At 71.4% G+C, this 458,882-nt stretch carries 390 protein-coding genes, 2 tRNA genes, 9 pseudogenes and 1 riboswitch (2 of these 402 cut by a window edge); of the genes and pseudogenes, 145 read left to right on the top strand and 256 right to left on the bottom strand.

Annotation, left to right across the window (positions count from 1 at the left end):
- The 5 genes from ACFSL2_RS03565 to ACFSL2_RS03545 form a co-directional block, all read left to right on the top strand.
- On the top strand, positions 1–152 hold the end of the coding sequence (locus ACFSL2_RS03565) for an ABC transporter substrate-binding protein (protein WP_377196519.1). It extends 1,135 nt beyond the left edge of the window; the window shows 152 of its 1,287 coding nt (coding positions 1,136–1,287); its start codon lies beyond the left edge, outside the window; its stop codon occupies positions 150–152.
- A gap of 89 nt (positions 153–241) precedes the next feature.
- Complete coding sequence (locus tag ACFSL2_RS03560) at positions 242–1,144, top strand: carbohydrate ABC transporter permease (protein ID WP_377196518.1); 903 nt, start codon at positions 242–244, stop codon at positions 1,142–1,144.
- The gene (locus ACFSL2_RS03555) at positions 1,141–2,031 is read left to right on the top strand and encodes a carbohydrate ABC transporter permease (protein ID WP_377196517.1); all 891 of its coding nucleotides are present in this window, start codon (positions 1,141–1,143) and stop codon (positions 2,029–2,031) included. The genes ACFSL2_RS03560 and ACFSL2_RS03555 overlap by 4 nt, the downstream gene beginning before the upstream one ends.
- A 162-nt stretch (positions 2,032–2,193) precedes the next feature.
- Entirely contained in the window at positions 2,194–3,195 is a 1,002-nt protein-coding gene (locus ACFSL2_RS03550; protein ID WP_377196516.1) for a helix-turn-helix transcriptional regulator, read from the top strand.
- 148 nt (positions 3,196–3,343) lie between these two features.
- Complete coding sequence (locus tag ACFSL2_RS03545) at positions 3,344–8,005, top strand: S8 family serine peptidase (protein ID WP_377196515.1); 4,662 nt, start codon at positions 3,344–3,346, stop codon at positions 8,003–8,005.
- Positions 8,006–8,123: 118 nt separating this feature from the next.
- Here ACFSL2_RS03545 and ACFSL2_RS03540 read toward each other — a convergent pair whose 3' ends face one another.
- Together ACFSL2_RS03540 and ACFSL2_RS03535 are read right to left on the bottom strand one after the other, a co-directional pair.
- Complete coding sequence (locus tag ACFSL2_RS03540; protein WP_377196514.1) at positions 8,124–9,170, bottom strand: proline racemase family protein; 1,047 nt, start codon at positions 9,168–9,170, stop codon at positions 8,124–8,126.
- Positions 9,157–10,269: an alcohol dehydrogenase family protein gene (locus ACFSL2_RS03535; RefSeq protein ID WP_377196513.1), complete on the bottom strand. Its 1,113-nt coding sequence runs from the start codon at positions 10,267–10,269 to the stop codon at positions 9,157–9,159. Before ACFSL2_RS03535 ends, ACFSL2_RS03540 begins: the two co-directional genes overlap by 14 nt.
- Before the next feature lie 111 nt (positions 10,270–10,380).
- On the opposite strand from ACFSL2_RS03535, the gene ACFSL2_RS03530 reads away from it, so the two are divergent.
- Complete coding sequence (locus ACFSL2_RS03530) at positions 10,381–10,854, top strand: hypothetical protein (RefSeq protein WP_377196512.1); 474 nt, start codon at positions 10,381–10,383, stop codon at positions 10,852–10,854.
- On the opposite strand, the gene ACFSL2_RS03525 is transcribed toward ACFSL2_RS03530, so the two are convergent.
- The 3 genes from ACFSL2_RS03525 to ACFSL2_RS03515 are packed head-to-tail and all read right to left on the bottom strand — an operon-like array spanning position 10,811 to position 12,229.
- On the bottom strand, positions 10,811–11,305 hold the full coding sequence (locus tag ACFSL2_RS03525; protein ID WP_377196511.1) for an ACT domain-containing protein: 495 nt from the start codon (positions 11,303–11,305) through the stop codon (positions 10,811–10,813). The genes ACFSL2_RS03530 and ACFSL2_RS03525 overlap by 44 nt on opposite strands.
- Positions 11,302–11,790 carry a DUF6196 family protein gene (locus tag ACFSL2_RS03520; RefSeq protein WP_377196510.1) on the bottom strand — a complete coding sequence of 163 codons (489 nt, stop codon included), beginning with the start codon at positions 11,788–11,790 and terminating at the stop codon, positions 11,302–11,304. The genes ACFSL2_RS03525 and ACFSL2_RS03520 overlap by 4 nt, the downstream gene beginning before the upstream one ends.
- A gap of 10 nt (positions 11,791–11,800) precedes the next feature.
- Positions 11,801–12,229 carry a winged helix-turn-helix transcriptional regulator gene (locus ACFSL2_RS03515; protein ID WP_377196509.1) on the bottom strand — a complete coding sequence of 143 codons (429 nt, stop codon included), beginning with the start codon at positions 12,227–12,229 and terminating at the stop codon, positions 11,801–11,803.
- A gap of 92 nt (positions 12,230–12,321) precedes the next feature.
- Here ACFSL2_RS03515 and ACFSL2_RS03510 point away from each other — a divergent pair, with 92 nt between their 5' ends.
- The gene (locus tag ACFSL2_RS03510) at positions 12,322–13,173 is read left to right on the top strand and encodes an SDR family oxidoreductase (RefSeq protein WP_377196508.1); all 852 of its coding nucleotides are present in this window, start codon (positions 12,322–12,324) and stop codon (positions 13,171–13,173) included.
- Between the two features lie 86 nt (positions 13,174–13,259).
- Here ACFSL2_RS03510 and ACFSL2_RS03505 read toward each other — a convergent pair whose 3' ends face one another.
- A complete protein-coding gene (locus tag ACFSL2_RS03505) occupies positions 13,260–13,664 on the bottom strand; it encodes a RidA family protein (RefSeq protein WP_377196507.1) in 405 nt (134 codons plus the stop codon).
- 110 nt (positions 13,665–13,774) lie between these two features.
- Between ACFSL2_RS03505 and ACFSL2_RS03500 the strand changes: the two genes are divergently transcribed.
- A complete protein-coding gene (locus ACFSL2_RS03500; RefSeq protein WP_377196506.1) occupies positions 13,775–14,443 on the top strand; it encodes a TetR/AcrR family transcriptional regulator in 669 nt (222 codons plus the stop codon).
- Positions 14,444–14,623: 180 nt separating this feature from the next.
- On the opposite strand, the gene ACFSL2_RS03495 is transcribed toward ACFSL2_RS03500, so the two are convergent.
- The 3 genes from ACFSL2_RS03495 to ACFSL2_RS03485 all read right to left on the bottom strand — a co-directional run bounded on the left by ACFSL2_RS03495 (position 14,624) and on the right by ACFSL2_RS03485 (position 17,990).
- Positions 14,624–16,144, bottom strand: a complete 1,521-nt coding sequence (locus ACFSL2_RS03495; RefSeq protein WP_377196505.1) for a PepSY-associated TM helix domain-containing protein — start codon at positions 16,142–16,144, stop codon at positions 14,624–14,626.
- 100 nt (positions 16,145–16,244) lie between these two features.
- A complete protein-coding gene (locus ACFSL2_RS03490) occupies positions 16,245–16,880 on the bottom strand; it encodes a hypothetical protein (RefSeq protein WP_377196504.1) in 636 nt (211 codons plus the stop codon).
- 423 nt (positions 16,881–17,303) lie between these two features.
- Entirely contained in the window at positions 17,304–17,990 is a 687-nt protein-coding gene (locus ACFSL2_RS03485; RefSeq protein WP_377196503.1) for a FadR/GntR family transcriptional regulator, read from the bottom strand.
- Between the two features lie 99 nt (positions 17,991–18,089).
- On the opposite strand from ACFSL2_RS03485, the gene ACFSL2_RS03480 reads away from it, so the two are divergent.
- Positions 18,090–18,737 (top strand): gluconokinase, encoded by a 648-nt coding sequence (locus ACFSL2_RS03480; protein ID WP_377196502.1) that lies wholly within the window; start codon positions 18,090–18,092, stop codon positions 18,735–18,737.
- Positions 18,737–20,263: a GntT/GntP/DsdX family permease gene (locus ACFSL2_RS03475; RefSeq protein ID WP_377196501.1), complete on the top strand. Its 1,527-nt coding sequence runs from the start codon at positions 18,737–18,739 to the stop codon at positions 20,261–20,263. The genes ACFSL2_RS03480 and ACFSL2_RS03475 overlap by 1 nt, the downstream gene beginning before the upstream one ends.
- Before the next feature lie 61 nt (positions 20,264–20,324).
- Here the strand turns inward: ACFSL2_RS03475 and ACFSL2_RS03470 are convergent, their stop codons facing one another.
- From ACFSL2_RS03470 to ACFSL2_RS03425, 10 genes are all read right to left on the bottom strand, one after another.
- Positions 20,325–21,266: an aminoglycoside phosphotransferase family protein gene (locus ACFSL2_RS03470; protein ID WP_377196500.1), complete on the bottom strand. Its 942-nt coding sequence runs from the start codon at positions 21,264–21,266 to the stop codon at positions 20,325–20,327.
- Positions 21,267–21,552: 286 nt separating this feature from the next.
- Positions 21,553–25,488 carry a LamG-like jellyroll fold domain-containing protein gene (locus ACFSL2_RS03465; RefSeq protein WP_377196499.1) on the bottom strand — a complete coding sequence of 1,312 codons (3,936 nt, stop codon included), beginning with the start codon at positions 25,486–25,488 and terminating at the stop codon, positions 21,553–21,555.
- Positions 25,489–25,602: 114 nt separating this feature from the next.
- Positions 25,603–28,272: a LamG-like jellyroll fold domain-containing protein gene (locus ACFSL2_RS03460; protein ID WP_377196498.1), complete on the bottom strand. Its 2,670-nt coding sequence runs from the start codon at positions 28,270–28,272 to the stop codon at positions 25,603–25,605.
- 252 nt (positions 28,273–28,524) lie between these two features.
- Complete coding sequence (locus ACFSL2_RS03455; protein WP_377196497.1) at positions 28,525–30,654, bottom strand: glycoside hydrolase family 31 protein; 2,130 nt, start codon at positions 30,652–30,654, stop codon at positions 28,525–28,527.
- Positions 30,651–32,654: a glycoside hydrolase family 127 protein gene (locus ACFSL2_RS03450; protein WP_377196496.1), complete on the bottom strand. Its 2,004-nt coding sequence runs from the start codon at positions 32,652–32,654 to the stop codon at positions 30,651–30,653. The genes ACFSL2_RS03455 and ACFSL2_RS03450 overlap by 4 nt, the downstream gene beginning before the upstream one ends.
- Positions 32,655–32,666: 12 nt before the next feature.
- Positions 32,667–33,509: a carbohydrate ABC transporter permease gene (locus ACFSL2_RS03445; RefSeq protein WP_377196495.1), complete on the bottom strand. Its 843-nt coding sequence runs from the start codon at positions 33,507–33,509 to the stop codon at positions 32,667–32,669.
- A complete protein-coding gene (locus ACFSL2_RS03440) occupies positions 33,506–34,465 on the bottom strand; it encodes a carbohydrate ABC transporter permease (RefSeq protein WP_377196494.1) in 960 nt (319 codons plus the stop codon). Before ACFSL2_RS03440 ends, ACFSL2_RS03445 begins: the two co-directional genes overlap by 4 nt.
- A 40-nt stretch (positions 34,466–34,505) precedes the next feature.
- Entirely contained in the window at positions 34,506–35,795 is a 1,290-nt protein-coding gene (locus tag ACFSL2_RS03435) for a sugar ABC transporter substrate-binding protein (RefSeq protein ID WP_377196493.1), read from the bottom strand.
- A gap of 73 nt (positions 35,796–35,868) precedes the next feature.
- Positions 35,869–36,891 (bottom strand): LacI family DNA-binding transcriptional regulator, encoded by a 1,023-nt coding sequence (locus tag ACFSL2_RS03430; protein ID WP_377196492.1) that lies wholly within the window; start codon positions 36,889–36,891, stop codon positions 35,869–35,871.
- Between the two features lie 254 nt (positions 36,892–37,145).
- Entirely contained in the window at positions 37,146–37,697 is a 552-nt protein-coding gene (locus ACFSL2_RS03425) for a MarR family winged helix-turn-helix transcriptional regulator (protein WP_377196491.1), read from the bottom strand.
- A 131-nt stretch (positions 37,698–37,828) separates the two neighbouring features.
- Here ACFSL2_RS03425 and ACFSL2_RS03420 point away from each other — a divergent pair, with 131 nt between their 5' ends.
- A complete protein-coding gene (locus ACFSL2_RS03420) occupies positions 37,829–38,275 on the top strand; it encodes a pyrimidine dimer DNA glycosylase/endonuclease V (RefSeq protein WP_377196490.1) in 447 nt (148 codons plus the stop codon).
- Positions 38,272–40,431, top strand: coding sequence for an MMPL family transporter (locus ACFSL2_RS03415; protein ID WP_377196489.1), 2,160 nt, complete (start codon positions 38,272–38,274; stop codon positions 40,429–40,431). The genes ACFSL2_RS03420 and ACFSL2_RS03415 overlap by 4 nt, the downstream gene beginning before the upstream one ends.
- Before the next feature lie 13 nt (positions 40,432–40,444).
- Here the strand turns inward: ACFSL2_RS03415 and ACFSL2_RS03410 are convergent, their stop codons facing one another.
- A complete protein-coding gene (locus tag ACFSL2_RS03410; protein ID WP_377196488.1) occupies positions 40,445–41,266 on the bottom strand; it encodes a TetR/AcrR family transcriptional regulator in 822 nt (273 codons plus the stop codon).
- A gap of 142 nt (positions 41,267–41,408) precedes the next feature.
- On the opposite strand from ACFSL2_RS03410, the gene ACFSL2_RS03405 reads away from it, so the two are divergent.
- From ACFSL2_RS03405 to ACFSL2_RS03395, 3 genes are all read left to right on the top strand, one after another.
- Entirely contained in the window at positions 41,409–42,002 is a 594-nt protein-coding gene (locus ACFSL2_RS03405; protein WP_377196487.1) for a GNAT family N-acetyltransferase, read from the top strand.
- Positions 42,003–42,066: 64 nt separating this feature from the next.
- Complete coding sequence (locus ACFSL2_RS03400) at positions 42,067–43,434, top strand: NAD(P)/FAD-dependent oxidoreductase (RefSeq protein WP_377196486.1); 1,368 nt, start codon at positions 42,067–42,069, stop codon at positions 43,432–43,434.
- Entirely contained in the window at positions 43,424–44,986 is a 1,563-nt protein-coding gene (locus ACFSL2_RS03395; RefSeq protein WP_377196485.1) for a cytochrome b, read from the top strand. The genes ACFSL2_RS03400 and ACFSL2_RS03395 overlap by 11 nt, the downstream gene beginning before the upstream one ends.
- A gap of 23 nt (positions 44,987–45,009) precedes the next feature.
- Here the strand turns inward: ACFSL2_RS03395 and ACFSL2_RS03390 are convergent, their stop codons facing one another.
- On the bottom strand, positions 45,010–45,891 hold the full coding sequence (locus ACFSL2_RS03390) for a phosphotransferase family protein (protein ID WP_377196484.1): 882 nt from the start codon (positions 45,889–45,891) through the stop codon (positions 45,010–45,012).
- A gap of 188 nt (positions 45,892–46,079) precedes the next feature.
- On the opposite strand from ACFSL2_RS03390, the gene ACFSL2_RS03385 reads away from it, so the two are divergent.
- Positions 46,080–47,174 carry a type I restriction endonuclease gene (locus tag ACFSL2_RS03385; RefSeq protein ID WP_377196483.1) on the top strand — a complete coding sequence of 365 codons (1,095 nt, stop codon included), beginning with the start codon at positions 46,080–46,082 and terminating at the stop codon, positions 47,172–47,174.
- Positions 47,175–47,291: 117 nt separating this feature from the next.
- Here the strand turns inward: ACFSL2_RS03385 and ACFSL2_RS03380 are convergent, their stop codons facing one another.
- Positions 47,292–48,506, bottom strand: a complete 1,215-nt coding sequence (locus ACFSL2_RS03380; protein WP_377200758.1) for an alpha-D-ribose 1-methylphosphonate 5-triphosphate diphosphatase — start codon at positions 48,504–48,506, stop codon at positions 47,292–47,294.
- Positions 48,507–48,663: 157 nt separating this feature from the next.
- On the opposite strand from ACFSL2_RS03380, the gene ACFSL2_RS03375 reads away from it, so the two are divergent.
- The 4 genes from ACFSL2_RS03375 to ACFSL2_RS03360 are packed head-to-tail and all read left to right on the top strand — an operon-like array spanning position 48,664 to position 53,154.
- The gene (locus ACFSL2_RS03375) at positions 48,664–49,632 is read left to right on the top strand and encodes a phosphate/phosphite/phosphonate ABC transporter substrate-binding protein (protein WP_377196482.1); all 969 of its coding nucleotides are present in this window, start codon (positions 48,664–48,666) and stop codon (positions 49,630–49,632) included.
- A 2-nt stretch (positions 49,633–49,634) separates the two neighbouring features.
- On the top strand, positions 49,635–50,465 hold the full coding sequence (gene phnC, locus ACFSL2_RS03370) for a phosphonate ABC transporter ATP-binding protein (protein ID WP_377196481.1): 831 nt from the start codon (positions 49,635–49,637) through the stop codon (positions 50,463–50,465).
- On the top strand, positions 50,462–52,084 hold the full coding sequence (gene phnE, locus ACFSL2_RS03365) for a phosphonate ABC transporter, permease protein PhnE (protein WP_377196480.1): 1,623 nt from the start codon (positions 50,462–50,464) through the stop codon (positions 52,082–52,084). Before phnC ends, phnE begins: the two co-directional genes overlap by 4 nt.
- Entirely contained in the window at positions 52,060–53,154 is a 1,095-nt protein-coding gene (locus ACFSL2_RS03360; RefSeq protein WP_377196479.1) for a zinc-binding dehydrogenase, read from the top strand. Before phnE ends, ACFSL2_RS03360 begins: the two co-directional genes overlap by 25 nt.
- On the opposite strand, the gene ACFSL2_RS03355 is transcribed toward ACFSL2_RS03360, so the two are convergent.
- Positions 53,091–53,885: a GntR family transcriptional regulator gene (locus ACFSL2_RS03355; protein ID WP_377196478.1), complete on the bottom strand. Its 795-nt coding sequence runs from the start codon at positions 53,883–53,885 to the stop codon at positions 53,091–53,093. The two genes, ACFSL2_RS03360 and ACFSL2_RS03355, sit on opposite strands and share 64 nt — an antisense overlap.
- A 77-nt stretch (positions 53,886–53,962) precedes the next feature.
- On the opposite strand from ACFSL2_RS03355, the gene ACFSL2_RS03350 reads away from it, so the two are divergent.
- Positions 53,963–55,108 (top strand): TIGR03364 family FAD-dependent oxidoreductase, encoded by a 1,146-nt coding sequence (locus ACFSL2_RS03350; protein ID WP_377196477.1) that lies wholly within the window; start codon positions 53,963–53,965, stop codon positions 55,106–55,108.
- 84 nt (positions 55,109–55,192) lie between these two features.
- The gene (locus ACFSL2_RS03345) at positions 55,193–55,855 is read left to right on the top strand and encodes a phosphonatase-like hydrolase (RefSeq protein ID WP_377196476.1); all 663 of its coding nucleotides are present in this window, start codon (positions 55,193–55,195) and stop codon (positions 55,853–55,855) included.
- Between the two features lie 22 nt (positions 55,856–55,877).
- Here ACFSL2_RS03345 and ACFSL2_RS03340 read toward each other — a convergent pair whose 3' ends face one another.
- Positions 55,878–56,357, bottom strand: a complete 480-nt coding sequence (locus ACFSL2_RS03340; RefSeq protein ID WP_377196475.1) for a DUF1801 domain-containing protein — start codon at positions 56,355–56,357, stop codon at positions 55,878–55,880.
- Between the two features lie 210 nt (positions 56,358–56,567).
- On the opposite strand from ACFSL2_RS03340, the gene ACFSL2_RS03335 reads away from it, so the two are divergent.
- A complete protein-coding gene (locus tag ACFSL2_RS03335) occupies positions 56,568–57,416 on the top strand; it encodes a DUF4184 family protein (protein WP_377196474.1) in 849 nt (282 codons plus the stop codon).
- Between the two features lie 48 nt (positions 57,417–57,464).
- Here the strand turns inward: ACFSL2_RS03335 and ACFSL2_RS03330 are convergent, their stop codons facing one another.
- The 4 genes from ACFSL2_RS03330 to ACFSL2_RS03315 all read right to left on the bottom strand — a co-directional run bounded on the left by ACFSL2_RS03330 (position 57,465) and on the right by ACFSL2_RS03315 (position 61,894).
- The gene (locus tag ACFSL2_RS03330; RefSeq protein ID WP_377196473.1) at positions 57,465–59,231 is read right to left on the bottom strand and encodes an HNH endonuclease signature motif containing protein; all 1,767 of its coding nucleotides are present in this window, start codon (positions 59,229–59,231) and stop codon (positions 57,465–57,467) included.
- A 185-nt stretch (positions 59,232–59,416) separates the two neighbouring features.
- Positions 59,417–60,334, bottom strand: coding sequence for a DNA-3-methyladenine glycosylase family protein (locus ACFSL2_RS03325; protein ID WP_377196472.1), 918 nt, complete (start codon positions 60,332–60,334; stop codon positions 59,417–59,419).
- Between the two features lie 61 nt (positions 60,335–60,395).
- Positions 60,396–61,136 carry an esterase/lipase family protein gene (locus ACFSL2_RS03320; protein WP_377196471.1) on the bottom strand — a complete coding sequence of 247 codons (741 nt, stop codon included), beginning with the start codon at positions 61,134–61,136 and terminating at the stop codon, positions 60,396–60,398.
- A complete protein-coding gene (locus ACFSL2_RS03315) occupies positions 61,133–61,894 on the bottom strand; it encodes an alpha/beta fold hydrolase (RefSeq protein WP_377196470.1) in 762 nt (253 codons plus the stop codon). Before ACFSL2_RS03315 ends, ACFSL2_RS03320 begins: the two co-directional genes overlap by 4 nt.
- Positions 61,895–61,927: 33 nt before the next feature.
- Here ACFSL2_RS03315 and ACFSL2_RS03310 point away from each other — a divergent pair, with 33 nt between their 5' ends.
- Positions 61,928–63,610 carry an NAD-dependent epimerase/dehydratase family protein gene (locus ACFSL2_RS03310; RefSeq protein ID WP_377196469.1) on the top strand — a complete coding sequence of 561 codons (1,683 nt, stop codon included), beginning with the start codon at positions 61,928–61,930 and terminating at the stop codon, positions 63,608–63,610.
- Here the strand turns inward: ACFSL2_RS03310 and ACFSL2_RS03305 are convergent.
- The 5 genes from ACFSL2_RS03305 to ACFSL2_RS03285 form a co-directional block, all read right to left on the bottom strand.
- Entirely contained in the window at positions 63,592–63,819 is a 228-nt protein-coding gene (locus ACFSL2_RS03305) for a CDGSH iron-sulfur domain-containing protein (RefSeq protein WP_377196468.1), read from the bottom strand. The genes ACFSL2_RS03310 and ACFSL2_RS03305 overlap by 19 nt on opposite strands.
- A gap of 11 nt (positions 63,820–63,830) precedes the next feature.
- Positions 63,831–64,976 (bottom strand): YihY/virulence factor BrkB family protein, encoded by a 1,146-nt coding sequence (locus ACFSL2_RS03300; protein WP_377196467.1) that lies wholly within the window; start codon positions 64,974–64,976, stop codon positions 63,831–63,833.
- Positions 64,977–65,071: 95 nt separating this feature from the next.
- A complete protein-coding gene (locus ACFSL2_RS03295) occupies positions 65,072–65,698 on the bottom strand; it encodes a DUF3618 domain-containing protein (RefSeq protein ID WP_377196466.1) in 627 nt (208 codons plus the stop codon).
- A complete protein-coding gene (locus ACFSL2_RS03290; protein WP_377196465.1) occupies positions 65,695–66,153 on the bottom strand; it encodes a phage holin family protein in 459 nt (152 codons plus the stop codon). The genes ACFSL2_RS03295 and ACFSL2_RS03290 overlap by 4 nt, the downstream gene beginning before the upstream one ends.
- Complete coding sequence (locus ACFSL2_RS03285; protein ID WP_377196464.1) at positions 66,137–67,081, bottom strand: hypothetical protein; 945 nt, start codon at positions 67,079–67,081, stop codon at positions 66,137–66,139. Before ACFSL2_RS03285 ends, ACFSL2_RS03290 begins: the two co-directional genes overlap by 17 nt.
- Before the next feature lie 235 nt (positions 67,082–67,316).
- Here ACFSL2_RS03285 and ACFSL2_RS03280 point away from each other — a divergent pair, with 235 nt between their 5' ends.
- Both ACFSL2_RS03280 and ACFSL2_RS03275 read left to right on the top strand, forming a co-directional pair.
- Positions 67,317–68,498, top strand: a complete 1,182-nt coding sequence (locus ACFSL2_RS03280; RefSeq protein WP_377196463.1) for an iron-containing redox enzyme family protein — start codon at positions 67,317–67,319, stop codon at positions 68,496–68,498.
- Positions 68,499–68,614: 116 nt separating this feature from the next.
- Positions 68,615–69,388 (top strand): PAS and ANTAR domain-containing protein, encoded by a 774-nt coding sequence (locus tag ACFSL2_RS03275; RefSeq protein WP_377196462.1) that lies wholly within the window; start codon positions 68,615–68,617, stop codon positions 69,386–69,388.
- 24 nt (positions 69,389–69,412) lie between these two features.
- Here ACFSL2_RS03275 and ACFSL2_RS03270 read toward each other — a convergent pair whose 3' ends face one another.
- The 4 genes from ACFSL2_RS03270 to ACFSL2_RS03255 are packed head-to-tail and all read right to left on the bottom strand — an operon-like array spanning position 69,413 to position 73,296.
- Positions 69,413–70,165 carry a succinate dehydrogenase/fumarate reductase iron-sulfur subunit gene (locus ACFSL2_RS03270; protein ID WP_377196461.1) on the bottom strand — a complete coding sequence of 251 codons (753 nt, stop codon included), beginning with the start codon at positions 70,163–70,165 and terminating at the stop codon, positions 69,413–69,415.
- Complete coding sequence (locus ACFSL2_RS03265) at positions 70,162–72,156, bottom strand: fumarate reductase/succinate dehydrogenase flavoprotein subunit (RefSeq protein WP_377196460.1); 1,995 nt, start codon at positions 72,154–72,156, stop codon at positions 70,162–70,164. Before ACFSL2_RS03265 ends, ACFSL2_RS03270 begins: the two co-directional genes overlap by 4 nt.
- Before the next feature lie 25 nt (positions 72,157–72,181).
- Positions 72,182–73,006 carry a hypothetical protein gene (locus ACFSL2_RS03260; protein WP_377196459.1) on the bottom strand — a complete coding sequence of 275 codons (825 nt, stop codon included), beginning with the start codon at positions 73,004–73,006 and terminating at the stop codon, positions 72,182–72,184.
- Entirely contained in the window at positions 73,003–73,296 is a 294-nt protein-coding gene (locus ACFSL2_RS03255) for a hypothetical protein (protein WP_377196458.1), read from the bottom strand. Before ACFSL2_RS03255 ends, ACFSL2_RS03260 begins: the two co-directional genes overlap by 4 nt.
- Before the next feature lie 262 nt (positions 73,297–73,558).
- Here ACFSL2_RS03255 and ACFSL2_RS03250 point away from each other — a divergent pair, with 262 nt between their 5' ends.
- The gene (locus tag ACFSL2_RS03250) at positions 73,559–73,738 is read left to right on the top strand and encodes a hypothetical protein (protein ID WP_377196457.1); all 180 of its coding nucleotides are present in this window, start codon (positions 73,559–73,561) and stop codon (positions 73,736–73,738) included.
- A gap of 22 nt (positions 73,739–73,760) precedes the next feature.
- Here ACFSL2_RS03250 and ACFSL2_RS03245 read toward each other — a convergent pair whose 3' ends face one another.
- The 8 genes from ACFSL2_RS03245 to ACFSL2_RS03210 all read right to left on the bottom strand — a co-directional run bounded on the left by ACFSL2_RS03245 (position 73,761) and on the right by ACFSL2_RS03210 (position 84,222).
- Complete coding sequence (locus ACFSL2_RS03245; protein ID WP_377196456.1) at positions 73,761–74,993, bottom strand: MFS transporter; 1,233 nt, start codon at positions 74,991–74,993, stop codon at positions 73,761–73,763.
- Positions 74,994–75,054: 61 nt separating this feature from the next.
- Entirely contained in the window at positions 75,055–75,930 is an 876-nt protein-coding gene (locus ACFSL2_RS03240; protein WP_377196455.1) for an oxygenase MpaB family protein, read from the bottom strand.
- 30 nt (positions 75,931–75,960) lie between these two features.
- Positions 75,961–76,839, bottom strand: a complete 879-nt coding sequence (locus ACFSL2_RS03235) for a formate/nitrite transporter family protein (protein ID WP_377196454.1) — start codon at positions 76,837–76,839, stop codon at positions 75,961–75,963.
- A 98-nt stretch (positions 76,840–76,937) separates the two neighbouring features.
- A complete protein-coding gene (ppdK, locus tag ACFSL2_RS03230; protein WP_377196453.1) occupies positions 76,938–79,646 on the bottom strand; it encodes a pyruvate, phosphate dikinase in 2,709 nt (902 codons plus the stop codon).
- Positions 79,647–79,730: 84 nt separating this feature from the next.
- Positions 79,731–80,666 carry a Ppx/GppA family phosphatase gene (locus tag ACFSL2_RS03225; RefSeq protein ID WP_377196452.1) on the bottom strand — a complete coding sequence of 312 codons (936 nt, stop codon included), beginning with the start codon at positions 80,664–80,666 and terminating at the stop codon, positions 79,731–79,733.
- An 18-nt stretch (positions 80,667–80,684) separates the two neighbouring features.
- A complete protein-coding gene (locus tag ACFSL2_RS03220) occupies positions 80,685–81,782 on the bottom strand; it encodes a Gfo/Idh/MocA family protein (protein ID WP_377196451.1) in 1,098 nt (365 codons plus the stop codon).
- The gene (locus ACFSL2_RS03215; RefSeq protein ID WP_377196450.1) at positions 81,767–82,507 is read right to left on the bottom strand and encodes a ThuA domain-containing protein; all 741 of its coding nucleotides are present in this window, start codon (positions 82,505–82,507) and stop codon (positions 81,767–81,769) included. Before ACFSL2_RS03215 ends, ACFSL2_RS03220 begins: the two co-directional genes overlap by 16 nt.
- Positions 82,504–84,222: an acyltransferase gene (locus tag ACFSL2_RS03210; protein WP_377196449.1), complete on the bottom strand. Its 1,719-nt coding sequence runs from the start codon at positions 84,220–84,222 to the stop codon at positions 82,504–82,506. Before ACFSL2_RS03210 ends, ACFSL2_RS03215 begins: the two co-directional genes overlap by 4 nt.
- 169 nt (positions 84,223–84,391) lie before the next feature.
- On the opposite strand from ACFSL2_RS03210, the gene ACFSL2_RS03205 reads away from it, so the two are divergent.
- Together ACFSL2_RS03205 and ACFSL2_RS03200 are read left to right on the top strand one after the other, a co-directional pair.
- Entirely contained in the window at positions 84,392–84,613 is a 222-nt protein-coding gene (locus ACFSL2_RS03205; RefSeq protein WP_377196448.1) for a CsbD family protein, read from the top strand.
- Between the two features lie 107 nt (positions 84,614–84,720).
- Positions 84,721–84,794, top strand: a tRNA-Pro gene (locus ACFSL2_RS03200).
- Between the two features lie 63 nt (positions 84,795–84,857).
- Here the strand turns inward: ACFSL2_RS03200 and ACFSL2_RS03195 are convergent.
- Together ACFSL2_RS03195 and ACFSL2_RS03190 are read right to left on the bottom strand one after the other, a co-directional pair.
- On the bottom strand, positions 84,858–86,057 hold the full coding sequence (locus tag ACFSL2_RS03195) for an IS481 family transposase (RefSeq protein ID WP_377196447.1): 1,200 nt from the start codon (positions 86,055–86,057) through the stop codon (positions 84,858–84,860).
- Between the two features lie 502 nt (positions 86,058–86,559).
- Complete coding sequence (locus ACFSL2_RS03190; RefSeq protein WP_377196446.1) at positions 86,560–88,152, bottom strand: molybdopterin-dependent oxidoreductase; 1,593 nt, start codon at positions 88,150–88,152, stop codon at positions 86,560–86,562.
- Between the two features lie 794 nt (positions 88,153–88,946).
- Between ACFSL2_RS03190 and ACFSL2_RS03185 the strand changes: the two genes are divergently transcribed.
- On the top strand, positions 88,947–89,870 hold the full coding sequence (locus ACFSL2_RS03185) for an aldo/keto reductase (protein ID WP_377196445.1): 924 nt from the start codon (positions 88,947–88,949) through the stop codon (positions 89,868–89,870).
- Between the two features lie 137 nt (positions 89,871–90,007).
- Here ACFSL2_RS03185 and ACFSL2_RS03180 read toward each other — a convergent pair whose 3' ends face one another.
- The 4 genes from ACFSL2_RS03180 to ACFSL2_RS03165 form a co-directional block, all read right to left on the bottom strand.
- Complete coding sequence (locus ACFSL2_RS03180; protein WP_377196444.1) at positions 90,008–92,527, bottom strand: glycoside hydrolase family 2 protein; 2,520 nt, start codon at positions 92,525–92,527, stop codon at positions 90,008–90,010.
- Between the two features lie 79 nt (positions 92,528–92,606).
- A complete protein-coding gene (locus tag ACFSL2_RS03175) occupies positions 92,607–93,518 on the bottom strand; it encodes a carbohydrate ABC transporter permease (RefSeq protein ID WP_377196443.1) in 912 nt (303 codons plus the stop codon).
- The gene (locus ACFSL2_RS03170) at positions 93,515–94,450 is read right to left on the bottom strand and encodes a carbohydrate ABC transporter permease (protein ID WP_377196442.1); all 936 of its coding nucleotides are present in this window, start codon (positions 94,448–94,450) and stop codon (positions 93,515–93,517) included. The genes ACFSL2_RS03175 and ACFSL2_RS03170 overlap by 4 nt, the downstream gene beginning before the upstream one ends.
- A gap of 13 nt (positions 94,451–94,463) precedes the next feature.
- Positions 94,464–95,747: an ABC transporter substrate-binding protein gene (locus tag ACFSL2_RS03165; protein WP_377196441.1), complete on the bottom strand. Its 1,284-nt coding sequence runs from the start codon at positions 95,745–95,747 to the stop codon at positions 94,464–94,466.
- A gap of 174 nt (positions 95,748–95,921) precedes the next feature.
- On the opposite strand from ACFSL2_RS03165, the gene ACFSL2_RS03160 reads away from it, so the two are divergent.
- The 6 genes from ACFSL2_RS03160 (at position 95,922) to ACFSL2_RS03135 (ending at position 103,439) form a co-directional block, all read left to right on the top strand.
- On the top strand, positions 95,922–97,082 hold the full coding sequence (locus tag ACFSL2_RS03160; protein ID WP_377196440.1) for an ROK family protein: 1,161 nt from the start codon (positions 95,922–95,924) through the stop codon (positions 97,080–97,082).
- Positions 97,083–97,193: 111 nt separating this feature from the next.
- Positions 97,194–99,236: a beta-galactosidase gene (locus tag ACFSL2_RS03155; protein ID WP_377196439.1), complete on the top strand. Its 2,043-nt coding sequence runs from the start codon at positions 97,194–97,196 to the stop codon at positions 99,234–99,236.
- Complete coding sequence (locus tag ACFSL2_RS03150; RefSeq protein WP_377196438.1) at positions 99,233–101,419, top strand: alpha-galactosidase; 2,187 nt, start codon at positions 99,233–99,235, stop codon at positions 101,417–101,419. Before ACFSL2_RS03155 ends, ACFSL2_RS03150 begins: the two co-directional genes overlap by 4 nt.
- 398 nt (positions 101,420–101,817) lie before the next feature.
- Entirely contained in the window at positions 101,818–102,387 is a 570-nt protein-coding gene (locus ACFSL2_RS03145; protein ID WP_377196437.1) for an RraA family protein, read from the top strand.
- Positions 102,388–102,443: 56 nt separating this feature from the next.
- On the top strand, positions 102,444–102,902 hold the full coding sequence (locus ACFSL2_RS03140; protein WP_377196436.1) for a VOC family protein: 459 nt from the start codon (positions 102,444–102,446) through the stop codon (positions 102,900–102,902).
- Between the two features lie 6 nt (positions 102,903–102,908).
- Positions 102,909–103,439, top strand: coding sequence for a GNAT family N-acetyltransferase (locus ACFSL2_RS03135; protein ID WP_377196435.1), 531 nt, complete (start codon positions 102,909–102,911; stop codon positions 103,437–103,439).
- A gap of 34 nt (positions 103,440–103,473) precedes the next feature.
- Here the strand turns inward: ACFSL2_RS03135 and ACFSL2_RS03130 are convergent, their stop codons facing one another.
- Positions 103,474–103,890: a hypothetical protein gene (locus ACFSL2_RS03130; protein ID WP_377196434.1), complete on the bottom strand. Its 417-nt coding sequence runs from the start codon at positions 103,888–103,890 to the stop codon at positions 103,474–103,476.
- A gap of 32 nt (positions 103,891–103,922) precedes the next feature.
- Between ACFSL2_RS03130 and ACFSL2_RS03125 the strand changes: the two genes are divergently transcribed.
- Both ACFSL2_RS03125 and ACFSL2_RS03120 read left to right on the top strand, forming a co-directional pair.
- Positions 103,923–104,522, top strand: coding sequence for an SDR family oxidoreductase (locus ACFSL2_RS03125; RefSeq protein WP_377196433.1), 600 nt, complete (start codon positions 103,923–103,925; stop codon positions 104,520–104,522).
- A gap of 249 nt (positions 104,523–104,771) precedes the next feature.
- On the top strand, positions 104,772–105,116 hold the full coding sequence (locus tag ACFSL2_RS03120) for a VOC family protein (protein WP_377196432.1): 345 nt from the start codon (positions 104,772–104,774) through the stop codon (positions 105,114–105,116).
- Positions 105,117–105,315: 199 nt separating this feature from the next.
- Here the strand turns inward: ACFSL2_RS03120 and ACFSL2_RS03115 are convergent, their stop codons facing one another.
- From ACFSL2_RS03115 to ACFSL2_RS03105, 3 genes are read right to left on the bottom strand one after another with little or no spacing between them, the layout of a single operon-like run.
- A complete protein-coding gene (locus ACFSL2_RS03115; RefSeq protein WP_377196431.1) occupies positions 105,316–106,077 on the bottom strand; it encodes an SDR family NAD(P)-dependent oxidoreductase in 762 nt (253 codons plus the stop codon).
- A gap of 27 nt (positions 106,078–106,104) precedes the next feature.
- A complete protein-coding gene (locus ACFSL2_RS03110) occupies positions 106,105–106,392 on the bottom strand; it encodes a hypothetical protein (RefSeq protein ID WP_377196430.1) in 288 nt (95 codons plus the stop codon).
- Positions 106,393–106,411: 19 nt separating this feature from the next.
- A complete protein-coding gene (locus tag ACFSL2_RS03105; protein WP_377196429.1) occupies positions 106,412–107,320 on the bottom strand; it encodes an IS5 family transposase in 909 nt (302 codons plus the stop codon).
- Positions 107,321–107,566: 246 nt separating this feature from the next.
- On the opposite strand from ACFSL2_RS03105, the gene ACFSL2_RS03100 reads away from it, so the two are divergent.
- Complete coding sequence (locus ACFSL2_RS03100) at positions 107,567–108,427, top strand: helix-turn-helix domain-containing protein (protein WP_377196428.1); 861 nt, start codon at positions 107,567–107,569, stop codon at positions 108,425–108,427.
- On the opposite strand, the gene ACFSL2_RS03095 is transcribed toward ACFSL2_RS03100, so the two are convergent.
- From ACFSL2_RS03095 to ACFSL2_RS03085, 3 genes are all read right to left on the bottom strand, one after another.
- Entirely contained in the window at positions 108,322–108,609 is a 288-nt protein-coding gene (locus ACFSL2_RS03095) for a DUF1330 domain-containing protein (RefSeq protein ID WP_377196427.1), read from the bottom strand. The two genes, ACFSL2_RS03100 and ACFSL2_RS03095, sit on opposite strands and share 106 nt — an antisense overlap.
- Before the next feature lie 24 nt (positions 108,610–108,633).
- Positions 108,634–109,959 (bottom strand): ISL3-like element ISPfr2 family transposase, encoded by a 1,326-nt coding sequence (locus ACFSL2_RS03090; protein ID WP_377196426.1) that lies wholly within the window; start codon positions 109,957–109,959, stop codon positions 108,634–108,636.
- 941 nt (positions 109,960–110,900) lie between these two features.
- Positions 110,901–111,212 (bottom strand): putative quinol monooxygenase, encoded by a 312-nt coding sequence (locus tag ACFSL2_RS03085; protein ID WP_006247389.1) that lies wholly within the window; start codon positions 111,210–111,212, stop codon positions 110,901–110,903.
- Positions 111,213–111,319: 107 nt separating this feature from the next.
- Here ACFSL2_RS03085 and ACFSL2_RS03080 point away from each other — a divergent pair, with 107 nt between their 5' ends.
- From ACFSL2_RS03080 to ACFSL2_RS03065, 4 genes are all read left to right on the top strand, one after another.
- Complete coding sequence (locus ACFSL2_RS03080; protein WP_007079305.1) at positions 111,320–112,261, top strand: GlxA family transcriptional regulator; 942 nt, start codon at positions 111,320–111,322, stop codon at positions 112,259–112,261.
- 627 nt (positions 112,262–112,888) lie between these two features.
- Entirely contained in the window at positions 112,889–113,230 is a 342-nt protein-coding gene (locus tag ACFSL2_RS03075) for a nuclear transport factor 2 family protein (RefSeq protein WP_377196425.1), read from the top strand.
- Positions 113,231–113,396: 166 nt separating this feature from the next.
- A complete protein-coding gene (locus tag ACFSL2_RS03070; RefSeq protein WP_377196424.1) occupies positions 113,397–114,554 on the top strand; it encodes a cation:proton antiporter domain-containing protein in 1,158 nt (385 codons plus the stop codon).
- A 221-nt stretch (positions 114,555–114,775) separates the two neighbouring features.
- Positions 114,776–115,282, top strand: coding sequence for a hypothetical protein (locus tag ACFSL2_RS03065; protein ID WP_377196423.1), 507 nt, complete (start codon positions 114,776–114,778; stop codon positions 115,280–115,282).
- On the opposite strand, the pseudogene ACFSL2_RS03060 reads toward ACFSL2_RS03065, so the two are convergent.
- The 8 genes and pseudogenes from ACFSL2_RS03060 to ACFSL2_RS03025 all read right to left on the bottom strand — a co-directional run.
- Positions 115,261–115,767 (bottom strand): annotated as a pseudogene (locus tag ACFSL2_RS03060) (ATP-binding protein); the annotation flags it as partial. The gene ACFSL2_RS03065 and the pseudogene ACFSL2_RS03060 overlap by 22 nt on opposite strands.
- Before the next feature lie 6 nt (positions 115,768–115,773).
- On the bottom strand, positions 115,774–116,628 hold the full coding sequence (locus ACFSL2_RS03055; protein WP_377196422.1) for an alpha/beta fold hydrolase: 855 nt from the start codon (positions 116,626–116,628) through the stop codon (positions 115,774–115,776).
- 26 nt (positions 116,629–116,654) lie between these two features.
- A complete protein-coding gene (locus tag ACFSL2_RS03050) occupies positions 116,655–117,077 on the bottom strand; it encodes a DoxX family protein (protein WP_377196421.1) in 423 nt (140 codons plus the stop codon).
- Positions 117,078–117,166: 89 nt separating this feature from the next.
- Entirely contained in the window at positions 117,167–118,012 is an 846-nt protein-coding gene (locus ACFSL2_RS03045) for an ABC transporter permease (protein ID WP_377196420.1), read from the bottom strand.
- Positions 118,009–118,974: an ATP-binding cassette domain-containing protein gene (locus ACFSL2_RS03040; protein ID WP_377196419.1), complete on the bottom strand. Its 966-nt coding sequence runs from the start codon at positions 118,972–118,974 to the stop codon at positions 118,009–118,011. Before ACFSL2_RS03040 ends, ACFSL2_RS03045 begins: the two co-directional genes overlap by 4 nt.
- Before the next feature lie 104 nt (positions 118,975–119,078).
- Complete coding sequence (locus tag ACFSL2_RS03035) at positions 119,079–119,672, bottom strand: PadR family transcriptional regulator (protein ID WP_377196418.1); 594 nt, start codon at positions 119,670–119,672, stop codon at positions 119,079–119,081.
- 185 nt (positions 119,673–119,857) lie between these two features.
- Positions 119,858–120,244, bottom strand: coding sequence for a DapH/DapD/GlmU-related protein (locus ACFSL2_RS03030; RefSeq protein WP_377196417.1), 387 nt, complete (start codon positions 120,242–120,244; stop codon positions 119,858–119,860).
- Between the two features lie 181 nt (positions 120,245–120,425).
- Positions 120,426–121,604, bottom strand: a complete 1,179-nt coding sequence (locus ACFSL2_RS03025) for a hypothetical protein (protein WP_377196416.1) — start codon at positions 121,602–121,604, stop codon at positions 120,426–120,428.
- 93 nt (positions 121,605–121,697) lie between these two features.
- Here ACFSL2_RS03025 and ACFSL2_RS03020 point away from each other — a divergent pair, with 93 nt between their 5' ends.
- Positions 121,698–122,030: a hypothetical protein gene (locus tag ACFSL2_RS03020; RefSeq protein WP_377196415.1), complete on the top strand. Its 333-nt coding sequence runs from the start codon at positions 121,698–121,700 to the stop codon at positions 122,028–122,030.
- A gap of 54 nt (positions 122,031–122,084) precedes the next feature.
- Here ACFSL2_RS03020 and ACFSL2_RS03015 read toward each other — a convergent pair whose 3' ends face one another.
- Entirely contained in the window at positions 122,085–122,936 is an 852-nt protein-coding gene (locus ACFSL2_RS03015; protein WP_377196414.1) for a helix-turn-helix transcriptional regulator, read from the bottom strand.
- Positions 122,937–123,025: 89 nt separating this feature from the next.
- Between ACFSL2_RS03015 and ACFSL2_RS03010 the strand changes: the two genes are divergently transcribed.
- From ACFSL2_RS03010 to ACFSL2_RS02995, 4 genes are all read left to right on the top strand, one after another.
- Entirely contained in the window at positions 123,026–124,477 is a 1,452-nt protein-coding gene (locus ACFSL2_RS03010) for an MFS transporter (protein ID WP_377196413.1), read from the top strand.
- Positions 124,478–124,552: 75 nt separating this feature from the next.
- Positions 124,553–125,389 carry an AraC family transcriptional regulator gene (locus tag ACFSL2_RS03005; protein WP_377196412.1) on the top strand — a complete coding sequence of 279 codons (837 nt, stop codon included), beginning with the start codon at positions 124,553–124,555 and terminating at the stop codon, positions 125,387–125,389.
- A gap of 112 nt (positions 125,390–125,501) precedes the next feature.
- Complete coding sequence (locus ACFSL2_RS03000) at positions 125,502–126,254, top strand: SGNH/GDSL hydrolase family protein (protein WP_377196411.1); 753 nt, start codon at positions 125,502–125,504, stop codon at positions 126,252–126,254.
- Between the two features lie 135 nt (positions 126,255–126,389).
- On the top strand, positions 126,390–126,905 hold the full coding sequence (locus ACFSL2_RS02995; protein ID WP_377196410.1) for a hypothetical protein: 516 nt from the start codon (positions 126,390–126,392) through the stop codon (positions 126,903–126,905).
- 148 nt (positions 126,906–127,053) lie between these two features.
- Here ACFSL2_RS02995 and ACFSL2_RS02990 read toward each other — a convergent pair whose 3' ends face one another.
- A complete protein-coding gene (locus ACFSL2_RS02990) occupies positions 127,054–128,163 on the bottom strand; it encodes a sulfotransferase family protein (RefSeq protein ID WP_377196409.1) in 1,110 nt (369 codons plus the stop codon).
- Positions 128,164–128,444: 281 nt separating this feature from the next.
- Here ACFSL2_RS02990 and ACFSL2_RS02985 point away from each other — a divergent pair, with 281 nt between their 5' ends.
- Together ACFSL2_RS02985 and ACFSL2_RS02980 are read left to right on the top strand one after the other, a co-directional pair.
- On the top strand, positions 128,445–128,798 hold the full coding sequence (locus ACFSL2_RS02985; RefSeq protein ID WP_377196408.1) for a TraR/DksA family transcriptional regulator: 354 nt from the start codon (positions 128,445–128,447) through the stop codon (positions 128,796–128,798).
- Positions 128,799–128,883: 85 nt separating this feature from the next.
- Positions 128,884–129,819, top strand: a complete 936-nt coding sequence (locus tag ACFSL2_RS02980; protein ID WP_377196407.1) for a cold-shock protein — start codon at positions 128,884–128,886, stop codon at positions 129,817–129,819.
- 101 nt (positions 129,820–129,920) lie between these two features.
- Here the strand turns inward: ACFSL2_RS02980 and ACFSL2_RS02975 are convergent, their stop codons facing one another.
- From ACFSL2_RS02975 to ACFSL2_RS02965, 3 genes are all read right to left on the bottom strand, one after another.
- The gene (locus ACFSL2_RS02975) at positions 129,921–130,664 is read right to left on the bottom strand and encodes a GOLPH3/VPS74 family protein (RefSeq protein WP_377196406.1); all 744 of its coding nucleotides are present in this window, start codon (positions 130,662–130,664) and stop codon (positions 129,921–129,923) included.
- 124 nt (positions 130,665–130,788) lie between these two features.
- A complete protein-coding gene (locus ACFSL2_RS02970) occupies positions 130,789–131,526 on the bottom strand; it encodes a MerR family transcriptional regulator (RefSeq protein ID WP_377196405.1) in 738 nt (245 codons plus the stop codon).
- Positions 131,527–131,653: 127 nt separating this feature from the next.
- Positions 131,654–132,550, bottom strand: a complete 897-nt coding sequence (locus ACFSL2_RS02965) for a CPBP family intramembrane glutamic endopeptidase (protein ID WP_377196404.1) — start codon at positions 132,548–132,550, stop codon at positions 131,654–131,656.
- A gap of 388 nt (positions 132,551–132,938) precedes the next feature.
- Between ACFSL2_RS02965 and ACFSL2_RS02960 the strand changes: the two genes are divergently transcribed.
- Positions 132,939–133,610, top strand: a complete 672-nt coding sequence (locus tag ACFSL2_RS02960) for a CPBP family intramembrane glutamic endopeptidase (protein ID WP_377196403.1) — start codon at positions 132,939–132,941, stop codon at positions 133,608–133,610.
- A gap of 89 nt (positions 133,611–133,699) precedes the next feature.
- On the opposite strand, the gene ACFSL2_RS02955 is transcribed toward ACFSL2_RS02960, so the two are convergent.
- Entirely contained in the window at positions 133,700–134,386 is a 687-nt protein-coding gene (locus tag ACFSL2_RS02955) for an SDR family NAD(P)-dependent oxidoreductase (RefSeq protein WP_377196402.1), read from the bottom strand.
- A gap of 23 nt (positions 134,387–134,409) precedes the next feature.
- Here ACFSL2_RS02955 and ACFSL2_RS02950 point away from each other — a divergent pair, with 23 nt between their 5' ends.
- Positions 134,410–135,240: an AraC family transcriptional regulator gene (locus ACFSL2_RS02950; RefSeq protein ID WP_377196401.1), complete on the top strand. Its 831-nt coding sequence runs from the start codon at positions 134,410–134,412 to the stop codon at positions 135,238–135,240.
- 71 nt (positions 135,241–135,311) lie between these two features.
- On the opposite strand, the gene ACFSL2_RS02945 is transcribed toward ACFSL2_RS02950, so the two are convergent.
- On the bottom strand, positions 135,312–136,154 hold the full coding sequence (locus tag ACFSL2_RS02945; protein ID WP_377196400.1) for an alpha/beta fold hydrolase: 843 nt from the start codon (positions 136,152–136,154) through the stop codon (positions 135,312–135,314).
- Positions 136,155–136,301: 147 nt separating this feature from the next.
- Between ACFSL2_RS02945 and ACFSL2_RS02940 the strand changes: the two genes are divergently transcribed.
- Together ACFSL2_RS02940 and ACFSL2_RS02935 are read left to right on the top strand one after the other, a co-directional pair.
- Positions 136,302–139,106, top strand: coding sequence for an ATP-binding protein (locus ACFSL2_RS02940; RefSeq protein WP_377196399.1), 2,805 nt, complete (start codon positions 136,302–136,304; stop codon positions 139,104–139,106).
- A gap of 181 nt (positions 139,107–139,287) precedes the next feature.
- Positions 139,288–140,085, top strand: coding sequence for a MerR family transcriptional regulator (locus ACFSL2_RS02935; protein ID WP_377196398.1), 798 nt, complete (start codon positions 139,288–139,290; stop codon positions 140,083–140,085).
- Positions 140,086–140,088: 3 nt separating this feature from the next.
- Here ACFSL2_RS02935 and ACFSL2_RS02930 read toward each other — a convergent pair whose 3' ends face one another.
- Positions 140,089–140,622: a TetR/AcrR family transcriptional regulator gene (locus tag ACFSL2_RS02930; RefSeq protein ID WP_377196397.1), complete on the bottom strand. Its 534-nt coding sequence runs from the start codon at positions 140,620–140,622 to the stop codon at positions 140,089–140,091.
- Between the two features lie 186 nt (positions 140,623–140,808).
- On the opposite strand from ACFSL2_RS02930, the gene ACFSL2_RS02925 reads away from it, so the two are divergent.
- Positions 140,809–141,780 (top strand): alpha/beta hydrolase family protein, encoded by a 972-nt coding sequence (locus ACFSL2_RS02925; RefSeq protein WP_377196396.1) that lies wholly within the window; start codon positions 140,809–140,811, stop codon positions 141,778–141,780.
- Positions 141,781–141,875: 95 nt separating this feature from the next.
- On the opposite strand, the gene ACFSL2_RS02920 is transcribed toward ACFSL2_RS02925, so the two are convergent.
- Positions 141,876–142,517 (bottom strand): hypothetical protein, encoded by a 642-nt coding sequence (locus ACFSL2_RS02920; RefSeq protein WP_377196395.1) that lies wholly within the window; start codon positions 142,515–142,517, stop codon positions 141,876–141,878.
- Between the two features lie 195 nt (positions 142,518–142,712).
- On the opposite strand from ACFSL2_RS02920, the gene ACFSL2_RS02915 reads away from it, so the two are divergent.
- From ACFSL2_RS02915 to ACFSL2_RS02860, 12 genes are all read left to right on the top strand, one after another.
- On the top strand, positions 142,713–143,282 hold the full coding sequence (locus tag ACFSL2_RS02915; protein WP_377196394.1) for a small multidrug efflux protein: 570 nt from the start codon (positions 142,713–142,715) through the stop codon (positions 143,280–143,282).
- Between the two features lie 78 nt (positions 143,283–143,360).
- A complete protein-coding gene (locus tag ACFSL2_RS02910) occupies positions 143,361–144,242 on the top strand; it encodes an alpha/beta fold hydrolase (protein ID WP_377196393.1) in 882 nt (293 codons plus the stop codon).
- Positions 144,243–144,397: 155 nt separating this feature from the next.
- Positions 144,398–144,883 carry a cation:proton antiporter regulatory subunit gene (locus tag ACFSL2_RS02905; protein ID WP_377196392.1) on the top strand — a complete coding sequence of 162 codons (486 nt, stop codon included), beginning with the start codon at positions 144,398–144,400 and terminating at the stop codon, positions 144,881–144,883.
- A 3-nt stretch (positions 144,884–144,886) separates the two neighbouring features.
- Positions 144,887–146,092 carry a cation:proton antiporter gene (locus tag ACFSL2_RS02900; protein WP_377196391.1) on the top strand — a complete coding sequence of 402 codons (1,206 nt, stop codon included), beginning with the start codon at positions 144,887–144,889 and terminating at the stop codon, positions 146,090–146,092.
- Between the two features lie 127 nt (positions 146,093–146,219).
- The gene (locus ACFSL2_RS02895; RefSeq protein WP_377196390.1) at positions 146,220–147,155 is read left to right on the top strand and encodes a sugar-binding transcriptional regulator; all 936 of its coding nucleotides are present in this window, start codon (positions 146,220–146,222) and stop codon (positions 147,153–147,155) included.
- 7 nt (positions 147,156–147,162) lie between these two features.
- A complete protein-coding gene (locus ACFSL2_RS02890) occupies positions 147,163–148,560 on the top strand; it encodes a xylulokinase (protein WP_377196389.1) in 1,398 nt (465 codons plus the stop codon).
- Between the two features lie 224 nt (positions 148,561–148,784).
- Complete coding sequence (locus ACFSL2_RS02885) at positions 148,785–150,350, top strand: sugar ABC transporter ATP-binding protein (protein WP_377196388.1); 1,566 nt, start codon at positions 148,785–148,787, stop codon at positions 150,348–150,350.
- Complete coding sequence (locus ACFSL2_RS02880; RefSeq protein ID WP_377196387.1) at positions 150,347–151,339, top strand: ABC transporter permease; 993 nt, start codon at positions 150,347–150,349, stop codon at positions 151,337–151,339. The genes ACFSL2_RS02885 and ACFSL2_RS02880 overlap by 4 nt, the downstream gene beginning before the upstream one ends.
- A gap of 56 nt (positions 151,340–151,395) precedes the next feature.
- Complete coding sequence (locus ACFSL2_RS02875; protein ID WP_377196386.1) at positions 151,396–152,445, top strand: substrate-binding domain-containing protein; 1,050 nt, start codon at positions 151,396–151,398, stop codon at positions 152,443–152,445.
- A gap of 9 nt (positions 152,446–152,454) precedes the next feature.
- Complete coding sequence (locus tag ACFSL2_RS02870) at positions 152,455–154,182, top strand: dihydroxyacetone kinase family protein (RefSeq protein ID WP_377196385.1); 1,728 nt, start codon at positions 152,455–152,457, stop codon at positions 154,180–154,182.
- Positions 154,179–154,640, top strand: a complete 462-nt coding sequence (locus ACFSL2_RS02865; RefSeq protein WP_377196384.1) for a ribose-5-phosphate isomerase — start codon at positions 154,179–154,181, stop codon at positions 154,638–154,640. Before ACFSL2_RS02870 ends, ACFSL2_RS02865 begins: the two co-directional genes overlap by 4 nt.
- A 2-nt stretch (positions 154,641–154,642) precedes the next feature.
- Positions 154,643–155,386 carry a GolD/DthD family dehydrogenase gene (locus ACFSL2_RS02860; protein WP_377196383.1) on the top strand — a complete coding sequence of 248 codons (744 nt, stop codon included), beginning with the start codon at positions 154,643–154,645 and terminating at the stop codon, positions 155,384–155,386.
- Between the two features lie 144 nt (positions 155,387–155,530).
- On the opposite strand, the gene ACFSL2_RS02855 is transcribed toward ACFSL2_RS02860, so the two are convergent.
- Positions 155,531–156,715 (bottom strand): glycoside hydrolase family 76 protein, encoded by a 1,185-nt coding sequence (locus tag ACFSL2_RS02855; protein ID WP_377196382.1) that lies wholly within the window; start codon positions 156,713–156,715, stop codon positions 155,531–155,533.
- 223 nt (positions 156,716–156,938) lie between these two features.
- On the opposite strand from ACFSL2_RS02855, the gene ACFSL2_RS02850 reads away from it, so the two are divergent.
- Together ACFSL2_RS02850 and ACFSL2_RS02845 are read left to right on the top strand one after the other, a co-directional pair.
- Positions 156,939–157,958 (top strand): NADP-dependent oxidoreductase, encoded by a 1,020-nt coding sequence (locus ACFSL2_RS02850; protein WP_377196381.1) that lies wholly within the window; start codon positions 156,939–156,941, stop codon positions 157,956–157,958.
- 154 nt (positions 157,959–158,112) lie between these two features.
- Positions 158,113–158,814, top strand: coding sequence for an alpha/beta hydrolase (locus ACFSL2_RS02845; RefSeq protein WP_377196380.1), 702 nt, complete (start codon positions 158,113–158,115; stop codon positions 158,812–158,814).
- 7 nt (positions 158,815–158,821) lie between these two features.
- On the opposite strand, the gene ACFSL2_RS02840 is transcribed toward ACFSL2_RS02845, so the two are convergent.
- Entirely contained in the window at positions 158,822–159,439 is a 618-nt protein-coding gene (locus ACFSL2_RS02840) for a TetR/AcrR family transcriptional regulator (protein ID WP_377196379.1), read from the bottom strand.
- Between the two features lie 120 nt (positions 159,440–159,559).
- Between ACFSL2_RS02840 and ACFSL2_RS02835 the strand changes: the two genes are divergently transcribed.
- Positions 159,560–160,015, top strand: a complete 456-nt coding sequence (locus tag ACFSL2_RS02835; protein WP_377196378.1) for a nuclear transport factor 2 family protein — start codon at positions 159,560–159,562, stop codon at positions 160,013–160,015.
- A 54-nt stretch (positions 160,016–160,069) separates the two neighbouring features.
- On the opposite strand, the gene ACFSL2_RS02830 is transcribed toward ACFSL2_RS02835, so the two are convergent.
- From ACFSL2_RS02830 to ACFSL2_RS02820, 3 genes are all read right to left on the bottom strand, one after another.
- Entirely contained in the window at positions 160,070–160,588 is a 519-nt protein-coding gene (locus ACFSL2_RS02830; RefSeq protein ID WP_377196377.1) for a DUF1877 family protein, read from the bottom strand.
- Positions 160,589–160,663: 75 nt separating this feature from the next.
- Positions 160,664–161,566, bottom strand: a complete 903-nt coding sequence (locus ACFSL2_RS02825) for a phosphotransferase family protein (RefSeq protein WP_377196376.1) — start codon at positions 161,564–161,566, stop codon at positions 160,664–160,666.
- An 80-nt stretch (positions 161,567–161,646) separates the two neighbouring features.
- Positions 161,647–162,867, bottom strand: coding sequence for an MFS transporter (locus ACFSL2_RS02820; protein WP_377196375.1), 1,221 nt, complete (start codon positions 162,865–162,867; stop codon positions 161,647–161,649).
- A gap of 80 nt (positions 162,868–162,947) precedes the next feature.
- Here ACFSL2_RS02820 and ACFSL2_RS02815 point away from each other — a divergent pair, with 80 nt between their 5' ends.
- Together ACFSL2_RS02815 and ACFSL2_RS02810 are read left to right on the top strand one after the other, a co-directional pair.
- Complete coding sequence (locus ACFSL2_RS02815; RefSeq protein WP_377196374.1) at positions 162,948–163,982, top strand: ArsR/SmtB family transcription factor; 1,035 nt, start codon at positions 162,948–162,950, stop codon at positions 163,980–163,982.
- 60 nt (positions 163,983–164,042) lie between these two features.
- A complete protein-coding gene (locus tag ACFSL2_RS02810; RefSeq protein WP_377196373.1) occupies positions 164,043–164,534 on the top strand; it encodes an SRPBCC family protein in 492 nt (163 codons plus the stop codon).
- A 107-nt stretch (positions 164,535–164,641) separates the two neighbouring features.
- Here the strand turns inward: ACFSL2_RS02810 and ACFSL2_RS02805 are convergent, their stop codons facing one another.
- Positions 164,642–165,616 (bottom strand): LLM class flavin-dependent oxidoreductase, encoded by a 975-nt coding sequence (locus tag ACFSL2_RS02805; protein WP_377196372.1) that lies wholly within the window; start codon positions 165,614–165,616, stop codon positions 164,642–164,644.
- A gap of 115 nt (positions 165,617–165,731) precedes the next feature.
- Complete coding sequence (locus tag ACFSL2_RS02800) at positions 165,732–166,529, bottom strand: SDR family NAD(P)-dependent oxidoreductase (protein ID WP_377196371.1); 798 nt, start codon at positions 166,527–166,529, stop codon at positions 165,732–165,734.
- Between the two features lie 134 nt (positions 166,530–166,663).
- On the opposite strand from ACFSL2_RS02800, the gene ACFSL2_RS02795 reads away from it, so the two are divergent.
- Complete coding sequence (locus ACFSL2_RS02795) at positions 166,664–167,122, top strand: SRPBCC family protein (protein WP_377196370.1); 459 nt, start codon at positions 166,664–166,666, stop codon at positions 167,120–167,122.
- A gap of 39 nt (positions 167,123–167,161) precedes the next feature.
- On the opposite strand, the gene ACFSL2_RS02790 is transcribed toward ACFSL2_RS02795, so the two are convergent.
- Positions 167,162–168,868, bottom strand: coding sequence for a phytoene desaturase family protein (locus ACFSL2_RS02790; protein WP_377196369.1), 1,707 nt, complete (start codon positions 168,866–168,868; stop codon positions 167,162–167,164).
- Positions 168,869–168,953: 85 nt separating this feature from the next.
- Between ACFSL2_RS02790 and ACFSL2_RS02785 the strand changes: the two genes are divergently transcribed.
- The 3 genes from ACFSL2_RS02785 (at position 168,954) to ACFSL2_RS02775 (ending at position 170,825) form a co-directional block, all read left to right on the top strand.
- Positions 168,954–169,769 (top strand): hydrolase, encoded by an 816-nt coding sequence (locus ACFSL2_RS02785; RefSeq protein ID WP_377196368.1) that lies wholly within the window; start codon positions 168,954–168,956, stop codon positions 169,767–169,769.
- A gap of 128 nt (positions 169,770–169,897) precedes the next feature.
- Positions 169,898–170,329 (top strand): ribonuclease domain-containing protein, encoded by a 432-nt coding sequence (locus ACFSL2_RS02780; protein ID WP_377196367.1) that lies wholly within the window; start codon positions 169,898–169,900, stop codon positions 170,327–170,329.
- Between the two features lie 85 nt (positions 170,330–170,414).
- On the top strand, positions 170,415–170,825 hold the full coding sequence (locus tag ACFSL2_RS02775) for a barstar family protein (protein WP_377196366.1): 411 nt from the start codon (positions 170,415–170,417) through the stop codon (positions 170,823–170,825).
- A 500-nt stretch (positions 170,826–171,325) separates the two neighbouring features.
- On the opposite strand, the gene ACFSL2_RS02770 is transcribed toward ACFSL2_RS02775, so the two are convergent.
- Both ACFSL2_RS02770 and ACFSL2_RS02765 read right to left on the bottom strand, forming a co-directional pair.
- Positions 171,326–172,180: an MBL fold metallo-hydrolase gene (locus ACFSL2_RS02770; protein ID WP_377196365.1), complete on the bottom strand. Its 855-nt coding sequence runs from the start codon at positions 172,178–172,180 to the stop codon at positions 171,326–171,328.
- A gap of 143 nt (positions 172,181–172,323) precedes the next feature.
- The gene (locus ACFSL2_RS02765) at positions 172,324–173,877 is read right to left on the bottom strand and encodes an alanine/glycine:cation symporter family protein (RefSeq protein WP_377196364.1); all 1,554 of its coding nucleotides are present in this window, start codon (positions 173,875–173,877) and stop codon (positions 172,324–172,326) included.
- 292 nt (positions 173,878–174,169) lie between these two features.
- Between ACFSL2_RS02765 and ACFSL2_RS02760 the strand changes: the two genes are divergently transcribed.
- Together ACFSL2_RS02760 and ACFSL2_RS02755 are read left to right on the top strand one after the other, a co-directional pair.
- Positions 174,170–175,225 (top strand): protein kinase family protein, encoded by a 1,056-nt coding sequence (locus ACFSL2_RS02760; RefSeq protein WP_377196363.1) that lies wholly within the window; start codon positions 174,170–174,172, stop codon positions 175,223–175,225.
- 91 nt (positions 175,226–175,316) lie between these two features.
- Positions 175,317–176,573 (top strand): prolyl oligopeptidase family serine peptidase, encoded by a 1,257-nt coding sequence (locus ACFSL2_RS02755; protein ID WP_377196362.1) that lies wholly within the window; start codon positions 175,317–175,319, stop codon positions 176,571–176,573.
- Between the two features lie 25 nt (positions 176,574–176,598).
- On the opposite strand, the gene ACFSL2_RS02750 is transcribed toward ACFSL2_RS02755, so the two are convergent.
- Both ACFSL2_RS02750 and ACFSL2_RS02745 read right to left on the bottom strand, forming a co-directional pair.
- Entirely contained in the window at positions 176,599–177,222 is a 624-nt protein-coding gene (locus ACFSL2_RS02750; RefSeq protein ID WP_377196361.1) for a GNAT family N-acetyltransferase, read from the bottom strand.
- A 69-nt stretch (positions 177,223–177,291) separates the two neighbouring features.
- The gene (locus ACFSL2_RS02745; protein ID WP_377196360.1) at positions 177,292–177,894 is read right to left on the bottom strand and encodes a TetR/AcrR family transcriptional regulator; all 603 of its coding nucleotides are present in this window, start codon (positions 177,892–177,894) and stop codon (positions 177,292–177,294) included.
- A 91-nt stretch (positions 177,895–177,985) separates the two neighbouring features.
- Between ACFSL2_RS02745 and ACFSL2_RS02740 the strand changes: the two genes are divergently transcribed.
- From ACFSL2_RS02740 to ACFSL2_RS02720, 5 genes are all read left to right on the top strand, one after another.
- On the top strand, positions 177,986–179,386 hold the full coding sequence (locus ACFSL2_RS02740; protein ID WP_377196359.1) for an MFS transporter: 1,401 nt from the start codon (positions 177,986–177,988) through the stop codon (positions 179,384–179,386).
- Between the two features lie 142 nt (positions 179,387–179,528).
- A complete protein-coding gene (locus tag ACFSL2_RS02735; protein ID WP_377196358.1) occupies positions 179,529–181,343 on the top strand; it encodes a calcineurin-like phosphoesterase C-terminal domain-containing protein in 1,815 nt (604 codons plus the stop codon).
- A gap of 143 nt (positions 181,344–181,486) precedes the next feature.
- Positions 181,487–182,506, top strand: coding sequence for an ATP-binding cassette domain-containing protein (locus ACFSL2_RS02730; RefSeq protein WP_377196357.1), 1,020 nt, complete (start codon positions 181,487–181,489; stop codon positions 182,504–182,506).
- Positions 182,503–183,309 carry an ABC transporter permease gene (locus ACFSL2_RS02725; RefSeq protein ID WP_377196356.1) on the top strand — a complete coding sequence of 269 codons (807 nt, stop codon included), beginning with the start codon at positions 182,503–182,505 and terminating at the stop codon, positions 183,307–183,309. The genes ACFSL2_RS02730 and ACFSL2_RS02725 overlap by 4 nt, the downstream gene beginning before the upstream one ends.
- Positions 183,310–183,443: 134 nt before the next feature.
- Positions 183,444–186,719: a family 78 glycoside hydrolase catalytic domain gene (locus ACFSL2_RS02720; RefSeq protein WP_377196355.1), complete on the top strand. Its 3,276-nt coding sequence runs from the start codon at positions 183,444–183,446 to the stop codon at positions 186,717–186,719.
- Between the two features lie 109 nt (positions 186,720–186,828).
- Here ACFSL2_RS02720 and ACFSL2_RS02715 read toward each other — a convergent pair whose 3' ends face one another.
- The 12 genes from ACFSL2_RS02715 to ACFSL2_RS02660 form a co-directional block, all read right to left on the bottom strand.
- The gene (locus ACFSL2_RS02715) at positions 186,829–190,686 is read right to left on the bottom strand and encodes a S8 family serine peptidase (RefSeq protein ID WP_377196354.1); all 3,858 of its coding nucleotides are present in this window, start codon (positions 190,684–190,686) and stop codon (positions 186,829–186,831) included.
- A 97-nt stretch (positions 190,687–190,783) separates the two neighbouring features.
- Positions 190,784–191,650, bottom strand: a complete 867-nt coding sequence (locus tag ACFSL2_RS02710; RefSeq protein WP_377196353.1) for a potassium channel family protein — start codon at positions 191,648–191,650, stop codon at positions 190,784–190,786.
- Positions 191,651–191,762: 112 nt separating this feature from the next.
- Entirely contained in the window at positions 191,763–193,118 is a 1,356-nt protein-coding gene (locus ACFSL2_RS02705) for a TIGR01777 family oxidoreductase (protein ID WP_377196352.1), read from the bottom strand.
- Positions 193,115–193,984 carry a prenyltransferase gene (locus ACFSL2_RS02700; protein ID WP_377196351.1) on the bottom strand — a complete coding sequence of 290 codons (870 nt, stop codon included), beginning with the start codon at positions 193,982–193,984 and terminating at the stop codon, positions 193,115–193,117. Before ACFSL2_RS02700 ends, ACFSL2_RS02705 begins: the two co-directional genes overlap by 4 nt.
- Entirely contained in the window at positions 193,974–194,291 is a 318-nt protein-coding gene (locus ACFSL2_RS02695; RefSeq protein ID WP_377196350.1) for a lycopene cyclase domain-containing protein, read from the bottom strand. Before ACFSL2_RS02695 ends, ACFSL2_RS02700 begins: the two co-directional genes overlap by 11 nt.
- The gene (locus tag ACFSL2_RS02690) at positions 194,288–194,614 is read right to left on the bottom strand and encodes a lycopene cyclase domain-containing protein (protein WP_377196349.1); all 327 of its coding nucleotides are present in this window, start codon (positions 194,612–194,614) and stop codon (positions 194,288–194,290) included. Before ACFSL2_RS02690 ends, ACFSL2_RS02695 begins: the two co-directional genes overlap by 4 nt.
- The gene (gene crtI / locus ACFSL2_RS02685) at positions 194,611–196,167 is read right to left on the bottom strand and encodes a phytoene desaturase family protein (RefSeq protein WP_377196348.1); all 1,557 of its coding nucleotides are present in this window, start codon (positions 196,165–196,167) and stop codon (positions 194,611–194,613) included. Before crtI ends, ACFSL2_RS02690 begins: the two co-directional genes overlap by 4 nt.
- The gene (locus ACFSL2_RS02680; RefSeq protein ID WP_377196347.1) at positions 196,164–197,045 is read right to left on the bottom strand and encodes a phytoene/squalene synthase family protein; all 882 of its coding nucleotides are present in this window, start codon (positions 197,043–197,045) and stop codon (positions 196,164–196,166) included. The genes crtI and ACFSL2_RS02680 overlap by 4 nt, the downstream gene beginning before the upstream one ends.
- Entirely contained in the window at positions 197,042–197,581 is a 540-nt protein-coding gene (gene idi / locus ACFSL2_RS02675; RefSeq protein ID WP_377196346.1) for an isopentenyl-diphosphate Delta-isomerase, read from the bottom strand. Before idi ends, ACFSL2_RS02680 begins: the two co-directional genes overlap by 4 nt.
- Before the next feature lie 203 nt (positions 197,582–197,784).
- Entirely contained in the window at positions 197,785–198,903 is a 1,119-nt protein-coding gene (locus tag ACFSL2_RS02670) for an NAD(P)/FAD-dependent oxidoreductase (protein WP_377196345.1), read from the bottom strand.
- Positions 198,900–199,427, bottom strand: a complete 528-nt coding sequence (locus ACFSL2_RS02665; protein ID WP_377196344.1) for an isoprenylcysteine carboxyl methyltransferase family protein — start codon at positions 199,425–199,427, stop codon at positions 198,900–198,902. The genes ACFSL2_RS02670 and ACFSL2_RS02665 overlap by 4 nt, the downstream gene beginning before the upstream one ends.
- A 1-nt stretch (position 199,428) precedes the next feature.
- Complete coding sequence (locus ACFSL2_RS02660; RefSeq protein WP_377196343.1) at positions 199,429–200,541, bottom strand: type III polyketide synthase; 1,113 nt, start codon at positions 200,539–200,541, stop codon at positions 199,429–199,431.
- A gap of 67 nt (positions 200,542–200,608) precedes the next feature.
- Between ACFSL2_RS02660 and ACFSL2_RS02655 the strand changes: the two genes are divergently transcribed.
- Positions 200,609–201,466: a UbiA family prenyltransferase gene (locus ACFSL2_RS02655; RefSeq protein ID WP_377196342.1), complete on the top strand. Its 858-nt coding sequence runs from the start codon at positions 200,609–200,611 to the stop codon at positions 201,464–201,466.
- Between the two features lie 15 nt (positions 201,467–201,481).
- Here the strand turns inward: ACFSL2_RS02655 and ACFSL2_RS02650 are convergent, their stop codons facing one another.
- On the bottom strand, positions 201,482–201,922 hold the full coding sequence (locus ACFSL2_RS02650) for a DUF4383 domain-containing protein (RefSeq protein ID WP_377196341.1): 441 nt from the start codon (positions 201,920–201,922) through the stop codon (positions 201,482–201,484).
- 126 nt (positions 201,923–202,048) lie between these two features.
- Positions 202,049–202,450: a four-helix bundle copper-binding protein gene (locus tag ACFSL2_RS02645; protein WP_377196340.1), complete on the bottom strand. Its 402-nt coding sequence runs from the start codon at positions 202,448–202,450 to the stop codon at positions 202,049–202,051.
- A gap of 299 nt (positions 202,451–202,749) precedes the next feature.
- Here ACFSL2_RS02645 and ACFSL2_RS02640 point away from each other — a divergent pair, with 299 nt between their 5' ends.
- Positions 202,750–203,502, top strand: a complete 753-nt coding sequence (locus ACFSL2_RS02640) for a hypothetical protein (RefSeq protein WP_377196339.1) — start codon at positions 202,750–202,752, stop codon at positions 203,500–203,502.
- A gap of 18 nt (positions 203,503–203,520) precedes the next feature.
- Here ACFSL2_RS02640 and ACFSL2_RS02635 read toward each other — a convergent pair.
- From ACFSL2_RS02635 to thiO, 4 genes and pseudogenes are all read right to left on the bottom strand, one after another.
- A pseudogene (locus ACFSL2_RS02635) lies at positions 203,521–204,716 on the bottom strand (ThiF family adenylyltransferase).
- Positions 204,713–205,533 (bottom strand): annotated as a pseudogene (locus ACFSL2_RS02630) (thiazole synthase). Before ACFSL2_RS02630 ends, ACFSL2_RS02635 begins: the two co-directional pseudogenes overlap by 4 nt.
- Before the next feature lie 2 nt (positions 205,534–205,535).
- Positions 205,536–205,799, bottom strand: coding sequence for a sulfur carrier protein ThiS (thiS, locus tag ACFSL2_RS02625; RefSeq protein WP_377196338.1), 264 nt, complete (start codon positions 205,797–205,799; stop codon positions 205,536–205,538).
- Complete coding sequence (gene thiO, locus ACFSL2_RS02620) at positions 205,796–206,986, bottom strand: glycine oxidase ThiO (RefSeq protein WP_377196337.1); 1,191 nt, start codon at positions 206,984–206,986, stop codon at positions 205,796–205,798. The genes thiS and thiO overlap by 4 nt, the downstream gene beginning before the upstream one ends.
- Position 206,987: 1 nt before the next feature.
- Positions 206,988–207,090: riboswitch (TPP riboswitch) on the bottom strand.
- Positions 207,091–207,168: 78 nt separating this feature from the next.
- Here thiO and thiE point away from each other — a divergent pair.
- Positions 207,169–207,816 carry a thiamine phosphate synthase gene (thiE, locus tag ACFSL2_RS02615; RefSeq protein WP_377196336.1) on the top strand — a complete coding sequence of 216 codons (648 nt, stop codon included), beginning with the start codon at positions 207,169–207,171 and terminating at the stop codon, positions 207,814–207,816.
- Positions 207,817–207,900: 84 nt separating this feature from the next.
- On the opposite strand, the gene ACFSL2_RS02610 is transcribed toward thiE, so the two are convergent.
- The 13 genes from ACFSL2_RS02610 to paaA form a co-directional block, all read right to left on the bottom strand.
- Complete coding sequence (locus ACFSL2_RS02610) at positions 207,901–211,299, bottom strand: CARDB domain-containing protein (RefSeq protein ID WP_377196335.1); 3,399 nt, start codon at positions 211,297–211,299, stop codon at positions 207,901–207,903.
- A gap of 330 nt (positions 211,300–211,629) precedes the next feature.
- Complete coding sequence (locus tag ACFSL2_RS02605) at positions 211,630–216,642, bottom strand: choice-of-anchor G family protein (protein WP_377196334.1); 5,013 nt, start codon at positions 216,640–216,642, stop codon at positions 211,630–211,632.
- 266 nt (positions 216,643–216,908) lie between these two features.
- Positions 216,909–219,134 carry a helix-turn-helix transcriptional regulator gene (locus tag ACFSL2_RS02600; protein ID WP_377196333.1) on the bottom strand — a complete coding sequence of 742 codons (2,226 nt, stop codon included), beginning with the start codon at positions 219,132–219,134 and terminating at the stop codon, positions 216,909–216,911.
- Between the two features lie 251 nt (positions 219,135–219,385).
- The gene (locus ACFSL2_RS02595; RefSeq protein WP_377196332.1) at positions 219,386–220,288 is read right to left on the bottom strand and encodes an HAD family hydrolase; all 903 of its coding nucleotides are present in this window, start codon (positions 220,286–220,288) and stop codon (positions 219,386–219,388) included.
- Positions 220,289–220,374: 86 nt separating this feature from the next.
- Positions 220,375–221,166, bottom strand: coding sequence for an enoyl-CoA hydratase/isomerase family protein (locus ACFSL2_RS02590; protein ID WP_377196331.1), 792 nt, complete (start codon positions 221,164–221,166; stop codon positions 220,375–220,377).
- 46 nt (positions 221,167–221,212) lie between these two features.
- Positions 221,213–222,046, bottom strand: coding sequence for a 3-hydroxyacyl-CoA dehydrogenase family protein (locus ACFSL2_RS02585; RefSeq protein WP_377196330.1), 834 nt, complete (start codon positions 222,044–222,046; stop codon positions 221,213–221,215).
- Positions 222,043–222,786, bottom strand: coding sequence for an enoyl-CoA hydratase/isomerase family protein (locus tag ACFSL2_RS02580; protein ID WP_377196329.1), 744 nt, complete (start codon positions 222,784–222,786; stop codon positions 222,043–222,045). Before ACFSL2_RS02580 ends, ACFSL2_RS02585 begins: the two co-directional genes overlap by 4 nt.
- Positions 222,783–223,949: a thiolase family protein gene (locus tag ACFSL2_RS02575; RefSeq protein ID WP_377196328.1), complete on the bottom strand. Its 1,167-nt coding sequence runs from the start codon at positions 223,947–223,949 to the stop codon at positions 222,783–222,785. Before ACFSL2_RS02575 ends, ACFSL2_RS02580 begins: the two co-directional genes overlap by 4 nt.
- A gap of 45 nt (positions 223,950–223,994) precedes the next feature.
- Positions 223,995–225,083 carry a 1,2-phenylacetyl-CoA epoxidase subunit PaaE gene (gene paaE / locus ACFSL2_RS02570; RefSeq protein WP_377196327.1) on the bottom strand — a complete coding sequence of 363 codons (1,089 nt, stop codon included), beginning with the start codon at positions 225,081–225,083 and terminating at the stop codon, positions 223,995–223,997.
- Between the two features lies 1 nt (position 225,084).
- On the bottom strand, positions 225,085–225,645 hold the full coding sequence (paaD, locus tag ACFSL2_RS02565) for a 1,2-phenylacetyl-CoA epoxidase subunit PaaD (protein WP_377196326.1): 561 nt from the start codon (positions 225,643–225,645) through the stop codon (positions 225,085–225,087).
- Positions 225,639–226,574 (bottom strand): 1,2-phenylacetyl-CoA epoxidase subunit PaaC, encoded by a 936-nt coding sequence (gene paaC / locus ACFSL2_RS02560; protein WP_377196325.1) that lies wholly within the window; start codon positions 226,572–226,574, stop codon positions 225,639–225,641. The genes paaD and paaC overlap by 7 nt, the downstream gene beginning before the upstream one ends.
- 15 nt (positions 226,575–226,589) lie before the next feature.
- The gene (paaB, locus tag ACFSL2_RS02555) at positions 226,590–226,886 is read right to left on the bottom strand and encodes a 1,2-phenylacetyl-CoA epoxidase subunit PaaB (RefSeq protein ID WP_377196324.1); all 297 of its coding nucleotides are present in this window, start codon (positions 226,884–226,886) and stop codon (positions 226,590–226,592) included.
- Positions 226,883–227,836 carry a 1,2-phenylacetyl-CoA epoxidase subunit PaaA gene (gene paaA / locus ACFSL2_RS02550; protein ID WP_377196323.1) on the bottom strand — a complete coding sequence of 318 codons (954 nt, stop codon included), beginning with the start codon at positions 227,834–227,836 and terminating at the stop codon, positions 226,883–226,885. Before paaA ends, paaB begins: the two co-directional genes overlap by 4 nt.
- Before the next feature lie 107 nt (positions 227,837–227,943).
- Between paaA and paaZ the strand changes: the two genes are divergently transcribed.
- From paaZ to ACFSL2_RS02535, 3 genes are all read left to right on the top strand, one after another.
- The gene (paaZ, locus tag ACFSL2_RS02545; RefSeq protein WP_377196322.1) at positions 227,944–229,986 is read left to right on the top strand and encodes a phenylacetic acid degradation bifunctional protein PaaZ; all 2,043 of its coding nucleotides are present in this window, start codon (positions 227,944–227,946) and stop codon (positions 229,984–229,986) included.
- A 108-nt stretch (positions 229,987–230,094) separates the two neighbouring features.
- Positions 230,095–230,766: a TetR/AcrR family transcriptional regulator gene (locus ACFSL2_RS02540; RefSeq protein WP_377196321.1), complete on the top strand. Its 672-nt coding sequence runs from the start codon at positions 230,095–230,097 to the stop codon at positions 230,764–230,766.
- A 76-nt stretch (positions 230,767–230,842) separates the two neighbouring features.
- On the top strand, positions 230,843–231,238 hold the full coding sequence (locus tag ACFSL2_RS02535) for a PaaI family thioesterase (RefSeq protein ID WP_377196320.1): 396 nt from the start codon (positions 230,843–230,845) through the stop codon (positions 231,236–231,238).
- A 95-nt stretch (positions 231,239–231,333) separates the two neighbouring features.
- On the opposite strand, the gene ACFSL2_RS02530 is transcribed toward ACFSL2_RS02535, so the two are convergent.
- From ACFSL2_RS02530 to pdhA, 5 genes are all read right to left on the bottom strand, one after another.
- Positions 231,334–232,992: an HNH endonuclease signature motif containing protein gene (locus ACFSL2_RS02530; RefSeq protein WP_377196319.1), complete on the bottom strand. Its 1,659-nt coding sequence runs from the start codon at positions 232,990–232,992 to the stop codon at positions 231,334–231,336.
- A gap of 150 nt (positions 232,993–233,142) precedes the next feature.
- Positions 233,143–234,291 carry an MFS transporter gene (locus tag ACFSL2_RS02525; protein ID WP_377196318.1) on the bottom strand — a complete coding sequence of 383 codons (1,149 nt, stop codon included), beginning with the start codon at positions 234,289–234,291 and terminating at the stop codon, positions 233,143–233,145.
- Between the two features lie 128 nt (positions 234,292–234,419).
- Positions 234,420–235,865, bottom strand: a complete 1,446-nt coding sequence (locus tag ACFSL2_RS02520) for a dihydrolipoamide acetyltransferase family protein (RefSeq protein ID WP_377196317.1) — start codon at positions 235,863–235,865, stop codon at positions 234,420–234,422.
- Positions 235,862–236,866, bottom strand: a complete 1,005-nt coding sequence (locus ACFSL2_RS02515; RefSeq protein ID WP_377196316.1) for an alpha-ketoacid dehydrogenase subunit beta — start codon at positions 236,864–236,866, stop codon at positions 235,862–235,864. Before ACFSL2_RS02515 ends, ACFSL2_RS02520 begins: the two co-directional genes overlap by 4 nt.
- Positions 236,863–237,990: a pyruvate dehydrogenase (acetyl-transferring) E1 component subunit alpha gene (gene pdhA / locus ACFSL2_RS02510; protein WP_377196315.1), complete on the bottom strand. Its 1,128-nt coding sequence runs from the start codon at positions 237,988–237,990 to the stop codon at positions 236,863–236,865. The genes ACFSL2_RS02515 and pdhA overlap by 4 nt, the downstream gene beginning before the upstream one ends.
- Before the next feature lie 116 nt (positions 237,991–238,106).
- On the opposite strand from pdhA, the gene ACFSL2_RS02505 reads away from it, so the two are divergent.
- Complete coding sequence (locus ACFSL2_RS02505; protein ID WP_377196314.1) at positions 238,107–238,601, top strand: Lrp/AsnC family transcriptional regulator; 495 nt, start codon at positions 238,107–238,109, stop codon at positions 238,599–238,601.
- Positions 238,602–238,610: 9 nt separating this feature from the next.
- On the opposite strand, the gene ACFSL2_RS02500 is transcribed toward ACFSL2_RS02505, so the two are convergent.
- The 9 genes from ACFSL2_RS02500 to ACFSL2_RS02460 all read right to left on the bottom strand — a co-directional run bounded on the left by ACFSL2_RS02500 (position 238,611) and on the right by ACFSL2_RS02460 (position 250,544).
- Entirely contained in the window at positions 238,611–238,985 is a 375-nt protein-coding gene (locus ACFSL2_RS02500) for a YciI family protein (protein ID WP_377196313.1), read from the bottom strand.
- Between the two features lie 207 nt (positions 238,986–239,192).
- Positions 239,193–243,242 carry a ThuA domain-containing protein gene (locus ACFSL2_RS02495; protein WP_377196312.1) on the bottom strand — a complete coding sequence of 1,350 codons (4,050 nt, stop codon included), beginning with the start codon at positions 243,240–243,242 and terminating at the stop codon, positions 239,193–239,195.
- Between the two features lie 107 nt (positions 243,243–243,349).
- Positions 243,350–244,228, bottom strand: a complete 879-nt coding sequence (locus ACFSL2_RS02490) for a sugar phosphate isomerase/epimerase family protein (protein ID WP_377196311.1) — start codon at positions 244,226–244,228, stop codon at positions 243,350–243,352.
- Positions 244,229–244,289: 61 nt separating this feature from the next.
- Positions 244,290–245,018, bottom strand: coding sequence for an ABC transporter ATP-binding protein (locus ACFSL2_RS02485; RefSeq protein ID WP_377196310.1), 729 nt, complete (start codon positions 245,016–245,018; stop codon positions 244,290–244,292).
- The gene (locus tag ACFSL2_RS02480; protein ID WP_377196309.1) at positions 245,015–245,806 is read right to left on the bottom strand and encodes an ABC transporter ATP-binding protein; all 792 of its coding nucleotides are present in this window, start codon (positions 245,804–245,806) and stop codon (positions 245,015–245,017) included. The genes ACFSL2_RS02485 and ACFSL2_RS02480 overlap by 4 nt, the downstream gene beginning before the upstream one ends.
- Positions 245,807–245,810: 4 nt before the next feature.
- Positions 245,811–247,292, bottom strand: a complete 1,482-nt coding sequence (locus tag ACFSL2_RS02475) for an ABC transporter substrate-binding protein (protein WP_377196308.1) — start codon at positions 247,290–247,292, stop codon at positions 245,811–245,813.
- Entirely contained in the window at positions 247,289–248,347 is a 1,059-nt protein-coding gene (locus ACFSL2_RS02470) for a branched-chain amino acid ABC transporter permease (RefSeq protein WP_377196307.1), read from the bottom strand. Before ACFSL2_RS02470 ends, ACFSL2_RS02475 begins: the two co-directional genes overlap by 4 nt.
- On the bottom strand, positions 248,344–249,435 hold the full coding sequence (locus tag ACFSL2_RS02465) for a branched-chain amino acid ABC transporter permease (protein WP_377196306.1): 1,092 nt from the start codon (positions 249,433–249,435) through the stop codon (positions 248,344–248,346). The genes ACFSL2_RS02470 and ACFSL2_RS02465 overlap by 4 nt, the downstream gene beginning before the upstream one ends.
- Positions 249,432–250,544 carry a Gfo/Idh/MocA family protein gene (locus ACFSL2_RS02460; protein WP_377196305.1) on the bottom strand — a complete coding sequence of 371 codons (1,113 nt, stop codon included), beginning with the start codon at positions 250,542–250,544 and terminating at the stop codon, positions 249,432–249,434. The genes ACFSL2_RS02465 and ACFSL2_RS02460 overlap by 4 nt, the downstream gene beginning before the upstream one ends.
- An 89-nt stretch (positions 250,545–250,633) precedes the next feature.
- Here ACFSL2_RS02460 and ACFSL2_RS02455 point away from each other — a divergent pair, with 89 nt between their 5' ends.
- Positions 250,634–251,803 (top strand): XylR family transcriptional regulator, encoded by a 1,170-nt coding sequence (locus tag ACFSL2_RS02455; protein ID WP_377196304.1) that lies wholly within the window; start codon positions 250,634–250,636, stop codon positions 251,801–251,803.
- Between the two features lie 17 nt (positions 251,804–251,820).
- Here ACFSL2_RS02455 and ACFSL2_RS02450 read toward each other — a convergent pair whose 3' ends face one another.
- The 4 genes from ACFSL2_RS02450 to ACFSL2_RS02435 all read right to left on the bottom strand — a co-directional run bounded on the left by ACFSL2_RS02450 (position 251,821) and on the right by ACFSL2_RS02435 (position 258,762).
- On the bottom strand, positions 251,821–252,501 hold the full coding sequence (locus ACFSL2_RS02450) for a hypothetical protein (RefSeq protein WP_377196303.1): 681 nt from the start codon (positions 252,499–252,501) through the stop codon (positions 251,821–251,823).
- A 234-nt stretch (positions 252,502–252,735) separates the two neighbouring features.
- Positions 252,736–257,079, bottom strand: coding sequence for a ThuA domain-containing protein (locus tag ACFSL2_RS02445; protein ID WP_377196302.1), 4,344 nt, complete (start codon positions 257,077–257,079; stop codon positions 252,736–252,738).
- A 162-nt stretch (positions 257,080–257,241) separates the two neighbouring features.
- Complete coding sequence (locus tag ACFSL2_RS02440) at positions 257,242–258,117, bottom strand: sugar phosphate isomerase/epimerase family protein (RefSeq protein ID WP_377196301.1); 876 nt, start codon at positions 258,115–258,117, stop codon at positions 257,242–257,244.
- The gene (locus tag ACFSL2_RS02435) at positions 258,118–258,762 is read right to left on the bottom strand and encodes a substrate-binding domain-containing protein (protein WP_377196300.1); all 645 of its coding nucleotides are present in this window, start codon (positions 258,760–258,762) and stop codon (positions 258,118–258,120) included.
- Positions 258,763–258,821: 59 nt separating this feature from the next.
- Between ACFSL2_RS02435 and ACFSL2_RS02430 the strand changes: the two genes are divergently transcribed.
- Positions 258,822–259,172 (top strand): hypothetical protein, encoded by a 351-nt coding sequence (locus tag ACFSL2_RS02430; protein ID WP_377196299.1) that lies wholly within the window; start codon positions 258,822–258,824, stop codon positions 259,170–259,172.
- 216 nt (positions 259,173–259,388) lie between these two features.
- Here ACFSL2_RS02430 and ACFSL2_RS02425 read toward each other — a convergent pair whose 3' ends face one another.
- The 3 genes from ACFSL2_RS02425 to ACFSL2_RS02415 are packed head-to-tail and all read right to left on the bottom strand — an operon-like array spanning position 259,389 to position 262,938.
- Positions 259,389–260,390, bottom strand: coding sequence for an ABC transporter permease (locus ACFSL2_RS02425; RefSeq protein WP_377196298.1), 1,002 nt, complete (start codon positions 260,388–260,390; stop codon positions 259,389–259,391).
- Positions 260,387–261,433 carry an ABC transporter permease gene (locus ACFSL2_RS02420; RefSeq protein WP_377196297.1) on the bottom strand — a complete coding sequence of 349 codons (1,047 nt, stop codon included), beginning with the start codon at positions 261,431–261,433 and terminating at the stop codon, positions 260,387–260,389. Before ACFSL2_RS02420 ends, ACFSL2_RS02425 begins: the two co-directional genes overlap by 4 nt.
- Entirely contained in the window at positions 261,430–262,938 is a 1,509-nt protein-coding gene (locus ACFSL2_RS02415; protein WP_377196296.1) for a sugar ABC transporter ATP-binding protein, read from the bottom strand. Before ACFSL2_RS02415 ends, ACFSL2_RS02420 begins: the two co-directional genes overlap by 4 nt.
- Before the next feature lie 137 nt (positions 262,939–263,075).
- Between ACFSL2_RS02415 and ACFSL2_RS02410 the strand changes: the two genes are divergently transcribed.
- From ACFSL2_RS02410 to ACFSL2_RS02400, 3 genes are all read left to right on the top strand, one after another.
- Positions 263,076–264,263 carry an ROK family protein gene (locus tag ACFSL2_RS02410; RefSeq protein WP_377196295.1) on the top strand — a complete coding sequence of 396 codons (1,188 nt, stop codon included), beginning with the start codon at positions 263,076–263,078 and terminating at the stop codon, positions 264,261–264,263.
- Between the two features lie 510 nt (positions 264,264–264,773).
- The gene (locus ACFSL2_RS02405; protein WP_377196294.1) at positions 264,774–265,565 is read left to right on the top strand and encodes an ABC transporter ATP-binding protein; all 792 of its coding nucleotides are present in this window, start codon (positions 264,774–264,776) and stop codon (positions 265,563–265,565) included.
- Positions 265,565–268,171: an ABC transporter permease gene (locus tag ACFSL2_RS02400; protein ID WP_377196293.1), complete on the top strand. Its 2,607-nt coding sequence runs from the start codon at positions 265,565–265,567 to the stop codon at positions 268,169–268,171. Before ACFSL2_RS02405 ends, ACFSL2_RS02400 begins: the two co-directional genes overlap by 1 nt.
- 95 nt (positions 268,172–268,266) lie before the next feature.
- Here the strand turns inward: ACFSL2_RS02400 and ACFSL2_RS02395 are convergent, their stop codons facing one another.
- The 9 genes from ACFSL2_RS02395 to ACFSL2_RS02355 all read right to left on the bottom strand — a co-directional run bounded on the left by ACFSL2_RS02395 (position 268,267) and on the right by ACFSL2_RS02355 (position 277,833).
- The gene (locus ACFSL2_RS02395; RefSeq protein ID WP_377196292.1) at positions 268,267–269,508 is read right to left on the bottom strand and encodes an MFS transporter; all 1,242 of its coding nucleotides are present in this window, start codon (positions 269,506–269,508) and stop codon (positions 268,267–268,269) included.
- Positions 269,509–269,612: 104 nt separating this feature from the next.
- Positions 269,613–270,662, bottom strand: coding sequence for a prolipoprotein diacylglyceryl transferase (gene lgt, locus ACFSL2_RS02390; protein ID WP_377196291.1), 1,050 nt, complete (start codon positions 270,660–270,662; stop codon positions 269,613–269,615).
- Positions 270,663–270,804: 142 nt separating this feature from the next.
- Positions 270,805–272,352: a ribosome biogenesis GTPase Der gene (gene der / locus ACFSL2_RS02385; protein WP_377196290.1), complete on the bottom strand. Its 1,548-nt coding sequence runs from the start codon at positions 272,350–272,352 to the stop codon at positions 270,805–270,807.
- Positions 272,353–272,427: 75 nt separating this feature from the next.
- Positions 272,428–273,153 (bottom strand): (d)CMP kinase, encoded by a 726-nt coding sequence (gene cmk / locus ACFSL2_RS02380; protein ID WP_377196289.1) that lies wholly within the window; start codon positions 273,151–273,153, stop codon positions 272,428–272,430.
- Positions 273,154–273,239: 86 nt separating this feature from the next.
- The gene (locus ACFSL2_RS02375; RefSeq protein ID WP_377196288.1) at positions 273,240–274,154 is read right to left on the bottom strand and encodes a pseudouridine synthase; all 915 of its coding nucleotides are present in this window, start codon (positions 274,152–274,154) and stop codon (positions 273,240–273,242) included.
- Positions 274,155–274,240: 86 nt separating this feature from the next.
- A complete protein-coding gene (scpB, locus tag ACFSL2_RS02370; protein ID WP_377196287.1) occupies positions 274,241–274,900 on the bottom strand; it encodes an SMC-Scp complex subunit ScpB in 660 nt (219 codons plus the stop codon).
- Positions 274,897–276,009, bottom strand: a complete 1,113-nt coding sequence (locus ACFSL2_RS02365) for a segregation and condensation protein A (RefSeq protein ID WP_377196286.1) — start codon at positions 276,007–276,009, stop codon at positions 274,897–274,899. The genes scpB and ACFSL2_RS02365 overlap by 4 nt, the downstream gene beginning before the upstream one ends.
- Positions 275,993–276,889 carry a ParA family protein gene (locus ACFSL2_RS02360; protein WP_377200757.1) on the bottom strand — a complete coding sequence of 299 codons (897 nt, stop codon included), beginning with the start codon at positions 276,887–276,889 and terminating at the stop codon, positions 275,993–275,995. The genes ACFSL2_RS02365 and ACFSL2_RS02360 overlap by 17 nt, the downstream gene beginning before the upstream one ends.
- 116 nt (positions 276,890–277,005) lie before the next feature.
- On the bottom strand, positions 277,006–277,833 hold the full coding sequence (locus ACFSL2_RS02355) for a helix-turn-helix transcriptional regulator (RefSeq protein ID WP_377196285.1): 828 nt from the start codon (positions 277,831–277,833) through the stop codon (positions 277,006–277,008).
- Between the two features lie 159 nt (positions 277,834–277,992).
- Here ACFSL2_RS02355 and ACFSL2_RS02350 point away from each other — a divergent pair, with 159 nt between their 5' ends.
- Positions 277,993–278,433, top strand: coding sequence for a nuclear transport factor 2 family protein (locus tag ACFSL2_RS02350; protein ID WP_377196284.1), 441 nt, complete (start codon positions 277,993–277,995; stop codon positions 278,431–278,433).
- Positions 278,433–279,275 (top strand): NAD(P)H-binding protein, encoded by an 843-nt coding sequence (locus ACFSL2_RS02345; protein ID WP_377196283.1) that lies wholly within the window; start codon positions 278,433–278,435, stop codon positions 279,273–279,275. Before ACFSL2_RS02350 ends, ACFSL2_RS02345 begins: the two co-directional genes overlap by 1 nt.
- Positions 279,276–279,308: 33 nt before the next feature.
- Here the strand turns inward: ACFSL2_RS02345 and xerD are convergent, their stop codons facing one another.
- The 3 genes from xerD to ACFSL2_RS02330 all read right to left on the bottom strand — a co-directional run bounded on the left by xerD (position 279,309) and on the right by ACFSL2_RS02330 (position 282,400).
- Positions 279,309–280,229 carry a site-specific tyrosine recombinase XerD gene (xerD, locus tag ACFSL2_RS02340; RefSeq protein ID WP_377200756.1) on the bottom strand — a complete coding sequence of 307 codons (921 nt, stop codon included), beginning with the start codon at positions 280,227–280,229 and terminating at the stop codon, positions 279,309–279,311.
- A 165-nt stretch (positions 280,230–280,394) separates the two neighbouring features.
- Entirely contained in the window at positions 280,395–281,210 is an 816-nt protein-coding gene (locus ACFSL2_RS02335) for an HpcH/HpaI aldolase/citrate lyase family protein (protein WP_377200755.1), read from the bottom strand.
- 209 nt (positions 281,211–281,419) lie between these two features.
- The gene (locus ACFSL2_RS02330) at positions 281,420–282,400 is read right to left on the bottom strand and encodes a heme o synthase (RefSeq protein WP_377196282.1); all 981 of its coding nucleotides are present in this window, start codon (positions 282,398–282,400) and stop codon (positions 281,420–281,422) included.
- Positions 282,401–282,731: 331 nt separating this feature from the next.
- Here ACFSL2_RS02330 and tkt point away from each other — a divergent pair, with 331 nt between their 5' ends.
- The 5 genes from tkt to pgl are packed head-to-tail and all read left to right on the top strand — an operon-like array spanning position 282,732 to position 289,382.
- Positions 282,732–284,837 carry a transketolase gene (gene tkt / locus ACFSL2_RS02325; protein WP_377196281.1) on the top strand — a complete coding sequence of 702 codons (2,106 nt, stop codon included), beginning with the start codon at positions 282,732–282,734 and terminating at the stop codon, positions 284,835–284,837.
- A gap of 40 nt (positions 284,838–284,877) precedes the next feature.
- Complete coding sequence (tal, locus tag ACFSL2_RS02320; RefSeq protein WP_377196280.1) at positions 284,878–286,050, top strand: transaldolase; 1,173 nt, start codon at positions 284,878–284,880, stop codon at positions 286,048–286,050.
- Positions 286,047–287,603, top strand: a complete 1,557-nt coding sequence (gene zwf / locus ACFSL2_RS02315; protein ID WP_377196279.1) for a glucose-6-phosphate dehydrogenase — start codon at positions 286,047–286,049, stop codon at positions 287,601–287,603. The genes tal and zwf overlap by 4 nt, the downstream gene beginning before the upstream one ends.
- 49 nt (positions 287,604–287,652) lie before the next feature.
- Positions 287,653–288,582: a glucose-6-phosphate dehydrogenase assembly protein OpcA gene (opcA, locus tag ACFSL2_RS02310; RefSeq protein WP_377196278.1), complete on the top strand. Its 930-nt coding sequence runs from the start codon at positions 287,653–287,655 to the stop codon at positions 288,580–288,582.
- Positions 288,582–289,382: a 6-phosphogluconolactonase gene (gene pgl, locus ACFSL2_RS02305; RefSeq protein ID WP_377196277.1), complete on the top strand. Its 801-nt coding sequence runs from the start codon at positions 288,582–288,584 to the stop codon at positions 289,380–289,382. The genes opcA and pgl overlap by 1 nt, the downstream gene beginning before the upstream one ends.
- Before the next feature lie 124 nt (positions 289,383–289,506).
- Here the strand turns inward: pgl and ACFSL2_RS02300 are convergent, their stop codons facing one another.
- The 15 genes and pseudogenes from ACFSL2_RS02300 to ACFSL2_RS02230 form a co-directional block, all read right to left on the bottom strand.
- Positions 289,507–289,869 (bottom strand): RNA polymerase-binding protein RbpA, encoded by a 363-nt coding sequence (locus ACFSL2_RS02300; protein WP_377196276.1) that lies wholly within the window; start codon positions 289,867–289,869, stop codon positions 289,507–289,509.
- Positions 289,870–289,923: 54 nt separating this feature from the next.
- Positions 289,924–290,166 carry a preprotein translocase subunit SecG gene (gene secG, locus ACFSL2_RS02295; RefSeq protein ID WP_377196275.1) on the bottom strand — a complete coding sequence of 81 codons (243 nt, stop codon included), beginning with the start codon at positions 290,164–290,166 and terminating at the stop codon, positions 289,924–289,926.
- A gap of 317 nt (positions 290,167–290,483) precedes the next feature.
- Positions 290,484–291,254: a triose-phosphate isomerase gene (gene tpiA, locus ACFSL2_RS02290; RefSeq protein ID WP_377200754.1), complete on the bottom strand. Its 771-nt coding sequence runs from the start codon at positions 291,252–291,254 to the stop codon at positions 290,484–290,486.
- A gap of 97 nt (positions 291,255–291,351) precedes the next feature.
- Positions 291,352–292,563, bottom strand: a complete 1,212-nt coding sequence (locus ACFSL2_RS02285; protein WP_377196274.1) for a phosphoglycerate kinase — start codon at positions 292,561–292,563, stop codon at positions 291,352–291,354.
- 112 nt (positions 292,564–292,675) lie between these two features.
- Entirely contained in the window at positions 292,676–293,680 is a 1,005-nt protein-coding gene (gene gap / locus ACFSL2_RS02280; RefSeq protein WP_377196273.1) for a type I glyceraldehyde-3-phosphate dehydrogenase, read from the bottom strand.
- A gap of 305 nt (positions 293,681–293,985) precedes the next feature.
- Positions 293,986–294,966 (bottom strand): annotated as a pseudogene (whiA, locus tag ACFSL2_RS02275) (DNA-binding protein WhiA).
- A 90-nt stretch (positions 294,967–295,056) separates the two neighbouring features.
- Positions 295,057–296,066 (bottom strand): annotated as a pseudogene (locus tag ACFSL2_RS02270) (gluconeogenesis factor YvcK family protein).
- Complete coding sequence (rapZ, locus tag ACFSL2_RS02265; protein ID WP_377196272.1) at positions 296,063–297,001, bottom strand: RNase adapter RapZ; 939 nt, start codon at positions 296,999–297,001, stop codon at positions 296,063–296,065. The pseudogene ACFSL2_RS02270 and the gene rapZ overlap by 4 nt, the downstream one beginning before the upstream one ends.
- Positions 297,002–297,020: 19 nt before the next feature.
- Positions 297,021–298,966, bottom strand: a pseudogene (uvrC, locus tag ACFSL2_RS02260) (excinuclease ABC subunit UvrC).
- Positions 298,967–299,028: 62 nt separating this feature from the next.
- Positions 299,029–299,514, bottom strand: coding sequence for an OsmC family protein (locus ACFSL2_RS02255; RefSeq protein WP_377196271.1), 486 nt, complete (start codon positions 299,512–299,514; stop codon positions 299,029–299,031).
- A gap of 41 nt (positions 299,515–299,555) precedes the next feature.
- A complete protein-coding gene (locus ACFSL2_RS02250) occupies positions 299,556–300,215 on the bottom strand; it encodes a response regulator (RefSeq protein ID WP_377196270.1) in 660 nt (219 codons plus the stop codon).
- Complete coding sequence (locus ACFSL2_RS02245) at positions 300,212–301,522, bottom strand: sensor histidine kinase (protein ID WP_377196269.1); 1,311 nt, start codon at positions 301,520–301,522, stop codon at positions 300,212–300,214. The genes ACFSL2_RS02250 and ACFSL2_RS02245 overlap by 4 nt, the downstream gene beginning before the upstream one ends.
- A gap of 47 nt (positions 301,523–301,569) precedes the next feature.
- Positions 301,570–302,676, bottom strand: a complete 1,107-nt coding sequence (locus tag ACFSL2_RS02240) for an acyltransferase family protein (RefSeq protein WP_377196268.1) — start codon at positions 302,674–302,676, stop codon at positions 301,570–301,572.
- Positions 302,677–302,844: 168 nt separating this feature from the next.
- Positions 302,845–305,790, bottom strand: a complete 2,946-nt coding sequence (gene uvrA / locus ACFSL2_RS02235) for an excinuclease ABC subunit UvrA (protein WP_377196267.1) — start codon at positions 305,788–305,790, stop codon at positions 302,845–302,847.
- 83 nt (positions 305,791–305,873) lie between these two features.
- Positions 305,874–308,699 (bottom strand): tetratricopeptide repeat protein, encoded by a 2,826-nt coding sequence (locus ACFSL2_RS02230; protein ID WP_377196266.1) that lies wholly within the window; start codon positions 308,697–308,699, stop codon positions 305,874–305,876.
- Between the two features lie 243 nt (positions 308,700–308,942).
- On the opposite strand from ACFSL2_RS02230, the gene ACFSL2_RS02225 reads away from it, so the two are divergent.
- On the top strand, positions 308,943–309,179 hold the full coding sequence (locus tag ACFSL2_RS02225) for a hypothetical protein (protein ID WP_377196265.1): 237 nt from the start codon (positions 308,943–308,945) through the stop codon (positions 309,177–309,179).
- Between the two features lie 70 nt (positions 309,180–309,249).
- Here ACFSL2_RS02225 and sthA read toward each other — a convergent pair whose 3' ends face one another.
- A complete protein-coding gene (sthA, locus tag ACFSL2_RS02220) occupies positions 309,250–310,668 on the bottom strand; it encodes a Si-specific NAD(P)(+) transhydrogenase (protein WP_377196264.1) in 1,419 nt (472 codons plus the stop codon).
- Between the two features lie 78 nt (positions 310,669–310,746).
- On the opposite strand from sthA, the gene ACFSL2_RS02215 reads away from it, so the two are divergent.
- Together ACFSL2_RS02215 and ACFSL2_RS02210 are read left to right on the top strand one after the other, a co-directional pair.
- The gene (locus ACFSL2_RS02215; RefSeq protein WP_377196263.1) at positions 310,747–311,028 is read left to right on the top strand and encodes a YciI family protein; all 282 of its coding nucleotides are present in this window, start codon (positions 310,747–310,749) and stop codon (positions 311,026–311,028) included.
- 139 nt (positions 311,029–311,167) lie between these two features.
- Positions 311,168–312,034 (top strand): hypothetical protein, encoded by an 867-nt coding sequence (locus ACFSL2_RS02210; protein WP_377196262.1) that lies wholly within the window; start codon positions 311,168–311,170, stop codon positions 312,032–312,034.
- 117 nt (positions 312,035–312,151) lie between these two features.
- Here ACFSL2_RS02210 and ACFSL2_RS02205 read toward each other — a convergent pair whose 3' ends face one another.
- The 6 genes from ACFSL2_RS02205 to ACFSL2_RS02180 form a co-directional block, all read right to left on the bottom strand.
- On the bottom strand, positions 312,152–313,150 hold the full coding sequence (locus ACFSL2_RS02205; RefSeq protein WP_377196261.1) for a TerC family protein: 999 nt from the start codon (positions 313,148–313,150) through the stop codon (positions 312,152–312,154).
- A gap of 302 nt (positions 313,151–313,452) precedes the next feature.
- Positions 313,453–313,881, bottom strand: coding sequence for a VOC family protein (locus tag ACFSL2_RS02200; protein WP_377196260.1), 429 nt, complete (start codon positions 313,879–313,881; stop codon positions 313,453–313,455).
- A 60-nt stretch (positions 313,882–313,941) separates the two neighbouring features.
- A complete protein-coding gene (gene uvrB / locus ACFSL2_RS02195) occupies positions 313,942–316,056 on the bottom strand; it encodes an excinuclease ABC subunit UvrB (RefSeq protein ID WP_377196259.1) in 2,115 nt (704 codons plus the stop codon).
- A gap of 48 nt (positions 316,057–316,104) precedes the next feature.
- The gene (gene pcp, locus ACFSL2_RS02190; RefSeq protein ID WP_377200753.1) at positions 316,105–316,791 is read right to left on the bottom strand and encodes a pyroglutamyl-peptidase I; all 687 of its coding nucleotides are present in this window, start codon (positions 316,789–316,791) and stop codon (positions 316,105–316,107) included.
- 44 nt (positions 316,792–316,835) lie between these two features.
- Entirely contained in the window at positions 316,836–317,465 is a 630-nt protein-coding gene (gene coaE / locus ACFSL2_RS02185) for a dephospho-CoA kinase (protein ID WP_377196258.1), read from the bottom strand.
- Positions 317,466–317,572: 107 nt separating this feature from the next.
- Complete coding sequence (locus ACFSL2_RS02180; protein WP_377196257.1) at positions 317,573–318,805, bottom strand: cytochrome P450 family protein; 1,233 nt, start codon at positions 318,803–318,805, stop codon at positions 317,573–317,575.
- A 270-nt stretch (positions 318,806–319,075) separates the two neighbouring features.
- Between ACFSL2_RS02180 and ACFSL2_RS02175 the strand changes: the two genes are divergently transcribed.
- Positions 319,076–320,926 carry an ABC transporter ATP-binding protein gene (locus tag ACFSL2_RS02175; RefSeq protein ID WP_377196256.1) on the top strand — a complete coding sequence of 617 codons (1,851 nt, stop codon included), beginning with the start codon at positions 319,076–319,078 and terminating at the stop codon, positions 320,924–320,926.
- Positions 320,927–321,139: 213 nt separating this feature from the next.
- On the opposite strand, the gene ACFSL2_RS02170 is transcribed toward ACFSL2_RS02175, so the two are convergent.
- From ACFSL2_RS02170 to ACFSL2_RS02140, 7 genes are all read right to left on the bottom strand, one after another.
- Positions 321,140–322,582, bottom strand: a complete 1,443-nt coding sequence (locus ACFSL2_RS02170; protein ID WP_377196255.1) for a tetratricopeptide repeat protein — start codon at positions 322,580–322,582, stop codon at positions 321,140–321,142.
- On the bottom strand, positions 322,492–323,886 hold the full coding sequence (locus ACFSL2_RS02165; RefSeq protein ID WP_377196254.1) for an ATP-binding protein: 1,395 nt from the start codon (positions 323,884–323,886) through the stop codon (positions 322,492–322,494). The genes ACFSL2_RS02170 and ACFSL2_RS02165 overlap by 91 nt, the downstream gene beginning before the upstream one ends.
- Before the next feature lie 189 nt (positions 323,887–324,075).
- Positions 324,076–325,548, bottom strand: coding sequence for a 30S ribosomal protein S1 (gene rpsA, locus ACFSL2_RS02160; protein ID WP_377196253.1), 1,473 nt, complete (start codon positions 325,546–325,548; stop codon positions 324,076–324,078).
- Positions 325,549–325,767: 219 nt separating this feature from the next.
- Positions 325,768–327,516 carry a dipeptide ABC transporter ATP-binding protein gene (locus tag ACFSL2_RS02155; protein WP_377196252.1) on the bottom strand — a complete coding sequence of 583 codons (1,749 nt, stop codon included), beginning with the start codon at positions 327,514–327,516 and terminating at the stop codon, positions 325,768–325,770.
- Positions 327,513–328,475: an ABC transporter permease gene (locus ACFSL2_RS02150; RefSeq protein WP_377196251.1), complete on the bottom strand. Its 963-nt coding sequence runs from the start codon at positions 328,473–328,475 to the stop codon at positions 327,513–327,515. The genes ACFSL2_RS02155 and ACFSL2_RS02150 overlap by 4 nt, the downstream gene beginning before the upstream one ends.
- Positions 328,472–329,479: an ABC transporter permease gene (locus ACFSL2_RS02145; protein WP_377196250.1), complete on the bottom strand. Its 1,008-nt coding sequence runs from the start codon at positions 329,477–329,479 to the stop codon at positions 328,472–328,474. Before ACFSL2_RS02145 ends, ACFSL2_RS02150 begins: the two co-directional genes overlap by 4 nt.
- A gap of 163 nt (positions 329,480–329,642) precedes the next feature.
- A complete protein-coding gene (locus ACFSL2_RS02140) occupies positions 329,643–331,301 on the bottom strand; it encodes an ABC transporter substrate-binding protein (RefSeq protein WP_377196249.1) in 1,659 nt (552 codons plus the stop codon).
- A 226-nt stretch (positions 331,302–331,527) separates the two neighbouring features.
- Between ACFSL2_RS02140 and ACFSL2_RS02135 the strand changes: the two genes are divergently transcribed.
- The gene (locus tag ACFSL2_RS02135; protein ID WP_377196248.1) at positions 331,528–332,331 is read left to right on the top strand and encodes a class I SAM-dependent methyltransferase; all 804 of its coding nucleotides are present in this window, start codon (positions 331,528–331,530) and stop codon (positions 332,329–332,331) included.
- A 59-nt stretch (positions 332,332–332,390) separates the two neighbouring features.
- Here ACFSL2_RS02135 and polA read toward each other — a convergent pair whose 3' ends face one another.
- Positions 332,391–335,120, bottom strand: coding sequence for a DNA polymerase I (polA, locus tag ACFSL2_RS02130; RefSeq protein WP_377196247.1), 2,730 nt, complete (start codon positions 335,118–335,120; stop codon positions 332,391–332,393).
- 64 nt (positions 335,121–335,184) lie between these two features.
- Here polA and ACFSL2_RS02125 point away from each other — a divergent pair, with 64 nt between their 5' ends.
- Positions 335,185–335,568, top strand: a complete 384-nt coding sequence (locus tag ACFSL2_RS02125; protein WP_377200752.1) for a PaaI family thioesterase — start codon at positions 335,185–335,187, stop codon at positions 335,566–335,568.
- 299 nt (positions 335,569–335,867) lie between these two features.
- Here ACFSL2_RS02125 and ACFSL2_RS02120 read toward each other — a convergent pair whose 3' ends face one another.
- Together ACFSL2_RS02120 and ACFSL2_RS02115 are read right to left on the bottom strand one after the other, a co-directional pair.
- Positions 335,868–336,515 carry a GNAT family N-acetyltransferase gene (locus ACFSL2_RS02120; RefSeq protein WP_377196246.1) on the bottom strand — a complete coding sequence of 216 codons (648 nt, stop codon included), beginning with the start codon at positions 336,513–336,515 and terminating at the stop codon, positions 335,868–335,870.
- 125 nt (positions 336,516–336,640) lie between these two features.
- Complete coding sequence (locus tag ACFSL2_RS02115; protein WP_233257301.1) at positions 336,641–337,249, bottom strand: ANTAR domain-containing response regulator; 609 nt, start codon at positions 337,247–337,249, stop codon at positions 336,641–336,643.
- A 135-nt stretch (positions 337,250–337,384) separates the two neighbouring features.
- Between ACFSL2_RS02115 and ACFSL2_RS02110 the strand changes: the two genes are divergently transcribed.
- A tRNA-Leu gene (locus tag ACFSL2_RS02110) sits at positions 337,385–337,468 on the top strand.
- A 67-nt stretch (positions 337,469–337,535) separates the two neighbouring features.
- Here ACFSL2_RS02110 and ACFSL2_RS02105 read toward each other — a convergent pair.
- From ACFSL2_RS02105 to ACFSL2_RS01975, 27 genes and pseudogenes are all read right to left on the bottom strand, one after another.
- The gene (locus ACFSL2_RS02105; RefSeq protein WP_377196245.1) at positions 337,536–339,206 is read right to left on the bottom strand and encodes a RyR domain-containing protein; all 1,671 of its coding nucleotides are present in this window, start codon (positions 339,204–339,206) and stop codon (positions 337,536–337,538) included.
- Between the two features lie 127 nt (positions 339,207–339,333).
- On the bottom strand, positions 339,334–340,770 hold the full coding sequence (pyk, locus tag ACFSL2_RS02100) for a pyruvate kinase (RefSeq protein WP_377196244.1): 1,437 nt from the start codon (positions 340,768–340,770) through the stop codon (positions 339,334–339,336).
- 70 nt (positions 340,771–340,840) lie between these two features.
- Entirely contained in the window at positions 340,841–342,319 is a 1,479-nt protein-coding gene (locus ACFSL2_RS02095; RefSeq protein WP_377196243.1) for a glutamate synthase subunit beta, read from the bottom strand.
- Positions 342,312–346,895 carry a glutamate synthase large subunit gene (gene gltB, locus ACFSL2_RS02090; RefSeq protein ID WP_377196242.1) on the bottom strand — a complete coding sequence of 1,528 codons (4,584 nt, stop codon included), beginning with the start codon at positions 346,893–346,895 and terminating at the stop codon, positions 342,312–342,314. Before gltB ends, ACFSL2_RS02095 begins: the two co-directional genes overlap by 8 nt.
- Before the next feature lie 115 nt (positions 346,896–347,010).
- Positions 347,011–348,075: a prolipoprotein diacylglyceryl transferase gene (lgt, locus tag ACFSL2_RS02085; protein WP_377196241.1), complete on the bottom strand. Its 1,065-nt coding sequence runs from the start codon at positions 348,073–348,075 to the stop codon at positions 347,011–347,013.
- Positions 348,072–348,992 carry a tryptophan synthase subunit alpha gene (gene trpA, locus ACFSL2_RS02080; protein ID WP_377196240.1) on the bottom strand — a complete coding sequence of 307 codons (921 nt, stop codon included), beginning with the start codon at positions 348,990–348,992 and terminating at the stop codon, positions 348,072–348,074. Before trpA ends, lgt (ACFSL2_RS02085) begins: the two co-directional genes overlap by 4 nt.
- Complete coding sequence (gene trpB, locus ACFSL2_RS02075) at positions 348,989–350,272, bottom strand: tryptophan synthase subunit beta (protein WP_377196239.1); 1,284 nt, start codon at positions 350,270–350,272, stop codon at positions 348,989–348,991. The genes trpA and trpB overlap by 4 nt, the downstream gene beginning before the upstream one ends.
- Before the next feature lie 11 nt (positions 350,273–350,283).
- Positions 350,284–351,099 carry an indole-3-glycerol phosphate synthase TrpC gene (trpC, locus tag ACFSL2_RS02070; protein WP_377196238.1) on the bottom strand — a complete coding sequence of 272 codons (816 nt, stop codon included), beginning with the start codon at positions 351,097–351,099 and terminating at the stop codon, positions 350,284–350,286.
- A gap of 186 nt (positions 351,100–351,285) precedes the next feature.
- A complete protein-coding gene (locus tag ACFSL2_RS02065) occupies positions 351,286–351,732 on the bottom strand; it encodes a DUF2752 domain-containing protein (protein ID WP_377196237.1) in 447 nt (148 codons plus the stop codon).
- Complete coding sequence (locus tag ACFSL2_RS02060; RefSeq protein WP_377196236.1) at positions 351,716–352,006, bottom strand: DUF4190 domain-containing protein; 291 nt, start codon at positions 352,004–352,006, stop codon at positions 351,716–351,718. The genes ACFSL2_RS02065 and ACFSL2_RS02060 overlap by 17 nt, the downstream gene beginning before the upstream one ends.
- Before the next feature lie 8 nt (positions 352,007–352,014).
- Complete coding sequence (locus ACFSL2_RS02055) at positions 352,015–352,275, bottom strand: HGxxPAAW family protein (protein WP_377196235.1); 261 nt, start codon at positions 352,273–352,275, stop codon at positions 352,015–352,017.
- Between the two features lie 60 nt (positions 352,276–352,335).
- Entirely contained in the window at positions 352,336–352,989 is a 654-nt protein-coding gene (locus tag ACFSL2_RS02050) for a Trp biosynthesis-associated membrane protein (RefSeq protein WP_377196234.1), read from the bottom strand.
- Positions 352,986–354,590: an anthranilate synthase component I gene (locus ACFSL2_RS02045; RefSeq protein WP_377196233.1), complete on the bottom strand. Its 1,605-nt coding sequence runs from the start codon at positions 354,588–354,590 to the stop codon at positions 352,986–352,988. The genes ACFSL2_RS02050 and ACFSL2_RS02045 overlap by 4 nt, the downstream gene beginning before the upstream one ends.
- Positions 354,587–354,973 (bottom strand): phosphoribosyl-AMP cyclohydrolase, encoded by a 387-nt coding sequence (hisI, locus tag ACFSL2_RS02040; RefSeq protein WP_377196232.1) that lies wholly within the window; start codon positions 354,971–354,973, stop codon positions 354,587–354,589. Before hisI ends, ACFSL2_RS02045 begins: the two co-directional genes overlap by 4 nt.
- Positions 354,974–355,516: 543 nt before the next feature.
- Positions 355,517–356,467, bottom strand: a complete 951-nt coding sequence (locus ACFSL2_RS02035) for a type IV toxin-antitoxin system AbiEi family antitoxin domain-containing protein (RefSeq protein WP_377196231.1) — start codon at positions 356,465–356,467, stop codon at positions 355,517–355,519.
- Positions 356,468–356,842: 375 nt separating this feature from the next.
- Entirely contained in the window at positions 356,843–358,750 is a 1,908-nt protein-coding gene (locus ACFSL2_RS02030) for an ABC transporter ATP-binding protein (protein WP_377196230.1), read from the bottom strand.
- Positions 358,747–360,672, bottom strand: coding sequence for an ABC transporter ATP-binding protein (locus ACFSL2_RS02025; protein ID WP_417629349.1), 1,926 nt, complete (start codon positions 360,670–360,672; stop codon positions 358,747–358,749). Before ACFSL2_RS02025 ends, ACFSL2_RS02030 begins: the two co-directional genes overlap by 4 nt.
- Positions 360,673–360,834: 162 nt before the next feature.
- Positions 360,835–361,605, bottom strand: a complete 771-nt coding sequence (hisF, locus tag ACFSL2_RS02020) for an imidazole glycerol phosphate synthase subunit HisF (protein ID WP_377196228.1) — start codon at positions 361,603–361,605, stop codon at positions 360,835–360,837.
- On the bottom strand, positions 361,605–362,558 hold the full coding sequence (locus tag ACFSL2_RS02015) for an FKBP-type peptidyl-prolyl cis-trans isomerase (RefSeq protein ID WP_377196227.1): 954 nt from the start codon (positions 362,556–362,558) through the stop codon (positions 361,605–361,607). The genes hisF and ACFSL2_RS02015 overlap by 1 nt, the downstream gene beginning before the upstream one ends.
- Positions 362,559–362,630: 72 nt before the next feature.
- Complete coding sequence (gene pafA, locus ACFSL2_RS02010; protein WP_377196226.1) at positions 362,631–363,992, bottom strand: Pup--protein ligase; 1,362 nt, start codon at positions 363,990–363,992, stop codon at positions 362,631–362,633.
- A 272-nt stretch (positions 363,993–364,264) separates the two neighbouring features.
- Positions 364,265–364,978, bottom strand: a pseudogene (gene prcA, locus ACFSL2_RS02005) (proteasome subunit alpha); the annotation flags it as partial.
- Positions 364,975–365,814, bottom strand: a complete 840-nt coding sequence (gene prcB / locus ACFSL2_RS02000; RefSeq protein WP_377196225.1) for a proteasome subunit beta — start codon at positions 365,812–365,814, stop codon at positions 364,975–364,977. The gene prcB and the pseudogene prcA, both read right to left, overlap by 4 nt.
- Entirely contained in the window at positions 365,811–366,008 is a 198-nt protein-coding gene (locus ACFSL2_RS01995; protein ID WP_377196224.1) for a ubiquitin-like protein Pup, read from the bottom strand. Before ACFSL2_RS01995 ends, prcB begins: the two co-directional genes overlap by 4 nt.
- Before the next feature lie 96 nt (positions 366,009–366,104).
- On the bottom strand, positions 366,105–367,766 hold the full coding sequence (gene dop, locus ACFSL2_RS01990) for a depupylase/deamidase Dop (protein WP_377200751.1): 1,662 nt from the start codon (positions 367,764–367,766) through the stop codon (positions 366,105–366,107).
- A gap of 104 nt (positions 367,767–367,870) precedes the next feature.
- Positions 367,871–369,532 (bottom strand): proteasome ATPase, encoded by a 1,662-nt coding sequence (arc, locus tag ACFSL2_RS01985; RefSeq protein ID WP_377196223.1) that lies wholly within the window; start codon positions 369,530–369,532, stop codon positions 367,871–367,873.
- 141 nt (positions 369,533–369,673) lie between these two features.
- Positions 369,674–370,687 (bottom strand): tRNA (adenine-N1)-methyltransferase, encoded by a 1,014-nt coding sequence (locus ACFSL2_RS01980; protein ID WP_377196222.1) that lies wholly within the window; start codon positions 370,685–370,687, stop codon positions 369,674–369,676.
- Positions 370,688–370,769: 82 nt separating this feature from the next.
- Positions 370,770–371,945 (bottom strand): site-2 protease family protein, encoded by a 1,176-nt coding sequence (locus tag ACFSL2_RS01975; protein ID WP_377196221.1) that lies wholly within the window; start codon positions 371,943–371,945, stop codon positions 370,770–370,772.
- 92 nt (positions 371,946–372,037) lie between these two features.
- Here ACFSL2_RS01975 and ACFSL2_RS01970 point away from each other — a divergent pair, with 92 nt between their 5' ends.
- Complete coding sequence (locus ACFSL2_RS01970) at positions 372,038–372,955, top strand: RecB family exonuclease (RefSeq protein ID WP_377196220.1); 918 nt, start codon at positions 372,038–372,040, stop codon at positions 372,953–372,955.
- 97 nt (positions 372,956–373,052) lie between these two features.
- Here the strand turns inward: ACFSL2_RS01970 and ACFSL2_RS01965 are convergent, their stop codons facing one another.
- Positions 373,053–373,742 (bottom strand): HAD family hydrolase, encoded by a 690-nt coding sequence (locus ACFSL2_RS01965; protein WP_377196219.1) that lies wholly within the window; start codon positions 373,740–373,742, stop codon positions 373,053–373,055.
- Between the two features lie 117 nt (positions 373,743–373,859).
- Between ACFSL2_RS01965 and ACFSL2_RS01960 the strand changes: the two genes are divergently transcribed.
- Positions 373,860–374,435, top strand: a complete 576-nt coding sequence (locus ACFSL2_RS01960; protein ID WP_377196218.1) for an HD domain-containing protein — start codon at positions 373,860–373,862, stop codon at positions 374,433–374,435.
- A gap of 7 nt (positions 374,436–374,442) precedes the next feature.
- Here ACFSL2_RS01960 and ACFSL2_RS01955 read toward each other — a convergent pair whose 3' ends face one another.
- On the bottom strand, positions 374,443–374,985 hold the full coding sequence (locus ACFSL2_RS01955; protein ID WP_377196217.1) for a hypothetical protein: 543 nt from the start codon (positions 374,983–374,985) through the stop codon (positions 374,443–374,445).
- A gap of 282 nt (positions 374,986–375,267) precedes the next feature.
- Here ACFSL2_RS01955 and ACFSL2_RS01950 point away from each other — a divergent pair, with 282 nt between their 5' ends.
- Positions 375,268–375,669 carry a hypothetical protein gene (locus ACFSL2_RS01950; RefSeq protein WP_377196216.1) on the top strand — a complete coding sequence of 134 codons (402 nt, stop codon included), beginning with the start codon at positions 375,268–375,270 and terminating at the stop codon, positions 375,667–375,669.
- A 16-nt stretch (positions 375,670–375,685) separates the two neighbouring features.
- On the top strand, positions 375,686–376,333 hold the full coding sequence (locus ACFSL2_RS01945) for an HD domain-containing protein (protein WP_377196215.1): 648 nt from the start codon (positions 375,686–375,688) through the stop codon (positions 376,331–376,333).
- Here the strand turns inward: ACFSL2_RS01945 and ACFSL2_RS01940 are convergent.
- Complete coding sequence (locus ACFSL2_RS01940) at positions 376,326–376,799, bottom strand: NUDIX hydrolase (RefSeq protein ID WP_377196214.1); 474 nt, start codon at positions 376,797–376,799, stop codon at positions 376,326–376,328. The two genes, ACFSL2_RS01945 and ACFSL2_RS01940, sit on opposite strands and share 8 nt — an antisense overlap.
- A complete protein-coding gene (locus tag ACFSL2_RS01935; protein WP_377196213.1) occupies positions 376,799–377,560 on the bottom strand; it encodes an XRE family transcriptional regulator in 762 nt (253 codons plus the stop codon). Before ACFSL2_RS01935 ends, ACFSL2_RS01940 begins: the two co-directional genes overlap by 1 nt.
- Positions 377,561–377,699: 139 nt before the next feature.
- Between ACFSL2_RS01935 and ACFSL2_RS01930 the strand changes: the two genes are divergently transcribed.
- Together ACFSL2_RS01930 and ACFSL2_RS01925 are read left to right on the top strand one after the other, a co-directional pair.
- Entirely contained in the window at positions 377,700–377,987 is a 288-nt protein-coding gene (locus ACFSL2_RS01930; protein ID WP_377196212.1) for a hypothetical protein, read from the top strand.
- A gap of 105 nt (positions 377,988–378,092) precedes the next feature.
- The gene (locus ACFSL2_RS01925) at positions 378,093–378,968 is read left to right on the top strand and encodes a PAC2 family protein (protein WP_377196211.1); all 876 of its coding nucleotides are present in this window, start codon (positions 378,093–378,095) and stop codon (positions 378,966–378,968) included.
- 740 nt (positions 378,969–379,708) lie between these two features.
- Here the strand turns inward: ACFSL2_RS01925 and ACFSL2_RS01920 are convergent.
- The 4 genes from ACFSL2_RS01920 to ACFSL2_RS01905 all read right to left on the bottom strand — a co-directional run bounded on the left by ACFSL2_RS01920 (position 379,709) and on the right by ACFSL2_RS01905 (position 383,077).
- The gene (locus tag ACFSL2_RS01920) at positions 379,709–380,077 is read right to left on the bottom strand and encodes an OsmC family protein (RefSeq protein ID WP_377196210.1); all 369 of its coding nucleotides are present in this window, start codon (positions 380,075–380,077) and stop codon (positions 379,709–379,711) included.
- A gap of 370 nt (positions 380,078–380,447) precedes the next feature.
- The gene (locus ACFSL2_RS01915; protein ID WP_108494475.1) at positions 380,448–380,663 is read right to left on the bottom strand and encodes a hypothetical protein; all 216 of its coding nucleotides are present in this window, start codon (positions 380,661–380,663) and stop codon (positions 380,448–380,450) included.
- Positions 380,664–380,773: 110 nt separating this feature from the next.
- Positions 380,774–382,093, bottom strand: a complete 1,320-nt coding sequence (mshC, locus tag ACFSL2_RS01910) for a cysteine--1-D-myo-inosityl 2-amino-2-deoxy-alpha-D-glucopyranoside ligase (protein WP_377196209.1) — start codon at positions 382,091–382,093, stop codon at positions 380,774–380,776.
- A gap of 63 nt (positions 382,094–382,156) precedes the next feature.
- Complete coding sequence (locus ACFSL2_RS01905; RefSeq protein ID WP_377196208.1) at positions 382,157–383,077, bottom strand: undecaprenyl-diphosphate phosphatase; 921 nt, start codon at positions 383,075–383,077, stop codon at positions 382,157–382,159.
- Between the two features lie 68 nt (positions 383,078–383,145).
- Between ACFSL2_RS01905 and ACFSL2_RS01900 the strand changes: the two are divergent.
- Positions 383,146–384,119 (top strand): annotated as a pseudogene (locus ACFSL2_RS01900) (aldo/keto reductase).
- Between the two features lie 22 nt (positions 384,120–384,141).
- Here the strand turns inward: ACFSL2_RS01900 and ACFSL2_RS01895 are convergent.
- Positions 384,142–384,456 carry a primosomal protein gene (locus ACFSL2_RS01895; RefSeq protein WP_377196207.1) on the bottom strand — a complete coding sequence of 105 codons (315 nt, stop codon included), beginning with the start codon at positions 384,454–384,456 and terminating at the stop codon, positions 384,142–384,144.
- A 152-nt stretch (positions 384,457–384,608) separates the two neighbouring features.
- Here ACFSL2_RS01895 and ACFSL2_RS01890 point away from each other — a divergent pair, with 152 nt between their 5' ends.
- The 3 genes from ACFSL2_RS01890 to ACFSL2_RS01880 all read left to right on the top strand — a co-directional run bounded on the left by ACFSL2_RS01890 (position 384,609) and on the right by ACFSL2_RS01880 (position 386,793).
- A complete protein-coding gene (locus tag ACFSL2_RS01890) occupies positions 384,609–385,625 on the top strand; it encodes a DUF418 domain-containing protein (protein ID WP_377196206.1) in 1,017 nt (338 codons plus the stop codon).
- 95 nt (positions 385,626–385,720) lie between these two features.
- On the top strand, positions 385,721–385,936 hold the full coding sequence (locus tag ACFSL2_RS01885; protein ID WP_377196205.1) for a DUF5703 family protein: 216 nt from the start codon (positions 385,721–385,723) through the stop codon (positions 385,934–385,936).
- Positions 385,933–386,793 carry a fructosamine kinase family protein gene (locus tag ACFSL2_RS01880; RefSeq protein ID WP_377196204.1) on the top strand — a complete coding sequence of 287 codons (861 nt, stop codon included), beginning with the start codon at positions 385,933–385,935 and terminating at the stop codon, positions 386,791–386,793. Before ACFSL2_RS01885 ends, ACFSL2_RS01880 begins: the two co-directional genes overlap by 4 nt.
- A 7-nt stretch (positions 386,794–386,800) precedes the next feature.
- Here ACFSL2_RS01880 and ACFSL2_RS01875 read toward each other — a convergent pair whose 3' ends face one another.
- Both ACFSL2_RS01875 and ACFSL2_RS01870 read right to left on the bottom strand, forming a co-directional pair.
- On the bottom strand, positions 386,801–388,150 hold the full coding sequence (locus ACFSL2_RS01875; RefSeq protein WP_377196203.1) for a M20/M25/M40 family metallo-hydrolase: 1,350 nt from the start codon (positions 388,148–388,150) through the stop codon (positions 386,801–386,803).
- An 84-nt stretch (positions 388,151–388,234) separates the two neighbouring features.
- Positions 388,235–390,358, bottom strand: a complete 2,124-nt coding sequence (locus tag ACFSL2_RS01870) for a M3 family metallopeptidase (protein WP_377196202.1) — start codon at positions 390,356–390,358, stop codon at positions 388,235–388,237.
- A 73-nt stretch (positions 390,359–390,431) separates the two neighbouring features.
- Between ACFSL2_RS01870 and ACFSL2_RS01865 the strand changes: the two genes are divergently transcribed.
- Positions 390,432–390,848, top strand: a complete 417-nt coding sequence (locus ACFSL2_RS01865) for a DUF6314 family protein (protein ID WP_377196201.1) — start codon at positions 390,432–390,434, stop codon at positions 390,846–390,848.
- 73 nt (positions 390,849–390,921) lie between these two features.
- On the opposite strand, the gene ACFSL2_RS01860 is transcribed toward ACFSL2_RS01865, so the two are convergent.
- On the bottom strand, positions 390,922–392,301 hold the full coding sequence (locus ACFSL2_RS01860; RefSeq protein WP_377196200.1) for a ricin-type beta-trefoil lectin domain protein: 1,380 nt from the start codon (positions 392,299–392,301) through the stop codon (positions 390,922–390,924).
- 115 nt (positions 392,302–392,416) lie between these two features.
- On the bottom strand, positions 392,417–394,075 hold the full coding sequence (locus ACFSL2_RS01855; protein WP_377196199.1) for an ABC-F family ATP-binding cassette domain-containing protein: 1,659 nt from the start codon (positions 394,073–394,075) through the stop codon (positions 392,417–392,419).
- Positions 394,076–394,435: 360 nt separating this feature from the next.
- Between ACFSL2_RS01855 and ACFSL2_RS01850 the strand changes: the two genes are divergently transcribed.
- Positions 394,436–397,303, top strand: a complete 2,868-nt coding sequence (locus ACFSL2_RS01850; protein WP_377196198.1) for an AfsR/SARP family transcriptional regulator — start codon at positions 394,436–394,438, stop codon at positions 397,301–397,303.
- A 101-nt stretch (positions 397,304–397,404) separates the two neighbouring features.
- On the opposite strand, the gene ACFSL2_RS01845 is transcribed toward ACFSL2_RS01850, so the two are convergent.
- The 6 genes from ACFSL2_RS01845 to ACFSL2_RS01820 form a co-directional block, all read right to left on the bottom strand.
- Positions 397,405–398,283, bottom strand: coding sequence for a peptidase inhibitor family I36 protein (locus tag ACFSL2_RS01845; RefSeq protein ID WP_377196197.1), 879 nt, complete (start codon positions 398,281–398,283; stop codon positions 397,405–397,407).
- 47 nt (positions 398,284–398,330) lie between these two features.
- Entirely contained in the window at positions 398,331–400,079 is a 1,749-nt protein-coding gene (locus ACFSL2_RS01840; RefSeq protein ID WP_377196196.1) for a peptidoglycan-binding protein, read from the bottom strand.
- Positions 400,080–400,133: 54 nt separating this feature from the next.
- The gene (locus ACFSL2_RS01835; protein WP_377196195.1) at positions 400,134–401,273 is read right to left on the bottom strand and encodes an alginate lyase family protein; all 1,140 of its coding nucleotides are present in this window, start codon (positions 401,271–401,273) and stop codon (positions 400,134–400,136) included.
- A gap of 198 nt (positions 401,274–401,471) precedes the next feature.
- A complete protein-coding gene (locus ACFSL2_RS01830; protein WP_377196194.1) occupies positions 401,472–402,410 on the bottom strand; it encodes an ABC transporter permease subunit in 939 nt (312 codons plus the stop codon).
- The gene (locus tag ACFSL2_RS01825) at positions 402,407–403,423 is read right to left on the bottom strand and encodes an ABC transporter ATP-binding protein (RefSeq protein ID WP_377196193.1); all 1,017 of its coding nucleotides are present in this window, start codon (positions 403,421–403,423) and stop codon (positions 402,407–402,409) included. The genes ACFSL2_RS01830 and ACFSL2_RS01825 overlap by 4 nt, the downstream gene beginning before the upstream one ends.
- On the bottom strand, positions 403,420–404,511 hold the full coding sequence (locus ACFSL2_RS01820) for a LolA family protein (protein WP_377196192.1): 1,092 nt from the start codon (positions 404,509–404,511) through the stop codon (positions 403,420–403,422). Before ACFSL2_RS01820 ends, ACFSL2_RS01825 begins: the two co-directional genes overlap by 4 nt.
- Positions 404,512–404,673: 162 nt before the next feature.
- Between ACFSL2_RS01820 and ACFSL2_RS01815 the strand changes: the two genes are divergently transcribed.
- The gene (locus ACFSL2_RS01815) at positions 404,674–405,357 is read left to right on the top strand and encodes a response regulator transcription factor (protein WP_377196191.1); all 684 of its coding nucleotides are present in this window, start codon (positions 404,674–404,676) and stop codon (positions 405,355–405,357) included.
- Positions 405,357–406,688: a sensor histidine kinase gene (locus tag ACFSL2_RS01810; protein ID WP_377196190.1), complete on the top strand. Its 1,332-nt coding sequence runs from the start codon at positions 405,357–405,359 to the stop codon at positions 406,686–406,688. Before ACFSL2_RS01815 ends, ACFSL2_RS01810 begins: the two co-directional genes overlap by 1 nt.
- A 21-nt stretch (positions 406,689–406,709) precedes the next feature.
- Here ACFSL2_RS01810 and ACFSL2_RS01805 read toward each other — a convergent pair whose 3' ends face one another.
- A complete protein-coding gene (locus ACFSL2_RS01805; RefSeq protein WP_377196189.1) occupies positions 406,710–407,282 on the bottom strand; it encodes a TetR/AcrR family transcriptional regulator in 573 nt (190 codons plus the stop codon).
- Between the two features lie 107 nt (positions 407,283–407,389).
- Between ACFSL2_RS01805 and ACFSL2_RS01800 the strand changes: the two genes are divergently transcribed.
- Positions 407,390–408,790, top strand: a complete 1,401-nt coding sequence (locus tag ACFSL2_RS01800) for an FAD-dependent monooxygenase (protein ID WP_377196188.1) — start codon at positions 407,390–407,392, stop codon at positions 408,788–408,790.
- Between the two features lie 18 nt (positions 408,791–408,808).
- Here the strand turns inward: ACFSL2_RS01800 and ACFSL2_RS01795 are convergent, their stop codons facing one another.
- The 4 genes from ACFSL2_RS01795 to aspS all read right to left on the bottom strand — a co-directional run bounded on the left by ACFSL2_RS01795 (position 408,809) and on the right by aspS (position 412,804).
- Positions 408,809–409,387 carry a DUF4190 domain-containing protein gene (locus ACFSL2_RS01795; RefSeq protein WP_377196187.1) on the bottom strand — a complete coding sequence of 193 codons (579 nt, stop codon included), beginning with the start codon at positions 409,385–409,387 and terminating at the stop codon, positions 408,809–408,811.
- Between the two features lie 185 nt (positions 409,388–409,572).
- Positions 409,573–410,118, bottom strand: a complete 546-nt coding sequence (locus ACFSL2_RS01790) for a DUF4190 domain-containing protein (RefSeq protein ID WP_377196186.1) — start codon at positions 410,116–410,118, stop codon at positions 409,573–409,575.
- Between the two features lie 104 nt (positions 410,119–410,222).
- Entirely contained in the window at positions 410,223–411,005 is a 783-nt protein-coding gene (locus ACFSL2_RS01785) for a GNAT family N-acetyltransferase (RefSeq protein ID WP_377196185.1), read from the bottom strand.
- Positions 411,002–412,804 carry an aspartate--tRNA ligase gene (aspS, locus tag ACFSL2_RS01780; protein WP_377196184.1) on the bottom strand — a complete coding sequence of 601 codons (1,803 nt, stop codon included), beginning with the start codon at positions 412,802–412,804 and terminating at the stop codon, positions 411,002–411,004. The genes ACFSL2_RS01785 and aspS overlap by 4 nt, the downstream gene beginning before the upstream one ends.
- A gap of 277 nt (positions 412,805–413,081) precedes the next feature.
- Between aspS and ACFSL2_RS01775 the strand changes: the two genes are divergently transcribed.
- From ACFSL2_RS01775 to ACFSL2_RS01750, 6 genes are all read left to right on the top strand, one after another.
- On the top strand, positions 413,082–413,372 hold the full coding sequence (locus ACFSL2_RS01775; protein WP_377196183.1) for a hypothetical protein: 291 nt from the start codon (positions 413,082–413,084) through the stop codon (positions 413,370–413,372).
- On the top strand, positions 413,369–415,126 hold the full coding sequence (locus ACFSL2_RS01770; RefSeq protein ID WP_377196182.1) for a polymorphic toxin-type HINT domain-containing protein: 1,758 nt from the start codon (positions 413,369–413,371) through the stop codon (positions 415,124–415,126). The genes ACFSL2_RS01775 and ACFSL2_RS01770 overlap by 4 nt, the downstream gene beginning before the upstream one ends.
- Positions 415,126–415,572: a hypothetical protein gene (locus ACFSL2_RS01765; RefSeq protein ID WP_377196181.1), complete on the top strand. Its 447-nt coding sequence runs from the start codon at positions 415,126–415,128 to the stop codon at positions 415,570–415,572. The genes ACFSL2_RS01770 and ACFSL2_RS01765 overlap by 1 nt, the downstream gene beginning before the upstream one ends.
- 53 nt (positions 415,573–415,625) lie before the next feature.
- Positions 415,626–416,870 (top strand): SseB family protein, encoded by a 1,245-nt coding sequence (locus ACFSL2_RS01760; protein WP_377196180.1) that lies wholly within the window; start codon positions 415,626–415,628, stop codon positions 416,868–416,870.
- Between the two features lie 66 nt (positions 416,871–416,936).
- A complete protein-coding gene (locus ACFSL2_RS01755) occupies positions 416,937–417,407 on the top strand; it encodes a PPOX class F420-dependent oxidoreductase (protein ID WP_377196179.1) in 471 nt (156 codons plus the stop codon).
- A gap of 40 nt (positions 417,408–417,447) precedes the next feature.
- Positions 417,448–418,662 carry a pyridoxal phosphate-dependent aminotransferase gene (locus ACFSL2_RS01750; protein ID WP_377196178.1) on the top strand — a complete coding sequence of 405 codons (1,215 nt, stop codon included), beginning with the start codon at positions 417,448–417,450 and terminating at the stop codon, positions 418,660–418,662.
- Between the two features lie 57 nt (positions 418,663–418,719).
- Here the strand turns inward: ACFSL2_RS01750 and ACFSL2_RS01745 are convergent, their stop codons facing one another.
- From ACFSL2_RS01745 to ACFSL2_RS01730, 4 genes are all read right to left on the bottom strand, one after another.
- Positions 418,720–420,477, bottom strand: coding sequence for an alpha/beta fold hydrolase (locus ACFSL2_RS01745; protein ID WP_377196177.1), 1,758 nt, complete (start codon positions 420,475–420,477; stop codon positions 418,720–418,722).
- A 172-nt stretch (positions 420,478–420,649) separates the two neighbouring features.
- The gene (locus ACFSL2_RS01740) at positions 420,650–421,759 is read right to left on the bottom strand and encodes an Rv2578c family radical SAM protein (RefSeq protein ID WP_377196176.1); all 1,110 of its coding nucleotides are present in this window, start codon (positions 421,757–421,759) and stop codon (positions 420,650–420,652) included.
- 79 nt (positions 421,760–421,838) lie between these two features.
- Positions 421,839–423,227 carry a histidine--tRNA ligase gene (hisS, locus tag ACFSL2_RS01735; RefSeq protein ID WP_377196175.1) on the bottom strand — a complete coding sequence of 463 codons (1,389 nt, stop codon included), beginning with the start codon at positions 423,225–423,227 and terminating at the stop codon, positions 421,839–421,841.
- A gap of 81 nt (positions 423,228–423,308) precedes the next feature.
- Positions 423,309–423,965, bottom strand: a complete 657-nt coding sequence (locus ACFSL2_RS01730) for an MBL fold metallo-hydrolase (RefSeq protein ID WP_377196174.1) — start codon at positions 423,963–423,965, stop codon at positions 423,309–423,311.
- A gap of 207 nt (positions 423,966–424,172) precedes the next feature.
- Here ACFSL2_RS01730 and ACFSL2_RS01725 point away from each other — a divergent pair, with 207 nt between their 5' ends.
- From ACFSL2_RS01725 to ACFSL2_RS01710, 4 genes are all read left to right on the top strand, one after another.
- A complete protein-coding gene (locus ACFSL2_RS01725) occupies positions 424,173–424,949 on the top strand; it encodes a peptidylprolyl isomerase (protein ID WP_377196173.1) in 777 nt (258 codons plus the stop codon).
- Complete coding sequence (locus ACFSL2_RS01720) at positions 424,946–426,985, top strand: DUF349 domain-containing protein (RefSeq protein ID WP_377196172.1); 2,040 nt, start codon at positions 424,946–424,948, stop codon at positions 426,983–426,985. Before ACFSL2_RS01725 ends, ACFSL2_RS01720 begins: the two co-directional genes overlap by 4 nt.
- 72 nt (positions 426,986–427,057) lie before the next feature.
- Entirely contained in the window at positions 427,058–427,678 is a 621-nt protein-coding gene (locus tag ACFSL2_RS01715) for a hypothetical protein (protein ID WP_377196171.1), read from the top strand.
- Positions 427,679–427,687: 9 nt separating this feature from the next.
- The gene (locus ACFSL2_RS01710) at positions 427,688–428,779 is read left to right on the top strand and encodes a DNA polymerase domain-containing protein (protein WP_377196170.1); all 1,092 of its coding nucleotides are present in this window, start codon (positions 427,688–427,690) and stop codon (positions 428,777–428,779) included.
- A 43-nt stretch (positions 428,780–428,822) separates the two neighbouring features.
- Here the strand turns inward: ACFSL2_RS01710 and ACFSL2_RS01705 are convergent, their stop codons facing one another.
- On the bottom strand, positions 428,823–429,092 hold the full coding sequence (locus ACFSL2_RS01705; protein WP_377196169.1) for a DUF7218 family protein: 270 nt from the start codon (positions 429,090–429,092) through the stop codon (positions 428,823–428,825).
- A 117-nt stretch (positions 429,093–429,209) separates the two neighbouring features.
- Here ACFSL2_RS01705 and ACFSL2_RS01700 point away from each other — a divergent pair, with 117 nt between their 5' ends.
- A complete protein-coding gene (locus ACFSL2_RS01700; protein ID WP_377196168.1) occupies positions 429,210–429,773 on the top strand; it encodes a dihydrofolate reductase family protein in 564 nt (187 codons plus the stop codon).
- Between the two features lie 15 nt (positions 429,774–429,788).
- The gene (locus tag ACFSL2_RS01695; protein ID WP_377196167.1) at positions 429,789–430,946 is read left to right on the top strand and encodes an ATP-dependent DNA ligase; all 1,158 of its coding nucleotides are present in this window, start codon (positions 429,789–429,791) and stop codon (positions 430,944–430,946) included.
- Between the two features lie 61 nt (positions 430,947–431,007).
- Here ACFSL2_RS01695 and ACFSL2_RS01690 read toward each other — a convergent pair whose 3' ends face one another.
- From ACFSL2_RS01690 to ACFSL2_RS01625, 14 genes and pseudogenes are all read right to left on the bottom strand, one after another.
- Positions 431,008–433,347, bottom strand: coding sequence for a RelA/SpoT family protein (locus ACFSL2_RS01690; protein WP_377196166.1), 2,340 nt, complete (start codon positions 433,345–433,347; stop codon positions 431,008–431,010).
- A 75-nt stretch (positions 433,348–433,422) separates the two neighbouring features.
- Positions 433,423–433,994 (bottom strand): annotated as a pseudogene (locus ACFSL2_RS01685) (adenine phosphoribosyltransferase).
- 22 nt (positions 433,995–434,016) lie between these two features.
- Positions 434,017–435,108, bottom strand: coding sequence for a protein translocase subunit SecF (secF, locus tag ACFSL2_RS01680; protein WP_377196165.1), 1,092 nt, complete (start codon positions 435,106–435,108; stop codon positions 434,017–434,019).
- Complete coding sequence (secD, locus tag ACFSL2_RS01675) at positions 435,108–436,991, bottom strand: protein translocase subunit SecD (RefSeq protein WP_377196164.1); 1,884 nt, start codon at positions 436,989–436,991, stop codon at positions 435,108–435,110. The genes secF and secD overlap by 1 nt, the downstream gene beginning before the upstream one ends.
- Before the next feature lie 81 nt (positions 436,992–437,072).
- Positions 437,073–437,504, bottom strand: coding sequence for a preprotein translocase subunit YajC (gene yajC / locus ACFSL2_RS01670; RefSeq protein WP_377200750.1), 432 nt, complete (start codon positions 437,502–437,504; stop codon positions 437,073–437,075).
- Between the two features lie 145 nt (positions 437,505–437,649).
- Positions 437,650–438,738, bottom strand: coding sequence for a Holliday junction branch migration DNA helicase RuvB (gene ruvB / locus ACFSL2_RS01665; protein WP_377196163.1), 1,089 nt, complete (start codon positions 438,736–438,738; stop codon positions 437,650–437,652).
- Positions 438,731–439,366, bottom strand: a complete 636-nt coding sequence (gene ruvA, locus ACFSL2_RS01660; protein ID WP_377196162.1) for a Holliday junction branch migration protein RuvA — start codon at positions 439,364–439,366, stop codon at positions 438,731–438,733. Before ruvA ends, ruvB begins: the two co-directional genes overlap by 8 nt.
- A gap of 313 nt (positions 439,367–439,679) precedes the next feature.
- Positions 439,680–440,246 carry a crossover junction endodeoxyribonuclease RuvC gene (ruvC, locus tag ACFSL2_RS01655; protein ID WP_377196161.1) on the bottom strand — a complete coding sequence of 189 codons (567 nt, stop codon included), beginning with the start codon at positions 440,244–440,246 and terminating at the stop codon, positions 439,680–439,682.
- Positions 440,247–440,317: 71 nt separating this feature from the next.
- Positions 440,318–441,079, bottom strand: a complete 762-nt coding sequence (locus ACFSL2_RS01650) for a YebC/PmpR family DNA-binding transcriptional regulator (protein ID WP_377196160.1) — start codon at positions 441,077–441,079, stop codon at positions 440,318–440,320.
- A 65-nt stretch (positions 441,080–441,144) separates the two neighbouring features.
- Positions 441,145–441,801 carry a pyridoxal 5'-phosphate synthase glutaminase subunit PdxT gene (pdxT, locus tag ACFSL2_RS01645; protein WP_377196159.1) on the bottom strand — a complete coding sequence of 219 codons (657 nt, stop codon included), beginning with the start codon at positions 441,799–441,801 and terminating at the stop codon, positions 441,145–441,147.
- A 39-nt stretch (positions 441,802–441,840) separates the two neighbouring features.
- Positions 441,841–442,482, bottom strand: a complete 642-nt coding sequence (locus ACFSL2_RS01640; protein ID WP_377196158.1) for an NUDIX hydrolase — start codon at positions 442,480–442,482, stop codon at positions 441,841–441,843.
- 77 nt (positions 442,483–442,559) lie between these two features.
- Positions 442,560–443,330 carry an ABC transporter ATP-binding protein gene (locus ACFSL2_RS01635; protein ID WP_377196157.1) on the bottom strand — a complete coding sequence of 257 codons (771 nt, stop codon included), beginning with the start codon at positions 443,328–443,330 and terminating at the stop codon, positions 442,560–442,562.
- Positions 443,331–443,341: 11 nt separating this feature from the next.
- The gene (locus ACFSL2_RS01630; RefSeq protein WP_377196156.1) at positions 443,342–445,765 is read right to left on the bottom strand and encodes an ABC transporter permease; all 2,424 of its coding nucleotides are present in this window, start codon (positions 445,763–445,765) and stop codon (positions 443,342–443,344) included.
- Positions 445,766–445,878: 113 nt separating this feature from the next.
- Positions 445,879–446,457, bottom strand: coding sequence for a helix-turn-helix domain-containing protein (locus ACFSL2_RS01625; protein ID WP_377196155.1), 579 nt, complete (start codon positions 446,455–446,457; stop codon positions 445,879–445,881).
- A 125-nt stretch (positions 446,458–446,582) separates the two neighbouring features.
- On the opposite strand from ACFSL2_RS01625, the gene ACFSL2_RS01620 reads away from it, so the two are divergent.
- From ACFSL2_RS01620 to trxB, 4 genes are read left to right on the top strand one after another with little or no spacing between them, the layout of a single operon-like run.
- On the top strand, positions 446,583–447,263 hold the full coding sequence (locus tag ACFSL2_RS01620) for an MFS transporter (RefSeq protein WP_377196154.1): 681 nt from the start codon (positions 446,583–446,585) through the stop codon (positions 447,261–447,263).
- Positions 447,239–447,988 carry an MFS transporter gene (locus ACFSL2_RS01615; protein ID WP_377196153.1) on the top strand — a complete coding sequence of 250 codons (750 nt, stop codon included), beginning with the start codon at positions 447,239–447,241 and terminating at the stop codon, positions 447,986–447,988. The genes ACFSL2_RS01620 and ACFSL2_RS01615 overlap by 25 nt, the downstream gene beginning before the upstream one ends.
- Before the next feature lie 60 nt (positions 447,989–448,048).
- The gene (locus tag ACFSL2_RS01610; RefSeq protein ID WP_377196152.1) at positions 448,049–448,840 is read left to right on the top strand and encodes a DUF1684 domain-containing protein; all 792 of its coding nucleotides are present in this window, start codon (positions 448,049–448,051) and stop codon (positions 448,838–448,840) included.
- A 9-nt stretch (positions 448,841–448,849) separates the two neighbouring features.
- Positions 448,850–449,983, top strand: coding sequence for a thioredoxin-disulfide reductase (gene trxB, locus ACFSL2_RS01605; protein WP_377196151.1), 1,134 nt, complete (start codon positions 448,850–448,852; stop codon positions 449,981–449,983).
- Positions 449,984–450,084: 101 nt separating this feature from the next.
- Here trxB and hrpB read toward each other — a convergent pair whose 3' ends face one another.
- From hrpB to ACFSL2_RS01590, 3 genes are all read right to left on the bottom strand, one after another.
- Positions 450,085–452,610: an ATP-dependent helicase HrpB gene (gene hrpB / locus ACFSL2_RS01600; RefSeq protein WP_377196150.1), complete on the bottom strand. Its 2,526-nt coding sequence runs from the start codon at positions 452,608–452,610 to the stop codon at positions 450,085–450,087.
- Between the two features lie 174 nt (positions 452,611–452,784).
- Positions 452,785–453,453: a response regulator transcription factor gene (locus ACFSL2_RS01595; RefSeq protein ID WP_377196149.1), complete on the bottom strand. Its 669-nt coding sequence runs from the start codon at positions 453,451–453,453 to the stop codon at positions 452,785–452,787.
- Positions 453,435–454,565: a sensor histidine kinase gene (locus ACFSL2_RS01590; protein WP_377196148.1), complete on the bottom strand. Its 1,131-nt coding sequence runs from the start codon at positions 454,563–454,565 to the stop codon at positions 453,435–453,437. Before ACFSL2_RS01590 ends, ACFSL2_RS01595 begins: the two co-directional genes overlap by 19 nt.
- Before the next feature lie 162 nt (positions 454,566–454,727).
- On the opposite strand from ACFSL2_RS01590, the gene ACFSL2_RS01585 reads away from it, so the two are divergent.
- From ACFSL2_RS01585 to ACFSL2_RS01565, 5 genes are all read left to right on the top strand, one after another.
- Positions 454,728–455,438: an ATP-binding cassette domain-containing protein gene (locus tag ACFSL2_RS01585; RefSeq protein ID WP_377196147.1), complete on the top strand. Its 711-nt coding sequence runs from the start codon at positions 454,728–454,730 to the stop codon at positions 455,436–455,438.
- Positions 455,435–456,220, top strand: a complete 786-nt coding sequence (locus ACFSL2_RS01580) for an ABC-2 transporter permease (RefSeq protein WP_377196146.1) — start codon at positions 455,435–455,437, stop codon at positions 456,218–456,220. The genes ACFSL2_RS01585 and ACFSL2_RS01580 overlap by 4 nt, the downstream gene beginning before the upstream one ends.
- On the top strand, positions 456,217–456,816 hold the full coding sequence (locus ACFSL2_RS01575) for an LURP-one-related/scramblase family protein (protein WP_377196145.1): 600 nt from the start codon (positions 456,217–456,219) through the stop codon (positions 456,814–456,816). The genes ACFSL2_RS01580 and ACFSL2_RS01575 overlap by 4 nt, the downstream gene beginning before the upstream one ends.
- Before the next feature lie 16 nt (positions 456,817–456,832).
- Positions 456,833–458,332 carry an SDR family NAD(P)-dependent oxidoreductase gene (locus ACFSL2_RS01570; RefSeq protein WP_377196144.1) on the top strand — a complete coding sequence of 500 codons (1,500 nt, stop codon included), beginning with the start codon at positions 456,833–456,835 and terminating at the stop codon, positions 458,330–458,332.
- Positions 458,333–458,428: 96 nt separating this feature from the next.
- Positions 458,429–458,882: the 5' portion of a hypothetical protein gene (locus ACFSL2_RS01565; RefSeq protein ID WP_377196143.1), read on the top strand. 602 nt of this gene lie beyond the right edge of the window; 454 of the gene's 1,056 nt are visible here — the first part of the coding sequence; the start codon lies at positions 458,429–458,431; the stop codon falls past the right edge of the window.

Genomic DNA, 458,882 nt, shown 5'->3' with positions numbered 1-458,882 from the left:
CGAACGACACGATCGTGTCCTCGCTGGCGCACGGCGCAGCGACCCCGGTCGCGACGCTCAACGCGATCTCCGACGCCACGAGCAAGTTCACGACCGGCGCGTCCGACCTCGCCGGTTACCAGTCCGAGCTGGCTGCCGCCGCTCAGGGCTGACAGCTCCAGCGCCACGCACCCTGCCGTACGTCGCGCGCCGTCGGGTCCGCCCGACGGCGCGCGGCTGCGACCACGACCGAGGTATCCACATGCTCAACACACTGCGGCGGCTCGGGCCACCGCTGCTCCTGCTCGCACCGTCCCTGATCCTCGTCGGCGTGTTCGTCTACGGGCTGATCGCGGCCAACTTCTCCACGTCCTTCACGGACGACCACACGGCCGCGCAGGCCGTCGGACGGGAGCCGGCCGCCTTCGTCTGGTTCACGAACTACTTCGACCTGCTGGGCAGCGAGGACTTCCAGCACTCGCTGATGAACCTCGTGCTCTACACGGTCGTGTTCCTCGCCGGGACCATGATCATGGGCTTCCTGTGGGCGTGGATGCTCGACAAGCCGGTCAAGGGCGAGGGCCTCTTCCGTTCGGTCTACCTCTTCCCCATGGCGGTCTCCTTCGTCGCCTCGGGTGTGGTGTGGCGCTGGCTGCTCAACTCCAACCAGGGCGAGCAGGCCTCGGGCCTGAACCGGCTGTTCCAGATGATCGGGCTCGACGCCCTGCAGAACAACTGGTGGAACAACGTCACCTTCGGCATCATCGCGATCGCGATCCCCGCGATCTGGCAGCTGTCCGGCTACGTGATGGCGCTGTTCCTCGCCGGGTTCCGCGGCATCCCCAACGAGCTGCGCGAGGCCGCCCGGGTGGACGGCGCCAGCGAGTGGAAGCTCTACCGGTATGTCCTGTTCCCGCAGCTGTCGCCGGTCGCGCTGTCCGCGCTCATCATCATCGGCCACATGTCGCTCAAGGCGTTCGACCTCATCATGTCGATCTCCAAGCCGGCCAACTACCAGACCAAGGTTCCCGCCGTCGACATGTTCGTGTTCAAGTCGAGCTTCGACTACGCGAACGCCGCCGCCGTCGGCTCGATCCTGCTGATCATCGTCGCGCTCGTCATCGTGCCGTACCTGATCCGCACGCACCGCGAGGAGAAGCGATGACCGCCGCCACCGACCAGCTCGCAGCGCCCCGCACGACGGTGTACCGGCCCCGGCCCACCAGCAAGAACCGCTACGCGCTGGGGCGCACGCTCAAGTACGCGGGCCTGATCTTCTTCCTGATCATCGTGCTCATCCCGGTGTACGTGCTGCTGGTGACCAGCTTCAAGGGGGCGGGCGACGCCGATCCCAGCCGCGCCTGGGCCCTGCCCCAGATCTGGACCCTGGACAACTGGACCGCGGCCTGGACCGCGCTGGCCCCCTCGATCCTGCGGAGCGTCGCGGTGGTGGTGCCGAGCGCGATCATCGCGGCGTTCCTCGGTTCCCTGAACGGGTTCGTGCTGGCCCGCTGGAGCTTCCGTGGCGCGGACATCGTCTTCACGCTCATCCTGTTCGGCATGTTCATCCCGTACCAGGCGGTGATGATCCCGCTCACCCAGCTGGTCCTGGGCCTCGGTGTCCCCACGGGCGTACCGACGCTGATCCTGCTGCACGTGGTCTACGGCATCCCGATCACGACGCTCATCTTCCGCAACTACTACATGACCGTGCCGCACGAGCTGATCGAGGCCGGACGCGTCGACGGCGCGGGCATGCTGCGCACCTACTGGTCGATCGTGCTGCCGATCTCGGTCCCGAGCTTCGTCGTGGTGCTCATCTGGCAGTTCACCTCGGCCTGGAACGACTTCCTGTTCGCGGTGTTCTTCTCGTCGTCGCAGAACGGCCCCGTCACCGTGGCGCTGAACAACCTCGCCAACGGCGCGCTGCTGCAGAACTACGGCGTCTCGATGGCCGGCGCCCTGTTCGCGTCCCTGCCGACGCTGCTCGTCTACATCGTGCTCGGCAAGTACTTCATCGGCGGGCTGATGTCCGGCTCGGTCAAGGGCTGACGCCGCGCGCACCGTGCCGGGGGCACGGCGGCCCGGGTGGTCGGTAGAACGTCAGGAGGTCGGCAGCCCGGGCTGCCGACCTCCTGACGTTCTACCGACCACGCCCCGCCTCCGAGCGAAGAGCAGCCGGTCAGTCCCCGCGCGCGGCCTACGCTGGCGGGCATGGCACCCGACCCCGACCTCGATCCCGACAGCGGCTTCGACGCCGTCGGGATCGACGACGACACCCGGCTGGTGTACCGGTACGTGCTCGCCCAGGGCACCGTCCGGGTGGACGACGTGGTCAAGGACGTCCCGCTCGAACGAACCGACGTCGGGGGCATGCTGGCGCGGCTGCGGGCCGCCGGCCTCATCAACCGCACCAGCGGCGGCGAGGGCGAGTACACGGCGGTGGACCCGCGCATCGCCCTGCGCGCGCTGACCGAACGCACCGAGACGCACCTCGACCGCGTCCGTGCGGCGATCCCGGACCTGGCCGACCTGTTCGAGCACACCGCGGACCGGGGCAGCTCCGGGGCCGGGGTGCACGTGATCGACGACCCGGCGCTCATCGGCGCCTGGTACACCCGCCTCGAGCACGAGGTGACCGGCGAGTTCATGGCGTTCGACCGGCCGCCCTACGTCCTGGCCGGTGAGAACCCCGTTGAGCCGCTCGTGCTGGAGCGCGGGGTGCTGTGGCGGGCCGTCTACGCGGCCGAGGTCCTGGAGCGGCCGGGCGCCTGGGCGGAGCTCCGGCACGCGGCCGCGGCGGGCGAACAGGCCAGGATCGCCAGGACCCTGCCCACCAAGCTCGCCATCGCGGACCGCCGGACGGCCCTGGTCAGCTCCACCCTCGACGCGCACCGCCCGACGGCGGTCGTCGTCGAGGGCGGACCCCTGGTCGACCTGCTGTGCACCGCCTTCGAGGCCGTGTGGGCGGACTCCGTCGAGGTCCCTGCCGCCGACAGCCTCGAGGGCACCGCTCCCCCGGACCGCGGGCCGGGCACGGGCGACCGGGCGCTGCTCGCCCTGCTCGGCTCGGGGGCGAAGGACGAGACGATCGCGCGCGAGCTCGGCCTGTCCGAGCGGACGCTCCGGCGGCGGAGCGCCGATCTGCTGCGCCGGCTGGGGGCGGCGAACCGCTTCCAGGCCGGCGCGCAGGCGGTCCGCCGCGGCTGGATCTGAAGCGAGGCCCCGATGCCGTGCCGGGCGGGTGAAATTCGGCCCTCCCACGTGACAACCGTGTAAACAGGTGCGGCCGGTACCGGCCAGTGGCCGCAACCGGCCAACCAGAGCATTGCCGAGGCGGTCCGGCGGAGGCTAAACACCCCTTATGCAACCTCTGTCCTCCCACCGCCGCTGGGGTGCGCTCATAACGAGTGCCCTCGTCTCGGCCTCCCTGATCCTGTCACCGGGCGCCGCCGTCGCCGCACCGGACTCCGACCCGGTACGGGTCATCATCGAGCTCAGCACGCCCACGGCGGCCGACGTCGTCGGCCCCGAGGAGGTCGCGGCCGCGCGCTCCGACCAGCCCTCGGCCCGCCGCGCGTTCACCGCCGACTACCGAGCAGCCGTCGCCTCCGTCGAGGAGGCCCAGGACGGAGTCACCTCCTGGGCGGTCCGCGAGGGCGTGCGGCTCGACGACACCGAGCCGGTCACCGGCCTGCTCGCCGGCCTCGTCGCGACGGTCGAGTCCGGCGACCTCGCCGAGCTGCGCTCCGCCCCCGGCGTCGCACGCGTCACGCCGGACGCGCCGGTGCACATCCTCGGCGAGGCCAACATCCCCGCCACCGGCGCCCCGCAGGTCTGGGAGCGCACCGACGCCGCCGGCGTACCCGTGCGGGGCGACGGCCGCACCGTGGCGGTCATCGACACGGGCGTCGACTACTCGCTGGCCGACCTCGGCGGCGGGTTCGGCCCCGGCCACCGGGTCGTGGACGGGTACGACTTCGTCAACGACGACGCCGACCCCATGGACGACCACATGCACGGCACCCATGTCGCGGGCATCGTCGGCGCGGGCGGTGACAACCTCACCGGTATGGCGCCCGAGGCCTCGCTCACCGCGTGGAAGGCGCTGGACGAGAACGGCGGCGGGACGACGTCCGACCTGCTGCTCGCGCTCGAGGCCGCCACGGACCCGCTGGGCGACGCCCCGGCCGACGTGGTCAACATGAGCCTGGGCGGGACGGGCGACGGCTCCGACCCGCTGGGACGCGCCGCCACCGCCGCCGTGCGGCAGGGCGTCGTGGTCGTGGCCGCCGCGGGCAACGAGGGGCCCACCGGGCAGAGGGTGAGCACGCCGGCCGCCGCCGAGGGCGTCATCGCCGTCGGCGCGAGCGTCACCGGGGTCGCCGACCCGACCCTGACGCTCGCCGGGGCCGAGCCGGGCGACGAGCCGCGCGCGCTGGACGTCGACCGCTTCCCGCTGTCGGCCAACCCGCCCGCCGAGGGCTTCACCGCGCGTCTCGTCGACGTCGGCGACGGCCTCGACGAGGAGGACTACGCGGAGGCCGGCGACGTCACCGGCGCCATCGTCGTCATGGACAGCTTCGTGGTCTCGCAGCTCGGCCAGGTCCAGGGCGGGCACCTCGTGCAGGCCCGGCTCGCCGAGGAGCACGGCGCGGTCGGCGCGCTGCTGTACAGCCCGAGCCCGACCGATCCGGTCGACGCCGCCGCACCGCAGAGCAGCGCGGGCGTGCTCGCCGACGGCGGCTTCGACCTGCGTCGCGAGAGCCTCGTCATGATGTCGGTCAGCTCGGCCGAGTACCAGGAGTTCAAGCGCGAGGTCGCCGCGGGGACCGCGAGCGCCACCGTGGGCTCGACCGACCGCACCGACACGATCGCCGGGTTCAGCTCGCGCGGCCCGAGCGACGCGATGACGCTCAAGCCGGAGATCGTCGCGCCCGGGTACGAGATCATGTCGAACGTGCCGGCGTCGTTCGGCGTGGAGGGTGACCAGTACCGCTTCTCAGGCACGTCGATGGCCGCTCCGCACGTCGCGGGGGCCGCCGCGCTGCTGGCCCAGGCGCGTCCCGAGCACACGGCCGCGCAGCTGCGGGCGTCGCTCATCGGGAGCGCGCAGGCGCTCGAGTCCGACGACGCACGCCTGTCGCCGTCGGAGCAGGGCGCCGGCAAGCTGGACGTCGCCGCGGCGGTGGACCAGCAGGTGACGGCGTCGCCCGATGCCGTGTCGCTGGGGCTGGCCGACATGGGCAGCGACCGGGCGAGCACGCGGACCGTCGTGCTGCACAACGCGGGCGACCGGGCGGTGACCGTCCGGCTGTCCGTCCAGGAGTCGGACGGCAGCACCGGCGAGGCGGTGCTGTCCGCCCGCCGGCTCCGGGTCCCCGCGGGCCGTGACGCCTCCGTCGAGCTCACGGTGACCCCTGCCGTGGGCGCGGCGGACACCGAGACGTCCGGCGTGGTCGTCGGCAAGGTCTCGGACGGCACCCGGGTCCGGGTGCCGTACGCCACGTACGTGCGGCCGCTGCAGGTCCAGGCGTCGCCGGCGCCCGCCGTCGGCCGGACCGAGGTCTTCGTGCACGCGGTGATGACCCCGGAGGCGACGCCGGTGGTGGTCGCGACGGCCCCGTCGGGCGAGCGGTACACCGCCGCACTGTCGGCCGTCGGCACGAGCCCTGGCTGGTACCGCGGCACGGTGCCGCTCGACGAGCAGGGCACCTACCACCTGCGGGCGAGGGCGACCATCACGGGCCGCACCGTGACCGGTGAGGCGGTGCTGCAGTCCGAGGGCGCCGAGCAGCCGGGCGCGTGGGAGCAGGTGGGCCTGTCGGGGGCGGCCCGCGCGCTCGCCGTCTCGCCGAACGCCCCGGGCACGGGCATGGCGATGGCCTCGACGGGCGTCCACCCGTTCGTGACCAGCGACCGGGGCGCCACCTGGGAGCGCGTGCGCAGCATGCCGGTCGCCGACGGCTGGGGCATCCCCGTGGCCGACACGACCGCTCCGGGCGCGTTCTACGTGGCGCTCAACGGCGCCGCGGGCAACGTCGTCCTCGACCCGACGTACCGCGGCCGGATCGTGCACACCCCGGACGCCGGCGCGACCTGGACGGTGCTGCCGTTCCCGGACGTGGCGGTCGAGGAGCTGGTCGCGCACGGTGACGCCCTGGCGGCGATCACGTCCGACGGCGTGTACGTGAGCCGGGACGGCGGCCAGGACTGGCGCACGGTCCCCGCCACGTGGGACGGCGGCGCGACCGGCGCGGTGTTCGCGGGCGACGACCTGCTGGTCACCACCTTCCAGGGCATCTACCGCGTGGCCGACGTCGTCGGCGGCGGCAGCGAGGTGACCCGCACCTACGCCGGCACCGACTACCGCACGCGCCCGCAGGGCGTCGCGGCGGACGGGGCCACCGCGGTCGCCGTGCTCGGCGACGGCATGTCCATGGTGTCGACGGACGGCGGTGCCACCTGGTCCGACGCGGCCGACACCGGGCAGAAGTACGTCACCGAGACCACGATGGTCGAGGGCGTCGCGTACGCGGCCGGGCTGTCCTCGTACAGCACGAGCACGGACGGTGGCGCCACCTGGACCGAGCACGCGCTGCCGGTCCGGGGTCCGCTGGCCACCGATGTCGACCACTGGCCGGGCACCTCGGCGACCAGCCTGGTCATGACCATGGAGAACGCCGGGTACTACGCCACGGACGACGGTGCGCACTGGGCCAGGACGGGCGTGTCCGGCACCGACGTGCGCGGGGTGCACGTCGGCACCGCAGGAGACGGTGAGCCGGTGCTGCGCGCCGTCGACGCGGAGGGTCTGCACGTGCGGCCGCTGGCCGACGTGGCGCCGGACGCCCAGGACTGGGGCGCGCTCCACCCGGGCGGGATCGGCTACGCGTTCAGCCACGTGACGCAGTCCACGGTGGGCGACGGCGACGTCTGGGCCGTCGGCGTCAACGGGTTCGGCGGGGCCAAGATCCGCACCGGGCCCGCCGGGGCCACCGACGCCGACCTGGAGCGCGTGGGCCCGTCCGGCGGGTTCACCCCCGGTGCCCTGGCGGTCTCGCCGCACGCGGACACGGCGGGTGACGGCGACACGGTGGTCGTCTCCTACGGCTCCCTGGTGGGCCGCGGGATCATGGTGTCCCGCGACGGGTTCGGCACCTGGCGCACCCACGACAACGGCCTGCGGGTCGCGCAGGCGGCGTTCGACCCGCAGGACGACGAGCGGCTGTGGCTCGCCACCTCGACGGGTCTCTACCGGTCCGACGATCTCGGGGCCACCCTCACCCGGCTCACCACAGCGGACACGCGGTCCGTCTGGGTCGATCCCGCGGACCCGGACCACGTGGTGGCCGGCGAGCGGCCGGGCATCCGGGTCAGCACGGACGGCGGCGAGTCCTTCCGGGCCGCCGAGGTGCCGGACTCCTACGCCTCGGTCGAGTCGGTCGTCGCGGCCGAAGTGCCCGACGGCCCGGCCGCCGGGCTGCGGCTCCTCGTCGCGGCGGGCGCACGGTGGCAGCCGAGCGGCCTCGTGGCGGGCGGCGCGGGTACGTTCGTCTCGGCCGACGGCGGTGCCACGTGGACGCCGGCGTCGGGCGGCCTGACGGCCATGTCGGTACGTTCCCTGGCCGTGAGCGCCGACGGCGCGTGGGTGTACGCGGGCACCGACGAGGGTGGTGTGCACCGCACCGCGACGCGTGAGCTCGTGCCCGCCGACGCGGTGCCGGCCGCCACGACCACGCGGGTCGAGGCGCCGGACACGGTGCGCCGCGGGGAGCGTCCGCGGGTCGAGGTTTCCGTGGCGGCGGACGGCGCGACCCCGACCGGGTCGGTGACCGTCACGGTCGCCCGCGGGGACGAGCCGCACCCGTACGAGCGGACGGTCCGGCTGCGCGACGGCCGTGCCGGGCTGCTGCTGCCCCCGCTCACCCGGCAGGGCACCTACACGGTGACCGCGGTCTACGAGGCGACCGAGGACTTCGCGGCCTCGGAGGCGACCACGCAGATCAAGGTCCGCTCCCGCTAGCTCCGGCAGGCTGCGCCGCAGCGCCGCGGGTGGTCGGTAGAACGTCAGGAGGTCGGCAGCTCGGGCTGCCGACCTCCTGACGTTCTACCGACCGCACCTGCTTGCCCCCGTGTGGGTTCTAGGCCGCAGGGCGGGGCAGGAGCACGTGCGCCAGGTCCGAGGGGTCCACCAGCGGGTCGTCGAGGTCGACGGTGACGCGCGAGTGCGCGATGAGCCGCGCCCGCCCGGTGATCGTCGAGTGCAGCGCCGCGTAGTCGCCCACCTGTGCGTCGTTGAGCACCGTGCCCACGAACCTGCTGCCCCGTGGCGAGATGGTCTCGAGCGACTGCCCCTCGCCGATCTCGCCCCGCCGGGCCATGAGCGCCAGGCGCGCCGAGGTGCCCGTCCCCGTCGGGCTGCGGCAGAGCACGCCCGGGTGGACGTAGGTCGCCGACGGCGACTCCAGCTGCCCGTCCGCCACCTTGCGCACCTCGCCCATGAAGTGCGCGAACGGCAGCGGGCCGACGTCGCCCAGCTCCGGGTGCTCCTGCCGCAGGCCGGGCCGGGCCGCGCGGACGAAGGCGTCGCCGAAGGCCGTCAGCGCGATCTGTTCCTCGGCGGTGATGCTGAAGCCGTGCCGGGACGCGTCGATCATGGCGTAGTACGCGCCGCTCCACACCAGGTCGAACTCGACGCGGCCGTAGTGGGGCACCTCCACGCTCAGGCCCTGGTCCGCCACGTAGGCCGGCTCGCCCTGCGTGGTGATCGACTCGACCCGTCCGGCCGTGACCCGCGCGGTGATCAGGGCCAGTCCCGCCGGCGACTCGAGCACCACGTTCTGCAGGCCCTCCTCCATCGGGATCGCCCCGCTCTGCAGCAGCGCCGTGGCGGTGCAGATGGTGTTGGAGCCCGAGTACAGCGGGTAGCCCATCGCCTCCATGATGATGTAGCCGGCCTGCGCCCCGGGACGGCTCGGCTCGACGATCAGGTCGATGGACATCGCCGGGTCGCCGTACGGCTCGGACAGCAGCAGCCGGCGCAGCCCGTCCCCCTCGTTCTGCAGGTACCGCGCCTTCTCGAGCACGGAAGCACCCGGCAGCGGCTCGACGCCGGCGATGACGATGCGGCTGACGTCCCCGCCGGACTGGGTGTCGATCAGTTCGAGCGTGCACTCACGATGCAGCATGCGGAGCCCCCACGGTGTCCCAGTGGCGGTCGGGGACGACCACCAGCTTGCCGATGTACGACTTGGCCATGAACGCGCTCTGCGCCTCGTGGAAGTCCGAGAGGCGGAACGTCCGGCCGAGCAGCGGCCGGATGGCCCCGTCCTCGATGTACCGCACCAGCCGCCGGAACGCGGTACGCGTCCCCTGCGACGAGCCGTGCAGCTCCAGCTGCTTGAGATACATGGTGCGCAGGTCCAGATCGACCACCGGCCCGCCGATGGCGCCGGCCGTGGTGTAGCGGCCCTCGGGCCGGAGGATGCGGAGCAGGTCGTTGAACATCGCGCCCGCCACCAGGTCGGCCACCACGTCGACCGGACCGTCCACCACCCGCTCGGCCGCGGCCACCAGATCCGGAACGTCCCGCAGGATGACGTCCTCGGCGCCGATCTGCCGCAGCGCGTCCTCCTTGCCCGCGCTCGTGACGGCGTACGGCACCGCGCCGCGCACCCGCGCCAGCTGGACGATCGCGGACCCGACACCGCCGGAGGCACCGGTCACCAGGACCCGCTCGCCCTCCGCGAGCCGGGCGCGGTCGAGCATCTGCTCCGCGGTCAGGTAGGCGCAGCAGAACGTCGCCAGCTCGGCGTCGCTGATCCCGGACGTGATCTCGTAGGCGTTCTCCGACGGCACCACGGTGTACTCCGCGTAGCCGCCGTCGCGCCCGTGGCCGATGTAGTCGATGTCCGCGAGGCTGTCGTCCCCCTCGGGACGGTTGTAGATGCTGAAGTCCACCATCACGCGCTGCCCGATCCGCTCCGTCGGCACACCCTCGCCCACGTTGACGATGCGGCCCACCGTGTCCGTGCCCTGGATGCGGGGGAACGTCAGCGTGGACCGGCCGCGCCGCCAGGTGGACACCTCCGCGGCGTCGGTCTCGCTGCCGTAGGCGCCCTCGCGCACCCACACGTCGGTGTTGTTCATGCCGCAGGCGTACACGTCGATCAGCACCTCGCCGGCGTCCGGCGTGGGTGTCGGCACGTCGTCCCGAAAGACCAGCTGGTCGAGACCGCCGTGGCCGACGAGCTGGACGGCCTTCATCGCCTCAGGGATCGCTGCCATTTTTTGAGTCTAGGGGCGCAGGTTCGGACGTCGCACCCGCACGCCCGGCGGCCGGTCCGCCGGGCCGGAGCCGGCTTCTCAACCGCTGCCCGGCGTGGTTGGCTTCGACCCGTGGAAATCATCGTGACCAGCGTGGTCGCCGTCGTCGGCACGCTCCTCGGCTCCCTGGCGACGCACTACTTCCAGCGGCGCAACCGGGCGGACGCCGAACGGTTCGAACGCAACGAGCGCCTGCGCCAGGAGCGGGTCAGCGCGTACACGACGTACGGCGGAGCGCTCGTCAGTCTGCGCCGGGCACAGATCGACCGCTGGTACGCGATCCACGAGCGGCGCGACAACGCCGACCCCGACGCGATCCGCTACGAGACCTACCGGTTCCGCACCGAGGCGCTCGAGGCGATGTTCCGCGTCCAGCTCGTCACCGAGTCCCGGGAGCTGATCACCGTGGCCCAGCAGGCGATCGACAGCGTCGACCGCGTGTCCGTGCGCACCCCCGCGGACGAGTTCAAGGAGGCGCGCGACGTGTCCCGGCAGGACATCTTCACGTTCGTGGAGGCGGCCCGGAAGCACGTCGAGGTGGCGTAACGCGGCTCCCCCAGTGCGCGAGGACAACCCGGCAGGACGGGGCGTCCTCGTCGGCCACCAGGAGCACCAGGTTGCCGACGTGGTCGCTGTACTGGACCAGCACGTTCACCCCGGCGTCGCCCAGCCGGCGCGCGAGGGTGCCCAGCTGTCCCGGTGTCTCCTGGTCCAGGCTCGCCACCTCGACGTCGCGCACCACCGCCGGGCCCAGCCCGGCCGCGGTGACGGCCCGCAGCGCGCGGGCGCCGTCGTGCACGAGGTAGTGGGCGACGGCCTGCCCGCCGTGGGTGAACACCCCGCCGCCCTCCAGACTCACGCCGGCCTCGCCGAGGGCCTGCCCCAGGTCGGCCAGCGCACCGGGGCGGTCGGGCAGGTGGACCTCGAGGTCGTACGCCGGGCGGACGTCGGAGGGGCGCGCTGGGCCGGCCGGACGGGCCGGGGTGGGACGAGTCATGGCTGGACGGTAGGTCGGGGACGGTTCGGCGGCCGCCGAAACGTCCCCGACCGGAGCCTCTCGACGACCGCCACGGCGTCGTCCAGCAGGCTGACCGGGCAGCCCCAGTAGTCGAAGATGCCGCCCCGCGCGGTGTTGCTGCCGCAGACGACGAACACCCCGGTGCCCAGCTCCTGCTTGAGGTGGGACGCGAGCCACCCGACGAACCCGCTGTTGTCCGCGGCGTGCGGAAAGTGGAACGAGAACAGCCCGAAGCGCTCGGGCTCGGCCGGCCCGCCGGCCTGCGCGTCGTCCCGCGCCGGGACGAGGCTGCTCCACACGTCCTCGTCGCGCACGACCGCCAGCACCTGCGGCGTGAGCACCGGCGGGTGCTCGGACTCCTCGAACCACCACGAGCCGTCGTGGACGACGAGCTCTGCCTCGGAGATGACCTGGACCAGCCGCTGCTCGATCTGCTCGGCGGTCTCGGAACTGATGCTCACCATGCCCGGGACCCTAGGCGGGCTGGTGCCCCTCGCGCCCGTTCTTTATCGCCTCCTCGGCGACCGTCGCCTCCAGCAGGTCGGCCAGGCCGCGCAGCCGCTGCGCCACCTGGTGCCCGAGCGGTGTCAGGGAGTACTCGACGCGGGGCGGGATGGTCGTGACGACGTCGCGCGTGACCATCCCGTCCCGCTCGAGGGCCTGCAGCGTCTGGGACAGCATCTTCTCGCTCACGCCCTCGACCCGGCGGCGCAGCGCGTTGAACCGGTAGCCGCCCTCCCCCAGCGCGAGCAGCGCGAGCGACGCCCACTTGGACGTGACGACCTCGAACGCGGCCCGCGAGGTGCAGCCGCGCGCGAAGACGTCGGCGATCAGCTCCTGCGGCGGGCCGACGGCGGGGCCGCCCTCCGGCGGGCCGTCGGGCTCGAGGTCGGTGATGCTCATGACACCAGGATACCGCCACACACTCGGAATGTGGTGTACTTTCGATTCGTTAGTGCTACCCGATAGCAACTACCTAGCCAATGGAGAGCGTCATGACCGTCTACGCCGTCACCGGAGCCACTGGCCGCCTCGGCCGCCTCGTCGTCGGGGAGCTCCTGGCCCGCGGTGTCCCCGCCACGGACCTCGTCGCCGTCGTGCGCACGCCCAGCAAGGCCGCCGACCTCGCGGCGCGCGGCGTGCAGGTCCGCGAGGGCGACTACTCCCGCCCCGAGACCCTGCCGTCGGCCCTGGCCGGCGTGCAGCGCCTGCTGCTGATCTCCGGCAGCGAGCCGGGCGGGCGGGTCGCCCAGCACACCGCCGTGATCGAGGCCGCGCAGGCAGCCGGCGTGGAGCGCATCACGTACACGAGCATCCTGAAGGCGGACGACACGAGCAACCCGCTCGCCGGCGAGCACCAGGCCACCGAGCAGGTGCTGAGCGCCTCCGGCATCCCCGTCACCCTGCTGCGCAACGGCTGGTACACCGAGAACTACACCGAGCAGCTGGCGCAGTACCTCGAGCAGGGCGAGATCGTCGGCGCCGCCGGCGACGGCAAGGTCTCGGCCGCCACCCGCGCCGACTTCGCGGCCGCGGCCGCCGCAGCACTCCTGGCGGACGACGAGGGCGACGTCGTGCACGAGCTCGGCGGGCAGGCGTTCACGTTCGGCGAGCTCGCCGCGACGATCAGCGACGTCACCGGCACCAAGGTGGCCTACCGCGACCTCTCCGTGGCGGACCACCAGGCCCAGCTGCAGGAGCACGGGCTCGACGCCGGCACCGCGGGCTTCGTCGCCGGTATCGACGCCTCGATCGCCGCGGGCGACCTGGAGACCGACAGCGACGACCTGGAGCGCCTCCTGGGCCGCCCCACCACGCCGCTGGCCGACGCGGTCCGCGCGGGCTGAGGTCGGTAGGCAGGTCGGATGACCATGCACCTGCTGCCGGATCAGACGTCGAACTGGCAGCAGGTGCATGGTCGTCCGGATGCCGCTCAGCCTGCGAGCGCCGCCGTCAGGTCGACCTCGACGAGCTGGCCCGGGAACCCGAGGGCCGCGACGCCCAGGAGGGTGCCTGCCGTGGTGAACGCCTGGGCGATCGGCCCGGCGTTCAGCCGGCGCCACACCGCCGCGAGCTCGGCGGTGTCGTCGCTCGCCACGTAGATGACGGAGCGGACGACGTCGCCCGGCGCAGCCCCGGCGACGGACAGTGCCGCCAGTGCGTTGACCGCCACCTGGTCGACCTGCGCCATGAGGTCGCCCGGCCCGACGACGGTCCCTGACCCGTCGAGCGGGCACTGGCCCGCGAGGTAGGCGGTCCGACCCGCCTCGGCGATCGTCACGTGGTGGTAGCCGGGCGTGGGGTGCAGCTCGTCGGACTGAATTCGGTTGATGCGCATGGCCGGAGTCTGGCAAGGGCCCGACCCGCTGCACGAGGCATTTCACCGAGGGTGCGATCATGGTCGGGGCGCTAGTGGAACAGCCCGTCCGTTTCGGCGAAGTGAGAGAGATGGCGAACCCGTTGACCCAGGACCCCGCACCCGACGTCCCGGACCCTCGGCCGGGGCGCGACCTGCGTTCCGACGCGCGCGACAACCGCGAGCGCATCCTGCAGGTGGCCCGCACGACGTTCGCGGCGGAGGGCCTCGGCGTCTCGATGCGCGAGGTGGCGCGGCGCGCCGGCGTCGGCCCCGCCACGCTGTACCGGCGCTTCCCGACCAAGGAGGCGCTGGTCACCGAGGCGTTCGGCGAGCAGATGGTGCGCTGCACCACGATCGTCCAGGACGGCCTCGCGGATCCAGACGCGTGGCGCGGGCTCCGCACGGTGATCGAGCAGGTGTGCGTCCTGCACGCCCTCGACCGGGGCTTCACCGCCGCGTTCGTCACGGCTTTCCCTCGGGCCGTCGACTTCACCGCGGAGCGCACCCGGGTCATGCGGTCGCTGGCCGAGCTGGTCCAGCGCGCCAAGGACGCCGGCGGTCTGCGTCGCGACGTCGTCCTCGACGACCTGATCCTGCTGATCATCGCCAACTCCGGCATCCGGGCAGCCTCGCGCGAGGCTGCCGCGGCCGCGTCGCGCCGGTTCGCGGCACTGGCGATCCAGTCGATCAGCGCCGGCCCGGCCGTCGGGCCGCTGCCGCCCGCCGTGCGGCTCCCGCTGCTGGCCGCCCTGCACTGAGCCGCGCACCCTTCATCGCCGCCGGCCGCTCATCGAGGCAGCCGGCGGCTTCGAGCAGCTGCTCGCGGCCAGCCAGGAGCGTTCCCGTGCGTTCATCCGCGCCCTCCGCTCGGGCCGCCGGCTCGCGGAGGACGCCCGTGCCGCGAGCCGGCTCGACGCGGTGACCGACCTCCTCGAGGCCTACGTCGACGCCGGGGAGCGCATGCTCCGCGATCGTGACTGATCGCCGGCCCGCCTCCGGAGCCCGAGAAGCGTGTCGACGAGCACGAACCCCGCGAGCGTCCACCCGACCAGCGGCAGCCACCAGCCGACGGCGACCGCCACCCCGAGCACGGCGGCGACGCCCCACCACGGCGTGCCCCGCAGCACACCGCGCTGCGGCGGGGTCCCGGCCAGGGGGCGCGGCTCCCGCGTCGGACGCCGCTTCCACCACATGAGGTAGCCCAGCACGACCATGCTCGCGATTCCGCTCGCGAGCAGGAACAGGACCAGCTGGTTGGGGAGGCCGAACAGCGAGCCCATGTGGGCGTCGATCCCCCAGCGCGCGAGCTTCGCCGCCAGCGGGAACTCGGCGAAGTCGACGCGGTGGACGACCTGCATCGTGTCGGGGTCGACCGCCACCGCGTCCACCTCCGTCGGGTAGCTGCGCTGGATCTCCTGCACCACCCAGGCGGTCCCCGGCTCCGTGGGCGGCGTGATCTCGACCAGACCGGTGTTGATGTTCACCGCCTGCGCGGTAGCGAGGACAGCGTCGAGCAGGGCGGGGTCCGCCGCGTGCCCGACGTCGCCGGTTCCACTGGTCTCGCCGGACTCGCCGTGGTGGGCGTGCTCCCCGCCGCCGTCGCCCGCCGCGGCGTCCTGCCCCCCGCCGGTGCCCGGCAGCTTCGCGTCCACCGCCGGGGTTCCCCAGTCGAACGTCGCGCGGAGCGTGTCCACGTTGCTGCCCGCGTACTGCGACCAGGTGATGCCCGTCGCGGAGAGGAACAGCGCCCCGAGCAGCACCCAGATGCCGACGGACGTGTGCCAGGTGAACAGGCGCCGGTACCCGGTGCGTCCACGGCCGGGGCGGAGAAAGTCCTTCTTGGTCCGAGACTTCCGGATACGCCGGACCCAGAGCCCGAGGCCCGCGACCACGACGATCCCGAGCCAGGAGGCGGCGAGCTCGCTGTAGAGGCGGCCGACGTCGCCCAGGTGCAGGTTGCGGTGCAGCTGGTCGAGCCAGGTGCGCAGCGGCAGGGCGCCGCTCGTGCCGTAGACGGTCAGGTCGCCGCGGACCTCTCCCGTGCCGGGGTCGACGAACACGGCGCGGGACTCGCTCTCGCCGAGCGCCGGGTCGTCGAACATGATCCGGGTGGTGTCCCCCGGTTCGGGCGCCGGCCGCACGGCCGACGGCGTCGCCCCCGCGTCGCCGATGTGGCTGCGGGCGATCTCGGTCTGCTCGGCCAGGGTCAGCTGCGTGTCGGTGGCCGGGACGTCCAGCTCCTGCCGGTAGACGCCCTGCTCGATCGCGGGCGTCAGGGCGTACAGCGCGCCGCTGACCGCGGCGACGAGGATGAACGGGCCGACGAGGAGGCCCGCGTAGAAGTGCAGGCGGAGCAGCAGGGCGCCGAGCCAGCGCTGACGCCCCTCTGGCCGGCCCGGTCCGGGTGGGCGGGGCTGGTCACGGTCGCTCTCGCGCGTGACTGAGACGGTGGTGGTCATGTGTGTCGCTTTCGGTCCTGAGGGCAGCACCGACGGCTCGCGCCAGGGCACGTCCAGGCAGGACGGCGGGCACGTGGAGCCGATGGGTGCTCGGGAAGTGTCAGATCGCAAGCACGGTCGGCGGCCCGCGCCGCCGCGACTCGGAGACCTCAGGACGAGCGGGAACGGAACCGGTGAACCAGTCGGGCGCCGACAGCCGCACGACGGGGAACGGGGCGACGGCGTCCGCCGGGGTGGCGAGACGCCGGCGCACCCAGTCGCGCAGGTGCCCGGCCAGCTCGCGCAGCCGGGACAGCACGCGCTCACCGCCGTACAGGGCGGCCACGGTCGCCACCGCCGCGCCGGCGTGCCAGCACCACATGGCCGGTTCCGCGCCGATCAGCGAGAAGGGCGCTCCCCCTCCGGACGGCGGGAGCGGGTGCGCACCGTGCATGCCGTGGCCCGACGGATGGCCCCCGGCGACCGCCGACGGCGCCGGGGCGCCCACGACGAACAGCGTGTGGAACAGGACCTGGCTGAGCGCGACGGACGCCGACGTCCGCCACAGCGACAGCCGGCGGGCCGCGAGCGGCGTGCACAGCGTGAGCGACAGCACCCACGGCACGACGACCCCGAGCCAGCCCGGCATCGCGCCGCCGCCCAGCAGGTGCGACAGCAACGCGGCCGCCGTCGCCGCCGACGCCGCGACGGCACCCCGCACGTCGCGGGGCGGTCGGAGCCGGCGGGTCAGGGGCACGCCGACATTCTGGTGCACGAGAGGCCTGCCCGCCCAGGGCCCACCACGATGAGGTCGGTGCCCGTCGGCGGAGGTCCGGCTGTGCGCTCCGGCCGCGGGCTCCTCAGTGGCTGCTCGGTGGCTGCTCGGTGGCTGCTCGGGCATAGGTTGCGATTCGCGCGCCGAACCGCAACCTGCACATCCATGCGGCCACCAGCCGAAAGTTACGAGTCCAAACCGGGTCGGATACACGAGTTCCTTGCGACTCGACACCGCCGCCAACCAGCAACCTGCGGCTCGACACCCCCAGCCACCCACGAGACACGAAGGCTGCGGTTCGGCACCCCCCGGGTGCATACGGACCCACGCCGGCGGTTCGATGTCGTCACCCCCGCAGCCCCGGGCCAGCGGCAGCGACCAGAACCGACCCGCCGGACCGCGCAGCTAACCGAGCGCCCCACGCACCTCGCGGACGATCCGCGCCATCGCCTCCTCGGCGGCCGCGCCGTCACCGCGGGCGACGGCGAGCGCCACCGCCTCGTGCGCGTCCAGGGCCTCGGGCTCGGGGTGGGCCGGCATCAGGCCGAGGTGGGTGCGCCCGGAGATGACCACGGCCACGACGTCGGCGAGAGCGCTGAACAGCTCGTTGCCGCCGGACCGCATGAGCAGCTCGTGCATCCGGATGTCCAGGTCGAGGAACTCCTCGCCGTCGCCGTGGCCGGCCTCACCGAGCTCGCGCAGCCGGCGTGCGGTCGCGACCAGCTCGTCGCGGACGGCGGCCGAGGCGCCGCGCGCGGCGCATGCGGCGGCCAGCGGCTCGACCGCCTGGCGCAGCTCAGTCAGGGAGCGCAGCTGGGAGGCGCGGCCCGGCCCGTCCAGCCGCCACGCGATGACGCGGGGGTCGAGCACGTTCCAGGCGTCGTGCGGCAGCACGACGATGCCCACGCGCGGACCCGAACGGACCAGGCCGAGCCCTTCGAGCAGGCGCATCGCCTCGCGCGCGACGGTGCGAGAGACCCCGAACTCCGCCCCGATCCCGTCCAGGGTCAGCGTCGCTCCGGCGGGCAGCTCCCCACCGGTGATGCGACGGCCCAGGGCATCGAGGACTGGGCTGTGCAGCACGGGAGGCATCGCCCCAGGATAGGTCGGCCCCTCGTCGACGCCGGCACGGGCACCATTGGTGACATGAATCACGCGTCAATGGTGTCACCAATGAGTGAGGATGGAGGGATGGACACAGACGTCACCGAGACAGAGATGTTCTCGACCCAGACAACCAACGGGACACCCGGCGGCGGTGCGGACCGTGCACCCCGGGCGATCGTCGTCATGGGCGTAGCCGGTTCGGGCAAGACGACGGTCGCGGCGCTCCTGGCCGGCCGGCTCGGCGCGTCGTTCGCGGAGGGGGACGACTTCCACTCGCCCGCGAACGTCGCCAAGATGGCCGCCGGCCGTCCGCTCGACGACGACGACCGCTGGCCGTGGCTGCGCGGCATCCGGGACTGGTTCGCCAAGGAGCTCTCCGAGGGTCGCAGCGCGGTGGTGCCGTGCAGTGCGCTCCGCCGCGGCTACCGCGAGCTGCTGGAGACCGCCGGAGACGTGCGGTTCGTGCACCTCACCGGTTCCCACGACCTGCTACGGGCTCGTATCCAGGGGCGTGCCGGGCACTTCATGAAGCCCGAGATGCTCGACAGCCAGCTCGCTGCGCTGGAGCCGCTGCAGGACGACGAGGCCGGGTTCGCCGTCGACATCACCCCGCGGCCGGACCAGATCGTCGACGACATCCTGCGCCTGCTCGACCGGCCCGACGCCCCGCCCGCCGCCGGGTCCGACCCGGAACCCACCACCGTGCCCACCACCGAGTCCGAGGACCGCTGATGCTCCACTCCAGCCTGCTCGCCCAGGGCGCCGCCGCGGCGGCGCTGCCCCAGGTCGCCGACGCCGCCCCGGCCGCCTCGACACCCCAGCTCGTCATCGCGGCCGTAGCCGGTATCGCCGTCATCATCGCGCTCATCGTCTGGCTCAAGGTGCACCCGTTCCTGGCCCTCGTGCTCGGGTCCGGCGTGCTCGCGCTGGTCGCCGGCATCGGCCTCACCGACACGTTCACCAGCTTCTCGGCGGGCCTCGGGTCCACCGTCGCGGGCGTGGGTGTGCTCATCGCGCTGGGCGCGATCATCGGCAAGCTGCTCATCGACTCGGGCGGCGCCGACCGCATCGTCGACACGATCCTCGACCGGACCCCGGCCGCACGGCTGCCGTGGGCCATGGCGCTGATCGCGTTCGTGGTCGGCATCCCCCTGTTCTTCGAGGTGGGCGTCGTGCTGCTCATCCCGGTCGTGATGATCGTGGCCCGCCGGCTGCACGCGAACCCCGTGCTGGTCGGCATCCCGGCGCTGGCCGGACTGTCCGCCCTGCACGGCCTGGTGCCGCCCCACCCCGGCCCCCTGCTCGCCATCGAGGCCCTCGGCGCCGACCTCGGCCTCACGCTCGGCCTCGGACTGCTCGTCGCGGTACCGACCGTGATCGTCGCCGGACCGCTGCTCGCGATCCCGCTCACCCGCTGGGTGCAGCTGGCGCCGCCCGTCAGCATCCTGGGCACGGCCGACGGCGGGGCGCCCGCCGTCCGTACCGACGACGCGGGCCAGGCTGGTCCGCCGACCACGAACACGACCACCAGCACCGGCACCAGCACCACCGCGACCGCGACGGCCACCGCCACGCCCGCCACCGAACCGCGCACGCCGACCTTCGGCATGTCGGTGCTCGTCGTGCTGCTGCCCGTGCTGCTCATGCTGGCGCGGTCCGTCGTGGAGATCGCCGGCGCCACGGAGACCGGCTACGGGACCGTGCTGGAGTTCCTCGGCGAGCCGCTCGTCGCGCTGCTGCTCACCGCGCTGTTCGCCCTGTTCGCCTTCGGCACCGCCGTCGGCCGCACCCGGCAGCAGCTCGGTGACCTGGTCGGCTCGTCGTTCGCACCCATCGCCGGGATCCTGCTCATCGTCGGTGCGGGTGGCGGCTTCAAGCAGACGCTCGTGGACTCGGGAGTCGGCGAGGTCATCGCCTCCGGGATCGCCGGCGCCGGGATCACCCCGCTCCTGGCGGGGTGGATGGTGGCGGCCCTCATCCGGATCGCCACCGGCTCCGCGACCGTCGCGACCATCACCGCCGCCGGCATCATGGCGCCCCTGGCCACCGGCCTGGAGCCGACGCACGCGGCGCTGCTCGTGCTCGCCATCGGCGCCGGCTCCGTCTTCCTCTCCCACGTGAACGACGCCGGGTTCTGGCTCGTCAAGGAGTACTTCGGCATGACGGTGGGCCAGACCTTCAAGACCTGGACCCTCATGGAGTCGGTGCTCTCGGTGGTCGCGCTGCTGGTGGTGCTGCTCCTCGGGGCGGTCGTCTAGCGCCGGCCACCGTGGCGGGGGCTCCGCGTGCTGGGTCGGCGACGGCCCCACCGAGCCCCCGTCAGCCGGCGGTCTCCAGGAGACGCCGGATCGCCGCGTGCGCGGGCGGGCCCCACGACTGCTTGCCGCCGGGACGCCCCGTGGTTCCGGCCTCGCCGATGAGGATGCCGCTCAGCGCGGCCAGCAGCGCCCAGCCGCGGGCACGCCGGAGCGTCGCGGGATCCGGTCCGGACGTGGCGTCGGGGCCGCCCGTGCCGGGCCGGTACGCGGCGTAGAAGGTCTCCGTGGCACCGTCGGGCAGCAGCGCCCAGACGGCGGCCAGGTCGGTGGCCGGGTCTCCCGCGCACAGGTCGCCGAAGTCGATGACGCCGCAGAAGGTGCCGTCAGCGGTGAGGATGTTGGCCGCGTGCAGGTCGCCGTGGAGCCAGAGGGGCGGTCCGGCCCAGTCGGGCGCGGCCACCGCGTCGTCCCAGACGGCGCGCACCGTGGCGGGGTCGGCGACGAGCCGCAGGTCGACGGCGGCGGCCAGCCGTTCGGTGAACTCCTCCGCACGCTCACGCAGTGGCCCGCCGCGGCTCCGGCCTGCTGGTGCGCCCTCCGGCGCCGGCCGGTGCAGGGCCGACAGGAAGGCGCCCAGAGCCTCTGCCGCCTCGACCGCCCGGGTCGCGGGAGCATGGTCCGCCGGTGTGCCGGGCACCCAGGTGGTGACGATCCAGGAGCGTGGGAACAGCTCGGCCGGTTCGCCCAGCCGCTGCGGTACCGGGACGGGCAGCGGGAGCCGCTGCGCGAGACCCGGCACCCAGGCGTGCTCCTTGCGCAGCAGCACGTCCGCGGACTCTGTGGCCCACGGCAGCCGTACGGCAAGGTCGTCGCCCAGCCGCCACAGCTGGTTGTCCCACCCCTTCGCGCCGAGGCGCACCGGGCGGTCCGCCAGGTCCGGGTGCTGCTCGCGCAGCAGGTCCCGGACCAGGTCCGCCGTGATCGTGACGTTGCCGTGGCTCATACGAAGCAACGGTACGTTCCGAATCGGCCGTCGGAGACCGATCGTGCGCGCCGGCCAGGAGTCGCGCGCCGCGCGCACCGCCTTCGCGAGCACGGTGTGCGGCGCCAGCATGTCGAAGCCGTGGAACCCACCTGGCCATACGTGCGGATCGGCCCGGCCGCCCCACCTGCCACAGCGCTGTGGCGTACGCGACATCCGCGTCGCGGCAGACCTCCGCGCTGCCGGCCGGCCGCGGGCCGAGCGTGCCGGGACCTGGTCCCGACACGCTCGGCCGGCGGTCGTCTCGTCAGCCGCAGGCCACCTCCGGGAAGGCGTGCTCCGTGGTGACACCGGCCGCCGTCACCGTGACGGATCCGGCCTCCAGCGTCGTCGAGCGCGCCGGGAACGTCTGCCGCCAGGTGTCGCCGGGCGCCAGGTCCTCGGTGGACCGGGTGCCGAGCGCTCCGTCGACCCGGACGTCGACCGGCTCGTCCGCGACGTTCGTCGTGCCGACCGCGAGGAAGGCGCGCGGCCCGCGGCAGACGGCCTCCGCCGTCACCCCGGTCCGGAGCGGTGCCGCCAGCGGCGACACGGTGATCCGGTCGACGATCGGTGCCCAGCGCGACCGCAGCGGGAAGTCGGGCCAGACGTCCGACGCGTAGGTGGTGCCGTCGAAGTTCGGCGCCTCCTGCGAGCCGAGGGTAATCGTGTTCTCGCCCTCCTCCAGGTCGAGCACCACCGTCTTCTCCCAGAAGCTGTTCTCGTGGAACGAGTGCGGGAAGAGCACCGGGGCCGACGCGCCGCCGTTCACCGAGATGTCCGCCCGCCGGGCGATCGGGTCCGGGTTGTAGTGCGACGCCGGTGACTGCTCCGGGTTCGAGTACCGCAGCACGACGGCGTGCGGACCGGCCTGGCCGGCGTCGACCCGGAACGTGAGGGTGTTGCCGTTGCCGGGCTCTCCCCCGACGTCCGTCACGGCCTTGCCGCCCTCGGCGAGGGAGTAGTCCGAGACCGTCACGGAACCGGCGAGCTCGGCGTCCTCGGCCTGGTACTCCGTCGCCGCGAGCGCCCCGGCACCCGGGGAGGTCGTCAGCCGGTCGACGACGACACCGCCGGCGCCGCCGGTGACGACCACCTTGTTCACGCCTCCGGTCAGGTGTGCGGAGACCTCCTGCTCGAGGGGGCCCTGCGCGAGGTCGAGCACGTCGCGGCCGTTCACCGCGAGCGTGCCGCTGCCGTCGCCGAGCAGGTCGACGCCGAGCGTCGCCTCGGCGTCCTGCTCCCCGTAGACCCAGAACGTGGCGGTCTCGCCCTCGGCCAGCTCGACGCCGCCGGCGCCGGAGACCGTCGAGGCCTCGACCCCGTCGGGCGCCTCGTACCGCGCCTGTCCGCCGTCCAGGGTCGCGAGCTCCGCCTCGTACACGGAGGTCGTGGCGTCCGGGCCCGGCAGTGCGAGCGTGATCCGGTCGACGATCGCGTCACCCTGCGTGGCGCCGCTGCCGTCGAGGCTCCGTGCCGCGAGCGAGATGGTGTGCGTGCCCGCCGTGAGGTCTACCTCTGTGTCGGCGTGGTCCCAGACCACCCACTTGTAGCCGAGCGGCAGGTGCAGCTCCTGCTCCGCCGCGCCGTCGACCCGGACGAACACGTTGGTCGGGCCCTGCTCCGCCACGGCGGCGAAGGTGTTCTGGCTGTTGGCGAAGACCGACAGGTCGTAGGTACCGTCCTGCGGCACCGTGACCTCGAAGTCCAGGACGAGGTCGGAGCCGGTGCGCAGGCCGCCGACGTCGTACCCGCCCGAGGTGTAGAACTTGCCCACGTCGGCGGGCGAGCCCTCGGGGCCGTTCAGGCTGTAGCCGGAGCCGGTGTGCGTGGCGTCCTCCGCCTCGTAGCTGCCCGCCCAGGCCGTCGGGGCCGTGCTGGTGCTCTCGCCGACGCCGGCGGGCGTCACGACGATCTCGTACGCCGAGGACTCCCGCAGCAGCGGCAGCGCCTCGCCGTCGAACTCGACGGCGACCTTGCCGTCGGTCACCGGTGCCTTGAACTCGGCGAGGTGCCGCGGCTGGGCGGAGTCGCCGAGCTGTCCGGTCCAGGGGATCTCGCGCACGGTGACGCGCACGTCGTCGCCGAACACGGCCTCGGGGACGTTCACGAGCTCGACCGGTGCCGCGCCGTCGGTCCCGCCGACGATGGTGCGCGCCATCGCGCGCTCCTCGTCCAGGGTGGCGACGCCCTGCAGCGTGTAGTTCTCGCCGGGGAACGGCGGCGTCACCTCGACGGTGTGCCCGCTCATCTGGGCGTACGCGTTGAACAGCCACCACTGCCCGTTGCCGCGGTCCGACTGGACGGCGGAATCGGAGAGGTTGCCGTCGATGTTCCAGTACGCGATGTCGGCGTCGACCTTGGAGTCCTCGATGGCCGAGATCCACTGGATCATCTGGCCGGGCACCGACGTGTGGTAGTTGAACGCGTACTCGTTGATGTTGATCGGCAGCTCGGTGCCCGCGAGCTCGGTGCCCGCGAAGACCTCGGCCTCCCAGTCACGGTAGGTCGCCACGGACTCGCGGATCTTCTCGGGGTGGGACAGCTCGTGCCACGTCATGACGTCCGGGACGGTCCCGGCCTCGACCGTGTGCTCGAGGAAGCCCTTGACCTGGCCGTAGAGGACGCTGGTGTTCGGCCCGGCGACGCGCGCTCCCGGCATCCGGTCCTTGATGAGCGTGTTGACCCGGTCCCAGGCGGCGAAGTAGTCGTCTCCGTCGTCGAGCCACGACGTGCCGTCATAGCTCCACTGGCCCGTGCCGAACATGTTGCCCTCCGGCTCGTTGAACGGGACGAAGACGACGTTGTCCTGGTACTCGGCAGGCATCTCCAGCACCTGGTCGACCTGCGTCGCGATCTTGTCGACGAAACCGTCGAGCTTCTCCTCAGGTGTGTCGCCCGGCCACTGGTACGGGAAGCCGCGGTGGATGTCGGTCATGTAGATGTAGACGTCGCCGTCGGTGGCGTCGGCGAGCGGCCGCACCACCTCGAGCGCGTCGGCGCCCGGGTGCTGGGGCCCGTCCTGCGCCTTGGTCGACACGGTCCGGATCCCCATGCCCTCGATGAGGTTGTCGCTCGGCAGCCCGTCTCCGTAGAGCCCGTACAGGGTGCCGGACGCCCCGCCGTGGAACGGCCCGGTCCCCGCGCCGAGGTCGACCCGCAGCTCGCCCCGGTGCACCGTGACGACGGCGGTCACCGCCGTGCCCGCCGCGTCACCCGTGACTGTGAACTCGCCCGGCTGCGCGTACTGCGCCGGGTCGACCTCGTCCCAGACCACCGGGACAGCGCGGTCGTAGTCGTCGGTGTAAGAGGCTCGCACCGCCTCGGGCAGCTCCGGCGCGCTCGCGACCGTGGTGCGCACCTCGAAGGTGTCCTTGGTCAGCTCCACCAGGTCCGGGGTCTCCCCCACGAGCTGCGCCACCTGGTCCTGCGTCAGCGCGGAGCGGTAGACCTGGAAGTCGTCGACGGCGCCGTCGAGGAGCGGGTCCGGGTAGAACGACCGGCCGATGTAGCCGGCGGACTGCGCGGCGTCCGTGAGGAGGTCCCCGGCGGCCACGGCGGACCGCGCCGAGCCGACGGCCACGCCGTCGAGGTAGGTGGTGAGCTGGTCGGCCGCCGCGTCGAGCGTGACCGTGAGCGTCACCCAGTCACCGGCGCGCAGCGGGTCGTAGCCGCTGACCTGCGCCTCGCCACCCCCGCCGTTCGTCGTCAGGGCGGTACGCAGGCGCCCGTCACCGTTCGACGGCGTGGCGAACAGGTAGCGCGTGGAGTCGGTGCCGAGGTCGAAGACCCGCTGCCACGCACCGCCGGCCCCGTCCCAGCGGACGCGCGCCGACACGGTGAGATCCGTGGCGCCCTCCAGGGCGGCACGCGGGATCGTCACGTACCCGCCGTCCGCGCCGCCTGGCAGGTCGAGCGCCGTGCCACCGCCCTCGGCGTCGACCAGGCCGGTGGCGCCGGAGATCGCCCCGTCCAGCCCGTTCCCGGAGGCATCGGGCACGACGTCGCCCGCGACGTCGTCCATCGTGTAGTGCAGGTCGGGCGCGGGTAGCTCCTGCGCCGTGACCGGCGCCGCGAGCGCCGCGCCGGCCGTGCCGCCGGCGAGCGCCAGCGTCGCGAGGGCCGCGACCGCTGTGCGCAGGGATCTGCGCCGGGCAGGACCGCGCGTGGCGGCTCCGCTACTGCTTGAAGGTGTCGTGCTCATCGTTGAGTGCCTTCCTCGTAGGGTTTCGAGCTGTGATGGGGGCTGGTGGGTGTAGCGGCCGGCCGGCTTCCGACCTGGCGGCGGCCGACCGGCCGCTACCTCGTCAGCCAGGTGTCAGCCGCAGGTCGTGCCCTCGTACTTGTGGACCGACTCGACGCCACCGGCCCGGACGGTCACCGCGCCGGCGTCCGCTGCTGAGGCCTCCGCAGCGAACGGCATCTGCCAGGTCGCCCCCGGCCGCAGCACGTCCCGATCCCGCGACTCCCCCAGGGCCGTAACTGCCACGTCCGTGCGGGTGTCCGAGTTGTTGGTCGCCCGCACCACGACGAACGCCTGCTCGCCACGGCACTGCGTCGCGACCTCGACAGTCACCGGGCTTCGCTCCGCCGGTGTCAGCGTCCAGAACCGGTCGGCGGTCTCCGCATCGGTCGCTGTCGTCGCACCGCCGGCGCCCGACCGGACCGTGAGGGTGCCGTCGCGCCCGCTGCCCGAGGAGTCCACCGCGGTGACTCCCTCGGCCTCGTCGAAGGCGTAGTGCACGACGTCGCCCTCGGCCGGCTGCCCGGCGGCGAGCTCGGAGACCTCCGCCGCGGACAGGGCTCGTCCGTAGATCGCGAAGTCGTCGAGCGCACCGTCGAACGCAGGGTCGGACCCGTACTGCGACCTTCCGAGCCAGTTCCGTCCGTTCGAGGCCCCCAGGTCGGCCGGCGAGACCGTCAGCTGGTCGTTGGTCGCGACCGCTGTGCCGTTGATGTACAGCGTGCCGGTGGTGCCGGACACGGTGACCGTCACCTGCGACCACTCGTCGAGGGCGAGGTTCTGCCCCGGGTGGTCGAGGCGCTGCTCTCCCCCTGCCCCGCCCGTAGTGATGGCGAACCGCGGACCGCTCCCGGCGTTGAGCGTGAGGAACATGCTCGAGCCCGATCCCGAGCCGATGTCGAACACCCGGGCCCAGGTCGGCAGACCGGACGGCTTGACCCAGGTGGACACCGTCCAGTCGCCGTCGAGCCCGTCGACGACGCCGTCCGGCAGCGTGACGTACGAGTCGGTGCCGCACAGGTCGAGCGCCGTCCCGATCTTCCCCGGCTGCCGCGGCCCGTCGGGTGTGCAGCCCGACGTCGCGGCGCCGTCGGTCCACTGGACGACAGCGGCACCCGGCTCGGTGCTCATCTGGTCGACCCCGAGGGTCAGACCGGTCCCGTAGCTGGCGAGGCGCACGTTGCCCTTGCCGTCAGGCACGAGCTGCCACAGCTGGTTCTCGGCCCCGTTCGGCTCCTGGAGCACCGCGGGCGCACCGTTGCCGGCCGTCCCGTCCTCCGCAGCAAGGACCAGACCGCTCGCGGCGTCGACCACGGTGTAGAGACCGGAACCCGCGTCACGGATCTCCCACGTACCGCCCTGGCCTGCCTCTGCCTGCACGACGTCACCGTCGACCGTCCCGAGGGGCAGGCCACTGTGGAGGTTGTCGAGCGTGTAGGTGCCCGCCAGGCTCTCGGCGTCCCCGGCAGGTGTGACGACCACGTGGTAGCCGTACGCCGGGTTCATCACGACGGGGACCGAGATCGCTCCGTCCGCGCCGACGGAGTACGTCGTCTCCGAGACGGTGATCGGCCCCTCCGTCGGCGTGGTGCGGCCGTAGGACGGCGTGACCTCGAGCCGCACGTTCACGTCGTCCCCGAGCGCGAGCTGGTCGAGGCCGTTGACGACCACCGACGTCGGGCCGCTGTTGCCGCCCGCGATGATCCGCACCTCGTCCTGCGCGTCGTTCACGGAGGCGGCCCCGTCCAGCGGGCTCTCGTTCGACGGCGGGGTCGTGGTGACCATGTTCCCGGTCATGTCGGCGTACCAGGTGTACAGCCAGTACGCCCCGTTCGGCGCGCCGCCACGCTCGACCAGCAGGTCGCCCAAGGTCCCCGACTGGTTCCAGAACGCCAGCTCGGCCCGGTCGATGCCGAAGCGCTCGAACTTCGAGATGTACCCGACCATCGGGCCCGGCAGACCCACCTCCTGGGGAGAGGCGTACTCGGCGATGTCGATGGGCAGGTCCGGAAGGCCCAGCTCGTCCAGCATGGCTCGTACCGACTCGACGTCGCCCTGGATCTTCGACGATCGGATGAGCTCGTGCCACTCGAGGACGTCGGGAACCGTGTTCGTCTCCTTGGCGAACTCCAGGAACTGGCGCATGTCGGTGATGTTGTCCGAGAAGCTCGGCCCCTGGATCGGGACGTCGGGGCCCAGCTCCTCCCGCAGGAGGTTGTAGCTGAACTCCCACAGCTCCTCGAAGCTGCCGTTCTCCTCGAGCCAGGTGTGGTCCGACTCGTTCCACGGTGCGTAGGCGACGATGTTCGTCGCCCCCGACGCCTTGACGTCGGCCACGACGTCACGGATGACGTCCTCCCACGCCTTGCGGTCCTCCGTGTTCTCCCAGCTGAACCGGTACGGCCACCCGGGGTAGTAGTCGCAGAGCCGGACGACGATCCCGGCACCGTTGCGCTCGGCCGTGCGCCAGACGTCGAAGGTGTCGCCGGTCGGTTGCTGCGTGCCGCCCGGGGGCATCTGGACGAACGTGTTCGGCTTGATCGGGGCGATGAGGTCGTCGGACGGCACGCCCTCGTCGGCGATCCCGTACAGCGAACCCGTTGCCACGTGCGTGACCTCGCGGAACGGTTGGTCTGCCTCGACGACCAGCGTCGATTCGGGCCCGGGTGCGGCCGAGGCCGTCGTCGCGGGCACAGCGGCACCCAGGGTGCCGACGGCGAGCGCGCTCACGGTCGACACGGTCATCATCGCGACCCTGCGGCGCCGGGATCCCGAAGCGGCTGCTCTTCTCTCAAGAGACATGGTCATTCTCCTCGTGTGTGCGGAAGGCACGGCTTCGGGCCCTCCGGTACGTGGTCATGCGAGTCTCGGTCCTGCTCGCTCCGTCCTTCGGAGCGTCGTTGCTGCCCTCGCTTCCTGTCGCTCTGGATGTCGAACCGGTTCGACGCTGGTTCGACGGCGTGCGGTCGCGCCGGCGGGCGACGCCGGACAGACGGTCTAGCCGACCGCCTCCACGGGCGTGCCGGGTGCGACCCGCCCGGTGGTCCGCCCGACCACCTGCGGCAGCGCACCGTCGCGCAGGAAGACCGGCACGACGTCGAGCGGGGCGTCGGCGCGCACCGTCACCCCTCCGTCGTGCACGGCGCCCGTCGCGGCGTCGGTCCAGCGCGCGCCCGCGGGCAGGTAGACGTCACGCTCTCGTGCGCCCGCGGTGAGCACGGGCGCGACGAGGACGTCCGGGCCCAGCAGGAACTGGTCGTCGACGTCCCACGCCCGCGGGTCGTCGGGAAAGTCGTGGAACAGGCCGCGCAGCACGGGCTGTCCGTCGGTGTGCGCGGCGCGCATGACGTCGCGCACGTAGTCCCGCAGCGTCTCGCGCAGGTGGACGTAGCGTTCGAGCATGCCGTAGACCTCCTCCCCGAAGCTCCACAGCTCGTTCGGAGCGCCCGAGGCCAGGCGCGGTGAGCCGTCCGCCGCCACCACGTCCTCGCGGGGCAGCCGGTCGCCGTGCAGGCGCATCACCGGGCTGAACGCGCCGAGCTGGAACCACCGCACCAGCAGCTCGTGGAACGCGGGGTCGGTCACGTCGCCCCGGTGGAAGCCGCCGATGTCGGTGGTGAACCACGGGATCCCCGCGACCCCCATATGGATGCCCGCGGTGACCTGGCGGGCGAGGTCCTCGAACGTCGACGAGATGTCGCCGGACCAGACGAGCGCTCCGTACCGCTGGCTCCCGGCCCAGGCGCAGCGCACCAGGTTGACCACGTCGGTCTCGCCGTCGGCCCGCTGCCCCTCGTAGAAGGCGCGCGCGAACGCCTGCGGGTACACGTTGCCGACGCGCAGGGCGGGGCCGAGGTGGTACCGGTAGGCGTCGTAGTCGTAGACGCCGTACTCCGGTTCCGCCTCGTCCAGCCAGAAGGTGCGGATGCCGTGGGCGCCGTAGTTGCGCCGGCAGGTCTCCCACAGCCAGCGCCGTGTCTCGGGGTTGGTCACGTCGAGGAACGTGCTGGGACCCTGGAACGACATCTGCACGTCGATCCCCCGGTCGGCACGCACCAGCAGGTTGTTCCGGCGCAGGTAGGAGTCGTTCTCCGACTCGAGCGACACCTGCGGCCAGACCGAGACCATGAGCTCCGCGCCGAGCTCGCGCAGCTCGTCGACCATCGCCGTCGGGTCGGGCCAGAACTCCTCCTCGAACCGGTAGTCGCCCATCTTCGGCCAGTGGAAGAAGTCGGAGACGATGACGTCCAGCGGCAGCCCGCGCCGACGGTGCTCGCGCGCGACCTCCAGCAGCTGCTCCTGGTTCCAGTACCGCAGCTTGCACTGCCAGAAGCCGAGCCCGCGCTCCGGCATCATCGGGGCGTGCCCCGTCGCATCGGCGTAGGCGCGCGAGATCTGCGCGGGCGTGCGCGCGGCGGTCACCCAGTAGTCGAGCTGTCTCGTGGACTCCGCGTGCCACTCCGTGCGGTTGCGCGCGAACGTCGCGCGCCCGATCGCCGGGTCGTGCCACAGGAACCCGTACCCGCCGCTGGACAGCACGAACGGCACGCTCGCCTGCGAGTTGCGGTGCGCCAGCTCGAACGTGGAACCCTTGAGGTCGAGCACGTGCTGCTGGTACTGCCCCATCCCGTACAGCTTCTCGTCGGGGTCGGACTCGAACGACGCCGTGAGCGCGTGCCCGTCGTCGCCGAGCCGCGGGCGGAAGTTCCGGGCCCGCAGCTGCAGCGACCCTCCGCGGTCGATCTCGCGCAGCAGGAGCCGGCCGTCGGCGTCGTAGAAGGCGAGCTCGCAGTGCGACACCTCGTACCCGACGATCTCGTGGAACCCGGTCGAGGCCGTGAGCTCCACGCGGAGGCCACCGTTGACCAGCGTCGCGCCGTCGGCCCGGACCTCGACCTGGGCACCCGCGTGCGCCTCGGTGCTTGCCTCGGCGGCGGGCGGCAGCAACGCCCAGTCGGTGTCCTCGACGTCGCCGAGGATCGTCGCGCGCACCCGCACGCTGTCCCGGCCCCACGGCTCGACGACCAGGGTCTCGCCACCGCCCCGCCAGGTCAGGCGCGCGCCGTCGGCGCGGACGGGCAGGTCGGCCCGGTCCGCGGTGGGGAGCGGCGTGGTGGCGTCGGTCATCGGGACTCCTCGTGTCGGGCAGTGGGAACAAAGACGCGCATGGTCGACGGGCCGCGCTCGGCCCAGCGGTGATACGGCACCAGGGTCAGGTCGCGCGCCGCTGCCCCCGTGTCCGACATCGGGGCAGCGGCGAACGGCGGGGTGCCCGCTCCGGCCCCGGGCAGCGGCACCATGACGGCGCGCACCACCGCGCCGTCGCCCTGGGCACGGGGCGCCACGGCAGGGTCGAGCCGCACCTGTTCGAGCAGCACACCCTCGGGCAGGTCCACCGATTCCAGCGCGAGCACGAGCGGGCCCCGCTCGACCGCGACGGTGCCGCGCACGGCGTCGACCCGTGGATCGGGCCAGGTCAGCCGCGGGCCCACCGGCAGGTCGAGCGTCACGACGTCGCCGACCGCCACGGTGTGTCCCGGGAGGGAGACCTGCGCCGTACCGGCGTCGGCCCATCCTGGTCCGACGGTGGTGGTCGAGCCGTCCGGACCGGTGAGGGTGGCGCCGTCGGCCCAGTGCGGTACGCGCAGGCGCAGCCGCACGGGCCGCTCGGGCACGCCGATCACCTCGACCCGGACCCGCCCGTCGTGCGGGTACTGCGTGGTGACGCGCAGCGCGACCTCGTCACCGTCGTCGAGCACGATCCGCAGGTCGCCCGCGGCGTACTGCGCGAGCGTCACGACGACGACGCCGTCGGAGGATGCGCCCGGTGCCTCGTCGACGAAGGCCGCGTACGCCTGCCACGACGCGAGGGTGCGCGCCACGTTGGTGGGGCAGCACGACACGTCGAACCACGGCGCGCGCACCCCACCCTCGGCGCGGGGGTTGACGGCGTCGGGCCGCACGTCCGCGCCGGGCTCGCGCTGCTGCAGCGGGTTCGCGTAGAAGAAGGCGCGCCCGTCCGCGCGTGGTGACGTCGCCACGACGTTGTAGAGGGTGCGCTCGATGAGGTCCGCGTACCGCACCTCGCCGGTGGCCAGCAGCAGGCGCCACGAGACCATCACGGACGCGACGCCCGCGCAGGTCTCGCAGTACGCGCGGTCGGGCGGAAGCTCCCAGTCGTCGCCGAAGCCCTCGTCCTGGTGCCGCGAGCCCATGCCGCCGGTGAGGTAGGTACGGCGTTCCACGGAACGTGTCCACTGCCGCTCGACGGCGGCGCGGAGCCCGTCGTCGCCGGTGTCCACCGCGACGTCGACCGCCCCGGCCGCCAGGTACAGGGCGCGTACCGCGTGCCCGCGCCAGACGTCGGCGTCGCGCACCGGGACGTCGTCCTGGAAGTACGCCGGGCTGAGCAGCGCGATCGGCGCCAGGGTGCCGTGCCCGCGCCGCTCGACGAAGAGCCGCGCCTGCTCGGTGTACCGCGGCTCGCCGAGGGCACGGCCGAGCTCGGCGAGACCCACCTCGATCTCGGGGTGCCCGCAGATCCCGTCCCGGCCGTCGGCGCCGAACTCACGACACACGTGGTCCGCGGCGCGGCGGGCGACGTCCACCAGGGTGTCGTCCTCCCCCGCCGTCCGCCCGACGGTCCGCACCCGCGCGACCGCCGCCTGCAGCAGGTGGCCCGTGCAGTACAGCTCGTGCCCCGTCGAGAGGTCGCTGTACCGGGCGGCCTGTCCCGCGTGCCCGAAGCACGTGTTCAGGTAGCCGTCCTCGTCCTGTGCGGCGGCCACCCGGTCCACGACCTTGCGCAGCAGCGCGTCGGCCTCCGCGTCGCCGGTGCGGCCGTGCTCCCAGGCCAGCGCCTCCAGCAGCTTGTAGACCTCGGAGTCGGAGAACTGCCAGCCCGGGCGGTGCCCACCGGTGGCGCCGTCGGCGACGCGGTCGAAGTTGGCCAGCCAGCCGAGCTGCTCCATCCAGTCGAGGCAGTGCCGCAGCGTCGCGTCCGCGTTGGTCGCCTGGAGCGCGCCCCAGAAGCCGCCGTCGAGCCGCAGCTCACCGACGCCGAGCCCGCGGCGCGGGCCGCGCGGGGCGACCGGGGACGCCGTCGGCGTCGAGTGGTGATGTGTCACGGGGTTCCTTCGTCAGTCCTTGACCGCGCCGGCAGTGACGCCCGCCGCCACGTAGCGCTGCGCCACGACGAGCAGGATCGTCGCGGGCACCGAGGCGACGACGGCGGTGGCCATGATGGCGTTCCACTGCGTCGTGTTGTTGCCGATGTAGTTGTAGATGCCGAGCGTGATCGGGATGAGCTCGCCGTTGCGGTTCAGGGTCGAGGCGAAGATGAAGTCCGACCAGGCCCACAGGAACGCGAACAACGACACCGTGAGCGTCGAGTTGCGGCTCACCGGCAGCACGATCGAGCGGAAGGTGCGCCAGGCCCCCGCGCCGTCCACCCGGGCCGCCTGCAGCAGCTCGCGCGGGATGCCCGACATGAACGCCGAGTACAGCAGCACGCCGAACGGCACGGCGACCGTCGAGTCGGCGACGATGAGCCCGCCGACGGTGTTGAGCAGCCCGAGGCTGTTGTAGACCGCGTAGAACCCCATGGCCATGACCACCGCCGGGATCATCTGCGCCACCAGCAGCAGGAAGTTCAGCGTGCGGCCGCCGCGGAGGTTCAGCAGCGCGAGCGCGTACCCGGCCGGCGCCGCGATCACCACGGTGAGCGCGACGCAGCCGAGCCCCACCAGCAGGCTCGTGCCGAGGGCCGGGAGCTGCTGCTGGAACACCGCCGTGTACCCCTCGAACGTCGGGTCCCAGGGGAACCAGTGCGGCGGGTCGGCCCGCAGGTCGCTGGTCCGCGTCAGGGAGACGTTCACCATCCAGTAGACGGGGAACAGCATGAACGCGGTGAGGACGAGACCCAGGGCGGTCTTCCACCACGGCTTCTGCAGTGTCCTTCTCATCGGACGACGGCCGGTCATGAGTCCTCCTGACGGCGCTGGAGCTGCAGGTGCAGGAATCCGAACACGAGGGCGATGAGGATGAGCAGGTTGCCGACCGCCGCGGCGGGCGAGAAGTCCGGCTGACCGGTCCCGAACGCCTCGCGGTAGGACCAGATCGCGAGCGTCGTCGACGCGTCGCCGGGCCCGCCCGTGGTCATGATCCAGATGACGTCGACGACCTTGAGCGTGTAGATCAGCCCGAGCAGGATCGTGATGGCGGAGACGGGACGCAGGAGCGGGAACGTGATGCTCCAGAACTGCTTCCACGGGCCGGCGCCGTCGAGGGACGCGGCCTCGTACACCTCGCCCGGGATGTTCTGCAGCCCGGAGTACAGGATCACGAGGTTGAACGGGATGCCCAGCCAGATGTTCGCGATCGTCACCGACAGCAGCGCGGTGTCCGGCGAGGTGAGCCAGTTGATCTGCTCCCCGCCGAACGCCGCGAGCACCGAGTTCACGATGCCGTTGTCGCTGTTCAGCATCCACGCCCACGTCGACGCGGACACGATGAGCGGCAGCAGCCACGGCACGAGGAACATTGCCCGCAGCAGGCCGGACAGCCGGAACCCGGACCGGAAGAACACCGCCAGCGCCAAGCCGATCGCGAACTGGAAGACGATCGAGCCGACGGTGAACGCGGCGGTGTTCCACAGCGCCGTCGGGAACGTCGCCGAGCCGAACACCTCGGCGTACTTCTCGAACCCGACGAACTCGGCGTTGCCCTGCACGAACGCGCGGATCGTGTAGTCGTGCACGCTGAGGTCGATGTTGCGCGCGAGCGGGTAGGCGTAGAAGACGATGAGGTAGACGAGCAGCGGCGCCGCGAAACCGACGGCGGTCCACTGGGAGGCCGCGGGACCGCGGCGGCGGCGCGGCGCAGTCTGCCGGTCCACGTCCGGTGACGCTCCGGCCGTGGCCTCGGTGGTGATGATCACGAGACTCCGTTCTTCCTGGTCGGTCGGGTCGCCCCGGGCGTCAGCTGGTGGCTGCCTCGGCTTCCGTCTGGGCCGTCTTCAGGGCCTCTTCCGGCGTCGCCGCGCCCGAGAGCGCGTTCTGGACTGCTGTCCACAGGGCCTCGGAGATCACCGGGTAGTCGGCGCCGAGGTCGTCGCTGGTGCGGCCCTTGGCGTTGCGCACGGCCTCGACCCACGGCTCGAGCTCCGGCTTCTCCTCGACGAGCGCGGCCTGGCCGTCCGCCGTCGGCGGGACGTAGTAGGCGAACGTGTTCGCCGTCTCGACGAAGCCTTCCGGCGTGGTCATGCACTCGACGATCTGCCGGGTGACGTCGTAGCGCTCGGTGTCCTCCTGCACGGGCGCCAGGATGAACTCGCCGCCCGTCGGTGCCTGCGCGACGCCGCCGTCCCGCCCGGGCAGCTGGACCACGCCGGTCTCGAAGTCCGCGCCCGCCGCGCTGTCGACCTGCCAGGTGCCGTTCTCCGCGAACGCGAAGTCGCCGGTGAGGAACTCCTCCCACACGGTGTTCTGCGAGTTGTTGATCACCGAGTTGGGCGCGTACCCCTCTTCCAGCCAGCCCTGCCACAGCTCGAGCGCCGCTACGGCCTCGGGCGAGTCGAGGTTGCGCAGGTCGGCACCCGCGCCCCAGAACCACGGCAGGAACTGGAACGAGCCCTCCTCCGTGCCGATGCCGGCGAAGGTGATGCCCTTGTCGCCGTTGTCCGTGACGGCCTTCAGGGCCGCCGTGAGCGAGTCCCAGTCGGTGATCGACGCCGGGTCGACGCCCGCCGCCTCCAGGACGTCCGCGTTGTAGTAGAGCGACAGCGTGTTGGCGCCGATCGGGATGCCGTACGTCTCGCCGCCGACGACGCCGGCCGCGAGCAGGTTCTCGTCGATCGCGGAGGTGTCCAGGCCGAACTCGTCGACGGTGGTGAGCATGCCGGTGTCCGCGAGCGTGGACACGGCAGGGTTGTCGAGCAGGATGACGTCGGGCGACGTGCCCTCCTGCGCCGCGAGCAGCGCCTGGTTGGTCAGTGCCGTCGTGTCGTAGGCGGTGCGCTCGATGGTGACCCCGGCCTCCTCGCCGCAGGCCTGCACGCGGCCCGTCCAGTCCGACGCGTCGTCGTGCTGGGGGTACGGGTCCCACCAGGTGTAGGTGCTGTCGTCGCCGCCGCTCTCGCCGGCCGCGGCGCCGCCGGTCGAGCAGGCGCCGAGCACGCCGACCAGGGCGAGCGCGCCGACCGCCGCGAGCGTGGTGGTGGTGGGCTTGCGCCGCGTGTGCGGTCGGGCGGGCTGCACGGTGTGGTGCATGGTTCCTCCTTGAACGAGTCCGGCACGACGGCGTCGTCGGCCGGCTGGGGTGCTGTGTTGGGTCCTGGGGGCGTCAGGCCGTGCGCGGCACGCCGGTGCTGCCGCGGTCGACCAGCTCCGGGGTCACGAACCGCACGACGTGCGGCTCGTCGGCTGCGACCTCGCCCTCGATGCGACGCACGAGCTGGCGCACGGCCATGCGGCCGAGGCGGTCGGGTGCGCTCTCGATCGAGGAGTAGGGCAGCGAGAAGGTGCGGGCGAACTCGTCGGAGTACCGCCCGACGACGGACAGGTCGGCCGGCGCCGTGAGCCCGCGCTCGTGCAGCACGGTCGGCAGGGCCGCCGCCGCCGCCTCGTTGTTGATCAGCAGCCCGGTGACGCCGGGGTGCGCGTCGAGCAGGGCGTTCAGGTCCTGGCCGACGTCGGGCTGGTGCGACGAGGCGGCAACGGTGTGCAGGGTGATGCCGCGCGCCCTGGCCGCCTCGCGGGCGGCGTCCTGCAGGCGCCACACGTAGGCGCCGCCGCGTTCGATCACGTGCTCCGGCTGGGACACGAGAACCACCTCGCGATGTCCGAGGCGGTGCAGGTGGTCCACCATGAGCCGGCCCGCCTCCTCGAAGTCGAGGTCGAAGACGTCCACGCCGGTGCAGTCTGCGGGCAGCCCGACGAGCGCGCCGGGCTGTGCGGCGGAGCGGAGGATGGGTAGCCGCTCGTCCCGTTCGGCCACGTTGAGCAGCACGATGCCGTCGACCATGCGCGAGTCGGTGATGCGGCGCAGGGCACGCGTGCCGTCGGCGTCGGACACCAGCAGGATGTCGTAGCCGAGCTCCCGGGCCGTGTTGGAGACGCCCAGCATGTACTGGAGCATCGCGGGTGCGAACTCGTCCTCGAGGAACTGGGCGAGCAGCCCGATCACCATCGTCTGCGACGTGGCGAGCGCTCGTGCCCCGGCGTTCGGCGTGTAGCCGAGCTGCCGGACGGCGTCCTCGACGCGCCGGCGCACGTCGGCCGAGATGGCCCGCTTGCCCGACAGCGCGTAGGACGCCGTGCTGCGCGACACCCCCGCCGCCTGGGCGACATCCCCGATGGTGGCCACTGACGCCTCCTTGTGCTGCTGCTCCGTCGCTGCAGATCGCATCCGTTGCGAACCGGTTCGACTCTAACCACACGGTCGCCGGGTCCGCAAGATCGAACATTACGGACTCTTGCGGCGCACCGCCGCCGAAGATGGCGTCATCGCAGGCCGGAACGTCGAACCGGTTCGCGGCAGACAGGGAAAAAATCCGTACAACATCACCCACTGGAACGGGCTACGCCGGATCCGACAGCAGCACGCCGTCGCAGTGCGCGTCACACCGACGCGTCGTCCGTACCCGCCAGGTCGTCGAGGAAGCGGGTCACGATCTCGCGCTCCTGCGGGGTCAGGCGCGCAGCGGCGTCGAACCGGCGGGCGTGGGTGCGGCCGACGGCCTGGCGCGCCACGCGCCGCGTGTCCTCGGTGACCTCGATCGCGAGGCTGCGCCGGTCGGACGGGTGCGGCAGCCGCAGCACGTGGTCACCGGCCGCCAGGCGGTCGATCAGCTTGGTGGTCGACGCCGTGGTGATGCCCAGGTGCTCCGCGATCGCGCCGGGCGTCACGACACGGCCGTGGTTCTGCATCGCGATGATGAACCGGAGCGCCCGCATGTCCGTCTCGCCGAGCTTCATGTAGCGCCGCGAGGCCTCGCTCATGCGGCGCTCCGTCTCGCGCCAGCGGCGCAGGGCCTCGAGAACCTGGACCACCTGGTCGACGTCGCCCTCGTCCAGGCCGGCACGCCGCACGAGCTCCTGCTCGGGGTCCAGCACGCGCGGGTCCAGCATCGACGGCTCGCCCTGGTCGCGCGGCACGGGTTCGGAGTCCACGGTTGGATGGTACTCCGCTCAACTTATTGCGTCATATGCTTGAATATAGCCTGGCTAGCGAAATGCCGGCCGTCATCGGCGTGCACGGCAACTTTCAGACCCACAGCCTTCGGAGAGGGAGGTCCAGCCCCATGCGGCTCTGGTCCCTTGACCCTGCCCTGCTCGACCGGCAGGGCCTCGTCGCCTGCTGGCGCGAGGCCCTCCTGGCACAGGCGGTGCTCCTCGGCCGCACCCGGGGCTATACGGCGCACCCGCAGCTCGAGCGCTTCCAGGAGCATCCCCGGCCCGCTACCGCCATCTGCGCCTACCTCCACGGCGTGCGCGACGAGGCGACCCGGCGCGGGTACCGGTTCGACGAGCAGCGGATCTCGCAGCACCTGGACCCGAGCGTCCTGGACGCCACCAGGATCGTGGTGACGACCGGGCAGCTCCAGCTGGAGCGGCAGCACCTCCTGCAGAAGCTCGCCGTACGCTCCCCCGCCCATCACGGCCGGCTCGCCGGGATCGAGTCACCGGCGGCCCACCCGCTGTTCGACGTCGTCCCCGGTGCCGTGGCGAGCTGGGAGCGTGCCTCGTGACCTTCGGCGCGCGCGTACCGCGCTGGCTCCGGGTGACCCTGCCGGCCGTGCTCATCATCGTCTGGCTGGTCGGCGCGGCGATCGGCGGCCCGTACTTCGGCCGGGTCGACGAGGTCTCCTCGAACGACCGCACGGCCTACCTGCCGGCCACCGCGGAGGCGACCGAGGTGCAGGAGCGGCTCTCCGGCTTCACCGAGGGTGACGCGATACCCGCGATCGTCCTCTTCGTCGCTCCGGAGGGCTCCACGGACGGCCTCGGCGACGCCGACCTGGCCGCCGTCGGCGAGCGGCTCGAGGCCGTCGCCGCCCTGGAGGTCGTGGACGGCGACGTCTCCCCGCCCCTGCCCTCCGACGACGGCGCCGCCGCGCAGGCCTTCGTGCCGCTGTCCGGCTCCGCCGACCTCGGTGCGGCGACCGCCGAGCTCCGCGACACCCTCCAGGCCGGCCTGCCCGACGGCATCGACCTCTACATCACCGGACCCGCGGGCTTCTCGAGCGACCTCGGGTCGGCGTTCGCGGGGATCGACGGCATCCTCCTCGGTGTCGCGCTCGCCGCGGTGCTGATCATCCTCGTGATCGTCTACCGCTCGCTGCTCCTCCCCCTGGCGGTGCTCGCGACCAGCATGTTCGCGCTGTGCCTCGCGCTCCTGACCGTGTGGCACCTCGCACGGTCCGGCGTGCTGCTCCTCAGCGGCCAGACCCAGGGCATCCTGTTCATCCTCGTCATCGGCGCCGCGACGGACTACGCCCTCCTGTACGTCGCACGCTTCCGCGAGGAGCTGGTGCACACGCCCGACCGATGGACCGCCACCCTGCGCGCGCTGCGCGGTTCGGTCGAACCGATCCTCGCCTCCGGCGGCACGGTCATCGCGGGCCTGCTGTGCCTGCTGCTGAGCGAGCTGCGCTCCAACAGTGCGCTCGGCCCGGTCGCCGCCGTGGGCATCGTCTTCGCGATGCTCGCGGCGCTCACCCTGCTCCCGGCCCTGCTGCTCGCCCTCGGACGCGCGGCGTTCTGGCCCCGCCGCCCCGCCTACGACCCGACGGCCGCCCGCGCCGGCGCCCAGGTCGGCGGCGTGTGGGGCCGGCTCTCCCGGGGCATCCGTGCCCGGCCGCGGACCATCTGGGTCACGACGGCGGCGGCGCTCGCCCTCGGCTGCCTGGGGATCACCCAGCTCCAGGCGTCCGGCGTGCCGCAGTCGGAGCTCGTCCTCGGCGCCTCCGAGGCGCGCACCGGGCAGGAGCGGCTCGCGGAGCACTTTCCCGCGGGCTCCGGCAGTCCCGTCTACGTCGTCACGCCGCAGGACGAGATGCAGCGCGCCGCCGACGTCCTCCTGGCGGAGGACGGCATAGCCCGGGTGGCGATCACCGCCGAGACACCGAGCGGGACCGCCCCGGTGACCGCCGAGGGCATCCAGGCGTTCGGCCCGCCGGGCGCCCCGGCCCCCGAGCCCGTGGTCTCCGACGGTGCGGTACTGCTCCAGGGCACGCCCGACGACGCCGCGGACTCGGCGGCCGCCGAGCAGACCGTCCGCGACCTGCGCACCGCCTACGCCGACACGGTCCCTGCGGCACTGGTGGGCGGCGAGTCCGCCACCGATCTCGACACGAACGAGGCGTCGATCCGGGACCGCGCCCTCATCGTGCCGATCGTCCTCGTCGTGATTCTCCTGATCCTCATGCTGCTGCTGCGCGCCGTGCTCGCGCCGGTCCTGCTGATCCTCACGACGGTGCTGTCCTTCGGCACCGCGATGGGTGTGGCGGCCCTCGTGTTCAACGACCTGCTCGGCTTCCCCGGTGCCGACCCCGCGGTGCCGCTGTTCGGCTTCGTCTTCCTCGTCGCGCTCGGGATCGACTACAACATCTTCCTCATGACCCGGGTCCGCGAGGAGTCCCTCACCCACGGCACGCGGGAGGGGGTGCTGCGCGGTCTCCGGCTGACCGGAGGCATCATCACGTCGGCGGGCCTGGTGCTGGCCGCCACCTTCACGGCGCTCGCGGTCATCCCGGTCCTCTTCCTCGCCCAGCTGGCGTTCATCGTCGCGTTCGGCGTCCTGCTCGACACGTTCGCGGTCCGCTCACTCCTGGTCCCCGCCCTCGGGTACGACATCGGACGGGCGATCTGGTGGCCGTCCAGGCTGGCCCGCGAGCGCCCGTAGCCGTCTCGGATGCTCAGGTGACCAGGCCGACGAGCACGCGGTGCAGCCCGTCGCGGAACCAGCCGTCGGTGTCGGTGTCGAAGGCCTCCGGGAGCCTGCCCTCGTTCGCGGCCACGAGCCAGGAGTGCGTTCGGCCGGCTCCGGTGCGGTCGAGGCGTCGCGCCTCCTCGGACCACCAGGCCTGGTAGGTCGTCCCCGAGCGCGCCGCCTCCGCGCGCTCGGCGAGGAGCAGCAGCGCCATGCCCTGCACGTACCCGCTCAGGGCGAGGTATCTGCCGAGCGCCGACGGCGGGTCGAGACCGAGCGCTTCGAACGCCTCGGTGCTCGCCCGTGCGGCGTCCAGGACGGCGGGGACCAGGGGCGGGCGGCTGCTCGCGAGGACGGGTACGAGCCACGGGTGCGCCCGGTAGGCCGCCCACTCCTCCTCGGCGAGGCGGGTGAGCCTCCGGACCGGGCTCTCGGACGACGGCGCCGGGGGCTGCGGCCTGGCGAGGACCTGCTGGACCAGCATGGCCACGAGACGGTCCCGGCTCCCGAAGGCCCGGCGCACCGCCGGCAGCCCGGCTCCGGCGTCGCGGGCGACGGTGCGCAGTGTCACGGCGGCGATCCCGTGGGCGTCGGCCAGGGCGACAGCGACGCGAACCAGGTCGTCGCCCGTCCGGTCTGCCTGGGCCGCGGACCCGGTTCCGGGCGGCCGCGGCGTCGGACGGGCGAGGCGACCGCTGTCCCGGCGTCGCCGGTAGGCCCGCGACTGGCAGGACCGGGAGCAGTAGCGACGCGGTCGACCGGTACCCGCCGCCGCCCCGAGGTCACCTCCGCACTCCACGCACCTCATGCCGTGTCCCCTTCCCGGGCAAGTCCGCACCGGCAGTCCGCACCGACAGCTCGCATCGGCAGCTCGCACCGGTGGTTTCGTCGCGCCCTTCCGTGCGACGAAAGTACTGCACCAGCGGATCGGGGTGCACGAGCCTGGAGGCATGTCGATGCCTCGCCTGACCGTCCGCCCGTCCGTGCCGTCGGAGTTCGGCACCGTGCTCCCCGTGTGCGTCGAAGCCTTCGCCGACGAGGCGGTCTCGGCGTGGGTGGAACCCGACGCCGAGAGACGCCAGGAGCACACCCGTGAGCTCTTCGAGCCGTCGCTCCGCGCCGCCGTGGAGGCCGGGCAGCTCGTGGCGGCCTTTCTCGGCGACGACCCCGTCGCCGCGTCGGTCTGGGTCGACCTGCCCGGCGCCCCGCCCGACCCCGACCTGCCCGAGGACGACCGTCAGGCCGCACGCCGCCTCGCCGCGGTGCTGTCGGCGACGGGCACCCGCCACCCGGACGTGCCCCATGTCTACCTGTCGGCCATGGCCGCGCTTCCTCGCCGCCGCGGGCTCGGCGCGGGCACCGCGATCCTCCGCTACGGGCTCGAACACGCACGCGGGCTGAGCCTTCCGGTCTATCTGGAGGCGTCGACCCCTCGGAACCGGAAGCTCTATGCGCGGCACGGCTTCGAGGATCACGGTGCGCCGATCCGGCTGCCCGAGGGTGGGCCCACCCTCCAGCCCATGTGGCACAGTGCCGCCGTGTGACCACCGCCACGTCACACATCGCCCGGGCGTCTTGTCGATCAGGTAAGACCACCAGGAGGTTGTGATGGAGAAGATTCTGATCGTCGGTGGCGGCTACGCCGGCTTCTATGCCGCGTGGGGGCTGGAGAAGAAGCTGCACCGCGGCGAGGCGGACGTCACCCTCGTCGACCCGCACGGCTACATGACCTACCAACCGTTCCTGCCCGAGGTCACGGCGGGCTCGATCGAGGCGCGGCACGTCATGGTGTCGCTGCGCAGGCACCTGCGCCGTACGACCATCGTCGCCGGGCACACGACGTCGATCGACCACGCGCACCGCACCGCCACCGTCCGGACCAACGACGGCGTTCTCCGCGAGATCGGGTACGACACGATCGTGGTCACGGCGGGCGCCGTGACCCGCACGTTCCCGGTTCCCGGGATCGAGCAGGAGGCGATCGGGCTCAAGCACGTCGAGGAGGCCGTCGCCATCCGCGACCAGCTCCTGACGGCCTTCGACCGCGCCGCCCTCCTGCCGCCGGGCGCCGAGCGCCGCCGGCTGCTGACCGTGACGGTGGTCGGCGGCGGGTTCACCGGCGTCGAGGTCTTCGGCGAGCTGCTGTCGCTGGCCACGAGCATGCTGCGCGTCTACCCGGAGCTCAGCCGCGACGACCTGGACTTCCACCTCGTCGACGCGAACGACCGCATCCTGCCCGAGGTCACCGACGAGCCCGGCCGGTGGGTGGTGCGCCACCTGGAGAAGCGGGGTGCGCACCTGCACCTCGGCACCCAGGTGGTCTCGGCCACGGACGGCCGGATCATGCTGTCCACCGGTGTGTCGTACGGCAACGGGCTGCTCGTCTGGGCGGCAGGCAACGGCAGCAACCCCGTCGTCGCGCGGAACACCGACCTGCCCGTCGACGAGCGTGGCCTGGTCCGCGTCCGCGCCGACCTCCGGGTCGGCACGGACGAGTGCCCCGTGCCGCACGCCTGGGCGGCGGGTGACAACGCCGCGGTGCCCGACCTGGCCTCGCCCCTCCCGGGCGCCCGGACGGTACCCAACGCGCAGCACGCCGTGCGCCAGGGCAAGCTGCTGGCGGCCAACGTGCTCGCGGACCTGCGCGGCAAGCAGCCACGGCAGTACCTGCACCACAGCCTCGGCACGGTGGCCACCCTCGGCATCGGGCAGGGCATCTTCCAGTACCGCCGCCTGGTCATCACGGGCTTCCCGGCCTGGCTGATGCACCGCGGCTACCACGTCCTCGCCGTCCCCACGTGGGAGCGCAAGGTGCGGGTGCTGCTCGTCTGGGCGTCGGCGGTGCTCTTCGGGCGGGACACGATCCCGCTCGCCGCGGTGCAGCAGCCGCGCGCCGCCTTCCTGGCGGGCGGTGACCCGTTCGCCGGGTCGGTCCACGGCCGGCCCGAACTGAGCGTGGTGCGCGATGCGGGCTGACCGGATCCGGACCCGCGCCGCGGAGCTCGGCCGGCGGCGGGTGCACCTGCGCTGGTCCAACCTGTTCGGCGTCGTGACGTTCGCCTGCCTGCTCGTCCTCGCGGTGACGGGGGTGCTGCTGGCGACCTGGTACACGCCGTCGAACGAGCTCGTCACCTACGACGGGCCCTACGAGCCCCTCCAGGGCGCGACGGTCACCGCCGCGTTCGACTCGACCATGCGCATCTCGTTCGAGCACACCGGCGGGCTCCTCCTGCGCCAGACGCACCACTGGGCGGCCCTGGTCATGCCGGCGTCGATGATCATGCAGCTGCTCATCACGTTCTTCACCGGCGGGTTCCGCCGTCCGCGGCGCGTGAGCTGGGTACTGCTCGTCGTGGCCTTCATCCTGGTGCTCGCCGCCGGGTGGAGCGGCTACGCCCTGCCGGACGACATGCTCTCGGGCACCGGCCTGCGCATCGTGGAGGGCGTGGTCCTCAGCATCCCGTTCGTCGGCACCTGGGTGGCGAGCTGGATGTTCGGCGGGCCGTTCCCCGGCCAGATCATCGAGAACCTGTACCCGGTGCACGCCGTCCTCGCGCCCGGACTGCTCGTGCTGGTCCTGGCGGTGCGTGCGGTGCTCTTCGTCCGGCACGGACAGGCGGTCCACCCGCGCCCCGCCCCGGCGCTCGGGCTGCGGCTGTGGCCCGACGCCGGCCTCCGGGCCGCCGGGCTGACCGCGATGACGGCCGCGGTGCTGGTCCTGCTCGGCGCCACCTCCACGATCAGCCCCGTCTGGTCCTACGGGCCCGCCAGCGTGGGCGAGGTCGGCGCGGGGAGCCAGCCCGACTGGTACATGGGATTTCTCGACGGCGCCCTGCGCCTCGTCCCGGTCGGCTGGGAGACCGAGTGGCTGGGCTTCACGGTGACCTTCGCGACGCTGGTTCCGCTGGCCGTGATCACGGGGTACTTCGCGGTGCTGATCCTGTACCCGTACATCGAGGCGTGGGTCGATCAGGACCGCCGGCCGCACCATGTGCTCGACCGGCCGCGGAACGTTCCGTTCCGCACCGGGATCGGTGTCGCCGGTGCGCTCTTCTACGGGATCCTGTGGGGTGCCGCGAGCGCCGACATCGTCTCCACGGAGTTCAGCGTGCCGTTCGAGACGATCATCACGGCGCTCCAGGTCGCGCTGGTCATCGGTCCGCCGCTCGCGTTCGAGGTGACCCGACGCCTGTGCATCGGGCTGCAGCGCAAGGACCGCGAGGTCGCGCGGCACGGGCACGAGACGGGCCGGATCGTCCGGATGCCGAACGGCGGCTACGCCGAGGTCCACCAGCCCGCGGATGCCGAGGAGCGGGCGCTGCTCGCCGTGGCCCCGGTGCCGCCGGCGCCTGGCCGGCCGGACGGCGACGGCCGGCTCAGCAGGCGGGAGCGGCTGCGCGGGGCGCTGTCCCGTCGGTTCGGTACCGGCCATGTCGCGCCGGTCCTGGACGGTGACCGGACGCCGGTGCTCGGTCCGGGAGGTGACCCGGGACGTGATCGAGTGGTCGAACCGGTACCACGGCCCTGACTCGGCGTACTCGGTACGCCGAGTCAGGGCTGTGGTCCCACCGCGTGATCCTTGCGCCAGGCACGGCCGAGCAGGCCGGTCAGCAGTGGCCGCTCGGCGTCGATGCCCTCCCACAGGCGCGCGGCGATGTGCACCACCAGCCATGGCTCCAGGTGCTGCAGCCGGCTGGGGGCCCCGCTCCCCTGTGTCTGCCGCCCGTGGGCCCGTGCGTAACCGCGTGCGTAGCCGCGGGCGAGCATCGAGCGCCCACTGGCCACCACCGCTCGCGTCGCGAGGGGTGCGTCAGGCATCGGGTCGGCCCACCGCATCAGCAGGAGCGCTCGCGCATGGTCTGCTTCGGGTACGCCCCGTGCGGCGTTCGGCCAGTCGATGACGCTGACCCCGTCGGTCGTGACCATGACGTTGCCGGGGTGGTAGTCGCCATGGCACAGGCGGTCGCCGGACGGCAGCCCGTCGAGCAGCCGCAGGGCGAAACCCCGCAGCTCACGTGGCATCGCGGCGGCTTCGATGCGGGTGGCGAGGACCTGGCGGACGTCGGGCAGCTCCGCCGGTGCCCGGACGCCCTGCACCACGACGTGCGCATCGGCCAGTGCTGACGCCAGCGTGTGCACGCGCCATGGCCGGCGCCGCAGCAGACTCAGCATGTCGGTCCCGATGACGCGCTCCAGCACCAGGCCGGGCCTGCCGTCGTGGTCGATGGCGTCGACAAGGCCCGGCGCGATGCGGTGTCCCTCCAGGCTGGTCAGGGCAAGGCTGGTCAGAGCGATGGCCTCGGCGCGGTGTCCGTGCTGTCCGGCGCGGTAGAGCTTGACGACGGCGTCACTACCCCATGCGTACACCTCGGCCTCGCGCCCGGCGCCGAGCAGGACTCCGATCCCGGCGTCGTCGCGGGTCGCATCGGTCATCCGGCCAGTCTGGTGCGTCGTCCGGTGCCTCCGCCACCTTGTTTGGGGTGGCAATTCAACGGGTCGAACTGATCAATCACCCGGGTGATCTTGAGTTCTGTGGTGAGGATTCGGGTACAGAATTGGGGTGCGACGGCTAGCATCCGACGACCAGAGGAGTGACTGGTCATTCGAACAGAGGCCCGAACATGGATATCGCCGAGCGAATTGCTTCGCTTGCAACCAAGATCGAACAGCAGAAGGCCAACATCGCTACGGAAGAGGCGACCAAGAACGCATTCATCATGCCGTTCATCGCCCACGTACTCGGTTACGACGTCTTCAACCCCGACGAGGTAGTGCCGGAGTTCACGGCCGACGTCGGCACCAAAAAGGGCGAGAAGATCGACTATGCCATCGTCAAGGATGGCGAAGTCCAGATCTTGATCGAAGCCAAGGCCGTCGGCGCTCCACTGACGCTGAACCATGCGTCGCAGCTCTTTCGCTACTTCGCGGTCGCGAATGCACGCATCGCGATTCTGACAAACGGTCAGCGCTATCACTTTTTCACCGACCTCGACCGCCCCAATCGCATGGACGACACCCCGTTCCTGCAGCTGGACCTCCTTGAGCTCGACGAGTCCCTCATCCCCGAGGTCCAGAAGCTGACCAAAGAGACCTTCGATGTGGACTCTGTGGTCAGTGCCGCCGAGGAGCTCAAGTACATCGGAACGCTCAAGCGGAGCCTCGCGTCCCAGTTTCGCGACCCGGATGACGAGTGGATCAAAGGCTTGACCAGCCGCGTCTACGAGGGCTCGATCACCCAGAAGGTGCGCGATCAGTTCCGTGTCCTCGTCTCGAAGGCGATGCAGCAGTTCCTCGCAGACCAGGTGAACGACCGGATCAAGGCTGCACTGGGTGGCAAGGTCTATGCCACGGTCGGTTCGACGGACCTCACCGCGGAGGCATCCGTCGAGGCCGATCTGGACGAGACCGGTTCCGGATCCGAGCGCGGGCTCGAGACGACGCTCGAAGAGATCGAGGCGTTCCAGATAGTGCGCGCGATCGCCTGCAGCGAGGTCTCGCCCGTTCGAATCGTGCAGCGCGACACGAAGAGCTACATGGGGGTCCTGCTGGACGACAACAACCGCAAGCCGATCGCGCGGCTCCACTTCAACACCGGGCAGAAGTACCTCGGCCTCTTCGATGAGGAAAAGGTCGAGACTCGGCATGCGATCGAGTCGCTCGACCAGATCTACGAGCACGCGGAGCACATCCGAAAGACGGTGCACTACTACGCGTGACCACCGTACGGACGCCGCAGGTTGGGTCCACCGTCCTGCCTGCGGCGCTCGCGGTTGCGGGCATCGCAGGAGTCAGCGGCAGACGCGGCGCGTCGGCGACTGCCTCCCGTCGTGCCGTCAGCCGCGCCCCGGCTCCATCCCAGGCGGCTGATCCTGCGTCGCCCGGAGCGTCGCGACGACCGAGGGCCACCGGCCCAGGGTCCGGACCAGGACGACGTCGGCCCGCGCGCCCGGGGTCAGGGATCCTCGGTCGTCCAGCCCTGCCGCTCGGGCCGGGCCGGACGTGACGAGCGCTACGGCGCGCGGCAGGTCGGCCAGCCCTTCGCGGACGAGGACCTCGATCGCGGCGAGCAGCGTGGCCGGCACGTAGTCGGACGCGAGGGCGTCCACGAGCCCGAGTGCCACCAGCTCACGCGCCGAGACGTTGGCGGTGTGGGACCCGCCCCGCACCGCGTTCGGCGCGCCGGCCACGACCGCGAGCCCGTGCGCCCGGGCGGCGCGGGCGGCCTCGACGGTCGTGGGGAACTCGGCGACCACGCCGCCCCGTGCCACGAGCGCCTCGACGTCGCCGGTGGACTCGGGGTCGTGGCCCGCCAGCTGGACGCGGCCGGCCCGGGCGAGGTCGCCCAGCCGGGCCAGGGTCGCGGCGGCGACGTCGGACCGGCCCTCGCGTTCGGTGCGCCAGCTCCGGACGTGGGTCCGCGCGTCGGCGGCCGAGAACCCTTCGCGACCCACGAGCCAACGCTCCATGGCCGTGGGGTCGGCGTACTGCCCGATCCCCGGCGTGTGGTCCTCGTGGGAGACCAGCGGTGGGGCGTCGTCCGTGGGAGCCTGCGCGAGGGCGGCCTCCAGCGCGGGCAGGCCGGCCGGGCTGCGGATGTCGAGCCGGTGCAGCACCCGCGTGCCGGACGCCCGGGCCTCGGGAGCCCGGAGAGCCTCGAGCAGGACCTCCGGCCCGGGTAGGCCCGCGGGCAGGCCGACGGGCGTGTGCGCGCCGAAGGGCACGCCGTGGAAGGCCGTGAGCACGCCGCACCCGGCGAGGCGCTCCGTGGCGGTGCGGACGGCGAGGTCGAGCGGAAGGTCGGCACCGGGACGCGGTCTGCGTTCGTGGGCGAGGACGTCGGTGTGCACGTCCACGAGGCCAGGCAGGCAGAGCGCGCCGCGGCCGTCGAGGTCGGCGCGGGCGCCCGGCGGCCGTGGGCCCACCTCGACGATGCGACCGTCCCGCACGACCAGCCACGCGTCGTCGACCACCCGGTCGGGCAGGACGGCGGTGACCCCCGCGAGGGTCCAGTCCCCCGGCGTCGCCCCGAGCGGCCAGCCGGCAGTCATGTGGTGCACCGCCTCATGTTGTCCGGACGACCTGGCGGGACGGTGAACGACAGTTCACCCGCCGTTCACCACGGCAGGGCCGACGGTTCTTCCCGTCCTCACAGACTCGGCGACGGCGCCCGTACCGGGCACCGCCAGAACGGCTACCACCGGAGAGATGATGAAGACCACCAAGAGCCTCACCACGGCGGCGTTCGCCGCGGCGACCGCGCTGACGATGTCCGCGTGTGCCGGCGGTTCCGGAGCCGCGGCCGAGAGCACCACCGCCGAGGGCTTCCCGTCGGTCATCCGGCTGGCCGCGATCCCCGCCGAGAACTCCACCGACCTCGCGGCCGGGTACGACCCCATCGTGGCGATGCTCGAGGAGGAGACGGGTGCGACCGTCGAGGTGAGCCAGGCCTCGGACTACGCGGGCGTCATCGAGGGCCTCATCGCCGACAAGGTCGACATCGCGTTCCTCGGTTCGTTCGCCTACGTGATCGCCACGCACAACGACGCCGAGATCACCCCGCTGGGCGCGGCGATCGAGGCGGAGGGCGCCGAACCGGGCTACTTCTCGCTCGGCATCGCGCCCGGGGACAGCGAGATCGACGGCCTCGAGGACTTCGCCGGGCGCAGCGTGTGCTTCGTCGACCCCGGCTCGACGTCGGGCTTCCTGTACCCGAGCGCCGGCCTGATCGACGCCGGTGTCATCGCCTCCGGCAAGGAGGCGGACGTCGCGGCGGGAGTCCAGCCGGTCTACGCCGGTGCGCACGACGCCTCCGCGCTGGGGGTCGCCGCCGGTGACTGCGAGGCGGGCTTCGCCATGGAGTCCATGGTCACCGAGACCCTCCCGGCGGCGGGCGACCTCGCCGACGGAGACCTCAAGGAGGTCTGGCGCTCGCCCAAGATCTCGGGCTCGCTCTTCGTCGGCAGCGACGCGCTCGGCGCCGAGGTGAACACGAGGCTCGCGGACCTCGTCACCGAGAAGGCCAACTCCGACTACCTGCTGTCCGAGGGCTACTGCGACGGCGAGTGCCTGCTCACCGACGAGGACGCCTGGGGCTTCGCGCCGGCCGAGGACGCGGACTACGACGGCACCCGTGAGGTCTGCGCGCTCACCAAGTCCGACAAGTGCGAGGGCTGACCGTGGGATCCGGCACCGGCGAACCCGTCGTCCGGGTTCGTGGCCTGACCAAGGACTTCGACGGGACCACCGCCCTGGCGGGCGTGGACCTCGACGTGGCGCGCGGCGAGCTGCTCGTGCTGCTCGGCCTGTCGGGCTCGGGCAAGTCGACGCTCCTGCGCTGCCTCAACGGCCTGCACCGGCCCACCTCCGGTGAGGTCACGGTGGCGGGCACCCGGGTCGACCGCGCGTCGGGGCGCGAGCTGCGCCGCCTGCGCACCGAGGTCGGCTTCGTGTTCCAGCAGTTCAACCTCGTCGGCCGGCTCACGTGCCTCGAGAACGTGCTGATCGGCGGGCTCGGGCGGGTCCGCGGACCGCGGTACGGCGTGACGACGTACTCGCGCCGGATGCGCGACGAGGCGCTCGCCCACATCGACCGGGTCGGCCTCGCGGACCACGCCTACCAGCGGGCCGACACGCTCTCGGGCGGCCAGCAGCAGCGTGTCGCCATCGCACGGACCCTCATGCAACGCCCCCAGCTCGTGCTGGCCGACGAGCCCGTCGCGTCGCTCGACCCGGAGAACTCGGGCGCGGTGATGGACCTCCTCGTCCGGGTGTGCGCCGAGGAAGGGCTGACCGTCGTGTGCACCCTGCACCAGGTCGACCTCGCGCTCGGGTGGGCGCACCGGCTGGTCGGCCTGCGCAGCGGCGAGAAGGTTCTCGACCGACCGGCGGCGGACCTGACCCGGGACGACGCCATGTCGATCTACCGGCGCGTCGACCCGGCAGCAGCGGAGGCGGACGCCGGAGCGACCGCCCCGGCCGACACGCGCGCACCGGCGGCCCTGGCGTGACCGCCCCGCCGACGGCCACGCGGGAACGTGCTGCCGGACCCGCACCGCACCGCACCGGCGGACGCCTGCCGCCGCCGCCCACGCCGCAGCAGCGCCTGCTCCGCTGGATCGCGGGCGGTTCGGTGCTGCTCACGCTCGTCGCGGCGTCGTCGATCGGCCTCGACCTGCCGACGCTGGTCGCCGGCGGTGCCGACGTCGCGTCGCTCGTCGAGCGGATGCTGCCGCCGCGCGTCGACGATCCCGCGCGCATCGCCGCACTCACCCTCGACACGGTGCTCATGGCATTCCTCGGGACCGTGCTGGCGACGCTCCTGTCCGTCCCCCTCGCGTTCCTCGCCGCCCGCACGACGACGCCGCACCCCGCCGTGGCCGCCGTCGCACGTGGCCTCATCACGTTCTGCCGCGCCGTGCCCGACCTCGTGTTCGCGGTGCTCTTCGTCCGCGCGCTCGGCCTCGGTGTGCTGCCCGGCGTGCTCGCCCTCGCGCTGCACTCCGTCGGCATGCTCGGCAAGCTCTTCGCCGACGCCATCGAGGACGCCGACCCCGGCCCCCGCGAGGCGGTGCGCAGCGTCGGCGTCGGCCCGCTGCGCGAGCTGCTCAACGGCGTGGTGCCCCAGGTGGTGCCCGCCTGGGTGTCGGCGTTCGTCTACCGGGTGGACATCAACCTGCGCACGTCCGTCGTGCTGGGCTTCGTCGGCGCGGGCGGCATCGGCTTCGCCCTGCAGGACGCGCTGCGCGGCCTCGTGTACCCGAAGGCGCTCGGCATCGTCGCGATCATCCTCGTGGTCGTCGCGGCCATGGAGCTGCTGTCGATGGCGGTCCGCCGCGCGCTGCTGGCGCCCCGCCGCCCGCGCTTCGGACGGGACCGGGTGATCCGGTTCGTCTCCGGCGGCGCCGCGCTCGCCCTCACGGCGGTCGCGTTCGTCCGGCTCGAGATCGACCCGGTCTCCCTGGTGACGTCGGTACCCGACCTGCTGAGGGTCGCCGGCCGCACGTTCCCGCCGGACCTCACGTCGCTCGGACCCGTGCTCTGGGAGGCGCTGCTCCAGACGCTCGCGATCGGGCTCGTGGCCACGGGGATCGGCGTCGTGCTGTCACTCCCCCTCGGCCTGCTCGCCGCCCGGAACGTGGCACCCCACCCCGTGGTCCATGCCGCCGCCCGCACCGTCGTCCTCGTCGTCCGGGCGGTCCCGGAGCTCGTCCTCGCGGTGATCCTCGTCGCGGCCGTCGGCCTCGGGCCGGTCGCCGGTGCCATCGCGCTCGGCATCGGCTCGATCGGCTTCCTCGGCAAGCTGGTCGCCGACGCCGTCGAGGAGGTCCCGGCGGGACCCGCCGAGGCGGTGCGCTCCGTCGGCGGCGGCTGGTGGAAGGTCCTCTTCGCGGCGGTCCTGCCCCAGAGCATGCCGTCGGTCGTCGGCTCGGCGCTCTACCTGCTCGACGTCAACATCCGGACCTCGACGATCCTCGGGATCGTCGGCGCCGGCGGGGTCGGCTTCCTGCTGTTCGAGGCGGTGCGCACCCTCCAGTTCGAGGTGGTCGGTGGCATCGTGCTCCTGGTGTTCGTCGTCGTCCTCCTCATCGAAAGGCTCTCCGGGTGGATCCGCGCACAGCTGACCTGACGACCGTGGCGTTGTGGGAGGGCGGCGACGCCGTCCGCCTCGTCGAGGTGCCGCTCCCCGAGCCGGGTCCCGGAGAGGTGCTCATGCGGGTCCGGCTCGCGACGGTCTGCGGGAGCGACCGGCACACCGTCTCGGGGCGGCGCTCGTCGCCCTCGCCCTCGGTGCTCGGGCACGAGGCGGTAGGTGACGTCGTCGCGACCGGTCCCGGTGGCGCACCGGCCGACGACGGCCGCCCGCTCGCCGAGGGCGACCGGGTCGTCTGGGGCGTGACCGTCACGTGCGGCACCTGCGACCGGTGCACCGCCGGACGCACCGCGAAGTGCCGGTCGGTCCGCAAGGTCGGGCACGAGGCGTTCGGGTCCGACTGGCCGCTCAGCGGAACCTACGCACAGCACCTGGTGCTGCCGCGCGGCGCGACCATCGCCCGCGTCCCGGCCGCCCTGCCCGACGAGCTCGCGTCCCCCGCGGGCTGCGCGACCGCCACCGTCATGGCGGCCCTCGAGGCCGCCGGGCCGCTCACCGGCTGCCGCGTCCTGGTCAGCGGCGCGGGGATGCTCGGCATCACCGCCGTGGCCGCCGCGCGCGCCGCCGGGGCGAGCCAGGTTCTCGTCACCGACCCGGACCGGGCCCGGCTCGACCTCGCCCTGCGGTTCGGCGCCACGTCCGCGCACGGCGTCGACGCACCGGTGCGGGCCACCGACCCCACCTCCGGCGGCGGCACCGCGCTCGGCCCCGTGGACGTCGCGATCGAGCTGTCCGGGGCGAGCCCCGCGGTGACCCGGTGCCTCGACGCCCTCGACGTCGGTGGACGCCTCGTGCTCGCCGGTTCCGTCGCGCCCGCCCCGCCGGTACCGCTCGACGCGGAACGGGTGGTGCGCGGCTGGCTCACCGTCACGGGCGTGCACAACTACGAGCCGCGGCACCTCGGTGCGGCGCTGGCCCTGCTCGCCGACACCCGCGACACGGTGCCGTGGCACGAGCTCGTCGCGCCCGCCGTCGCGCTCGATCAGGTGGGGCGGGTGCTCACCGGGCCGCCCGGCGTCGCGCCGCGAGCAGCGGTGGTCCCGTGACCGGCCCCACCGTCGGGAGCCGTCCCGGGAGCCCCGAGCTCCACGACGACGCGGACGGCGTCCGCCCGCACCCACCGCTCCGTCGAGAGCAGCGGGCGCCCGTCCGCGCCGTCGCGCGCGAGGCTCGCGATCAGCCAGGCCGGGTCACCCGGCCGGCAGCCGAGCCCGGCGCTCGCGTCGTCGGGCGCGGACTCCATGCTGGCCCGGGTCCACGCACGCTCGGGACGCACCCGAGCGACCTCGCGCAGGATCGCGTCCAGCGACTCCTCGTGGCGCAGGGCGGCCGGCAGCTCGGGCACCAGCGCCACCGTGAGCCACTCGACGCCCCACGCGGCGGGCATCCCGTCGATGAACGACCGGCGCACGAGCCGGAACCCCAGTTCCCCCGGCTCCGTCCAGAGCGCGTGCGCGACCGAGGGCGGCAGCGGCACCTCGTCACAGGCCAGCACGACCGTGCGGGGCGTCGCGCCCGCCTCACGGACCGTGCGGCTCCAGGACGGGGCCCGGCCCGGTGCGACGAGGTAGTCGACGCGCCGCCGCGTGAAGGTGCCGCCACCCTGGATCCGGCTCACGAGCATCCGGCGCTCCAGCTCCCCGAGGGCCGCGCGGGCCGCCGCACGTCCCACGCCGAACCGCTGGCCGACGTCCGCCTCGGACGCGACCCGGGTGCCCGGTGGGACGCTCGCGAGCTCCTCCGCGAGCACCCGGACGATCTCGGTCGACTTGGTCACGCAGGAACGGTAGCGCGACCAGATGACTGCGGCATGAACTCGACGACCCGCTCGACCCCCTCTCGGAAAGGCCGCCCATGACCCGCTCCAGCCCCGACCCAGCCGCCGGGCACGTGGTCGTCGTCGGCGCCGGGGTGGTCGGCCTCGGCGCGGCCGCCGAGGCGCACCGCCGCGGCTACCGCGTGACGGTCGTCGAGCAGGCCGCGTCGGTGGTCGGTGCGTCCGTGCAGAACTTCGGGCACGTCTGCGTCACCGCCCAAGCCGGTCCGGCTCGCGAGTACGCCCTCGTGGCCCGCGAGCGATGGCTGTCGCTCGGGTCCGCCGCGGGCTTCGCCGTCGCAGCGACGGGCACGCACGTCGTCGCCCGGACGAGCACCGAGCTGCGCCTGCTCGAGGAGCTCGCCGCGGAACGCGGCACCGACGAGGTGCGGCTGCTCGACGCCCCGCTGGCGCGCGCGGCCGCCCCGGTCCGCCCGGACCGGGTGACCGGCGGCGCGCACCTGCCGCTCGACCTGCAGGTCGACCCCCGGGTCGCCGCGCCGGCGCTCGCCGCCTGGCTCGAGAGCCAGGGTGTGACCTTCCAGTGGCGGACGGCCGCGCGCGCGGTCGGCACCGGCCGCGTGGAGACCACCGCGGGCCCCCTCGACGCGGACGTCGTGATCGTCGCCGCCCACCACGACCTCGACCGGCTCCTGCCCGACGTCGCTGCACGGGCCCAGCTGCGCCGCTGTCGGCTGCACATGCTCCGCGTGCGGCCGCCCGGGGGGCGTGCGTTCACCGGCCCGGTGCTCACGGGCTGGTCCATGGTCCGGTACGCGGCCCTCGCCGCCTGCCCCTCCGCCCCCCTGGTCGCCGACGAGCTCGCCGCGGCGGACCCGGCCGCGGCGGCCTGGGACGTCAACCTGATGCTGACCCCGCAACGGGACGGCACGCTGATCGTGGGCGACACCCACCTGCGCGCGGTCGACGCGCCCGTGTTCCAGGACGAGGAGGGGTATGCGGTCCTGCTGCGGCTGGTCGCCGACCTGCTCGGTACGACGCCGGGCCCGGACCTCGACGTCGTCGAGCGCTGGCAGGGCACGTACGCGACGGCGCCCGGGGAGTTCCTCGTCACCGAGCCGGAACCGGGCGTGCACGTCGCCACGGTCACCACCGGCATCGGGATGACGACGGGCCTGGGGCTCGCCGTTCACGTGCTCGACCAGGCCGGGCTCACGGGCTGACCGGCCCTCTACTGTCGCCGCTGTCGCCTCTTGCCGCACCCTTCGCGCGTCCACCCTCGCGCGACCCCTCTGGAAGGAATCCCCATGATCGCTCTGGCCGCCCTGGACATCGCCGGCACCACCGTCGAGGAAGGAGGAGCCGTCTACCGCGCGCTGCACGACGCGGTGCGCCGGCACGGCAGCACGGCCGAGGTCGCGGACGTCGCGCACTGGATGGGCGCCGACAAGCGCACGGCCATCCGCGCCCTGCTCGCACTCGGTGGCGACCCGTCCGCCGTCGAGAAGGCGTTCGCCGACTTCGAGCGGCTGCTCGGCGAGGCGTACGACGCGAACCCGCCCGTCGCGATGCCCGGGGTGGTCGAGGCATTCGCCGGCCTCCGTGACCACGGCGCGAAGGTCGCGCTCACCACGGGATTCTCGGCGGAAGTCACCGGCCTCCTGCTGGAGCGCCTCGGATGGCAGGACGGCGCCGTGGACGCCGTCGTCTGTACCGACGACGTGCCCGCCGGCCGGCCCGCACCGTACATGGTCCACCGCGCCATGGAACGGACCGGTGTGCTGCGGACGGCGGACGTGCTCACGGCCGGCGACACCGTCCTCGACCTCGAGGCCGGCTCCAACGCCGGGGCCGGGATCGTGGTGGGCGTCCTCAGTGGGGGCGTGCCGCGCGAGGTGCTCGCGGCCGCCCCGCACACCCATCTGATCCCGTCGGTGGCGAGCCTCCCGGACGTGCTGGCCGGGATCTAGGCCATGGCCGGCGCCGGCCGGTTCAGCGCACGGCCTTCTTGACCAGGTCGGCGAAGGTGGCGGCGCCGACGTCGTCCAGCCCGGTCAGGGCGTACGACGTCGGCCACATGCCGCCGTCCTCGTCGAGCGCTGCCGCCACGCTGAACCCCAACGTCGAGTACCGCTCCTTGTCCACCTGCCCGCTGCGGAAGAAGCAGACCACCTTCCCGTCCACGGCGTAGGCGGGCTGTCCGTACCAGAGCCTGGGTGCTAGCTCGGGGGCGGCGGTCGTCACGATGTCGTGCACCCGAGCGGCCAGCTCCCGGTCCGGGGACTCCATCTCGGCGATCTTCGCCAGTACCGCCGCCTCGTCCTTGGCCGCCTTCTGCGCGGCCCGGCCACCACCGGCCTCCGCCTTCAGCTCCTTGGCGCGTGCCTTCATCGCGGTGCGCTCCTGCTCCGAGAACGCGCCGCTCGAAGAATCCTCCCGCTTGCCCGCACCTGCCCTGGATGTGCTGCTCATCGCGATCTCCTCCTCGGAATGGGCGCTCGCCCGCTGGCCGGTGGCTCCGACGCTAGTCCCGGCGGCCGCATCGGGCTTCTCGATTCCTGACCGCCTCGGTGCGCCCTGCGCGCGAGCCGCGGCGGTACTGTCCGACAGTTGCCCGCGCGCACGGCCCGGCGCCGTGCGCGACGTCGGCCATGATCCTGTTCGCACCCCGAAGGACCACGCATGCCATTCACGCTCTCCCACCCCGCGGCCGTGCTACCGCTCCTGCGGCGCCCGTTCAGCGCCGCCGCGCTGGTGGCCGGGGCGGTGGCACCCGACATGCCGTACTTCGCCCGCAGCACGCCGATCCCGGTGACCGCCCAGTCCTGGTACGAGCCGCTCATGAACGCCACGACCTCGCACGGCCTGCCCGGAGCCGTGACCGTGAGCCTGCCCTATGCGGTGGCGCTGTGGGGCCTGTTCCTCGTCGCCCGTCGTCCGGTGGGCGGGCTGCTGGCGGCGGGCGGTCCGGGTGCCGCGGCGGATGGTGGGCCGCCGGCTGGGCCGAGTGGTGCGAGTGCCCTGCGGCGCGGCGGCTGGGTGCTCGTGTCCCTGCTGATCGGCATCGCGACGCACCTGCTCTGGGACTCGTTCACGCACGGCGACGGCTACGTCGTGCTGCACGTGCCGTTCCTGAGCGACCAGCTGGCCGGCGACCTCACGTGGGCCAGGGCGCTGCAGCACGTGAGCACCGTCGGCGGGCTGGTGGTCCTCGGGGTGTACCTGTGGCGGCGTCGAACCCGGCTCCTCGCCCGGCTCGGGGGCCGGCGCAGGGTCCGGCGACTCGTCGGGATCGTCGGTGGTGTGGCCGCCGTCGGCGCGGTCGCGAACACCGTCGAGCTCTGGGGCGACACCGGCCTCTCGGTACGGGACTCGGTCGAGCTGGCCCTCTCCTCCGCGGCGGCCGGGGCCGGCGCCGCGCTCGGCACCGCACTGCTCCTCTATGTCGTGGTGTGGTGGGCGGCTCATGTGCTGAAGGCTCGGGCAACCGCTCAGGCGGCAGCGAGCAGGAACGGTTCCACCCCGGTGTGACCGATCGTCACCAGCACACCGGGCCTCGGGCGGCCGGACCGGCCCTGCTCAGAACGGCGGGTCGTCAGGGCCGGTCCCGGTCGGACCGGTCGGGTCGGTGTCGGTGTCGGTCTCGGTCTCGCTCGTGCGGTGGCGGCGCAGGCTCCGTCCGGTCAGTGCCCTGAGGGTCAGGTCATAGCTCGTGTCCGGATCGATCTGGTCGATCTCGACCCGCGTGTCAAGCACGGTCGGCGGCCGGACGTGCGTTCTACCGCCGGGTGCGGTCCAGGTGGTCACACCGCTGCCCTGGTCACGCCCCACACGCCAGCCGCCGTGGGTCTTGAGCAGATGGTGCCGACGGCACAAGGCGTGCAGGTTCTGCGCGCTCGTCTGCCCGCGGCGACCGCCATGCCGGTCTGCCCGTACTTCGTCCACCGTGCCGTCATGGTCGAGGGGCGCGTCGTGGTCGAACGGCTCGATATGGTCGAGGTCGCACCAGGCGGCCGGCCTCGCACAGCCGACGAACGTACAGGTCCCGTCCCTGGCCTCCACCCCGGCCCGCAGGACCTTGCCGGGCTGGTAGGTGCGGGTGGAGTAGTCGACCAGCACGCCGGTGACCGGGTCGGTGACCAGACGTTGCCAGGTCGCGTCCTGGGCGATGAGGCGGGCCGACTCCGCGGGGACCGGCCCGAACCCGGCCAGGTCACCGGGAGCGTCGTCGAGACCCAGCAGGGCACTGGCCGGGACGGTCACGCGCACGACCGGCCGGGTGGGCGTCACCCGTACCGGCCGCACGACCTCCTGGACGACGGGCGCCCTGCCACCACACGTGCAGACCGGCCCGGCACCACCGCTACCAGCCCGCTCTGCAGCCGTGTCTTCAGCAGCCGCGCCGCCTGCAGCCACACCCCCGACCGACGACACCGCGCAGGCGTCGTCGAACCGGTCAGCCGGCAGGAGGCGACCGGTGACGAGGCCCGTCAGGGAGTCCGCCCGGAGCTGTGCCAGGTTCCGCTCCTCGCCGGCGGTGCGCTGCAGCTGGTGCGCCATGTCGTCGACGACACCCCACACCGCTGCCGCGTCCACGGCCGGAAGGTAGGCGGTCAGCCAGCCCATGTCGTTCTCGGCACGGTCCAGACAGACCGAGCGCCGCTGCTCCTCGGCCCGCACCGTCTCGGCGGCGCCGTGCCGGGCCTTGGCGAACTGCAGCATCCGCGCCTGGAGCCAGCGCCACGTACGCCGCGGCGCCTGGGGCAGGTACCTGCTGATCGCCTCGGCCCGCTCGGCCGCCGTCAGCTGCGCCGCCGAGCGCAGGAGAGTGTGCGCCTTGCGCGCGTCGATCCGCCCGGCGACCAGTGCCGTGATCACCGTCGGGTGCACGGCACCGGCCTCCGCCCGCACGACGACCTCCGTCCCCTCGCGCTCGGTGACCACCAGCTCACCGGTCACCTGGCCGACCAGCGAGCCGTGCGCCAGCGGGCTGGTCTCCCGGGCGGCACGCTCGCCCACGGCCCGAGCCTGCACTCCCGCCGACCACGACTGCAGCCGCCCACAGGCGATCACCAGCTCCCCCAGCACGTCGTCAGGCAGGTCGCCCAGCATGTCGGCATCCGGGTCGGCGACCTCGGCCACCACGCGCGCCAGCTGCAGCCCCGGCGCACCGGACAGCGCCTCGCGCAACAGCTCGGCCGGCCACAGCACCACCGGTACGACGTCCGGTGGCCACTCCGGCCCCGGCGGTTCTCCCGGGGGCCGTAGCCCGACACCACCGTCGTCCAGAGGCGCGCCGTCCCACGGCGCGCCGCCCAGCCTCTCGTCAGCCCGGTCCTGATCCATCGCCACCCCCTCTGTCCATGTCCTCAAGCGTATCCAGGCCCACCCACAACCTCGGACACGTGTTCGATGTTGGAGGGTGACGCCCACATCCGTCTGTGAACTGCTCGCCGCGCCGGGCACCTCGCGCGCTCGCGGCCGAGGCCCGGCAGGCCGGTCCGCAGACCACGCCAGCAGGCCGCAGGACCTCAGAACGCCCGGTAGTCCGCGATCGGCAGCTTCGGCCCCCGCCGAGGCGCCTTGTGCCGTCCGTCGATCATGAGCAGACGGACCACCCGGTGCCGGTGGGGCGCGTACGGCGCCAGCAGCCGCAGCATCCCGTCGTCGTCCGTGCGTGCACCGGTCAGCGCCCAGCCCACGGCGGCGGACAGGTGGAAGTCGCCCACGGAGACGGCGTCCGCGTCGCCGAACGCGCGCTGCGCCACCTCTGCCGACGTCCACACCCCGACGCCCTGCACCTTCTCCAGCCGGGCACGGGCCTCGGCGGGCGGCATCGCGCACGCCTCCTCCAGCCGCGGTGCCACGAGCGCACAGCGCGCCACGGTGCGGGCGCGGCCCGGGTCGACGCCCGCCCGGTGCCAGTCCCAGACCGGCACCCTGGTCCACGTGCGCGCATCGGGCACGACCCGCAGCCCCTCCGGCCGGTCCGCCGGCACCGGACCGGGCGCGGGCGAACCGTACCGCCGCACCAGCCATCGCCACGCCCGCTGCGCGGTCACGATCTGCACCCGCTGCTCCAGCACGGCGGGCACGAGCGCCTCCAGCACGCGGCCCGTGCGCGCCATCCGCAGCCCGGCGGCACGGCGATGCGCGTCGCTCACCTGCGGCGGCGGCACGAAACCCGTGGTGTCGTCGTCCTCGCCGAGCAGTGCCGGCAGGGCCTCGGCAGCCTCCCCGGCGCCGTCGCCCCACAGGTGGACCAGCACCTCGTGCGGCCCGGCCGGCACGAACCGCTGCGTCACCGGACCGGTGCGCAGCAGCGACGTGCGCCAGACCGTGCCGTCGCCGGCCCGGTGAAAGGTCGGGTCGGCCCGGCCGTGCCCGAGCTGCGCGAGCGTCAGGGCGACGTCGAGCCGACGCGGCGAGCGGTGGCGGACGGTGAGCACCTCACCAGTGGACCACGCGCGGGCCGGCGGTCGAGAATCAGCCGCCGGACCGGGGCGGCCCTCAGGTGACCGCATGCTCGGCCTCGACCCGCGCCACCTCACGCACGACCGTGTCGACGAGCAGCGGATGGGCGAGCGGCCGGAAGTGACCGGACAGCGGGAGCTCGACGTTCCGTGCACCCGGGAGCCTGCCCGTCTCGGGGATGTGCGGGTCGAAGCGGGGGTACACGGCGGTGATGTGCTCGTTGACGATCAGCTCGCCGGCGAGCGCCAGCAGCACCGGGTCACGCGGGTCGAACGACCGCAGGGCCTGCGAGAGCATGTATCGCGCCCAGCGTGAGCCCGTGAACGGCGTGGCGATCGCGACCATGCCGAGCAGCCGGTCGCTCGCGGGCGAGAGCAGCACCTGCTTGCCGATGAGGCCGCCCTTGCTGTGCGCCACGAGAACCGCGCCGCGCAGGCCGGTCCGCTCGAGGTGCTCGATCACGATGTCGGCCGACTCGGGGACGGGCCGCGCGTTGTGCTTGAGGCCCGGCACCGCATGGACCGGGTGCCCCGCGCGGGCGAGGGCGGTCGCCGCGGCCTCCAGGAACTCCCACGTCTCGTAGATGCCGGGCAGCAGCACGACGGGCGCCCGCCCACCGTCGACCCCGGCGTCGACCCCACCGCCCGTCGCCGCGGTGGGCAGCGCCGGGCGCCGCACGACGTGGCGCAGCTGCCGGTGGGCGGCCCACGCGTAGTCGGCGGCCCGGGCGCCGAGGCGCGCGAGCGCGCCGCCGGGTGCACGACGTCGCGCGGTCATCCGATGCCCCGTCCGGCAGAGCGCCACGCCTCGAGCACGATCTGCGCGACACCGGCGGGATCGGCGTCCATGGCGTGGTGCCGGCCGCGCACCGTGCGGTGCCGGCCGAACGGCGCACGGGCCGCGAGCAGCTCGACCCACGCCTGCGGTGCGACAGGGTCACGTGCGCCCCGGACCACGACGACGGGGACCGTGGAGCGGAGCAGCACGTCCTCCAGGCGGTACTCGATCACGTGGCGCAGCTGCCTGAGGTAGTACGGCAGCCTGCAGCGCACCAGGGCGTCGACGAGCAGCACGCCGACCGTGTGCGGCGGTTCGCCGACGGCGTCGGCCGCCAGCCGTACCGCCTGGCCGTGGAAGCTCCGCGTGCTCGGTTCCGCCGTCGGCCCGACGAGGACGCCGGCCGCCGCGGTGTCGGGGTGGTCGGCGAGCAGCTGGGCCACCACCTGCGTGCCCATGGAATGGCCCAGGACGACGGGCGCGGGCAACCCGGCGTCGAGCACGTGCTCCCGCACGTACCGCGCCACGGCGCCGGCGTGCTCCGGGATACCGACGTCACGGGCCACGTGCCGGGACGCCCCGAAACCCGGCAGATCGAGCGCGTGCACCTCACCGTGCGCCACGAGGTGGTCGGTCAGCTTCCGATAGGCCCGCGACGAGGAGCCCACGCCGTGCACGAGCACCACCGCGCGATCCACGTCGAGCGGTGCGCGCACGTGCCCGACGACCGTGCAGCCGCCCTCGCTGGACCTGTTCACACGGTGCACGGTAGCGCCAGGCATACCGCCAGCATGAGCGCACACGCGGCCGCCCGCGAGGCGCCGGCGCCGGATGCGAGCGCCCGCCGCCGGTGCCACGGTGGCTCCATGCGCGTCGTCGTCGTAGGAGCCACCGGGAACGCGGGGACCGCCCTCCTGCGGGCCCTGCACCGCGATCCGCAGGTCACGTCGGTACTGGGAGTCGCCCGACGACTGCCCGACCGGAGCGCGGAACCGTACCGGCACGCCGAGTGGGCAGCGCTGGACATCGCGGCGGAGGACGGCAACGAGGCGGTGGTCGATCGGCTCGCCGAGCAGTTCCGGGGCGCCGACGCCGTGGTGCACCTCGCGTGGCTCGTGCAGCCCAACCGTGAGCGCGACCTCCTGCGCCGCACCAACGTGGAGGGCACGCGCCGGGTGGGCGACGCGGTGGTCCACGCCGGCGTACCGCACCTGGTCGCCGCCTCGTCGGTCGGGGCCTACTCCCCCGTCGACGACGACGTGCCCCGGCGTGAGGACTGGCCCGCCCGAGGCATCCCGACGTCCCACTACAGCGTGGACAAGGCGGCGCAGGAGCGCGTGCTCGACGAGCTGGAGGCCGCGCACCCCGACGTCGCCGTGGCGCGCCTGCGCCCGTCCCTCATCTTTCAGGCCGACGCCGCCCAGGCCGTGGTGCGCTATTTCCTGGGCCCGCTCGTGCCCGTGCAGCTGCTGCGGCAGGGCAGGCCCCCTGCGCTGCCGCTGCCCGCCGGCCTCCGCATGCAGGCCGTGCACGCGGCGGACGTCGCGGACGCCTACCGCCGGGTGGTGGTCGAGCGTGCGCGCGGCGCGTTCAACGTCGCGGCGGACGACCTGCTGCACGGCGCCGACCTCGCACGGATCGTCGGGCACGGCCGGCTGGTCGAGGTGCCGCCGACGGCCGTCCGCGCGGCGCTCGCCGTCGCCTACGACAGTCGCCTGGTCCGGGCGGACCCGGGGTGGCTCGACATGGCGATGACCGTTCCGGTGCTCGACACGGACCGGATCAGGGACGAGCTGGGGTGGGCACCGCGTCGCACCGCCGCCGAGGCGATCGAGGACCTGCTCGGTGGCATGGCCGTCGGCCAGGGGGTGCGTTCGGCTCCCCTGCGTCCGGCGACTCCGCGACCGGCCGGTGAGTCCGTCCTGCCCCTGCGGCACCGTGGCCCGGTTCGGGTCCCGGAGTCGATGGACAGCGGCCTGTTCGGCCTCTACCTCGCGGACCACCTCACCGCCGCGACGGCGGGGCTCGAGCTCGTCGAGCGGATGGTCGGCAGCCACCAGGACACTCCGTTCCACGCCGAGCTGGCCGAGCTCGCGGAACAGCTCCGCGGTGAGCGGGAGCTGTATCGCGACCTGTTGCACCGCCTCGACGTGCCGCTGCGCCGGCCTCGGCAGGCATTGGCCTGGCTCGGCGAGAGGGCCGGCCGGCTCAAGCTCAACGGCCGCCTCATCCAGCGGTCCCCGCTCTCGGCGGTGCTGGAGGCGGAGCTCCTGCGTTCGATGGTGGTCGGCAAGATCGGTGGCTGGCGGACGCTGCGCGAGCACGCCGCCGACGTCGGGCTGGACGCGGCGCAGCTCGACGACCTGATCGGCCTGGGCCACCGGCAGCTCGACCTGCTCGACCGGTTCCACGCGTACGCGCGTGAGCGGGCGTTCCGGACGGACGCACCGGAGAGTCAGCCGTCGGAGCGGTAGCCGTTCACCTTGTGCGTCCCGTCGCACCAGGGGGCGATGGCAGTGCCGCCGCAGCGGCACAGCGCCACGGTCGCCCGACGGCGGGGCACCGGCCGGCCGTCCTGGCCCAGGATCGCCGCGGGGCCACGCACCAGCAGCGGTCCGTCCGGGCAGGCGGTGACCGTCACCTCCGCGGTGGGGCGCGTGGTGCGGGCGTCGTCCGTCGTCATGCCGTCCTCCCTCAGGCTCGGTGGTCCGTGCGGCCCGCGGGGCCCGTGGTGCCGGTGCCCGTGGTGCCCGGGCCGGTGCCGTCGCCGCCGTGGGCACCGTCGCCGTCGGCACGGACCGCCGCGAAGCGCAGCTCCCGGCCGCGCTCGACCTCCTTCTGCCGCTTCGCCGCCCGTTTCTCGCTCGCGCGCGCGTCCTTGGGTGGCAGCTGTACCGACTCCTCCGCGGCGATACCCGCCTGGAGCTCGCGACCACGCTCGAGCTCGGCGTCGAGCTCCGCACCGAAGAGCAGGGCGAGGTTCGTGATCCAGAGCCACAGGAGGAACACGATGATCCCGGCCAAGGACCCGTACGTGGCGTCGTAGCTGGCGAACGTCGCGACGTACAGGCCGAACGCGGCGGACGCCAGCACCCACACGAGGATCGCGACGAACGCCCCCACGCTGAGCCACCGCATCCTGGGCTGCCGGACGTTCGGCGTGACCCGGTACAGCATCGCGACCAGCACGACGACCAGCAGCAGCACCACCGGCCACTTCGCGATGCTCCAGACCGTCACGGCGGTGGAGCCCAGGCCGACGGCGTCGCCGACCGCACGGGCGACCGGTCCGCTCAGCGCGAGCGACGCAACGATCAGGGCGGCGATCACCACGGCCACCAGGGTGACGAGGAGCATCACCGGACGCAGCTTCCACACGGGCCGGCCCTCGTCGATCTCGTACACCCGGTTCATCGCGCGCCCGAAGGCGCCGACATACCCGGATGCCGACCAGAGGGCGAGGACGATACCGAGAACGAGAGCGAACCCGGCCCCGCCGCCTCCGGCGGCGTTCTGGACGAGCGGCTCCACCACGGACAGCGCGTCCGGCGGGACGACCCCCTCCATGGTGCCGATCACCCGCTCGACCGCCTGGCCACCACTCCCCACGAGCCCGAGCACCGAGACCAGCGCCAGCAGGGCCGGCGCCGCCGCGAGCACGGCGTAGTACGTCAGGGCCGCGGCCAGGTCCAGGCACTGGTCCCGCGAGAACTGCCGCACCGTGTTGCGCAGCACGTACATCCACGTCCCGCGGTGCAGGGCCGGCGGCGTGCCCGGCTTGCGCCCGTCGTCGGGGTGCGGCGCGTCGGCCCGCTCGGAGGCGTCGTCGATGTCGGTCATGTCATCTCCCAGGACGGGTCGGCCGACGCCGGCACCGCAGCCCGCGGTACCGGCACCGGCCGACGCGACGGTCGGCGGCTGAGCTCGCCTGCGGTTCAGCCGTTGTCGGAGGCGCGTGAGCGGACGTCGGACGCGGCCTCGCGGCCGTGCTCACCGACCGACTGCGCGGCGTCCTTCGCGGCGTCGCGCACCGCTCCCATGCTCTCCTTCGCCGGCTCCTCGAGGTCGTGCGCGACCTCGCTCGCCGTCGACCTCACGTCGTCGACCAGCGGTGCGGCCTTCTCCTGGGCAGACGTCGCGACACGCTGCTCGGTGCGGCTCGACGGGATGAGGGACGCGACCGCGAGACCGACGCCGAAGGCCATCAGACCCACGGCGAGCGGGCTGCCCTGTGTCTGCTCCCGCATCGCGCGCGGCGCCGAGCCCACGGAACCCGCGACGGACGACGCCGTGTGCCGGGCCGAGTCCGCGACCGACGCCGCCTTCTCGCGCCCGCGGTCCGCGACGTCGTGCGTCGTGCCCCCGGCCGAGTCCATCGTGTGGTGCGCGGAACCCATCACCCGGTCCTTGACCTGGGACATGCGGGACCGCGCCTTGTCCTTCTGCCGCCGTGCGACGTTGCCGGGGCTCACCCGGTCGCCGAGCGTGTCGACGTCGTAGCTGAGCTCGTCGCGCGTGCGCTCGATGTTCGCCCGGATCTCGTCAGGATCGTTGGTGCTCATGCGTTCCTCTCCTCATGTCCGCGCAGTGCGTCGGGGATCTTCTTGACGGAGTCGGCGGTCTGCGGCAGTCCCTCCACCGCCTTGATCTCGCGGCGTCCGCGCAGGGCGAGCACTGCGGCGATCACCGCCCACACCGCGGCGACGACGACCGCCGACCAGCCACCGCCCATGATGTAGCCGAGCGCCCACCAGAGGGCGAGCGACAGGAACAGCAGGACCATGTGGCCCGCCACGCCGGCACCGCCGAACATGCCGGCGCCCTTTCCTGCTCGCCGGGCCGACTGCGCCGCCTCGGCCTTCGCCAGCTCGACCTCCTGCCGGATCAGCGTCGAGAGGTCGCGGCTGACCTCCCCGACGAGCTCGCCGATGCTCTGCTCGCCGGTCGTGCCGGTCGCGCCGGTCGTTGTGGGCGGTGCCGCGCTGGACGCGGCGAACGGGTCACGGTCGCTCGACATCGTGCTCACCCCCGGTGGTCTGCGGTCGGGTTCCGTCAGGCGCGGTGGGCGGGAACGCCGGCGGCGTCTCCCCCGCCGAGGTCGGCACCTGCGGGTCCTGCGGGAGGTTGTCGTTGGCGAGGGCGGGGAACGCGCCGCTCCGCCCGATATCGGGCTCACCGCCCTGGGCGCCCGATCCGACTGCTCCGGCTCCCGTGCCGCTCAGCCCACCGGCGGCCGTACCGCCGGCGCCGCCCGGACGTGCCGTGCCGGCCGAGCTGCCGGCCGAGCTGCCGGCCGAGCTGCCGGCCGAGCTGCCGGTCGAAGCGCCGGCCGAGCTGCCGGTCGAGGCGCCGGTCGATGCGCCGGTCGGACCCGACTCGCGCCGGGGCTCGCCGTCGCCCTCGCCGGAGGCGTCCCGCGCACCACGCAGCATTCGTCCGACCAGCAGGCCCGCACCCGCGGCGGCGAGCACGAACAACCCTGGCCGGCGCCGGGCGAAGTCCTCGACCTCGTGCAGCACATCGGTGGGCTTCCGGTCCTCGAACCAGTCGGCGGCGCGACCGCTGACCTCACCTGCGCGCTGCACCAGGTCGCTCGCGTAACCCGGGTCCTGAGTCCCCTCGGCCATCTGGTTCAGCTCGGCGCCCAGGGCCCGGAGCCCGCCGGCGAGGTGCTGCTGCTGGGACTCCACCTGGGAGCCGAGCTCCGTCCGCGTGCGGTCCACCAGCCCGCGGGTCCGGTCCTTCGCCTCGTGCGCGACGTCGCGCGCACGCTCCTTCGCGTCGTGGGCCGTCTCCCGGCCGGCGTCGCCCACCTGCGACGCCGTCTCGGAGACCCGGTCCTTGACGCCGGTCGGCTCGGTGCCTGCGTCGCCTCCCTCACGGCTGGGCGCCCAGGCTCGCTGCGAACCGGCCCCCGTGCCGTACGGAACATTCGTCTCGCTCATGGTCGCCACTCCTGTCGTCGTCCACGCCCGGTACCAGCCGGACGGGTTCGCAGAGCACGAGCCACGGTGGGCCCTGCTCCACCGGTGCGGCCTCTTCCTGACCTCGGCCCCAACGTAAGACGCCGGGTGGCACTCGCAACCCGGCCACGGCTCCCTTGCGAGCCGCCTGCTTCGTGCCCACGATGGGCGCGGCGTCGAGCAGAGGCGCGGCCGGTGCACGATCAGGAGCCTCCACATGACCTCAACCTCGCTACGGGACGCCGCGTCGGCGAACGGCGCCCACCGGCGTCCCGCGGACGGCGCGGCCCGCCTCCCGCTCCCGCGTCCCCGTGGCCCGTTGAGCGCCGCCCTGCTCGCGGGGCTCACCGCCGGACCGCCCGCGGACGACGCCCCGGCCCGGCTCGCGCCGGTGCGCGCGGCGCTGGCGGCCGCCCTGCCCGGCGCGGCGGCCCCCGACGCAACGGCCCCCGGCGCGGAACCGGACCGCGGCATCCTGGACGACGGGGACCTGCAGCTCGCGCTCACGGTCCTGTACGAGCTGCACCACCGCGGCGTCGACGGGATCGACGACGCCTGGGAGTGGGAGCCGTCCCTCCTGTCCGTACGGCAGACGCTGGAGCGTCCGTTCGAGGCGGCCGTGCGAGCACGTGCGGGGCGGCCGACGTGCGACGCGACGGATGCTGCCGGCTTCGCCCGCCGGCTGTTCGAGCTGGCCGAGGCCGACGGTGCCCCGAGCCTGGCCCGGTACGTCGCCAAGCACGCCGACGCGCGCCAGGCCCGGGAGTTCCTGGCCCTGCGGTCGGTCTACCAGCTGATGGAGGCGGATCCCCACACCTGGGCGATCCCACGGCTGCACGGCACGCCCAAGGCCGCGCTGGTGGAGATCCAGGCGGACGAGTACGGCGGCGGACGCCCGGGCCGTCTGCACTCCGAGCTCTTCGCACGGGCGATGCGCTCCGCCGGGCTCGACGACACGTACGGCCGGTATCTCGACGCGGCGCCCACGCCGGTGCTCACCTCGCTGAACACGATGTCGTTCTTCGCCCTGCACCGCCGGCTCCGCGGCGCGATCGTCGGTCACCTGGCCGCCTACGAGATCACGTCGTCGATCCCGAGCGGGCTGTACGGCGACGGGTTCCGGCGGCTCGGGTACGGCACCGGTACGACGCAGTACTTCGACGAGCACGTGGAGGCCGACTCCGTGCACGAGCAGATCGCCGCACACGACCTGGCGGGCCGGCTCGTCGAGCAGCAGCCCGGTCTGCGGGACGACGTGCTGCTCGGTGCCGCCGCGTGCCTCGCCATCGACGGAGACGTCGGCGTGTTCACGCTCAACCGTTGGCAGGAGGGCGGCTCCGCCCTGCTCGCCCCCCTCGACGCCACGCCGCCGCGACCAGGCGAAAGAGACGCCGAATAACGACCGGATAACAAAGAACTTGGCTTTGGGCTGTCCGAATGGTCCCAAAGCCTCTACACTCGGGAACTCGGAGTCATGAAGCGGCTCCCGGTCCGCATCGGATCTGGGAGGTTCACATGTCATCCTTCACGCAGCCCCAGCCGGCCCTCGTGGACGGCGCCGGAGGCGACGTACCGACTCCTTCGCCCGGCTTCTCGGCGGGTGATCTGTCCCGGGCGCTGGGCCTCGGAACCAACCTCCTGGTCGGCCGCTACAGCGTCGAGCTCGCCTCGGGCACCTGGTGGTGGTCCGACGAGGTCTACACGATGCACGGGTGGCGGCGGGACGAGGTGGAGCCGGGTCTCGAGGCCCTCCGGTCGCGCAAGCACCCGGACGACCGGAGCCGGGTGGTCCGCGCCGCCGGCGAGGCCCTCCGGCTCGGCCGCCCGTTCGCGTGCGCACACCGGATCGTGGACCGCAGCGGCCGCACCCGCTCCGTGGTCGTGACCGGGCAGGGGACGCAAGGACCCCGGAGCCGGTCGCCCGAGCTGGTCGGGTACGTGGTCGACGTGACGCCGGTCCAGAAGGAGGCGCTGGACCGCCGGTCCGACGGCGTCGTACACCGTGCCTTCGTGAGCCAGGCCATGATCGAGCAGGTCAAGGGTGTGATCGTCGCGGTGCGCGGCGTGGACGAGGCCACCGCGACCGACGTCCTGGTCGCCACGGCCAAGAGCGCCGGCGTATCCCTGCGCCTGGCGGCCGACCAGGTGATGGCCGCACTACGAGCCGACGACGGCGCCACCGTCACGCACGACATGCTGACGCGCGCGCTGGACGGGGTCCAGCCCGTCGGCCGCCCCCGGAGCCACGACCCGCTGCTGACCCGGCGGCCGCGCAAGCGGCCGCGCTGAACCGGTCCCACGCCCCCAGCAGAGTCAGGTGCGCCGTCGCGAGATCGTCCGGCCCAGCCAGACCAGCGGGTCGTAGCGCCGGTCGGCGACGCGCTCCTTCATCGGGATGAGCGCGTTGTCGGTGATCTTGATGCCCTCCGGGCACACGTCGGTGCAGCACTTCGTGATGTTGCACTGGCCGAGCCCGTGCTCGTCCTGGGCGGCGGGCACCCGGTCGGCCACGTCGAGGGGATGCATCTCGAGCTCCGCGACCCGCATGAGGAACCGCGGGCCGGCGAACGACTCCTTGTTCTCCTCGTGGTCGCGCACCACGTGGCAGGTGTCCTGGCACAGGTAGCACTCGATGCACTTGCGGAACTCCTGGGACCGCTCGACGTCGACCTGCGCCATGCGGTACTCCCCCGGTGCCAGGTCCGCCGGTGGCGTGAACGACGGGATCTCGCGGGCCTTCGCGTAGTTGAACGACACGTCCGTCACGAGGTCGCGGATCACCGGGAACGTACGCATCGGCGTCACGGTGACCACGTCGCCGGGCTCGAACACCGACATCCGGGTCATGCACAGCAGGCGCGGCTTCCCGTTGATCTCCGCCGAGCACGACCCGCACTTGCCCGCCTTGCAGTTCCAGCGCACGGCGAGGTCGGGCGCCTGCGTGGCCTGCAGCCGGTGCAGGACGTCGAGCACCACCTCGCCCTCGTTGACCTCGACCTCGAAGTCCGCGAGCGCCCCGCCGTCGGTGTCGCCGCGCCAGATCCGGAACGTGCCCGTGTAGCTCATGCGGTTCCTCCCGCTGGGTCGGCCGGATGCCCGGGGTGTGCCGTGAGCTCGGCATCCGTGTAGTACTTCTCGAGCTCGGCGTGGTCGAACAGCGCGAGCAGGTCCGGGCGCATGGGGGCTCGTTCGCCGGGTTCGACGACGACCTGCGGCAGCACGAGGTCGTCGGTCCCGCCGTCGCGGGCGAGGTGCGTCACCAGGACCCGCTGGCGCCACTCCGGGTCCAGTCCGGGATGGTCCTCGCGGGTGTGCCCGCCTCGGCTCTCGGTGCGCAGCAGGGCCGAGGACGCGACGGCCTCGCTCACCATGAGCATGTTCCGGAGGTCCAGCGCCAGGTGCCAGCCGGGGTTGTACTGCCGGTGCCCCTCGACGAAGACCTGGCGTACGCGGCCGCGGAGCTCGCCGAGGCGCTCCTGGGCGTCCCGCGCCTCCGACTCCGTGCGGATGATGCCGACCAGGTCGTTCATCATCCGCTGCAGCTCGGCGTGCAGCGTGTACGGGTTCTCGCCGGCCCCGGCCGCGGCGTCCGTCCCGCCCGGTCCGGCCGACGGCGGGTCGAACGGCGCGAGCGTCATCCACGCGGCGGCGTCGACGTCGGCCGGCTGGACGGCCGGGCGGTGGTCGAGGCCGGACACGTAGTCGGCGGCGCCGAGGCCGGCGCGGCGGCCGAACACGAGCAGGTCGGACAGCGAGTTGCCGCCGAGGCGGTTGGAGCCGTGCATGCCCCCGGCGCACTCCCCCGCGGCGAACAGCCCGGGCACGCGGGACTGTCCGGTGTCGGGGTCGACGTGGATACCGCCCATCACGTAGTGGCACGTGGGGCCGACCTCCATCGGTTCGGCGGTGATGTCGACGTCGGCCAGCTCCTTGAACTGGTGGTACATCGACGGCAGCCGGCGCCGGATCTCGTCGGCGGGCATGCGGCTCGCGATGTCGAGGTAGACGCCGCCGTGTGGCGAGCCGCGGCCCTCCTTGACCTCGGTGTTGATCGCCCGGGCCACCTCGTCGCGGGGCAGCAGGTCGGGCGTGCGGCGGTTGTTCTCCTGGTCGTCGTACCAGCGGTCCGCCTCGTCCTCGGTGTCGGCGTACTGGCCCTTGAACACGTCGGGCACGTAGTCGAACATGAAGCGCTTGCCGTCGGAGTTCTTCAGCACGCCGCCGTCGCCGCGCACGCCCTCGGTCACGAGGATGCCCTTGACGCTGGGTGGCCACACCATGCCGGTGGGGTGGAACTGGACGAACTCCATGTCGATGAGCTCCGCGCCGGCGCGCAGCGCGAGGGCGTGCCCGTCGCCGGTGTACTCCCACGAGTTCGACGTCACCTGGAACGACTTGCCGATGCCGCCGGTGGCCAGTACCACGGCGGGTGCCGAGAACTGCACCAGCCGGCCCGACTCGCGCCAGTAGCCGAGGGCTCCGGCAACGGCGCCGGGCCGGTCCGGGTCGTCCGGCGGGCCGGTCAGCAGCTCCGTGACCGTGCACTCGGCGAACACACGCAGCCGGGCCTCGTAGTCGCCGGTGGCGGCGTGGTCGTCCTGCTGCAGCGCGACGATGCGCTGCTGCATGGTGCGCAGCAGCTCGAGCCCGGTCCGGTCGCCGACGTGCGCCAGGCGTGGGTAGGTGTGCCCGCCGAAGTGCCGCTGGCTGATCCGGCCGTCGCCCGTGCGGTCGAACAGCGCGCCGTACGTCTCGAGCTCCCAGACGCGGTCGGGCGCCTCCTTGGCATGCAGCTCCGCCATGCGCCAGTTGTTCAGGAACTTGCCGCCCCGCATCGTGTCGCGGAAGTGCACCTGCCAGGAGTCGTTGTCGTTGACGTTGCCCATGGCGGCGGCGCACCCGCCCTCGGCCATCACGGTGTGGGCCTTGCCGAACAGCGACTTGCAGATGATCGCGACCCGCAGACCACGCTCGCGGGCCTCGATCGCGGCGCGCAGCCCGGCGCCCCCGGCACCGATGACCAGGACGTCGTAGTCGTGCCGTTCGATCTCGGTCAAGGCCGGGCTCGCTTTCCGGTGAGGGTCAGCCGACCAGGCGCAGGTCGGTGATGGTTCCGCTGGCGACGAGCGCCACATAGAGGTCGGTCAGGATGAGGGTGCCGAGCGTGATCCACGCGAAGGTCGCGTGCCGGGTGTTGAGCGCGGACACCCACGTCCAGATCCGGTACCGCACGGGGTGCTTCGAGAAGTGGGTGAGCCGGCCGCCCATCACGTGCCGGCACGAGTGGCACGACGCCGTGTAGCACCACAGCAGCACGACGTTCACGAGCAGCACGAGGTTGCCGATGCCCACTACGAACCCGTCGGTGGGGTGCCGGAACGCGACGACGGCGTCGTACGTGTTGATCAGCGAGATGATCACCGCGACGTAGAAGAAGTACCGGTGGACGTTCTGCATGATCAGCGGGAAGCGCGTCTCGCCCGTGTACGTGGCGTGCGGTTCGGGCACCGCGCACGCCGCGGGCGCGAGCGCGAACGACCGGTAGTACGCCTTGCGGTAGTAGTAGCAGGTCAGCCGGAACAGCAGCAGGAACGGCAGGCTGAGGGCCGCGTACGGGATGAGCGGGTGGTCGGGCAGGAACGTCCCGAAGTGCGCCGCTCCGGGCTCCGCCGCGCACCCGAGCGACACGCACGGCGAGTAGAACGGGGTCAGGTAGCGCTCGTCGGCGAAGAAGTACTGCTGCTGGAACGCCCGCACCGTCGCGTACACGACGAAGATCAGCAGGCCCACCGTGGTCGCCGCGGGTGGTAGCCACCACCGGTCCGACCGCAGGGTCCGTGGCCCGATGGCGGCGCGGCCCGGGCTGTCGACACCTCGCGAGCCGATGCCTCGGGCGGTCGTCGTCACGACCGGTCGCCGTGGTAGCCGCCGAGCCCTTCGTCGTCGGCATCGCTGAACATCGCCTCGTCCAGCGGGGTGTCGGGCACCACGACGTGCTCGGGCACGCGACCGGAGCCGACCGGCTGCCGCAGGGGCTCGGCCGACGCGAGCTCGGTCGCATCGATCTCCAGCCGCTCGAGGTCGTTCATGAGCCGGCGCACCTCCGGCCCGTCACCGAAGGCGCTACGCACCCCGGACACGCTCTGGCGCAGCTGCTCGATCGAGCGGCGCAACGTGGCAAATTCGGTGGTCGTCATTCGGCACCTCCTTTGGCGACGCCCCTCACCACGGTGTGAGGTGCGTCACGACAGACTCTGCCGTGAACTGCACCGATACGCAAGGGCGACGCGCTGGCCGGCCCTCCTCAGGACGGTGTCGGCCGAGCGTCCGTCGCTGCTCGCGCGCCGAACCAGGACCACAGGAGGCTCGCCGTCAGCAGGCCACGTCGTGGCACGATCGGAGGTGGAGACCCGCGCGACACCGTAGGACCACCAGGTAGGACCACCAGGAGGAGGGACCGTGCCCGACGCACCCCGGCCGGCGAGCTGGTCCGACGGCGGGGACGCCGCCTGCTGGCTGTCCGAGGTCTGTGCCGAGTGCGGCGCCCTCAACGAGAGTCCGACGGGCCCGTGCTGGCGCTGCGGCACCGTCCGCGGTGAGGACGAGCCCGACACGGAGGGCACCGGCGCGCCGAGCTAGGGACCGGGTCGGTCACCCCACGTCAGCCGACGGGGCGAGGGGCCGCGGGTTCGTCGACGGGCATCGGCCGCGACCGGGCGCCCCGCGCGGCGACCGCCGCGACGACGAGCAGCCCCATGACCACGAGCATCGCCTGCCGGAGTCCCGCGTACTCGCCGATGAACCCGAGCAGCGGCGGGCCCACGAGGAACGCGAGGTAGCCGCAGGTCGCGACCGCGCTCACCCGCTCGGCGCCCCGCTCCGGGTCGTCACCGGCCGCCGAGATCGCCACCGGGAAGCCGAGCGAGGCGCCGAGCCCCCAGAGCGCCACGGCGATGCCGGCCAGGACCGGGTTCGGCGCGAAGGCGACCCCCGCGACCCCGATCGCCCCACCGACGGCGCTGACGGACAGGACGGCCGCACGCCCGTAGCGGACCACGAAGGGACCGCCCGCGAAGCGGCCGACGGTCATGGCGAGCGCGAAGCCCGCGTAGACCAGCGACCCGCTCGTGGCGGAGACCCCGTGCCCGTCGACCATGAGCAGCGGGAGCCAGTCGTTGGCCGATCCCTCGGCGAAGGCCATCGCCAGCACGACGACGCCGATGAGCAGGAGGCGCGAGTCGCGCCAGACGCTGGGCCGCCGCGCGCGGGTCCGCGGACCGCCGGCGACCGGCCGGGCACGCGCCGGCCCGCGGCCGGGCACCCGGCCCGTACCGGCGGGGATACCGGGGAACGCCCACACGGCGAGCGCGGCCATGACGGCCGTCACCGCCAGCAGGTGCCAGAAGACCGGGAACTGCTGCGCCGTCAGCCCGATCCCCGCGAGCGCCCCCACCACGGTGCCGAGGCTGAAGCAGCCGTGCAGCAGCGGGAGCACGGGCCGTCGGGTGGCCGTCTCCACGGCCGCCGCCTCGATGTTGAGGCCGATCTCGCCCAGCCCGCCGCCGAGCCCGACGAGCAGGAGCCCGACGAAGACGCCCCACGCCGTCGACGCGCCGGCGCCCAGGCCGATCACCGCGATGCCGACGACGGTGAGCACGGCGCCCACCACGATCACGGGCCGGGCACCGTGGCGGCGGACGAAAGCACCCGCCGACAGGACGCCGGCCATCGACCCGACCGACAGCCCGAAGAGGATCAGGCCCATCCCGGCCGTCGACGCGTCCACGGCGTCCCGCACCGCGGGCGTGCGGGTCACCCAGGAGGACAGGCCGATCCCGGTCAGGAGCGTCAGGGCGAACAGGGACAGTCGGACACGGCGGTACGGGTCGGCCATGGGGGTGATCGTACGCAGGGAATGTACGACCGTACACATCTGCGCCGGAACGATTCGACCGCTAGTACCTGCGGCCCTGTCCCGTGACGGAGTCCATCCCCCAGCGCACGGCCCGGATGGCGACTCCCCCGGCCGGTCCGCCGCAGTTCCGGCTGAACCACGTGTCGACGTCGAGCTGCGCACGAGCCCACGGGGGCAGCAGCGCCACGGCTCCCGCCGCGAGCAGCCGGTAGGGCGCCCGCACCGGCCGGGGAAGCGGCGGCTCGCGCAGCAGGAAGCGTGCGGTGTCGACGGCGGCCGGGGTGACCTCGAGCTCGCCCCGGTACGACTCGATGCACTCGGCCAGCTCGGCGACCGACTCCGGGACCTGCTCGGCGCCGAGCGCGCGGGCCACGCGCCCGGACTGGGCGACGTACTGGTCCGCCTCGTCCGGATCGAGCGGCCGGACGCCGTAGCGCTGGTGGGCGGCAAGGAACGAGTCGGCCTCTGCGACGTGCACCCACGTGAGCAGGTGCGGGTCGCTCGCGCGGTACGGGCGACCGTCAGGCGCCTTGCCCCGCACCCTGGCGTGGACGGTGCGCACCCGTTCCACCATCTCCTCGGCGTGCTCCGCCGTCGCGAACGTCGTGTAGGCGAGGAACGTGGACGTGCGGGCGAGACGGCCCCACGGGTCGCCGCGGTAGCCGGAGTGGCCGGCCACGCCCGCCATCGCGAGCGGGTGCAGCGACTGCAGGAGCAGCGCCCGCAGCCCGCCGACGAAGGTCGCCGAGTCGCCGTGGACCCGCTGGATCGGGCTGTCGGGCGGGAACCAGCGGGGTCCGGGCGTGCGGTGGATCCGGTCGCGCGCCTCGTACCCGCCCGGGCCGGCGACCCGCAGGAAGAGCGCATCGCCCACCCGGGCACGCAGACGCTCGACGGGGTTGGAGACAACCGGCATACCGCCAGTATCCGCCCGGTGGCGACGGGCTCAGACCAGCTCGCGCTCCCGGTCCGCCGTCGGCTCGCTGACCACGGGTTCCGCGACGGCTCCGGCCACGGCGGGGCGCCGGCTCGGCGCCGTCCGGGCGTGCGTGGCGTACATGACGAGCCCGACGAACGTGAGCCCGCCCACGAGGTTGCCGATCACCGTCGGGATCTCGTTCCAGACCAGGTAGTCCACGACCGTGAAGTCGGCGCCGAGCAGGAGGCCGGACGGGAACAGGAACATGTTCACGATCGAGTGCTCGAACCCCATGTAGAAGAACAGCATGATGGGCATCCACATCGCGACCACCTTGCCGGTCACGCTGGTCGAGACCATCGCGAAGACCACACCCGTGGACACCATCCAGTTGCACAGCACGCCGCGGACGAACAGCGTCAGCATGCCGGCGGCGCCGTGGTCGGCATAACCGACGGTGCGCCCCTCGCCGATCACGCCGATCGCCCGGCCCACCTCGCTGGGCTCGGTCGAGAAGCCGTAGGTGAAGTAGACGGCCATCAGGACGGCCACCATGATCGCGCCGGCCAGGTTGCCCACGAACACCAGTCCCCAGTTGCGCAGCACCGCGCCGATGGTGACCCCCGGCCGCTTGGCCAGCCACGCCAGCGGCGCGAGCGTGAAGACGCCGGTGAGCAGGTCGAACCCGAGCAGGTAGAGCATGACGAACCCCACGGGGAACAGGACGGCGCCGAGCAGCGGCTCGCCCGTCCGGGTCGAGACCGTGACCGCGAACGCCGCGGCGATCGTGAGCAGTGCCGCGCCCATGAAGGCGCGGATCAGCGTGTCCCTCGTCGAGAGGTGCACCTTCGCCTCACCGGCGTCGATCATGCGGGTCACAAGGTCTGCTGGCTGCACATGGGTCATGACGGGAGACTCGCGAAGGCGGGTTTCGTGCCGCGAGCCGCGGAGTTACGTTCGCGGCGCTTTTTCCTCACCACCGGCCGCCCGACGCCGAGAGCGGGCTAGACGGTGGCGTCGTCGCCGACGGTCACGGCCGCCCGGCCGGCCTCGAGCCGCGCGACCGGGATCCGAAAGGGTGAGCACGACACGTCGTCGAGGCCCACCTGGTGGAAGAAGTGGATCGACTCGGGGTCTCCCCCGTGCTCACCGCACACCCCGCAGTGCAGGTCCGGACGCGCCGACCGGCCGCTCTCGACACCGGCACGGACGAGCGCCCCGACGCCGTCGGCGTCGAGCGTCTCGAACGGCGAGACCGTCAGCACCCCGTTGTCGAGATAGGCCGGGAAGAAGCTGCCTTCGACGTCGTCCCGCGAGAATCCCCACGTCGTCTGCGTCAGGTCGTTGGTCCCGAACGAGAAGAAGTCCGCCTGGGTCGCGATGCGCTGCGCGGTGAGCGCGGCACGCGGCAGCTCGATCATGCACCCGATCGGCATCCTGAGCCGCTCGCCGCTGCTCGCGGCGACCTCCGCGAGCACCCTCTCCGTCTCGACCCGTACGAGCTGCATCTCCCGCGCCGAGCCGACGAGCGGCACCATGATCTCGGGGCGCGGGTCACGTCCTGCGCGGCGCAGCTCGACCGTCGCCTCTGCGATCGCGCGCACCTGCACCGCGAACAGGCCAGGAACCGTCAGCCCGAGCCGGACCCCGCGCAGCCCCAGCATCGGGTTCTGCTCGTGCGTGCGACGTACGGCCGCGAGCAGCCGCACGTCGTGCTCGTCGACCTGCCCACGCTGCTCCGCCAGGGCGACCCGCACCGACAGCTCCGTGAGGTCGGGCAGGAACTCGTGCAGCGGCGGGTCGAGGAGCCGGATCGTCGTGGGCAGGCCGTCCATGGCCTCGAGCAGGTCGGTGAAGTCCGCGCGCTGCAGCGGCAGCAGGGCGGCGAGGGCGGCCTGCCGTTCGTCCTCACTCCCGGCGAGGACGACCTGCTCGACGTGGCGGCGACGCTCGCCGAGGAACTGGTGCTCGGTGCGGCACAGCCCGATGCCCTCGGCGCCGCGGGCCCGGGCACGGCGCGCGTCGTCGGCGGTGTCGGCATTGGCACGCACCCGCAGGCGACGCACGGAGTCGGCGTGGGTCAGCAGGCGGTGCACGGCGTGCACGAGCTCGCGCACGCCGTCGTCGGCGGCGGACCGCAGGCCGGCGTCGAGCCCCTCCGCGACGTACCGCAGGACCGGCGAGTCGACGACGGGCACCTCGCCACGGAACACCTCGCCCGTCGTACCGTCGAGCGCGATGACGTCGCCCGGTCGCAGCACGGCGTCGTCGACACGCACCTCGCCGCGCACCTCGTCGACGTCGAGCGCCTCCGCCCCGACCACCGCGCACCTCCCCATCCCGCGCGCGACGACGGCGGCGTGCGACGTCTTGCCGCCGCGAGCGGTGAGGATCCCGGCGGCGGAAATCATCCCGGCCAGATCGTCCGCGTTGGTCTCCCGCCGCACGAGGATGGCCTGCACGCCCGCCTGGGTGCGTTCGATCGCCTGTGCGTTGTCCAGGACGATCTCGCCGACGGCCGCCCCGGGCGAGGCACCCAGACCTCGGGTGAGCAGCGGCGCGCCGGCGGTGCGGTCGAACTGCGGGAACAGGAGCCGCCCGAGCTGCTCCCCGGTGACGCGCGCGAGCGCCTCGTCGAGGGTGATGAGGTGCTCGTCGACGAGCTGCACGGCGACGCGGAACGCCGCACCCGCCGTGCGCTTGCCCACCCTGGTCTGCAGGAGCCACAGCCGGCCCCGCTCGATCGTGAACTCGATGTCGCACAGGTCGCGGTAGTGGGTCTCCAGGCGCCGCATCGCCGCGAGGAGCTCGTCGTACGACGTCGGGTCCCGCGCGTGCAGGTCGTCGAGCGTGAGGGTGTTGCGGATCCCCGCCACGACGTCCTCGCCCTGGGCGTTGGGGAGGTAGTCGCCGTACGCGCCAGCGTGCCCGGACGAGGGGTCGCGCGTGAACGCCACGCCGGTTCCCGAGTCGGCACCCAGGTTGCCGAACACCATCGCCATGACGTTGACCGCGGTGCCGAGGCGGTCCGGGATGCGCTCACGACGCCGGTACAGGCGGGCGCGCTCGGTGTCCCACGAGCCGAACACCGCATCGATCGCCAGGTCGAGCTGCTCGCGCGGGTCCTGCGGGAACTCGCGGCCACACGTCGTCCGCACGATCTGCAGGTACTCGTCCACGAGCCCGCGCAGGTCGCCGGCCGTGAGGTCGACGTCGGACACGGCGCCGACCGCTGCCTTGCGGGCATCGAGCGCCTCGCCGAACGGGCGGGGATCGATCCCGAGGACCGTGGCGCCGAACATCTGCACCAGGCGCCGGTAGGAGTCCCAGGCGAACCGCTCGTCGCCCGACATGTCCGCCAGGCCCTGTACGGAGGCGTCGGTGAGCCCCACGTTGAGGACCGTGTCCATCATGCCGGGCATCGAGACCTTGGCGCCCGAACGTACCGAGACGAGCAGCGGGTCCCGCGGCGCGCCGAGCCGGCGTCCGAGGGCGTCCTCGACCTGTCGCAACGCGGTGGTGACCTCGACGCGCAGCCCGGGCGGCAGGTGCCCGTCGCGCATGTAGGCACGGCACGCCTCGGAGCTGATCGTGAAACCCGGTGGCACGGGCAGACCGATACGCGTCATCTCGGCCAGGTTCGCGCCCTTGCCGCCCAGCAGGTCGCGCTGGTCCTTGCGCCCCTCGTCGAACCGGTACACGTACTTCGGCATCGTCGTCACCCCGCCTCGGCAGGTGCGCGTCCGTGAGCACCCTGGTCCCCACGCTAACTCGCACCGGGGGGCGCCTGCCTGCGGTCAGACGCTGATGTGCGGCATCAGGTCGAGCCGTTCGAGGATCACACCCTCGCGCAGCGCCCAGGGACAGATCTCGAGCTCGGCCAGGTCGAAGACGTCCATGCAGGCCTCGGCGACGAGCGCACCGGGAACGATCTGGTGGGTCCTGCTCGACGAGACGCCGGGCAGCCGGGCCAGGTCGTCGGGAGCCATGCGGGTCAGCTCACCGATCTGCTCGCGGAGAGTCTCGAGCGACAGCACCCGGCGCACCAGCGGCCCGTCACCCGCCGGGGCACTGCCGCAGATGCGCGCCAGGGAACGGAAGGTCTTCGAGGTCGCGGCCGCGCGGTCCGGCCGTCCGCTGCGGAGCAGGTTCCCGGCGTTCTGCGCGATGTCGGCGCGCAGGTCCCGGCGCAGGGCGCGGAGCGCCTCGGCGTCGGGCACGCTCCCGAAGTGGGTGCGGGCGAGTCGGGCCGCCCCGAGCGGGAGGGACCACGCGGTGTCGGGCGCCTCGTCGGACCCGCCGGCGATCTCCAGCGAGCCACCGCCGATGTCGAACACGGCCAGCCGCCCGGCCGACCAGCCGAACCACCGGCGCACCGCCAGGAACGTCAGCCGGGCCTCGTCCTCGCCGCTGAGCACCTGCAGCCGCACGCCCGTGCGGTCGAGCACCGTCTTGAGCACCGTCTCGGAGTTCACGGCGTCGCGCACGGCGGACGTCGCGAACGCCAGCGTCTCGGCGCAGCCCCGCTCCTCGGCGACACGCATGGCCTGCGCCGTGAACTCCACGAGGGCGTCCACCCCCGCCTGCCCGACGGCGCCCCGGTCGTCCAGGTGCTCGGCGAGCCGCAGCGGCTCCTTGTGGAAGGAGGCGGGCAGCGGCGCCGCGCCACCGTGGGCATCGACGACCAGCAGGTGCCCCGTGTTGGAACCGATGTCGAGCACGCCAAGACGCATGGGACAGACGCTACCGGGTCAGCGCGGGCCGGGGACCGGCGCGTCCGACAGCGGCACGGGCGCCGGCCGGGCGCACGTGCTCTCGACACTCACCGTCGTGCCCGTGTCGGCGGCGGCGAGCAGCGCCGTCATGATGTCGAGGACGTGGTAGGCGACCTCGCCGTTCGCGCGTGCGACGGCCCGCGGCGGCGTGGCCGCGAGGTCGGCCACGCCGTACCCGCGGGCCGCGTCCCGGTACCCGGCGCTGGGCGGCAGGGTCTGCCAGGCGCCGCCGAGCTCGTGCAGCTGCACGTCGCCGTCGAACCGGTTGGGGTCGGGGACGACGAGCGACCCGGTCTGACCGTGCACCTCGATGCTGGAGGCCTGGGTGGCGACCGAGTCGAAGCTCATCACCAGGGTCGACAGCACGCCCGAGGCGTGCCGGAGCACTCCCGTCACGTGGGTGTCGACGTCGACCGCGATGACCTGGCCCGCCCGGGCCCCCGAGCCGATCTCGCGCGTCGCCCGGGTGTGGCTCGCGGCGCCGACCACGGACACCACCGGGCCGAGCAGCGTGACCAGCGTGGTCACGTAGTACGGGCCCATGTCCAGGAGCGGGCCGCCACCCGACCGGTAGTAGAAGTCCGGGTTGGGGTGCCAGCGCTCGTGGCCCGGCGTCATCATCACCGCCGTCGCGGCGACCGGCTCACCGATCGCGCCGTCGTCGACCGCCTTCCGGGCCGTCTGCACGCCCGTCCCGAGCACGGTGTCCGGGGCGCAGCCCACCCGCACCCCGGCCGCGCGGCCGGCCTCGATCACCGCGCGGGCATCCTCGAGCGTGACCGCGAGGGGCTTCTCGCCGTACACGTCCTTGCCCTCGGCGATGGCCCGCAGCGCGATCTCGGCGTGGGCGGCCGGCGTCGTCAGGTTCACCACGAGGTCGACGCCGGGGTCGCGGGTCAGCTCGTCGACCGTCAGCGCCCGCGCGCCGTGCTCCGCGGCCACCGCCTCCGCGCGCGCCGCGTCGAGGTCGGCGACCGCGACGAGCCGCACGGCGTCGAGCCGCTCGAACGTGGACAGGTACGCCCCGGAGATCGCCCCGAGTCCGACGATGCCGACGTTCAGCGGCTGGCCCACAGGATGCCCCTCTCGATGATCGTCCGGACGTTCGGGTCCTCGACGACGGCGAGGTCGTGGCCCGGCGTCGAGACGAAGACGCGGCCCTGACCCCACTGACGGGTCCAGACGGCCGGGCAGGTGATCGGCCGCTGCCACGCGGTGTGGTCGTGGGTGGCGACGGTCGTCGTGGCGAGCACGTCGTTGTAGTCGTCCGACAGCACCCAGTACTGCTCCGTCGTCAGCTCGAAGTCGGCGAGACCGGCGACGATCGGGTGGTCCGCCCGTCCGGGCACGATGTCGATCGTGTGCCGCACGAAGTTGTCGGCGGCCTCCCCCACCAGCTCGTCGGGTGCGGCCTTCGCCGGGTGGCTGGCGAACTGCCCGCCGATGAGCTGGAGGTACTCCGAGCTGCTGCGGAACGAGTCGGCGATGCCACCGTGCCACCCGGCCAGCCCCGTGCCGCCTGCCACGGCAGCGATCAGGCCGCGCAGCTCCTCGCCCTCGATCGTGCTCATGGTGACGGTCTGGACGATGACGTCGACGCCGGCCAGGTAGTCCGCGTCGGCGTACACGGCCGTCGACTCCTCGACCCGGACCTCGTAGCCGTGCCCGGTCAGGAAGGGCACGAACGAGTCGGTGGTCTCCACGGGCTGGTGCCCGGCCCATCCCCCGCGCACGATCAGCGCGCGCTTCGTCGTCGGCGGCGTGGTGTCGTGCGGTGTGCTGCCCTGCGATGTGGTCATACAGTGCCTCTCGGTGCCAGACGGATCAGGGGGTCGGGGTTGTGCACGCCGCGCGGGCGGAAGCCGAGCGCGTCGGCGAGGCCGAGGTAGTCGGCAAGCAGCCAGATGATGCTCAGCCACATCTCGGTCCCCTGGAGCCCGGGCACGCCGTCGGGGCCGGCGCTGCCCGGGGCGAACGCGAAGCCCTCGCCGTCCGACCAGTTGTCCAGCGCCCGCCGCAGCTGGTCCTGCGCCCACGCCTGGCCCTCGGCGCGCCGGTGCTCGGTCTGCCGGGCGGCGAGCCAGAGGGGGTGGATGATGTCGAGGACGTTGCAGGCGGTGTACCCCTCGGGCGTCGCGAGGTGGGGGTCGGTCGAGTGCTCCAGCACGGTGTCGACGGCCGCGTCGGGATAGGGCAACGGCAGTCCGAGCTGCGCGTAGGACCCGCGGGTCAGCCGGTAGAACCCGTTGACGGCCTGTAGCCAGCGCTGCCCCACCCGGCCGGGCCGCGGCGTGCCCCACATGCCCGTCTCGGGGTTCGCACGTGCGGACAGCCAGCCCAGGAGCCCGTAGAGCGGGCCGGTGCCGCCGTCGGCGAGCTCCGCGGAGAAGTCGGCGATGTTCAGGGCGCACGCCGTGGCGAGCGCGTCGACGGCGGCGCCGCTCCCCCATGCCTGCGCACCCCAGTCGCGTGCCTCGAGGTCCCGGACCAGGTCTCGCTCGCTCAGGCCGTGGACGGCCCGGACCGGGTGCGGGAGCCGACCGCCCAGCAGCCGCACCGCGTAGCCGACGCTGAGCACGTGGTAGCTCGCGCTGCCGTCGGTCGGGCTGAGGGGCTCGTCCGCCGTCGTCGGACGGGCGAGGCCCTGATCGGAGAGGTCGCCGCCCGGGACGAGCCCCGTCACCGGGTCCTGTCGCGCGGTGAGCCGGCGGACGAGGTCGGCTGCGGCGAACCCGGGCGGTGGTGCGTCCAGCAGCAGGTCGGCGATCTCGACGGCGTCGGCCCAGGGCCGGACCGCCGGGTCGAGCGGCCCTGCGGCAGCCGCGGGTCGGTCGACGAACCGCCCGTCCTCGAAGCAGCGGGCCAGCAGGTCGCCGGCCTGTCGGCGGGCCCGGTCGGCGAAGGTCTGGAGCTCGGCGCCGAGGTCCGGGACCGGCGCGGCCGCCGTCCCGGTGCGCCGGTCGCGGATGATCCGCGCCGGGTTGCCGGCCACGACCGCCCAGTCGGGCACGTCCTTGGTCACGACCGCACCGGCCCCGACGATGACGTGGTCCCCGATCGTGACACCGTCGAGGATCGTGGCGTTCGAGCCGATCCACACGTCGTCCCCGAGCGTGATCCCCTTGTTCCAGGTGCCCTGCCGGAAGATCGGCAGGTCGGTGGACATGCGGTGGTTGAACCCGAGGATCGAGGTGTGCGCGCCGATCCGTACGCCGTCGCCCATCCGGATCTCGCCGCGGACCACGGCGTACGGGTTGATCGAGCAGTCCGCACCGATCGTCAGCTCGCCCGTCACGTACGCGAGCGCCGCGATGTAGGTGCGGTCGCCGACCGTGAGCCGGTCACAGAACACCGCCGCGTTCGGGGCGATGAAGACGCCGGCACCGAGCTGCGCACCGTCGGCGACCAGTGGTTCCTGACGTACCGCCTGCGCCGCGCCCTCCTCCGACGTGGGGTCGTACTCCCAGGGAAAGAAATCGATTCGACGGACGCCCTCGGCCATGGAGTGATGCACGCCGGCAACCCTATCGGCGGGGTCTACCCCGGTAGGAGCCGCGGTGGCCGGCGCGTGACACACGTGCGAGCGGCCGCGTGCGGTGACACGGTGGAAACGCCCGGGGCGCGGCGAGAGTGAGCGTCCGGGCTCCGGCGAGACAGCGCACAGCGCGACGTAGGGAGCAGCCATGAGCATGGAAGACAAGATCAAGCACCAGGCCGAGGAGTCCAAGGGCCGGCTCAAGGAGAACGTCGGTGACGTGACGGACAATCCGGAGATGCAGGCCGAAGGCCGCACCGAGGAGCTCTCCGCCGAGGCGGAGCAGGCCGGCGACAAGGCCAAGGACGCGGCACAGGACGCGAAGGACGCCGCACGCGACGCCGTCGACGACGAGAACCAGAACCGCTGACGAGCTGTGAGCACTGCCTGGTCTGGCGCAGGGCCCGAGGTGGGGTAGTATTTCCGTCGGCCCTCCGGGGTCGAAACCGGTAGTCTCGAGCATGCTCGGGAACGCCGCGGGCTGTGGCGCAGCTTGGTAGCGCACTTGACTGGGGGTCAAGGGGTCGCAGGTTCAAATCCTGTCAGCCCGACCGTGTGATGTCGCAGGACATCGGAATGGCCTGAACCTACGAATCGTAGGTTCAGGCCATTCGTCATTTCCGGGTAGGGCCGGGTGGTCGGCCGGTGCCCTGGTAGATCCGGGTCGGGTCGAGTGTGAGGTCGCGGAGGATTTCACCGGTGGCTGCGTTGATGATCCGGATGTCGAGGTCCTGGACCAAGGCCAGGACGTAGGTTCGGGCGTAGGTCTTGCCGATCCCGATCCGGTAGAGCGTGCCGTTGTGGCGCAGGGTGATGGTTCCGGCGGTCGAGACGCGGTCGTGGCGGACGCGGTCGTGGGTATCGGTGGTGCGGTCGGTGTTCGGGGTCGCCTTCGGGCGGGCCTGGTAGGCGGTGGCCGGGGTCTGGCGGTGCGGCAGTGACCGGTGTGGGCGCCGGTGGTTGTACTCGTCGACGAAGGTGTCGATCAGTGTTTGCAGCTCTGTGGTCGTCGTCGGCTGGATCGGCTGGGCGCGGAGCCATTTCTTCATGGTCTGCTGGAAGCGTTCGACCTTGCCCTGGGTGGTGGGGTGGTTCGGGCGGCCGTTCTTCTGGACGATGTTCAGGCGGCGTAGCTCGTGCTGGAGGTGGTTGCGTCCACCGCGGCCGCCGGCGTAGCGGACGGTGTAGACCATGCCGTTGTCGGTCAGCACCGAAGCGGGGTGTCCGTGCTGCTCACAGGCCTTGCGGAACGTGTGCAGCACGACGGGTGCGGTGACGCGCTGGTGAGCGCTGGCGTGCAGCACGTAGCGGGAGTGGTCGTCCAGCCAGGTGATGATCTCGGCGTCGGTGCCGGGAGTGCCGTCGGGTCGGGTGAGCCGGTAGTGGGTGAAGTCGGACTGCCAGGTCTCGTTCGGCTGGTCGGCCTGGAATCGGAGGTAGGAGGACCGGGGGCGTTTCCTGGGTTCGGGGGTGATGGTGCCTTCGCGGGTCAGGATCCGGTGGACGGTGGCCCGGGAGACGGTGGTCTGGTGGTGGTGGGTCAGGTGCCACACGATCGTGTCGGCGCCGGCGTCCAGGCCCTGCTCGGTCAGACGCTTGCGTAGTCGCAGGATCTGTTCCACGACAGCAGGTGGGGTCGCGTTCGGTGTGGTGTGCGGGCGGCGAGACCGGGTCTCGAAGGCGGCGTCACCCTCGGCCGCGTAGCGGGCCATGAGTCGTGAGACCCAGCCCTGCGAGACGCCGTAGCGGCGGGCGGTCTCGGACTGCGACGAACCGGCCAGCACGGCCGTGATCACGAGCTTCCTGATGGACATGACCGGGGTGTACCGGCCGCGGGATGCCGATGTCTTGAGACACGCCTATTCCGATGACCCGAGACACCCCATTCCGATGTCCTGAGATCACACACAGTCAGCCCGACCGATTCGCCCCTCACCTGTTATCGCAGGTGAGGGGCGTTTTTCATGCCGTCTCGGCTGCATCGTCGCCGCCCTCTTCCTGCCCGTTCTTGTGGCCATTTTGTGTCCACCAGGCCCGAATGCCTCGCCCGCGTCGGTCAGCAGGTAGCCCGTTCGGGGCCACACAGGCGATCTCGGATGGTTGCCCCTGGGCTCAAAACACAGCGCCGGCATTACGGCCGGAAGGACCACAACATCGCTGGTCATGCGCGGTTTCTGGCTACGGAAGGGGTCTCGGGCACGCCGGCGGATCCTCCATCGACGCAGGTCGGCGATCGGTAGGTCGATGCCTGTGTGGCACGCGCACCGCACGCGGGCAAACGGTAAAGGTCGCGGGCTGCGACCCGACCACCCCCGGTCAGTCCACCTTGATCGAGATGGTCTGCCAGCCCGACGCCCCGTCGGGAGCCGGCGGCGCCTTGGTCTCGGTCTGGACCTGCCCGTCCGAGTCCGTGGCGCGCACCGCCAGGGTGCGGTAACCGGCCTCCAGATCGATCGAGACGTGCCACTGGCGCCACGTGTCGGGGCCCACCGTCTCGGCGAGCTCAGCGGTGACCCAGTCGCCGCCGTCGGCACGGACCTCGACCTTGCTGATGCCGGTGTGCTGCGCCCAGGCCACGCCGGCCACGGTCACGGCACCGGCGGACACGGACGTGGACAAGCGCGGCACGTCGATGCGCGACGCGATCTTGATCGGCCCCAGTGCGGACCAGCCGCGCGGGGTCCAGTAGCCCTGGTCGGCGTCGAAGGTGGTCACCTCCAGCGAGGTAACCCACTTGGTGGCCGAGACGTACCCGTAGAGCCCGGGCACCACCAACCGCGCGGGGAAGCCGTGCTCCGCGGGCAGCGGCTCGCCGTTCATGCCGATCGCGAGCAGGCTCTCACGCTCCGGGTCCTGGAGCACCTCCAGCGGCGTGCCGGCGCTAAACCCGTCGTCGCTGCCGGAGAGCACCATGTCGGCGCCGGCCTGAGGCTTGGCCCGTTCCAGAAGCGCGCGGATCGGGTAGCCGAGCCAGAGGGCGTTGCCGACCAGGTCGCCGCCCACGGCGTTGCTCACGCACGAGAGCGTGACGTAGTGCTCCTCCATCGGCAGCTCCATGAGCTCGTCCCAGGTGAGCGTGAACGGCTCGTCCACCAGACCACGGACCTCCAGCGACCAGTCCTGTGGGTTCAGCTGCGGCACGATCAGCGCGGTGTCGATGCGGTAGAAGTCCGCGTTCGGGGTGACATACGGCGCCAGGTCGTCGAGCTTCAGGTCAGCCCCGACGGGGACCGGCGGCGCCGGCATGCGCGCAGCGGGCAGGCGGAGCTTCTCCCGTACGGCGCTGATCGCGGTCGAGCCCATCGACAGCACGCGCGAGCCGGCCAGCGCGAGCACCGCGACACCCACGGTGATGCCCGATACGGTCAGGAAACCACGCCGGTCCACGGCGCCGCCCGGAATCCCGCCCGCCGAGACCTCACTCCGCCCCGGCACAGGCCGCAGCCGCGCCACGGCGGCACGCAGCAGGAGCACCGCGGCGCCCAGCCCGATGGCGCTGGGCAGCGCCCACAGCGGCGTCGCGCTCGGGCGCAGCAACGCCACGGCGACCCCGACGACACCGACGACTCCCACCAGCACCGCGCCCGCCGGCGGGCGGCGCAGTTCCAGCCAGCCCGCAAGCGCGGCTCCCATGGCCAGCACCACGCCCATCGTGGCGAGCAGCACTGCCTTGTCGTTGGTACCGAACCACTCCACGGCAACATCCTTGAGCCATGGAGGCACGGCGTCGACCACGGCGGCGCCGCCTGCGAACAGCGTGCTGGCAGCAGGTGCGATGACCGCGGCAACGAGCTCCGCGACGGCTAGCCCGGCGCCACCGGCGAGCACGCCCGCGAGCACGGCCCACCACCCGTCGCCCGGAGAGCGCTCGACAGACGGCACCGCGGGGCTCTCAGTTGCCTGTGTCATGGGCTTGGCGTGAGCTCGTTGCTCTCTGCCGCGCCGGCCGGCGCAACTACCAACGGCAGGCCCACCAGGGCCGCTTCGGCAGCGAAGAGAGCGATTCTTGACGTACGCATAACCGATCCTCCTTGTGCTGGCGGCAAGCTGCCGCCTGAGCAGGACCTAGAAGGTTCGGAGCGGTAGACGATCAGGATGGGTCAGGGTGAATGCCCAGCTTCATGCGCTGACCGATCGCACCCCGCGGATGCCTGGAGCCCGAGCCGCACGAGACCTTCAACTCCGAGCTGATTCACCAGTTCGTCCCAGCCCGTGGCATCCCGAAGCGTCGCCGTGGTGATCGTCCCTCTGCGTGGCCCGGTGATCAGGGGTGCGTCAGCCCGACGAGCTGCCGTCGGCCGTTCGAGCGTCTCGCGGCCCGGATCGATGATCGGCACGACACGGTTGCGCCGGCCCTTGGTCGACAACCTCGCCCACGGCGCAACGCTCATGCCGGGTGACGCCGAATGACTACCACCTGTCAGAGCTGCAGATTTCTGCGCCACTGAACCGGGCTTCTTCGTCAACTGTCGGAACTAACAGTGGAGAGTTCCACAGCGCGGTCGTAGCGATGCCAGGCCAATCGACCGCCGGTCGGCAACTACTTCGTTACATCCATTGATTAACCATCGCCCGGGTGGAAGGCTACTTCGATGCCGCGGGGACCGTCAGGACCATCCGCCAAGCAACGACATCCGACCGCGCTACGGCTCTCTGCTGCAGCCGCACGGTCCATACCAGCACCGACGAGAGATGGGACTTCCATGAACTCACAGAGGCGTCTCCAGGTCGGCAGGACAGACCTCACGACCGGCGACCTCCTTTTTGGCACCTCTGCGCTGGGCAATCGCCTCGAGTCCGCGGAGGCCTTGGCGGTGCTGCGGGCCGCGGCGGCGGCCGGCCTGACCGACTGGGACACGAGCAACAACTACGGACGGGCCGAGGAATTCATCGGTGCCGCTCTGCCGGACACTCCCGCAAGCATCCAAGTGTTCACCAAGGTGGGCCCGGTGCCGGGCCACGACGACTTCTCGGGGGACCGCGTCCGCGCGTCGATCGAAGAGTCGAGACACCGCCTGGGTATCGATCGATTCCCCCTGGTGCACCTGCATGATCCGGAGCGCATCAGCTTCGATGAAGCGCTTGCGCCTGACGGGCCCGTGCGCGCTCTCCTCGCGTTGCAGGAGGAAGGCGTGATCGGACACCTCGGCGTCGCGGGGGGCCCGATCGCTCTTCTCGAGCGATTCGTCCGCACCGGTCACTTCGACGCCGTCATCACCCACAACCGGTACAGCCTCCTCGACCGATCCGCTGATTCGCTGCTTACCGAGGCCGCCGGCCGCGGCATCGCCGTGTTCAATGCCGCTCCCTTCGGAGGTGGGGCTCTCTCCCGCGACGCGGGCCCGCTGCGCAACTATCACTACCGTGCGGTCGATGCCGAACAGGAGCGGGCCCTGCTGAGGATCCGCGCGATCGCGAGCGAGGCAGGTGTTTCCGTGGGCTCACTGGCGCTGGGCCTCAGCCGCCGCGAGCCGCGGATCACAGCAACGATCGTCGGGGCGACCGCCCCCGGCCAGATCGCGCAGCTTGTCGACTGGGCCACAGTCAACATCCCCGACGGCGTTTGGGCCGAGCTGGACGACGCGCTGCCCCCGCCTTCACACCAGACAGGGCCCCACGGCCGCTGACGAGCGGTGCGCGCTCACGCCGACCGGGACAGCCCGACCGTCGGCGTGAGCGTGCCGAGGCAGCCAGCATCCCAGCGCACCGGCAACCGGGCTCGGTGGAGGCTTCTGGGTTGCTGGAGCGGTAGTCCGACCTCCTCCTACCCCAGCAGGTCGTTCGCGCAGCGCAGGGTGCCCGCGAAGGCCGCGGGGTCGACGTCGGACCCAGTGGTCACGTGGATCGCGACCGACTGGCCCGCCGTCAGGCTGACCAGGCCACTCGTGACGTGCGCGGCCGGGTCGACCTTGTCCGCGAGAACCATGAGGTCGCGGACGTAGGAGGTGGCCGTGATCGTCAGGGCCACACCGCTGTCGGCGACCGCAGCCGTGACCTTGACCGGGGCCGGGTCCAGGCGCTGCTCGACGACGTCGGCCCCGTCCAGGAACGCTGGTGCGAAGCCGCTGTCGGCGGTATCGGGTGTCACGACGACGACTTCGCGCAGGGCGTCGTCGAAGGTGGCGACGTGGGTGGGAAGCATGACGTCGGCCGTGCCGCGCGCTGGCACCTGCGCCGAGAGTGTCGCCGTGGCGAGCACGGCGCCGTCGAAGGTTTGACGGGTCGCCGTGAAGGTACCGGTGAAGGGCGAGGCGGTGTCGTTGACGAGTACCAGCGTGGTGCTGTCGGCCTCGGGGACGAGGCCCTGCCAGGTGTTGTCCTCGGCGTCCTGAGAGGCACGCGGTTGGATGGTGGCGAGCCGTGGGGCGTAGGCGGCGCGCACCGCGTGCCAGAGCGGTTTGCGGTGTCCATCGTGGTCGACCGCCGCCCAGGAGACCACAGGCCAGTTGTCGTTGAGCTGCCACAGGATCGTGCCGGTGTTGTGCGGTGTCAGCGACCGCCAGTGTTCGATGCCGAACCGCACAGCCTGGGCCTGGTTGAGCTGCGTCGCCCAGTGCCAGTCCTCGATGCCGCGCGGGTCAGGCAGGTGACCCTGCCAGCCGCGCTCGAGCTTCTTGTTACCGAGGTGGGCCTTCTGGTGAACGAGCATCTCGTGGCCGAACGGGTCCATCGGCTCGTCGTGGACGACACGCGTCAGGGTGGACCACGCCGGCGGCGCCTGGAAGCCGAACTCGCTGACGAACCGGGGCCGATAGTCGCGGTAGACGGTGTAGTCGGCTCGGTTCCACACGTCCCACACGTGCATCGTGCCGAAGCGGTCGTCGTTCGGGTGCCGGTAGTCACCGAACGAGAAGGGCGACGCCGGCGAGTAGAACCGCGTCGGGTCGAGATCGGCCAGGAGCGCGGGGAACAGTCCCGTGTAGTAGCCGTCGCCCCACGGGCGGCCCGCCAGCCGGTCTCCCCAGCCCCAGTCGACGCGACCCCACGTGTTCTCGTTGTTGCCGTTCCAGATGACGAGCGCAGGGTGCGGAGACAGACGGGTGATGTTCTCGCGCGCCTCGGCCTCGACCTCGGCCCACATCGCCGCGTCCTCCGAGTACGCAGCGCAGGCGAACAGGAAGTCCTGCCACATGAGGATGCCTGCCTCGTCGGCGAGGTCGTACAGCTCGTCGTCCTCGTAGATGCCGCCACCCCACACCCGCAGGAGGTTGATGTTGCCGTCCAGAGCGTCCGCGATCGCCCGCTCGTACCTGTCCCGGGTGACCCGGGTGAGGAACGCGTGGTCGGGGATCCAGTTGACACCGCGCACCAGCACGGTCTGGCCGTTGACCTGGAGCGCGAACGGGGCTCCGGCCTCGTCGTCGGCGGTGTCCACGTTGACGGTGCGGAAGCCAACGCGACCGGTCCAGGAGCCGGGGCCGGCTGAGACATCCACGCCGTACAGCGGCTGCGCTCCGTGTCCCACGGGCCACCAGAGATCGGCGTCGGGCACCCGGACCTCGACCACGGTGGTGGTAACGCCGGCCGGGACGACGCCCTCGGCGACGGTGACGTCATCGGTCGGCGACGTCACCGTGACCGTGACGGGGACGTCGTCGTCGCCGGAGGCCCGCTCGATCTCAACGTGCGCCGTCAGCACCCCGGTGGCACCGTCGACGTCGACCAGCGGCCGGACCGAGGCCACCCGGACCGCGGACCAGGGTTCCAGGCCGATGGGCTTCCAGATACCCGCACCGGCGACGTCGATGCCCCAGTCCCAGCCGAACGAGCAGGCCATCTTGCGCAGCTGGTTGTACTCGTGGTGGTTGGTGCGAGGCAGGACGCCGTCCCGCTCGGCGCGCGCCAGCGCTTCGGGAACCGGTGCGGCGCAGGTGACCGTCAGTGTGTTCGAGCCCTCGCGTAGCAGCTCACGCACGTCCCAGCGGTAGGAGCGGTGCATGTTCTGCGTCGTCGCGACGACTACGCCGTTGAGCTCGACGGTCGCGACCGTGTCGAGGCCGTGGGCCACCAGGTCGTGGCGCTCGGCGTCGCCCGGTACCCACTCGAACGTCGTGGCGAACCGCCACGAGGTGTCGCCGATCCACTGCTGCGCAGCCTCGTTGTCACCGTCGAACGGGTCGGCGATCAGTCCGGCGGCAAGCAGGTCGAGGTGCGCCTCCCCGGGCACGGTGGCGGGGATAGCGTCTGCGAGCGCCGCCGCGACGGTGTCGGGTAGCGGACCGTCGACGGCGGTGAGGGTCCAGTTCTCGTGCAGCGGGCGGAAGGAAGGGGGCAGGTGCGTCATGGGATCCTCGCGAGTGGTGGTTCGGGGGGGTCGTGTCGGTGGTGATGCCCACGCGCTGGAGCGCCTCGGAGCCCAGCGCCTATCCCTTGAGCCCGCCCGACACGAGGTCGAGGCGCCAGTAGCGTTGCAAGAACAGGACGAGTGCGAGCAGCGGGATGATCGAGACCGCGGCGCCGGTGATCGCCACGGAGTAGAGCGCGGGAGAGCTCGACCCCTTCGCGAGCAGGGTGAACAGGCCGACGGTGAGCGGGTACTTCTCCTGGTCCGACAGCATGATGTAGGGCAGCAGGAAGTTGTTCCAGGTGCCGATGAACTGCAGCAGGAACACGGTCACCATGCCGGGCACCATGAGCGGCAGCACGATCGTCTGGAAGATGCGCCACTCCCCCGCGCCGTCGATGCGCGCCGCCTCAAGAGTTTCCTGCGGTACCGCGGACAGCGCATACACGCGCGAGAGATAGATGCCGAAGGGGCTGATGATGCTCGGCAGAAGTACCGACCAGTGGGTCCCGACCAGCCCGATCTGCGACAGCAGGAGGTACTGCGGCACTGCGAGCACGATGCCGGGAATCAGGACACCGGCGAGGATCGACAGAAAGAGGAACGAACGGCCGCGGAACTCGTACTTTGCCAGGCCGTACCCGGCCATGGTCGAGACGAGGACCGAGAGCAGCGAGCCCACGCCTGAGTAGATCAGCGAGTTGAGGCCCCACATGAGGTACTGCCCGCCCTCGTAGGTGAACAGCGCGGTGAGGTTCTCCCCCAGCCCGGTGCCCGGTGTGAAGGTGAACGTGGTGAACAGTTCGCCGCGCGTCTTGGTCGCGGCCACGTACACCCAGGCCACCGGGACGAGGCAGTAGATCGCGCCGACGAGGAGCACGAGCGTCGGCAGCACGCCCCAGGAACCCCGCCGGGTGACGGTCCGGGTGCGCTCGGGCGGACGCCGCCCGGTGGTCGGCGCGGGGCCCGGGCGGGCTGTGGTGGTGGTCATCGTTCGCCTCCCATGCGCTTGCGGTTGACGATCCGCAGGATGATTACCGAGACCAGTACCGTCCCGACGGCGAGCACCGTGGACGCGGCCGCCGCCTGGGGCAGGTCGTCGGTCCCGAATGCGTCGCGGTAGATGGCCATCAGCGGCACCCAGGTGTTCGTGATCTCGCTCGTCATCGGCTGCAGGGTCGCAGGCTCGCTGTACAGCTGCAGCGTGCCGATGAGGGAGAACACACCGGTGAGCACGAGGGCGGGCACCACGAGCGGCACTTTGATGCGGAACGCGATCTGAGTCTCGCTGGCACCGTCGAGGCGGGCCGACTCGTAGATCTCGCTCGGGATACTCCGCAGCGACGTGTAGATGATGATCATGTTGAACCCGACGCCACCCCAGATGGCGATGTTCGCCAGTGCGCCGAACAGCCCCGGACCCTCGAGGAACGGAACAGTACCCAGGCCGAGCGCCCGCGTGACGTACGAGAACGGGCTGGTGCTCGGCAAGTACATGAAGCCCCACAGCAGTGCCGCGACGACGCCGGGCACCGCGTAGGGGATGAAGATCGCCGTGCGGCCGAACCGCTTGAGCCGCGCGGCCGGCGTGTCCAGCACGAGCGCGAACAGCAGTGCCAGGCCGAGCGTGAGGGGTACCGCGATCACGCCGTAGATCGCCAGCCGGCCGAACCCGGCGGCAAACTCGGGGTTGGTCAGCACCGCGGCGTAGTTCTCGAGGCCGACGAACACGTCCTCCTTGCGGCCCAGGAGTGCGCCCTCGATGCGGTAGGCGCGCAGGCTCAGCCAGACGGCGTAGCCGACCGGGATGAGCATGAACGCGATATAAAGGATCACCGCTGGGGCGGTGAACAGGTAGGGCGCGATCTGCCCCCTCCGGGGGCGGCGTATGGCCAAGGGCGAGGGCTGGACAGTGGTAGCCATTGGTGCAGTTCCCTCAGCCGTCACTGACCGTGAAGCCGGTCTCTGTCATGTCGGCGACAACCGCCTCCTGCGTGGCCACGAACGCATCGCGCCACGGGGTGCCGTTGCGGACGGCTTTGCCGAGCTCGTCCTCGAACACCGACTTGGCGAGGTTGACGTTGGGTCCCCAGGTCACCGGTACGGTCTCGGCGGAGATCTCCGCCGCGAGCGAGTAGAAGTCGCTCTGCTGCGGCATGAGGCTCGGCGGGTCGTTGCTCTCCGCCATCTCCTGCCCCAGGCTGGAGGCTGGGTAGAGGCTCTGCTCGTCCAGCAGCAGGGTGTTGCCCTCCTCTGTGGCGTTGAGCCAGCTGGCGAACTCGGCCGCGGCCTCGGGGTGCTCGCTGTCCTTCGTCACGACGACGGCAGAGCCACCCTGGTAGGCAACGGCAGCGTCGCCCGGCGTCCACTGCGGCAGCGGGGCCATCCCCCAGTTGCCTGCGGTATCGGGCGCGACGGACTCGATCACGTTCGGCGCCCACACGGCCGACGGCCACGAGAGCATCGTGCCCTCGTTGACCATTGCGTTGTACTCGGGGGTCAGCAGCGGCTGCGTCTGGATGAGTCCGTCGGCGGCGAGCTGCTCGAAGTAGTCAGCCACCTCGAGCGACGCCTCGTCGGCGATGCCGACGGACCACTGGTCGCCGTCCACCGACCACCACTCGCCGCCCGCCTGGGTAGCCACGCCCGCAAAGAAGCCGAACTCCGTGGGCGGCAGGCTCGTGATGACGGCGTCCGGGTCCGCCTCCTTGACTGCGACCGCCGCCGAACGGAACTCTTGCCACGTGGTGGGCACCGGGATGCCGAGCTCCTCGAACCGGTCCTGTCGGTAGACGAACGCCATCGGGCCCACGTCCTGCGGTACGCCGAACACGGCGCCGTCGAAGGTGGTCTGCGCCCAGGTGCCCTCGGTAAAGGCGTCCTGCACGTCCCCGACGTGGTCCGTGATGTCGAGCGGCACGTCGGCGACGATCAGCGACGGCAGAGTCGTGTACTCGACGAGCGCGAGGTCGGGGGCGTTGCCGGCGCGAGACGCCGTGAGCAGCTTGGCGCTGGACTCGTCTCCACCGCCCGCGTCGGTGAGCTTCACCTGGATGTCTGGGTTGGCCTCGTTCCACTGGTCGACGACCGCCTGGCTGCCGGCCGGCCACGCCCAGTACTCGAGGGTGACGGGGCCTTCGGAGCCTGCGGCGCCGCAGCCGCTCAGGACCGCAACACTGGCTGCCGTGGCCGCAAACGCCACGAGGGGGCGGATTCGCATCGAGATCTCCCTTGATCGGTACTCGCCGGCGATCGACCGCCAACTGGACCAGAGTCTGACGGTGCGACTATGCTTTGTCAACTACTGAAACAAAGATGGTGTTCAGGGCAGGGTGGAACGGCTCGCCCTGCCCCGGAGGCGGTTACGATCCGAGCTCAGGAGACGAGGTACGGGATGTCACAGAGCCAGTCAACGGCACCGGTCGGCGGGGCCACCTGGCCCGTGCTCGGCGACGCCGAGCGCGGGGTGCTGCGCGAGCTGCTCGTCCACGGTCCGCTTCCCCGCGCCGAGATCGCCCGGCGGCTCGGCGTCTCCCGTGCAAGCCTTACTCGTGTCACCCGTGCCCTGATGGAGCACGGGCTCGTCACGGAGGGCGACGTCGAGCTGCGCGGAGTCACGGGCCGGCCGAGCGAGCTGCTCGTGGTGCAGCCGGCGGCCCGGCACTTCCTCGGGGTGAAACTCACCGGAGACACCGTGTTTGCCGTCGTGACCGATCTCGGCGCACACATCGTTGCGACCCATGAGGAGGCCATCGGCTCGCGGGAGCCGGGCGCGGTGATCGACCAGGTCGCCGCCATCTACACGCGGTTCGCCGCGACCTACGACACGATCGCCGCGGCCGGCGTGACCCTCGCGGGCGACGTCACCGTGATCGACGGCCGCCAGGTCGTCAAGGTCTCCCAGTTCCTGGGCTGGGACGACGTCCATCTCGCCGAGAGACTGACTGCGAAGCTAGGCATCCCGACGAGCGCAGAGAACGACGTGCGCGCACTCACCGCGACCGAGCACTGGTTCGGCGCAGGGGTGGGCTGCAGCTCACTGGCGCTCATCACGATCGGTGCAGGCGTGGGCTTCGGCTTCGTCGTGGACAACCGACTGGTCACTGGCCACCATGGCCGGGCAGGCCGGCTGGACCATCTGCCGGTCGACTCCGCGGGACCGATCTGCGGTTCGGGGCACCGGGGCTGCGTGAGCGCACTGCTGCCAAACCAAGCGATCGTCAATGCCCTGCGGATAGCCGGTCTCGACTTCGCCGGAATCGTAGAGCTCGCGCGCGACGGTCACGGCGGTGCCCTGCGCGCCTTCACCGACGCCGGGCGCGCGCTCGGCACACTCATCGGCACGGTGGCGAACGCTCTCGACCCCGAGAAGATCGTGCTCGCCGGCGACGGGCTCGTGGTCATGGAGCTGGCCGGAGACGAGGTGCACTCGACGGTCCGGCAGGCTCTCGCTCCCGGCACCCCCGCGCCGACCCTCGACGTCCAACCGTTCCAGTTCGACGAGTGGGCCCGCAGCGGGGCCGTCCTGGGCATCCGCACGATGCTTCGGTTCTGAGCAGGCGCCCATCGTCTCGTTTGTTCCACGCGTTGACAAACAGCAACGTGTTCGACAAGGGTGGGACCTGGAGCGCGACCGCCTCCTCCCCGACATCGAAGGAGATGCCCCGTGGCCCGCCGTGCATCCGAACGCCCCTCCACCCGCCGCACCCTGACCGCGTGGCCGACCGACGGCCTGAGCTATGGCGGCGACTACAACCCCGAGCAGTGGTCGCCCGATGTGTGGCGCGAGGACGTGCGGCTCATGCGTGAGGCGGGGGTCAACATCGTGACGCTCGGCGTCTTCTCGTGGGGGCTGCTCGAGCCGCGCGAGGGCGAGTACGACTGGGGCTGGTTCGACGAGATCATCGGCCTGCTGCACGACGCCGGGATAGCCATCGACCTCGCCACCCCGACCGCGGCGCCGCCAGGCTGGCTGCTGCACGCGCATCCGGAGATCCTGCCGGTGGACGCCCACGGCGGGCGAGAGCAGCCCGGTGGGCGGCTCGGCTGGTGCGCGAGCTCACCGGTGTTCCGTGAGCACGCGCTGCGGATCACCAGGGCCCTCGCGGAGCGCTACAGCGACCACCCCGCGGTGCGGCTCTGGCACGTGAGCAACGAGCTCGGCGGCGGCAACGGGCGCTGCTACTGCGACGTGTCGGCGGCCCGGTTCCGCGACTGGCTGCGCGTCGAGTACGGCACGGTCGAGGCAGTCAACGCCGCTTGGGGCACCGCTTTCTGGGGCCACACGTTCGCCGACATCGACCACATCGAGCCGCCGCGCGGCGAGAAGCACAAGGCGAACCCGGGGCTTTCCCTCGCCTTCGAGCGGTTCTCCTCCGACGAGCTGCTGGAACACTACCTCGCCGAGGCAGAGGTGCTCCGCGAGCACGGCGACGTGCCCGTCACCACCAACTTCATGGTGGGCTCCGGTGGCCACGTCGTCGACTACTCCGACTGGGCCAAGCACGTCGACGTCGTTGCGAATGACCACTACACGATCGTGGACGACCCGGTGCGCGAGCAGGACCTTGCGTTCGCGGCGGACCGGATGCGCGGACTGACAGACGCCCGCTCGCCGTGGCTGCTGATGGAGCACTCGACGGGAGCGCCGAGCTGGCAGGTGCGCAACCGCGCAAAGGCACCCGGCGAGATCGTCCGCAACGCGCTCACCCACGTGGCGCGCGGGTCGGACGGCGCCATGTTCTTCCAGTGGCGGGCCTCGACCGCGGGAACCGAGCAGTTCCACTCCGCGATGCTGCCCCACGCGGGGACAGAGAGCCGGGTGTGGCGGGAGATCGTGCAGCTTGGCGACGCGCTGCGGCGGCTGCGGGTCATCGCGGGCTGCCCGGTGGAGCCCGCGAAGGTCGCGCTCCTGGTCGACGAGGAGTCGGCGTGGGCGCTGCGGCAGGGCCTCAAGCCGCACCGCGCGCTGCAGTACTCGCGCGAGGCCCGGCTGTGGCACCGGGTGTTCTGGCAGCGGCAGGTCCTGGTCGACGTGCTCCCGGTCGACGCCGACCTCGACGGCTACGACCTCGTAGTGCTACCCACCCTGATGATCGTCTCCGACGCTCAGGCGGCGCGCGTCGACGAGTTCGTGCGCGGAGGCGGCACCGCGCTGGTCGGCTACCTCTCCGGCGTCCTGGACGAGACCGGCCGAGTGCGCGGCGGCGGCTATCCCGGCGCGTTCCGCGACCTGCTCGGCGTCACCACCGAGGAGTTCCGTCCGCTGCAGATCTACGAGACGGTCCGCCTGTCCGACGGTGCAGAGGTGACCGACTGGAGTGAGGACACCAACCTGCACGGGGCTGAGTCCGTCATCACCTATGCCGACGGTGACTCCGTCGGACGTGCCGCGGTCACGCGCAACGCCGTCGGCGACGGCACCGCCTGGTACATATCAGCACCACTGCCGCTCGACTCGGCCGCACGCATCGCCGACCGACTCATCGCGGAACTCGACCTCCCGCGCGCGGTTGAGGCGAGCCCGGCGATCGAGGCGGTCCGACGGCGGACGCCGGACGGTGACGTGCTGTTCCTCATCAACCACTCCAACGACGACGAAACCGTCAACGTGTCGGGGCGGTCGCTGCTCGACGACGCCTCGTTCGACAGTGCTGCGGTGGTCCCCGCCGGCGCCGTCGTCGTGCTCCGCGAGGGGACGGCCGGATGACCCTCGAAGCCACCGACCGGACCGACGCCGTCAACGACTCGATCACCCCGGCCGCCACCGAACCCCTCGTGTCCGTGCTGCGCGCCGCCGGTGTCGGTGTGGTGGTCGCACTGCCCGAGCACGGCCTGCCCGAGGTGGTGCACTGGGGACGCGACATCGGCCCGCTCGACGCGGCCGGCGCGCGGCACCTGCTCCGGATGGTGGCGCGCCCGCCGTCACCGAGCGCGCTCGACGAGACCTGGCCGCTCACGCTGCTGCCGGGCGAGCACGACGGCTGGGAAGGACGCCCTGGTCTAGCCGGTCATGTCGGGCGCCGGGCCGTCCTGCCGCGCTGGCACCGCACCGCCGTGAACAGCGACGAGCGTCACCTGCGCGTCGAGGCTCAGGCGGAGGGGCTGAGCCTCGTCATCGAGCTCACCCTCGACACGTCGGGAGTACTCAAGGTCGAGCACGAGCTGTACAACACGAGTGGCGAGCCGGTCGACCTCGCCATTCTCGAGGCGACGATGCCCGTCGGCGACCTCGCCACGGAGGTGCTCGACTTCTCCGGACGCTGGACGCGCGAACGTGCGCCGCAGCGCCGTCCGCTCACCCAGGGCAGTCACGCACGCGAGTCGCGCCGCGGACGTACCGGACACGACTCGCCGCTGGTGCTGGCTGCCGGGACCGAGGGGTTCAGCGACACGCGGGGTGAGCTGTGGGCGGTGCACCTGGCATGGAGCGGCGATTCGGTCTACCGCATCGACGCACTGCCCGAGAGCCGCACAGTACTGGGCGCCGGGGCACTCATGCGCCCGGGCGAGATCACCGTCGAGCCGGGCGGCTCGTTCCGCACCCCCGCCGCGATGTTCGTGTGGAGCGACGAGGGCCTCGACGGCATCGGACACCGTTTCCACCGGTTCGTACGCAACCGGCCGCAGCACCCGCGGCGTCCCCGGCCGGTCACGCTCAACACCTGGGAGGCCGTGTACTTCGACCACGACCTGGACAAGCTCCAGCGGCTCGCCCGCATCGCGGCGGACATCGGCGTGGAACGGTTCGTGCTCGACGACGGCTGGTTCCTCGGCCGGCGGGATGACACGACGAGCCTCGGCGACTGGCGCGTGGACCCGCAGGTCTGGCCGCAGGGCCTGCATCCGCTCGTCGACTTCGTACGTGGGCAGGGCATGGAGTTCGGGCTATGGTTCGAGCCCGAGATGGTCAACCTCGACTCGGAACTCGCACGTGAGCATCCCGACTGGCTGCTGCAGCCGATCGAGAACGAGGTGCGGACCTGGCGCAACCAGTTCGTGCTCGACGTGTCGCGGCCGGAAGTGTTCGACCACCTTCTGGCGGCCATCTCGGCGCTCGTGACCGAATACCGCCTCGACTACATCAAGTGGGACCAGAACCGCGACCTCATCGAGGCCGTCAGCGCTGGGCGAGCGAACGTGCACCGCCACACCGAAGCTGTCTACCGGCTGCTGGCGACGCTCAAGGCCCGCCATCCCGGCCTGGAGATCGAGTCGTGCGCCTCGGGCGGCGCACGGGTGGACCTCGGCATCCTCGAGCACACCGATCGTGTGTGGGCTTCCGATACGAACGACCCTGTCGAACGCCTCGCGATCCAGCGCTGGACGGAACTGCTCCTACCGCCCGAGCTCATCGGCACCCACGTCGGACCGCCCGTTGCCCACACCACCAAGCGCGCGACAGGGCTCGGCTTCCGGATCGCCGTGGCGATGTTCGGCCACTTCGGCATCGAGTGGGACATCACGACCTGCACACCGGAGGAACTGCATCAGCTGCGAGGCGGCATAGCGGCGTACAAGCAACTTCGACCCCTGCTGCACTCGGGAGACGTGCACCATCCGCCGACCGGCGACGCCGGCACCAGCGCGACGGTCGTCGTCGCCCGAGACGGGAGCAACGCGGTGGTGGGCCTGGCTCGTTCCGACAGCGCCGGACGTGCACTGCCGGCGCTGCTCCGTATCCCTGGCCTGGCTGCTGACCAGCGGTACCGCGTGACGGTCCCGTCTATTGCAGCGCTCCCTCGGGGCGTTCCCCCGCTGCTCGCCGTTGGGGACGGCCCCGTGGAAACGACGGGCTCGGCGCTCGAAGCAGTGGGGCTGCGCCCTCCGCTCCTTCACCCGGCGCACAGCCTCGTGATAACGCTCGATGGGATCGGTCTTGACGAGATGTGACCGACCCGGCCACGACAACGCGGGCAACTCGCTGACTCACCACTTCTCCCCTGCGAAGTTCTTCACGGTGTCCTTGGTCAGGAGACGTTGCGAGCCTTTGCGCCCGGACCGTTCAGACCCCACGACAGGATGCGTCGTGGCCTGATGCGGATGACATCCCCCGTCATACCGCCGCGCGTGGAGCCCTGCCCCATCAGGGCCTCGGCATGTCCTCGGATCTCGATCCCCCGTGCATCCAGGGGCCTCGTCGGCAGGTGGCCGAATGGTGCATGTGCACCTAGCGTTGGTCGCAGAGCTCCACCCGGGTCACGCGAGGAGGATGCCATGGACCACCGGGAAGACCGGAGACCTCGCGACGCCGCGTCCATGCTCCATCCCGCGCGCGGATGGACACCACAGTGACCCCCGCAAACCCGGTCGATGAGACTGAGGGGCCTCGGTTCGACGAGTTGCGTGCGCTGTTCATCAACGCGACCTTGAAGCCGTCACCCGAACCGAGTAACACAGACGGACTGGTACGGCTCAGCAGCCGCATCATGCGTGCCCACGGTGCACACGTCGAGCATGTCCGGGCGGTCGATCACGACATCGCCGCCGGGCACGGCGGCGGCACCAAACTGTCCCGGCTCGACCACCATGGTCTTGCCGGGGTCCTCGCCGACGGTCGGCTGCGGGACTTCGACCAGCTACGCGGCTACCGGTTCGCCACCTGGTGCCGCGGCGAGGCGACCCGTTGGGGCGGGGACGCGGTGATGCCGTTCGCGGCCAACGTCGCGGTCGAGATCGGCGGCGTCTGCCTGACCCCGGGAGACTACGTCTTCGCCGACGCCTCCGGTGCGGTCGTGATCCCAGCGGCCAGCCTGGACCAAGTACTCGACGAAGCGCACCGGGTCGAGGCCGAGGACACCAAGTTCTTGACCCAGATCCGGGACGAAGACCCCACGACGATCACCCAAGGCGACATCTGAAGACACCAGATGCTCGCGGCATATCAAGAAGGCGAATCAAGAAAGAGGAGAGGCGAATGGCTGCCCGCAGCGACATGCCGGCCCCAGTCGAGGGGCTTGTGCTGACCCACTTCCTGACCGTGCGCGACGTCGCCCGTTCCCGTGCCTTCTATGTGGACATCTTCGGCGGCGAGGTCGTGCTGGAGGAGAACCCGGGCATCGTGAAGATCGCCAATGGCTGGATCATCATGAACCCCGGCGGCGGGCCCACCCCGGACAAGCCCGACGTCAGCCTGGCCCCGCCCGAGCCTGGCGGCCCCGTCTCCAGCTTTCTCAACGTCCGAGTCGCCGACATCGCCGCGTTTCATGCCGATGCGACCGCCAAGGGAGCCGAGTTCCTCACCGAGCCCTTGGACCGCAAGGCCGAGGTGCGCTGCTACCTGCGCGACCCCGACGGATACCTGATCGAGGTCGGACAGGCCACCGGCATGCTCGACGGCATCTTCGCCGACCCGCCGGCCCAGCAGCCGGGCTGACCCGCGATGGACACACTCACCACCGACCGGCTCCTGCTGCGTGGCTGGAGCGTCGACGACGACGTCGCGGCGCACGCCGTGTACGGGACGCCAGAGGTCACCCGCTGGCTCGCTCCCGCCATGGGACAGGTGCCCGACCAACCCGCAATGCGGGCGATGCTGCACGCCTGGCAGGAGGCCCAGCCCAAGCTGACACCGCCACAGGGACGGTGGGCAGTGCAACGTATCGACGACGAGACCGTGATCGGGGGACTTGCGATCCGGCTGCTGCCGCCCTACGAGGTCGATCTCGAGGTGAGCTGGCAACTACGTCCCGACGCGTGGGGGAACGGCTACGCCACGGAAGCAGCTCGTGGGTTGATCACGTGGGCGTTCACCCAATCCGTTGAGGAACTCTTCGCCGTGACCCGGCCGAACAACACGCGCGCTATCGCCATGGCGAAACGGCTCGGCATGGAATGGGTCGGCGAGACCACCAAGTACTACGACCTGCGGCTGCAGGTCTACCGGATCCGACCCGGCGACGTATCTGGTTGAGCGCAGGACCCTGCCGCTTCGCTCCCCCGGCGTATCACACCGCGAAGCCTGCGCTCGCGCGGTCCACGGCGTCCCGGATCGCGTCGGCCCGCGTCTCGGGCCGCTCGACGGCGAGCGCCGCTGCGACCGTAGCACCCATGCACGCTCCGAGGTGCGCGGACATCAGCGGCCAGCCGGCCGGGTCCGGGAACCGCTCGCGGAGAGCGTCGATCAGATCGGACTGCGCTCTCTGCAACCGAAGGACGAGTGAAGCAGGCAGGCCGCGTGACGCGGTGATGAGCTCGGCACGGAGGTCCGCGAGCTCATCCGTGCCGGCACTCGGATCCTCGAAGAGCTCGACGAGCACAGCCATCACAGCCTGTACGCCCAGGCTGGCGTCGGCCCCGGGTGGCACGTTCTCGAGCGCCCGCGCGGCACGGCCGATGTGGTCCTCCAGGTAGTGGAAGAGCACGTCCTCACTTTGACGGGAAGTGGAGGAAGAACGTGCGGCGCGCGATACCCGGCGCCGACTCGGGGATCGGTGCCGCCGTCGCCGGTCGACTCGAGAGGGATGGCGCCCGCGCCATCCGCTGCGGCATCACGGAGACGGCCGACGTCCGCGCCGACCTCACGACTCCCGCGGGCCGCGCCTCCGCCGTCGACCAAGTCCGCGGCCTTGCACCGGCACGTATAGACGGCGTAGCACTCGTCGCGGGCAGTCCGAACGGGCGCAACGCCGGGCGGGACGACTGGGCCGGCGCCGGCATCCTCCTCAACGCCGTCGCGCCGGGCATCGTCGAGACCGAGACCGCCCGCAGGACGATGCTCGCCGACGGGGCGAACCTGCGGGTGCTTCAGGACGCCTTGCCGCAGCCCCTCGGGATGCCTGGCCCGGTCGAGCCGGTCGCCGCGGCGATCACCTGGTTGCTCTCACCGGACGCCGCGTTCACCACCGGTCAGATCCTCTTCGTGGACGGCGGTGCCGAGACGACCCTCCGAGGCGAAGCCCCGTTCGTGTCTGGCGTGCGGTACGGGCCGCTGCGGATGGCACGCATGATCGCGTGGACGGTCATCAGCCGGCTGCGCCCCCGCGGCGGGCGATGAGCCACGGGACGGCTGCGCCAGAGCGGGTTGTCGGGTGCTCGGCCGACGGCCCTTCCATGACCGTGCGCAGGAACGGCAGGAGTTCCTCACTGATCTCCCGGGCCGCCGAGTTCCACGGGTACGGGGGAACCTGGCCGACACCGCCTACGTCAACATCATCACCAACCTGGAGTTCTACCGACTCGCACGCCGAACAGGGCTCTTAGCAAGTTCAGGCGGCGTGGGTCGCGTCCATTGTGTAATGGGGGCGTGCGAGTTGAACGAATCGTCGCGAACTTGACCGTTGAAACCATCGAGACGGCGGTGGAGGAGCACCGCACCGTTCTCGGGTGGTCCGTCCTCATGGATCACGGGTGGATTGTGACCTTAGGCGATGGTGAGGGGCACCAACTGAACGTCATGACACGTGATGCTTCTGCCCCTGTGAACCCGGACGTCTCGATCTTCGTCGACGATGTGCACGAGGCGCTGCGCCGAGCGAACCGGGCAGGCGCAGAGATCGTCCATCCTCTTACTGAGGAGCCCTGGGGCGTGACTCGCTTCTTCTACAGGGATTCAGGCGGCCGTGTGATCAACGTCGGCATGCACACGTGAGCCTGCCCTGCGGAAGCCTTCTCGTCTAGCTAGCGTCGAGGGGTGGTGTGCCCGACAGCAGGACGCCGCGTCACTGGCCACGGCGTTTATGACAGGTCCGAAAGATTCTCCTGCTGGGTCCCTCGACCACGGACACCAAGGACGAAGTAGAGGGAACGGTGCGGCGTCAGAAGACGCGGCCCTCACCTGCGATGCTCGTTCAGGACCGGTAGCGAGCCGCCAGTTCAGGCGACTGCGCGCTGAAGGCCGCGAGACCTGCCGTGAACACGTCCTGCAGCAGGCCCTGCTGCTCGACACCTGGAGCGGTGACGAGTTCGCCGAGCTCCATTCCACGAAGGCTCGCGGTGACGACGTCGACCGCGCTCATCCGCGGAACGGCGGAGAGGTCCATGCCCTGCCGCTCGTGAAACTCTGTCGCGACGACACCCGGGCACAGCACCTGCACGTTCACGCCGGCCGGGGACAGCTCGGCATGCAGCGTCTGCGACAGGGCCACCACGTAGGCCAGGCCTGCGGTGTACACCGCCCGAGGCAGCGGCACCTGTTCCAAGCTCGCCGGACCGCTGAAAGCGATCATGCCGGCGACGTTCACGATCTGACCGGCCCCGCGCTCGACCATGCCCGGTGCGACCGCGCGAGTGAGCAGGGTCGGTGCGAGCGCCTTCACCCCCACGAGCTCCGCCGCCTGCTCCTCGGACAGCTCGACGAACCGCTTGTAGTGCGCCACGCCAGCGTTGTTGACCAGAATCGTCACCGGCTGATCCCTGATCGCGGTGACGACCTTCGCGACGCCCTCGTGCGTGGACAGGTCCGCAGCGACGGTCTGCACAGTCACATCCGGGAACTCGGTCACCAGTTCATCGAGGCGCTCCTGCCGACGGCCCACCGCGATCAGGTCGGCACCCTGCGACGCCAGGCGACGGGCGTACTCCCGGCCGATCCCGGACGATGCACCCGTCACGACAGCTAGGGCCTGTTTGGGATTGGGTCAGCGTCGGCTGGCCCAATCCAGGACGTCGTCGGCGATGATGTTCGGCGCGGCGGCGGTGGTCTTGGCGTCCTCGCCCGTGTCGGGGTCGTAGCGGTGCAGCTCGTAGCCACCGAACGTGCCGACCTTCTTTGAGATCGAGAAGAACCAGTCGGCGTCGTCGATGTCCGGGTGAACCACGATGAAGGTGTTGTTGCTGGTGTTCAGCTCCGTGACCAGGTCGATCAGGTCGCCTCGGGTCGGGTCTTTGAGGTAAGCGCCGCCCTCGGCGTCGGCATAGAACGTCACGCGCCCAGGATGCCAGCGATCACGTGGCCCTCACGAGCGCGCGGACCCAGTCGTCGATCACTGCGACCGTCACGGTGGTCTCATAGCGCACGGCGAGCTTGTCGAACCTCGTTGAGACTGCCCGCCAGCGTTTGAGCCGGTTGAACATGCACTCCACCGCGTGCCGCTTCTTGTAGTCCTCGTAGTCGACCTTCGGTGGCCGCCCACCCGCCGAGCCCTTCTTCAGACGGTGGGCGGCGTGGTCCTTCTTGTCCGGGATCGTCGCGCGGATCCCGCGTCGGCGCAGCAGCCGACGATTCGCGGCCGAGGCGTAGGCCTTGTCACCACGGACCCGGTCCGGACGAGTGCGCGGCCGCCCCACCCCACCAGGACGCGCCACGCGGACCTGGTCGAGCACAGGCTTGAACTGCGGGCTGTCACCGCGCTGCCCGGCCGTGACGACCATGCCCATCAGCTTCTGCCCCTGCTCGGCGGCGGCGTGGACCTTCGTCGTCCACCCGCCGCGGGACTTGCCCAGCGCGTGATCGGCCGGCTCCTTGCTGGCCGGGCCGTGCGGCGGCTGGACCTGCGCGTCGCCGTCCCGGCGGGCGCCGGCCGCGTGCTGGTGGGCGCGAGCGATCGTGGAATCGATGTTCAGGTCCCAGTCGATCAACCCGGCCCTGTCAGCCTGGGTGCGTAACCGGTCAGCGAGCAGGGCCCAGGACCCGTCCAGCTGCCAGACCCGGAACCTTGAGTAGACGCTCTGCCACGGCCCGTAGGCGTCCTCGGGCACGTCCCGCCACGGACAACCAGTACGGATCCGGAACCTGATCGCGTCGATCTGACGGCGCAAGGCCCGCGACCTACGGCCGCGGACCTTGACGGGCAGCAACGGCTCCAGCACCGCCCACATCTCGTCGGACAGGTCATGGCGTCCCGCATCACTCACGACCCCGCATCATGGCGAACCTGCAGGTCAGGACACCAATCCCAAACAGGCCCTAGTCCGCTCATGGTTCGTTCTCCTCTGTCTTGTTCTCCAGCCGCTCACGCGACGCGAGCTGCGCTCGCCCCGTTCTGGTTGCTGAGCCGTGATCAACCGTGGCTCCCGCGGCGTGTTCGTGGGTACACCCGCGTGACAGTGGTCCCGGCAGGACCACCATCGCGTCCGCCTCAGCGGCCTAAGATCGCGAACATGGCCCCCAGGGAGAACTTGCTCGGTGACTACCTTCGGGCCCAACGCGCGCGCGTCCGTCCCGAACAGGTGGGCCTGGTCCCAGGGAACAACCGACGCGTGCCCGGCCTACGCCGATCTGAGGTCTCCCTTCTGGCGGGGATCAGCTCGGACTACTACCTCCGCCTCGAACAAGGCCGCGACCGACGTCCCTCCGCGCAGATCCTCGAGGCCCTCGCCCGTGTGTTCGGCCTCGACGCAACTGGTACCGCGTATCTGCTCTCCCTCAACGAACAGCCCCCTCCGCGCTCACGGCGACGGCCGCGGCCGGAGAAGGTCCCCGAAGGCATCAGCAAGATGCTGGCGATCCTGCATCTACCGGCATTCGTCGAAGGCCGCTATCTCGACGTCCTCGCCGCGAACCCGCTCGCCACGGCACTCTCACCCCGGATAGCCGCGGGCCGGAACCGCCTGCGCGACGTGTTTCTCGATCCCGACGAACAGGCTCTGTATCCCGACTGGAACGACACCACGGCTCGGCTGGTCGCCGGCTTTCGCCGCTCGGTCGGAACCGACACGAACGACATCAGGTTCATCGATCTCGTCGGCGAGCTCTCCCTCGCCAGCGACCACTTCCGGACCCTCTGGGCGCAACACGACGTCCAAGCCCGGCAGAGCTGGCCCATCACCATGGACCATCCCACCGTCGGCACGCTCACCCTCAACCGCGAGAAACTCATCATCAGCGATACTGCCCATACGCTCGTTCTCGCGATCTACCACCCAGACCTTGGAACCGACAGCGCCGACAAGCTAGCGCTCCTCGCCTCCTGGGCGGTAGATCCTGCCCCGCGAACCACTGACGGAAGACACGGTCGATAACAGACTATTGAATTGCCGACCCGAGAGACCGACCGGCGCAGCGCACGCAGCGCACGCAGCGGCGCGTATCCGGAGTCGTCGAAGTACGCATGGACCGCCTGCTTGTCAGGGAACTTCATCAACACCGCAATGGCCGGCCCGGTGTCACGCTCGATGGGCACGCGGTCGCCACCAATGATCATCCGGACCGAGCGCAGTTTGCCGGCTCATCCCAATCGGGGGTGTAGAAGTTGGGGTCTGAAGCCGCCGGTCTCGAGCAGGCTTCGGGCGATGTAGTTGGTCAGGTTGCGGAACCCGAGTGCGGAGCCGCGCAGGTGTTCGAGCCGTCCGTTGAGCGCCTCGGTCGGCCCGTTGCTGGTGCCGGGTCGTTCGAAGTAGGCGAGCACGTCAGCGGCTCGCTTCTTCAGGGTCCGGCCCAGGGTGGTGAGCTCGGTGAGCACCTTGGGGACGCCGGCGCTGAGGTCGGTGATCAGCTTCTCCATGAGCTCGCGGCCACGTTGCCGGTCCTCGTGGCGATAGGCGGCGATCATGCGCTGGTAGACACCCCAGGTCGCCTCGACCTCGACGTGAGCGTCATCAACGAACAGCGCGCGTAGCCTGTCGCTCTGCTTGTCGGTGAGCAGGTCCGCGCCGGTGTGCAGCGTGCGCCGCGACTTGTAGAGCGGGTCGTCCCTGAACCCACGGTGCCCGTGGATCGCGAGTTGGACCCGGCGCCGGCACCTGTCGAGGGCGTCACCGGCCAAGCGCACGACGTGGAAGGGATCCATCACCGTGACCGCGTCCGGGATCTCCTCTGCAGCGGCGGTCTTGAACCCGGTGAAGCCGTCCATCGCGACCACCTCGACCGCGTCACGGAAGGCGTCGTCGCGGTCGGCGAGCCAGGTCTTGAACGCCGCCTTCGACCGGCCCTCGACCATGTCCAGCAGCCTTGCTGGGCCGGCGCCATCGCGGACCGGGGTGAGGTCGATGATCACGGTGACGTACTTGTCGCCACGCCTGGTGTGGCGCCAGACGTGCTCATCGACGCCAATGACCTTCACGCCCTCGAACCGCGTGGGGTCGTTGATCAGCAGCCGCTTGCCTTCGGCCAGGACCGCGTTGTTGGCGGTGTCCCACGCGACCCCGAGCCCCTCGGCGACACGGGCGACGGTGAGGTGTGCGACCACGATCCCTTCCAGCGCCCACCGCAGCCCGGTGCGCGAGAGCTTCGCGCGTGGCTCCGCCGCGGCGCTGGTGTCTTGGCGCCACACGTGTCCGCAGTCGGCACAGCGGTAGCGGCGCACTACAACTTCCAGCACGGTCGGTCGCCAGCCCAGCGGCTCGTGGGCCAACCGCCGGATCACGGTGTCACGAGCAGCGCCTTCGCTGCCGCACCGTCGGCACCACTGATCTGGTTCCACCACGCGGCACGCGATGACCGCACGATCCGGTTCAAGTCGTTGCCCGGTCACGCTCAGACCGAGGCCGTCGAGTCGAGCGAAGGCGGTCAGGTCAGGGCGGCCGAAGCCGGCCGGCGGGGTAGCGTCGGACACGTCGAGGTCTTTCGGATGGATGGCGTAGGAACCTCCGTCGTCGGGAGACCTCGACGTCTATCTGCGGACCGACGCGCCCGGCCGACCTACACCGTCATCTGGGAAGACCCCTGAAACGTCTTCGACGACGACGGGACCGGCTAGGAGGAGGGCGCGGTGAGCTAAAAGAATGGAGCTTGCTCGGCTTCGACGCCGCCGCAAGCTCCGGTGAAACGGTCGGTACTGGTCGGTCGTCGTCGGTCACCACCAGATGGCGGCGCCCCCACTCTCGGCGTTTGCGCAGGTCAGCGGCTCGTTCGCTCAGTGGGCGCATCAAGCGATAGACGCAAAGCCGACGTGATTAGGTCGTCGGTTCGATTCCGACAGGCGGCTCTGGCGAACAGCCCCTGACCTGCGGAAACGCAGGGCAGGGGCGGTTCGGTTCTGGTGGTCGCGCGATGCGCTGGCCTCACGGCTCTGCCCGACACCGACGTCGCTCTCCTCTGCGACGGACCCCTCGCCGGCTGAGCGCTCGCGGCCGGCATCCTGTCCGTGTGCCGATAGGCCTCGCTCCGCTCGGCAACGCGGCGTGGCGTTGTGTCGCGACCTGGACGTGCGAGGTGTCAACGGTGCGTCGGCGCAGCGATCGTTGTGTGCGCAGCGAGATGTTCCATGCCGCACGGGCGACGCGCAACGCGTCTCCCGTCACGGCAACGGATCGCAACCAAGACCCGCCCACGGCGCCTAGCGGGACGGAGGGCAAGTTGACACAGTTGCGCTGCCATGGAACCGCGCTGGCTCTCTCGATGACCACCGGTGAACCAGTGCCGCTCCAGGCTTGCGCCTGGTGTTGCCTGGCCCCCCTCGTGATCGGCCCGTCGGGGATCGTCAACGTGGTGCGGGTGTCGAGGCGGTCGGGTCCGACGGCTCGGCGGGGCGCGATCGTCTCGTGCGTTGGCGGACTACGGGAGCTTGGACGCGAGGACGTCGGCCGCCAGGATCTCGGGTGCTGCGCCGAGGAGGTGCTGGTTGGCCATCAGGGCTGCGACGATGGCGCCGTTGGCGTGGGCGTCGCGAGCGGCCTCGTCGGGGAATGCATCGAAGATCCAAAAGGTGTCGGCGTGGGTTCTAGCCGCGAACCAGACAATCGTTCCCACTTCTTCGTTGGCGAGTGCGACAGCGCCGGCGAGCAGATCGGCGAGCGCGTCGTGCTGTCCATCGGCCGCGACGATCTTGGCGACGAAGGCATACGGAAGTGATGCGGGTGTGGACATGAGGGGTTCTCCTTGAAGTCGGGGTTCTTCGTGGGGCGAGTTCAGCGTATGACGAGCGAGGGCCGATGGGGAGTGGCGTATACGACAGTATTGCTATTGTTCGCGCCATGCGTATCGGACTGATCGCGATCGACGGCTGCTTCGGTTCGGCTGTCGCGTCGGTCATCGACATCGTGCGGGTGGCCGACGGAGCCCGCGGCGATATCGACCCGCGGATCGACCCGATCGAACTCGCCATCCTCGGACCGAAACGGCGAGTGACCACGACGGCATCGATGACCCTGTCGGTTGACCACCCGCTGTCGGAGTCCGGAGAGTTCGACGTGGTCGTCGTCCCTGCGCTTGGAACCCTCACGGCCGCCGCTACCAACGACGCCCTCCAGAGCCGAGATGCTCGTTCGGTCATCGCCTCGCTCGGGCGCCTCGACGACGCGACCACCCGGATCGCCGCGGCGTGCACCGGCGTGTTCGCCGTCGCCGAGACCGGACGGATGCATCATCGGCGGGCGACGACCAGCTGGTTCCTGGGGCCGGAGTTCCTGAAGCGCTATCCGACCGTCGCCCTCGATCTCGACACCATGGTCGTCGTGGACGGGAACCTCGTCACCGCCGGCGCCGCGTTCGCCCACATCGACCTCGCGCTCTCACTCGTGCGATCGATCAGCCCCGACCTGGCCCAACATGTCGCCAAGCTCCTCATCATCGACGAGCGTCCGTCGCAGGCGGCCTTCGTCGCCTACGAACATCTCCGGCACGAGGACCCGATCGTCGTCGAGTTCGAACGCTTCGTGCGCGCCCGCCTGGACGAACCGTTCAACGTCGCCTTCGTCGCGCAGTCGCTCGGCACCAGCCGGCGCACCCTCGAACGACGAGTCCGTGCGGCGCTCAACCTCACTCCGCTCGGCTTCGTCCAACGGCTTCGCATCGAACGAGCTCGGCACCTCTCAGCAACCACGGACCTCACCTCCGCCGAGATCGCGCTACGGGTCGGCTACGCGAACGCCGAGACTCTGCGCTCCCTCCTGCGCAGGGAGCGACGCCGTTCCTGACCTATCGCCATGCCTGTAGCCGGTGTCCTAGCGCCCGGTTGGAACCACCTCTCAGCACGTCGCGTCGACGCTCCTGCGTCGCCCCTGGACGACCCACTCGACACGCCCGCAGCACAGGCCATGTGACGTGCCCCGGCTTCCCGGCCGGTCGGGGTTGGGTGGCTGTGATGTCGCTGCGTTCTCGTCGAGGGGGTCAGCAGACCCGATCAGGGTCGATTGGGATGAGACGCGAAGGCGGTCAGGTCAGGGCGGCCGAGGCCGGCCGGCGGGGTAGCGTCGGTCACGTCGAGGTCTTTCGGATGGATGGCGTAGGAACCTCCATCGTCGGGAGACCTCGACGTCTATCTGCGGACCGACGCGCCCGGCCGACCTACACCCTCATCTGGGAAGAGCCAGTTTGCCGGCAGCCACTCAACAACGTCTCCGACCGAAACCGCGGTTAATATCCGTGATCTCGTCCGAACTGACACCCACCTAAACCCGCCCGACAGAACCGACGTTCAGGTGGCCGCACGAGGACGACCCCGCCCCCCTTTGCCGGCGGCGCCGACGAGCACGTGCGAGCGCTGCCCGGCCCTCTTAGCGTCAAGAGCGACTGCACGACTCCGACCCGAGGACGACAACGACATGCGGTCCACTCGCGAAGTCTTGGAAAGGCATCTGGAATGCCGCCGTGCGCTCGATCTCGAGAGCGATCTGCACGACAACTATGCGAAAGACGTGACCATGCTTTCCTGGGGCGAGGGCGTGCACCATGGCCTGAGCGGCGTGCGATACCTCGCCGGAGTGCTGAAGACCTACCTGCCCGAAGGCAACTACCGGTATGACGACCTGATCGTCGCAGACGCCTACGGCCTGCTGCGCTGGTCCGGCGGTGGGCCCGGCGAAAAGCGACTGCACGGCGTCGACTCGTTCGTCGTAGGACACGGGCGCATCGTCGCTCAGACCATCAGCTACGTCGCGGGCTGACCACCGATCCCGCACGTGCTGCTCGATCAGGCGCGGCGCAGCGTTTGTCCCGGCTCGCTCCGTCCGCCGTCCGACGCACCTATGGCCTGCGGTTACCGCCCGGATGCAAGTGGCGACGGTCTGGGGATCATGGCAGAGGTCCTGACCGCGCCGAGTGGAGCCGTCGATGCCACACCTCCTGCTCCTCAGTTTTGCCACGCTGCTCATCGTTGCGGTGCTCATCTCCGAGCGTGCGCACAGGACCGTCCTGTCGACCGCCGTCCTGTTCCTCCTGGGCGGGTTCGTCCTGGGCGACGGCATGCTCGGAGTGATCGACGTCGCGCCCGGCGACCCGCTCGTGGACCTCCTCGCGCAGCTCGCGCTCTTCTCCGTCCTGTTCACCGACGGGATGCGGGTCGCTATCGCGGACCTCCGCTCAGCCTGGCGGCTCCCCGGCCGCGCGTTGCTGCTCGGTATGCCGCTGGCCTTCGCGATCACGGCCGTCGTCGCCCACTACGTCGCTGGGCTGCCCTGGCTGGAGTCCTTGCTGCTGGGCGCGGTGCTCGCCCCCACGGACCCCGTCTTCGCCGCGGCCATCGTCGGGCGGGAAGAAGTCCCCGGCCGCTTGCGGCACGTGTTGAACGTCGAGTCAGGAGTCAACGACGGTCTCGCACTGCCCGCCGTCCTCGTCCTGCTGGGCACCCTCGGTGGAGAGAGGGCAAGCGGATGGGTCCTCTTCGAGGAGATCGCCCTCGGTGTGCTCGTAGGAGTCATGGTCCCGCTGGTCGTCGTGCGGCTCGAACGACTCCCCTTCTTGAAGGCCACTGAGAACCTCCAGCCGCTGGTAGCCGTCTCCGTAGGCCTGCTCGTGCTCGCGATCTGCCTGGTCACCCACGCCAACCTGTACCTGGGTGCCTTCACTGCTGGGATCACGCTGGCATCCGCGGGTCCCGAGCTCAAGAACGAGTTCGAACGGTTCGGGGAACTGGTCACCGAGCTTCTGAAGCTGGCTGCCATCCTCGTCTTCGGCGCTCTCATCACCCCGTCCTTCCTCTTCGAGGACATTGGACTGAGCGGCTGGATATTCGCGGTGCTCGTCCTGGTCGCTGTCCGCCCACTGGCCCTACTGCTCGCGTTCGCCGGGTCGGCTCTACCCCGGCGGGAGCGGGTAGCGGCGATGTGGTTCGGCCCCAAGGGCTTCGCGTCGGTCGTCTACGGCCTCCTCGTCCTGCAGTCCGGCATCCCACCCGCGGACCAGATCTTCCACCTCGTCGCTCTAGTCATCGTCCTGTCGATCATCGCCCACTCCTCGACCGACGTGGCCGTCGCCCGACAGTTCCCTTGAGGCACGACGCGGGGCCCGACACCATTCCCGGAGGGCCGTCCAGGGCCATCAGACGTGCGGCCGCGCCGTTCTGCAGTGGCGCCCGGACAGCCGCACGCAACGAAGCCGTGCGGTACGAACGCCACGAGTCGACGAGTCGCGACCGGTAGGCCGATGTGGCAAGACTGGAAGCGGCAGGACACCCGGATGCGCCCGAAGCGATGTCGAGGAGATGAGACGCCATGTCGATGACAAGAATCCGACGACTCCTCGCGACGGCGCTGCTCACCAGCCTGATGTGGCCACTTGCGGCGTGCGGCGACGAGGCGCCCGCACCCGGCGAGGACGTGACCTTGGAAGACATTGCCGAAGCAGAGATACCAGAGGGCGACGAGGGCGAAGAGAGCGAGTCAGGCCTCGCCGAACGCGTGGTCACGGTCCAGGGCGAGGTACGTCAGGTGCTCGACCCCGGGGCGTTCCTGATCGGCGACCCCGGCGTGCTCGAGCCGCAGGTCCTCGTGCTGAGCCCGTCGACCGACTTCGTCGACCTGGGCCTCGACGTGACGGACGCGCTCGTCGAAGAGGAGACCGTCGTCGAGGTGACAGGCGCGGTCCGGCGACTGTCTCTCGGCGAGTTCCAGGAGGACTACGACATCCCCTACGACCCGAACATCTTCGAGGAGTACGCCGGCGAGTCCATCATCGTTGCCGAGCGCGTCGAGATCATCGAGAACGAGATCATCGAATAGACAAGCTGACACCGCGTGGGGGTCCAGCCGCCGAAGGACTCATCGGACGCGATCGCGACCGAGGCCTTCTCCTCACGATCGGTGAGGACCTGGAAGAGGAGTTCCGCGCCGCGGCGGTCGAGTTGCATGTAGCCGAGTTCGTCGATGCACAGCAGGTCGACGCGGCCGTAGCGGGCGATGGTCTTCGCCAGCGTCATCTCGTCGGCGGCCTCGACGAGCTCGTTGGCAAGCTGGGTCGCCAGGGTGTACTTGACCCGGTAGCCGGCCATGGCGGCCTCGGTGCCGAGTGCGATCAGCAGATGGGACTTACCGGTGCCGGAGTCCCCGATCAGACACAGCGGCTGTCCCTTCTGGACCCATTCGCATTTGGCGAGGGTGTGGATCACGGCGGGATCGATGTTGGGGTTGGCGTCGAAGTCGAAGGCCCGCAGGGACTTCTCGCGGGGGAACTTGGTGGCCTTGATCCGGCGTTCGGACCGGCGTCGGGCCCCTCAGTGTTTGCTGTTGAAGAACCGTAGCAACAGCGGGCCGACGGTCTGTGGGTCGACGACGTGATCCGGCCCCTCGAGGGTCTCCCGTTGAGCGTGGGGTAATAGGTCTGCAAGCGCGTCGGCTGCGCGGTCGAAGAAGTCCGAGGGCAGGCCTGCCAGGTAGGGGGACGAGATCGGTCCTCCGGTGATGACCAGGACCGGTTGGGTGACCGTTGCCAGGCGATCGGCCGGCAACTGGTAGCGGTTGAGGAAGACGCTGTCGTGGACCAGCGTGGGCGCGAGGGCGACCGAATGCGCCCAATGCGGCGTCTGCTTGGCCGCGGTCGACATTCTCGAACGCATCAACGCCCCTGCCGCGATGTCGTCGTCGGAGGCGCCGGTCACGCGCATGAACAGTTCGAGAACCTCCTCGTCTCGCCCGGCGTCGAACGCGCGTCGGGTGTCCGCGATGTACTTCTCGAATCGAGGGCGTATGTCGTCCCCGACCGCGTAGGGCACGTCCCACACGGCGATCGTGTCAATGGCTGACCCGGCCGCAGCGGCTTCCATCGCCAGCGCACCACCAGAGGACGCCCCGAACAGGTGTGCCGAGCCGCCCGCCTCCGCGATCAACGCATCCAGGTCCTCGATCTCCCTTTCCACGGCGTAGGGCTCGGTAAAGCCGCTCGCCCCGCGTCCCCGACGGGCATAGTTGTAGACCGTGAAGCGCTCGGCGAGAGTCGGCGCCAAGGTCGCATTCTCCACCCCGTCGTCGAGTCCCCCGCCCACCAGAATGACGGCCGGACCCCTTCCCTTCCGGTCGTAGGCGATGGTGGTGCCATCGTCTGATGTCACGCGAAAGGCCATCTCGTTCATCTCAATCTCCGTTCGAGAGGTTTGTCTCATCGCCTGAGCAGCGTGCCGACGACGGCCACGGTGCGCGACCACCGCGCCCTTGCGATCACGGCCGCCACGACGAGAAGGGCGAGCGCCAGCCAAGGGCTCTGATCGAGCACGAATTGATCCGTGATGACAGCACCGGTCAACAATGCCGCCAACCCGAGACTGGCCAGGCCCGCCAGAGCCGGGATCAGAAGTCCAACCCCTCCCGAGACCTCCAGCGCTCCGACCAGGTACCGGAGCCACTGGCCAGCCCCGATGTCGGCGAACATGTCCACCATGACCGGGTCGCCGGCGAGCTTCGAGATTCCGCCGCCGGCGATGATCGCCGCCAGCGCGACTTGCAGAATCCAGACCCCGAAGCTGATCGCCCGCCCGGGCCTGTGCGCAACGGTTTCCGAGTTGTTCTTGGGGATGGTGCTCATTCGACTCTCCTTGTCGTGTCCGGGCCGGGGCGTTGGCCGAGTGGGCCGGGTTGTCGGAGTTGATCTCGACCCAGTGCTCGAAGCGGCATCTACTTCTTGTTGCGGTAGAGGACCATGGTGATGGGACCGAACACCGCGACGAGAAGTACGGACGAGACGAGCACCCAGCCGATCTCCCCGGCGGGCACCGAGCCGTGCATCAGGCCGCGCACCACGGTCGCCAGGTGGGTGATCGGGTTGACCTCGACGACCGCCTGCAACCACCCGGGCATCGTCTTCGGATCCACGAAGATGTTGCTCACGAACGTCAGCGGGAACATCACCATCATGCTGACCCCCGCCACCGAGTTCGGCGTGCGCAGGATCAGGCTGAGCATCGTCCACAGCCACGACAGGCAGAACGAGAACACCAGAAGCAGCACCACCGAGAGCACCACCCCGACGGCGCCACCCTCCGGCCGGAACCCGAGGACCAGGCCGAGCGTGATCACGATCACCGACCCGATCGAGTAGCGCACCAGATCGCCGAGCAGGGCGCCGACCAGCGGGGATGGTCGCCACACCGGAAGTGACCTGAACCTGTCGAACACCCCCTTCTGGATGTCGGTGTTCAGCGTGATGCCAGTGTTCATGGTGATCATGACGTTCGCCTGCACCAGGATGCCCGGCAGCAGGAATTGCAGGTACTCCTGAGTCGACCCGGCGAGCGCGCCACCGAACAGGTAGGTGAACATCAACGTGAACATGATCGGGAACATGGTCACGTCGACGAGCTGCTCCGGGACGTGCTTGATCTTCAGCAGAGCGCGCCAGCCGAATGTCAACGAGGTGAGCACCGGACCGGGGCGAGACGGCCGCTCACCGGCCAACAGCACACTGCGCAGCGCGTCCTCGGTGACCGGCGCCGACGCCTGTTCTGCGGACGTGGCATTCATGCGGCATCCTCCTCGGGTGTCTCCTCGGCGGCGTGTCCGGTCAGGGCGAGGAACACCTCGTCCAGGCTCGGCTGACCGAGCGCGAACTCGGTGACGTCGATGCCGCTGCGGGACAACTCGGCCAGGGAACGGGCGACCCGCTCGGGGTCGGAGATCCGCGCGGACAGTGCGGCCGCGTCAGCGGACGGCTCGACCGGCACCTCGAGGACGCCGGCGAGGACCCGCTCTGCCTCGGCCCGCTGCTCGGGCGCACCTAGCCGTACGTGCAGCGAGCCGGCGCCGACCGATGCCTTGAGCTCGCCGCTCGAGCCCTCGGCGACCACCTTCCCGTGGTCGATCACCGCTATCCGGTCAGCCAGCTGGTCGGCCTCGTCGAGGTACTGCGTCGTCAGCAACACGGTGGTGCCCTCGGCGACCATGCCCCTGACGATCTCCCAGACCTGGTTCCTGCTGCGCGGGTCGAGCCCGGTCGTGGGCTCGTCGAGGAAGATCAGTTCGGGGGTGACGACCAGGCTCGCCGCGATGTCGATGCGCCGGCGCATCCCACCGGAGTACTTCTTCACCTGCCGATCGGCCGCCTCGGCAAGACCGAACGCGTCGAGCAGGTCGGCCGCCCGCTCCCTGCCTCGGCGGCGTGAGTAGCCGAGCAGCCTGGCGAGCAGCAACAGGTTCTCCACCCCGGTGAGGTCCTCGTCGACCGACGCGAACTGCCCGGTGAGGCCCACCCTGCTCCGCACCGCCCGGGCGTCACGCACGACGTCGTAGCCGAGCACTTGCGCCTCTCCGGCGTCGGGGTGCAGGAGCGTGGCCAGCATGCGGATCGTGGTGGTCTTGCCCGCCCCGTTCGGACCGAGCACGCCGTACACGCCCCCGGCGCTCACGGCCAGATCCACACCGGCGACGGCGTGGGTCTTGCCGAAACTCTTCTTCAACCCTCTCGTCTCGATCGCGAACTTTCCCATGGGTTCGACACCTTCTCTCGGTGTTGCGAACGGATCAGTTGAGCACTAGTCAAGCTTGAGTACTTGGACAAAGTACGCGGGGAGGAGCGACTAGTCAAGGTTGATTAGAAGCGCATCTTGAGGGGATCGCGGGCCGTTCGCCACGAACCCGGATCATCGGCCATGGTGTAGGCGCCCTCAGACAGTCGTTTGCTCAGGCTCTTCGCCCACTCCAGTTCGATGCGTGCATGTCCCGCCCACAGTTCGGCCTGATCGCGGACGTGTTCGGGAATGTCGGGGTTCGGGTTCTCCCACCCCTTGGCCTGCCCTACGAGCTCCGCTTCCAGGCGCGCGACCCGCTCGTTAACGTGCGCGATGGCATCTGTCCTGGTCAGCATGGGCAACATGGCGATGGCCGCGTCGAGCATGGTGGGGTCATGGGTGCGCCGCAGACCGTCGCGGACCAGTTCGACCATCTCGTCACGTCCCCGAGCTGTCGCGCGGTACAAAACGCGCTCCGGCCCGGAGTTGCCCGGCTCGGCGTGCTCGGTGAGGAGGCCATCAGCCGCCGCCTTCTTCAGCGCGTGATAAATCGAGCCGGGCTTGATCTTGGCCCAAATCTCCGCACCCCAGCTCTGCAGTTCGGACCGCACCTGGTAGCCATGCGCGCCGCCGGAGAGGTGCACAACACCGAGTACCAGGAGCTTCGTCGCCGACATACGCCCACCTCCGCTCAACCTGCTCGGACTCACTCCGCTTGCGCGCCCGCCAGGGTCGTGTCAACTCCCACCAACACTAGGGTGCCCTCCTGGTCCGGGTGGTGTCAGCACTGACCTACAAACGGTGCTGGTGGCCCGTGCCCGGCCCAAGGATGGGGAGCGACTGGCGCACCAGATCGTCTCGGTCACCGTGCCGTCTCTTTCGTAGTGGCTGGTGCAGGCGCGGTGGTCGCGGTGGCGCTCAGTGTTCGAGGGGCCTTGTAGTGCCATTCGCGGTCAGCTTCAGTGATCTCGCGCAGGATGCGTGCAGGCACCCCGCCCGCCACGACCATCGGTGGGACGTTGGCCGCCACGACGGCTCCGGCGGCGATGACCGAACCTTTGCCGATCGTGACGCCGGGCAGGATGGTCACGTTGCTGCCGACCCAGACGTAATCCTCGATCACGACCGGCGCGGAGAACTGCTCCCCGTGGGGACGCGCTGCCGGGTGCAGCGGATGTCCGGTAGCGGTGATCGTGACGTGCGGGGCGAACATCACGTTGTTGCCGATGGTGATCGGTCCGTCGTCCACGAGCGTCAGGCCGGTGTTGGCGTAGACCCCGGAGCTCCTGATCGTCGATCCGGCGACGCACCTCCTGCTCAAGCTCGTCCACCACAACACACTCCTTCGCCTCGATGAGGGAACCGTCCAGGGGTCCACTCGCGGATGGTGTAGTTCAGGTTGTAGGCGCGACGTCCCGTCGGGTGCGCGCTCACGTCCGAGCCGCCGTCCAGCGGCGTCCCGCGTACACCAGCGTGTTGAAGTACGCGCGTGGTGCCACGGAGTCGATGTCCGGCGGTGCGAGGTAGAGGAAGGCCTGGCGGAGCGTACGCTCGGCGTCGGCCCAGCGCCGGCCGGCCAGGAGGACGAGCCCCTGGGTGAAGTACAGGCTGTGGCGCAGCTCGTCGACCAGGAGGTAGTCGTCCCGGCTCCGGTCCGGCTCGGCCATGAGGTCCATCAGCTCCTCGAGGCGGCCGAGGGCGTGGTCCAGCAGGGCCTGTGCCCGGTCGAGGGATCTATAGGGCAGCAGCGCCCTGGCCGCCTCGGCGTGTAGGGCCGCGTCTGCCGCCCGGTCGGTGAACGGATCGAGACCCGTCTCGATCGCCGTCTTGAGGCTGCGTGCGCGCGGGTTGAAATGCGCCTCGCGCATCCGCCCGCCGAGCGCGAGGAAGCCCCCGTCCTCGCAGATCTCGGCAGCGACGAGCGCGAAATCCGTGGTCCGCGGGTGGTCCGCGCCGAGCGCAGCGTGCAGCGTAGCGTGGTGCTGTTCGACCACGTCTGCCAGGAGTTCCGCGTCGAACACGGCGAGGCAGCGCCGCGCCAGCGCGGCGGTCATCGAGTCCGTGTCTGGGCGGGCCGGCTCCTGTGCCCTTGCCGTGGCCAGTCGTGACCGCAGCCGGCCGACAGCGGGCCGATGGCGGCGACTCAGTCCGATGGCGGCGGTCCTCCGCCACGCCCGCAGGCGGTCGGGGTCGAGTTCGGCGGGGCCGAATGTGGCGGTGCGATAGACGGCCCGGCCGATGTTGTCCCGCAGGACGCCGAAGCGGCCGGTGCTCGCCAGCATCTCGCAGTACTCCACGTCGAGCGCCGCCGCGACCGGGTCGGCGAAGCTGAGGTTCCGGGCCGAGTCCTGGATCGCCAGGCCCATCGCCCGGCGGTTGCGCCGGTAGGTCGTGCGCCAGTCCTCGCCGTCGAGCAGCTCCATCAGGCCGCTCACTTTGTGCCGGACCTGGCCGTATCTGTTGTTGACGTAGGCGTGGGTTCCGACGTCTGCCCCCCACCTGCCGAACTTGGCGTCCTTCTCACGGTCGAAGACGTAGCGGAGCACCAGGTCCTCGATCTGGTCCTCGAGCACGTCCAGGACCAGGTCTCCCCAGTCGAAATCGGTCACGGTGCGCCGTCCTCAAGGCCGGAGGGTGTGTTCGTGTCCTGTTTCGCACGGAAGGCTATCGTTCGGCCGCTCGTGCGCCATACCCTCCTTGCCATGGGCCCTCGTCCGAGCGTCGCGCTCCAGTTCGCCTACCACTTTCTGCAGGCCAGGCTTGGCTCCGAGTACCGTGACTGGGTCAGGGCGGACATGCGCAGGCCGATCTATCCGCTCAAGGAGGGCCTGGTGCTCGGTTTGCAGGCCGGGGTGGCGCTCCTCGCGTTGTCGTGGATTCTCTCCCTCTTCGACGGATCCGCGTGGCCGCCCGGGGCGGGGTGGAGCTTCCTGCCACCGGTCGCCATGGCGGTCGGCACGGCCGCAGCCAACAGGAACCAGCGACGCCTCATCGCGGAGGAGCGCGCGGAGCGAGGCGACGGTCCGCAAACCTGAGGACTAGGGAATGTCCTGGTAGATGGTCCTGGTGGACAGCCGTTCCCGCGAAGGTCATGCATCTCCGTCATGCATGCGGAGGAGCGTTTCGAGTTTCTGTGAGGTGTCTTCGTCTCGCGGGGTCATCACGGTGAGTCGGTGGCCGCTGTCGGCGATGTCGGTGGAGACGAAGCTGAGTTGGAGGGCACCGACGAGCGGACTGTGCAGACGCTTCTCCTCGTAGTGCTGCAAGAGGACGTCGTGGCGTTCCCAGAGGGCCGCGAACTCCTCGGACTGCTCCAGGAGTCGGTCGATCACGCTCGCGTCGCCCGGCTCCGTCCCGGGTCCAGCCGTCGTGCGCATTCGGGCGACCATCCGGTGGGCGACGATATCTGCGTCGACGTACCGGCTTCGCCAGGTCTCGTTGGTGAAGAACTGCACGGCGCAGTTTCGATCCGACGCGGGGATCGCATCCATATCGGTGAAGAGATGCCGGTAGGCGCGGTTGTAGGCCACCACGTCGAAGAGGGGGGTCTGCACGCACGCCGGATAAGGATCCAACTTGTCGAGGATCGGCTGGAATGCCGCCAACAGGGTCGGATCGCACACCACTGGCTCTACGACAGGAGTGCGGACGCCCGCAAGCCGTCGAAGGTGACGGGTTTCCGCGTCATCGAGCTGCAATGCCCTGGCCACTGCTGTCAGTACTTGCGTACTCACGTTGATCGGGCGTCCCTGCTCGAGCCACGTGTACCAAGTCACCCCGACGCCGGCGAGCACGGCGACCTCCTCACGACGCAGCCCCGGGGTGCGACGTCGTCCGGTGGAAGGGAGCCCCGCCGCCTCCGGCGTCAAGCGCTCTCGCCGGGTGCGCAGAAACGCCCCGAGCTCCCGCTTCACGGGCAACGGACCAGTCTCGCTCACCATGCGTCCCGTTCCTCTCTCAGCCTGGTTCAGCCAGTACCCCCATAATCTGGCTCCTGGTACCAGGATCTGTCCTCCAGCAACCTCGCAATGTGACCACAACTTCCGCGCCGGATACCGGCTCAGTTCCCACACCTACCCCTTCGGCGCCGACGCTCGGGCTTCGCGGTCTGCTGGCGACGGTCTCCGCCCTCCTGGTATCAGTGGTCAGCTTCGCGGCCACCGGGATCGCCGTGCCCAATATCGGGGCATCGCTGGGGGCCTCCGCCGGGGAGCAGTCGTTGGTGGTGTCTGCCTACTCACTCGGCTTCGCCGTACCCATGGTGATGGGCGGACGCCTCGGCGATCTCTACGGGCGACGCAGACTCTTCCTCCTCGGAATGGCGGCGTTCACGCTCCTCTCCCTGGTCTCGGCCCTCGCCCCGACGATCACGATCCTCATCGCCGCGCGTGCCCTCACCGGGATCTCCGCCGCCGCGATGGTGCCCCAAGTTCTCGCGACCATCACCGCCTCGACCCACGGACGCGAGCGGGCAAGGGCTGTGGCGCTGTTCGGGGCCACGGCAGGCGGCGCGACCGCAATCGGTCAGGTCCTCGGCGGAGTGCTGCTGTCCATACCCCTTTTCGGTGCGGGATGGCGCACGGTCTTCGCAATGAGCGTCGTGATGGGTGCCCCCGCCTTCCTCGCTGCACTGCGCTGGGTTCCCGCGACCAGCGCGCCGTCGCGCCAGTCCCTCGATCTGGCCGGCACTACCCTCCTGGGTGCCGCGCTGCTCTCGCTCCTCATTCCTGTTTCGCAAGGCGCGAGCCTCGGTTGGCCCGTGTGGTGCTGGGTGCTCCTCGTCGCAGTGCCCCTCCTGTTCGCGGCGTTCTGGCGGCGGCAGCACCGTCTGCACCGCAGAGACCGGGTCCCGCTGGTGCCCCCGCCGCTCTTCCGCCTCGGTTCCTACCGCCTCGGACTCGTGATGGCGCTCATGCTGCAGTCCGCGTTCGGCGCTTTCACGTTCGTCTACGCCCTCACCACGCAGACCGGCCTGGGCTGGACCCCGATGCATGCCGCACTCGTGCTCCTTCCCTTCGCCGTCTGCTTCTTCATCGTCTCCCTCTGGTCGGGCAAACTTGCGCCTCGCTTCGGCTTCCGCCGTGTACTGATCGCCGGCGGCATCATCCACGCCGCACTGCTCACCATCACTGCGGCGTCCGTACTCGTTCAGGGTGCCGGCCTCAATTCATGGAGTCTTGCCGCGCTGCTCATCGGCGTCGGCGTCGGCCAGGCATTCATGTTCGGCCCCCTCGTCGGCGCCATGATCGCCGATGTACCCCCTGCCTTCGCCGGGGCAGCGTCCGGCGTCATCCAGACGACACAGCAAGCAGCGATGGGCCTCGGTGTCGCGGCCGCCGGAGGCCTCCTCGCGGCCGGTATCTCCGACGCAACCGGCCCTGTCAGCGGCACCTACACGACCGCGCTCGCGATCAGCATGATCGTGCAAGCCGTCTTCGCCGTGGCCTTTGTGCTCTGCGCACGAACCCTCCCGCGCCGCTGAACATCGAGTCCCGGAGCGGTGATCCGTACTTGGATGGTGGACTTCCCGGGCGGGGTGGCTCGTACACTGCTGAAGATGGAGGACCACACGGCCGCCGGGATCATGGCCCGTCCGGCGCCCGTCCTGCAGGAGTACGTCGACTCGTATGTCGGCTTCGACCTCCGCGGGCTCCCCGCAGGGGTGCACTGCGGCCCGCCGAGCCGCGCGCTCACTGCGGTGATCAGCCTGTCAGATCCCTTGGAGGTGGCGGCGGGCGTTGGCGACGGGTCACCGGTCACCCGGTTCAGCAGCGTGGCCGGCGGCCTGATGCGCCGGTCCGTCGCGATTCACCACGACGGACGCCAGCACGGTGTTCAGGTGTCGCTGACACCGCTCGGGGCTCGGGCCATCTACGGCATGCCCGCCGCAGAGCTCGCCCTCCGACTGGTCACACTCGACGAGCTTCTCGGAGCATTTGCCGTCGAGCTGGTCGACCGGCTCCGGTCGGCGGCCACATGGGCGGCGCGGTTCACCGTGCTGGACGATGTGCTCCTCCGAGCTGTCGGCCGTGGCGCTCACAGCGACCAGGTGTGCTCGGTACGCCCCGAGGTAGCCGAGGCGTGGGGCCGCCTCGTCGCCGCGCGGGGTTGCGTCCAGGTCGGTGCGGTCGCCGCAGAGCTCGGCTGGAGCCGTCGGTACCTCACCGAGCGGTTTCGCAGTGAGGTGGGCCTGTCGCCGAAGACGTTCGCCCGAGTCTTGCGCTTCGAGCACGCGCACGAGCTGGCGGCGGCGCAGGACCCGCTCCCGTGGGGCGATGTGGCAGCCGTCTCCGGCTATGCCGACCAGTCCCATCTCGTGCGGGACTGGCGCGAGTTCACGGGCCGATCGCCGACGGTCTGGCGTCGCAGCGAAGTCCTCCTCGGAGCCGGGTAGCAGCCAACCGTCTCCCCGTCGCGTCGGTCTCTCTTCCCTTTTCTTCAAGACTGCCCAACCGCTGTCGCGGACGATCCTCGGTATGACATCCGGCAACCGCGAACGCAATGCCATGGACCGGCACGCCCAGCCCGGAGGAAGCGCCGTGACGACACGCATCGCGTGCCTCGGCGACAGCCTCACCCGCGCGCAGTTCAGCGTCGACTACCTGGATCTTCTCGAACGACGCCGCCCTCCCGGTGACGTGCAGCTTGCCCGTTTCGGCACCAACGGCGACTTCGCCTACAACCTCTTGCAGCGCCTCGATGCTGTCGTCACCAACCCACCCGAGGTGATCACCGTGTTGATCGGGACCAACGACGCCCGGTCGAGCCTTGCCGGCTATCCCGTCGAGCAGGCCATGAAGCGCAAACGGCTCCCCCAGCGCCCGTCCGCGGGCTGGTTCCAACACTGCCTGGGAGCCGTCGTCGCACGGCTGCGAACGGAGACCGACGCGACGATCGGTCTGCTGTCGCTCCCGGTGCTCGGCCAACAGCTCGACGGAGCAGCGGCACAGGCATCGCAGGCGCACAGCCGGATGATCGCCGAGGTCGCCGCCGCCAACGAGGTGGCATACCTTCCGCTCCACGAACGCCAGACCGAGGAGCTGCGCCAAGCCGACCCGCCGCCGATTCCATACGTGGAGGTGAGGCCCGAAGCGACCGTCGGTGTCCTCGTCCAGCACGCAGTGCTGCGCCGCAGCCTCGACTCGATCTCGCGGCGGCGAGGTCTCGTGCTCACGACCGACCACGTTCACCAGAACAGCCGCGGCGCCGCCCTGATCGCCGAGGTCATCGACGCCGGTCTGCTGCCCCAGGGCGCGTAGCCGGTTCCGGCGCCCGGCCGGTCGGTTGGCGCCTAGCCGCGCGGAGGCGGCGGGAGACCCTGTCCCCCGCATGGGGGATCGGGGTCACCCAGCAACGGGAGGTTCCAGACCTGCCACCGGCGGCATCCTCGACGTATGACGACCTTCACCGCCCTCGCCCCCGCTCCCCGCTGGTCTCGTTTCGCCGCGCACGCCGTCACCTTCGTCGTGCTGCCGTCAAGCCTGTGGCGGATCGGCGTGGCCCTCGGCGCGAACCTCGGCTACACGGACGAGGGTCGCGCGGCGCTGGTCGGCGACACCGTGTGGGGACCGGCCTACATGATTGCGCTCAGCGTCCTGGCCGAGGTCGCCGCGCTGCTCACGCTCGCGCTCGTCCGGTCCCGGCCCGTCGAGGTCCCGCGGTGGTCGCCGGTCCTGCGCGGCCGGCCGCTTCCGCGTCGCTTCGTTCTCGCCGTCGCCTGGACCGGCGTCGCGCTCACCGCGGTGATCTGGACCCCGTTCGTGGTGTGGTGGACGCTGCCGCACGATGACATGACCACGACCGGGGCGCTCCTCGTCGGCTTCCTGTACCTGCCGCTCGTCGCATGGGCGCCGCTCCTGGCTGCCGTCACGTCCTCCTACCAGCGGCGCACCGCTCGGGGAACGCGATGAGCGCGCCACCTGAGCTTCTTGACGTCCATGGGCACCAGTGTCGACGGGCCGGCACCAACCTCGTGACCACTCCCATGCGCTCGGTGATGCGGCAGATCGCCTCGGCGGCCCGCAGCGCAGGGCAGCCGAGGCGATCACGCCCCTCGTGTCACAGCTCGACGGCCGGGGCGGCGTCACGCATGTCGAGCCGGTCCAACATGCGGTTGTACGGCGCGAACGCGGCCTCGACCTCGGCGCGGTCCACGTAGCGGGACAGGTCGTACCGGTGCGAGGGAGCGCCCTTCGGCTTGGCGATGACCTCGGCCAGATGCTCCTCGTCGCGAGTCGTCCACGTCGCCCCGATCGCCGAGTACAGCCGAGGGACCTCTGTGAAGGGGTCGGCACTGAGCTTGTGGTACGGCACGTCCACGACCGAGGACGGCGGCAGGCTCATCCGCGTCTCCAGGCCGCGCTGGACCTGGCTGACCAGATGATCCAACGCGGCTCGTCCGATCGCCTCAGGATCCACCTCGTGCAGGACCATGATCTGCAGGGTCTCCAAGAGGCTGGCGAACGAACCGATGACCGTGACCGGATCGCGGTGGGTCCACACGAACGTGGCGTCCGGGAACACGTGCCTGATCGTGTCCATGTCACCCAGGTGCCCCGGATACTTCAGCACCCACCGCTTGCGCTCGCGCCCGTGCTGGAGCACCTGCAGCCCCAGCTTCAGGTACTCGTACTCCGACCGCACATCCTGGTCGGCGAGCCACGCACTGTAGGACGGCATCGGCCCGCGCTGGAGCGGCCAATGGGCGCCGTGTGCGAAGAAGAGCACCGACTCCTCCGGCCGGTCGATATAGGTCGGGTGCTTTTCCTGGAGGCCGGGAGCAACCAGTTCCATGAGCGAAAGAGCCTGGCCGAGCTGCCTGATCACCTTCCGCTCCGTCCGCGGATCATGCAGAGCCGTGTGCGACAGCTCCCACGCCAGCGGGCCACGATGGTCGGGCGACTCTGCAAGGACCCGGTGGGCCAGAGTCGTCGCTGTGCGCGGCATCCCACACACGAACACCGGTGCCGTGATCGGTTCGTCGGCAACCTGCGGGTTCTCGGACAGCACACGGTTGACCCGCAGCCTGTTGGCGTACTTCCCCTGGACCTCGTTGAAGATGAGGAACCAGCCCAACGGCGACAGCCGCGGGATCTCGGCCGCTCCGTCGATGATCCTGCCGAGATCGTCGGCGAACGCCCGGTCCTGGGCACCTGCCTTCTTCTCCACCTGCGCGACCGCCTTTGCCCAGGACCCTGCGGGGTCCTGCTGACCCTTTGCGGAAACGGCCAGCACAGCATTCAGGACTCGGGTTGTGCGTGAGGTACGGCTCACGACTCTCCTCTGTTCGTGGTCACTACGTCTGTCGGGTAGTCACCACAGTCTGGTGCATAACGGACACCGCCAGCCATACCCGGAGCGTCACTCCGGTGGCCTGGGTCGCTGGCACGACCGTCGACGGTAGCCTGCAAGAGCCAAGGCCCGAGATCCGTGCGGAAGGCGGCGGGAGAATGCCTCCGATCACCGAGATCCGTCGGCTGCTGATCGCCGATCGCGAGCGCACGGCCGACCTGATCTCCTCACTTTCCGGCAACATTGCCTCGATGGTGGAGGCGTCACAGCTCACCACGTCCGACGACGAGCACGATCCCGAAGGGTCGACGATCGCGTTCGAGCGCACCCAGGCGAGCACGCTGCTCGCTGCGGCCAGGAACCACCTGGTCGACGTGGACGCGGCGCTCGCGAGGATCGCGGCCGGCAGCTACGGCTACTGCGAACGTTGCGGACAAGCAGTCGCACCTGACCGCCTGCTGGCCCGGCCCACGGCCCGCACGTGCATCGCCTGCGCTACCGCCGGTCGTTGACCCGACCGCTCAGTCCTGTCAGGGACACTGGGCTCTGTCAGGGACACTGGGCAACAGCAATGTCTGCCGAGACGAGGAGTCATAGGTGCCCCAGGGAACTGTCCGCTGGTTCGATGCCGACCGAGGGTTCGGCTTCATCGACCTCGGGAACGAGGCCGAGGACCTGTTCGTGCATGCGTCCGAGATCCTCGGCGACGACGGACCGAAGATGCTCCGCGAGGGGCAGGCCGTCGAGTTCGAGGTGGGCGAGGGTGACCGTGGCCCGCAGGCACGCCGCGTCCGGGTCACGGGCGACCGGGCTGCGGACACGCCCGTCGGCGTGCTCGGCACCGTCATCTGGTACGAGCCGGCCAAGGGATACGGCTTCGTCACGCCCGACGGCGGTCGTGACGAAGTCTTCGTGCACAGCTCGGCCATCGTCGGGGGCGGCGTGGTCTCGGAGGGGCAGCGAGTGGCGTTCCTCGTCGTCGCCGGGGAGAAGGGGCCGCAGGCGGACCACCTCCTACCGCTCGGGGCGGAGGCCGCCCGGCATGCCGGGCCCTCGGATGGCGCGGGCGGGACGGTGTCCTGGTACGACGACACCAAGGGCTTCGGGTTCATCGCTCCCGACTCGGGTGACGAGGACATCTTCGTCCACGTCAGTGCGCTCGGCTCGGGATTGACCGAGCTCTCCGAGGGTGCACGCGTGACGTATGACGTCGTCGACGGCGACAAGGGGCCCAACGCCCGCAACGTGCAGCTCGTGCGTGGCCCCGGGAGTGCGCGCGCGGCCACGGAACGTGGCCGGTCGAGCCGTCCCGCGGCATCGGGCGGGCCTGTGCGCGGAGGCGAGGGCACTGTCGCACGCTACGACGCGGACCGCGGTTTCGGCTTCATCACCCCCGATGCCGGGGGTGCGGACCTGTTCGTGCACGTGTCCGTCGTGCGGGGCGACGAGGTCCTGGAGGAGGGGGACCGGGTCCGCTTCAAGGTGCGTCAGAGTGACCGGGGGCCGCAGGCCGACAGTGTCGAACTGATGTGAGGTGCCGTCACGGCGTCGGCAGCCACGCGGTGCCCGAGGCGGATGCGCACTCACTTGAGTGCCAGGTGCGCCACGTGGGAGCGAGACCTGGACCTCGTCGGCTATCCGCGAGGTAGAACGGCCGCGGCGATGATGACGTTGTTCACGATGGCCGCGGTGACGGTGCGCGCCACGGCCTTTGCCGCAGCGTCCGCTCCCCAGCTGCCGTCCTTGAGCTCTTCGGCGCGGGCGATGACCGGGGAGGTCCAGGGGATGTCGCGGTCGAACTGAGGCAGAGTTCCGCTGCCATAAAGGAGCGCTGCGAGCGCCGCGGTGCGTTCCGTGGGCTCCGCGCCGTCGACGAGCACAGCACGGACCTCGGCGAGCAGGCCGTCACGGCGGCCGGTGTCTCCTTCCAGGAGCACTGAGGTCTGGAACAGGCCGAGTGCCTTCTGTGTGCGGCGGCGGAGGTCTCCGCGCTCGACGAGTCGGTCCAGCAACGGTTCACGCAAGGCGGGTCCCGTCGCAGCGAGGACGGTCTGCACACCTCGCGACTTGCCGGCGACGTACTCCCAGCTCGAACGAAGCAGGTGGTCGGTTGGTGGGTTGTCCGCGACGGCCTCTACGGTCATCGTGCCGATCCGCGTAGTGCCGGTTCGAACGTGGCCGCCGAGCCCGAGGTCTGCGAGCACTGCGCCCGCGAGAACCCAGTAGAGCGTGGTCTCGCCGGCGATGCTCCCCGCACTCCCCTGGCGACCAGAACTCGGCTGGAAGAGAAGCAGGAGTAGGTCCTCCGCCAGGGTCCGGGGCCGGAGCGTGGCAGAGTCGTTCGAGGCGGTGGCACGCGCGGGTCGTTGCTCGGTCATTGCTCGATCCCTTCCTCGTCCCTTATCGGTGTCAGACCGTCGGCATTGACCGGGTCGGTCCCTGCGACTGCCTGGTGCCATCCAAGAGCCTGTCGTCGGAACATGGTCAACTTCTCTCGGGCGGCTACTCCGCCTGTCCACCGGACGGCTGCTCACGCGCAAGGGCGTTGGCGCGGCTGAGGACATCCAGCTGAGCTGGGTTGTACAGCTCCGCCACCGCCTCCGCGAATGTCTCCGCCGTGACGAGCACGCTCTTGGAGAGGTGTGCGGCAGGATCGGTCAACCACGGATAGTCGATGAATGTCTGTCGAAGAGTCCTCGCGAGCCGCTCGGCAAGCGCCCGCCGTGTCTCCTCGTCCGCATCGGCGGCAAGCTCGTCGATCTCAGCACTGAGACCGTCGGAGTCGGCCTCAGCCATCTTCTGCACATCGGCGAGCGCTTCCTCGTCGTACAGCTGTGTGTAGATGTGGATCATCGAGGTATCGGCTTCGGACAGCCGCGATGCCACAGAAGCGAACCCGGCCGGCGTGTGCGCGGGAGACTCTTCACGGAGGATTGCGGCGATCTCCGCTCGAGACGTCGTCAAGCGTTCGATGCTCGCTTGGAGCTCGGCGTCGAGGTCGCGGAGAACGTCCGGTGCATGATCGGCTCCAGCGCCGACATCGCCGATCCGTGAGAGCGGCACGCCCAAGTCCGCGAGGCGTCGAATCCGAAGAAGACGCACGAGATGCCCGACCTCGTACAGCTTGTATCCGTTGGAGCGCCGCTCAGGCTCGTCGAGCAGCCCGATACGGTGATAGTGACGAACCGTGTTCACCGTTGTTCCAGCCAGGTCTGCCAGTTCGCGAGTACTCCACGGCATGTCCCATCCTCTCCGCGCTCACGGGGCGCAAGTGCGAACCCGCGTCGACCACCTGTGTCAGCAGAAACTATGTGGTCGGCACCGTGTCAAGGCACCGGAGCCGGACCTCCTGTCGGGATACGTCCTGTCACGATCCTGGAACGACCCCTGAGTGCCTCACGTCTGCAGCCGGTGTCTTCGCGGGGCCCGCGTGCCGGGTCCGGATCCACACGACCACCGCGACAGCGATGAAGACGAGGCTGCTCGGGATGAGCAGCGCCGGGGTGACGGCGCCGGCCGACCGATCGAACCTGTCGGTGAGGTCGGCGTGCAGGATGAACCAGAACGTGAAGGTCATGACGTTGTAGGCAGCGTGCATGACCGCGGCGACCTCCACTCCCCCGGTGCGCCACGTGACAAGGGCCGTCGAGACAGAGAAAACGACGTAGAACACGTGCCACCACAGGTCGCCCGCGGTATGGATCACAGCGAATACCGTCCCGGAAACCACGATGCCCAGGATGAGCGACGCCCACCGCGCGTGCACCCAGCTCCCTGCGATGCGGAAGACGAGGCCACGCAGACCGTACTCCTCTCCTGCTGATTGCAGGGGTACCAGCAGCACGACCACGACGAACCAGGCGATGAGGTCGCTGTGCGACCACACGGCAGTCGCGCGGGGTTCCAGATACTCGGTGACGGCGAGCGCGATCACGAAGAGAGGCACGATGACCGCCAGCGCGCGGCCGAAGAGGTCAAAGCGAAAGCGGGATACGACCGAGTGCAGTGACGGGCCGCGCACGCCGTAGAGCCAGCGCTGGATGAGCATGCTCCACGGGATGAGCAGCGCGGTGGCGGCCATGCCGGCCCCGATCGTCAGCGGAGTGAGCGCCTGTGGCTCGGTGCGGAAGAACCCGTCGATCCAGACGGCCAGAAGGTAGAACACCTGGATTGCGCCGAACATGCCTCCAACGAGGAGGAGGATGGCGAGCAGGCCGCGACCGATCCGTCGCTTCTCCCCGGCGAGCACCCGGTGGTACTCCACACCCGGTGGAATGGGCTTCGGACTCCGGATTCTTGATGTTGCAGGGGTCATTGGCACGTCTCCATTTCCTGTCCCGGGCCGTCAGTCGACACCGTGTTGCCGGGACACGGTCAAGGTCTGCCCGCGGACTGCGGCGTTTCTCGACCAGCTTCCGAAGCCACTGAATCCTCAAGCGTCATCCAGTGGTCACCAACCCGGAGTTCTACCAAATTGCCGGGCCAAGAGGACTTTGATGGAGTTTCCGACTTGACCATGTGCAGGCAACATGGTTTTCAGTGCCATCATGCACACGAGCTCTGGCACCACGGCCCTGCGCGTCCGTCCGCGGGCCTGGCTGGGCCTTTCGGCATTCATCGCCTACCTCGCGGTCTTCTACGCCATCTGGATCGTGAACGGAATCGACTACGCCCGCGTCGGGGAGAGCGAGAAAACTCTGCTGAGCTGGTACGTGGTGCCCCTCGCCGGAGGTCTCGTCGTACTTCTGATCGTCATCTCGGCCTTCGGATGGTGGCGACCATCACTACGGGAGACGAATCGGCTCCCGAGAGGTGCTGCCGTTATGCCGGCAATCATGGCCGCGGTGGCGATCCTCAATCTGGTGTTCGGTGAGTTCTCCCGAGTGACGATGACGATGTGGATCCTCCTCATCATCGGCAGCATCCTGGTAGGTTTCAACGAAGAAGTGGTCGCGCGCGGTCAGCTCTTCGTCGCGCTGCGCAGCCGGTTCGGCGAGGTGGGCGTCTGGTTCCTCTCCACCGCCCTGTTCTCGCTGCTGCACCTGCCCAACTTCTTCTTCGGCATCGGTGCGCTCGCGTTCCTCCAGGTCGTCATCCAGTTCGGACTTGGATCCGTCTACTACCTGGCGTTCCGCTCGACGGGGTCGCTGGTTCCTGCCATGCTCCTGCACGGTCTGTGGGACTTCTCGACCTTCTCGTCGAGCCTTCCTTACGCCGGACTTGCTGCCCCGTTTCTTGGGATCGCCGGCGTTGTCGTAGCCGTGGTACTCCTCGTGAAGGAACGAAGGCGGAACCCGAACCTGACGAGTGAGACGCTCGGCTGAAGCAGGTCAGCCCTACCGTGGCACGGGTGGCGGCCATCCGGGTGCGGAACGATCTCGTCCCGCACCCGGGAACCATGGCCGCGCCGAGCTCAGATCTGGTTGGTGCCACCGTCGACGTAGAGGTTCGAGCCGACGACATAGCTGCTCTGCTCCGAGGCCAGGAACGCCACCACCGCGGCAGCCTCCTCGGGCTGCCCCATCCGGCCCTTGGGCACCGTCGCGGCGACGTGGTCCTTCATGGCCCGGGCGGCCTCCTCGTCGCCGAAGGCGGCGGTGCCTCCGGGGGTCTCGATCCACGCCGGCGAGACCACGTTGACGCGAATGCCCCGGCCCTTGAGCTCGGTAGACCACGTCCGCGCGAACGACCGCACCGCCGCCTTCGACGCGGAATAGGCGCCGAAGGCCTCCATGCCGCGGTCGGCGGCCGTGGAACCGGTCAGGATCACCGATGCCCCCTCGTTGAGCAGCGGCAGCGCCTTCTGCACCGTGAACAGCGTTCCCCGGACGTTGATCCCGAAATGCTGGTCGAAGTGCTCCTCGGTGGTCTGCTCCAGTGTCACGAACGCACCGATCGCCGCGTTCGCCACCAGCACGTCCAGCCCCTCGCCCCGCGCCCGGACGACGTCATAGAGGCGGTCCAGATCCTCCAGCTTCGAGATATCGCCCGCCACTCCCGTGGCCCGATCCGCCCCGATGGTCTTGACAGCGGCCTCCAGCTCGACCGCACGTCGCCCCGTGACGAATACATACGCACCCTCGTGCGCACGAGTGGGCATTGCGCTTCGACTCGTTCTTGCACGTGCGAATCGGCGGCCTCGTGCGCGGCTCGTGCTGGTTGATCCTCGAAGGGCACGAGCGGGTGCTCCTGCGGGAAGGTGACACCTTCATGCTGGGCAACCCGCCGCCCTACGTGCTGGCCAGCACACTCGACGCGAGCCCGCGCCCTGCGAAGCCGGTGTTGGCGGGAGCCGACGACGGGCTGGTGCGGATCGGCGAGGAGTCCGAGGACGACCTCTACCTCTGCGTCGGGCACATCGCGTTCGACGACAGCAACGCGACGCTCCTGACCGATCTTCTGCCGCCGCTCGTGATCGTCCGCGCGGCTGACCCTCGCGGCCTGGAACTCGGGCAGTTGATCGCACTGCTGGCGACCGAGGTCGGGGTCGTCGCCGCGGGCAGCCCGCTGGTGCAGAACCACCTCGCGCAGGTGCTGCTCGTGCACATGCTGCGCGCTCACGCCGGCCAGACAGACCGGCCCACCGGCTGGCTCGGCGCCCTGACCGACGACGGCATCGGTACCGCCCTGCGGGCCGTGCACGCGGACGTGGCCCGCTCCTGGAGTCTCAAGGAGCTCGCGGAGATCAGCCACATGTCGCGTTCCGCATTTGCACAGACCTTCAAGAGCCACGTCGGGGTCCCGCCCCTGGAGTACCTGATCCAATGGCGCATGAACCTCGCCCGCGACGCCCTCGCCCACGACACGCTCTCGATCTCCGAGCTCGCACGAGCCACGGGCTACCAGTCCGAGAGCGCGTTCAGCACCGCGTTCCGGCGGGTGGTCGGCTCATCGCCCGCAAAGTTCCGCAACCAGGCACGGAAGCCGGAGCCGGCATCTCCCGTTCAACAGTGAGCGTCATCTACCGGGCCGGTGCCACCGAGCCACGGGGAACAGAGCAAGAGACGCATGACGGCGGGTGTCATTCATCGGGCGAGGAAGTCCTTGAGCGCACCGTTGACCTCGTCGGCGTGGGTCCACAGCAGGCCGTGGGGGGCATCCTCGATCTCGACGTAGTCGGCCTCCGGGAGAGCCGCGTGGAACCGGCGGGCCGTGGCGTCGATGGGCAGGATGTTGTCCTTCGTCCCGTGCAGGATCAGGGTCGGCTTTCCCGCGGCGCGAACAGCCTCCACGTCACTGCGGAAGTCTTCGAGCCATGACGGGACGACGGCGTACGCCGCAACGGGGGCGCTCTGGATCGCGACGTTCCAGCTGCCGGCCACGGTCTCCTCGCTGATCCGTGACCCGAGCGTTTCCTCCAGGTTGTAGAAGTTCTTGTAGAACTGTGTGAACCACGCGTACCGATCGGCTTTCGCGGCCGCGGCGATCTCGTCGAATCCCGCCTGCGGCAGCCCATCCGGGTTGTCGTCACGCTGCACCAGGAACGGTTCCAGCGAGGCGAGGAACGCCAGCTTCGCGACCCGCTCGTGCCCGTAGCGCGACACGTACCTGGCGAGCTCGCCGGTGCCCATCGAGAATCCGATCAGGACCACATCCCGCAGGTCCAGGGTCTCGAGCAGCGTGCTCAGGTCTGCCGAGAACGTGTCGTAGTCGTACCCCGAGCCGACCTTCGAGGACTGCCCGAATCCTCGACGGTCGTACGTGATCACCCGATACCCTGCGGAGAGGAGTTCCTGCGTCTGCTTCTCCCAGCTGTGACCGTTCAGCGGATATCCGTGGATCAGCACGACAGGCTGCCCGGACCCCTGGTCCTCGTAGTAGAGCTCGATCGGCGTGCTGTTCTCTTCGCCGACGGCGATGTATCCCATGATCTGACCTCTCAGCCCCGGCCGGCGGGTGCCGACCCCTGATCGTCAGCAGACACTGTGTGGTAACAACACGGTCAAGCCCGCCTGCCAGACGCCAGCCGCGCCTGAGTCGACATAATGACAGTTGTCAGCACATAGTTCAGTTCGGTGGGGCGACTCCGGAGGAGAGCGAAACTGTCGACACTTCTGGGCCGACACGCGGAGCGCCGCCAGGTCGAGCAGCTGTTGGGCGAGGCGAAGGCCGGGAACAGCGGCGCCCTCGTGGTCCACGGCGAGGCGGGTATCGGCAAGACCGCGCTCTTGGACCATCTGCGCACCAGTGCCGAGGCGCTCAGGTTCCGCATCGAGACGTCGACGGGCGTCGAAGCGGAGACGCAGTTCGCTTATGCGGGGCTGTACCAGATGTGCGCTCCGCTGCTCGATCAGATGCCCACATTGCCGGAACCGCAGCGGCTGGCCTTGTCGGTCGCGCTCGGCCGCGAGGCAGGTCCCGCCCCCGACAAGTTCATCGTGGGCCTGGCAGTCCTCGGTCTCTTCTCCGACGCCGCCGAGAGAAGCGGCTTGCTGTGTCTCGTCGACGACGCCCAGTGGCTGGACCGTGCCTCGGCCGAGGTGCTCGCCTTCGTCGCGCGCCGCGTCGGTGCGGAACGGGTGGCGATGGTGTTCGGCGTCCGCGACAACGGTGACGGCCATGCCGTCTTCGCCGGCCTACCTGAGCTACGCCTGAACGGACTGAGTGAGGCGGATGCCCGGGAACTGCTGGACTCGGCCCTCTCGGCGCCGCTGGACGGCGACGTGCGGGATCGGATCATCGCCGAGGCTCGCGGCAATCCGCTCGCGCTGCTCGAACTTCCCTCGCACTCGCAGCCCCTGCGACTCGCCGGCGGCTTCCAGCTCCCCGACATCTCGGACACTCCCGCTCGTGTGGAGACGGAGTTCCAGAACCGGGCCGCCGGGCTGCCCGACGAGACCCGGATGCTGCTGCTGATCGCTGCCGCGGACCCGACAGGTGACCCGTCCCTGCTCGGACGCGCCGGCGCCCGCGCCGGCATCGATCCGGGGTCGGCGGTACCCGCGGAATCTGCCGGATTGATCGAGATCGGCACTCGGGTGCGCTTTCGGCATCCTCTGGTCCGCTCGGCCGTCTATCGCGCCGCCGGGCATGCGGATCGCCGGCGCGCGCACGCCGCCCTGGCAGCCGCCACCGAGCCCACGCTCGAACCCGACCGCCGGGCGTGGCATGCCGCTCAGGCGACGTCCGGACCCGACGAACAGATCGCAGCCGAGCTGGAGCGATCGGCGGCGAGGGCACGTGCGCGCGGCGGTCACGCGGCCGCGGGAGCGTTTCTTCAGCGATCGACGGAATTGACACCAGATCCCGCTGACCGCGCACGACGAGCGCTGGAAGCAGCACACGCGCTGCGTGAGGCCGGTGCGCCGGAGCCTGCGCTCGCTCTCCTCGCAACGGCCGAGACCGGTTCGCTCGACACGCTGCAGCGTGCCCGGGTGGCGCTGTTGCGCTCGCAGATCGTGTACCACCTGACACGGCATCGAGACGCGCCGGCGATGCTCTCGGAAGCCGCCGAGCTCGTAGCCCGGAACGATCCGGAGCCGGCCCGCGAGATCCGCCTCGACGCGCTCGACCTGGCGATGATCTACGGCGATCCGCTCGGGCGGGCCATCGCCCGCGCGACGCTCGACGACCCCGCGATCGAGAGAGCTACGCGACCCGTGGACAGATTGCTCGTCGGACTCGCCACCACGATGGTGCGCGACTTCTCCGAGGGTGTCCCCGCACTGCGGGAGGCGCTGGAATCGTTGTGCGACGCCACGCGGGAGAACGGCGTCCAGGAGGATCAGCCCCGGTCCGGCCTGGGGTTCCCTGGCAAGAGCACCATCGGTATCGTCCACGACTTGGCTGGCCGGGTCGCCGTCGGGATTCTCGATGATGAGCTCGCCCACGAAATCTCCGAGAACTACGTCCGCTCCGCGCGTGCGGCCGGCGCACTCGCCGTGCTCCCTGCGGCGCTGAATCTGCATGCCAACGTGCTGGTCATCAGCGGCGAGCTCGCGCGCGCGCGTGAGCTCATCGCCCAGTCGACCACCATCGCAGAGGCCACGGGTGCCCTACCCAGCCGTCACTCCGAGACCATACTCGCCGCATGGGGCGGCGACCGGGCGACCTCGATCCGGCTGCACGGCGTCACGCTGCGGGATCCGGGCCATCCCGCGAGCGGTGCGGAGGTCGGTCTGGCGGAGTACGCGATGGCCGTGCTCTACAACGCACGGGGCGAGTACGCAAAGGCGCAGCGTGCTGCGGAGACGACATGTGCCGGTCTCGACCTGTCGTTGAGCACGGTCGGCCTCTCCGAACTGATCGAGGCGTCCGTGCGTGCGGGCGACCCGGACCACGCCGGGAGCGTGCTCGAACGACTGACTGCCCGGGCCGCAGCGTGCGACACATCCTGGGCGCGCGGTCTGGAAGCACGTTCGCGGGCGCTGACGATCGCTGACTCCTCTGCCGAGGCGCACTATCGTGAAGCGATCTCGCAGCTGCACGCGTCGCGGATCGCCGGCGAGGCCGCGCGGGCGCATCTCGTCTACGGAGAGTGGCTGCGTCGCGAAGGACGGCGTCAGGATGCTCGCGACGAGCTCGGAACCGCTCACGACCTCCTCTCGGGCATGGGCGCGGAAGCTTTCGCCGCTCGGGCAGCCAGTGAGCTGCGTGCCACGGGCGAGCGCCCGCGCAAGCACATGATGACCCAGTCGACCGATGCACTGACGGCCCAGGAACTGCAGGTGGCGAGGCATGTGACCGCCGGCGCAACCTCGCGGGAGGTCGGCGCACAGTTGTTCCTGAGCCCACGCACGGTCGAATCGCACCTGCGCAGCATCTACCGGAAGCTGGGAATCAAGTCCCGCCGCGAGCTGAGGCAGGTCCCGCTGCCGTGATCGCCCTCGGTGTGGAGAACCGTCGCTCGTGAACGGCGTCGCCCCGGGACGACGACCTCGGGTTGGCCGGCGACCGCGTCGTCGGCGACCGGACGCGGGTCACTGAGTACCGATCAATTCAGTACGGGTTCCGTAATTTCTACGGACGCGACGACCTCGCCTCGAGCGCGAGCATGTCGTCATGACATGGAGCACGCGCGAACTGGCAGATCTCGCGGGCACGACCGTGAACGCCATACGGCATTACCACACGCTCGGGCTTCTGGATGAGCCTCCGCGTACGTACAACGGCTACAAGCAGTACGGCGTCCGCGATCTGGTAAGCCTCCTGCGACTGCGCAGACTCGCCGGGCTGGGCCTCCCGCTCGCGCAGATCGGCACGACGAGCGGAAGCAGTGCGACGGACGCGCTGCGCAGGGCAGACACGGTGCTACGGGAGGAGATCGAGCGCTTCCGTCGGTCACGAGCCGGTATCGCGGCACTACTCCACGCAGGTGCCCCGGCCGACACGCCGCCAGGCTTCGAGGCGGTCGGCGCACGGCTGACCGAGTCGGATCGTGCTCTCATCCATGTCTGCACGCGGATCTACCCGCCTGCCGCCCTCTCGCGTCTTCGACTGATGGTCTCAGCAGAATCGGCCGAGGTGCGAGATCGGCTCCACACGCTGACATCCGGCGCGAGCGAGCTGACCCGGGAAGACCTCGCGGAGAAGCTCGCGGAGAGTGGTGTGCACTGGCGCTCCACCGTCTGGTTCGAGCCGACCGAGACCGGCGCACACGCGCCATCCGGCCCGCGCTTCTCGGAGCAAGTCTTCAGCGAGACGTTGGCCGCGCTCTACAGCCGCGCTCAGCGAGACGTCCTTCGACGGGCCGATGTCGCGTTGCGCGCACAGCAGCACACCGCAAGCCCCCGGAAAGCCGGACAGGGCGTGCCTCCTGTTCGGAGGCACACCCTGGTTGCATCCCCGCGGCCTCAGTGATCCTCACCGGAGATCGTCGTCGTACCGCTCTCCGGTCAGCACTCCTGCCACCAGCAGTGCGGCCAGGCGGGCGGCGTCGTAGTGGGAGTCGTTGGCGCCGCCGATGCAGAGGTTGCCGATACCGCGCATGAGCATGTACCCGGTCACTCGTCCGGGGGCGTCCGGTTCGAGCGCGGCGTCCAGCAGTTCGTCGCACACCGGCACGAGGCGGTCGACGAAGTACTGGTGCAACGTGTTCACGCCTTCCGTGTCCGACCCGAGCGCCCCTGCGAGACCGTGCTTGGTCACGAGGAAATCAACGAAGCCCGCGGCCCATCGCTGCAGGGCGGCTCCGGGGTCGCCTGCCTCGCGCAGGAGAGCCGGACCGGCTTCGGCCAGCGCTTCCACCTGGTGCTGATAGACGGCTGCCACCAGCGCCGGGCGCGTCGGGAAGTGCCGGTAGATCGTTCCCATGCCCACCCCGGCGCGCTCGGCGATCAGTCGGACCGGCGCATCCACGCCGTCCGTCACGAAAACAGCAGCGGCAGCGTCCAGCAAGGCCTGTTCGTTGCGCCTCGCATCGACGCGTTTCGGGCGAGCTGTCGAGCCGGTGGGGCCAGGTGTCGTCATGGGAGCCTTCGGTGATACTTGCCAAGCGGAGCAACGCTCCGTATCGTTTCGGAGCGGCGCTCCGCTTCTATTGTCACCGACGGAGACCTCGAACACAAGGACCAGTGATCTCCCATGAGCGGTACTCCCCCACGGACCGACACCCCGATCATCCACGCCCTCGACGACATCGTGGGGTTCGGCGACCGAGTGGTCTCTACCGCCCCGGTGCGCCTGGATGCCCCGGGCCGACCACTCCCGCTCGACGTCCGGGTCTCCGCCCCGGCGAACGGCCAGACTCTGCCGGTTCTGCTGTTCTCGCACGGCAACGGCTGGTCGCTCGACGGGTACGCGCCCCTGACGGCCTTCTGGGCGTCTCGTGGGTTCGTGGTCGTCCAACCGACACACCTGGACTCCCGTCGCGACGGCATCGGCTTCGACCACCCCCGGTTCGGCCAGGTCTGGACCGAACGGCACGCCGACCTCCTACGGATCATGGACCAGCTCGAGTCGATCGAACAGACCGTGCCAGGCCTCGCCGGGCGGGTCGACCGGGAACGGATCGTCGCGGCCGGGCACTCCTGGGGCGCACAAACCGTGCAGATGCTGCTCGGCGCCCGCGTCCTCGACAGCACCGGCCAGGTCGGTCAGGACTTCGCGGATCGGCGTGTCATGGCCGGAGTACTCCTGGCCGCCACCGGGATCGGCGGCCAGGAGCTGCACCCGTTCGCCCAGGAGCACTTCCCCTTCATGAGCCCGTCGTTCGCCGAGCTGATCACGCCCACGCTCGTGGTAGCCGGCGACCACGACCGGTCGAAGATGTCCAGCCGCGGCCCGGACTGGTTCACCGACGCCTACGCCCACAGCCCGGGCGCCACGGACCTGCTGACCCTGTTCGGCGCCGAGCACTCGCTCGGTGGCATCCCGAGCTGGGAGGCCGCAGAGACCACCGACGAGAACCCCGAACGGGTCGCGGTCCTGCAACGACTGACCACCGCCTACCTGCGCAGCGCGATGGACCCGACCGACGCCGGGTGGGCCAAGGCCACCGCGACGCTGGCCGAGGCCGGTGCGGAACTCGGCCGCATCGACAGCAAGATGCTCTGAGTCGGGTGTCCGGCCCCTGGCGAATCTGGCTCCACCTTCGGCGAGTCGCCGCTGGCCCGCCCCTGCCTGCGAGCCCCATCAGCTCTTCGCACCTCCTACCGGGTCAGCACACCGTGCACCGCGTCGACGACGGTCTGGAAGACCGGGTCGGGTGCCGCCTCGGCCGTGTGGCGAACGGCGCCGCTCCACGCCGTCAGCAGGTCCTCCCCGGCCGAGGCACTGCCCTTCAGCTCATCAGCGAAGACGCGTATCGCACGCCCCGTCGCGGTGTCATCACGTCCCGCTGCCGCACCTGCCGCCTCGACAGCCCGCACGACGAGGCCCTGGTCCGCGTCGGCGTTGTCGTCGCAGGTCTCGCTGAATGCCTTCAGCCCGGCTTCCCACGACCTGCTCTCGCTCTCGACGGCGTACGGGTACCAGGCCCGGGCCGCGGCGCGCAGTGCTCCACCCGCCCCTGCCCCGATCTCGTCGGCGACGCGAGCCGCGTCGGCGGCAGCCCTTGCGCCGGCTCGAAGCGAGACGAACGTCGCGCCGTCCGGCGCGTCGGCGCGCTCTCCCGCCGCTGCGATTGCTTCGTATGCGGCGCGCACGCAGCCCGCCTCGAGTAGCCGTGGGCCGGGCACCTCGGCAGCCCGTGCGATGTCGGCTCCGAGGGCATCCCTACCGAGGGCATCCGGGTCGATTCCGTGCGAGAGCTTGTGGGCGAGCGCCCGCGCAGTACCTGGTTCAGTACCCATGTCGCCTCCTGAAGATGGTGTTGCGACGGTATGGGACCCGCGCCACCGCGCGGTTACTACCCGTTGTCCACCCGATGAACGAGACCGGGCTCAGCAGGGGTGACGAGTTGACCCTGTTCCAAGGACACGGTCTCTACTGGGGGGCGAGCCGAGATGACTCGGAATCCGCAGCCAGCAACCACAAGGAACCCTGCCATGAACCCCCTGGAGCAACTCGTCAACGGCTTCCAAGATCTCGTGGGACAGGTTCCCGAGGCCATTCAACCTGTCGTCGTGCTGCTCGCCGGCGCGATTCCGTTCATCGAGGGCGAGGTGGCAGCGATGATCGGTGTCGTCGGCGGCCTCAACCCCATCGTGGCAGGCATCGCCGCAGCTTCAGGAAACTTTCTCTGCGTTCTCCTCGTCGTGCTCCTCACCTCGAGGGCGCGCGCAGCCGTCGTCCACCGCCGCGCGAGCCGTGTCGGAGCGGGCGTGGGGGCTGCGGGAGTTCCCGAGTCGTCGGCAGACCTCGCTCGGACAACGCCTGCCAAGCCCGAGTCAAAGGGCCGCCGACGCTTCAAGAAGTGGCTGGTCCGGTTCGGTGTTCCTGGCGCGAGCATTCTCGGCCCGCTCGCCATCCCGACCCAGTTCACGTCCGCGATGCTCGTCGCCGGAGGGACCCCGCGAGCGTGGGTACTGTTCTGGCAGGCAGTCGCGATCGTTCTCTGGACGGTCGTGGCGACCATCTCGTCGTGGCTCGCGCTGCAACTCGTCGTTCCCGTCTGAACCGCTGAATGCGGCCTTGTCGGTGCGCGGCGACCCGGACGGCTTTCTGTTCGATCTCAACCAGTGACGGAGACTCCAGTGCAACTGTTGCGACTGCCCGACGGGCGGGATCTCGAGTACGAGGTACGAGGACCGAGCACAGGACCGGTCGTCCTGTTCCACCACGGCATGCCGGGCTCGGCCGTCCCGATGGACACGGTCCTTGGCTCGATGACGGCGCGCGGGTTCCGGGTGATCACGTACTCGCGGGCAGGGTACGGCGCATCAAGCCCCGCCACCGGTCGGAGCGTCGCCGACACCGCTGCCGACTGCGCCTTCCTGCTCAGCCGTCTCGGCGTCGAGCGCTACCTGGTTGTCGGCTGGTCCGCCGGTGGACCACATGCGCTGGCCAGCGCGGCGGTTGCTCCTGCGAACGTCGAGGGGGTACTGGTCGTCGCTTCGTTCGCGCCATTCGACGCCAGGGGCCTCGACTACGTCGCCGGCATGGGTGCCCAGAACGTCGCACAGTTCGGGACCGCCGGACAGGGGGAACCAGCGGTGCACGAGCTCGTGGGACAGATGGCCTCGGCGGTCCGGGGCCACGCCTCGTCAGACGTCGCGGCCGAGATGGCGTCCTTGCTGCCGCCGGTGGACCTGGCGGTGCTGACCGCCGAGTACGGCGCGGACAACGCGGTCAACATGGACCATGGCTTGTCGGGAGGGGACGAGGGCTGGGTCGCGGACCTGGCCGCGCTCACCAGCCCATGGGGCTTCGACCTCGACGCCGTCACGGCACCCGTCGAGCTGTGGCACGGCACCGCGGACCAGATGGTCCCGGTCACCCACGGCCGGTGGCTGGCCGAACGCCTGCCCACGGCGCAGGTTCATCTGAAGCCCGGGCAGGGCCACCTCTCGTTGGCGATCGGCAGCCTGGGCGAGAAGCTCGAGACGCTGTCGGACCGGACCGTGCCCCTGCGCTGAGCCCTGCACTACGACGACCGGGACCACCCGGCACGACGCCTCTCGCGCTCCCGACCGGAAGGATCAGGCGACGATGACAGACTCCCAGCCACGGGCGAGCAGTGTGCTGCTGCCTTGCGGCCCGCCCGACACACAGACGAATGGAGGGACTGACCGTGGACGTTGAGCGTACCGAGCTACCCGGGATCGGTGTCCGGTTCGAGTTCGAGACCAAACGAGGAGTACGCCTGGGTGTCGTCGCCCACCGCGATGGGCGCCGCGACTTCATCCTCTACGACCCCGACGACCCCGACTCCGCCCTCGAGTGCATCAACCTCGACGCCGACGAGTCCGGGTCCATGGGCGAGCTGCTTGGTGGCGCCCGCGTCATCGAGAAGCTCAACCGGCTGCATCACGAGATCGACAACCTCGTGTCACGGCAGCTTCTGGTCGACGCGACCAGCCCCTATGCGGGCCGGCCCCTCGGTGACACCCGGGCGCGTACCCGCACCGGCGCCTCCGTCGTGGCGATCATCCGCGACTCGGGCGTCGAGACCGGGCCCTCGCCGTCGGCGATCCTGCACGTCGGCGACCGCCTGGTGACGATCGGCACCGAGGAGGCAGTCACCAAGGTCAGCCGCATCCTGCGCGGACTCGAGTAGACCTTGCACCACCTCGTCGAGGTCTTTCTGCAGCTCGGGCTGGTCATCCTGGGCCTGGGCGTCCTGGGCGCGGTCGCCGGTCGCTTCGGGATCTCAGCCATCCCGCTCTACCTGCTCGGAGGGCTGGCGTTCGGAGTCGGAGGCATCCACGATCTCGGGGAGATCACCGAGTTCCTCGACATCGGGGCCGAGATCGGCATCGTCCTGCTCCTGTTCACGATCGGCCTGGAGTACACGCCCCGCGAGCTGGTCGGCACCATGCGCACCTCGTGGCGGGGAGCGATCGTCGACCTGCTCCTGAACGCCACGCCTGGTGCACTCTGCGCTCTGCTGCTCGGGTGGGGTCCGCTGGCCGCGGTCGTGTTCGGTGGTGTCACCTACATCTCCTCCTCGGGCATCATCGCCAAGGTCATGACCGATCTGGGCTGGCTCGGTAACCGCGAGGCGCCGACCGTACTCTCGCTGCTCGTGGCCGAGGACCTCGTCATGGCGATCTATCTTCCGATCGTCACCACGATCCTTGCCGGGCTGGCGTTCGCGCAGGCCGCATGGGGTCTCGCGCTGGCGCTGCTCGCCGTCGGCGCCGCCTTCCTGGTCGCCTCCCGCGGGGGCAGCGTCCTCTCGCGGTTCCTCGCCTCGCCCAGCGACGAGATCCTCATGCTCAAGGTCCTCGGCGTCATCCTGGTCGTCGCCGGCCTCGCCGAACAGGTCCACGTCTCGGCCGCCGTCGGCGCCTTCTTCGTCGGCATCGCCTTGTCGGGTGAGGTCTCCCACCAGGCGGAGCGCATCCTGAACCCGCTCAAGAACCTGTTCGCGGCCATCTTCTTCGTCAACTTCGGCCTCCAGACCGATCCGCAGTCCCTGCCTCCTGTGCTCGCCGCGGCCGCAGGTCTCGCCGTGCTGACGGTCGGTACGAAGTTCGCCACCGGCTGGTGGGCGGCCCGCCAGGCCGGCTCGGCCTTCACCGGCCGGTTGCGGGCCGGGTTGCTGCTCCTTCCCCGTGGAGAGTTCTCCATCGTCATCGCCGGCCTCGGGGTGTCGGCCGGGCTTGATCCGCAGCTGGGCTCGATGGCCGCCGCCTACGTGCTGATCCTGGCCGCACTCGGACCACTCGCACCGCGCCTGGCCGATCCGATCTCGACCAGACACCGCAAGAAACTCCGCGCCCGCCGGCTGAGGTCCACAACGGATGTCGAACACGTGGTGTGATCTCCCCGTCGAGAAGCCGCGGACGAAGGACGGAACTCACCCCGGATGCGCTCAGAGTAGCGCTCGCGCACTATTCTGAGCAGGCGGGTCGGACACGACGCGGCAGACGCAGGCGAAGGAGACCGTGGTGAGTGCAAGTCAGCCGTCGAGCGTCCAGCTCGCGCACGTCGCGCGGGAGCATTACGTGAACGGCAAGTCGCGCGTCGAGATCGCCAACGAGACGGGGCTCAGCCGGTTCAAGGTCGGGCGGATGCTGGACGAGGCGGTGTCGCGCGGAATCATTCGGTTCGAGATCGTGAGTACGCCCGGGGTGGACCTCGACCTGTCCATGGAGCTCAAGAACCGCTATGGGCTGGACCATGCGATCGCCGTCGATGTGCCGTTCGACTCCGACGCGGCCGCGCAGGCCGCACTCGGCACCTCAGCCGCCAGCTTCATCGACGAGCTGGTCGGCCCGGAGGACATCCTCGGGCTGACGTCGGGACGCACGCTCAACGCGATGGCGCGCGAGATCAGAGGGCTCCCCTGCCGGGTGGTGGTGCAGCTCGCCGGTGTCGCCGGGCCGATCCAGGAGAGCGGGCTCGAGGTGATCCGCCGCCTGGCGAGCTTCCCCGACGTCCAGCCCTGGCCGATCTACGCCTCGCTGGTGATGAGCGACGCACAGACCGCGCGCGGCGTGCTCCGGCAGCCGGGCGTGACCGCCGCCGTGGAGATGTTCGACGAGGTCACCGTCGCCCTGTGCGCCATCGGCTCCTGGGATCCGCCGAACTCGCTCATGATGATGAACCCGGCCATCACGGACCAGGACCGCGCGCGGCTCCTGCGCCGCGGGGTCGTCGCGGAGATCGCGGCCACGCTCGTCACCGATTCCGGAGAGGTGGTTCACGACCTGGACGAGCGCTGCGTCGCCGTCACCGACGAGCAGCTGCGCTCGATCCAGTCCCGGATCGCCATCGCAGGCGGTCCGACCAAGACCCGCGCGATCCGAGCGGTGCTCACCGCTCGGCTGCTGACCGGGCTCGTCACCGACTCCTACACGGCTAGCCGACTCCTGGGCGGATAGGACCAACATGCCGAGACGACTGGTCGCCGGAGTCGATTCGTCAACCCAGCAGACGAAGCTGGTCGTCGTCGACTCCGTCACGGGCGAGCTGGAACGATCGGCCGCACGCCCCCACCCCGACGGCACGGAGGTCTCGCCGGACCACTGGTGGTCCGCGTTCGAGGGCGTCGGCGCGGACCGGGCGACCGGCGCCGCGGCCGTCAGCATCACGGCGCAGCAGCACTCGACGATCTTCCTGGATCGCGGCGGCGTACCCGTACGCGACGCCATCCTGTGGAACGACCTGCGCGCTATCGATGCCGCGGACCGGCTGCGGGGCGAGCTGGGCGACCAGACCTGGCTGGACGCGGTGGGCCTGCTGCCGGACGCGGCACACCCCGTCAGCAAGCTGCGCTGGCTTCGTGAGCACGAACCGTCCCGGGCGCGGCAGGTCAGCAGCGTGACCCTTCCGCACGACTGGCTCACGTGGAAGCTCCTCGGAGCGGCGAGCGACAGGATGGCGACAGACCGGTCGGACGCCTCGGCGACCGGCTACTGGTCGGTGAAGGCCGGTGCCTACGACCACGCGCTGATCACCCACAGCCTCGGACACGACGTGAACGTTCCCGAGATCCTCGCGCCCCACGGGAGCGCGGGGACAACGGACTCCGGACTCGTCGTCGGCGCCGGGTGCGGTGACAACGCCGCCACGCACCTCGGCCTCGAGACCGAGTTCGGTGACGTGGTGATCTCGATCGGCACCAGCGCCACCGTGTCGATGCGGTCCCGCTCCCCCGCGCACGACGTGAACGGCTACATCGACAGCATGGCGGACGCCAGAGCAGGCCATATCCCGATCGTCGCGATGCTCAACGGTGCCCGGGTGCTCGCCGCGACGGCGGGGCTGCTCGGCGTCAGCCTCACGCGGCTCGACGAGCTCGCCCGCTCCGCACCGCCGGACGCCGGCGGCGCCCTCTGTGCTCCGTACCTGGACGGTGAGCGCAACCCACGCGTACCTCGCGGCGCGGGCGCGTTCGAAGGGCTCTCCCGGTCGTCCCTGAACCCCGCGACCTTTGCTCGCGCGGCACTGCTCGGCCTGGGCTGTGCGATCGCCGATGCCGTCGACGCCCTGATCGCCTCGTTCGGCGAGCCCCGGCGGGTGCTCGTCGTCGGTGGCGGATCACGCTCGCGGGAGCTGCGGGCCACCATCTCCGACCTGCTCGGCCGACCCGTCCTGTGGCCCGAGCAGCGCGAGCACGCGGCATTCGGAGCGGCCCGGCAGGCAGCCTGGGCCCTGACCGGCGAGCTTCCGTCGTGGGGCGTCCCGCTCACCTCCGCCGAGACGCCGTCGGACGACAGGGGCTGGACGGCCGCGGTGCGCACCCGGTACGCCGGCCTGACCCAGAAGCTCGCCACGCCGCGATAGCCCGAGGTCCACCATCTCGCGTACGGCACGGGCCGTCCGCGACGTTTCCGCACGCCCGCGCCCTCGACACCCTTTCGACGCGCCCTCGATGCGCCCTTGCGTGCGCAGCGCCGCTCACTGTTGCGCACTGCTCACATGAGCAGGTGCTCTTGCATTCTGCTGTCGCGCACTTTATCGTCGCGATATCGCCAGTGCCGGCGATGTCACGAACTAAGGAGCCGACGTTGTCCGACACCGTGGTGGATGACTCCCCTGAGATGCCGATGCTGCGGTGCCGCGGCGTCGAGATGGCCTTCGGCGGCGTGCCCGTCCTCAAGGGCATCGACCTGCAGCTACGACCGGGATCGGTCACAGCCCTGGCCGGCGAGAACGGCGCAGGCAAGTCGACACTGATGAAGATCGCCTCCGGCCAGTACCGGCCGACGGCCGGCGCCGTCGAGGTACGGGGGCAGTCGCTGCCGTCCGGCAACATCCGGGCCGCCGCCGATCTCGGCGTGGCGATCGTGCCCCAGGAGCTCGCCTCGATCCCCGAGCTGACCGTGTACGAGAACCTGTTCATCGGCAGAGAGCTGCGCACACCGCTGCGCACGCTGGACCGCCGGGCCATGATCGCCGAGACGCGGACGAACCTCGCCGGCTTCGGGCTGGACGTCGACCCGCGAACCGTCATGGGCTCGCTCCCGGTCGGTGTCCGCCAGATCATCGAGATCATCAAGGCAACGAGCCGTGGGGCGCGCGTGCTGCTGCTCGACGAGCCGACCAGCGCGATCGCGGAACGGGAGGTCGCCCGGCTGGCGGAGGTGGTCAGAAACCTCCGCGACCAGGGCGTCGCCGTACTGTTCACGTCCCACAAGATGGAAGAGATCCGCGCGATGGCGGACCGGGTGGTCGTGCTGCGCGACGGAGGGCTCGTCGCGGACGCGGACCTGACGACCATCACCGACGACGAGATCGTCACCGCGATGATCGGCCGCGAGCTCGAGAACCTCTTTCCCGAGCTGCCGCCCCACGGCGACGAGGTCGTCCTGCAGGTCACCGACGTGGTCGTGAGCCCCGGCGCCGCACCCGTCACCTTCAGCGTGCGCCGAGGAGAGATCCTCGGCCTGGCCGGCCTGGTCGGCGCCGGACGCACCGAGCTCCTCGAGTGCATCTACGGGATCCGGCGCCCGCTCGCGGGCACGGTCGCGGTCGCCGGCTCGCTGCTCCGGCCGGGCGACCCCCGGTCGGCCATCGGCCGCAACGTCGCGATCGTGCCCGAGGACCGCAAGGGAGCCGGTGCCGTGCTGTCGATGAGCGTGCTGGACAACGCGACGCTGCCGCGTGTCGCCGCCTTCTCCCGGTACGGGCTGCTCGCGGACCGCCGACGGACGGACGCGATCGGCACGGCGATGAGCTCGATGAACCTCAAGAGCGACGGGCTCGGCCAGCGCATGGAGAACCTGTCCGGCGGGAACCAGCAGAAGGTGGTCCTCGGCCGCTGGCTGACCGGCACCGTCGACGCGCTCCTCCTCGACGAACCGACGCGGGGCGTGGACGTCGGCGCCCGCACCGAGATCTACCGCATCATCGCCGAGCTCGCGGACCAGGGCATGGCCGTGGTCATGGCCTCCAGCGACATGCCGGAGATCCTGTCGCTCTCGCACCGTGCGCTCGTGATGCGCGACCACACGGTCGCCGGCTCGCTGACGCGCGCGGAGCTCTCGTCGGCCGACGTCCAGGACGTCATCTTCCGCCTCGCCTCCGGCCAGGAGGCGCACACCCATCTCATCCTCGAGGAGAACGCATCATGACAACCTCCAGTGCGGACGTCGCGACGACGCACGCTGCACGTGACTGGGCCGGCACGGTCGGTAACTTTCTCGTCCGGCACATCATGATCGTGGTCATGGTGGCGATCATCGCCTTCTTCGCCTACCGCAGCGCCCGGTTCGCGACCCCCGACAACCTGATGACGATCCTCGTCGCGGCCGCGCCGTTCGCGCTCATCGCGCTCGGACAGACACTGGTGATCCTGACCGGCGGCATCGACCTCTCGGTCGGCAGCGTCATCGCGGCGAGCGCCATGGCCGCGGCCTGGAGCGCGAAGAACATGGGCGACAACCCGCTGTACCCCCTGGGCGCCGCCGTGCTCGCCGGTCTCGTCGCCGGTGCCATCAACGGTCTGGTCGTGAGCCGGCTGAACGTGCCGCCGTTCATCGCCACCCTCGGCATGCTCACGCTCGCCTCCGGCGTCGCGTACGTCATCGGGAACGGCGCGCCGATCAACGGCCTGCCGTCGTCCTACGGGGTCTTCGCGAACACCAGCGTCGGCGGCATCACCATCCCCGTCCTCCTCATGATCGTCGCGATCCTGGCGTTCGCGTTCATCATGCGGCGCACCGCGTACGGGCTGCGGGTCTACGCGCTCGGCGGCAACCGCCTCGCCGCGGAGATCGCCGGCGTGCGGTCCAAGGGGATCCTGTTCAGCGTCTACGTCATCAGCGGGCTCCTCGCCGGACTTTCCGGCCTCATGCTGTCGTCCCGTGTCATCACCGGCGCCCCGAACCTCGGGCAGGGCTACGAGCTCGACGCCATCGCCGCGGTCGTGATCGGCGGCGCGAGCCTCATGGGTGGCCGCGGGACGGTCTGGGGCACCGCGATCGGACTGCTCCTGATCCAGACCATCAACAACGGTCTCGACCTGCTCCTCGTCCCTGCCTACTGGCAGAACGTGATCAAGGGCGTGATCATCGTCGCCGCCGTCGCCGTCGACGTGTGGGCCGCGAAACGACGCAAGTAGCCGGGTACCCGGATGCATTCCGTACGAATCCCCTCAACGACGAAGGACACAGCACCATGAAGCACACGCTCACCACCATCGCCTCGGCCTCGGTCGCCGTCGGCATGGCCTTCTCCCTGACCGGCTGCGGCGCCGGTGACCCGAACGCAGGGGCGGACACCGTCACCGTCGGCGTCACCGTCTACGACATGTCGTCGTTCATCACCCAGGGACGCGAGGGCATGGAGGCCTATGCCTCCGCCAACGACATCGCCCTGCAGTGGAACTCGGCCGGCGGCGACGTCTCCACGCAGGCCAACCAGGTCGACCAGTACATCAGTGCGGGGGTCGACGCGATCATCATCGTCCCGGTGCAGGCCGACGCGCTCGGGCCGCAGGTCGAGGCTGCCCGGGCCCAGGACATTCCGGTGGTCGCCGTGAACACGTCCCTCTCCGGGGTCGAGGTCGCCGCGAGCGTGCAGCCCGACGACGTCGGCGCGGGCGCGCAGGAGGCGACCCAGATGGTCGATGCGCTGGGCGGTGAGGGCAACGTCGTCATCCTCGAGGGCCCGCTCGGCTCCTCACCGCAGCTCGATCGCCGCGAGGGCATCGACAGCGTCCTGGCGGAGAACCCGGGCATCGAGGTGCTGGCGCACGACACCGCGAACTGGAGCCGTGACGAGGCCGTCAACCGCACGCGGAACTGGATCTCCGCGTTCGGTGACGACATCGACGGCGTCATCTCGCAGAACGACGACATGGCCCTCGGCGCCATCCAGGCTCTGCGCGAGGCCGGCATCGAGGACGTACCGGTGGTCGGCATCGACGGCATCGAGGACGGCCTCCGCGCCGTCGAGTCCGGGGACCTGATCGGCACGTCGCTCCAGCACGGCACGGTCGAGCTCGCCACGGGTCTCGCCGTCGCCGCCCGCGTCGCGCGCGGCGAGGACGTGGACACCGAGCACGTGTACACGATGCCGGCGGTCACCGCGGAGAACGTCGAGGACGCCATGACCAACGTCGTCACCGAGCGCGAGGCGTTCCTCCAGGAGCTGCCCGCACTGATCGACGAGAACCTCGACGCCGGGAACATCGCGTACGAGGGCCTGCCCGGACAGACCCGCTAAGGAGCACCGATGACAACCCTCTACAACGACCCAGCCGAGTTCGCGGAGGAGCAGCTCGCCGGGTTCGTCGACCTCTACGCGGACCGCCTTCGCGGAGTTCCCGGCGGAGTGATCAGCCACCGCGGCCCCGAGCCGGTCGTCGCCGTCGTCGTCGGCGGCGGATCAGGACACTACCCCGCGTTCGCGGGCCTGGTGGGCCCCGGGTTCGCCGCGGGCGCCGTCGTCGGGAACATCTTCACGTCCCCCTCCGCGACCCAGGTCTACTCCGTCGCGAAGGCCGCCGACCAGGGCCGCGGCGTGATCCTCACCTTCGGCAACTACGCGGGCGACGTGATGAACTTCGGCATCGCCGCCGAGCGACTGCGCCAGGAGGGCATCGACACCCGCATCGTGCTCGTGACGGATGACGTCGCATCGTCACCCGACCGGGACGAGCGGCGCGGCATCGCCGGTGACTTCGTCGTCTTCAAGGCGCTCGGCGCCGCGGCCGCGGCCGGCGCGGACATCGACGAGGTCGAGCGTGTCGGCCGGGCCGCGAACGACGCCACGCGGACGTTCGGGGTCGCCTTCTCGGGCTGCACCATGCCGGGCGCCCACGACCCGCTGTTCGTCGTGCCCGACCGCCACATGGGCGTCGGCCTCGGCATCCACGGCGAACCCGGCATCCGCGACGCCTCGCTGGTGCCCGCACGCGACCTCGCACGCATGCTGCTCGACGGCATCCTCGCCGACCGGCCCGACACGGCAGGCGAACGCGTCGCCGTGATCGTCAACGGCCTGGGGACGACCAAGTACGAGGAGCTGTTCCTGCTCTGGCACGAGATCCGACAGCTGCTCGACGGCGCCGGCCTCGTCCCCGTCGAGCCGGAGGTCGGTGAACTCGTGACCAGCCTCGACATGGGCGGCTGCTCACTCACTCTCACGTGGTTGGACGACGAGCTGGAGTCCACCTGGCGGGCGGACGCCTATGCGCCCGGCTACCGGAAGCACCGCGCCGCGATCAAGGAGCTGCGCCCGGCCGTCATCGGCGACTCGTCCGACGGCGAGACCACGGCTCCGAAGCCCAGCGCGGCGGCCACCCGGATCGCTCCCTTGGTCGCGACGGGGCTGCGGGAGCTGCAGGACGTGCTCGGGACGCACGAGGACGAGCTCGGGCGCATCGACGCGATCGCCGGCGACGGGGACCACGGCCGCGGCATGGTCAAGGGCGCCGATGCGGCGGTCCGCGCCACGCAACCGCTCGACGCCGCCGGCCCTGGCTGGCTGCTGCGCAGTGCGGGCCGCGCCTGGGCCGCCGAGGCGGGCGGCACGTCGGGCGTGCTGTGGGGCGCCGGCCTCGAGGCCGCGGGCAGCGCGCTCGGTGACACCGCCGACCGGTACGACGCCGCCGACGCCGCCCGCGCCGTCGACGCCTTCGTCCACGCCGTCCTCGAGCTGGGCCAGGCGCAGGTGGGCGACAAGACGCTCATCGACGCGGCGGTCCCGTTCCGCGAGACGCTCCGCGCCGCACTGGCCGACGGCGAGCCTCTCGACGTCGCCTGGCGATCCGCCGCCGACGCCGCGAAGGACGCCGCGGCCGCGACCGCGCCCCTCGCTCCGAAGAAGGGACGTGCCCGGCCGCTCGCGGACAAGAGCATCGGGACCCCGGACGCGGGCGCGACCTCGTTCGCGCTGGTCGTCGACGCCCTGAGCGCTCTCCAGACCCCCCACCCACTGGCAGAAAGGAACGCCCGATGAGCGACACCACGCTTCGTCTGGTCGTCGGCGCGGACGACGCCGGCTACCGCTACAAGGAGGCCCTCAAGAAGGACCTCGGGGCCGACGCCCGCGTCGCGTCCGTCGTGGACGTCGGCGTAGCGACGGACGGCCACACCGCCTACCCCCACATCGCCGTCGAGGCCGCCCGGCTCATCGCGGCCGGGAAGGCCGACCGGGCCCTGCTCGTCTGCGGCACCGGCCTCGGCGTCGCGATCGCCGCGAACAAGGTTCCCGGGATCCGCGCGGTCACCGCCCACGACTCCTTCTCCGTCGAGCGCGCCGTGCTGTCGAACGACGCCCAGGTGCTCTGCCTCGGCGAACGCGTCATCGGCCTGGAGCTCGCACGCCGACTCGCCAAGGAATGGCTCGGCTACACGTTCGACCCGGAGACCGCTTCGGGGGCAAAGGTCCGCGCGATCGAGGAATACGAGGCATAACCATGGAGTCCCCCTTCGACGGCCGCATCGCCGTCATCACCGGCGCCGCCAGCGGCATCGGTTACACCGTCGCCCAGCATCTGGCCGAGCGCGGCGCCCGCATCGTCGGCGTCGACCTCAACGACAGCGTGCTCGACCTTCCCGCCCAGCTCGCCGGCACGGGGCACCTCGGGATCGTCAAGAACCTGACCGCGCCGGATGCCGCGACCGAGACGATCACAGAGACGGTCGCGCGCGTCGGCACGCCGCACATCCTCGTGAACTCCGCCGGGCTCGCGCTCCTCGACCCTGCCGTCGACGTCCCGGCCGACCGCTGGCAGCTGACGCTGGACGTCAACCTCAGCGGCACCTTCTACATGGCGCAGGCCGCCGCACGGGAGATGCTCGAGGCGGGCTACGGCCGCATCGTCAACCTCGCGTCGCAGGCCGCGGTCATCGGGCTCGACCAGCACGCCGCGTACAGCGCGAGCAAGGCCGGCATCATCGGCCTCACCCACGTGCTCTCGCGCGAGTGGGCACGGAGCGGCGTGACCGTCAACGCCGTGTCTCCCACGGTCGTCGAGACCCCCCTCGGCAAGGCGGCCTGGGCCGGCGAGAAGGGAGAGAAGGCCAAGGCGGAGATTCCCGTCGGCCGGTTCGCCCAGCCGGCGGAGGTGGCCGCGCTCGTGGCGTTCCTCGCCGGGGACGACGCCGCCATGATCACCGGCAGCAACTACCTCATCGACGGCGGGTTCACCACCGTCTGACCGTCTCGTGGCCGGCCGCTGGTCGGCCACGAGCGGGTGGCCGCGTCGAGGCAGAAGGGCGGTGTGCCCGCCCTTCTGCCTCGGCCGCCGAGGTCGCTCGCCGCCAGGTGTCAGTGGCCGCCAGGTGTCAGTGGCCGCCCGGTGTCAGTACAGGATGGACGCCTGCTCGCGCGGCCAGGCGAGGGTGGCGTAGATCTGGACCATCGCCGCCTGCTCAAGCAGCTCGGTGTGCTCGTTCCCGGCGTTGAACAGCCCGGTCGCGGGGTCCCGCTCCGCGCGCCACTGGTGGTCGGCGTAGTCCGCCATGGCGTCCCGGTACGTCGTGCCGCCGGTCACGGACTCCAGCAGCAGGAGGTTCTTGAACCAGATGGAGTTGAAGAACATCGGCTGGCCGGCCAGCCGCCCCTCGGTGACGTAGTAGCGGTAGGACGCCGCCGCGACCGCCTCCGCCTTCTCCAGGTAGCGCTCGTCGCCCGTCGCCTCGTACAGCAGGGTGAACGTGCCCAACGGGACGCCCTGGTTGTACGACCACTGCGTACGGTCGATGGACCCGTCGAGCTTGATGTTGTCCCAGTACAGGCCGTTCGGCGCGAGCAGGTGCTCGTCGGTCCACTCCACCATCCGCTGCGCCCAGTCGAGGTAGTGCTGCTCCCCCGTGATCATGAACAGGCGGGTGGCGAGCTGCGCGCCGGGCATCGTGGAGACGGTGTTGCGGTCGCTGCTCCAGTCGGCCTGGGTCCAGAACACGCCGCCGGGCGCCGGGTGCGACGGGTCGGTGTCCCATCCGGAGACCACGAGCTCGAAGATCTCCTCGGCGCGCCTCAGCGCGGCCTCGTCGCCGGTCGCCAGATGCTGCTGCACCTTGGCGAGCGCGACCCACTCGTTGTCGTCGTAGAACATGTCGCCGCCACCGCCGTACGGGGCACGCGGGTACGAGTCGTAGCCGGGCAGCCCGGTGGTGCCGCCCCCGGCATTCCAGAAGTGCTCCTGCCCGCGGGCGACGTCCGCGAGGTCGTCCTCGAACGACCGCCCCAGCGACCCGGGCAGCCCGGTGAGGTCGAGCGTCGCGACGTGCGCCTGGGAGTGCGGCCACTCGAACGAGTAGGCGCGGTCCTCGGCCCCGCTCGGGTACCGCTCGCGATAGAGGCCGGAGCCGTCGCCCGCGGCCATGTACTCCTGCAACGCGTCGTACGACGCGACCGCCCGCTGCACCTGCGCACGCTGCGACGCCGCGGAGGCGCCACCGTTCTGCGCGCCGGCGGGGGCCGCCGCCGCCCCGAGTGCGCAGGCCAGCGCGACGACCGTAGCGGCAACTCTGGTGAACCTCATCGTTCGCTCCCTCGTTCGGTGGTGCGGCCGCCTACCGGTTCGACGGCGGCGGATGTCAGCGCTGTCATTCCGGATCAGTACGCAGCGTCCTGAACGCCGCGGCCAGGCTAGCGACACGGACAGAACCGGTCAACGGTCGTCGACCCCTTGCCGCCCGGCACACGCTGCGGCACCATGCGTGTGTGGCCACCGACACGCTCCCCCGCCTCAGGGCGCGGCAAGAGTGAGAGGGTATGAGTACATCGCCTACGGGGGCCCTGAGGTACTACGACTCACTCAGCGGCCGGATCCGGGGGCAGCACCCGGGGAGCTGGTCGTCGAGGTACGCGCGATCGGGCTGAACCCCGTCGACATCCTGCAACGCCGTGGCGCGTTCCGGTTCACGAGCCCGCTGCGAGTCCCTTTCGTACCAGGGAACGAGTTCGCCGGCACGGTCTCAGCGGTCGGCGCAGACGTCGCCGGTTTCCAGATCGGCGACCGGGTCTTCGCGCGTTCCGACAAGGGCCGGCTCGGAGCTCTCGCCGAACGCGTCGCGATCCGTGCGGAGCTCGTCGCGCACATGCCCCGGACGGCCAGCTTCACGACCGCAGCAGCCGTTCCCCTGGCGGGAACCACCGCGCTCCAGGCTGTCACGCGTGCACTCGCGGTCACCGCGGACGACACCGTACTCATCACCGCCGGCAGCAGCATGGTCGGCATGTTCGCGATCCAGATCGCCGCGGCGACAGGTGCGCACGTGGCCACGACGGCCTCCGCCCGCAACACCGCGGCACTGCGCGCCCTGGGAGCGGCTCGGGTCTTCGACTACCGCCAGCACCCGGACCACGAGATCCCGGGCACGTACACGAAGCTCTTGGACCTCGTGCCCGGCGCAAACCTCCGATCGCTCCTCGGGCGCGTCGAGGCCGGGGGCAGGCTCGTCTCGGTCGCCGCGACGCCGACCCCCGGATCCATCCGCCACGACTACGACATGCCCGCCTGGCGCGGGTTTGCGCTGGACGCCGCCCTGTCCGTCCTCACCGCGCCGATCCGTCGCCGCGCCCGCGGCCGTTCGATCACCTATCAGCGACTCTCCATGCGGCCCGACGGCGCGGACCTGCGGACCCTCGCCGATCTCGTCGACCGCGATGCTCTCGACGTCACGATCGACAGCCACTTCGACTTCACCGACGCACCCGCCGCCTTCGACCGGATCGAAGGTGGGCACGCGCTCGGGAAGGTCGTCATCGAGCTGGAACCGTAGCCAACCCGGCTGGACGTGCGCGGCGGGGACCGGCCAGTTCGGCGCACGACAACGAAGGAGCCACAGAGCCTCTGCTCCGACGTGCTGCTGTCAGCAGATTCAACCGCCCGGCGGTCAGGGCGTCGGTATGGTCTGGACACATGGGAGGACACACATGACGGAGCTGATCTTTGTCCACGGTGCGTTGGTGCGGGACGGGCAGTGGTGGTGGCAGCGGACCGCGGACCTGCTCCAGGAACGCACCGGCCTGCGTAGCCGAGCCGTCGCGCTGCCGTCCTGCGGCGAGACGACGCCGGAACAGGTCGATGGTGGCCTGGTCGCCGACGCGGCAGCGCTACGCGCCGAGCTCGACGACGTGGACGAGGCGATCGTCGTCGGGCATTCCTACGGCGGCACCGTCATCGCCGAGGCCGGTCAGCATCCCGCCATCTCGCACCTGCTCTACGTGTCGTCCTATCTCCCCGACGTCGGACAGTCACAGGCAGCGATCATGAGCGGCGAGAGCGACCCGGTGGCGATCGGCGACAACGGCGACGGCACGCTGAGCGTCACCGGCTACGACGCGACCTCGTTCGGCGAACGGTTCCTCCAGGACGCGGACGAAGCGACCCGACGCGAGGCATGGGCGCGGGTAGCGCCGCAGGCGGCCGCTGCACTGATGACACCGTCCAGCGCTGCCGGCTGGAAGGGGGTCGACTCGACGTACATCGTGTGCGCCCAGGACCGCAGCACGTCGGTCGAGCTGCAGCGGGTCCACGCGGCCCGCGCGACCCGTTCCGTCGAGGTGCCGACCGGGCATCACCCGTTCATCTCGCGTCCCGACGTCGTCGTCGAACAGCTGCAAGCCCTGCTGTAGCCGGTGATCACCTCGCCTGGCTGTGGGCCTCTCCCGCTGCCCCGCGGAGGAACTGGCGCACCGCGGTGTCGGTGAGCTCGTCGAGCCGCTCGGCGGGAACCATGTTCGTACTGACGAGCATGGTGATGCCGTTGACGGTGGCGTAGAGGATGAGCCCGAGCTCTTCCGGCTCGCCGGCTTCGAGAACGTTCTGGGTCTGGCCCTCGCGGATCAGCTCGACGATCGGCTCGAACGCCGCCTCGGCAGCGCGTGCGGTGCTCGGTGCGCCCTGGTGCTTGGTCGAGTTCATCAGCTCCAGCAACGCCGGGTTCTCGGTCGCGAAATGGGCGAACGCCGACACCGCGTGACGCGTGCGCGCTGCGAACCCCTCCCCCGTCTGCTCCACGGCGCGCCGAATGCTCTCACCCAACCGGGTGAACCCGGCTTCCGCCAGCGCGTCGAGCAGCTCCTGCCGGTCGGCGAAGTGTCTGCGTGGAGCCGCATGGCTGACTCCCACCTCCCGGGCCAGATCTCGTAGCGACAGCTGGGCAGCACCGTGCGCGCGCACGCTTCGTTCCGCCGCATCGAGCAGAGCAGCCCGAAGATCCCCGTGGTGGTACCGCCACTGCTCAGACTGATCGTTCATGGCGACACAGTACTCGAGTAAAGTAGTCGTTGACAACAATGTTGTCAGTGGCTACGTTCGTGCCATGGCTTCGACACCACTGACTTCGACGCCCCTGACACGGAAGAGGACGTCCCGCTCATGACCCTGGAATCTGACCGCGCCGAGATCATCGAGCTCTTTGGCCGCTACGCCGACATCGCAGACACGAAGAACTTCGACGAGCTGCCCCGCCTCGTCCACACCGACCCGTTCACCGCCGACTTCCAGTCCGTCGCGGACGTTCCACCCACGGAGACGCCCCTCGACGACTACGCCCAGCTGCTCCGTGGGTCCTTCAATCCGTTCGTCGCGACACACCATGCGATCACCGGCCATGTCGTCGACGTCGACGGCGACAGCGCGCGAGCCCACGCGCACGTGCGTGCGGAGCACTGGGTGCCTGACCGGGTGGCCGGCGGCGGACCGAACCGGTGGCTCGTCGTCGGCTTCTACGACAACGACGTGGTGCGCACCGAGAACGGCTGGCGATTCAGCAGGGTCAAGCTCACCGCCTCCTACCAGGAGAACACCCACCTGCTCGCGCAGGCCTCCTGAGGTCGTTGCGAGCAATGGGGGCGGCCCAGACCGACCAACACCAAAGTCAGCACGTTACAAATGCCCATAGAGACGCTTTGCCACGCAGAATCCCTTCTCGACCCTGACCCCACCATAGAATTCCTGGAGGGCACTGAGCCCTTCACGCATGGATGCCAGGACACGACCAGGGACTGCTTCCGCAAGTTCGCGCATAGCGTCATCAGGGTAGGAGTCCTCGAACTGGCCGACGACGCGCTCGCCGTTACGGACAAGCAACTGCTCAAACGTTACCTGGTTCAGCTCGTCCCGAACCGTGACCGCTTCCCGCGACTCGAGTAGCACGAGAAGTTGCATCGGCTCGCTGAGCTCGATGATCGCGCCACCAAGAACCGCATGACCGAGCGGCGGAGAGGTCGCATACTGCTCACCGGTCAGGAAGAGATTCAGCGTCGGCCATGAATTGCCGAAACCGCACGACAGGCGTTCCGACACGCCGTCTCGCACGGCGGCGAATATCGGTTCCAGGACGTCGATGCCGCCCGTCATTTCGGATCCGCTGACCTCGACAAGGCATAGCTCAGAATTCATCATGCGCGGAACCCCTTCCAGAAGCCACAGCGCCCACTCGGGGAGGTACGACGCGATCGGCCAAGCAGCACCTTCACTTCAGCCACCACTCCCCCACCTGCCCAAAAGGTCATCGAACTCTCTGCGGAGGCGGCCCACTCCTGCCTTGTTCAGGAAGCCGGAGAATTCGGGGTACTGGCGGACCAGGGCAAGCAACTGGTGCGCGGTGACCTGTCGCTCCGTGCGCGCTACGTCTAGTCCTGTCTCCTCACAATAGGCGGCAACCGCTTGATCGCGAGGTATATCCGCTCCCGTCGAGGCAGCGCGGATGAACGCGAAGGAGAGATCCCCGGCCGACGGTCCGACCCGCGCCGACTGCCAGTCCACGAGCATGAACTGCCGATCCGCGGTGAGGACGTTTCCGATATGGCAGTCGCCGTGGACGAACGACACCGGCCTGGAGCACGCAACTTCTTCCAACAGTTCGAGCTCATTGAGGACGGTGCGGATCCGTTCAGCGTCCCCGGGGCCATGCCACAGCCGCTCCGCGAAAGACTGGAGAGCTCCTTGCGGACCGGCGGTCACCGGGCGTCGTCTTCGATGAAGGAAGTCCGGGACCGGATGCACGTCCCGGTGGAGTCGTCCCAGTACCCTCGCGAACGCGCTCCAATCGCCTGCGGCCCACTCGGGGGCGGGCGGCGCGGGATCGTGGCGTGCGAGGGCGATGGCCATCCACGTGGCCGCTCGGTGGTGGGCGACCAGTCGCGGTGTCGGGATCGCATGCACCGGCGCGAGTTCCGTATATACCGCTAGCTCGCGATTGGCCTGGTCACGTGCGGCGTCGGAATCGAGGACGGTCACCTTCACGATCACCGGTTCACCGTCGTCGGTGAAGGCCTGGGTGAGCGTGGATCCCGACATCCCGCCCGCCGGGGTGGCAGCCGTGCCGGCAGCACGCACCCCAAGCGTCCGCAAAACGTGATCTCGCTGAAGGGCATTCATGCCAGCGAGGCTAGAGGGCGCCGAACCTCCCGCGTCATATCAACGACCGAACTTTCTGACCGACGCTCGCTGGACCGGGGTCACGTCGACCGTGGCCGCTGCCCTTGCCGGTAGACCCGCACCAGGAGCGGCAGACTGGTCAGGAGCGCAAGCAGTCTCAGGCCTCCTGCGATCGGATAGCCGGCACGGATGCTGATCTCGTGCGCGACCATGCCGCCGGCGAGAGCTCCGAGAGGGATGAGCCCCCAGCCCAGCAGCCGGTAGACACTGTTGACCCGACCGAGCAGTGTCACTGGTACCAGCTCGTGGCGCAGCGTGACGGTGACGACGTTCCAGATCGCCGTGGCCAGGCCGCTCAGAGCGAGCAGCCCTGCGAGGGTCCCCGCGTCAGGGCTCAGGCCCAGGGCGATGAACGTGGCAGCGTTGAGGGCCAGCGCCACGGCCAGGACAGGGATCTGTCCGAACACGGCGACGAGTCGGCCGGTGAGCAGCCCTCCGAGGATGCTCCCGACGGCTGCCACGGCGAGCAGGACCCCATAACCGGCCGCGGTGACGCCGAGCTCCTGGGTGACCAGCAGGACGAGGGTGACGTTGCCGAGCTGGAAGCAGAACGTGTTGACACCGAGGAGCAGCGCGAGCGTGCGGAGCAGGCGGTGGCCGGCGAGCCAGCGCAGACCTTCCAGGACCGCCCGACGCGTCGGCTGGGCGGTTCCACGTGGCGGCGGTGCGCCGCGCAGCTTCGTCAGCAGCAGCAGGGAGATGACCAGAGCCGCTACGTCTAGCCCGAACGGCAGTGCGATCGCCAGGCCGAACAGGAGGCTCCCGATGGGCGGGCCGATGAAGCTCTGCCCGATCGTCGTCGCCAGGTACTGGCGGGCGTTGGCTCGCGCGAGCAGCTTGCCTTCGACGATCTCCGGCATCACGGACTGGCTCGCGACGCCGAAGACGACCTGGCCGACGCCAAGGAGGAACGCCCCGACCATCAGTGACGCGATCCCCATGACTCCGGTGGCGACCAGGACGGCGAGCGCGGCGACCACGACCGCCTGGAAGACCTGGGAAGCCCGCATCAGGCCGATCCTGCTGTACCGGTCGACGACCGCTCCGGCCGGGAGGGCGAACAGCAACCACGGCACGAAGGACGCTGCGGCCACCATGGAGATGAGGCGAGGATCGATGGTGAGCGTCACCGCGAGCAACGGCAGTGCCGTGACCAACGCGCCGGTGCCGACATTGTCGATCGCTCCCGCCCACCACAACCGCCAATAGCGCGCGGGCAGCCTGTCCGGTGTCGATGCCATGCCCCGCAGCCTGCGAACACACCGGGCAGCGCACCATGATTGAGCCCTGCGCTACATCATGGGTCCGGGATCATGGAGACATGGCACTGAGCATCGAGATCAGCACGGCCGATCTCGCGGGCACGAGGTTTGCCGTGTCTCCGCTGGCCGAGACGATCTCTGGGCTGCAGCAGCTGGCACAGCCGGCCCCGTCCTCCCGGGTCAAGAGGTGGGCCGCATGGGCCCGCGAAGAGCTTGCGCACCAGCCGCTGCGGCTTGCTGCGGCATGGCCACTCCTGGTCAACGGCCGACCCTCCTGGCCTCAGTTCCTGCTGCCTGCGCCGGCCACCACACGAACCAGCATCGATGACGACCTGGAGGCGATGCTGCAGACCACACCGCGGGACGTGATCGAGAACCTGCAGCGCGTCTTCGGACCCGATCTGCCACCTGCGGCCCGGGAGCTGGCCGACGCACCGGGTGAACGGCTCGCGGTGGTGGCCGCGGAGCTCCGCGCGGCACACGACCGCCTGGTCCGTCCGCACTGGGCGCGGATTCAGGCACTGCTGGAGACCGACATCGCCCATCGCGCGGCACGGCTCACCTCCGGCGGAGCGGCACGGCTGTTCGCCGACCTGCACCGGGACGTCGTCTGGTCGGACGACCACCTCACCGTCCTGACCGACCAGCGCGACGCTGCGGCCGCGCGTGGAGGTCTCGTCCTGCTTCCCGTGGCGCTCGGAGCCGATCGGGTCATCGTCAAACGCAACACCACCACCTGGACAACTCTGCGCTATCCCTGCCGTGGGATCGCGGCCCTCGATGGTGTGGTCTACCAGCTGCCCGCACCCGACAACACGATCCAGCTCCTCGGCCGGAGCAAGGCCACCCTGCTCCGAGCCCTGACCTCACCTGCCACCACCACCGACCTCGCCCGGGAACTGGGCACGACCGCCAGCGCCGTCGCCCAACACCTCACCGTCCTACGCGCCAACGGGCTCGTGGACCGCCGGCGACACGGCCGGCGCGTCATCTACACCACCGCCCCACTTGGCCGGGCCCTCCTCGACGTCGGAGGCCGCGACACCAACGCGCCGCGAGCCGCTCCTGAAGAAGTGTCCGACGGGCTGGACTAGTCTCGGCGGAGCGGCCTGCCAGCCAGCGGTTCTTCCCCGGGGAAACTGGAGCAATTCGCCATGAGGTACACCGTCTCGATCGAGCTCGCCCTCCCGCGGGAGAGGGTGGTCCAGCTGCTCGCCGACCCCACGCACCTGCCGAAGTGGCTGCGCGGCGTGGTGCTGCACGAGCCGCTGAACGGCATGCACGGGCAGGTCGGCACGAGGTCGCGCGTCGTGATGCAGATGGGGCAGCAGCAGATGGAGGCCATCGAGACCATCACGCGCCGGGAACCGGCCGACCTGCACGGGATCCCGAGTGACAGCGTCGTTCACTTCGACCGCGAGATCGTCGCCGAGGGGATGTGGAACGCCGCGCGCGAGCGGCTGACCGAAGCCGGCCCGGAGAGGACGCTCTGGGTGAGCGAGAACGAGTTCCGGTTCAGCAGCGTGCCGATGCGGTTGATGGCCCCCTTCATGGGCGGCGCCTTCCGCAAGCAGTCGCGACAGCACATGCAGGACTTCAAGGCGTTCGCCGAGCAGGGAACGGACGTGCGGGAGGCGAAGGACTGACGATGTGCCGTCGGCCTCTGCTGACCAGCGTGATCGCGGAGACGATATGAGCACGCGCGGCGGGCTCCTGCGCCGTTGTCTGGCGCAAGCCGGTCTCGCGGAGGGAGCTAATCGCGCAACAGCTCCCGGAGGGCGGCGTCGGAGGCCGCCTGGGCAGCACGGTCATAGGTGGAGCTGAACGCCAAGATCTCCTCCGCCCCTGTGGCATCGGCCAGCCGGTCGAGGTGGCTGCGCACCGTTGCGGGAGAGCCGACGGCGCCCTGCGCGAGATGCGCCTCGACCCGGTCGCGCAGCTGATTGGTCCAGCTCTGGGCACGGATCGTCGTGACCGGCTCGAGCGGGCCGAACTCGCCCGTCTGCCGGGACCGGGCCATCGCCCACGCTTCCGGCAGGGCCAGGTCGCGTGCCTCGGCGTCCGTGTCCGCCACCAGGACGTCGAGCGAGACCGTCACCGCCGGTTCCGGTGCGCGACGTGAGGGCCGGAACTCGTCTCGGTACGCTGCGAGTGCGTCCCGCAGCGCAGGGCTGCCGAGCACGGGCCCGCCGATCACCACCGGCAGGCCCAGCCTGGCCGCGACGGCGAGGCCCCGCCCGGTGGCGAGCACGAAGAGCGGGATCGTGCGGGCGGCGACCGGCCTGGCGGTGACCGCCGCGGTGCCGTCGAGATGATCACGTAGCTCCTCGATGTCCTCCGGGAACGTGTCCGGGGCGTCCGGTCCACGCCTGAGCGCCCGGCGCACCGGCGCCGTGAAGCCGAGGGTGCGCCCTATCCCGAGATCCACCCGGTCCGGATACAGGGCATCCAGCATCAGGAACTGTTCGGCGACGACCAGCGGCTGGTGATGGGGCAGCATCACCCCGCCCGACCCGATCCTGATGGTGTGGGTGTGGGCGCCGAGCGCACCGAGCAGCACCGGTGGCGACGCCGAGGCGATCCCCGGCACGGCGTGGTGCTCGGCGACCCAGAAGCGGTAGTAGCCAAGGCGCTCCGCCGCGACTGCCCGCTCGACCGTGTGGGCCAGCGCGGCGCTCTCGGGGTACCCCGTTCGAGTGCGGGAACGGTCAAGCAGGGAGAGTCTCACACGAAGCCTCAACCGCGACGGTGCCCCGGCGCTTCCCGAAACCCCTGATCGGAGCCTGTGGGACGCTGGCGTCCACCGCCCGGGGGCACTACGCTCGGCGGCCGCCCAGCGGGACTCAGCGCCGGAACGACGCGCCGGGCGGCGGGGCGCCCGGCGCATAGAACCAGCCGTGGAACGCCGTGCGAGCAGGCTGCGGGAGCAGCCGGGAGACCGCGACCAGCGCCTTGGCCTGCAGACCGGTAGCGACCTCTGCCCGGCCGTCCAGCAGTGCGTCGACGGCCAGCCGAGCCACCCGCGCGGGGCTGGCCTTCGGTGCCCGCCCGATGTGGGTGCGTTCCATCTTGGCGGCGCGGAAGAACGGGGTCCGGGTTCCCGAGGGCAGGACCGTCGTGACGCTCACGCCGGTCCCGGCGAGCTCGCCGCGCAGCGACCAGGCGAACGAGCGGAGGAACGCCTTCGACGCGGCGTACGTCCCGAAGAGCGGGGCGGGCATCGTCGCGGCGATCGAGGAGACGACGACGATCCGCCCCGTTCCGGCCCCGACCAGGTCGGGGACGACGAGGTGCGCGAGGTGCACCACCGAGCGGACGTTGAGGTCGACGAGCCGCAGCTCGTCCTGCAGGGGTGTGTACCGGAAGGGTCCGTGGACGCCGACGCCGGCATTGAGCACGAACGTTCGCACCCCGAGCTCCCCGGCGCGGGCGGCAGCCTCTTCGACGCCGTCGGGCAGCGCGAGGTCGACCTGAAGACCCGTCACGCGGGCGTCCGTGTGCTCGCGCAGCCGGCGCACGGCCTCGTCCACACCTCGCTCCGCCACGACCAGCACGTCGTGGCCCCGCTGGCCGAGCTCTCGGGCCATCGCGAACCCGATTCCGCTGGACGCCCCGGTGATGAGCGCGACGTGCTCGGCCATCGGGCGCTCCTCCTGTCGGCTCGCTCGCCGTCGCGAAGCTGTCTTCCGACCCTAGGCATGTTCCGCACCGCACGCACTCGGCCAGGCCGAGCGGTAGCCGTTGCCAGTTCCCGGCACTTCGTTACCGTGAGGGGATGGTGACCGTCACGCGGGCAGCGCGATCCACCCCCGGCGCGGTCCTGGGCGTGCTTGCCGACGGCTGGTCGTACTCGAGCTGGGTGGTCGGCACGGCCCGCATCCGGGCGGTCGACGCGACGTGGCCGGAGCCAGGTGCGCGAATCCTCCACTCCGTGGGCCTGTGGCCCGCGCTTCTCGACGACTCGACTGTGGTCCGCGCATGGGACCCGGAGCGCTCGATCGAGCTGCAGGCCAGGGGCTGGCCCGCGGGCGAGGCGCGGGTACTGATCGAGGTCGAACCGGAGCACGCGGGCAGCGGATGCAGGATCCGTGTCACCGAGGACGCGGACAAGGGGCCCGGCACGGCCGTGCCCCGACCGGTGCGCAGCGCGCTGATCGGCCCGCGGAACGTCGAGACGCTGCGGCGGCTCATCCTCCTCGCCGAGCGCAGGGCACCCGAGCAGCGCTCGCGCTGACCGCAACGAGCAGTGCGCGAGGTGCGACACCACGCGCGGTCATGTGTCGCGCAGCAACCGCCCCCAGGCACTGCGCACGAGGGTCCGCGGGAGCCTCCCCCACGGGCTCGACGCGGCGAGCGCGACGCGCGCCGCGTTCCAACCGCACGCGCCGTGCACGCCACCGCCCGGATGGGCCGACGCGCTCGCGAGGTACAGCCGTTCGACCGGCGTCTCGGGGCGACCGAGCCCAGGCATCGGCCGGAAGACCAGCTCCTGGTGGATCCCTGAGGTCCCGCCGTTGACCGCGCCACCCACCAGGTTCGCGTCCGCCGCCTCGAGATCCGCCGGGCTCTGGACGGACCGGCCCACCACCGTGTCCTGGAAGCCCGGGGCCACCCGGTCGAGGGCTTGCTCCATGCGGTGCGCCTGGCCGGCGACGGCGTCCGCCGTCCAGTCGACGCCGTGCGGCACGTGCGCATAGGCCCATGCCGACTCCGTACCGCTGGGGGAACGCGTCGGGTCCGACGTAGTCATCTGGCCGAGGACGAGGAAAGGCCGCTCCGGAGCCTCGCCCTTGGACAGGGCGGCAGCGACGTCGACGAAGCCCCGTCGTCCGACGCCGAGATGGACCGTCCCGGCTCCCCGCGCGTGCTCGGCGGTCCACGCCAGGGGGCGGTCGAGCGCCCAGTTGACCTTGAACGTCGGATGGTCCCACTGGAACCGGTCCAGGTCGCGCACGAGCCGGGGCGGCAACCGCGCCGTCCCGACGAGGTCGCGGTACAGGGCCGGGGCACTCACGTCGGCGAGCACCGCGTGCCGGGCACGGACGAGCGTGCCGTGCTCGGTCCGGACACCGACCGCCCGGTTGCCCGCCACGAGGACCCGCTCGACCCGCGCCCCGGTGACGATCTCGCCACCGCCCGCCCGCACCCGTGCGGCGAGGGCGTCACCGAGCGCCCCGGCCCCACCGACCGGCACGGGGAAGCCGACGTCCTGGCCGAGCATCGCGAGCAGCCAGCCGAACAGGCCGCTGCCCGCCGCGTCCGGCGGGACGTCCGAGTGCATCGCGTTGCCGGTGAGCAGCAGCCCGCCGCCCTCGCCGCGGAACGTCTCGTCCGCGAGCCGGCGCACGGGCAGCACCGCGAGGCGACCGAGATCGAGCGCTCCGCCGGCTCCCAGCCGGCGGAGCAGCCGCAGTGCCGGGCGGGCCGCGGGCAGCGGGCTGAAGAGCGCGTCGAGCAGCGGGTCGCGCACACGCTTCCAGCCGGCGAACAGCCGGAGCCACGCGTCGCCGTCGCCCGGAGACTGCCGCTCGAGACCGGCGGCCGTGTCCTCGGGTTCGGAGTGCAGCACGGTGGCCTGACCGTCGTCGAGCACATGGGCGAGGACCGACGGAGCGCGTGACCACGTGAGCCCGTGCTCCTCCAGGTGCAGGCCCTGGATCACGGGCGAACCGGCCGCGAGCGGATAGAACGCACTGAACAGGTCCGTGCGGAACCCCGGCGCCACCGTCTCGGCGGTGCGGACAGCGCCACCGATGGTGTCTTGCGCCTCGAGCACGAGGACGTCCCAGCCCGCGTCGACGAGCGCGTTCGCGGCGACCAGCCCGTTGGGACCGGCACCGACGACCACGGCGTCGACGGTCCTCACCACTGTCATCCACCCCTCCGGTCGGCTCGCGCCCAGCGTGCCCAGGATCGACGGCGGTCGCCAGTGCTGCCGGTCGTCGCCTCCCACACCGGCCGCGTCGGCCTGCGTGCCCATGCTGTCCGTGCACTACTTGACTGTGGGCCCGTTGACTGTGAGCCCATGCGCCGCCGACACGTGCCCGACGAAGGGAAGCAGCCGAATGACGTTCTGGATCTGCCGGAGATGTGGGGTGGAGCACGAGTCCCGGCCGAGCGTGTGCGCCATCTGCGCCGACGAACGCGAGCTGGTGCCGGCGGACGGGCAGCACTGGACCACCCTGGAAGAGCTCGCCACCGACGGACAACGCATCACGGTCCACGAGCTGGAACCCGACCTGTTCGGCCTACGCACCGTGCCCGACGTCGGCATCGGACCCACCGCCAAGATCGTCCGCACCACCGCCGGAAACCTCATGTTCGACGTCCCCAGCTACCTCGACGACAACGCCGTCACCGCCGTCCAGGACCTCGGCGGCCTCGCCTACATCGTCGCCAGCCACCCCCACATGTACGGCGTCCAGGTCGAATGGAGCCACCGACTCGGCGGCATCCCCATCCTCATCAGCGAAGCCGACACCACATGGCTCGCCCGCCCCGACCACACCATCGAAGCCTGGAAGGGCGACCGCGAGATCCTGCCCGGCATCACCCTGAGCCAACCCGGCGGACACTTCCCCGGCTCCGCCGTCGCCCACTGGTCCGCCGGCGCCTCCAGCAAAGGCGTACTGCTCAGCGGCGACACCATCTTCGCCAACCCCGACCGCACCTCCGTGTCCTTCATGCGCAGCTACCCCAACCGGATCCCACTGTCCGGACCAGTGGTCCAACGCATCGCCCACCACGTCAGCCGATTCCAGTTCGACCGGCTCTACAACAACTTCGACGGCATCATCCCCACCAACGCCCGCGACATCGTGCTGCGGTCCGCAGAACGGCACGCCGCCTGGACACGCGGCGACTTCGACCACCTCACCTAGTCGACGTGCCGGCCGCGATGACGAGGGCGCAAGGTGAAGTTCACCCGCTGGCCGGACCGATGTCGGGTCGGCGTCGACCGGGCGGGCGAGGATTCCCCCGGATGTTCCCAACCGAGAGGGAGATCAGCGTGTCCGAGATCAGCGTGACCCAGCAGAAGAGCACCGTGTCCCACCTGGTCAGGATGCTCGTCGTCCTGACCACCATGGTCGGCATCGCCGCCGGCGGCATCTCCGTCGCACCTGCGGCCGAGGCGAACGTCTACGACTCGTGCACGCACAGCGGCTGTGCGGAGGCGTACTCGTCGAACTCGACCTGGAGCTCCAAGGGCTACCCGCGCACGCGCGGCTGGTACAGCTGGCCGAACGGCCAGTGCAACTTCGCGGGCGGCACGTTCCACAACTACGAGGGCGAGCTCCCGGCGGGGCACTCCTACCTCGAGTTCGACGTCACTCCGCGTGCCTGCGGTGCCGCTCGGCAGTCCTACCGGCTCGTCCTGGACCGCACCACCGGCGTGGTCTACTTCTCGCCCAACCACTACGGCGACTTCTACCGGATGTGACCCGGCCCGTGCGCTGCGTCCCGCCCCGTCCACGGCGCGACGCAGCGCGCGGCCCGGCCCCGAGCGGGACGGATAGCCTCGAACCATGACCCGTGACCTCCCCGTGCTCATCGTCGACGGAACGCGGTTCAGCGACTTCGACGGCTTCGCCCGCGAGTTCTCCCGCCTCCTGAGCGGGTACACCTGGCAAGGAAACCTGGACGCCCTCAACGACGTGCTCCGCGGGGGGTACGGGACCCCCGCGGACGGCTGGGTCCTGAGGTGGGTCGGCTCGGAAGCGTCCCGGGCGGCGCTCGGCCACCCGGAGACGGCCCGGCGCCTGGAGCGGATCCTCCCCCGCGTCGACCCGTCGAACCGGGCAACCGTCGAGGCCCGGCTCGACGAAGCACGCCGCGGCGAGGGCCCGACGTTGTTCGACGAGATCGTTGCCATCATCCGCGAGCACGGCCCCGGCGGCCGGGAGGCGGCGGACGGGATCCGGCTGGAGCTGAGCTGAGGGCACACTGACGGTCGGGTGCAGGGAGCCATTGCGGGATGCGGGTGCTGGCGCCGAACCGCAAGATCCACGTCCGTCGAACTCGCCACCAGCGCCGAACCGCACGTTGAACACCGTCCGGTGTGCCGATCCGCAGCGAACACGTCCACCGGCACCTGTATCGACTCGAAGGTTGCGGCTCGGCCCCTCACACCACGACTACCTTGCGGTTCGGCGCGGGCTGGCGGGCAGACAGACTCGGAACTTGCGGCTCGGCGGCCGCGGCCCACCTGCTGGACGTGGATCTTGCGGTTCGGCGCCAGCCGACCGACCCCCGGGACGTGGATCTTGCGGTTCGGCGCTGGCGAGCGTCCTACGCGGTCTCGGCGCTTGCGATCCAGCGGCGGACCGAGTTCCGACGGACTCTCAACGTGCGGTTCGGTACCCGGCCAAGCTCGCCGAGTCCCGAGTACCGAGTACCGAGTACCGAGTCCCGAGCTCGGATCGGGCCCGGTCCCTGGTCAGCCGTCCGAACCGGGCGGGGTGGGCGCCGCGGCACGCTCACGCCTCTCGGCGACGCTCCGGGCCTGCCCGTCGTGTATGTCGCTCACCCATTCCCAGCCCGGCTGGGCCGACGGGCCGATGCGCGGGTCAGCAGGCGCCCGGCCGTCACGCAGTGCATGGACGTACGCGCGGTCCTGGTCGATCCGGGCGCGTACCTGGCCGGCTCGGCCGACGGACCCGTGCCCGGGGACCACGACGTCGGCTGCGCCGGCCACGTCCTCCAGCACCCGCAACCCCACGAGGTACTCCTCGACGGGGTCGTTGGTGTCGCTGAAGGTGTCGAGCATCGGGACGAAGACGTCGGAGAGCATGTCGCCGGCTACGAGGACCCCGTGTTCCTCGATCAGGAGTGCCGCGTGACCCGGAGCGTGCGCCGGGTGCTCGAGGACCCGGATCCGCGGCCCGTCCCAGGGAATCTGCGCGGCCCCGGCGGGCAGACCGGTGACGAGGCCGAACAGGTCCAGCGGGACCTCGTCGGCGATCTCCGGTGGCAGCCCCTCGGCGGCGCGGGCCCGCCAGTCGGCGGCGGACCGCAGGTCCCGCAGCGACCTCGCGCAGTCGGCCGTGCCGTACCGCGGCGCCCCGCCGAGGTCCGCGTGCCAGAGCACGTGGTCCCAGTCGGGATGGGTCGCGAAACCTGCCACGACGGGCTGGTTCAGCTCGCGAAGGTCGCTCGCGAGGCAGCTCATCTCGCTGCCCGTGATGCCGGGGTCGACGAGCAGGACGCCGGCCCGGCCACGCACGACGACGGTGTTGTTGCGGAGCAGCGGGCTCTGATGGACCAGCACACCCTCGGCGACCTGGGTCAACATCTGTGGCTCCCGTTGTCCATGTGGTTCTCGACGGCCCCCCGCCGCCTGGGCACGGGAGGCCGGGCTCGTCGGCGACCGACGATCGACCACGTGACGCCTGCAGCGCACGTGCTCACCCGGCACTCCCGTCGCCTCCGGACGGATCAGTCGCGCTCGAGCTGCTTCTCGAACGGCTCCTCACGAGGGCCGCGCTTGACCTGCTCGTCGGCCCGGACCTCCCAGAACGTCGCGTTCTCGATCCCGATCTTCCGCGGGTCGAACTGCGGGTCCAGGCCCTGCCGCTTCTGCTCACGGTAGTCCTTGAGCACCTTCAGGGCAGGGCCCTGGAGGAACAGGATGCCGATGATGTTCAGCCAGGCCATCGAGCCCACACCGATGTCGCCGAGGCCCCAGGCCGCGCCGGCGGTCGTCACGGCGCCGTACGCCACCGAGACCAGGACCAGCGCCTGCAGCACCCGCTGCATGGCCCGCGCCGCGAGCCGGTTCGTCATCTTGCGGGTGAGGTAGTTCAGGTTCGTCTCGGCCATGTAGTAGTACGCCACGATCGTGGTGAACACGAAGAACGAGAGGGCGATGGCGATGAACGTCGGGCCGGCACCGGGGAACACCGAGTCCAGGCCCTGCTGCACGAAGCCCGGGCCGGGCTCGACCTCGGTGCTCAGACCGCCGTGTCCCTCGTGGATCACGTCGTTCGGCCAGGACTCGCCCGAGAAGGTGTTGAACATGCCGGTCGAGATGATGATGAACGCGGTCGCGGAGCAGACGAACAGCGTGTCGACGTACACCGCGAAGGACTGCGCGAAGCCCTGCTTGGCCGGGTGCGACACCTCGGCGGCGGCAGCGGCGTGCGGCCCGGTGCCCTGGCCGGCCTCGTTGGAGTAGATGCCCCGCTGCACGCCCCACTTGACGGCGAGTCCGAGGATCGCCCCGAACACCGGCTGGGCGCCGAAGGCGCTGCCGAAGATCAGCGAGAACACCCGGGGGATGTCGCTGAAGTTCAGGAAGAACACGACGATCGCGATGAGGACGTAGAGCAGAGCCATCGTGGGCACCACGACCACGGTGAAGTGCGCGATGCGCTTGACTCCGCCGATGACGATGAAGGCCAGCAGGATCACCAGGCCGATGGCCGTGACCCAGGTGGGGATGCCCCACGCGTTGTTGATCGCGGAGGCCATGCCGTTCGCCTGCACGCCCGGCAGGAAGAAGCTCATCGCGAGGATGGTGACGACCGCGAAGAGGATGCCGTAGATCAGTGACAGGCGACGGGCTTTGTGCTTGTACGCCTTCTCGAAGTAGTAGGCCGGGCCACCGCGGTACTCACCGGTGTCCGGGTCCCGCTCCTTGTAGATCTGGCCGAGGGTGCTCTCGACGAACGAGGTCGCGGCCCCGAGGAACGCGGACGTCCACATCCAGAACACGGCGCCGGGCCCACCGAAGGCGATCGCCGTGGCGACGCCGCCGATGTTGCCCATCCCCACGCGACCCGCGAGCGACATCATCAGCGACTGGAAGGACGAGGTGCCGTCCTCGGACTCCTTGCCCCTCTTGAGCTGGTTGAGCATGTCGGGAAGGTGCCGGATCTGGAGGAATCCGGTGCGGAGGGAGAAGTACAGACCGGCGAGCAGGCAAAGAGCGATCAGCGGGATCGACCAGATCAGCTCGTTCGCGGTGCCGATGCTATCGGCGAAGTTCATGATTACTCCTGGGTGGGACTATTCGGACACACACACCGGCGAACACCGGCGCGTCCGCGGCGATAGACGGCGCGAGTGGCGTCCTTGGCAACAAGCGACCTGAGAGTTAGGTCACGGACCAGCAATGGCGGCACACTAGCGGGTCACCCGGGCAGGAGCGCCAATCCGCGGCCGCTCGGGTGCCGTGTCGTCCACGTGAGAGGCTCTTCGCAGCTCCTGCCGCGTGCCTGCTCAAGGGGTTGCAACGAGAAGCGGGTCCCCCCGATCGGAGGCAGAGTTGAAGAGCCCTGACATGTCCCGCGGCGCCCGTCTGGCCGCCCACGGAACCGTCTCCACCGCGCTGTCGCTGTGCAGCGATCGCAGACTGCACGAGCTGGTCGACGCTGCCGCACCGATCGGTACCGGCATCGGCGGGAAGACCGTCCTGCTGGAGGTCGAGGGAACCTCGGTGTTCGTCAAGCAGGTGCGCCTCACCGATCTGGAGCGACGTCCGGAGAACGTCCGCTCCACGGCGAACCTGTTCGAGCTGCCGATCTTCTGCCACCACGGGGTCGGCACCATCGGCGGCCCCGGGTTCGGAGCCTGGCGGGAGCTCGCCGTGCAGGTCATGACGACGAACTGGGTGCTCGCGGGAGACCACGAGGGGTTCCCGCTGATGTACCACTGGCGGATGCTGCCGGATGGCGGCCAGCCGCTTCCCGAGGAGCTGGCCGACGTGGAGCGCGCCGTCGCCTACTGGGGCGGCGGACCGGGAGTACGCCGCCGGATCGAGGCGCTGCAACACTCCTCGGCGAGCCTCCTGCTCTTCCTGGAGTACATCCCGCAGAACCTGCACGACTGGCTGGGCGACCAGGTCGCGGCCGGTGGTGCCGTCGCCGAGCAGGCCTGCGCCATGGTGGACGACGAGCTGAGAACCGGCATCTCGTTCATGAACGCCCGCGGGCTCCTGCACTTCGACGCCCACTTCGAGAACATCCTGACCGACGGCCGGCGGCTCTACTTCGCCGACTACGGTCTCGCGATCTCCACGCGCTTCGAGCTCAGCCAGCCGGAGGCCGCCTTCTTCGACCAGCACGACAGCTACGACCGGAGCTACGCCGTCACGCACCTGGTGAACTGGCTCGCCGTCGCTCTGTACGGGTACCGACCGGAAGAACGCCAGGCGTTCGTGCGGGCCTGCGCCCAGGGCGTGCCCCCGGATGACGCTCCCGCGGGGATCGCGGCGCTACTGGTCCGCCACGCGCCGGTCGCCGCGGTGCTGGGCGACTTCTACCGCCGGTTCCAGCGGGAGGGCCGAGCGGAGCCCTACCCGCTCGAGGCGGTCCGCCGGATCGAACGAGGTCATTGACGGACACCAGCGCCGATAACTAGCCTCCGGTTGGTTGGTGCGGCGCTCGCGCGCGGGCCGGCCCCTTGGCCCCGGACGAAGGAGTTCCGCCATGCGCACGCCGATCACCCGCCGTACCCTGCTCGTCTCCGGTGCCACTGTGGGCGCCTCCGCCCTGCTCGGCGTACCGGCCGCGAGCGCCGGCGCCCGCGAGCAGGGCGATGCTCTGGTGACGCCGGTCGCCGAGGTGCTCGACGGTGGTGAGCAGGTGACGTCGCTCGTCGTCTCCTCCCCCGCGCTGAGCCGGGTGGAGCGGTCGTCGCTCACCGCGTCGACGTTCGCCGTGCGGGTCACCGCCACCAACCCGCTCAGTGGCGAGGTGGCCTACGAGCTCGACCGCCTGGTGACGGCGGCGGGCTGGACGCGCCGTGGTGCGATCCGCCTGGAGCTCGAGCACGGGTGGGGCGTCGACGGTGGCGGCACCCTGCAGTACCTGGGTGAGCACGGTCGCAACGTGGTCCTGGATCTGGATCATGCGATCACGCAGCTGGAGCCGCTGCGTGGCAGTGGTGGGTCGGGCGAGGTCGTGCTCGGCTCGTTCCGGCAGGGGCGGGTGTCCGATGCGGAGGTCGACGCGTTCACGCGCCACGCGACGGCGTCGGGCCTGAACTACCGTTTGTTCTCTCCGGCGGGCGGTGGCGGACGCGACGGTGCGGCGCTCGTCGTCTGGCTGCATGGCGGCGGTGAGGGCGGCCTGCGGACCGGCGGGTACGACTACTACGACAACGAGACGCAGCTGCGCGCCAACCGGGGTGCCCTCGGCTTCGCCACGCCGGAGGCGCAGGACCTGTTCGGTGGCGCGTACGTGCTCGCGCCGCAGGCGACCTCGGCCTGGATGCTCGACGGCGACGGCTTCGCTCCGCTCGTCCTGGAGGCGATCGAGGAGGTCGTCGCGACGCACCGGATCGACGTGGACCGGATCCACGTCGTGGGCTGCTCGAACGGCGGGTACATGTCGCTGAAGATGGTCGCCGAGCATCCCGGGACGTTCGCGACGTCCGTGCCGATCTGCTGCGGGATCGGCGCGCGCGACGGCTCCGGGCGCTACTTCATCTCCGACGACGAGCTCGCGGCGATGACGACGCCGACGTGGCTGGTGGCGGCGGCGAACGACACGACCCTGGATGCCGAGGCGAACACCGTCCATGCCCATGAGCGGATCGACGGCTCGATCATGAGCCTGTACGACGACGTCACCTGGGGCGGGAACACCTTCCCCGGGCACTGGTCGTGGATCTACGTGGCGCGCAACGACCCGCACCACGACGGTGTGCGCATCTGGGAGTGGATGGCTGCCACGCGGCGCTGATCCGCGCGGTCGCCTGCCGCGGCGGTCAGCCCGCTCGTCCGGCGGGTGGCCGCGGTTCGGCGTCCTGCACGAGCCGCATCGACACGAGCTCGCTGAACCCGGCTCGCTTGGCGTAGCGCACCGTGCGGCGCTTGTGCACGGCGAACCCGAGCTTCGTGTAGAGGGCGAGGGCGGGCACGTTGGTGTCCTTGATGTCCTCGAGCACGTACTCGCGGTACCCGGGCTGTGCCAGCAGGTGCCGCAGCAGCGCGGTGCCGACCCCGCGGCCCTGGTAGGCCGGTTCGGTGGCGACGAAGCCGATCTCGGCGCGCCCGGGCCGTGCGTCGTCCGAGGCGCCCATGAACCAGCTCCGGATCACCAGGTATCCCAGCAGCCCGCGCACGAGCCCGAGGTGGCGGCGGAGCTCCGGCCAGCGTGGTGCGAACAGCTGCTGGTCGCCTTCCGTGAGCGAGGCGAGGCCTGCGGGCTCGCCGTCCACGAGGACGATGTAGAACCGTTCGAGCAGCAGCATGTGCTCGAACGCGTCGGCCAGCTTGTCGGTGTCGCGCGAGAACGCGACGAAGTCCTCCGCGAAGCTGCGGACGTAGACCTCGGTGATGCGGCGCCGGTATCCCTCGCCGAGCACGTCGCCCCGTTCAACCACGTACATCGTCCCTACCCGTCCCGTCGGCTCCGCCGGACCGCGCCCGCGTCGGCCCGACCCTAGCCGACGCCCGTCTCACCGGGCTTCGGGCGGCTCCTCCGGGCGGCGGTCCAGGAGCCCTCGTACGGTCGTGGTGACGACGGCGGCGACGTCGTCGGTCCGGATGCGTCCGGCGCGGTTCTCCTCGGCGGCGCCGTGCAGCACGTAGTGCACGACGTTCACCAGCCAGCCGATGGGCAGGTCGGTGCGGAACACGCCTTCCCGCTGACCGCGGCGGATGAGCTCCTCGATCCGTTCGCCGGGGTTCGCGTGGAGGTCACGGATGCGCCCGGCGGGCAGCACGCCCTGCGCGGCGGCGAGCAGCGCCGCCGACTCCGCGACCAGCGCCCAGCTCGAGGCCAGCAGCCGGCCGAGGGCGTCGCGGGCCGCACCGCTGAGGTCGACGGCGGAGAGCGTCTCCTCACCGGCGCGCAGCGCGTCGACGAGGGCCGCCTCCACGAGCTCCGCGCGGGTCCGGAAGTGGCCGTAGAGCGTCATCCGGCCCACTCCGGCGGCCGCCGCGATGGCGTCGATGGTCGCGTCGGGGTCCTCGCTGAGGCTGGTGCGTGCCGCGGACACGATGCGGGTGATGCTGCGCTCGGCGTCGGCTCGTCTGCGCGGGCGGGTCTCGGCACTCATGCCCCCAGTTTATCTCGTACGGGAATATACGGGTTATGGTCGCTCTTGTAGCTCGTACATCGACATACGAATTAGCCTACGGAGGACGGCGATGACAACGAACGAGACCCGCGCGGCAGCCGAGCGGCAGGCGGCGGGGCATCCCTTGCGCTGGCGGATCCTGGGGTTCCTCGGGGTGGCCCAGCTCATGCTCATCCTCGACGTCACCGTCGTGGCCATCGCCCTGCCGAACATCGAGACGGACCTGGGCCTGAGCCGGGCGGCGCTGGCCTGGATGGTGAGCGCGTACACGCTGACGTTCGGCGGCCTGATGCTCCTGGGCGGGCGGCTCGCCGACCTCGTCGGGGCCAAGCGGGTGGTCCTCGCCGGACTGGTGATCTTCACGGCGGCGTCGCTGCTGACCGGGCTCGCCGACTCCTCGGCCCTGCTGCTCGGTGGCCGTGTCGCCCAGGGCGTCGGCGCCGCGCTGCTGTCGCCGGCGGCACTGTCGCTCGTCGTGACCCTGTTCGACGGCGAGGAGCGGAACAAGGCGCTCGGGGTGTGGTCCGCGCTCGGCGGCGGTGGCGCCGCCCTCGGCCTGCTCGTCGGCGGGCTGCTCGTCGCCGGCCCCGGCTGGCCCTGGGTCTTCTACGTCAACGTGCCGATCGGCGTCGTGATCGTCGTCGCCCTCGCCCTCCTGGTGCCCGACCGGCGCGGGACCGTGCCGGGCGCCCGGCTGGACGTGCTCGGCGCGCTGCTGGTCACGGCATCGTCGGGCACCCTGATCTACGCCCTCATCAACGCCGGTGAGGACGGGTGGCTGGCCCCGACCACCGGGTGGTTCGTGCTCCTGGCGGCGGTGGGCTACGTGGCCTTCGTCCTCTGGCAGCGGTCGGCACGTTCCCCGCTGATGGACGTCGCACTGCTGGCCCGCCGCCCCGTCGCGACCGGCACCTTCCTCATCCTGATGGCGACGGTGCTGATGATCGCGGTGTTCTTCCTCGGCACCTTCTACTTCCAGCACGCCCGCGGCTACGGCGCGCTGCAGACCGGGCTGCTGTTCCTGCCGGTCGCTCTCGCGACGATGCTCGGCGCCAACCTGACGGGCCGGGCCATCGCCCGGCTGGGGGCGCGCACCCTGGCCGTCGCCGGCCTGCTGACCGCGGCGGCCGGCCTGGCCCTGCCAGCCCTCTGGCTGAACCCCGTCGCCGTGACGGTGGGTGTGGCCGTCGCGGGAGCGGGCACCGGGGCACTGTTCGTCGTCGCCTCGGCGACGGCCCTCGGCCAGGTCGCCCCGCACGAGGCCGGCGTGGCCTCCGGCCTCGTGAGCACCTTCCACGAGTTCGGCGCCTCCATCGGGGCCGCTGTCGTGTCCAGCGTCGCGGCCGCCAGCCTGGTGGGCGACACGCTCACGGGATTCACCAACGGATTCGTCGTGATCGCGGCCGCGGCGGGCGGCAGCGCCCTGGTCGCTGCCCTGCTGACGCCGGGCCGTCCCCGGCCGGCCCGCTGAGGCCGCTGCCCCGGGCGACCACTGGGCGTCGGACGAGGTTTGCCGTGGCGTGACGAGGAGGACAGCCCGGGTTCATCACCAGGCGGCAGCCTGATCGCGGACCGGCCGGAGGGCCGGTCCGCGATCAGGACAGGAGAATTCTGTGAAATCGACTGCCAACCGATCGACCACCCACCGGCTCCGGACGCTCGGGCTGACCGGCGGAGGGCTCGCGCTCCTCCTCACCGGCACGCTGCTGCCGGCCGCCACGGCGTCGCCCGGCACCGGCCAGGGCACCGCCCCGTGGGCCGAGTCGGCCTACCGCGGCGCCGTGGACGTGGTCACCGGGCCCGACGAGGACCAGGAGACCATCGACGGTGTCGTGTTCGTCGACCGTGACCAGGACTCCGAGCAGGACCGCGACGAGCGCGGCCTGGGTGGTGTGACCGTCACGAACGGCCAGGACGTCACGACGACGGACCGCCGGGGCCGCTACGAGCTCCCCGCGTTCGACAACATGACGGTCTCCGTCACCCAGCCGCGTGGCTACCAGGTCCCGGTCGACAGCGACAACGTCGCGCAGTTCTTCTACCACCACCTGCCCGAGGGCTCTCCCGAGCTGCGCTACGGCGGCCTCGAGCCGACCGGACCCCTGCCGGACGAGGTCAACTTCCCGCTCGCCACCAGCAAGATCACCGGGTCGGCGAAGCAGCACTGCCTCATCGGCGGCGACATCCAGACGTACGACCAGGACGAGGTGGAGTACGCCCGCAACGGGGCGTTCACGGACCTCGCCGCCCGCACCGACTACACCGGCTGCGGCGCCCTCTTCATCGGCGACGTCGTGGGCGACGACCTGTCGCTGTACCCGCAGACGCGTGAGCTCGTGAGCATGCTCAACGGGCCGGCCCGGTTCCTGCCCGGCAACCACGACCTCGACTTCGACGCCGAGAGCAGCGAGCACACGTTCGACACCTTCCGGGCGAAGCTGGGGCCGGAGTACTACTCGTACGACGTCGGCAAGGCGCACGTGGTCGCGCTGAACACCGTCGAGTACGCCTCGGGCACCTCGTACACCGGCTCGCTCGACGAGCGTCAGCTCGAGTGGCTGCGCAACGACCTCGCGCAGGTGCCGCAGGACCGCCTGGTCGTCATCGCGGCGCACATCCCGCTCCTCGACTACGCCGACCAGGGCAGCAGCAGGCACCAGGTCGCCCAGGTCAAGGAGATCTACGAGCTCCTGGATGGCCGGGAGGCCATCGCCCTGGGCGGGCACACGCACAGCATCGAGAACCTGCGCGCGGGCGACAGCCTGCAGGGCTGGTCCGACGTGCTCGGCGTCGACGAGCTGCCGTTCACCCACATCACGGCGGGCGCGATCTCCGGGGACTGGTACTCGGGCACGGTGCTGCCGGCCGGCTACCCGGCCGCACTGCAGCGTGACGGGGGCCAGCCCGGCGTCCTGACCCTGGACATCACGGGCACCCAGGTCCAGGAGCGCTTCACCGTCCGCGGCGAGGACGACGCGCACCAGCTCGCCCTCGGCGTGAACACGCCCCGCTACCGCGAGTGGTTCGCGGCGAACCGCTCCGCCGTCGGCTCGGCGCCGGAGTACACCGACCCGCTCGTCGTGTCGCGGACCGACCTGGCGGACACCACCTGGCTGACCACCAACTTCTGGATGGGCAGCACAGGCTCGACCGTCACGGCGACGCTCGACGGTGGCGCGGCCGTCGAGGCTGTGCGCACGCAGCCCATGCAGGGCGAGGCGCAGAAGGTCGGCGCCGAGTGGTCCGACCCCGTCGCGGTGCAGCAGCAGCTGGTGCACGGCGGCAGCGTCGCCGAGCGCTCCATGCACCTGTGGCGCCTCGAGCTGCCGGCGGACCTCGCCGTCGGCACGCACACGGCGGAGGTCACGGCCACCGACGTGCACGGGCGGGAGTTCACGGAGACGCTGACGTTCGAGGTCACCGGCTGACCCAGGCCGAGCGGCGTAGCCACGGGCCGGCGCTGCCACGACGGGACTCCCGCCGTGGCAGCGCCGGCCGCGTCGTCGCCCGTGGCCGAAACGGATTGAGCGCCGGGCCCGGCGGTGCCACAGTGGCTTCCGGGAGGTACTACATGTCCGCAGCGCTCGCCGTCGAGGCACGAGGCCTCGTCAAGCACTTCACCAGCCGCAAGTCCGTCACCCGAGCGGTCGACGGCATCGACCTCTCGATCGCCGAGGGCAGCGTCTTCGGTCTGCTCGGCCCCAACGGCGCGGGCAAGACCACCGTGGTGCGCATGCTCGCCACCCTGCTGCGGCCCGACGCCGGCACTGCCTCCGTGCTCGGGCACGACGTGGTGCGGGACGCCGACGCGGTGCGCTCCGCAGTCGGCCTCACGGGCCAGTACGCCTCTGTGGACGAGGACCTGACCGGCACCGAGAACCTACTCATGCTCGCCCGCCTGTACGGGTTCGCGCCCGCCGCCGCGCGGCGACGCGTCGAGGGCCTGCTGGAGGCGTTCGACCTCGCCGACGCCGGGTCCCGGCAGGTCAAGACCTACTCCGGCGGCATGCACCGGCGCATCGACCTCGCCGCCTCCCTGGTGCTCGCCCCCCGCGTGCTGTTCCTGGACGAGCCGACCACCGGCCTCGACCCGCGCAGCCGCAACCAGGTGTGGGACATCGTGCGCGTGCTCGTGGACGACGGCGCCACCGTGCTGCTCACCACGCAGTACCTCGACGAGGCGGACCAGCTCGCGGACCGCATCGCCGTCGTCGACCACGGGCGCACCATCGCCGAGGGGACCGCGAGCGAGCTCAAGCGCTCGGTCGGCGAGGGGGCCGTGCACCTGCGCGTCGCCGAGGTGGCCGACCGGGCACGGGCGGCCGAGATCACCGAGCGGGTGCTCGGCGCCGAGGTCACCTTCGACTCGGACCCGCACGCCATCGCGGCGCGCGTGCCCGACGACGGGGCCGACGCCGTGCCCGGCCTGCTCCCTGCCCTGACCGAGGCCGGGATCAACGTGCCCGAGTTCAGCCTGGGCCAGCCGAGCCTCGACGAGGTGTTCCTCGCCCTCACCGGCCAGCCCCTGCCCGACGACGAGGCGCCGGACGAGGCCGCCGACCCGCGGGAGACCACGGAGGTGACCCGATGACCGCGACCCTGCGTGACGCCGTCGCCCTGACCGAGCGGCCCTCCCGGCCCTCGCCCGTGTCGACCACGCTGACGTTCGGCTGGCGCGCACTGCTGAAGATCAAGCACGTGCCGGAGCAGCTGTTCGACGTGCTGGTCTCCCCCATCATCTTCACGCTGATGTTCACGTACCTGTTCGGCGGGGCGCTGGCCGGCTCCACGCAGGCGTACATCCAGTTCCTGCTGCCCGGCATCCTCGTGCAGACCATCCTGTTCGTGACGATCTACACCGGCTACACGCTCAACACCGATATCTCCAAGGGGGTCTTCGACCGGTTCCGCTCGCTGCCCATCTGGCGACCGTCACCGGTGGTGGGCGCGCTGCTGGGCGACACCGTGCGCTACACGATCGCCTCGGTCATCACCGTTGCGCTGGGCCTGCTGCTCGGGTTCCGGCCCGACGGCGGCTTCCTGGGCGTGCTGCTCGGGGTGCTGCTCCTGCTGGTGTTCGCGTTCGCCCTGAGCTGGACCTTCATCATCCTCGGGCTGCTCGTCCGCTCGCCCAACGCGGTGATGGGGGTGTCCATGATGGTGCTCATGCCGCTCACGTTCGCCTCGAACGTCTTCGTGGACCCGGCCACCATGCCGTCCGGCCTGCGGGCGTTCGTGAACGTGAACCCCGTGAGCCACCTGGTCACCGCGGAGCGCAGCCTGATGGCGGGCAGCCCTGACACGACGGAGATCGTCTGGGTGCTGATCGCCTCGGTGGTCCTGACCGCGGTGCTCGGCCCCATCGCGATGCGGATCTACCGCAACAAGACCTGAGGGGTCTGGCCGCGAGCCCACCGACGCCCCTACACTGACGACCGCGTGGTTGAAACGTTGCAATGGTGCTGACCTGCTCAACCGGACGAGCTCAACCGGACGATCAATGACGATCGCATTCGCCTGGAGGCGTCATGACCCTGGACCGCAGACTGTTCCTCAAGACCGCCGGCGTCGCGTCCGGCGCCGTCGCCCTACCCGTCGGAAGTGCGGCCGCGGCGGCGGCCCCGCCCGGCGGGCCCGGCGGCGTCGGCGCCGTGCGGTTGGCCGACCCGCTCGTCGAGAAGAAGACGAGCCCGCTCGGGATCGACGTCGACCGTCCGCGGTTCTCGTGGACCGTCGAGTCGCACCGGCGGGGCGTCGAGCAGGAGTCCTACCGGCTGCGGGTCAGCACCCGCGGCCCGCGCCCGCGCCAGGTGTGGGACAGCGGCGTCGTTCCGTCGCGCGAGTCGGCGAACGTGGAGTACGACGGTCCCCCGCTGCGTGCCGCCACCGACTACACCTGGCAGGTGGACGTGGCGACGACGCACGGGACCAGCACCACCACGTCGGACTTCCGCACCGGGCTGTACGACGAGAGCGACTGGGCAGGCGCCGCCTGGATCGGCAACGAGCGCCGCTCCGACCAGGTGACCGACCTGACCTTCGACGGCGCGTCGTGGATCTGGCTGGCCGAGGGCGAGCTGCCCGACCAGGACCGCGCGTTCCGGCTCACGCAGGCCGCCCCGGAGGGCACGTCCGCCACGCGGGCCGAGGTCCTCATCACCGCCGACGACTCCTTCACGCTCTGGGTGGACGGCGCCGAGCTCGGCGGGACCGAGCCCGTCGACAACGGTTGGCAAGGATCTCGCTTCTACGAGGCGGACGTGTCCGGGAGCGCGACGGTCGTCGCCGTGCGCGGGACGAACGACGCGGTCAGCGCGGGGGCGGTGCTCGCCGTCGTACGCGTGACGTACTCGGACGGGACGACGTCGACGCGCACGTCCGGGAGCGCCTGGAAGGCCGCGACCGAGTTCCCGGCGGACTTCGCCCGCCCGGACCTCGACGACTCCGGCTGGGACCAGGCCGCCGAGCTCGCGCCCTACGGCTCCGGGCCCTGGGGCCGAGGAGTACGGCCGCCGACGCGAGACCCGCTGCCGGCGCCGCTGCTCCGCAAGGAGCTGGAGATCGGGCCGCTCCTGGAGCGGGCGACGCTCTACCTGGCTGCCGGCGGGTACGCGAAGGTCTCGCTGAACGGCAGGGCGGCCGACGACCACGTGCTCTCGCCCGGGTTCACCGACTACGACGACACCGTCCAGTACACCGCGGTCGACCTCACGCGCCGGCTGCGGCGGGGGCGCAACGCGCTGGGCATCGAGCTGGGCCGCGGCTTCTACGGGATGACCGGCGGAAACGTGTGGCGCTGGGAGGCGCCACCGTGGCACGACGAGCCGGTGGTGCGTGCGGTGCTGCACCTGCGGTACGCCGGGGGCGTCGAGCGCGTCGTCACCGACGACTCATGGCACGTCCACGACGGGCCGACGGTGTTCGACGACCTCTACGGCGGCGAGGCGTACGACGCGCGCCGGACCCTGCCCGGCTGGGACACGGTCGGGTTCGACGACGGCGGGTGGGCAGGCGCCACCGTGGCGCCCGGTCCGCAGGGCGTCCTCGTCAACCAGCGCCAGCAGCCGATCAAGCTGATGGAGTCGCTGCCGGCCGTCGCGGTCGCCGAACCGGAGCCGGGCGTCTACGTGGTGAAGTTCCCCCGGGTGATCGCAGGCTGGGTGCGCTACACGGCGACCGGACCGGCCGGGGCGACCATCCGGGCGGCGCACGGCGAGAAGCTCACCGCCGACGGACGCGTCAACATGAGCAACAACGGCGGGTTCCAGGCCGGGTTCCAGACCGACCGCTTCACGCTCGCCGGGGCCTCGGCGGGTGGGTCACCGGTACCCGAGACGTGGGAACCGAGCTTCTCCTACAAGGGCTTCCAGTACCTCGAGGTCACCGGGTGGCCGCAGGACGGCCCGCCGCCCCTGACGGCATTCACCGCGCAGGTGGTGCACACGGCCGCCGCGGAGACCGGGAGGTTCGACAGCTCCAGCGAGATCATGAACCGGACCCACCGGGCGGTCGTGGACACGCTCAAGAACAACATCCACGGCATCCCGACCGACACGCCGATGTTCGAGAAGAACGGCTGGACCGGCGACGCCGCCGTCGGCGCGGAGATGTTCCTGGTCAACCTCGACGTGCACGAGCTGTTCGCCAAGTGGCTGCGCGACGTGCACGAGACGCGGGACGCCCAGGGCCGGCCGCTGGTCATCGCGCCCAGCTCGGGTGACTGGGGCGAGTGGGGCGTGTGCCCGCCGTGGCACGCGGCCTACGTGATGATCCCGTGGTGGCTCTACCAGTACGGCGGGGACAAGCGGGTGCTGGCCGAGTGCTACGACGGCATGAAGCGGTACGTCGACCTGGAGTTCGACCGGTCCCAGGGCGGCATCGTCCCTGACGCGCGGCTCGGCGACTGGGTCAGCCCCGAGGCGAGCCCCGCGGGTGGCAACGCGCCCGAGGACCTCCGGGTCTCGGCCACCGCCTTCCTCTACGCCATGACCACCTCCATGCGACGCAGCGCCGGGTTCCTCGGCAAGGCCGCCGACGTCGAGCACTTCGCCCGGAACGCCGCCACGATCAGGTCCGCGTTCAACGAGACCTTCCTCGACCGCGGAGCCGGGCACTACCGCGGCGACGGGGACCGCGGGTACCGGCAGACGCACAACGTGCTGGCCGTGGCCTTCGGGCTCGTGCCCGACACCGCGACGACGCAGCGGGTGGTCGACAGCATCGTCGCGGACGTGCGCGCCAAGGGCACCACGCTCAACACGGGTGTGCTCGGCACCAAGTGGCTGCTGCCGGTGCTGACCCGGCACGGCCACGCCGACGTCGCCTACGAGCTCGCCGTGCAGACGGCCTACCCGAGCTGGGGCTACATGATCGAGAACGGGGCCACCTCCATGTGGGAGCACTGGTCGCTGGAGGCGCGGTCCTACGGCCACTACTTCCTCGGCACGGTGGACGACTGGTTCTACCAGCACGTCGCGGGCATCCAGGCGTCGGCGGAGACCGGCTACCGGGACGTCACCATCGCCCCGGCGGTCACCGAGCACCTGGACCGGGCCGAGGCCTCGGTCCGGACGCCGTACGGGACGGTGGCCAGCGAGTGGCGGCGCACGGGCGACCGGCTCCGGCTCACGGTGACGATTCCCGTCGGCGCGACGGCGACGGTGCGCCTGCCCACGAGCGATCCCGGCACGGTCACCGAGCAGGGTCGTCCGGTGGCGGACGCGGAGGGCGTCGCGGACGTGTCCGTCGAGGACGGGTCCGTCCTGGTGCGGGTCGGGTCCGGTCGGTACGCGTTCGTCGCGTAGCACCGCCCGGCCAGGGCGCTCCCGCCCGGGCAGGACGTTCCGGCGGCGCACGACCGGCGCCGGGCGGCGGAGGGACGAGAGCCCTCCGCCGCCCGGCGCGGCCCGGGCCTCACCGGCCGACGGCGTACGCCCTGATCACGGTCTCGGTGACCTGCGAACCGGCGGCGTCGCGCGCCTCGGCCCGCAGCGAGACGTGCTCGGTCCCCCGCGGCACCCGCACGGTCGCCGTGAACCCGTCCGTACCGCCCGCCTCGCCGTCCGCCGTGACGTCCACCGGCGTCCAGTTCTCGCCGTCGTCGGCGGACGCCCACAGCCGCAGCTCCTCCACCGCGGAGGGTGTGGAGCCGCCCTGGTGGGTGGCCGACAGGTGGAGCACCTCACGGCGGTCCCCGCGGTTGTGACCGTCGACGGACAGCCCGTAGTCGAGCTGCAGCAGCGGCAGCACCGTGCGGTCGTCCGAGAACGCCGAGGTGAACTCCCACTCGGTCGACACGCGGGTGGACAGCTCCCACCACGGCGTGGAGCGCGCGACGTCGGACCGCAGCCGGTACCGCGTCGGCTCGTCCGGCAGCCCGAAGTGCCAGCCGAACGTGTCGTCGTTGTCGAGCACCAGCTCGTCGTCCTGCCACAGCCGCATCCGCACGTCGGCCTCCTCCACCCAGGGCAGGGCGACGGGCATCGAGTGCCCGGCGTCGTCGACCCAGAGCGGCAGCTCGAAGGAGAACGTGTCCCAGTCGCGGACGGCGGACGCCATGCCGAACTCCCCGTAGCCGCCGACGCCCGGCGGCGTGAACCCGCCGTGGTGCGCCTGGGCGAGCCAGACGTCGCTCGCCGTGTCGCCGGGCCGGTACTCGCGGATCTCGGACTCGAACGCACTGGCCAGCCAGGTGTCGGTGTGCCGCGGCATCACCTGGTGGTACCAGCGGACACCCTCCGCGGCGGTCACGTACTCGGTGCGCTGCACGGGCGCGGTCAGCTCGCTGTCGAGGCCGAAGACCCCCTGCCGCCCGTCCCGCACGATCACGGGCGTGACCTCGACCTGACCGTCCGCCCCGACCGCGCGGTACTCCATGTCGAGCGTCGCGAGGTTGCTCGGGCCGGCACGCAGGGTGAGGTCCTCGTCCGGGACCTGCCCCTCCCGTTCGACGACGGTGTCGACGCTGTAGGCCGCCTGGTCCCGCCCGAGGATCCGCAGCCGCACCGAGCGGTTCTCGAGCTCGCGCCGCAACCGGTCGCCGGTGTTCCGGTCGGTGGCGAGCACCGGGATGCCCACGTCCTCGACCGTGCCCGGGACCGTGCCGAGCCCGGCGCTGCGGACCAGCAGCCCCGCGGCACCGGCAGCCTCGGCGGCGGCCGCCTGCGCCGCCACGTCGCCCTGGTCCACGAGGGCGAAGCGGCCGCGTACCCGCGCGTCGGCGAGCTCCCCGGCGGTCCCGTCGCCGGCGTCGACCAGGCGCGCGCGGTCCCGGCCGGTCACGGACTCCGACCCCGGCACCGTGGTCGCCGGCACGTCGCCGACGCCTCGGCTCGCGGTGACCTGGAGCACGGGCTGGCGCTGCTGCGTCAGGGAGACGAGCTCGAACTCGACCCCGTCGCCCACCTGCTCGGTGGGCAGGGCGTAGAAGTCCGGCGCGACGACGTCGTCGACGTATCCGTCGTAGGTGGCGCTGATGGTGCTGTTGTACTCGCCGTCGACAAGACGGTAGAGGAGGAGCTTCTTGCCGGTGTCGTCCGTCTCTCGGTGGGTGGTGACGTCGAGCGGCCGGGCGCCGCGCGCGTCGAGCTCGATCGTCAGGTCCTCGGCCACCTCTACCAGCGGGTCGGCGACCGCCGTGACGGCGGTGGGCCAGGGCGAGCCCTGGTCGCGTGCCTCGAAGAACCCGGCGAGGTAGTACGCGCCGGGGTCGAGCCGCACCGTGGCCACGCCGTCGGTGAACTCGGGCTCGACCCACAGCTCGTCCCAGGGTTCGGCCGCGTTCTGCAGCACCAGGTGGTCGTCGCCCGTCGCCGGTGACCCGTCGACGTCGGTGGCCCGGATGGTCAGGTCGTACTTCTCGCTCTCGTTGACGAACCCGACGGCGGTGCGTACCTGGTCGCCGTCGCCCGACCGGGCCACGAGTGCGCCCCCGTATGCGCCCGGGGCGACACGAGTGGGGTCGAGGGTGAGGTCGACGCTCGCCGTGCCGCCGGCGGGGACCGTGAGGCGGGTCGCCGAGGTGGTCACCGTGCCGTCCGGGACCACGTCGTCCGCCTCGTCGCGCACCACGAGGCTCAGGTCGAGCTCCAGGGCGGTGTCGCCCGGGTTGCGGTAGGTGACGGTGCTGGTCATCGGGTCGGCCTGGTCCTGCGGGTAGGGCGTGATGCCGAACGAGAGGGACGGCGGGTCGGAGGTGACGGTCTGGCGCAGGGCGCGCGGGATCCATACCCGGCCGGTGCCCTCCTGCCAGACCGAGTTCGGCTGCGGGTGCTGCGTGGACGCCATGAGCACGTCCTTGAGCTCCTGTCCCGTGAGGTCCGGCCGGGCTGACTGCAGCACGGCGGCGGCGCCGGCGGCGTGCGGCGCCGCCATCGAGGTGCCGCTGGCCGCGACGTGCAGGTCGTCGACCGGCTCGTCGAGCGTCGTGCCGGCTGCCCGTGCCGCCACGATCCCGACGCCCGGCGCCGCGATGTCGGGCTTCAGGGCGCCGTCGGCCCGGGGGCCGACGCTGGAGAAGTCGGCGACCCGGTCGTCGTCCCCCACGGCCGCGACCGTGAGGGCGCTCGACGCCGTGCCGAGCGTCGGGATGGTGCCGTGCTCCGGCCCCTCGTTACCGGCGGCGGCGACGGCGAGCAGCCCGTACTGCTCGCTCAGGGCGTCCACGGCGAGCGACGCCGGGTCGGTGCCGTCGGTGTAGCTGCCGGGCACGCCGAGGGACAGGTTCAGGATGTCGGCGCCCTCCTCGGCCGCCCATTCCATGCCGTCGATCACCCACGACGTGTCGCCGCCGTCGGGTGTGAGCACCTGCGCGTCCAGCAGCCGCGCCCCGGGCGCCACGCCGCGGTTCACGCCGTCCGACGCCTCGCCGGAGCCGGCGATGATCGAGGCCACGTGGGTGCCGTGCCCGACGGCGTCCGTCGTGGTGCCCGGGGTGTCGTCGGAGCCGGTGAAGTCGCGCGCGGCCGCGACCACGCCCTCGTCCAGGTCGGGGTGGGTGGCGTCGACGCCGGTGTCCACGACACCGACCGTCACGCCCTCGCCGGTGTGCCCGGCGTCCCACGCCTGCGGCGCACCGATCTGCGGCATCGAGTCGGCGTCCTGCGGCTCGACCCGCCGGTCCAGCCAGACCTTGGCGATCCCGGCGTCCGACGGCGCCGACCTCGTGGTCGGGCCGCCACGCGCGCCCAGCGCGCCGAGCAGCGCCCACGACGACGCCGGCTCGCCGGGGCTCGCGGTGGTCTCCAGGTCACCGGCCACGGCCCCGATGGACTCGAGCGTGTGCTCCGGGTCGAGCCCGAGCGCGCTCCAGTCCGGCGGCCGGTCCGCCCGCGCCGTGGCGCGGCCGCGCGACTGCACGATGACCGGCAGGTCTCCCGTGCGTCCGTCGGCCACGAGCCGCTTGACGTCGAACAGGGCGCGGTCGAGCTTCTCCGGTACCAGCGGGAGCACGTCGGTCGGGATGACCAGGTGGCGCTCCTCGCCGGCGACCTGGTGGAACGCCACCGGCGCGCCACCGGGACGTTCGGCGGGCAGTACCCGGACCAGATCCTGGCCGTCGCGCTCGGTCACGGCCACCCGGTCGCCCGTGACGAGGGTGACCACCGTGGTGGTGGGCCGCTCCCGCGGCGCAGCCCGCTCCGGCGCGACGTCCCCGGGTGCGAGTGCAGCGGCCGACGTCGCCACGAGTGCTGCGGCCGACGCGGCGGCGACGGCGATCCTGCTGACGGGCCGGTGGCCTGGGCCGACCGCCCGACGTCCACGAGCGTTCATCACGGTGCCCCGTTCTTCGATGGGATGGCGTCATGGGGAGTGACGCTCCGGGGAACCGATCCGTTGGGACGAGGGCGGGGTGAGATGGTCCTGGCCGCTACGCGGGCGTCCGGGCGCCGCGATAGGCGGCCAGCACGGTCGCTGACGCTCCCCCGGTGTGCAGGTACCGGGAGTCGAGCACCTCGGCGAGGCCGGCCAGGGCCGCGTCGAGCAGTGCCCCGGCGTGCCGCACGCTCGCCGATCCGGACTCCCGAGCCGCCGCGGAGAGCTCCAGGGCGTACGGGGCCGTCGCGGCCAGGGAGGTGCTGGCGTGCGGGTCGACGAAGTAGTAGGTGATCTCGTACTGCATGAGGTCGACGCGTACCTGGTCGATATCCCCTGCCAGATCGCGGAGGATCGGCGCCACCGCGCCGGCCTCCATCCGGTCCAGGACGTCCGCCGTCCGCGTCCGGCGGAGACCGTGGACGCGCAGCGCCACGGCGCGGCGTCGGGCCAGCGCCGGGTAGACCTGCAGGATCCACGAGACACCCGCGGAGAGCAGCACGAAACCGATCAGCCCCTCGACGGGCGTCGCCAGCCGCAGCCACCAGGCCGTGGGCACCACGTCACCGAAGCCCAGCGTGGTCAGCGTGACGACCGAGACGTAGAAGGCGTCGACCACGTCGTGGCGCTCCGCCGGCTCGAGGCCGGTGCCGTAGGAGAACCCGGTCTCCAGGTGCGGCCAGTAGACCAGTGCCCACCCGGTGACGGTGAGCCCCACCCAGACCATCGCCACCGCCGCCATCGCCGCCGGCCCGCTCAGCCGGACGGCACGCGACCCGAGGCGGCGGCAGACCTGCCACGTCAGGCCCGCCACCACCGTGCTGAGCCGGCCCCGTCCGCTCGGGTGCAGCAGCGTGTGGAACAGGTCCCGCAGCGCCAGGAGCACGAGGAGGACCCCGGCCCCGGTCGCCACGACGGTCACGACGGTCCGCCCCGGGCGCCTCGCCCGGGCCGTTCCCGCGCCACCGGTCCGTCCATGGCAGCCAACGCTACGGACCGCCACCCGGCCTGGCACGCCCGCCGGAGGCGGTACGTCAGCCCACCGGAGCCCGCTCGCGACCCAGCAGGTGGCGCAGGGCCGGCCCCAGGGTCGGGTGCCGGAACCGGTGGCCCGTCGCGAGCAGGGCCGCCGGTGACACGCGCTGGCTGGCCTCGGCGAGCTCCCGCGCGCCGTCGGGGCCGAGCAGGAGCCGCGGCCCCAGGCTCGGCACCGGCAGCAGCGCCGGCCGGCGCAGCACCCCGGCCAGCGTCGTGGCGTAGGCGTCGTTGCGGACCGCACCGGGCGCGACGGCGTTGACCGGACCGGACAGCCTGCCGTCGTAGAGCGCACGGTGGTAGACGTCCACCAGGTCGTCGATGCCGATCCAGGACTGCCACGCCCGCCCGTCGCCGAGCCGGCCGCCCAGTCCGGCGGCGAACAGGGGACGGAAGAGCCGTAGCGTGCCCCCGCGCGGCGACTGCACCAGCCCGGTGCGGACGGTGACCACCCGCAGCCCGGCCCGGGCGGCGACGTCGGCCGCCTCCTCCCAGTCCGCCACGACGTCCGCCAGGAACCCGTCGCCGCGGGCGCTCGTCTCGTCGAGCACCTCGTCGCCACGGTCCGCGCCGTAGTACCCGATCGCCGAGGCGGAGACGAAGACCCGCGGCCCGTCGGCGGTGCGGCCGGCGAGATCGGCGAGCGCCCGGGTGGGGCCGATCCGGGAGCCACGGACGGCGCCGCGGTGTGCGTCGGTGAACCGGCCGGCGATCGACGCACCCGCGAGGTGGATCACGGCGTCCACGCCGTGCAGCAGGTCGTCGGCCGGCGCGTCCGGGTCCCAGCGCCGCTCGTCGGGGCCGTGCGGCCGGCCCCGCACCAGCCGCACCACGCGGTGGCCGGCCGTGGTCAGGAACGGTGCCAGGGCGCTGCCGACGAGCCCGCGGCTCCCGGTCATCGCGACGACCATCGGCCGGTCGCCGCAGTTCCGGGCGGTCGCCTGGGCCGCCAGGTCCATGCCGAGCTGCCGGTGTCGGTAGGCGAACATGGCCCGCAGCAGCGTGGCGGGCACCGTGGTCTCCACCCGGTCGGTGATGCGGGTCCGTGCACCCTCGTCGTGGAACTCGTGCGTGTGCCGCCAGCGGATGCCCCACCGCAGCGGCGCGGAGACGAGCTCGTCGACGAACCGGGACGGCGGGACGCAGCCGGAGTGCCGGGCGACCCACCGCAGCCCGCCGGGCATCCCCAGCACGGCCTCGCCGTCGGCCAGGGAGGTCGCCTCCCGCACGATCCGCACGGGGAGCCACGGCGGCGTGAGGCGGGCCACCGCGCCGGGACGCTCGTGCCAGGCGAAGACGTCGGACCGGGGCAGGCCCACGACGCTCGACCAGACCAGGGGCTTCGTGGACGTCATGGCAGCGCTCCGTTCCGCAGGGCGTACAGGATGAGGATCATGGTCACGGCAGCACCCACCGCGTAGTTCACCCACAGGAAGTGGCGCCAGCCGCCGTTGGCGCGGGCCGAGTCCGCGTCGCGCAGCCGCGCGTAGGGCAGCGCGAGCGCGAGGTACGGGAGCACGAGCAGTCCGGCGAACGCGCCGGGCGGGCCCGTCATGGCCACGAGCACACCGGCGGCGCACCACGCCGCGAGGGCGAGCCGCACCGTGGTAGCGGCGCCGAGCGCCGTGGCGATCGAGGAGATCCGCGCCTCGCGGTCCGGCACGACGTCCTGCACGGCGCCGAAGGCGTGGCTCGCCATGCCCCAGAGCAGGAAGGCGCCGAGCACCGCGAACGTCGCGGGTACCGGGTCGGCCCGGGCCAGTGCCAGCCCGTAGACCGCCGGGCTCACGAAGTGCACGCTGGAGGTGAGCGAGTCGAGCACCGGCACCTCCTTGAAGCGGAACGGTGGTGCCGAGTAGGCGACGAGCGCGAAGAGGCTGATCGCGAGCACCGCCCAGGAGAGCGGCGGGCCGAGCAGCACCAGCGCCAGCACGAACGGGAGACAGGTCACGACGGAGGCGACCAGGACGGCACGGTGCCGGGCCGGCGGGAGGAGGGCGCCCTCGACGCCGCCCTTGCGGGGATTGGTGAGGTCGGACGCGTAGTCGAACACGTCGTTGATCCCGTAGAGCGCGAGGTTGTACGGCACCAGGAAGAACAGCGAGCCGATGAGCAGCGCGCCGTCGACCCGCCCTGTCGTCAGGAGGTAGGCGGCCGCGAACGGGTACGCCGTGTTGATCCAGCTCAGCGGCCGGGACGCGCGTACGAGGTCACCGGTCATGACGTCCCCCGAACAGCGACCAGAGCGCAGGCAGCAGCACGACGGCGGCGAGCGGGTAGGCCAGGTCCTCGACCGGTGCCAGCCCGATCCGGACGCCGGAGATGTGCGCGTCGGAGTAGGCGAACAGCCCGCTCGCGATCATCAGGTTGTCGAACACGACGGTGAGGATCAGCAGCGCGACGGCGGCCAGCGTGACGGCACGCCAGCCGGCGGAGCGGTCGGCCCGGCGGCCGGCGGACCGGTGCGCCACCACGGCCACGACGGCGGCCACCGTGAGGAAGCCGAGGGCGAGCAGCAGGTAGATCATCGTGCACCGCCCGCTCGGCCCAGCACCCGCTGGGCGCCCAGCACCAGCACCATCGTGAGCTCGCAGAGGAACAGAAGGAACACCAGCTCCTCGACGGGCAGCTCGGGGGCGAGCATGAGTCCGGTCATGTAGCGCCCGGCGCCGTGGAAGAACACGCCCAGCCCGATGCCCGCCAGGTCCCAGGCCAGGAAGAACGCGGTGCCGGCGGCGAGGACGGCTACCGCTCGCCCTGGTGACCGCCAGCAGAACAGCCGGAACCTCCGGTCGATCGTGAGCACCCCGGCTGCGGACACCAGCAGCGCGGCGAGGTACGCGAAGCTCATCGGTCCTCCCGCAAGGGGCCGGCGCTCGTGTCGCCCCGGAGCCGCTTGAGGACCAGCTCCGCGCTGATGAGGCACATCGGCAGGCCGATCCCGGGGATCGTCGTCGCCCCGGCGTACAGGAGCCCGGAGACCCGCGCGGAAGCGTTCCGTCCGCGCAGCATCGCGCTCTGCCGCAGCGTGTGGCCGGGGCCGAGCGCTCCGCCGCGCCAGGCGCCGAGGTCGCGCTCGAAGTCGGCGGGGCCGATCGTGCGTCGGACCACCACCCGGTCCGCGAGGTCGGGCGTCCCGGTCCACCCGGCGATCTGCGCTATCGCGTCGTCGACGACGCGTTCGACGCCGGGGTCGCCGGCGCCGTCGATGCCGCCCGCACCGATCGCGGGGTCGGCGGGCACGGGCACCAGCACGAAGAGGTTCTCGTGGCCGGGCGGCGCGACGTCGTCGGTGGCGCTCGGCCGGCAGACGTAGAGCGACGTCGGCGACAGGACCGCCGGACGGGCACCGAAGATGGCATCGAACCCCTGCTGCCAGTCCTGGGCGAAGAGCAGCGAGTGGTGCGCGAGCCGCGGCAGCTCGCCACGCACGCCCAGCAGCGCCAGCACCGCGCCGGGGCCGGGGTCGCGGCGCCGCCACCAGCGGTCGGTGTGGCTGCGGTGCGGCCGGTCGAGCAGGTCGTGCTCGGTGACCCGCAGGTCCGCGGTCGAGACCACCACGTCCGCTTCCAGACGGCGCGTCCGCCCCGTGCCGTCGTCGGCCTCGACGCCGGTCACGGCGCCGTCCGCCACCGTGATCCGCTCCACGCGCTGCCCGGTGAGCAGCTTCGCGCCCGCGCCGCGGGCGACGCGCGCGACGGCGTCGATCACAGCACCGAACCCGCCGCGCGGGTACAGCACACCCTGGGTCACGTCCAGGTGGCTCATGAGGTGGTACATGCTCGGCGCCGCACCCGGCGAGGTGCCGAGAAACACGGCCGGGTAGCCGAGGATGCGACGGACCCGGTCGTCCGTCGTGTGGCGCGCGATGAAGCGGTCCAGCGGCTCGGCGAGCAGCCGGGCCAGGCGTGGTGCGCGCCGCACGAGGTCCCGGTCCAGCAGCGGCCGGAGCGAGGCGTACGTCGCGTAGAGGAACCGCTCGGTGGCGATGCGGTAGGTCTCCCCCGCCGAGTCCAGGTAGGCGTCGAGCCGCGTCGCGGAGGTCGGGTCGAGCGCCAGCAGGGCTGCACGCGCCCCGTCGGACGGCAGGTCGAACGGTTCGGGGTGGTCCTCGAAGAAGACCCGGTAGGACGGGTCGAGCCGGACGAGGTCCAGCTCCTGGGCAGCACTGGTACCCAGCAGGCGGAAGAAGTGGTCGAAGACCTCAGGCATGAGGTACCACGACGGTCCGGTGTCGAACTGGAACCCGTCGTGGTGCCAGCGGCCCGCACGGCCCCCGAGCTCCGTCCGTGCCTCCAGCAGGGTGACCTCGGCCCCGTCCTGCGCGAGCAGGGCGGCGGTCGCCAGGCCCGAGATGCCGCCACCCACCACGATCACCCGCCGTCCGCGCACACCGCCGGTCACCCTCGCACCGCCGGCTGCGCGGCGGCGAGGACCGTCGCGAGGATGCGCAGCTTGACCGCCGCCGGCACCGACACCCGATGGGTGCGCAGCCGGACGGCGGGCGTGTGCCGCAACCGTTCGTTCAGCTCGGCGAAGAGGCCGGCGGCCAGTGCCGTCGCTCGCCGCGGGCCCGCGGGCAGCAGCGGGATGACGGCACGCGCGGCGGCGAGGTCGGCGTCGACCTCTGCGACGATCGCCGCCTTGTGCTCGTCGTCCAAGCCGTCCGCCGTTCCCGGGAGGTAGGACCGGCCCAGGCGGCCCTCGTCGTCGCCGAGGTCGCGCAGGAAGTTGATCTTCTGGAACGCCGCGCCGAGCCGGCGCGCGCCCTCCGCCAGCCGCTCGCGCTCCGCCGGCGCGACGGACGAGCCGTACAGAAAGGCGCGCAGGCACATCAGGCCCACCACCTCCGCGGAACCGTGCACGTAGGTGCGGTACTCGTCGTCGCCGAGCGTGACCACCGGTTCGAGGTCCCGGCGCATGGAGGCGAAGAACGGGCCCACCAGCGTCTCGTCGATGCCCACCGTGCGTGCCGTCAGCGCGAAGGCGTGCACCACGATGTTCGCGCTGAACCCGTTGCGCAGCGCCGCGTACGTCTCCGCCTCCAGGGCGTCCAGGGTGCTGCGGCACTCGGTGTGCGCCAGGCCGGCCTCGTGCGCGGGACCGTCCACGACCTCGTCGGCCACGCGCACCAGCGCGTAGACGTCCTCGATCATCGCGCGCGTCCTGGGCGGCAGCAGCCGGGTGGCCAGGCTGAACGACGTCGAGTAGGCACCGATCACCTGCGCGGCCGCCGTGTGGGCCGTCTCCGAGTAGAGGGCGAGCGAGGACGAGGGCCTCATGAGGTGGTGCGGGGCCCCGCGTAGAGCTCGAGGTCCGGCGCCTGGCTCACGAACCACGGGGAGAACGCCCAGGGCGCCGCGCGGAGCGCGTCGCCCAGCGCCGCGGCATCGGTCCACCGGACCTCCATGACCTCGTCCGGGTTGGGGCGCGGCTCCGCGTCGGTCACCGCCACGTAGACGGGGCACACCTCGTTCTCCACGATTCCCGAGGCGTCGACGGCGCGGTACCGGAACTCGGGCAGCGCAACGCGGATGTCGCGCACGGACAGGCCCAGCTCGTCCTGCCCGCGACGCACGATCGCCTCCTCGACCGGTTCGTCCGGCTGCGGATGGCCGCAGAACGAGTTGGTCCAGACACCGGGCCAGGCGCGTTTTCCCAGGGCCCGCCGGGTGACCAGCACCTGCCCGGCGGAGTTCAGCACGTGGCACGAGAACGCCAGGTGCAGCGGTGTGTGCTCGGAGTGCACGAGATGCTTGAGCTCCGAGCCGATCGGCGTGCGGTCCTCGTCCAGCAGCACGACTCTCTCCGTCGCCACGTCTCCTCCTCCGTCGATTTAACTAGCCTGGCTATATTCAAGCACAGGAAGCATCCAGCCAGATAGCATCTTCGCCCGGTCCGCCTCCGGCTGGTGGCACGGCGACGCGGCTCGCCCACGTGGTTCGGAGCACCGGCCCGCACGGATGGGCCCCTGGCGCCCCGAGTCTCCCGCCCGCGGCGGCGGCGGGCGGACGGCGCATGTCAGCGGGCCAGCCGCTCGACGACGGCCCCGTAGAGCCACGGTGCCCGCGCCGCCGTGGGCACGATGGCCCCGCGCACGGGGCTCGACGCCCAGGCGAGCAGCCCCGTGGTCAGCGCGCGGTAGTCGCGGGTCACGGCCCGCCAGCTGCGCTCGTAGGCGTCGGCGTCGGCCAGGTGGCGTACCGCGGCGTCCGCCTGGGCGAGCCCGACCCGCACGCCCTCGCCGGTGAGCGCGTCGACGTAGCCGGAGGCGTCGCCCACCAGCCGCACCCGCCCCGCGGACCGCCGCCGCGACCGGCGGCGCAGCGGACCCGCCCCGAGCAGCCGCCCGGTGCCCGGCGCGGCGGCGAGCCGCGCGCTGAGCTCCGGGAACTGCGCGTGCAGCAGTGCGTCGAAGCCCGCCCCGGACACCGCGCGCGGACCCAGCAGCGCGACACCGACGACGCCCGCGGAGACCGGCGTCACGTAGGCCTCGGCGTACCGCGACCAGTGCACCTCGACGAGGTCGGACCAGGGCGCGACCGCGAAGTGCCGCCGCAGACCGTAGCGGTGGCGCGCCGCCCGGCCGGCCCCCGGCCGGGTGCCGGCGTCCAGCCCCGCCAGCCGGCGCACCGTGGAGTGCAGGCCGTCGCACCCCAGCACCCAGCCGGCGCGCAGCGTCAGCGGAACCCGGCCCTCGTCGCTCCCGGCGGCCCCCACCCCGGGCACCACCTCGACCTCGACGCCCCCGGCATCCTGCCGCAGGGCCACGACCCTGCCGTGCACGAGGGGGGCGCCGACGGCGGCGGCACGCTCCCCCAGCGCCGCGTGCAGCGCGGTACGCCGGACGCCGCGCCCCGGCCCCGCGGCGAACCGGTGGTCGGCGTGCCGGCCGGGTGCCCGGTAGCTGATCCCGGACAGCGGATGACCCGGCGGGTCTACGCCGAGCGCCTGCACGGCGCGCAGGGCACCCGGGAGCAGCCCCTCGCCGCAGGCCTTGTCGAGCGTGCCCGCCCTCCGGTCCACCAGCAGCACCTCGAGCCCGGCCGCTCGTGCGTGCACCGCCGCCGCCAGCCCGACCGGCCCGGCGCCCACCACCACGACGTCCGCGTCCCTGACGCCGTCCGCCGTCCCGCTCACCGCGCCCCGCGGGCAGCGGGCCGCAACGCCCGGTCCTCGGCCGGAATGCGGAACCGGGCCAGCAGCACCAGGTTCAGCGCGGTGAAACCGAGCGCCGTGACCCAGCAGGTGTGCACCAGAGGGAGCGCGACGCCCTCGACCACCACGGCCACGTAGTTGGGATGCCGCACCCACCGGTACGGGCCGCCGGACACGAGCGGCAGGCCCGGCACCACGATGATGCGGGTGTTCCACCGGTGGCCCAGCGTGGCCACGCACCACCAGCGCAGTACCTGGCTCGCCAGCACGAGGACGAGCATCGGCCAGCCGAGCCACGGCAGGAACGGCCGGCCGGCGAGCACCGCCTCGGCGACGCACGCCACCAGCAGCCCGCTGTGCAGGGCCACCATCGCCGGGAAGTGGCCGCGCCCCGACTCGACGCCGCCCCGCGCGAACGACCACCGGGCGTTACGGGCCGAAACGACCAGCTCGGCCAGGCGCTCGACCGCCGTGGCACCCACGAGAACGACGTAGAACCCGAGCATGTCAGCGCTCCTCCATCCGTAGCAGCACGAGCTCGCACGAGACCCCCGGCCCGAAGGCCATCAGCACGGCGAGCGACCCGGGCGGAGCGTCGGAGTGCTCCAGGGTCCGGGCCAGGACGTCGAGCACCGACGCGGACGAGAGGTTGCCCGCCTCGGCAAGGCTCGCCCGGCTCTGCCGCACGGCGTCCTCGGGCAGCCCCAGCGCGTCCCGCACGGCATCGATCACCCGGGGCCCGCCCGCGTGCACCACCCAGGTGGGCACCTCCGCCGGAGTGACGTCGTGCTCGGCGAGCAGGTCCTTCACATCGGCCAGCAGGTGGGCGCGCAGGAGGTCCGGCAGACCGGCGGAGAGCACGATCGCGAAGCCCGTGTCCCGCACCTCCCAGCCGAGCGCGCCCGTGGTGCCGGGGTACAGCCGCGACCGCGTGTCGACCACCCGGACCGTACGCCGCCTCCGGCCCGCCGGCGGCGCCGCGACACCGGCGGCCCCCGAACGCGCCAGCGGGTGCCGCGCACCCACGACGACGACGGCGGCGGCGCCGTCACCGAACAGGCCCGAGGCCACCATGTTCGCCGTGGAGTCGTCGCCGTGCTGGAGCGTCAGGGAGCAGAGCTCGACGGACACCAGGAGCGCCACGTCGTGCGGCCGGCCCCGCAGATGGTCGTGCACGCGGGCCAACCCGCCGGCGCCTCCGGCGCAGCCCAGGCCGAACGACGGCGTGCGCCGCACCCCGCTCCGCAGACCGAGCCGTTCGGCGAGCAGCACGTCCAGCGACGGCGCCGCCACCCCCGTCACCGAGGTGGCGAACACGTGGTCCACGTCCCCCGGTCCGAGACCGGCCGCGGCCAGCGCCCGTCGGGACGCCTGCTCGGCCAGGAGGGCACCCTCCCGGACGAAGACCGCGTTGGTGGCGCCCAGGGAGTGCAGGCCCGCGTACTCCTCGAGCGGCAGCACCAGATGACGACTGCGCACGCCGGCGCCGGCGTGCAGGCGGCGCAGCAGCGCCGCGCGGGCCGGATCCGGCGCCACCAGGGGCCCCACGACATCCGTGATCACCTGCTGGGCATACGGGTACCCCGCCAGGACCGGCTCGACCGCCACGACTCGCGACACCTAAGCATCGTGACGCAGGACCCGTTCGCCCGCGCGGGGAGAAACCACCGCGACTAGCGTGCGGCTCATGATGTCCGGCAAGGAAGCCCGCCGGCTGGCCCGCGGCCTGGTCAGCGCGAGCCATGCCGCTCCGGCCGCCGTCGTGACCGGCCTCGCCGCCGCGCTCGCCGCGGCCCTCGGCTCCGGTCCGGGCACCGTCGCCCTCCTCACCGTCGCGGTCGGCACCGGCCAGCTCTCCGTCGGGTGGTCCAACGACTGGATCGACGCCGCACGCGACGTCGCCGTCGGCCGCACCGACAAGCCGGTGGTGGCCGGGCTCCTCACCGCACGCACGCTGCGCGACGCCGCGTTCGGGGCACTCGCCGTGTGCGTCGTGGCGTCGCTGGCGCTGGGAGCCGCGCCCGGGGCCGCCCATCTCGTGGCGGTGGCCGGCGCGTGGGCGTACAACGTTCGGCTCAAGCAGACCGTCTGGTCCTGGTTGCCCTATGCGCTCTCGTTCGCGCTGCTGGCGGTCGCGGTGGTGCTCGCGGCGCCCGGGCCCCGCGTCCCGGCCGGCTGGGCGGTGGCGGCCGCGGCACTGCTGGGCGTCGGGGCGCACGTCGCGAACACGCTGCCCGACCTGGAGGACGACGCGGCGACAGGCGTGCGCGGGCTCCCGCACCGGCTCGGCCGGCGCGCGTCCGGCGTGCTCACCCCGGCGCTCCTCGTCTGCGCGGTCGCCGTGGTGGTCGCGGGACCGGATGGTGCCCCGAGCCGCGCGGCCTGGGTCGGCGGGGCGGCGGCGGCCGTCCTGGCCGCCGCCGCCGGAGTCAGCACCGTCGCCCGACCGCACAGCCGCGCGCCGTTCGGCCTCGGCCTCGGCGTGGCGGTGGTCTGCGTGGTGCTCCTGGGCCTGGCCACGGACGATATCGCCGTGGTTCCGTGACCAGGGCCTCGATGGTCAGGGCTGCCGCGGCCCGGTGGCGGTGCCGCTCTTGTGCGGCCAGAGCGCGATGACCAGACCGGCGGCGACGCTCAGGGCGTGCAGCCAGTTGTCCGCGACATTGATGTTGAGAATGTTGATGTCCGGGTTGTTGACCGCGAACAGGCCGTAGACGAACGCCGCGCCGTACCCGACGACGAGCAGCCAGCCGAACGTCCGTGCACGGCCCGAGGACGACCACATGGTCAGCCCGAGGATCCCGATCAGCAGGTGCACGATGTTGTGCAAGGGGTTGATGGCGAAACCGAGCAGCGTCTGGTCGTGGTCGTGCTCCGCGAAGCCGTCGAAGCCGGTCACGAAGAAGCCCGCGATCCCGACCAGGAGGTAGACGGCGCCGATCACGAGGGCGAGCACCTGGTGCGGTGCACGCGTGCTCGTCGAGGACGTGGACTGAGTCATGGTGTTCTTCCGTTCTGTGTCGTTGCGTGGACCAGCGCCCCGCGGGGCGAGCAGGTTCGCTCGGTGCCCGCACGGCTCATACGGATGGTTCGGAACCGGGGCGCGACCGGATGGGCTGCTCCGAGGTCAGCTCATGGTGTCCAGCAGCTTTCGGCAGGCGGCCTCGCAGGAGCGGCAGGCCTCGGCACACACCCGGCAGTGCTCGTGGCTGCTCGCGTGCTGGTCGCACTCGTCGCCGCAGGCCTTGCACGCGGCGATGCAGGCCTCCAGCACGGTCCGGCTGATGTTCGCGTCGTAGCCGGTGTGCCGCGACAGGACGCGAGCCGTGCCGTCGCAGACGTCCGCGCAGTCCAGGTTGCTGCGGACGCACTTGCGCAGGTCGGCCACGGCGTCCTCGCTGAGGCAGGCGTCGGCACAGGCCGTACAGGCCTGGGAGCACTCGACGATCGTCTCGATCGCACGAGCCAGCAGCGTGCGGTCCAGGTTCATGGACTTCGGGTAGGTCTGCAGCATCTCTTCGGTCTTCATGACTCTCCCTGGGGTGGGTACCCGGACAGCGCCGTCGGCCCGACGGGGCCACGCCGCCGATGACCGTTCCACGCTAGGAATGGCCCCAGCCACTCGCAATCGTCGGCCCCACCGGCGGCGCTCGTCGCCCGCACCACGACGTCGCGCTCCCCCGTCCGATACGATCGGGACCGCGAACAGCCGCTCACCTTCGAGACCCCCCGGGGACGCGGCAACACGAGATCCCACTCCTGTGGCGTCCGGCGCAGAGCCCCTGACCTTGAGCACGGGCCACACAGGTGCGGCTGAGAGGTACCGAGATGAGCACGGCTGACGCCGAGACCGCCCGATCCTGGCTTGCGCGGGCGAAGGTTCGCCAGATCGACGAGCTGACGTGGGTGGACGACGACCTCGGCTCCGAGCTGAGTGCCAACGACGTCGCACTCGACTACTCGAGCTGGGTGTTCGACGACGACCTCGAGGTCGGCGAGCGGTTCCGCGTCGCGTTCGGCCTGATCGATCTGCTCGACGAGTTCTGGACCACGCAGGAGATGCACTTCCCGTACTGCGGCAGCTCCCGCGAGCAGCCGCCGCCGGAGCTCTGGGACGGGTACCGGGTCCGTCTGGAGGCACCGGACGTCAGCGAGCAGATCACGCAGTCGCTCTGGTACACGTGGTTCGAGTGCATCGACACCTCGGAGGAGGCGTTCGTGGCCCTGCTCGGCCAGGAGGTGCCGCTGCTGGACGCGGGCACGGTGACCGACGAGGGGTTCCTCCGCCGGGCGGGCCGGGTCCTGCGGGCCTCCGGTCCGGTCCGCTGGGACGTGAAGCTTCCGACCTACTCGGCGGCCTCGTCGATCGAGGCGCTCCGGCCGGCGGTGTTCCGCGGCCTGCTGCGCAGCTACCACGACTACTTCGGCGACCTCGAGCCCGGCCCCGCCCTGAAGATCCTCGACGGCCTCGACCTCCCCCCGGACACCGAGCACCTCACGGAGCTGCGCACCGTGCTCGCCGCCGGGCACTCGAGCCACGTCGCGAGCCCGGAGGCGTGGGCCGCGGCGCAGCGGCCCTGACCTCTCAGCAGGCGGGCATCAGTAGGTAGGCATCGCCGGGTCCACCTCGCGCGCCCAGGCCAGGATGCCGCCCGCGACCGACCGCGCGTCGAGCCCCGCGTCGCGCAGCCGCCGCGCCACGCCGGCGGACCGGGCGCCCGACTTGCACAGCACGTGCACCGGGCGGCCCGCCGCCCAGCCGGCGACGTCGTCCACCACCGTCGTCGCGTCCTCCCCGGCGAAGGCGCCCGAGGGAACGAACCGGGCCTCCGGCAGGGCGGCGAGCTCGACCTCCCACGGCTCCCGCACGTCGAGCACCACCGGCCCGGAGCCGTCGGCGCGGAGCTCGGCCAGCTCCCGTACCGAGACCGCCGCGCCGTCCGACGGCGGCAGCCCGCAGAGCACCGCGTACGGGTCCGCGTCGCCGTCGCCGGCCAGCAGCGCCGTGACGGGTTCCCGGGCCGGATCCCGCCGGACGGTGAGCCGGCGCCACGTGAGGGCCAGCGCGTCGTACGTCGCGAGCCGCCCGAGCAGGTTCTCCCCCGCCCCGGTGATGAGCTTGATCGCCTCGGTCGCCATGACCGAGCCGAGGGTGCCGCACATCGCGCCGAGCACGCCTCCGGCCGCGCAGTCCGGCGAGGCGCCGGCGGGGGCGGGTCCGGGAACACGTCCCGGTAGGTCACACCCTCGGTCCCCTCCGGTGGCGCACCCCAGAACGTGGCGACCTGTCCGGTGAACCGGTAGATCGCGCCCCAGACGCACGGCAGCCCCAGCACCTCGGCGGCGTCCGACACGAGGTAGCGGGTGGCGAAGGCGTCGGTACCGTCCAGCACCAGGTCGTAGCCCGACAGCACACCGAGCGCGTTGGCCGTCGTCAGGCGCTCGCGGTGCTCGACCACCTCGACGTGCGGGTTGACCTCCGCGAGCGCCGCCCGCGCCGACGCCGTCTTGGCCAGACCCACGTCGGAGGTGCCGTGGATCACCTGGCGCTGGAGGTTGGAGGTCTCGACGACGTCGTCGTCCACGATGCCCAGCGTGCCCACCCCCGCGGCGGCGAGGTAGAGCAGGGCGGGGCTGCCCAGGCCGCCGGCGCCCACGACCAGCACGCGGGCGTTCGCCAGCCGGCGCTGCCCGGCCGGACCCACGCCGGGCAGCACGAGATGCCGGGCGTACCGGGCGAGCTCGTCGCGGCCGAGCTCCCGGCCGGTCCCGACCAGTGGGGGCAGCGTGGTCACAGCGCCAGGTCCAGGTTGTCGCCGACGTGCACCAGGCCGTCGGCCGGGGACGACGCGAGCGCCCGCTCCCGGCGCGGGGGGCGTCCGGCGTGTGCGGCGTCGTGCCCGGCCTCCACGGCGAGCCGCATGGCACGGGCCATGCGCACCGGGTCGGCGGCGCGGGTGACGGCGGTGGCGAGCAGCACGCCGTCGCACCCGAGCTCCATGGCCAGTGCGGCGTCCGACGCCGTGCCGATGCCCGCGTCCAGGATCACCGGGACGGAGGAGGCGGCGGCGATCGCCTCGATGTTGCGCGGGTTGGCGATGCCGAGCCCCGAGCCGATGGGCGATCCCAGGGGCATGACCGCCGCACAGCCCACGTCCTGCAGGCGGCGGGCGACGATCGGGTCGTCGTTCGTGTACGGCAGGACGGTGAAGCCGTCGTCGACCAGGGCCTTGGCCGCCTCGACCAGGCCGATCGCGTCGGGCAGCAGCGTCACGTCGTCGGCGATGACCTCCAGCTTGATCCAGTCGGTCTCGCACGCCTCGCGAGCGAGCTGCGCGGTGAGCACCGCCTCGCGCACGGAGAAGCAGCCCGCGGTGTTCGGCAGGGCGCGGATGCCGAGGCGCGCAAGCAGCCCCAGACGGAGGGGTCGCCGGTGCGCGCCGGGTCGTCCGAGGGTCTGGGGCGGGACACCCGGCGCATCGCGACGGTGGTCAGCTCGGTGCCCGACGCCACGAGGGCGTCCTCGAGGGCGAGCAGGCTCGCCGCTCCCCCGGTGCCCATGACGAGGCGCGAGCCAAGGGCCGTGCCCGCGATGGTGAGTGGTGTCTCCATGCTCAGCCTCCCTGGACTGCGGTGACGACCTCGACGCGGTCGCCGGGCCGGACGAGCGTGGTGCCCCACGCGCCGCGCGGCACGACGGCGTCGTCCAGCGCGACGGCGACGCCCTGCGGCGCGCCGTCGACCACGAGGTCGGGCAGGAGCCGGGCGACCAGGTCGACGATGGGCAGCGGGCCGTCGAGCGGGTACGGCTCGCCGTTGACGACGGCGGTGCCGGTCGCCTCGGGGTGCGGGTGCTGCGTGGACGGAGCCGTGGTCATGCTGTGCCTCCTCGAGTCGTGCTGTAAACATCGGCGAACCTGCGCGGGTCCGCGAACCGGGCCGTGGCCTCGACGGCCGCCAGGGCCTCGGTGCCGCCCGGTGCCGCACCCAGCGCCTCGTCGACGGCGGCCGCCGTCAGCGCCGTGAGCAGGATGCCGTTGCGGTGGTGTCCGGTGGCCAGGTAGAGACCGTCGGCCGCCCACCCCAGCAGCGGTGTGTTGTCGGGGCTGCCGGGCCGGGACCGGGTGGTGGTCTCCAGCAGCACGGCGTCGTCGAGGCCGGGCAGGAGCACGCGGGCGTCGCGCAGCAGGGCGAAGACGTCGCCGGCGCGCGTCAGGTGGTCGTCCTCGCGCTCGTCCGACGACGCCCCCACGACCACCTCGCGCCGCCCGTCGGGCCGCACCGCGCGGGGCGCCGCGTAGACGGGGCGCCCCTGGACGGTGCCGCGCACGACGACGGCGGGCGACCGGTCGGCGTCGGCGTCCAGGCGCAGCGTGGTGCCGGGCACCGGGCGCGTGGGCGCACCCGCGAACAGGGCGCCGCTCGCGTGGCCGGCGGCCAGGACCACCGTGCCGGCCGCGTACCTGGTCCCCGCCTCGTCGACCGCGCCGACGACCGCGCCGTCCGCCCAGGTCAGCGAGACCGCGGCGCGGCGGACGAGGCTCGCACGCGCCACCACGACGGCGGTGAGCGCGTCGTGCACCGCACGCGGGTCGACCTGGTGGTCGCGGGGCACCCAGGCCGCGCCCGCCAGCCGCTGCCCGACGGCGGGCTCGCGGCGCCGTGCCTCGTCGGGCGAGATCTCCGCCGAGCCGAGGTCCCACTCGCGGTGCAGGTCCAGCAGCCGGCGCAGCACGGCCAGGTCGTCGCCGTCGTAGGCCACGGCGAGCGTGCCGGTCGTCTCCAGCCCGACAGCGCCCGGCGGCAGCCCGGCGGCCCGTTCGAGCGCTTCGGCGAACGCCGGCCAGAGGGCGAGGGAGGCGGTGCCCAACCGGGCCAGGCCCTGTTCGCCGAAGCCCGCCTCCATGACGGGTGCGAGCATGCCGGCGGCGGCATGCGTGGCCCCGTCACCGGGCGCCGGGTCCAGGACGACGACGTTCGCGCCGGTCTCCAGCGCCCGCCAGGCGGCGGTCAGCCCGATGATGCCCCCGCCGATGACGAGGACGTCGCATCTTCGGCTGCTCACATGACTGCTCACGTGTTCTCCCTTCGCTGGCATGACCCAGATCAGGTTCGACGGTCGGCGCTCACGCCCTCTCAGCCCCGTGCGGGGCTCCCGTGCACCCGACAACCATAGCCCCGCCCACGGGGTGCCCCGACCGGGACGGGAGGCACGGCGGAGCGCGGTGTCTGTCTACACTCGCGCTCGTGGACCCCCGAACCCGACTCGCAGACGCCCGCCTGTACCTGTGCACGGACGCGCGCCAGGACACGGACGACCTCGAACCGTTCCTGCACGCGGCGCTGGAGGGTGGCGTCGACGTCGTCCAGCTCCGGGACAAGTCCCTGGACGCGGCCCGCGAGGTCGAGCTGCACGCGCTCGTCGCCCGGGTGGCCGCCGAGCACGGCGCCCTCTGGGCCGTCAACGACCGCGCCGACATCGCGGGACTGAGCGGTGCGCCGGTGGTGCACATGGGCCAGGACGACCTCCCGCCGCACGCCGTGCGGGCCCTGCTGGGCGACGAGCCGGTCCTCGGCCGCTCCACGCACACCCTGGACCAGGCGCTGGCCGCCGAGGCGGACCCGCGCGTCGACTACTTCTGCGTCGGCCCCCTGTGGGCCACACCGACCAAACCGGGCCGCGCCGCCGTCGGCCTCGACCTGCTGCGGGACGTCGCCGCCCGCGAGCCGGCCACACCCTGGTTCGCCATCGGCGGCATCGACGCCACCCGGCTCGACCAGGTGCTCGACGCCGGGGCGCGCCGCATCGTCGTCGTCCGTGCGATCACCCGGGCTTCCGACCCCCGCGCGGCCGCGGCCGCCCTACGCCGCCGGGTCACTGGTTCGACTCGATGAGATCGGTCGCTTGGGATGAGATCGGTCAATCAAGCGACCGATCTCATCCCAAGTGACCGAAGTCAACCTGGTCGTGGACAGCGCCTACTGGCCGGTGAACACGAACGGCGAGCCCGGCTCCTTCTCGATGTCCCCCTCAGCGGAGTTGGTGACAGTCACGTTCGACAGGATCGCGTTGCCGCGAGCGCCGGCCATCGCCAGGATGCCGGACCCGTTGTTGGACCGGTCGATCCGCACGTCCGTGATCCGCACGTCGGGGATGTTCCCGCCACCGTTCTTGAACTGGATGCCGTCGTACGTGGAGTCGACGATGTCCGTGTCCCGGATGGTGACGCCGACGATGTCGTGCGTCTGCGGGAAGATCGTGATCGCGCCGAACTCCTGGTCCTCGTTCCAGAAGGCCCCGCCGGTGCGATGGAGACCGTTGTTGGCGATGAGCGTCGTCCCCGAGAACGGCAGGGGGTCGTGGTCGGTCGCGAGCATGATGCCGGGGTAGTTCATCGTGTCGGAGATCAGGTTGTTCTCGATCGAGTTGTCGTAGCCGCCGTAGATCGCGATGCCGTTGGCGCGCCACGGGAGCTGCACGGTGTTGTTGCGGAACGCGTTGTCGTGCCCGATGTCGACGTTGCGGTCCTTGACGTAGGGGTTGGCCCAGACGGCGAGCGCGTCGTCGCCCGTGTTGCGGAACGTCGAGTTGAACACCGTCGAGTTGCGGGTGCCGTTGCTGAAGTTGATGCCGTCCGCGTAGGTGTTGCGGATGCGCATGCCGGAGAACTCGAGGCCGTCACCGGGGCCCCAGAGCTCCGGGATGTTCGAGTAGTCGCGTCCCACCCACACGCCGACGTTCGCGTGCTCGATCCACACGTCGCTGATCTTCGTGTTCTTGCCGAACCGGCCGTTGAGGCCCACGCCGCCCTCGGCGTTCCCGTCGCCCCCGCGGATGCGCCCGGAGCCGAAGATCGCGATGTCGGAGATCTGGACGTTGTCGTCGATGTCGAACCCGAAGTTGCCCTCGTGCGGGTGGTTGATCACGCCAGGCGCAAGGTGCGGCTCGATCAGGCTGTACAGCTGGGAGTGCCACATGCCCGCGCCGCGGATCGTGACGTCGCTGATGCCCACCTGGTTGTGCACGCCGCGGTCCAGCGGGTCGTCCGTGAGGATCTTCTTCTCCTGGCGCCACTGCCCCGCCGGGATCCACACGCACTCGATCTCGCCGTCCTGGTCCGCGGTCACGGCGGCCTGGATCGCGTCCGTGTCCTCGAGCCCGTCGTTCGGCACCGCGCCGTACTCGGTGATCGAGACGCATCCGGCCGGCTGGGCCGACGGCGGTGCGACCTGCTCGAGCTCGACCAGGTCGATGATGTAGAACGCGGCGTCGTCGCCGGCGTCGCGCTGGAGCCGGAAGACGGTGCCGGCGGGGAAGGACCGGCCGAGCAGCGCGTGGGACTCGTCGAAGAGGCGGCGCGCGTCGTCTCCGGGGGTGTTGGTCAGGCCCTCGGGCTGGTCGGTGTTCCCGTACAGCCACGAGTGCTTCGAGGAGAGCGTCAGCTTCTGCACGAACTCGCCGTCCGCGTAGAGGCTGATGGTCTTGTCCTGTCCCCCGCCGCCGGGTGCGTCGGGGATGGAGCTGCGCACGACGATCGAGTTGGTCGGGTTCGTGGAGGTGAGCTCGACGTGCTCACCGGTGGCGTTCAGCCGCACGGACTCGCGGCCCGACGACTCGGTGGCGAAGTTCGTGTGGCCGAACGTGCGCAGCGGGTCCGTCTGCAGGAGCGTGCCGGTGTACCGGCCGTCCTCCGCCTCGTAGGTGGTGTACGGGACGGCCGCGCCGCGGCCCACGGTCACGGCGAGCGTGCCGGTGTTGTTGTCCTCGTTCGTCTCGTCGACGACGTCGGTCGCGTCGGCCGTCGCGGTCACCGTGGCCCCGCCGTTCGTCGCCGTCCACGCCCCGTCCGGCGTGACGGAGACGGTCTCCCCGGCCGGGACCGCCGGTGTCGTGGCGTTCAGCGTGCTCGCGCCCGCGACGACGCGGGTCACCGAGCCCGCGGCTGCCTGCTCGTTCCCGCGGTTGCGCACCTGGACCGTGAAGCTCACATCCGCGCCGACGGCGGGGTTGGCCGGGTTCGACGACACGGAGACGACCTCGAGGTCGGGGCCGGGCGCCTCGTCCACCACGAGCTTCGCCGCGGCGGTGAACGCGTTGTCGGTCTCGTCCTGCTCGGCCACCGTGTTCGCCGGGTCGACCACCGCGCCCACCGTGTACTCCCCCGCGGGGCGGGTACCGGCCTCGACCTCCACCTGGGCGCTCGCACCGGGCTGCAGGGCCGCGACGTCCGCCGAGCCGACCACGGTGCCGCCGAGCCTCGCGTCGAGCGAGGTGCCCGACGACGCCCGGACACCCGTGTTCTCGACCGTTGCCGTGAGGGTCACGGGGGTGGTCGCCGTCGGCGACTCCGGGGACGCCGTCACCGCGGTGACGGTGAGGTTGGGGTTGGGCGCGGGGGCGCCGTAGACCTCGAACTCGGCGACCTGACCGTTGCCCGCACCGGTGTTGCCCGTGAAGCGCAGGCGCACGTCGGTGACGGTCCCGGTCAGGGGGACGTCCACGAGGTTGCCGCTGCCGGGTGCGAACGCGTACCCGGCGGACGCCTCGAGCTCCTGCCAGGCGCCGGTGCCCGAGCGGCCCTGGACGGAGAACGTCTGGGTGCGCGGACCCCACGCGCCGTCGGGGTTCAGCCGGACGCGCAGGCTGCTGACCTGCGTGGGCGCTGGGAGGGAGACGTCGAGGGTCGACGGGTACTGCCCGCCCGCGCCCTCCCAGTACGTATCGGTCCGGCCGTCGACGGCGTTACCCGCGACGTACGACCACTCGGTGGACGACGCCGACGCCGGCCGGTCCTTCGCGTAGTTGGTGCCGGTCGGATCGGTGGGCGGGTCAGTGGGTGGGTCGGTGGGGTCGCCGCCCCCGGTGGGCGTGCCCCAGACCTCCAGCTCGGACACCTGGCCGTTGCCCGCGCCGGTGTTGGCGCTGAACGCCAGGCGGATCTCGTCGGCCTCGGCGTCCAGCGGGATCTCGACCCGGTTACCGCTCGCGGGGTCGAACCCGTAGTCGGCCGGGGCTTCCAGCGTCCGGAACGAGGACTCGCCGTGGGACCGGCCGAGCACGCTGAACGTCTGGGTGCGCGGCGCCCAGACGTCCGGCGGCGGCAGCGTGACGACCACCCGGTCGACGTCGGCCTCCTCGCCGAGGTCGACCGTGAGGTGAGCCGGGTACTGGCCGCCCGCGCCCTCCCAGTAGGAGCTGGTGCTCCCGTCGTTCGCGTGGCCGGCGACGTACGTCTGCGTCACCGACGACGCCGCGATCGGCTTGCCGAGCGCGAGGTTGGTGGCGTCCGCGGCGTGCGCGACGCCGGCCACGCCGAGCGGCGCGACGAGCGCCATCGCGGCGCCCGCCACGACTGTGTGCTTCCAGGGGATTCTCATGAACGTCCTCGTTCTCCCGCCGGGGCGGGCTCGTCCACCCGCGGGCAGCGGTGCCCGGCGGCGAGGTTGATGAATTGCAGAGTGTGCACTGCTTTGTGCTCAGTGTCTGTCATCTTCTTGCAGCGTTCTGTACGGACGTTACGAGTCCGGCGCGCCGACGTCAAGGCCATGTCCACACCGCGCAGCACGATGAACCGCTCCGGGCGGCCGCCGCACGCTCCCGTCCGGAGTACTGCCGGTAGCGCGACGAACGAGCCGGCCCGGCACGAGAGTTCTCGTGCCGGACCGACTCGTTGCCGGCCGGATCACCGGCCGTCGAGAGGTCTGCGGTCAGCGCTGGTCCGCTGCACCTCCCGCCGGGGTCGCCAGGGTCAGGCCGAGCTCGCGCCGACGTCGGATCAGCGCGGCGCCTGCCGCGAGCAGGAGCACCGTGACGGCCAACAGCGTGGCGACGTCCGCACCGGTGGCAGCCAGGCTGCCCGAGCTCGAACCCGAGCCAGAACCAGTGCCGTTGCCGTTGCTGCCGGATCCGTCGCCGGTGCCGTTACCCGCGCCGTCGCGGTCATCGTCACCGTCGCCGTCCCCGGTACCGCCACCCGTCGAGGCGAGCACCACCTCGAACGAGGCGGTCGCCGAGTCCCCGATCATCTGGCTCGTGGCGATACCCACGTGCGAACCCACGTCGAGGCCGGCCGGGACGGTGAAGGTCCACTGGACCGTGCCCGTCCCGTCCGCGGCGGCGGCCGGCAGCCTGACGGACGTCGAGCGGATCACGCCCACGACCATCTCCCCCGGCTCGAAGCCGGACGCCGAGAAGGTCTGGCTCGCGCCCTGGGCCACCTCGTCGTCCTCGAACCAGGCGGTCAGCACCCTGGAATCGGGCCCGGCCACCATGATCGGCACCTCGGCGCCGTCGCTGCCGTCCTCCGGCTCGGCGACGATCACGTGCGCGCCGGGCTCCGCGTCGTCCGGGATCACGATGGTGACCGTGAACCCGCACGAGTCGTCCGGGACGACGGTGACCGACTCACCGACGGGCTCGCCCGCCGCGTCGGTCAGCGTGACCGTGACCTCGACACCGGCCGGGAAGCCCGTGCCGGTCACCGTGACCTCGGCGCCCGGCTCGACCGTGGTCGGGTCGGCGACCAGGGTCGGGTCGGTGCACTCGTCGCCGGGGCCGGAGCCGACACCCACGACCAGCGGTGCCTCAGCGGGCGTGCCGGTGGTGTCGTCGGTACCGACCACGGTGTGGTCGCCCGGCTCTGCGTCCTCCGGCACCACCAGCTCCGTGGTGAACGCGCCGGTCTCGTCCGTGTCGACCGTGACCGGGTCCCCCACGGGGTTCTCGTCGGCGTCGGTCAGCTGCACCGTCACGGTCGAGTCGGGCGTGTACCCCTCGCCCGCGACCGTCACCGTGCCACCCGGTGCGACCTCGGACGGGTCCACCGTCAGCTCCGGCGTGATGTCCGCGGGCTCGACCGTGAGCGGCGCCGTGGCACCCTCACTGCCGTCCTCGGGCTCCGCGCCGATCTCGTGCTCGCCCGGCGCCGTGCCCTCGGGAACGACGTAGTCCGTCCAGAACCCGCACGACTCGTCGACGGTCACCGTCACGGGGTCACCCAGGGGGTTGCCGTCGACGTCGACCAGCTGCACCTCGACGTCCACACCCGCAGGGAACCCGGTGCCGACGACCAGCACCGACTCGCCGGCCTGGACTGCGGCGGGCGTCACGGTGAGCTCCGGTGCCGACGCGCACTGCCCGACGCCGGTGATCACCACCAGCGGCGCCTCCGCGAACACGTCCGTGGAGAAGTCCGTGCCGGTCACCACGTAGTCGGTCGGCGCGGAATCGTCCGGCAGGGCCACCACGTGCTCGAACCCACCGTCCCCGTCCGTCGGGATGTCACCCGCGGTATAGAGCACGCCCAGGTCGCTGACGATCTCCAGATCCACCGTCGAGTCCGGCGTGTAGCCCGCACCCGTCACGGTCACCTCCTCGCCCGCCTGCGCCGCACCCGGATCCACCGTCAGGGTCGGCTCCAGCGGCAGCACCACCAGATCCGCATCCGCGACCAGGTCCTCGGCATCCGTACCCGTGACGACGTAGTCCGTCGGGTACGAGTCCGCGGGCAGGGGTACCACGTACTCGAAAGCGCCGTCCTCGTCGGTCGGGATGTCACCCGCGGTGAACAGCACGCCGAGCTCGCTGACGATCTCCAGATCCACGGTCGAGTCCGGGGTGTAGCCCGAACCCGTGATCGTGACCTCCTCACTCGCCTGCGCCTCAGCCGGATCCACGACGATCATGGGGCCGTCAGCCGCGGGGTCGAGGACCACGAGGTCGTCCGTGGCGAACACGTCCGTGGAGAAGTCCGTGCCGGTCACCACGTAGTCGGTCGGCGCCGAGTCGTCCGGCAGCGGCACCACGTACTCGAACCCACCGTCCCCGTCCGTCGGGATGTCACCCGCGGTGAACAGCACCCCCAGGTCGCTGACGATCTCCAGGTCCACCGTCGAGTCCGGCGTGTAGCCCGCACCCGTCACCGTGACCTCATCACCCGGGAACGCCTCGTCCGGATCCACCGTCAGGGTCGGCTCCAGCGGCAGCACCACCAGATCCGCATCCGCCGTCAGACCCTCCGCATCGGTCCCCGTGACCACGTAGTCCGTCGGATACGAGTCGTCCGGCAGGACCACCACGTACTCGAACCCACCGTTCTCGTCGGTCGGGATGTCACCCGCGGTGTAGAGCACCCCGAGGTCGCTGACGATCTCCAGGTCCACCGTCGAGTCGGGCGTATAGCCCGTACCCGTGACGGTCACCTCGTCACTCGCCTGCGCCTCACCCGGGTCCACGGTCAGGGTCGGGACAACGTCAGACAGGTCCACGACCACCAGCGGCGCCTCCGCGAACACGTCCGTGGAGAAGTCCGTGCCGGTCACCACGTAGTCGGTCGGCGCGGAATCGTCCGGCAGGGCCACGACGTGCTCGAACCCACCGTTCTCGTCGGTCGGGATGTCACCCGCGGTGTAGAGCACCCCGAGGTCGCTGACGATCTCCAGGTCCACCGTCGAGTTCGGCGTGTAGCCCGCACCCGTCACGGTCACCTCGTCGCCCGCCTGCGCCTCGTCCGGATCCACCGTCAGGGTCGGCTCCAGCGGCAGCACCACCAGATCCGCATCCGCCGTCAGACCCTCCGCATCGGTACCCGTCACCACGTAGTCCGTCGGATACGAGTCGTCCGGCAACGGCACCACGTACTCGAACCCACCGAACTCGTCGACCGGGATGTCACCCGCCGTGAAGAGCACGCCCAGGTCGCTGACGATCTCCAGGTCCACCGTCGAACCCGGCGTATAGCTCGAGCCGGTCACGGTCACCTCGTCACTCGCCTGCGCCTCACCCGGGTCCACGGTCAGGGTCGGCTCGGGCGCCAGCACCACCAGCGGCGCCTCCGCGAACGCGTCCGTGGCGTCGTCGGTCGCGGTCGCCACGTAGTCCGTGGGCGCCACGCCCTCACCGAGTGTGGCCACGTACACGAACCCGCCGTTCTCGTCGGTCGGGATCGCGCTCGCCGTGTACCCGTTGCCCATGTCGCTGGCGATCACCAGGCTCACGGTCGAGTTCGGGGTGTAGCCGGAGCCGGTCAACGTGACGTCGTCCCCGGGGTACACCGCCGACGGGTCGACCGTCAGCTCCGGCGCGATCGCCGACAGATCGCAGGCGTCGATCCGCACACCGGCGTTGCCGAGCCCGATCCGGCCCGCGTCGGCCGACTGCACCAGACCCAGGCTGAGCGCGGACACCTCGACCTGCCCGAACAGGTCGACACCGCCCGCCGTCGTGCAGGTCGCGGTCTCCTGGTGGTTGATCTGCAGGGAGACGAACTGCACCACCACGTCGAACACGGGCGAGAGGGCCGCCCCGATGGTCGAGGTGATGCCCGTCTTGAGGTCGTTGATCAGCACCTCGAACAGCTCGTCACCGGCGTCGCTGATGACGGCGTCGTAGACGGCCCCGAAGATCGGCGCGGCCGCGTTGCCCAGGCCGTTGATCGTCGTGGCCAGCAGCGTTCCCGTCACCGCCTGGGTGCCGGTGCTGTCGTTCACGACCTCCGGGAAGTCGCCGTTCACGGCATCCGCCAGCGGCACCGACCACGACACGTCCAGCGTGCCGAGCGGCGACTCGTCGTAGAAGGCGATGTCGATGGTCACGGCGTTCAGGGAGTCCTCGATCGCACCGACCATGATGCGCGTGGCCTCCTGCATGACCTCGTGCACGCCCTCGGCGATCTGCGGGTACGTCTGGTCGTCCAGCACCTCGTAGTTCGGCGCGAGACCGTTCATGCCCGCGTCGTCGCCGCCGCCCCAGGGGTCGTTGCCCTCGACCAGGTGCTCCAGGTGGACCTGCAGCTCACCGGTGGAGAGGTCGATGGTCACGAGCTGGTTGGCCGAGGTGATCGGCTCGCCCACCACGGACTGGAACAGGGTCTCCTGCAGGTTCGAGTCCACGGTCACCGTCGGCTCCGGGATGCCCGGGACCGCCGACAGCAGCGCCGTCAGATCCGTGACGTCGAACGTGTCGTTGACCATGGTCTCGATCTGCGTGTCGACGGTGCCGCCGATGTCGAAGACCGTCGCGGCCGCGTCCTCGATCACGGGCGAGTGCAGCAGCAGGGTGCCGTCACCGAGCCGGTACTGGCCCGGGCCGGTCGCACCGCCGTCCGGATCGAGGACCACGCCGGCCTCGGCGATCACCTCGGCGCCCAGCGCTCCGAGCTCGATCGTCAGCTGGTCGACCACCTGGTCGGTGATGCCGTCCACGCCGGCGAGCCGGGCCAGCGACAGCACGTCGATGGTGGCGGTGCCGAAGGAGTCCTCCGCACCGTCCAGCGTGACACCACCGTCGGCACCCAGCAGGCCGGACACCGCGTGCGCGTCGGCCGGACCGGACGCCTCGCTCGTGCTGGCGAGAGCGCCGATCTGGCCGAAGTCGAGGAACTGGTCGACGGGAAGCTGGAGGTCGCCGAGCTGCAGCGCCTGGGCGCCGAGCACGTCGACGTCCAGGTTCTCCGTGTTCGGGCCGGGGTTGCTGACCGACCCCGCGTCGGAGGTGGCGGCGCCCAGCAGCTCCTCCTGCATGAGCTCGGCCGCCAGCACGCTGGCGGCCGCTTCAGCCGGCTCGTCCGGATAGTTGTCCACGGCGGCAGCGGGCAGGCCGGCTGCCGTGACCAGGAGCGCGGAGGCGGCCACCGCGGCGAGGCCACGGCGCCACGTCGCACCGCCTCGCTCCCGCCTTCGAAACTCTCGCCTTCGGATGAACGGCACATGCGTCGAGATCAAGTCGATCACTCCTCACGTTCGCGCCTTCTGCAATGGCGTCGGAATTGACTGCAGGCCGCGCCCGGTGTGCTGCACGTCCCGTGCCAGAAGACCCAGGTCCGAGGCGTTTCGCCACGTGGCACCGCACGTCTGCACGAACGCACGACAGGGCAGAAAAGAGTGCACTGAGGCAACCGCGGACAATTCACATCACAAAGGCGTCGCCATTTCGGGCAACTCTTCGTGATGCGGCGAAAGCACGAAAAAAGGAGTGGGTGAAAAATACCTCAGGCCGAACCGGTCAGCCACCCCGGCGGATCGACCCTCGCCCGATCGGCCAGGTCCCGTCGGTCCCGGATGCCCAGGAGGGTGTAGATCGACCGCATGCGGTTCGCCACCGACCGCACCGACAGATAGGCGGCATCGGCGATCTGCGCGTTGGTGGCCCCGCCGAGGGCCAGCCGGACGAACTCCCGCTCGTCGTCGCCGAGCCGCTCCCACGCGGGACGCCCGGTCGGCAGACCGACGGTGGCGCGGCCGGCGTCCACCCCGACGCGCCACCCGGGCGCCCCGGCCAGCCGCGCGAGCGCCCGTGCTTCTCGCAGCACCAGGTCCGATGCGGCATGGTCGCCGTGCACGAGGCAGTGCCGCCCGTAGGCGACCAGCGAGCGCAGCCGCTGCCAGGCCGAGACCGGCCGCGGCACCACCGGCAGCCACCCGTCGACGCCTCCGGACGGCGCGTCGCTCCCGGCCAGCATCGCCCGCATCCGGGCGTGCGCTGCCGCCGCGTCGGCGTCCGTCCACTCCTCGGGTGCGGCCGGCGGCTCGATCAGCTGCCGCACCCGGTCCGGGAGCCCCGCGCGGGCGTGGCCGGCGGCCACCACCGCCTCCACCAGATCGGCCCGGGCCTGCGCCCGCCCCCGGTAGGGCCACGAGCAGCGTTCGAGCCCGACCATGAGCAGCTCCGCCGCCCGCTCGGCCTGCCCGACGGCGAGGTGCGCCACGCCGAGGTCGACGGCGAACTCGCCGAGGGCGCGGTGCGACCACGCCACGGCCCGTGGCGGCAGCACGCTCGTCGGGCCCGTGCCGTCGAGCAGTGCGGCGGCGACCGCGAGCAGCCCCTGGACGGGGAGCCAGCCCGCGGCGCCCGGCCGCAGGCTCGTGGCGTGCGCGAGACGTTCGCGGGCGTCCGCCGCGCGGCCGGAGAAGATCGCGACCCTCGCCGCCGCCACGTCGCGGGCCACGATCTCGGCGACGGTCCGGGGCGCGGCCGTGTACGACTGGTCCTCGAGGATCCGTCGTGCGCCCGGGCCGTCCCCCAGCAGCAGACGTCCACGCACCTGTAGGCAGACACCCACCCAGTCCTGGTCGGGCGTCGACCCGATCACCTCGAGATCGGCGCGGAGGCGGTCGGGCCGGCTCAACCGGCCGGTGCGTTCGAGCGCCATCAGGGCTGCCGCCGTGCGTTCCCCGGCGGCGCTCGACGCGGGCGCGACGGCGCGCGTGTCTCGCCACCACAGATGGTCCGTCCACTCCGCACCGACCTCCTCCGGCATCCACCGACGGCCGCCGTCGTCGGCCGAGGTGGTCCCGCTCAGGAGCGTGACGCCGACCGCACGGGCCGTGGCCCGGGGCGCCTGCTCGGTCCCGGGCGCCCCGGAGACGCTGTCGAGGTGCAGTCCGTCCAGGATCTCCTCCGCGACGGTCGCCGACGCGGGGAGGGCGGGCTCCGACCCCCCGTCCAGCTCCCGCCACAGCACGGCGAGGAGCGGGTACCGCGCGGCCAGCCGGCCCCTGGCGGCGTCGTCGGGCACGGGCGCCGGCGCGGCGTCGAGCCCGTCCAGCAGGACCTGGTAGCTCCGCCGGGCCACCGGGCCCACGGTGTGCGGCCCCGCCCAGTGCTCGCCGCCGCGCTGCTGCGCGGGACTGAGCCCGTCGGCCAGCTCGAGCGCGATCCGCGGGTTGCCGGCGCTCCACCAGTGCAGCCGTTCCGCCACGTCGGCCGCGAGCGGCATGCGCAGCTCGGCGTCCAGGACCAGGCGGAGCGACCGCTCGTCGAGCGGGCCGAGGTCGAGCACCTCGATGTCGTCGGGCAGCGGGCCCTCCGGTACGTGGCGGGCCGCCGCGACGACTCGCCAGCCACGCTCGTAGGCCAGGTCGCCGAGGCGCCGCAACCACGCCGCACGGTGGGGCGAGAGCACCTTGAGATCATCGACGAACAGCACGCGCGGGCCGGGGCCCGCGACCTCGAGACCGGTCCCCACCGCGTCCAGCAGGGCGGCCGGATCCGTCTCGTACCCCGGCCCCGCTCCCGCGGGCACCGCCCACCCGGACAGGTCGAGACGCTCGCGACCGGTGGTGCGGTGCGCGGAGGGGCGCGACGTGCAGGAGCGCACCACCCGGACGGCCGGGACCCGCGGATCGATCCGGCGCAGCGCGGCGAGCACCGTCACGCTCTTGCCGGTACCGCCGAGGCCGTTCACCACCAGTGTCGTCGGATCCAGCCCGGCCACGAAGGCACCGACCGTCCGTTGTTCCCGGTCCCGGCCGTGGACCACACGGTCCGGCCCGCCGCTCCCCGTGCCCGCTTCCCGACCGGACGATCCCGCCGGCTCCGGTACTGCTGGAAGTCCGCTCTCTGGACCCACCCCGATACCTCCCAGCCAGTGCCCATGGCTTTCGATGGACATTGCCAGAAGCAGCCTATGGCTCTGGGCGGCCCCCGCGACCGGGAGCCCTCGCCCGGTCTCGTCGGTGCCCCGCGCTACCGCGCCGACGCCGGCACGTCGTGGATGCGGCTACGTCCGCCCGGTCCGCGCCGTGGCAGCGAGCGAAGGACCGCGACCACACCGTGCTCCTCGACGGTGCCGGTCACCTCGTCGGCGGCACCGAGGACGGCCGCCGGAGCATGGCCCATCGCGATGCCGCGGGCGGCCCAGGCGAGCATCTCCAGGTCGTTGACCCCGTCCCCTACCGCCACGGTGCGCCGCGGGTCCACGCCGACGCGCTCGCGCACCCGCTCCAGGGCGGTCGCCTTGCTCAAGCGCCTCGGCGTGACGTCCAACCAGTCCGGTCCGGCGGGGCTCACCGTCACCCCGAGGTCCCGCAACGGCTCCACCAGGTCCAGCACGCCGGCGGCGCGCAGGATGACACGGGCGGCCGGCACGCTCCACAGCTCCGTGTCGGAGACCCGGCGCTGCTGCCCGTTGACCAGACCGCGTGCGAACAGGCGGTCGACCTTGTACCCCCAGCCGATCTCCTCGGCCCCCGCCTGCACCCCGGGGATGGCGGCCCGCGCCAGGCGGATCACCGGCTCGACGTCGAAGGTGTGCACCTTCTCGAGGCGGTAGCCGCCGGGCAGGGCCTCCCCGACACGGGCGACCACCGCGCCGTTGGAGGCGACGACCCAGCCCTCGTCGATGCCCAGCCGGCGGGCGACCGGGAGCACCCCGACGAGGGACCGGCCGGAGGCGAGCACCACCTGGTGCCCGGACCGTCGCGCGTGCCCGACGGCGTCGACCGTCACGTCGGGCACGGACCGGTCGGCCCCCAGCAGGGTGCCGTCGATGTCCAGGGCGACCAGGGTCCTGGTCCAGGTACCTCCCTCCGCCGGTGGGGGTGCTGCCCGCTGCAAAGCGGTGGTGGGCGACGTCGCCGTTCCGGTCATGTCTGTCATGCCTCTCAGACGCGGCCGGGCCCGGGATGTCACAGCACTTCGACCGACGGATCGGTCCGGTACCGCCGGCACACCGCTCAGCGGCCGGTGAAGACGGGCGCCTGCCGGTTCAGGAACGCCGCGACGGCGCCGGCGTGGTCGCTGGTCGAGCCGCACCTGACCTGGCCGAGCGCCTCGGCCTCGAGCGCCTCGTCGAGGCTCAGACCGTGCGCCTGCCCGATCAGGCGCTTGCTCTGCGCGAACGCGGTGGTGGGCCCGTCGGCGAGCTGCTGGGCGAGCGCGAGCGCCCGGGGCAGCACCTCGTCGGCGGCGGCCGTCTCGCCCGAGATGCCCCAGGCGATGGCCTCCTCTGCCGTGAAGGTCCGGCCGAACAGGATCAGCTCCTTCGCCCTGGCGTCCCCCACGGCACCCGGCAGCGTGACCGACAGTCCGGTGTCGAAGGTCAGCCCGATCCCCGTGAACGCGGTGGCCAGCTTGACGCCGCTCGCGAAGACGCGGTGGTCGCAGGCCAGCGCGAGGCCGAGGCCCGCACCGACGCAGGTCCCGCCCACGGCCGCGATGACCGGCTTGGGCATGGTCAACAGGTTCCGCACGATCGGTGAGTAGTGCTCACGGACCGTGGCGAACGCCGCCTCCGCCCCACCCGTCAGCGCCTCCGCGTGCTCAGCGAGGTCCTGCCCCAGGCAGAACGCCCGGTCCGACCCGGTGAGCACGACGGCGCGCACTCCCTCGTCGGTGGCGACGTCCGCCACGGCGTCGCGCAGCGCCTCCTTGGCCGCGCCGGTCAGCGCGTTGCGGTGCTCGGGGTCGTTCAGCGTGAGCGTCGCGACCGCGCCCGCGCGGTCGACGACGACGGGGGTGTCGGTCATTGCTCCTCCTCCAGCTCGAACGCCACCGACGTGTCGGGGCGGGTGGTCACCACGGGTAGAAACCCTGCCCGGTCTTGCGGCCCAGCTCGCCGGCCGCCACCTTGTCCCGGAGCACCTGCGGCGGTGCGAACCGGGGCCCCAGCTCGCGCTCCAGGTGCTCGGCGATGTTCAGCCGGACGTCGAGCCCGACGAGGTCGGTGGTGCGCAGCGGCCCCACCGGGTGCCGGTAGCCCAGTGTCATCGCCGCGTCGATGTCGGCGGCGTCGGCCACGCCCTCCTCCAGCATGCGCATCGCCTCCAGCGCTATCGCCACACCGAGCCGGCTGCTCGCGAAGCCGGGCGAGTCCGTGACGGTGATCGGCGTCTTGCCCAGTCCCGCGACCCAGCCCTGCGCCTGCTCGACGAGGCGGGGCGCGGTCCGCCGTCCGACCACCACCTCGACCAGGTCGCTGACCGGGACCGGGTTGAAGAAGTGCAGGCCGACCAGGCGGGACGGGTCCGGCAGCGCGTCGGCCAGCCCGTCGATCGACAGCGAGCTCGTGTTGGTGCCGATCACGGCGGACGGCGCCGCCGCGGCGATGCGCCGCAGCACGTCGTGCTTCAGGTCGGCCAGCTCGGGCACGGCCTCGACCACCAGCCGGCACCGACCGAGGGCCGCGGCGTCGGTCACGACCTCGAACGAGCCCGCGACCGGCACGCCCCCGGCGACCGTCCGCGCGAGGCTCGTCTCGATCCGCTCGCGCGCCGAGCGCGCCGCCGCCGCGTCGGTCTCGACGACGGTGACCGTGGCGCCGACGACGGTGAAGGCGTGCGCGATGCCGCCGCCCATGCGTCCGCCGCCGTACACGCCCACCACATCCGGGACCGAGCCCCCGGTCATGACCGCTCCTTGCGGCGCTCGAGGAACGCCGTCATCCGGTCGATCTTGTCCTGGGTCTCGAACAGCACGGCCTGCGCGATGTCGTCGACGAGCGGGTGGGCGTCGCGCGGTGCGTCCAGGACGGACTTGGTGAGGCGCACGGCGAGCGGCGCCTGGGCACCGATCCGGTCGGCGAGCCGGTGCCCGGCCGCCTCCAGGTCGTCGGCCTCGACCACGTCGCCCAGCAGGTGCGCCGCCCGGGCCTCCTGAGCGTCGAGCACGCGCCCCGCCAGCAGCACCTCCTTGGCCAGGGGCTCGCCCACGAGCTCCTTCAGCCGCCACGCGGCGCCGGCCCCGGCGATGATGCCGAGGCCGGGTTCCGGGTTCCCGATCCGCGCCGCGGGGGTGCCGATGCGGAAGTCGCACGCGTACGCGAGCTCCGCTCCCCCGCCCAGCGCGTACCCGTCGACGAGCGCGACCGTCGGCATCGGCAGGCGGTGGATCCGGTCGAAGAGGCTCGAGTTGATGCCCGCGAGCGCCTCCTCCCGCCCCCGCTCGCGCAGCTGTGCGATGTCCGCCCCCGCGGCGAAGGTGCCGCCGGAACCGATCAGGAGAGCGACCCGGGGTGTGGCCTCGAGCGCGCCGCACGCATCGTGCAGGGCGTCCACCATGGCGCGGTCGATGGCGTTGCGGACCTCGGGGCGGTGCAGCCGCAGGACCACCCGGTCGTCATGCTCCTCGACCAGCAGCGGTGCGCTCATGGCCGCTCCAGCAGCAGGGCGGACCCTTGCCCGACGCCCACGCACATCGTGGCCAGGCCGCGCCGGCCACCGGTGCGGGCCAGCCGGCCCAGCAGGGTGATGGTGATCCGGGCACCCGAGCAGCCGAGGGGATGTCCGAGCGCGAGGGCCCCGCCGTCAGCGTTCACCGTCGCCTCGTCCAGGTCCAGCTCGCGCAGGCACGCGATGGACTGGGCGGCGAACGCCTCGTTGAGCTCGACGGCATCCAGGTCGCCGACCGTCCAGCCGGTCCGCTCGAGCACCTTGCGCGTGGCGGGCACCGGGCCGATCCCCATGATCTCGGGCGGTACGCCCGCGTTCGCGCCGGCGACCACGCGGGCCGCCGGCCGCAGGCCGTGGGCCGCCGCGTACCGCTCGCTGACCAGCACCAGGGCGGCGGCCCCGTCGTTGAGCGAGCTGGAGTTGCCCGCGGTGATCCTGCCGCCCGGGCCGTGGAGGGGGCGCAGGCCGGCGAGCTTCTCCGCGGTCGTGTCGGCCCGCGGCCCCTCGTCCTGCGTCACGTCGCCCACGGGGACCGTCTCGGCGTCGAAGTGGCCGTTCTTCTGCGCGTCCAGCGCCCGCCGGTGCGACCGTAGCGCGAAGGCGTCGAGCTCCTCGCGGCTCAGGCCCCAGCGCTCGGCGACCCGCTCGGCGGTCTGCGGCATGCTCAGCGTGGTGTCCGGGTCGAATGCCGGGTTGGTGAACCGCCAGCCGATGGAGGTGTCCCAGGTCTGGCCGGGTCTGGCCCACGCCCGCGCCGGCTTCTCGGTCACCCAGGGTGCCCGGGTCATGGACTCCACGCCGCCGGCCACGACCACGTCGGCGTCGCCGGCCGCGATCATCTGGCGCGCCGTGCTGATCGCCGTGAGCCCCGAGGCACAGAGGCGGTTGACGGTGAACCCGGGGATGCTGCTCGGCAGCCCGGCGAGCAGCGTGGACATGCGGGCGACGTTGCGGTTGTCCTCCCCCGCCTGGTTGGCGGCGCCGAGCACCACCTCGTCGATGTCCGCGGGGTCGATGCCGCTGCGTTCGACGACGGTGCGGACGACGAGCGCCGCGAGGTCGTCGGGCCGGTGGCCGGCCAGGGCGCCGCCGTACCGGCCGATGGGTGTGCGTACCCCGTCGAGGATGAAGACGTCGGACATGGTGCTCCTGGGTCGGTGGGCCGTGGGCTCGGGTGCTGCACGCGGTCAGGCGTCGAAGTCGATGACCACCTCGGGGCTGACCGCGTGGCTCTGGCAGGTGAGGACGAAGCCGGCGGCCACCTCCTGCGGTTCGAGGGCGTAGTTGCGCACCATGTCGACCTCGCCGCCGCGCAGCTTCGCACGGCAGGTGCCACAGACGCCGCCCTTGCAGGCGAAGGGCAGGTCGGCACGGACCTCCTGCGCGGCGTCGAGGAGCCTCTTGTCCTGCGGCATCGCGCTGGTCGTCGACCGCCCGTCGAGGATCACGGTCACCTGGCTCGTCGCCCCCTCGACCACGCGGTCGGCGTGCCGCAGCTCCGGTGGGGGCTCGTCGACGTAGAAGTGCTCGACGTGCACCCGCTCCGCGGGGACGCCGAGCTCGTCGAGCACCGCGCGCGCCTCCGTCAGCATGCCGAACGGGCCGCAGAGCCAGACGTGGTCCAGGTCGCCGACCGGGACGACGAGCGTCAGCAGCGTGCGCAGCCGGTCGCCGTCGAGCCTGCCGGAGAACAGCTCGACGTCCCGCGGCTCCCTGGACAGCACGTGGACCAGGTCGAGCTGCTCGCGGTGGACGTTCTTGAGATCGGCCAGCTCCTCGGCGAACATGACCGAGCTGGTGGTGCGGTTGCCGTAGAGCAGCGTCACCTGCGCGTCCGGGTTGCCCAGCACGGTGGCGGCTATCGAGAGCATCGGCGTGATGCCCGAGCCCGCCGCGATGCACAGGTGGCGTCCGCCCTCGGCCGGGTCGGCCCGGAAGCTCCCGCTCGGCGGCTGCACCTCGACCTGGTCGCCGGGGCGCACCTCGTGCACCAGCCAGGACGAGAACATGCCGTCGGGAATCTCCCGCACGCCGATCCGCGGGGCGCTGCCGACCGGCGAGCAGATCGAGTAGGTGCGGCGGTGCTCGACGCCGTCGACGGTGCGCCGCAGCGTGAGCGACTGGCCCGCGGCGAAGTCGAACACGTCCGCCAGGTCCGCGGGCAGGTCGAACGTCACGGCGGCCGCGTCGTCGGTGAGCTGCTCGACGTCGGCGACGGTGAGGGTGTGGAACGTCGTGCGCGAGGTACGGGAACCGGCGGGCAGGGTGGCGGTCACGTCAGATCTCCTTCACGTGCTCGAACGGCTCCAGGCAGGTCAGGCAGCGGTACAGCGCCTTGCAGGGGGTGGAGCCGAACTCCGAGCCGACCACGGCGTCGCCGGAGCCGCACCGGGGGCAGCGCACCGCGCGCCGTGCGGGCACGAGCTGCAGCGGCACCGGACCCGACCGTCGCGGGGCGGCGCCCGGCGGGGAGATCCCGGCCGCGGCGAGCGCCGCACGCCCCGCCGGGGTGATCCAGTCGGTGGTCCAGGCCGGTTCGAGGACCACGCGCACCCGCGCGTCGGCGAACCCGGCAGCCTCGAGCTCGCGCACGAGGTCGTCGCGCATGGTCGCCATGGCCGGGCAGCCGGAGTAGGTGGGGGTGATCGCGACGACGACGCCGCCGTCGTCGTCGACCGCGACGTCCCGCAGGACCCCGAGGTCCGCGAGCGTGAGCATCGGCAGCTCGGGGTCGACGACGGCGCACGCGGCCTCCCGGGCCCGGGCGAGCGCACGGTCCCGGGCGAGCACGCGGTCCCGGTCCAGCACCGGCCGCCGGCCGAGCGCGGCGGTCACCACTGCCCCCCGGGGTGCGCGCGGGCGACCACCTGCATCTCGGCGAGCATCCTGCGGTGCGCCTCGGTGTGGTGGCCGTCGCGGCCCGTGCGTCCCTGGCCGCCCGCGAGCGAGGGCACGGCCGGCCGGTCCACGGCGCTCGCCGCCAGCACCTGGTCCAGCACCGCGTCGACGGCGCCGGCGACACCGGCCGGGTCCACGCCGACGCCCGCCGCGGCGGTCTCCCGCTCGATGTCGTGCGTCTCGAACAGCTCCGCCCAGAACGGCCAGAGCTCGTCGAGCCCGGCGGTCAGCCGGCGGCGGGACTCCTCGGTGCCGCGGGCGAGGGTCAGGAACCAGCGGCCGGCGAAGTCCCGGTGATAGGACAGCTCCTTGACCGCTTTGGCGGCCACCGCGGCGAGCACGGCGTCGCGACTGTGCGACAGCTCCTCGAACAGCGCCAGGCGCCAGGAGGCGAAGAGCAGGATCCGGGCGACGGTCTGGGCGAAGTCGCCGTTGGGGAGCTCGGCGAGCCGCACGTTGCGGAACTGCGTGTCGTCGCGGAAGTACGCCAGGCGGTCCTCGTCCGGGACGGGTGAGCCGTCGGGCAGCGCCGGAACCTGCGACCCGTCGGCGGCCGCCGCGCGGGCGAGCAGCAGCCGCGCCTGACCGAGCAGGTCGAGCGCGATGTTGGACAGCGCGATGTCCTCCTCGAGGTCCGGCGCGTTGCTGCACCACTCGGCCAGTCGCTGGGACAGCACGAGGGCGTCGTCGCCGAGCATCAGGCAGTACGTCGCCAGGGCCGCCGGGTCGACGCCGTCGGGCACCGTCGTGTCCACACCGGCCAGCGGGTCCTCGAAGTCGGTGCCGAAGGCCCAGTGGGCGTCGTTGACGAGCAGCCCCGCGTACACGCTGTCGTGGTCGTCGGGCTCGTGCGTCCGGACGTCAGGCATGCGGTGGTCCTCTTCCTACATGTGGGGGACGTCGTCGGGGATGTCGTAGAAGGTGGGGTGCCGGTAGACCTTGTCCCCGCTGGGCGCGAAGAGCGGGTCCTTCTCGTCCGGGCTGGACGCGGTGATCGCGGAGGAGCGCACGACCCAGATGCTCACGCCCTCGTTGCGGCGGGTGTACACGTCGCGGGCGTGGCGCAGGGCGAGCTCGTCGTCCGGGGCGTGCAGGGAGCCGACGTGGACGTGGTTGAGCCCGCGCTTGCCGCGGACGAACACCTCGTAGAGCGGCCACTCGCCGCGGACCTGGCTCGTCATGCCTGCTCCGTCCCGTCGCTCGTGCCGCCGGCCGCGAAGGCGAGCGCCGCCTCGCGGACCCAGGCGCCCTCGTCCCAGGCCTTCATGCGGTGCGCGACGCGCTGCGCGTTGCACGGCCCGTTCCCCTTGACGACGTCCCAGAACTCGTCCCAGTCCGGCTCGCCGAAGTCGTGCGCGCCGCGCTCCTCGTTCCAGACCAGCTCCGGGTCGGGCAGGGTCACGCCGAGCGCCTTCGCCTGCGGAACCGTCATGTCGACGAAGCGCTGGCGCAGCTCGTCGTTCGTGTGCGTCTTGACGCCCCACGCCATGGACTGCGCGGTGTTGGGCGACGCGTCGTCCGGCGGGCCGAACATCATCAGCGACGGCCACCAGAACCGGTCGACGGACTCCTGCACCATGGCCCGCTGCTCGTCGGTGCCGCGCATCATCGTCGTCAGCAGCTCGTAACCCTGCCGCTGGTGGAATGACTCCTCCTTGCAGATGCGGATCATGGCGCGCCCGTACGGACCGAACGAGGTGCGGCACAGGGGCACCTGGTTGCAGATGGCGGCGCCGTCGACCAGCCAGCCGATGGTGCCCACGTCGGCGTACGAGAGCGCGGGGTAGTTGAAGATCGAGGAGTACTTCTGCCTGCCGCTGATGAGCATCTCGGTGAGCTCCTGGCGGGACACGCCGAGCGTCTCCGCGGCCGAGTACAGGTAGAGGCCGTGCCCCGCCTCGTCCTGGACCTTGGCGAGCAGGATCGCCTTGCGCCGCAGCGAGGGTGCGCGACTGATCCAGCCGCCCTCCGGCTGCATGCCGATGATCTCGGAGTGGGCGTGCTGGGCGACCTGGCGCACCAACGTCCTGCGGTAGGCGTCGGGCATCCAGTCGCGCGGCTCGATGCGGTCCTTGCGGCCGATCGTGGCCTCGAACCGCGCCTCGAGCTCTGGTTCGGCGACTACCGACATGGGCACCTCCGCTGACGGGTCCGAGTATTTACTGACCGAACGTTCTGTACTAGATTGACACAGCCACAGCGGGGAGCACAACGGCCCGGGCAGACCGATCCGAGGGGATGCGCACAGTGAGCACACAGCTGGAGAGCTACGTCGCGGGCAGCTGGTTCCGCGGGACCGACGACGGCGAGCCCGTCCTCGACGCGGTGACCGGGGACGAGGTCACCCGCGTCTCGAGCAACGGCCTCGACTTCGCGGCGCTGGTCGACCACGCCCGCCAGGTCGGCGGACCGGCGGTACGGGAGCTGACGTTCCACGAACGGGCAGGCCGGCTCAAGGAGCTGGCCTTGCACCTGGGCAGGCTCAAGGACGACTTCTACGCGCTGTCGCTGCGCACGGGCGCCACCCGGCGCGACTCGATGGTGGACATCGACGGCGGCATCGGCACGCTCTTCAGCTTCGCGAGCAAGGGCAAGCGGGAGCTCCCCAACGACACCGTCGTGCTCGACGGCGCCCTCGAGCCGCTCGGCAAGAGCGGCAGCTTCGTGGGCCAGCACCTGTACACGTCGCGCCCCGGCGTCGCCGTGCAGATCAACGCCTTCAACTTCCCCGTCTGGGGCATGCTCGAGAAGCTCGCGCCCGCCTTCCTCGCGGGCCTGCCCAGCATCGTCAAGCCCGGCAGCCAGACGGCGTACGTCACCGAGGCGGTGGTCCGGCAGATCATCGCCTCCGGCATCCTCCCCGCCGGCAGCCTGCAGCTGGTCTGCGGCAGCGCGGGCACGCTGCTCGACGAGCTCGGCGAGCAGGACTCCGTCGCGTTCACCGGCTCCGCGCACACCGCCGAGATCCTGCGCCAGCACCCCGCGGTGCTGCACCGCGGCGTCCGCCTCGGCGTCGAGGCCGACTCGCTGAACTGCTCGATCCTCGGCCCCGACGTGACCGCACAGGACGAGGAGCTCGACCTGTTCGTCAAGGGCGTCGTCACCGAGATGACCGTCAAGGCCGGCCAGAAGTGCACGGCGATCCGGCGCGTCATCGTGCCGGAGTCGCTCGCGGACACGGTGGTCGAGGCGATCAGCGCGCGCCTGGACCGGATCACCGTCGGAGATCCCGCCGACCCGGGCGTCCGCATGGGCGCGCTCGCCAGCCTGCGCCAGCGCGACGAGGTCCGCAAGGCCATCGAGGCGCTGCGCACCTCCGCGGAGATCGTGTACGGCGACCCGGCGCACGTCGACGTCGTGGGCGCCGACGCCGAGCGCGGCGCTTTTCTCTCCCCCGTCCTGCTGCGGGCCCGTCCTGGCGCCGCCGAGCCCCACGAGGTGGAGCCGTTCGGCCCGGTCAGCACGGTGCTCACCTACGGGTCGGTGCGCGAGGCGGTGGACCTGGCCGCGCAGGGTCGGGGCAGCCTGGTGGCCTCGCTCGTCACCCACGACCCGCAGGTCGCCCGCGAGGTGGCGCTCGGGCTCGCTCCCTGGCACGGCCGGTTGCTGGTCCTCGACCGCGACGACGCCGCCGAGTCGACCGGGCACGGCAGCCCGCTGCCGATGCTGGTGCACGGCGGCCCGGGACGGGCTGGCGGCGGCGAGGAGCTCGGCGGCGTCCGGGCCGTGCTGCACCACATGCAGCGCACGGCGGTCCAGGGCTCCCCCGACATGCTCACCGCGATCACCGGCCGGTGGACCACCGGGTCGCGGCGCGTGCTCGACACGGTGCACCCGTTCCGCAAGTCCCTCGCGGAGCTGCGCGTCGGCGACACGATCGAGACGGCGTCCCGGACGGTCACGCTCGACGACATCAACCACTTCGCCGAGTTCACCGGCGACACCTTCTACGCGCACACCGACCCGGAGGCCGCCGCGGCGAACCCGTTCTTCGGGGGCATCGTCGCCCACGGGTACCTTGTCGTGTCCCTCGCCGCGGGCCTCTTCGTGGACCCGGAACCCGGCCCGGTGCTCGCCAACTTCGGCGTCGACCACCTGCGGTTCCTCACCCCCGTCAAGGCGGGCGACACCATCCGGGTGCACCTGACCGTCAAGCAGATCACGCCCCGCAGCTCGGCCGACTACGGCGAGGTGCGGTGGGACGCGACGGTCACCAACCAGGACGACGAGCAGGTGGCCACGTACGACGTGCTGACTCTGGTCGCGAAGACCCCTCGGTGAGTGGTCGGTAAGACGTCAGGTGATCGGTAACCCGAGTTGCCGACCACCTGACGTCCTGCCGACCACTCACCGCCAGCCTTGGACCGGGCTGTCTGGGACGATGCTCGGATGACCACAGACGCCAACGCGGCGGCCACGCCGGGCCGCCGGCCGCGCGGACGCCCGGGCCACGACCGCGAGGCGGTGCTCCGCACCGCCATCGACCTCTTCATCCGCCGCGGGTTCGACGCGACGTCGATCAGCGACCTCGCGGCGGAGCTTGGCGTCACCAAGTCGGCGGTCTACCACCACTTCCCGAGCAAGGAGGCACTGCTCTCCGCGGCCCTCGACGAGGCGCTGGAAGGGCTGAGCGCGGCGGTCGAGGCGGCGTCGGAGGCGACCGACGGCGAGCGCAGCTCGGTACGCCTGCGGACCACTGTCGAGGCGGCGGTCCACATCCTCGCCGGCAACCTCCCCGCCGTCACGCTCCTGCTGCGCGTTCGCGGCAACAGTGCCGTCGAGCGGGCGGCGATGGAACGACGACGACACATCGACGACCGCCTCGCGGCGCTGGTCCGTCAGGCGGCGGCGGAGGGCGACCTGCGCGGGGACGTGGATCCCGACGTCATCAGCCGCCTCATCTTCGGCATGGTCAACTCCCTGGTCGACTGGTACCGGCCCGGTGGGCCGCTGCCGGCCGACGCGCTGGCCGCCACGATCTCCAGCGTGCTCTTCGAGGGCCTCCGGCCGCAGCCGGACGCCGCCGCGCACGTGGCGGCCTACGGTGACGACCCACGGTGACGGTGCCCGGCGACGGCCCGACCGCCCCGGGGACGACCCACGGCGACCGCCCCCAGCGACCGCCTACAGTGACCGCATGACGACGCCGTGGACGATCACGCTGGGCGCCCTGGACGAGAAGCTGGGCATCGAGGTCTTGGAGCAGTCGGCGCAACGCGTCGTGGCCACGATGCCGGTGGCGGGGAACACCCAGTCGCTGCATCGCCTGCACGGCGGCGCGACCGCCGCGTTCACGGAGGCTCTCGGATCGTGGTGCGCGCTGATCCACGCCAGCACGGTAGGCAAGGTGTGTGCCGGCGTGGACCTCAACATCACGCACCACCGCGGTGCTACGGACGGGATCCTGACCGGCACGGCGACGCCCGTGCACCTGGGGCGGACCGTCACGTCGCACGAGATCGTCGTGACGGACGAGCAGGGACGCCGCATCTGCACCGCGCGCATCACCAACCAGCTGATCGAGCCCCGCTGACGCGGCGCGGGCCCCGCTCCACCGGCTGTGCAGGTCCGGGCTGGCCGTGCTCGTCCGGTCCCGCCGTGCTGGTCCGGTTCGCCGCGATCTGGGGTTCAGGCGGCTTCCGCTGTCGGCGGCACCTCGGCGATCGGGCCGGTCGGCAGGTCCGCCGGCGGACCGTCGCCTGGCGAGGACAGACCTTCGGGCAGGCGGATGCGATGCCCACGGGCATCGGTGAACGCCCACCCGGTCTCCAGCAGGAAACCTGCCGTGTCGGTCGCCGGCTTGCCGGTCCAGTGCATGACAATGCCTCGGGCGTCCACGAGCTGATGGTGGAACCAGCACAGCAACGCACTGTTCGCGACCGAGGTCTGCCCACCGTCAGCCCAGTGCCGCACCGCATGGTGCACCTCGCACCGCGACGGCGGCTGATCACACCCCGGATACACACAATGCCGATCCCGGGCAATCACCGCACGACGCATCTGCCCCGTCACCGTCCGCTGCGCACGACCCACATCCACCACCGCACCATCCGGCCCGAACACGACCCGCGTGACCGCACCATCACACGCCAACCGCCGCAACAACGCCCGGGGTGCACGGCCACCGGTCTCGGTGAACACCGGACCACCCAGCGCCAGCAGCTCGGACACCGCCGTGCCCGGCACCCCGCTACCCGCCCGGCGGCCGCGTGCGGGCGTCTGCCCGCAGCTCAGACACACGCCGTCCCGGGTCCGGGTGACCTGGGTGACCAGCTCGGTCCAGGACACCGTCACGTTCAGATGCGGCGCGATCGCCGCGCCCGGGGAGGCCTCGTTGGTCTCCAGCACGGTCCGCGCCACGTCTGCCAACCCCTGCGCCCGACGCTGCGTCGACGTGCGCACCTCTCCGGCCGCGGGCGCACCCATGACCGCGTTCACCGCCGCCGAGACCAGCAGGCCGTGCTCGTCGGTCAGGAACCCCGCCACGTGATAGCCGCCCAACGTCTTGGACAGGTCCAGGAACTCCCCCTGCGCGGCCTTGTCGTCCTCGATGTCGTCCGTGCCCGGATCGGTCACCGTCGCGAACCGGCGCGCCACCACACGGAACCGGTCCGCGTTCAACACACCCGCCTCACGCAACACCAGACCCTCACCGGTCACCAGCGTCCCGTCCGCGACCGCCTGCTCCAGCACCGCGGTGATCCGCTCCCGTGTGCGAGTGCCGTCCGGATCATCCAACGGGTCCGGGAAGTCCACAGACACGCTCTGCACGAACTGCTCGGGCGTGGTCGTCTGCCCCGTACGGGTATCGACCAACCACGCCAACGCGTCCGTGCGGGTCTCGCTCGTCGGCGCGACCTCCGCCATCACCCGCGCATGATCCACACCCAGCCGCCCCGCGACCAGCTGCTCCCGCGTCACGGGCAACGCCGTCGCCAGCCGGCGCGCCATCGCCACGTCCCTACCCGCCGTCGCCGACGACACCCCCTCACGCAACCGCAACCACGCCCGGAACGTACGCGCCATACCACCCGACCGCCACGAACCCTCCCGCTCGACCCGCTCCAGAACGGTGTACCGCACCCCGTCCAGACGACCGGTCACCCGACGGATCCGCGCGTGCGCCTCCACCAGGCGCGTCACACTCGGCGCGTCCCACCCGTTCAGCACCTCCGGACCGACCAGGTCCGCCAGATCACCCACCGCATCCTCGATCCGGCCCAGCACGTCCTCCACCGACTCCGCGGGAGGCGAACCGCCGGACGTGCCGCTCGTCGACCGACCCATCGGTATCCACCTCCGCTCCGTTGTCCGCTGATTCTCCATTCTCTCGAACGTTTGTATGCTGCGCACGTGCAATCTGAGATCTGTGGATAACTCTTCACGGCGCACGACGGAACGCGTCCTGGCCGATCCGCGGTCGGCCCGGATGCCGCTTCAGCCGGGGCCACGACGCGCAATGACGATGCCCAGGCATCCGAGGGCCACTGCGGCGGCGAAGGTGCCGGCTAGGCCGATGACGTCAGCGGCGAAGCCGATCACGGGCGGCCCACCGAGATACGCGAGGTACCCGACGGCGCTGACCTGCGCGGTCATCGACGCGGCTTGTCCGGGTACGGACCGGCTGGCACGGGAGACCGCCACGGGGAAGACGGGGCCAAGGACCAGTCCGACCAGGCCGATGGCCACCGCCATGACCAGCGGATGGGCGACGACTGAGTTGAGTGCCACGAGGCAGACCACAACCACGGCAACGGTCGTCAGCACCGTGCTTTCCGCGAAACGGTCAAGCACGGCATCGCCTGCCGAGCGGGAGATGAACATCGTCAAGCTGAACAGGGCAAGAGTGATGGCACCCAGGGAGGCTGATGCTCCAAGGTCGCGGGTGACCAGCAGGGCCGACCAGTCCGTGACCAGCCCCTCGATGAGCAGACCAGAGACGGCGAGCACGGCGATCGCCAACGGCAGCCCGCGGCATCTCTTCCGCGGCAGGACGTGGGTGGCTCCGGACTCTCGTGCGGCAGCGTTCCGGGGTTGGGACCACAACATCGGAGCACCCACGACAGTCAGGACCACGAGGAGGACGGCGACGGCGAGGAAGTGCTCCGTCACCGTAGCGCCGACCCGCGTAGCGACCACCCCGCCCAGGGCGCCCGCGAGCACGCCCAGGCTGTACCCACCGTGCAACCGGGACAAGACTCGGTGACCGGTGTGCCGCTGGTAGTCGATGGCGGCGGTGTTCATGGCGATGTCGAGGACGCCGCTGGCCGCCCCGAGCAGCATGAGCACTCCGGCCAGCTGCCACATCCCATCGGCGACGCCGATCAGCGGCAGCGACGCGCTGAAGAGCAGCGCGCTGGCCACGCAGGCCCGTCCTGATCTCACGCGATCGAGGATCCGAGCGGTGAGCAGCAGTGCGGGGACAGATCCCGCGGCGACGCCGAACAAGGCAGTACCCAGTTCGCTGTCGCTGAGATCAAGGAGGCGCTTGACCTCAGGGATGCGCGGTGCCCAGCTGGAAAGAACGGCCCCGTTGACGAAGAAGACGACCCAGAGGCGAGCCGCGAAAGAACAGATGCGTGTCAAGTACAAGGCGACCCTCAGGCCGCCCTGCCGACTACATCTCGCCTTTCCCCCGGACGGTCAGGAGAGGCGGTTCACGTCAACGGGACACTCTCACGGCGCCGACCGAGACATCAAGCGCACAGGGGCCGTCAGAGGCGCACGATCGCCGCGGCGGGGTTCTCGATCGCATCCGCCACGGACCGCACGAACCCGGCCGCCGTCCCGCCGTCGCAGACCCGGTGGTCGAAGACGAACGACAGCTGGGCGATCTTGCGCGGCACGATCTCGCCGTCGACCACCCAGGGCCGGTCGATGATGCGGCCGATCCCGAGGATCGCGACCTGCGGATGGTTGATGATCGCCGCACTGCCGTCGACCCGGAAGCTGCCGTAGTTGTTCAGCGTGAACGTTCCTGCGGCGAGCTCCTCGGCCGTCGCCCGGCCCGCGCGAGCGCGTGCCGTCAGCTCGCGCAGGGCGGTGTCGAGCTCGGCGGTGGTCATCGACCCCGCCCCGAGCACCGCGGGGACGACCAGTCCCTGCTTGCCCTGGACGGCGACACCGAGGTTGATCGCGTCAGGCACGACGATCTCGTCGCGCTCCACGTCGAGCCGCCCGTTCAGCACCGGATACTCCTTGAGGCCTGCGACCACGAACCGGGCGAGGTAGGCGAGCAGGCCCGGCCCGGGGTCGGCGGACGTGCGGGCGGCCTCGCGCAGGTCCCAGAGCGCGGTGGCGTCGACGTCGACCCAGACCGTCGCCTCGGGAATCTCGGCGCGACTGCGCGAGAGCACCCGGGATGCCGCCTTCCGGAAGCCGCTGAGCGGGATGCGCCGCTCGCCGCCAGAACTCACCGGGGGCGTGGCGTCGGGCACAGATGCGGCGGGCACAGGCGCAGCGGGCACAGGTGCGGCGCGCACGAGTGCTGTCGGCGCCCCAGGTTTGGGCACCACCGACTCGCGCGCCCCTGCGGCAGGGACCGCGTCCGGCGCCGCGGGCGCCTGCAGCGCGCTCGCGAGGGCGGCGCCCACGTCGGACCTGGTGACGACGCCGCCGGCTCCGGTGGGCCGGATCGCGCGCAGGTCCAGCCCGGCGTCACGGGCCAGCCGCCGGACGATCGGCGAGATCACCTTGACCGGCCGATGGTCCGTGGCGGCCGGCCCGGCCCCGGCGACCGGCCCGGTCGCACCGACCGGCGCCGCCCCAGCGACCGGCGCCGGCGGGGCGCCGCGTGGCCGACGTCGGCGGCCGGGGCCTGTCGGCGCCGAGGTGCCGTAGCCGATGAGCACGTTGCCCGAGCCGGCCTGCTCCTCCTCGCGGTAGGTCTCCGCGGTCGCGTCGGCAGTCTCGGGGGCGATGGAGATCAGTGGCCTGCCGACCTCGACGAGCTCGCCCTCGACGGCGTGGAGGGCGGCCACCCGGCCGGCGTACGGGCTGGGCACCTCGACGACCGACTTGGCCGTCTCGACCTCGACCACCGGCTGGTCGGTGGTGACGACGTCACCCGCCGCGACGAGCCAGTGCACCACCTCGGCCTCGGTCAGTCCCTCACCGAGGTCGGGCAGCAGAAAGGTGCGCTCGGTCGTGGTGCTGGTCATGCGTCCTCCCACTGCAGGTCGTCGACGGCGTCGAGGATCCGGTCGACCGACGGCAGCTGAAAGTGTTCGAGCTTCGGCGGCGGGTAGGGGATGTCGAACCCGGTGACGCGGCGCACCGGCGCGGACAGCGAGTGGAAGCAGCGTTCGCTCACCCGCGCCGCGATCTCCGAGGCGACACTGGCGAAACCCGCCGCCTCGGCGATGACGACGGCGCGTCCCGTCGACTCGACGGCCGCGCAGACGCCCGCGTCGTCGAAGGGCACGATCGAGCGCAGGTCGACGACCTGCAGGCTGCGGCCGTCCCGCTCGGCCACCTCGGCCGCCTCGAGCGCGACCGGTACGGCCGGCCCGTAGGCGATGAGGGTCGCGTCGGTACCCGGACGGCGCACGACGGCGGTGCCGATGCCCGGCTCGTCGCCATGCCCCGGGGTGACCTCGCCCTTCGCCCAGTAGAGCTTCTTCGGCTCGAGGAACACCACCGGGTCCGGCGACGCGATCGCGGCCCGCAGGAGCGAGTAGGCGTCCGCGGGGTTCGACGGCGCGACGACGTGCAGCCCGGGGGTGTGGGCGTAGTAGGACTCCGAGGAGTCGCAGTGGTGCTCCACCCCGCCGATGCCGCCGGCGTAGGGGATCCGGATGACGAGGGGCAGCCCGACGCGTCCGCGGGTCCGGTTGCGCATCTTGGCGATGTGGCTGACGACCTGCTCGAAGGCCGGATACGCGAAGGCGTCGAACTGCATCTCGATCACGGGACGCATGCCGTTCATGGCGAGACCGACCGCGAAGCCCGCGATACCCGCCTCGGCGAGCGGGGTGTCGAAGCAGCGGTCCTCGCCGAACTCGGCGGTGAGGCCGTCCGTGACCCGGAAGACGCCGCCGAGCGCACCGACGTCCTCACCGAGCACGAGCACCGTGGGGTCCTCGGCCATCGCGTCACGCAGGGCCCGGTTGATGGCCTGCGCCGTGCTGAGCGTCTCGTGCTCCACCGCGGTAGCGGTCATCGGCGGACCTCCTCTCTGGTCAGTCCGTCCCGGGTCAGCTCGTCGTGGACCACGGCGAGCTGCTCGGTGAGCTGGGGGGTGGGCTCGGCGTACACGAACCGGAACAGGTCGTCGGGGTCGGGCTCGACGTCCTGGTTGAGGCCGTCCCGCATCCGGTGGGCGACCTGCTCGGCCGCCTCGGTGAACGCGGCGGCGCGCGCGTCGTCCAGGACCCCCTCGGTGCGCAGGTAGGCCTCCAGCCGCACCAGCGGGTCCTTGGCCGCCCACGCGGCCACCTCGTCGTCGGCGCGGTAGCGGGTCGCGTCGTCGGCGTTGGTGTGAGCCTGCATCCGGTAGGTACGGCCCTCGACGAGCTGCGGCCCCTCGCCGGCCCGCGCCCGCTCGACCGCTCCGGACAGGACGGAAAGGAGCGCGGCGAGGTCGTTGCCGTCCACCTGCTCCCCCGGGATGCCGTAGCCCACGCCCTTGTGCGCCAGCGACGGGGCGGCCGACTGCCGGGCCAGCGGCACCGAGATCGCGTACTGGTTGTTCTGGACGAAGAAGACGACCGGCGCCCGGAAGACCGCCGCGAAGTTCAGGGCCTCGTGGAAGTCGCCCTCGCTCGTGCCGCCGTCGCCGCACAGCGCCATGACGACCGTGCGCTCCCCGCGCAGCCGTGCCGCATGCGCCACGCCCACGGCATGCGGCAGCTGCGTGGCCAGGGGCGTCGTTAGCGGTGCCACGTGCTGCTCGTACGGGTCGTAGCCCGAGTGCCAGTCACCCTTGAGCAGGCCCAGGGCATCGACCGGGTCGACGCCTCGTGCGACGGCGGCCGCGGTGTCGCGGTAGGTCGGGAAGAGCCAGTCGTCGTCGGTGAGCACCTGCGCCGCAGCGACCTGGCACGCCTCCTGACCGTGCGAGGAGGGGTAGACCGCCAGGCGCCCCTGCCGCACGAGGGCGGAAGCCTGGTCGTTGAAGCGGCGGGCGGCGACCATGCCCGCCAGGCCCCGCAGCAGCGCCTCGCCCGAGGGCAGGGCGGCACCCTCCGCGGTGGCCGGACGACCGTCCGGGCCGAGGAGCATGACCGGCTCCCGGGACGGCAGCATGCGATCGGGGTCACTTGCCCTGCCTGTGATGCCTGTCATATAGATATGATCGTCAAGGTTCTATTCGGAATCCATCAACGGCGCAGATCCGAGAGAACGTCCAGCAATCTGCTGGTAAAGCGATCCAGATGTCCAACGGCGAAGGGGCTGAGGGCATGGCGGCGAGACAAGTGGTAGCAAGCCTCGACGAGGTCGACCAGCGCATCGTCGACGAGCTGCGGCAGGACGGCCGCATGTCCATGCGGTCGCTGTCCGAACGGCTCCACATCTCGCGGGCCAACGCCTATGCGCGCGTCCGGCGGCTCGAGTCCACCGGGGTGATCCGCGGCTACCGCGCGGACATCGACCCCGTGCTGGCCGGCCTCGGCACCTCAGCCTATGTGACGGTGAACCTGGAGCAGGCGGAGTGGCGCTCGGTCCGCGAAGAGCTCAGGACGCTGCGCGGGATCGACCACATCGGGCTGGTCGGCGGGGAGTTCGACCTCGTGCTGCTGGTGCGCGCGCGCGACAACGCCGACCTGCGGCACCTGATCCTGGACCAGATCCAGGGCATGCGGGGCATCCTGAACACGCACACGCTGCTCGTGTTCGAGGAGCCCATCCCCACCGGGCCGTCGCCGACCGCCCCGCCGGCCGACGAAGTCCGCTGAGCTGGTCAGCTACTCGGGCTTCTCCTGCAGAGCCCGCACCTCGATCCGCGACTGCAGCGCCGCGGAGCACTGCTCGGCCCAGCCGAGCGCGGTCTCCTCGTCCGCGACGTCGATGATCCAGAATCCGCCGACATACTCCGGTGCGTCCACGAACGGACCAGGAACACGCTTCGGCTCGGGTCCGGTGGCGTCGACGGTGATCGCGGTGGACGGCGGGTGCAGCCCGCCGGCGGCGACCAGGGCCCCCGACTCGGTCAGGGCCGTGTTGAAGGCGCCGACGGCGGCGAAGACCGCCTCCAGCTCCGCCGGATCCATCTCCTGCATCGACTCCATCGTCGGTTCCTCTGCCGCGTCGTGCGGCAGGGTCAGGAAGTACTGGGTCATGGCACTGCTCCCCTTCTGACAGGTTCTGACAGATTCTGACAGGTTGGGCCGAATTCTCGTCGCGTGCCCGACGGCGGGCAACACGTGCCGCCGTCATGCCTCGGGAGCGAACTCCTGGATCATCACCGGCGACTCCGGCGGTACGACCGAACGCGGACGGCCCGGGGCGTCTTGCCCCGAGCCGCCCGCGCCCGCTCCCGCGTCGGATCAGCGCTGCGGGCCGCCCCGAGCGACATCGCTCCGTGCGGCGGCTCGCCTGATGTCCCGTTCCTCCTTCGCCGTCAGCACGCCATCGCTCCCGAGGTCCGCCACCACGGCTCGCACGTGCTTGATGAACTCGCCGCGGTTGCTCCAGGCCTGCCCGTCGAGGATCAGGTCGTTGACCGTGCATCCATCACCGGTGTCATGGTTCGGCACACCGCTGTCGACGTCGCCGACGATCACGGTCGCGCGCTCGTCCGGATCGGTGCACGCACCCGGTTCGACCGGGTCCCCGGGCTCGACCTCCATCCAGTTCACCCGTGCCTTGCGGTCCGGGAGGACGAGATGGAGCGGGAACGTGCCCTCCGTGGGCAGCAGGTCCACCGTCACGGTCTGCCAGGCCGCGGCGTCGTCAGCCACCACGATGCTCCCGTCGCTCCCCTGCGCGGAGGAGTCGACCGCCGTCGCACCGCCGTCCTCGTCGAACTGGTACCAGGCCAGGTTCCCTCCGCCGACGTCGCCGCCGGCGCTGCCCACCAGCGACTGGACCTCCTGCGGTGTCAGGGCCCTGTCGAACAGGTTGACGTCGTCGACCGCACCGTCGAGCAGCGGGTCCGGCCACTGGGACTTCCCGATCAGGTTGTTCGGGGTCAGGCCCAGGTCCGACGGGCTCAGCGTCAGGTTGGTGTTCGTCCCGATCACCTCGCCGTTCAGGTACAGCGTGCCGGTCGTGCCGGACTGCGTCACCGCGACGTGCTGCCACCCGTCCGTCGGCAGCTGCTGCGAACCATTGATCTGCTGCTCACCCGACCCGGTGGTGATGGCATACCGCAGCTTGTCGCTGCCACCGGCGCTCGGCGTGAGGAACATGTAGTTGTCCGTTCCCGAACCGAAGTCGAAGACCCGGGCCCACGTCTGGCCACCGTTCCAGTTCACCCACGCGGAGAACGTGAAGTCGTCGACGTCACTGACGATGCCGTCCGGCAGCTCCACGTGCTCCAGCGGGCTCGATCCATTGAGCTGGACGGCGCTGCCGAACCCGGCGGGGCCGTCGGACCGCCCGACCTCGACACCTCCGTCGATCTGGGCGGTCCCCAGCAGCTCCCCGTCGGGCGCGTCGCGGCGCACCTCGACGGTGGCGTCCTCCGCGGCGGCGACCCGGAGCCGCAGTGCGCCGTCGCCCTCGAGGTTGTACGGCTCGTACGACGCCCAGGCACCATCCTGGCCCTCGATCGCGGCGCCGCCTCCGGTCTCCGGATCGTTGGCGGGCCTGACCTCGATCCCGGAGGAATCGGTGGAATGCTCCACCTCCTTGCGCGGCTGCTGCAGGACGTGCGTCGCGGCACCGGTCAGCTCCGGTGACCCGGGCTCGCCGCCGAGGTCCGTATAGCTCGCGATGACCACCAGCGAGATGTCCGCGGCGTCACCGTGCTCGGCATCCTCCTGCGTCTCGATCACCCCGACGCAGCCGGTCTGCGAGTTACCGGGGTGCACGTGCGCGTTGCCGCCCTCGTCGTGATAGAGGCCCTGCTGGACGGTCACGCGCTCGCAGTCGATGTCGCCGCCGGAACCGTCCTCCGTGTCGGAGACCGAGATCCGGTACGGGATGTCGTCGCCCCAGGTGAACACCTGCCCCTGGGCCGGCGATTCGATCGTCACCTCGGGGCGGGTGTTCCCCGCCGCGATCGTGAGGCTCGAGCTGTGGTTGCGCCCCGACGGGTCGGTGACCGTCAGCCGCGCCGTGAACTCGCCCGCCTCGGTGTAGGTGTGGCTCGGGCTCACCTGGTCGGACGTGGTCCCGTCCCCGAAGTCCCAGGCGTAGGTCAGGTCGTCACCGTCCGGGTCGTGGCTGTCCGAGCCGGAGAACGCCACCTCCAGCGGAGTGGCACCCGAGTCCTGGTCCGAGCCGGCCACCGCCACCGGCGTCCGCGCACCGTCGGTGTAGTTGACCTTGTAGAGACCGGAGTCGGGGTTCACCCCGCCGCCGGCGTAGTTGAAGTCGACGCCCCACTCGAGGAGGTACATCGCGCCGTCCGGCCCGAACGCCATGTCCTGCGGGCTGCGGAACTCGGTGTTCGGCATGAACTCCTCGAAGTCGGCGTAGTCGCCGTTCTCGTCCAGGTGGACGACGCCCATCCAGTTCCGCGACCACTCCATGACGAACACCGTGTCGTCGTAGTAGGCCGGGAACTGGCCGTCCCCCAACAGCTCGGGGTCGTAGTGATAGACGTCGCCGGCGAGCGCGGTCCGGCCGGCACCGCCCGGAAGCTCGGGGAACTCCGGGGAGTCGCCGTACGGGTACCAGACGAACGCGTCCTCGGCCGGCGGTACGACGTCCAGACCGGTGTTGAACGGCGAGTCGTTGGCCGGGCCGTTCTCGCAGTCGAAGAACTCACCCGGCGTGCTGCTCGCGAAGTCCCACTCCCGGTACGGCTGGTTGTCCGCGATGCAGTACGGCCAGCCGTAGTTGCCCGCCTCCCGGATCTGGTTCCACTCGTCGTAGCCGCGCGGACCGCGGTCGGGGTTGTCGGCGCCCGCGTCCGGCCCCACCTCGCCGGCGTAGACCCAGCCGGTCTCGTCGTCGACGGCGATCCGGAACGGGTTGCGGTGACCCATCGTGTAGATCTCGGGCCGCGTCCCCTCGGTGCCGGGTGGGAACAGGTTGCCCTCCGGGATCGAGTACGAGCCGTCGTCCTCGGGGGTGATCCGCAGGATCTTGCCTCGAAGGTCGTTGGTGTTGCCGGAGGTACGCCGCGCGTCGTAGCTGTGCTTGGCGTCCTCGCTCGTCTGCTCGTCGTGGACACGACCGTCGATCGGCGCGAACCCCTGCGACGCGAAGTGGGCGGTGTCATCGCCGAGGGAGATGTGCAGGTCCCCGTCGGGTCCGAACGCCATCGAGCCTGCCGAGTGGCAGCACACCTCCCGCTGGTGCGGGATCTCGAGGAGCACCTGCTCGGAGGCCAGGTCCACCGTCGCGTCGTCGACCGTGAAGCGCGCGACGCGCTGCACCTCGGGGGACGGAGCACTGTAGAAGAGGTATATCCAGTGGTTCGTCTCGAAGTCCGGGTCGACCGCGATCCCCAGCAGCCCGTTCTCGTTGCCACGGTGCACCGGGATGTCCGCCGCCTTCGTCACGGCACCGGTCTCCGGGTCGTAGAGCTTCACCGCCCCGCCCAGCTCGACGTAGAAGACCCGACCGTCGGAGGCGACCGCCAGCTCCATCGGGTTGGCCGTGTTGTCGTCGAGCGTGACCTTCTCGAACGAGGCTTCGGTCGGCAGACCGTCCCGCGGCTCGCCGCAGTCGCCGGGGGCGGCACCCGCTGACCACTGGATGCCACCGAGGATGTGCTCACGCAGCAACGGCTCGTCGTAGTGCTCCGGTTCGTGCCCCAGCGCGGTGTACCAGGTGCGGCCACCGTCGAAGTTGGAGCACCAGGCGATCGGGTGGTCCGCACCCATCGCGCCCGGGCCCGGTGCGTACGTCGACTCGTCCAGGGTCGCCAGGACGTGCACCTTCTCGCGCGGGTTGGCCGTGAAGTTGTACCACTCGTCCGTGCGGACCCATTCGGCGGGCAGCGCCGCGGTGGACGGGTGCGTGGCGTCCTCGACCCGGACCGTGGCCTCCTGGAACTGGTCCGCTCCCGACGGGTGGTTGCGGAAGAACCCGCCCCCCATGAGGTCCGCCCACCAGGGCCAGTCCGTCTTGTCCATGTTGGACGACGAGTGCAGGCCCACGTGACCGCCGCCCGCCTGGATGTACCGTTCGAACGCGAGCCGCTGGTCCGCGTCCAGCGTGTTCTCACCATCGGTGTAGAACACGATGGCCTCGTAGTCGGCCAGGCCGTCGTCGGTGAAGACCGAGGCGTCCTGGGTCTCGGTCACCGAGAAGTCGTTGGCGGCACCCAGCTCCTCGACGGCGCCGAGGGCCGCTGGGATCGAGCCGTGCCGGAAGCCGGTCGTCTTGTGGAAGAACAGGACGTCGTACTCGGCCTCCTGCGTCTGGGCGGGGGCGATCGCCGCCCCGGTCAGAGTCGAAGCCAGGAAAGCCGTGGCCACGGCACCTGCGATGGATCGCTTGCGTCTTTGCATGGACCTCTCACCGTCTCTCGTCACTGGATGCGGGCCGACCATCCGTCGGTCACCGCCGAACCACCCCGCCGGTCTCATGCCATCGGCGCCCCCTTGCGGACGAGGCCCGACAGGAAGGCCAGTCCGTCGACGGCGATGACGTCCTGGGTGGTCGCGAGCGGCCGCCAGATCGAGGCAGCGACCGCGATCGTCTCGTTGTCCTGCGTGAACGACTCGATCGTCAGCGGCCCCTCGTAGCCCACGTCGTCGAGTGCGTCGACGATGCCGCGCCAGTCGATGTGGTCGGCGCCGGGGGCGCCCCGGTCGTTCCCGGACACCTGCACGTGCGCGACCCGCGCGCCGGCACGCCGGATGGCCGCGGGGATGTCCTGCTCCTCGATGTTCATGTGGAAGACGTCCAGCGCCACACCGCAGGCCTCGGCCGGCAGGCCGTCGAGGGCTTCGAGCGCCTGGTCGACCGTGTTGATCAGGCTGGTCTCGAACCTGTTGAGCGGCTCGACGGCGATCGTGGTCCCGGCGGCCCGGGCATGCTCGACGACGGGAGCGAGCCCGTCCCGGAGCTGCAGGTAGCACGCCCGGCGCTCGGTCTCGGACATCCGCCAGGTACGGCCCACCGACGTGTACGCCGGCCCGGCGACCACCGGTGCCGAGATCGTGTGCGCCATGTCGACCACGCGACGCATGTAGTCCCGGGTGGCCGCGATCGTGGGCCGGTCGGCCGCGACGAGCTCGCGCCCGGCACCCATGGCAAGGACGAGGGTCGCCGTCAGCCCGAGCGACTCGAGCAGCGTCGCGGCACGCTCGGGATCCCAGTCACCGACGTCCTCCACCGGAAGCTCGATCGAGTCGAACCCCCAGTCCGCCACGCGCGGTGCCAGCTCGGCCAGCCGGTCGTCCGTGAGCGGTGAGGTCCACACCCACGTGTTCACTCCGAAGCTTCTCGCTGCGTTCACCTGTACTCCTCTGCGGTGTTGGCCCGGCTCCGTGCCGGGTACGTCCGATGGCAGGTCTCCACTACGCGGTCCCGACGCCCAGGTACTTGCTCTGCAGGTCCGTCCGCGCCAGCAGCTCGTCGCCCGTGAACTCCGCCTCGATGCGTCCCGAGACCATGACGAGCTGGCGGTTCGCCATCCGCGCGGCGGCGCGCAGGTTCTGCTCGACGACGAGTACCGCGACGCCCTCGTCGACCAGCTGCCGGACGGCGGACACCAGGACGTCGACGATCGTGGGTGCCAGCCCTTCGGACGGTTCATCCATGACGATCAGCCGGGCGTTGAGCAGCAGCGCCCGTCCGACGGCGAGCATCTGCTGCTCACCACCGGACAGGTCCGCTCCCCCGTGCTTCTTGCGTTCGGCGAGACGGGGGAACAGCTCGTAGACCGCCTCCGGCGTCCACCGCTTGTTCCGCGCTCGCCGGGCGAGCATCGCGAGATGCTCGTCCACCGTGAGCGACAGGAAGAGCCGCCGCCCCTGCGGCACGTAGGCGATCCCCGACCGGGCCACCCGTTCCGGTGCCAGGTTGTCCACCCGGCGCCCCCGCAACGAGACCTGCCCCGCCGACGACGGGAGGAAGCCCACGAGCGTGTCGCAGAAGGTCGTCTTGCCCATCCCGTTGCGGCCGACGATCCCGACCGCCTCGACGCCCATCCGGAAGCTGACGCCGTCCAGGACCGTCGATGCGCCGTACCCGGCCGACAGCCCGTCGACGGCGAGCAGGGGTGCGCCGGCACCGTTCATGGTCATCCCTCCACTCCGAGGTAGATCTCGTGCACGACCGGATCGCTGCGGACCTGGTCCGGGTCCCCCGCGGCGACGATCTCGCCGTCGGCCATCACCACCACCCGCTGCGCCACGGTGAACGCCACGTCCATGTCGTGCTCGATCAGCAGCAGCGTCACCTCCCCGGCCAGCGAGCCCAGCAGCTCGGTGAGCTGTTCGCGTTCACCGCGGGACAGCCCCGACGCCGGCTCGTCCAGGAGCAGCACCTCCGGATCGCCGGCCATCGCCATGCCGAGCTCCAGCTGGCGGCGCTGCCCGTGGGACAGCTCGCCCGCCGTCGTGCCCAGGTCGTCGGTCAGCCAGACCACCTCGGCGACCGCGACGGCGGCGTCGTCCAGCTGCCGGTCACGGCGGGAGCGCCAGAGCGGCCACTGGTGACGCCGGCGCCCGGCCACCGCGAGACAGAGGTTCTCCCGCACCGTCAGCCCGTCGAGGCACCGCGCCTTCTGGTAGGTGCGCACCACGCCGAGCCGAGGCCGGTACCTCGACGGAAGGAACGTACAGTCCCGTCCCTCGATCAGCACCGCGCCCTCGGTGGGCCGGATGTCTCCCGCGATCACGTTGAACAACGTGCTCTTCCCGGCACCGTTCGGACCGAGGATCGCCAGCCGTTCCCCCCTGGCCACGTCCAGGTCGAGCCCCTTCAGCGCCCGCAGCCCGCCGAAGGCCACGACGGCCGACACGACCTGGATCACCGGTACGGCCCTCGCCGTGGGTGCCGGCTCCTCGCTGCCCCGCAGCTCGGTCGACATCGCGTCAGCCCTGCTGCGGGACACCGTCGACGACGGGGATCGCGTTCCCCGTCCACGGCAGGTCACGCTGTTCGCAGCCCGGGAAGTCCCGGGACGGCGACGGCGTGTCCGGACCGAAGGTGCCCCCGAACGTCTGGTCGACCCCGGGGACGATCGCGACGGTCTTCTGCTCGATCTCGCCGTCGTCGTTGACGACGAGCTGGGACAGGCCGACGTCGACGATCCCGCTGCGGTTCTCGTCGAGGCTCATGGGTCCGTACGGCAGCTCGAGCTCGAGCTCGCCGATCGCGTCCTGCAGCGCCTTCGGGTCGGAGATGTCACCGTCGACCGCGGCCAGCCCTTCGGCCAGCGCCACACCTGCCGAGTAGTAGCCGTAGAAGAACCCGAACGCGGCCGCCACCGACGGGTCCGCCGGCTCGTTGTTGCTCAACGAGCCAGGGAGCGACTCCCAGGTCGCGTCGGCACTGGCCAGGTACTCCTCGATCTCCGGCGTGTGCACGTCGCCCGGCAGCGTGGCGAACCCCCCGATGTAGGCACCGGCGATGTCGGTGCCGAGCGCCTGGGCGAGGTCGGGGTTGAAGAAGAAGTTGCCCGCGTGCTGGTCGCCGGTCAGGTCGCCCTTGCCGTTGACGAAGGCCTCGAGCGACGCCTGGGTACCCGTCCCGCCCACGGCCCAGAAGTAGCCGTCGACCTCGTCCGGGCCCGGCAGCTGTGCGATGTAGGACGAGTAGTCCGTGGTGCCGAGCGGCGGGTAGACGCGGTGGGTGACCTCACCGCCGACCGCGCAGAAGTCGGCGATGAACCCCGCCGACGACGTGTGCCCGAAGCTGTAGTCGTCGGCGATCACCGCGACCTTGCGCCAGCCGCGCTCGTTGTACAGGATGTCGCCCAGTCCGGCGTTCCAGATCGCCCCGTCGCCGTACCACCTGAAGTAGTTGTCGGCCTGCACGTGCAGGGTCTGCTCCTGGGAACCGGAGATGCCCGCGAGCACCGTCAGCTCGGGGTTGGCCTTCGCGTACTCCGCGACGGCCGGCCCTTCGTCCCCGGAGAGTGGGCCGATGATCACGTTGGCGCCCAGCTGCTCGACGAGACGGCGGGTCTCCTCGAGGATCCGGTCGGCGGTGTCGTTCCCGCACCCGATGCCGACGAGCTCGATCGGGGTGCCTGCCACCTCCGCACCCGAGAACCCCTCCAGGGCACTGGTCGCGGAGTTCACGGTCGCACCGGCGTGGTTCACCATCGCGAGCGCCGTGCCGCCCGCGACGTCCTCGTGGAAGCCGCCGAACGGCCCTTCGCACTGACCGAGGATGCCGAGGCGCACGGTGCCGTCGTCCTGGGGGGCGGCTGCGCCGGACGGGTCTGCCGTGTCGTCGGCGGGGAGCCCGCTGGCTCCACCGCGGTCGGAGCACCCTGCGGTAGCCAGCGCGAGACCGGTGACGAGGGTGATGGCGAACGTCGCTGGCCGCCGTGGTCGGGTGAAGTTCATGATTGTTCTCCTGTGGGTGTCGTCAGCGTCGGACGTGCGTCGTCAGCCACTGCGGAATGTCTCGTCCGGGTCGCCCGGACCCGGCGACGGACCTGCTCCGCGATCCCGGCCAGCCCCTCCGGGGAGAGCACCATGATCAGGAGCACCACTGCTCCGATCACCGTGTTCAGGCGAGCCTCGGTGATTCCGATCTGGTCCAGCAGCGGAACGTCGCGGAGGTAGGTGAAGACGAGGACGTACACGAAGGCGCCCAGCCAGGCACCCTCGAAGTACGAGATGCCGCCGATCACGGCCATGATCAGCAGGATCAGGCTGGGGTCGAGCGCGATCGAGGCGGGATCGATCTGCCCGTTCCACCAGACGTTCAGCACCCCGGCGAGTCCGGCGACGAAGCCGGCCAGGGTGAAGGCCGCTGTCCGGTGCAGCGGGACGTTGAAGCCGAGGGACGCCATCCGGAGGGGATCGTCCCGGACTCCCTGCAGCGTGAGCCCGAACGGCGTGCGGCCGAGGGCGCGGAAGCCCACGTAGGCCACGACGGACACCGCCAGCGCCGCGTAGTACAGGCTGACCGGCGGCGCCATGAGCTCCGGGCGGGGGATGCTCGTGAGGCCTCCCGGGCCGGAGATCTCGACGATCTGCGCGAAGACGAAGAACCCGATCACCGTGTAGACCATCGTGAGCATCAGGAAGTAGAGCCCGGTCATCCGGCTGGCGAGCGCGCCGAGCACGCACGCGACGGCGGTGGTGACGACGATCGCGAACACGACCGCCGCCCACGGGCTCATACCGAGGTTGAGTCCACGAGATCCGTCCTCCAGCACGGCGTTGCCGTACATGAAGCCGCCGACGCCGAAGAAGAGGAACTGGGCCAGCGACACCAGCCCGCCGTACCGGGCGAGGAACACGATCGAGGCGGCCGCGATCCCGAGGACCAGGGTCTTGGTCATCACGAAGTTGATGAAGAACGCGGGGGCGAGGGCAGGCAGCACCAGGAGCACGGCGATCAGGCCGGCGAGGAGGGTGCCGCCCGGCCGGACGGAGCGGAGGATCGTCATGCCACCCTCCCGAACAGCCCCTGCGGGCGGGCGGCCAGCACCAGGGCCAGCAGGGCGAAGGTCATGATGATGGCGTAGAACGAGTACTCGCTGGGCAGGTAGGCCGGCGAGAACGCCACGACCGTCCCGTACAGCAGCGACCCGGCGACGGCCCCCTTGAACGATCCCAGCCCGCCGATGATGACGACCACCAGGGAGTTCAGCAGCCAGTCGGCGTCGGTACCGGGTGCGGCGCCGGCGAACGAGGCACCGAGCACGCCGCCGAGCCCGGCGAGGAACGAACCGACGAAGAACGTCACCGCGAACACGAGCTTGATGTTGATCCCGAGTCCACGGACCATCTGCCGGTCGTCGACGCCGGCCCGGATGACCATGCCGACGCTCGTCCGGTTGAGCCACAGCCACAGCAGGAGGCCGACGACGACGGCGACGGCCAGCATGAACAACCTGCTGAGGGCGTAGCGCTCGCCGAAGACGGAGTAGAAGTCCGTCACCGCGCCGGGCCACACCATCCGGCCGGCCAGCCCACCGAACGCGCGGAGCATCTGGTCGGCGAGGACGACGGTGATGGCCAGCGTGATCAGCGCCTGCCGGAGCTCCTGGCCCTCGTTCCACTGCAGGAACACCTGCTGGATGATCAGCCCCAGCACCGCCGCGACCGTGGCACCGACGAGCATCGGCACCAGCCAGTCGAGGATGCCGACGTCCGACGCGTCGATGTTGCGGGACCGGCCGACCATCGCCTCCTGCACCCGGATGGCGACGTAGGCGGCCAGCAGGAACAGCGACCCGTGCGCCATGTTGACGGTCCGCATCAGCCCGAAGATGAGGGTGAAGCCGGACGCGGCCACGAACAGCAGTCCGCCGAACGTCAGGGCGTCCAGCAGGGTCACGAGGAAGGTTCCCGGGTTGGTCGCCGCGGGACCTGCCGGCGTGTCGGTGGCGAGAAACACCACCCACACGGCGGCCGCCGCGGCGGCGAGGGCGCCCAGGGCGGCCGGCAGCCGGCGCCGTACCACCGTCCACCGCGATCGTGTCCGCCGTCGCGACGGGGGCGACGTCGCACCCCGCTGCAGGGTCGCGGTCATCGCCGTACGTCCGAGTAGTCCGGGATCTCCACCCGGGCTCCACCCCGCATGGCCGACTCGTGGGCGCAGATGCCGACCGACGTCCAGTTGGCGCCCGTGACCTCGTCGATCGCCGGAGCGCGATCCTCGATGATGCTCCGCACGAACTCGTGCACCAGGTGCGGGTGCGAACCACCGTGGCCGGCGCCCTGGACGAAGCTGAGGTGCTCGTGCTCGTCGTCGTAGACGCCGCGCGTGGTGAACGGCGCGATCTGGGCCGGCAGCCGATGGGCGTAGTCCGGGACCTCGATGCGCTTCGGCGTCTCACCGACGTGCAGCACGTGCCCGCCGCCCTGGGTCTGTTCCCACTCGAAGGTGGCCTGGTCGCCGTAGACCGTGAAGCTCTCGACGTACTCGCGGGCCGTCTCGAACAGCGACCGCGCGATCTCGGCGCCGACGTGCGAGTCGCGGAGCGTGAGGAGCGCGCTCTCGACGGCGAACGGTGATCCGTAGCGGGCGGCCAGGGCGGGCGCGATGCGGCCCGATCCGAGACACACGACGCTCTCCGCCAGGGCCCCGGCGAGGGTGAGGACGGGGCTGACCGCATGGGTGGCGTAGTGCATGGGCGGGAGACCCTCCCAGTACCCCGGCCAGTCGGCCATCTCCTGGTGGTGCGCTCCGCGCAGGAACTGGACCCGGCCGATCGTGCCGTCCTCCACCAGGTCCTGGACGTGGAGGAACTCGCGTGAGTACACGACGGTCTCCATCATCATGTACTTCTTGCCCGACTCCCGGACCGCGGCGACGATCGCACGGCACTCGTCGGTCGTCGTCGCCATGGGCACGGTGCACGCCACGTGCTTGCCTGCCTTCAGGGCGGCCACGGTGTGCTCGGCGTGCGCCGGGATGGGGGTGTTGATGTGGACCGCGTCGATATCGGGGTCCTGCAGCATCTCGGCGTAGCTGGTGTAGCGGCGCGGGACGCCGAAGGCGTCCGCCACGCGGTTCAGGGCGTCCTCGGACCGTTGGCTCACGGCGACCAGCTCGGCGTCAGGATGCGCCTGGTAGATGGGGATGAACTCGGCGCCGAATCCGAGCCCCACGATTGCCACCCGTACGTTCTCCGTCACGCTGACCTCCTCGGTAGTGCCCCACACGCTATGGACGGTGACCGAGGTCACACCATGCGCGATCACGCATCGCTGCTTAGATATTTCACATGCCCGCCCCGAGAACCCGGCACGTCGCACTGCTCGTCGAGACCTCGAACGCCTACGCCCGGGCGCTGCTGACCGGCGTGCGGAAGTACGCCGAGGCCCGCACGGGCTGGTCGATGTACCTGGGCGAGCACAGTCGCCACGAGACCGATTTCTCGTGGCTCGACGGCTGGCGTGGCGACGGGGTGCTGGCCCGCATCGAGACGGCGCCGACGGCCGAGCTCGTCCGTCGGCTCGACCTGCCGACCGTCGACCTCAGCGCGGCCCGGCTCCTGCCGGCGTTGCCCGGGGTGGAGACCAACGACGACACGATCGCGCGGTGGGCGGTCGAGCACTTCGCACAGCGCGGGCTGCGGCACTTCGCCTACTGCGGCGACGAGCGCTTCGCCTGGGCGCTCAAGCGCGGCGCCTGGTTCGCCGAGCACGTGCGACAGCAGGGATCGACGGCCCACGAGTTCCGGATGATCCCGTCCGGCAGACGAGCGGCCGACCGTGCGCGCCTCGCCGCGTGGCTGACCCGGCTGCCGAAGCCGGTCGGGCTCCTCGCCTGCTACGACATCGCCGGCCAGGAGGTGCTGGAGGCCTGCACCCTCGCGAGCCTCGCCGTCCCGGACGAGGTGGCCGTCATCGGGGTCGACAACGACGAGCTCATCGGCAACCTGACCTCACCGCCGCTCTCCAGCATCGCCCCGGACACGACGCACATGGGCCACCTGGCCGCGCAGCTCCTGGACCAGATGATGGACGGCGAGGTGCTGGAGCCCGGGCTGCGGCTCATCGATCCGACCCGGATCGTGACCAGGCAGTCGTCCGACATCCTCGCCGTGGACGACCCGCTCGTCGTCGAGGCCCTGCGCTTCATCCGGGACGGCGCGGAGCAGAACCTCAAGGTCGAGGCGGTGCTCCGGCACGTGGGCCTCTCCCGGCGCGCGCTCGACCACCGGTTCGAGCGGCTGCTCGGCCGGACGGTGCACGCCGAGATCCTCCGCGTCCGGATGGGCCGCGTCGCGGAGCTGCTGTCGTCGACGGACTGGACGCTGCACCGCATCGCGGAACGGCTCGGGTTCAGCCACTCCGAGTACATGGGCGTCGCCTTCAAGAAGTACACCGGCACGTCGCCGGGCCAGTACCGCCGCACCGTGACGGGGTCGGTCCCGTGGCAGGAGAGCTGAGCTGCCGCGCCGGCCCCTCAGTGGTCCCCGTGCGGCACCTCGGCCTCACCCTCTTCCGACATGCCGGAGTGCAGCGGCAGGAACGCGTGCAGGTGACCGCGGTCGGCCGCGATGTACTGGAGGTCCAGCTGGACCGCCCCGACCGCCCAGGCGTCGACGGCCCGCGTACGCAGGTCGCCCGCGACGGCGAAGAGCCGCCCGGACTCCCCTGACCCGCCGCTCTCACCGGCCAGCTCGAGGACGTCGAGCGTGTCCCCCAGCAGCTCGGTGGAGAGCACGAGCCCGTTGCGCACGATGTTGTGCTCGGACGATCCGGAGGGCAACGCCTCGACGTCGGCGGTCACGTCCGCCACGATGTCGCGCCACTGCCCCAGCTCGGCCGCCGTCGGGGGCTTCCTCTCCCCCTCCGGCTCGCCTGTCGAGGCATCCGCTGCCGACGCGTCACCCGGCTCGTCCCCCGCCGGCAGCGCCGCGTACAGCCCGTCCATCACGGGCAGCAGCCGCTCCTGCGCCGACACGGCAAGCTCCGCCGCGGCCGTCAGGTTCTCGACGTCCCGCTCGGCCTCTGCGGCCTCCAGCTCCGCGACCCGGGCGGGGTCGACCTGGATCCCGTCCGGCGCCGGTGCCGCCGTGTCCCACGGCTGCGTCACCAGCAGGATCAGGGCCGTGGCGGCGGCCACCAGCGCGACTGCCGCCACGGGGCCCCACCTCGGCCACCGGCGCCGCTGGGGCGCCGGGGGCCGAGGTCCGGGGCGGCCGGCACCGCCCCGGTTCGACGGACGTGCCGCGGCGTTCGGTCCGCTCCGCGGTGGGATCCGCGACTTGTTCCTCGTCTTCGGCACGTCCTTGCTCCTCTCGGTCAGGCCGGCCGGCCCGTCGGGCGGGCCAGCCGGTCAGGCCGGCCGGTCAGTGGGTCCGGCCGGCCACGGCACCTACCCGCAGCTCACTGCGGCGTAGGCCTCCTCGACGACCACCTCGTGCGGCCCGTTGGTCGCGGTCACGGTCGCGGCCCCGGCGTCGAACGCCTCGGCGCCCGACCGGAACTGCTGGTAGACCGTCTCCCCGGGCAGCACCTCCTTGAAGGTCTTGCTCCCGTGGGGGCTGCTGAGCTCGACCCGGGCCGGGTCGGCCCCGGCGTTGGTCGCGCTCACCGCCACCCGTGCCAGCGGACCGGTGCACCGGCTGGCCGCCGTCACCTCGATCCGCGGCGGGTCCGGCTGGTCGGCGAACGTGAAGTCCTGGAACTCCACGGCGCTCCGCTTCGTCGTGCTGTGCGCGGTGACGAACAGCCCGACGTCCTGGAGGTCGGCGGCGCCCGCCAGCTCCTCCGGCTCCCCGATCTGGGTGAACGTCTCGCCGTCCGCGCTCCAGTACGCCGAGTACAGGTCACCGTCGCGCACGAGCCGCACCCAGCCCGGGTACGCCGTCGGGCCACCGTTCGACGACGTCACCAGCTGACCGGCGTCGTTGCCCCGCAGCCACTCGTACCCGCCGCTCGGCCGGATGCCGAGCGCCGCGTAACCGGGTGACGTGCCCGGCTGGGTCACGTCGTTGCGGACGATGATCCCCGCCTTGGCGGAGCCGGCCGAGTTGCCCTGGCTGTTGATCTTCACCGTGGCCGACCAGTGCCGGTCGGAGCCCTCGCGGAAGATCGTCGAGTACTCGTCCGTCCCCTGCCACATGTTGGCGCCGCCCGACTCGATGACGTACGCCCCCGAGGACAGCTGCTCGAACTCGCCGTCCGCGTTGCTGAAGGTGCGCATCCCACCGAACAGGTCGCCGACCTGCGCCACCACCACCCGTGAGGTCGTCGGCAGGCCGCGGTCGTTGGTCGCGACCGCCGTGAGCTCGTAGTAGCCGTCGGCGGTGACGTCCCAGGCCGCCGCGTACGGCGCCGTGTCGTCGACGCCGATCGACGTCCCGTCGACGAAGAACTCCACCTGGCTGACGGTGTTCTCCGCGTCGGTGGCGTCGGCCGTGACCTCGGTCCGGCCGTGCTCGAGCTCGACCCCGGCCTCCGGCGACGTGATCGCCACCTCGGGCCTGGTGGTGTCGCTGACGCCCTTGCCGTTGGCCTCCACGAAGTTGAGCCGCCGCTCGCCCGGCCCGGGGAAGACGACGTAGAGCGCGAAGCTCTCCCCCGGGTCGTCCACGTCGACCCGTACGTCCGTGAAGTCGCTGACGCCGGCGCCCTCGACCTCGGCGGTGCCGAGCAGGTCACCGTCCGGGGCTCCCTTCCGCAGCTCGATGGTGCCCGCGGCCGCGGCGGCCACGCGCAGCGTCAAGGCGTCGATGCCCCGCAGGTTCACGGGGTCGTAGGACGCCCACGCGCCGTCGGAGCCGACGACGACGGACCCGCCGTCCTCGACGTCCCGGCTCGGCGCCGTGGTCGTACCGTCCGACGCCGTGTGGAACTCGGCCTCCCGGTGCTTGGGGAACAGCAGGGTGGTGTCCGACCCGGTGAGCGCGGGGATGCCGCCGGCGCCGCCGTCGTCCTCGTACCGCGCGTCGAGCACATAGAAGACGTTGGTACCTGCCCCGTGCCCGCCGCCGAGCGACGTGGTGACCGAGCCCGTGCGGCCGTGCAGCGGGTCGGACGGGTGCGCGTGGGCGTCGTGCCCGAGGGCGGGCTGGATGACGACGCGCTCGTCGTCGATCGCCGAGCCGTCCGGCGAGTCCTCCGCGTCGGTCACGGCGACGTCCCACGAGACCGTGTCGCCGAACTCGAAGAAGGAGCCCGTCGGCGGGAGCCCGAAGTCGACCTCCGGCCGCGTGTTCCCGACGGTGATCGGCACCGTGGCGGTCCCGTCCTTGCCCGCCGGGTCCGTCACGGTGAGCCGGGCGTCGTAGACGCCGTCGTCCGTGTAGGTGTGCGTCGCCGTCGGGTCGGTCGAGTCGGTGGTGCCGTCCCCGTCGAAGTCCCACGCGTAGGTGAGGTTCTCCCCCTCGGGGTCGGTGCTGTCCGTGCCGTCGAACGACACCTCCAGCGGTGCGGCGCCCGAGTCCGGCGACGCCTGCGGCGCCGACTCCGGCGAGCGGGAGCCGCTCACGTAGTCGACCCGGTGCAGGCCGGAGTCCGGGTTGTCGCGACCGAAGCCGCCGCCCCAGTCGAGCACGTACATCGCGCCGTCCGGCCCGAACTTCGCGTCGATCGGCGCACGGAAGTCCTCGTCGGGCAGGAACCGGTTGACCTTCTCGACGTCGGGAGCGCCCGGGGCCGCCTCCGGGTCGGTGGGCTCGATCGTGAACACCTGGTTCCGCGACCACTCGTAGAAGAACGCCTTGCCCTCGTAGTACTCGGGGAACTTGGTGTCCGACTCGAGCTCGGGGTCGAAGTCGTAGAACGGGCCGCCCATGGGCGCCAGTCCGCCGCCCTGGTTGATCGCGCCCGGTACCGAGGACCGCTGGTAGCCGTACCACATGTCCGCCGGCTGGGCCGGGGGCAGCTCGGTCAGCCCGGTGTTCCGGACCGAGTCGTTGACCGGGGCGTCGCAGTCGAAGAAGTCGCCCACGGTGACGGGGCTCGTCCGGTAGTCGACGTCACGGAACGGCTCGTTGTTCCCCATGCACAGGGGCCAGCCGAAGAAGCCCGGCTCCTTGATGAGGTTCCACTCCGCAATGCCGGCCGGGCCGCGCTCGGCCAGGTTGTCCGTGCCGTTGTCGGGCGAGTAGTCCGCGACGGCGAGGTTGCCCGTGGCGGGGTCGATGGCGAACCGGAACGGGTTGCGGAAGCCCATGGCGAAGATCTCGGGCAGGGTCTTGTCCGCGGTGTCCTCGGACTCCGGGAACAGGTTGTCCGCGGGGATCGAGTAGGTGCCGTCGTCCTCGGGGTGGATGCGGAGGACCTTGCCGCGCAGGTCGTTGGTGTTGGCCGACGTCTCCCGCGCGTCGTGGAAGGTGCCGTCGCGCTCGGAGATCGGCGCGTACCCGCCCGACGGCTCCGAGTGCGGGTTCACGTCGTCGCCCACGCCGAGGTACAGGTCACCGGTCGCGTGGTCGACGATCAGCCCGCCGCCCGTGTGCCCCGGCTCGTCGGGCAGGCGCCCGGCCGGGACCTCCAGCAGGACCACCTCGGACTCCGGGTCGATGGCCGTCGAGCCCGGCGCGCCGGAGGTGACGGTGAACCGGGAGAGCCGGTTGACGAAGTTGGCGGGGTCGGTGTCGTCCTCGCTCGCGGGCGACCAGTACTGGTACAGGTACCCGTTCTCGGCGAAGTTCTCGTCGAGCGCGATGCCCAGCAGCCCGTCCTCACCACCGGAGTAGACCGGGAGGGTCACGGCGGTGGAGGTGGTCTGCGTCTCCGGGTCGAACACCCTGATCTCTCCGCGCACCAGCTCGGTGAAGAAGACCCGGCCGTCCGGTGCCACGTCGATGCCGAACGGCGCACTGGTGTTGGTGTCGAGCGCCACCTTCTCGAACTGGCCCCAGTCGGTGCCGCCGCAGTCGCCCTCGGCCAGCCCCGCGGCCCACTGCACGCCACCGACGATGTGCTGGACCAGCTCCGGCTCGTCGGTGTAGTGCGCCCCGAAGTGCCCCATGCCGGTCATCCACGCACGGCCGCCGTCGTAGGCCTTGCACCACGAGATCGGGTGGTCGTAGCCCATGGCGTTGCTGCCCGGGTCGTACGTCGACTCGTCCATCGTGGCCAGCACGTGGGCGTCACCGCGTACGTTGGTCGAGAAGTTGTACCACTCGTCCGCGCGGTCCCAGCGCTGCGGCAGGTGCTCGGTCGAGGGGTGCTTGCGGTCCTCGACCCGCACGGTGCCGGGTAGGCCGGGGCTGGAGCCGGTGGCGGCGTGGCCGGGCATCAGCGACCCGATCATCTCGTCCCACCAGGCGTAGCCGCCCCGCATGTCCGTCGCGTTGTGGATGGCGACGATGCCACCGCCCGCCTGCTGGTACCGCTCCATCGCGGCCTTCTGCTCGGCGTTCCACGGGTCGCCCGACGCCTGGAACATGACGAGCGCGTCGTACTGCGCCAGGTCGGTGTCGTTGAAGACGGTCGGGTCCTCGGTGTGGTCGGACAGGATGCCCGCCTCGGCGAACGCCGCCTCGAGCACGGGGGTGCCCTGCGTGATCGCCTCGGCGTGCCGGTACTGGGTGGTGGCCGTGAAGATGAGGACCCGGCCCTCCTCCAGCGCCGCGGCCTGCTGTGCCTCGGCGCGTGCTCCGTCGGCGGCCGTGGCCGCCGGGACGGACGCCAGCGTGAGCGCCAGCGCTCCGGCGGCGAGAGCCGCTATGGATCTCCCCCATCGGGGACGTCGTGGTGCGGTCATCGTGTTGCCTCCTGGGCAGATCGACGTGCGGACCCGCCGGGGATACCCCCGGTGGAACGTGATTCGTTGACCAGCCCGGCGTGCCGGCGCCGAGCGCGCTGTGCCTCTTCGAAACTCAGGCGCATCTCCGTCTCGGACTCGCGCGGTCTCGAACGCGCGGTCTCAGACCTGGGGCAGGGGCATCAGTCCTCTCAGCTCGGCGAGGCCCTCGATCGCGAGGGCGTCCTGGGTCACGGCCAGCGGCCGCCAGATCGAGGCAGCGGTGGCGATCGTGGCGTTGTCCGCGGTGAACGACTCGATGACGAGCGGGCCCGCGTAGCCGGCCCGCTCCAGCGCCGTGAGCAGCGCCCGCCAGTCGATGCCGCCGCCGCCCGGCGCACCGCGGTCGTTCCCGGAGACCTGCACCGCGGCGATCCGCTCTCCCGCACGCACCACCGCGGCGGGCAGGTCCCGCTCCTCGATGTTCATGTGGTAGACGTCGAGCATCAGCCCGATACCCTCGGCGGGCAGCCGGCCGACGACGTCGAGCGCCTGGTCGACCGTGTTGATCAGGCTCGTCTCGTAGCGGTTGAGCGGCTCCAGACCGACGACGACGCCCGCCGAGATCGCGTGCTCCACGACGGGGGCCAGGTTCTCGGCGAGCTGGTCGCACGCGTCGGCCCGCTCCTGCGGGGTCGTCCGCCACGTGCGTCCGACCGACGCGTACGCCGGGCCGCCGATCACCCGTGCGCCGACCGTGTGCGCGGCGTCGACCACCGCGCGCAGGTAGTCCTGGGTCGCGCGCACGGTGCCTGCGTCGGCGGCGACCAGCTCCCGCCCCTCCCCCATGACGAGCGACACGCTCGCCGTGAGCCCGTTGTCGGCGAGGACCCGCGCCGCACGGTCCGGATCCCAGTCGCCGACGCGCTCCACGGGAAGCTCCAGGACGTCGAAGCCCCAGCCCGCGACACGGGGGGCGATCTCGGCGAGCGAGCTGTCGGTGAGCGGCGACGTCCACACCCAGGTGTTGACGCCGACGGGCCAGGTGGTGCCCGCCATTCAGCGGTCCGTCCAGGCTTCGGGGTACCCGGGCAGGTCCGCGCCGCCGAACTTCGCGTAGTGCAGGGACGGCATGTCGGCGTTGGCGTCGAGGAACTCCGTGAGGTCGGCGTCGTCGACCGGCTCCTGGGGCAGCACCCACTCGGACGGGACCTCCTCACCGGCCCAGATCTTCTGCGCGGCGAGGATCGGCGTGCGCCACTGGAAGTTCGAGTAGACGTTGCCGATCGCCGTCATCCCCGTCTCGTCCCACTTGCGCAGGAAGCTCATCTCGTCCTCGCCCACGAAGACCGGGTACGGCTTTCCGGCGTCCTCGAACGCCTCGACGGCGGCGACAGAGCCGTCGCCGGCGTCCATCCAGATGCCGTCGACCTCACCACGCTGCAGGTACTGGGTGACGAGGTCCTTGATCTTGGCGCCGTCGCCGCCGGTGAACTCGACCCCGACGACCTCGATGTCGCTCTCCGAGAAGACCTTGTCGGCCGCGGCCCACCGGTGCTCCAGCACGTCGACGCCGGGGAGGATGCGCAGGGCCAGGACCTTCGAGCCCGGGTCCAGGTTCTCGACGAGGAACTCGGCGCCCACCGCGCCGTAGGCGTAGCCGCCGATCGGGTGGATGAACGTGACCATGCAGTCGGTGTTCACGCCCCGGTCGAACACGATCACCGGGGTGCCGCTCTCGCAGGCTGCCTCGACCGCGGGGGGTGAGCGTCGCCGTGGTCGACGGCGAGATGATGATCGCGTCGCAGTCGCCCGCCTCGACGAACGCCTGGATGTCGGAGATCTGCTTGTTGTCGTCGTCGGCGGCGTCCGAGACCCGGAACTCGCCGATCACGCCCTCCTCCTGGAGCACCTCGACCTGCTGTTGCATGGTGATCCAGCCGGTCACCCGCCACGGGTTGGAGACCGACGCGTTGGAGAAGCACAGCGTCTTGTCGCCGCCCTCGCTCGCGAACTCGCCGGTGTCCACGAGCTCCGGCTCGATGGCCTGGAGCCACGGCTGGTCGGCGGGCCCCTCCGGCTCGATGTCGCGCTGGGCCAGCTCCCGGTCGTAGTCCGCCTGGACGAACCACTCGCTCTCGGCACCCGACTCGTCAGGTGCCTCCTCGGCCGCGGTCGTCTCGGCCGCCGGGGGCTGCTCCGTCGGGGCGTCGGTGGTGCAGGCCGTCAGCAGGAGCAGCGTTCCAGCCGCCGTGCCCGCCAGCAGTGCTCGGATCGGTCGCATGTCCATCCCCTTTGATGAGTACGTGGTCCTGCGGTGGGTGTCGAGCTCAGGTGCGTCGCCGTCGTGCCGCGTAGGCGACGGCGACGATGATGATCACGCCCTGCACGGCGGGCCGGATGGTCGACGGCAGGGCGAGCTGGTTGAACAGGGTGAAGAGGGCTTCGAGCGCGAGCGCCCCGACCATGGCCGCGACGACGGTCCCGCGGCCGCCGCCGAGGGCGACGCCACCCAGCACGACGGCGGTGATCGCCATGAACTCCAGGCCCTGGCCCACCTGGGCGGTGACGCCGGCGTACCCGCCGATGAGCACGGCGGCGACGGTGGCGAGCAGCGACGAGAGCAGGAAGGCCCGGGTGCGCAGCCACCACACGGACGCACCGCTGTACGCGGCGGCCACGGCGTTGTCGCCGGCGGCGACCAGCGACCGGCCGAACGGACGGCGCATCAGCAGCACCGCCACCCCGACGACGACGAGCGCCACCAGCAGCGCGTACGGCACCTGGAACTGTCCGGGGACGTCGGGGAAGCCCTTGCGGCCCAGCACCCGGAAGCTCTCGCTCAGCGCGCCGGTGGGCGCGCCGCCGGTCCACAGCCGGATCGCGCCGAAGAGCACCAGCATCATGCCGAGCGTCGTGATGAACGACGGCACGCGCAGCAGCGTCGTCACCAGGCCGTTGACGAGCCCGACCAGGAGCCCGAAGACGACCATCAGCGCCAGCACGGGCCAGGTCAGCGACTCCTCGCCGTCGATGAGCCGGGCCGCGATGACCACCTGGGCGCCGACGAGCGAGCCCACCGAGAGGTCGAACTCGCCCGAGACGATCACGAAGTACTGCCCCACGGCGAGGACCACCAGCGGTGCCGCCTTCTTGGCGAACGCCATGAGGGAGACGGGCTCGGCGAACGACGGGTTGATCACGACGATCACGGCAAGGACCACCACGAGCAGCGCCAGCACCGTCCAGCTGCCGCCGGACAGGAGGCGCTCGCGCCACTGCCGCGCGGTGCCCCGTGCGGTCCCTCGCGAGGTGTCTGCGGTCATGGTCATGCGGTGTCACCTCCTCGGGTACCAGCTCTGGAGCCGAACCGGACGCGCCGGCTCGCCGGGTCGATCTGCCGCCGGGCGTACAGGGCGACGGCGGCGATGATGATCGCTCCGCGCAGCACGTCCTTGAAGAACGGGTTCACGTCGAGCACGTTGAACGCGGTGTCGAGCACGGCGAGGATCGCGACGCCGCCGACGGTGCCGACGACCGAGCCGCGGCCGCCGAACAGGAGCGTGCCGCCCAGCACCACGGCGGCGATGGAGTCGAGGTCGAGCCCGTAGGAGTAGACGAGCGCGTTGCCGGTGCCGAAGCGGGCGGCGATGAGCAGGCCTGCCACGCCGGCGCACAGGGAACAGAGCACGTGCGCCAGCACCAGGGTCCTGCCGGTGCGGACGCCCGACAGCCGCGCGACGTCGAGGTTCCCCCCGACGGCGAACATGTGGTAGCCGGCCCGGGTCCGGGTGAGCAGCACGAACGCCGCGGCCGCGACCAGCAGCATGACGATCGTGGACACGGGCACCGGGCCGATGCGCGTGTACCCGAACGTCTGGAAGGCGAAGGGGACCTCGCCCTCCGGCCCCTTGAACCGGGTGTCGAGGAAGCCCTTGATGATCAGGCCCATACCCAGCGTGGCGATGAACGCGTTGACCCGCAGGGCCGAGATGATCAGGCCGTTGACGAGCCCCACGCCGGCCGCGACGGCGAGCGCCGCCACGACGCCGAGCCAGACGCGGGAGGGGTCGCCCGCCATGGTCGTGGCGCCGATCAGCGAGCACAGCGCGACCACGTACCCGACGGACAGGTCGAGCGAGCGGCACAGGACCACGAGCGTCTGCCCGACGGCGACGAAGCCGAGCAGGCTGGTCTGCGTGAGCATGTAGCTGATGTTCTGCTGGGCGAAGAGGTTGTCGCCCCGGACCGCCACGAGGACGCCCGCGACGAGCAGGATGCCCACGAGGGCCAGGTAGACGATCTCGGTGGACCCGAGGTGGTAGCGACGCCCGGTGCGCGCCGGGCTGATGGTGCTCGTGCCGGTCGTCGTCATGCCGCCCCCGTCGCCAGAGCCATGATGGCTGCTTCGTCGCTGCCGCCGGGCAGCTCGCCGGCGATCCGGCCGTCACGGACCACGAGGATGCGGTCGGCCATCGCGACGACCTCGGGCAGCTCGGACGAGATGAGCAGCACGGCGGTCCCGTCGGCGGTCAGGGTGCGCATGAGGTCGTAGACGGCGCGCTTGGCGCCGACGTCGATGCCGCGCGTCGGTTCGTCGAGCACGATCACCCGCGGTTCGGTCACGAGCCACTTCGCGAGGACCACTTTCTGCTGGTTGCCGCCGGACAGGTACTGCACCTCGGCGTCCTGGGAGGTCGCGACCACGTCGAGCGACGTCAGGACGCCGCTGATGCCGCGGGCCCGGCGGTCGGAGGCGCGGGGCAGCACGGCGTCGAGCACGAGGCGCGCGTTCGCCAGGACCGACTGGCCCAGGGCGAGCCCCTCGGACTTGCGGTCCTCGGTGACCAGTGCGAGGCGGTGGCGGACGCCCTGCCGCGGCGTGCGTACCTCCGCCGGCAGCCCGTCGACCGTCATGCGGCCACGGGTGAACGGCGCGATGCCGAACACGCCGTGGGCGATCTCGGTGCGGCCCGAGCCCTGGAGCCCGGCGAGGGCGACGATCTCGCCGGCCCGGACCTCGAGGTGGACGTCGTCCACCATCGCGTTGCCGGAGCCCTCGAGGGCCAGCCGCACCTCGCCGAGCGCGGCGTCGGCCACCTTGTCGGGGAAGAAGCCGGCGAAGTCGCGCCCCACCATCGTGCGCACCAGCCGGTCCGGGCCGACCTCGGCGGCCGGCGCCGTCAGGACGTGGTTCCCGTCCTTCAGCACGGTGATGGTGTCGGCCAGGTCGTAGATCTCCTGAAGCCGGTGGGAGACGTAGAGGATCGCGACGCCGCGGTCCCGCAGGCGCCGGACGAGCTCGTACAGCAGCGCGACCTCCTGGTCGGCGAGCGCGGCCGTCGGCTCGTCCATCGAGATGATCCGGGCGTCGAAGGAGACCGCCTTGACGATCTCGACGATCTGCTGCTGCGCCACCGACAGGGAGCCGACCCGGTTCCAGGCGGCGATGCCCGTCAGGCCCAGGTCGTCGAGGAGGCGGGTGGTGTCGGCGTGCAGCCGGCGGCGGTCGACCAGGCCGCGCCGGAGCGGTTCGCGGCCGAGGTACACGTTCTCGGCGACGGACCGGTCCGGCAGCAGGTTGAACTCCTGGAAGACCGTGGCCACCCCCGCGCGCTGAGCGTCGAGCGGTGTCGGGAACGAGACCTGCGAACCGTCGAGCTCGATGGTGCCGGCATCCGGGCGGTGCACCCCGGCGATGATCTTCATCAGCGTCGACTTGCCGGCGCCGTTCTCGCCCACCAGCGCGTGGACCCGCCCGGGTCGGAGGGTCAGGTCGATCTCTCGCAGCACCGAGGTGCCGAAGAACTCCTTGCCGACGCCACGAAGGCGCAGGACGGGGTCGGTGGATGGAGCGTGCGCGTCGTCATCGGCTCGCATAACCACCAATGTAGGGACCTTTTGGCCGATGTCAACCAAAAGTTGCATGTCACTTACGCGGCTTCTGCGGCTCCTGGCACATATGGGCTATCTTTTGCCGATACGCGACCGCAAATTCACCCGGGAGGCTGTTGCCCATGCCCACCGACGGCTCCTCGAAGACGCCGCCCCTGTCCCTGGGCACCGGCGACTTCTTCCAGCTCCTGCGCGACGGCAAGCCACGCACCCGTGCCGACCTGGTGGCCATCACCGGACAGTCCCGGTCGACCATCGCGAGCAGGATCGACGTGCTCATGAGCACGGGACTCATCGCCCCGGCGGGCACGGCAGGCTCCACCGGCGGACGGCGGCCGGCGACGTTCGCCTTCCGTCCCGGCGCCCGGGTGGTCCTCGCCGTCGACCTCGGCGCCAACCACGCTCGGCTGGCCGTCACCGACCTCGCGTCCACGGTGCTCGCGTCGCACGAGGAGCCCGTGTCGATCGCGGCCGGGCCCGACGTCGTCCTGCCCTGGGTGGCCGAGACCGGCCGTAGCCTCCTCGCCGCCGCCGGGCGGGACGTCGCCGACCTGGCGGGCATCGGTATCGGGCTGCCCGGACCGGTCGAGCACTCGACGGGACGGCCCATCAACCCGCCGATCATGCCCGGGTGGGACGACGTCGACGTCTCCGGCATCCTCGGCGCCGAGCTCGGGGTCGACGTGCTGGTCGACAACGACGTCAACATCATGGCGCTCGGTGAGTACCGGGCCGCCTGGTCACAGGTCTCGGACCTGCTGCTCGTCAAGGTCTCCACCGGTATCGGCGCCGGCATCATCGCCGACGGCGCACTGCGCCGCGGTGCTCAGGGCGCCGCGGGCGACGTCGGGCACATGGTGGTCCCCGGGGCCGAGCCCGTCCCCTGCCGGTGCGGCAACACCGGCTGCCTCGAGGCCGTGGCGAGCGGGCAGGCCGTCGCGGCGGCGCTCTCCGCGCAGGGCCTCGACGCCGTCGACAGTGACAGCGTTGTCGCCCTGGTCCGGTCGAGAGGGGTCGCGGCGAGCCAGGCGGTGCGGCAGGCCGGCCGGGACATCGGCGGCGTCCTGGCCACGTGCGTGAGCATGCTCAACCCGTCGGTCATCGTGATCGCGGGGGTCGTGGCCGACGCGGGGGAACACCTCATCGCGGGCATCCGCGAGGCCGTCTACCGCAGGTCGCTGCCGCTGGCCACGCAGCACCTGCGCATCGTCGCCTCCCGGGCACGCGCCGGGGCCGGTGTGCTCGGAGCGAGCGCCATGGCCATCGACCACGTGCTCTCCCCCGCCGCGATCGACGCGCTGGCCGCCTGACCGCCTCCCGTGCCCGCCGGGGGCGCCTGCCGCTCTCAGGAGCCGAACGTCTCCAGCAGGACGCCGGCGGCGACGCGGACGGGCGGAGACCACGGACGGGCGGACTCAGACGGACCAGGTAGCTGACCATGCCCACCACCAGGTCCTGCACCTGGGTCGTGAGTCCCTTGATCCGGGCGGTCGCCGCCCGCGCCGCACGGCGCGCGTACCGCGTGGCCAGCCACGTACCCAGCAGGGTCAGGGCGGCGAAGAGCACGTCCCAGCCGTCGAGGTCGTCCGTCGTGAAGAACTGGGCGAGCGCGTCGGCCACCAGGGTCTCCCTTCCGGCCGCTGCGGCCGCGTCACGGTGCGCGACGCTCAGCACTCCCGTCGTCGGAGCCGGCACTGCCTCCGAGAGTACGTTCCGCTGGTGTCCGTGCGCACCCGTACGACCTGGGTATGACACCCGTGCGGCAGAACCAGCCCGGGGCCGGACGCGGCACGGCACGCCTGCTCCGTAGCGTCAGCCGTATGGACACCACCGTGTATGCGCCCGGGTCGTCACCCGCCGTGCGCGCCCGTTCCCTGACGAAGACGTATGGCAAGGGTGAGGCCACCGTGCAGGCCCTGGACGGCGTGGACGTCGACTTCGAACAAGGCCGCTTCACCGCCATCATGGGCCCCTCCGGCTCCGGCAAGTCGACCCTGATGCACCTGCTCGCCGGCCTCGACTCCGCCACCAGCGGCCAAGCGTTCCTCGGCACCACCGAGACCACCGGCCTGAACGACAAAGCCCTCACCCGCCTCCGCCGCGACCGCGTCGGCTTCGTCTTCCAACAGTTCAACCTCCTGCCGATGTTCACCGCCGAACAGAACATCACCCTGCCCGTCGAGCTCGCCGGCGGCACGGTCGACAAGGCCTGGTTCGACACCCTCGTCGAGACCCTCGGCCTGACCGGCCGCCTCACCCACCGCCCCGGCGAGCTCTCCGGCGGACAACAGCAACGCGTCGCCATCGCCCGCGCCCTGATCGCCCAGCCCGACGTCGTCTTCGCCGACGAACCCACCGGCAACCTCGACTCCCGCTCCGGCGCCGAGGTCCTGTCCTTCCTGCGCCGCTCCGTGCGCGAGCTCGGCCGCACCATCATCATGGTCACCCACGACCCCTCCGCAGCCGCCTACGCCGACCGCGTCGTCCTGATCGCCGACGGCCGCATCGCCGGAGACATCAGCGACCCCACCCCCGAATCCGCCATGGCCGGCCTCGACGCCCTGCGCACCCTCGAACCCGCCGTCACCACCGCGCCCGGGACGGGTGCGTGATGTCGAGCTCCTTCCCCACCGCACGCCTCACGCTGGCGCAGATGCGCCGCAGCGTCGGGCGACTCACGGCCGCGGGCATCGCGGTCGTGATCAGCACGGCGTTCGTCGCCGTGACGCTGCTCGCCGGCGGCGTCATCCAGGGCACCACCCACGACATGGTCGCGGCGGAGTACGCGCAGGCCGACGTCGTCGTGTCCGCCGACTCCCCGGACCAGGGCGGTTTCACGGCCGACACCGTCGACGCCGTCACCGCCGTCGACGGTGTCGAGAGCGTCCAGCCCGTCCTCTCCTGGTACGGCGACCTGCGCAACGGCGGCAAGGGCGGCTACCAGGTGTTCGCCCCGGTCCCCGAGGACCCGCGGCTCTCGCCGCTCGAGCTCACCGACGGCACCTGGCCCGCCGCGGGCAACGAGGTGGCGCTGACGTCGAAGCTCGCCGAGCGGCTCGAGGTCGGGCTGGGCGACCAGCTGTCCGTCAAGCGCACCCTGTACCCGGACGGCTGGGCAGAGAGCCAGGCGGAGGATCCGGCGGCCGAGCTCGGCGAGCCCAAGGACGTCACGGAGACCCTGATCGTGTCCGGCCTGACGGCCGACCCCTACGGCGCATACACGGCGTTCGGCGGGGCCGCCGCGGTTCCCGCGGCCACGCTCGAGGCCTGGAGCACGGCCGAGGCCTACTTCGAGCCGGTCGGCGAGCTCCTCGTCGCGCTCGACGAGCCGCTGAGCGGCGGCAGCGTCCCCGCCGCCCTGGGCGATGCCGTACAGGCGGCCGCCGGCGAGGTCGAGGGCGGCGTCTCCGTGCAGACCGCCGAGGCAGTGGCGACCGCGAAGACCGCCGAGCAGACCGGTGGCCAGGACCTCGTCTTCCTCGTGTTCGTCATGACGTTCGCCGCCATCGCGCTGCTCATCGCGGCCATGGTCATCACCAACACCTTCCAGGTGCTCGTGGCCCAGCGGACGCGGACCCTCGCCCTGCTGCGCTGCATCGGCGCGGGTACCAGCCAGCTCTACCGCAGCGTGCTGCTCGAGGCGGCCATCCTCGGCCTCGTCGCCTCGGCGGCGGGCATCCTGATCGGCGCTCTGCTCGCCCAGGCCGCCCTGATGGTGGCGCCGAGCTTCGACCTCGGTGTCCCGCTCCCCACGGCGATCACCCTGACCTGGCAGTCGATCGTGCTGCCCCTCGCCGTCGGCACCGGCGTGACGGTCCTGGCCGCGCTCGCTCCCGCCCGCTCGGCCACCCGCGTCGCGCCGCTCGCCGCGCTGCGGCCCTCCGACGCGCCCACGCTGCGTGCCCGGGCCGGCCGTACCCGCCTCGTGATCTCGCTCCTGTGCCTCGTCGGCGGCTTCGCGCTGCTGGGCCTCGGCGTCGTCCTCGGGATGCGCGAGTCGCCGCAGCTCGGGCTCGTCGCGGCCGTCGGAGGCGGCGCCGTCGCGTTCTTCGGCGTCGTGCTGAGCGCGGTGCTCTGGCTGCCCCGCGTCGCGGCCTTCCTGGGCGCCCTCGTCGCCCGCACCGGCCCCGCCTCCCGCCTGGCGGTCGCCAACACCCTGCGCAACCCGCGCCGCACGGCGGCGACCTCCACGGCGCTGCTCATCGGCGTCACGCTGGTCACCATGATGTCCACGGGCGCGGCCAGCGCGCGCATGTCGGCGGACACCATGCTCGACGAGAGGTACCCCTACGACGTGAGCGTCTCGCCGTCCTCGCCGGAGTACCTCGAGGACGTGCGCGACGCGGTGGCCGGCACCAGCGGCGTCGCCGCCACGGCCACCGTGGCCAACGCGACGGTCACGCTGGACGGCACGGCCGACAGCACCGTGACGGGCGCCGACCCCGAGGAGCTCGCCACCGCGGTGCGCGTGCCCGGCGAGGTGAACCGCCTCACGGAGGGCTCGATCCTGCTGACCCAGGAGGCCGCCGACTCGCTGTCCCTCGCCGCGGGCGACGAGGCCACCCTGACAGGTCCGGAGGGCTCGCTCGACCTGACCGTCGCGATCACGAGCGCCGACCCGCTCAACCGGTTCGTCACCGCCGCCGATCTCGCCCACATCACGGACGACTCGTGGACCGACATCTGGGCCCACATCTCGGGCAGCGACGCGGCCACCGTGCTCGCCGACGTCCAGGACGCCGTCGCCCAGGTGGACGGCGAGGCGTTCGTCATGGGCCCGGCCGCACAGGCCGCACAGTTCCGGCAGGTCGTGGACGTCATCCTCGGCATCGTGGTGGGCCTGCTCGCCGTCGCCGTGGTGATCGCCCTGATCGGCGTGACCAACACCTTGTCCCTCTCGGTGATCGAGCGGACCAAGGAGTCGGCGACCCTGCGGGCCATCGGCCTGAGCAAGGAGCAGCTGCGCGGCATGCTCGCCGTCGAGGGCGTCCTCATCGCCGGTGTCGGTGCCCTCCTCGGCATCGTGCTCGGGCTGATCTTCGGCTGGGCCGGTGCCGCGACCGTGCTGCCCCTCTTGGGCGACGTGCGGTACGCCGTCCCGTGGACGGACCTCGGAGCGGTCCTGGGCATCGCCCTGCTCGCGGGCCTGCTGGCCTCGGTGCTGCCGGCGCGGGCCGCGGCCCGCACCTCACCCGTGGCGGCGCTCGGGGTGGAGTGACGACCGAGCGTCAGTGAAGAGCGGCGCCCGTGCACGGCCGGACCGTGCACGGGCGCTGCCGTGCCCGGATGCGTCGCCCGGCACCGCGCGCGGAGCTACCGCATCCCGCCCGGGAGGGCGCGCCGCGACGAGACGGCCACGATGGCCAGGCACAGCGCCACGGCCACCACCCCGAAGCCGAGCATCTCCTCGTACGACCACGTGTCACGCAGCCACGCGAGCACCATCGGGACGAAGAACCCGAGGTACGTCAGGGAGTAGAACACCGCGGTGAGCCCGGCGAGCTGCCCCGGCCCCGCGATGCGGGCGACCTCGCTCAGACCCGCTACGAGCGCCAGGCCGTAGCCGGCCCCGAGCACCACGGCCGCCACCACGCCCACCGGCAGCGACACCGCGGCCGACGCCCACGCGGCGAGCGCCATCCCCGCGCCGACGATGACCAGCGCCACCACCGAGGCGCGGGCCGACGACGGCGTGTCGATCCGCCGGGCGAGGACCTGGATGCCGATGCCGCAGCCGAGGGCGAGGATGGCCATCGCCCCCGCGAAGGCGATGGGCAGGCCGCCCACGCGGTCGGTCAGCAGGCTGGGCAGCACCACGAACGCGCAGCTCGCGCAGCCGAACACCCAGGGCGCGAGCGGTACCACGACCCGCAGGAACCGCGGGTGCCGGACGGCGGTGATGCGCAGGTCGTCGAGCAGCGGCGGCCGTTCGCCGCGCGGGAGGCTGGGCCGGGTCTCCGGGACGCGGAGCAGTACCAGCCCGGCGAGCAGGGAGCCGGCCGCGTGCAGCAGGTACGAGAGGAACGTGGGCCACGGGGCGAACTGCGCGAGCATGGCCGCCACCCCCGCTCCGGCGAGGAAACCCGCGGTGAGCGACAACGATCCGCGGCGCGGCCCGGCGGACCGTTCGCCGGTCGCCGCGCTGAGCTCGGTGAGCCAGGTGGAGCCCACGGCCATGGCCAGGCCGAGCGCTACCCCGCACAGCAGGCGTCCGACGCCGAGCACCAGGGGGCTGGCGGGGTCGAGCGCGAGCACGAGGGAGCCGAGCGCGGAGATCGGCGCCGCCGGCAGCAGCAGCGGGCGGCGGCCGAACCGGTCGGACAGCGGTCCGCCCAGCAGCAGGGCGGGCACCAGGCCGAACACGTACACGGCGAGCAGGGCGTCCACGGTGACGGGTCCCATCTCGCCCTGCTCGCGGTACAGCACGAGCAGCGGGGTGAAGTCGTTGCCGCCCCACGCCACGGCCACGAGGACGGCGGCGACGGGCCACCAGGTTCGCGGACCCCGGGAACGCCTGGTCGGGGCAGGGTCGTGCCCAGGGCCGGAAGCTGGCATGACGCCATCCTCCGCAACCGTCGCCCGGACGAACAAGCCGTAGGGCTGTGACCGTGCGCACAGGCACGGCACAGCCCCACGGGTACGGCCGGAGCGAGCGGCGACTACTTGCTGTCGGCCGAGCCGTTCGCCTCGACGCTCTCGGTGCTGGAGGTGTCGGAGGTGTCGGTGTCGGAGATGTCGCTGGCGTCGGCATCAGCGGCGGCGGTGTCGGCGTCGCTCGCGTCGGAGTCGGCGTCAGCGGCGTCCTCGTCCGTCGGTTCGCGCCCCGGCTGGTACACCGACGGCTCCGGCTCCGGGTGCCTGCGCCCCTGCACCACGACGATCGCGATACCGAGCAGGATCGCGATCCCCGACGTCCAGATGTTCGCGGGCACGCCCAGCGGCGCATCGCTCGTCGGGTCGATGCGGATGGCCTCGAGCCAGCTACGGCCGAGGCCGTACCAGATCAGGTAGAGGCCGAACATGCGGCCCCAGCGCAGGCCGGCACCGGGCGTGCCGCCGTCGGCCAGCAGGGCGGCGTTGCGCCGGACCACGCGTCGCTCGATGGCCAGCAGCAGCGCGATCCCGATGAGGTTCCAGATCATCTCGTACAGGAACAGCGGGTGGAACAACGTGCCGGGGTCCGCCCAGTCGGGGAACATCGGCGCGTCGGACCGGATCTCCAGGCCCCACGGCAGCGTGGTCGGCAGGCCGAACAGCTCCTGGTTCACGTAGTTGCCCAGCCGACCGATCGCCTGCGCGGCGAGCAGGCCGGGGGCGAGCGCGTCGGCGAACGACCCGAAGCGCAGGCCGGTCTGCCGGCAGCCGATCCAGACACCCACGGCCCCACCGAGCAGGGACCCGAACAGAGCGTTGCCGCCCTCCCAGATCCGCACCCAGGCCCACGGGTCCACGCCCGGTCCGGTGAAGTCGCCGAGGTGGGTGAGCACGTGGTAGATCCGGGCGCCGACGATGCCGATCGGCACCGCCCACATCGCTATGTCGAGGGCGAGCCCGGGGGCCGCCCCGCGGGCTCGGAGCCGCCGGTCCGTGATGTAGGCGGCGGCGGCGATGCCGGCCAGCAGACACAGGGCGTAGGTGTGGATGGTGAGCGGGCCCAGGCTGAACTGGGTCCACACCGGGTCAGGGCTGGGGATACTGGCCGGAAGCACGACCCGAAGGTACCGCGATTTGCCCGCTCCGTGGGCACCAGGCCCGGCGCTCGCACAAAAGTCCGCCGCTACCTAGCGATTCGGCCCGAAAATCACGCGACTTTCGGGCCGAATCGCTGGGTAGCGCGGGATCTTCGGTGGCTCAGCGGCGGCGCTTCTCCCGGACGCGCACCGAGATCTCGATCGGTGTGCCCTCGAAGCCGAACGTCTCGCGCAGACGGCGCTCGATGAACCGGCGGTAGCCCGCCTCGATGAAGCCCGTGGCGAAGATGACGAACCGCGGCGGCCGGGTGGAGGCCTGCGTCGCGAAGAGGATCCGCGACTGCTTGCCACCGCGCAGCGGGTGCGGGTGCGCCGCGACGAGCTCGCCGAGGAACGCGTTGAGCTTGCCGGTCGGGACACGCCGGTCCCAGGACGCGAGCGAACGCTCGATCGCGGGGACCAGCCGTTCGCTGTGCCATCCGGTGCGCGCCGACAGGTTGACCCGGGGCGCCCAGGCGATCTGCACCAGCTCCTTCTCGATCTCACGCTCGAGGAAGGGCCGGCGGTCCTCGTCCATGAGGTCCCACTTGTTGTACGCGATGACGAGCGCGCGGCCGGCGTCCACGACCTGCTGGATCACCCGGATGTCCTGCTCGGTCAGCGGGTTGGACGCGTCCACGAGGACCACGCCGATCTCCGCCTTCTCGATGGCGGCGGCGGTGCGCAGCGACGCGTAGAAGTCGGCACCCTTGGCCTGGTGCACCCGACGGCGGATGCCCGCGGTGTCCACGAACCAGTACGGGATGCCGCGCAGCTCGATGAGCTCGTCGACCGGATCACGTGTGGTGCCCGCGACCTCGTCGACGACGACACGCTCGGATCCGGCGATCTTGTTCAGCAGCGAGGACTTGCCGACGTTCGGCCGCCCGACCAGTGCGACCCGGCGCGGGCCGGCGGGGCGCAGCGCGCCGTGCTGCGACGTGGTGGGCAGTGCCTTGACCGCGCCGTCGAGCAGGTCGCCCGTGCCACGGCCGTGCAGCGCCGAGACGGGGTGCGGCTCGCCGAGGCCCAGCGCCCAGAGGTACGTGGCGTCCGCCTCGCCCGAGGCACCGTCCACCTTGTTGGCGCACAGCACCACCGGCTTGCCGGAACGGCGCAGCAGCTCCACCACCCGCTCGTCGGTCGCGGTGGCGCCCACGGCGGCGTCGACCACGAACACCACGGCGTCGGCCAGGGAGATCGCGACCTCTGCCTGCTCGGCCACCTTCGACTCGATGCCGGCGACGTCGACCTCCCAGCCGCCCGTGTCGACGAGCATGAACCGGCGGCCGGCCCACTCGGCCGGGTAGGAGACGCGGTCCCGCGTCACGCCCGGCTTGTCGGCCACGACCGCCTCTCGGCGGCCGAGGATCCGGTTGACCAGCGTCGACTTGCCGACGTTCGGTCGGCCGACGATGGCCAGCACGGGCAGCGCCGCCTCGGCCTCCGCCCGCTCGTCGCTCCACTCGGAGTCGAGCAGTGCCTCGTCCGACTCGTCGAGCTCGAACTCCTCGAGGCCGACGCGCAGTGCACGCTCGCGCGCGATGTCGTCCTCGGTCTCGGCGAGATCGAGGTCGGGTGCGGCCGGGGCGGCAGCGTCCAGGGCAGCATCATCTCGGGCCGCGGCGTCCAGCGCAGCAGCCTCCGATGCAGAGGAGTCGTGGGTCATGCCCCCATTGTCGCAGGCCTGGCGTGCTGAGGCCGCCCCGCGGCCGTATGACCTGCGTCGCTCCGGCCGTCCGGACTACGCGGACGGCGCCACCTCGCGCCCCGTCACCTGCGCGACGACGGCGAGCACGGCCTCGACGGTCTGCTCGAAGTCGAGGTCGCTGGAGTCGACGGTGGCCACGCCGTCGGCCGCTACCTGGAACTGCGTCACCTTCGCGTCGTCCCGGTCCCGGCGCAGCACCTGGTCCCGCGTGGCGTCGACCGCGCCGGCGTCGGCCGCGCCGTGCACCTCCAGCGACCGCCGGCGCAGACGCGCCTCCTCGGACGCCGTGAGCAGGACGCGGACGTCGGCGTCGGGCGCGACGACCGTGGTGATGTCGCGGCCCTCCGCCACGATCCCGCGGCCGCCAGACTGCACCGCCCGCACCGGGCTGGACTCCTGCTCGATGATCTCGCGCTGGAGCCGCTTGAGCTCCGCCCGGACCTCGAGGTTGGACGCCACCTTCGACACGGCGGCGGTGACCTCGGTCGAGCGGATCGTCACGGCGACGTCCCGACCGTCCAGCTCGACCCCCGGGGCGGCCGGGTCCAGGCCCATGACCAGCGGCATCGCGCGGACGGCCGTGGCGATGGAGACGGCGTCGTCCAGGTCGGCCGTCTCCATGCCCCACACGGTGGCCGCCCGGTACATGGCGCCCGTGTCGAGGTAGGCCAGGCCGAGCCGCGCGGCGACCGCCTTCGACACGCTCGACTTGCCGGAGCCGGACGGCCCGTCAATCGCGATCACAACAGGGCTGGTCACAGTCCCGCTCGCTTTCCGTTGAGTGCTGGGTATGTGCTGTCAGAGTGCTTCTCAGGGCACAGATACCCAGCACTCAGCGGTCGAGGTTACAGGTCTACCGCACCCATGAGGGTGCCTAGCTCTGTGCGGCCCAGGACTCTGGTGCGGCCCGACTTGAGGTCGCCCAGCGGGACCGGTCCGATCCGGGTGCGCACGAGGCGGGTCACGGGGTGCCCGACCGCGTCGAACATCCGGCGCACGATCCTGTTGCGTCCCTCGTGCAGCACCACCTCGAGCATCGCGTAGCCGTCGATCTGCTGGACCACGTGCACCGCGTCCATCTTCGCGACGCCGTCGTCGAGCTCCACACCGTTCAGCAGCTGCTTGCCGACGCGCGGGAAGATCTCGCCCTCGACGGTCACCAGGTACGTCTTGGCGATCTCGTACTTGGGGTGGGAGAGCCGGTTGGCGAGCTCGCCGTCGTTCGTCAGGAGCAGCAGGCCCTCGCTGTCGGCGTCGAGCCGGCCCACGTGGAACAGCCGCTCCTCACGGTTCTTGATGAGGTCGGCGACGGTCGGACGCCCCTTGGGGTCGTCCATCGTCGAGACCACGCCGATCGGCTTGTTCAGCGCGATGGTCACCTTGGCCTGGTCGAGCTGGATCCGCAGCCCGTCCACGTGCACGACGGCGGTGGCGGGGTCGATCCGCACACCCAGCTCCGTGACGACCTGACCGTCGACCTCGACGTGTCCGTTCGCGATGAGCTCCTCGCTCGCGCGGCGGGACCCCAGCCCGGCCTGGGCCAGGACCTTCTGCAGCCGCACCCCGCCCTCGACGTGGACGTCACGGCCCTGCTCCGCCGGCTTGGCGGGCTTACGGCGTGGCGCGTTGGCCTGGGCGCGGCTCTTGGCCGAGCTGCCGCCCCGGAAGTTCTTGCCGCCCTTGCCGGAATGGTCGGGTCGGCGCGGCTGCTGGCCACCACTGGATTCGCGGCGGCTCCCGCCGCGGCGTTCGTTGCTCATGATTCATCTCTCGGTGAGTCGGGAAAGCGCTGCGGCCCTGCCTACGGGTCCGTGTTCGGACCCGGTACCCGGGCCCGGGGACCGGACTACGAGTCCAGCCCGTCGAGGCCGTCGAACGTGTCGAGGTCCGGCAGGTGCGGCGCCAGCGGAGGCAGCTCGTCGAGCGACGAGAAGTCCATCCGCTCCAAGAAGTATCCCGTGGTTCCGAACAGAACCGCACCCGAGCTCGGGTCCTGGCCGATCTCGGCGATCAGTCCGCGGGTCAGCAGGGTCCGCACGACCCCGTCCACGTTGACCCCGCGCACCGCGCTGACCTGGCCGCGCGTCACCGGCTGCCGGTAGGCGACCACCGCCAGCGTCTCCAGGGCAGCCTGGCTCAACCTGGACGACTGACCGTCCAGCACGAAGCGTCCCACCGGGTCCGCGTGCGCCGCCGACGAGTAGATGCGCCACCCGTCCACCGTCCTGCGCAGCTCGAACCCGCGGGGCCGGGACCCGAGGTGGCCCGCGTACTCGTCGGCCAGCTCGTGCAGGATGTCGTCGGTCTCGTCCTGCGTGAGGTTCAGCGACGCGGCGATACGGTCGGCGCCGATCGGCGCGTCGGCCACCATGAGCACCGCCTCCACGGCGGCGTGCGCGCCGCCCGGGAGCGCGTGCACGTCGACGAAGGCCGGCTCGTCCCGCGACGGCCCCGCGGCCGGGGCGTCCACCTGCGTGGCCTCGAGGGCCTGTTCTTCGACGGTCATGCTGTCGCCTCCGTTCCTGGCTGCGCGGTGTCCGCTGGTTCCTGTGGGCCCCCCGGCTCCCCCACCGGGTCGTCACCGGCCTCCTCGCCCAGCACCTCCGCCGGCACCACGAGGTCACCCTCGTCGAACTCGCTGGGCCCGGCCCGGGGGTCGAGGTACTTCTCGCCGTCGTCCGGCCCGGCGGTCCACCGCACCGTCAGCTCACCCAGCGGAGTGACCTGCTCGAAGCTGACCAGGGAGTCGCGGAACAGCTCCAGGAGCGCCAGGAACCGGGCGACGGCCACGAGCCGCTCCGAGCCCGCCGTCAGCGACCGGAACGTGAGGGACTGCTCCGCCCGGAGGCGCTGCACGATGACGCCAGCCTCCTCGCGCACGCTGACCGCCGAGCCGTGCAGGTGGGCAAGACCCACCACGGGCGGCGGCTTGGGGGCCAGCACCCGTGCGGCCAGCTCGGCGAGCTGCTCCCCCGACGTGTTCCAGACCAGCTCGGGCAGGATCGCCGCGAGGTGCGGCTCGAGCGGCGTCAGGCGCGGCACGCGGCGCCCGGCCGACGCCAGCTGCTCCGCGATGACCTTCGAGACCTCCTTGTAGGCCCGGTACTGCAGGAGCCGGGCGAACAGCAGGTCGCGGGCCTCGAGCAGCTCCAGGTCCTCGGCGTCCTCGTCGACGACGCCGGGGAGCAGCCGGGCGGCCTTGAGGTCGAGCAGAGTCGCCGCGATGACGAGGAACTCGCTGGCCACGCCGAGGTCCCAGGACGCGTGCTCCTCGCCCCGCGCGGCGGCCTCGCGGGAGGCCCGCTCCGCCTCCCGGATGTGCGCCACGAACTCGTCGGTCACGACCGCGAGCGCCACCTCGGTGACGTCCATCTTGTGCTTCGCGATGAGCGAGAGCAGCAGGTCGAACGGCCCCTCGAAGTTGTGCAGCCGCACCTGGAACGTGCGGGACCCGCGGCGCTCGTCGGCGGGCGAGCCGTCGGGGCCGGGCTCCTCCGGCGCCGTGCGGACGTCAGGCGCTACGGTCGGCTTCCCGGCGTCCCGGTCCAGCTCCGTGGGGGCGTCCCGTTCCTGGACCTCCGCACCCCGCGCCTCCACATCAGGCAGCGTCGCCACGGGCCACGAGCTCCCGAGCTAGCTGACGGTACGCGGCAGCGCCCGGGTGCCCTGGCGCGTAGGCCGTGATGGGCTCCGCGGCGACCGTGGCGTCGGGGAACTTCACCGTGCGCCCGATGATCGAGTGCAGCAGCGTGTCGCCGAACGCCTCGTGCACCCGGGCCACGACCTCCCGGGAGTGGAGGGTGCGCGAGTCGTACATGGTCGGGAGGATACCGTCGATCTCCAGGGCCGGGTTCAGCCGGTCGCGGACCTTCTCGATGGTCTCCACCAGCAGCGCGACGCCGCGCAGCGCGAAGAACTCGCACTCGAGCGGGATCAGCACGCCGTGCGCGGCGGTCAGCGCGTTCACGGTGAGCAGCCCCAGGCTGGGCTGGCAGTCGATGAGGATCACGTCGTAGTCGTCGATCACCGGGCGCAGGGCACGGGCGAGCACCGACTCGCGAGCCACCTCCCCCACGAGCTGCACCTCGGCCGCCGACAGGTCGATGTTCGCGGGCAGCACGTCGAGGTTCTCGATCCCGGACGGGATGAGCACGTCGTGGATGTCCACGTTCCGCTCCATGAGCAGGTTGTAGACGGTGAGGTCGAGCTCGTGCGGGTTGACCCCGATACCGACCGACGCGGCGCCCTGCGGGTCGAAGTCAACGAGGAGCACCTTGCGGCCGTACTCCGCCAGACAGGCGCCGAGGTTGATCGTGGTGGTGGTCTTGCCGACGCCACCCTTCTGGTTGCACATCGCGATGATGCGCGCCGGTCCGTGGCTCGTCAGCGGTGCCGGCTCCGGCAGCTCCGGCATGGTGCGCCCGACGACGTCGCGCACGATCTCCGAGTCCGTGGGTGCGCCGACGACCGCCTTGCCGAGAAGTATGTCGGTCATCGTGTTCGCTCCCTCCTGGCTGGGTGCCTCGCTCACGCCCGCCACGCTATACCAGAGTGTGGGCGCCGCCCCGCGAAAGCCTCGGCGTGGCGGCTCATGCTCCGTCGGGGCTGCGGTCAGAGGCTCTTCAGGGCGGCGGCGCTGGGGCTGCCGGCTTCCGCCGTGTACATCACCAGGGAGAATCCGGAGCCGGGCAGGTCAAGGGTGTTCCGGTCGATCTCCAGCTCGCCCGCTGTCGGGTGCCGCAACTTCTTGCGCACGCTGGGCAGGGGGCGCACGGCGTGCTGACGCCAGCCGCTCGCGAAATCTGGGTCGTGGGCGGCGAACTCGTTGACGAGCTCGGCGAGCACGTTGTCGGTGGGGTGCCGAACACCGGCCGCACGCAGCTGAGCGGCCGTCTGCCGGGAGAAGTCGGACTCGGCACCAGGCGCGCCCACGCAGAGGGTGCCGCGGAGTCTCGTCGAGATGCGCGTGACGTTGCGCTCGTCCCGGGCCAGACGGGAGAAGTCCGTGATCAGGGCCGCCGCTGCCGCGTTCCAGGCGACGACGTCCTGCCGCTCGTCGACGATGTAGGCCGGGATGCCGTCAAGTCCGCCGAGCAGCTGTTCAGCGCTCTCGGGTAACTGCTCCGGCCCGCCGGCGTACGTCGCCGGCAGCACCTGGCCGGCCAGGCGGGCCAGGTGGTCGCGTTCGGCCCCGGTGAGCTGGAGAGCGGTCGCCAGTGCGGACAGCACCTGTGGTGAAGGCCGGGGCGCCCGTGCCCGTTCCAGCCGTTCGTAGTAGCTCACCGACACCTGTGCCAGGGCGGCCACTTCCTCGCGGCGCAGGCCGGGAGTACGCCGGGCACGCCTGCCGGCTGGGAACGTCGCTCCGCCTGGCGTATCGGCTGGTCGCAGGTCCTCGCGGCGGCGGCGGAGAAAGTCCGCGAGCTCTTGGCTGCTCACCCGTGCATCGTGTCACGCGCCGAGCCGCCGAACCTCGTACTGCTGGTCCGAGGCTCAGCTGTCCGTTCCCCACCTGCGGGTCGGCTGCGCATCGTGGTCCGGCCGGTGGGCCGACCGCCCGCGGACCTGACCACGCCGTAGAGACCACCAGGAGACCTGATGACCAGCACGCCGGAGGAAACGTTCCGCCGCATGACCGACCTGATCCTGGCCGCCGACATGGCGGCCGTGGCAGAGCTCTTCGCGCCTGACGGGATCGCGGAGTTCCCGTTCGCCGCCGGTAGCTCGCCGCGCCGTCTTCGGGGACGCGAGGAAGTACGGGCCTACCTCGATCACTATCCCGAGCTGATGGAGATGACGGAGGTGGCCGCCCGGACCGTGCGGCCGACGGACGACCCGGACACCGTGGTGGTGGAGTGGACGGCAACCGGCCGCACGGTGGCCACCACCCAGCCCTACCGTCTGGACTACATCGTCGTTCTCACGGTCCGCGACGGGCTGATCACTTTGTTCCGCGACTACTGGAGCCCGCTGTCGGCCGCCTCGGCCGCCGGGAATCTCGGCGCGCTGATCAGCTCGCTCGAGAACGGGGACGCCTGATGTCGCGCGTGCTCGTCACCGGAGGGACCGGCACGACCGGCAAGGCACTGGTGCGCATGCTGCGCGACGCCGGTGTGCTGGTTCGGGTCGCCAGCCGGAACCCGGCCGCAGGCGACCCTGACTCGGTCCGCTTCGACTGGAACGACCCGGGCACGCATGGTCCCGCACTCGACGGGGCGGACCGGGTCTTCCTCCTTCCGCCGGTGGAGAGCGTGGACCCGCTGCCGCAGGTCGGTCCGTTCCTGCGCCGGGCGGAACGGGCCGGTATCCGGCGTCTCGTGCTGCTCGGCTCCGCCATCGTGCTGCCGAACGCACCCGGCGCCGTGGAGGTGGGCGCTCAGGTCCGGGCTCAGGCCGGAGGTGTCGTGCTCCGCGCGTCCGGGTTCATGCAGAACTTCTTGCGCCCGCACCCCCTGGCCGAGCGCATCCGGCGGTTCGGCGAGATCCGCACGGCGGCGGGCGACGGCCGGCTGGGGTGGGTCGATGCGCACGACGTCGCGGCCAGTGCCGCCGCCCTCCTGACCGAGGTCTCGGCGGACACCCGGAGCGACTACCTGATCACGGGGCCGCACGCGATGAGCTATCCGCAGGCAGCACGGATCATCACGGCGCAGACCGGCAGGCGCGTCCGGGTGGAGCCCCTGACGCAGGACGAACAGGCTGCCGCCTACCGCGCCGCTGGGCTGCCCACGGAGTTCGCCGCGGCGCTGGCCGCCGTCGAGCGTGGGATCAAGGAGGGCCACGAGGACCGGGTGAGCACCGCGGTGCTCGAGCTGACCGGTCGCCCGCCACGCGCCTTCACCGAGTTCGTCGCCGGCCACGCGGACGAGTGGGCGCGGTAGCGGCCGCAACGGGGTGCAGTCAGCACGCCCGTCCTAGCGCGCCCGCGGGTGGGCGGCGGCGTAGACCTCGCGCAGCGCGTCCGGCGTGACCATCGTGTAGATCTGCGTGGTCGTGACGGACGCGTGCCCCAGCAGCTCCTGCACCACGCGGACGTCCGCTCCGCCGGACAGCAGGTGGGTGGCGAACGAGTGCCGCAGGGTGTGGGGCGAGACGTGCTCCGTGAGACCCGCGCGCGCGGCGGCGGACTGCAGCGCGGCCCAGGCGGTCTGCCGCGACATCCGCGCGCCGCGCGTGTTGAGGAACAGGGCGGGCGTGCCCCGGCCGGCGGCGGCCAGCGCCGGGCGCGCCCGCACCAGGTAGGCCTCGAGCGCGTCCCGCGCGAACGATCCGACCGGCACCGCCCGCTCCTTGGAGCCCTTGCCGAACAGCCGCACGGCGGTACGGTCGCTCACCCCGTCGACGTCCAGCCCCACGATCTCGGAGATCCGCGCACCGGTCGCGTAGAGCAGCTCGAGGAGCGCCCGGTCGCGCAGCGGCAGCGGACCCTCGCCCGCGCCGGCCGCGTCCAGGAGCGCACCCACGTCGTCGACGGAGAGCGCGTGCGGCAGACGGCGCAGCTGGGTCGGTGCGCGCACCTCCGCGGACGGGTCGTCCACCGCCAGGCCCTCCGCCTGGGCGAACCGGTGCCAGCCCCGTACGGCCGCCAGGGCCCGCGCGGTGGACGACGGCGACAGGGGGCGGCCGCCGTCGGCCCCCTGCCGCACCGCCTCGACGAACCCCGTGACGTCGGCCTCGGTGATCCCGGACAGCCCGGTCCGGCCGGCCGCCGCGAGGTACCCCGCGTACCGCACGAGGTCGCGCCGGTACGCCGCGACGGTGTTGGCCGAGAGGCCCCGTTCCACGCTCAGGTGCGCGAGGTAGTCCCGCAGGGCACCGTCCAGCCGGGCGTTCAGGGCCGGGGAGGGCCGGGCCGGGGCCGGCTGGGCCTGCTGGGCCGGGGACGAGCGGTACGACTGCACGGGGGTCGGGGCGGTGGACACCGACCCATCATGCCGAGCGCGGCCCGCGCCGGCAGGCGGGCCACGCCGGACGACCGCGACGCCCGGTAGATCACCCGGTCAGGCCGGGTCGATCCCGAACAGCTCGGCGCGCGAGCGGATGACCTGCGCGCGGGCGAGGCGCGGCTTGTCGCTGCCGTCGCGGATGACGGAGCCCGCCGCCTCGAACTCGGCGAAGAAGTCGACGGCCCAGGCCACGTCGGACGACGTGGGCGCGAAGCTCTCGTTGATGACCGCGGGCTGCTCGAAGTCCAGGCAGAGCTTCCCGGTCATGCCGAGGTTCACGGCGTCCGCGGACTGCTCGCGCAGCAGCGCGTGCGACGAACCCACCGTGGGGCCGTCGACCGGGCCCGGCAGGCCGCCGATCCGGCTGGCGACGACGAGGCGCGTGCGCGGGTACGCCATGGCCATGGGCTCGTTCGCCGCGCCGGTGTCACGGCGGTAGTCGCCGGAGCCGAAGGCGAGCCGGAACGCACCACGGGCCTTGGCGATGTTGACGGCCTCCTCGATACCGAGGGCCGATTCCACGAGCGGGATCACCGGCACGTCGCCGCCGAGGCGCTGCGCGGTGTCGATGACGTCGTCGGCGCTCTCCGTCTTGGCGAGCATGACCCCGTTGAGGCCCTTGAGCCCGCGCAGGTGGGCGACGTCGTCCGCCCACGAGGACGCCTGGCGGTCGTTGATCCGGACCCAGGCGCTGCCGCCGTTCTTGATCCACCGGATGACGTTCTCGCGTGCCTCGTCCTTCAACGAGTCGTCGATGGCGTCCTCGCAGTCGAGGATCACCTGGTCCGCACGGGAGAGCTGCGCCTTGTCGAAGAGCTCGGTCCGCATCGCGGAGAGCAGGAGCCAGGCACGCGCGTAGTCGGGCGCCACGCGCGACTTCTCGCGGGCCGCCCGGCGGGGGGCGAGGTCGTCCTCCGTCGTGGCGGCGGACGCCGTCGGCAGTCCCGCGGAGTAGCTCCCGGACTGGTGAGCGGCGGTGGTTCGGTCGGCTGGGGTCTCGGTCACGCGCTCAGCCTAGGCCGGGCCGTCCGGACCGGCCGAATCATGACCGCGCGGTGACCTGGCTCAGAACCACGGGGTCAGAAGGGGAGGAACACGTCCACGGCCACCGCCACGAAGAGCAGCGACAGGTACGTGATCGACGCGTGGAACACCTTCATGGCGCCCAGCTTGCCCTTGGCACTGCCCTGCGCCCGGCGCAGCATGGCGATCGTGGACCAGAGGAACCAGCCGCCCAGAGCAGCGGCCGCCACCGTGTACACCCACGACATGCCCGCGAGGGGCGTCAGGAGGAGCGAGCAGGCGATCATCGCGAGCGTGTAGCCCACCATCTCGGCGGCGACCCGCTTGTCGTCGCTGACCACCGGCAGCATCGGGACCTGCGCGTTGGCGTAGTCCTTCTTGAACTTGATCGACAGCGGCCAGTAGTGCGGGGGCGTCCAGAAGAAGATGACGCCGAACAGCGCGACCGCCGCCCAGCTCAGCCCGCCGGTCACCGAGGCCCAGCCGATGAACACCGGTATGCAGCCCGCGATGCCGCCCCACACGATGTTCTGCGGGGTCCGACGCTTGAGGATCATCGTGTAGCCGACGACGTAGATGACGATGGCCGACAGGGCCAGCCACATCGTCGCCCAGTTGACGACGAGGGCGAACCACGCCAGCGACAGCAGGCCGAGGATCGAGGCGAACACCAGGCCTGCGGCCGGGGTGATCTCCCCCGTCGCCATCGGCCGCTTCTTGGTCCGGTTCATCACCTGGTCGATGTCGCGGTCCCACCACATGTTGAACGCGTTGGCGCTGCCCGCGGCACCCGCGCCACCGATCAGGGTGGCGACGATGAGCCAGAAGCCCGGCAGCCCGTCGGCCGCGAGGATCATGGTGGGCACCGTGGTGATGAGCAGCAGCTCGATCACGCGGGGCTTGGTGAGTGCGACGTAAGCGCCGGCCCGGCGCAGGAACCAGCCGCCGGGACGCGGGCCGTCGTCGGTGGCGGACCCCTGGGGGCCGGACGTCTGGGGACGCGCGGTCTGGCCGGTCGTCGTGTGGCTCGTTCTCACGCGCGTCGCAGTTCCGTTCGGGAGAGTCCTGAGGTCGGTAGCGCACCTGGTAGGTCCTCGTACCGGTCAGGCGCGTGCTCATCGTACGTCCCGGTATGACTCGGTCGCACACTGCATTCCCCCCACCACGTGTGAGATTTGTCCTGAGCGCACCGGCTGTACACAGCGTGGACAGCCCTGCGCGACGGATGATGCGCGCGTATAGGGTTGTTGACGCCATCGAACGAAGCGCGGCCGGCATCCCGCCGCCGCCGCACGCACGCTGCGCGGCTCTCCGGCCCGTCCGCTCCCCCGGGCGGGTGGGAGCCGACGGCGGAGAGAAAGAGGACTCGTGAACGCTTTCGACCCCGTGCTGAAGCCCCTGGAGTGGTCGGAGCTCGACGAGCGAGCGGTCAAGGCCATCAAGGCACTGGCTGCGGACGCCGTCGAGAAGGTGGGCAACGGACATCCCGGAACCGCGATCTCGCTCGCGCCGGCCGCGTACCTCCTCTTCCAGAAGGCCATGCGCCACGACCCGTCCGACCCCGAGTGGCTCGGCCGTGACCGGTTCGTGCTGAGCGCCGGACACTCGTCGCTGACCATCTACCTGCAGCTCTTCCTCGCGGGCTACGGCCTCGAGATGGACGACATCGCCGCACTGCGGACCTGGGGCTCCAAGACCCCCGGCCACCCGGAGTACCGCCACACGACCGGCGTCGAGATCACCACCGGCCCGCTGGGTCAGGGCCTCGCCTCCGCCGTCGGCATGGCGATGGCCTCCCGCCGCGAGCGTGGCCTCCTCGACCCCGCCTCCGCGCCGGGCGAGTCGCCGTTCGACCACCACGTGTACGTGATCGCCTCCGACGGCGACCTGCAGGAGGGCGTGACCTCCGAGGCCTCGTCGCTCGCGGGCCACCAGCAGCTCGGCAACCTGATCCTGATCTGGGACGACAACAAGATCTCGATCGAGGACGACACCGACATCGCGTTCACCGAGGACGTGCTGAAGCGCTACGAGGCCTACGGCTGGCACACCCAGCGTGTGGACTGGACCTCGGGCGGCGACGGCTACGCGGAGGACAAGGACGCGCTGGCCGCGGCGCTCGACGCCGCCAAGGCGGAGACCGGCAAGCCGTCGATCATCGCGCTGCGCACGATCATCGGTTGGCCGGCGCCCACCAAGCAGAACACGGGCGGCATCCACGGTTCGGCCATGGGCACCGACGAGGTCAAGGGCCTCAAGTCCGCGCTCGGCCTCGACCCCGAGGCGACGTTCGCCATCGACGCCGAGGTGCTCGCCTACACGCGGTCCGTCGCCGAGCGCCAGGGCGACAAGCGTGAGGCGTGGGAGTCCGCCTTCGCCGCGTGGAAGGACGCCAACCCGCAGCAGGCGGCCCTCCTCGAGCGGCTGCGCGCCCACGAGCTGCCGGAGGACTGGGCCGGCTCGCTGCCCGAGTTCGAGGCCAGCGAGAAGGGCGTCGCGACCCGTGCGGCGTCGGGCAAGGTGCTCAACGCGCTCGCGGACGTGCTGCCCGAGCTGTGGGGCGGCTCGGCCGACCTGGCCGGCTCCAACAACACGACGATGGACAACGTGCCGTCCTTCGTGCCGGCCGAGCACGCGACCAAGAAGTTCCCGGGCGAGCCCTACGGCCGCACCCTGCACTTCGGCATCCGTGAGCACGGCATGGGCTCGATCCTGAACGGCATCGTGCTGCACGGCCTGACCCGCCCCTACGGCGGCACGTTCCTGCAGTTCGCCGACTACATGCGCGCGTCGGTCCGCCTGGCCGCGCTGATGAGCATCCCCACGACGTTCGTCTGGACGCACGACTCGATCGGCCTCGGCGAGGACGGCCCGACCCACCAGCCGGTGGAGCACCTCGCGTCGCTGCGGGCCATCCCGAACCTCGACGTCGTCCGCCCGGCGGACGCGAACGAGACCGCCTGGGCGTGGCGCGGCATCCTCGAGAACCGCGACAACCCGGCCGGCCTCGTGCTGACCCGGCAGAACGTGCCGACGTACCCCCGCGGCACGGACGGCTTCGCCGCCGCAGAGGGCACGCTCAAGGGCGCCTACACCCTCCTGGACACGGACGGCACGCCTGACGTCGTCCTCGTGGGTACCGGCTCCGAGGTGCAGCTCGCCGTCGAGGCGCGCAAGCTCCTCGCCGCCGACGGCGTGCAGGCTCGCGTGGTCTCCATGCCCTCGCTCGAGTGGTTCAACAAGCAGGACGACGCCTACCGCGAGTCGGTCATCCCGTCCGGTGTGAAGGCCCGCGTCTCGGTCGAGGCGGGCGTGGCGCAGGGCTGGCGCGAGGTGGTCGGCGACGCCGGTCGCATCGTCTCGCTCGAGCACTACGGCGCGTCGGCGGACTACAAGACGCTCTACGCCGAGTACGGCATCACGGCCGAGGCAGTCGCCCAGGCCGCCAAGGAGTCGATCGAGGCGGCGTCCTGAAGCCGCTGAAGAAGCACACGGACACGAGAGGAAGGGCACGATGACCGACAGCACGACAGACAGCTCAGGCGAGAACGTCAGTCCCACCCAACGGCTGTCCGAGGCGGGTGTCGCCATCTGGCTGGACGACCTGTCCCGTGAACGCCTGCGCACCGGCAACCTCGCCGAGCTCATCAGCACCAGGAACATCGTCGGGGTCACGACCAACCCGACGATCTTCGCCGCCGCACTCGCGGAGGGCGACGCCTACGACGACACGCTGGCCGAGCTCGCCGGGCCGCCGAACGGCGGGGACGTCGAGGCCGCGGTGGAGCGCATCACCACGGACGACGTCCGGGACGCGGCGGACCTGCTGCGTCCCGTCTACGACGCCACGTCCGCCGTCGACGGGCGTGTGTCCATCGAGGTGGACCCCCGCCTGGCCCGGGACACCGCGGCCACGAAGGCCATGGCCGTCCGGCTGTGGGAGACCGTCGACCGCCCCAACGTGATGATCAAGATCCCGGCGACCGCCGAGGGCCTGCCCGCGATCACGTCCACGCTGGCCAAGGGCATCAGCGTGAACGTCACGCTGATCTTCTCCATCGAGCGCTACCGGGAGGTGATGGACGCCTTCCTGACCGGCCTGGAGCAGGCCAAGGAGGCGGGCCACGACCTGTCCGTGATCGGTTCGGTGGCGTCGTTCTTCGTGTCCCGCGTGGACGCCGAGGTCGACAAGCGCCTCAAGGCGGTCGGCACGGAGGAGGCTCTCGCGCTGCGCGGCCAGGCCGCCATCGCGAACGCCCGCCTGGCCTACGCGGCGTACGAAGACGTCTTCGCCACTGATGGCACAGGGCGCTGGGCCGCGCTGCAGGCGGCCGGTGCCCAGCCGCAGCGCCCGCTGTGGGCGTCGACCGGCGTGAAGGACCCCAGCTACCGCGACACCATGTACGTGGACGAGCTCGTGGTGTCCGGTGTGGTCAACACGATGCCCGAGAAGACGCTGGAAGCGTTCGCCGACCACGGCATCGTGCTCGCCGACACCGTCACCGGTTCGGGCGCGCAGGCCGCCGAGGTCATCGCCGCCGTCGAGGCGCAGGGCATCTCCATGGACGAGGTGACGGCGCAGCTGGAGGACGAGGGCGTGACGAAGTTCGAGGTCAGCTGGGACGAGCTGTTGGCGACCACCAAGGCCGGCCTCGACGGTGCCGGTGCAGGGGCCGGCACCCGGTGAGGCCGGCAAAGATCGCGCAGGGGGTCAACCCCCTGCGCGACCCTCTCGATCTCCGACTGCCGCGCATCGCCGGGCCCAGCGGTCTGGTGATCTTCGGCGTGACGGGCGACCTGTCGCGCAAGAAGCTCATGCCGGCGGTCTACGACCTCGCCAACCGTGGCCTCCTCCCGCCGGGCTTCGCCCTGACGGGCTTCGCCCGGCGCGAGTGGGCGGACCAGGACTTCGCGCAGGTGGTGCACGACGCCGTCAAGGAGCACGCGCGTACTCCCTTCCGGGAGGCGACGTGGCGCCAGCTCGCCGAGGGCATCCGGTTCGTCCAGGGCTCGTTCGACGACGACGACGCGTTCGAGCGTCTTCGGGAGACCGTCGAGACCCTGGACAAGGAGCGGGGCACCGGCGGCAACCACGCGTTCTACCTGTCGGTGCCGCCGGCGGCGTTCCCCGTGGTGTGCCGGCAGCTCGCCGAGCACGGCCTCTCCAAGCCGGACGAGGACCCTCGGGACGGCTTCGCCTGGCGCCGCGTGGTCATCGAGAAGCCGTTCGGGCACGACCTCGCCAGCGCCAAGGAGCTCGACGCGGTGGTGTCGGAGGTCTTCGAGCCCGAGTCGGTCTTCCGGATCGACCACTACCTGGGCAAGGAGACCGTCCAGAACCTCCTGGCGCTGCGCTTCGCGAACACGATGTTCGAGCCCATCTGGAACTCGAACTACGTGGACCACGTGCAGATCACGATGGCCGAGGACATCGGCATCGGCGGCCGTGCCGGGTACTACGACGGGATCGGCGCCGCACGCGACGTCATCCAGAACCACCTGATCCAGCTCCTGGCGCTGGTGGCCATGGAGGAGCCCGTCAACTTCGACGCCGCCGAGCTGCGTGCCGAGAAGATCAAGGTGCTCTCGTCGGTCCGCCTGCCGGACGACCTCGACAAGCACACGGCCCGCGGCCAGTACGAGGCGGGGTGGCAGGGCGGCGCCGAGGTGCCGGGCTTCCTCGACGAGGACGGCATCGCGAAGGACTCCGCCACGGAGACCTTCGCGGCGGTCCGGGTCGACGTCGACAACCGTCGCTGGGCCGGTGTGCCGTTCTACCTGCGCCACGGCAAGCGCCTGGGACGTCGCGTCACCGAGGTGGCCGTGGTGTTCAAGAAGGCACCGCACCTGCCGTTCGAGTCGTCGCTGACGTCCGAGCTCGGCAACAACGCGCTGGTCATCCGGGTGCAGCCCGACGAGGGCGTCACCATGCGGTTCGGCGCCAAGGTGCCGGGCACCGCCATGCAGGTGCGCGACGTGACCATGGACTTCGGGTACGGGCACTCGTTCACCGAGTCCTCCCCAGAGGCCTACGAGCGGCTCATCCTCGACGTGCTGCTCGGCGACCCGCCGCTCTTCCCGACCCGTGAGGAGGTCGAGCTCTCCTGGAAGATCCTCGACCCGATCACGTCCTTCTGGGCGCGCAAGGGGAAGCCCGAGCCGTACGCGTCGGGCACCTGGGGCCCGCCGTCGGCGGACGCCATGATGGAGCGCGACGGCAGGACCTGGAGGCGACCCTAGTGGCGCGGTTGGCGACATGGCTGCACCAGCCGAAGGTGAGGACGGCCCGATGATCATTGACATGCCCGATACCACGTCCAACGACGTCAACAAGCGTCTCGTGCGGTTGCGCGACGAGGGGGGTGCCGTGGCCCTCGGCCGCGTGCTCACGCTCGTGGTGCTCGCCGACGAGCGGGACGTCGAGGAGTCCGTCGAGGCCGCCAACGACGCGAGCCGGGAGCACCCGTGCCGGGTCATCGTCGTCGCGCCCGCCGAGCGCGGGGCCGACGGCCGCCTGGACGCCCAGATTCGCGTGGGTGGTGACGCCGGCGCCTCCGAGGTGGTGGTCCTGCGCGCCTTCGGCCCGCTCCTGGAACGGACCGACACCCTCGTGATGCCGCTCCTGCTGCCCGACGCGCCGATCGTGGCCTGGTGGCCGCGCGAGGCGCCGGAGGTGCCGTCGCAGGACCCGGTGGGCGCCATGGCCGCCCGCCGGATCATCGACAGCACCGTCGCGAAGAACCCGGTCGACATGCTGGGCAACCTCGCCGGGACCTACGCTCCCGGCGACACCGACCTCGCCTGGGCACGCGTGACCCTGTGGCGGGCGCTCATCGCGGCCGCCATCGAGCAGCCGCCCTACGAGCCCGTGCTGTCGGTGACGGTGGAGGGGCAGAAGCGGCACACGTCGCTCGACCTGCTCGCCGCCTGGCTCGGCGCACGCCTGCACTGCCCGGCCGAGGTGGTGCGCACCAGCAGCGACGACGCGATCACGCGCGTGACCCTGGAGCGCAAGAGCGGTCCGATCGTGCTCGACCGGCCGGACGGCCGCACCGTCACGATCACCCAGCCGGGCAAGCCCGCCCGCCGGATCGCCCTGCCGATCCGGGCACTGAACGAGGCCCTGATCGAGGAGCTGCGCCGGCTCGACCCGGACGAGACCTTCGAGGAGGCCCTCATCCGGGGGCTCGACCAGGTCACCACGCGGACGGCCGCCTGATGGGTCGCTCGACCGACGCGACACCGGGGGTGCGGCTCGTCGTCGTGCACCCCGACAAGCAGGTGCTCGCGCAGGCCGCGGCCGCACGGCTGCTCACACGGGTGCTGGACGTGCAGTCGGTCCGCTCCCCCGTGCACGTGGTGCTCACGGGCGGCTCGGTCGGTATCGCGACGCTCGCCGCCGTGGCCGGAAGCCCGCTCGTGCCGGCCGTGGACTGGTCGAGCGTCCATCTGTGGTGGGGCGACGAACGGTTCCTGCCGGACGGCGACCCCGACCGGAACGAGACCCAGGCGCGCACGGCTCTGCTCGACGGCCTGGTCGCCGAGCACGGCCTCCCCGAGGCCAACGTCCACCCCATGCCGGGGCCGACGTCGGTGGCGACGCCCGAGGAGGGCGCAGCGGCGTACGCGGCGCTCCTGCGTGCGCACGCAGGCGGGCAGGACGACGAACCGGAGGGCCTCGCGGTCCCCGCGTTCGACGTCCTGCTGCTCGGCATGGGCCCGGACGGGCACGTCGCCTCCCTGTTCCCCGGCCACGACGGTCTGGCCGCGCAGGGGGCGACGACGGGCGTGCACGGCTCGCCCAAGCCGCCGCCGGAGCGGGTCTCGCTCACCTTCGACGCGATCCGGTCCGCCCGCGAGGTGTGGATCGTCGCGGCGGGCGCCGAGAAGGCGGAGCAGGTGGCCGCCGCGCTGGCCGACGGCCCGGTGACGGAGGTGCCCGCGGCGGGCGCCGTCGGGCAGGCGCGCACGCTGTGGCTGCTGGACGCGGAAGCCGCAGGCGGCCCTTCCCCGAGGTAGAGCCGAGGCAGAACCGCGGCGAGGTAGGAGCCGGACGAGACAGAACTGGAGCGGGACCACCGATCAGGGTGGCGTCCCGCTCCAGTTCTGTTTCGCTACGGTTCTACCTCGCCGCGTAAAAGACTTAGCGTGCTATGCGCCCACCGCGACGGATGCGCAGCGCCTCCAGCGCCTCCTCCAGGAGGGCGGCACCGTCCTCGTCGGAACGGCGTTCCTTCACGTAGGCGAGGTGCGTCTTGTACGGCTCGTTCCGTACTGGAGCCGGCGGATTGACCGGATCCATCCCCGCGGGGAAGCCACAGCGCGGACAGTCCCACTGCGTGGGGGCCTCCACGTCCTCGCCCACCGAGAAGGTCGGTGCTGTCTCGTGCCCGTTGGCACACCAGTAAGAAACTCGGATGCGCGGCGCTGTGTCGCCCCGCTCCGTCTCCCCGAGAGGGCCGGCGCCTACCCGGCTCCCCCGAATCGCATGACCGCCTGATGCCACGTCTGTCGTCCCCTCTGTCTGTGGCCGTCAGCTGCTAGGCGCTTGGCGACCGGGTCAGCTGACCTTCTGGATGAGCCCGAGCAGGACGATCACCACGGTCCACACGAGGGCGAAGGCGATGGTGATGCGATTGAGGTTCCGCTCGGCCACGCCGGAGGAACCGGCGCCCATCGAGATACCGCCACCAAACATGTCGGACAGTCCGCCACCCTTGCCCTTGTGGAGCAGGATGAGCATGGTGAGGAAGCCACTGGTCAGGACCAGCAGTACTTCCAGAGTGATGCGGAGCGCGTCCACGGGTTCACGTCCTCGGTTGTAGGTGTGCCGGGCGTCTCCCGGCGGCGGATCGGTCAAGAGTAAGCGAGACGTACCTCACAGTGCGAACCCCCAGTTCAGGGCCTCATTCAGAACCTCATGGGGTCCTCAACAGGAGTCGCACCAGGAACATCACGCCCGAGCGAGAGTACCTCAGACAGGTTGCGGGACGGTCTCGGTCAGGCGATATCTGGGGGAATCAGCACTGTGGTCCTGGACGAGCCGGCGGGCTCGTCCAGGACCGGTGTCAGACCTCCGGGTCACGCGGGTGACCTGGAGGACTGACCGGTGGTGCTGGATCAGGCGGTCACGTGGGACTGGTAGCGCGCGATCTTCGCGAACTCCTCCGGGTCCAGGCTCGCCCCGCCGACGAGCGCCCCGTCGACGTCGGGCTGCGCCATGATCTGCGCGACGTTGCCCGACTTCACGGAGCCGCCGTAGAGCACGCGCACGCCGTCGGCGACGGCCGTGTCGTACAGCTCGCCGAGCACCCGGCGGATCGCACCGCAGACCTCCTGCGCGTCCTCCGGGGTGGCGACCTCGCCGGTGCCGATGGCCCACACGGGCTCGTAGGCGACGACGACGTTCGCCACCTGCTCGGCCGGCACGCCGGCCAGCGCGGCCTCGACCTGCGCGAGCGTGTGCGCGACCTGGTCGCCGGCCTTGCGGACCTCCAGGCCCTCGCCGACGCACAGGATGGGCGTGAGGCCGTGCGCGAACGCAGCCCGCACCTTGTCGTTGATCAGGGCGTCGGACTCGGCGTGGTGCTCACGACGCTCCGAGTGCCCGATCACCACGTAGGTGCAGCCGAGCTTCTCGAGCATCGCGCCGGAGACCTCACCGGTGTACGCGCCCGACTCGTGCTTCGAGACGTCCTGGGCGCCGTAGACGAGCTCCAGCTTGTCGCCGTCCACCAGCGTCTGCACCGACCGCAGGTCGGTGAACGGCGGCAGCACCGCCACCTCGACCGCCGTGTAGTCGTGCTTGGCGTCCTTGAGGGACCAGGACAGCTTCTGCACCGTGCTGATCGCCTGCTGGTGGTCGAGGTTCATCTTCCAGTTGCCCGCCATCAGGGGCGTGCGAGTGGTTGCCACGTGTTTCTTCCTTCGTTGAGGGGTACGAGGGGAGCCGGTCAGCCGGCGCTTGTCTGCCGCCTGAGCCTGCGGCTCAGTCGGCCAGGACGGTGAGGCCGGGGAGCTCCTTGCCCTCCAGCAGCTCGAGGCTCGCGCCACCGCCGGTCGAGATGTGGCTGAACCCGGCCTCGTCGAAGCCGAGCGCGCGCACGGCCGCTGCCGAGTCACCGCCACCCACGATGGAGAACGCGCCGTCGGCCGTCGCGTCGATGATGCCCTGCGCCACTGCCGTGGTGCCCGCGGCGAACGCCTCGAACTCGAAGACGCCCATCGGGCCGTTCCACGCGATGGTCTTCGCGTCGGCCAGCTTCTCGGCGAACAGCTTGCCCGACTCGGGGCCGATGTCGAGGCCCATCGTGCCGTCCGGGATCGCGTCCGCGGCCACGACCTGGTGGGGCGCGTCGGCGGCGAACGAGTCGGCGGCGACGATGTCGACCGGCAGGACGATCTCGACGCCGTTCTCCTGCGCCGAGGCGATGTAGCCCCGCACGGTCTCGACCTGGTCGTCCTCGAGCAGCGAGCTGCCCACCGCGTGGCCCTGCGCCTTGAGGAACGTGAACACCATGCCGCCGCCGATGAGCAGGCGGTCCGCCTTGGTCAGGAGGTTGGCGATGACGCCCAGCTTGTCCGAGACCTTGGAACCGCCGAGCACGACGGCGTAGGGGCGCTCGGGGTCTCCGGTGGCCTTCGACAGCGACTCGACCTCGTTCAGCACCAGATCGCCGGCTGCGGCGGGCAGCACCTGCGCGATGTCGTACACCGACGCCTGCTTGCGGTGCACCACGCCGAAGCCGTCCGAGACGAACGCGTCCGCGAGCTGGGCCAGCTCACCGGCGAGCTCGGCCCGCTCCGCGTCGACCTTCGAGGTCTCGCGCGCGTCGAACCGGACGTTCTCCAGGAGGGCGACCTGGCCGTCCGCCAGGGCCTCGACGGTCGCCTGTGCCGACGCACCGACGAGGTCCTCGGCGAGGGCCACGTCCTGGCCCAGCAGCTCGCCCAGGCGGGCCGCGACGGGCGCGAGGGAGTACTGCGGGTCCGGCGTGCCCTTGGGGCGGCCGAGGTGCGCCAGCACGACGACGCGCGCGCCGGCGTCGGCCAGCCGCTGCAGCGTCGGCAGGGCGGCACGGATGCGGCCGTCGTCGGTGATGACGGTCGTGCCGTCATCGTCGGACAGCGGCACGTTGAAGTCTGAGCGGACCAGGACGCGCTTGCCGCGCAGGTCGCCGAGGGAGTCGATGGTCTTCATGGGAGCACTCCAGGTCGAAGGTACCGGCAGGGGCCGTGACATGACGACGTCCGCGTGCGTCGGCTGGCCGGTGCGCACGCGGACGTCGGGGATCACGCTGGGAGAAAAGCCGTCAGAACTTCTCGCCGACGAACACGGTGAGGTTGACGAGGCTGTTCGAGTAGCCCCACTCGTTGTCGTACCAGGAGACGACCTTGACCTGGTTGCCGATCACCTTGGTGAGCTTCGCGTCGTAGATGCTCTGGTGCGGGTTGGTCACGATGTCCGAGGAGACGATGTCGTCCTCGACGTACTCCAGCACGCCCTTGAGCGGGCCCTCGGCGGCAGCCTTGACCGCCGCGTTGACCTCTTCGATCGTCACGTCGCGCGGCGCCTCGAACGTGAGGTCCGTGGCCGAGCCGGTGATCACCGGCACGCGCAGGGCGTAGCCGTCCAGCTTGCCCTTGAGCTCCGGGAGCACCAGCGCGACGGCCTTGGCGGCACCCGTCGTGGTGGGGACGATGTTCTGCGCGGCCGCACGGGCGCGGCGCAGGTCCTTGTGCGGGCCGTCCTGCAGGTTCTGGTCACCCGTGTAGGCGTGGATCGTGGTCATGAGGCCACGCTCGATGCCGATCGAGTCGTTCAGCGCCTTGGCCAGCGGGGCCAGGCAGTTCGTGGTGCACGACGCGTTCGAGATGATGTGGTGCGCCGCCGGGTCGTACAGCTCGTTGTTGACGCCCATCACGAAGGTGGCGTCCTCGTTCTTGGCCGGGGCCGAGATGATGACCTTCTTGGCGCCGGCGTCGATGTGCGCCTTCGCCTTGGTGGCGTCCGTGAAGAAGCCCGTGGACTCGATGACGATGTCCGCGCCCAGCTCGCCCCAGGGGAGGTTCGCGGGGTCGCGCTCGGCGAGCGCGCGGATCTTCTTGCCGTCCACGATGATGTTCTCGTCGTCGAAGTCGACGGTCTTGCCGAGGCGGCCCAGCACCGTGTCGTACTTGAGCAGGTGCGCGAGGGTCTTGTTGTCGGTCAGGTCGTTGACGCCCACGACCTCGATGTCTGCACCCGACTCGACGAGAGCCCGGTAGAAGTTCCTGCCGATACGGCCGAAGCCGTTGATGCCGACGCGGATGGTCACAATGCCCTCCTCAGGGGGCGCCGGCCGTCCCGGCGCACACGTTTCCTTGTATCTGTCGCCACTGGCGTCGATGGTCGACGGCGCAGTGCGTTGCCGGGTAGTCCGCGCACCGCGACCTCGCGACGACCCGTACGGGAAACGCGATGGTCACGGCGTCGTCACCTGACGATTTCGAGCCTATACCCGAACCCGGCCGAACCGTGACCGAGGCGAGACAGCGTGGAACTCAGGGTTCTGTTCGTTCTCACAAGACGGATCATGCGGTCAAGGCTCAGGGTCGGGGGTCGAGGCTCGGGGGTCGAGGCTCAGAGATCGAGCAGGTCGGCCGGCAGCCCGGCCTCGGTGTCGGGGATGCCCAGCTCGAGGGCGCGCTTGTCCGCCGTGGACAGCAGGCGGCGGATCCGGCCGGCCACGGCATCCTTGGACAGCTGCGGCTCGGCCAGGCGGCCCAGCTCCTCGAGCGAGGCCTGCTTGTGCGCGAGGCGCAGCTCACCGGCCTGGCGCAGGTGGTCGGGCAGCTCGTCGCCGAGGATCTCGAACGCCCGCTGGACGCGGGCCCCGCAGCCACGGCGGCCCGGGCGGACCGTCGCAGGTTCGCGTCGTCGAAGTTCGCCAGGCGGTTCGCGGTGCCGCGCACCTCGCGGCGCTCGCGGCGCTCCTCCCAGACCTTGAGGGTCTCCGGTGCGCCGATCCGCTCCAGCATGCGCCCGATGGAGTCACCGTCCCGGATCACCACGCGGTCGATGCCGCGCACCTCCCGGGACTTGGCCGCCACGCCCAGACGGCGTGCGGCGCCCACGAGCGCGAGCGCTGCCTCCGGCCCGGGGCTGGTCACCTCGAGCGCCATGGACCGGCCCGGCTCCGTCAGGGAGCCGTGCGCCAGGAACGCGCCGCGCCATACGGCCTCGGCCTCCTGCACCCCCGCCGACACGACCTCGGGGAGCGAGGCCGCGCACGGGCCGGCCGCGCGGGTCGAGCAGGCCGGTCTGACGGGCGAGCGACTCGCCCTCCCGTACGACCCGCACCACGAACCGCGAGCTCTTCCGCAGGCCGCCCGCCTGCACCACGATGAGCTCGCTCGTGTGCCCGTACAGGTCGTGGATGGCATGCCGCAACCGGGTCGCCGCCGACTCCGTGTCGAGCTCCGCCTCGATCACTACCCGGCCGGAGATGATGTGGAGACCGCCGGAGAACCGCAGTGTCGCCGAGACCTCTGCCTTACGGCAGGACGTCTTCGCCACCCGCACCCGCGCGAGCTCCTCCTTGACCTGTCCCGTGAGCGCCATGGCGTCATACTGCCATGGTCACGCGGAAGACAACCGGGTGGAATCGCGGACACTCGGGCGAATTGTCCCGGCGTGTCGCCTGAGGGCCGGTCAGACGTCCCCGTAGACCCCCTCGAACACGTCCCGGTAGGCGGCCGCCAGCCGCAGCCCGTCGTGCCGGGCGGTGTCGTCGCCCCGCCGGACCTGACGCATGATCACGCGAGCGCCCATGGACGCCGCCGCGGCCTCCAGACCCGTGACGTCCTCGACGGCTGACGGGTCGGCGAGCACGGCATCGATCCGCAGCCCCGGCGCGTGCTTGTGCAGGGCCTCCAGGTGGTCGACGGCGGTGAGGCCCGCCGTCTCCCCGTTCTCGGCCGACAGGTTGAGCGTCACGCAGCGGCGCGCCTTCGTGCTGTGCAGCGCGTCGGCGAGCGCCGGCACGAGCAGGTGGACCAGCACCGACGAGTACCAGGAGCCCGGCCCGAGCACGACCCAGTCGGCGTCGAGCACCGCCTGCACCGCCTCCGGGGAGGCGGGCGGGTCGGCGGGCAGCAGCCGCAGCTGTTCGATCCGGCCCTCCGTGACGGCCACCCTGCTCTGCCCGACCACCGTCTCCAGTGCGGGTTCGGGCGCCCCGGTGCCGCGGCGTGCCGCACGTCGGCCTCGACCACCAGCGGCACCGACGCCATCGGCAGCACCCGGCCACGGGCGCCGAGCAGCCGGCCCACCCAGTCGAGGCCCTCCACCTCGTCGCCGAGCAGCTCCCACAGGGCCACGATCAGCAGGTTGCCCATCGCGTGGTTGTCCAGCTCGCCCGACGACGAGAAGCGGTGCTGCAGCATCGCGCTCCAGGTGCGGCCCCACTCGGAGTCGTCGCACAGGGCCGCCAGCGCCATCCGCAGGTCGCCGGGCGGCAGCACGTCGAGCTCCTCGCGCAGGCGCCCGGAGGAGCCGCCGTCGTCGGCGACGGTCACGACCGCCGTGAGGCGGTCGGACATGAGGCGCAGCGCGGACAGGCTGGCGGACAGGCCGTGGCCTCCGCCCAGGGCGACGACCGAGGGGTTCTTGCTCCACTCCGGTGCGGGGATGTCGGGCACCCCCGGTGCGTGGGGGATCATTCGCGGCCCAGATCACGCGCCGAGACGGAGACGAGCTGGCCCCGGGCGCGGAGTCGTTCGGCGATGGCTTCGGAGATGGCGACGGAGCGGTGCTTGCCTCCCGTGCATCCCACGGCGATGGTCACGTAGCGCTTCTCCTCGTTGAGATAGCCGGCGAGCACCGGAGCCAGGGCGTCGACGTAGCGGTCGATGAACTCGACGGCGCCCGGCCGCGCGAGCACGTAGTCGCGCACCGGCTGGTCCCGTCCCGTCAGGTGCCGGAGCTCGGTGATCCAGTACGGGTTGGCCAGGAACCGTACGTCCACCACGTGGTCGGCGTCCAGGGGGATGCCGTACTTGAAGCCGAACGAGATGACGTTCACCCGCAGCACCTCGTTGATGTCGTGCGCGAGCCACCCCCGGATCTCCCGGGCGAGGTCGTGCACCGACAGTCCCGACGTGTCTATCCGCAGGTCGGCCCGTGCGGCCAGGGTCGCGACCACGGACCGCTCCTCCGCGATGCCGTCGAGGATGCGGCCCTCGCCCTGCAGCGGGTGGGGCCGGCGGACCTGCTCGAACCGGCGCACGAGTACCTCGTCGCTCGCGTCCAGGAACAGGATCCGGTAGGCCACCCCGGCCTCCGTCATGTGCACGAGCACCTTGTCCAGCTCCGAGAAGAACTCCCGGCCGCGCACGTCCACGACGACGGCGACGCGCTCGATGCTCGACCCCTTGGCCATGAGGTCGACCAGGGGCACCAGCATCATCGGCGGCAGGTTGTCGACCACGTACCAGTCGAGGTCTCCAGCACGGCGGCCGCACGCGACCGGCCGGCGCCGGACATTCCGGTGATCACCAGGACCTGCGGTTCGCTGTGCTCGGGGGCGGGGCGCTGCGGCCTCCACCTCGGCGATCCCGTCGGGTGCGGTGGTGGGTGACGGCTCGGTGTTGCTCATGGGGCCAAGCATGCCAGCGTCAGCCCTTCAGAGCTGCCACCACGGCCTCCGCCGTCTTGTCCCCCATACCGCGCACGCTGGCGATCTCCTCGACGCTCGCGGCCTTGAGGCGCTTGACCGAGCCGAAGTGGGTCAGCAGCATCTTCTTACGGGCCGGGCCGAGCCCCGGCACGTCGTCCAGCACGGAGGCGGTCATGCCCTTGCTGCGCCGCCTGCGGTGCTGCGTGATGGCGAACCGGTGCGCCTCGTCGCGGACGCGCTGGAGCAGGTACAGACCCTCGCTGGAGCGCTGCAGGATCACCGGGTAGTCGTCGCCCGGCACCCACACCTCCTCCAGTCGCTTGGCGAGGCCGCAGAGCGCGACGTCGGTGATGCCGAGCTCGTCCAGCGCCTGCTTGGCGGCGGCGACCTGCGGCGGTCCGCCGTCCACCACGACGAGGCTGGGCGGGTAGGCGAACCGCGGCTTCTCCTCCGGTGCGTCGGCGTCCACCTCGCCGCCGGACAGCTCCGCGGCCATCTCGACGTCGTTGGACCTGAGCCGGTCGGCCAGGTAACGCTTGAAGCGCCGCGTGATGACCTCGTGCATGGCCTCCGTGTCGTCGCGGGCGCCGTCGCCGTCCGACCCCGGATGCTGAACGAGCGGTACTCGCTCTTGCGCGGCAGACCGTCCTCGAAGACCACCATCGACGCCGACTGGTAGGTGCCCTGCGTGTGCGAGATGTCGTAGCACTCGATACGCAGGGGCGCGGACTCCAGGTCGAGCGCCTCCTGGATCTCCGCCAGGGCCTGGCTGCGCGTCGTGAGGTCACCCGCGCGGCGCGTGCGGTGCACCATGAGCGCGTGCTCGGCGTTCTTGCGGACGGTGGCCGCGAGCTCCTTCTTGTCGCCGCGCTGCGGCACGCGCACGTCCACCCGTGCGCCCCGCAGGCCGGAGAGCCACGCGCCGACCTGCTCCAGGTCGGGCGGCAGCACCGGAACGAGGACCTCGCGCGGCACCGCGTCGCGGGCCTCCGGCCCGTCCACCTCCTCGGCGGCGCCGTACACCTGCTGCAGCAGGTGCTCCACGAGCTCGCCGTCGGTGACGTCCTCGACCTTCTCGACGATCCAGCCGCGCTGGCCGCGGATGCGTCCCCCGCGGACGTGGAACACCTGGACGGCAGCCTCGAGCTCGTCGCCCACCAGGGCGAACACGTCAGCGTCCGTGGCATCGCCGAGCACCACCGCGTTCTTCTCCGTGGCCCGCCGCAGGGCCTCGATGTCGTCCCGCAGGCGGGCCGCCTGCTCGTACTCCATCTCGGCGGCCGCCTCCTGCATGCGCTTCGTCAGCCGGCGCTCGAACTTGGCGGTGTCGCCCGCCATGAAGTCGCAGAAGTCCAGGACGAGTGCCCGGTGGTCGTCGACGCTGATGCGCCCCACGCACGGCGCCGAGCACTTGTCGATGTACCCGAGCAGGCACGGCCGGCCCGACTGGCCGGCCCGTTTGTAGACGCCGGCCGAGCACGTCCGGATCGGGAAGACCCGCAGCAGCAGGTCGAGGGTCTCCCGGATGGCCCAGGCATGCCCGTACGGGCCGAAGTAGCGTGTGCCCTTGCGCTTCGCCCCGCGCATGACCTGGGCGCGCGGCACCTCCTCCCCCAGCGTCACGGCGAGGTACGGGTACGACTTGTCGTCCCGGTACTTCACGTTGAACCGCGGGTCGTACTGCTGGATCCAGGTGAACTCGAGGGCGAGCGCCTCGACCTCCGTGCCCACCACCGTCCACTCGACCGACGCCGCCGTCGTCACCATCCGCCGGGTGCGCTCGTGCAGGTTGGCGACGTCCTGGAAGTAGTTCGCCAGACGCTGCCGCAGGTTCTTCGCCTTGCCCACGTAGATGACCCGGCCGTGCTCGTCACGGAACCGGTAGACACCGGGCGACGTCGGGACCTCTCCCGCCTTGGGTCGATAGGTAGCTGGATCCGCCATGTCCCCAACCTATGCGCTGCCACTGACACCACGGGACCGGCCGCGGCCGGTCCCGTGGTAGGTCAGGAGGAGAGTGCGAGGGGCGTGGGCGAGCAGTGCACCGGGAAGTTCACCGACCGCGCGATGAAGCACATGGCGTGCGCCTTGTGGTGCAGGGCGGCGACGTGCTCGTCCGTCGCGAGCTCGCCCGGGTCCACCACGACCTTCGGGTGCAGCGTCACGTCGGTGAACGCTCCCTCGCCGCGCGCCTCGACCCGCATGGTGCCCGTCGCGGAATCGCAGTACTCGCGCACGATCAGGCCGGACTCTGCCGCGAGGTGCAGGAACCACAGCATGTGGCACTGGCTCAGGCTCGCGACGAACAGCTCTTCCGGGCTGTTCCGCGTCGGGTCGCCCCGGAAGGCCGGGTCCGAGGACCCGAGCAGGGGCGGCTTGTGCGGCAGGTCGATCTCGTGGTCCCGCGAGAACGCGGCGTACGACGACGTCCCCGTGTCCCCCGCGCCGGTCCACCGCACCGTGACGGCGTAGTCATGCGTGGCTCCGCTCATGGGGTCAGCGTAGCGGCTGGTGGTCTGGATCACACCGCACCTCAGGGCGGCGTGGCCGGGAGAAGTCCACGCCGGTACGCCTCGCCGACGGCGGCCGCGCGGTCGCGCACCCCGAGCTTTCCGTAGACGTGCAGGAGGTGCGTCTTGACGCTCGCCTCGCTGATGAACAGGCTGCGCGCGGCCTCGCGGTTGGACGTGCCGCCAGCCACCAGGGCGAGGACCTCGAGCTCGCGCGCGGTCAGGACCGGGGGCGCCGGACGGCGTACCTGGCCCATGAGATGGCCCGCCGCCGCCGGGGCGAGCACCGCCTCGCCCCGCCGCGCGGCCCGGACCGCAGCGGCGAGCTCGTCCGTACCGGCGTCCTTGAGCAGGTACCCGGTCGCGCCCGCCGCGACGGCGGGCAGCACGTCCGTCTCGCCGTCGAACGTGGTGAGGACCAGGACCCGGACGTCCGGCGCTCGCTCGCGCAGCTGCGCCGTCGCCTCGACCCCGTCCAGCACCGGCATCCGGAGGTCCATCAGCACCACGTCGACGTCGCCGCGCACCGCCCGCGCGACGGCCTGGCGCCCGTCGGACGCCTCGCCGACCACGGTGATGCCGGGGTCGTCCGCGAACGCGCCACGCAACCCGTTGCGCACCACGGGATGGTCATCGGCGATCAGGAGCCGGATGGGAGGCTCGGCGGCGTCGGGCCCGTTCATGGGCGGAGCAGCCCGGTCGAGCCGACGGCTCCCGCCAGGGCGGCACTGCCTGCCGAGACGCTCGCGCTGATCGCCGTCCCCTCACCGGGCGAGCTCTCCACGACGAGGGCCCCGCCGACGCCGGCGAGCCGCTCCCGCATCGTCGTCAGACCGAAGGCCGGTGCCACCGCCTCCGGCGAGAAGCCCGAGCCGTCGTCCCGGACGTCCAGCAGGACCGTGTCGTCCAGATAGCTGAGCGTCACTCCTACCCGGCTCGCGGCCGCGTGCCGGGCCACGTTGGTCAGGGACTCTTGAGCCGCACGGAAGAGCGCCACCTCCGCGGCAGGTGCGAGCGGGACCGCGGCACCCGTGACGTCGCAGGAGCAGACCACACCGTGGTCCGCCGCCCAGCGCTGCGACAGGTCGGCCAGCGCCTCCGGCAGCCGGGAACCCACGAGCTCGCCCGGGTGCATCGAACGCACGGAGCGCCGTGCCTCAGCCAGCGAGTCCCGTGCCAGGTCGAGAGCCCGGTCGACGTGCGGGCGCGCCCGGTCGGGGTCGTGCCACACGCGCTGCGCGGCCTGCACCTGGGTGACGATCCCGGTCAGGCCCTGCGCCAGCGTGTCGTGGATCTCCCCGGCCAGGCGACGTCGCTCGTCCGCTACCCCCACCTCGCGTGCGTGCTCCACGAGCCGAGTGTGCAGCCGCTCGTTCTCCGCGAGCGCCGCCTCCAGGCGGGCGACCGAGCGCTGCTGCTCGCGCTGCTGCTCCATGCCCCGGACGGAGAGCACGTAGCCGCCCGAGATCGCGACGGTCTGCACCGCGACGACGAGGACGAGGATGCCGATCGACCGGAGCGTCGGTTCCGGGCTGATCGTCACGAGGTTGATGACGAGCGACGTGGCGAGCACCCCTGCGGTGACCGCCGACCACGAGCGCGGGTGTGCCAGGTAGTAGGCGTGGAAGAACCCGGCGATCACGAAGATGACGAAGTAGTCGTCGAGCGTCGCGAGCACCGCCGAGAGGGCCAGCAGGCCGGCCAGGTAGACGACGGTCGCCACCCGGCCGCGGGCGAGCGGGTCGTGCCTCGTGTGGCCGACGAGGATCCACCCGCCGGCCAGCACGACCAGCGCGAGCTGCACCATCCGGTCTGCCGGGCCGACAGCCCCCTGGGCCGGCACCGCGAGGCTGAGGAGGAGGGGGACGAGGAGCAGGATCCAGGGCAGGGCCACCAGGAACGCCTCGAACCGCAGCCAGATGTCCGGCCCGCGCAGGTCGGCGCGCCACTGGCGCACGGACCAGAGTCGGGGTGTCACGTCGTCGTCCACCGGACCGCTCTCCTTCCCGTCGTGGTACATCGTGACAGGCGGCGGCGTCAGAGCACCCGGCGCGCGCCGGGGATGGCGCGTAGCCCTCGTGCCGCGGCCCAGCACGCAGGGAGCGCCGTGACCGCGAGCAGGGCGAACTTCGCGACGGCGGGCGCGTCGACCGGGGCGAGGACCAGCGCGAGCAGCACGACCACGGGCCCGTGGACGAAGTACACGGCGTAGGCGTTGTCGGCAAGGAAGCGCAGCGGTGGACCTTGCGCCGCGAACCAGGTGCGGAACAGGACGAGCGCAGCGGCGGTCAGACCGAGCGCCATGGCGACGGTCGCGGCGGCGACCACCAGCGACTGCCAGGACCCGCCGCCGGCGAAGGTATCCGGTGAGGTGATCACCACCGCCAGATACACCGCGACGCCGGCCACGGCGGCGGCAGCACCCGTCCAGGCGACCCGCACCGTGAGCGCGTCCAGCCAGCCTCGGCGCAGGGCCAGCGTGCCGAGCCAGAAGAACGTCACGTACAGCGGCAGGTGGTCGGGCGTGGGCAGGCCCACGACGGGCCAGGTGGTCTCGGTCGGCACCAGGATGCGCCACAGCCAGACCACGGTGGTCAGGCCCGCCGCGACGGCAAGGACCGTGCTCGTCCGGGGCAGTCCCTGCCCGACGACGGGGACCGGGGGCCTGGCCCGGCGCAGGTGCCGCCACCCAACGTAGAGGAGAGACATGACCAGGAGGGTCTCGACGAACCACATGTACTGCGGGGTGGCCACGTCCACCCACCACTGCAGGGGCGACGTCCCAGCGCCGGCCGGCGGGTAGTCGTGCAGGTTCATCAGCGGGTTCAGCACGACCAGGAACGCCAGCAGCGGGATCCCCAGACGACGCATCCGGTCCAGGGAGAACGCTCGCGCACCCTTGCGGTCGACCGACCCCGGTGCGAACAGGCCCGAGATCGCGAAGAACGCGCTCATGAACCACATCTGGTTCAGGACGAGGAACAGGAGGAGCAGGGCCGACGTCGGGCCGCGGCCCGGTTCGTGATACGGCCACACGGGCAGGGGGCTGTAGACGACGGCCGCGTGGTGCAGCACCACGAGAACGGTCAGCCAGAGACGGAGGTTGTCCACGTACGCCAGGCGGGGCGCGGCCGGTGTGCTCATGCATCCAGCGTCGCCCGGAGCAGGGCGGGGCGGAGCAGCCGCCGGGCCCACCGATCGGTGGATGTCCGGTCAGCCGATCGGTGAACGCCCGGTTCACCGATCGGCCGCCGCACGACAGCCGGTCCCACGTGACCGGACGGCAGTCCGGTCCACGCACGACGACGGGCCTCAGGCCGTGGCGCCCGCCTTGGCCTTCGTGGCCCGCTTGGCCGCCGGCTTGCGCTTGGCCGACCCGTTCGCCGCCGCGAGCACCGGGACCTCCCCCGCACGCTCGTGCCCGTCGAGGATCTCGGCAAGGTAGGTACCGGTGTGGCTCTCCGGGACCGCCGCGACGTCCTCGGGCGTGCCCTGCGCCACGACGTTCCCGCCGCCGCTGCCGCCCTCGGGACCCATGTCGATCACCCAGTCGGCGTTCTTGATCACGTCGAGGTTGTGCTCGATCACGATGACGGTGTTGCCCTTGTCCGCCAGCGACTGCAGCACACCCAGCAGGCGCCGGACGTCCTCGAAGTGCAGGCCCGTGGTCGGCTCGTCCAGCACGTAGGCCGAGCGTCCGGACGACCGCTTCTGCAGCTCCGCCGCGAGCTTGACGCGCTGCGCCTCACCGCCGGACAGCGTGGGTGCCGGCTGCCCGAGCCGCACGTAGCCGAGGCCGACGTCGACCAGTGTGGACAGGTGCCGCGAGATCGCGGGGAAGGCCTTGAAGAACTCGGCCGCCTCCTCGATCGGCATGTCCAGCACGTCGGCGACCGTCTTGCCCTTGAAGTGCACCTCGAGCGTCTCGCGGTTGTAGCGCGCGCCGTGGCACACCTCGCACGGCACGTAGACGTCCGGCAGGAAGTTCATCTCGATCTTGATGGTGCCGTCACCGGCGCACGCCTCGCAGCGCCCGCCCTTGACGTTGAACGAGAACCGGCCGGGGCCGTAGCCACGGACCTTCGCCTCCTCGGTCTCCGCGAAGATCTTGCGGATGCGGTCCCAGACGCCGGTGTACGTCGCGGGGTTCGAGCGCGGCGTGCGACCGATCGGACCCTGGTCGACGTGGACCACCTTGTCGAGCTCGTCCAGGCCCGTCACCCGCCGGTGTCGCCCGGCCACGCGCCGGGCACCGTTGAGCTGGTTGGCCATGACCGTGTACAGGATCGAGTTCACGAGGGTCGACTTGCCGGAGCCGGAGACCCCCGACACGACCGTCAGCACACCGAGCGGGAACGACACGTCGACGTCACGCAGGTTGTTCTCGTGCGCGCCGACCACCGTGACCTGGCGGCCCAGGTCGATCGCCCGCCGCTTGGCCGGTACCGGGATCGAGCGCCGCCCGGCCAGGTACGCGCCCGTCAGCGAGTCCTTCTGCTCCAGCAGGCCCGCATAGTCACCGGAGTGGATGACGTCGCCGCCGTGCTCGCCCGCGCCCGGACCGATGTCGACGATCCAGTCCGCCGCACGGATCGTGTCCTCGTCGTGCTCGACGACGATCAGCGTGTTGCCGAGGTCGCGCAGGCGCGTGAGCGTGTCGATGAGGCGCCGGTTGTCCCGCTGGTGCAGACCGATGGACGGCTCGTCGAGGACGTACAGCACGCCGACCAGCCCGGAACCGATCTGGGTGGCGAGCCGGATCCGCTGCGCCTCGCCGCCGGACAGCGTGCCCGCGGGGCGCTCCAGCGTGAGGTAGTGCAGTCCGACGTCGAGCAGGAAGCCGAGCCGCGCGTGGATCTCCTTGAGCACCTCGGCGGCGATCTGCGCCTCGCGTACACCGAGCTCGATGCCCTTGAGGAACTCGGCGGCCTCGCCCACGGGAAGGCGGCAGACGTCCGCGATGGACAGCCCGTCCACCTTGACCGCGAGCACCTCCGGCTTGAGCCGCGCACCGCCGCACGTGGGGCACGGGACCTCACGCATGTAGGCCTCGTACTTCTCCTTGGACCAGTCGGAGTCGGTCTCGCGGTGCCGGCGCTCCAGGAACGTGACGGCACCCTCGAACCCGGTCGAGTACTGCCGCTCGCGGCCCCACCGGTTCTTGTACTTGACGTGCACCTTGTGGTCCCGCCCGTGCAGGATCGCCTCGCGGGCGCGCTCGGGCAGCGCCCGCCACGGCACGTCCATGGAGAACTTCATCTCGTCGGCGAGCGCCGTGAGGACGCGCTCGAAGTACTCCGACGACGTCTGCGCCCACGGGGCGACGGCGCCACCACGCAGTGTCTGCTCGTCGTCCGGCACGATGAGGGCCGGGTCGACCTCCAGCCGGAAGCCGATGCCGGTGCACTCCGGGCACGCGCCGTAGGGGGCGTTGAACGAGAAGGTCCGTGGCTCGATCTCGTCGAGCGCGAGGGGGTGCTCGTTGGGGCAGGCCCGCTTCTCGGAGAACTTGCGGGTGCGCGCCAGGTCGTCGATGTCGGCGTCGACCAGGTCGATCATCACGAGGCCGTTCGCCAGTGTCAGCGCGGTCTCCACGGAGTCGGTGAGCCGACGCTGCACGCCCTCGCGCGACACGAGCCGGTCCACGACCACCTCGATGTCGTGCTTCAGCTTCTTCTCCAGCGCCGGCGGGTCGGTCAGCTGTACGACCTCGCCGTCGACCCGGGCGCGCGAGAAGCCCTTGGCCTGCAACTCCTTGAACAGGTCCGCGTACTCGCCCTTGCGTCCGCGGACCACGGGTGCCAGCACCTGGTACCGCGTGCCCTCGGCCAGCTCGAGGATCTGGTCCACGATCTGCTGCGGCGTCTGGGACTGCACCTTCTCGCCGCACACCGGGCAGTACTGGGTGCCCGCGCGTGCGAAGAGCAGACGCAGGTAGTCGTACACCTCGGTGATGGTGCCGACGGTGGAACGCGGGTTGCGGTTCGTCGACTTCTGGTCGATGGACACCGCGGGCGAGAGACCTTCGATGAAGTCGACGTCCGGCTTGTCCATCTGGCCCAGGAACTGCCGCGCGTACGCGGACAGGGACTCGACGTACCGGCGCTGCCCTTCGGCGAAGATCGTGTCGAACGCGAGCGACGACTTACCGGAGCCGGACAGCCCCGTGAACACGATGAGCCGGTCCCTGGGCAGATCCAGGGATACGTTCTTGAGGTTGTGCTCTCGGGCACCCGAGACGACGAGACGATTGCTCACACAGGCATCCTAGGGCGACCGACTGACATTCGCACGCCTGTTCTATGAGAGATCCTGACAGACTCGTCACAGCCGCCCGTCGGTCACCGCACGGCACGGCCGCCGGCCACGCCGGCCCGCCGCACGCGAGCCTGCAGGTCGAGGGCGCGCAGCAGGTCCTGCTCGTGGGCGTAGGACCCGTCGACGAGGCGGCGCCGCACGTCCACGACCTCTTGCGCGTACTCCGCCGCCGTGTCGAACGTCTCCAGATCGAGGTGGATCGACACCATGTTCGACAGCGCCGCCGCCAGGCCCGGCAGGTGGAGCTCGGGGCTCCGGCGGGCCAGGTCCCTGCGCACACGCACGGCCTCCGCGGTCGGCTCGACGCCCTCCTCCGAGCGCCCCGCGTCGATGAGGGCGGCCCCGAGGTTCAGGAGTGCGTCGGCCAGGTCCGGCTCGAAGCGGTCCGGGTCGCCCGCGGACAGGCGCCGCAGCTGGGTGACGGCCTCCTGGGTGGGCGCGACGGCGTCCGCCGCCCGGCCCAGCTCCGAGAAGAGCACCCCCAGGTTGGACAGCGACCGCGCCAGGTACTCCTCGCCGGGCTGCCCCTCCTCCGCCAGCCCACGCCGGATCGCCACCGCCTCCTGCTCCAGTGGCAGGGCCTCCTCCGGCTCGCCGGACCGGGAGTGCGTGACCGCGAGGTTCGAGAGCGAGGCCGCGAGCATCCGGCGGTAGCGGGTCGGGTTCTCCCGCACGAGCCGACGCCGCAGTAGCACGGCCTCCCGCTCGATGGCTATCGCCTCGTCCAGGTCGCCGAGCCGGGAACGCACCGCGCCGAGCGACGCGAGGGTGTACGCCAGGGTCCAGGTGTGCGTCGCGGGGTTCTCGCGCGTGAGCTCGCGCCGCAGGGCGACGGCCTCGCCGAGCGGCTCGATCGCCGACCGGTCCCGGCCGAGCGCGGCGTACGCGTTGCCGAGGTTCGTCAGCGCGAACCCGAGCAGCGGGCGGTGCCGCTGCTCGGCCTGCAGCACGAGCCTGCGGCTGAGCTCCACCGCCTCCTCCGCGCACGGGAGCGCTTCCGCCGGCCGGCTCTCGGTCAGCGCCACCGCGCGGTTGGAGAGCGTCTGCGCGAGCGAGACGCCCCACTGTCGCGGATCGCGCGCCACGAGCCTCCGCAGGATCGGGATGACCTCCGCGTTGCGCGCCTCGTGCTCCTGGGGCCGGCCGGTCTCGACCAGGCTGACCGTCAGGCTGATCAGGGTGCGGGCCAGCTCTGGCTCCACCCAGCTCTTGTCGCGCTCGGGAGCCGTACGGCACAGCTCGAGCGACTCCAGCTGCAGCGTCAGTGCCTTCTGTGTGAGACCGGCCCCCCAGTGCGCGGTGCTCAGCGTGTTGATCGCGTCGATCAACGCCGTGCGATACCGGTCCGGGTCCCCTGCTGCCAGGCGCCGCCAGGCCGCGACCGCGTCGTCGAGGGTGTCGAGCGCCTCCGCCAGCCGGCCGGCGTCCCGCAGCGCGGTGCCGAGGTCGACCTGCGCCTCGGCCCGGCCCGCCGGGTCCCGCGCCACCGCGACCGCCTGTGTGCCCCGGTCGACGTCGTCGACGGTCCCGCCGAGCAGGCTGCGCTGCTTGAGCAGGAACATCGTCCGCAGGGCACGCGGGTCGTCGCCGCAGGAGTCGGCGCCGCGCCGCAGGAGCTCGCCCGCCAGCACGGTGGCTCCGGGCATCTCGCCCAGCTCGACCTCCAGGCGGCGGGCGACCCGCACGACGCGCAGCGCCACCTTTCGGGACAGGCCCCACGTGCAGGAACCCACGAGGGCGACCGACCGGCCGAGCCGGTCCACGACGAGCAGGTCACCGACCCGGTCGTGCCCGGCGGCGCTCGTCCCGAGCCCCACCTCCGAGCCCTGCAGCCCGAGCAGCCAGCGTGCACCCGCGCGACCGGGCAGGCCCGGGACCACCCGGCGCAGCACGTCGCGTGCGCTCGCGACGTCGTCCGCGCCGAGCAGGCATGCCGCCGCCACCACGTCCTGGACCTCGTCGAGGGTCAGGTCGAGCCCGGCCTCCCGCGCCGACCAGGCCCACGAGCTCGCCGCGACGTCGAGCAGCGCGCGCACCGGGTTCGGCTCCGTCGCCGGGACCGGGGTGCCCGCCGCCTCGAGGGCGGCCAGGGCCGCGGCCGCGTGCAGGTCGACCACCCGGGTGGCACCGGCCGGCTCCGGCCTGCGCACGCCGGCCAGCCCAGGGTTCGCCACACCGAGGCGTTCGGCGAACGCCGCGACCGCGGCGTCCAGGACGGCATCGTCCGGGAGGCCTGGCGCGAGCGGCAGGCCCAGTGCTGTCTGCGTCGCGTCGCCGCGCTCGAGCTGCGCCCACAGCGTCGAACCCCAGCGCAGACGGCGCAGCCACTCCCCCGCGACCCGGGCGAGCAGCAGGACGCGGGTACGTCCCCGCGCCGGGCGGCCCACGGCGTCGAGCATCGCGCCCAGGCCGAGCCGGGTCGCGGCGTTGTCCACGACGAAGAGCACGTCGCCGTCGGGCCGCCCGCGGATCGCCGCGACCTCGCGGCCACGCGGCACGGGCACGACGCTCCAGCCGGACCGGCCCATCCGGCCGCCGAACTCGTGCGCGAGGCGAGTCTTGCCGAAGCCGGCGGGAGCGATGACGAGACGCAGGCTGATCGGCGCGGAGCTCTCGGCCCAGGCGCGCAGCTCGTCGAGCTCCTGCTCGCGGCCGAGGAACGGCACGACGGCCTGTGCGGGGTCGAGCAGGGTGGTCGGGCACCGGACGCCGTCCTGCGGCGGCTCGGCCGGAGCAACGGCGAGCGGGCCGCGGCGTACCGCCGTGCGGGCGGCCCGGACCGCGGCGGCCAACCGGGTCGACACCTCCGAGACCACCACGGTGTGCCAGTCAACCGGACGAACGTCCAACACTGCAAGGGGAACGAGCAGACTGATTCACCCCGATAACAAAGCGGGGTGGTCAGCACCACCGGTTCGCGACCGCCCTCAGCACCGAAGAACGCCGTCATGACGCCGTTTCGGCCCCCGGCCCGGTCGAACTGGAACCGACAATCGAGGCAAAGGTTGCATACCGCCCCGGATAGCGACATCCTTCCCTCGGCCGGGTGAAAGACCGGCCGCTCCACGACCGCACGGACGAAAGGCAGGCACGTGAGCCTGAATCTCAACAAGCTCGTCGACAAGGCGTACAACGACCAGAGCATCGCCGCGATCCTGGCGGCCCCGCCGTCGGCGCTGCTCGGCCTCACGCCGAAGCACGACGAGATGCTCGCCGAGCTCAAGATCAAGACGATCGAGGATCTGGGCAACTGGCAGCACGCGGTCCACGCGCAGGCGCTCGTGACGCTCGCCGACGCCGAGGTGCCCTCGGTGGACGGGGACAAGTGAGCCCGACGGGCTCGTCGCGGTAGACGAAGGACGGCGTCCGCCCACCTCGCGGTGGGCGGGCGCCGTTCCGTCAGAGGTCGAAGCGCGCCACGTCCCGCATCTTGTTGGTCGCGTCCAGGGCGGCGACCTTGTAGGCCTCCGAGAGCGTCGGATAGTTGAACACGGTGTCGACCAGGTGGTCCACGGTTCCGCCGGTGGTCATGATCGCCTGCCCGATGTGGATGATCTCGGTGGCCCCCGTCCCGAACACGTGGACGCCCAGCACCTTGCGGTCCTCGGTCGAGACGAGCAGCTTGAGCATCCCGTAGGAGTCGCCCACGATCTGCCCGCGGGCCAGCTCGCGGTACCGCGCGATCCCGACCTCGTACGGGATGCCCGCCTTGGTGAGCTGGCCTTCCGTGTCACCGCAGTAGGAGATCTCCGGGATGGTGTAGATCCCGATCGGCTGCAGCTCCAGGACCGACGAGACCGGCTCACCGAAGGCGTGGTAGGCCGCGAGCCGCCCCTGCTCCTGCGACGTCGCCGCGAGCGCCGGAAAACCGATCACGTCGCCGACGGCGTAGATGTGCTCGACGGCGGTGCGGAACTGCTTGTCGACCTGGAGCCGCCCGCGCTTGTCCGCCGCGAGGCCGGCGGCGGCGAGGTCGAGGCCGTCGGTGGAGCCCTGCCGGCCGGCGGAGTAGAGCACGCAGTCGGCCGGGACCCGCTTGCCGGAGGCCAGCGTGGTGACCGTCCCGTCGCTGCCCGTGTCCACGGACTCGACGGTCTCGCCCAGGCGGAAGGTGACCGACAGGTCGCGCAGCTGGAACTTGAGCGCCTCGACCACCTCGGAGTCGCAGAAGTCGAGGATCTTCTCGCGCGCCTCGACGACGGTGACCCGCGTGCCGAGCGCCGCGAAGACCGACGCGTACTCGATGCCGATCACGCCGGCGCCGACCACGACCATCGTCCGGGGCACCTCGGTCATCTCGAGGATGCCGTCGGAGTCGACGACGCGGACGTCGTCGAAGGCGATGTTCGCGGGGCGCGCGGGATGTGTGCCCACGGCGATGACCACCTTGTCGGCGCTCAGCCGGCGGACGACGTCGCCCTCGGGGTCCGTCACCTCGATGTCGTGCGGGCCGGCGAACCGGGCGGCGCCCAGCACGGTCTCGACCTGGTTGCGGGCGAGCTGGCTGCGCACCACCTCGACCTCGCGGCCGATGACGTGCTGCAGCCGGGCGAGCAGGTCCTGGACGGTGATGCGCTCCTTGAGCCGGTAGCTGGAGCCGTACACGTCCCGCATCTGGAGCCCGGTGAGGTACAGGGCGGCCTCGCGCAGCGTCTTGGACGGGATGGTGCCGGTGTGGAGGCTCACCCCGCCGACATGGTCGCGCCGTTCGACCACCGCCACCCGCTTGCCCAGCTTGGCGGCGCCGATCGCGGCCTTCTGGCCGCCGGGGCCGGAGCCGATCACGATGAGGTCGAAGTGGTTCTCAAGCGCATCCATGGTCCGAGTCTGCCGGTGCGAGCGCCCCCTGACGAACCACTTCATCAAGAATTAACCGGTCGTGGCAGGCTGACGCCCATGAGCACCTACGCCGTGAGCTACACCTACACCGACGACGTGGCGACCCGGGACGAGGTCCGCCCCAGCCACCGTGACTTCCTGCGCGACCTCAACGCCCAGGGCGTCGTCCGCGCCTCCGGCCCGGTCGACGGCGGAACCGGCGCCCTGGTCATCGTCGAGGCCGAGTCGGCCGACGCCGCCCTGGCGATCCTGGACGCCGACCCGTTCACCGTGCGCGGCGTGATCGCCGAGCGCGGGGTGCGGCAGTGGGACGTGGTGATCGGGGGGCTCGCGGAGTAGAGGACGGCAAAAATTCACCCCATACCAGGTCATGCAGATAGTTTTACGCAATAGTCACGTTCAGGGCATGGCGTGGGGCGTCCCGTGGTGCACATGATGCCAGTTCCAGTACGGCTGACTACGTTCGGGGAGGCACTGCATGACCTCTGTCGACAGCACCACGGTGGCCTATGAAGAGATCGGCCCGCACATCTGTGTGAAGCCCCCGTACTACGCGCTCGACGACCTGGCCAGCCCCGCTCCGGGGCTGGCCAGTGCCACTGTCCCGGTCCAGACGCCGACCGGGCGCCAGGCCACTCTGATCAACGTGGCGGAGGCCGGGCGGCACCTGGCCATCCTGGGCCTCTGCGCGGCCGCGACGACCAATCCGAGCACCAGGCAGCACTACTACCTCGCCCACCGCGGCGTCGGGCGGATGTACCCGCCCGCCGGTTCCCTGAGCACGCTCCGTGCCACGGCGAGCTCCCGGATGAAGGGCCGCCACCGTGCGGTCGCCGAGACCGAGCTGCGCGACGCCGACGGGAATCTCGTGGCCCGGCTCGACCTCGAGTACCTCGTCCTGTCCGTGCCCGTGTTCCGACGTCTGATGGGCACCGCCGGGGAGCCCGACGCGACCGAACCTGCCAATCCGTACAGCTCGGCGGCCCCGCTCGTCGACGTCGCCGCCGACCCCCACAGCGCCACCGCCAAGCTGGCGGTGGAGTCCGCCCTGTGCCGGGGGCACTTCGACGGCTACCCGGCGCTCCCCGTGTCCGTCGCGGGCTACGCCACGTTCGCGCTCTTCGACCACGTCCTGGATGCCGCCGCCGGACCCGACGCCCGGTGGCAGGCCGGCGTCTACCGGCTGCAGGCCGATCATCTCGCCGCGGCGGGCCAGACCTGCACCGTGGACGTGGAACCTTCGGATCCCGCCGAGCCGGAGGCGCACGACCAGGCCTTCACCGGCACGCTCCGGTCCGGCGACCGGAACATCTTCTCCATCCAGCTGGACTACACCATCGTCTGACCACCGGCGACCGCGATCGCCGGCGACGGCACCCCGACGCAGAACGGGCCGACGGCCGCGCCACCTCGGTGGACGCGGCCGTCGGCCTGCTGTACGTCGGTCGGCTCCGTCAGGCCGTCACTTGGCGGCCTCCACGCGGTCGTCGTGCGCCGACTTGATGAGGCTCGCCACCGTGCCGACCACGAGCGAGACGACGATCACGGTGAGCGACAGCCAGATCGGGATCTCGGGCGCCCAGTGGAAGCCGTGGCCACCGTTGATCCAGGAGATCGAGTTGGTGTGCAGCGCCTCGAGGATCAGCTTGATGCCGATGAAGCCGAGGATCGCCGAGAGCGCGTAGGGCAGGTACACCAGCCGGTCGAGCAGGCCGCCCAGCAGGAAGTAGAGCTGGCGCAGCCCCATCAGCGCGAACAGGTTGGTGCTGAACACGATGAACGGGTCCTTCGTGATGCCGAAGATCGCCGGGATGGAGTCCACGGCGAACAGGACATCCGTCGAGCCGATCGCCAGGAACACGATGATCATCGGTGTGAAGAGCCTGCGCCCGTCGACGGTCGTCCGCAGCTTGGCACCGTCGTACTGGTGGTGCAGTGGCAGGACCCGCCGCATCGCCCGGATGAGGGCGTTCTCCTTGTAGTCGTCGTGCTCCTCGGGCTTCTCCGGGATCGCCTGCTGGATCGCCGTGTAGATCAGGAACGCACCGAAGATGTAGAAGAGCCAGGTGAACTGCTCGATCAGAGCCGCGCCCGCGAGGATGAACGCGGCACGGAAGATCAGCGCCATGATGATGCCGACCATGAGGACCCGCTGCTGCTGCTCACGCGGGACCGCGAACCGGGCCATGATGATGACGAACACGAACAGGTTGTCGACGCTCAGGGAGTACTCCATGAGCCAGCCGGCGTAGAACTCCGCGGCCGGAGTGACGCCGCCGACACCCCAGACGACCACACCGAAGATCACTGCGAGCCCCACGTAGAAGCTCACCCAGATGGCGCTCTCCTTCATGGAGGGGATGTGCGGGCGGCGCCCGACGATGAGGAGATCGGCCACCAGCAGGACGATCATCGCGCCGAGTGCGACAGCCTCAAAGGTCACGGGTAGTTCGTGGACCATTGTTTCCTTCCGGAACAGGGAGGAACGCGCGACCGCATCGAGCCTCCGGTGTGTACAGCAGGGCACCGGAGGTCTTCCTCGCTCGCCCGTGCATCAGCCTGGCCGAAACCAGACGTCGACGCACTACGAGCCGGCCAGGCCGAGCTGGCGTCATCGGCAGCTGTGATGACGACCAAGCCGTTTCGAGGTACTCCCCTCCAACGGAGGGAAGCATACGGGACGCCACGTTTGTTCCCGAACATGACGTATGCCACCACCCGCCGCGCCATCCCACGATGCGGCAGTGGTTCCAGACCCGGCCGTCACTGCAGGCAGAACTCGTTCCCCTCCGGGTCCTGCATCACGACCCAGAACTCGCCCAGCTCGCTGCTCTCGGTGACGAGGGTCGCGCCGAGGGCCGACACCCGGTCCGCCTCGGCGCGGATCTTGGCGGCTCGTTCCGCACCCCGCAGGCCCTCGCTCACGTTCACGTCCAGGTGCACCCGGTTCTTGGCCGACTTGGGCTCCGGCACCTTCTGGAGATAGATGCGCGGTCCGACGCCGTCCGGGTCGCTCACGGCGTTCCGGTCGTTCCATCGTTCCTCGGGCAGGCCCCAGGCGGTCAGTGCCTCCTCCCACGTGGCGAACCCCTCGGGGGGCGCGTCGCGCACATAGCCCAACACCGCGCACCAGAACTCGCCGAGCGCCCGCGGGTCGGCCGCGTCGAAGGTCACCTGAAACGTCGTTGCCATGTTCGTGCTCCTGGTTCGTGCTCCTGGTTCGTGGTCCCGGCGGCACGACCACCGCCGGGGCTACGCCGTCGCCGCCTGCATCTGCCGCAGCTCCTTCTTGAGCCCCGATATCTCGTCCCGCAGCCGCGCCGCCACCTCGAACTGCAGCTCCCCGGCCGCGACGTGCATCTGGTCGGTCAGCTCCTGGATGAGCTCTGCCAGCTCGCTCGCCGCCACACCGGCCAGCCGGTTGCCGGACGTGGCGCCTTCCTTCGGCGCCCCCGGCACCGGTGCGCCCGCCCGGCCCTCGCCCTTGGCCTTGCGGTTCCGGTACCCGCCCGCCAGCAGCTCCTGGGTGTCGAGGTCCTCCCGGGCGAGCATGTCGGTGACGTCGGCGATCTTCTTGCGCAGCGGCCGCGGGTCGAGGCCCCGCTCGGTGTTGTAGGCGACCTGCTTCTCACGGCGGCGGGTGGTCTCGTCGATCGCCATGCGCATGGCCGGGGTGATCTTGTCCGCGTACATGTGAACCTGCCCCGAGACGTTACGGGCCGCACGGCCGATGGTCTGGATGAGGGACCGTCCGGAGCGCAGGAACCCCTCCTTGTCGGCGTCGAGGATGGCCACCAGCGACACCTCGGGCAGGTCCAGGCCCTCACGCAGCAGGTTGATACCGACGAGCACGTCGTACTCGCCGAGCCGCAGCTCGCGCAGCAGCTCGACCCGGCGCAGCGTGTCCACGTCGGAGTGCAGGTAGCGCACCCGCACGTTCCGCTCCAGGAAGTAGTCGGTCAGGTCCTCAGCCATCTTCTTGGTCAGCGTGGTCACCAGCACGCGCTCGTTGCGGTCGACGCGGTCGCGGATCTCCCCGAGCAGGTCGTCGATCTGCCCGGTCGTCGGCTTCACGACGATCTCGGGGTCGATCAGCCCGGTGGGTCGGATCACCTGCTCCACGACACCGTCCGACAGCGAGCGCTCGTAGTCGCCCGGCGTGGCCGACAGGTACACCGTCTGCCCGATGCGCTCGGTGAACTCCTCCCACTTCAGCGGCCGGTTGTCCATGGCGCTCGGCAGCCGGAAGCCGTGGTCGACGAGCGCGCGCTTGCGGGAGGCATCGCCCTCGTACATGGCGCCGATCTGGGGCACCGTCTGGTGGGACTCGTCGATGACGAGCACGAAGTCCTCGGGGAAGTAGTCGAGCAGCGTGTTGGGCGCGGTGCCCGGCTCGCGGCCGTCGATGTGCATCGAGTAGTTCTCGATACCGCTGCACGTGCCGATCGAGCGCATCATCTCGATGTCGTACGTGGTGCGCATGCGCAGCCGCTGGGCCTCCAGGAGCTTGCCCTGCTTCTCCAGCTCGGACAGCCGCTCCTCCAGCTCCTTCTCGATGCCGCCGATGGCGCGTTCCATGCGCTCGGGACCAGCCACGTAGTGTGTGGCCGGGAACACGTAGATCGACTGCTCGTTGCGCACCACGTCGCCGGTGAGCGGGTGCAGCGTCTGGATGGACTCGATCTCGTCACCGAACATCTCGATCCGGATCGCCAGCTCCTCGTACACCGGGATGATCTCCACGGTGTCGCCGCGCACCCGGAACGTGCCGCGCGTGAACGACATGTCGTTGCGTGTGTACTGCATGGTCACGAACTGGCGCAGCAGCTGGTCGCGCTCCACGACGTCGCCCACGTCGAGCCGGACCATGCGGTCCACGTACTCCTGTGGCGTGCCCAGGCCGTAGATGCACGAGACCGACGCGACCACGATGACGTCGCGGCGCGTCAGCAGCGACGACGTCGCCGAGTGCCGCAGCCGCTCCACCTCGTCGTTGATCGAGGAGTCCTTCTCGATATAGGTGTCCGACTGCGCGATGTACGCCTCGGGCTGGTAGTAGTCGTAGTACGACACGAAGTACTCGACCGCATTGTTCGGCAGCAGCTCCCGGAACTCCGTGGCGAGCTGCGCGGCGAGCGTCTTGTTGGGGGCCATGACGAGGGTCGGTCGCTGCAGCTTCTCGACGAGCCACGCGGTCGTCGCCGACTTGCCGGTACCGGTGGCGCCGAGCAGCACCACGTCCTTCTCGCCCGCCTGGACGCGTTCGGTCAGCTCGGCGATCGCCGCCGGCTGGTCACCTGCCGGTTCGTATTCGGAGATGACCTCGAAAGGGGCCACCGTGCGCTGCAGATCGGTCACGGGTCGCATGTGTCTACGGTACGACCGACCACTGACACTCCCCCACGAGGGATCTCGTCAGTGCAGCGTGCCCGCGGCCTCGGCCGCCTCGACGAGCTCACCACGGGCCGCGGCGAGCGCCGTGCGCACCACGATCTCCAGGGCGCGGGCGAGCGCCTCGAGCGGGAGGTGCGGTTCGCCGCCGTCGGCCAGGGCGGACGCCGCTGCCTCTCCCCCGACCTCTTCCGTGGTGCGCGGCACGTGCACGAAGCCCGACAGCACGTCCGGCCGCTCCGCCAAGGCGTGCTGGAGGGCGTAGAAGCTGGCGTTGCACACGTACGTCCCGGCGCTGTAGGTGACGCCGGCGGGGACACCCGCCGCACGAACGGCCGCGGCGGCGGCCTTGACCGGCAGGGTCGCGAACCGGGCGGCGGGGCCGCCGTCGGCCACGGGGGCGTCGACCGGCTGGGCTCCCCCGTTGTCAGGGATCCGGGCGTCCATGAGGTTGATCGCCACCCGCTCGACCCGCACCTGGGTGACGCCGTCGGCGAGGCCCACGGCGACCACGACGTCGGGCGCATGGTCGTCGAGCAGCCGCAGCAGCGGGCCGTCCGGCGAGCGCACCCGGTCGAACTCGACGGGAAGAACCGCCGTGACGAGCTCCTCGGGACCCGCCCACCGGGCGGCGAGGGCCTCGACCGCCTCCGCGGACGAGTTCACGGCGTCGCCGCCGAACGGCTCGAACCCTGTGACCAAGACCTTCATCACGCACGCTCCTCACCCGGGCCGTGCGGATCACGCCGGCCGGATCACACGGAGTCTGCCTCCGCCTCCTGCGCGACCTCTGCGGCCACGCGCTGCCACAGGGTATCGACCTGGGCGCGGAGGTCGTCCTCGCTCCCCGAACCGTCCAGGGTGAAGTCCGCGACCGCGAGCCGCTCGTCGTCGGCGGCCTGCGACGCGAGCCGGGAGCGTGCCGCGTCCTCGCTCAGCCCCCGCACCTCCACCAGGCGACGCACCCGCTGCTCCGCGGGCGTGTGCACCACGACGACCAGATGGAAGTGGCCGGCCTGACCGGTCTCCACGAGCAGCGGGATGTCGTGCACGACGACGGCGGCCGGGTCCGCGGCCGCAGCCCGGGCCTCCCGTTCCGCCGACAGCCGGCGCACCTCCGGGTGCACGATGTCGTTCAGGCGGCTCCGGGCGGCGGCGTCGGCGAAGACCAGGGCACCGAGCGCCGGCCGGTCGAGGCTTCCGTCCGGCGCCAGGATGTCGGCTCCGAACGCCTCGACGATCTCGGCGAGGCCCACCGAACCGGGTGCCACCGCCTCGCGGGCGAGCTGGTCGTGGTCGACGACGAGGGCGCCGAGCTCGGCCAGGCGTGCTGTCGCGACCGACTTGCCGGCCGCGATCCCTCCGGTGAGTCCGATGCGGAACATATAGTCCTTAGGGCCCAGGATCGTTGGAACGCTGCGGCGCGAGCACCGCAGGCTGTCAAGGCTACCTCCCCGGACGGGCACGGTCCCTTGCAGCCGTCGCCCGACCGTCAGACGCGGGCCGGCGTGCGAGCGGCCTGCCGCTCGGGCGTGAACGCCACCGGCAGGATCGCCGGGTAGCGGGACCACGGCGACGGCGCCCACGTGACCTGGGGGTCGGTGAGGCGCAGGTCGAGGCGCTCCATGAGGCTCTCCACGGCGATCTTCACCACGAGCCGGCCCGGCCGGCGCGCGGGGCAGGCGTGCGGCCCGACGCCGAACGACAGGTGCGACCGGTTGTTCGCCTCGAACAGGTCGTCGGTGGTGCGGACCCGCGGGTCGTTGTTCGCGGCGGCCACGCCCATCACGATGGCGTCCCCGGCCCGGATCCGCACCTTGCCGAGCGTGCAGTCCGTCACGGCGTACCGGGCGGGCAGGTTCGCCACGGGCGGCTCGCTCCACAGGGTCTCGTCCATCGCGTCGTCCAGGCCCCGGCGCACCCCCGTGACCCGTCCGGTGTAGCGCGGATCGGTGAGCATGCGCCGCAGCGTGGCCGCGATCCAGGTCACGAGCATCTCGTTGGCCGCGCAGATCGCGACCACCATGGAGTGCACGATCTCCGTGTCGTTCTCGAAGCTCGGGTGCTCCACGAAGCGGGCGGTCAGGTTCTGGCCGGGCTCCTCGCGGGTCGCGAGGACGTGGTCCAGGACGATCTGGTCCATGGTGGCCAGCGCCGTCACCGAGTCGCCGCCGTGCCCGAACACACCGCTCGCGCAGCGCAGCAGCGCGATGCCCTGCCGCTCGTCGAACCCGAACATGCCCGACACCGCCAGGAACGACACCGCCGCCGCGTACCCACCGATCAGGTCCGCGTGCCCCTGGGTGGCGAACGAGTCGATGAGCCGGCTGCAGACCCCGCGCACGAGGGCCGCCGTCTGTGCCTCGTCGATACCGGCGAACGCCTCGTCCACCGGGAGCCGCAGCCGCCGGTGGTCCGCGCCGTCGGCGTAGTACAGCGCCCGCCGCCCGGCCGGGGAGAGGATAGCGTGCAGGGTCGACCCCCGCGGCAGCCGCTCCTTCCAGTGCCGCGGGTCCCTGGCGAACACGCTCTCGGTGCGCATCACCTCCATCACCTCGGCGTGCCCCAGCACGAGCCAGCCCGGCACGCCGGGCTCGAGGTCCACGGGGGCCACCGGCCCCCATTGCTCCTGCAGCTTCCGCAGGGCCGCGGTCATGTCCTCCGCGCCGGTCAGGTCCACGAGCGCCACACGACCTCCGCTCCGCTGCGGTTCCGGGTCAGACATGGCCCTCCACCCGTCGATATTCATCGAATCATCCGCCGAAATATGGGGCGACCTGCGTAGACGCCCGATCGTGGGTTTCTATCACGGCCTGTGAAGAACACGTAACACCCGTGTGGTCCAGGTCACCCCCGGTCGACCCGCTACCTTCGTGCTGTCTGTGCGCGCGGGAGGGCACCGCGCGGAGCCGACGCCGGCAGGAGCCGTGTCGCGTGGGACCATGCAACCGTGAGCATGCACGGTGGCGGCGGAAGTATGGGCGGAGGCCGCGCGATGCGGTCGTTCACACAGGACGGCTCGGTCACCCAACAACGACTCGGCTGGCCCACGCTGCGGCGGATCGCGAGCTTCGCCCGGCCCTACCGGGGCAGGCTCATCGTGTTCGTGCTGATCCTGGCCCTGGAGGCCGCCGCGGGTGCGGCCACCCCCCTGCTCTTCCAGCGGATCATCGACCACGGCATCGTGGACGGCGACACCCGGTTGGTGGTCCTGCTGGCCGGTGCCGCCGCGCTGCTCGCCATCCTGGCCGCCGGGCTCTCCGTCGCGGACCGGCTCGTCTCGTCGCAGGTCGGCGAGGGACTCATCCTGGACCTGCGGATCGCCGTGTTCGACCACGTGCAGCGCATGCCCCTCGCGTTCTTCTCCCGGGCCCGCACGGGCGCCCTGGTGCAGCGCCTCAACGGCGACGTGCTCGGTGCCCAGCGCGCCTTCACCTCGACCCTGCAGACGGTCGTCTCCAACACGCTGACCATCGCCTTCACGCTCGCCGCGATGCTCACCATGTCGTGGGAGCTCACCCTCGGGGCCCTCGCCCTGGTCCCGCTGTTCGTGCTCCCCGCACGCTGGTTCGGCCGCCGCCTCGCCGTGCTGACCCGGCGCGGCATGGAGGTCGACGCCGACCTGGGCCAGGTCATGAACGAACGGTTCAACGTCTCCGGCGCCCACCTCGTGAAGGTCTTCGGCGATCCGGCCACCGAGTCCGAGCGGTTCGCCACGCCCGCCCGCGAGCGCCGCGACCTGGGTGTGCGGACCGCCCTGCTGGGCACCTGGTTCCGGGTGGGCCTGTCGACCATCGCGTCGCTCGCCGTGGCGGGCGTGTACGGGCTGGGCGGCCTGCAGGCGATCGCGGGTGAGCTCACCGTCGGCACGGTCGTCGCGCTCGCCACCTATCTGACGCGCCTGTACGGGCCGCTGACAGCGATGGCGAACGTCCAGGTCGACGTGATGACGGCGCTCGTCTCGTTCGAGCGGGTGCTGGAGGTGCTCGACCTGGAGCCGTCCGTGGCGGAGAAGCCGGACGCCGTCGACCTGCGGACCGCCGTCGCCGCCGGTGGCGCCTCCGTCTCCCTGGCGGGCGTGACGTTCCGGTACCCGCGGGCCGAGGAGGTGTCGCTCGCCTCTCTGGAGTCGGTGGCGGGACAGCGCAAGGACCCGACGGCCGACACGCTGCACGACGTCTCCTTCGAGGTTCCCGCCGGCTCCATGGTGGCGCTCGTCGGACCGTCGGGTGCGGGCAAGACCACGGTGTCGCAGCTGGTCAACCGGATGTACGACCCGACGTCGGGTGCGGTGCGCATCGCCGGCACCGACCTGCGCGACGTGACGTTCGCATCGTTGCGGGCCACGGTCGGCGTCGTGTCCCAGGACGCGCACCTGTTCCACGACACGATGGCGGCGAACCTCCGGTTCGTGCGCCCGGAGGCGACCGACGCCGACCTCGAGCGGGTGCTGCGCCAGGCGCGCATCTGGGACCTGGTCGACCGGCTCCCCGAAGGGCTCGAGACCGTGGTGGGCGACCGCGGATACCGGCTCTCCGGCGGCGAGCGACAGCGGCTCGCGATCGCGCGCCTGCTGCTGAAGGCGCCCGACGTCGTCGTGCTCGACGAGGCGACGGCACACCTCGACTCGGAGTCCGAGGCCGCCGTCCAGGTGGCGCTCGACCAGGCGCTCGCCGGGCGGACGTCGCTGGTGATCGCGCACCGCCTGTCCACGGTCCGCGCCGCGGACCTCATCGTGGTGCTCGACGACGGGCGGGTGGCCCAGTCGGGCACGCACGCCGAGCTGATCGCCACCGGTGGCCTGTACGCGGACCTGTACCGGACCCAGTTCGCGGAGACCGCCTGAGCCGGAGGTGAGCGCCGGCGGAGCGCCGAGGAACGAGGCGCACCGCCCGAAGCGAACCGCAGGCTCAGGCGGCAGAAGACGGCACCTGAGCCGGAGGTGAGCGCCGGCGGAGCGCCGAGGAACGAGGCGCACCGCCCGAAGCGAACCGCAGGCTCAGGCGGCAGAAGACGGCACCTGAGCCGAGCGGGTGCCTGAGCCGTACGGCTCGCCCGGCTACCGCGCCGCGGCGGGGTCTTTGATCGCCGCCTCGATCCGGGCCAGGACGGCGCGCGACCGCTCCAGCTCGGAACGGTACCGCTCGGGCAGGTCGGCGGCGAGCCTGCGCCGTATGTCCACCGCCTCGCGCGCGAGGCCCAGCGCCGCGGAGTTCTCCCCGACGGCGCTGAGCGCGCTGGCCAGGTTGGAGACGGCGAGGGCCAGTTCCGGCCGGTGCTTGTCCGGGTTCTCGAGCACGAGCTGGCGACGCATCGCAACGGCCTCGCGCATGGGCCGCAGTGCCTCGTTCGCCCTGTCCAGGTCGAGCATGGTGGCCCCGAGGTTGGCGAGCGCCTCAGCGAGCCCACTGCGGTACTTCTCCGGCTGGCCGCGCACGAGGCCCCGCAGCATGTCGACAGCTTCCTGCGTAGGGCACAGGGCCTCCTCGAACCGGCCGAGGTCGGCGTATCGCACACCCAGGTTGGACAGCGACTGGGCGAGGAACTTCAGCGACCGCACGTTCTGCGACGCGAGTCCACGGCGGATCGCGACGGCCTCCTCCTCGAGAAGGACCGCGTCGTCGTATCGGCCCCGCCGCGCATAGGTGACACCGAGGTTCGACAGGGAGTGCGCGAGGTAGTGCAGGTACCGGTCGGGATGCTCGTCTGCCAGCACCCGCCGGATCTTGAGCGCCTCCCGCTCCAGCCGGAGCGACTCGTCCGCACGACCAGTGGTCGAGTACAGGGCGCCGAGCGCCGACAGCGCGCTGGCCAGTTCCGGGCGCGTGCCCTGCTCGTTCACCTTCGCGAGCCGCCGCTGGAGGCCCAGCGCCTCGACGAGCACCGACTCCGCCTCCTCGGAGCGCCCCAGGGCCTCCAGGGTGGTACCGAGCTGGCCGAGCGACCACGCCAGCTCACCGAGGTGCTCTGGGCGGGCCTCGACCAGCCGGCGCCGGATCGCGACGGCCTCCGCGTTGGCGGGCAGCGCCTCCTCCGGTCGGCCGCTCTCGGTCAGGGCCTCGAAGTTGCCCAGCACCGCCGCGACGTGCGGCTCGTACTGCACGGGGTCGCCCTCGGCCAGGCGCCGGTAGATGTCGAGCGAGGCCCGCTGCGCCGCCTCGGACTCGCCCGTGCGACCGAGCTCCGTCAGGGACACCCCTGCGTTCTGCAGGGCGCGTGCATGCTCGGCGTCGGCCCACGGCGCGTCGCCCGGCGGGAAACCCCCGCACAGCGCGACGACCTCCTTCTGGACGGCGAGCGCGTCGTCGTGCCTACCGACCGCCCAGTAGCCCGTCCCGAGATTGTTCAGAGCACTGCACAGCGGCGGCCGGTACCGGTCCTCCTCGGTGAGCGCGAGGCGACGCCACAGGCCTACCGCCTCCCCCAGGAGCACCACGGCGGCGTCGGGGTCGCCCTCTGCGACCAGCACGAGGCCGAGGTCGGCCAGAGCCTCCGCGCGCACCGCGTCGTCGTCCCCGGCCCGGCGAGGTCCGCGATGCGGTGTGTGAGACGGTCCAGCACCGGTACGGCGAGCGGACCCGCCGAACGCGGCAGGCGGCGCGCCACCCGCATCAGGCAGGCCAGGTCCTTCGGGTGCTGGTCCGGCAGCGCGGACACGGCGACCGCGATCAGCTCACCGGTGACGTCCCGCTTCGCGGCGGGCCGGTCCAGGCTCATCCGCGTCGCCGCCTCCAGCACCTTGCACGCCTGCCCCTGTTCCAGGTCGCTCGTGCACGCGTCGATCAGCTCGTCCGACTCCGCCAGGACCCGCGCCACGAACAGCTCGGCCAGGCGTGGCACCCGGAACAGGTGGGCGCGGAGCCAGCCGACGGTTTCTGGCGTCTGCGTGTCGGGTTCGACACCCGCGCAGCGTAGCGCGGCACGCAGGCCGTCGTCCGAGCTGTCCCCCAGCAGCGTCGCCGCCGCCAGCGCGGCCTCGGCCGTACCACCGGCCCCCGCCACCAGCCCCGCCGCGGTGGCCGAACGTACCCAACCGCCGCGCTCGTGCTCGAGCACGACGCCAAGAGCGGTGGCCGGATCCACGGGTTCGCGCCCACCGTCGAGCACCGCGGCCAGCGCGGTGGCGTGCAGGTCGAGCGCGCGGAGACGCAGGCCCGGCGTCGGCTCGAACCGGATGCGCGGCACCGGCTTGCCCAGCTTCCTCGCGAACCGGGCGGCTACGCCGTCCAGCAGCGCGGGCACGTCGTCCGGTCGGTCGGCCGCCAGGCCGAGCGCGGAGTCGAACATCACGTCCGGCACCCGGTCCGGGGCGGGATCCAGAGCCATGTGGGTGACGGGCGGAGTGTGCTCGGCCCACAGGGTGCTGGTCCACCGCTCCCGCCGCCACCACTGCCCGCCGGTGCGGGCGATGCACAGGATCCGCAGGTGGCCGCGCCACGGAGCCGCTCCGATGGCGTCGAGCATCGGGGTGAGGCCGGGCCGGCATCCGGCGGTGTCCAGGACGAGCAGCACGCGTCGCGCCCCGACGACGCGGGACAGCGCGGACACCTCCTGACCCACCGGGACGTGGACCACCGTCCACCCCGTCCGCCGCAGCCTCCGGCCGAGCTCGAGCGCCAGCCGCGTCTTGCCGACCCCGCCGAGCCCGCTCAGCAGCCGCAGCGCCACCGGGTCACGCGACCGTGCCCACGACCGCAGCTCCGCCAGCTCCCGCCCTCTGCCCGTGAACGGCACCACGCCGTGCTCGGGCGCGAGGAGAGCAGCCGGGCCCACGCCCCGCGCCTCGTCGGGTCCGAGTCGGTTCATGGGGAGTTATCCAACAGCACTTCGACTCTCGTGGCCAGCGAGGCCGTGATACCCCGAAAGACGTCCGGAGGGGCGTCTCTGCAGTTCAGAGGCATAAAAGCCGCCGCAGGGGCTACCGCTCGCACCGCATCCTGAAATCGACGACGGCCCGCCACCCCGAAGGGGCGACGGGCCGTCGATGGGCTCAGGTCAGTTGCCCGTGAGCTTCTCGCGCAGCGCGGCGAGCGCCTCGTCCGAAGCCAGCGTGCCGCCGACCTCCTCGACCGGAGCCGAGGAGTAGGTCGTGTTGCCGGCCGGAGCGGCAGCCGGGGCGTCGGCAGGCGCCTCGGTGTCCGCTGCGATCGCCTCGGCGACCTGCTTGCGGTGCGCGGTCCAGCGCTCGTGCGCCTTGGCGTACTCCGCCTCCCACGCCTCGCGCTGTGCCTCGAAGCCCTCGAGCCACTCGTTGGTCTCCGGGTCGAAGCCGTCCGGGTACTTGTAGTTCCCGGCCTCGTCGTACTCGGCGGCCATGCCGTACAGCGCGGGGTCGAAGTCCTCGGACTCCGGGTCCACACCCTCGTTGGCCTGCTTGAGCGACAGCGAGATGCGGCGGCGCTCCAGGTCGATGTCGATGACCTTGACGAACACCTCGGCACCGACGGTGACGACCTGCTCCGGCAGCTCGACGTGGCGCACGGCCAGCTCCGAGATGTGGACCAGGCCCTCGATGCCGTCCTCGACGCGCACGAACGCACCGAACGGAACGAGCTTGGTGACCTTACCCGGCACGACCTGACCGATGGCGTGCGTACGGGCGAAGGTCTGCCACGGGTCCTCCTGCGTCGCCTTGAGCGACAGGGAGACACGCTCGCGGTCGAAGTCGACGTCGAGCACCTCGACGGTGACCTCCTGGCCGACCTCGACGACCTCGGACGGGTGGTCGATGTGCTTCCAGGACAGCTCGGAGACGTGCACCAGACCGTCGACGCCGCCGAGGTCCACGAACGCACCGAAGTTGACGATCGAGGAGACGACGCCCGGGCGCACCTGGCCCTTCTGCAGGGTCTGCAGGAAGGTGGAGCGAACCTCGGACTGCGTCTGCTCGAGCCAGGCACGACGCGAGAGCACGACGTTGTTCCGGTTCTTGTCGAGCTCGATGATCTTGGCCTCGATCTCCTTGCCGACGTACGGCTGGAGGTCGCGGACGCGACGCATCTCCACGAGGGAGGCGGGGAGGAAGCCGCGCAGGCCGATGTCGAGGATGAGGCCGCCCTTGACGACCTCGATGACGGTGCCGGTGACGACGCCGTCCTCTTCCTTGATCTTCTCGATCGTGCCCCAGGCGCGCTCGTACTGTGCGCGCTTCTTGGACAGGATCAGGCGGCCTTCCTTGTCCTCCTTCTGGAGAACCAGGGCCTCGACGGCGTCACCGACGGCGACAACCTCGCCAGGGTCGACGTCGTGCTTGATCGAGAGTTCCCGGGACGGGATGACACCCTCGGTCTTGTAGCCGATGTCGAGAAGGACCTCGTCGCGGTCCACCTTGACGATCGTGCCTTCGACGATGTCACCATCGTTGAAGTACTTGATGGTGGCGTCGATGGCAGCAAGGAAGTCCTCCTCGGTGCCGATGTCGTTGACGGCAACCTGGGGTGCGGACTTCGCAGGGGTGGAGATGGTCATTGAGTTCGATGCTCCGATGCGGACATGGCGTAGTACGGACAGGGTCTGATGTGGGCTCTGCTTGTGCGGTGCCGAGAACGCCAAAAGGCGCACGGCACCGCCAGTCATCCTAGTGGCGCCGTGGCGCCCTGGTCAACGTGAGCCAGGGTGCCACGAACCTCAGGATACTGGTGGCTGGGCTGCCGTGCGCCAGGTGGCGACCGGCCGGGCGAGGCGGCCTCAGAGCGCGAGCTCCAGGTCCTTGCCGGGGATCGCGTCGAGCAGTGCCCGCGTGTACGCGGTGCTGGGCGAGTCGAAGACCGCGTCGACGGTTCCCTCCTCGACCACCCGCCCCTCCTGCATCACCAGCACGCGGTCGGCGATCTGCCGCACCACGGCGAGGTCGTGCGTGATGAAGAGGTAGGTGAGCCCCAGGTCCTCCTGCAGACCGGCGAGCAGCTGCAGGATCTGTGCCTGCACCACGACGTCGAGCGCCGAGACCGCCTCGTCGCACACCACGAGCTCCGGCGACAGCGCGAGAGCACGCGCGATCGCCACGCGCTGCCGCTGGCCGCCGGACAGCTCGGAGGGGAACCGCTGGAGCTGGCCCTTGCTGAGCGCCACCTGGTCGGCGAGCTCCTCCACCCGGGTGCGGCGCGTCGCGGCGTTGCCGTAGTCGTGCGCCCGCAGCGGTTCCTCGATCGCCCGGAACACCGAGTAGAGCGGGTCGAGCGAGGAGTACGGGTCCTGGAACACCGGCTGCACCCGGCGCCGGTAGGCGATCTGGTCCCGGTGGTTCCCCGCGCCCACGAGGCTGCCGTCGAACGTGATCGAGCCGGACGTGGGCTTCTCGATGTCGAGGATCATGCGCGCGAGCGTCGACTTGCCCGAGCCCGACTCCCCCACCACGGCCACCGTGGAACCGCGCGGGATGTCGAGGCTCACGTTGTCCACCGCGGTGAAGCCCTTGCTGCGGGACAGCAGGCCACGCCCCCGGATGGAGAAGACCTTGCTCGCTTCCTTGACGGACACGAGCACGTCGGGCGCGGCGGCGCCGTCGGTGTCCGCCTGCTCCTCGTGGTGAGTCAGCAGAGCGCTGTCCAGCACCTCCTCGAGGCCGCGCTCCCGCGCGATCTCGATGCGGCGCGAGGCGAGCGACGGCGCCGCCGCCATCAGGCGTTTGGTGTACTCGTGCTGCGGCGCCGTGAGCACCTGCCGGGCCGGTCCCTGCTCCACGATGTCGCCGCGGTACATGACCACGACGATGTCCGCCCGCTCGGCCGCGAGGCCGAGGTCGTGGGTGATGAGCAGCACGGCGGTGCCGAGATCGCGGGTCAGTCCGGAGAGCTGGTCCAGGATGCCGCGCTGCACGGTCACGTCGAGGGCCGACGTCGGCTCGTCGGCCACCAGCAGCGCCGGGCGCCCGGCCAGGCCCATGGCGATGAGCGCGCGCTGGCGCATACCGCCGGAGAACTCGTGCGGGAACTGGGCGGCACGCTGCCGGGCGTCGGGCAGCCCGACCTCGTCGAGCAGCTCGACCGTGCGGGTCCGCGCGTCCCGCCGGGTACGCAGGCCGTTGTCGATAAGGCCGGCGTCGATCTGCCGGCCGATCTGCATGATGGGGTCGAGGTTGGTCATCGGGTCCTGCGGCACGAGGCCGAGCTCCGTGCCGCGCAGCTGTGCCATCCGCTGCGGGGTCACCTTGCCCAGGTCCTCGTCCTTGAACCAGATGTGGCCGTCGGCCACGGACCCGTTGCTCGCGAGCAGGCCCAGCACCGCCATCGCGAGGGTCGTCTTGCCCGATCCGGACTCGCCCACGATCGCGACGGTCTGGCCGCGCCTGACGGTCAGGTTGGCGTTCGACACGGCACGCGCCGCGCCGTGCTCCGTACGGAAGTCGACGCACAGGTCCTCGACGCGCAGCACGACGTCCTCGGCCGGTGCCACGGTGGTGGCCTCGGCGGTCTTCTTGTCAGGGGATGCACTCATCGTCGGGTCCTGTTCCGGGGGTCGAGGGCCTCACGCAGGCTCTCGCCCACGAGGGTGAAGCCGAGCGCCGTCACGGCGATGCAGATACCGGGCAGGATCGCCAGCCGCGGTGCGACCGCGAGCTCCTGCTGCGCGGCCGTCAGCATGCGGCCCCACTCGGCGGTGGACGGCTCGCCGCCACCCAGACCGAGGAAGGAGAGCGCCGCGGCCTCGATCACGGCAGTGGCGAGGCTCAGCGTGGCCTGGACGATGACCGGCCCCACGCTGTTCGGCAGCACGTGGCTCATGGTCACCGACCGGCGGGTCAGCCCGAGCGCCGACGCCGCGAGCACGTAGTCCTGCCCCTTCTGCGCCAGCATCGAACCGCGCAGGAGCCGCGCGAAGATCGGTACCTGCACCACGCCGATGGCGACGATCACCGCCATCGACGACTGACCGGCGATCGCCGCGATCGAGACGGCGAGGAGCAACGACGGCACGGACAGCATCAGGTCCACCAGGCGCATGATCGCGAAGTCGACCCACTTGCCGAACCAGCCGGCCAGCAGGCCCAGCAACAGACCGCCGGTCAGCCCGAACAGCGTGGAGAGGATGCCCACGAGCAGCGAAGCACGAGCGCCCCAGATCAGCTTGCTCAGCACGTCGCCGCCGTAGCGGTCCAGACCGAGCGGGTACTCGGCCGACGGGCCGGGAATCATCGTGGGGCGCACCTCGTCACGGCCCGGGAGCTCCGTGCCCCCGTAGGGAGCGAGCACCGGGGCGAAGACCGCCACGAGCACGAACACCGCGACGATCACGCCACCGATGATGGCGACGGGGTTCTTGCGCAGGGTGCGCCAGGCACGCCCCCAGACGCCTTCACCGCCATGGTCCTGGCCGGCCGGCCCGTCGCCGTGGATGCTCGTGTGGAGCGGTGCCGCGGCAGCGCCGCCGGTCACCGGAAGCTCGTTGGCACTCACTGCTGCCTCCTCAGCCGCGGGTCGATCAGCCCGTACGACACATCGACGATCAGGTTCACGAGGGCGTACACCACGGCGATCAGCAGCACGAAGCCCTGCATCACGGGGTAGTCGGCAGCGAAGACCGAGTCAGCCAGGAAGCTGCCGATGCCGCTGAACGCGAACACGGTCTCGGTGAGCACCGCGCCGCTGAGCAGCAGACCCACCTGCAGCCCGATCGTGGTGACCACCGGGAGCATCGCATTCTTCAGGATGTGCTCGTTGCGCAGCCGAGCAGGCTTGATCCCCTTGGCGCGTGCCGTGCGCACGTAGTCCGCGTTCTGCACCTCGGACACGGCGGCCCGGGTCATCCGGGCGACGATCGCCAGTGGGATGGTGCCCAGCGCGACGCCGGGCAGGATCAGGTGCATCAGGGCGTCCCATGCCGCGTCCCACTCACCGGTGAGCAGGCCGTCCAGGACGTAGAAGTTGGTCGGGTGGGTAGCGATCATCGTGACGTCCTGCCGGCCCGTCGTCGGGAACCAGCCCAGCTCGACGGCGAACAGGTACTTGAGGATGAAGGCCAGGAAGAACACCGGCACGGTGACGCCGATCAGCGAGACCACGACGGCGGAGTGGTCGACGACCGACCCCGACCGGCGCGCCGCGACGTATCCGAGCGGGATACCGATGCCGATGGCGAAGACCAGGGCCACCAGGGTGAGCTCGATGGTGGCGGGGAACCGGTTCAGGAACTCTTCCAGCACGGGGCGCCCGCTCTGCAGCGACACTCCGAAATCGCCCTGGAGGAGCTGGAGCAGGTACTTGCCGTACTGGACTGGCAGCGGTTGGTCCAGCCCCATCTGGGCCTCGATCTCCGCCGCGGCCTCCGGGGTGTACCGCTCGCCCAGCATGGCCTGCACCGGCCCGCCGGGCAGGGCGCGCACCCAGCCGAACAGCAAGATCGAAAGCCCCAGCAAGAGGGGTATCAAGAGCAGCAGCCGCTGCACTATCAGTCTGAGCATCGTTCCTCGACAGACATGCGATTCATCGGTCACTCCGACGGCGGGGTTCGTGGCCTCGCCGCCAAGGACTCCGGACAGCGGTCGGGGCGCGGCAGCCGCCGCGCCCCGACCTGAGGTAATTCACCCTAAGGCTTGGGGTCCCTAGGTAGTTCGGGAGGGAACCTTACTCTCCCCCGCCGAGGGTGATGACGTTGTACACCTCGTCCTGCACCGGCGAGATCGGGTAGCCCTCGACCTCGGGCGCGACCACGAGCGACGGCACCGGGCTCGCCAGCGGCACGCCAGGCAGCGCCTCCATGATCACCTCGTTGGCGTTCATGAAGGCCGCCTCCTGCTCCTCGAGGGGAGCGTTGCGGGCGTCCTTGATCGCCGTGAACACCTCCGGGTCGTCGAAGCCCCACTCGAGGGACTTCGCGCCGAAGAAGGTGCCGATGAAGTTGTAGGTGTCGTTGTAGTCACCCGTCCAGCCCAGGAGGTGCAGGCCGTGCTTCTCGCCACCCTGGATGGTGTCGATGTAGGTCGGGCTCCACGGCTCCGGGGTGGCCTTGCTCGTGATACCGACCTCCTCGAGGTCCGCGGAGATCGCCTCGAAGATCGCGGCGGCGTCCGGCATGTACGGACGGGAGACCTCGGTCGGGTAGTTGAACTCGACCTCGAGGTCCTCCTGGCCGGCCTCCTTGAGGAGCGCCTTCGCCTTCTCGGGGTCGTACTCGTACTTCTGGACGTCCTCGCTGAACCCGGTCACGATCTCCGGCACGAACTGCGTGGCCGGCGTGGTGCCCTCCGGCAGCGCGGCCTGGACCAGGCCCTCCTTGTCGATCGCGTGCGCGATCGCCTGACGCACCCGGATGTCGTCCAGCGGCTTGCGTGCCTGGTTCATGCCCAGGTACAGGATGTTGAAGGCGTCCCGGTCGAGGATCGTGTAGCCGGCCTCCTTGAGCGCGTCGACGTCGGCGGGCGCGACCAGGTCGTAGCCGTCGATGTCACCGGCCTCGAGCGCCTGGCGACGTGCGGTGCCGTCGGAGATCACCGTGAACACGATGGTCTTGACGTCGGCGATCTCGCCCCAGTAGGCGTCGTTGGCGGTGAGGGTCACGCTCTCGCCGCTCTTCCACTCCTTGAACTCGTACGGGCCGGTGCCGACCGGGTGCTCCTTGCCGTACTCGGTGAGCTGGGGAGCGTCGGACGTGCCCTCCACCTCGTCGGCCCCGAACTCCTGCAGCGCGTCCGGCGACTGCATCGAGAACGACGGCAGCGACAGCGCCGGGACGAGCTCCGGGATCGGCTCCTTCAGCGTGACGACGGCGGTCGCGTCGTCGGACGCCGCGCAGGACTCGTACAGGCTGTCCTTGCCCGTGCCGCCGAAGACGACCTTGTAGTAGTACGAGAGGTTCTCGTGGGCGGCAAGACCGGTCCACTCGTGCCAGCGGTCGAAGTTGAAGCACACGGCCTCGGCATTGAAGTCCGTGTCGTCGTGGAACTTCACGTCCTCCTTGAGGTGGAACGTGTACTCCAGGCCGTCCTCGCTGACGTCCCAGGTCTCCGCGAGCAGCGGTGCAGGGTCCGCGGTGCCCGGCTCGACGCCGACAAGGCCCTCGAAGATCTGGCGGGCGACCCGGAACGTCTCACCGTCGCTGGCGAACGCGGGGTCGAGCGAGCTCGGTTCCGCCGATCCGGCGAACACGAACGTGCCGTCTCCGCCACCGTTCCCGCCCTCGCCGCCGTCGGCGTCCCGCTCGCTGGCGATACAACCGCTCAGAGCCACTGCGAACGCAGTCACCAGGGTGACGCCGCCCGCAAGGCGCGTAGCGCGTCGACGCATGGCACTCTCCTTCCTCGAGCGCACCGGCGGGCCCGGGTTCGGACACGACGACACGCAGACGTTTGCGCCTGACCTTAGGAGCGTTCGCGTTGCCTGCGTATTTCGCTTCCCTGACCGGAATCCAATCGTGACCCTTTTGTTATCGCCGTCACTGTGGTATTTGGTGACAACTCATAGACAGGGCCGTAGGCAGCCATAGGGACCGTGCACACGCGATGATGGCTCCGTGAGCAACGACGAGCCGGTCTCCTTCGGCTACCGCGACGTGGCCGACGACGGCGGCGCCGCCCGGACCTGGTGGGACGCCAACGCCGGCGAGTACCTCGACGAGCACCGCGAGTTCCTCGGCGACGCCGGGTTCCGCTGGGGACCAGAGGGTCTGACCGAGGCAGAGGCCGGCCTGCTCGGCGAGACGGCGGGGCGGGACGTGCTGGAGGTCGGGGCCGGCGCCGCGCACTGCTCGCGCTGGCTCGCGTCCCGGGGCGCACGGGTGCTCGCCACCGACTACTCGGCGGGCATGCTCGCGGGGGCGGCACGGCTGGACGCGGCCACGGGCGTCGTCGTGCCGCGGATCCAGGCGGATGCGCGCGCCCTGCCGTTCGCGGACGCCACGTTCGACGTGGTCTTCACGTCCTTCGGCGCCCTGCCCTTCGTGCCCGACGCCGCGACGGTGCACCGCGAGGCCGCCCGGGTGCTGCGCCCCGGCGGTCGCTGGGTGTTCTCCGTGACCCACCCGCTGCGGTGGGCGTTCCCCGACGACCCCACACGGCGCGGCCTGACGGCGTCCCGCTCGTACTTCGACCGTCGGCCCTACGTCGAGACCGACGCCGCCGGGCAGGTCCGGTACGCGGAGTACCACCGCACGGTCGGCGACCACGTCCGTGACGTGGCCGCCGCGGGCCTGCGCCTGATCGACCTGGTGGAGCCCGAGTGGCCGACGTGGAACGACCAGGTCTGGGGCGGCTGGGGCCCCGAACGCGGCCGCTACCTGCCGGGCACCGCCGTCTTCGTCACCGAGTCGCCGCGGTAGAGCCGTGGCGAGGTACTGCCCCGCAGGGATCCAACCGTGCGGGATCTACCGTGCGGGGATCAGTGGCCGGCCTCGTGCCAGGTGGCACCCGTGCCCACCGAGACGTCGAGCGGCACGTTGAGCACGAACGCCGCGCCCATCTGACTGCGCAGGACGTCCTCCGCCGCGGCCCGCTCCCCCGGCGCCACCTCGATCACGAGCTCGTCGTGCACCTGCAGCAGCAGGCGCGACGTGAGCCCGCGGGCGTCGAGCTCGTGCTGGACCTTGAGCATGGCGAGCTTGATGATGTCGGCGGCGCTGCCCTGGATGGGCGCGTTGAGTGCCATGCGCTCCGCCATCTGCCGACGTTGCCGGTTGTCGCTCGTCAGGTCCGGCAGGTAGCGCCGCCGGCCCAGGATCGTAGCGGTGTATCCGGTGGCGCGCGCTTCCTCGACCACGCCCGAGAGGTAGTCCCGCACACCGCCGAACCGCTCGAAGTAGTCGTCCATGAGGGTCTGGGCCTCGCCCGTGGCGATGTTCAGCTGCTGGGACAGGCCGAAGGCGCTGAGGCCGTAGGCCAGGCCGTACGACATCGCCTTGATCTTGGACCGCATCTCGGGGGTCACGTCGGCGGGCGCCACCTCGAACACGCGCGAGCCCACGTACCGGTGCAGGTCCTCGCCCGAGTTGAACGCCGCGATCAGGCCCTCGTCGCCCGACAGGTGCGCCATGATCCGCATCTCGATCTGGCTGTAGTCGGCGGTGAGCAGGGACTCGTAGCCCTCGCCGACCTGGAACGCCCGCCGGATCTGCCGGCCCGCCTCCGTGCGGATGGGGATGTTCTGCAGGTTCGGATCGGTCGAGCTCAGGCGGCCCGTCGCCGCGATGGTCTGCTGGAACGTCGTGTGGATGCGGCCGTCGGGGGCGACGGACTTGAGCAGCCCCTCGACGGTGACCCGCAGGCGCGCCACGTCGCGGTGCGTCAGGAGGTGCGCGAGGAACGGGTGCTCCGTCTTGACGTACAGGTCCTGGAGGCTCGCGGCGTCGGTCGTGTACCCCGTCTTGATCTTCTTGGTCTTGGGCATGGCCAGCTGGTCGAAGAGAACCTCCTGCAGCTGCTTGGGGCTGCCGAGGTTCACCTCGCGGCCGATCACGGCGTACGCCTCGGCGGCGGCGTCGGCGACCCCCTGCGCGAACTGCTTCTCCAGGCCGGTCAGGTACTCGGTGTCGGCGGCGATGCCGATGCGCTCCATGCGCGCCAGCACGCCGGAGAGCGGCAGCTCGACGTCGTCCAGCAGATGGGTGGCGCCGCGGTCGGCGAGCTCACCGGCCAGCGCCGTGGCCAGCTCGGCGACGCCATGGGCGCGCACCGCCTCCGCCTGCCCCTCGGTCTCCCCCTCGAGCGACAGGTCCAGAGCGCCCTGCGCGCCGTCGGGCTCCGCGACCTTGAGCTCCCGTCCGAGGTGACGCATCGCGAGGTCGCCCAGGTCGTAACCGCGCTGGTCGGGGTAGCACAGGTAGGCGGCGAGCTCGGTGTCGAACGTGACGCCCTCGAGGTCCAGGTTTCGTGCGGCGAGCATGTGCGCCGCCACCTTCGCGCCGTGCAGGATCTTGGGCGCCGCCGGGTCGGCCAGCCAGGCCGCGAGCGCCTTCTCGTCCTCGGGGCCGAGCTGCGTGAGGTCGACGTAGGCGGCCGCACCGCCGGGTTCCGCGACGGCGATCGCCCAGGCGTCGCCACCGCCCGCCACCGCCTTGCCGGCGACCTCCACGCCCACGTGCGCCGAGCGGGCGGCGAGCCAGGTGCCGAGGGTGCCCGGTGCGATGTCGGCCAGGTCGAGCTCGACCCCGGGTGCCACGGGGGCCTCCTCCTCCGCCGCCCCCGAGGGGTCGACGGCGAGGAGCCGGTCGCGGAGCTGGCCGAACTGCAGGGTGTCCGAGACCAGGTGCACGGCTTCGCGGTCGAAGCCCTCCAGGGCGAGGTCGTCGACGCCGAGCGGCAGCTCGACATCGGTCAGCAGGGCGTTCAGCTCCCGGTTGATCCGCACCTGGTCGAGGTGGGTGCGCAGGCTCTCGCCCGCCTTGCCCTTGATCTCGTCGGCTGCGTCGAGGAGGGCGGCGAGGCCACCGTGGGCGGTGATCCACTTGGCGGCGGTCTTGGGCCCGACGCCCGGGACGCCCGGCAGGTTGTCGCTGGTCTCGCCCACGAGCGCGGCCAGGTCCGGGTAGCGCTCCGGCGGCACGCCGTACTTGGCCTCGACCGCGGCCGGGTCCATGCGGGCCAGCTCGGACACGCCCTTCTTCGGGTACAGGACCGTGACGTCGCCGTTCACCAGCTGCAGCGTGTCGCGGTCGCCCGAGCACACCAGCACCTCCATGCCGGCTGCCTTGGCCTGCAGGGCCAGCGTCGCGAGGATGTCGTCCGCCTCGATGCCCGCCAGCTCGATGGACGCGACGTTCAGGGTGTCCAGCACCTCCTTGATGAGGGGGACCTGTCCCTTGAACGCGTCCGGGGTGGCGAGCCGCGTGCCCTTGTACTCAGGGAAGCGCTCGGTGCGGAAGGTGACCCGCCCGGCGTCGAAGGCCACGGCCAGGTGCGTGGGCTGCTCGTCGCGCAGCAGGTTCGTCAGCATCGACGTGAAGCCGTAGACGGCGTTGGTGATCTGTCCTGAGCTGGTCGCGAGAGTGTCGGGCAGCGCGTAGAACGCCCGATAGGCCATCGAGTGGCCGTCGATCAGCAGGAGACGGGGGCGGCCTGACGAAGGCTTGCCCGGAGTACGGCTTGGCACGGTGGAGGTCACGCCTGACAACATAGCCCGCATGACTGACACGAGCGCTTCCGCGACGCCCTCAGAGACCGAGATCGACTGGAGGGCGATGTACGGCAGCGCCGACACGACCGGCACGCTCTTCGAGCGGATGGAGATGGAGCTGCTGGAGCTCGCCCCGGACCGCGCGGTCGGGCGGATCCCCGTCAAGGGGAACACCCAGCCCGCCGGCCTGCTGCACGGCGGTGCGTCGGTGGTCCTCGCCGAGACGCTCGGCTCGCTCGCCGCGCAGGCGCACGCGGGCCCGGACAAGAAGACCGTGGGTATCGAGGTGAGCGCCACCCATCACCGGGCGGCCCGCGAGGGCTACGTCACGGGGACGGCGTCGGCGATCCACCTGGGCCGTACGACGGCCTCGTACGAGATCGTCATCACCGACGACGCGGGCAAGCGGGTGTGCACCGCACGCCTGACGTGCATGATCCTCGGCTAGAGCCGGAGGTGCAGCGCAGGGTGCGGGCCGAGGGACGAGGTACGCGCCCGGAGCGGAACCGCAGGCTCTAGCCGACAAAGGCAGAGCTGAGCCGGAGGTGCAGCGCAGGGTGCGGGCCGAGGGACGAGGTACGCGCCCGGAGCGGAGCCGCAGGCTCTAGCCGACAAAGGCAGAGCTGAGCCGGAGGTGCAGCGCAGGGTGCGGGCCGAGGGACGAGGTACGCGCCCGGAGCGGAACCGCAGGCTCTAGCCGACAAAGGCAGAGCTGAGCCGGAGACGAAACCAGGACCGGGCGGAGACTCAGCCCGTCTTGGCCGGGCGGCGGCGGGACGGCGCGCCGCCGCCCACCGGGCGCAGGTCGATGGGCCCGGACTCCAGCACGGACCGGGCCCGACGGCGGCGGGCGATCAGGTCCTCGAGGCCCGCGCGGGCGGACCGGCGGCCGGCGTGGGCGTCACGTGCCGCGGCGTCGGTCGCGAGGCGCCGCTGGAGCGCCGCGACGGGGGCCACCCGGTGGCCCGCGGCCGGGGCGAACCCGAGCCGGGCGAGGAAGCGCTGCACCCCGCGGTTGCCCGGCACCGGCGCGGAGTAGATGTCGCCGCACTCGTGCTCGGCCGCGAGGTCGGTGGCCGCGCGGAGCAGTGCGTGCCCGACGCCGTGCCGGCGCGCACCCGGCGCGACGAACAGCAGGTCGAGGTACAGGCTCGCGCGGTACGCGAAGAGGTAGGCGGCTACGACGCGGCCCAGGACGACCCCGACGACCTGTCCGTTGTGCTCGGCGACCAGTACGTGCCCGCCGGCCGCGAGCAGCACGCTGAGGTGTTCCAGCAGGCGACCGGTCTCCTGGGCGCCGAGCTGTGCCCCGGTCGGCGAGTCGTCGCGTGCTTCAGCAGCCAGCGCGGCGACGGCCGGCAGGTCGTCCTCGCGGGCGGGGCGAATCTCGAGCACGCTGATCTCCTTCCGGGATCTGGAGTTCCGGACGTCGAGCCCGGCTGAGCGCAGAGACTAGTCCTGACCCGGCCGGCAGGAAACACACCGACCGAAAATTCACCCGCTCCTGGGTGTCGGGCGGGTCAGGCGCCGACCTGCTCGATGACGGCGTCCGCTACCTCGCGCATGGTGAGACGACGGTCCATCGACGTCTTCTGGATCCAGCGGAACGACTCCGGCTCCGACAGGCCCATCTTGGTCATCAGGAGGCCCTTGGCGCGGTCCACGCGCTTGCGGGTCTCGAAGCGTTCGGTGAGGTCAGCGACCTCGGCCTCCAGCGCGCCGATCTGCGAGTAGCGCGAGATCGCGATCTCCACGGCGGGCAGCAGGTCGGCCGGGGTGAAGGGCTTCACCACGTACGCCATGGCGCCGGCGTCACGCGCGCGCTCGACGAGCTCGGTCTGCGAGAACGCCGTGAGCAACACCACAGGCGCCGCATGCGCCTTGCCGATGCGCTCGGCGGCAGAGATGCCGTCCAGCTCGGGCATCTTGACGTCCATCACGACGACGTCGGGCTTCAGCTCGATGGCCAGGTTCACGGCGGTCTCGCCGTCACCGGCCTCACCCACCACGTCGAACCCCGCCTCGCGCAGCGTCTCCACGACGTCCATGCGGATAAGGGCCTCGTCCTCGGCCACGACGGCGCGGCGGGACGGGTTGGCGGGAGCTGCCTCCGGCTCGGCGTCGATCATCGGGGGCAGGTCCAGGGAAAGCTTCTCGGTGTTCTCGTCGGTCACGGAGAACATCCTACGTCGCGCACACCCGGGCTTGGGGCCTGGACCGGCGGTGTGGTTCTATGTCTGCTGCACGACGCTGCGGTGCAGCGGGCCGGGTTGGCGGAACAGGCAGACGCGGCGCTCTCAAAAAGCGCTGTCCGAAAGGACATGTGGGTTCGAGTCCCACACCCGGCACAGTGCCCCCCTCACGTGCGCGGACCGCTCGGTCCCCCCGCACGCGGGCTGGTACGTGTCGTGCGTCTCACGCCCGGGCGGGCACCGGGCTCTCGGCGTACCGGACGAGCTCCAGGCCGAACTCCCCCAGGATCTCCGGCAGGAGCCGCACCACGTCACGGTCCTTCTCCCGGTTCGCCTCGGTCAGCTCCGACCACGGCACTCCGACCATGGGGTGCACCTTGGCCGCGTCGTCCCGCACCTGCCCGCCACGCCAGCCCTGCTCGATCCGCACGGACTCCCACAGCGCGTGCTCCGCCTCGGCGAGCTTCTCGAGCTCCGCCCCCTCGAACACGACCTCGGCGGCGCCGTCGCGCGGCGCGATCGTCGCGCCCATCCGCGCCAGGCGCTCCGGCAACCCCACGACCCACCCCCGGTTGGAGGCGCGCAGGCTCTCGGGGAGCTCCTCCCAGCGCACCATGGCGGGCAGGTCTCCCCATCCGACCCCGCGCTCGAGCTGGTTGCGCAGGTACACGTGGTGCACCGACCGCGCGATCCGCTCGTACATGTCCGCGTGCGCACGCGCCTCCTCGCGCTCGACGTCCGCGAGCAGGTCTCGCATCGTCACGGTGCGCAGGCGCCCGTCCAGGTCGTCGAGCACCCGGGACGCCTCCGTGCCGAACGCGCCCGTCAGTCCGGCCATCCCGTCGAGCAGGAGCACCAGCGACCCGGGGCCGCCGTGCCACAGCCGTGTCGCCGTGAGGGCCACCCGCAGGGACGTGCCGTCGGAGGCGTGGCAGACATAGACGACGTCCGGGATCCCGGGATCGCCCCCGCCGAGGGCCGGCGCCGCCCGCAGCGTGATCTTGTGCGCGACGGGCGACCACCGGGCCCGCAGCGCGTCGGCGACCGGCTCGGCATCGTCCGCGACCAGCTCGACGGTCAGCCGGGCGCCGTCCCCCGCGAGCTCCCACTCGCGGGCCAGCCCCACGACGAGGGCCTTGGCGAACTCGCCCGATCCGAGCACCGCCACCCGGGTCTCCGGCGCCGGGCCACCCGGGGCGTCCGCCATGCGCCGCACCTCACGCACCGCGAGCGCCTGCGCGGCGATGACGTCGAGCGTGAAGAAGTCGACGCCCGGTTCGGCGCAGCTGAGGTGCCGGGCCTGGAGCGCTATGCCGAGGTCGGGGTCGCTGACGTGGGCGTACAGGCGGTCGGGTCCGCGGCCGGCACGGCGCACGGCGTGCTCCGCCTCGGCCACGGTGAGCACGTTGGCGGTCGCCTCGACCGTGTCGTCGCCGCACGCGTACAGCACGGTCGCGCCGGCGAGGCCCACACCGTCCAGGCCGGAGGCGTCGGCCGTCCGGAGCACCCGGTGGCCGGCGGCCTCCAGGGCCGCGGTGACGGTGTCCGCGGCGTCGGTCTGCCCGACCACGATCGCGTGCCCGCGCGCACGCCGGTCCCTGAACCGGCGGATCTCGCCGGTGAAGAGGGCACGCGCTGCCTCGAACAGGGCGTAGACGGCCGTGGCGGGCGCGAGGAACCGTGCGGCCTGGAGCTGCCAGGAGAGGGACCCGCCGACGCTGGCCGGGTCGGCGCCCAGCACGAAGAGCTGCAGGTCGTGGTACACGATGTCGTACCAGGTGCGGCCGGGCTGGTGGCTGGTGTCGAGCGCGAGGCCCCACCACCCGAGGCTCAGCGAGACCACGACGAGGGTGGCGAAGCCGAGCCGGGACCAGGGCAGGGAGGCGCGGTTCACGCCGGGAACAATAGCGACATCTTGCCCGGGCGGCGGTGTCCTGCTCAGCCCGGGGACGCGAACAGGCCCGGACGCCCTCCCTGCGGGGGTGTCCGGGCCTGTTCCGCGCGAGCCGGGAGACCGGCCGTCAGACCATGCTGTAGCCGTCGACGTGCGATCCGATGCGGTGCACCAGGATCGAGTTCGTCGTGCCGGGGACGCCGACCGGCGCACCGGAGACGACGACCACGAGGTCGCCCTTCTCGGCGAGGCCCTGGTCCTGCAGCGTGCGGTCCACCTGGTCGACCATCGCGTCGACGTTCTCGACCTTCGGCACCAGGTACTCCGAGGTGCCCCAGGTGAGCGCGAGCGTGTTGGCGACGTGCTGCTCCGGGGTGAAGGCGAGCAGCGGGATCGAGGAGCGCAGACGCGACATCCGGCGTGCGGAGTCACCGGACTGCGTGAACGTCACGAGATACTTGACCCCGAGCGTCTCACCGATCTCGGCGGCGGCCCGCGTGATGGCCCCACCACGCGTGTGCGGCGTGGAACCGAGCGGCGCGATGCGCTCCCGGCCCGCCTCCTCCGTGGCCTCGATGATGCGGGCCATGGTCTCCACGGTGACGATCGGGTAGTCGCCCACCGAGGTCTCCCCGGAGAGCATCACCGCGTCGGCGCCGTCGAGCACAGCGTTGGCGCAGTCCGACGCCTCGGCGCGGGTCGGCGTCGGCGACGTCGTCATGGACTCGAGCACCTGCGTGGCGACGATGACCGGCTTGGCGTTGCGCCGCGCCATCTCGACGATGCGCTTCTGCACGAGCGGCACCTGCTCCAGCGGCATCTCGACCGCGAGGTCACCACGCGCCACCATGACACCGTCGAACGCCGCGATGACCTCGTTGAGGTTCTCCACGGCCTGCGGCTTCTCGATCTTGGCGATGACGGGGACCGTGCGGCCCTCCTCCTCCATCACCCGGCGGACGTCCTCGTAGTCCTTGGCGGACCGCACGAACGACAGCGCGATGAAGTCGGCGCCGAGCTTGAGCGCCCAGCGCAGGTCCGACTCGTCCTTGTCGGACAGGGCGGGCACGGAGACCGCGACGCCGGGCAGGTTGATGCCCTTGTTGTTCGAGACGGGGCCAGGGACCTCGACCTCGGTGATGACGCGCGGCCCCTCGACGGCGGTGACGCGTACGCGCACCTTGCCGTCGTCGATCAGCAGCGGGTCACCCACGTTGGCGTCGTTGGTCAGGCCCTTGTGGGTGGTCGACACCAGTTCCCGCGTACCGAGGACGTCCTCGGTCGTGATGGTGAACGTGTCGCCCTTGTTCAGGAAGTGCTTCTCGTCCCCGGCGAACCGGCCGAGCCGGATCTTGGGGCCTTGGAGGTCGACGAGCACGGCGACGGACTTGCCCGCCGCCTCCGCGGCGGCTCGCACGTGGCGGTAGACCGCCGCGTGCGCCTCCTGCTCGCCGTGGCTGCGGTTGATCCGCGCCACGTTCATGCCGGCGTCTACGAGTTCCCGGAGCTTCTCCGGCGACTCCGTAGCGGGTCCGATGGTGCACACGATCTTGGCTCTGCGCATGTCTCCAGCCTAGGCAGGCGGGCGCCGCAGCGCCCTGTGGGGGTGAACAACTCCCGGACGGGTTCTCCGGTCACGACCGCAGAGCGAGCGTGCGCGGACGCACCGGGGCAGGCAGCTCGGTGCTGCCCTGCAGGTAGGTATCAGCCGCGGCGGCCGCGGCGCGGCCCTCCGCGATGGCCCACACGATGAGGGACTGCCCGCGGCCGGCGTCGCCGGCCACAAAAACTCCGGGCAGACTTGCAGCGTAGTCGTCGCCGCGGGCGACCAGACCACGCTCGGTGATCTCGATGCCGGTCTGCTCCTCGAGCACACCGGTCTCGGGGCCGGTGAAGCCCATGGCCACGAGCACGAGGTCGGCAGGGATCTCGTGCTCCGTCCCGGGCGTGGCGGCGCGACGACCGTCGGGCAGGTACTGCGTCTCCGCGACCTTGAGCGCGCGGACGTTGCCGTCCGCGTCGGGCAGGAACTCGACCGTGGACGCGAGGTACGTGCGCTCGCCGCCCTCCTCGTGCGAGCTCGAGACCTCGAACAGGATCGGGTCCGTCGGCCACGGCTGGTTCGCCGGACGCTCGGTCGGCGGCATCTTGCCGATCGCGAGCGTGGTGACGCTCGCGGCGCCCTGGCGCAGCGCGGTACCGAGGCAGTCCGACCCGGTGTCGCCGCCACCGATGATGACCACGTGCTTGCCGGCGGCCGACGGCGCGCCCTCCGGCAGGACGTCCGGCGTGCCGGCACGGACCGCGTCGTTGGCCGGCGTCAGGTAGTCCATGGCGAAGTGGATGCCCGCCAGGTCCCGGCCGGGCAGCGGCAGGTCACGCGGCACGGTGGCGCCCGTGGCGACCACTACCGCGTCGAACCGGCGGCGCAGGGCGTCCCAGCTCATGTCCTTGCCGATCGTGGTACCCGCACGGAAGCGCGTGCCCTCGGCCTCCATCTGCGCCAGCCGGCGGTCGATGTGCAGCTTCTCGAGCTTGAAGTCCGGGATGCCGTAGCGCAGGAGGCCGCCGACGGCGTCGTCCCGCTCGTACACGACGACGGTGTGGCCGGCGCGGGTGAGCTGCTGCGCCGCGGCGAGCCCGGCGGGGCCCGAGCCGACGACGGCGACCGTCGAACCCGTGAGCCGCTCCGGGACGTGCGGCGTGACCAGGCCGCGGGCGAACGCCTCGTCGATGATCGACACCTCGACGTTCTTGATCGTCACCGCCGGCTGGTTGATGCTCAGCACGCAGGACGACTCGCACGGCGCCGGGCACACCCGCCCGGTGAACTCCGGGAAGTTGTTGGTCGCGTGCAGGCGGTCGATCGCGTCGGCCCACTGGCCGCGCCACACCAGGTCGTTCCAGTCCGGGATCAGGTTGCCCAGCGGGCAGCCCTGGTGACAGAACGGCACACCGCAGTCCATGCAGCGGCCCGCCTGCTCCTTCAGGAACGGTTGCCCGTCCTCGCGGTGCGCGTGCGTGTCCTTCCAGTCACGCAGACGCACCTCGACGGGTCGGTTCGGCGGGAGCTCCCGCTCCCGGACCTTGAGGAATCCTCTGGGGTCAGCCACGTGCCACCTCCATGATCTGGTCCCAGACGGTCGGGTCCCACTGGGTCTTGCCCGAGACGTCGGCGCCTGCGGCCTCCGCCTCCGTGAGTGCCAGGCGCACGCGCGCCCAGCCGGGCGGCAGCAGCCGGCTGAACCGGCCACGCGCGAGGGCGGGGTCGGCGAGCAGCTCGTCGGCCACCGTCGATCCGGTCTCGGCGCGGTGCCGCTCCAGGAGCCCGCGCACGGTCTCCCAGTCGGCGTCCGCCAGGGGCTCGAGCGAGAGCTCGCCCGCCTCGAGCGCCGCCTGGTTGACGCGCGAGACGCGCAGGTCCAGGAAGTACGCCGTGCCGCCGGACATGCCGGCGCCGACGTTGCGGCCCGTGGGGCCGAGCACCAGCACCGTGCCACCCGTCATGTACTCGCAGGCGTGGTCGCCCACGCCCTCCGCGACGAGGGTGGCGCCGGAGTTGCGCACGCCGAACCGCTCCCCCACGCGACCGCGCAGGTAGACCTCGCCGGACGTGGCGCCGTAACCGATGACGTTGCCACCGATGACGTTGCCGCCGTCGAGCACCGCGGACCGGTCCGGGCGTACCGCGATGCGGCCACCCGACAGTCCCTTGCCGACGTAGTCGTTGGCGTCGCCGAACAGGCGCAGCGTGATGCCCGGGGGCAGGAACGCGCCGAGCGACTGCCCGGCCGACCCGGTGAGGGTGACCTCGATCGTGTCGTCGGGCAGGCCGACGCCGCGGTACCGCTTGGTCACCTCGTGGCCGAGCATCGTGCCGACCGTACGGTTCACGTTCCGGATGGGCAGCTCGATCCGGACCGGCTCCCCGTGCTCGAGCGCGGGGGCGGCCGCCTTGATGAGCTGGTTGTCCAGCGCCTTGACCAGACCGTGGTCCTGCACCGCCGTGTGGCGCAGCGACGAACCGTCCTTGAGCTGCGGCCGGGCCAGCACCGGCGTCAGGTCGAGGCCCTCGGCCTTCCAGTGGTCCACGGCCTTGCGGGTGTCGAGCACCTGCACCTGGCCCACTGCCTCCTCGAGGCTGCGGAACCCGAGCGCCGCGAGGTGCTCGCGCACCTCCTGGGCGATGAACTCGAAGAAGTTCACGACGAACTCCGGCTTGCCGGTGAACCGGCTGCGCAGCTCAGGGTTCTGGGTCGCGACGCCGACCGGGCAGGTGTCGAGGTGACACACGCGCATCATGATGCAGCCCGACACGACCATGGGTGCCGTCGCGAACCCGAACTCCTCGGCCCCCAGCAGCGCCGCGACGATCACGTCGCGGCCCGTCTTCATCTGGCCGTCCACCTGGACCACGATGCGGTCGCGGAGGTCGTTGAGCACCAGGGTCTGCTGGGTCTCGGCCAGACCGATCTCCCAGGGCGTGCCCGCGTGCTTGAGCGACGTGAGCGGCGAGGCACCCGTACCGCCGTCGTGCCCGGAGATCAGGACGACGTCGGCGTGCGCCTTGGACACGCCCGTCGCCACCGTGCCGACGCCGAACTCGCTGACCAGCTTGACGTGCACGCGCGCCTCGGGGTTGGCGTTCTTCGCGTCGTGGATCAGCTGGGCCAGGTCCTCGATCGAATAGATGTCGTGGTGCGGCGGCGGCGAGATCAGCCCGACGCCCGGCGTCGAGTGCCGGGTGCGCGCCACCCACGGGTAGACCTTGGACCCGGGCAGCTGCCCGCCCTCACCGGGCTTGGCGCCCTGGGCGAGCTTGATCTGGATGTCGGTCGCGTTCGTCAGGTACTCCGAGGTGACACCGAACCGGCCGGACGCGATCTGCTTGACGCGCGAGCGCCGCTCGTCGTCGTAGAGCCGCTCGGGGTCCTCGCCACCCTCGCCCGTGTTGGACCGGCCGCCGAGGCGGTTCATCGCGATCGCGAGCGTCTCGTGCGCCTCGGCAGAGATAGACCCGTAGGACATGGCACCCGTGTTGAACAGCTTGACGATCTCCGAGACCGGCTGGACCTCGTCGATCGGCACGGGCTCGCGGTCGGGGCTGAAGCGCAGCAGGCCGCGCAGGGTCATGAGACGGTTCGACTGCTCGTCCACGCGCCGGGTGTACTGCCGGAAGATGTCCATCCGGCCGGACCGGGTGGCGTGCTGCAGGCGGAACACCGTCTCGGGGTCGAACAGGTGCTCCTCGCCGTCGCGCCGCCACTGGTACTCGCCACCCGTGGTGAGGCGCTCGCCCGGCTTCAGGTTGCCCGAGGGCGGGTACGCCTCCGCGTGCCGCGCCGCGACCTCGGCGGCGATGACGTCCAGGCCGATGCCACCGAGCCGCGAGGTGGTGCCGGTGAAGTAGTCCTCGACCAGGTCGTGGGACAGGCCCACCGCCTCGAAGATCTGGGCACCGCGGTAGGACATGATCGTGGAGATGCCCATCTTGGACATCACCTTGAGCACGCCCTTGCCGAGCCCCTTGATCAGGTTGGCGACCGCCTGCTCCGGCGTGACGTCCAGGTACCCACGGCGGGCGAGGTCCTCGACCGTCTCCATCGCGAGGTAGGGGTTCACGGCGGCCGCGCCGTAGCCGATCAGCAACGCGACGTGGTGCACCTCGCGCACGTCGCCGGCCTCGACCACGAGCGACACCCGGTTGCGCGTGTGCTTGCGCACCAGGTGGTGGTGCACCGCGCTGGTCAGGAGCAGCGACGGGATGGGGGCCAGCTCGGAGTTGGCGTCCCGGTCGGACAGCACGAGGAAGCTCGCACCCTCCTCCACGTACCGGTCGACGTCGGCGAAGATGGCCTCGAGCCGGGCCAGCAGCGCGCCGCCGCCGCCCGAGACCTCGTAGAGGCCCTGGATGGTCTCGGCGTGGAAGACGCCCTCGAGCTCGCGGTCGCGCTCGACGTGCACGATCTTGGCGAGCTGGTCGTTGTCCAGCACCGGGAAGCCGAGCACGAGCTTGCGGGCGTGCTCCGGCAGGTCGGCGAGCAGGTTCGGCTCGGGGCCGATCGCGCTGCCGATCGCGGTGACGAGCTCCTCGCGGATCGCGTCCAGGGGCGGGTTCGTCACCTGCGCGAACATCTGCGTGAAGTAGTCGAACAGGAGCCGCGGGCGCTGCGAGAGCACCGCGACCGGCGTGTCCGAGCCCATGGCACCGAGCGGCTCTCCACCGGTGGTCGCCATCGGCGTGAGGATGATCTTGAGCTCTTCCTCGGTGTACCCGAAGGCGCGCTGGCGGCGCCGGACCGACGCCGGGCTGTGCGCGACGTGCTCGCGGTCGGGCAGCTCGTCGAGGTGCACCGAGTGCTCGCTGATCCAGTCCCCGTACGGGTGCTTGGCAGCGAGGCCCGACTTGATCTCCTCGTCCTCGACGATCCGGCCGGAGCCGGTGTCCACGAGGAACATCTTGCCGGGCTCGAGGCGGCCCTTGCGGACCACCGTGGCGGGGTCGATGTCGAGCACGCCGGCCTCGGAGGCCAGCACGACGAGCCCGTCCTCCGTGACCCACCAGCGACCGGGGCGCAGACCGTTGCGGTCCAGCACCGCGCCGATCAGGGTGCCGTCGGTGAACGTGAGGGAGGCGGGGCCGTCCCACGGCTCGATGAGGTTGGCGTTGTACTCGTAGAACGAGCGCAGCGCGGGACCCATGCTCGCGTTGTTCTCCCACGCCTCCGGCACCATCATCAGCACGGAGTGCGGCAGGGAGCGGCCGCTCAGGTGCAGCAGCTCGAGCACCTCGTCGAAGCTGGCTGAGTCGCTCGCCCCGGGCGAGCACACCGGCTGCAGCGCCTCCAGGTCACCGAGGAGGTCCGACTCCATGGTGCCCTCACGCGCTGCCACCCAGTTGCGGTTGCCGCGCACGGTGTTGATCTCGCCGTTGTGCGCCAGCAGCCGGAACGGCTGGGCCAGGGGCCACGACGGGAACGTGTTGGTGGAGAACCGCGAGTGGACCAGGGCGAGCTCGGTGGCGTACCGCGGGTCGGACAGGTCCGGGAAGAACGGCTCCAGCTGCGCGGTGGTCAGCATGCCCTTGTACGTCAGGGTCCGGGCGCTGAGCGAGGCGAAGTACAGACCGGCCTCGTTCTCCGCCCGCTTGCGCAGGCGGTAGCAGCGGCGGTCCAGGTCGATCCCGGACAGGGCTCGCGACGGGTCCGCCACCACGATCTGCCGGAACACCGGCATCGAGGCGCGGGCCGTCGGGCCGACGATCCCGGCGTCCACGGGGACGTCGCGCCACGCGAGCACGTCGAGCTTCTCCTCGGCGGCCAGGGCCTCGATACGGCGTACGACGGCGTCGCGCTCGGCGTCGTCGGCCGGCAGGAAGGCCGTACCGATCGCGTAGCTGCCCGCTGGGGGCAGGTCGACGCCCACCACGTCCCGGATGAACGCGTCAGGGATCTGGGTCAGGATCCCGGCGCCGTCGCCGCTGTCTTCCTCCGCTCCCACCGCGCCGCGGTGATCGAGGTTCAGCAGGGCGGTCAGTCCGGCATCGACGATGTCGCGTCCGGGCGTGCCGCGGAGCGTCGCTACGAAGGCAACACCGCACGCGTCATGCTCGGCCGCCGGATCGTACAGGCCGGCACCAGTCATCGGCGCGGGCAACCCAACCCTCTGTGTCGGCAACGGCTTGGTCATGGGTCCTCACAGGCACCCGGCCATGGCCGGGCGCAGTTCCTTGCGATGGTCCGGGACGACGGCGGCCCGGTCGGTCAGGGGGCTCGTCGTCCGGTGGTCCCGGCGGTCGTGCCCCTCAGGTGCGCGCGGAGGTGTCCGCGTCGGGCTCCTCCACTGCTGCGGTCTTCTCTTCCTCCGGCTCGGCAGCTGCCTCGCCGGTCCCTGCACTTGCTGGGTCAGGCTCTGGGTCAGGCTCGGGATCGGCCTCAGGTCCGGCCGACGGATCATCCCCCTCGGGCCGCAGCCGTACCGTCTCTTCCCTGGTGGGGAACTTGCGAGCCAGCACGACCAGGACCACCAGGGCCGTGAGACCCAGGAGGACCGAGGTCCAGACGTTGAGGCGGAGCCCCAGCACCAGTTCCGCATCGTCGATGCGGAGCATCTCGATCCAGACCCGTCCGAGAGTGTAGAGCAGGACGTACGTCCACAATACCCGCCCATGACCCAACTTGAACCGACGGTCGAGAAACAAGAGGGCTCCGGCCATCGCCAGGCACCACAAGATCTCGTACAGGAAGGTCGGGTGGAACAGCGTGCCCTCGGGGTACGCCACCCCCGTTGCGGGGTTCGACACCAGGTACTCGGCGTCGATGCGCAGGCCCCACGGCAGCTCCGTGGGTCGCCCGTACAGCTCCTGGTTGAACCAGTTGCCGAGCCGGCCGACGGCCTGCGCGACCAGGAGACCCGGTGCGGCGGCGTCCGCGAAGGACGAGAGCCTGACGCCCTTCTGACGGCAGCCGAGCCAGGCGCCGAACGCACCGAGCGCCACGGCGCCCCAGATGCCCAGGCCACCCTCCCAGACGTAGAGCGCCTTGATCGGGTCGCCGCCGCCCGAGAAGTTCTCGCCGAAGTATCGGTCGGGCGAGGAGAGCACGTGGTAGATGCGGCCGCCGAGCAGCCCGAAGGGCACCGCCCAGAAGACGATCTCCAGCACGTCCTCCGGGTTGCCCCCGCGTGCCTTCCACCGTCTGGCGGTCATCCAGACGGCGATCGCGATACCCGCGAGGATCGCCAGGGCGTAGGCCCGCAGCGGAAAGATCCCGAGGTACCAGGTGTGTTGGGAAGGGCTGGGTATCTCGGTGGCCAGAGCCGCCGGCAGCACAGCTGGCAGAGATGCCGGCAGTACGGTCAGCAGCGTCACGGGGCCTCTCCGGGAGTCGTCGCACCGCCGGGCACGACGGCTGGGGATGTGTCAGTGGGCGCGGTGGCGCGGGCCGACCGTACCCCGGCGGCGAGGTCCTTCGTCACCTCGGCCAGATTCGTGAGACGGACCGCCCACTCGGCGTCGGTCAGCGGGTCGTCCGACAGCAGCGGCCGGACCAGCGCGGAGCCGACGATGACACCGTCGGCGAAGCGGCCGATCTCCTCGGCCTGCGCCCCGGTCGAGACGCCGAGGCCCACGCAGACGTTCGCCGCGCCGGCGGCGCGGGTGTCCGCCACGAGCTGCTCGGCGCGCGAGCCCACCTCGGACCGCACCCCGGTCACACCCATGAGCGACGCCGCGTAGACGAAGCCACGCGTCGCGTCCACCGTGCGGCGGAGCCGTTCCGGCGTGGAGCTCGGGGCCACGAGGAACACGCGGTCCAGGCCGTGCGCGGTGCTCGCAGCGATCCAGTCGGGGCCCTCGTCCGGGATGAGGTCCGGCGTGATCAGCCCGGCGCCCCCCGCCGCGGCCAGGTCCCGGGCGAACGCGTCGGCGCCGTACTTGAGCACCGGGTTCCAGTAGGTCATGACGAGCACGGGAACGTGCGGAGCGTGGTCGGACAGCTCGCGCAGCACCCGGAACACGTCCCGCACGCGGGCGCCCGCGTCCAGTGCGCCCTGCGCGGCCTGCTGCACCACCGGACCGTCCAGCACCGGATCCGTGTACGGGATGCCGAGCTCGATGATGTCGACGCCGTGGTCGATCAGGGTCTTGAGCGCCTCGATGGACCGGTCCACCGTGGGGTAGCCCACCGGCAGGTAGCCCACCAGGGCGGGCCGGTTCTCCTGCTCGCGCAGCCGGCCGATCAGGTCACCCGTACGCGGCCCGGTGGCCGGCTCGGTCACTGTGCTCATCCCCGGCCCTCCTGCCGCTCGAGCTCTTCTGCCGCGACGCCGTTGTCGGCGCCCTCCAGCAGCCCGAACCACCGGGCCGCCGTCGCCACGTCCTTGTCGCCGCGACCGGAGAGGTTCACGAGGATCAGGAGCGGCTCGCCGTCGGGCCCGGTACGGCCCTCTGCCGCCGCGGCCTTGCCGACGCGCAGCGCGCCGGCAAGGGCGTGCGCCGACTCGATCGCCGGGATGATGCCCTCGGTGCGGCACAGCAGGCGGAACGCCTCCATGGCCTCGTCGTCGGTCACCGGCTCGTAGGTCGCACGGCCCAGGTCGTGCAGCCAGGCGTGCGCAGGGCCGACACTCGGGTAGTCCAGGCCCGCCGACACGGAGTGGCTGGGCAGGGTCTGGCCGTCGTCGTCCTGCAGCAGGTAGGAGCGCGCGCCGTGCAGCACGCCCAGCGCCCCACCGCTGAACCGGGCCGCGTGCCGGCCGGACTCGATGCCCTCGCCGCCGGCCTCGAAACCCCGCAGCTCGACGCTCTTGTCGTCGAGGAACGCGTTGAAGATGCCGAGCGCGTTGGACCCGCCACCCACGCACGCCGCGACGACGTCGGGCAGGCGGCCGGCCCGCTCCAGGATCTGCTCCCGTGCTTCCTCACCGATGATGCGGTGGAACTGGCGCACTATCTCGGGGAACGGGTGCGGGCCCGTGACGGTGCCCAGCAGGTAGTGCGTGGACTCGACGTTGGCGACCCAGTCGCGCAGGGCCTCGTTGATCGCGTCCTTGAGGGTGCGCGAGCCGATCGTCACCGGCACCACCTCGGCGCCGAGCAGGCGCATCCGCGCCACGTTCAGCGCCTGGCGCCGGGTGTCCTCCTCGCCCATGTAGATCACGCACTCGAGATCCATCAGGGCCGCGGCGGTGGCGGTGGCGACGCCGTGCTGACCGGCGCCCGTCTCGGCGATGAGGCGCTTCTTGCCCATGCGCTTGACCAGCAGGGCCTGCCCCAGCACGTTGTTGATCTTGTGCGACCCGGTGTGGTTCAGGTCCTCACGCTTGAGGAACACGCGCACGTCGCCCGCGTGCGCGGCGAACCGCTGCACCTCGGTCAGCGGACTGGGCCGCCCCGTGTACTCCCGGTGCAGGCGCTGCAGCTCGGCCGCGAACTCGGGGTCGTCGGCCGCCTTGCGGAACTCGGTGTCCAGCTCGTCGAGCGCGGCGATGAGCGCCTCGGGCACGAAACGCCCGCCGTACTGGCCAAAGTACGGTCCAGAGACGTCGGAAAGCTTCACGGAGGTCACCTCGGATCCCTTCAAGCCGGACGGACGGACCGCAGCGACGGGTGCGAGCCGGCCGCCACGAGGTCGGCCACCGACGAGCGCGGGGCGCCGTCGGTCACCAGGGCCTCGCCCACCAGGACGCCGTCGGCGCCGGCGCGGGCCATCTCCATCACGTCGTGCGGACCGCGGATGCCGGACTCGGCGATCTTGATCACGTCGTCCGGGATGTACTCGGCGAGGCTGCGGAACAGGCCGCGGTCCAGCTCGAGGGTCTTCAGGTTGCGGGCGTTGACGCCCACCACCCGGGCACCGGCGTCCACGGCCCGGCGGACCTCTTCGAGGTTGTGTGCCTCCACCAGGGCGGTCATGCCGAGCGAGTGCACCCGCTCGACGAGCGACTCCAGCACGGTCTGCTCCAGGGCGGCCACGATGATCAGCACCAGGTCGGCGCCGTGCGCTCTCGCCTCCCACACCTGGTACGGCGTCACCACGAAGTCCTTGCGGAGCACCGGCACGTCCACCCGGGCGCGGACGGCGTCCAGGTCGGCCAGCGAGCCGTTGAACCGGCGCTGTTCGGTGAGCACGGAGATGGCGGAGGCCCCGCCGGTCTCGTACTCGACGGCGAGCGCCGCCGGGTCGTCGATCGACGCGAGCGAACCCTTGCTCGGGCTCGAGCGCTTCACCTCGGCGATCACCGATACGGCGTCCGCCTGCTTGAGGCGGCCGAGGCACTCGAGGGCCCCGGGCACCGCGGTGGCGCGCTCCTTGAGCGCGTCGAGAGACACACGTGCCTCACGCTCCGCGAGGTCCTCACGAACTCCCGCGACGATGTCCTCCAGGACCGACATGTAATGAGCCTCCCGTGCCCTTGCTCTGCCCTCGTCATATGCCTCGTACGTCTGCTGGGGGGCGATCGCCCCATGGCCATCGTAGGCGGATCAAAGGTGTGGTCCTGACCACTCCCGGAGCGTGAGACGACGGTCCGTCAGATCCCGGCCCGGGAGCAGGACGAGGACTTCCTGGAGATCACCTGATCAGAGCCACGGAGTCAGGTAGGGCTGCAGACCGGGGAGGTTGCGGGCCACGAAGAACGCGAGCGCGACGCCGAGCGTGACCCACCCGGCGGTGCTGGACAGGCCCTTGACGGGCCGCCCGCGCGCGGCGGACAGGAGCCACGTCAGCCACAGGACCACCACCACGGGGGCGGCCACGGTCCACAGGGCGTTCGCCGACCAGGCGCCCGCCAGGTCGAGGTGCGCGAGGTCGTGGGTGGCACGCAGCCCTCCGCACAGCGGACAGGCGAGGCCGGTGAGCTCCAGCAGTGGGCAGAACCCGTAGGAACCCCGTGCGTGCGGGTCGCGGAGCGCGACCAGCAGCGTGGCTGCCCCGACCGCGGCACCTGCCAGCAGCGGCGCGCGGAGCGCCGACCGGACGACGGGCCGGGTGCCGGTCCTGGTGGTGACCTCAGGTATCGGGACCACCGGCCAGGAAGCGGAGGACGAGCAACAGGACCACCACGGCCAGGATCACCAGAGAGATCCAGCCCAGGACGACACCGGTCAGCGCCATGCCCTCGTTGTTCGCCTCACCGGCGCGCACGGCCCGACGGCCCTGGTTGCCGACGATGATGGCGGGGATGCCGGTGAAGACGCCCAGTGCCAGGACGACCGAAGCGATGCCCAGCACCAGCGACCAGACCCCCAGACTGTTCCGGGGGTACGCGGCGGGCGGCGCGGGCATCGCGAGCTCGGTCATCGCGAGGACTACCGCCTGACCTGCTTCTGGCCCAGGCCCAGGTTGCGCAGGACCAGGCCCACGATCAGGGCGGCCACGATCACGACGAAGCCGAGGGCGAACACGACCAGCCAGGCCGACGAGGACTGCGCCACCAGCACACCCCAGGCGGCGATCAGCACGCCCAGCGTGATGCCGGCCATCGTCACCCACGCGGCGACCGTGTGGCCGTGGTTGGTCGGCGGAACGCCCGGCGGCAGGTAGGCGATCTCGGGCTTGTTGTCGGTCATCGCAGGTGGGTGCCTTTCGTGTCGTGCGGTACGCGGACAGCCTAACCGCTCCGGGTCAGGTCAGCGGCCCGTGGGGTCGTCGCCACGGGACAGTGCGTCCCAGGCGTCGTGCGGGTCGATCTCGTCGTCGTCGGTGCCCGGGGAGTCCCCGTCGGCGGATCCGGCGGGGTGCCCGGCCGAAGGTGTGTCGCCGGCCCCGGTCGGCGTCCCGTCGCCCGCGGGCGCGCCGGCGGCTCCCGCGCGTTCGTGCCGGCCGGACGTCGCCGCCCAGCCGCGCGCCGCGACGGCGCCCCAGACGGCCACGACCACGGCGAGCACGCCCGTGGCGAGCGCCGCCCACGGCCACGCGGTCAGGGTGACGGGCGAGGTGAGCTCGGTGACGCCGCTGGTCGCCGAGGCGGCAGCGGTGGCGGCCGGCACCGGGTCGCTGACGACGACGAGCGTGCTCGCCACCACCAGCACGCCCGCGGCGGCCGCGACCGTGAGGGCGACGTACCGGGCCACCCGCCCGGTGAGGGCACAGGCGATCCCAGCGGCCAGGAGCACCAGGGCCCCGGCCCCGACGCCGGGTGCCGCCGAGGTACCCGCCGCGGCGACGGCCACCTCCGGTTCCAGTGCGGTGGCCACCGTGGTCGTCACCCAGGTGGGTGATCCGGTGCCGAACGTCAGCGCGCCCAGGACGAGCAGCGCCAGGACGGTGCGGGTACGGGTCACTTGCCGCTCCCGGCCGGTCGCAGGGGGGCGAGGCGGGACGCGAGCTGGATGGCCCGCACGGCCGCCGCCGCCTTGTTCCGTGACTCCGCGTACTCGGAGGCCGGCACCGAGTCGGCGACGATGCCCCCGCCCGCCTGGACGCTGGCGCGGCCGTTCGCGATGTACGCGGTGCGGATGGCGATGGCCATGTCCATGTTGCCGCCGAAGTCGAAGTAGCCGCAGACGCCGCCATAGATGCCGCGCGAGGCGGGCTCCAGCTCGTCGATCAGCGCGATCGCCCGGGGCTTGGGGGCGCCGGACAGCGTGCCGGCCGGGAAGGTCGCCTTCAGGGCGTCCAGCGCGCTGCGGCCGGCACGCAGGCGGCCCACCACGGTGGAGCACATGTGCATGATGTGGCTGAACCGCCGCACCGTCATGAACTCGACCACCTCGACGCTGGTGGGCTCGCACACCTTCACCATGTCGTTGCGGGACAGGTCGACGAGCATGATGTGCTCGGCCCGCTCCTTGGGGTCGGCCAGGAGCTCCTCGCCGAGCTCCGCGTCCTCCTCGGGCTGCGCGCCACGCGGCCGCGACCCGGCGATCGGGTAGGTGGTGACGTGGCCGTCGTCCACCTTCACGAGGGTCTCGGGGCTGGACCCCACGACCGCGAACTCCGCGCCGTCGGGCTTGGCCAGGTGGAAGTAGTACATGTACGGGCTCGGGTTCACCGTGCGCAGCGCGCGGTAGACGTCCAGCGGGTCCGCCGGACAGTCCAGGTCCAGGCGCTGGGACAGCACCACCTGGAACACCTCACCGTCGCGGATCGCCTCCTTGCCGGCGAGCACGGCGTCCTCGAACTCCTCCTGCGTGGACCGGAACTCGAGCTGCGGCTCCGGGCCGTCCACGACCACGGACGTGACCCGGCTCCCGCCCGCCTCGAGCTGCGCCTCCATGGCGTCGAGCCGGGCGACGGCGTCCGCGTACGCCTCGTCGACGCGCTCGTCCGTGGCGTCCGCGTTGATCGCGTTCGCCACCAGCCACACGGTCCCCTCACGGTGGTCCACCACGGCGAGGTCGGTGGCGAGGCACAGCGCGAGCTCGGGCGCACCCACCTCGTCCGGAGCGGTCGACGGGAGCGTCGGCTCCCAGTGCCGCACGATGTCCCAGCCCAGCACCCCGGCCAGACCGCCGGTGAGCGGCGGGAGGTTCGCGACGCCGGGTGTGCGGAGCGCGGTGAGCGCGGCCTCGAGCACGTCGACGACGTCGCCGTCGGTCGGGATGCCCACCGGCACGTCACCCGTCCAGACCGCCTGGCCCTTGTCGCTCGTCAGCGTCGCACGCGACGTGACGCCGACGAACGACCAGCGTGCCCAGACACCGTCGGACTCCGCCGACTCCAGGATGAAGCTGCCCGGCTTGCTGCGGGCGAGGGTCCGGTAGAGACCGACGGGCGTCGCGTCGTCCGCCAGGAGGGGCCGGACCACCGGGACCACCCGGCGGTCGGCAGCCATCTCCCGGAACTCCCCGAGGCTCGGCCAGGTGCGACCCCAGGGCAGGTCGGCGGGTGCGGTCGCCGTGCGGGCCTCGTGGAGGTCGAGCTGGGTGTCGAGCTGGGTCACCGGTCCTCCTCGTATCGCTGGTTGCGTTCTCCGACCACCGCGCCGAGGTCGCCCCCGGCGTCGAAGCACGTGCGTGTGCCGGTGTGGCAGGCGGCCCCCACCTGGTCCACCTGGACCAGCAGGGCATCGCCGTCGCAGTCGATGCTCACGGCCTTGACGTACTGGGCATGCCCGGACGTGTCGCCCTTACGCCAGTACTCCGCGCGGCTCCGGGACCAGAAGGTCACCCGGCCCTCGGTGAGCGTGCGGCGCAGGGCCTCGTCGTCCATCCAGCCGACCATGAGCACCTCGCCCGAGTCGTGCTGCTGGACGACGGCAGCCACCAGGCCGGCGTCGTCCCGCTTGAGTCGGGCAGAGATCGTGGGATCGAGAACTTCGGGCACCCGAGAATCCTGCCACGTCGCGGGCCGACAGCGGTGTGATGTCCGTCGTCGGCGCGTGGCGAGGCGGGGAGCGGGGCTGGGGCAGGGCCGGGGCTGGGGCAGGGCCGGGGCTGGGGCGGGCCGGGTCGGTCGCGGCCGGTCGCGGCCGGTCGGGTCGGTCGGGTCGGTCGGGGCCGGTCGCGGCCGGTCGGGTCGGTCGCGGCCGGTCGCGGCCGGTCGGGTCGGTCGGGGCCGGTCGGGTCGGTCGGGGCCGGGCCGAACCGCAACCTCCACGTCGATGTGGCCGCCGAACCGCAGGTTGCGCGTCGATCGGTGCCCCGGTGGACACGCAACCTTCGGATCGACGCCTGGATCGACGTGTCGGCTGCGGTTCGGCGATCATGGTCTGGTACGCAGGTTGCGGTTCAGCGGTCCTGGTCGAGCGAAAGTTGCGGTTCGGTCGCCCAGGGACAGGCGCCGAGCCGATCAGAGCGACCACCCGGCCAGATCTGACTGCCGAACCGCAGGTTGGTCGTCCACACCGCGGCAACCGGCGCCGGACCCTCAGGAGAGTCCCCCGTTGTGCGCGTCCAGCGTCGCGCGCACCGTGCTCGATACCGCGCCAGGCGTGTACACCGCCTCCTTGCGGAAGTGCAGAACTACTGCCGAGACGGCAGTGAGGTCGTTGTGCCGCTCGGAGTCCGCGTCCAGGTGCGCCAGGTCGTGGTGTTCGTCGCTGTCGATCTCGGCGATCAGGATCCGCCCGTCCTTCAACGTCCACCCCAGGTCACCTCTGCGCACGACGCCGGAGAGGTCGCGCACCGGCACCTGCAACATGTCCGGTGGCACGCCGTTGTCGACGCAGTCGAGCCGGGCACGGGTCTCGGACGGCGACTCGGCACGTGCGTCCACCTCGCCGAAATACCCGTGCCGTGTCGCGATCCCGCGCCGGCCCCGGGTTCTGGCATGGATCTCGTCCAGCTCGTCGAGGGCGACGATCCCCCGGTTCAACGCGTTGTCCATCACCCCGACGGCGTGGAACCGGTCCAGCTCCGGCACGGCTTGGACCAACGCCCAGTCCGGGGTGGCCACGGCGATCCCGTCGACCTCCGTCACGGTCATCCCGCCGTCGAACATGCGGGCGTGGATACCGTCCCGCGAGTAGGCGCGGCGTCCGCCGGGAAGGGACGCTTGCGGCTCGAGCGCCATCGGCAGGCCCCAGACGCCGTGCAGGGCAAGCGCACACGCGCCGACCACCACCGAGTCGGGACCCAGCGCGAGCTTCGCGGCGAACGCCGCCCGACGTCGTCGGTGATCGGGGTGCCGGGCAGCGACCGGAGTCGGGTCGGTGTCGTACACGCCACGGGTGACCCGTCTCCACGCACCCGACTCGAGCCGGCCCGTGACGCGGGTGAGCGACACGCCGAGAGCACGACACTGTGCAGTCGTGACCAGGCCCGCCTGGGCCTTCGCGATGATCCCGAGTTCGCTGGGTAGCTCGATCCTTCGTCCCATGCCGCCAGACAACCCCACGGAGCCCGCCCGTTTGGTGCCTTGTGCAGCCGGCTGTGCACGAACTCCGTCCGACGGCGGGTGTGGTCGCGCTCGGCAGGTTCTGCCGCCGTCGACCGGTACCGTCGACCGGCTCGAACGGTTTGCTCCGGTACACGACGCAGCCTCGGCGTCGAACCGCAATGTGCGCGCCCGCGGATGCCGTCCAGCAGCACCCAACCGCAACGCTCGTGTCGATCTCGACGTCGACCCGAACGTTGGAGGTCTGGATCGAGCGTGATCGACGCGCACGTTGCGGTTCGAGACCCACAAGCCCGGCCAACGTGCGGTTCGCGAACCGTGGTCCGGGCCACCATGCGGTTCAACGCCGCGAGGCCCCTACCGGGTCTGGGCCACCCAGCTCGCGTGCATGCGGGAGTAGATGCCGTCGGCCGCGGTCAGCTCGTCGTGCGGGCCGACCTCGGCCACGTGGCCCTCGTCGACCACGACCACCAGGTCGGACGCCTCCGCGGTCGACAGCCGGTGCGCGATGGTGATGGTCGAGCGTCCAGCCGTCAGGGAGTCCAGTGCCCGCGCGATGCGGACCTCCGTCGCGGGGTCCACCGCCGACGTCGCCTCGTCGAGCACGAGCAGGTCCGGCTGGGCGAGGTCGGCGCGCGCGATCGCGACGAGCTGCCGCTCCCCCGCCGACAGCGCCTCGCCCCGCTGGCCCACCTCCGTGTCGAGCCCGTCGGGCAGGTCGGCGAGCCAGTCGGACAGACCGAGCTCGACGAAGGCCCGCTCGACGGCGGTGCGGGTCTCGCCGCCGTCCTCGACCAGAGGTCCGGGGGCCGGCCGGAGCGCAGCCTCCGTATCGCTCGTCGGGCTCGCCGGGACGCGCAGGCCGTACGCCGCGTTCTCGAGCACCGTGCCGTCGAAGAGGAAGCCCTCCTGCGGCACGAGCACCACGCGTTCGCGCAGCGACGCGAAGGCGAGGTCGCGCAGGTCCACGCCGTCCAGCTCCACGGCGCCTGCCGTCGGGTCCATGAGGCGCGTGACGAGCTTGGCGATCGTCGTCTTGCCGGAACCGGTCTGTCCCACCACCGCCACCTTGGTGCGCGGCGGCAGGTCCAGCGTCACACCGTGCAGCACCTCGGGACCGTTCGGGTACGCGAACCGGACGTCGCGCAGCGTCACGTGGGCCGGTCCCCGGTCCTGCGTCACCGCGCCCGGCTTCTCGGCCACCTGCACCGGTGTCTCGATGACGGCGATCACCCGCCGCCACCCGGCCACGGCGTTCTGCAGCTCGTTGAGGATCTCGGTGGCCATCTGCACCGGCCCGGTGAACAGCTGCACCAGGAACAGGAAGGCCACGAGCTGGCCCGCCGTCAGGCCGCCGCCCACGCCGAGCAGCGTTCCCACGACCACCACGACCGCGAGCACGAGGTTGGCGATCAGCACGCCGGACGAGAACGTCGCCGCGACCAGGACCTGCGACCGGGCCTGCGCGCTACGGGTGGCCTCGACGGCGCCGCCGATCCGGCGCCCCGTGCGCTCGGACACCCCGTAGGCGCGCACCGTCTCGGCGCCCACGACCGACTCGGAGACCGCACCGAGCATCGCCCCGACCCGCTCGCGCACGAGGGTGTAGGCGCGGTTCACGTACTTCTGCCCGTACCGGATCACGAGGAACATCGGCACGAACGCGATCCAGACCACCGCGGTGAGGATCGGCGAGTAGACGAGCATGAGCCCGGTCGCCACCACGATCTGCAGCGCGCTGACGAGCAGCATGATGCCGCCCCACTGCACGAACAGCGACACGGTGTCGACGTCGTTGGTCACCCGGGAGACCAGGGCGCCGCGGCGCTCGGTGTTCTGCGTGAGGGTCGACAGGTCGTGCACGTGCCGGAACGCCTTGACCCGCAGCGTCGCCAGCCCGGCCTCGGCCGAGCGGAACAGGCGCACGTTGACCAGCGCCGCGCACAGGCCCGCCAGCACGAGCGCCCCCGCCGCCAGCGACGCGAGGAGCGCCACCCGCCCGGCGTCCGGCCCGGCGTCCGCCAGGATGCCGACGTCGATGGTCTGCTGCACCGCGAGCGGCACCACCACGCGCCCGGCGGCCGCGAGGGACGCGAGGGCGAGGGTGATCCAGATGCCCTTGGTGATCTCAGGACTGATCTGGATACCGCGACGCAGGGTCGCGAAGACCCCCAGGTTGCTCGTGGACTCGATGCGGGCACCGTCGGCGTCGAGCAGGTCCTCCGGCACGTCGGTCACATCGGGCTCGTCCGTCGCCGTGGTCATCCGGCCACCTCTTCCAGCTCGTCGTCCAGAACGCCGGCCGCGGCCGCGTCCGCCCGCTCCTGCTCGCGGCGCTCGGTCTCGACCTCATAGGCCGTGGCGAGCTCGCGGTAGCCGGGGTCGCGCCCCATGAGCTCGTCGTGCGTTCCCGCGTCGACCACGCGACCGCCGTCGACGTGCACCACCCGGTCGGCCAGGGTCACCGACGACATCCGATAGGCGACCATGATCACGGTGGTGCCCGGGCTGCGGTCCCCCGGACCGGTGGCGCCCTGTGCGGCTGCCCTCTCGTCGGCCCGGTCGGCCAGCCCACGCAGGATCTCCTGCTCCACCCGCGGGTCGACGGCGCTGGTCGCGTCGTCGAGCACGAGCAGTCGCGGGCCGCGCACCAGGGCACGCGCGATGGCGAGCCGCTGTCGCTGCCCGCCCGACAGGTTGGCGCCCCGCTCCCCAAGCGGCGCGTCGAGCCCGCCGTCCAGAGCACGCACCGTGTCCTCCAGCCGGGCGAGCCGCAGCGCGTCCCACACCTCGGAGTCGGACGGCGCGCCGGGCGCACCCTCGTCGGCGAGCGTCACGTTGCCACGCACCGTGTCCTCGAAGATGAACGTGGTCTGGGTGACGAACGCGATCTGGCCCGGGATCTCACCGTCGGCCAGGGTCCGCGCGTCGACGCCGTCGAGCAGGACCTTCCCGCGGGTCGGGTCGGACAGCCGCGCCAGGAGGCTCACGAGAGTGGTCTTGCCGGAGCCGGTCGTGCCCACGACGGCGACCGTCGCACCCGGCTCCACGTCGACGTCGACACCGTCCAGGAGCGTGATCGGACGTCTCTGCGCCCCGCTGAGCGCCGGCACGTCGACGCCCACACCCTCCAGCCGGACCGCGAGGCCCGCCTGCCCGGGTGTCCGCGGCAGCCGGTCCTCGCCGTACGCAAGGGCTCCCGTCGAGTCGACGACCTGCGCGATGCGCTCGTAGCCGACCAGGGCACGGGGCAGCTCGCCGAGCACCCAGCCGAACGCCTGGACGGGCACCGTCATCATCGTCAGCAGGTAGGCAGCGGTGACGATGTCGCCCGCGTCGACGTCGCCGGTGGAGATGCGCCACGTGCCGATGCCGAGCACCAGCAGGGTGCCGACGGCCGGCAGGGTCTGGATCACCGGGTCGAACAGCGAGCGCACGATGCCGACCCGCACGTTCGCCGCGCGCAGCTCCTGGGTGCGGACGTCGAACCGGCCCTCCTCGCGGTCCTCGGTCCCGAGGGACTTGACCAGCAGGGCCGCCTCGAAGCTCTCGTGCGCGGCGTCGGCCACGTCGCCCCGCAGGCGCTGCGCCCTGGTGACGGCCGGCGACATGTGGCGCTGGTAGACGGCGTTCACGGCCACCGTGACGGGGATGATGGCGAGCGCCGCGACCGCCAGCCAGGCGTCGATGGTGAAGAGCATCCCGACGGAGACGCCGATCATGACCACCACACCCAGTGCGAACGGCAGCGGGTTGAAGACGCCGGTGGCGGCCTCCGTGTCGGACGTCGTGTGGTTCAGGAGCTGGCCGGCCGGGTGCGCCCGGTGCCAGGACGCGGGCAGGCGCAGGTACTGCCGGGTCAGGGCCGTGCGGTGGTCGGCCTGCAGGCGGACCGCGCCGAAGCCTGCCCAGATGCGGCGGCCGGCGACGGACAGGGCGAGCATCAGCGCGACGGCCGCGAGCACGAGACCCGCGAGCCAGACGCGCTCGCGTGCTCCCGCGTCACCGGCGATGGCCGGGACGACGACGGAGTCCGTGGCCCAGCCGACCGCGCGGCTGACACCGACGGTCAGCGCACCGAACAGCGCGGACACCCCGACGGCCAGGGCGTAGATGCCGGGGTGGGAGCGCATACCGCGCCACATCAGTGCGAGCGACCGCCTGACCCGGGAGCCGGTCAAGGTCATCGGTCTGGATCGCGGGGCGTCTGTGGGCACGGCAAAACCTCGCTTCCTCGGGGACGATGTCATTTTCTCACGACCCGGGAATCGATTCGACAGATTTTCGCCCAGGGCATCGACGACGATATGACCTCAACCTTGGTTGAGGTCAAGGCTGGTCGGAACAGGTCAGCGGACGTCGAGACCCGCCGCACGCATCGTGTCCTTGACCTGGCTCACGGTCAGCGCACCGAAGTGGAACACGGAGGCCGCGAGGACGGCGTCCGCCCCCGCCTCGGCGGCCTCCACGAAGTGCTGGGGCGTGCCCGCGCCGCCGGACGCGACGAGCGGCACCTGGACCCGCTCCCGCACGGCCCGCAGCATCTCCAGGTCGAACCCCGCGGTGGTCCCGTCGGCGTCCATGGAGTTGAGCAGGATCTCGCCCGCTCCGAGAGCCGCTGCCTTCTCGGCCCACTCGACGGCGTCGATCCCGGTGCCACGCCGTCCACCGTGCGTGGTGACCTCGTAGCCCGACGGGGTGGTGACGTCGCCCGTGACCCGGCGCGCGTCGACGCTCAGCGTCAGCACCTGCGAACCGAACCGCTGGGCGATCTCGGCGATCAGCTCGGGCCGCGCGATGGCCGCCGTGTTCACGCCCACCTTGTCGGCGCCGGCCCGCAGCAGCCGGTCGACGTCGTCGGTCGAGCGCACGCCGCCACCCACGGTGAGCGGCACGAAGACCTGCTCCGCGGTGCGGCGTACCACGTCGATCATGGTCTCGCGGTCGCCCGACGAGGCGGACACGTCGAGGAACGTGAGCTCGTCGGCCCCCTCGGCGTCGTACCGGTCGGCGAGCTCGACGGGGTCGCCCGCGTCCCGCAGGTCGGCAAAGTTGACGCCCTTGACCACTCGGCCGGCGTCGACGTCCAGGCACGGGATCACACGGATCGCGACGGACATCAGCCCTCCTTCTTCTGGGGTTCTTCCTCGGCGCCCGCCTTGTGCGGATCGAGTTGGTGCGCGTCGAGTATGTCGACCACGTACACCAGCGTCTCGCCGGCGAGCCGGCTCTTGGTGTTCGCGTAGGCCTGCTGCGGCGGTACCACCAGCAACACCTGGGACCCGACGGTCTGTTCCACCAGCCCCTGGTCCCAGCCCTCGACGAGCCGTCCGATGCCGATCTCGGCGGACTGCGGCGGGGTGCCTTCCGTCCACGTCGTGTCGACCACGCTCCCGTCGCTCCACCGCACCGCGGTGAACTCGACGGTGAGGATCTGGCCGGCACGCACCTGTGGGCCCGAGCCGCGGATCAGCGGGTGCACCACCAGCCTTGACGGGGGCTCCGCGCCGCGCGGGATCCGCACCTCCGGGACACCGAGGTCGTCGAGGCGCACCTGGGGCAGGTTCTTGGCCGGGGCCGGGGCCTCGACGCCGGACGCACGGGCGGGCAGCACGTCCACCACCAGCAGCACCGGGACACCGTCCTGCTCCTCGATGAGCGAGAGGCGCGCACCGACGCGCTTGCCCTCGAGCGCCTCGAAGAGATTGTTGCCGAGGGACCCCTCGGTCATCGTGTACGCGACGGGCGCCGTGCGGAACGTGTTCTGCAGCTCCGTACCGTCCCGACCGTCCTGCGCGTAGAGGTTCAGCAGCACGGGGTCGTCACGCTCCAGCACGTCCCCCGTGCCGGGCCACACCGAGCGCGAGCCCGACCGCACCACGTCGAACGGCTTCTGGTACTCGAGCGTGGGCGGTGCGCCGCTCGTCCCCTGGACCTGGAACGGGGCCTGCGAGGCCGAGGACGTCGGTGCCGGGCCGACGTCCACCGGTAGCGATGCCGGCGCGCACGCCGTGGCCGCTGTCACCGTCGCCGCTGCCAGCGCACCGACGATGACGCGCACCCAGGAATTCACCTGCAAAGTGTCCCATGACGGAGGTGTGCCCCGGAATCGACCGATGGTCCATCCCGGGGCACGGGCCAGGCCTCACATGCTCTCGATGAGCCGCTCCACCCTGTCGTCCACGCTCTTGAACGGGTCCTTGCACAGCACGGTGCGCTGCGCCTGGTCGTTCAGCTTGAGGTGCACCCAGTCCACCGTGTAGTCCCGCCGCGCCTCCTGTGCCGCGCGCACGAAGTCGCCGCGCAGCTTGGCCCGGGTGGTCTGCGGCGGGAGCGCCGTGGACTCGAACACCTCCAGGTCCGTCGTGACCCGCTCGACCATGCCACGTGCCGCGAGCAGGTTGTACAGACCTTCCGTGCGGGAGATGTCGTGGTAGGCGAGGTCGAGCCGCGCGACGCGCGGGTCGTCGAGGCCCAGGCCGTGCTTCTCCTGGTAGCGCCGGATGAGCCGGAGCTTGATCGCCCAGTCCAGCTCGCGGTCCACGAGCGACACGTCCTCCGCCTCCAGGGCGCGCAGCCCGCGCTCCCACAGGTCGAGCACCTGCTTGACCACCGGTGTGACCTCGAGGTTGGCCTCGACCAGCTCGCGGGCCCGCTCGTAGTACTCCGACTGGATCTCGATGGCGGTCATGGTCCGGCCGTTGGCCAGCGTCACCGCATGCTTGCCGCTGCGGTCGTGACTGATCTCGCGGATGGCGCGGATCGGGTTCTCCAGGGTGAGGTCCCGCATCGGCACCCCGGCCTCGACGAGGCGCAGCACCAGGTCGGTGCTGCCCACCTTGAGCATGGTGGTCGGCTCCGCCATGGAGGAGTCGCCCACGATGACGTGCAGCCGGCGGTAGAGCTCGGCATCGGCGTGGGGCTCGTCACGCGTGTTGATGATCGGGCGCGACCGCGTCGTGGCGCTGGAGACCGCCTCCCAGATGTGGTCGGCGCGCTGGGAGAGGCAGTACACCGCACCACGTGGGGTCGAGAGCACCTTGCCTGCCCCGACCAGGATCTGGCGGGTGATGAGGAACGGCACGAGCACGTCGGACAGCCGCGAGAAGTCGCCCGACCGCCGCACCAGGTAGTTCTCGTGGCACCCGTAGGAGTTGCCGGCCGAGTCGGTGTTGTTCTTGAAGAGGTGGATGCGGCCGGGCAGGTCCTCGTGCTCCAGGCGCTGCTGCGCGTCGGCCACGAGCCCTTCCAGGATGCGCTCCCCGCCCCGGTCGTACGACACGAGCTGGCGCACGTCGTCGCACTCCGCCGTCGCGTACTCGGGGTGGGATCCGACGTCGAGGTAGAGGCGGGAACCGTTCCTCAGGAACACGTTCGAGGAACGGCCCCACGCCACCACCTTCCGGAACAGGTAGCGGGCGACCTCGTCAGCGGACAGGCCACGCCCGTCGTCGGCGGCGCACGTCACGCCGTACTCGGTCTCAAGACCAAAGATCCTACGGTCCATGGACTTCCCCTCCCGGTTCGCGGAACCTGCTGCTACTGCTCGGTGCCAGGCGTGGTGCCGGGGGTGTCCGGCCGGTCACCGGGCTTGTCGTCGGGCGAGGTGGTCTCGGGCGAGGTGGTCTCGGGCGGGGACCCCTCGCCGGTGGGCTCCTCGGTCGGTGACGCGTCCGTTTCGTCGGCCGGAGCCTCCGGTGCCGGCACCGGCTCGGCCCTGGCCTGGGTGCCGCCCTCGGCCTCGGCGGTGGGCTTGCCGGCGGACGCCGGCGGTTCCGCGTCCCCGGCGGGCGCCTCCGCGCCGTCGGCGAGGAGGTCGGCCAGGACGGGGCGGGCGAGACGCCGGAACGCCCGCCGCGGCCTGTCCCGTTCCAGCACCGCGACCTCGAGCTGGGCCGCCTCGATGGTGCGCGACGCCGAGCCCTCCCCCGAACCGAGTGCGGCCACGGCGAGCCGCAGCGCCTCCCCGAGCGACATGTCCTCGCGCCAGCCCTCCTTGACGCGCCGGCCGAGCTGTTCGGCCTGGCCGCCCATGACGACGAAGCCGTGCTCGTCCGCCACCGTGCCGTCGTAGGTGAGCCGGTAGATCTGGTCGTCCGTCGAGTCGGCGCCCACCTCGGCGACGACGATCTCCACCTCGAGCGGCTTCGACTCGGTGATGAACACGGTGCCCAGCGTCTGGGCGTACGCGTTCGCCAGGCCGCGTGCCGTCACGTCGGACCTGTCGTAGGAGTAGCCCCGCATGTCGGCGTACCGCACGCCCGCCACCCGCAGGTTCTCGAACTCGTTGTACTTGCCGACGGCCGCGAAGGCGATGCGGTCGTAGATCTCCGAGATCTTGTGCAGCGCGCGCGACGGGTTCTCCGTGGCGAACGCGATGCCGCCGTCGTAGGCGAGCACCACCACGGACCGGCCCCGGGCGATGCCCTTGCGGGCGAAGTCCGCCCGGTCCTTCATCAGCTGCTCGGGCGAGACGTAGAACGGCATGTTCATGCGAGGTGCCCCCTCTCTCGGCGCTGGGCCACGATCTGCTCCGCCACGCGGGAGATCTCCGCATCCTCGATGCGCTGGTAACCGTCCTCGGACACCGTGGCGACCACCGGGAAGATCCCCCGCACGGTGTCGGGCCCGCCCGTCGCCGAGTCGTCGTCCGCGGCGTCGTACAGCGCCTCGACCGCGACGTGGACCGCCGCCTCGGCGTCCATCCCACGCCGCCAGAGCTTCTTCAGGGCACCCCGGGCGAAGATCGACCCCGAGCCCACGCCGTGGTGCTCGTGCTCCTCGTACCGCCCGCCGGTGGCGTCATAGCTGAAGATGCGGCCGACGCCCTGGGCCAGGTCGTAGCCCCCGAAGAGCGGCACCACCGCGAGCCCCTGCATCGCCATGGGCAGGTTCGCCCGCAGCATCGTCGCCAGGCGGTTCGCCTTGCCGGTGAGCGAGAGGAGCGAACCCTCGATCTTCTCGTAGTGCTCGAGCTCGAGCTGGAAGAGGCGCACCAGCTCCAGCCCGATACCGGCCGAGCCGGCGATGCCCACGGCCGAGTACTCGTCGGCCGGGAACACCTTCTCGATGCTGCGGCTGGCGATCATGGGACCGGCGGTGGCCCGGCGGTCACCCGCCAGCAGGACGCCACCGTCAAAGGTGAGCGCCACGATCGTGGTCGCGTGGGGGGACAGGGTCGCCGGGTCGGTCACGCCGGCGGGCATGACCCGGTTCCCGGGCAGGCGGTCGGGGGCGTGCTCGGCCAGGAAGTCCACGAAGGACGACGATCCCGGACGCAGGAAGGCGTCCGGGAGTCGTCCTGTGGTGTGGTCTGCGCTCAGGGTCACTGCCCACCCTTCTGGACGAATCCGCGAACGAACGACTCGGCGTTGGTCTCCAGCACCCCGTCGATCTCCTCGAGCAGGGCGTCGACCTCGTCGTCGTCCTTCTGTGCCGCCGCGGCGGCGGGCGCCGGGGCCTCCGCGTCGTCGTCGGGAGTGCGGTCCTCGTGTGACGGGTTGATTCTTTCCTGACCGGCCATGATCGCCTCCTGGTGATTCTCTGACGTAGTGCTGGTCTCGAAGCCTAGGCCCTGACCCTAGATATTGACCCTAGGCGGTGACACTGACATCGCAGGTCACCTTCTTCCGGAGAGTCCCGCGAGCAGGGTCGCGGCGTCGGGGCTCGCATCGAGCAGCGCGCCGATGTGGCGGCGCGTGCCACGGGTCGGGTCCAGCATCGGCACACGTTGCAGGGCCTGGGACCCGTCGACGTCGAAGATGACGGAGTCCCAGCTCGCCGCCGAGACCTGGCCGCCGTACCGGGCCATCACCTCGCCCCGGAAGTAGGCGCGCGTGTCCGTCGGCGGGTGCTGCACCGCTCGCGCGACGCTCTCCTCGTCGACGATGCGATCCACCGCGCCCTTGGCGAGCAGCCGGTGGTAGATGCCTCGCTCCGGGCGCACATCGGACCACTGCAGGTCCATGGCGTGCAGCCGCGGGTGGTCCCACTCCAGGCCGTCGCGCGAGCGCAGGCGGTCGAGCAGACGCATCTTGGCGATCCACTCCACCTCGCGCGCACAGCTCGCCTGGTCCGTGCCGAGCCGCTCCACGACCGACGCCCACCGGTCCAGGACGGCGTCCGACTCCGCGTCGGTGCCGAGCACCTTGAGGGAGCGCCGCACGACGTCGGCCACCTCGCCCTGGACCTCCAGCGCCGTCATCCGCCTGCCGTCGGCCAGGTCGAGCGGTGCGGTCAGCGTGAGGTCCCGGGAGACCTTCTGCACGTCGCTCACCGGAGCCGCCAGCCGGAGGGCGGTGAGCTCGGCACGGGCGTCCACGCCGGCCTCCGCCAGCTCGTCGAGATGCTCCAGCACCCAGAGCACCAGCGACGTGGTGCCCGTCTTGAGATAGGTGGGTACCTCCATCAGGTTGGCGTCCCCGAGGATCAGGTGCAGCCGACGCCAGCGCTGCCGGTCGGCGTGCGGCTCGTCGCGGGTGTTGACGATGGGTCGGCGCAGCGTCGTCTCCAGGCCGATCTCGGCCTCGATGTAGTCGGCACGCTGCGAGATCTGGTAGCCGGCGGTGCCGCTCGTCGCGCCCAGGCCCACCCGGCCGGAGCCCGTGAACACCTGACGCGTGACGAGGAACGGCGTGATGAGCTCGGCGAGCGTGGTGAACGGCAGCGCCCGGTCCACCAGGTAGTTCTCATGGGTGCCGTAGCTCGCGCCCTTGCCGTCCACGTTGTTCTTGTAGAGCACCACCTCGTTGCCGGGAAAGTTCGCCAGCTCACGCAGCGCGGCGAGCATGACCCGCTCGCCGGCGACGTCCCAGCGCACGATGTCCTCCGGCGTCATCACCTCCGGCGAGGAGTACTCGGGATGGGCGTGGTCCACGTACAGCCGTGCGCCGTTCGTGAGGATCACGTTCGCGGCGCTCGGGTCGTCGTACTCCTCGGCGGCCGGCCGCTCGACCTCCTGCGTCGACCCGGACCGGCGTCGGCCCCGGCCCGGCAGGCCCGGCTCCACCACGGGCACCTGCCCGGTGACGGGGCCCGACGGTGCGGGCAGCGCCGGGTCGTCGGTCAGCATCGACGGCTGCGCCGAGGCGCGGTCGAGGTGGAACCCGCGCGCGTCCTGCAGCGGGTCCTCGTCGTCATAGTCCCAGCGGGCCCTGCCGCCCGTGCCCTCGGCACGCGTGGAGATCGCCCGGTAGGTGGTAACCACCTGGCTCGACAGCAACATCGGGTTGGCCAGGGGGCGACCTGGCTGCAGTACCCCGTACTCGGTCTCGATGCCCATCACACGACGCACGCTCACGTTCACCACCCTATGCCGGAGTAGTCCCGTTGGTCAGGCAGGGCCCGCGCCCGAGCGACGGACGCGGACCCTGTCTCGAAGTGCGGTCAGAGATACTGGCCGGTGTTCTGGACGGTGTCGATGGTGCGCGGCGTCGCACCCTCGCCCTTGTTCTGGACGATGGTGCGGATGAAGACGATGCGCTCGCCCTTCTTGCCGCTGATACGCGCCCAGTCATCGGGGTTCGTGGTGTTCGGGAGGTCCTCGTTCTCCTTGAACTCGTCCACGCACGCGGTCAGCAGGTGCTCCACCCGGATGCCCTTCTGCCCCGTGGACAGGAAGTCCTTGATCGCGTTCTTCTTGGCTCGGTCCACCACGTTCTGGATCATGGCGCCGGAGTTGAAGTCCTTGAAGAAGAGGACCTCCTTGTCACCGGAGGCGTACGTCACCTCGAGGAACTGGTTCTCCTCGTCCTCCGAGTACATCCGCTCCACGACCGACGTGATCATGCCGTCGAGGGCCGCGGCGGTGTTGTTGCCGTACTCGGCCAGGTCCTCGGAGTGGATCGGCAGCTCCTTGGTGAGGTACTTGCCGAAGACCTCCTTGGCACCCTCGGCGTCGGGCCGCTCGATCTTGATCTTCACGTCGAGCCGCCCCGGACGCAGGATCGCCGGGTCGATCATGTCCTCACGGTTGGACGCTCCGATGACGATGACGTTGTCGAGCCGCTCCACGCCGTCGATCTCCGCGAGGAGCTGGGGCACGATCGTGGTCTCCACGTCCGAGGAGAGGCCCGTACCGCGGGTGCGGAAGAGCGACTCCATCTCGTCGAAGAACACGACGACGGGCATCCCCTGGCTGGCCTTCTCCCGGGCGCGGGAGAAGATCAGGCGGATGTGCCGCTCGGTCTCGCCGACGTACTTGTTGAGGAGCTCCGGCCCCTTGACGTTCAGGAAGAAGCTCTTCACCTCGGGGTTGCCCCCGTTGGCACGGGCGACCATCCCCGCGAGGGAGTGGGCGACCGCCTTGGCGATGAGCGTCTTGCCGCAGCCGGGCGGTCCGTACAGCAGCACGCCCTTGGGCGGGCGCAGCCCGTGCTCCCGGAACAGGTCCGGGTGCGCGAAGGGCAGCTCCACGGCATCGCGGATCGCCTCGATCTGCGGGCCGAGGCCACCGATGTCCTCGTACTCGATGTCGGGGACCTCTTCGAGCACCAGCTCCTCGACCTCGGACTTCGGCACGACCTCGAACACGAAGCCGCTGCGCGTGTCGATGGTGAGCGAGTCACCCACCCGGAGCGGTACGTCCATCACCGACCCGGCGAGGCGCACCACGCGCTCCTCGTCCGCACGGCCGACGACGAGCACCCGGTCACCGCCGAGCATCTCCTTGACGGTCACGAGCTCGCCCGTGCGCTCGTACTCGCCCGCACCGACGACGGTCATGGCCTCGTTGAGCTTGACCTCCTGGCCCGGGCTGAGCCGGGTGACGTCCAGGTTGGGGCTCGCGGACACGTGCATCTTGCGGCCGGCGGACGAGATGTCGACGGAACCGTCGGCATGAGCCCCCAGGAACACGGCGTACGTACCCGGCGGCTTGGCAAGCTCGTCGAGCTGTTTCTTCAGCTCGACGATCTGGTCGCGCGCTGCGCGGAGTGCTTCCGCCAGGCGCTCGTTCTTGGCTGAGAGGAGGGCAATCTGGCGCTCGTAGTCGCGGTTTGGCAAAGACTCATGCTCGGGATGGTTGTATCCTGACGTGCTCTCGGTCATGACATCCCCTCTCGTAGGGCCCGGGAGGCGACCATATGACGCAAACGCCTCCGAGAACAGCACTCTAAGCACAGTCACTGACACACCGGGAGTAAGAACACCCGTTTGAGACGCGCGGAGTACGCGATCGTTACAGCCCGTTCACGCGGGAGGGGTGCTCGGATCCTCCGGGGCAACACCCAGGTCACGTCGCACCTTTCGAACCTTCTTGTCCGATATGGCCCGCTCCCCCAGCTCCTCCGAGCTCCACTCGGCCTCGGGCGTCACGGGGTACGCACCCTTGGCAGGACGCCGTTTCCGGTGCGGCGGAGTGACCCCGTCGGCGAGCCGGCGGGCGGTGATCAGGAAGCCCGTGTGCCCGATCATCCGGTGCTCAGGGCGTACGGCCAGACCCTCGAGGTGCCAGCCGCGGATCATCGTCTCGAAGGCCGACGGCTCGGCGAACCGGCCGTCCGCGCGCAGATCTTCTGCTGTGCGCGAAAGCTGCGTCGTGGTCGCCACGTAGCAGACGAGGACGCCGCCGGGCGCGAGCGCCGAGGCGACGGCGTCGACGTTCTCCCAGGGCGCGAGCATGTCCAGGACCACCCGGTCGACCGCTCCCGGCTCCGCGACCTGGGGCAGCACGTCGGACAGGTCGCCCACCGAGAGCTGCCACGCCGGGTGCGGCCCGCCGAAGAACGTCTCGACGTTGCCCTGCGCGATGGCCGCGAAGTCCTCGCGCCGCTCGATCGAGTGGAGGTGGCCCGCGTCGCCGACGGCGCGCAGCAGGGACATCGTCAGCGCGCCGGAGCCGACGCCCGCCTCGACCACGCGTGCGCCCGGGTAGATGTCGGCCATGGCGACGATCTGCGCGGCGTCCTTGGGGTAGACGACGGCGGCACCGCGTGGCATCGACAGGACGTAGTCGGCCAGCAGCGGGCGCAGGGCGAGGTACTCGATGTCCGCGGTGTTGACCACCACGGACCCCTCGGGCTGCCCGATGATCTGCTCGTGCTTGAAGTAGCCCTTGTGCGTGTGGAAGGTCCCGCCGGGCTGCAGCGTGATGGTGTGCAGGCGACCCTTCGGGTCGGTCAGCTGGACCTTGTCGCCCACTCGGAACGGGCCGCGGCGCAGCTCGGCACCGGTGGCGGTCGGGGTATCGGTGGGTGTGGTCACGACGGACCATCCTAGGCGCTGGGCCGCCTGCCCGCGTTCGCCGGCGGGACGCCGGCACCCGGTCCGGGCCAGGCGCGGCCCGTCAGGTCGCGCGGACCGCCCGCGCGACGTCGGCGAGGTCGAGCACCCCCGTGACCCGGCCGTGCTCGACCACGGGAACCAGCCGGGCACCGCCCGACCGCTGGGCCAGGTGCGTGAGCAGGTCCGTGCCCGACATTTCCGGGTGGACCTCGGACCCCACGACGAACGGCACGGCCACGGCGTCGACCTGGGTCAGCTCCCGGGCCGACTCGGGGACCGCAGCGACGGCGTTGCCGTCGAGCACGGCGACGGGGGTCTGGTCCTGCCCCACGACGACCACGTGGTGCGGCACCGACGCGCCGCCGGCCGGCACCGTCGCCCGGGCCCGCAGCGCGTCGCCGACGGTCGAGCCGAGCGGCACCAGCGCCGCCGGGGACGCGAGCCCCTTCGCGGACAGGCCGGCCACCGCCTCCCTGCGCAGTCCGTTGGTGATCGCGGCACCCGCCCCCGCCCAGAGGAACGCCCCGATCAGCGCCGACCACAGGACCGTGGTCAGGCGTGGTGTGGTGCCCTGCAGGAAGGGCACGGCCAGGGCCCAGAGCAGGACGCCGACGGCGACGGCCCGACCGACCCAGCCGGCCACGACGGTGCCGGTGGTGCGCTTGCCCGTGACGGCCCAGACGAGGGACTCGAGGATCTGGCCACCGTCGAGCGGCAGACCGGGCAGCAGGTTGAAGGCGCCGACGAACGCGTTGGAGAGCGCACCCGCGTACAGCAGGAGCGTCGGCACGTTCAGTACCGGCGAGGCCTGGTAGGCGAACCAGAACCCGGCCGCGAGCGCCAGGTTGGTGAGGGGGCCGACGACGGCGACGAGGAAGCCGTCGAGCGGTCTTCCCAGGCCCCCGGTGTAGGCGGTGTGGCCGCCCCAGAGCGTGACGGCGAGCTCCGTCACGTTCTGCCCGCGCGCCCTGGCGACGAGGGCGTGCGCGGTCTCGTGCAGGAACACGGACCCGAACAGGAGCAGCACGAAGGCGAACGCGACGAGGTAGGCCCCTGCGCCGAGCCCTGGTGCGATCGCCTGGACGTTGGGCACGAACAGGACGGTCAGGATGAAGGCGGCGAGGAACCAGGACCGCGTGACGATGACGGGCGCGCCGGCCACGCGGCCGATGACGAACCCCTTCGAGCGTTGCGGGGCGGGCGGTGCGGGTGTGGAGGCGGGCTCCGAGGTGGTCACCGGACAAACCTATCCGGCCGGCCGGCATGGGCGACACGGCGCGCTGTGGACGACTGCCGGGGGATGTCGGTGGCCGCACCTAGGGTTGGGGCATGACGACGACGGAGGTATCCCAGGAGCCGGTGCTGGACGTGCCGGTGGAGGCAGCCGAGACCGTGTCTGTCGTGCGTGCGCCGTCACGGCCGCCGGCGCTGTCGCCGTCCCGCGCGAACGACTTCATGCAGTGCCCCCTGCTGTTCCGGTTCCGTACGGTGGACCGGCTGCCGGAGCCGCCGTCGGCCGCGGCGGCGCGCGGCACCCTGGTGCACTCGGTGCTGGAGCGGCTGTACGACGCCCCGCTCGGTGAGCGGACGCTCGCGGCGGCGCAGGACCTGCTGCCCGGCGAGTGGGACCGGCTGCTGGAGGCGGACGACCGCTACACGTCCCTGTTCACGGACGGGGTCGGCCCCGACGGGCAGGACCGCGAGGGGTGGCTCGCGGGAGCGGGTTCGCTGCTCGGCACGTACTTCACGCTCGAGGACCCGAACCGGCTGGAGCCGGCCGAGCGAGAGCTGCTGGTGGAGTCCCAGCTCGACGGCGGTCCGCTGCTGCGCGGCATCGTGGACCGGCTGGACGTCGCGCCCACGGGCGCGGTGCGGGTGGTCGACTACAAGACGGGCAAGTCACCACGCCCGGGCTACGAGTCGTCGGCCGTGTTCCAGATGCGGTTCTACGGGCTGGTCCTGTGGCGCGAGCGTGGGGTGCTGCCCAAGATGCTGCAGCTGGTGTACCTGGGTGACGGCCAGGTGCTGCGCGGCGAGCCGACGACCGGTCAGCTGGAGCAGACCGAGCAGAAGATCCGCACCATCTGGTCCGCCATCGAGGAGGCGGCCCGGACCGGCGAGTGGAAGCCGCGCAGGTCCAAGCTGTGCGGCTGGTGCGCGCACCAGTCGCTGTGCCCGGAGTTCGGCGGCACGCCGCCGGAGATCCCGGAGGGGGCCGTCCCGCTGCGGCTGGGAATCGCGGTCTGACCTGCTCCGCCAGGCGGTCGGGGCGGAGCGGTCGGGGCGGAGCGGTCGGGGCGGAGCAGACGGGCGGAGCAGACGCGGCACGAGCCGGTCGAGCAGGTCAGCCGAGCAGGTCGACGACCTCGCCGGACACGATCCGACCGAGCACGTCAAGATCGATCTGCTTGAGGGACACCGCCCGGCTGAGGCCCGGCCGCTGCGGCACGGGCACCTCGGCGGGTACACCAAGGGTGCGGGCGCCGGACGCGAGCGCCGACGTGATCCCGGGGCCGGAGTCCTCGATGGCCACGCAGTCCTCCACGCGCACGCCCAGCAGGTCGGCGGCCACGAGGTAGGGCTCCGGGTGCGGCTTGCCGTGCGCCACCTCGTCGCCGGTGACGAGGTGGGCGAACGTCCCTGCGGGGGCGCCGTCGGCCACGACCTGGGCCTGGCTGCGGTAGGACATGGTGACGATCGCGCACGGAACCTGTGCGGTGCCCAGGTCCTCGAGCAGCTCGAGCACGCCGGCCCGCCACGGCACGGCCTCGCGCAGCTGCTCGTTCACCCGGTCCACGAGCCAGGCCACGATCTCGGCCGGCTCGAGCGGGACGCCGGCGTCGTGCAGCATCGCGCCGGTCGTGAGGAGCGCCTGCCCGACGGCGCCCAGCGCGTCCTCGTGCGTCCACGTCGCCCCGTGCGCCGCGACGATCTCCCGCTCGGCGCGCATCCAGTAGGGCTCGGTGTCGACGAGGGTGCCGTCCATGTCGAACAGGACGGCGGCGGGCAGGGCGGCGGATGAGTCACGTGGCACCGGCACATCGTAGGTGCCGACGTTGTACGGGCGGTAACGAGCTGTACGGCCGGTCATGAGCGAGGTCGTCGCCCGAGCCGCGGGCGGTGGCGCACGATGATGCCGGACGATAGCGCCATGACGCACTCTGCCGCGGCACGCTCAGCCGCATCCGGGATCGCCGCCTTCACCTTCGAGATGGGCGTGCTCAAGCGTCTGCGCCGGTCGGGCTGGTGGCAGGTCGGGATCCGGGACCCCGAGTCGGTGGCCGAGCACAGCCTGCGCGTCGCGCAGCTCGCCGCCCTGCTGGCTGCCGAGGAGGGTGCCGACCCGGCACGTGCTGCCTATCTCGCGCTCTGGCACGACTCACAGGAGACCCGCGTCACGGACCTCCCCCACACCGCCCGGCCGTACGTGACCAAGCCGGACAACGTCGCGGTCACCCGCGACCAGGTCGCTCCCCTGCCGGACGCGGCCGCCGCGACGGTGCTAGACGCCGTCACGGAGTTCGAGGCGCAGCAGACGGCGGAGGCCCGGTGCGCGCGCGACGCGGACAAGCTGGAGTGTCTCGTGCAGGCCGTCGAGTACCGGTACGGCGGCCAGGGCGGGGTGCAGGAGTGGATCGACTCGTCCTACGCGGCCCTGCGCACCGATGCCGCGAAGCGGGTGGCGGACGCAGCCCTCGGTCAGTCCCCGATGAGCTGGCGCGACTGAGCAGGCGTCAGTCGGCGAGGAGCTGCTCCACGCGCTCCTCCTGGTCGGCGTCCAGCTGGGTGCGGTCGAACGCGGCGACTGCCTTGTCGAACGTCCGGTTCACCGTGGGCTCGATCTCGACGACGCCCGCCGGGGCGACCATCGCCTCCTCGTACTCCGCGATCCAGGCGTCGATGTGCGCCACGTAGGCGTCGCGCGCCTGGTCGAGCTCACTGTCCTCGGGCAGCGTCACCGCCCGGGCGTCCTCTTTCGCGCTGAGGACTCCGCTGCGCGCCTCTTCGGCGAGGTCGGGCACGTCGGTCATGAGCGCCGTGGCGAGCTCCTCCTGCTGCCCGGCGTCGGCAGTGGCCTCGATCTCGTCGAACCGGTCACCGATCTCGTCGATGTAGTCGCGCATCGTCGACTCACTGTGCTCCACGGCATCGAGCAGCACGTCAGCAGGGTCGCTGGTGCGCTCGGCCTGGGACCAGGCGATGCCGCTGCCGGCGCCGGCGACGACGAACGCTCCGACCGCAGACAGCAGGGCCCGGTGGTTTCGCAGGTTGAGCATTCGTTCATACTCACCCGAACCGGGGCCTCTCGGCGCGTCTGACGGTGTGATCCGTGGCGGAGCAATCAGGCATATACCCGCATTCCGGGCGGCAAACGCCCGTTGTCGACCGCCACACCTCCTCCGAGGACCCGGTCCGCACGCTGGTCGAACACGTTCACCGGACGGCCGTGCAACTCACACTCCCACCGCGCGCACCACGGCGTCCTGGGTGATGCTGACCCTCGGTCGACGGCTTCGGCCGACGACTCCCGGTAGCACCCGACGAGGAGGAAACAGACCGTGTTCGGACCCGATTTCTTCGAGCGACTCTCGCAGCGGATGTACTACGACCTCGACGGCAGGCCGATCACGCAGGACCAGTGGTCCGTACTACGCCTCGGGGCGGGCAGCGGGCACGTCGCACGGGACCACATCGGGATCTACCACGTGTCCACCGTCTGGACCGGGATCGACACGGCCGCCCCGGTCGACCACGACCACGGCCACACGCCGCTGATCTACGAGACGATGGTCTTCGTCGAGCGGCTCGATCCGGACGGCGTGCTCGCCGAGGACGACCGGATCGACTGCACCGAGCAGTACGCGGAGCTGCACGCGACGCGCGACGACGCGCTGGCCGGCCACCACCGTGCGACGGCGATGGTCCGCGACTGGATAGTCAACGGCCGCCCGGAGCGCTGACGGCGGAGGACCACGGATGCGAACCAGCACAGCTTCCCCGGCCTTGTCCCTCGTCGCCCGCCGCGCCGCGTACGGCCCGGCGATCTACGGTGAACCGATGCACGGAACCACCCCGCGGGAGCTCGATCCCGCGGGCGCACAGGCGCTGCTGACCGAGCTCTTCGAACCCGGTGCCGACCGTCTCGCCCACTCGATCGGCGTCGGACGCCGGGCCGAGCAGGTCGCGCGGAGGCTGGGCCGGCCGGACCTGCTCGTCTCCGCCGCGTACCTGCACGACGTCGGGTATGCCGCGGCAGCCCGGGACACCGGCCTGCACCAGCTCGACGGCGCCCGCTACCTGCGCGCGCTCGGCGCCCCGGCAGAGCTGACCGGCCTCGTCGCACACCACACGGCGGCCACCGTCGAAGCGGCGGAGCGAGGTCTGGACACGGTGCTGCGGCGCGAGTTCCCCACGCCGTCGGGCGAGCTGCTGGACCTGCTCACCTACTGCGACATGACCACGTCGGCGCGCGGCGAGGAAGTCACCGTGGACGAGCGGTTCGACCGCATCTACGACCGCTACCCGCCGAGCCACCTCGTGTCCCGCAGCATGCGGCACGCGGAGCCGTGGCTGCGGCGGACCGTGACCGGGATCGAGCGCCGGCTGGAGCGGCCGCTCAGGTGAGGAACGGCTCGGTCCGCGTCGCGTCCACCGCGTGCTCGATCCGCAGCCGCATCGAGGGGTGGATCGCGAGGTCGCCGAGCCGGTCGACCTGCTGCCACACGACGTCGCTCGACTCGCCGGAGGTGCGCAGCGTGCCGCCCGTGACCGTGCCGCGCATGCAGATGGAGAACTGGGCCCGGACCTCGCCGTCCGAGTACACGATCACGTGCCGAGGATCGGTGTAGATCCCGATCAGGCCGGTGATCCGCACGTGGTATCCGGTCTCCTCCTCGGTCTCCCGGACGCCCGCCTCCCGCACGGTCTCGCCGGGGTCGATGCCGCCGCCCGGCAGGGCCCACAGGTCGTTGTCGGTGCGATGGATGAGGAGCAGCCGTCCGACGTCGTCCTGTACCGCCACCGTGACCGACGGAACCACCGAGTTCACGGGCGGAGCGGTCGGGTCGTCGAAATAGTCGAACCGCACCATCACGCCACCTTGCCCGAGTCCTCCGTCCGCGGCCAGGCCTCCAATGGTTTCGCGCCGCTCCAGACCCGCTCGAACCCTGCCTGGTAGGCCGGCGCCATCGACGCCTCCGGCCCGTCCTTGAGGTGCAGCAGCGGATTGGCTCCCGCAGGTGAGCCCCAGACGTGGGTGTTGACCAGCAGGTCGTCGTCGAACCGGAACGTCGTGGCGTACAGCGTGCGGTCGTGCAGCCGCACCTCGACCCCCGGCGTGCCCAGAGCGGGCGCCAGGTAGGCCAGCACCAGCGCGATACGCCCGGCCAGGCCGGTCCCGCCCTCCTCCTGGGTACGTACCGCCACCGCGTCCCCCTCGGGGTCGCCCAGGAGGAGGCGCACCTGGACGCCACGCGCTGCCATGGTGACGATCTCCGTGGTCAGGTCCAGGGTCTGGTCGGGCAGGAACGTCGCCGCGAACGCGTGCAGCTCGAACCGCTGCTCCACGCCCGCCAGGAACGCTCGCCAGGTCCCCGACGGCACGGCACGCCGCGCCGGGTACACACCGACGATCTCCTGGGCCGCCGCCTCGGCGCGGTCGACGTCGCCCCAGAGTGCCGCGACGTCGCAGCCCAGGGCGTCGGAGACCGCGACGCGGTGCCGTGGGTGCGGGGTGCGGCCCTGGGCCACCCACCGCTCCACCGTCTTCGGATCGACGCCGACGGCGGCCGCCAGGCGCACCTGACTCAGGCCGGCCTGGCTCATCGCTGCGACCAGTCGTTGATTCCTCACGTGTTACCCCCCAGGGACGTATCTATCACCGAAACGTCCCGAGCGCTGCCGATGGCACGTCCCATGCCCTCGGCGCACAGTGGAGTCAGCTAGTCGTCACATGTCCGCCCTATGCCCGACCCGTGCCCCGGAGAGCCTCGTGAATCCCATTGCATCGCAGTCGGTCACCGAACGTCTCGGCGATGTCATCGATCTCCTGCGCCACGTCCGTGCGGACTGGATCGAAGTACTCACCGTGACTCCCGAACGAGTGTGCCTGCAGCCCTGGCACCTCGACGACGGCGAGAGCATCGCCCGCGCCCTCGGCCTGGACCACGCCATCGACCAGCGCATGATGAACCCTGGCTACACCCTGTGGTCCGGGACGTGGCGCGGCGTCGAGGTACAGGTCCGCGGAGCGCTGCGCGCCGGCGTGCCGGTGTTCTGACCTGGCCGGTCGGTCCGCCCGCAACACCCGACCAGCAATTCGCCCGTCCGCGAACGCGGCCACGCCCCTGGCCACGTCGAGCGCCCCACACCCTAGGCTGGGGGGATGACCGACGCGCATCACGAGCAGCCGGAGGCCTCGCCTCGCCAGACCGTGCTCCTCGCTGCCTTCGAAGGTTGGAACGATGCAGGGAGCGCCGCAACGTCGGCCCTCACTCACCTGGCCGAGGTGTGGGGTGCCGAGAAGGTGACCGAGCTCGACCCGGAGGAGTTCCACGACTTCCAGGTCAACCGGCCGTACATCTCGTTGGACGACGAGGGCAAGCGATCCATCACCTGGCCGACGACGTCCGTGTCGGTGGCGCAGGTAGGTGAACGCAAGGTGGTGCTGGTCCACGGCGTCGAGCCGTCGATGCGCTGGCGCAAGTACTGCGAGGAACTGCTCCAGGTGGCGGACGACCTCGGGGTACGGACCGTCATCACGCTCGGCGCCCTCCTGGCCGACGTGCCGCACACGCGGCCCATCCCGATGACCGCGACGTCGGACAGCGTGGGCCTGCAGGCCGTGCTCGACATCGAGGCGAACACCTACCAGGGGCCCACCGGGATCGTCGGGGTGCTGCAGCACGAGGCGGCGGAGCGCGACCTGCAGTCGGTCAGCCTCTGGGCAGCGGTGCCGCACTACGTCGCCAACCCGCCGTCGCCCAAGGCGACGCTCGCGATCCTCACCCGCGTGGAGGAGATCCTCGGCGAGTCCGTCCCGATGGGCGAGCTGCCCGACGACGCCGCCGCCTGGCAGCACGGCGTCGACGAGCTGGCCTCGGAGGACTCGGAGATCTCCGAGTACGTGGCCCAGCTGGAGGAGGCGAAGGACACCGCCGAGCTCCCCGAGGCGTCCGGCGACGCGATAGCGCGAGAGTTCGAGCGCTACCTGCGCCGGCGGGACACCGGCGGCAAGGACAGCGGTCCCGAGAAGCTCTGACGTCCCGGGGCTGTCCGTCGGTTGGACGTGCTGTGCCGGGCGGGCGTTTCCGGGGGCGTTCGTGAGAGGGCGGTCGTGGTCGCGACGGCCGGGTCACGACGGCCGGGTCACGACGGCCGGGTCACGACGGCCGGGTCACGACGGCCGGGTCACGACGGCCTTGGCACTGGGACGGCCCTGTGTTGGTGCGGCTCGCTGGTGCCGCGCGGCCGCAGCGCTGCTGGTGTGCATTGCGGCGCACCGAACCGCCGGCGACGAGTTGGCAGCGCGCGGGGATGATGCCGAATGAACGTCAGGAGTGCGCCACATCGAGATGACGATGCCGAACCGCAACCTGCGTGTCCTCCCGGCCTGTCCAGCGCCCCGAATCGCAACCTCCGTACTCTCCGGACCGCTCCGACACGCCGAACCGCAACCTCCGCGCCCCCGGGCCCGATCTCGCACGCCGAACCGCAAGATCCACGCCCTGGATGGCCCCAGCCGAAGGTTACGAGTCCGTACAGGGCCTAGTGCACGTGTTGCCTGCGGTTCGGCACGGATGGCGACCCACAACGTGCGGCTCGGCACCCACCGCCACTTGTAACCTGCGGCTCGGCACCGATGGCGACCCACAACGTGCGGCTCGGCACCCACAACCACCCGCAACCTGCGGCTCGGCACCGCCACCGCACACCGCCCCGAACGCGCATCTTGCGGTTCGGCACCCGAACCCCAAGGCCCCCTTCCACCACCTCGGAACGTCAGCTCTGGTCCCGCGCCCGGCGCACGACGATCGCCGGCGGCACCCTCAGGCTCTGGCCGACCACGCAGTACCGCTCCGCCAGGGCGCCGAGGCGCTGCAGCGTCGCGTCGTCGGCGTCCGTGTCGAGGTCTGCCCGGATGGTGATCTCGCCGACACCGACCGGGACGTCGCGGTCGAGGCCGAGCGTCCCGCAGGCGTCGAACGAGCCGGTCGCCGTCAGCGCGGCCGAGCCGACGCGGACGCCCATCACCGTGGCGACGCTGCGGAGCGTGACGCCCGCGCAGGCGAGGACCGCCTCGAGCAGCATGTCGCCGCTGCAGGCGTCCGAGCCGTCGCCGCCCGTGGCGCTGTGCAGCCCGGCGCGCACGGGCCCGCCCAGGTCGCGACCGTCGCGGTGACACCGGGGTCCCCGAAGGTGGCCGAGGCGCGCAGTGGCGTCGTCGCGGCCTCGGGGTCGGTCCGGTACTTGTCCTTCAGCGGTGTTTGGCGGGCACGAAGCTCTGCTGCGTCCATGGGTTCATTGGAGCAGCCGGCGACGGCCGGCGCCATGGGCTCAGGCCACCCAGCCGCCCAGCCGCCCGGCCACCCGGCCGGGCAGGTACTGCGCACGGCAGGCCCTGCGCACGGCAGGCCCTGCGCACGGCAGGCTCTGCGATACGGCAGGCTCTGCGACGGCACAGAGGCCCGGACCCCCTTGAAGGGCCCGGGCCTCTGTCGGTGTCAGCTCGGTGTGCCGGTCACGCACTGTTCGAGATCGGCTCGATCCGCACTCCGGCGTCCGGACCGTGAAATCCCACCCATGTCTCGAGGCACCGTGCGGCGTCCTCGACGCGATCGTAGACCGGTGCGTATCCCGGTCCGTTGCGCACCACGCGATAGCGCGTGCTGCACCGGGGCGTCGTCGTGACGGTGACCCGGGTCTCGCCCGTGAAGTCTTCCTCGTACTCCGTCATGCTCCCATCCTGCCCCGGGTTAAATGCAAACGGAAGCAGGGGTCAAAACTAACCTGACCGGCGCCTGACGTGGCCCTGGCCTACCTGGTGCGCACCGGGTCGCAGAACGGTCAGAGACGCACTCCGAGCAGGGCGTTCACCGTGCGAGCCAGCACCCCAGGAGCACCCTCTTCGTCGGCGGACGTGTCCCGCGCGGGGTCGAGGGACAGCTCGGCCCAGGCGTCGACGGCGGCCACCGCGGCCGGTGCGTCGAGGTCGTTCGCGAGCGCCGCACGCACCGCGGCCAGCGTCGCGTCGGGGGACGGGCCGCCGTTGCCGGACACCGCGGAGCGCCACCGCACGAGCCGGGCCTCGCCCTCGGGCAGAGAGGTCTCGTCCCACTCCCAGTCGGTGCGGTAGTGGTGGACCAGCAGGGCCAGCCGGATCGCCATCGGGTCGTGGCCGGCCGCCCGCAGGCGCGACACCAGCACCAGGTTGCCGAGCGACTTGCTCATCTTCTCGCCCTCGTAGCCGACGAGTCCCGCGTGCACGTGCGTGCGTGCCCCGGCGGGCTCGCCGTCGGGCTCGCCGTCGGGCCCCGGACACAGCAGCCGCAGGTGGGAGGTCGACATCTCGTGGTGCGGGAACAGCAGGTCCGAGCCGCCACCCTGCACGTCGAACCGCTCCCCCGCGGCCAGGCCGAGGCCGTCCCGGGCGATCACCGCACACTCGATGTGCCAGCCGGGGCGGCCGGTGCCGAGGAGGCCGCCGTCCCAGGCGGGCTCGCCCGGGCGCTCACGGCGCCACAGCAGCGGGTCGAGCGCGTCCTTCTTGCCCGCACGGTCGGGGTCGCCGCCGTGCTCGGCGAAGTCGGCCAGCGCCTGCTCGCGGTCGAGGTGCGCCACGGCACCGAAGTGCGGGTCGGCGGTGAGGTCGGCGTAGACGTCGCCCAGCTCCGGCGTCGAGCCGCCGGCACCTGGCTCGAGCGGCACCCGATACGCGGCACCGGACTCGACCAGCGCCGCCACGGCGCGCACGACGTCGGGCACCGACTCCACGGCACCGGTCCACGTGTCCGGCGGGACGACGCCGAGCGCCGTCATGTCCTCGCGGAACAGTGCGGTCTGGTCGGCGGCGAGCTCGCGCCAGTCCACACCGGTCGCGTCCGCACGCTCCAGCAGCGGGTCGTCGACGTCGGTCACGTTCGAGGTGTAGACCACGTCCTTGCCCGCGTCGCGCCACGCGCGCACCAGCAGGTCGAACGCCACGTAGGTGTTCGCGTGCCCGATGTGGGTGGCGTCGTACGGGGTGATGCCGCAGGCGTACAGCCGGGCCCGTGGCCCTGGTGCCGCCTCGACGAGCTCTCCGGTGGACGAGTCGTGGACCCGCACCGGGTCGGAGGCGGGGAAGCCGGGAAGCTCCGGGACTTGGGGTGTGGGCCAGGCGTGCACGCGACCAACGATAACCGCCGCCCGGGACGCCCCCGGACCACGTCAGGACCCTGGCGGTGTGTTCTAGCTGACGCCGCCGGTCGCGTCGATGGTGCCCGACATGAGCAGCCACACGACGGCGCCCGCGAGCGCGAACCGGTAGAACACGAACGGCTTGTAGGAGTAGTTCCCGACGATCTTGAGGAACCCGATGATTACCGCGTACCCGACACCGAACGCGATGATCGTCGCGATGATCGTCGCGCCCCAGCCGGGCGCACCCTCGGGGATGGGCTCACCCATCGTCTTGAACAGCTGGTAGAAGCCGGAGCCGAGAACCGCGGGCAGGGCGAGGAGGAACGAGTAGTCCGCGGCGGCCCTGCGCGTGAAGCCCATGGTCATGCCGGCGGTGATCGTGCCACCGGAACGGGACACGCCCGGCACCAGTGCCAGCGCCTGAGCCAGACCGAAGCCGAGGGCGCTGGGCCCCGTGAGCGACGTCAGCTCGCGCTCCTGGCGGCCGAAGACGTCGGCCAGGAGCAGCAGGAGCCCAAAGAACGCGAGCGTGAAGACGGTGAGCCAGAGGTTGCGGAACGTGGACTCGATCTGGTCCTCGAACAGAAGGCCGAGCACCACGATCGGGATCGAGCCGAAGATGATGTACCAGCCCATCGCGGCGTCGTGGTTGGCGGTGGCACCGGGGCGACCGTGCCGCAGGTCGACCGACCCGGGCCGCGGCCCCAGGCCGGCGCGCGCGCGCCAACCGTTGCCGTTCGCACCCGAGAGGGCCTTGAACCAGGCGACGAGGATCGCACCGATCTTCTTGCGGTAGTAGATGATCACCGCGATCTCGGTACCGATCTGCGTGATGGCGGTGAAGGCCGCGCCTGGGTCACCCGAGCCGAGCAGCTCACCGACGATCCGCAGGTGCGCCGACGACGAGATCGGCAGGAACTCGGTAAGGCCCTGAACCAGGCCCAGAAGGATCGCTTCCCACGCAGTCACGGGCGGTGACACTACCCCACGGCGCGCCTCCTGACGCACCCGCAAGAGCCCCGGGTAGCCTGCCTCACATGGAACGACGCCGCGTGGGCAGGTCTGGCCTACGGGTCTCCGAGCTGGGTCTCGGGACCATGACCTGGGGTCGCGACACCGACGAGATCGACGCGGTCGAGCAGGTGCGCGACTTCCTCGACGCCGGCGGGACCCTGATCGACACCGCGGCCAGCTACGCCGACGGCGACGCCGAACGAGTCATCGGCACCCTGCTCTCCGGCAAGGTGGCGCGGCACGAGGTGGTGCTCGCCACCAAGGCCGGCATCCGCTCGGAGTCCCGGCCCGACGGCGGCTCCGGCCGCGTGGTGGACGCCTCGCGCGGCGCGCTGCTCGACAGTCTCGACGAGTCGCTGCTGCGCATGGGGACCGACCACGTGGACCTGTTCCTCGTGGCCTGCCCCGACCCGCACACCCCGCTCGAGGAGACCTGCAACGCGCTGCGCATCGCGGTCACCAGCGGGCGCGCCCGGTACGTGGGGCTGTGCAACCACCCCGGCTGGGCCACCGCACGCGTGGCGACGCTGCTCGAGCCCGACGTCGGCCTCGCCGCCGTCGAGCTCGAGTACTCGCTGCTGCAGCGCGGCGTGGAGCGCGAGGTGCTGCCCGCGGCCGACGCCCTCGGTGCCGGGCTGCTCGCCTGGTCGCCGCTCGGCCGCGGCGTGCTCACCGGCAAGTACCGGCGCGCCATCCCGGCGGACTCCCGCGCGGCCGGGGCGCTCGCGGGGTTCGTCCAGCCGTACCTGGAGGGGCCGTCACCCGCCGTCGTCGAGGCGGTCGCGACCGCGGCGGAGGGCCTCGGCCGCACCCCGGGGAGGTCGCCGTCGCGTGGCTGCTGGAGCGCGAGGGCATCGCGTCGGCGATCGTGGGCGCGCGGACTCCCGCGCAGCTGCGTTCGTCGCTGGACGCCGCGAGCCTCGAGCTGCCCTATGAGGTGCACGCCGCCCTGGACGACGTCTCCGCCCCCGAGATCGGCTACCCCGAACGCTGGTGACCGTCCCCGCGCTCGTGCCCGATCAGCGTTGCTGCGCGGGCTGCGGCTCCTCCTCCGCCTCTTCCAGGTCGTCGTCGAAGTCGATGTCGTCGAGGTCCTCGTCCTCGTCGTCATCGTCGTCGTCGACCTCATCGGCCTCGTCGGCCAGGTAGAACGGCGTCACCTCGCCGAACACCGTGGCCAAGGACTCCTCGTACACCTCGTAGGCGTCGGCGAGCACGTCGTACGCGTCGTCGACGGCGGGGTCGTCGTCACTCCGGCGAGTGGCGACCGCGTGATGATGGGCCTCGAGTGCGGCAATGAGGCGATCGAGCGCGGCACGCGGTTCAACGGTCATGCCTTGACTGTAGCGTCACGTCCTGGCCAGCGGGATCGCAAATCCTGATCGTTACGGCCGATTTCTCGCCCAGGGTTTACCCCGACCACCGACGAGGAACCTGGTCCCGTAGGTGGATGTCGGCCCGGTGCCGGATCGCTTGGATGATGGCCATGAGCACTCTCGTCCAGCCGGCCGGACCGGTGACCGCGACCCGACGGCGCTGGCAGTTCCTCGACTCCCTGCGCGGCTTCGCCGTTCTCGGGATCCTGCTGGTCAACGCGATCGATATCACCCAGGTCGGCGTGGCGCGGCTGATCGAGGGCGGCGCCCGGATCCCCGACCCGGTCGAGGAGGCGCTCTACCTCACGGTCCAGACCCGTTTCGTGCCCATCTTCATCCTCCTGTTCGGGATGAGCCTCTGGCTGGTGCTCGACGGCGCCCGCGCGCGTGCCCCGCGACCCGGGCTCGTGCTGGTGCGCCGTCTGGCCGGCCTCACGGTCATCGGCGGGCTCCTGATGTTCGCCTACCCCGGCAACATCCTCCTGGAGTACGGCGTCGTCGGCCTGCTGATGCTCCCCGTCGTCCTGTTCGCTCCGCGCCCCGTGACGCTCGGGGCCGGCGTCGTGCTCACGTTCGCCGCGTACGCGATCTTCGGCGGAGGGCTGCCGTCCGTCCCGGGTCTCGTGCTGCTCGGTGCGGGGGCGGCCGCCTTCGGTCTGCCGCGGGCCCTGGAGCGGCCGGGCAAGGCCGTCGCCGTCGTGTTCGCCGTCGCGGCCCTGCTGACCGGGCCCGCCCTGCTCTGGCAGCAGACCACACCGGGCGATCCACGGTTCTCGACCCCGGGCGGGATCGCCGGCCTGGTCATGGCCGTGCTGTACACCTCGGGGCTGGCGCTGCTCTGGCGTACGCCGGCCCGCAGGGCGATCGCCGCCGCCTTCGAGCCGCTGGGCCGGATGGCGCTGAGCAACTACGTCGGTGCCGCGATCGTGATGGCACTGGTCCCGCTGGTCGCGGACGTCGGCCACCTGACGAGCGTGACCCCCGTCGTCCTGCTGTCCCTGGCGCTGATCGTGGCGCAGTCGCTCCTGAGCCGCCTCTGGCTCACGTACTTCGCCTACGGTCCGGTCGAGTGGCTGTGGCGCGCCGTGACCTGGCTCCGGCCGGTTGCCCTGCGCCGCACCCCGTGAGCCACAATGGGCGGATCGAAGTGTGTTGCTGTCGCCGCTCAGCAATGAAAACGGCATAAACTGACCTCACCCGCGACCCGAGGACGGTGCATCAGATGGCGAGAGACGGCTCCGTGTTCCGCAAGCACAGTCAGTACGAGTACCGCGTGATGACGTTCGATCCGGGCACCCCCGTGCCGGATGCTCGCCGGTTGCTCACCGATGAGGCCGAGTACGGCCGTTGGGAGCTGGCAAGGACCCTTCTCTACATCGGCGGCAGGCGCAAGGTCTGGCTCCGCCGCAAGATCATCAAGGTCTCCTCCACCCTGTGACGCCCGCCGGCCGCGACGTGTTCCGCAAGGCTCGTGCGGGCGCGCCGGAGGGCTTCTTCGCCCGCGAGGCGGCCGGCCTGGACTGGTTGTGCGTCGACGGCGGCCCGCGGGTCGCCCGCGTGTCCGACGTCGGGCCCGGCCATCTCGACCTGGAACGCCTCGCCCCCGCCGCGCCGACCCCCGCGGCCGCGCGCGCCTTCGGCCGGGCCCTGGCCGTGCTGCACGACGTCGGCGCGGACGCCTTCGGCGCGGGCCCGACGGCGGCCTGGGGCTGGTCCGGCACGCCGGACGGCTGGTTCGGACCGCTGGACGACCCGCTGCCGATGGCGGGCGGGGCCTGGGCCACCTGGCCGGAGTTCTACGCGGACGCGAGGCTGCGCCCGCTGCTGGACCAGGGACGCGACCGCGGGGTCTTCACGGACGACGACGCCCGGCGCGTCGACGCCGTCCGTGCGCTGCTGCCCCGTCTGGCAGGAGCCGCCGCCGACGACGAGCCGGCGCGCCTCCACGGGGACCTCTGGTCCGGGAACGTGATGTGGGTCCGCCCGGCGCACCCCGGGGACGAGCCGCCGGCGCACCCCGGGGACGAGCCGCCGGCGGACGCCGTCGAGGCGGCGCTCATCGATCCGGCCGCGCACGGCGGGCACCGCGAGACCGACCTCGCGATGCTCGACCTGTTCGGAGCGCCGCACCTCGCGGAGATCCGCGCCGGATACCAGGAGGTGCACCCGCTCGCCCCCGGCTGGCAGCACCGTGTGCGGCTGCACCAGCTCTACCCGCTCGCGATGCACGCGGTCCTCTTCGGCGGCTCCTACGTCTCCGCGACGCGCTCGCTGCTGACCGAGCTGACGGCGTAGCCGGCGCTCAGCAGCTCGCCAGCAACCGGTCCAGCACGCGCGTACCGAACTTCAGCGCCTCGGTGGGTACCCGCTCGTCGACGCCGTGGAACATGCCCGCGAAGTCGAGGTCGCCCGTGAGCTGCAGCGGCGCGAAGCCGTAGCCGGTGATCCCGAGCCGGTGCAGCGACTTGTTGTCGGTGCCGCCCGACAGCGTGTAGGGCAGCACCTTCGCCCCCGGGTCCTCCGCGTCGATCGCCGCGACCATGGCGTCGACCAGGGAGCCGCTGAACGGCACCTCCAGCGCCGTGTCCTGGTGGATCGTCTCGATGCGTACCGCCGGTCCCGCGAGCTCGCGCAGCTTCGCCATGCCGGTCTCCTCGTGACCCGGCAGGAGCCGCACGTCCAGCGTCGCCTCGGCGCGGCCGGGAATCACGTTCGCCTTGTAGCCGGCCTCGAGCTGCGTCGGGTTGGAGGTGTTGCGCACGGTGGCGCCCACGAACTTGGCGACGGGGCCGAGCGCGGCGATCAGGTCGTCGATGGTCGAGGGGTCCGAGTAGTCCACCGGCAGCCCGGTGAGGTCACCGACGCCGCGCAGCAGCGCGTCCACCGTGGGTGTGATCGTGTACGGCCAGGCGTGCTGCCCGATCCGCGCGACGGCGGCGGCCAGCTCTGTCACGGCGTTCTCCCCGTTGACCTGCGATCCGTGCCCGGCGCGCCCGTCGGCGACGAGGCGCAGCCACGCCAGCCCCTTCTCCGCCGTCTGCAGCAGGTAGGCGCGCTTGCCGCCCAGCTCGACCGAGTAGCCGCCCACCTCGGAGATCGCCTCGGTGGCACCCTCGAACAGCTCGGGCCGGTGGTCCACGGCCCACCGCGCGCCGTGCACGCCGCCCGCCTCCTCGTCGGCGAAGAACGCGACCACGACATCGCGTGCGGGCTTGCGGCCCTCGCGCACCATCTGACGCACGACCGCCAGGATCATGGCGTCCATGTCCTTCATGTCGACGGCGCCGCGACCCCACAGCAGCCCGTCGGTCTCCTCACCGCCGAACGGGTCGACCGTCCAGTCGTCCTTGGCCGCCGGTACGACGTCGAGGTGCCCGTGCAGCACGAGCGCGGGCCGGCTGCGGTCCTGACCCTCCAGCCGCACGACGACCGACGCGCGCCCCGGGAGCGACTCGAACAGCTCGGGCTCCAGCCCGACCTCGTGCAGCAGCTCCATGACGTACTCGGCCGCCGCGCGCTCCCCCGGGCCCTCGTTGTTGCCGTAGTTCGACGTGTCGACCCGGATCAGCTCCTGGCAGATCCGGATGACCTCGTCGGCGGCGGTGGGCACCGGGGCGGGCACGGGCGTGGGGGTCGGAACAGTCTCAGTCACGAGGGCTACCGTAACCGGCCGGTGTGACACGAGGGGCCGACGCTCGACCGCGACAAGCACGAGGCCGGTGCACCGTCGCGCGGTCTACGAAGGTTCCACCGTCAGCCCCCGGCGCGCCAGCAGCGGCGCGATCTCCGGCGCACGCCCCCGCAGGTCCTCGAACGACGCCAGCGGGTCCTGGGAACCGCCCCGCGCGAGGAGCTTGCGGCGGAACGCCTCGCCGTTCTCCCGGGTGAGGCCACCGTTCTCCGCGTACCACTCGACGGTGTCGGCGTCGAGCACCTCCGACCAGATGTAGGAGTAGTACCCGGCCGAGTAGCCGCCGCCGAAGATGTGGTTGAAGTAGGTGGTGCGGTACCGCGGCGGAACGGACTCGAAGTCGACGCCGGCCGCCGCGAGCGCCGCCGCCTCGAAGGGCAGCACGTCCTCGACGGAGGTCGGCACCTCCGCGGGCGTGAGCTGGTGCCAGGCCTGGTCGAGCAGGGCGGCGGCGAGGTACTCCGTGGTCGCGAAGCCCTCGCCCCAGAGGCGGGAGGCAAGCATGGTGTCCACCCACTCGGCGGGCATGGGCTCGCCGGTGGCGTGGTGCACCGCGAACGACCGCAGGATCTCCGGTTCCCAGGACCACATCTCGTTGACCTGCGACGGGTACTCCACGAAGTCGCGCGGTACGGCCGTGCCCGACTGGGACGGGTAGCGGACGTCGCTGAGCAGGCCGTGCAGCGCGTGCCCGAACTCGTGGAACAGGGTGGTGACCTCGTCCCACACGAGCAGGGTCGGCTCCCCGGCCGGCGGCTTGACGATGTTGAGGTTGTTGACCACCACGGGCTGCTGGCCCAGCAGGTGGTTCTGGTGCACCAGGCTGTCCATCCAGGCACCTCCGCGCTTGGACTCGCGGGTGTACCAGTCGGCGAGGAACAGGCCGAGGCCCGTGTTCGGTTCTCCGGGCTCTGGCGCGTCGAACACCTCGAAGATCCGCACGTCGGGGTGGTAGCCCTGCAGGTCGGAGCGCTCGCTGAAGGAGATCCCGAACAGGAGGCCGGCTGCCTTGAACACGCCGTCGTGCACCACACGCTCGAGGTCGAGGTAGGGGCGCAGTGCGGCGTCGTCCAGGTTGAACCGTTCCTTGCGCACCGCCTCGCTCAGGTAGGACCAGTCGGCGGCGGCGACGCTCCCGGGCTTCTGGCCGCCGGGCGCCCCGTTCACCGCGGCGAGCTCCCTCGCCTCGCGCCGCGCGTTGCCGACGGCGGCCGGTGCGAGCCGGGCGAGCATCTCGTTGACGGCGGCGGTGGTGCCGGCGGTCGCGTCCGCCGCGACGTAGGCGGCGTGGTGCTCGTAGCCGAGCAGCTGGGCGTGCTCGGCCCGCAGCCGCGCGAGCTCCAGCAGCACCTCGCGGGTGTCGGTGCCGCCGCCGGTGGCGCCTCGGGTCCGGGACGCCTCCTGGATCCGGGCCCGCAGTCCGGCGTCCGCCAGGGAGGCGAGCACGCTCTGGTGGGTGAAGAGCTGCATCTCGAGGAGCCAGCCGTCCTTGCCGCGGGCCTGCGCGGCCGCCCGCGCGCCGGCCTTGGCGTCCGCGGACAACCCGGCGAGCTCGGCCTCGTCGGTCACGAGCACGCTCGCCTGGTTGGCGCCCGCCAGCAGCTTGCGGCCGAAAGCGGCCTGGAGCGACGTGATCCGGGAGTTCAGGGCTCGCAGCCGCTCCTGGTCGCCCGCGGACAGCGCGATGCCGGACCGCTTGAACTGCGTCAGGAGCTTCTCGAGCAGGTAGGCGGTGTCGGGTTCGACGGCGAGGGTGCCGGCGGCCGCGGCGTCGGCCAGGGACCGCACCCGCTCGTGGAGCCGCGCGTCCATCAGGATGGCGTCCTGGTGCGCGGCGAGCTGCGGCGCGATCCGCTCCTGCACGTCCTCCAGAGCGGGGGTCGCGTCCGCGGACAGCTGGTTGTAGAACGCCGCGGACGCCCTGCCGAGCAGCTGGCCCGCGCGCTCCAGCGCCTCCAGCGTGTTCTCGACGGTCGCCGCCTCGGAGCGTGTCACGATCGCGTCGACCTCGGCACGGTGCGCGGCCATGCCCGCGACGATGGCCGGTTCGTAGTGCTCCTCCCGGATCGCGGAGTAGTCGGGCAGCTCGTACGGCAGTCCGGACGGTGCGGCGAAGGGGTTGGCCGGGTCCAGGCCGCCGGACACGGTGGTCTCATGGGTCGACGTCATGGGGACATCCTGGCTCATCCTGGCGTACGACCCGGAGGATTTTCCGGCAGCCCTCGTACTTTATCGTCGAGCCGTGGATCCGCTCCGGCTCGTCGGCACCTGGAACTTCCGACGGGAGATCCACGACCACCGCGACGGCGCGGAATACACCGCGCACGGGACGGCCCGGTTCACCCGGCAGGACGACGGCCGGATCCGCTGGTCCGAGCACGGCACCCTGGACTGGGTCTCCGGGAGCACGCCCGTGTCGCGCACGCTCTTCCTGGTCCGGGACCCGGCCGACGACGAACGGCGCTGGCGTGTCACGTTCGAGGACGGCCGCGACTTCCATCCGTGGACGGCCGGCGCGGTCGAGCACCTGTGCGGACGCGACCTGTACCAGGGCGGCGTCGCGGCGTCGGAGGAGTTGGCCACCCGGTGGCAGCTGCACTGGCGCGTCACCGGCCCGGAGAAGGACTACACGATGCGCACCACCTACCTAGCACCCTGACCCCTGAGCTGTGGGCGTGATCGTTGCGCCTCGACCGGGCGAACAGCCGCGACGATCACGCCCACGACCAGGGTCAGAATCCCGCGGTGATGCGCGTGAACTCGAGGTTCTGCTGCGCGATGCCGCTGCAGCTCGCCGACAGCCCCCCGCCCGCGCAGCCCCGGTCCCGGTTGACCGACCAGAACGCCAGGCGCGTGAGCCCGTTGTTCCGGGCGTAGTCCCGGATCTGCGTCCAGGACGCGGGTGTGGTGACCTCGCCCTGGTCGGAGACCCCGTTCATGCCGGAGATCCCCATGTGCGCGTACGCCTGGGCGTCGGTCCAGCCGTGCGCCGCCTTGAGCTGGTTCTTCAGCCCCTCCGAGGCGTTGATCGTCGACTGCACGATGTTCGTCGAGCCGAAGTTGAACGGCATGATCGTGTAGTTGTCGATCGGCGTCCCCAGCTCGGCTGCGCGGTTGATCAGCCGCGTGCCCCACCAGTTGGGTCCGTTCAGGCCGGTGCCGAACGTGACCACGATCTTCGTGCCGGGGTTGTTCCGCTTGACGATGGCCAGACCGCGCAGGATCCGGTCCTGGACGGCCTCGTTCTCGAACTCGTCGGAGTTCTCGATGTCGAAGTCGACGACGTCGGGGTGGTGCGCGTCGATCACCCGCTGCACGGCTCCCGCGTACGCCTCGGGCGTGGCGCAGTTCGGGCCCAGCTTGGTGCCGGACCATCCGCCGAACGAGATCTGCACCTGACCGCCCGCGGCCTTGATGGCGTTGATGGTCTGCTGGTCGACGCCGCCCGTCAGCGGCCGCTGGCCGTCCCATGCGGGGTTGCACCCGCCCGAGGACAGCATGAACGCCATCGTGAACCCGCGGACGCCGGTCTGGTTCATGACGTCGACAGGGTTCTGCGGGTTGCCCCAGCCGAGGTACAGGTAGGGAGCTCCGGCCATGCGCCCGGTGCCGGGGTCGCCGCCACCGTCGCCCGCCGGCAGCTGCCACACCTGGTTGGCGCCGGCGTGGCAGTCCCAGATGATGAGCGGGGTGCGGTCGGCCGTGTTCCAGCCGGAGACGTCGAGACACTTGCCCAGTGCCCGCAGGGTGCCGTCCGCCTGGTGCCTCCACTGCTGCGCCACGTTGCCGTTGCAGGCCACGATCTGCACCTTGGTGCCGTTGGTGGAGTCGCCCCAGGCCACGTCGAGACACTTGCCGAGCGCCCGGATCGTCCCGTCGGAGCGGACGTCCCAGGTCTGCGCGGCCGTGCCGTTGCAGGTGTACAGCTGGACCTGGGTACCGTCGGCGCTGTTCCCGCCCGCGACGTCGACGCACTTGCCGCCGTACCCGGAGATCGCTCCCGTGGCCGCCTGTGCCGGCGCCGCGCCGACCCCCAGGGCGAGCACGGTCAGCAGAGCAGTGGTGAGAGCTGTGAGGCCACCGAGTACACGGCGCCGTCGACGTGCTTGCATGGTCGTCCTCCTTGACGTTCACGCCATTAAGTAAGGAGACCTTATTGCTTGCCGCCGTCTGACCGATACTGGGGTTTACCCGTACACGCGGGTACCGCGGGCCACCCGGACGACCTCAGCCCCGCCGCACCTCCATGAGGTTTCCCGCCGCGTCGAGGCGGATCTCCGCGTCCAGGCCCAGCCGGTCCAGGAACGCCCCGTCGTGGCTCACCACCACCAGCGCGCCCCGGTACGCCGACAGCGCGTCCACCAGCTGGTCGGTGCTGGCGATGTCCAGGTTGTTCGTCGGCTCGTCCAGGATCAGGAGCTGCGCCGGCGGGTCGGCCAGGAGCAGCCGCGCCAGCGCCACCCGGAACCGCTCACCGCCCGACAACGTCCTGACCGGCCGGTCCACCGCCGCACCCCGGACCAGGAACCGAGCCAGCCGGTTGCGCAGCTCCCCCGGCGGCACGTGCGGCGCCCCCGCGCGCACGGCGTCCAGCACCGGCGCATCGTCCGGGAGCACATCGACCCGCTGCGGCAGATACGCCACGCGGTCGGTGAGCAGCTCGCCCGACGCCGTCGGCCCGTCCACGAGCAGCCGCTCCAGGAGAGTCGTCTTGCCGACGCCGTTCGGGCCCGTCAACGCGATCCGCTCTGGACCCTGGACCACGACCTCCCGGCCGTCCGCGCCGCGCAGCACCGCCAGCCGCCGTCCGGCGGGCACACCCGGGTCCGGCAGGTCCACGGAGATCCGGTCGTCGTCCCGCACCGCACGCTCCGCCTGGTCGACCGCCACCCGCGCGGCCTCGACCTTGTCGTCCAGCATCCCGCGCCGCGACCCCGCCGACTTCTCCGCACCGTTGCGCCGGTCGTTGATCACCGCCTTGACGTACTTGCTGTTCGCGGCATCCTTGCGGCCCTTGCGCTCGCTGTGCGCGATCCGCTCCTCCGCCTCGATCCGCTGCCGCTTCTCCCTGCGGAGCGTCTGCTCCGCCGAGCGCAACGTCTGTGCCGCCGCCTCCTGCTGCACCGCCAGCCACTCCCGGTACGCCGAGTACGGCCCCCCGAACGTGGTCAGGGACCCCGCGCGCAGCTCCGCCGTCTCGTCCATCAGCTCCAGCAGCGCCAGGTCGTGCGAGACCACGACGAGCGCGCCCCGCCAGCCCCGCACCAGCGCGTAGAGGCGCTCGCGGGCGGCGGCGTCGAGGTTGTTCGTCGGCTCGTCGAGCAGGGCGACGGCGCCACCCCCGCTCGACTGGCGCAGGCGCACCCCGCTGATCGCGGTGAGCATGGTCTCGCCCCCGGAGAGCGTCGCGACCGTGCGGTCCAGCCCGGTGGGCAGGCCGGTGGCCGAGAGCAGCGCGACGGCCCGCTCCTCGACGTCCCAGTCATCGCCGACGACGTCGAAGTGTGCGGGGTCGACGTCCCCCGACTCGATGGCGCGCAGCGCACGCACGACGGGCGAGATGCCGAGCAGGTCGGCGACCGTGGCTTCGCCCGTCCGGGCCGTTCCAGGGGCTCCGGAGCGGAGCGAAGGGATCTCGCGGGGTGCCGCGTCGTGCGTGATCCGCTGCGGGAGGTAGTCGGCGGTGCCGCTGAGCGTCACACTGCCCGACGTCGGCGTGAGCAGGCCGGCGACCAGCCGCAGCAGGGTCGACTTGCCCGCCCCGTTGAGACCGGTCAGGCCGGTGCGGCCGCGGCCGAAGGCGCCGGAGACGTGGTCGAGCGCGACGGCGCCGTCCGGCCAGGCGAAAGCGACGTCGTGCAGCACGACGGAAGGGTTGGACAACATGGAAGGACTCCCGGGTGGTGGCTGGTGCCGACGCCGGGTACCGCAAGCGGGCAGACGTCAGCGCGAGGTGGTCTCGTACCGGGAGATGTCCGTCATCACAGTCCTTCGGGTTGCTCCCTCACACGCGCGGCACACCCGCAGGAGCAGAACGAGCCTGACATGGCCCCACGCCGGGGCGCAACGTGATTCTCACCCGTCCTTGGTCGACAGCCGGACGCAGGCCGGCGACATGCCGATGACGAGGTAGCACGTCGCCCAGGTGAGGTGTGTCGATCCGCCATAATCCTACGGGTGCCCCGGTACCTCCGTGCCGAGCCGTTGCACGGCTTTCCCCTGAGTGGCACCGAGAGGGAGGTTCGGATGCGTATGAGGGTCCTCGGTCCCGTCGAGGTGTCAGACGGCCGGAGCTGGGCTCCGGTGTCTGCCGCGCGCTGCCGCGCGGTACTTGGCACCCTCGTCGCCCACGCACCACAGGCCGTCTCCGTCGACGGCATCGTGCACGACGTGTGGGGCTCCACGCCGCCGGCCTCGGCGTCCGCACAGACGTACACCCACGTCCGGAAGATCCGGCTCCTGCTCGGCGACCCGAAGGGTGCGATCCTCCGACTGACCGACTCCGGCTACAGCCTGGGCGGGGGACGCCTCGATGTGGACGCCGGATGCTTCGAGGCAGGGGTGACCGATGGGCGGCGAGCGTTCGAAGCCGGTCATTTCGAGGCTTCGTTGGACCTTCTTGAGACCTCCCTCGCTCGGTGGCGCGGCGAGCCGTTCGACGGATGTCCTCCGGGCGAGCGTGCTGTCGAGCTCACCCACCGGCTGACGAACCTCCGCCTGACCGCCATCGAGGACTCCTTCCAGGCGAGGCTCAATCTTGGTCGCCATCGTGGAGTCGTGGCGGACCTCGAGGAGCAGATCGCCGAGCACCCGTTCCGTGAGCCGCTCTGGCGTCAGCTTCTGATTGCTCTGTACCGCAGCGGCCGGGCCGGCGAGGCGCTGCAGCAGTACGACCGGCTGCGCCGTACGTTGGCCGACGAGCTCGGCGCCGATCCGAGTCCTGCCACGAGGACGCTCCACGAGCAGATCCTCCATGAGTCGCTACCGCCGGCGGAGACCGCTCCACCGCCTGACTCCGTCCATCCCTCGACGCCGTCGATGCTGCCTGCTCCTCCGTCGCTTCGGCAGCTCCCGCCCGGGCTGCCCGACTTCTGTGGTCGCCAGACCGAGGTCGCCGACCTCACCGGGCTCCTCGACGGCGACGCCGAGCGCGACCAGGCCACGGTCGTCGTGGTGCACGGGGCGCCCGGCACCGGTAAGTCGAGCCTCGCCCTTCATGTCGCTCGCGCCGTTCGGGAGCGATACCCGGACGCGCATTTCCGCCTCGACCTCGCCGGCACCAGCTCCGATCCGCGAAAGCCTGGCGAGCTGCTGACCACGATGCTGCAGAGCATCACCGGCTTCGGCCACATCCTGCCGACGTCCCATGACGACCGTGCTGCTCTCCTGCACTCGCTCCTTGCCGAACGCAGCGTCCTCCTCCTGCTCGACGACGCCACGGACGCCGGACAGGTGCTGCCACTCCTGCCACCCAACGGCCGGTCGGCGGTCGTCGTCACCAGCCGCCGCATGCTCCCCGAGCTGCCCGGTGCCCGGCGGTTGCAGCTCGACGGCCTCACCTCCAGCGATGCCTTGCAGCTGCTTGCCCGGATCGTCGGGCAGGACAGGATCGACGACGAGCTGGACGACGCCCGGGCGATCGTGCGCCTGTGCGGGTTCCTCCCGTTGTCGATCCGCATCGCTGGGGCAAAGCTCCTCAGCCGCCCGTCCTGGCCGTTGATGCGCCTGCGGAAGCGGCTCGAGGACGAAACTCGCCGGCTCAGCGAGCTGAGTATCGGTGACCTCGACGTCCGTGCAAGCCTCGACCTGTCCCTGCGTTCCCTGTCCGACGACGCTGTGACGGCCTTCGACCTGTTCGGTCTGCTCGGACTGAGCGAAGCACCGATCTGGTTGTTCGGTGCGCTGCTGAACACCGCGGACTACGACGACGTGGTCGACGAGCTCATCGATGCCGGTCTGCTGCAGCAGGCAGGCATCGACGCTGTCGGTCAGCTTCGCTATCGGATGCACGACCTGCTTCGAGACTACGCGCGGCAACGGGCACAACAGCGTGGACCGGAGATCTGTCGTGGGGCGGCCGCGCGCGTCGTGCACAGCTGGACGCTTCTCGCCGACACGCTGCGTCGGAGCCGTCCACACAACTTCTTCGACCCGCTGGACCGCCCGCGCAGTGCCGCGATGGACCCCCTGCCGCCCTGGGTCCCCCGCGACGAGGACCGCCCGGACGACAGCGCCCTCGGCGCGGTCTGGATCGCCACCGAGCGCCGAAGCCTGCTGGAAGCCGTCCGTCTGGCATGCCGGGAGGGCCTCGTCCGTGAGGGATACGGGCTGGCCGCTGTGCTCGGGCCGCTCTACGACGAGTACGCGGTGTACGAGGACTGGCGCGCGACCCACCTGGCAGTGCTGGCCTGCCCTGACCTCGCCCCGTCCTGGGCGGCGACGCTACAGCGCGGGCTGGGCCAGGTGCACATCTACAAGGGCGACATCGACACCGCCGGGGAGTACCTGACCCGCGCGCTGCGCACCTTCCAGGACGACGGCAACCCCGTGGGCGCCGCGCTGGCGAACGCCGGGCTGGCTACGGTCGCCCGGTGCCGTGGCGGATACCGAGAGGCTGAGAACCTGCTGCGCGACGCGCTGGCCGTGATCCGGTCCGCCGGTGACCCGCCGAAGGAACTGGTGCTGTGCAACGGCATCGGTCGCTTGCTCGTCCTGCAGGGCCGTACCGACGAGGCAAGGCCCTGGCTCGAGGACACGATCGCCCTGGCACGCCGCACGGCCGACGCGCATCGGGAAGCGGTTGCCTTGCGCGACGCTGGTGCCCTGGAGCTCGCCGAGGGGAACGCCGACCTGGCACGACGATGGCTCGAGGACGCGGCGCAGACCTTCTGGCAGCTGCACGACGAGCGCTGCGGTGCCGCGACGCTCCTGCAGATGGGGCTGGTCCTGGCGGCACTGGCTGATCAAGAGCGTGCCATCGCCTCGCTCACCGAAGCCGCGGAGTTCTACCACCGCCACGGGTTGTGGGACGACGAGCAGCGCTCGCTGTCGCTCATCGCCGACCTCAGGGTTCCGGCGGACGGCCCGCGGCGGTCCCGGGCCGACGAGGACTGACTCCCGGCCACGAGCGGTGCCGCATCTCGCTGGTGACCGGGAGTCGTGTTCGGGCATGGCACGGCTGGAAGCCGTGCCATGCCCACTGCACGGAAACTGGTTCAGTTCTCGCGAAGCCCTCGGGCAACCCAGAAGTTGGTCGGGTCGGGATTTTCCAGGGTCCAGTCGTCAACGCTGCGAGCCGCGCTGGTCTGCCGACCCGGCCGCATCTCCACGTGAGTGTGCGCAGCCGACGACGAGCTGACGCCCCGCCACGACTCGTAGCCGATGATGTCGCCGGTGTGGACGTAGTCGCCGGCATCGACGGAGTCCTTGGGGTTGGCGTGCAGGTAGACCACCGTCTTGTCGATGGCCGAGTAGTAGATCGCGATCGTGGACAGGCCGCTCCTGCCTGTGTACCCCTCGGTGACCCGGGTGACCCAGCCCCGTGCCAGGGCGTGGACCGGGGTCCCGATGCCCTTGGCCATGTCGATGCCCTCGTGACGGCCCGGAGTGTTGACGTAGCCGTCGAAGTGGCTGGTGATCGTCCCGCCACCGGCCTCGTAGAGCTGCCAGGCGATGCGGTTCAGGTTACCGATGTGCATGCCGGCGTTGTCGTTGTTGAGGGTCGAGTTCAGGTTGGCCGCCGTGCCGGCACCGATCTTCTGGCCGGCGCCCCGATAGCCCGAGTTGTAGTAGACCCCGACCGTCTTGCTCGTACGGTTCCACACCGAACCGACCTGATTCTTCAGGCACTGCCCGCGCTTGGCGCCGGTGACGAACTTGGCGCACCCGGACCCGGTGCCGAAGTCCTTCCAGCTGTTCACGAGGTCACGCATCGAACCGGTGCGCCCCGTGCCGTCGTACAGGCAGACCTCGCCGCTGTCGCACCTGCCGTCGTTCACGCCGGCAGAGGCGGTCGGGGCGACGGCCGCCGACGCCCCGAGCATCACGGCCACGACCCCCGCTGACGCGAGAATCTTCCTCAGTGGTGACATCATCGTTCCCTCTTTCTCTTGTCGAGCGGTTCATCTGGTGTCTCGTCCGGTCAGGTGAATGGAACGCCCAGGCGGTCCCAGGAGCTCTGCCCGGGCCAGCCGTCAGCGCCCGTGCCCGAGTACCCGAGCTTGCGCTGCCAGTTGGCGTACGACTCCCGGTCCGCGTCCGACCACTGCGGCCCGGGACCGACCTCGTAGACCGCGCACCCTTCGGCGACGAGCCGGTGGCCCATGGCGGTCACGATCGTGCTCCGAGGGCTGCTGCGGAACCAGTCCGCTCCCGGGAAGGGCTCCGTGGAACCGGCCGTCTGCTTGGGCACCTTGAGCGCGTCCCACGAGACCTGTCCGGGCCAGCCGTCGGCCGCGGTGCCGGAGAACCCGAGCTTCTCCTGCCACAGCGCGTACGACTGCCGGTCCACGTCCGACCAGCGCGGCCCCGGACCCACCTCGTAGCGGCTGCAGCGTTCGACGACGAGGCGGTTGCCCATCGCGGTGACGACAGAACTGTTGGGGCTGTTCCTGAACCAGTCCGCCCCGGGGAAAGGCTCGTACTCGGCGGTCGACTGCCTCGGCACTCTGAGGCGGTCCCAGGAGCTCTGTCCGGGCCATCCGTCGGCGTCCGCTCCGGAGTATCCGAGCTTCTCCTGCCACAGCGCGTACGACTGCCGATCGGCATCGGACCACTGCGGCCCCGGACCGGACTGATAGGCGCTGCACCCTTCAGCCACCAGGCGCGTACCCATCGCGGTGACGATCGGACTGTTGGGGTTGTTCCTGAACCAGTCGGGGCCCGGGAAGGGCTCATAGGAGACAGGCCCAGGTGACACACCCGCGTCAGGGACCCGTAGGCGGTCCCATGAGGTCAGGCCCGGCCACCCGTCAGCGTCCGCCCCGGAGTATCCGAGGGAACGCTGCCAGCTCGCGTAGGACTGGCGATCGACGTCGGACCACTGCGGACCCGGACCGATCTTGTACAGCCCGTGCCCCTCTGCCACCAGACGCCGACCCATCTCCGTGACGATCGGGCTGTTGGGAGCGCCCTTGAACCATTCGGTGCCGGGGAACGGTGTGTAGGAGCCTCCAGGCGGGGTGGTCGTACCAGGATGCGGGTCGTCCAGTTCCTGACCTCGCCCGGGGATGACCAGCTCCTGACCGGAGACGATCGGGTAGTCGGGATACTCCAGGCCGTTGACCTCGGCGATGTACGTATAGGGAACCCCGTAACGGTTGGCGATCCCCTTCAGGGTCTCGCCGGGCTGCACGATGTGCGTGGTCCCGCCGCTCGACGAGCCGGGGTCCAGGGACCCGTCCTGCACCATGCTGTACAGCGGCTCGCCCGGGCACGAGGTGGACCTGACGTCTCTGTGGCCGATGATCTCGGTGCCCGCACCGTAACGCCGCAGGTAGGCGATGGCGTCCTTGATCCCCTCGACCATGTCGGCGGTCGGGCGGTACGCATAAGGGGCCCAGGAGGCCTCGCCGAGGAAACAGAGGACGCCGTAGTAGTCGTGGTTGGCCTCCGTGGTCCCCTGGGACGCGGACCGCACGTCCTTCCCACGGCCCTCGAAGACATAGCCATGCAGACAGACGGCGAGGTTGTAAGCGATGTCGCCCCAGCCCCTGCCATCCATGTGGAAGTTCTGGACCGAACGCATCCTGGCCGCGCACCGGGAGTGGTCGATCGCAATGGACGCCTCACCCTCGTAGTGCATCGCCACGCCGCGCCAACCGAACCCACTGGGATAGTCATCGACGTTCGCAGTACGTGCTCCCCACTCCGCACGGGTTACGAATCTCATGTTCCTCTTTCCATGGTGTGTTTCTGGCCGCGACCGGAAGACAGTTCGAAGCGATCAGTCAAGGAAGTACGCGTACCTGCCGAGCCCCATCCGGTCGACGGCGCCACCTTCGGCCCGAGCCTCGTCGGCCAGGTGCGTGAGCCTCGCGGAGACGTCAGCGCTCTGCCGCCCGGCATAGTGGTCGTGCAGGATCGCCCAGGCGGAGCCGGACTCGGAGGTGCCCCACAAGCGGTCAGGGTTCTGGAAGTGCTCGTAGTCCTGCGTGGTCCCGGCGACGAACGCCGCCGAGGCCAGGAGCCGTGAGCCCTGCGACGAGTACAGGTCGTACCCCTGGCTCCATGCCATCTCGCAGACCACGGCCGCCAAGCCCGTCGCGATGATCGAGTGGACCTGTCCCATGCCCTCGTCGTGCACGAAGGGGATGACCTTGACGATCGGAGCCCCAGCCCGGTGGTCGAAGTGGTCCACCGCCTGTGCGAGCAATGCCTCGTCGTCGCGGAAGATCGCGATCGACATCATCGAGGCCAGGTGGGCAAGGTCCCACACGACCCCGAAACGCGACAGGCACCCGTCGTCCGCGGCCGTCAGCTGGTGCTGGTTCGACGGGAGGATGACGTCCTTGAGCATCGCGTCGAACGCTGCAGCGTCGAGATCATCGCGGTCACGCACCAGCTCCGCAGCGTTGGCGAGCACGAATCCGTGAATCCCGGAAGCGAGAGGCGTGCTCGGTGCGCCGACGATCGAGGTGAGCGTCGCTGACCACGCGTTGAGGATCGCGCAGGCGGTCCGGGCGCGCGCCTCGTCGCCGTTCACCCGCCAGATCAGTGCGTTCTGGTAGGCGGCGTGCGCATCATCGAGAAGGTCGTGGTAGTTGACGTCCTCGCCGCCCACCCGAAGAACGGCGGCTGGGCCGGCGGTCCAGTCCGTGCGGGACCGTGGGTCGGAGATCAGGCGCGACCAGGCCGAGGCATATGGTGTGCTGCCGGCGTCGACCCCAGCCTTCACCGCTGCCAGGTGGTCGACGGTGTGCAGGGCCCCCGGATGGACGAGCCCGGCTTCCGCCGTCGTGAGCGGAACCGCGAAGGCAGGAGAGGTCGCAGCGAACGACGCGACTGCCGTACCAGCCCCCACCACGGCGATGCCGCGCAGGAACTGGCGGCGACTCGTGTCGTGGGACATCAGGTTCGGTGACAATCCGGGCTCCTTCGTTGGAACGATGTGCCTGTCTCGTGCGACAGCCTGTCGTACGCCCCTATGGGCGGCCGACGCTCGTTCCATGCCCGATCTATGACCTCTGGGACGCAGTCACCGCGACGCCAGCGGCGGACGTCGACTGAATCGACGTCCGCCGCTGGCATCCTGCGCTCACTCGGACCGGTACGGGCCGATCGCTCAGCCGTCCCTGGTCGTCAGCCGCGCGTACGCCACCGACAGGCCGATGACCAGGTAGCACAGCGCCCGGAAGGCGCCCTCGCCCAGGCCGTCGAACGACACCGGGTCCCGGATCAGGTCGATCAGGTTCGGCAGCGACGACGGCAGCAGGTACGGGTGCAGCCAGTCCAGCGCCGAGATCTGCAGCAGCACCACGGAGACGATCAGCCCGCCGAGCACGCCCACCACGACGAGCATCGGGTGCTCCGTGGACGCCGAGATGGCCAGGGCCACGGCACCGACCGCCATCAGGTAGACCGTCGCCCACCCGACGGCGACGGCCAGCCGCCACAGCACGGCGCCGAACGACAGCTCCGTCCCAGACATCGACACCAGACCGTCGGTACCCGCGAGGACCAACCCGGTCACCAGGCCGGACACGACGACGAGCGACGCCGCGACCAGGGCGACGACGAGCACACCCACCGACTTGACGAGCAGCAGCCGCCCGCGGCTCACGGGGGCGAGCAGCCAGCCGCGCAGCGCGCCGTGGGACTGCTCCCCGGCCAGCGCGTCACCGCCGGCCATCGCCACCGTGAGCGGCAGCATGAGCATCAGCAGCGTCATCAGCGATCCCAGCGGCAGCACGAACGCGCTGGTCGCCATCGTCACGAAGATCGGCGGTCCCCCGCCGGACGGACCACCGGGACCTGTGCCGACCGGCGCGGCGGCACCGCCGTCCAGCGTCAGGTCGACCGCCACGCCGGTGATCACCGGGAGCGCGGCCAGCAGACCCAGCACGACCAGGGTCCGCGGACGCCGGAAGATCCACCGCACCTCGGCCCGCACCAGGCGCCAGACCGGGGCACGCCGGCGAGCGGGCAGCGCCACGGCCGGCACGCCGTCCGCGGCGGGCGAGGCCACCTGGCCCGTGGTCGCCGCAGGGCCCTGGACGGTCATCGCACCGCCTCCGCATCCTCGAGGTCCGGCTCGCCGACCAGCTCACCGACGTCGTGGGTCAGGCGAGCGAAGGCTTCCTCCAGCCCGGCCCGCTCCCGGCGAGCCTCGTCGACCCGGGTGCCGGCCCGCACCAGGGTCTCGATGACCGTCGCCGGCGTGGTCGTCGTGAGATCCACCCGGACGCCGTCGGGCGCGAGCCGCGCGGGGATCCGGTGGTCCCGCAGGACGTCGACGGCGGAGGCGCCGTCGGGCGTGGTCACGAGCAGCGTCGGGCTGCCCGACTCCAGCAGGTCGTCCAGTGCACCCTGCGCCACGACGACGCCCTGGTTGAGCACGACCACGTGCGTACAGGTGGCCTCGACCTCGGCCAGGAGGTGGGACGACACGAGCACGGTGACCCCCTGGGCGTGCAGCTCGGCGATGATCCGGCGGACCTCCTGCGTACCGGCCGGATCGAGACCGTTCGTCGGCTCGTCCAGCACGATCAGCCGGCGCGGCGCGAGCAGCGCGGAGGCGAGCCCGAGCCGCTGCTTCATGCCGAGGGAGTAGGCGCGGTACTTCCGCCTGGCCGCACCCGCGAGACCCACCCGCTCCAGCGCCGTGGACACGGCACCGTCCAGCTCCCGACCGGCCAGGAGCGGTTCGGCGGCGGCGAGCCGCTGCAGGTTCTCCCAGCCGGAGAGGAACGGATGGAACCCCGGTCCCTCCACCAGGGCCCCGACCTGGGGCAGCACCCGATCGGCGGCGTCGGGCATCGGCACGCCCAGCAGCTCGATCTCGCCCTCGGTCGGCTGGACGAGGCCGAGCAGCATCCGGATGGTCGTCGTCTTGCCGGAGCCGTTGGGCCCCAGCATCCCGACCACGGCGCCCTCCGGGACCTCCAGGTCCACGCCGTCCACGGCGACCGTGCCGCGATAGACCTTGCGCAGGCCCCGGGTGCGCGCCGCAACGGCGGCACCGGAGCCGTTCCTGGCCTCCGGTACCGCCGCTCCGGCGATGCGCGCTGTGGTCACTGCTGGTCCGGGGCGTCGACGAGCAGGGCGTCGACCAGTACCTGCCGCGGTACCGCGCCCGCCGCGATCCGGCCGTCCTCGGTGAGGACGGCACCTCCCACGGCGACCTGGACGTGCGTCCCGGAGCCGAACTCGCCGGACACGGGCTGCCCGATCTGCGCGAGGATCCCCTCGAGGTCCTGCCCGGTCCGGGCCGCGGTCTCGGGCGGTGCCGCCTCGGCCGGAGCCTCCGCGACCACCACCGTGTCCCAGCCGTCACCGACCGTCGTAGCGTGCTCCTCCATGCCACCGGGGCCCTCGGCCTCGTGGGCCGCGCGCGGGGCGTCGTCGGCCGAGGTGGTCTCGACCTCAGCACCGTCCGGCGGTGTGAACTCGAACAGGTCAGCGTCCTGCGCACCCACCTCGAACTCGACGAAGCCGAGCGAGAGCACCGGTTCGGACCTGCCGTTGGCGAACACGTCGAACCGCAGCGGGACGCGCGTCTCCTCGTCGATCGCGATCGTGATCTCCCGCAGCAGCGTCTTCTCCGACGGCTTCGGCGTGAGCACGAGCTCGTACGCGGCGCGGTCCGCGACCCGCGCCGTGCCGTCCACGAAGATGTCGCTGGTCGGGCGCAGGCGTTCGATGATCTCTGCCGCCGCCTGCGACGGGTCGGCCATCTCGGCCTCCAGCTGGCCCTTGGCCTCCGCGGCGTCGGCCGCGTCCCAGGTGAACCGCTTCGCGGTGTTCTCCTGCGAGTCGTACGCCCACGCCTCGTCCGCGTTCTTCACGAACGTCAGCTCGGACGCCTGCCGCTCGACCTGGACCCGCGCGCTCTCCTGGCCGTCGTGGAACACCCGGACCGCGTCGAAGTCGAGCGCACCCATACCGGGTACGACGGGTAGCCCGAGCTCGTTCTGCAGCTCCGCCTCACCCGAGAACGCGGGTGCCCGGGCCGCGAGCGCCGAGGTGACCAGCTCTTCCGCGCCGATCGCCGGAAGCTCGGGATCGGCGTCGGCGCCGGCCGGCAGCGTGCTCAGCGCCAGCCCCGCGAGACCGACCGTGATACCTGATCCCGCGGCGACCAACGCTTTCGTCCTCGGACCCATGTCCTGCTCCTTCGCTCTCCGACCAGTGTGCTGCATCCGACACCGTCAACGATGCCTGGTGGCGGCTGAGACCTCCCTCAGGCAGCGGCCGGACGCCGGGAATCGCGCGGACGGCGTCCGGAATGCTCCGCGGGAGGGGTCGTATGCGGCATGCTGGCACGCATGAGGCCGCAGATACTGGTGGTCGACGACGAGCCGGGCGTGCGCAAGGCGCTGGATCGGGGTCTGCGCGCCGAGGGCATGGACGTCACGGTCGCCGCCGACGGACCGACGGCGCTACGGCTCGCGCGCACGGGGTCGTTCGACGCGATCCTGCTCGACATCATGATTCCCGGCCTGTCCGGGTACCGCGTGCTGCAGGAGCTGCGGTCCGGCGGGGTCGGGACGCCCGTGCTGCTCGTGTCGGCGAAGGACGGCGAGGTGGACCAGGCCGACGGTCTGGACCTCGGCGCCGACGGCTACGTGGTCAAGCCGTTCTCGTTCGTGGTGCTGCTCGCCCAGCTGCGCGCCACCCTGCGGCGGGCGGCAGCGGGGACCGCACGCGACCGGATCCGGATCGGGCCGCTGACCATCGACCGGGAGACCCGCACCGTGCGGTACGACGACGTCGACGTCCCACTGAGCCCGCGGGAGTACGCGCTCCTGGAGGTGCTGGCGGCGCGTGCGGGCACCGTACGGACCAAGGAGGAGCTGCTGGACGAGGTGTGGGGCGACGAGTGGGCCGCGACCAGGAACGTCGTGGAGGTGTACGTCGGGTACCTGCGTCGCAAGCTGTCCGCCGCGGGTGCCGACGACCTGGTGCGGACCGTCCGGGGCCAGGGGTACCAGCTCGGGGACGCGCGGTAGTGGGGGCGTCGCCGGGTGGGCGCTGGGCCGGGCTGTCGTTGCGCCTGCGGATCACGAGCCTCGCCACGGCGGTCACGCTCGCCTGCCTGCTGGGCCTCGCGACGGTCGCCGGACGGGGCCTCGGCCCGTTGCTGCTGCACGCCGTGGACGACGAGCTCCAGGCAGAGCTGAGTGGTGCGGCGGGCGCCGTCGTCGCCGGGCGTGCGCCCGACCCGCCCGACGGCCTGGACGTGCGTGTCCTGGACACGGCGGGCCGACCGGTGGGTGACGGCGCACCGCCGACCCTCACCCGGGACGAGGTCCGCACGCTGAAGGCCGGCATCCCGACCACCACGGACGGCCGGGGCGCGGTCCGCTGGCACGGCGCCGTCGTCACCGCCCCCGACGGCAGCCAGCGGCTCGTGGTCGTCGGCGCCGGCCTCGTGGGGCAGAGCGCCGCCGAGGACGCGGGCAGCCGGTGGCTGCTGGTCACCGCGCTCGTCGGGGCCGTGGTGGCCGGGGTCGCCATCTGGTTCGCCGTCGGGTCGGCGCTGCGCCCCGTCGCCCGGATGCGGCAGTCCGTCCGCCGGCTGGCCCCCGGTGCCCGCCTGGAGGTGCCCGACGCCGCGGCCGGCGAGCTGCGCGCCCTGGCCGCCGACTTCAACGTCCTGCTGGACCGGATGGACACCACCACGGAGCGGCTGCGGCGGTTCACCGGCGACGCGGCGCACGAGCTCCGCTCCCCCGTGGCGTCCATCCGGGTGCAGTCGGAGGTCGCGGTGACCAACCCCGATCCGGAGCTCTCGCACGAGGTGCACGCCGACGTCCTCGCGGACGCCGAGCGCTTGTCGGCGTTGCTCGACGGGCTGCTGGCCCTGGCGCGCTCCGACGCCGGGGAGCTGCCACCGGCGGAGTCGGTCGACCTGGTCGGCGAGGTACAGCGGGCGGTGGAGCGCGCCGGGGAGCAGCCGGTGCCGATCGAGATCAATGCCATGACCGGTCGCGCGTGGGCGGCGGCCGCCCACACCGAGATCGAGCTCGTCCTCGACAACCTGCTGCGCAACGCCTGCCGGTACACGCGCACCCGGGTGGTGGTGTCCGTGCTCGAGAGCCGGGCGACCGTCCGCGTGCTGGTGGACGACGACGGCCCGGGCGTCCAGCCGGAGCACCGGGCGAAGATCTTCGACCGGTTCTACCGGGTCTCGGACGACCGCGCACGGACGTCGGGGGGCGCCGGGCTCGGCCTGGCACTGGTCGCCGAGCTCGTCCGCCGGCGGGGCGGCCGGGTCGCCGTCGGCGAGTCGCCCGACGGTGGCGCCCGGTTCACCGTCGTCTGGCCCCGGGCCGCCTGAACCACCCCGGCGGCCGTCAGGTCACGGAGCCTGCGCGGTGATGTACCGCTGCACGGTGGGCGCGAGCCAGGCGATCACGTCTTCCCGGGACATGTCCGCCGCAGGGCCGAACCGGAGCACGTACCGCACCAGTGCCATGCCCAGCACCTGCGAGGCCACGAGCGCGGCGCGGCGTTCGGCGTCGGCCGGATCCTGCACGAACGCCCGGGCCGCCGGCACGAGCTGCGTGCGGAAGACCTCCCGCAGCCGGTCGGCGCCGGAGTCGTTCGTCACCCCGACGCGAAGCAGGGTCCGCAGCACCGTGTCGCGCTCCCACAGCTCGAGGAAGTGCGTGACCAGGACCACGCCCACCTGGTCCGGGTCGATCTCGCCGAGGTCCGGGAAGTCGAGCTCGACGTCGATCACCGCGGCGAACAGGCCTTCCTTGGAGCCGTAGTAGCGCATGACCATGGACGGGTCGATCCCGGCGCCCTGCGCGATGGCGCGCACCGTCGCACGCTCGTACCCGTCGGCCGCGAAGCGTTCCCTGGCCGCCTCCAGGATCGCGGTGCGGGTCACGTCGGAGCGGCGGCGCGGGCTGTCGGGACCTGTCATGCCAACAACTGTATGCCAACACCCGTTGACTTCGATACGGAGCACTGGCTACCGTGGTCAACAAGCGTTGGCAAACAACCGTTGGCCACGCAACCGAGGAGGGCATCATGAACACGGACGTCATCGTCGTCGGAGCGGGGCCCACCGGCCTCCTGCTCGCCGGAGACCTCGCCACGGCGGGGACCCGCGTCACCGTGCTGGAGAAGCGTCCGGCCGCGCTGAGCAACCTCACCCGCGCGTTCGCCGTCCATGCCCGCAGCCTCGAGACGCTCGACGCACGCGGACTCGCGGACGAGCTGGTCGACCTGGGACAGCCGGTACGGAGCGTCCAGCTCTTCGACCGGCTCACCCTCGACCTGGGGAACCTGCCTTCCCGGTTCCCGTACGTGCTCGTCGCTCCCCAGTACGAGGTGGAGCGGCTGCTGCGCCGCCGGGCCGAGGCGGCGGGTGCCGTGTTCCGCTATGACACCGAGGTCACGTCCCTGACCCAGGACGACGCCGGCGTGACGGTCACCACCGCCGACGGCCCGTCCGTGCGCGCCACGTACCTGGTCGGCACCGACGGGGCCCGCTCCACGGTGCGGCACGCGGTAGGTATCCCGTTCCCCGGCCGCGCCGTCATCCGTTCGATGGTGCTGGCCGACGTCCGGCTGGCCCGCAGGCCCGCCGACACCCTGACCGTCGCGGCGGCCAGGGACTCGCTCGGCTTCCTCGCCCCGTTCGGCGACGGCTGGTACCGGTTCATCGGCTGGCACGGCAACCGGGACGTGAGCGAGGACGAGCCCGTCGACCTCGACGAGGTGCGCTCCATCGCGCGTGCCACCCTGCGCGACGACTTCGGTATGACGGAGGCGCGGTTCCTGTCCCGCTTCCACGCCGACGAGCGCCAGGCCCCCACCTACCGCAAGGGCCGCGTCCTCCTCGCCGGTGACGCCGCGCACGTGCACAGCCCGGCCGGCGGGCTCGGCATGAACACGGGGATGCAAGACGCCGCGAACCTCGGCTGGAAGCTCGCGGCGGTGCTGCGGCTGCCCGACGGCGCGGGCGCCGGCCTGCTCGACAGCTATGCGGCGGAGCGGCACCCCGTGGGCCGGCAGGTGCTGCGGGCCAGCGGCGGAATCCTGCGGGCAGCGACCCACCGGGGGCCGGTCGCCCGAGTCGCGAGCACCATCGGCGTCGGGATCGTCTCGCGGGCAGCGCCGATCCGGCGGCGGGCGGCGGGCTTCATCTCCGCCCTGGGCATCGCCTACCCCCGGCCGCGCGGGGCACACCCCCTGGTGGGGACGCGGGCGCGCGACCTGCCCCTGCAGGGTGGCTCGCGGCTCGCCGAGGCCCTGCGCGCGGGCCGGTTCGTCCTCGTCGCACCCGCCGGTGCCCCGGCGCCCGACCTGCCGGCTGCGTTCGGCGAGGTGGACCCCGCCGAACGCGTGCTGACCCGCCGGGCCGACGGCGGCGCCACCGCCCTGCTGGTCCGCCCCGACGGCTACATCGCCGCCGCCGAGGTCTGACGTCGCAGGCCTCGGCCGTCAGTAGGTCGAGGTGGAGTCGCTGAAGAAACCCTCCCGGAACTCCGGGATGCTGAACAGGACGGCGATGCCGGCGGCCGCGAGGATCGTCAGGCCGATCGTCACCCAGCCCGTGATGATGCCGCCGAGGGCCAGCCCGGCGTTGTCCGCCAGGCCTTCCTTCTGCGCCTTGCGGCTCAGGTGGCCCGTGATGACCGCGGGAATGGCCGCGAGGAAGCCGACGAGGCAGCTGAACAGCATGACGATGCTCAGGATGCCCAGCACGAGCGACCACACGCCGAGCGCGTTCTTCTCGGGCGGAGCCGGGTAGCCGTACGGCGCCCCGTACTGCACCGGCTGGGGCTGGTACTGCCCGGGCGGGTACGCGGTCCCCTGCTGGTAGGACGGCTGCTGGTAGGGCGGCTGCGCGTACGGCGACTGCGGGGGCTGCTGGGGCTGCTGTCCGGCGGGCGGCTGCGCGTACGGCGATTGATAGGGGCTCGGCACCGGGGCCTGACCGGGCGCCGGCTCGGGTGCCGGCGCCGGCGTGCTCTGCTGCGGCGGGTCGTACGGGGACTGCCACCCGTCGGGCTGGGTCATCGTGCTGCCTTCCATGCTGGGCTGCGCCGGGCGGCGCGAAGCATCGACCTACGGGTCAGCCCGCCACACACCAGCTGGGACAAGACGTGACCCGGCGCGGAGATGCCAAACCTACAGGTCGGACGCCTGGTGCGGCACGTCAATCCGATGGGGAGACCTCCCCGACACCGGCCCGGACGCCAAGGTCAGTAGTCGGTCATCCTGTTCATGTCGTTCATCTCGTAGAAGCCACCGATGCCGCCCGCGAACAGGCCCGCCGCGATGGCGATGATGACGAAGACGATGCCGAGCACGACGAGCACCACGTTGATCCAGCCCAGGATCAGGCCGGCGGTCCCCATCCCACGGTTGTTCGCGAGGCCCTCGTCAGCAGCCCTGCGGCTCATGGTTCCCGTGATGATCGCCGCGATGCCGAGCACCAGGGGGCAGAACACGTAGCTCAGGATGCCGGTGATCAGCGACCAGACGGCGAGGTCGTTCTTGGGCGGTGCCGGCACGTAGCCGTACTGCTGGGCAGCGGGAGCCCCGGGCTGCCCATAGGTCGCCGGAGCTCCGGGCAGCCCGTAGGGCGACTGCGCGCCGGGCTGCCCGGACGGCTCGTTCGAGGTGGGGTTGGCCGGGGTGCCCGGTGGCTGCTCCGCGTCGAGCGACGAGTCGGGCACCGGCTGCGTCGGCGGAGTCTCAGGGTCCCGCTGCGGGTCGCGCGGTGTGCCACCTTCGTTCTCGGTCATGAGGCTGCCTCTCGGGTCTTGGGTCCTGGGTCCTGGGCGCCTGGACCGGCGCCCCGCCTCCACTTAACCAGTGTCGGTGCAGGCCCGCCCGGGAGACACGTGGGTCAGCCGCGGTGCCAGGTCTCCACCTGGTGAGCCAGGACGAAGCCCAGCCGCTCGTACACCCGCCGGGCGGCAACGTTGTCGTCGTACAACCCAAGCGTCACCAAACCGCACTCGGCGATGCCGTCCGCCGTCATGCGCGCCGTCAGCGCACCGCCGTACCCACGCCCCCGGAACGCCGGCAGCGTCCCGATCGAGCCCAGGTGCACCGCCCCGCCTGCTACCGGCATCGCCGAGCCGACCGCCACGAGGGCCCCTGGGCCGTGCTCCCTGTCCTCCCGGGGGACCCGGACGCCGTACCAGCGCGCACGCTGACCACGGCGGCTGCGCACGCCCTGGAGTGTGCCCGGGTTGGTCTCGGCGAGCAGGGCCGCGATCTCGTCGGTGTCGCGACCCAGGTCGAGCAGTTCCACGACGGCCGGACCGGCGTCGGGCACTTGGGGTGCGCTCTCGGTGGCCATCCGGTCCCAGGTGGCGCCAGGCATGAGACCCCAGCCGGAGAGAGTGTCTCCGGCCAGGGTCCCGGTCCCGCGGGTGACGGCCACGCCGTGCACCGAGTCGCCCGGCGTCACCGTGCTGAGCAACGCGGCCACGCGTTCTGGCACTCCCACCGCCGCGAAGACACGCCCGGCTCGTTCCTCGGTCGGATCGACGAGCTCGACGACGCCGGCAGCACCGGCGTCGTCCGGCCCTGTCCGGTCCGTCCACGACTGGACGACCTCGAGGAGGTCCGTCCGGACGGCGAGAAAGACGTGGTCGAGCCCGTGGCGGCCCAGCCGGGTCACGCCGTGGGGGCCGCCACGGGTGCGGCGGCCTCGGGCTGGAAGTCGACACCGGCCTCCTTGCGCTGCTCCGGCGTGATCGGCGCCGGCGCCGCCGTCAGCGGGTCGAACCCGCCGCCCGACTTCGGGAAGGCGATCACGTCGCGGATCGACGCCGACTTCGTCAGCAGGGCGACGATGCGGTCCCAGCCGAACGCGATGCCGCCGTGCGGCGGGGCGCCGAACGCGAAGGCGTCGAGCAGGAAGCCGAACTTCTCCTCCGCCTCCTCCTGACCGATGCCCATCACCTCGAAGACGCGCTCCTGCACGTCGCGGCGGTGGATACGGATCGAGCCGCCACCGATCTCGTTGCCGTTGCACACGATGTCGTACGCGTAGGCGAGGGCCTCGCCCGGGTCCTGCTCGAACCTGTCGATCCACTCGGGGGTGGGCGACGTGAAGGCGTGGTGCACGGCGGTCCAGGCGGACGAGCCCAGGTCGACGTCGTCGTCCTCGCCGGCCGGCTTGAACAGGGGCGCGTCCACGATCCACACGAACGCCCAGGCGTCATCTGATTCAGTGCTGTCGATCTGCCCGAGCTTTCGCGCGATCTCGACGCGTGCCGCACCGAGCAGCGCACGGGAGTCGGAGGTCTTGCCGGCGGCGAAGAACACCGCGTCGCCCGGCTCGGCGCCGGTGACCTTGGCGAGGTTCGCCCGCTCGTCGTCGGACAGGTTCTTGGCGACCGGGCCACCGAGCTCGCCGTCCTCGGAGAACGTCACGTACGCGAGGCCACGTGCGCCGCGCTGCTTGGCCCACTCCTGCCACGCGTCGAACTGGCGGCGGGGCTGTGCGGCGCCGCCCGTCATGACGACCGCACCGACGTACTCCGCCTGGAAGACGCGGAACGGCGTGTCCGTGAAGAAGTCCGTGAGCTCGACGATCGGGTTGCCGAAGCGCAGGTCGGGCTTGTCCGAGCCATAGAGGCGCATGGCGTCGTGGAACGTCATGCGCTGGATCGGGGTCGGGATCTCGACGCCGATCAGGGCCCACAGCGCCTGCAGGATCTTCTCGCCCAGCGCGATCACGTCGTCCTGCTCGACGAAGCTCATCTCGACGTCGAGCTGCGTGAACTCCGGCTGGCGGTCCGCGCGGAAGTCCTCGTCGCGGTAGCAGCGGGCGATCTGGTAGTACCGCTCCATGCCGCTGACCATGAGGAGCTGCTTGAACAGCTGCGGCGACTGCGGCAGGGCGTACCAGGAACCCGGCGCCAGGCGGGCGGGGACCAGGAAGTCCCGGGCGCCCTCCGGGGTGGACCGGGTGAGCGTCGGCGTCTCGATCTCGACGAAGTCCTGCTCGTCCAGCACCCGGCGCGCGGCCTGGTTGGCCTGGGAGCGCAGGCGGAGCGCGGCGGCCGGAGCCGGACGGCGCAGGTCGAGGTAGCGGTGCTTGAGGCGGGCCTCCTCACCGATCACCTCGGTGTCCGCGAGTGCCGTCGACACCTGGAACGGTAGCGGCGCCGACTCGTTCAGCGTGACGACCTCGGTCGCGACGACCTCGATCTCGCCGGTGGCGAGGTTGGGGTTGGCGTTGCCCTCGGGGCGGCGGCCGACCTCACCGGTCACCTGCAGCACGAACTCGGCGCGCAGCGGGTGGGCGATCTCCTCGTCCCGGATGACCACCTGGGCGATGCCCGACGCGTCACGCAGGTCGATGAACGCCACTCCCCCGTGGTCACGGCGGCGATCGACCCAGCCCGTGAGGGTGACGGTCTGGCCGATGTGCTCGGCCCGTAGTGAGCCGGCCGTGTGGGTGCGGAGCACTGAGCGTTCCTTTCGTACGGAAGATGGGGTCCCCGTCGCCGGGCGCCCTGACGGGCGGTGCGACGACGTGCGAGCGCCTCGGGGGCGCGCCGCCGAGTCTAGTGCGTGACGCCACGTGGGGCGGTCGGCAGCTGGGCCAACGCTCGCCCTGCCGATCGTGCAGCAGGTAACGCCGCACGGCCAGTGGCCATGGGTACCTAAACCCATGGCCCGCCGCGCGAGCGCCCAGTATCCTCCCTGATCAGACGGTGGCTGACGGCGAAAAGGGCGGTGTGCGATGGCTGATCTGAAGGTGGATCTGGATGCGGTGCGGGAGCTGGGTTCGAGCCTGACGACGGTGGCGAACGAGTTCGAGAACGCGAACGCGAACAGCGACCGGATCGCGGAGGCCGTGGGGCACGAGGGCTTGTCCGGCGTGGTACGGGACTTCGCGCACAAGTGGGACGACACGCGCGGCAAGATGACGGACAACCTGCGCAAGCTCGCGGACGCCTCGACCCAGGTGGCTGACGCGTTCACGCAGGTCGATGGCGAGCTGGCCAAGGGCATTTCGGGCGACGGCGCGTGAGGCCGTCTGATTGGTCGCCCGTCGGGTTGGATGCGGATCCGACGCCGGGCGATCCGGTGCTGGTGCTGGCGGGTGGGCAGGAGTATCAGGAGGTTGCCCGCTCGATCGACAACGCCGCGTCGTCGATGAGTCGCCTGGATGTGGACGGGACGATCTCGCAGGCGGTGGACTCGTTGATGGCGGCGAAGGAAGACACCATCGGTGAGATCCGTAAGGCGCACTCGAGGTATGTCGCGGCGGGCGATGCGCTGGTCGGGTACGCGTCATCGTTGGAGCGGGTGCAGTCCGAGACGCTCACGGCGTTGGACCGGGCCCGGGAGGCGCAGGACGCGGCGCAGGCGGCTGCGGGGTCGAAGGACCGGTGGCAGGACCTGGCCGACGGCGCGACGGACGCGAGCGAGAAGGCCGAGTATCAGCAGAAGGCCCAGCAGGCCGGTGGGGATGCGGACCAGGCCGCCGGGGTGCTCTCCTCGGCGCGGTCGACGGTGGAGTCCGCGGTCTCGGACCGGGACCGGGCCGCCGGGCATGCGATGGACCAGATCGAGGAGATCACCTCTTCGGATGATCTCAATGACGGGTGGTGGGACAACTGGGGTTCCAAGCTCGTCGCCGCGATCGCGGACATCGCCGACATGATCTCCACCATCGCGGGGATCCTCGCGATCATCGTCGCGTTCATCCCCGTCGTCGGCACCGCCCTGGCGGGGGTGCTCATCGTCATCGCGGCAGTGGCGGCGATAGTCAGTGCGGTCGCGAACATCACGCTCGCGGCGACGGGTGAACGGTCCTGGGCCGACGCCGGGCTCGCGATCGCGGGTGCCGCGCTGTCGTTGATCGGGCTGGGTGCGGCGGCGAAGGCCGCGACCGGGATCGCCAAGGGCATCAGCAAGGGCACGTTGCGGTCGGGCAAGAACTGCAAGTTCGGGTTCGGTCAGTGCTTCGTCGCCGGGACCCTCATCCGCACCCCGGACGGCCCCCGGCCGATCGAGACCATCGCGGTGGGCGACAAGGTCTGGGCGCACGACCTGGCCACCGGGCGGGACGAGCTGCAGCTGGTCGTGGAGACGTTCGTCCGCACCACCACCGAGCTGTTCCACCTCACCCTCGCGGGCGCCGTCGTCTCGACGACGGCGGAGCACCCGTTCATGGTGCACGGGCGCGGCTGGACCGACGCCGCGTTCCTCAGGGCCGGCGACCTGCTCGTCACGGACGACGGGACCACGGTTCCGGTCGAGGCGATCGAGACCGAGCAGCGGAGCGACGCCCAGGCGGAGACGGTCTACAACTTCCACGTCGAGACGCACCACAACTTCTACGTCCACGCCGGCGACACGCCCGTCCTCGTGCACAACGCCAGCCACGTCAAGCCGCTTGACGTCGGAACATACAGTGACCTGAAAAAGGCCGAGAAGGTCGGCGACAACCTGGAGCACGACCACATCCCGTCGTCGGCAGCACTGAAGAAGGCCAAGGAGCAGGAGCTCGGCCGCAAGCTGACGCCGCAGGAGGCGAAGGACATCCACGAGCAGGGTCTGACGATCGAGGTCCCGAAGGAAGTGCACGCCAAGGGGGACACGTGGAGGGGGAAGAATACTCAGGACCGGATCGGCACCGACGCGGCGGACCTGAGCGCGGCGGCCGAACGGGACTATGCCACGCAGAGCAAGAACCTGATCGAAGCCGGCTACAAGCCTGAGGACGTGGCCGCGGCAATCGAGAAGATGCGCACGGCCAACAAGGAGCGAGGGATCTGATGGTGACCGTCACAGGTGAGATGGCCGTGATGCTGGACGTGCTGGGCCTACCGCAAGGTGATGGTCGGATCCTTGAGGCGATTGCCCTGGTCGGCCCCGGCATGGAGACCGAGGAGTTCGACTGGGGAAGCGAGAAGTCGACCTACTTCATCTTCAAGCCGGCCGGCACGGACCTGCTCTTCGAGGATGGCGTGCTCGCATCAGCCATCGTGCGGATGCAGCCTGACGCGCAAGACCCCGGTTACGGCGTGTATCCGAGGCCGGCAGCCCTGATCGACGGCCTGCCGCCGACCGCCACCCGCGCCGAGGTCGAAGACTTCTTCGGAGCCCCGGAACGTACGGGGGCCGGCTTCGTGAGGTACGAGGCGAACCAGCGCTACCTGCATGTCGAGTTCGACTCGGACGGCCGGATCGGCAAGCTGTCCGCGCTGCTCGAGCCGGTCTGACCTCGACCTACCTCGGACCTTCCTGTCCTTCAGCACACATGGAGTCACCACGGATGACCGACCAACCGTCCCCGGAGAGGCCAGCCGCACCGGAGGGCCAGCAGCCCTCAGGCACCGTTGACCCGCAGTCCGACGTCGGCTCTCCCGCGCTCGCCAGGGCCCTCGCGGCGGGTGACCGCGCCGCCGTCGGCGAGGCGCTGCGGGACGACGCCGTCGTCGTGCCGATCCTCGACCGCGGGGACGGCACGCCCCAGGTGCAGGCATTCCCTGCTCCAGAAGGCGCGGCCAGGCCCCACCAGCTGTGCCTGTTCTCGTCGACGCAGACCCTGGGCGAGTTTCTGGGAGACGCCCCGGACCGGGCGTTCAGCCTGCGCCGGCGTGAGTCGCTGGCCCCGTTCGTCACTCGGCACGGCGACGCGCTCGAGCAGGTGGTCATCGACGCGGCGGGACCCAGCCCCATGACCTTCGGGGCCGCCGAGTTCCTTGCCCTCCTCGACCCGCAGGCACCCGCCGACGACCCGACCGGGCTGTTCGACGAGACGGGCGCCGGCATCAGCGGCGAGGCCCTGCACGCGCTCGGCACCGTGGACGAGCCCGGCGGGTTCCGCGGCATCGGCATCGAGATGAACCTGCCCGACCACTGGGCCATCATCGAGCTCGACGAGCCCGAGCAGCGCGAGCGCCAGATCCGCGAGATCGTCAAGCAGCAGACGGCGAAGCTGGGCGACCGTTCCGCACCCCTGCGCCGTGACCTGCGCGAGAAGATGATCGAGGTGGCCGACAAGGCCGAGGCCGCCGGCGGCAAGGCGATGGCGTACCTGCTCCTGCCGGGCCAGGAAGCCACGCTCGCGCTGAACGTGACGCTGTACTGGCACGATCTGGGCCCCGAGGCGGGGAGCGCGAGCCACCTCCAGCGCATCCAGGACCGGCTCGGCGCCAACCCCGGTCCGGACGACGCGCTGACGCGTACCGAGACCCTGTCGGGCCCGTTCCTGCGCCACATCCGGCTCACGCACGGTTCCGAGGAGGTCGGCGGCCAGGACGTCCCGCTGCTCCTGATCGACTACTGGGCGGAGGCGCCCGGCAAGCAGTCGGTGGCACGCCTCGCGTTCTCGACCCCGCACGTCGGGATCCGCGACGAGATGCTGCGCCTGACCGACAAGGTCCTGTTCTCCACGGAGTGGATCCTCGGCCGGCCGAGCGAGAACATGCCTGCCGACGCTCCGCCGGAGCCCGGCCCTGACGAGCCAGGTCCCGAATCGCCCGCTCCCGCGGCACCGAGCCGGGCCGACGTCTGACCGTCGCGGAACCCCTGGCGAACCGTCGCCACGGGTTCCCTGCGGGACTGGCGTAGTCTGCCGCGCATGGCCAGGACGATCGCAACCAACACCACCGTGACCCGTGCCGAGCTGCTGGAGTTCCTCCGCTCGCGCCGCAACGGGATCCTCGTGACCAGCCGGGCCGACGGCGCCCCCCAACTCAGCCCCGTCACGTACGGCGTGGACCCCCAGGGGCGCGTCGTCGTCTCGACGTACCCGGAGCGCGCCAAGGTGCGGAACCTGAAGCAGCGGCCCGCCGCGTCGTTCATGGCGCTCGGCGAGGGCTTCAACGAGGCGTGGGTCCAGGTGGACGGCACCGCCGAGGTGCTGGACGTCCCCGAGTCCGTCGAACCACTGGTCGACTACTTCCGCGCCGCCGCCGGCAAGGAGCACCCCGACTGGGACGAGTACCGCGCGGCCATGGTCGAGCAGGGCAAGTCGATAGTGCGGATCACGATCGAGCGCTGGGGCCCGATCGCGACGGGCGGGTTCCCTGCCCGTCTCGCGGAGGGGTGACCCGCCCGCCCGCAGCCCCGCGGTCTGAGACCATGTGCTCGTGCGAGAGATCAGGCAGAGCCGCAAGCTGAAGTCGGTCCGCTACGACGTCCGTGGCCCCATCCTCGAGGAGGCGTACCGGCTGGAGGCCGAGGGTCACAAGATCCTCAAGCTGAACATCGGCAACCCCGCGCCGTTCGGGTTCGAGGCGCCCGAGGCGGTCCTCGCGGACATGATCCACCACCTCCCGGAGGCGCAGGGCTACAGCGACAGCCGCGGGATCTACTCGGCGCGCACCGCCGTGGCGCACTACTACCAGTCGCACGGCCTGGACACGCACGTGGACGACGTCTACATCGGCAACGGCGTGTCCGAGATGATCAGCCTGGTACTGCAGGCCCTGATCGACGACGGCGACGAGGTGCTCGTCCCCGCACCGGACTACCCGCTGTGGACCGGAGCGGTGAGCCTTCAGGGCGGCACGCCCGTGCACTACCGCTGCGACGAGGCCAACGGCTGGAACCCGGACCTGGAGGACATCGAGTCGCTGATCACGCCGGCCACCCGGGCCCTGGTGATCATCAACCCGAACAACCCCACCGGTGCCGTCTACAGCGAGGCCACCGTGCGAGGGCTCGCGGAGCTGGCACGCAAGCACGACCTGGTGCTCCTGAGCGACGAGATCTACGAGAAGATCCTGTTCGACGATGCCACGCACCACCACACCGCCACCTACGCCGGCGACGACGTCCTGTGCATCACGTTCAGCGGCCTGTCCAAGGCGTACCGGATCTGCGGCTACCGGTCCGGCTGGGCCATGATCTCCGGCCCCCGGCACCGTGCCGCCGACTTCATCGAAGGCCTCACCCTCGTCGCGAACATGCGCATGTGCGCCAACGTCCCGGCCCAGCACGCCATCCAGACGGCGCTCGGCGGCTACCAGTCGATCGATCAGCTCATCGTGCCCGGTGGCCGGTTCTACGAGCAGTCGATGCTGGCCGACAAGCTGCTCAACGACATCCCCGGTGTCACGTCCGTGCGGCCCCGTGGAGCGCTGTACTGCTTCCCGCGCCTGGACCCCGAGGTCTACGCGATCGAGGACGACGAGGCGTTCGTGATCGGCCTGCTGCGCGACAAGAAGATCCTGGTCACGCACGGCACCGGGTTCAACTGGCCGGAGCCGGACCACTTCCGTCTGGTGACGCTGCCCGACGTCGACGTGCTCACCGAGGCGATCGGGCGGATCGCGGAACATCTGGAGACGCTGCGCGCCTGACCGCGCTCACGCCGGTCGAGCTCGCCGAGACCGCGTGCACGAGACCTCGTGCGAACGTCAGCGCTCCGCGTCCGCCGCCGCCGTACCCGGGAGCACCGGGATCCGCGGTGCGGGCAAGGCCGGCCGCGGGTCGTCCCGCAGCGTCTCCGGCGCGAACGGCACCCGGTCCTGGTGGCAGACGGCGCCGTCGTCGGCCTCCAGCGTGACGAGGTACCGCCCGATCGCCGCGTCGGCGCAGTCGCTCACACCGACGGTCGTGTGACCCCAGCCCTCGACGGTGAGCATCCGTGCATCCGGCCAGAGGGAGGCGTAGGGCGCGGTGAACCCGTAGTGCGTGGCGGGGTCGAACCGTGTGCCGATGACGAGCACGGGCTCCTCCGTCGTCTGCTCCCACGGGCCGGTGTACGCGTCCTCGTCCTGCGCCGCGATGAACTCGCAGTGGATACCGACCCAGCCGCGCAGCAGCCCGAAGTGGGGGTACTGCTCGTCCAGCTCCGCGACCTTGCGCGGGTAGGACCCGGGCCGGCCGGGGAAGTCGGCGTCGACGCACAGGCTCGCCAGGCCGCCGCCGATGGACGGGTAGTCCTCCAGGAATCCGAGGCGACGGAGCAGCTCGTTGAGGGACGGGCCCTGGTCGAGCGTCCGGGCGGCCGACGGCGGGGCGACGTCCGTCAGGACGGCAAGCTCGGCGAGCAGCCCGGCGAGAGCCGGCCAGCTCGCCGTGTCGTACATCGAGAAGAACACCTGGGCGACCACGTCGGCGTAGCCCAGCTCGACCGTGGCCCCGTCGCCCACCGGGACCTCGACGGGCTCCTCCTTGAGGGCCGCGTAGACGTCCTCGACCACCTCGGCCGGGTTCCCCAGCGCGTTCAGGGCACACCGCTCCCCCACCTCCGCGCACAGCCGCACGAACTCGCCGTACGTCTCGGTGCCGGCCTCCGCCTGGCGCAGTCGGGTGCCGAACAGCTCGCCGTCCGCCGGCCCGGTCCAGGCCCGGGGGTCGACGGTGCCGTCGAGGACCAGCGCGCGCACGTTGTCCGGGAACAGCGCGGCGTACGTCGCACCGAGCAGCGTGCCGTACGAGTACCCGACATACGTGAGCTCGTCGTCGCCCAACCGCTGCCGCAGCACGTCCATGTCACGTGCCACGTTGGCGGTGGACGCCGTCGCGATGCGGTCACCGCCGAACACCGTGCAGGCCGTACCGAGCGCGGCCGCCTCGCCGAGGAAGCGGCCGTTCTCGGCCCTCGTGAGCGGGAGCGCCAGGCTGGAACCGAGGAACTCCTGCTCCGCCTCCGCCGTCGGGAAGCACGTGGCCGGGTCCGACGTGCCGACCGCGCGAGGGTCGAAGCTGACGATGTCGAACCGTTCGCGGACCGAGGCGTCGAAGAGGTCCTCGCCGAGCAGGTGCAGGGTCGAGACGCCCGGCCCGCCCGGGCCGCCGAAGTTGACCAGCACGCTGCCGATGCGGTTCTCCTGGTCCAAGGCCGGCAGGCGGGTCACGGCGACGCTGGTGGTGCGCCCCCGCGGTTCGTCGCAGTCCGAGGGCACCTCGACCGTGGCACAGTCGAAGGCTTCCGCGCCGTCGACCGCGCACGAGGACCAGGAGATGTCCTCGGCCTGCCCGGGAACGCTGGCCTCGGACGCTGTGCTTGCACCCACCGCCGCGGGTGCTGCGGGTGCCGCGGGTGCTGCCGTGGTTGCCGACTGGGCGGGCACGGCGCCCACGGCCAGCAGCGAGCCGACGAAGAGTAGGGACAGGGCTGGGGTGAGGGCCGCGCGTGCTCGGCGCGACGCCGTCGAGCGCAAGGTCATGGCTTCGAGTGAAACAGCCCACCCCTGGAGGCACAACGAAAGTTCGGCCGCGCACCGACCACGCAGCGACCCCTGCACGCTGCAGCCTTCGTCGGTGTGTCGCGTGCAGTGTGTAGGGGTGGCCGATCGACGCTGGCCGGGCGCAGTTTCTCGAGCGGTCACGGGCGGTACCTCAGAACAGCGTCTCGCTCCCGACGTCGACGCCCACGGACGCAGCTCCGGCCCCGTCGGCCCGCACGCCGCTGAAGGCACCCCGTGGGTAGTCGCCCTCCACGTGCTGGACGTCCTCGTCCGCTCCCGCGGCCCGGGAGCGGTGCATGGCGGCGCCGCCCAGCCCGCGCTCGTCGATCAGCGGCCGCACCCGTTCCCAGAGCCAGTCGCGGTAGCCCTTGTGCGCGTAGGCGCCGCGCGCATAGACCCTGCCGTAGCCCTCCACCAGGTGCGGGTGGTCCCGCTCGAGCCAGCCCAGGTACCAGTCGCGGGCGCCGGGGCGCAGGTGCAGGGGCAGCACGGTGACGCCCGTCGCGCCGGCGTCGACGAGGGTGTCGAGGAGTCGTTCGAGGTGAGCGAGCGAATCCGTGAGCCACGGCAGCACGGGCGCGACCATGACGCCGCACGGCAGGCCGGCGGCCCGGATCGCGCGGATCAGGTCGAGTCGCGCGCGTGGCGACGGGGTGCCGGGCTCGACGGCCTGCTGCAGTTCCTCGTCGGCAAACGCCAGGGAAACCCCGAGCCCGACGTCGACCTTCTCGGCGGCCTGCGTCAGCAGCGGCAGGTCCCGCCGCAGGAGCGTGCCCTTGGTGAGGATCGAGAACGGCGTGCCCGAGTCCGCGAGCGCCGAGATGATGCCGGGCATGAGCTGGTAGCGGCCCTCGGCCCGCTGGTAGGGGTCGGTGTTGGTGCCGAGCGCGACGGCCTCGTGCTTCCAGGAGGGTTTGGCGAGCTCGGCGCGGAGCACCTGGTCGGCGTTGACCTTGACGACGACCTGGGAGTCGAAGTCGCGCCCGGCGTCGAGGTCAAGATATTCATGGGTAATTCGGGCAAAGCAGTAATTGCAGGCATGCGAGCAGCCACGGTAGGGGTTGACCGTCCAGCGGAACGGCATCTGCGACGCCGCCGGCACCTTCGACAGCGCGCTCTTGGCCAGCACCTCGTGGAAGGTCACGCCCGCGAACTCGGGCGACCGGACCGTGCGCAGGAGTCCGGCGGTGCGCAACCCGGGCAGCTCGAGCCCGGGCAGCGCCCCGTCGTCATGATTGATCGCCTGACCGTGCCATCGCATACCTGATTCGAACACTCGTTCGAATCGGCGTCAAGTCGCGACGCCCACGACGTCGAACGCAGGGGTCAGGACACCGGAGTCAGGACGCGGGCACCACCCGGGGCCAGCGGTCCTCGGCGGACGGCTCCCACGTCGCGGCGTCGGCATCCACCTGCTCGCCGGAACGGATGTCCTTGACCTGGTCGGCGCCGACCGCGCCGTCCTCGCCCACCGTGCCCGGGAACCAGACGAACGGGATCCCGCGCCGGTCGGCGTACTTGATCTGCTTGCCGAACTTCGCCGCGCTCGGTGCCACCTCGACCGGGATGCCCCGGGCCCGCAGCGCCGCAGCGACGCCGTCGGACACCGCCCGCTGCTCCTCCGCCGCCACGGCCACCAGCACGGCGGACGGCACCGACCGGGTCGCCCGCACCAGCTCGGCAGACAGCAGGCGCGACACCAGGCGCGAGACGCCGATCGACAGTCCGACGCCGGGATACGTGTTCTTGCCGTCGGAGGCCAGCGTGTCGTAGCGGCCGCCGGAGCAGACCGAGCCGAGCTGCTCGTGCCCCACCAGCACCGTCTCGTAGACGGAGCCCGTGTAGTAGTCGAGACCGCGTGCGATCTTCAGGTCTGCCACGACCACGCCCGGTGCGCGCCGGGCGGCGGCCCCGATCAGCGCCTCGAGCTCACCCAGCCCGGTCTCCAGCAGCTCCGTCACGGCGCCGTACGACTCGGCGAGCGCGCGCACCTCCGCGATCACCCCGACGTCCGACCCCGAGATGCCCGCGAGCGCGAGGCAGGCCTTGGCCTGGTCCTCCGTGGCGCCGCACTCGGTGACGAGCAGCTCGGAGACCTTGTCCGGCCCGACCTTGTCGAGCTTGTCGATCTGGCGCAGCACGCCCTCGACGTCGCCGAGCCCGATGCCGCGGTAGAAACCCTCGGCGACCCGGCGGTTGTTCACGAGGATCCGCACCGGGGGCAGGCCGATCTCCCGCAGCGCGCCGAGCGCCTCCGCCATGACGAGCGGCGCCTCGACCTCGAAGTGGTAGGGCAGCTCTCCGGCACCCACGACGTCGATGTCCGCCTGGATGAACTCGCGGAAGCGGCCGTCCTGCGGGCGCTCACCGCGCCAGACCTTCTGGATCTGGTAGCGCCGCAGCGGGAAGGCGAGGCGCCCGGCGTTCTCGAGCACGTACCGCGCGAACGGCACGGTCAGGTCGAAGTGCAGCCCGAGCTGCTTCTCGCGGCCCGCCGGGTCGGCCTTCTCCACGCCGTCCTCCCCCTGCAGGCGCGACAGCACGTAGACCTCCTTGGAGGTCTCGCCCTTGCGCAGCAGCTGGTCCAGCGGCTCGACGGCCCGCGTCTCGATCCCGGCGAACCCGTGCAGCTCGAAGGTGTGGCGCAGCGTGTCGAGGACGTGCTGCTCGACGATGCGGCCGTCAGGGAGCCATTCGGGGAAACCGGAGAGAGGAGTGGGCTTTGCCATGCCACAGATCTTCCCACGATCGAGCACCGCTCAGCCCAGCTTTTCCACAGCCGACGCCGCGCTGCCGCTCCGTCCGCGCGCTCACCGCTCCGCGAGGAACGGGTTGGTCGCCAGCTCGCGCGCGACGGTGGTGGCGGGCCCGTGCCCCGGAACGACGGAGAGCCCCGGGTCCAGCGCACGCACCACGCCACGCAGCGTCTCGCTCATCACCTGGCCCGAACCACCGTGCAGGTCGGTGCGGCCCACCGAGCCCGCGAACAGCACGTCACCCGTGAGGACCACCTCGTCGTCGGGGCGGTAGAGCGTCGAGCCCTCGGTGTGGCCCGGCGCATGCAGCGCGTGCAGGGTCACCCGGCCGAAGGTCAGCACCGCCGACCCGCCGGGCGTGGCGAACGGCTCGATGACGGCGGGCGCCCGGTAGTCGTCGCGGTGCAGGCCGAGCGCCTCCTCCAACGCCGGGCTGAGGGTGCCGAACGGGTCGGCCAGCCGGTAGGCGTCGGCCTCGTGCAGGTGCATCGGGACCTCGTACCGCGCGCAGAGCTCCCCGGCGTCCCACGTGTGGTCGGCGTGGCCGTGCGTGGCGAGGACGGCGCGCGGTGTGAGGCCCTCGCCGTCGACCAGCCGCACCACGGCGTCCGCCACGCCCGCGCCCGCGTCGACCACCACGCAGTCGGTGCCGGAGGACACCACGCAGCAGTTGGTTCCGAACACGGCTGCGACCACGACGCGGAGCTTCACGGCGCCCACGTTAGCGGCACACGTTCCCGCTGGCAGACCCCATCTTCACCCCTCGGCGAAACCGCTCGAACAGTATGACCTGGCATCCGATGCCTACACTGTCCCCGCACGGGGTGATTCGCCCCGGATCCGGGCAGTGAATCGGTCCAGGAGGGCCAAGCCCCCCGGGTCGAGGCGAGCACGAGAGCACACGGAGAAGGGAACGCGGTGGCGTCCAGCAAGCAGCGACAGCGCGCGCAGCAGGCCAAGCAGGCCGAGAAGCAGGCTCAGCGGCAGGCGGCCAAGCGCGCTCGTAGACAGCGTCTCTGGACCCTGATCGCGCTGTTCACGGTGCTCGCGCTCGTGGGTGCCTTCGTGATCGCGGCGCTCGTCGACGACAACGCTCCCGCCGCGGACGACGACGCGGCCGGGGCCTGCCCGGCGGGCGTCGAGGAGGCACGGGACGACTACAAGCTCGCCGACCCGTCGGTCGCCGAGGACCGCACCTGGACCGTCACGCTGCAGGCCTGCTCCGGCGACACCGAGGCCGACATCGTCCTGGAGCTCGACGGCAAGAGCGCCCCGCAGGCGGTCGCCAGCTTCGTCACACTCGCCCAGGACGGCTACTTCGACGGCACCGGCTGCCACCGCCTCGTCACCGAGGGCATCTTCGTGCTCCAGTGCGGCGACCCGACGTTCACCGGCTCCGGCGGCCCGGGCTACAGCTTCGGCCCGATCGAGAACGCCCCGGAGAACGACGTCTACCCCGCCGGCACGGTCGCGATGGCACGCCGCGGCGACGACGCGGAGTCCATGGGCTCCCAGTTCTTCCTCGTCTACGAGGAATCGACCATCCCCTCCGACACAGCCGGCGGGTACACGGTCTTCGGCACGATCACATCCGGCCTGGACTTCGTCCGGGCAGTCGCTGACGCGGGAACGGCGGGCGGCGCATCTGTTGCGCCCGCCACCCCGGTCACCATCGAAGGAGTTGAGACCCAGTGAGCGAACCCACATCTCGCTCGTCCGAGCCCGTCCAGCAGGACGCGCCCGCCGAGCCAGTGGCCGAGACTCCGACCGCAGCCGAATCTCCCGCAGAGGCGGTGAGTGAGGCGACCGAGGCACCGGAGACCGCTGAGGTGGCCGAGGCAGCCGAGGTGGAGGCACCGGAGGAGACCGTGGAGGCGGCTCCCGAGGCACCCGCGGAGGAGCCGGTCGTCGAGGAGACCCCCGCAGCGGAGACTCCGACGGACGAAGCCGCCCCGGCGGAGACCCCCGCTGACGAGACTCCGACGGCGGAGGCACCGGCTGAGACCGAGGCCGCCGACAGCGAGGCACCGACGGAGGAGTCACCGACGGAGGAGGCACCGGCCGCCGAGACCCCTGTCGCCGAGGCGCCCACTGTCGAGGCGGCTCCCACCGAGGAGCCTGCAGCAGCCGAGGCGGCTCCCACGGAGGCACCGGCAGCCGAGGCCCCCGCGACAGCAGCCGCGAGCGAGGAAGCTCAGCCCGCTGCGGTCGCGACCGAGGATGCTCCGGCGACCGAGGAAGCTCCAGCAACCGAGGAAGCTCCGGCAACGGTGGCCGACGCCGCAGCGACTGCCGAGAAGGCACCGGCGCCAGGGCCCAAGCCTGCGACACCGAAGCCGTCCGCGATCCCGTCGCCGGCCGCGCTGGCGAGGCCACGTCCGCCCCGGCCGGGTGTGCCGTCGGCGCCTGCGACGCAGTCCGCCCCCGCGGCGGCGCCTGCGCCGGTGGTGCCGGTGGCGGCCGACGCCGCCGCGCACGCCGAGGCGGAGAAGTTCGGCCGCGTGGACTCCGAGGGCAACGTGTACGTCCGTGAGAGTGCGGGCGAACGCGTCGTCGGTCAGTTCCCGGGTGTCACCACGGAGGAGGCACTGGCGCTGTACGTGCGCCGGTACCTCGACCTGGCCGCGAAGGTCGGCCTGTTCGAGGCGCGCCTGGACAGCGCGGACCTGTCGGTGCGGGAGATCGACCAGACGCTCCAGAAGCTGCGCGACGAGACGGCCGAGCCGGCCGCCGTCGGTGACCTGGACGCCCTGCGTGGCCGGGTCGAGGCGCTGCGTGGGCGTGCCGCCGAGCGCCGGGCCGTGCTCGAGGAGGCGCGTTCCGCGGCGAAGGCGGAGGCCGTCGCCGCGCGCACCTCGATCGTGGAGGCCGCCGAGAAGATCGCGGCGACCGACCCGAGCAAGATGCAGTGGCGCCCCGCGGGCGAGGAGCTGCGTACGCTGCTCGACCGGTGGAAGGACGCCCAGCGTTCCGGTCCGCGCATCGACCGCCCCACGGAGGAGTCGCTCTGGAAGCGGTTCAGCCACGCCCGCACCGCGTTCGACCGCGAGCGCCGGCACTTCTTCGCCGACCTGGAGCAGCGCAACAGCGCCGCCAAGATCGAGAAGGAGAAGCTGGTCTCCGAGGCGGAGGCGCTGTCCAACAGCACGGACTGGGGATACACGGCGGGTGCGTACCGCGACCTCATGACGCGCTGGAAGGCGGCAGGCCGTGCGTCCCGCAAGGACGACGACGCGCTGTGGGCTCGGTTCCGGGCCGCACAGGACCGGTTCTTCCAGGCACGGGACGCCGAGAACGCGGTCATCGACGCGGAGTACGGCGAGAACCTGAAGGTCAAGGAGGAGCTGCTCGTCGAGGCCGAGGCTCTGGTGCCGGTCAAGGACCTGAACAAGGCCAAGGCCGCGCTGCGTTCCATCCAGGAGCGCTGGGAGGAGGCGGGCAAGGTCCCGCGTGGCGACATCCAGCGTGTCGAGGGCCGGCTGCGAGCTGTCGAGACCGCCGTCCGCGACGCCGACCAGGCGCAGTGGAAGCGCAGCAACCCGGAGACGCGGGCGCGTGCCGAGGGTGCCGCGGCGCAGCTCGAGGCGGCGATCGCGGGTCTCGAGGCGGACCTCGAGGCGGCCCGGACCAAGGGTGACAAGCGCAAGGTGTCCGAGCTGGAGGCGGCGGTCGCTGCCCGTCGCTCGTGGCTCGAGCAGGTCGTGAAGGCAGCGGAGGACTCCCGAGGCTGACGTCTCGGCGAGTTGTCCACAGCGGGCCCGGTCGCACTGCGCGACCGGGCCCGCTGCGCGTAGGTTCTGCGCATGCCGTCGTCGCGCACCTCGCTCGCCGCGCTGCTGGATCCTCGGCCGGCCGCGCCGCCCCTCGTGGTGACGCCCGAGCACGTGGGAGGTTCGGTGGCCTGGTCCGACCTACGGCGCTCGGGTGCCCTGGCCGAGCTGCGCGACGGGGTGGCGGTCCCCGCCGGCTCGGTCGTGGGGGCGCTGCATCGTGCGCTGGCGCTCGGGGGTGAGGTACCGGCCCGGTGCGTGCTGGCCGCGTCGACGGCCGCCTGGGTGTACACGGGCTGGTACGACGGCGTGGTCACGGCCGCCTGGCCCGTCGGCGCACCGGTCGAGCTGGCCTACTCCCGCGGAGCCCGCTACCCCACGCCGCTGCCCGGGCAGGTCGTGCGGCGTGCGCCGGGCCTCGCGCGGGACACGGCGGAGCTCGCGGGCGTGCCGGTGACGACGCCCGCCCGCACCGCCGTCGACGTCGCCTGCACCGTGCCGACGGATGCCGCCGTGCCCGTCCTCGTCGCCCTGGCCGAGCGCGGCGTGGACCTGCGGCGCGCCGCACGTGTGCTCGACCAGCGTGCCCGCGTCGTCGGCCGTCCGGCGGCGCACCGGGCGCTTTCAGCAGCGCGGGAGCGACTGTCGGGCTAGGTTCGCCTCATGGCCGGATCCAAGTCACCCGTGGTGGAGCTCGACGTCGCAGGTCGCACCGTGCGCGTCACGAGCCCGGACCGCGTCGTCTTTCCCCGAGGGATCACCAAGCTTCAGGTGGTCCAGTACTTCGTCGCCGTGTCGGACGGCATCACGGGCGCCCTGCTGCACCGCCCCACCACGCTGGAACGGTGGCCCAAGGGCTGGCACGAGGGCGCTCACCTCGCCACACGTATGCCCAAGCCGAACGACCCAAAGGGTGACGGCTTCTACCAGAAGCGCATCCCGAAGGGTGCACCGGACTACGTCGAGACGGCGACCATCGCGTTCCCGTCGGGCCGGACGGCGGACGAGGTGTGCCCCACCGAGCCTGCTGTGGTGGCCTGGGCCGCCAACATGGGCACGCTGACCTTCCACCCGTGGCCGGTGCGGCGCGACGACGTCGAGGCGGTCGACCAGCTGCGGATCGACCTCGACCCGCAGCCCGGAACGAGCTTCGACGAGGCGGCCGCCGTGGCCCCGCACCTGCGGGAGCTGCTGGATGAGCTGAACCTCACCGGGTATCCCAAGACGTCCGGCGGGCGCGGGCTGCACGTCTTCGTGCCGCTCGAGCCGCGGTGGACGTTCACGCAGGCGCGGCGGGCGACCATCGCGATCGGGCGCGAGCTGGAGCGCCGGCTGCCCGGCAAGGTGACCACCCGGTGGTGGAAGGAGGAGCGGGGCGAGGCCATCTTCGTGGACTACAACCAGATGGCCCGCGACCGCACCATCGCTTCCGCCTACTCGATCCGCGCCAACGAGCGGGCCACCGTGTCCATGCCGCTGGACTGGGACGAGGTCGGCGACGTGCACCCCGACGACTTCGACGTCCTCACCGCTCCCGCCAGGTTCGCCGAGCGCGGCGACCTGTTCGCCGCGCTGCGCGCCGACCGGGACCCCGGCCTCGACTGCTCCCTGGACGCGGCTCTCGAGCTCGCGGTCCGGGACGAGACCGACGGCCTGGAGGACCTGCCCTATCCGCCGGAGTATCCGAAGATGCCGGGTGAGCCCAAGCGGGTACAGCCCAGCCGCGACAAGGACCGGGACCGGACCAAGGACTGATCCGGCCGGCCCCGTCTCCGGCCGGGACGAGCGCTGACCCTGGTCAGTGGTCGCGCAGCGCCTCGATCAGGTCGCCCTTGCGCATCTTGGAGCGACCCTCGATGCCGATCTCGGCCGCACGCTTGCGCAGGTCCTCGACCGTCCAGTCGTCGTACTGGGGCGACTTGCCGCCCTTGCGGCCCACGCTCTTGCGCGACGAGCCCGCCGCCGCGTTCGCGATGCGCGCCGCCTTCTCCTTGGAGTTGCCCTCGTCGCGCAGCTTCTCGTACAGCTCATCGTCCTTGACGCTCGGACCCGGGTCACGCTTCGGCATGGTTGCTCCTCCGCTCACGCTGGCCTTCCACCCTCCACGATCGCGCAGCGTCGAACGGCTCGCACCCGCGACCGACCGGACCGATGAGTTCGGGCCCGCGGCGGCGTCGGACCGTACATGGGAACCCTGCGCTACTTCGCGAACATGTCCGCCGACGGGTACACCGTCGACGCCGAGGGGAGGTTCGACTGGACCGACCCCTCCGACGAGGTGCACGCGTTCATCAACGAGATCGAGTCCGACGGTTCCGTCTACGTCCACGGCCGGCGCATGTACGAGACGATGGTCTACTGGGAGACCTACGAGCCGGGCCCCGGCTCGAGCCCGCACGAGAAGCGGTACGCGGAGATCTGGCAGGGGATGGAGAAGGTCGTCGCGTCGTCGTCGCTGCCCGAGGGGGCCATCACGTCCGGGCGGACCCGGCTCGTGCGTGACCTGCAGCTCGGCGAGCTGCGCCGGATCGTCAACTGCGCACCCGGTGTCGTCTCCGTCGGTGGGCCGACGGCAGCCGCCGACGCCATCCGCGCCGGGCTCGTCGACGACTTCCGCTTCTTCGTCTACCCCGAGGTCGTCGGTGGCGGCCTGTCGGCGCTGCCCCAGGACGCACGGCTCAGCCTGCGCCTCGTGGACACGCGGACGTTCGCGAACGGCTGCGTCTACCTGCACTATGTGCCGCGCTGAGGCAGGCTCGTTCCCGTGACCACACTCAACCTGCCCGTGCAGCCACCGGTCCGGCCGATGCTCGCCAAGAGTGTCGCGGCCGTCCCCGCCCAGTCGTCCACCGCCGCCGGTCCCGCCTACGTCTACGAGCCCAAGTGGGACGGTTTCCGCTCCATCGTGTACCGCGACGGCTCCCAGGTGCGGATCGACTCACGCAACGCGAAGCCCATGGACCGCTACTTTCCGGACGTCGTGGACGCCGTCCTCGAGGCGCTCCCCGACCGGTGCGTGGTCGACGGCGAGATCGTCATCGCGCGGACGCCGGACAGCGGCCCCGCCCACCTGGACTTCGAGCTGCTGTCCCAGCGCATCCATCCCGCCGCGTCCCGGGTCACCATGCTCGCCGAGACCACGCCTGCCGCGCTGGTCGTGTTCGACGTCCTCGCGCTGGGCGACGAGTCCCTCATGGACCGGCCGCTCACCGAACGGCTCGAGGCCCTGGACGGGCTGGGGCTGACCGGTCCGCTCGTGTTCGCCACACCCAGGACCGCGGACGCGGCGGTGGCGGAGCAGTGGTTCGGCTCGTTCGAGGGTGCAGGGCTGGACGGTGTGGTCGCGAAGCTCACCGACGGCGTCTACGCGCCCAACAAGCGCGCCATGCTGAAGATCAAGCACACCCGCACCGCCGACGTCGTGCTGGCGGGCTACCGGCTGCACAAGAGCTCGACGCCCGAGCAGCCCATGCTGGGCTCACTGCTGCTGGGGCTGTGGGACGAGGCCGACGACGGTTCACGGCTGCAGTTCGTCGGTGTGGCCGCGTCGTTCTCGGCGACGCGGCGCGCGGAGCTCGTCGCCGAGCTCGCGCCGCTGGTCGTGGAGCCGGGTAGCCCTGCGGCCGAGGAGCACCCCTGGCAGGGATGGACCGACCCGACCAAGGCCGAGGCCGGGGACCGCCTGCCCGGCGCGCAGTCACGCTGGAGCTCGGGCAAGGACCTGTCGTTCACTCCCCTGCGCCCGGAGCGGGTGCTCGAGGTGGGTTACGACCACATGGAGGGCACCCGGTTCCGGCACACCGCCCAGTTCAAGCGCTGGCGCCCGGACCGCGAGCCGGCGTCGTGCACCTACGAGCAGCTGGAGGAACCGGTCCGGTTCGACCTGGGCGAGCTGCTCCCCGGCGCACCGGGCACTCATTGAGTGCGGGCTATTTGCGCTCCTGATACCCGAACAACCGCAAGTATCCAGCACTCAACGGTGGTCAGACCGGGAGCTGGGGGCGCTCTACCGGCTTCGTTCCCGTGATGCGGTGCACGTCGAACACGCCCTCCACCTTGCGGACCGCGGCGAGCACCGTCGCGAGGTGCGCGGGCTCGGCCATCTCGAAGATGAACCGGGAGACCGCCAGCCGGTCGTCCGACGTCGACACGAACGCCGACAGGATGTTCACGTGGTTCTCGGAGAGCACCCGCGTCACGTCCGACAGGAGCCGCGACCGGTCGAGCGCCTCGACCTGGATCTGGACCAGGAACATCGTGTTGGCGCCCTGCGTCCACTCGACCTCGACCAGCCGCTCCGGCTGCTTGCGCAGCCCGTCCAGGTTCACGCAGTCCGTGCGGTGCACGCTGACGCCCTGGCCACGGGTCACGAAGCCGACGATGTCGTCGCCCGGCACCGGCGTGCAGCACTTGGCGAGCTTGACCCACACGTCGGCGGAGTCGGAGCCCTTGAGCATGACGCCCGGGTCACCCGAGCGCACCCGCCGGGCGGTGAGGCCACCCGGCCGGGTCGCCTCGGCGACGTCCTCCTCCGCGCCGTCCGCGCCGCCGAGCGCCTTGACGAGCTTGTCCACCACATGGGCAGAGGAGACCTGCCCCTCGCCGACGGCCGCGTACAGCGCCGAGACGTCCTGGTAGTTCATCTCGTCGGCGACCCCGACCAGGGTCTCGTGCGACATGAGGCGCTGGATCGGCAGCCCCTGCTTGCGCATGGATTTCGCGATCGAGTCCTTACCGGTCTCGACGGCCTCCTCGCGGCGCTCCTTGGTGAACCACTGGCGAATCTTGTTCCGGGCCCGCGGTGACTTCACGAACCCGAGCCAGTCCCGGCTCGGCCCCGCCGTCTCCGACTTCGAGGTGAGGATGTCGACGACGTCGCCGTTCTCCAGCGGCGAGTCCAGCGGTACGAGGCGGCCGTTCACCCGGGCGCCCATGGTGCGGTGCCCCACCTCGGTGTGCACGGCGTACGCGAAGTCGACCGGCGTCGCACCGCCGGGCAACGCCATCGCCATGCCCTTGGGCGTGAAGACGTAGACCTCGTCGCCGCCGATCTCGAAGCGCAGCGAGTCGAGGAACTCCGCGGGGTCGGCGGTCTCGCGCTGCCAGTCGACGAGCTGGCGCAGCCAGGCCATGTCCTGGTTCTTCGGGTCGTTGGCCCCCGCGCCCGCCGGCGTCTTCTCCTTGTACTTCCAGTGCGCGGCGACGCCGTACTCGGCGCGACGGTGCATGTCGTGCGTACGGATCTGGATCTCGACGGGCTTGCCGCCGGGGCCGATCACCGTGGTGTGCAGCGACTGGTACATGTTGAACTTCGGCATCGCGATGTAGTCCTTGAACCGGCCCGGGACCGGGTTCCACCGCGCGTGCATGGCGCCGAGCGCCGCATAGCAGTCGCGCACCGTGTCCACGAGGACGCGGGTGCCGACGAGGTCGTAGATCTCCGCGAAGTCATGACCACGGACGATCATCTTCTGGTAGATCGAGTAGTAGTGCTTCGGCCGGCCCGTCACGGTGGCCTTGATCTTGGAGCTGCGCAGGTCCGACTCGATCTGGCCCTTCACCACGCCGAGGTACTCCTCGCGCGCGGGGGCCCGCTCGGCCACGAGGTGCACGATCTCGTCGTACACCTTGGGGTACAGGGCCTGGAAGGACAGGTCCTCCAGCTCCCACTTGATGGTGTTCATGCCCAGCCGGTGGGCCAGCGGCGCGTAGATCTCGACCGTCTCGCGCGCTTTGCGCTCCGCCGACTTGGACGGCACGTACTTCCAGGTGCGGGCGTTGTGCAGGCGGTCGGCCAGCTTGATGACCAGCACGCGGATGTCCTTGGCCATCGCGACGACCATCTTGCGCACGGTCTCGGCCTGGGCCGCGTCGCCGTACTTCACCTTGTCGAGCTTGGTGACGCCGTCCACGAGGAGCGCGACGTCGTCGCCGAACTCCCCGCGCAGCGTGTCCAGCGAGTAGTCGGTGTCCTCCACCGTGTCGTGCAGCAGCGCCGCGGCGATCGTCGTGCCCTCGAAGCCGAGCTCGGCCAGGATCGTGGAGACGGCGACCGGGTGGGTGATGTACGGATCGCCGCTCTTGCGCATCTGGCCGCGGTGCGCCTTCTCCGCCACGACGTAGGCACGCTCGATCAGCGCGACGTCGGACTTGGGATGGTTGCTGCGGATCGCCTGCAGCAGGGGCTCGATCGCCGCGGGAGTACCGCCGCTCACGCTGCGCACACCGAGCCGCACCAGCCGGTTCCGCATCCGGTTGCCACCGGGGGGCGTCGGCGGGTTCTTCTCGGGCACAGAAGCGCGTGACACCGTGTTCTCAGCCATGTACGCGCCTCCTTCCCCGGGTCGAACCCGGAGTCGCCAGTCTAGCCCTGGACCTCTATTCCCCGTCCGGCCGGCTCAGTCACCGGACGTCGTGTCCACCCGCAGGAGAGTATCGACGTTGTGGCCCTCCAGCCTGTCCCGGCCGTGGAGTGCCTCCAGCTCGAGCAGGAAAGCCAGCCCGGCGACCACTCCCCCGCACTGCTCCACCAGCCGCGCGGCCGCCTCCGCGGTACCACCCGTGGCGAGCACGTCGTCAATGATCAGAACACGCGCACCGGGGCGAGTGTTCCCGAGCGCAGCTCGATGGCGGCCGAGCCGTACTCCAGGTCGTAGGACACGCTCTCCGTGGGTGGTGGGAGCTTGCCGGCCTTCCGCAGGGGCAGGAAGCCCAGCCCGAGCGCGTGCGCGACCGGCGTGCCGAGCAGGAAGCCGCGCGCCTCCATGCCCGCCACGACGTCGACGCCGTCGGCCAGCGCCAGCCGGGTGAACGCTTCGATCACGTCCGCCAGGCCCTCGGCGTCGGCCAGGAGCGGGGTGATGTCCTTGAACAGGATGCCCGGAGAGGGAAAGTCGGGGACGTCCGCGATCAGGTCGCGAACGCGCGTCGCCCTCTCCGGCAGCAGGCCGGAGAGGGCGACGTCGGTCATGTCGTCTGCCACGAGGCGGAGCCTACCGGCGCCGCTTGGGCTGGGCGTTGTGTCCCTGGTGATGTCCGGGGACGAGCTGCGCGGAACCGGCCGTCGCGGCGGCCAGCATGCTCTCGTCCACGCCGTCGGCCACCAGGCCGGCACGGTGGTCCATGACCTTCTTGGTGTGCTCGGCGATCTTGGGCTCGCTCTGCCGCAGCGCCACGTCCAGCGGCGTCGCGAGGAAGATGGACGACGTCGCGCCCACCGCGATACCGACGAACAGCGACAGCGAGATGTCCTTCAGCGTGCCGGCGCCCAGGAGGAAGCCACCCACGAAGAGGATGCCCGCGACCGGCAGCAGCGCCACCACGGAGGTGTTGATGGACCGGACCAGGGTCTGGTTCACCGCGAGGTTCGCCCGCTCGGCGTAGGTGCTGCGGGTCTGCTCGGTCAGGGCGACCGTGTTCTCCCGCACCTTGTCGAAGACGACCATCTTGTCGTACAGCGAGAAGCCCAGGATGGTCAGGAAGCCGATGATCGTCGACGGCGTGACCTCCCAGCCGATCAGGGCGTACACCCCCGCCGAGACGAGCACGTCGGCGAGCATCGCCACGATGGCGGCGACCGACATGCGCCACGCCCGGAAGTAGGCCGCCATGAAGAGCGACGCCGCGAGGACGAACGTCACGGTGCCCCAGAGGGCCCGCATGCTCACCGACTCGCCCCACGTGGGACCGATGAAGTTCGACGTCACCTCCGTCGCCGGCACACCGTAGCCCTGGGCGAGCGCGTCCTGGAGCTGGTTCGTCTCGTCCGTGTCGAGCTGCGAGACCTGGACGCGCACGGCGTCCTGGCCCACCTGGCTGATGTGTGGTTCCTCGCCCGGAGCGACCTCTGCGACCGCGTCGAGGGCGATGTCCTCGTCCGTGGTGGTCACGCCGGAGACGGTGAGCTCGGAGCCACCACGGAAGTCGATACCGAGGTTGAGCCCCTGGATCAGGATCACGAGGATCGACGCGGCCGAGAAGAGGCCGACGATCGAGAACCAGACACGCCGCTTCTGGACGATCGGGTAGGACCGACGTCCCGTGTAGAGGTCGTTGCCCCACTGGGCGAAGCCGCCGCGAGCCATCAGTGCTTCTCCTCGTTCTGAGCCGCTTCGGCGGCAGCCTTGCGCTCGGCGGCACGCCGCTCCGCGATAGTCATCCTGCGACCGTCCTCGGCGACGCGCGGCGCCGGAGCGACGGACTGTGCCGAGACCAGCTCACGTTCCCGGTCGGGACCGCCCGCGACAGCCGTCTCGACGGCTGCCGGCTTCGAGCTCGTGAACCGTCCGGCGCCCCGGTACCGCGGCTCGACGTCGAGGCGGTCGGGCGAGAGACCCGACGCCTTGTGCCCGTCGCGGAAGAACGGGACCTTGGCGAGCAGCTCCATGACCGGGTGCGTGAACCAGATGACCACCATGACGTCGATGATCGTGGTCAGACCCAGCGTGAACGCGAACCCGCGCACCCCGCCGACCGTCATGAAGTACAGGATCACCGCGGAGAGCAGGTTCACGGCCTTGGCCGCGTAGATCGTGCGGCGAGCGCGCAGCCAGCCGCGCTGGACGGCGAGCCGGAGCGATCGTCCGTCCCGGAGCTCGTCACGGATACGTTCGAAGTACACGATGAACGAGTCCGCGGTGAAGCCGATGGCCACGATCAGACCCGCGATACCCGGCAGGGAGAGGCGGTAGCCCATGCCCCAGCTCAGGAGGGCGATCACGACGTAGGTCATGGCACCCGCGACGACCAGCGACATCACGGTCAGCAGGCCGAGCGAGCGGTACTGGAACAGCGAGTAGACGACGACCAGCGCCAGGCCGATGAGGCCGGCGAACAGGCCGCGCTGCAGCTGCTCGGCACCCAGGGTGGCCGAGATCTGGTTCTGGCCGTTCACGTCGAACGTCAGCGGCAGCGAACCGAAGCTCAGCTGGTTGGCCAGCGTGGCCGCCGAGTCCCGGGTGAACGAGCCGGAGATGACCGCCTGCCCGTTCGTGATCGCCGCGTTGCTGCTGGGCGCGGAGACGATCAGGCCGTCGAGGACGATGGCGAACTGGTTGCGCGGCGCCTCGAGCGGCGTGAGGCGCTCCGTGGTCTCACGGAACTTCGTCGTGCCCTCGGAGTCGAAGTCGAGGGTGACGCCCCACTCGTTCGAGACCGTGCCGTTGGCGCCGGGCACCAGACCGGAGGCGGCCGACGTCAGGTCGGTGCCGTCCACCTCGACGGGGCCGAGGATGTACTTGGCCGCACCGCTCTGGTCGCACGTGACGAGCACGCGGTCCGGGTGGTCACCGCCGCCGCCCTGCAGGTTCTTCGGGTCGGTGCAGTCGAGCTGGTCGAAGAGCTGCTGGACCGCGGGCGTGATCTGGGCCAGGTCGCTCGGGTCCGTCGGGTCGACGTCCTTCGCTTCCTCGGCCGCCTTCTTCTCCAGCTCTTCCCTGCTCTGCTCGCCGGTGGCGGCGTCATCGCCCGTGCCACCCTTGTCGCCCTCGGCACCGGCGTCGTCGCCGGAGCCCTCGGCCGAGGCGGACGGCTGAACCGTCGGCATGGGGTTGCCCACGGTCAGGACCGGGCGGAACTTCATCTGCGCGGCCTTCGAGATCAGCGCGATGGTCTCGTCGTCGACCACGCCGGGGATCTCGACCACGATCTGGTTGCTGCCCTGGCTCGCGATCTCGGCCTCGGTGACGCCGTTGGCGTCCACTCGCTGCCGGATGACACCGATGGCCTCTTCCATCGCCTCCGGAGTCACCTCCGACCCGTCGGAGGTGACGGCCTGCAGGATGATCTGGGTGCCCCCCTGCAGGTCGAGTGCGAGGCCAGGAGCCAGGCTCGCGCCATCAGGATTATCGCTCGACTTTCCGTCGAGCTGCCAACCAGCCAGTAGGGCGCCGAAGGGCAGCAGGATCGTCAGGATCGTCAGGAGCACGATCGTGCGAACCGGCCGCGAGCGCCGGGTGTCAGTCGCCAACGTCTGTCTCTTCTCGTGTGCGCGCCGGGGTACGTCCGACACGGGTTCGGCGCCGTCCGGGTTCACCGGACGGCGCGGCCGTCACTTGCCGTCCGCGTCGGCGTCCCGTCGCTGCTGCTCCCGGTACTCGCGCTTCGCGGTGTCCAGGTCTGACAGGTCGTCGGGAACGTCGGTCGCGTCGGGGCTGATCGTACTTGCCGTTTCGCTCTCCTCTGTGACGTCGGACTCATCGGCCGCGTCGTCGGCGTCCACGTCGTCGGCGACGGGCTCCTCGACCTTCTTGGAGATGGCGGCGCGGAGCCAGGTGGTCGGGCTGCCCGGGAAGGACTCGATGGTCACCTGGTCGGTCGACTCGTCGACGTCGACCACCGTTCCGATCATGCCGGAGGCGGTCATGACCTTGGTACCTGCGGTGATGTTGTTGCGGAACTCCGCTGCCTCGCGCTGCTGCTTGCGGGTGCGGGACGACATGAAGAACATCACCACGAGGAGGATCGCGACGAGAATGAGCATTTCCACGGTAAAGGTCCTTGTTCGATTGCGGTGTCGGATGTGCAGCGCTCGCATGCGTCGCGCAAGTACGACGAGGATCCAACCCAGTGTAGTGCTCGGGGTCGAATCCTCGATCGTCGCAGCAAGGCGCACCACATGAACAACGTCAGGGGTCGAGCAAAGTTCCCGTCCCGGGGGCCTCGGATCCGCGGCCGGGCTGTTGCGCGGGCGGGACGAGCCCCAGGTGCTCCCAGGCGGCCGGGGTCGCCACGCGCCCCCGTGGGGTGCGTCCGACCAGGCCCTCGCGCACGAGGTAGGGCTCGGCGACCGTCTCGACGGTCTCGGCCTCCTCGCCCACGGTCATGGCCAGTGTGCTCAGGCCCACGGGCCCGCCGCCGAACCTCGTGCACAGGGCGGTGAGCACGGCGCGGTCGAGGCGGTCCAGGCCGATGGGGTCCACCTCGTAGACCTCCAGGGCGGACCGTGCGGCGTGCAGGTCGAGGCGCCCGTCGCCGCGCACCTGCGCCCAGTCGCGTACCCGGCGCAGCAGCCGGTTGGCGATGCGGGGGGTGCCGCGGGAGCGGCCGGCGATCTCGTGCGCCGCCGCGTGCTCCAGGTGCACGCCGAGCAGCCCGGAGGAGCGCAGGATCACGCGCTCCAGCTCCTCGGGCGAGTAGTAGTCCATGTGCCCGGTAAACCCGAAGCGGTCGCGCAGCGGGGCGGGCAGGAGGCCGGAGCGGGTGGTGGCGCCGACGACGGTGAACCGCGGCAGGGCGAGCGGGATCGCCGACGCGCCGGCACCCTTGCCCACGATGACGTCGACCCGGAAGTCCTCCATCGCGACGTACAGCAGCTCCTCGGCCGGCCGGGCCAGGCGGTGGATCTCGTCGATGAACAGCACGTCCCCCTCCTCGAGGGAGGACAGGACGGCGGCCAGATCGCCCGCGTGCTGGATGGCCGGACCGCTGGTGAGCCGCATGTGCGACTCCAGCTCGCCGGAGATGATCATGGCGAGCGTGGTCTTGCCCAGACCGGGCGGGCCGGACAGGAGCACGTGGTCGGGCGGGTTGCCGCGCGCGATCGCCGCCTGGAGCACGAGCGAGAGCTGGTCGCGCACGACGCGCTGACCGACGAAGTCGTCGAGCCGCTTGGGGCGCAGCGCGGCCTCCGCGGCGCGCTCGATCTCGTCGGCGCTCGGTGTGACGAGGCGCTCCCGCTCGCTGGTCGAGCCGGTCCCGGTCGACGCCTCAGCCACGGTGGCCGCCCAGCAGGCGCAGCGCGGAGCGGAGCGTGGCGGCGACCTCGTCGGCGGCCACGGCGTCGGTCCCCGCCTCGGCCAGCACCTTCGCGACGGCGTCGTCGGCCTGCTTGGCGGGCCAGCCCAGGCCGGCGAGGGCCTCCACGACGCGCTCGGAGTGGTCGGCCGGGTTCGTGGCGGACGCCGCCGGAGAACCGTCCGCCGCGCCCGCCGGGGTGCCCGACGGCGGTCCGAGCCGGTCGGCCAGCTCCAGGACGATGCGCTGGGCACCCTTCTTGCCGATACCGGGGACGCGGGTGAGCGCGGCGAGGTCCTCGCCCGCGACGGCGCGGCGCAGGGCGTCCGGCGTGTGCACGGCGAGCATCGCGAGCGCCAGGCGCGGCCCGACCCCCGACACGGTCTGGACGACCTCGAACACGTCCCGCTCGTCGGGGTCGCCGAACCCGTACAGCGTCATCGAGTCCTCGCGAACCACCATGCTCGTCGCGACCCCCGCCGTCTCACCGACGCGCAGCCCCGCCAGCGTGGTGGGCGTGGCGTGCACCAGGTAGCCGACGCCGCCGACGTCGACCACCGCACGGTCGAGGCTCACGTGGGCCACGGTTCCCGTCAGCGAGGCGATCACGGGCTCCCCTTTCTTGCGTCCGGACACGGTTGATGCCCTCAGGGCCCTCAGGCGGCTGAGCCCGCCGAGGTCCGATCGAACGTTCGTGCGAGGAGCCTAACAAGGCAGGCCGCGCCCCCGAGCGGGCCACGCCGCAAACCGCCCGACTGCAGAGTTGGTTGCGGCCTGCGCCGCCGACTGCAGAGTTGGACGCGGTAAGAGGCTCTGGATCCGCACCCAACTCTGCAGTCGACAAGACAACGTGCCGACAATGTCTGCAGTTAGCCGGATGGGGTGCCAGGGTCCGGGGGCTGCACAGGCATCGGCCGGGGAATCACCGGCGGGTGCGCTGCTTGGCGGCCTGTTCCGCGGCCGCCCAGGCCCGCTGCGCCGGCGTGAGCTCGTGCCGGTCGCCGCCCTGCAGCGCGCCGGCCGGCCGCCACAGGTGGCAGACCGCGAGCGCCAGCGCGTCGGCGGCGTCAGCGGGCCGCGGTGCCTCGTCGAGGTCGAGGATGCGGGTGATCATGGTGGTGACCTGGGCCTTGTCGGCCCGACCGGAACCGGTCACCGCCGCCTTGACCTCCGACGGGGTGTGCAGCGCGACGGGCACGCCCCGGCGCGCAGCCGCCACCATGGCCAGCCCGGCAGCCTGGGCGGTCCCCATCACCGTGCCGACGTTGTGCTGTGCGAACACGCGCTCGACCGCAACCACGTCGGGTACGTGCTCGTCCAGCCACGCGTCCAGACCTTCGGCGATCTTCAGCAGGCGCAGGTCCGTGGACGTCTCCGCGTCGGAGCGGATCACCCCGACCGCGACCATGCGGGCCCGTCGCCCGGGAAGGGAGTCCACCACACCGACACCGCACCGGGTCAGACCAGGGTCAACTCCGAGAACGCGCATGACGTCACGTTCTCACGAGGCCGGGCGCCCGGCCGGCAGGCTCGACGAACGAAGCCTGACCGGCCAGAACGTCACTCCTCGTCGTCCAGGGCGGCCATGACCTCGTCGCTGGCGTCGAAGTTCGCGTAGACGTTCTGCACGTCGTCGCTGTCCTCGAGCGAGTCGATGAGGCGCATGATCTTGCGTGCGCCGTCCACGTCCACCTCGACCTGCATCGACGGGTGGAAGATCACGTCCGCGGAGTCGTACTCGATGCCGGCGTCCTGGATGGCGGTCCGCACCGGCACCAGGTCCGTGGCCTCGGTGAGGACCTCGATGGCCTCGCCCTGGTCGGTGACGTCCTCCGCGCCCGCGTCGAGCGCGGCGAGCATGACCTCGTCCTCGCCGACGCCCTCGGTCTTCGGCACCACGATCAGACCCTTGCGGGAGAACAGGTACGACACGGAGCCCGGGTCGGCGAGGTTGCCACCGTTACGGCTGAACGCCAGGCGCACCTCGGAGGCCGCGCGGTTCTTGTTGTCGGTCAGGCACTCGACCAGCACGGCGATGCCGTTGGTGCCGTAGCCCTCGTACATGATCGTCTGGTAGTCGACGGCGTCGGCGCCCTCGCCCGAACCACGCTTCAGGGCACGCTCGATGTTGTCGTTCGGTACCGACGACTTCTTCGCCTTCTGCACCGCGTCGAACAGCGTCGGGTTGCCGGCGAGGTCGCCGCCACCCGTCCGCGCCGCGACCTCGATGTTCTTGATCAGCTTCGCGAAGAGCTTGCCGCGCTTGGCGTCGATCGCGGCCTTCTTGTGCTTGGTCGTGGCCCACTTGGAGTGACCTGACATGCCTCTACCTGACTCCTTGCATTTCCGATGGCTCTTTCAATGGCGTCGAACGGTGGCGGGACCGCTCAGCCGCCTGCGACGATGCTGACGAACAACCCGTGCACACGCGTGTCCCCCGTGATCTCGGGGTGGAACGCGGTGGCGAGCAGCGGCCCCTGCCGTGCTGCGACGATCCTACCGGCGGCGGCCACCGGACGGCCCTGTGTATCCACAGCGGGGATGCGCGCCAGCACCTCGACGTCCCGGCCCGCCTCCTCGATCCAGGGGGCACGGATGAACGCGGTGCGCACCGGGCCGCGCCGCCCGGTCGGGGCATCTGCCGCGTCGGAGATGCCCGCGAACTCGAGGTCGGTCTCGAACGAGTCGACCTGCCGCCCGAAGGCGTTGCGCCGCACGACCACGTCCATCCCGCCGATGGTCCGCTGGTCGGCGGTGCCGTCCAGGATCCGGTCCGCGAGCAGGATCATGCCCGCGCACGAACCGTAGACCGGCAGCCCTTCCTTGATCCGGGCCTGCAGCAGGTCGTCCAGGTCGAAGATGCGCAGCAGCTTGTCGATGGTCGTCGACTCCCCGCCGGGGATCACCAGCCCGTCGACGGCGGCCAGCTCGGCCGGACGTCGCACGGTCACCGCGCGCGCACCCACGGACTCCAGGGCGGTCAGGTGCTCTCGGACGTCGCCCTGCAGGGCGAGGACTCCAACGGTCGAGGTTGTCACAGCCATCGATCTTACGTCGCGCCACGGTCCGGACGGGAACGGCCCTCAGTCGTCGAGCTGCTCGCCCAGGTGGCGCACCTCGCCGTCCCACCCCGCCACGAGGTGGTCGACGACGTCCGGGAGCTCGGGCGGGAACACCTCCAGCGGCTGCTCGCGCAGCGCGGCCGGCGTCAGCCACGCCATCTCGTCGAGCAGCTCCCGCTCGGCGGCGGTCCAGCCGTCGGCCGTCACCTCGACGGCGTCCGGCGTCCGGGCGAGGTAGAAGACCTCGTACTGGCGGCACGTCTCGGCGTAGAACTCGAAGATGCCCGTCCGCGTGAGCACCGGGCCGACCAGGTCGGCGGCGTCCAGCGCGATGCCCACCTCCTCACGGGTCTCGCGGAGCGCGGCCTCGACCGGGGACTCCCCGGGATCGATCCCGCCGCCGATCGTGAACCACCAGGACCGTTCCGGCTGGTTCACGTCGTGCCCGCGCATCACGAGCACCCGCCCGGCGTCGTCGACCAGGATGACGCGCGCCGCCGAGCGCTCGCGCATGCCGTCCGGGCCGAGCACCCAGTCGTCCCCGAGGGACGTGGTGCCCGGGCCGTCGGCCGGTACGGCGGCCGTCACCAACCGCGCCCCACCGGGCGGCCGGGCGCCCGCCACTCCTCGATGGTGCTCAGAACCGTCGCTGTGCCAGGTCATGCCGACGACGATACGTTCGCACCCGGGTAAAAGCACTGAGGTCCGCGAGCACGGGTCCCCGGACCGCGGGACCCGCCTCAGAAGCCCAGGTCCCTGAGCCACGCCAGCAGGTCGTCCTCCCGCCGCTGCGCCGTGCCGGGCTCCCAGGCCCCGATCTCCCGCGCGTCCACGAGGACGCCGTCGCGCAGGTAGATGACGCGGTCGCCGCGCACGGCGACGCCGGGGTCGTGCGTCACCATGACGATCGTGGTGCCGCCGCGGTGCACGTCGGTGAACGCGTCCATCACCTCGGTGCTCATGCTGCTGTTCAGCGCGCCCGTCGGCTCGTCGGCGAACAGCACCGACGGCTCGCCGGCCAGGGCCCGGCAGATCGAGGCACGCTGCAGCTGCCCACCGGAGACCTGGGTGATGCCGTGCTTCTTGAGGTGCGCGATGCCGAACCGCTCCATCAGCGCGTCCACCCGCGAGACCGCGGCCTCCCGGCCCTTCTTGGGCGCCGCCCTGAGAGCGGGCAGCAGGATGTTGTCCCGCACGTCCAGGTTGCTCAGGAAGTGCGGCTGCTGGAACACGAATCCCATCCGCGTCAGGCGGACCGTGCTCATCTCCGCGTCGCCGAGCGACGTGAGCTCCCGACCCTCCAGCGTGACGTTCCCGCCGGTGGGACGGTCCATGCCACTGATGCTGTACAGCAGCGTGGACTTGCCGGAGCCCGACGCGCCCATGACGACGAGGAACTCGCCGGCCCGGACGGACAGGTCGATGCCGCGCAGCACCTCGGTCGGCGGTTCGGAGGAGAAGTACGTCTTGCTCAGCTCGCGCGACTCCAGGCTCACCGTTGCTTCGTCCATGAGTTGTCCCCTCATCCTCGGATCCATTCGCTCTTGTCGGCGCGCCGGATACCTGCCGTGAGCAGGGCGACACCGAGACAGCCCGCCCCGAGCAGCAGCAGCGGGTACAGCACGTACACGAGCCACGGGTTCGGGATGAAGGTCAGATCCGTGATCCCGAGCCGGACGGCGGTGAGCCCGGCGCTCGCCAGCGACTGCCCCGCGGTCGCGGCGAAGACCAGGCCCGCCGCCGTACCGGCGACCACCAGCAGCAGCGCCTTGGTCCGCACCTGCCCCACGAGCTCCTTCGCCGAGAACCCGAGCGCGGACAGCACGCCCATCTTCGGCCGGTCGCGGGTGAGCCGGAGCTTCAGGAACAGGCTCGTGATGAGCACGGCGACCCCGAGGCCGAACACGAGCGCGACCCAGGCCGCGCCTCGCATGGAGTCGGTCAGGACCCCCATGGTCTCCCGGACGTACTCCTGGGTCGGCTTCACCCCCGCCGTCGGGAACTGCGCGTCGTACGCGTCGGCGGTCGCGCCGGGGTCCGCCGCGTCGTCCGCCAGGTCCGCGTAGACGGTGTAGGCCGAGGCACCCTCGGCCACCTCGCCCGACATCTTGGCGGTCTGCCCGCCGTCGGTGATGTCCTGGTAGATCCCGCTGACCTGCACGGTCACCGGCTGGTCGCCGTCGTAGACCGTCAGATCGTCCCCGACGCCCACCTGGTACTTGTCCGCGTTGAGGACCGACAGCGCGATCTGGCCGTCCCGCGGCATGCCGCCCTGGCTGAACCGGACGGCGCCGTCGGCGTGGTCCCCGACCGCGACGCGTAGTCTCGCCCGCCCCTCCGCGCTGTCGGCATGGAAGTCGACGTAGGCGAAGGTCTGCACGTCCGTGAGGCGGTCGTCGTCCTCCATCGCGGCGATCAGCCGGTCCTTGACGCCGTCGACGTCCTCCTGGAACTGCACGTCCGCGCGCAGGTCACGCTCCAGGGCGCCCAGATAGGTGACGAACCGCGGGCTCTCGAACGTGCTGACCATGTTCGCCGGGAGCGTGATCAGCACCGCGGTGAGGCCGAACACCACCGGCAGCAGCGCCCACGCCCGGCCCTCGGCCCGCAGGTCGAGCAGGGCCAGGCGCCCGTTGACGCCCGCACCGGACGACGACGCCAGCCCCGTCCGGCGTACCCAGCGCGCCTGCCGCCTCGCCCGGCGGGCGGTCTGCTTCTCGTCGAGGGTGCTGCCGTGCACCAGGGCGTTCACGACCTCGATCTTCCGCACTCCGCGCAGGACGCTGCGACAGATCCCGACGACGATCACGTAGACGGCGGCGAGCGCGGTCAGCGGTACCAGGAACGTCCAGATCCCCACCGGCGCCTGCGCGTAGGTGGTCTGGATGCCCTGGGTGAGCGCGTTCGCCGCGACGATCGCGAGCAACCCTCCGACGACGCAGCCGACCAGCGCCAGGACGCGGTACTTCCTCAGGTAGAGCCCTGAGATGTCGCGGTCCGGGATGCCGATCGCCTTCATCGCACCGATCTCGTGGACCTCGTCCTCCAGCGTTCCCCGGATGACGAAGCGCAGGTTGAGCAGCGCGATCGCGATGAGGACCAGGCTGACGAACACCAGCGCGAACGCGACGAGGCCGTCGCCGATCATGCTGATGATCCGAAGCTGCTGGCCGGTGACCACCGGGCCGTTCGTCGGTAGGCCGCCGGCGCCCTCGTACGCGGTCTGCATCGCGTTCGCGTCGCCGCCGTCCGCCAGCCGGTACTCCACGATGATCTCCGGCGTGGCACCTCCGGCCCGGCTCAGCGCCTCGAAGTCGTCGGGATGGATCAGGAACCGGGACGACGGCGACAGCGAGGCCGCCATCTGCGAGTCCTTGACCTCCCCCTGCACCTCGAGCCGGTGCGGCCCGGCGTCGGTCCGGACCGTGAGGACGTCCCCGGCCGCCAGGCCGTACTGCTGCTGGTAGAGGACCGGGACGTACACCTCACCGGCGGCCGGCTCGACGACGTCACCGGTCCCGTCGACCAGGAAGTCGAACTCCGTGTTCTGCGTGACGAAGAGGTTGTCGATCCGGCTGGCGGCCAGGTCGCCGGTCTCGCCGGTGTCCGGGCGCGTCCAGGACAGGGAGGCGCCCTCGTAGCCGAGCATCTCCTCGACGAGCCATTCGTCGATCTCCGGCTCGTGGTCCGCCGCGAACTGCGTCAGCGCCGCTCGGTCGTACGCACCCTTGTGCATCTGCAGGAAGTCCGGGGGCTCGCCCTGCTCGGACAACCGGTCGATGGAACCGGCCAGACGTTCCAGGACCATGGAACCCGTCGCCATCAGGAAAGCACTCAGGACCAGGGTGACGACCAGGGCGGCGTTGATCCCCTTGTTCCTGACGAGGTCGTTGTAGGCGTACCGGCGGCCGAGCCGCTCCCCGTTCTCCACCGTGATGCTCCGCATCCTTGGGAACTTGTGATCAGGACGCCCTCATCCTGTCCCCGTCGCTGCCCGGAAAGTATCGGTTCTTCCCCTGATGCGACCCTGGGTTCCGTCGCGTGCGGCCCTGGCCGTGATCAGGGGCCGGTGCGCACGTGGGTCCGTTGGCCCTGCTGTCCGAAGAGGATGAGCAGCTCGAGGGGCCGCGGCCCCGCGTTGGCGATCGCGTGCGGCGTACGGGTGTCGAACTCGGCGGCCTCACCGGCACTCATCTCGAAGTCCTTGTCCGCCAGTGCGAGCCGCAGCGTCCCGCTGAGGACGTAGATCCACTCGTGTCCTTCGTGGACCTGCTGGTCGAGCTTCTCCGGGACCGACTGCTGAGCCGGGATCACCTGCTCGAACGCATTGAGTCCACCCGCGTCGCGGGACAAAGGGACCCACACGACACCCTTGCGGGTGACCGGCCGTGGATGGATGCGGGGGTCGCCGGTGGCCGGCGCACCGACCAGGTCGTCCAGGGGCATCCGGTATGCCTGGGCGAGGGGAAGCAGCACTTCGAGCGTCGGACGACGCTGCCCGGACTCGATCCTGGAGAGGGTGCTGACCGACATGCCCGTCAGCTCGGCGACCTCACTCAGCGTGGACCGCCGCTGCTTGCGGATGGCGCGCAGGCGCGGCCCGACGGCGTCCAGGATCACATCGAGGTCATCGGCCATTCGCCCATCGTGACACGCGGGCTTTTGCGGTTCTGGCAAATTCGGGATCGATCGTGGCAACTGCCGGTTATGCCTCACCGACGCCAGGCACCAGCCCGGCGCCTGTGAGAAGAGAAAGGGCCGGAATGTCCACCGCTGCAGTCAGCGAGCTGGGTCGCCCCACCGCCGGGCGACCACGATTTCCCTACGCACCCGTCATAGTGCTCACCCTCATGCAGGTGACGCTCGTGATCGACAACAGCGTCGTGAACGTCGCACTGCCCGAGATCCAGAACGCACTCAGCTTCTCCACGGCCGGGTTGTCGTGGGTCGTCACGTCCTATGCGCTGGTCTTCGGCGGGCTGGTGCTCGTGAGCGGCCGGATCGGATCGATCATCGGTCCGCGGCGAGCGCTCCTGATCGGCATAGCGATCTTCATCGCTGCCTCTGCCCTGGGCGGACTGGCCGTCACACCGGAGATGTTGATCGCGGCGCGCGTCCTGCAGGGCGTCGGCGCGGCTCTCGCAGCGCCCAGCACACTGGTGCTGCTGATGGCGATCACCGAGCCGGGGGTACAACGTGCCCGGGCGATGTCGCTGTTCGTGCTGTCGATCGGGCTGGGCGCCGGGCTCGGCCTGTTCCTGGGCGGGGCGCTCACATCTGCCCTGGGCTGGGAGTGGGTGATGTTCGTCAACGTGCCGATCGGCGCGCTGGTGTTCTTCGGTGTCCGAGCCCTGATCACCGAGACGGAGCGGCACCCCGGGCGGCTCGACCTCGGCGGGCCGCGGCCTCCACCATCGGGATGTCGGCTCTGGTCTACGGCCTGACGGCGGCCGCCGAGCAGGGCTGGGGCAGCGCGACGGTGATCGGGTCGTTCGTTCTGGCGGCCGTCGGTCTGGTGGCGCTCGCCCTGATCGAGCGGCGCCACTCCGCACCAGTCGTCCCGCCCGCGTTCTTCACGCGGATGTCCGGTGCCGCCCCGCTGCTGGCGATGATGATGATCCCCGCCGGGCAGTTCGGGTTCCTCTACTTCGCGGCCCTCTACACCCAGGGCGTTCTGGGGTTCAGCCCACTGCAGACCGGTCTGTCCGTGCTTCCCTTCACGGCCGGGATGCTGACCACGAACTTCACCGTCAGCCGGCTCGTGACCCGGTACGGGGAGCGTGCGGTCGGTTCGGTCGGCATGGTCGGTCTCCTGATCGGTCTGGTGTGGATGTCACGCCTGACCCCAGACAGCGGCTACCTCGACGGGCTGCTCGGGCCGTTCCTGTTGCTGGGTCTGGGTGCCGGCCTCACTGTCGCACCGCTGACCGCAGTGATCATGCACAACGCACCGCGCCAGCACGTCGGCGCCGCCTCGAGCCTGAACCAGGCGATGCAACAGCTGGGTGGGGCCGTGGGCCTCGCGGTGCTGTCGACGGTCTTCGCCAACACCGCGGCCACTGCCGGCGCAGCGACGGGCATCTCTACCGCGCTGACCGTCGCCATCGTCTTCCCCCTCGCCGGCCTGCTGCTGTTCGCGGTCTGGGCGCGGCGCATCAACGTCCCCTGAACACCTCCTGATGCTCGCACAGACGATCCAACCCTTGGAGAACAACCCATGGAGAACACGATGACGAACCCCTCTTCCGAGACCTACCGAACTGAGTGGCAGGCCTGGCGGTCCGGCTGGGAGCAGTGGCTCGCTGCGCCCAACGGCTGGCTGTCCGCCGTTGCCGTGCACTGGCTCGACAGCACCCCGCAGCGGTTCGACGGCACCCCAGGCCTGTGGTGGCAGGACGGCGACACCCTCATGGTCGACCCCGACGGCACCGCCATGACGTTCGACGGGACCGAATTCACCGAGGCTCGCGCACTGCGGCTGGCCGAGGGGCCGGACGACCAGCGGGTGACCGCGGGCGACCTCGAGATCGGGATCACCTACCGCGAGGGCTACCACATCAACACCTACGACCCGGACGCGCCGGCGCGGAAGGCATTCGACGGGGTACCGACGTTCGAGCCGGACCCCAACTGGATCATCACCGGCCGGTTCGAGGCCTTCGACGCCGACACGGCACTCGCCCTGGGCACCGTGGGCTGGCGCGAGCACAACTACCTCTCGCCCGGCGTGGTGCACTTCGAGCACGACGGCACCCCGTACGAGCTGCAGATCATCGTCGGGGGTGGACACCGCACGTCGGTCTTCGCCGACGCCACCAGCGGCGATACGACCTATCCGGCAGGCCGGTCCCTCAACATCCCGGAACCGGCCGACGACGGCACAGTCACGCTCGACTTCAACCGCGCGCTGAACCTGCCGTGCGCGTTCGCCGACTTCTTCCCGATCTGCCCCACCCCGCCGTCGGGCAATCGCTACCCGTTCCGAATCGAGGCGGGCGAGAAGACGCCCGCGAAGAAGTAGGGAGCACTCATGACAGAACCACGTGACGTCATCATCATCGGCTCCGGCCCGACCGGATACACGGCAGCCATCTACGCAGCGCGCGCAGCCCTGCAGCCGCTGGTCTTCGAGGGTTCGGTCACCGCCGGCGGAGCCCTGATCAACACCACCGAGGTCGAGAACTTCCCCGGGTTCCGCGACGGCGTCATGGGCCCGGACCTCATGGCCGACATGCGCGCACAGGCCGAGCGCTTCGGCGCAGAGCTCGTCACGGACGACGTCGTCGAGGTCGACCTCGACGACGACGTGAAGACCGTCCGGACGGCTACGGCCACCTACACGGCGCGCACGGTCATCCTCGCCACGGGCTCGGCCTACAAGAAGCTCGGCCTCCCCCGAGAGGAGGAGCTCTCCGGCCGCGGCATCTCCTGGTGCGCGACCTGCGACGGCTTCTTCTTCCGCGACAAGGCGATCGCCGTGGTCGGCGGTGGGGACTCCGCCATCGAGGAGGCCACCTTCCTGACGCGGTTCGGGCAGAAGGTCTACCTCCTGCACCGCCGCGACGGGCTCCGCGCGTCGAAGATCATGCGGGAGCGGGCCATGGCCGACCCCAAGCTCGAGATCGTCCGGAACGTCGAGATCGACGAGATCCTCGGCGAGAAGGCCGTCGAAGGTGTCGTCCTGCGGGACACCGTCACTGCCGAGACACGGCAGCTCGACGTCTCCGGCTTGTTCATCGCGATCGGCCACGAGCCCCGCTCAGACCTCTTCCGAGGCCAGGTCGACATCGACGAGAGCGGCTACGTACGCGTAGCCCACCCCACGACCGCGACCAGCCGCGAAGGCGTCTTCGCCGCAGGTGACCTGGTCGACCACCGATACCGCCAGGCGATCACCGCCGCCGGTACGGGAGCCGCTGCCGCCCTGGACACCGAGCAGCACCTCGCGACACTGGGCAACCAGACACGCAACCAGGTACCCGCTTCAGCGATCGCCAAGGTCGACGCGGACTCGAACCCCGCCTCGACCACGGCCTACGGCATCGGGTCGATCCCCACGCGCAACGTCTACAAGGACGGGAAGCTCGTCACGTCACTGGTGGGCGCACGGCCCAAGCGCGCAATCACCGACGAGATCGAGAAGGTCCTGGCCGCCGAGTCCTGATCCCTACGCACCCGGCAGCGGAACGTCACGGCCCACGACAGACGGAGCGGCCCCGCGGACACGATGTCCGCGGGGCCGCTCCGTCCGCCGCACCGCTCGGTTCACCGACGAGGTTTCACCCGCCTCGTCGGGACGGCGCTCAGCGGGTCCTCCGGCCACGGGTGGCGGGGGTAGCGGGCTCGCAGGTCGGCCCGGACCTGGGGGTAGCCCTGCTTCCAGAACGAGGCGAGATCGCTCGTGATCGCGACCGGGCGCCGAGCGGGCGACAGCAGGTGCAGCACGACCGGGACCCGACCGTCGGCGACGGCCGGAGTGGCGGTCCAGCCGAACACCTCCTGGAGCTTCACCGCGAGGACCGGCGGCTCGACGCCGTCGTACGCGAGCCGGACCTCGGAGCCCGAGGGGACCCGAAGCCGTTCCGGTGCGAGCTCGCCGAACCGGGCCGCCGCGGGCCAGGGCAACAGGCGCCGCAGCGCCGTGGCCACGTCGATGCGGGCCAGATCGCGGGAGCATCGCACCCCGGCGAGCTCGGTACCCAACCACTCGTCCAGGCCGGCCAGCAGCGCTTCGTCGTCGACCGCGGGCCACGGGGCGCCGAGGTGGGCGTGGCAGAACGCGAGCCGTTCCCGCAGGGCGAGCGCGGCCTCCGACCAGCGCAGCACGGACAGTCCGCTGCGCCGGATGCCGTCGCGGACGGCCGACTGGACGAGCAGCGGGTCGGGCTTCGTCAGCGGGACGTCGTTCAGCACGATCGCGCCGAGGGCCTCGACGCGCCGCGTGACGATCCGGCCCTCGTCCCAGCGGATCTGGTCGCTGGTCGAGACGAGGTCGCCCGCGATGTCGCGGGCGGTCTGCTCGTCGATCGGCGCCGCCGAACGGATCCTGGCGTCGGCACGGCCGGGTGCCCGGTCAGCGACCGCGATCGCCAGCCAGGTCGTGGTCCGCAGCGGGGACTGCTGGTCCAGGGCGGCGCCGGTGCCACCAGCCATCTGGTACGTCACCGAGTCGGTCCCCCGAGCCCGCGCGATGCGGTCCGGGTACGCGAGCCCCACCACGATCCCCGCCGCGAGATCGTCCGGTACCGCGCGCGACTCCCGACCGGTCGGCCCACCCGACCGGTCGCCGGTCGTCGTGCCTCGGCCGAGGCGCTGCACCTCGTCCCGCCAGCGAGCCGTCGCTCGGCGGTCCTCGCCCCGGCGGAGGGCACGCCAGCGAGCCGGTAGATCGTCGCCGGAGCCGCGGCCGGAGGCGTCCGAGAGCATCGCGACGACCTCGCGCGCCCGGTCGGCCCCGACCCGCGGTGTCCCGTCGAGCAGCGCCCGCGCCAGGCGAGGGTGCGCACCGATCGCCCGCATCCGGCGGCCCCGCTCGGTGATGCGTCCACCGTCGTCCACGGCATCGATGCGGCGCAACAGCTCGGTGGCCGCGGTCATCGCGGGGACCGGCGGCGCGTCGAGCAGGGTCAGACCGGCGCCGGCGGGCGCACCCCACGCCGCGAGATCGAGAGCGAAGGCCGCCAGGTCGGCGATCGCGATCTCCGGCGCGGCATGGTCGTCGAGGCGCGCGTGGTCGGTCGCCGACCAGCACCGGTAGACCCGGCCGGGCGCCTCCCGACCGGCGCGCCCGGCTCGCTGGTCGGCCGACGACCTCGAGACCCGGCAGGTGACCAGCGCGCCGAGGCCACGGGACTGATCGGTCCGCGGCTCCCGGGCCAGGCCCGAGTCCACCACGACCCTGACTCCTGGCACGGTCAGCGAGCTCTCCGCCACCGACGTGGTGACCACGATCCGACGGGTGGCGGACGGCGCCAGCGCGCGGTCCTGCTCGGCCCGGGACTGGCGCCCGAACAACGGCCACACGTTCTCACCGGCCAAGCGGCGGGTCACCCCGTTGATCTCCCCCTCCCCTGGGACGAACACGAGGATGTCGCCCTCGTTCTCGGTCAGCGCCCGCCGGACGACGGCCGCGACATGATCCAGCAGGCGCGGGTCGACCCGCCCACCCGGGAGCAGCGGTACGGCGACCGGCGGCGGGGCCCACTCGACCGCGACGTCGAACAGTGCGGCGGACGCGGTGACCACGGGTGCGGGGACGTCCGTGCCCAGTGCGCGACTCAGCCGGACCGTGTCTGCCGTGGCCGAGGTCGCGACGACCGCCAGGTCGTCCCGCAGATTCGCCCGGACGTCGACGCAGAGCGCGAGCAGCAGATCGGCATCGAGGTGCCGCTCGTGGCACTCGTCGATCACGATGGCGGCGACGCCCGGCAGCTCTGGGTCCTGCTGCAGCCGCCGGACGAGGAGCCCTGTCGTCACCACCTCGACGCGAAGCCCCTTGCCGCCGCTGCGCTCACCGCGCATCGCGTAGCCGATCCGCTGCCCGAGCGGTTCGCCGACCAGCGCCGCAAGGCGGGTCGCGGCGGCGCGGGTCGCCATCCTGCGCGGCTCGGCGACGATGACCGTGCCTCCGAGCGCGTCGGCCAGCGCGAGCGGCAGCAGCGACGTCTTCCCCGATCCGGGCGGTGCGACCAGGACCGCGGTACCGCGCGACCGCACCGCGTCGACCGTGGCAGGCAGGACCGCCCGGACGGGCAGGTCCGCCCCCGGCACCGACAGTTCAGGCAGCAGCACGCCCCGACGGTAACCGACCGTCACAGCTGCACTCTCCTCACCAGGACGAGGCTCGCCGGAAGGCCGGCTCCTGACTCTGATTCAGCAGGCGCTGAGCGGCCGTTATCGGACGAGTTATGGCTCAACCGAGCCTGCTGAACCCGAATCAGCCCACCGCACCCCCCTGCGAAAGGGTCACGGGAGGCCGGCGTCGCGGATGCGCAGTGCGATGGTCACGCGGTTGTCCGTCTCGAGCTTGAGGAAGATGCGGGTCACCGTCGCCTTGACGGTGGCGACGCTGATGAACAGCCGCGCGGCGATCTCCGCGTTGCTCGCGCCCCGAGAGATCTCCACGGCGACGTCGAGCTCGCGCGGGGTCAGCACGTCGAGCGCCGCGCGGGCCCGCTCCCGTGCCGCGCCGTCGGCCGTGCCGGCAGTGGCCGCCGTGATCACCTGACGCGCCACGGTCGGCGACATGACGGGCTCGCCGTCGGAGACGGACCGGATCGCCGCGATCACCTTGTCGGGTGCGGCGTCCTTCAGGATGTAGCCCGAGACGCCGGCGGCGAGGGCACGCAGCACCAGGTCGTCCACGTGGAACGTGGTCAGCATGATGATCGCGGGCGGGTCGGGCCGCTGGAGCAGGCTCTCCGCCGTCGTGACGCCGTCCTGGACCGGCATGCGGACGTCCATGAGCACCACGTCGGGCGCGAGGTCACGGGTCGCGATCTCGGCCTCGACCCCGTCAGCAGCCTCGCCGACGATCTCGATATCGCGCTCACCGCCGAGGATCAGGCTGAGGCCGCGGCGTACGAGGGGATCGTCGTCGACGAGCAGGAGCCGGATCACGGGGTCACGCTCCATGGCAGAGATGCCTCCACGACGAACCGGTCGCCGTCGTTGTGATGGGCGAGGGTGCCGCCGAGCAGGGCCGCTCGCTCACCGAGCCCGATGAGTCCTAGCCCGTCGGACGATACGGGGAGCTCGCCCGGGGCGTCCGCCACGTTCGTCACGCGAACCTCGACGGAGGTTCCGCACGCACCGCTCAGCTCGACGGTCACGGGTGCGCCCGGCGCGTGCTTGCGTGCGTTGGTCAGGGCCTCCTGCACGATGCGATAGACGTGCCTGCCCACCTGCGGGGGCAGCGGCTCGACGTGCTCGAGCGTCGAACGGTACTCGACGCGCTGACCGGCCTCCCGCACCTCGGAGACGAGAGCGGCCAGATCCTCGAAGGAGGGCTGCGGGCCACCCAGCGGGTCCTCCTCGCGCAGCGACCCGAGCGTGACGCGCAGCTCCTCGAGCGAGGCATGGGCGTTGTCCCGGATGACCGCCGCCGCCTGGCGGACCTCGCCGTCGGTCAGGTCGGTACGGTGCGCGAGCGCGCCGGCGTGCAGCGACAGGAGCGACAGCCGGTGGGCCAGCACGTCGTGCATCTCGCGCGCGATCCTCGCCCGCTCCCCCGCGCGGGCACGCTCCAGCCCGTCACGACGCTCCCCCTCGCGCCGCCGTTCCTCCGACAGCGCCAGGTCCCGCGTGCTGCGCAGGTACAGCCCGAAGCCGACCAGGCACCCGATCGTCACGGCGGCGCCGATCGCGGCCACCAGGGTGGGCACCTCCCATCCGGAGTCGAGGAACACCATGCCGACGAGCCCGAGCCACAGCACCACGGAGGCCCCGGCGGTCCGCCGGACGTCGCGGTGGGTGGCGAGCGAGACGAGAGCGACGAAGGCAGCACCCGTTGCCGAGCCGGACTGGACCGTGAACAGCGCGGTCACCACCGCGATGGTGAACGGCAGCCGCCGGCGCCAGCGCAGCAGGATCAGGCCTGCCACTCCGAGGCCCACGTCGAGCACGCCCATCGGCCACTCCACGAGGCCCTGCGCGACGAAGAACACCCAGCCGAGCCCGGTCAGTACCAGAGGCACCGAGGCGATGGCATAGCGCAGCAGCTCTTGCCGCCTGGTGAGGGGTCTCATCGCGACCGATCGTAGGCAGCCGGTCGGGACGGTGCCCAGCGACCTCGGGCTACGGACCGATAGACCGACGTCGACGATCCGGCCGGCAGGGAGGAGACCTGCGGCCCCCGGCATGGCCCAGGGTCCGTAGCACCCGCGACCCGCGGCGGGTGGACTGGAGCCATGATCACATTCGACCACGTCACGAAGCAGTACGGCGCGACGCACGCGCTCGACGACGTCTCGTTCGAGGTGCCCACGGGCTCGATCACGGGCTTCCTCGGGCCCAACGGCGCCGGCAAGACCACCGCGATGCGGATCCTCCTGGGCCACACCCGGGCCACCTCGGGCCGCGCGACGATCGACGGGCAGCAGTATGCGGCGATCGGCAACCCCGCGAGAGCGGTGGGCGGCCTCCTCGACGCCCAGGCGGTCCACCCCGGCCGCACCGGAGCCGAGACGCTGGGCATCGCCGCGGCGATGATCGGCGCGGACCGCCGACGCGTCGGACAGGTGCTCGACCTCGTCGGCCTCACCGTCACCGAGAGCCGGCGCACCGTCAAGGGCTACTCGCTCGGCATGCGCCAGCGCCTCGGGATAGCCCAGGCCCTCCTGGGGGCACCGAAGGCGCTCGTGCTCGACGAGCCGGCGAACGGCCTCGACCCACAGGGCATCCGGGCCATCCGCGACCTGCTGCGTGCGCTCGCGGACGACGGGTGCGCCGTGCTGCTGAGCTCCCATCTGCTGCACGAGGTGGCACAGCTCGCCGACCGCGTCGTCATCATCGGCCGCGGCCGCATCCTCGAGGCCGCCGCGATCGACCCCAGCGCGGCGCAGGACCTGGAGAACCGCTACTTCACTCTCACCGCCACGGACGATCGGAGCGCAGCATGAGCAGCACGACCCTGCCCCACACCAGCGAGCTACCCGCGGTGCGAGGACCCGCACGCGCCGTCCCGTTCACCCGTCTGGCCGCCGTGGAGCTGCGCAAGCTCGCCGACACCCGTACGGCGGTCGTGCTCCTGTCGCTGCTCCTGCTCGGGGCCGTCGCGGCGATGGTGGTCAACGCCTCCTTCTTCACCGAGGACGTCCAGGAGGTCGCCACCAGCGCGGCGCTCACCCTGGGCCTGTTCCTCCCGGTGGTCGGCATCGTCTCGGTGACGAGCGAGTGGAGCAAGCGCACTGCGCTGACGACCTTCGCCCTCGAACCGCGCCGCTGGCGCGTGCTCGTCGCCAAGGCCGTCGCCGGAACCCTGGTGGCGGTCGCCACCAGTGCCCTGATGCTCGCGGTCGCCTATCCGACGACCGCCGTCGCCGCCGCCGTGCGCGGCGTGCCGGCGGACTTCATGCTCGACCCGGTGACGCTCGCCGGCTGGACGGCCGTCAACGTCCTGTTCACCCTGTGCGGTGTCGCCCTCGGTTCCATGCTGCTGGGCGGTGCGGCGGCGATCGTCGTCTACTTCGTGGCCTCGGTCGCCTGGGGGTTCATCAGTCTCACCGGCGATCCCGGCAGCACCCTCGCGAGCTGGCTCGACCTCAACGTCACGACCGTTCCGCTCGCCGACGGTGTGATGAGCTCCGAGGCGGTCGGCCCGCTCCTCGCCTCGATCGGCCTGTGGGTCGCGGGGCCCTTCCTCCTCGGTCTCCTTCGCGTGCACCGGATGGAGCTGCGATGAGCGACCCGGACGAGGTGACCACGACCAGCCCCACCGTCCAGCACCTGCCGCGCTTCTTCGTCAAGCAGCACTTCACCGTGCTGGTCAACCGCTACACGATCATCGAGGCGCTCGACGACGGCTCGGAGGGGCGGCTGCTCGCGTTCGCCCAGCAGAAGCGGCTCGCCATGCGCGAGAAGGTGACCTTCTACGAGGACGAGGAGAGGACCCGACCACTGTTCGGCTTCCGCGCACGGCAGGTGATCGACGCCGCGGCGGCCTACGACGTCACCGGCGCCGACGGGTCTGCGATCGGATCCTTCCAGAAGGACTTCGCGGCGAGCCTGATCCGCTCCAGCTTTCACCTGCGGGCTCCTGGGCTGGAGGCCTACGGCCAGGAGCGCAGCGTGCTCGTCGCCGTCCTGCGACGCGTGGCCGAGCTCCCGCTGCCCGTCCACTTCACGTTCGGTGACACGGTGACGGGCTCGCCCGTGCTGACCAGCGAGCGGCAGCTCAGCCTGCGCGACCGGTACACCGTCGAGGTGCCGGACAAGCGGGTGGACTTCCGGCTCGCCGCCTCGGTCGCCGTCGGCGTGGACGCGCTGCTCGGGCGGTGACGGGTACCCTACGGCAGTGCCAACGAACGCCGGGATCGACCCGGACGAGCTTGCTACCACCCTTCGGGTGCTGGGCCGGCTCCAGGATCTCGACCCCAACCATCCCGACGTCCAGACGGTCAAACGGGCGACCGGCTACATGTGGAAGCTGCTCAAGAAGTCGCGCAAGGCCGCGATCCGCGAGGAGCTCCAGGCGCACGACCGGAACATCATCGAGCAGACGGCGACCGGTTCGGCAGCACGGATCGACGACGAGACCGCCGGCATCCCGCTGGTCTCGACCGCGCCGGGGACGTTCGCCGGGGAGCTGCGCACCGCCCGCGGCTGCTACATCTGCAAGACGGACTACACGCTGGTCGACTCGTTCTACCACTGGCTGTGCCCGGACTGCGCCGCGAAGAGCCACACGCGGCGCGACCAGCGCACGGACCTGACCGGCCGACGTGCCCTGCTCACCGGGGGCCGGGCGAAGATCGGCATGTACATCGCTCTGCGCCTGCTGCGCGACGGCGCTCACCTCACCATCACTACCCGCTTCCCGAAGGACGCGGTGCGCCGCTTCTCGGCGATGCCCGACGCCGCCGACTGGCTGCACCGGCTCAAGATCGTCGGCATCGACCTGCGTGACCCCACCCAGGTGATCGCCCTGGCCGACGACGTCGCCGCGGCGGGCCCGCTCGACATCCTGGTCAACAACGCCTGTCAGACGGTCCGCCGGTCCCCGGGGTCCTACTCGCAGCTCGTCGCCGGCGAGTCCGCGCCGGATGCTCCGCTCCCCTACGGGCTGGCGGCACCGGAGATGGTCACGTTCGACCACGTCTCGGAGGCGCACCCCGCAGTGCTCGCGGGGGCGCTGACCGCCTTGCCGGTCGCCCACCACGAGGGCCAGTCGCAGGACGACGCCGTCGCGATGCACACCGCGGCGTCCCTGACGGCGCTGGCGCTCCGGGCGGGCTCGGCGTCCCTGGATGCCCACCTCGCCGGTACGGCCGTCGACGCCGGCGGGCTGCTCCCCGACCTGCAGACGAGCAACTCGTGGACCCAGGTCGTGGACGAGGTCGACCCGCTGGAGCTCCTGGAGGTCCAGCTCTGCAACGCGATCGCGCCGTTCCTGCTCATCTCCCGGCTGCGGCCCGCGATGCGCGCCGCGACGGCCAACGCTGGACGCGGGTACGTCGTCAACGTCTCGGCGATGGAGGGGCAGTTCTCCCGCCGTTACAAGGCCCCGGGACACCCGCACACCAACATGGCCAAGGCCGCCCTCAACATGCTGACCCGGACCTCCGCGGCGGAGATGTTCGAGAAGGACCGGATCCTGATGACCGCGGTGGACACCGGGTGGATCACGGACGAGCGTCCGCACCAGGAGAAGCTGCGGATCGCCGCCGAAGGCTGGCATGCACCCCTCGACCTGGTCGACGGCGCCGCGCGCGTCTATGACCCGATCGTCCAGGGCGAGGCCGGGACCGACCTGTACGGCTGCTTCCTCAAGGACTACGAGCCGTCGCCCTGGTAGTTCTGGAGGGGACCCGGGTGCGACAGCAAGCGCGCATCCGTAGTGGTCACCGCGGCCACGATGACCGAACGCTCGTGGTCGCTATGCTCCACCACCATGTTCTCCGACGACGTCGACGCCGACATTCGCAAGATGCTCGCAGACCCCTCGTTCAAGCACCGCGAGGCGGCCCAGCACGCACTGGCATTCCGACGGACGGCAGATGTCGCTGAACTGGTTGCACTGCTCGATGACCCGCACCCGTGCGCAACTGTCGATCTGCTGTTCGCGGCGGCAGGGTCGAAGCGTACGTGGCTCAACTGGGTCCCGATGCCGACCGAGGCGATCTGCAACATCGGCAACGAGATCGGCGCCCGCCTGGCAAAGGGCGAAGAGCTGACGATCAAGGACCTCGGGCTCTCCGCGAGCGAGCCTCCGAGCGCGCTGGCAGCGTTCTGGAAGGTGGCCGGGCCGGTCAAGGTGGGCATCGGCGCGTTCCCTCTTCCCGACATTCGTGCGCAGCTGCGACCTGGCACGTACGCGGCCTGGCGTTGGATCGGCGAGGTTCCGG

The sequence above is a fragment of the Promicromonospora aerolata genome (assembly GCF_042682255.1).
Taxonomy (GTDB): Bacteria; Actinomycetota; Actinomycetes; order Actinomycetales; family Cellulomonadaceae; genus Promicromonospora; species Promicromonospora aerolata.
This window is presented reverse-complemented; position numbering and strand designations above follow the sequence as displayed.

Excerpts from the sequence above, each read along its gene's own strand:
- ACFSL2_RS03560 (WP_377196518.1), top strand. The coding sequence starts at position 242 with ATGCTCAACACACTGCGGCGGCTCGGGCCACCGCTGCTCCTGCTCGCA.
- ACFSL2_RS03555 (WP_377196517.1), top strand. The coding sequence starts at position 1,141 with ATGACCGCCGCCACCGACCAGCTCGCAGCGCCCCGCACGACGGTGTAC.
- ACFSL2_RS03550 (WP_377196516.1), top strand. The coding sequence starts at position 2,194 with ATGGCACCCGACCCCGACCTCGATCCCGACAGCGGCTTCGACGCCGTC.
- ACFSL2_RS03545 (WP_377196515.1), top strand. The coding sequence starts at position 3,344 with ATGCAACCTCTGTCCTCCCACCGCCGCTGGGGTGCGCTCATAACGAGT.
- ACFSL2_RS03540 (WP_377196514.1), bottom strand. The coding sequence starts at position 9,170 with ATGCTGCATCGTGAGTGCACGCTCGAACTGATCGACACCCAGTCCGGC.
- ACFSL2_RS03535 (WP_377196513.1), bottom strand. The coding sequence starts at position 10,269 with ATGGCAGCGATCCCTGAGGCGATGAAGGCCGTCCAGCTCGTCGGCCAC.
- ACFSL2_RS03525 (WP_377196511.1), bottom strand. The coding sequence starts at position 11,305 with ATGACTCGTCCCACCCCGGCCCGTCCGGCCGGCCCAGCGCGCCCCTCC.
- ACFSL2_RS03520 (WP_377196510.1), bottom strand. The coding sequence starts at position 11,790 with ATGGTGAGCATCAGTTCCGAGACCGCCGAGCAGATCGAGCAGCGGCTG.
- ACFSL2_RS03515 (WP_377196509.1), bottom strand. The coding sequence starts at position 12,229 with ATGAGCATCACCGACCTCGAGCCCGACGGCCCGCCGGAGGGCGGCCCC.
- ACFSL2_RS03510 (WP_377196508.1), top strand. The coding sequence starts at position 12,322 with ATGACCGTCTACGCCGTCACCGGAGCCACTGGCCGCCTCGGCCGCCTC.
- ACFSL2_RS03505 (WP_377196507.1), bottom strand. The coding sequence starts at position 13,664 with ATGCGCATCAACCGAATTCAGTCCGACGAGCTGCACCCCACGCCCGGC.
- ACFSL2_RS03500 (WP_377196506.1), top strand. The coding sequence starts at position 13,775 with ATGGCGAACCCGTTGACCCAGGACCCCGCACCCGACGTCCCGGACCCT.
- ACFSL2_RS03495 (WP_377196505.1), bottom strand. The coding sequence starts at position 16,144 with ATGACCACCACCGTCTCAGTCACGCGCGAGAGCGACCGTGACCAGCCC.
- ACFSL2_RS03485 (WP_377196503.1), bottom strand. The coding sequence starts at position 17,990 with ATGCCTCCCGTGCTGCACAGCCCAGTCCTCGATGCCCTGGGCCGTCGC.
- ACFSL2_RS03480 (WP_377196502.1), top strand. The coding sequence starts at position 18,090 with ATGGACACAGACGTCACCGAGACAGAGATGTTCTCGACCCAGACAACC.
- ACFSL2_RS03475 (WP_377196501.1), top strand. The coding sequence starts at position 18,737 with ATGCTCCACTCCAGCCTGCTCGCCCAGGGCGCCGCCGCGGCGGCGCTG.
- ACFSL2_RS03470 (WP_377196500.1), bottom strand. The coding sequence starts at position 21,266 with ATGAGCCACGGCAACGTCACGATCACGGCGGACCTGGTCCGGGACCTG.
- ACFSL2_RS03465 (WP_377196499.1), bottom strand. The coding sequence starts at position 25,488 with ATGAGCACGACACCTTCAAGCAGTAGCGGAGCCGCCACGCGCGGTCCT.
- ACFSL2_RS03460 (WP_377196498.1), bottom strand. The coding sequence starts at position 28,272 with ATGACCGTGTCGACCGTGAGCGCGCTCGCCGTCGGCACCCTGGGTGCC.
- ACFSL2_RS03455 (WP_377196497.1), bottom strand. The coding sequence starts at position 30,654 with ATGACCGACGCCACCACGCCGCTCCCCACCGCGGACCGGGCCGACCTG.
- ACFSL2_RS03445 (WP_377196495.1), bottom strand. The coding sequence starts at position 33,509 with ATGACCGGCCGTCGTCCGATGAGAAGGACACTGCAGAAGCCGTGGTGG.
- ACFSL2_RS03435 (WP_377196493.1), bottom strand. The coding sequence starts at position 35,795 with ATGCACCACACCGTGCAGCCCGCCCGACCGCACACGCGGCGCAAGCCC.
- ACFSL2_RS03420 (WP_377196490.1), top strand. The coding sequence starts at position 37,829 with ATGCGGCTCTGGTCCCTTGACCCTGCCCTGCTCGACCGGCAGGGCCTC.
- ACFSL2_RS03410 (WP_377196488.1), bottom strand. The coding sequence starts at position 41,266 with ATGAGGTGCGTGGAGTGCGGAGGTGACCTCGGGGCGGCGGCGGGTACC.
- ACFSL2_RS03405 (WP_377196487.1), top strand. The coding sequence starts at position 41,409 with ATGTCGATGCCTCGCCTGACCGTCCGCCCGTCCGTGCCGTCGGAGTTC.
- ACFSL2_RS03400 (WP_377196486.1), top strand. The coding sequence starts at position 42,067 with ATGGAGAAGATTCTGATCGTCGGTGGCGGCTACGCCGGCTTCTATGCC.
- ACFSL2_RS03395 (WP_377196485.1), top strand. The coding sequence starts at position 43,424 with ATGCGGGCTGACCGGATCCGGACCCGCGCCGCGGAGCTCGGCCGGCGG.
- ACFSL2_RS03390 (WP_377196484.1), bottom strand. The coding sequence starts at position 45,891 with ATGACCGATGCGACCCGCGACGACGCCGGGATCGGAGTCCTGCTCGGC.
- ACFSL2_RS03385 (WP_377196483.1), top strand. The coding sequence starts at position 46,080 with ATGGATATCGCCGAGCGAATTGCTTCGCTTGCAACCAAGATCGAACAG.
- ACFSL2_RS03380 (WP_377200758.1), bottom strand. The coding sequence starts at position 48,506 with ATGACTGCCGGCTGGCCGCTCGGGGCGACGCCGGGGGACTGGACCCTC.
- ACFSL2_RS03375 (WP_377196482.1), top strand. The coding sequence starts at position 48,664 with ATGATGAAGACCACCAAGAGCCTCACCACGGCGGCGTTCGCCGCGGCG.
- ACFSL2_RS03350 (WP_377196477.1), top strand. The coding sequence starts at position 53,963 with ATGACCCGCTCCAGCCCCGACCCAGCCGCCGGGCACGTGGTCGTCGTC.
- ACFSL2_RS03345 (WP_377196476.1), top strand. The coding sequence starts at position 55,193 with ATGATCGCTCTGGCCGCCCTGGACATCGCCGGCACCACCGTCGAGGAA.
- ACFSL2_RS03340 (WP_377196475.1), bottom strand. The coding sequence starts at position 56,357 with ATGAGCAGCACATCCAGGGCAGGTGCGGGCAAGCGGGAGGATTCTTCG.
- ACFSL2_RS03335 (WP_377196474.1), top strand. The coding sequence starts at position 56,568 with ATGCCATTCACGCTCTCCCACCCCGCGGCCGTGCTACCGCTCCTGCGG.
- ACFSL2_RS03330 (WP_377196473.1), bottom strand. The coding sequence starts at position 59,231 with ATGGATCAGGACCGGGCTGACGAGAGGCTGGGCGGCGCGCCGTGGGAC.
- ACFSL2_RS03320 (WP_377196471.1), bottom strand. The coding sequence starts at position 61,136 with ATGACCGCGCGACGTCGTGCACCCGGCGGCGCGCTCGCGCGCCTCGGC.
- ACFSL2_RS03310 (WP_377196469.1), top strand. The coding sequence starts at position 61,928 with ATGAGCGCACACGCGGCCGCCCGCGAGGCGCCGGCGCCGGATGCGAGC.
- ACFSL2_RS03305 (WP_377196468.1), bottom strand. The coding sequence starts at position 63,819 with ATGACGACGGACGACGCCCGCACCACGCGCCCCACCGCGGAGGTGACG.
- ACFSL2_RS03300 (WP_377196467.1), bottom strand. The coding sequence starts at position 64,976 with ATGACCGACATCGACGACGCCTCCGAGCGGGCCGACGCGCCGCACCCC.
- ACFSL2_RS03295 (WP_377196466.1), bottom strand. The coding sequence starts at position 65,698 with ATGAGCACCAACGATCCTGACGAGATCCGGGCGAACATCGAGCGCACG.
- ACFSL2_RS03290 (WP_377196465.1), bottom strand. The coding sequence starts at position 66,153 with ATGTCGAGCGACCGTGACCCGTTCGCCGCGTCCAGCGCGGCACCGCCC.
- ACFSL2_RS03285 (WP_377196464.1), bottom strand. The coding sequence starts at position 67,081 with ATGAGCGAGACGAATGTTCCGTACGGCACGGGGGCCGGTTCGCAGCGA.
- ACFSL2_RS03280 (WP_377196463.1), top strand. The coding sequence starts at position 67,317 with ATGACCTCAACCTCGCTACGGGACGCCGCGTCGGCGAACGGCGCCCAC.
- ACFSL2_RS03275 (WP_377196462.1), top strand. The coding sequence starts at position 68,615 with ATGTCATCCTTCACGCAGCCCCAGCCGGCCCTCGTGGACGGCGCCGGA.
- ACFSL2_RS03270 (WP_377196461.1), bottom strand. The coding sequence starts at position 70,165 with ATGAGCTACACGGGCACGTTCCGGATCTGGCGCGGCGACACCGACGGC.
- ACFSL2_RS03255 (WP_377196458.1), bottom strand. The coding sequence starts at position 73,296 with ATGACGACCACCGAATTTGCCACGTTGCGCCGCTCGATCGAGCAGCTG.
- ACFSL2_RS03245 (WP_377196456.1), bottom strand. The coding sequence starts at position 74,993 with ATGGCCGACCCGTACCGCCGTGTCCGACTGTCCCTGTTCGCCCTGACG.
- ACFSL2_RS03240 (WP_377196455.1), bottom strand. The coding sequence starts at position 75,930 with ATGCCGGTTGTCTCCAACCCCGTCGAGCGTCTGCGTGCCCGGGTGGGC.
- ACFSL2_RS03235 (WP_377196454.1), bottom strand. The coding sequence starts at position 76,839 with ATGACCCATGTGCAGCCAGCAGACCTTGTGACCCGCATGATCGACGCC.
- ppdK (WP_377196453.1), bottom strand. The coding sequence starts at position 79,646 with ATGCCGAAGTACGTGTACCGGTTCGACGAGGGGCGCAAGGACCAGCGC.
- ACFSL2_RS03225 (WP_377196452.1), bottom strand. The coding sequence starts at position 80,666 with ATGCGTCTTGGCGTGCTCGACATCGGTTCCAACACGGGGCACCTGCTG.
- ACFSL2_RS03215 (WP_377196450.1), bottom strand. The coding sequence starts at position 82,507 with ATGACCACATCGCAGGGCAGCACACCGCACGACACCACGCCGCCGACG.
- ACFSL2_RS03205 (WP_377196448.1), top strand. The coding sequence starts at position 84,392 with ATGAGCATGGAAGACAAGATCAAGCACCAGGCCGAGGAGTCCAAGGGC.
- ACFSL2_RS03195 (WP_377196447.1), bottom strand. The coding sequence starts at position 86,057 with ATGTCCATCAGGAAGCTCGTGATCACGGCCGTGCTGGCCGGTTCGTCG.
- ACFSL2_RS03190 (WP_377196446.1), bottom strand. The coding sequence starts at position 88,152 with ATGACACAGGCAACTGAGAGCCCCGCGGTGCCGTCTGTCGAGCGCTCT.
- ACFSL2_RS03185 (WP_377196445.1), top strand. The coding sequence starts at position 88,947 with ATGAACTCACAGAGGCGTCTCCAGGTCGGCAGGACAGACCTCACGACC.
- ACFSL2_RS03180 (WP_377196444.1), bottom strand. The coding sequence starts at position 92,527 with ATGACGCACCTGCCCCCTTCCTTCCGCCCGCTGCACGAGAACTGGACC.
- ACFSL2_RS03175 (WP_377196443.1), bottom strand. The coding sequence starts at position 93,518 with ATGACCACCACCACAGCCCGCCCGGGCCCCGCGCCGACCACCGGGCGG.
- ACFSL2_RS03170 (WP_377196442.1), bottom strand. The coding sequence starts at position 94,450 with ATGGCTACCACTGTCCAGCCCTCGCCCTTGGCCATACGCCGCCCCCGG.
- ACFSL2_RS03165 (WP_377196441.1), bottom strand. The coding sequence starts at position 95,747 with ATGCGAATCCGCCCCCTCGTGGCGTTTGCGGCCACGGCAGCCAGTGTT.
- ACFSL2_RS03160 (WP_377196440.1), top strand. The coding sequence starts at position 95,922 with ATGTCACAGAGCCAGTCAACGGCACCGGTCGGCGGGGCCACCTGGCCC.
- ACFSL2_RS03150 (WP_377196438.1), top strand. The coding sequence starts at position 99,233 with ATGACCCTCGAAGCCACCGACCGGACCGACGCCGTCAACGACTCGATC.
- ACFSL2_RS03140 (WP_377196436.1), top strand. The coding sequence starts at position 102,444 with ATGGCTGCCCGCAGCGACATGCCGGCCCCAGTCGAGGGGCTTGTGCTG.
- ACFSL2_RS03135 (WP_377196435.1), top strand. The coding sequence starts at position 102,909 with ATGGACACACTCACCACCGACCGGCTCCTGCTGCGTGGCTGGAGCGTC.
- ACFSL2_RS03100 (WP_377196428.1), top strand. The coding sequence starts at position 107,567 with ATGGCCCCCAGGGAGAACTTGCTCGGTGACTACCTTCGGGCCCAACGC.
- ACFSL2_RS03095 (WP_377196427.1), bottom strand. The coding sequence starts at position 108,609 with ATGATCATTGGTGGCGACCGCGTGCCCATCGAGCGTGACACCGGGCCG.
- ACFSL2_RS03085 (WP_006247389.1), bottom strand. The coding sequence starts at position 111,212 with ATGTCCACACCCGCATCACTTCCGTATGCCTTCGTCGCCAAGATCGTC.
- ACFSL2_RS03080 (WP_007079305.1), top strand. The coding sequence starts at position 111,320 with ATGCGTATCGGACTGATCGCGATCGACGGCTGCTTCGGTTCGGCTGTC.
- ACFSL2_RS03075 (WP_377196425.1), top strand. The coding sequence starts at position 112,889 with ATGCGGTCCACTCGCGAAGTCTTGGAAAGGCATCTGGAATGCCGCCGT.
- ACFSL2_RS03070 (WP_377196424.1), top strand. The coding sequence starts at position 113,397 with ATGCCACACCTCCTGCTCCTCAGTTTTGCCACGCTGCTCATCGTTGCG.
- ACFSL2_RS03065 (WP_377196423.1), top strand. The coding sequence starts at position 114,776 with ATGTCGATGACAAGAATCCGACGACTCCTCGCGACGGCGCTGCTCACC.
- ACFSL2_RS03055 (WP_377196422.1), bottom strand. The coding sequence starts at position 116,628 with ATGAACGAGATGGCCTTTCGCGTGACATCAGACGATGGCACCACCATC.
- ACFSL2_RS03050 (WP_377196421.1), bottom strand. The coding sequence starts at position 117,077 with ATGAGCACCATCCCCAAGAACAACTCGGAAACCGTTGCGCACAGGCCC.
- ACFSL2_RS03045 (WP_377196420.1), bottom strand. The coding sequence starts at position 118,012 with ATGAATGCCACGTCCGCAGAACAGGCGTCGGCGCCGGTCACCGAGGAC.
- ACFSL2_RS03040 (WP_377196419.1), bottom strand. The coding sequence starts at position 118,974 with ATGGGAAAGTTCGCGATCGAGACGAGAGGGTTGAAGAAGAGTTTCGGC.
- ACFSL2_RS03035 (WP_377196418.1), bottom strand. The coding sequence starts at position 119,672 with ATGTCGGCGACGAAGCTCCTGGTACTCGGTGTTGTGCACCTCTCCGGC.
- ACFSL2_RS03020 (WP_377196415.1), top strand. The coding sequence starts at position 121,698 with ATGGGCCCTCGTCCGAGCGTCGCGCTCCAGTTCGCCTACCACTTTCTG.
- ACFSL2_RS03015 (WP_377196414.1), bottom strand. The coding sequence starts at position 122,936 with ATGGTGAGCGAGACTGGTCCGTTGCCCGTGAAGCGGGAGCTCGGGGCG.
- ACFSL2_RS03005 (WP_377196412.1), top strand. The coding sequence starts at position 124,553 with ATGGAGGACCACACGGCCGCCGGGATCATGGCCCGTCCGGCGCCCGTC.
- ACFSL2_RS03000 (WP_377196411.1), top strand. The coding sequence starts at position 125,502 with ATGGACCGGCACGCCCAGCCCGGAGGAAGCGCCGTGACGACACGCATC.
- ACFSL2_RS02995 (WP_377196410.1), top strand. The coding sequence starts at position 126,390 with ATGACGACCTTCACCGCCCTCGCCCCCGCTCCCCGCTGGTCTCGTTTC.
- ACFSL2_RS02985 (WP_377196408.1), top strand. The coding sequence starts at position 128,445 with ATGCCTCCGATCACCGAGATCCGTCGGCTGCTGATCGCCGATCGCGAG.
- ACFSL2_RS02975 (WP_377196406.1), bottom strand. The coding sequence starts at position 130,664 with ATGACCGAGCAACGACCCGCGCGTGCCACCGCCTCGAACGACTCTGCC.
- ACFSL2_RS02970 (WP_377196405.1), bottom strand. The coding sequence starts at position 131,526 with ATGCCGTGGAGTACTCGCGAACTGGCAGACCTGGCTGGAACAACGGTG.
- ACFSL2_RS02955 (WP_377196402.1), bottom strand. The coding sequence starts at position 134,386 with ATGCCCACTCGTGCGCACGAGGGTGCGTATGTATTCGTCACGGGGCGA.
- ACFSL2_RS02945 (WP_377196400.1), bottom strand. The coding sequence starts at position 136,154 with ATGGGATACATCGCCGTCGGCGAAGAGAACAGCACGCCGATCGAGCTC.
- ACFSL2_RS02935 (WP_377196398.1), top strand. The coding sequence starts at position 139,288 with ATGACATGGAGCACGCGCGAACTGGCAGATCTCGCGGGCACGACCGTG.
- ACFSL2_RS02925 (WP_377196396.1), top strand. The coding sequence starts at position 140,809 with ATGAGCGGTACTCCCCCACGGACCGACACCCCGATCATCCACGCCCTC.
- ACFSL2_RS02920 (WP_377196395.1), bottom strand. The coding sequence starts at position 142,517 with ATGGGTACTGAACCAGGTACTGCGCGGGCGCTCGCCCACAAGCTCTCG.
- ACFSL2_RS02915 (WP_377196394.1), top strand. The coding sequence starts at position 142,713 with ATGAACCCCCTGGAGCAACTCGTCAACGGCTTCCAAGATCTCGTGGGA.
- ACFSL2_RS02890 (WP_377196389.1), top strand. The coding sequence starts at position 147,163 with ATGCCGAGACGACTGGTCGCCGGAGTCGATTCGTCAACCCAGCAGACG.
- ACFSL2_RS02880 (WP_377196387.1), top strand. The coding sequence starts at position 150,347 with ATGACAACCTCCAGTGCGGACGTCGCGACGACGCACGCTGCACGTGAC.
- ACFSL2_RS02875 (WP_377196386.1), top strand. The coding sequence starts at position 151,396 with ATGAAGCACACGCTCACCACCATCGCCTCGGCCTCGGTCGCCGTCGGC.
- ACFSL2_RS02870 (WP_377196385.1), top strand. The coding sequence starts at position 152,455 with ATGACAACCCTCTACAACGACCCAGCCGAGTTCGCGGAGGAGCAGCTC.
- ACFSL2_RS02865 (WP_377196384.1), top strand. The coding sequence starts at position 154,179 with ATGAGCGACACCACGCTTCGTCTGGTCGTCGGCGCGGACGACGCCGGC.
- ACFSL2_RS02860 (WP_377196383.1), top strand. The coding sequence starts at position 154,643 with ATGGAGTCCCCCTTCGACGGCCGCATCGCCGTCATCACCGGCGCCGCC.
- ACFSL2_RS02855 (WP_377196382.1), bottom strand. The coding sequence starts at position 156,715 with ATGAGGTTCACCAGAGTTGCCGCTACGGTCGTCGCGCTGGCCTGCGCA.
- ACFSL2_RS02845 (WP_377196380.1), top strand. The coding sequence starts at position 158,113 with ATGACGGAGCTGATCTTTGTCCACGGTGCGTTGGTGCGGGACGGGCAG.
- ACFSL2_RS02840 (WP_377196379.1), bottom strand. The coding sequence starts at position 159,439 with ATGAACGATCAGTCTGAGCAGTGGCGGTACCACCACGGGGATCTTCGG.
- ACFSL2_RS02835 (WP_377196378.1), top strand. The coding sequence starts at position 159,560 with ATGACCCTGGAATCTGACCGCGCCGAGATCATCGAGCTCTTTGGCCGC.
- ACFSL2_RS02830 (WP_377196377.1), bottom strand. The coding sequence starts at position 160,588 with ATGATGAATTCTGAGCTATGCCTTGTCGAGGTCAGCGGATCCGAAATG.
- ACFSL2_RS02825 (WP_377196376.1), bottom strand. The coding sequence starts at position 161,566 with ATGAATGCCCTTCAGCGAGATCACGTTTTGCGGACGCTTGGGGTGCGT.
- ACFSL2_RS02820 (WP_377196375.1), bottom strand. The coding sequence starts at position 162,867 with ATGGCATCGACACCGGACAGGCTGCCCGCGCGCTATTGGCGGTTGTGG.
- ACFSL2_RS02815 (WP_377196374.1), top strand. The coding sequence starts at position 162,948 with ATGGCACTGAGCATCGAGATCAGCACGGCCGATCTCGCGGGCACGAGG.
- ACFSL2_RS02810 (WP_377196373.1), top strand. The coding sequence starts at position 164,043 with ATGAGGTACACCGTCTCGATCGAGCTCGCCCTCCCGCGGGAGAGGGTG.
- ACFSL2_RS02800 (WP_377196371.1), bottom strand. The coding sequence starts at position 166,529 with ATGGCCGAGCACGTCGCGCTCATCACCGGGGCGTCCAGCGGAATCGGG.
- ACFSL2_RS02795 (WP_377196370.1), top strand. The coding sequence starts at position 166,664 with ATGGTGACCGTCACGCGGGCAGCGCGATCCACCCCCGGCGCGGTCCTG.
- ACFSL2_RS02790 (WP_377196369.1), bottom strand. The coding sequence starts at position 168,868 with ATGGGCACGCAGGCCGACGCGGCCGGTGTGGGAGGCGACGACCGGCAG.
- ACFSL2_RS02785 (WP_377196368.1), top strand. The coding sequence starts at position 168,954 with ATGACGTTCTGGATCTGCCGGAGATGTGGGGTGGAGCACGAGTCCCGG.
- ACFSL2_RS02775 (WP_377196366.1), top strand. The coding sequence starts at position 170,415 with ATGACCCGTGACCTCCCCGTGCTCATCGTCGACGGAACGCGGTTCAGC.
- ACFSL2_RS02770 (WP_377196365.1), bottom strand. The coding sequence starts at position 172,180 with ATGTTGACCCAGGTCGCCGAGGGTGTGCTGGTCCATCAGAGCCCGCTG.
- ACFSL2_RS02765 (WP_377196364.1), bottom strand. The coding sequence starts at position 173,877 with ATGAACTTCGCCGATAGCATCGGCACCGCGAACGAGCTGATCTGGTCG.
- ACFSL2_RS02760 (WP_377196363.1), top strand. The coding sequence starts at position 174,170 with ATGTCCCGCGGCGCCCGTCTGGCCGCCCACGGAACCGTCTCCACCGCG.
- ACFSL2_RS02755 (WP_377196362.1), top strand. The coding sequence starts at position 175,317 with ATGCGCACGCCGATCACCCGCCGTACCCTGCTCGTCTCCGGTGCCACT.
- ACFSL2_RS02750 (WP_377196361.1), bottom strand. The coding sequence starts at position 177,222 with ATGTACGTGGTTGAACGGGGCGACGTGCTCGGCGAGGGATACCGGCGC.
- ACFSL2_RS02745 (WP_377196360.1), bottom strand. The coding sequence starts at position 177,894 with ATGAGTGCCGAGACCCGCCCGCGCAGACGAGCCGACGCCGAGCGCAGC.
- ACFSL2_RS02740 (WP_377196359.1), top strand. The coding sequence starts at position 177,986 with ATGACAACGAACGAGACCCGCGCGGCAGCCGAGCGGCAGGCGGCGGGG.
- ACFSL2_RS02730 (WP_377196357.1), top strand. The coding sequence starts at position 181,487 with ATGTCCGCAGCGCTCGCCGTCGAGGCACGAGGCCTCGTCAAGCACTTC.
- ACFSL2_RS02725 (WP_377196356.1), top strand. The coding sequence starts at position 182,503 with ATGACCGCGACCCTGCGTGACGCCGTCGCCCTGACCGAGCGGCCCTCC.
- ACFSL2_RS02720 (WP_377196355.1), top strand. The coding sequence starts at position 183,444 with ATGACCCTGGACCGCAGACTGTTCCTCAAGACCGCCGGCGTCGCGTCC.
- ACFSL2_RS02715 (WP_377196354.1), bottom strand. The coding sequence starts at position 190,686 with ATGAACGCTCGTGGACGTCGGGCGGTCGGCCCAGGCCACCGGCCCGTC.
- ACFSL2_RS02705 (WP_377196352.1), bottom strand. The coding sequence starts at position 193,118 with ATGACGTCCACGAAGCCCCTGGTCTGGTCGAGCGTCGTGGGCCTGCCC.
- ACFSL2_RS02700 (WP_377196351.1), bottom strand. The coding sequence starts at position 193,984 with ATGACCGGTGACCTCGTACGCGCGTCCCGGCCGCTGAGCTGGATCAAC.
- ACFSL2_RS02695 (WP_377196350.1), bottom strand. The coding sequence starts at position 194,291 with ATGATCTACCTGCTGCTCGCCCTCGGCTTCCTCACGGTGGCCGCCGTC.
- ACFSL2_RS02690 (WP_377196349.1), bottom strand. The coding sequence starts at position 194,614 with ATGAGCTTCGCGTACCTCGCCGCGCTGCTGGTGTCCGCAGCCGGGGTG.
- ACFSL2_RS02680 (WP_377196347.1), bottom strand. The coding sequence starts at position 197,045 with ATGAGGCCCTCGTCCTCGCTCGCCCTCTACTCGGAGACGGCCCACACG.
- ACFSL2_RS02665 (WP_377196344.1), bottom strand. The coding sequence starts at position 199,427 with ATGCTCGGGTTCTACGTCGTTCTCGTGGGTGCCACGGCGGTCGAGCGC.
- ACFSL2_RS02655 (WP_377196342.1), top strand. The coding sequence starts at position 200,609 with ATGATGTCCGGCAAGGAAGCCCGCCGGCTGGCCCGCGGCCTGGTCAGC.
- ACFSL2_RS02650 (WP_377196341.1), bottom strand. The coding sequence starts at position 201,922 with ATGACTCAGTCCACGTCCTCGACGAGCACGCGTGCACCGCACCAGGTG.
- ACFSL2_RS02645 (WP_377196340.1), bottom strand. The coding sequence starts at position 202,450 with ATGAAGACCGAAGAGATGCTGCAGACCTACCCGAAGTCCATGAACCTG.
- ACFSL2_RS02640 (WP_377196339.1), top strand. The coding sequence starts at position 202,750 with ATGAGCACGGCTGACGCCGAGACCGCCCGATCCTGGCTTGCGCGGGCG.
- thiS (WP_377196338.1), bottom strand. The coding sequence starts at position 205,799 with ATGACCACGGCTCCGTCCACGCAGCACCCGCACCCCGAGGCGACCGGC.
- ACFSL2_RS02610 (WP_377196335.1), bottom strand. The coding sequence starts at position 211,299 with ATGAGAATCCCCTGGAAGCACACAGTCGTGGCGGGCGCCGCGATGGCG.
- ACFSL2_RS02595 (WP_377196332.1), bottom strand. The coding sequence starts at position 220,288 with ATGACCGGAACGGCGACGTCGCCCACCACCGCTTTGCAGCGGGCAGCA.
- ACFSL2_RS02590 (WP_377196331.1), bottom strand. The coding sequence starts at position 221,166 with ATGACCGACACCCCCGTCGTCGTCGACCGCGCGGGCGCGGTCGCGACG.
- ACFSL2_RS02585 (WP_377196330.1), bottom strand. The coding sequence starts at position 222,046 with ATGACCGGGGGCTCGGTCCCGGATGTGGTGGGCGTGTACGGCGGCGGA.
- ACFSL2_RS02580 (WP_377196329.1), bottom strand. The coding sequence starts at position 222,786 with ATGAGCGCACCGCTGCTGGTCGAGGAGCATGACGACCGGGTGGTCCTG.
- ACFSL2_RS02575 (WP_377196328.1), bottom strand. The coding sequence starts at position 223,949 with ATGTCCGACGTCTTCATCCTCGACGGGGTACGCACACCCATCGGCCGG.
- paaC (WP_377196325.1), bottom strand. The coding sequence starts at position 226,574 with ATGCCTGACGTCCGGACGCACGAGCCCGACGACCACGACAGCGTGTAC.
- paaB (WP_377196324.1), bottom strand. The coding sequence starts at position 226,886 with ATGACGAGCCAGGTCCGCGGCGAGTGGCCGCTCTACGAGGTGTTCGTC.
- paaA (WP_377196323.1), bottom strand. The coding sequence starts at position 227,836 with ATGTCGGTAGTCGCCGAACCAGAGCTCGAGGCGCGGTTCGAGGCCACG.
- paaZ (WP_377196322.1), top strand. The coding sequence starts at position 227,944 with ATGCGCACAGTGAGCACACAGCTGGAGAGCTACGTCGCGGGCAGCTGG.
- ACFSL2_RS02540 (WP_377196321.1), top strand. The coding sequence starts at position 230,095 with ATGACCACAGACGCCAACGCGGCGGCCACGCCGGGCCGCCGGCCGCGC.
- ACFSL2_RS02535 (WP_377196320.1), top strand. The coding sequence starts at position 230,843 with ATGACGACGCCGTGGACGATCACGCTGGGCGCCCTGGACGAGAAGCTG.
- ACFSL2_RS02530 (WP_377196319.1), bottom strand. The coding sequence starts at position 232,992 with ATGGGTCGGTCGACGAGCGGCACGTCCGGCGGTTCGCCTCCCGCGGAG.
- ACFSL2_RS02520 (WP_377196317.1), bottom strand. The coding sequence starts at position 235,865 with ATGACCAGCACCACGACCGAGCGCACCTTTCTGCTGCCCGACCTCGGT.
- ACFSL2_RS02515 (WP_377196316.1), bottom strand. The coding sequence starts at position 236,866 with ATGACCGCTACCGCGGTGGAGCACGAGACGCTCAGCACGGCGCAGGCC.
- pdhA (WP_377196315.1), bottom strand. The coding sequence starts at position 237,990 with ATGACAGGCATCACAGGCAGGGCAAGTGACCCCGATCGCATGCTGCCG.
- ACFSL2_RS02505 (WP_377196314.1), top strand. The coding sequence starts at position 238,107 with ATGGCGGCGAGACAAGTGGTAGCAAGCCTCGACGAGGTCGACCAGCGC.
- ACFSL2_RS02500 (WP_377196313.1), bottom strand. The coding sequence starts at position 238,985 with ATGACCCAGTACTTCCTGACCCTGCCGCACGACGCGGCAGAGGAACCG.
- ACFSL2_RS02485 (WP_377196310.1), bottom strand. The coding sequence starts at position 245,018 with ATGACCATGAACGGTGCCGGCGCACCCCTGCTCGCCGTCGACGGGCTG.
- ACFSL2_RS02480 (WP_377196309.1), bottom strand. The coding sequence starts at position 245,806 with ATGTCGACCGAGCTGCGGGGCAGCGAGGAGCCGGCACCCACGGCGAGG.
- ACFSL2_RS02475 (WP_377196308.1), bottom strand. The coding sequence starts at position 247,292 with ATGAACTTCACCCGACCACGGCGGCCAGCGACGTTCGCCATCACCCTC.
- ACFSL2_RS02470 (WP_377196307.1), bottom strand. The coding sequence starts at position 248,347 with ATGACGATCCTCCGCTCCGTCCGGCCGGGCGGCACCCTCCTCGCCGGC.
- ACFSL2_RS02465 (WP_377196306.1), bottom strand. The coding sequence starts at position 249,435 with ATGACCGCGACCCTGCAGCGGGGTGCGACGTCGCCCCCGTCGCGACGG.
- ACFSL2_RS02455 (WP_377196304.1), top strand. The coding sequence starts at position 250,634 with ATGCCCGCCCCGAGAACCCGGCACGTCGCACTGCTCGTCGAGACCTCG.
- ACFSL2_RS02445 (WP_377196302.1), bottom strand. The coding sequence starts at position 257,079 with ATGACCGCACCACGACGTCCCCGATGGGGGAGATCCATAGCGGCTCTC.
- ACFSL2_RS02440 (WP_377196301.1), bottom strand. The coding sequence starts at position 258,117 with ATGGCGGGCACCACCTGGCCCGTCGGCGTCAACACCTGGGTGTGGACG.
- ACFSL2_RS02425 (WP_377196298.1), bottom strand. The coding sequence starts at position 260,390 with ATGACCATGACCGCAGACACCTCGCGAGGGACCGCACGGGGCACCGCG.
- ACFSL2_RS02420 (WP_377196297.1), bottom strand. The coding sequence starts at position 261,433 with ATGACGACGACCGGCACGAGCACCATCAGCCCGGCGCGCACCGGGCGT.
- ACFSL2_RS02415 (WP_377196296.1), bottom strand. The coding sequence starts at position 262,938 with ATGCGAGCCGATGACGACGCGCACGCTCCATCCACCGACCCCGTCCTG.
- ACFSL2_RS02410 (WP_377196295.1), top strand. The coding sequence starts at position 263,076 with ATGCCCACCGACGGCTCCTCGAAGACGCCGCCCCTGTCCCTGGGCACC.
- ACFSL2_RS02405 (WP_377196294.1), top strand. The coding sequence starts at position 264,774 with ATGGACACCACCGTGTATGCGCCCGGGTCGTCACCCGCCGTGCGCGCC.
- ACFSL2_RS02400 (WP_377196293.1), top strand. The coding sequence starts at position 265,565 with ATGTCGAGCTCCTTCCCCACCGCACGCCTCACGCTGGCGCAGATGCGC.
- ACFSL2_RS02395 (WP_377196292.1), bottom strand. The coding sequence starts at position 269,508 with ATGCCAGCTTCCGGCCCTGGGCACGACCCTGCCCCGACCAGGCGTTCC.
- der (WP_377196290.1), bottom strand. The coding sequence starts at position 272,352 with ATGACCCACGACTCCTCTGCATCGGAGGCTGCTGCGCTGGACGCCGCG.
- ACFSL2_RS02375 (WP_377196288.1), bottom strand. The coding sequence starts at position 274,154 with ATGAGCAACGAACGCCGCGGCGGGAGCCGCCGCGAATCCAGTGGTGGC.
- scpB (WP_377196287.1), bottom strand. The coding sequence starts at position 274,900 with ATGACCGTCGAAGAACAGGCCCTCGAGGCCACGCAGGTGGACGCCCCG.
- ACFSL2_RS02360 (WP_377200757.1), bottom strand. The coding sequence starts at position 276,889 with ATGACCGACATACTTCTCGGCAAGGCGGTCGTCGGCGCACCCACGGAC.
- ACFSL2_RS02350 (WP_377196284.1), top strand. The coding sequence starts at position 277,993 with ATGACCAGCACGCCGGAGGAAACGTTCCGCCGCATGACCGACCTGATC.
- ACFSL2_RS02345 (WP_377196283.1), top strand. The coding sequence starts at position 278,433 with ATGTCGCGCGTGCTCGTCACCGGAGGGACCGGCACGACCGGCAAGGCA.
- tal (WP_377196280.1), top strand. The coding sequence starts at position 284,878 with ATGACCGACAGCACGACAGACAGCTCAGGCGAGAACGTCAGTCCCACC.
- opcA (WP_377196278.1), top strand. The coding sequence starts at position 287,653 with ATGATCATTGACATGCCCGATACCACGTCCAACGACGTCAACAAGCGT.
- pgl (WP_377196277.1), top strand. The coding sequence starts at position 288,582 with ATGGGTCGCTCGACCGACGCGACACCGGGGGTGCGGCTCGTCGTCGTG.
- tpiA (WP_377200754.1), bottom strand. The coding sequence starts at position 291,254 with ATGGCGGGCAACTGGAAGATGAACCTCGACCACCAGCAGGCGATCAGC.
- ACFSL2_RS02285 (WP_377196274.1), bottom strand. The coding sequence starts at position 292,563 with ATGAAGACCATCGACTCCCTCGGCGACCTGCGCGGCAAGCGCGTCCTG.
- rapZ (WP_377196272.1), bottom strand. The coding sequence starts at position 297,001 with ATGAGCAACACCGAGCCGTCACCCACCACCGCACCCGACGGGATCGCC.
- ACFSL2_RS02255 (WP_377196271.1), bottom strand. The coding sequence starts at position 299,514 with ATGAGCGGAGCCACGCATGACTACGCCGTCACGGTGCGGTGGACCGGC.
- ACFSL2_RS02250 (WP_377196270.1), bottom strand. The coding sequence starts at position 300,215 with ATGAACGGGCCCGACGCCGCCGAGCCTCCCATCCGGCTCCTGATCGCC.
- ACFSL2_RS02240 (WP_377196268.1), bottom strand. The coding sequence starts at position 302,676 with ATGAGCACACCGGCCGCGCCCCGCCTGGCGTACGTGGACAACCTCCGT.
- sthA (WP_377196264.1), bottom strand. The coding sequence starts at position 310,668 with ATGGATGCGCTTGAGAACCACTTCGACCTCATCGTGATCGGCTCCGGC.
- ACFSL2_RS02215 (WP_377196263.1), top strand. The coding sequence starts at position 310,747 with ATGAGCACCTACGCCGTGAGCTACACCTACACCGACGACGTGGCGACC.
- ACFSL2_RS02210 (WP_377196262.1), top strand. The coding sequence starts at position 311,168 with ATGACCTCTGTCGACAGCACCACGGTGGCCTATGAAGAGATCGGCCCG.
- ACFSL2_RS02205 (WP_377196261.1), bottom strand. The coding sequence starts at position 313,150 with ATGGTCCACGAACTACCCGTGACCTTTGAGGCTGTCGCACTCGGCGCG.
- ACFSL2_RS02200 (WP_377196260.1), bottom strand. The coding sequence starts at position 313,881 with ATGGCAACGACGTTTCAGGTGACCTTCGACGCGGCCGACCCGCGGGCG.
- uvrB (WP_377196259.1), bottom strand. The coding sequence starts at position 316,056 with ATGCGACCCGTGACCGATCTGCAGCGCACGGTGGCCCCTTTCGAGGTC.
- pcp (WP_377200753.1), bottom strand. The coding sequence starts at position 316,791 with ATGAAGGTCTTGGTCACAGGGTTCGAGCCGTTCGGCGGCGACGCCGTG.
- coaE (WP_377196258.1), bottom strand. The coding sequence starts at position 317,465 with ATGTTCCGCATCGGACTCACCGGAGGGATCGCGGCCGGCAAGTCGGTC.
- ACFSL2_RS02180 (WP_377196257.1), bottom strand. The coding sequence starts at position 318,805 with ATGTCTGACCCGGAACCGCAGCGGAGCGGAGGTCGTGTGGCGCTCGTG.
- ACFSL2_RS02175 (WP_377196256.1), top strand. The coding sequence starts at position 319,076 with ATGCGGTCGTTCACACAGGACGGCTCGGTCACCCAACAACGACTCGGC.
- ACFSL2_RS02165 (WP_377196254.1), bottom strand. The coding sequence starts at position 323,886 with ATGAACCGACTCGGACCCGACGAGGCGCGGGGCGTGGGCCCGGCTGCT.
- rpsA (WP_377196253.1), bottom strand. The coding sequence starts at position 325,548 with ATGACCATCTCCACCCCTGCGAAGTCCGCACCCCAGGTTGCCGTCAAC.
- ACFSL2_RS02155 (WP_377196252.1), bottom strand. The coding sequence starts at position 327,516 with ATGAGTGCATCCCCTGACAAGAAGACCGCCGAGGCCACCACCGTGGCA.
- ACFSL2_RS02145 (WP_377196250.1), bottom strand. The coding sequence starts at position 329,479 with ATGCTCAGACTGATAGTGCAGCGGCTGCTGCTCTTGATACCCCTCTTG.
- ACFSL2_RS02140 (WP_377196249.1), bottom strand. The coding sequence starts at position 331,301 with ATGCGTCGACGCGCTACGCGCCTTGCGGGCGGCGTCACCCTGGTGACT.
- polA (WP_377196247.1), bottom strand. The coding sequence starts at position 335,120 with ATGTTGTCAGGCGTGACCTCCACCGTGCCAAGCCGTACTCCGGGCAAG.
- ACFSL2_RS02125 (WP_377200752.1), top strand. The coding sequence starts at position 335,185 with ATGTACGGCAGCGCCGACACGACCGGCACGCTCTTCGAGCGGATGGAG.
- ACFSL2_RS02115 (WP_233257301.1), bottom strand. The coding sequence starts at position 337,249 with ATGATCGACGCCGAGCCGGAGGCAGCTCCCGCCAACCCGTCCCGCCGC.
- pyk (WP_377196244.1), bottom strand. The coding sequence starts at position 340,770 with ATGCGCAGAGCCAAGATCGTGTGCACCATCGGACCCGCTACGGAGTCG.
- gltB (WP_377196242.1), bottom strand. The coding sequence starts at position 346,895 with ATGACCAAGCCGTTGCCGACACAGAGGGTTGGGTTGCCCGCGCCGATG.
- trpA (WP_377196240.1), bottom strand. The coding sequence starts at position 348,992 with ATGAGCACAGTGACCGAGCCGGCCACCGGGCCGCGTACGGGTGACCTG.
- trpC (WP_377196238.1), bottom strand. The coding sequence starts at position 351,099 with ATGTCGGTCCTGGAGGACATCGTCGCGGGAGTTCGTGAGGACCTCGCG.
- ACFSL2_RS02060 (WP_377196236.1), bottom strand. The coding sequence starts at position 352,006 with ATGACCGAGCTCGCGATGCCCGCGCCGCCCGCCGCGTACCCCCGGAAC.
- ACFSL2_RS02055 (WP_377196235.1), bottom strand. The coding sequence starts at position 352,275 with ATGACCGACAACAAGCCCGAGATCGCCTACCTGCCGCCGGGCGTTCCG.
- ACFSL2_RS02035 (WP_377196231.1), bottom strand. The coding sequence starts at position 356,467 with ATGGGACGAAGGATCGAGCTACCCAGCGAACTCGGGATCATCGCGAAG.
- ACFSL2_RS02030 (WP_377196230.1), bottom strand. The coding sequence starts at position 358,750 with ATGACCACGGCGACGGACGAGCCCGATGTGACCGACGTGCCGGAGGAC.
- ACFSL2_RS02025 (WP_417629349.1), bottom strand. The coding sequence starts at position 360,672 with ATGACCTTGACCGGCTCCCGGGTCAGGCGGTCGCTCGCACTGATGTGG.
- hisF (WP_377196228.1), bottom strand. The coding sequence starts at position 361,605 with ATGTCCGTCGCGATCCGTGTGATCCCGTGCCTGGACGTCGACGCCGGC.
- pafA (WP_377196226.1), bottom strand. The coding sequence starts at position 363,992 with ATGGACCGTAGGATCTTTGGTCTTGAGACCGAGTACGGCGTGACGTGC.
- ACFSL2_RS01995 (WP_377196224.1), bottom strand. The coding sequence starts at position 366,008 with ATGGCCGGTCAGGAAAGAATCAACCCGTCACACGAGGACCGCACTCCC.
- dop (WP_377200751.1), bottom strand. The coding sequence starts at position 367,766 with ATGGGCATCGAGACCGAGTACGGGGTACTGCAGCCAGGTCGCCCCCTG.
- arc (WP_377196223.1), bottom strand. The coding sequence starts at position 369,532 with ATGACCGAGAGCACGTCAGGATACAACCATCCCGAGCATGAGTCTTTG.
- ACFSL2_RS01970 (WP_377196220.1), top strand. The coding sequence starts at position 372,038 with ATGACGACGACGGAGGTATCCCAGGAGCCGGTGCTGGACGTGCCGGTG.
- ACFSL2_RS01960 (WP_377196218.1), top strand. The coding sequence starts at position 373,860 with ATGACGCACTCTGCCGCGGCACGCTCAGCCGCATCCGGGATCGCCGCC.
- ACFSL2_RS01955 (WP_377196217.1), bottom strand. The coding sequence starts at position 374,985 with ATGCTCAACCTGCGAAACCACCGGGCCCTGCTGTCTGCGGTCGGAGCG.
- ACFSL2_RS01945 (WP_377196215.1), top strand. The coding sequence starts at position 375,686 with ATGCGAACCAGCACAGCTTCCCCGGCCTTGTCCCTCGTCGCCCGCCGC.
- ACFSL2_RS01940 (WP_377196214.1), bottom strand. The coding sequence starts at position 376,799 with ATGGTGCGGTTCGACTATTTCGACGACCCGACCGCTCCGCCCGTGAAC.
- ACFSL2_RS01925 (WP_377196211.1), top strand. The coding sequence starts at position 378,093 with ATGACCGACGCGCATCACGAGCAGCCGGAGGCCTCGCCTCGCCAGACC.
- ACFSL2_RS01915 (WP_108494475.1), bottom strand. The coding sequence starts at position 380,663 with ATGACGGAGTACGAGGAAGACTTCACGGGCGAGACCCGGGTCACCGTC.
- ACFSL2_RS01895 (WP_377196207.1), bottom strand. The coding sequence starts at position 384,456 with ATGACCGTTGAACCGCGTGCCGCGCTCGATCGCCTCATTGCCGCACTC.
- ACFSL2_RS01890 (WP_377196206.1), top strand. The coding sequence starts at position 384,609 with ATGAGCACTCTCGTCCAGCCGGCCGGACCGGTGACCGCGACCCGACGG.
- ACFSL2_RS01885 (WP_377196205.1), top strand. The coding sequence starts at position 385,721 with ATGGCGAGAGACGGCTCCGTGTTCCGCAAGCACAGTCAGTACGAGTAC.
- ACFSL2_RS01870 (WP_377196202.1), bottom strand. The coding sequence starts at position 390,358 with ATGACGTCGACCCATGAGACCACCGTGTCCGGCGGCCTGGACCCGGCC.
- ACFSL2_RS01860 (WP_377196200.1), bottom strand. The coding sequence starts at position 392,301 with ATGCAAGCACGTCGACGGCGCCGTGTACTCGGTGGCCTCACAGCTCTC.
- ACFSL2_RS01855 (WP_377196199.1), bottom strand. The coding sequence starts at position 394,075 with ATGTTGTCCAACCCTTCCGTCGTGCTGCACGACGTCGCTTTCGCCTGG.
- ACFSL2_RS01850 (WP_377196198.1), top strand. The coding sequence starts at position 394,436 with ATGCGTATGAGGGTCCTCGGTCCCGTCGAGGTGTCAGACGGCCGGAGC.
- ACFSL2_RS01845 (WP_377196197.1), bottom strand. The coding sequence starts at position 398,283 with ATGATGTCACCACTGAGGAAGATTCTCGCGTCAGCGGGGGTCGTGGCC.
- ACFSL2_RS01840 (WP_377196196.1), bottom strand. The coding sequence starts at position 400,079 with ATGAGATTCGTAACCCGTGCGGAGTGGGGAGCACGTACTGCGAACGTC.
- ACFSL2_RS01830 (WP_377196194.1), bottom strand. The coding sequence starts at position 402,410 with ATGACCGTCCAGGGCCCTGCGGCGACCACGGGCCAGGTGGCCTCGCCC.
- ACFSL2_RS01820 (WP_377196192.1), bottom strand. The coding sequence starts at position 404,511 with ATGGGTCCGAGGACGAAAGCGTTGGTCGCCGCGGGATCAGGTATCACG.
- ACFSL2_RS01815 (WP_377196191.1), top strand. The coding sequence starts at position 404,674 with ATGAGGCCGCAGATACTGGTGGTCGACGACGAGCCGGGCGTGCGCAAG.
- ACFSL2_RS01805 (WP_377196189.1), bottom strand. The coding sequence starts at position 407,282 with ATGACAGGTCCCGACAGCCCGCGCCGCCGCTCCGACGTGACCCGCACC.
- ACFSL2_RS01800 (WP_377196188.1), top strand. The coding sequence starts at position 407,390 with ATGAACACGGACGTCATCGTCGTCGGAGCGGGGCCCACCGGCCTCCTG.
- ACFSL2_RS01795 (WP_377196187.1), bottom strand. The coding sequence starts at position 409,387 with ATGACCCAGCCCGACGGGTGGCAGTCCCCGTACGACCCGCCGCAGCAG.
- ACFSL2_RS01790 (WP_377196186.1), bottom strand. The coding sequence starts at position 410,118 with ATGACCGAGAACGAAGGTGGCACACCGCGCGACCCGCAGCGGGACCCT.
- ACFSL2_RS01775 (WP_377196183.1), top strand. The coding sequence starts at position 413,082 with ATGGCTGATCTGAAGGTGGATCTGGATGCGGTGCGGGAGCTGGGTTCG.
- ACFSL2_RS01765 (WP_377196181.1), top strand. The coding sequence starts at position 415,126 with ATGGTGACCGTCACAGGTGAGATGGCCGTGATGCTGGACGTGCTGGGC.
- ACFSL2_RS01760 (WP_377196180.1), top strand. The coding sequence starts at position 415,626 with ATGACCGACCAACCGTCCCCGGAGAGGCCAGCCGCACCGGAGGGCCAG.
- ACFSL2_RS01755 (WP_377196179.1), top strand. The coding sequence starts at position 416,937 with ATGGCCAGGACGATCGCAACCAACACCACCGTGACCCGTGCCGAGCTG.
- ACFSL2_RS01745 (WP_377196177.1), bottom strand. The coding sequence starts at position 420,477 with ATGACCTTGCGCTCGACGGCGTCGCGCCGAGCACGCGCGGCCCTCACC.
- ACFSL2_RS01740 (WP_377196176.1), bottom strand. The coding sequence starts at position 421,759 with ATGCGATGGCACGGTCAGGCGATCAATCATGACGACGGGGCGCTGCCC.
- hisS (WP_377196175.1), bottom strand. The coding sequence starts at position 423,227 with ATGGCAAAGCCCACTCCTCTCTCCGGTTTCCCCGAATGGCTCCCTGAC.
- ACFSL2_RS01715 (WP_377196171.1), top strand. The coding sequence starts at position 427,058 with ATGCCGTCGTCGCGCACCTCGCTCGCCGCGCTGCTGGATCCTCGGCCG.
- ACFSL2_RS01710 (WP_377196170.1), top strand. The coding sequence starts at position 427,688 with ATGGCCGGATCCAAGTCACCCGTGGTGGAGCTCGACGTCGCAGGTCGC.
- ACFSL2_RS01705 (WP_377196169.1), bottom strand. The coding sequence starts at position 429,092 with ATGCCGAAGCGTGACCCGGGTCCGAGCGTCAAGGACGATGAGCTGTAC.
- ACFSL2_RS01700 (WP_377196168.1), top strand. The coding sequence starts at position 429,210 with ATGGGAACCCTGCGCTACTTCGCGAACATGTCCGCCGACGGGTACACC.
- ACFSL2_RS01690 (WP_377196166.1), bottom strand. The coding sequence starts at position 433,347 with ATGGCTGAGAACACGGTGTCACGCGCTTCTGTGCCCGAGAAGAACCCG.
- secF (WP_377196165.1), bottom strand. The coding sequence starts at position 435,108 with ATGGCTCGCGGCGGCTTCGCCCAGTGGGGCAACGACCTCTACACGGGA.
- yajC (WP_377200750.1), bottom strand. The coding sequence starts at position 437,504 with ATGCTCATTCTCGTCGCGATCCTCCTCGTGGTGATGTTCTTCATGTCG.
- ruvC (WP_377196161.1), bottom strand. The coding sequence starts at position 440,246 with ATGCGCGTTCTCGGAGTTGACCCTGGTCTGACCCGGTGCGGTGTCGGT.
- ACFSL2_RS01650 (WP_377196160.1), bottom strand. The coding sequence starts at position 441,079 with ATGTCAGGTCACTCCAAGTGGGCCACGACCAAGCACAAGAAGGCCGCG.
- pdxT (WP_377196159.1), bottom strand. The coding sequence starts at position 441,801 with ATGGCTGTGACAACCTCGACCGTTGGAGTCCTCGCCCTGCAGGGCGAC.
- ACFSL2_RS01640 (WP_377196158.1), bottom strand. The coding sequence starts at position 442,482 with ATGACCTGGCACAGCGACGGTTCTGAGCACCATCGAGGAGTGGCGGGC.
- ACFSL2_RS01635 (WP_377196157.1), bottom strand. The coding sequence starts at position 443,330 with ATGGACGAAGCAACGGTGAGCCTGGAGTCGCGCGAGCTGAGCAAGACG.
- ACFSL2_RS01630 (WP_377196156.1), bottom strand. The coding sequence starts at position 445,765 with ATGCGGAGCATCACGGTGGAGAACGGGGAGCGGCTCGGCCGCCGGTAC.
- ACFSL2_RS01625 (WP_377196155.1), bottom strand. The coding sequence starts at position 446,457 with ATGGCCGATGACCTCGATGTGATCCTGGACGCCGTCGGGCCGCGCCTG.
- ACFSL2_RS01620 (WP_377196154.1), top strand. The coding sequence starts at position 446,583 with ATGTCCACCGCTGCAGTCAGCGAGCTGGGTCGCCCCACCGCCGGGCGA.
- ACFSL2_RS01615 (WP_377196153.1), top strand. The coding sequence starts at position 447,239 with ATGTCGGCTCTGGTCTACGGCCTGACGGCGGCCGCCGAGCAGGGCTGG.
- ACFSL2_RS01610 (WP_377196152.1), top strand. The coding sequence starts at position 448,049 with ATGACGAACCCCTCTTCCGAGACCTACCGAACTGAGTGGCAGGCCTGG.
- trxB (WP_377196151.1), top strand. The coding sequence starts at position 448,850 with ATGACAGAACCACGTGACGTCATCATCATCGGCTCCGGCCCGACCGGA.
- ACFSL2_RS01595 (WP_377196149.1), bottom strand. The coding sequence starts at position 453,453 with ATGGAGCGTGACCCCGTGATCCGGCTCCTGCTCGTCGACGACGATCCC.
- ACFSL2_RS01590 (WP_377196148.1), bottom strand. The coding sequence starts at position 454,565 with ATGAGACCCCTCACCAGGCGGCAAGAGCTGCTGCGCTATGCCATCGCC.
- ACFSL2_RS01585 (WP_377196147.1), top strand. The coding sequence starts at position 454,728 with ATGATCACATTCGACCACGTCACGAAGCAGTACGGCGCGACGCACGCG.
- ACFSL2_RS01580 (WP_377196146.1), top strand. The coding sequence starts at position 455,435 with ATGAGCAGCACGACCCTGCCCCACACCAGCGAGCTACCCGCGGTGCGA.
- ACFSL2_RS01575 (WP_377196145.1), top strand. The coding sequence starts at position 456,217 with ATGAGCGACCCGGACGAGGTGACCACGACCAGCCCCACCGTCCAGCAC.